Origin of the sequence: Kineococcus aurantiacus, from assembly GCF_013409345.1 — a bacterium.
In the GTDB taxonomy this organism is placed as follows: domain Bacteria; phylum Actinomycetota; class Actinomycetes; order Actinomycetales; family Kineococcaceae; genus Kineococcus; species Kineococcus aurantiacus.
The window spans coordinates 2346894-2808266 of the sequence record NZ_JACCBB010000001.1 but is presented as its reverse complement, the minus strand read 5'-3'; the positions used below and the strand labels follow the sequence as shown (position 1 = coordinate 2808266).

Annotated in this window: 433 protein-coding genes, 5 tRNA genes, 6 rRNA genes, 1 pseudogene and 1 riboswitch (2 of these 446 running past the window's edge); of the genes and pseudogenes, 213 read left to right on the top strand and 232 right to left on the bottom strand. The window is 74.3% G+C overall.

Features of this window, described 5'->3' with window-relative positions:
- Window positions 1–1305 carry the 3' portion of a 5-oxoprolinase subunit B/C family protein gene (locus BJ968_RS13570; RefSeq protein ID WP_343078010.1) on the top strand. Its footprint begins 291 nt before the window's first position, so 1305 of the gene's 1596 nt are visible here — the last part of the coding sequence; its start codon lies beyond the left edge, outside the window; its stop codon occupies window positions 1303–1305.
- Window positions 1302–3032: an ATP-binding protein gene (locus tag BJ968_RS13565; RefSeq protein ID WP_179752674.1), complete on the top strand. Its 1731-nt coding sequence runs from the start codon at window positions 1302–1304 to the stop codon at window positions 3030–3032. The genes BJ968_RS13570 and BJ968_RS13565 overlap by 4 nt, the downstream gene beginning before the upstream one ends.
- A gap of 30 nt (window positions 3033–3062) precedes the next feature.
- Here BJ968_RS13565 and BJ968_RS13560 read toward each other — a convergent pair whose 3' ends face one another.
- The 13 genes from BJ968_RS13560 to BJ968_RS13500 form a co-directional block, all read right to left on the bottom strand.
- On the bottom strand, window positions 3063–4127 hold the full coding sequence (locus BJ968_RS13560) for a hypothetical protein (protein WP_179752671.1): 1065 nt from the start codon (window positions 4125–4127) through the stop codon (window positions 3063–3065).
- 71 nt (window positions 4128–4198) lie between these two features.
- Complete coding sequence (locus BJ968_RS13555; RefSeq protein WP_179752669.1) at window positions 4199–5161, bottom strand: 2-dehydropantoate 2-reductase N-terminal domain-containing protein; 963 nt, start codon at window positions 5159–5161, stop codon at window positions 4199–4201.
- On the bottom strand, window positions 5158–6009 hold the full coding sequence (locus tag BJ968_RS13550; RefSeq protein WP_179752667.1) for an alpha/beta fold hydrolase: 852 nt from the start codon (window positions 6007–6009) through the stop codon (window positions 5158–5160). Before BJ968_RS13550 ends, BJ968_RS13555 begins: the two co-directional genes overlap by 4 nt.
- An 8-nt stretch (window positions 6010–6017) precedes the next feature.
- Window positions 6018–7730 carry a DUF885 family protein gene (locus tag BJ968_RS13545; RefSeq protein ID WP_179752665.1) on the bottom strand — a complete coding sequence of 571 codons (1713 nt, stop codon included), beginning with the start codon at window positions 7728–7730 and terminating at the stop codon, window positions 6018–6020.
- Between the two features lie 25 nt (window positions 7731–7755).
- Window positions 7756–8454 (bottom strand): SDR family oxidoreductase, encoded by a 699-nt coding sequence (locus BJ968_RS13540; RefSeq protein WP_179752663.1) that lies wholly within the window; start codon window positions 8452–8454, stop codon window positions 7756–7758.
- Complete coding sequence (locus BJ968_RS13535; RefSeq protein WP_179752660.1) at window positions 8451–9350, bottom strand: MurR/RpiR family transcriptional regulator; 900 nt, start codon at window positions 9348–9350, stop codon at window positions 8451–8453. The genes BJ968_RS13540 and BJ968_RS13535 overlap by 4 nt, the downstream gene beginning before the upstream one ends.
- A 34-nt stretch (window positions 9351–9384) precedes the next feature.
- Window positions 9385–10341, bottom strand: a complete 957-nt coding sequence (locus tag BJ968_RS13530; RefSeq protein WP_179752658.1) for an isoaspartyl peptidase/L-asparaginase family protein — start codon at window positions 10339–10341, stop codon at window positions 9385–9387.
- A complete protein-coding gene (locus BJ968_RS13525; protein ID WP_106209114.1) occupies window positions 10341–11174 on the bottom strand; it encodes a M55 family metallopeptidase in 834 nt (277 codons plus the stop codon). Before BJ968_RS13525 ends, BJ968_RS13530 begins: the two co-directional genes overlap by 1 nt.
- Window positions 11171–12262 (bottom strand): oligopeptide/dipeptide ABC transporter ATP-binding protein, encoded by a 1092-nt coding sequence (locus tag BJ968_RS13520; RefSeq protein ID WP_179752656.1) that lies wholly within the window; start codon window positions 12260–12262, stop codon window positions 11171–11173. The genes BJ968_RS13525 and BJ968_RS13520 overlap by 4 nt, the downstream gene beginning before the upstream one ends.
- Complete coding sequence (locus tag BJ968_RS13515) at window positions 12259–13251, bottom strand: oligopeptide/dipeptide ABC transporter ATP-binding protein (RefSeq protein WP_218885038.1); 993 nt, start codon at window positions 13249–13251, stop codon at window positions 12259–12261. Before BJ968_RS13515 ends, BJ968_RS13520 begins: the two co-directional genes overlap by 4 nt.
- Window positions 13252–13253: 2 nt before the next feature.
- Complete coding sequence (locus BJ968_RS13510) at window positions 13254–14138, bottom strand: ABC transporter permease (protein ID WP_179752654.1); 885 nt, start codon at window positions 14136–14138, stop codon at window positions 13254–13256.
- The gene (locus tag BJ968_RS13505; RefSeq protein ID WP_179752652.1) at window positions 14135–15094 is read right to left on the bottom strand and encodes an ABC transporter permease subunit; all 960 of its coding nucleotides are present in this window, start codon (window positions 15092–15094) and stop codon (window positions 14135–14137) included. The genes BJ968_RS13510 and BJ968_RS13505 overlap by 4 nt, the downstream gene beginning before the upstream one ends.
- 83 nt (window positions 15095–15177) lie before the next feature.
- A complete protein-coding gene (locus BJ968_RS13500) occupies window positions 15178–16743 on the bottom strand; it encodes an ABC transporter substrate-binding protein (RefSeq protein ID WP_179752649.1) in 1566 nt (521 codons plus the stop codon).
- Between the two features lie 205 nt (window positions 16744–16948).
- Here BJ968_RS13500 and BJ968_RS13495 point away from each other — a divergent pair, with 205 nt between their 5' ends.
- Together BJ968_RS13495 and BJ968_RS13490 are read left to right on the top strand one after the other, a co-directional pair.
- A complete protein-coding gene (locus BJ968_RS13495) occupies window positions 16949–18469 on the top strand; it encodes an FAD-binding protein (protein WP_179752647.1) in 1521 nt (506 codons plus the stop codon).
- A 28-nt stretch (window positions 18470–18497) separates the two neighbouring features.
- Entirely contained in the window at window positions 18498–19436 is a 939-nt protein-coding gene (locus BJ968_RS13490; RefSeq protein WP_179752645.1) for an MBL fold metallo-hydrolase, read from the top strand.
- 128 nt (window positions 19437–19564) lie between these two features.
- Here the strand turns inward: BJ968_RS13490 and BJ968_RS13485 are convergent, their stop codons facing one another.
- The 6 genes from BJ968_RS13485 to BJ968_RS13460 all read right to left on the bottom strand — a co-directional run bounded on the left by BJ968_RS13485 (window position 19565) and on the right by BJ968_RS13460 (window position 26260).
- Window positions 19565–20665: an ATP-binding cassette domain-containing protein gene (locus tag BJ968_RS13485; RefSeq protein WP_179752643.1), complete on the bottom strand. Its 1101-nt coding sequence runs from the start codon at window positions 20663–20665 to the stop codon at window positions 19565–19567.
- On the bottom strand, window positions 20662–21804 hold the full coding sequence (locus BJ968_RS13480) for an ABC transporter ATP-binding protein (protein WP_179752641.1): 1143 nt from the start codon (window positions 21802–21804) through the stop codon (window positions 20662–20664). The genes BJ968_RS13485 and BJ968_RS13480 overlap by 4 nt, the downstream gene beginning before the upstream one ends.
- Window positions 21804–22682 carry a carbohydrate ABC transporter permease gene (locus BJ968_RS13475; protein ID WP_179752639.1) on the bottom strand — a complete coding sequence of 293 codons (879 nt, stop codon included), beginning with the start codon at window positions 22680–22682 and terminating at the stop codon, window positions 21804–21806. The genes BJ968_RS13480 and BJ968_RS13475 overlap by 1 nt, the downstream gene beginning before the upstream one ends.
- The gene (locus tag BJ968_RS13470; protein WP_179756665.1) at window positions 22682–23539 is read right to left on the bottom strand and encodes an ABC transporter permease subunit; all 858 of its coding nucleotides are present in this window, start codon (window positions 23537–23539) and stop codon (window positions 22682–22684) included. The genes BJ968_RS13475 and BJ968_RS13470 overlap by 1 nt, the downstream gene beginning before the upstream one ends.
- A gap of 122 nt (window positions 23540–23661) precedes the next feature.
- The gene (locus BJ968_RS13465; protein WP_179752637.1) at window positions 23662–25107 is read right to left on the bottom strand and encodes an extracellular solute-binding protein; all 1446 of its coding nucleotides are present in this window, start codon (window positions 25105–25107) and stop codon (window positions 23662–23664) included.
- Window positions 25108–25186: 79 nt separating this feature from the next.
- On the bottom strand, window positions 25187–26260 hold the full coding sequence (locus BJ968_RS13460; protein ID WP_218885037.1) for a zinc-binding dehydrogenase: 1074 nt from the start codon (window positions 26258–26260) through the stop codon (window positions 25187–25189).
- A 250-nt stretch (window positions 26261–26510) separates the two neighbouring features.
- Here BJ968_RS13460 and BJ968_RS13455 point away from each other — a divergent pair, with 250 nt between their 5' ends.
- Together BJ968_RS13455 and BJ968_RS13450 are read left to right on the top strand one after the other, a co-directional pair.
- Complete coding sequence (locus BJ968_RS13455) at window positions 26511–27455, top strand: sugar-binding domain-containing protein (RefSeq protein WP_179752635.1); 945 nt, start codon at window positions 26511–26513, stop codon at window positions 27453–27455.
- Complete coding sequence (locus BJ968_RS13450; protein ID WP_179752633.1) at window positions 27452–28219, top strand: glucose 1-dehydrogenase; 768 nt, start codon at window positions 27452–27454, stop codon at window positions 28217–28219. Before BJ968_RS13455 ends, BJ968_RS13450 begins: the two co-directional genes overlap by 4 nt.
- Before the next feature lie 11 nt (window positions 28220–28230).
- Here the strand turns inward: BJ968_RS13450 and BJ968_RS13445 are convergent, their stop codons facing one another.
- From BJ968_RS13445 to BJ968_RS13435, 3 genes are all read right to left on the bottom strand, one after another.
- On the bottom strand, window positions 28231–28971 hold the full coding sequence (locus tag BJ968_RS13445; protein WP_218885035.1) for an SDR family NAD(P)-dependent oxidoreductase: 741 nt from the start codon (window positions 28969–28971) through the stop codon (window positions 28231–28233).
- 121 nt (window positions 28972–29092) lie between these two features.
- Complete coding sequence (locus tag BJ968_RS13440; RefSeq protein WP_179752629.1) at window positions 29093–29617, bottom strand: hypothetical protein; 525 nt, start codon at window positions 29615–29617, stop codon at window positions 29093–29095.
- Between the two features lie 297 nt (window positions 29618–29914).
- Window positions 29915–30358: a hypothetical protein gene (locus BJ968_RS13435; RefSeq protein WP_179752626.1), complete on the bottom strand. Its 444-nt coding sequence runs from the start codon at window positions 30356–30358 to the stop codon at window positions 29915–29917.
- Window positions 30359–30543: 185 nt separating this feature from the next.
- On the opposite strand from BJ968_RS13435, the gene BJ968_RS13430 reads away from it, so the two are divergent.
- Window positions 30544–32070 carry a methyl-accepting chemotaxis protein gene (locus BJ968_RS13430; RefSeq protein WP_179752625.1) on the top strand — a complete coding sequence of 509 codons (1527 nt, stop codon included), beginning with the start codon at window positions 30544–30546 and terminating at the stop codon, window positions 32068–32070.
- Between the two features lie 27 nt (window positions 32071–32097).
- Here the strand turns inward: BJ968_RS13430 and BJ968_RS13425 are convergent, their stop codons facing one another.
- From BJ968_RS13425 to BJ968_RS13400, 6 genes are all read right to left on the bottom strand, one after another.
- Window positions 32098–33615, bottom strand: a complete 1518-nt coding sequence (locus BJ968_RS13425; RefSeq protein ID WP_179752622.1) for an FGGY family carbohydrate kinase — start codon at window positions 33613–33615, stop codon at window positions 32098–32100.
- A gap of 56 nt (window positions 33616–33671) precedes the next feature.
- On the bottom strand, window positions 33672–34175 hold the full coding sequence (locus BJ968_RS13420) for a ribose-5-phosphate isomerase (RefSeq protein WP_179752620.1): 504 nt from the start codon (window positions 34173–34175) through the stop codon (window positions 33672–33674).
- Between the two features lie 222 nt (window positions 34176–34397).
- A complete protein-coding gene (locus BJ968_RS13415) occupies window positions 34398–35120 on the bottom strand; it encodes a DUF3618 domain-containing protein (RefSeq protein ID WP_179752618.1) in 723 nt (240 codons plus the stop codon).
- Entirely contained in the window at window positions 35096–35530 is a 435-nt protein-coding gene (locus BJ968_RS13410; RefSeq protein WP_179752616.1) for a phage holin family protein, read from the bottom strand. Before BJ968_RS13410 ends, BJ968_RS13415 begins: the two co-directional genes overlap by 25 nt.
- Complete coding sequence (locus tag BJ968_RS13405; RefSeq protein ID WP_179752613.1) at window positions 35527–36432, bottom strand: apolipoprotein A1/A4/E family protein; 906 nt, start codon at window positions 36430–36432, stop codon at window positions 35527–35529. Before BJ968_RS13405 ends, BJ968_RS13410 begins: the two co-directional genes overlap by 4 nt.
- Window positions 36433–36472: 40 nt before the next feature.
- The gene (locus BJ968_RS13400; protein WP_343078006.1) at window positions 36473–37132 is read right to left on the bottom strand and encodes a hypothetical protein; all 660 of its coding nucleotides are present in this window, start codon (window positions 37130–37132) and stop codon (window positions 36473–36475) included.
- A 291-nt stretch (window positions 37133–37423) separates the two neighbouring features.
- Here BJ968_RS13400 and BJ968_RS13395 point away from each other — a divergent pair, with 291 nt between their 5' ends.
- Complete coding sequence (locus tag BJ968_RS13395; protein ID WP_179752611.1) at window positions 37424–38293, top strand: DUF2382 domain-containing protein; 870 nt, start codon at window positions 37424–37426, stop codon at window positions 38291–38293.
- Window positions 38294–38297: 4 nt separating this feature from the next.
- Complete coding sequence (locus BJ968_RS13390; RefSeq protein WP_179752609.1) at window positions 38298–38822, top strand: DUF2382 domain-containing protein; 525 nt, start codon at window positions 38298–38300, stop codon at window positions 38820–38822.
- Window positions 38823–38895: 73 nt separating this feature from the next.
- Here the strand turns inward: BJ968_RS13390 and BJ968_RS13385 are convergent, their stop codons facing one another.
- From BJ968_RS13385 to BJ968_RS13375, 3 genes are all read right to left on the bottom strand, one after another.
- Entirely contained in the window at window positions 38896–40020 is a 1125-nt protein-coding gene (locus BJ968_RS13385; RefSeq protein WP_179752607.1) for a TolB family protein, read from the bottom strand.
- Between the two features lie 79 nt (window positions 40021–40099).
- Complete coding sequence (locus BJ968_RS26670) at window positions 40100–40867, bottom strand: phosphotransferase (protein ID WP_179752605.1); 768 nt, start codon at window positions 40865–40867, stop codon at window positions 40100–40102.
- A gap of 109 nt (window positions 40868–40976) precedes the next feature.
- Window positions 40977–41765 (bottom strand): peptidase, encoded by a 789-nt coding sequence (locus BJ968_RS13375; RefSeq protein WP_179752604.1) that lies wholly within the window; start codon window positions 41763–41765, stop codon window positions 40977–40979.
- Between the two features lie 542 nt (window positions 41766–42307).
- Between BJ968_RS13375 and BJ968_RS26665 the strand changes: the two genes are divergently transcribed.
- A complete protein-coding gene (locus BJ968_RS26665; RefSeq protein ID WP_179752601.1) occupies window positions 42308–44752 on the top strand; it encodes an EAL domain-containing protein in 2445 nt (814 codons plus the stop codon).
- 158 nt (window positions 44753–44910) lie between these two features.
- Here BJ968_RS26665 and BJ968_RS13365 read toward each other — a convergent pair whose 3' ends face one another.
- The 10 genes from BJ968_RS13365 to dnaK form a co-directional block, all read right to left on the bottom strand.
- On the bottom strand, window positions 44911–45078 hold the full coding sequence (locus tag BJ968_RS13365) for a hypothetical protein (protein WP_179752599.1): 168 nt from the start codon (window positions 45076–45078) through the stop codon (window positions 44911–44913).
- Window positions 45079–45157: 79 nt separating this feature from the next.
- The gene (locus tag BJ968_RS13360; RefSeq protein WP_179752597.1) at window positions 45158–46150 is read right to left on the bottom strand and encodes a beta-propeller fold lactonase family protein; all 993 of its coding nucleotides are present in this window, start codon (window positions 46148–46150) and stop codon (window positions 45158–45160) included.
- A gap of 124 nt (window positions 46151–46274) precedes the next feature.
- Entirely contained in the window at window positions 46275–46859 is a 585-nt protein-coding gene (locus tag BJ968_RS13355) for a WHG domain-containing protein (protein WP_179752595.1), read from the bottom strand.
- Window positions 46852–47688 carry an alpha/beta fold hydrolase gene (locus BJ968_RS13350; RefSeq protein WP_179752593.1) on the bottom strand — a complete coding sequence of 279 codons (837 nt, stop codon included), beginning with the start codon at window positions 47686–47688 and terminating at the stop codon, window positions 46852–46854. Before BJ968_RS13350 ends, BJ968_RS13355 begins: the two co-directional genes overlap by 8 nt.
- A gap of 44 nt (window positions 47689–47732) precedes the next feature.
- Window positions 47733–48899, bottom strand: coding sequence for a diguanylate cyclase domain-containing protein (locus BJ968_RS26660; RefSeq protein WP_179752591.1), 1167 nt, complete (start codon window positions 48897–48899; stop codon window positions 47733–47735).
- 95 nt (window positions 48900–48994) lie between these two features.
- Window positions 48995–49837, bottom strand: coding sequence for a phosphotransferase (locus BJ968_RS13340; RefSeq protein ID WP_179752589.1), 843 nt, complete (start codon window positions 49835–49837; stop codon window positions 48995–48997).
- 1 nt (window position 49838) lies between these two features.
- Window positions 49839–50216, bottom strand: coding sequence for a heat shock protein transcriptional repressor HspR (locus tag BJ968_RS24665; RefSeq protein ID WP_218886055.1), 378 nt, complete (start codon window positions 50214–50216; stop codon window positions 49839–49841).
- A 142-nt stretch (window positions 50217–50358) separates the two neighbouring features.
- The gene (locus BJ968_RS25710) at window positions 50359–51411 is read right to left on the bottom strand and encodes a DnaJ C-terminal domain-containing protein (protein WP_179752585.1); all 1053 of its coding nucleotides are present in this window, start codon (window positions 51409–51411) and stop codon (window positions 50359–50361) included.
- Window positions 51412–51448: 37 nt separating this feature from the next.
- A complete protein-coding gene (gene grpE, locus BJ968_RS13325; protein WP_179752584.1) occupies window positions 51449–52051 on the bottom strand; it encodes a nucleotide exchange factor GrpE in 603 nt (200 codons plus the stop codon).
- Window positions 52051–53925 carry a molecular chaperone DnaK gene (dnaK, locus tag BJ968_RS13320; RefSeq protein ID WP_179752582.1) on the bottom strand — a complete coding sequence of 625 codons (1875 nt, stop codon included), beginning with the start codon at window positions 53923–53925 and terminating at the stop codon, window positions 52051–52053. The genes grpE and dnaK overlap by 1 nt, the downstream gene beginning before the upstream one ends.
- Before the next feature lie 243 nt (window positions 53926–54168).
- On the opposite strand from dnaK, the gene BJ968_RS13315 reads away from it, so the two are divergent.
- Window positions 54169–55236, top strand: a complete 1068-nt coding sequence (locus BJ968_RS13315; protein ID WP_179752579.1) for a DUF3616 domain-containing protein — start codon at window positions 54169–54171, stop codon at window positions 55234–55236.
- A gap of 82 nt (window positions 55237–55318) precedes the next feature.
- Window positions 55319–55573 carry a hypothetical protein gene (locus tag BJ968_RS13310; protein WP_179752577.1) on the top strand — a complete coding sequence of 85 codons (255 nt, stop codon included), beginning with the start codon at window positions 55319–55321 and terminating at the stop codon, window positions 55571–55573.
- Between the two features lie 51 nt (window positions 55574–55624).
- On the opposite strand, the gene BJ968_RS13305 is transcribed toward BJ968_RS13310, so the two are convergent.
- Complete coding sequence (locus BJ968_RS13305) at window positions 55625–56419, bottom strand: MerR family transcriptional regulator (protein WP_179752575.1); 795 nt, start codon at window positions 56417–56419, stop codon at window positions 55625–55627.
- Between the two features lie 78 nt (window positions 56420–56497).
- Here BJ968_RS13305 and BJ968_RS13300 point away from each other — a divergent pair, with 78 nt between their 5' ends.
- The 5 genes from BJ968_RS13300 to BJ968_RS13280 all read left to right on the top strand — a co-directional run bounded on the left by BJ968_RS13300 (window position 56498) and on the right by BJ968_RS13280 (window position 61547).
- Window positions 56498–56857 carry a nuclear transport factor 2 family protein gene (locus BJ968_RS13300; RefSeq protein WP_179752573.1) on the top strand — a complete coding sequence of 120 codons (360 nt, stop codon included), beginning with the start codon at window positions 56498–56500 and terminating at the stop codon, window positions 56855–56857.
- A 47-nt stretch (window positions 56858–56904) separates the two neighbouring features.
- Window positions 56905–57693 (top strand): SDR family oxidoreductase, encoded by a 789-nt coding sequence (locus BJ968_RS13295; RefSeq protein WP_179752571.1) that lies wholly within the window; start codon window positions 56905–56907, stop codon window positions 57691–57693.
- Window positions 57694–57770: 77 nt separating this feature from the next.
- Window positions 57771–58784 (top strand): alpha/beta hydrolase fold domain-containing protein, encoded by a 1014-nt coding sequence (locus BJ968_RS24645; RefSeq protein WP_179752569.1) that lies wholly within the window; start codon window positions 57771–57773, stop codon window positions 58782–58784.
- A gap of 92 nt (window positions 58785–58876) precedes the next feature.
- Window positions 58877–59110 carry a hypothetical protein gene (locus BJ968_RS13285; protein WP_179752567.1) on the top strand — a complete coding sequence of 78 codons (234 nt, stop codon included), beginning with the start codon at window positions 58877–58879 and terminating at the stop codon, window positions 59108–59110.
- Window positions 59111–59405: 295 nt separating this feature from the next.
- Window positions 59406–61547: a SpoIIE family protein phosphatase gene (locus tag BJ968_RS13280; RefSeq protein WP_179752565.1), complete on the top strand. Its 2142-nt coding sequence runs from the start codon at window positions 59406–59408 to the stop codon at window positions 61545–61547.
- A gap of 51 nt (window positions 61548–61598) precedes the next feature.
- On the opposite strand, the gene BJ968_RS13275 is transcribed toward BJ968_RS13280, so the two are convergent.
- Both BJ968_RS13275 and BJ968_RS13270 read right to left on the bottom strand, forming a co-directional pair.
- On the bottom strand, window positions 61599–62915 hold the full coding sequence (locus BJ968_RS13275) for an MFS transporter (RefSeq protein WP_179752562.1): 1317 nt from the start codon (window positions 62913–62915) through the stop codon (window positions 61599–61601).
- A 38-nt stretch (window positions 62916–62953) separates the two neighbouring features.
- On the bottom strand, window positions 62954–63283 hold the full coding sequence (locus tag BJ968_RS13270; protein ID WP_179752560.1) for an L-rhamnose mutarotase: 330 nt from the start codon (window positions 63281–63283) through the stop codon (window positions 62954–62956).
- A 224-nt stretch (window positions 63284–63507) separates the two neighbouring features.
- Here BJ968_RS13270 and rhaI point away from each other — a divergent pair, with 224 nt between their 5' ends.
- From rhaI to BJ968_RS13250, 4 genes are read left to right on the top strand one after another with little or no spacing between them, the layout of a single operon-like run.
- Window positions 63508–64719 carry an L-rhamnose isomerase gene (gene rhaI / locus BJ968_RS13265; protein WP_179756661.1) on the top strand — a complete coding sequence of 404 codons (1212 nt, stop codon included), beginning with the start codon at window positions 63508–63510 and terminating at the stop codon, window positions 64717–64719.
- 60 nt (window positions 64720–64779) lie between these two features.
- Window positions 64780–66816: a bifunctional aldolase/short-chain dehydrogenase gene (locus BJ968_RS13260; protein ID WP_179752558.1), complete on the top strand. Its 2037-nt coding sequence runs from the start codon at window positions 64780–64782 to the stop codon at window positions 66814–66816.
- A complete protein-coding gene (locus BJ968_RS13255) occupies window positions 66813–68300 on the top strand; it encodes a rhamnulokinase (RefSeq protein WP_179752556.1) in 1488 nt (495 codons plus the stop codon). The genes BJ968_RS13260 and BJ968_RS13255 overlap by 4 nt, the downstream gene beginning before the upstream one ends.
- Window positions 68300–69532: an alpha-hydroxy acid oxidase gene (locus BJ968_RS13250; RefSeq protein ID WP_281372711.1), complete on the top strand. Its 1233-nt coding sequence runs from the start codon at window positions 68300–68302 to the stop codon at window positions 69530–69532. Before BJ968_RS13255 ends, BJ968_RS13250 begins: the two co-directional genes overlap by 1 nt.
- Before the next feature lie 28 nt (window positions 69533–69560).
- Here BJ968_RS13250 and BJ968_RS13245 read toward each other — a convergent pair whose 3' ends face one another.
- From BJ968_RS13245 to BJ968_RS13230, 4 genes are all read right to left on the bottom strand, one after another.
- Entirely contained in the window at window positions 69561–70547 is a 987-nt protein-coding gene (locus BJ968_RS13245; protein WP_218885033.1) for an aldo/keto reductase, read from the bottom strand.
- 114 nt (window positions 70548–70661) lie between these two features.
- The gene (locus BJ968_RS13240) at window positions 70662–71435 is read right to left on the bottom strand and encodes a CbiQ family ECF transporter T component (protein ID WP_179752554.1); all 774 of its coding nucleotides are present in this window, start codon (window positions 71433–71435) and stop codon (window positions 70662–70664) included.
- A 170-nt stretch (window positions 71436–71605) separates the two neighbouring features.
- Window positions 71606–73060, bottom strand: coding sequence for an ATP-binding cassette domain-containing protein (locus BJ968_RS13235; protein ID WP_218885032.1), 1455 nt, complete (start codon window positions 73058–73060; stop codon window positions 71606–71608).
- Window positions 73053–73658 (bottom strand): ECF transporter S component, encoded by a 606-nt coding sequence (locus tag BJ968_RS13230; RefSeq protein ID WP_179752552.1) that lies wholly within the window; start codon window positions 73656–73658, stop codon window positions 73053–73055. Before BJ968_RS13230 ends, BJ968_RS13235 begins: the two co-directional genes overlap by 8 nt.
- A gap of 47 nt (window positions 73659–73705) precedes the next feature.
- A riboswitch (TPP riboswitch) is annotated at window positions 73706–73809 on the bottom strand.
- Between the two features lie 61 nt (window positions 73810–73870).
- On the opposite strand from BJ968_RS13230, the gene BJ968_RS13225 reads away from it, so the two are divergent.
- From BJ968_RS13225 to BJ968_RS13215, 3 genes are all read left to right on the top strand, one after another.
- Window positions 73871–74011: a hypothetical protein gene (locus BJ968_RS13225; RefSeq protein WP_179752550.1), complete on the top strand. Its 141-nt coding sequence runs from the start codon at window positions 73871–73873 to the stop codon at window positions 74009–74011.
- 15 nt (window positions 74012–74026) lie between these two features.
- Window positions 74027–74329 (top strand): DUF4235 domain-containing protein, encoded by a 303-nt coding sequence (locus BJ968_RS13220; RefSeq protein ID WP_179752548.1) that lies wholly within the window; start codon window positions 74027–74029, stop codon window positions 74327–74329.
- Between the two features lie 232 nt (window positions 74330–74561).
- Window positions 74562–74735, top strand: coding sequence for a CsbD family protein (locus BJ968_RS13215; protein WP_179752545.1), 174 nt, complete (start codon window positions 74562–74564; stop codon window positions 74733–74735).
- A gap of 3 nt (window positions 74736–74738) precedes the next feature.
- Here BJ968_RS13215 and BJ968_RS13210 read toward each other — a convergent pair whose 3' ends face one another.
- On the bottom strand, window positions 74739–75722 hold the full coding sequence (locus tag BJ968_RS13210; protein ID WP_179752543.1) for an NAD-dependent epimerase/dehydratase family protein: 984 nt from the start codon (window positions 75720–75722) through the stop codon (window positions 74739–74741).
- 100 nt (window positions 75723–75822) lie between these two features.
- Here BJ968_RS13210 and BJ968_RS13205 point away from each other — a divergent pair, with 100 nt between their 5' ends.
- Window positions 75823–76089, top strand: a complete 267-nt coding sequence (locus BJ968_RS13205; protein WP_179752541.1) for a hypothetical protein — start codon at window positions 75823–75825, stop codon at window positions 76087–76089.
- Window positions 76090–76141: 52 nt separating this feature from the next.
- Here BJ968_RS13205 and BJ968_RS13200 read toward each other — a convergent pair.
- Window positions 76142–76212: transfer RNA gene (locus BJ968_RS13200), tRNA-Gly, on the bottom strand.
- Window positions 76213–76287: 75 nt separating this feature from the next.
- Between BJ968_RS13200 and dcd the strand changes: the two genes are divergently transcribed.
- From dcd to BJ968_RS13175, 5 genes are all read left to right on the top strand, one after another.
- Window positions 76288–76863 carry a dCTP deaminase gene (gene dcd, locus BJ968_RS13195; RefSeq protein ID WP_179752539.1) on the top strand — a complete coding sequence of 192 codons (576 nt, stop codon included), beginning with the start codon at window positions 76288–76290 and terminating at the stop codon, window positions 76861–76863.
- Window positions 76864–76981: 118 nt separating this feature from the next.
- Window positions 76982–78265 (top strand): EAL and HDOD domain-containing protein, encoded by a 1284-nt coding sequence (locus BJ968_RS13190; protein ID WP_179752537.1) that lies wholly within the window; start codon window positions 76982–76984, stop codon window positions 78263–78265.
- 88 nt (window positions 78266–78353) lie between these two features.
- Window positions 78354–78776: an ankyrin repeat domain-containing protein gene (locus BJ968_RS13185; protein WP_343078260.1), complete on the top strand. Its 423-nt coding sequence runs from the start codon at window positions 78354–78356 to the stop codon at window positions 78774–78776.
- 107 nt (window positions 78777–78883) lie between these two features.
- On the top strand, window positions 78884–80236 hold the full coding sequence (locus tag BJ968_RS13180) for a potassium transporter TrkG (protein WP_179752533.1): 1353 nt from the start codon (window positions 78884–78886) through the stop codon (window positions 80234–80236).
- Window positions 80229–80909, top strand: coding sequence for a potassium channel family protein (locus BJ968_RS13175; protein ID WP_218885031.1), 681 nt, complete (start codon window positions 80229–80231; stop codon window positions 80907–80909). The genes BJ968_RS13180 and BJ968_RS13175 overlap by 8 nt, the downstream gene beginning before the upstream one ends.
- Before the next feature lie 17 nt (window positions 80910–80926).
- Here BJ968_RS13175 and BJ968_RS13170 read toward each other — a convergent pair whose 3' ends face one another.
- A complete protein-coding gene (locus tag BJ968_RS13170; protein WP_179752531.1) occupies window positions 80927–81100 on the bottom strand; it encodes a hypothetical protein in 174 nt (57 codons plus the stop codon).
- Window positions 81101–81171: 71 nt separating this feature from the next.
- On the opposite strand from BJ968_RS13170, the gene BJ968_RS13165 reads away from it, so the two are divergent.
- From BJ968_RS13165 to BJ968_RS13155, 3 genes are read left to right on the top strand one after another with little or no spacing between them, the layout of a single operon-like run.
- Window positions 81172–81624: a MarR family winged helix-turn-helix transcriptional regulator gene (locus BJ968_RS13165; protein WP_179752529.1), complete on the top strand. Its 453-nt coding sequence runs from the start codon at window positions 81172–81174 to the stop codon at window positions 81622–81624.
- Complete coding sequence (locus tag BJ968_RS13160) at window positions 81611–82849, top strand: MFS transporter (protein WP_179752528.1); 1239 nt, start codon at window positions 81611–81613, stop codon at window positions 82847–82849. The genes BJ968_RS13165 and BJ968_RS13160 overlap by 14 nt, the downstream gene beginning before the upstream one ends.
- 30 nt (window positions 82850–82879) lie before the next feature.
- Window positions 82880–83554, top strand: coding sequence for a thymidine kinase (locus BJ968_RS13155; RefSeq protein ID WP_179752526.1), 675 nt, complete (start codon window positions 82880–82882; stop codon window positions 83552–83554).
- Here BJ968_RS13155 and BJ968_RS13150 read toward each other — a convergent pair.
- Window positions 83520–84047, bottom strand: coding sequence for a MarR family transcriptional regulator (locus tag BJ968_RS13150; protein ID WP_179752524.1), 528 nt, complete (start codon window positions 84045–84047; stop codon window positions 83520–83522). The genes BJ968_RS13155 and BJ968_RS13150 overlap by 35 nt on opposite strands.
- A 102-nt stretch (window positions 84048–84149) precedes the next feature.
- Between BJ968_RS13150 and BJ968_RS13145 the strand changes: the two genes are divergently transcribed.
- From BJ968_RS13145 to BJ968_RS13135, 3 genes are all read left to right on the top strand, one after another.
- Window positions 84150–84395: a DUF2630 family protein gene (locus tag BJ968_RS13145; protein WP_179752522.1), complete on the top strand. Its 246-nt coding sequence runs from the start codon at window positions 84150–84152 to the stop codon at window positions 84393–84395.
- Window positions 84396–84645: 250 nt separating this feature from the next.
- Window positions 84646–85248: a ClpP family protease gene (locus tag BJ968_RS13140; protein ID WP_179752520.1), complete on the top strand. Its 603-nt coding sequence runs from the start codon at window positions 84646–84648 to the stop codon at window positions 85246–85248.
- Window positions 85248–85850 (top strand): ATP-dependent Clp protease proteolytic subunit, encoded by a 603-nt coding sequence (locus tag BJ968_RS13135; protein WP_179752517.1) that lies wholly within the window; start codon window positions 85248–85250, stop codon window positions 85848–85850. Before BJ968_RS13140 ends, BJ968_RS13135 begins: the two co-directional genes overlap by 1 nt.
- Before the next feature lie 7 nt (window positions 85851–85857).
- Here the strand turns inward: BJ968_RS13135 and BJ968_RS13130 are convergent, their stop codons facing one another.
- The 4 genes from BJ968_RS13130 to BJ968_RS13115 form a co-directional block, all read right to left on the bottom strand.
- Window positions 85858–86199, bottom strand: coding sequence for a helix-turn-helix domain-containing protein (locus BJ968_RS13130; RefSeq protein ID WP_179752515.1), 342 nt, complete (start codon window positions 86197–86199; stop codon window positions 85858–85860).
- A 141-nt stretch (window positions 86200–86340) separates the two neighbouring features.
- On the bottom strand, window positions 86341–87888 hold the full coding sequence (locus tag BJ968_RS13125) for a methyl-accepting chemotaxis protein (RefSeq protein WP_425491498.1): 1548 nt from the start codon (window positions 87886–87888) through the stop codon (window positions 86341–86343).
- Window positions 87889–88026: 138 nt separating this feature from the next.
- Window positions 88027–88099 (bottom strand) — tRNA-Glu (locus BJ968_RS13120).
- Window positions 88100–88164: 65 nt separating this feature from the next.
- Window positions 88165–89055, bottom strand: coding sequence for an NAD(P)-binding domain-containing protein (locus tag BJ968_RS13115; protein ID WP_218885030.1), 891 nt, complete (start codon window positions 89053–89055; stop codon window positions 88165–88167).
- A gap of 134 nt (window positions 89056–89189) precedes the next feature.
- Between BJ968_RS13115 and BJ968_RS25705 the strand changes: the two genes are divergently transcribed.
- From BJ968_RS25705 to BJ968_RS13080, 7 genes are all read left to right on the top strand, one after another.
- Window positions 89190–90536 carry a histidine kinase gene (locus BJ968_RS25705; RefSeq protein WP_179752513.1) on the top strand — a complete coding sequence of 449 codons (1347 nt, stop codon included), beginning with the start codon at window positions 89190–89192 and terminating at the stop codon, window positions 90534–90536.
- 113 nt (window positions 90537–90649) lie between these two features.
- Window positions 90650–91252, top strand: coding sequence for a response regulator (locus tag BJ968_RS13105; protein ID WP_246315349.1), 603 nt, complete (start codon window positions 90650–90652; stop codon window positions 91250–91252).
- Window positions 91253–91265: 13 nt separating this feature from the next.
- Complete coding sequence (locus BJ968_RS13100) at window positions 91266–92171, top strand: LysR substrate-binding domain-containing protein (RefSeq protein ID WP_179752511.1); 906 nt, start codon at window positions 91266–91268, stop codon at window positions 92169–92171.
- Window positions 92172–92333: 162 nt separating this feature from the next.
- Window positions 92334–93803 (top strand): NCS1 family nucleobase:cation symporter-1, encoded by a 1470-nt coding sequence (locus BJ968_RS13095; protein WP_179752508.1) that lies wholly within the window; start codon window positions 92334–92336, stop codon window positions 93801–93803.
- 25 nt (window positions 93804–93828) lie between these two features.
- A complete protein-coding gene (locus BJ968_RS13090) occupies window positions 93829–94677 on the top strand; it encodes a nitrilase-related carbon-nitrogen hydrolase (RefSeq protein WP_179752506.1) in 849 nt (282 codons plus the stop codon).
- The gene (gene hydA, locus BJ968_RS13085) at window positions 94674–96083 is read left to right on the top strand and encodes a dihydropyrimidinase (protein WP_179752504.1); all 1410 of its coding nucleotides are present in this window, start codon (window positions 94674–94676) and stop codon (window positions 96081–96083) included. The genes BJ968_RS13090 and hydA overlap by 4 nt, the downstream gene beginning before the upstream one ends.
- 45 nt (window positions 96084–96128) lie before the next feature.
- Window positions 96129–97178 carry a TIGR03842 family LLM class F420-dependent oxidoreductase gene (locus BJ968_RS13080; RefSeq protein WP_179752502.1) on the top strand — a complete coding sequence of 350 codons (1050 nt, stop codon included), beginning with the start codon at window positions 96129–96131 and terminating at the stop codon, window positions 97176–97178.
- Between the two features lie 3 nt (window positions 97179–97181).
- On the opposite strand, the gene BJ968_RS13075 is transcribed toward BJ968_RS13080, so the two are convergent.
- From BJ968_RS13075 to BJ968_RS13065, 3 genes are all read right to left on the bottom strand, one after another.
- A complete protein-coding gene (locus BJ968_RS13075) occupies window positions 97182–98054 on the bottom strand; it encodes an aldo/keto reductase (protein ID WP_179752500.1) in 873 nt (290 codons plus the stop codon).
- Window positions 98055–98134: 80 nt separating this feature from the next.
- Entirely contained in the window at window positions 98135–98824 is a 690-nt protein-coding gene (locus tag BJ968_RS13070) for a class I SAM-dependent methyltransferase (RefSeq protein ID WP_179752498.1), read from the bottom strand.
- 48 nt (window positions 98825–98872) lie between these two features.
- Window positions 98873–99433: an SbtR family transcriptional regulator gene (locus BJ968_RS13065; RefSeq protein ID WP_179752496.1), complete on the bottom strand. Its 561-nt coding sequence runs from the start codon at window positions 99431–99433 to the stop codon at window positions 98873–98875.
- 91 nt (window positions 99434–99524) lie between these two features.
- Between BJ968_RS13065 and BJ968_RS13060 the strand changes: the two genes are divergently transcribed.
- Window positions 99525–100454: an SDR family NAD(P)-dependent oxidoreductase gene (locus tag BJ968_RS13060; protein WP_179752495.1), complete on the top strand. Its 930-nt coding sequence runs from the start codon at window positions 99525–99527 to the stop codon at window positions 100452–100454.
- Here the strand turns inward: BJ968_RS13060 and BJ968_RS13055 are convergent.
- Together BJ968_RS13055 and BJ968_RS26655 are read right to left on the bottom strand one after the other, a co-directional pair.
- Window positions 100432–101145 (bottom strand): PAS domain-containing protein, encoded by a 714-nt coding sequence (locus tag BJ968_RS13055; protein WP_179752493.1) that lies wholly within the window; start codon window positions 101143–101145, stop codon window positions 100432–100434. The two genes, BJ968_RS13060 and BJ968_RS13055, sit on opposite strands and share 23 nt — an antisense overlap.
- A gap of 120 nt (window positions 101146–101265) precedes the next feature.
- On the bottom strand, window positions 101266–101721 hold the full coding sequence (locus tag BJ968_RS26655; protein WP_179752491.1) for a LuxR C-terminal-related transcriptional regulator: 456 nt from the start codon (window positions 101719–101721) through the stop codon (window positions 101266–101268).
- Window positions 101722–102036: 315 nt separating this feature from the next.
- Between BJ968_RS26655 and BJ968_RS13045 the strand changes: the two genes are divergently transcribed.
- The 6 genes from BJ968_RS13045 (at window position 102037) to BJ968_RS13020 (ending at window position 108450) form a co-directional block, all read left to right on the top strand.
- Window positions 102037–102780, top strand: coding sequence for a SipW-dependent-type signal peptide-containing protein (locus BJ968_RS13045; protein ID WP_179752488.1), 744 nt, complete (start codon window positions 102037–102039; stop codon window positions 102778–102780).
- A complete protein-coding gene (locus BJ968_RS13040) occupies window positions 102777–103424 on the top strand; it encodes a S26 family signal peptidase (RefSeq protein WP_179752486.1) in 648 nt (215 codons plus the stop codon). The genes BJ968_RS13045 and BJ968_RS13040 overlap by 4 nt, the downstream gene beginning before the upstream one ends.
- A complete protein-coding gene (locus BJ968_RS13035; protein WP_179752484.1) occupies window positions 103421–104431 on the top strand; it encodes a hypothetical protein in 1011 nt (336 codons plus the stop codon). Before BJ968_RS13040 ends, BJ968_RS13035 begins: the two co-directional genes overlap by 4 nt.
- On the top strand, window positions 104428–106011 hold the full coding sequence (locus BJ968_RS13030; RefSeq protein ID WP_179752482.1) for a choice-of-anchor G family protein: 1584 nt from the start codon (window positions 104428–104430) through the stop codon (window positions 106009–106011). The genes BJ968_RS13035 and BJ968_RS13030 overlap by 4 nt, the downstream gene beginning before the upstream one ends.
- A gap of 47 nt (window positions 106012–106058) precedes the next feature.
- On the top strand, window positions 106059–107888 hold the full coding sequence (locus BJ968_RS13025; RefSeq protein ID WP_343078001.1) for a DNA polymerase: 1830 nt from the start codon (window positions 106059–106061) through the stop codon (window positions 107886–107888).
- A 142-nt stretch (window positions 107889–108030) separates the two neighbouring features.
- Window positions 108031–108450, top strand: a complete 420-nt coding sequence (locus tag BJ968_RS13020; protein WP_179752480.1) for an Hsp20/alpha crystallin family protein — start codon at window positions 108031–108033, stop codon at window positions 108448–108450.
- A 434-nt stretch (window positions 108451–108884) separates the two neighbouring features.
- On the opposite strand, the gene BJ968_RS13015 is transcribed toward BJ968_RS13020, so the two are convergent.
- Window positions 108885–110282, bottom strand: a complete 1398-nt coding sequence (locus tag BJ968_RS13015) for an ATP-dependent 6-phosphofructokinase (RefSeq protein ID WP_179752478.1) — start codon at window positions 110280–110282, stop codon at window positions 108885–108887.
- 141 nt (window positions 110283–110423) lie between these two features.
- Between BJ968_RS13015 and BJ968_RS13010 the strand changes: the two genes are divergently transcribed.
- On the top strand, window positions 110424–110825 hold the full coding sequence (locus BJ968_RS13010) for an OsmC family protein (protein WP_179752476.1): 402 nt from the start codon (window positions 110424–110426) through the stop codon (window positions 110823–110825).
- 21 nt (window positions 110826–110846) lie between these two features.
- Here BJ968_RS13010 and BJ968_RS13005 read toward each other — a convergent pair whose 3' ends face one another.
- Both BJ968_RS13005 and BJ968_RS13000 read right to left on the bottom strand, forming a co-directional pair.
- On the bottom strand, window positions 110847–112874 hold the full coding sequence (locus BJ968_RS13005) for a cytochrome c oxidase assembly protein (protein ID WP_218885029.1): 2028 nt from the start codon (window positions 112872–112874) through the stop codon (window positions 110847–110849).
- A 46-nt stretch (window positions 112875–112920) separates the two neighbouring features.
- Window positions 112921–113343, bottom strand: coding sequence for an ATP-binding protein (locus tag BJ968_RS13000; protein WP_179752474.1), 423 nt, complete (start codon window positions 113341–113343; stop codon window positions 112921–112923).
- A gap of 379 nt (window positions 113344–113722) precedes the next feature.
- Here BJ968_RS13000 and BJ968_RS12995 point away from each other — a divergent pair, with 379 nt between their 5' ends.
- The 5 genes from BJ968_RS12995 (at window position 113723) to BJ968_RS12975 (ending at window position 118618) form a co-directional block, all read left to right on the top strand.
- Window positions 113723–114256, top strand: coding sequence for a MarR family transcriptional regulator (locus tag BJ968_RS12995; RefSeq protein WP_179752472.1), 534 nt, complete (start codon window positions 113723–113725; stop codon window positions 114254–114256).
- The gene (locus BJ968_RS12990) at window positions 114253–116370 is read left to right on the top strand and encodes an MDR family MFS transporter (RefSeq protein ID WP_179752470.1); all 2118 of its coding nucleotides are present in this window, start codon (window positions 114253–114255) and stop codon (window positions 116368–116370) included. The genes BJ968_RS12995 and BJ968_RS12990 overlap by 4 nt, the downstream gene beginning before the upstream one ends.
- Window positions 116371–116525: 155 nt before the next feature.
- Window positions 116526–117008, top strand: a complete 483-nt coding sequence (locus tag BJ968_RS12985) for a Fur family transcriptional regulator (protein ID WP_179752468.1) — start codon at window positions 116526–116528, stop codon at window positions 117006–117008.
- On the top strand, window positions 117005–117520 hold the full coding sequence (locus BJ968_RS12980; protein ID WP_179752466.1) for a ferritin-like domain-containing protein: 516 nt from the start codon (window positions 117005–117007) through the stop codon (window positions 117518–117520). Before BJ968_RS12985 ends, BJ968_RS12980 begins: the two co-directional genes overlap by 4 nt.
- A gap of 255 nt (window positions 117521–117775) precedes the next feature.
- The gene (locus tag BJ968_RS12975; RefSeq protein WP_179752464.1) at window positions 117776–118618 is read left to right on the top strand and encodes an HpcH/HpaI aldolase/citrate lyase family protein; all 843 of its coding nucleotides are present in this window, start codon (window positions 117776–117778) and stop codon (window positions 118616–118618) included.
- Between the two features lie 80 nt (window positions 118619–118698).
- Here BJ968_RS12975 and BJ968_RS12970 read toward each other — a convergent pair whose 3' ends face one another.
- The 5 genes from BJ968_RS12970 to hisC all read right to left on the bottom strand — a co-directional run bounded on the left by BJ968_RS12970 (window position 118699) and on the right by hisC (window position 124633).
- Window positions 118699–119793 (bottom strand): ScyD/ScyE family protein, encoded by a 1095-nt coding sequence (locus BJ968_RS12970; RefSeq protein WP_179752462.1) that lies wholly within the window; start codon window positions 119791–119793, stop codon window positions 118699–118701.
- Between the two features lie 100 nt (window positions 119794–119893).
- Window positions 119894–121219 carry a dihydrolipoamide acetyltransferase family protein gene (locus BJ968_RS12965; RefSeq protein ID WP_179752460.1) on the bottom strand — a complete coding sequence of 442 codons (1326 nt, stop codon included), beginning with the start codon at window positions 121217–121219 and terminating at the stop codon, window positions 119894–119896.
- Window positions 121220–121243: 24 nt separating this feature from the next.
- Window positions 121244–122227 (bottom strand): alpha-ketoacid dehydrogenase subunit beta, encoded by a 984-nt coding sequence (locus BJ968_RS12960; protein WP_179752458.1) that lies wholly within the window; start codon window positions 122225–122227, stop codon window positions 121244–121246.
- Window positions 122227–123387 carry a pyruvate dehydrogenase (acetyl-transferring) E1 component subunit alpha gene (gene pdhA / locus BJ968_RS12955; protein WP_425491497.1) on the bottom strand — a complete coding sequence of 387 codons (1161 nt, stop codon included), beginning with the start codon at window positions 123385–123387 and terminating at the stop codon, window positions 122227–122229. Before pdhA ends, BJ968_RS12960 begins: the two co-directional genes overlap by 1 nt.
- A gap of 142 nt (window positions 123388–123529) precedes the next feature.
- The gene (hisC, locus tag BJ968_RS12950) at window positions 123530–124633 is read right to left on the bottom strand and encodes a histidinol-phosphate transaminase (protein WP_246314114.1); all 1104 of its coding nucleotides are present in this window, start codon (window positions 124631–124633) and stop codon (window positions 123530–123532) included.
- A gap of 158 nt (window positions 124634–124791) precedes the next feature.
- Between hisC and BJ968_RS12945 the strand changes: the two genes are divergently transcribed.
- Entirely contained in the window at window positions 124792–125265 is a 474-nt protein-coding gene (locus BJ968_RS12945; protein ID WP_179756636.1) for a flavin reductase family protein, read from the top strand.
- On the top strand, window positions 125265–125819 hold the full coding sequence (locus BJ968_RS12940) for an NADPH-dependent FMN reductase (protein ID WP_179752456.1): 555 nt from the start codon (window positions 125265–125267) through the stop codon (window positions 125817–125819). Before BJ968_RS12945 ends, BJ968_RS12940 begins: the two co-directional genes overlap by 1 nt.
- On the opposite strand, the gene BJ968_RS12935 is transcribed toward BJ968_RS12940, so the two are convergent.
- Window positions 125783–127339 (bottom strand): hypothetical protein, encoded by a 1557-nt coding sequence (locus tag BJ968_RS12935; RefSeq protein WP_179752455.1) that lies wholly within the window; start codon window positions 127337–127339, stop codon window positions 125783–125785. The genes BJ968_RS12940 and BJ968_RS12935 overlap by 37 nt on opposite strands.
- A complete protein-coding gene (locus tag BJ968_RS12930) occupies window positions 127336–127620 on the bottom strand; it encodes a hypothetical protein (RefSeq protein WP_179752453.1) in 285 nt (94 codons plus the stop codon). The genes BJ968_RS12935 and BJ968_RS12930 overlap by 4 nt, the downstream gene beginning before the upstream one ends.
- A 143-nt stretch (window positions 127621–127763) precedes the next feature.
- Here BJ968_RS12930 and BJ968_RS12925 point away from each other — a divergent pair, with 143 nt between their 5' ends.
- The 7 genes from BJ968_RS12925 to BJ968_RS12895 all read left to right on the top strand — a co-directional run bounded on the left by BJ968_RS12925 (window position 127764) and on the right by BJ968_RS12895 (window position 134535).
- Entirely contained in the window at window positions 127764–128528 is a 765-nt protein-coding gene (locus BJ968_RS12925; protein ID WP_343078000.1) for a fructosamine kinase family protein, read from the top strand.
- Window positions 128522–129115 (top strand): molybdenum cofactor biosysynthesis protein, encoded by a 594-nt coding sequence (locus tag BJ968_RS12920; RefSeq protein WP_425491496.1) that lies wholly within the window; start codon window positions 128522–128524, stop codon window positions 129113–129115. The genes BJ968_RS12925 and BJ968_RS12920 overlap by 7 nt, the downstream gene beginning before the upstream one ends.
- 36 nt (window positions 129116–129151) lie before the next feature.
- On the top strand, window positions 129152–129352 hold the full coding sequence (locus tag BJ968_RS12915) for a hypervirulence associated TUDOR domain-containing protein (RefSeq protein ID WP_179752448.1): 201 nt from the start codon (window positions 129152–129154) through the stop codon (window positions 129350–129352).
- A gap of 31 nt (window positions 129353–129383) precedes the next feature.
- Window positions 129384–130805 (top strand): adenylosuccinate lyase, encoded by a 1422-nt coding sequence (gene purB / locus BJ968_RS12910; RefSeq protein WP_218885028.1) that lies wholly within the window; start codon window positions 129384–129386, stop codon window positions 130803–130805.
- A complete protein-coding gene (locus BJ968_RS12905; RefSeq protein WP_179752444.1) occupies window positions 130805–131830 on the top strand; it encodes a zinc-binding dehydrogenase in 1026 nt (341 codons plus the stop codon). The genes purB and BJ968_RS12905 overlap by 1 nt, the downstream gene beginning before the upstream one ends.
- 183 nt (window positions 131831–132013) lie before the next feature.
- Window positions 132014–133897 (top strand): cation:proton antiporter domain-containing protein, encoded by a 1884-nt coding sequence (locus BJ968_RS12900; RefSeq protein WP_179752442.1) that lies wholly within the window; start codon window positions 132014–132016, stop codon window positions 133895–133897.
- Between the two features lie 20 nt (window positions 133898–133917).
- On the top strand, window positions 133918–134535 hold the full coding sequence (locus BJ968_RS12895; RefSeq protein WP_179752439.1) for a hypothetical protein: 618 nt from the start codon (window positions 133918–133920) through the stop codon (window positions 134533–134535).
- Here the strand turns inward: BJ968_RS12895 and cls are convergent.
- The 4 genes from cls to BJ968_RS12875 form a co-directional block, all read right to left on the bottom strand.
- Window positions 134516–135991: a cardiolipin synthase gene (gene cls / locus BJ968_RS12890; protein ID WP_179752437.1), complete on the bottom strand. Its 1476-nt coding sequence runs from the start codon at window positions 135989–135991 to the stop codon at window positions 134516–134518. The genes BJ968_RS12895 and cls overlap by 20 nt on opposite strands.
- A 10-nt stretch (window positions 135992–136001) precedes the next feature.
- A complete protein-coding gene (locus BJ968_RS12885; protein WP_179752435.1) occupies window positions 136002–136652 on the bottom strand; it encodes a VOC family protein in 651 nt (216 codons plus the stop codon).
- A gap of 13 nt (window positions 136653–136665) precedes the next feature.
- A complete protein-coding gene (locus tag BJ968_RS12880) occupies window positions 136666–137700 on the bottom strand; it encodes a 2-dehydropantoate 2-reductase N-terminal domain-containing protein (RefSeq protein WP_179752433.1) in 1035 nt (344 codons plus the stop codon).
- A gap of 71 nt (window positions 137701–137771) precedes the next feature.
- Window positions 137772–138218 (bottom strand): hypothetical protein, encoded by a 447-nt coding sequence (locus BJ968_RS12875; RefSeq protein WP_179752431.1) that lies wholly within the window; start codon window positions 138216–138218, stop codon window positions 137772–137774.
- Between the two features lie 130 nt (window positions 138219–138348).
- On the opposite strand from BJ968_RS12875, the gene BJ968_RS12870 reads away from it, so the two are divergent.
- Both BJ968_RS12870 and BJ968_RS12865 read left to right on the top strand, forming a co-directional pair.
- On the top strand, window positions 138349–140475 hold the full coding sequence (locus tag BJ968_RS12870) for a RecQ family ATP-dependent DNA helicase (protein WP_179752429.1): 2127 nt from the start codon (window positions 138349–138351) through the stop codon (window positions 140473–140475).
- A 95-nt stretch (window positions 140476–140570) separates the two neighbouring features.
- Window positions 140571–141407 carry an alpha/beta fold hydrolase gene (locus BJ968_RS12865; protein WP_179752427.1) on the top strand — a complete coding sequence of 279 codons (837 nt, stop codon included), beginning with the start codon at window positions 140571–140573 and terminating at the stop codon, window positions 141405–141407.
- A 143-nt stretch (window positions 141408–141550) separates the two neighbouring features.
- Here the strand turns inward: BJ968_RS12865 and BJ968_RS12860 are convergent, their stop codons facing one another.
- The 7 genes from BJ968_RS12860 to BJ968_RS12830 all read right to left on the bottom strand — a co-directional run bounded on the left by BJ968_RS12860 (window position 141551) and on the right by BJ968_RS12830 (window position 146297).
- The gene (locus BJ968_RS12860; protein ID WP_179752425.1) at window positions 141551–142666 is read right to left on the bottom strand and encodes an FAD-dependent oxidoreductase; all 1116 of its coding nucleotides are present in this window, start codon (window positions 142664–142666) and stop codon (window positions 141551–141553) included.
- 27 nt (window positions 142667–142693) lie between these two features.
- Window positions 142694–143101 carry an ester cyclase gene (locus BJ968_RS12855; RefSeq protein ID WP_179752423.1) on the bottom strand — a complete coding sequence of 136 codons (408 nt, stop codon included), beginning with the start codon at window positions 143099–143101 and terminating at the stop codon, window positions 142694–142696.
- 19 nt (window positions 143102–143120) lie between these two features.
- Window positions 143121–143627 (bottom strand): DUF4383 domain-containing protein, encoded by a 507-nt coding sequence (locus BJ968_RS12850; protein ID WP_179752421.1) that lies wholly within the window; start codon window positions 143625–143627, stop codon window positions 143121–143123.
- Window positions 143628–143770: 143 nt separating this feature from the next.
- Entirely contained in the window at window positions 143771–144064 is a 294-nt protein-coding gene (locus BJ968_RS12845; protein ID WP_179752419.1) for a hypothetical protein, read from the bottom strand.
- Between the two features lie 64 nt (window positions 144065–144128).
- The gene (locus BJ968_RS12840; RefSeq protein ID WP_179752417.1) at window positions 144129–145055 is read right to left on the bottom strand and encodes a manganese catalase; all 927 of its coding nucleotides are present in this window, start codon (window positions 145053–145055) and stop codon (window positions 144129–144131) included.
- 74 nt (window positions 145056–145129) lie between these two features.
- Window positions 145130–145681, bottom strand: a complete 552-nt coding sequence (locus tag BJ968_RS12835; protein WP_179752415.1) for a hypothetical protein — start codon at window positions 145679–145681, stop codon at window positions 145130–145132.
- Window positions 145682–145841: 160 nt separating this feature from the next.
- A complete protein-coding gene (locus BJ968_RS12830) occupies window positions 145842–146297 on the bottom strand; it encodes a hypothetical protein (protein ID WP_179752413.1) in 456 nt (151 codons plus the stop codon).
- A gap of 162 nt (window positions 146298–146459) precedes the next feature.
- On the opposite strand from BJ968_RS12830, the gene BJ968_RS12825 reads away from it, so the two are divergent.
- Entirely contained in the window at window positions 146460–146966 is a 507-nt protein-coding gene (locus tag BJ968_RS12825) for a hypothetical protein (protein ID WP_179752411.1), read from the top strand.
- Window positions 146966–148144, top strand: a complete 1179-nt coding sequence (locus BJ968_RS12820; protein WP_179752409.1) for a zinc-dependent alcohol dehydrogenase — start codon at window positions 146966–146968, stop codon at window positions 148142–148144. Before BJ968_RS12825 ends, BJ968_RS12820 begins: the two co-directional genes overlap by 1 nt.
- A 75-nt stretch (window positions 148145–148219) precedes the next feature.
- Here the strand turns inward: BJ968_RS12820 and BJ968_RS12815 are convergent, their stop codons facing one another.
- Window positions 148220–148366, bottom strand: coding sequence for an antitoxin (locus BJ968_RS12815; protein ID WP_179752407.1), 147 nt, complete (start codon window positions 148364–148366; stop codon window positions 148220–148222).
- A 240-nt stretch (window positions 148367–148606) separates the two neighbouring features.
- Between BJ968_RS12815 and BJ968_RS12810 the strand changes: the two genes are divergently transcribed.
- A complete protein-coding gene (locus BJ968_RS12810; protein ID WP_179752404.1) occupies window positions 148607–149764 on the top strand; it encodes a hypothetical protein in 1158 nt (385 codons plus the stop codon).
- A 159-nt stretch (window positions 149765–149923) separates the two neighbouring features.
- Window positions 149924–150175 (top strand): hypothetical protein, encoded by a 252-nt coding sequence (locus BJ968_RS12805; protein ID WP_179752402.1) that lies wholly within the window; start codon window positions 149924–149926, stop codon window positions 150173–150175.
- A 30-nt stretch (window positions 150176–150205) separates the two neighbouring features.
- Here BJ968_RS12805 and BJ968_RS12800 read toward each other — a convergent pair whose 3' ends face one another.
- Window positions 150206–150802: a TetR/AcrR family transcriptional regulator C-terminal ligand-binding domain-containing protein gene (locus tag BJ968_RS12800; protein ID WP_179752400.1), complete on the bottom strand. Its 597-nt coding sequence runs from the start codon at window positions 150800–150802 to the stop codon at window positions 150206–150208.
- Window positions 150803–150861: 59 nt separating this feature from the next.
- Between BJ968_RS12800 and BJ968_RS12795 the strand changes: the two genes are divergently transcribed.
- The 7 genes from BJ968_RS12795 to BJ968_RS12765 all read left to right on the top strand — a co-directional run bounded on the left by BJ968_RS12795 (window position 150862) and on the right by BJ968_RS12765 (window position 156843).
- Window positions 150862–151290 (top strand): Ohr family peroxiredoxin, encoded by a 429-nt coding sequence (locus BJ968_RS12795; protein ID WP_179752398.1) that lies wholly within the window; start codon window positions 150862–150864, stop codon window positions 151288–151290.
- Window positions 151291–151498: 208 nt separating this feature from the next.
- Window positions 151499–151708, top strand: a complete 210-nt coding sequence (locus BJ968_RS12790; protein ID WP_179752396.1) for a hypothetical protein — start codon at window positions 151499–151501, stop codon at window positions 151706–151708.
- Window positions 151709–151917: 209 nt separating this feature from the next.
- Window positions 151918–152736, top strand: coding sequence for a peptidase (locus BJ968_RS12785; protein WP_179752394.1), 819 nt, complete (start codon window positions 151918–151920; stop codon window positions 152734–152736).
- A gap of 244 nt (window positions 152737–152980) precedes the next feature.
- Window positions 152981–154600 (top strand): MFS transporter, encoded by a 1620-nt coding sequence (locus BJ968_RS12780; protein ID WP_179752392.1) that lies wholly within the window; start codon window positions 152981–152983, stop codon window positions 154598–154600.
- A gap of 93 nt (window positions 154601–154693) precedes the next feature.
- Window positions 154694–154915 (top strand): helix-turn-helix domain-containing protein, encoded by a 222-nt coding sequence (locus BJ968_RS12775; protein WP_343077998.1) that lies wholly within the window; start codon window positions 154694–154696, stop codon window positions 154913–154915.
- A gap of 18 nt (window positions 154916–154933) precedes the next feature.
- Window positions 154934–155488, top strand: coding sequence for a Clp protease N-terminal domain-containing protein (locus BJ968_RS26650; protein WP_179752390.1), 555 nt, complete (start codon window positions 154934–154936; stop codon window positions 155486–155488).
- A gap of 284 nt (window positions 155489–155772) precedes the next feature.
- Window positions 155773–156843 (top strand): zinc-binding dehydrogenase, encoded by a 1071-nt coding sequence (locus BJ968_RS12765; protein ID WP_179752388.1) that lies wholly within the window; start codon window positions 155773–155775, stop codon window positions 156841–156843.
- On the opposite strand, the gene BJ968_RS12760 is transcribed toward BJ968_RS12765, so the two are convergent.
- Window positions 156809–157636: an alpha/beta fold hydrolase gene (locus BJ968_RS12760; protein WP_179752386.1), complete on the bottom strand. Its 828-nt coding sequence runs from the start codon at window positions 157634–157636 to the stop codon at window positions 156809–156811. The genes BJ968_RS12765 and BJ968_RS12760 overlap by 35 nt on opposite strands.
- Before the next feature lie 99 nt (window positions 157637–157735).
- On the opposite strand from BJ968_RS12760, the gene BJ968_RS12755 reads away from it, so the two are divergent.
- Window positions 157736–158311 carry a TetR/AcrR family transcriptional regulator gene (locus BJ968_RS12755; RefSeq protein ID WP_179752384.1) on the top strand — a complete coding sequence of 192 codons (576 nt, stop codon included), beginning with the start codon at window positions 157736–157738 and terminating at the stop codon, window positions 158309–158311.
- 33 nt (window positions 158312–158344) lie between these two features.
- Here the strand turns inward: BJ968_RS12755 and BJ968_RS12750 are convergent, their stop codons facing one another.
- A complete protein-coding gene (locus BJ968_RS12750) occupies window positions 158345–159166 on the bottom strand; it encodes an alpha/beta hydrolase fold domain-containing protein (RefSeq protein ID WP_179752381.1) in 822 nt (273 codons plus the stop codon).
- A 47-nt stretch (window positions 159167–159213) separates the two neighbouring features.
- Here BJ968_RS12750 and BJ968_RS12745 point away from each other — a divergent pair, with 47 nt between their 5' ends.
- Together BJ968_RS12745 and BJ968_RS12740 are read left to right on the top strand one after the other, a co-directional pair.
- Window positions 159214–159546 carry an ArsR/SmtB family transcription factor gene (locus BJ968_RS12745; protein ID WP_179752379.1) on the top strand — a complete coding sequence of 111 codons (333 nt, stop codon included), beginning with the start codon at window positions 159214–159216 and terminating at the stop codon, window positions 159544–159546.
- On the top strand, window positions 159543–160463 hold the full coding sequence (locus BJ968_RS12740) for a cation diffusion facilitator family transporter (RefSeq protein ID WP_179752377.1): 921 nt from the start codon (window positions 159543–159545) through the stop codon (window positions 160461–160463). The genes BJ968_RS12745 and BJ968_RS12740 overlap by 4 nt, the downstream gene beginning before the upstream one ends.
- A gap of 14 nt (window positions 160464–160477) precedes the next feature.
- Here BJ968_RS12740 and BJ968_RS24630 read toward each other — a convergent pair whose 3' ends face one another.
- Complete coding sequence (locus tag BJ968_RS24630; protein WP_343077997.1) at window positions 160478–161335, bottom strand: TIGR03620 family F420-dependent LLM class oxidoreductase; 858 nt, start codon at window positions 161333–161335, stop codon at window positions 160478–160480.
- Between the two features lie 142 nt (window positions 161336–161477).
- Between BJ968_RS24630 and BJ968_RS12730 the strand changes: the two genes are divergently transcribed.
- Both BJ968_RS12730 and BJ968_RS12725 read left to right on the top strand, forming a co-directional pair.
- Window positions 161478–163736 carry a putative bifunctional diguanylate cyclase/phosphodiesterase gene (locus BJ968_RS12730; protein ID WP_246314110.1) on the top strand — a complete coding sequence of 753 codons (2259 nt, stop codon included), beginning with the start codon at window positions 161478–161480 and terminating at the stop codon, window positions 163734–163736.
- A 91-nt stretch (window positions 163737–163827) separates the two neighbouring features.
- Entirely contained in the window at window positions 163828–164184 is a 357-nt protein-coding gene (locus BJ968_RS12725) for a DUF3817 domain-containing protein (protein ID WP_179752371.1), read from the top strand.
- Here BJ968_RS12725 and BJ968_RS12720 read toward each other — a convergent pair.
- Complete coding sequence (locus tag BJ968_RS12720) at window positions 164129–165448, bottom strand: reverse transcriptase domain-containing protein (protein WP_179752369.1); 1320 nt, start codon at window positions 165446–165448, stop codon at window positions 164129–164131. The genes BJ968_RS12725 and BJ968_RS12720 overlap by 56 nt on opposite strands.
- A 295-nt stretch (window positions 165449–165743) precedes the next feature.
- Here BJ968_RS12720 and BJ968_RS12715 point away from each other — a divergent pair, with 295 nt between their 5' ends.
- Window positions 165744–167276 (top strand): ATP-dependent DNA ligase, encoded by a 1533-nt coding sequence (locus tag BJ968_RS12715; protein WP_179752367.1) that lies wholly within the window; start codon window positions 165744–165746, stop codon window positions 167274–167276.
- Here BJ968_RS12715 and BJ968_RS12710 read toward each other — a convergent pair.
- Window positions 167236–167802 (bottom strand): NYN domain-containing protein, encoded by a 567-nt coding sequence (locus tag BJ968_RS12710; protein WP_343077996.1) that lies wholly within the window; start codon window positions 167800–167802, stop codon window positions 167236–167238. The genes BJ968_RS12715 and BJ968_RS12710 overlap by 41 nt on opposite strands.
- A gap of 68 nt (window positions 167803–167870) precedes the next feature.
- Between BJ968_RS12710 and BJ968_RS12705 the strand changes: the two genes are divergently transcribed.
- The 5 genes from BJ968_RS12705 to BJ968_RS12685 all read left to right on the top strand — a co-directional run bounded on the left by BJ968_RS12705 (window position 167871) and on the right by BJ968_RS12685 (window position 173305).
- Window positions 167871–169931 carry a PAS domain S-box protein gene (locus BJ968_RS12705; protein WP_179752363.1) on the top strand — a complete coding sequence of 687 codons (2061 nt, stop codon included), beginning with the start codon at window positions 167871–167873 and terminating at the stop codon, window positions 169929–169931.
- Window positions 169928–171406 carry a chemotaxis protein CheW gene (locus tag BJ968_RS12700; RefSeq protein ID WP_179752361.1) on the top strand — a complete coding sequence of 493 codons (1479 nt, stop codon included), beginning with the start codon at window positions 169928–169930 and terminating at the stop codon, window positions 171404–171406. The genes BJ968_RS12705 and BJ968_RS12700 overlap by 4 nt, the downstream gene beginning before the upstream one ends.
- A gap of 56 nt (window positions 171407–171462) precedes the next feature.
- On the top strand, window positions 171463–172101 hold the full coding sequence (locus BJ968_RS12695) for an acyl-CoA-like ligand-binding transcription factor (protein WP_179752359.1): 639 nt from the start codon (window positions 171463–171465) through the stop codon (window positions 172099–172101).
- Window positions 172102–172144: 43 nt separating this feature from the next.
- On the top strand, window positions 172145–172909 hold the full coding sequence (locus BJ968_RS12690) for a hypothetical protein (protein WP_179752357.1): 765 nt from the start codon (window positions 172145–172147) through the stop codon (window positions 172907–172909).
- A gap of 99 nt (window positions 172910–173008) precedes the next feature.
- Window positions 173009–173305 carry a hypothetical protein gene (locus BJ968_RS12685; RefSeq protein ID WP_179752355.1) on the top strand — a complete coding sequence of 99 codons (297 nt, stop codon included), beginning with the start codon at window positions 173009–173011 and terminating at the stop codon, window positions 173303–173305.
- Between the two features lie 10 nt (window positions 173306–173315).
- Here BJ968_RS12685 and rlmC read toward each other — a convergent pair whose 3' ends face one another.
- Window positions 173316–174437 (bottom strand): 23S rRNA (uracil(747)-C(5))-methyltransferase RlmC, encoded by a 1122-nt coding sequence (rlmC, locus tag BJ968_RS12680; RefSeq protein ID WP_179752353.1) that lies wholly within the window; start codon window positions 174435–174437, stop codon window positions 173316–173318.
- A 15-nt stretch (window positions 174438–174452) separates the two neighbouring features.
- On the bottom strand, window positions 174453–174914 hold the full coding sequence (locus BJ968_RS12675) for a GNAT family N-acetyltransferase (RefSeq protein ID WP_179756630.1): 462 nt from the start codon (window positions 174912–174914) through the stop codon (window positions 174453–174455).
- 42 nt (window positions 174915–174956) lie between these two features.
- Here BJ968_RS12675 and BJ968_RS12670 point away from each other — a divergent pair, with 42 nt between their 5' ends.
- Window positions 174957–175550 (top strand): TetR/AcrR family transcriptional regulator, encoded by a 594-nt coding sequence (locus BJ968_RS12670; protein ID WP_179752351.1) that lies wholly within the window; start codon window positions 174957–174959, stop codon window positions 175548–175550.
- Window positions 175551–175554: 4 nt separating this feature from the next.
- A complete protein-coding gene (locus BJ968_RS12665; protein ID WP_179752349.1) occupies window positions 175555–175947 on the top strand; it encodes a VOC family protein in 393 nt (130 codons plus the stop codon).
- A gap of 11 nt (window positions 175948–175958) precedes the next feature.
- On the opposite strand, the gene BJ968_RS12660 is transcribed toward BJ968_RS12665, so the two are convergent.
- Window positions 175959–176843 (bottom strand): NAD-dependent protein deacetylase, encoded by an 885-nt coding sequence (locus BJ968_RS12660; protein WP_425491495.1) that lies wholly within the window; start codon window positions 176841–176843, stop codon window positions 175959–175961.
- The gene (locus tag BJ968_RS12655; protein ID WP_218885027.1) at window positions 176840–178072 is read right to left on the bottom strand and encodes an MFS transporter; all 1233 of its coding nucleotides are present in this window, start codon (window positions 178070–178072) and stop codon (window positions 176840–176842) included. Before BJ968_RS12655 ends, BJ968_RS12660 begins: the two co-directional genes overlap by 4 nt.
- A 73-nt stretch (window positions 178073–178145) precedes the next feature.
- On the opposite strand from BJ968_RS12655, the gene BJ968_RS12650 reads away from it, so the two are divergent.
- Complete coding sequence (locus BJ968_RS12650; RefSeq protein WP_218885026.1) at window positions 178146–179054, top strand: LysR substrate-binding domain-containing protein; 909 nt, start codon at window positions 178146–178148, stop codon at window positions 179052–179054.
- A gap of 26 nt (window positions 179055–179080) precedes the next feature.
- Here the strand turns inward: BJ968_RS12650 and BJ968_RS12645 are convergent, their stop codons facing one another.
- The 3 genes from BJ968_RS12645 to BJ968_RS12635 form a co-directional block, all read right to left on the bottom strand.
- Window positions 179081–179815 carry an SDR family oxidoreductase gene (locus tag BJ968_RS12645; RefSeq protein WP_179752343.1) on the bottom strand — a complete coding sequence of 245 codons (735 nt, stop codon included), beginning with the start codon at window positions 179813–179815 and terminating at the stop codon, window positions 179081–179083.
- A gap of 81 nt (window positions 179816–179896) precedes the next feature.
- Window positions 179897–180715, bottom strand: a complete 819-nt coding sequence (locus BJ968_RS12640; RefSeq protein WP_343077995.1) for a DNA-3-methyladenine glycosylase family protein — start codon at window positions 180713–180715, stop codon at window positions 179897–179899.
- Window positions 180706–182073, bottom strand: coding sequence for a DNA polymerase IV (locus tag BJ968_RS12635; protein ID WP_179756626.1), 1368 nt, complete (start codon window positions 182071–182073; stop codon window positions 180706–180708). Before BJ968_RS12635 ends, BJ968_RS12640 begins: the two co-directional genes overlap by 10 nt.
- Window positions 182074–182118: 45 nt before the next feature.
- Here BJ968_RS12635 and BJ968_RS12630 point away from each other — a divergent pair, with 45 nt between their 5' ends.
- From BJ968_RS12630 to BJ968_RS12620, 3 genes are all read left to right on the top strand, one after another.
- Window positions 182119–182874: a TSUP family transporter gene (locus BJ968_RS12630; RefSeq protein ID WP_179752339.1), complete on the top strand. Its 756-nt coding sequence runs from the start codon at window positions 182119–182121 to the stop codon at window positions 182872–182874.
- 107 nt (window positions 182875–182981) lie between these two features.
- The gene (locus tag BJ968_RS12625) at window positions 182982–184028 is read left to right on the top strand and encodes a hypothetical protein (protein ID WP_179752336.1); all 1047 of its coding nucleotides are present in this window, start codon (window positions 182982–182984) and stop codon (window positions 184026–184028) included.
- 40 nt (window positions 184029–184068) lie between these two features.
- A complete protein-coding gene (locus BJ968_RS12620; protein ID WP_179752334.1) occupies window positions 184069–185133 on the top strand; it encodes a DNA glycosylase AlkZ-like family protein in 1065 nt (354 codons plus the stop codon).
- Between the two features lie 16 nt (window positions 185134–185149).
- Here the strand turns inward: BJ968_RS12620 and glpX are convergent, their stop codons facing one another.
- Window positions 185150–186121: a class II fructose-bisphosphatase gene (gene glpX / locus BJ968_RS12615; RefSeq protein ID WP_179752332.1), complete on the bottom strand. Its 972-nt coding sequence runs from the start codon at window positions 186119–186121 to the stop codon at window positions 185150–185152.
- 215 nt (window positions 186122–186336) lie between these two features.
- Here glpX and BJ968_RS12610 point away from each other — a divergent pair, with 215 nt between their 5' ends.
- Window positions 186337–186852 (top strand): GrpB family protein, encoded by a 516-nt coding sequence (locus tag BJ968_RS12610; protein WP_425491570.1) that lies wholly within the window; start codon window positions 186337–186339, stop codon window positions 186850–186852.
- Between the two features lie 60 nt (window positions 186853–186912).
- Here BJ968_RS12610 and BJ968_RS12605 read toward each other — a convergent pair whose 3' ends face one another.
- Window positions 186913–187755: an undecaprenyl-diphosphate phosphatase gene (locus BJ968_RS12605; protein WP_179752328.1), complete on the bottom strand. Its 843-nt coding sequence runs from the start codon at window positions 187753–187755 to the stop codon at window positions 186913–186915.
- A gap of 136 nt (window positions 187756–187891) precedes the next feature.
- Here BJ968_RS12605 and BJ968_RS12600 point away from each other — a divergent pair, with 136 nt between their 5' ends.
- Complete coding sequence (locus BJ968_RS12600) at window positions 187892–189319, top strand: sensor histidine kinase (protein WP_179752326.1); 1428 nt, start codon at window positions 187892–187894, stop codon at window positions 189317–189319.
- Between the two features lie 9 nt (window positions 189320–189328).
- On the opposite strand, the gene BJ968_RS12595 is transcribed toward BJ968_RS12600, so the two are convergent.
- From BJ968_RS12595 to BJ968_RS12585, 3 genes are all read right to left on the bottom strand, one after another.
- On the bottom strand, window positions 189329–189991 hold the full coding sequence (locus tag BJ968_RS12595; protein WP_179752324.1) for a response regulator: 663 nt from the start codon (window positions 189989–189991) through the stop codon (window positions 189329–189331).
- A gap of 22 nt (window positions 189992–190013) precedes the next feature.
- Window positions 190014–190727 (bottom strand): VIT1/CCC1 transporter family protein, encoded by a 714-nt coding sequence (locus BJ968_RS12590; protein WP_179752322.1) that lies wholly within the window; start codon window positions 190725–190727, stop codon window positions 190014–190016.
- Window positions 190728–190811: 84 nt separating this feature from the next.
- A complete protein-coding gene (locus tag BJ968_RS12585) occupies window positions 190812–191543 on the bottom strand; it encodes an SDR family oxidoreductase (protein WP_179752320.1) in 732 nt (243 codons plus the stop codon).
- Window positions 191544–191646: 103 nt separating this feature from the next.
- Here BJ968_RS12585 and BJ968_RS24615 point away from each other — a divergent pair, with 103 nt between their 5' ends.
- Window positions 191647–192321: a TetR family transcriptional regulator gene (locus tag BJ968_RS24615; RefSeq protein WP_179752318.1), complete on the top strand. Its 675-nt coding sequence runs from the start codon at window positions 191647–191649 to the stop codon at window positions 192319–192321.
- Window positions 192322–192369: 48 nt separating this feature from the next.
- Here BJ968_RS24615 and BJ968_RS12575 read toward each other — a convergent pair whose 3' ends face one another.
- The 3 genes from BJ968_RS12575 to BJ968_RS12565 all read right to left on the bottom strand — a co-directional run bounded on the left by BJ968_RS12575 (window position 192370) and on the right by BJ968_RS12565 (window position 194862).
- Complete coding sequence (locus BJ968_RS12575; protein WP_179752316.1) at window positions 192370–193152, bottom strand: SDR family oxidoreductase; 783 nt, start codon at window positions 193150–193152, stop codon at window positions 192370–192372.
- A gap of 126 nt (window positions 193153–193278) precedes the next feature.
- Entirely contained in the window at window positions 193279–194439 is a 1161-nt protein-coding gene (locus BJ968_RS12570; protein WP_179752314.1) for an aminotransferase class I/II-fold pyridoxal phosphate-dependent enzyme, read from the bottom strand.
- Between the two features lie 12 nt (window positions 194440–194451).
- A complete protein-coding gene (locus BJ968_RS12565) occupies window positions 194452–194862 on the bottom strand; it encodes a VOC family protein (RefSeq protein WP_179752312.1) in 411 nt (136 codons plus the stop codon).
- Between the two features lie 94 nt (window positions 194863–194956).
- Here BJ968_RS12565 and BJ968_RS12560 point away from each other — a divergent pair, with 94 nt between their 5' ends.
- Complete coding sequence (locus BJ968_RS12560; protein ID WP_179752309.1) at window positions 194957–195892, top strand: WYL domain-containing protein; 936 nt, start codon at window positions 194957–194959, stop codon at window positions 195890–195892.
- A gap of 97 nt (window positions 195893–195989) precedes the next feature.
- Window positions 195990–196634, top strand: a complete 645-nt coding sequence (locus BJ968_RS12555) for an HD domain-containing protein (protein WP_179752307.1) — start codon at window positions 195990–195992, stop codon at window positions 196632–196634.
- Window positions 196635–196658: 24 nt separating this feature from the next.
- Here BJ968_RS12555 and BJ968_RS12550 read toward each other — a convergent pair whose 3' ends face one another.
- Window positions 196659–197648: an LLM class flavin-dependent oxidoreductase gene (locus BJ968_RS12550; protein WP_179752305.1), complete on the bottom strand. Its 990-nt coding sequence runs from the start codon at window positions 197646–197648 to the stop codon at window positions 196659–196661.
- Between the two features lie 74 nt (window positions 197649–197722).
- Window positions 197723–198529, bottom strand: coding sequence for an SDR family NAD(P)-dependent oxidoreductase (locus BJ968_RS12545; protein ID WP_179752302.1), 807 nt, complete (start codon window positions 198527–198529; stop codon window positions 197723–197725).
- A gap of 62 nt (window positions 198530–198591) precedes the next feature.
- On the opposite strand from BJ968_RS12545, the gene BJ968_RS12540 reads away from it, so the two are divergent.
- Entirely contained in the window at window positions 198592–199377 is a 786-nt protein-coding gene (locus tag BJ968_RS12540; protein ID WP_179752300.1) for a putative protein N(5)-glutamine methyltransferase, read from the top strand.
- Here BJ968_RS12540 and dnaB read toward each other — a convergent pair.
- Window positions 199374–201137, bottom strand: a complete 1764-nt coding sequence (dnaB, locus tag BJ968_RS12535; RefSeq protein WP_179756624.1) for a replicative DNA helicase — start codon at window positions 201135–201137, stop codon at window positions 199374–199376. The genes BJ968_RS12540 and dnaB overlap by 4 nt on opposite strands.
- A 514-nt stretch (window positions 201138–201651) precedes the next feature.
- Between dnaB and BJ968_RS12530 the strand changes: the two genes are divergently transcribed.
- The gene (locus BJ968_RS12530; RefSeq protein ID WP_343077994.1) at window positions 201652–202977 is read left to right on the top strand and encodes an MATE family efflux transporter; all 1326 of its coding nucleotides are present in this window, start codon (window positions 201652–201654) and stop codon (window positions 202975–202977) included.
- Between the two features lie 2 nt (window positions 202978–202979).
- On the opposite strand, the gene BJ968_RS24610 is transcribed toward BJ968_RS12530, so the two are convergent.
- Window positions 202980–203975, bottom strand: coding sequence for an ABC transporter substrate-binding protein (locus BJ968_RS24610; RefSeq protein ID WP_343077993.1), 996 nt, complete (start codon window positions 203973–203975; stop codon window positions 202980–202982).
- Between the two features lie 472 nt (window positions 203976–204447).
- On the opposite strand from BJ968_RS24610, the gene BJ968_RS12520 reads away from it, so the two are divergent.
- Window positions 204448–205887 carry a SulP family inorganic anion transporter gene (locus BJ968_RS12520; protein ID WP_179748107.1) on the top strand — a complete coding sequence of 480 codons (1440 nt, stop codon included), beginning with the start codon at window positions 204448–204450 and terminating at the stop codon, window positions 205885–205887.
- Between the two features lie 12 nt (window positions 205888–205899).
- Here the strand turns inward: BJ968_RS12520 and BJ968_RS12515 are convergent, their stop codons facing one another.
- Window positions 205900–207237 (bottom strand): FAD-dependent oxidoreductase, encoded by a 1338-nt coding sequence (locus BJ968_RS12515; protein ID WP_179752294.1) that lies wholly within the window; start codon window positions 207235–207237, stop codon window positions 205900–205902.
- A 56-nt stretch (window positions 207238–207293) separates the two neighbouring features.
- Here BJ968_RS12515 and BJ968_RS12510 point away from each other — a divergent pair, with 56 nt between their 5' ends.
- Window positions 207294–208277: a WYL domain-containing protein gene (locus tag BJ968_RS12510; RefSeq protein WP_179756622.1), complete on the top strand. Its 984-nt coding sequence runs from the start codon at window positions 207294–207296 to the stop codon at window positions 208275–208277.
- 23 nt (window positions 208278–208300) lie between these two features.
- Window positions 208301–209044: an SDR family NAD(P)-dependent oxidoreductase gene (locus tag BJ968_RS12505; protein WP_179752292.1), complete on the top strand. Its 744-nt coding sequence runs from the start codon at window positions 208301–208303 to the stop codon at window positions 209042–209044.
- 72 nt (window positions 209045–209116) lie between these two features.
- Here BJ968_RS12505 and rplI read toward each other — a convergent pair whose 3' ends face one another.
- From rplI to BJ968_RS12475, 6 genes are all read right to left on the bottom strand, one after another.
- Window positions 209117–209569, bottom strand: coding sequence for a 50S ribosomal protein L9 (gene rplI, locus BJ968_RS12500; protein ID WP_179752290.1), 453 nt, complete (start codon window positions 209567–209569; stop codon window positions 209117–209119).
- Window positions 209570–209583: 14 nt separating this feature from the next.
- Complete coding sequence (gene rpsR, locus BJ968_RS12495; protein ID WP_012085900.1) at window positions 209584–209820, bottom strand: 30S ribosomal protein S18; 237 nt, start codon at window positions 209818–209820, stop codon at window positions 209584–209586.
- Window positions 209821–209883: 63 nt separating this feature from the next.
- On the bottom strand, window positions 209884–210444 hold the full coding sequence (locus BJ968_RS12490) for a single-stranded DNA-binding protein (RefSeq protein WP_179752287.1): 561 nt from the start codon (window positions 210442–210444) through the stop codon (window positions 209884–209886).
- A complete protein-coding gene (gene rpsF, locus BJ968_RS12485) occupies window positions 210444–210740 on the bottom strand; it encodes a 30S ribosomal protein S6 (RefSeq protein WP_179752285.1) in 297 nt (98 codons plus the stop codon). Before rpsF ends, BJ968_RS12490 begins: the two co-directional genes overlap by 1 nt.
- A gap of 215 nt (window positions 210741–210955) precedes the next feature.
- Window positions 210956–212380 (bottom strand): glycosyltransferase 87 family protein, encoded by a 1425-nt coding sequence (locus tag BJ968_RS12480; RefSeq protein ID WP_179752283.1) that lies wholly within the window; start codon window positions 212378–212380, stop codon window positions 210956–210958.
- Between the two features lie 14 nt (window positions 212381–212394).
- Window positions 212395–214695: a transglycosylase domain-containing protein gene (locus BJ968_RS12475; RefSeq protein ID WP_179752281.1), complete on the bottom strand. Its 2301-nt coding sequence runs from the start codon at window positions 214693–214695 to the stop codon at window positions 212395–212397.
- A gap of 159 nt (window positions 214696–214854) precedes the next feature.
- On the opposite strand from BJ968_RS12475, the gene BJ968_RS12470 reads away from it, so the two are divergent.
- Window positions 214855–216177 (top strand): MFS transporter, encoded by a 1323-nt coding sequence (locus tag BJ968_RS12470; protein ID WP_179752279.1) that lies wholly within the window; start codon window positions 214855–214857, stop codon window positions 216175–216177.
- A gap of 18 nt (window positions 216178–216195) precedes the next feature.
- On the opposite strand, the gene BJ968_RS12465 is transcribed toward BJ968_RS12470, so the two are convergent.
- Both BJ968_RS12465 and BJ968_RS12460 read right to left on the bottom strand, forming a co-directional pair.
- Window positions 216196–218163, bottom strand: coding sequence for a serine/threonine-protein kinase (locus tag BJ968_RS12465; RefSeq protein WP_179752277.1), 1968 nt, complete (start codon window positions 218161–218163; stop codon window positions 216196–216198).
- Window positions 218164–218405: 242 nt separating this feature from the next.
- Window positions 218406–220664, bottom strand: coding sequence for a molybdopterin-dependent oxidoreductase (locus BJ968_RS12460; protein WP_343077991.1), 2259 nt, complete (start codon window positions 220662–220664; stop codon window positions 218406–218408).
- Between the two features lie 127 nt (window positions 220665–220791).
- On the opposite strand from BJ968_RS12460, the gene BJ968_RS12455 reads away from it, so the two are divergent.
- Complete coding sequence (locus tag BJ968_RS12455; protein ID WP_179752275.1) at window positions 220792–222639, top strand: diguanylate cyclase domain-containing protein; 1848 nt, start codon at window positions 220792–220794, stop codon at window positions 222637–222639.
- A gap of 100 nt (window positions 222640–222739) precedes the next feature.
- Here BJ968_RS12455 and BJ968_RS12450 read toward each other — a convergent pair whose 3' ends face one another.
- Window positions 222740–223702, bottom strand: coding sequence for a P1 family peptidase (locus BJ968_RS12450; RefSeq protein ID WP_179752273.1), 963 nt, complete (start codon window positions 223700–223702; stop codon window positions 222740–222742).
- Entirely contained in the window at window positions 223699–225417 is a 1719-nt protein-coding gene (locus tag BJ968_RS12445; RefSeq protein ID WP_179752271.1) for a SpoIIE family protein phosphatase, read from the bottom strand. The genes BJ968_RS12450 and BJ968_RS12445 overlap by 4 nt, the downstream gene beginning before the upstream one ends.
- Before the next feature lie 124 nt (window positions 225418–225541).
- Between BJ968_RS12445 and BJ968_RS12440 the strand changes: the two genes are divergently transcribed.
- The gene (locus BJ968_RS12440; RefSeq protein ID WP_179752268.1) at window positions 225542–225910 is read left to right on the top strand and encodes an ATP-binding protein; all 369 of its coding nucleotides are present in this window, start codon (window positions 225542–225544) and stop codon (window positions 225908–225910) included.
- Between the two features lie 36 nt (window positions 225911–225946).
- Here BJ968_RS12440 and BJ968_RS12435 read toward each other — a convergent pair whose 3' ends face one another.
- Complete coding sequence (locus BJ968_RS12435) at window positions 225947–226768, bottom strand: aldo/keto reductase (RefSeq protein ID WP_179752266.1); 822 nt, start codon at window positions 226766–226768, stop codon at window positions 225947–225949.
- 53 nt (window positions 226769–226821) lie between these two features.
- Window positions 226822–227826, bottom strand: a complete 1005-nt coding sequence (locus tag BJ968_RS12430) for an alpha/beta hydrolase fold domain-containing protein (RefSeq protein WP_179752264.1) — start codon at window positions 227824–227826, stop codon at window positions 226822–226824.
- 148 nt (window positions 227827–227974) lie between these two features.
- On the opposite strand from BJ968_RS12430, the gene add reads away from it, so the two are divergent.
- A complete protein-coding gene (add, locus tag BJ968_RS12425) occupies window positions 227975–228997 on the top strand; it encodes an adenosine deaminase (RefSeq protein ID WP_179752262.1) in 1023 nt (340 codons plus the stop codon).
- An 87-nt stretch (window positions 228998–229084) separates the two neighbouring features.
- Here the strand turns inward: add and BJ968_RS12420 are convergent, their stop codons facing one another.
- Window positions 229085–230515: an MFS transporter gene (locus BJ968_RS12420; RefSeq protein WP_179752260.1), complete on the bottom strand. Its 1431-nt coding sequence runs from the start codon at window positions 230513–230515 to the stop codon at window positions 229085–229087.
- Window positions 230516–230541: 26 nt separating this feature from the next.
- Between BJ968_RS12420 and BJ968_RS12415 the strand changes: the two genes are divergently transcribed.
- Window positions 230542–231132 carry a TetR/AcrR family transcriptional regulator gene (locus BJ968_RS12415; RefSeq protein ID WP_179752258.1) on the top strand — a complete coding sequence of 197 codons (591 nt, stop codon included), beginning with the start codon at window positions 230542–230544 and terminating at the stop codon, window positions 231130–231132.
- A 21-nt stretch (window positions 231133–231153) separates the two neighbouring features.
- Window positions 231154–232404 carry a GH32 C-terminal domain-containing protein gene (locus BJ968_RS12410; RefSeq protein WP_179752256.1) on the top strand — a complete coding sequence of 417 codons (1251 nt, stop codon included), beginning with the start codon at window positions 231154–231156 and terminating at the stop codon, window positions 232402–232404.
- A 14-nt stretch (window positions 232405–232418) separates the two neighbouring features.
- On the opposite strand, the gene BJ968_RS12405 is transcribed toward BJ968_RS12410, so the two are convergent.
- Together BJ968_RS12405 and BJ968_RS12400 are read right to left on the bottom strand one after the other, a co-directional pair.
- Window positions 232419–233288 carry a hypothetical protein gene (locus BJ968_RS12405; protein WP_179752254.1) on the bottom strand — a complete coding sequence of 290 codons (870 nt, stop codon included), beginning with the start codon at window positions 233286–233288 and terminating at the stop codon, window positions 232419–232421.
- The gene (locus BJ968_RS12400; RefSeq protein WP_179752252.1) at window positions 233288–234538 is read right to left on the bottom strand and encodes an RNase A-like domain-containing protein; all 1251 of its coding nucleotides are present in this window, start codon (window positions 234536–234538) and stop codon (window positions 233288–233290) included. The genes BJ968_RS12405 and BJ968_RS12400 overlap by 1 nt, the downstream gene beginning before the upstream one ends.
- Before the next feature lie 327 nt (window positions 234539–234865).
- Here BJ968_RS12400 and thrS point away from each other — a divergent pair, with 327 nt between their 5' ends.
- On the top strand, window positions 234866–236047 hold the full coding sequence (gene thrS, locus BJ968_RS12395) for a threonine--tRNA ligase (RefSeq protein WP_179752250.1): 1182 nt from the start codon (window positions 234866–234868) through the stop codon (window positions 236045–236047).
- Between the two features lie 45 nt (window positions 236048–236092).
- Here the strand turns inward: thrS and BJ968_RS12390 are convergent, their stop codons facing one another.
- The gene (locus BJ968_RS12390; protein ID WP_179752247.1) at window positions 236093–237412 is read right to left on the bottom strand and encodes an MFS transporter; all 1320 of its coding nucleotides are present in this window, start codon (window positions 237410–237412) and stop codon (window positions 236093–236095) included.
- A gap of 141 nt (window positions 237413–237553) precedes the next feature.
- On the opposite strand from BJ968_RS12390, the gene BJ968_RS12385 reads away from it, so the two are divergent.
- Window positions 237554–238471: a LysR family transcriptional regulator gene (locus tag BJ968_RS12385; protein WP_179752245.1), complete on the top strand. Its 918-nt coding sequence runs from the start codon at window positions 237554–237556 to the stop codon at window positions 238469–238471.
- 47 nt (window positions 238472–238518) lie between these two features.
- On the top strand, window positions 238519–240600 hold the full coding sequence (locus BJ968_RS12380; protein ID WP_179752243.1) for a SpoIIE family protein phosphatase: 2082 nt from the start codon (window positions 238519–238521) through the stop codon (window positions 240598–240600).
- Window positions 240601–240625: 25 nt separating this feature from the next.
- On the opposite strand, the gene BJ968_RS12375 is transcribed toward BJ968_RS12380, so the two are convergent.
- Genes BJ968_RS12375 through BJ968_RS12365 form a run of 3 tightly spaced genes read right to left on the bottom strand, consistent with a single transcriptional unit; the run spans window position 240626 to window position 243367 of the window.
- Complete coding sequence (locus BJ968_RS12375) at window positions 240626–241912, bottom strand: glycosyltransferase (RefSeq protein ID WP_179752241.1); 1287 nt, start codon at window positions 241910–241912, stop codon at window positions 240626–240628.
- Between the two features lie 10 nt (window positions 241913–241922).
- Window positions 241923–243089, bottom strand: a complete 1167-nt coding sequence (gene wecB / locus BJ968_RS12370) for a non-hydrolyzing UDP-N-acetylglucosamine 2-epimerase (RefSeq protein ID WP_218885022.1) — start codon at window positions 243087–243089, stop codon at window positions 241923–241925.
- Window positions 243086–243367 carry a hypothetical protein gene (locus BJ968_RS12365; RefSeq protein ID WP_179752239.1) on the bottom strand — a complete coding sequence of 94 codons (282 nt, stop codon included), beginning with the start codon at window positions 243365–243367 and terminating at the stop codon, window positions 243086–243088. Before BJ968_RS12365 ends, wecB begins: the two co-directional genes overlap by 4 nt.
- A 289-nt stretch (window positions 243368–243656) precedes the next feature.
- Here BJ968_RS12365 and glmS point away from each other — a divergent pair, with 289 nt between their 5' ends.
- The 3 genes from glmS to BJ968_RS12350 all read left to right on the top strand — a co-directional run bounded on the left by glmS (window position 243657) and on the right by BJ968_RS12350 (window position 248019).
- Window positions 243657–245444: a glutamine--fructose-6-phosphate transaminase (isomerizing) gene (glmS, locus tag BJ968_RS12360; protein ID WP_179752237.1), complete on the top strand. Its 1788-nt coding sequence runs from the start codon at window positions 243657–243659 to the stop codon at window positions 245442–245444.
- Between the two features lie 16 nt (window positions 245445–245460).
- Entirely contained in the window at window positions 245461–247254 is a 1794-nt protein-coding gene (locus BJ968_RS26645) for a DUF2334 domain-containing protein (protein ID WP_179752235.1), read from the top strand.
- 81 nt (window positions 247255–247335) lie between these two features.
- Window positions 247336–248019 (top strand): calcium-binding protein, encoded by a 684-nt coding sequence (locus BJ968_RS12350; protein WP_179752233.1) that lies wholly within the window; start codon window positions 247336–247338, stop codon window positions 248017–248019.
- A 28-nt stretch (window positions 248020–248047) separates the two neighbouring features.
- Here the strand turns inward: BJ968_RS12350 and BJ968_RS12345 are convergent, their stop codons facing one another.
- From BJ968_RS12345 to hisD (BJ968_RS12310), 8 genes are all read right to left on the bottom strand, one after another.
- The gene (locus BJ968_RS12345; RefSeq protein WP_179752231.1) at window positions 248048–249445 is read right to left on the bottom strand and encodes a glycoside hydrolase family protein; all 1398 of its coding nucleotides are present in this window, start codon (window positions 249443–249445) and stop codon (window positions 248048–248050) included.
- Between the two features lie 276 nt (window positions 249446–249721).
- On the bottom strand, window positions 249722–250390 hold the full coding sequence (locus tag BJ968_RS12340) for an alpha/beta fold hydrolase (protein WP_179752229.1): 669 nt from the start codon (window positions 250388–250390) through the stop codon (window positions 249722–249724).
- Window positions 250387–251274 (bottom strand): ABC transporter permease subunit, encoded by an 888-nt coding sequence (locus BJ968_RS12335; protein WP_179752227.1) that lies wholly within the window; start codon window positions 251272–251274, stop codon window positions 250387–250389. Before BJ968_RS12335 ends, BJ968_RS12340 begins: the two co-directional genes overlap by 4 nt.
- Window positions 251271–252143 carry an ABC transporter permease subunit gene (locus tag BJ968_RS12330; RefSeq protein WP_179752224.1) on the bottom strand — a complete coding sequence of 291 codons (873 nt, stop codon included), beginning with the start codon at window positions 252141–252143 and terminating at the stop codon, window positions 251271–251273. The genes BJ968_RS12335 and BJ968_RS12330 overlap by 4 nt, the downstream gene beginning before the upstream one ends.
- A gap of 41 nt (window positions 252144–252184) precedes the next feature.
- Window positions 252185–253489, bottom strand: a complete 1305-nt coding sequence (locus BJ968_RS12325; RefSeq protein ID WP_179752222.1) for an ABC transporter substrate-binding protein — start codon at window positions 253487–253489, stop codon at window positions 252185–252187.
- 82 nt (window positions 253490–253571) lie between these two features.
- A complete protein-coding gene (locus tag BJ968_RS12320; RefSeq protein WP_179752220.1) occupies window positions 253572–254318 on the bottom strand; it encodes an HpcH/HpaI aldolase family protein in 747 nt (248 codons plus the stop codon).
- Window positions 254318–255070: an SDR family NAD(P)-dependent oxidoreductase gene (locus BJ968_RS12315; RefSeq protein WP_179752218.1), complete on the bottom strand. Its 753-nt coding sequence runs from the start codon at window positions 255068–255070 to the stop codon at window positions 254318–254320. Before BJ968_RS12315 ends, BJ968_RS12320 begins: the two co-directional genes overlap by 1 nt.
- Window positions 255067–256392 (bottom strand): histidinol dehydrogenase, encoded by a 1326-nt coding sequence (hisD, locus tag BJ968_RS12310; RefSeq protein WP_179752216.1) that lies wholly within the window; start codon window positions 256390–256392, stop codon window positions 255067–255069. Before hisD (BJ968_RS12310) ends, BJ968_RS12315 begins: the two co-directional genes overlap by 4 nt.
- A 109-nt stretch (window positions 256393–256501) precedes the next feature.
- Between hisD (BJ968_RS12310) and BJ968_RS12305 the strand changes: the two genes are divergently transcribed.
- From BJ968_RS12305 to BJ968_RS12295, 3 genes are all read left to right on the top strand, one after another.
- Entirely contained in the window at window positions 256502–257503 is a 1002-nt protein-coding gene (locus BJ968_RS12305) for a LacI family DNA-binding transcriptional regulator (protein ID WP_179752214.1), read from the top strand.
- A 110-nt stretch (window positions 257504–257613) separates the two neighbouring features.
- A complete protein-coding gene (locus BJ968_RS26640) occupies window positions 257614–258594 on the top strand; it encodes an ester cyclase (protein WP_179752212.1) in 981 nt (326 codons plus the stop codon).
- 19 nt (window positions 258595–258613) lie between these two features.
- Window positions 258614–259783, top strand: a complete 1170-nt coding sequence (locus tag BJ968_RS12295; RefSeq protein WP_179752210.1) for a cupin domain-containing protein — start codon at window positions 258614–258616, stop codon at window positions 259781–259783.
- A 6-nt stretch (window positions 259784–259789) separates the two neighbouring features.
- Here BJ968_RS12295 and BJ968_RS12290 read toward each other — a convergent pair whose 3' ends face one another.
- On the bottom strand, window positions 259790–260701 hold the full coding sequence (locus tag BJ968_RS12290; protein WP_179752208.1) for a LysR substrate-binding domain-containing protein: 912 nt from the start codon (window positions 260699–260701) through the stop codon (window positions 259790–259792).
- Window positions 260702–260780: 79 nt separating this feature from the next.
- On the opposite strand from BJ968_RS12290, the gene hisD (BJ968_RS12285) reads away from it, so the two are divergent.
- Entirely contained in the window at window positions 260781–262097 is a 1317-nt protein-coding gene (gene hisD / locus BJ968_RS12285) for a histidinol dehydrogenase (protein WP_179752206.1), read from the top strand.
- On the top strand, window positions 262094–262900 hold the full coding sequence (locus BJ968_RS12280) for a nitrilase-related carbon-nitrogen hydrolase (RefSeq protein ID WP_179752204.1): 807 nt from the start codon (window positions 262094–262096) through the stop codon (window positions 262898–262900). The genes hisD (BJ968_RS12285) and BJ968_RS12280 overlap by 4 nt, the downstream gene beginning before the upstream one ends.
- Window positions 262901–262918: 18 nt before the next feature.
- On the opposite strand, the gene BJ968_RS12275 is transcribed toward BJ968_RS12280, so the two are convergent.
- On the bottom strand, window positions 262919–264268 hold the full coding sequence (locus BJ968_RS12275) for an FAD-binding protein (protein ID WP_218885021.1): 1350 nt from the start codon (window positions 264266–264268) through the stop codon (window positions 262919–262921).
- A 77-nt stretch (window positions 264269–264345) separates the two neighbouring features.
- On the bottom strand, window positions 264346–264753 hold the full coding sequence (locus tag BJ968_RS12270) for a RidA family protein (RefSeq protein WP_179752200.1): 408 nt from the start codon (window positions 264751–264753) through the stop codon (window positions 264346–264348).
- A 113-nt stretch (window positions 264754–264866) separates the two neighbouring features.
- Here BJ968_RS12270 and BJ968_RS26635 point away from each other — a divergent pair, with 113 nt between their 5' ends.
- Window positions 264867–266000 carry a LuxR C-terminal-related transcriptional regulator gene (locus tag BJ968_RS26635; protein WP_218885020.1) on the top strand — a complete coding sequence of 378 codons (1134 nt, stop codon included), beginning with the start codon at window positions 264867–264869 and terminating at the stop codon, window positions 265998–266000.
- Window positions 266001–266030: 30 nt separating this feature from the next.
- Here the strand turns inward: BJ968_RS26635 and BJ968_RS12260 are convergent, their stop codons facing one another.
- Window positions 266031–267251, bottom strand: a complete 1221-nt coding sequence (locus BJ968_RS12260) for a hypothetical protein (RefSeq protein ID WP_179752198.1) — start codon at window positions 267249–267251, stop codon at window positions 266031–266033.
- 57 nt (window positions 267252–267308) lie between these two features.
- Window positions 267309–268238 carry a hypothetical protein gene (locus BJ968_RS12255; RefSeq protein WP_179752196.1) on the bottom strand — a complete coding sequence of 310 codons (930 nt, stop codon included), beginning with the start codon at window positions 268236–268238 and terminating at the stop codon, window positions 267309–267311.
- A 131-nt stretch (window positions 268239–268369) separates the two neighbouring features.
- On the opposite strand from BJ968_RS12255, the gene BJ968_RS12250 reads away from it, so the two are divergent.
- Window positions 268370–270196 (top strand): ATP-binding cassette domain-containing protein, encoded by a 1827-nt coding sequence (locus BJ968_RS12250; RefSeq protein WP_179752194.1) that lies wholly within the window; start codon window positions 268370–268372, stop codon window positions 270194–270196.
- Entirely contained in the window at window positions 270193–271938 is a 1746-nt protein-coding gene (locus BJ968_RS12245) for an ABC transporter transmembrane domain-containing protein (protein ID WP_179752192.1), read from the top strand. The genes BJ968_RS12250 and BJ968_RS12245 overlap by 4 nt, the downstream gene beginning before the upstream one ends.
- A gap of 147 nt (window positions 271939–272085) precedes the next feature.
- Here BJ968_RS12245 and rrf (BJ968_RS12240) read toward each other — a convergent pair.
- The 4 genes from rrf (BJ968_RS12240) to BJ968_RS12225 all read right to left on the bottom strand — a co-directional run bounded on the left by rrf (BJ968_RS12240) (window position 272086) and on the right by BJ968_RS12225 (window position 278493).
- A 5S ribosomal RNA gene (gene rrf, locus BJ968_RS12240) occupies window positions 272086–272202 on the bottom strand.
- Between the two features lie 223 nt (window positions 272203–272425).
- Window positions 272426–275595 (bottom strand): 23S ribosomal RNA (locus BJ968_RS12235).
- A gap of 595 nt (window positions 275596–276190) precedes the next feature.
- Window positions 276191–277708 (bottom strand): 16S ribosomal RNA (locus tag BJ968_RS12230).
- Together the 16S, 23S and 5S rRNA genes form the textbook arrangement of a ribosomal RNA operon.
- A gap of 521 nt (window positions 277709–278229) precedes the next feature.
- Entirely contained in the window at window positions 278230–278493 is a 264-nt protein-coding gene (locus tag BJ968_RS12225; RefSeq protein WP_179752190.1) for a hypothetical protein, read from the bottom strand.
- Between the two features lie 301 nt (window positions 278494–278794).
- Here BJ968_RS12225 and BJ968_RS12220 point away from each other — a divergent pair, with 301 nt between their 5' ends.
- Window positions 278795–279637: an alpha/beta fold hydrolase gene (locus BJ968_RS12220; RefSeq protein WP_343077987.1), complete on the top strand. Its 843-nt coding sequence runs from the start codon at window positions 278795–278797 to the stop codon at window positions 279635–279637.
- Window positions 279634–281334, top strand: a complete 1701-nt coding sequence (locus tag BJ968_RS12215; RefSeq protein ID WP_179752186.1) for an EAL domain-containing protein — start codon at window positions 279634–279636, stop codon at window positions 281332–281334. Before BJ968_RS12220 ends, BJ968_RS12215 begins: the two co-directional genes overlap by 4 nt.
- A 5-nt stretch (window positions 281335–281339) precedes the next feature.
- On the opposite strand, the gene BJ968_RS12210 is transcribed toward BJ968_RS12215, so the two are convergent.
- Genes BJ968_RS12210 through BJ968_RS23775 form a run of 3 tightly spaced genes read right to left on the bottom strand, consistent with a single transcriptional unit; the run spans window position 281340 to window position 284250 of the window.
- A complete protein-coding gene (locus tag BJ968_RS12210; protein WP_343077986.1) occupies window positions 281340–282104 on the bottom strand; it encodes a DeoR/GlpR family DNA-binding transcription regulator in 765 nt (254 codons plus the stop codon).
- 8 nt (window positions 282105–282112) lie between these two features.
- A complete protein-coding gene (gene pdxA / locus BJ968_RS23780) occupies window positions 282113–283111 on the bottom strand; it encodes a 4-hydroxythreonine-4-phosphate dehydrogenase PdxA (protein ID WP_218885019.1) in 999 nt (332 codons plus the stop codon).
- Window positions 283108–284250, bottom strand: coding sequence for a four-carbon acid sugar kinase family protein (locus BJ968_RS23775; protein ID WP_218885018.1), 1143 nt, complete (start codon window positions 284248–284250; stop codon window positions 283108–283110). Before BJ968_RS23775 ends, pdxA begins: the two co-directional genes overlap by 4 nt.
- A gap of 191 nt (window positions 284251–284441) precedes the next feature.
- Between BJ968_RS23775 and BJ968_RS12200 the strand changes: the two genes are divergently transcribed.
- The 4 genes from BJ968_RS12200 to BJ968_RS12185 all read left to right on the top strand — a co-directional run bounded on the left by BJ968_RS12200 (window position 284442) and on the right by BJ968_RS12185 (window position 290882).
- On the top strand, window positions 284442–285224 hold the full coding sequence (locus tag BJ968_RS12200; protein ID WP_179752184.1) for an aldolase/citrate lyase family protein: 783 nt from the start codon (window positions 284442–284444) through the stop codon (window positions 285222–285224).
- A gap of 509 nt (window positions 285225–285733) precedes the next feature.
- Entirely contained in the window at window positions 285734–286018 is a 285-nt protein-coding gene (locus BJ968_RS12195; protein ID WP_179756612.1) for a nucleotide pyrophosphohydrolase, read from the top strand.
- Window positions 286005–287765: a DUF2075 domain-containing protein gene (locus BJ968_RS12190; RefSeq protein WP_179752181.1), complete on the top strand. Its 1761-nt coding sequence runs from the start codon at window positions 286005–286007 to the stop codon at window positions 287763–287765. Before BJ968_RS12195 ends, BJ968_RS12190 begins: the two co-directional genes overlap by 14 nt.
- Window positions 287766–287822: 57 nt before the next feature.
- Entirely contained in the window at window positions 287823–290882 is a 3060-nt protein-coding gene (locus tag BJ968_RS12185) for a DEAD/DEAH box helicase (RefSeq protein WP_425491494.1), read from the top strand.
- A 54-nt stretch (window positions 290883–290936) separates the two neighbouring features.
- On the opposite strand, the gene BJ968_RS12180 is transcribed toward BJ968_RS12185, so the two are convergent.
- Window positions 290937–291659 (bottom strand): hypothetical protein, encoded by a 723-nt coding sequence (locus BJ968_RS12180; protein ID WP_179752177.1) that lies wholly within the window; start codon window positions 291657–291659, stop codon window positions 290937–290939.
- 28 nt (window positions 291660–291687) lie between these two features.
- Complete coding sequence (locus tag BJ968_RS12175) at window positions 291688–292095, bottom strand: very short patch repair endonuclease (protein ID WP_179756610.1); 408 nt, start codon at window positions 292093–292095, stop codon at window positions 291688–291690.
- A 158-nt stretch (window positions 292096–292253) separates the two neighbouring features.
- On the opposite strand from BJ968_RS12175, the gene BJ968_RS12170 reads away from it, so the two are divergent.
- The 5 genes from BJ968_RS12170 (at window position 292254) to manD (ending at window position 297413) form a co-directional block, all read left to right on the top strand.
- Entirely contained in the window at window positions 292254–293006 is a 753-nt protein-coding gene (locus BJ968_RS12170; RefSeq protein ID WP_179752175.1) for a FadR/GntR family transcriptional regulator, read from the top strand.
- Window positions 293007–293093: 87 nt separating this feature from the next.
- Window positions 293094–294380 (top strand): ABC transporter substrate-binding protein, encoded by a 1287-nt coding sequence (locus tag BJ968_RS12165; RefSeq protein WP_179752173.1) that lies wholly within the window; start codon window positions 293094–293096, stop codon window positions 294378–294380.
- Entirely contained in the window at window positions 294380–295327 is a 948-nt protein-coding gene (locus BJ968_RS12160; RefSeq protein ID WP_179752170.1) for a carbohydrate ABC transporter permease, read from the top strand. The genes BJ968_RS12165 and BJ968_RS12160 overlap by 1 nt, the downstream gene beginning before the upstream one ends.
- A complete protein-coding gene (locus BJ968_RS12155; protein ID WP_179752168.1) occupies window positions 295327–296169 on the top strand; it encodes a carbohydrate ABC transporter permease in 843 nt (280 codons plus the stop codon). The genes BJ968_RS12160 and BJ968_RS12155 overlap by 1 nt, the downstream gene beginning before the upstream one ends.
- Window positions 296170–296192: 23 nt before the next feature.
- On the top strand, window positions 296193–297413 hold the full coding sequence (gene manD, locus BJ968_RS12150; protein ID WP_179752166.1) for a D-mannonate dehydratase ManD: 1221 nt from the start codon (window positions 296193–296195) through the stop codon (window positions 297411–297413).
- A gap of 13 nt (window positions 297414–297426) precedes the next feature.
- Here the strand turns inward: manD and BJ968_RS12145 are convergent, their stop codons facing one another.
- Window positions 297427–298236 carry an ABC transporter permease gene (locus BJ968_RS12145; protein WP_179752164.1) on the bottom strand — a complete coding sequence of 270 codons (810 nt, stop codon included), beginning with the start codon at window positions 298234–298236 and terminating at the stop codon, window positions 297427–297429.
- Window positions 298233–298937 (bottom strand): ATP-binding cassette domain-containing protein, encoded by a 705-nt coding sequence (locus BJ968_RS12140; protein ID WP_179752163.1) that lies wholly within the window; start codon window positions 298935–298937, stop codon window positions 298233–298235. Before BJ968_RS12140 ends, BJ968_RS12145 begins: the two co-directional genes overlap by 4 nt.
- Before the next feature lie 137 nt (window positions 298938–299074).
- On the opposite strand from BJ968_RS12140, the gene BJ968_RS26630 reads away from it, so the two are divergent.
- A complete protein-coding gene (locus BJ968_RS26630) occupies window positions 299075–300205 on the top strand; it encodes a histidine kinase (RefSeq protein WP_179752161.1) in 1131 nt (376 codons plus the stop codon).
- The gene (locus tag BJ968_RS26625; protein WP_179752160.1) at window positions 300202–300858 is read left to right on the top strand and encodes a response regulator; all 657 of its coding nucleotides are present in this window, start codon (window positions 300202–300204) and stop codon (window positions 300856–300858) included. The genes BJ968_RS26630 and BJ968_RS26625 overlap by 4 nt, the downstream gene beginning before the upstream one ends.
- A gap of 26 nt (window positions 300859–300884) precedes the next feature.
- Here BJ968_RS26625 and BJ968_RS12125 read toward each other — a convergent pair whose 3' ends face one another.
- Entirely contained in the window at window positions 300885–301523 is a 639-nt protein-coding gene (locus BJ968_RS12125) for an NUDIX hydrolase (RefSeq protein WP_218885016.1), read from the bottom strand.
- A 70-nt stretch (window positions 301524–301593) separates the two neighbouring features.
- On the opposite strand from BJ968_RS12125, the gene BJ968_RS12120 reads away from it, so the two are divergent.
- The 4 genes from BJ968_RS12120 (at window position 301594) to BJ968_RS12105 (ending at window position 306464) form a co-directional block, all read left to right on the top strand.
- On the top strand, window positions 301594–302967 hold the full coding sequence (locus tag BJ968_RS12120; protein WP_343077985.1) for an ADP-ribosylglycohydrolase family protein: 1374 nt from the start codon (window positions 301594–301596) through the stop codon (window positions 302965–302967).
- Window positions 302967–304022 (top strand): HNH endonuclease domain-containing protein, encoded by a 1056-nt coding sequence (locus BJ968_RS12115; RefSeq protein WP_179752158.1) that lies wholly within the window; start codon window positions 302967–302969, stop codon window positions 304020–304022. Before BJ968_RS12120 ends, BJ968_RS12115 begins: the two co-directional genes overlap by 1 nt.
- A gap of 51 nt (window positions 304023–304073) precedes the next feature.
- The gene (locus BJ968_RS12110; RefSeq protein ID WP_179752156.1) at window positions 304074–305558 is read left to right on the top strand and encodes an ATP-binding protein; all 1485 of its coding nucleotides are present in this window, start codon (window positions 304074–304076) and stop codon (window positions 305556–305558) included.
- A gap of 150 nt (window positions 305559–305708) precedes the next feature.
- Window positions 305709–306464: an NERD domain-containing protein gene (locus BJ968_RS12105; RefSeq protein ID WP_179752154.1), complete on the top strand. Its 756-nt coding sequence runs from the start codon at window positions 305709–305711 to the stop codon at window positions 306462–306464.
- Here the strand turns inward: BJ968_RS12105 and BJ968_RS12100 are convergent.
- The 3 genes from BJ968_RS12100 to BJ968_RS12090 form a co-directional block, all read right to left on the bottom strand.
- Complete coding sequence (locus tag BJ968_RS12100) at window positions 306436–307083, bottom strand: exonuclease domain-containing protein (RefSeq protein ID WP_179752152.1); 648 nt, start codon at window positions 307081–307083, stop codon at window positions 306436–306438. The genes BJ968_RS12105 and BJ968_RS12100 overlap by 29 nt on opposite strands.
- Before the next feature lie 106 nt (window positions 307084–307189).
- Window positions 307190–309103 carry a glycogen debranching N-terminal domain-containing protein gene (locus BJ968_RS12095; protein ID WP_179752150.1) on the bottom strand — a complete coding sequence of 638 codons (1914 nt, stop codon included), beginning with the start codon at window positions 309101–309103 and terminating at the stop codon, window positions 307190–307192.
- Window positions 309104–309140: 37 nt separating this feature from the next.
- Window positions 309141–310067 carry a DUF808 family protein gene (locus BJ968_RS12090; protein WP_179752148.1) on the bottom strand — a complete coding sequence of 309 codons (927 nt, stop codon included), beginning with the start codon at window positions 310065–310067 and terminating at the stop codon, window positions 309141–309143.
- A gap of 237 nt (window positions 310068–310304) precedes the next feature.
- On the opposite strand from BJ968_RS12090, the gene BJ968_RS12085 reads away from it, so the two are divergent.
- The gene (locus BJ968_RS12085) at window positions 310305–312470 is read left to right on the top strand and encodes a glutamine synthetase III family protein (protein WP_179752146.1); all 2166 of its coding nucleotides are present in this window, start codon (window positions 310305–310307) and stop codon (window positions 312468–312470) included.
- A 52-nt stretch (window positions 312471–312522) separates the two neighbouring features.
- On the opposite strand, the gene BJ968_RS12080 is transcribed toward BJ968_RS12085, so the two are convergent.
- Window positions 312523–313248 carry a PfkB family carbohydrate kinase gene (locus tag BJ968_RS12080; RefSeq protein WP_179752144.1) on the bottom strand — a complete coding sequence of 242 codons (726 nt, stop codon included), beginning with the start codon at window positions 313246–313248 and terminating at the stop codon, window positions 312523–312525.
- Between the two features lie 196 nt (window positions 313249–313444).
- Here BJ968_RS12080 and BJ968_RS12075 point away from each other — a divergent pair, with 196 nt between their 5' ends.
- Window positions 313445–314800: a family 4 glycosyl hydrolase gene (locus BJ968_RS12075; RefSeq protein ID WP_179752142.1), complete on the top strand. Its 1356-nt coding sequence runs from the start codon at window positions 313445–313447 to the stop codon at window positions 314798–314800.
- Here the strand turns inward: BJ968_RS12075 and BJ968_RS12070 are convergent.
- The gene (locus BJ968_RS12070; protein WP_179752140.1) at window positions 314793–315833 is read right to left on the bottom strand and encodes an ADP-ribosylglycohydrolase family protein; all 1041 of its coding nucleotides are present in this window, start codon (window positions 315831–315833) and stop codon (window positions 314793–314795) included. The genes BJ968_RS12075 and BJ968_RS12070 overlap by 8 nt on opposite strands.
- Before the next feature lie 491 nt (window positions 315834–316324).
- Between BJ968_RS12070 and BJ968_RS12065 the strand changes: the two genes are divergently transcribed.
- Complete coding sequence (locus BJ968_RS12065) at window positions 316325–317374, top strand: LLM class flavin-dependent oxidoreductase (RefSeq protein ID WP_246315248.1); 1050 nt, start codon at window positions 316325–316327, stop codon at window positions 317372–317374.
- A gap of 148 nt (window positions 317375–317522) precedes the next feature.
- On the opposite strand, the gene rrf (BJ968_RS12060) is transcribed toward BJ968_RS12065, so the two are convergent.
- The 3 genes from rrf (BJ968_RS12060) to BJ968_RS12050 form a co-directional block, all read right to left on the bottom strand.
- Window positions 317523–317639: ribosomal RNA gene (gene rrf / locus BJ968_RS12060) — 5S ribosomal RNA — on the bottom strand.
- 223 nt (window positions 317640–317862) lie between these two features.
- A 23S ribosomal RNA gene (locus BJ968_RS12055) occupies window positions 317863–321032 on the bottom strand.
- Window positions 321033–321627: 595 nt separating this feature from the next.
- Window positions 321628–323145 (bottom strand): 16S ribosomal RNA (locus BJ968_RS12050).
- A gap of 640 nt (window positions 323146–323785) precedes the next feature.
- Here BJ968_RS12050 and BJ968_RS12045 point away from each other — a divergent pair.
- Both BJ968_RS12045 and BJ968_RS12040 read left to right on the top strand, forming a co-directional pair.
- Window positions 323786–326428: an MGH1-like glycoside hydrolase domain-containing protein gene (locus BJ968_RS12045; RefSeq protein WP_179756604.1), complete on the top strand. Its 2643-nt coding sequence runs from the start codon at window positions 323786–323788 to the stop codon at window positions 326426–326428.
- A 28-nt stretch (window positions 326429–326456) separates the two neighbouring features.
- Window positions 326457–328025, top strand: a complete 1569-nt coding sequence (locus tag BJ968_RS12040; protein WP_179752136.1) for a GGDEF domain-containing protein — start codon at window positions 326457–326459, stop codon at window positions 328023–328025.
- A gap of 13 nt (window positions 328026–328038) precedes the next feature.
- Here BJ968_RS12040 and BJ968_RS12035 read toward each other — a convergent pair whose 3' ends face one another.
- From BJ968_RS12035 to BJ968_RS12015, 5 genes are all read right to left on the bottom strand, one after another.
- Window positions 328039–330018 (bottom strand): M13 family metallopeptidase, encoded by a 1980-nt coding sequence (locus tag BJ968_RS12035; protein ID WP_218885014.1) that lies wholly within the window; start codon window positions 330016–330018, stop codon window positions 328039–328041.
- A complete protein-coding gene (locus tag BJ968_RS12030) occupies window positions 330015–331316 on the bottom strand; it encodes a multidrug effflux MFS transporter (protein WP_179752134.1) in 1302 nt (433 codons plus the stop codon). Before BJ968_RS12030 ends, BJ968_RS12035 begins: the two co-directional genes overlap by 4 nt.
- A gap of 131 nt (window positions 331317–331447) precedes the next feature.
- Complete coding sequence (locus tag BJ968_RS12025) at window positions 331448–332938, bottom strand: amino acid permease (protein WP_179752132.1); 1491 nt, start codon at window positions 332936–332938, stop codon at window positions 331448–331450.
- Window positions 332939–333026: 88 nt separating this feature from the next.
- Entirely contained in the window at window positions 333027–333269 is a 243-nt protein-coding gene (locus BJ968_RS12020) for a hypothetical protein (RefSeq protein ID WP_179752130.1), read from the bottom strand.
- 37 nt (window positions 333270–333306) lie between these two features.
- Window positions 333307–334554, bottom strand: coding sequence for an MFS transporter (locus tag BJ968_RS12015; RefSeq protein WP_179752128.1), 1248 nt, complete (start codon window positions 334552–334554; stop codon window positions 333307–333309).
- 87 nt (window positions 334555–334641) lie between these two features.
- On the opposite strand from BJ968_RS12015, the gene BJ968_RS12010 reads away from it, so the two are divergent.
- Together BJ968_RS12010 and BJ968_RS12005 are read left to right on the top strand one after the other, a co-directional pair.
- Window positions 334642–335250, top strand: a complete 609-nt coding sequence (locus BJ968_RS12010) for a TetR/AcrR family transcriptional regulator C-terminal ligand-binding domain-containing protein (protein WP_179752126.1) — start codon at window positions 334642–334644, stop codon at window positions 335248–335250.
- A 9-nt stretch (window positions 335251–335259) separates the two neighbouring features.
- Window positions 335260–335838, top strand: a complete 579-nt coding sequence (locus tag BJ968_RS12005; protein ID WP_179752124.1) for a TerD family protein — start codon at window positions 335260–335262, stop codon at window positions 335836–335838.
- An 80-nt stretch (window positions 335839–335918) separates the two neighbouring features.
- On the opposite strand, the gene BJ968_RS12000 is transcribed toward BJ968_RS12005, so the two are convergent.
- The 10 genes from BJ968_RS12000 to hutH all read right to left on the bottom strand — a co-directional run bounded on the left by BJ968_RS12000 (window position 335919) and on the right by hutH (window position 345500).
- Window positions 335919–336695, bottom strand: coding sequence for a DsbA family oxidoreductase (locus BJ968_RS12000; protein WP_425491493.1), 777 nt, complete (start codon window positions 336693–336695; stop codon window positions 335919–335921).
- 28 nt (window positions 336696–336723) lie between these two features.
- Entirely contained in the window at window positions 336724–336903 is a 180-nt protein-coding gene (locus tag BJ968_RS11995; protein ID WP_179752119.1) for a hypothetical protein, read from the bottom strand.
- 73 nt (window positions 336904–336976) lie between these two features.
- Window positions 336977–337459, bottom strand: coding sequence for a dihydrofolate reductase (locus BJ968_RS11990; protein ID WP_179752117.1), 483 nt, complete (start codon window positions 337457–337459; stop codon window positions 336977–336979).
- Window positions 337456–338268 carry a thymidylate synthase gene (locus BJ968_RS11985; RefSeq protein ID WP_179752114.1) on the bottom strand — a complete coding sequence of 271 codons (813 nt, stop codon included), beginning with the start codon at window positions 338266–338268 and terminating at the stop codon, window positions 337456–337458. Before BJ968_RS11985 ends, BJ968_RS11990 begins: the two co-directional genes overlap by 4 nt.
- A gap of 1 nt (window position 338269) precedes the next feature.
- The gene (locus BJ968_RS11980; protein WP_179752111.1) at window positions 338270–339181 is read right to left on the bottom strand and encodes a Cof-type HAD-IIB family hydrolase; all 912 of its coding nucleotides are present in this window, start codon (window positions 339179–339181) and stop codon (window positions 338270–338272) included.
- 53 nt (window positions 339182–339234) lie between these two features.
- Window positions 339235–339474, bottom strand: coding sequence for a hypothetical protein (locus BJ968_RS11975; protein ID WP_179752109.1), 240 nt, complete (start codon window positions 339472–339474; stop codon window positions 339235–339237).
- Between the two features lie 363 nt (window positions 339475–339837).
- On the bottom strand, window positions 339838–340980 hold the full coding sequence (gene hutI, locus BJ968_RS11970) for an imidazolonepropionase (protein WP_179752107.1): 1143 nt from the start codon (window positions 340978–340980) through the stop codon (window positions 339838–339840).
- On the bottom strand, window positions 340977–342278 hold the full coding sequence (locus tag BJ968_RS11965; RefSeq protein ID WP_343077984.1) for a formimidoylglutamate deiminase: 1302 nt from the start codon (window positions 342276–342278) through the stop codon (window positions 340977–340979). Before BJ968_RS11965 ends, hutI begins: the two co-directional genes overlap by 4 nt.
- On the bottom strand, window positions 342275–343942 hold the full coding sequence (gene hutU / locus BJ968_RS11960; protein WP_179752103.1) for a urocanate hydratase: 1668 nt from the start codon (window positions 343940–343942) through the stop codon (window positions 342275–342277). Before hutU ends, BJ968_RS11965 begins: the two co-directional genes overlap by 4 nt.
- Window positions 343943–343955: 13 nt before the next feature.
- The gene (hutH, locus tag BJ968_RS11955) at window positions 343956–345500 is read right to left on the bottom strand and encodes a histidine ammonia-lyase (RefSeq protein ID WP_179752101.1); all 1545 of its coding nucleotides are present in this window, start codon (window positions 345498–345500) and stop codon (window positions 343956–343958) included.
- Window positions 345501–345572: 72 nt separating this feature from the next.
- Here hutH and BJ968_RS11950 point away from each other — a divergent pair, with 72 nt between their 5' ends.
- Window positions 345573–346334 (top strand): IclR family transcriptional regulator domain-containing protein, encoded by a 762-nt coding sequence (locus BJ968_RS11950; RefSeq protein WP_179752099.1) that lies wholly within the window; start codon window positions 345573–345575, stop codon window positions 346332–346334.
- A gap of 35 nt (window positions 346335–346369) precedes the next feature.
- Here the strand turns inward: BJ968_RS11950 and BJ968_RS11945 are convergent, their stop codons facing one another.
- The 4 genes from BJ968_RS11945 to BJ968_RS11930 all read right to left on the bottom strand — a co-directional run bounded on the left by BJ968_RS11945 (window position 346370) and on the right by BJ968_RS11930 (window position 350571).
- Entirely contained in the window at window positions 346370–346831 is a 462-nt protein-coding gene (locus BJ968_RS11945) for an OsmC family protein (protein ID WP_179752097.1), read from the bottom strand.
- Between the two features lie 154 nt (window positions 346832–346985).
- A complete protein-coding gene (locus BJ968_RS11940) occupies window positions 346986–348059 on the bottom strand; it encodes a sugar ABC transporter substrate-binding protein (protein ID WP_179752095.1) in 1074 nt (357 codons plus the stop codon).
- A 16-nt stretch (window positions 348060–348075) separates the two neighbouring features.
- Window positions 348076–349719, bottom strand: coding sequence for a methyl-accepting chemotaxis protein (locus tag BJ968_RS11935; RefSeq protein WP_179752093.1), 1644 nt, complete (start codon window positions 349717–349719; stop codon window positions 348076–348078).
- A 99-nt stretch (window positions 349720–349818) separates the two neighbouring features.
- Window positions 349819–350571, bottom strand: coding sequence for a TetR/AcrR family transcriptional regulator C-terminal domain-containing protein (locus tag BJ968_RS11930; RefSeq protein ID WP_179752091.1), 753 nt, complete (start codon window positions 350569–350571; stop codon window positions 349819–349821).
- Window positions 350572–350660: 89 nt separating this feature from the next.
- Between BJ968_RS11930 and BJ968_RS11925 the strand changes: the two genes are divergently transcribed.
- Window positions 350661–351038 carry a VOC family protein gene (locus BJ968_RS11925; RefSeq protein ID WP_179752088.1) on the top strand — a complete coding sequence of 126 codons (378 nt, stop codon included), beginning with the start codon at window positions 350661–350663 and terminating at the stop codon, window positions 351036–351038.
- Window positions 351039–351142: 104 nt separating this feature from the next.
- Window positions 351143–351658 carry a DUF4383 domain-containing protein gene (locus BJ968_RS11920; protein WP_179752086.1) on the top strand — a complete coding sequence of 172 codons (516 nt, stop codon included), beginning with the start codon at window positions 351143–351145 and terminating at the stop codon, window positions 351656–351658.
- Window positions 351659–351674: 16 nt separating this feature from the next.
- Here BJ968_RS11920 and BJ968_RS11915 read toward each other — a convergent pair whose 3' ends face one another.
- The 4 genes from BJ968_RS11915 to BJ968_RS11900 form a co-directional block, all read right to left on the bottom strand.
- A complete protein-coding gene (locus tag BJ968_RS11915) occupies window positions 351675–353129 on the bottom strand; it encodes an Orn/Lys/Arg family decarboxylase (protein ID WP_179752084.1) in 1455 nt (484 codons plus the stop codon).
- Between the two features lie 87 nt (window positions 353130–353216).
- Entirely contained in the window at window positions 353217–353930 is a 714-nt protein-coding gene (locus BJ968_RS11910) for an alpha/beta fold hydrolase (protein ID WP_179752082.1), read from the bottom strand.
- A 112-nt stretch (window positions 353931–354042) separates the two neighbouring features.
- Window positions 354043–355020 (bottom strand): ABC transporter substrate-binding protein, encoded by a 978-nt coding sequence (locus BJ968_RS24585; RefSeq protein ID WP_179752080.1) that lies wholly within the window; start codon window positions 355018–355020, stop codon window positions 354043–354045.
- A gap of 113 nt (window positions 355021–355133) precedes the next feature.
- Window positions 355134–356219 carry a spore photoproduct lyase family protein gene (locus BJ968_RS11900; protein ID WP_179752078.1) on the bottom strand — a complete coding sequence of 362 codons (1086 nt, stop codon included), beginning with the start codon at window positions 356217–356219 and terminating at the stop codon, window positions 355134–355136.
- An 85-nt stretch (window positions 356220–356304) separates the two neighbouring features.
- Between BJ968_RS11900 and BJ968_RS11895 the strand changes: the two genes are divergently transcribed.
- Window positions 356305–356901, top strand: coding sequence for a catalase family protein (locus BJ968_RS11895; protein WP_179752076.1), 597 nt, complete (start codon window positions 356305–356307; stop codon window positions 356899–356901).
- Between the two features lie 3 nt (window positions 356902–356904).
- Here the strand turns inward: BJ968_RS11895 and BJ968_RS11890 are convergent, their stop codons facing one another.
- Window positions 356905–357408 (bottom strand): AAA family ATPase, encoded by a 504-nt coding sequence (locus tag BJ968_RS11890; RefSeq protein WP_179752074.1) that lies wholly within the window; start codon window positions 357406–357408, stop codon window positions 356905–356907.
- A complete protein-coding gene (locus BJ968_RS11885) occupies window positions 357408–359126 on the bottom strand; it encodes an EAL domain-containing protein (RefSeq protein WP_179752072.1) in 1719 nt (572 codons plus the stop codon). Before BJ968_RS11885 ends, BJ968_RS11890 begins: the two co-directional genes overlap by 1 nt.
- A gap of 233 nt (window positions 359127–359359) precedes the next feature.
- Between BJ968_RS11885 and BJ968_RS11880 the strand changes: the two genes are divergently transcribed.
- The 4 genes from BJ968_RS11880 (at window position 359360) to BJ968_RS11865 (ending at window position 363224) form a co-directional block, all read left to right on the top strand.
- Window positions 359360–362068 carry a putative bifunctional diguanylate cyclase/phosphodiesterase gene (locus tag BJ968_RS11880; RefSeq protein ID WP_343077982.1) on the top strand — a complete coding sequence of 903 codons (2709 nt, stop codon included), beginning with the start codon at window positions 359360–359362 and terminating at the stop codon, window positions 362066–362068.
- A gap of 42 nt (window positions 362069–362110) precedes the next feature.
- Entirely contained in the window at window positions 362111–362632 is a 522-nt protein-coding gene (locus BJ968_RS11875) for an FBP domain-containing protein (protein WP_343077981.1), read from the top strand.
- Between the two features lie 63 nt (window positions 362633–362695).
- Window positions 362696–362768 (top strand) — tRNA-Gly (locus BJ968_RS11870).
- Between the two features lie 51 nt (window positions 362769–362819).
- Window positions 362820–363224 (top strand): hypothetical protein, encoded by a 405-nt coding sequence (locus BJ968_RS11865; protein ID WP_179752070.1) that lies wholly within the window; start codon window positions 362820–362822, stop codon window positions 363222–363224.
- On the opposite strand, the gene BJ968_RS11860 is transcribed toward BJ968_RS11865, so the two are convergent.
- Together BJ968_RS11860 and soxR are read right to left on the bottom strand one after the other, a co-directional pair.
- On the bottom strand, window positions 363196–365103 hold the full coding sequence (locus tag BJ968_RS11860; protein WP_343078257.1) for a SpoIIE family protein phosphatase: 1908 nt from the start codon (window positions 365101–365103) through the stop codon (window positions 363196–363198). The two genes, BJ968_RS11865 and BJ968_RS11860, sit on opposite strands and share 29 nt — an antisense overlap.
- Window positions 365104–365123: 20 nt before the next feature.
- On the bottom strand, window positions 365124–365744 hold the full coding sequence (soxR, locus tag BJ968_RS24580) for a redox-sensitive transcriptional activator SoxR (protein WP_343077980.1): 621 nt from the start codon (window positions 365742–365744) through the stop codon (window positions 365124–365126).
- 131 nt (window positions 365745–365875) lie between these two features.
- Between soxR and BJ968_RS11855 the strand changes: the two genes are divergently transcribed.
- The 3 genes from BJ968_RS11855 (at window position 365876) to BJ968_RS11845 (ending at window position 369216) form a co-directional block, all read left to right on the top strand.
- Window positions 365876–366913 carry an Atu2307/SP_0267 family LLM class monooxygenase gene (locus tag BJ968_RS11855; protein ID WP_179752066.1) on the top strand — a complete coding sequence of 346 codons (1038 nt, stop codon included), beginning with the start codon at window positions 365876–365878 and terminating at the stop codon, window positions 366911–366913.
- Between the two features lie 642 nt (window positions 366914–367555).
- Window positions 367556–368068, top strand: a complete 513-nt coding sequence (locus BJ968_RS11850; protein WP_179752063.1) for a DUF4365 domain-containing protein — start codon at window positions 367556–367558, stop codon at window positions 368066–368068.
- On the top strand, window positions 368059–369216 hold the full coding sequence (locus BJ968_RS11845; RefSeq protein ID WP_179752060.1) for a hypothetical protein: 1158 nt from the start codon (window positions 368059–368061) through the stop codon (window positions 369214–369216). The genes BJ968_RS11850 and BJ968_RS11845 overlap by 10 nt, the downstream gene beginning before the upstream one ends.
- A 379-nt stretch (window positions 369217–369595) precedes the next feature.
- Here the strand turns inward: BJ968_RS11845 and BJ968_RS11840 are convergent, their stop codons facing one another.
- The 8 genes from BJ968_RS11840 to BJ968_RS11805 form a co-directional block, all read right to left on the bottom strand.
- A complete protein-coding gene (locus BJ968_RS11840) occupies window positions 369596–369826 on the bottom strand; it encodes an NUDIX hydrolase (RefSeq protein WP_179752058.1) in 231 nt (76 codons plus the stop codon).
- A 303-nt stretch (window positions 369827–370129) separates the two neighbouring features.
- Window positions 370130–370786 carry a hypothetical protein gene (locus BJ968_RS11835; RefSeq protein WP_179752056.1) on the bottom strand — a complete coding sequence of 219 codons (657 nt, stop codon included), beginning with the start codon at window positions 370784–370786 and terminating at the stop codon, window positions 370130–370132.
- Window positions 370783–371268 carry a RusA family crossover junction endodeoxyribonuclease gene (locus tag BJ968_RS11830; protein WP_179752053.1) on the bottom strand — a complete coding sequence of 162 codons (486 nt, stop codon included), beginning with the start codon at window positions 371266–371268 and terminating at the stop codon, window positions 370783–370785. Before BJ968_RS11830 ends, BJ968_RS11835 begins: the two co-directional genes overlap by 4 nt.
- A gap of 430 nt (window positions 371269–371698) precedes the next feature.
- Window positions 371699–371968, bottom strand: coding sequence for a DUF4235 domain-containing protein (locus tag BJ968_RS11825; protein WP_179752051.1), 270 nt, complete (start codon window positions 371966–371968; stop codon window positions 371699–371701).
- 4 nt (window positions 371969–371972) lie between these two features.
- The gene (locus tag BJ968_RS11820) at window positions 371973–372251 is read right to left on the bottom strand and encodes a DUF3618 domain-containing protein (protein WP_179752049.1); all 279 of its coding nucleotides are present in this window, start codon (window positions 372249–372251) and stop codon (window positions 371973–371975) included.
- Window positions 372248–372715, bottom strand: a complete 468-nt coding sequence (locus BJ968_RS11815) for a phage holin family protein (protein WP_179752045.1) — start codon at window positions 372713–372715, stop codon at window positions 372248–372250. The genes BJ968_RS11820 and BJ968_RS11815 overlap by 4 nt, the downstream gene beginning before the upstream one ends.
- 32 nt (window positions 372716–372747) lie before the next feature.
- Window positions 372748–374373, bottom strand: a complete 1626-nt coding sequence (gene pruA, locus BJ968_RS11810) for an L-glutamate gamma-semialdehyde dehydrogenase (RefSeq protein WP_179752043.1) — start codon at window positions 374371–374373, stop codon at window positions 372748–372750.
- A 17-nt stretch (window positions 374374–374390) separates the two neighbouring features.
- Window positions 374391–375308 carry a proline dehydrogenase family protein gene (locus BJ968_RS11805; RefSeq protein WP_179752041.1) on the bottom strand — a complete coding sequence of 306 codons (918 nt, stop codon included), beginning with the start codon at window positions 375306–375308 and terminating at the stop codon, window positions 374391–374393.
- 90 nt (window positions 375309–375398) lie between these two features.
- Here BJ968_RS11805 and BJ968_RS11800 point away from each other — a divergent pair, with 90 nt between their 5' ends.
- Genes BJ968_RS11800 through BJ968_RS27160 form a run of 3 tightly spaced genes read left to right on the top strand, consistent with a single transcriptional unit; the run spans window position 375399 to window position 377092 of the window.
- Window positions 375399–376502, top strand: a complete 1104-nt coding sequence (locus BJ968_RS11800) for a helix-turn-helix domain-containing protein (RefSeq protein ID WP_179752039.1) — start codon at window positions 375399–375401, stop codon at window positions 376500–376502.
- Window positions 376499–376966 carry a GNAT family N-acetyltransferase gene (locus BJ968_RS11795; protein WP_179752037.1) on the top strand — a complete coding sequence of 156 codons (468 nt, stop codon included), beginning with the start codon at window positions 376499–376501 and terminating at the stop codon, window positions 376964–376966. Before BJ968_RS11800 ends, BJ968_RS11795 begins: the two co-directional genes overlap by 4 nt.
- A gap of 24 nt (window positions 376967–376990) precedes the next feature.
- Window positions 376991–377092 (top strand): type II toxin-antitoxin system VapC family toxin, encoded by a 102-nt coding sequence (locus BJ968_RS27160; protein ID WP_425491492.1) that lies wholly within the window; start codon window positions 376991–376993, stop codon window positions 377090–377092.
- A 36-nt stretch (window positions 377093–377128) separates the two neighbouring features.
- Here the strand turns inward: BJ968_RS27160 and BJ968_RS11790 are convergent, their stop codons facing one another.
- From BJ968_RS11790 to BJ968_RS11775, 4 genes are read right to left on the bottom strand one after another with little or no spacing between them, the layout of a single operon-like run.
- Window positions 377129–377974 (bottom strand): hypothetical protein, encoded by an 846-nt coding sequence (locus BJ968_RS11790; RefSeq protein ID WP_343077978.1) that lies wholly within the window; start codon window positions 377972–377974, stop codon window positions 377129–377131.
- Window positions 377971–378429: a hypothetical protein gene (locus BJ968_RS11785; protein ID WP_179748105.1), complete on the bottom strand. Its 459-nt coding sequence runs from the start codon at window positions 378427–378429 to the stop codon at window positions 377971–377973. The genes BJ968_RS11790 and BJ968_RS11785 overlap by 4 nt, the downstream gene beginning before the upstream one ends.
- Before the next feature lie 26 nt (window positions 378430–378455).
- Entirely contained in the window at window positions 378456–380504 is a 2049-nt protein-coding gene (locus BJ968_RS11780) for a SpoIIE family protein phosphatase (RefSeq protein ID WP_179752035.1), read from the bottom strand.
- A gap of 52 nt (window positions 380505–380556) precedes the next feature.
- Window positions 380557–381009, bottom strand: coding sequence for a MarR family transcriptional regulator (locus BJ968_RS11775; protein ID WP_179752033.1), 453 nt, complete (start codon window positions 381007–381009; stop codon window positions 380557–380559).
- A 70-nt stretch (window positions 381010–381079) separates the two neighbouring features.
- Here BJ968_RS11775 and BJ968_RS11770 point away from each other — a divergent pair, with 70 nt between their 5' ends.
- Entirely contained in the window at window positions 381080–382900 is a 1821-nt protein-coding gene (locus tag BJ968_RS11770) for an ABC transporter ATP-binding protein (RefSeq protein WP_425491491.1), read from the top strand.
- Window positions 382901–382912: 12 nt separating this feature from the next.
- On the opposite strand, the gene BJ968_RS11765 is transcribed toward BJ968_RS11770, so the two are convergent.
- Together BJ968_RS11765 and BJ968_RS11760 are read right to left on the bottom strand one after the other, a co-directional pair.
- Window positions 382913–384148, bottom strand: a complete 1236-nt coding sequence (locus BJ968_RS11765) for a diguanylate cyclase domain-containing protein (protein ID WP_179752031.1) — start codon at window positions 384146–384148, stop codon at window positions 382913–382915.
- Window positions 384149–384237: 89 nt separating this feature from the next.
- Window positions 384238–384825: a TetR family transcriptional regulator gene (locus BJ968_RS11760; RefSeq protein WP_179752029.1), complete on the bottom strand. Its 588-nt coding sequence runs from the start codon at window positions 384823–384825 to the stop codon at window positions 384238–384240.
- Between the two features lie 78 nt (window positions 384826–384903).
- Here BJ968_RS11760 and BJ968_RS11755 point away from each other — a divergent pair, with 78 nt between their 5' ends.
- Both BJ968_RS11755 and BJ968_RS23770 read left to right on the top strand, forming a co-directional pair.
- A complete protein-coding gene (locus BJ968_RS11755) occupies window positions 384904–386439 on the top strand; it encodes an MFS transporter (protein WP_179752027.1) in 1536 nt (511 codons plus the stop codon).
- 27 nt (window positions 386440–386466) lie between these two features.
- Window positions 386467–386886 (top strand): annotated as a pseudogene (locus BJ968_RS23770) (ChaB family protein); the annotation flags it as partial.
- Here BJ968_RS23770 and BJ968_RS23765 read toward each other — a convergent pair.
- A complete protein-coding gene (locus BJ968_RS23765; RefSeq protein ID WP_218885012.1) occupies window positions 386882–387460 on the bottom strand; it encodes a hypothetical protein in 579 nt (192 codons plus the stop codon). The pseudogene BJ968_RS23770 and the gene BJ968_RS23765 overlap by 5 nt on opposite strands.
- A gap of 17 nt (window positions 387461–387477) precedes the next feature.
- Between BJ968_RS23765 and BJ968_RS11745 the strand changes: the two genes are divergently transcribed.
- Together BJ968_RS11745 and BJ968_RS11740 are read left to right on the top strand one after the other, a co-directional pair.
- Window positions 387478–388086, top strand: coding sequence for a VOC family protein (locus BJ968_RS11745; protein ID WP_179752022.1), 609 nt, complete (start codon window positions 387478–387480; stop codon window positions 388084–388086).
- 129 nt (window positions 388087–388215) lie between these two features.
- Window positions 388216–388863 (top strand): PilZ domain-containing protein, encoded by a 648-nt coding sequence (locus BJ968_RS11740; protein WP_179752020.1) that lies wholly within the window; start codon window positions 388216–388218, stop codon window positions 388861–388863.
- A gap of 61 nt (window positions 388864–388924) precedes the next feature.
- Here the strand turns inward: BJ968_RS11740 and BJ968_RS24575 are convergent, their stop codons facing one another.
- Window positions 388925–389818, bottom strand: a complete 894-nt coding sequence (locus BJ968_RS24575; RefSeq protein WP_179752018.1) for a DUF5666 domain-containing protein — start codon at window positions 389816–389818, stop codon at window positions 388925–388927.
- 181 nt (window positions 389819–389999) lie between these two features.
- On the opposite strand from BJ968_RS24575, the gene BJ968_RS11730 reads away from it, so the two are divergent.
- Complete coding sequence (locus tag BJ968_RS11730) at window positions 390000–390746, top strand: winged helix-turn-helix domain-containing protein (RefSeq protein WP_179752016.1); 747 nt, start codon at window positions 390000–390002, stop codon at window positions 390744–390746.
- 3 nt (window positions 390747–390749) lie between these two features.
- On the top strand, window positions 390750–392156 hold the full coding sequence (locus BJ968_RS24570; RefSeq protein ID WP_179752014.1) for an ATP-binding protein: 1407 nt from the start codon (window positions 390750–390752) through the stop codon (window positions 392154–392156).
- A 50-nt stretch (window positions 392157–392206) separates the two neighbouring features.
- Here the strand turns inward: BJ968_RS24570 and BJ968_RS11720 are convergent, their stop codons facing one another.
- Window positions 392207–393739 carry a CCA tRNA nucleotidyltransferase gene (locus tag BJ968_RS11720; RefSeq protein ID WP_179752012.1) on the bottom strand — a complete coding sequence of 511 codons (1533 nt, stop codon included), beginning with the start codon at window positions 393737–393739 and terminating at the stop codon, window positions 392207–392209.
- 32 nt (window positions 393740–393771) lie between these two features.
- Between BJ968_RS11720 and BJ968_RS11715 the strand changes: the two genes are divergently transcribed.
- Window positions 393772–394248 (top strand): NUDIX hydrolase, encoded by a 477-nt coding sequence (locus tag BJ968_RS11715; protein ID WP_179752010.1) that lies wholly within the window; start codon window positions 393772–393774, stop codon window positions 394246–394248.
- Window positions 394152–396476 carry a DUF6049 family protein gene (locus BJ968_RS11710; protein WP_425491490.1) on the top strand — a complete coding sequence of 775 codons (2325 nt, stop codon included), beginning with the start codon at window positions 394152–394154 and terminating at the stop codon, window positions 396474–396476. The genes BJ968_RS11715 and BJ968_RS11710 overlap by 97 nt, the downstream gene beginning before the upstream one ends.
- Here BJ968_RS11710 and murJ read toward each other — a convergent pair.
- Window positions 396429–398108, bottom strand: coding sequence for a murein biosynthesis integral membrane protein MurJ (gene murJ, locus BJ968_RS11705; protein WP_218885011.1), 1680 nt, complete (start codon window positions 398106–398108; stop codon window positions 396429–396431). The genes BJ968_RS11710 and murJ overlap by 48 nt on opposite strands.
- 110 nt (window positions 398109–398218) lie before the next feature.
- Between murJ and BJ968_RS11700 the strand changes: the two genes are divergently transcribed.
- The 6 genes from BJ968_RS11700 (at window position 398219) to trxA (ending at window position 403937) form a co-directional block, all read left to right on the top strand.
- Window positions 398219–399364, top strand: coding sequence for an NlpC/P60 family protein (locus BJ968_RS11700; protein ID WP_179752006.1), 1146 nt, complete (start codon window positions 398219–398221; stop codon window positions 399362–399364).
- 73 nt (window positions 399365–399437) lie between these two features.
- Window positions 399438–401087, top strand: coding sequence for a protein kinase family protein (locus tag BJ968_RS11695; RefSeq protein WP_179752004.1), 1650 nt, complete (start codon window positions 399438–399440; stop codon window positions 401085–401087).
- The gene (gene sigM / locus BJ968_RS11690) at window positions 401084–401674 is read left to right on the top strand and encodes an RNA polymerase sigma factor SigM (protein WP_179752003.1); all 591 of its coding nucleotides are present in this window, start codon (window positions 401084–401086) and stop codon (window positions 401672–401674) included. The genes BJ968_RS11695 and sigM overlap by 4 nt, the downstream gene beginning before the upstream one ends.
- A 66-nt stretch (window positions 401675–401740) precedes the next feature.
- Window positions 401741–402457 carry a hypothetical protein gene (locus BJ968_RS11685; RefSeq protein WP_179752001.1) on the top strand — a complete coding sequence of 239 codons (717 nt, stop codon included), beginning with the start codon at window positions 401741–401743 and terminating at the stop codon, window positions 402455–402457.
- Window positions 402458–402562: 105 nt separating this feature from the next.
- Window positions 402563–403585 (top strand): thioredoxin-disulfide reductase, encoded by a 1023-nt coding sequence (gene trxB / locus BJ968_RS11680; RefSeq protein ID WP_343077977.1) that lies wholly within the window; start codon window positions 402563–402565, stop codon window positions 403583–403585.
- A 25-nt stretch (window positions 403586–403610) separates the two neighbouring features.
- On the top strand, window positions 403611–403937 hold the full coding sequence (trxA, locus tag BJ968_RS11675) for a thioredoxin (protein WP_179751999.1): 327 nt from the start codon (window positions 403611–403613) through the stop codon (window positions 403935–403937).
- A gap of 48 nt (window positions 403938–403985) precedes the next feature.
- Here trxA and BJ968_RS11670 read toward each other — a convergent pair whose 3' ends face one another.
- Window positions 403986–404636 (bottom strand): GNAT family N-acetyltransferase, encoded by a 651-nt coding sequence (locus BJ968_RS11670; RefSeq protein ID WP_218885010.1) that lies wholly within the window; start codon window positions 404634–404636, stop codon window positions 403986–403988.
- Between the two features lie 162 nt (window positions 404637–404798).
- Between BJ968_RS11670 and BJ968_RS11665 the strand changes: the two genes are divergently transcribed.
- Window positions 404799–406160: an aminotransferase-like domain-containing protein gene (locus tag BJ968_RS11665; protein WP_179751995.1), complete on the top strand. Its 1362-nt coding sequence runs from the start codon at window positions 404799–404801 to the stop codon at window positions 406158–406160.
- Window positions 406157–407098, top strand: coding sequence for a D-alanine--D-alanine ligase (locus tag BJ968_RS11660; RefSeq protein ID WP_179751993.1), 942 nt, complete (start codon window positions 406157–406159; stop codon window positions 407096–407098). The genes BJ968_RS11665 and BJ968_RS11660 overlap by 4 nt, the downstream gene beginning before the upstream one ends.
- Here the strand turns inward: BJ968_RS11660 and BJ968_RS11655 are convergent.
- The 8 genes from BJ968_RS11655 to rpmH form a co-directional block, all read right to left on the bottom strand.
- Complete coding sequence (locus BJ968_RS11655; protein WP_179751991.1) at window positions 407095–408282, bottom strand: ParB/RepB/Spo0J family partition protein; 1188 nt, start codon at window positions 408280–408282, stop codon at window positions 407095–407097. The genes BJ968_RS11660 and BJ968_RS11655 overlap by 4 nt on opposite strands.
- Window positions 408279–409343 carry a ParA family protein gene (locus tag BJ968_RS24565; RefSeq protein WP_425491569.1) on the bottom strand — a complete coding sequence of 355 codons (1065 nt, stop codon included), beginning with the start codon at window positions 409341–409343 and terminating at the stop codon, window positions 408279–408281. The genes BJ968_RS11655 and BJ968_RS24565 overlap by 4 nt, the downstream gene beginning before the upstream one ends.
- A 411-nt stretch (window positions 409344–409754) precedes the next feature.
- A complete protein-coding gene (rsmG, locus tag BJ968_RS11645; protein ID WP_343077976.1) occupies window positions 409755–410444 on the bottom strand; it encodes a 16S rRNA (guanine(527)-N(7))-methyltransferase RsmG in 690 nt (229 codons plus the stop codon).
- Window positions 410445–410557: 113 nt separating this feature from the next.
- The gene (locus tag BJ968_RS26620) at window positions 410558–411124 is read right to left on the bottom strand and encodes a Jag family protein (protein ID WP_343078254.1); all 567 of its coding nucleotides are present in this window, start codon (window positions 411122–411124) and stop codon (window positions 410558–410560) included.
- A gap of 82 nt (window positions 411125–411206) precedes the next feature.
- The gene (gene yidC / locus BJ968_RS11635; protein WP_179751985.1) at window positions 411207–412223 is read right to left on the bottom strand and encodes a membrane protein insertase YidC; all 1017 of its coding nucleotides are present in this window, start codon (window positions 412221–412223) and stop codon (window positions 411207–411209) included.
- Window positions 412224–412254: 31 nt separating this feature from the next.
- The gene (gene yidD, locus BJ968_RS11630; RefSeq protein WP_343077975.1) at window positions 412255–412530 is read right to left on the bottom strand and encodes a membrane protein insertion efficiency factor YidD; all 276 of its coding nucleotides are present in this window, start codon (window positions 412528–412530) and stop codon (window positions 412255–412257) included.
- A complete protein-coding gene (gene rnpA / locus BJ968_RS11625; RefSeq protein WP_179751983.1) occupies window positions 412527–412880 on the bottom strand; it encodes a ribonuclease P protein component in 354 nt (117 codons plus the stop codon). The genes yidD and rnpA overlap by 4 nt, the downstream gene beginning before the upstream one ends.
- Window positions 412881–412899: 19 nt before the next feature.
- Window positions 412900–413043 carry a 50S ribosomal protein L34 gene (gene rpmH, locus BJ968_RS11620; RefSeq protein WP_179756583.1) on the bottom strand — a complete coding sequence of 48 codons (144 nt, stop codon included), beginning with the start codon at window positions 413041–413043 and terminating at the stop codon, window positions 412900–412902.
- Window positions 413044–413558: 515 nt separating this feature from the next.
- On the opposite strand from rpmH, the gene dnaA reads away from it, so the two are divergent.
- The 11 genes from dnaA to BJ968_RS11570 all read left to right on the top strand — a co-directional run bounded on the left by dnaA (window position 413559) and on the right by BJ968_RS11570 (window position 426031).
- Window positions 413559–415130 (top strand): chromosomal replication initiator protein DnaA, encoded by a 1572-nt coding sequence (dnaA, locus tag BJ968_RS11615; protein WP_179751981.1) that lies wholly within the window; start codon window positions 413559–413561, stop codon window positions 415128–415130.
- Between the two features lie 882 nt (window positions 415131–416012).
- Window positions 416013–417140, top strand: a complete 1128-nt coding sequence (gene dnaN, locus BJ968_RS11610) for a DNA polymerase III subunit beta (protein WP_179751978.1) — start codon at window positions 416013–416015, stop codon at window positions 417138–417140.
- A gap of 58 nt (window positions 417141–417198) precedes the next feature.
- Entirely contained in the window at window positions 417199–418113 is a 915-nt protein-coding gene (gnd, locus tag BJ968_RS11605) for a phosphogluconate dehydrogenase (NAD(+)-dependent, decarboxylating) (protein ID WP_179751976.1), read from the top strand.
- Between the two features lie 19 nt (window positions 418114–418132).
- Window positions 418133–419317, top strand: coding sequence for a DNA replication/repair protein RecF (recF, locus tag BJ968_RS11600; RefSeq protein ID WP_179751974.1), 1185 nt, complete (start codon window positions 418133–418135; stop codon window positions 419315–419317).
- The gene (locus tag BJ968_RS26615; RefSeq protein ID WP_343077974.1) at window positions 419310–419939 is read left to right on the top strand and encodes a DciA family protein; all 630 of its coding nucleotides are present in this window, start codon (window positions 419310–419312) and stop codon (window positions 419937–419939) included. Before recF ends, BJ968_RS26615 begins: the two co-directional genes overlap by 8 nt.
- Before the next feature lie 276 nt (window positions 419940–420215).
- On the top strand, window positions 420216–422282 hold the full coding sequence (gyrB, locus tag BJ968_RS11590; protein WP_425491489.1) for a DNA topoisomerase (ATP-hydrolyzing) subunit B: 2067 nt from the start codon (window positions 420216–420218) through the stop codon (window positions 422280–422282).
- A 52-nt stretch (window positions 422283–422334) separates the two neighbouring features.
- Entirely contained in the window at window positions 422335–425064 is a 2730-nt protein-coding gene (gyrA, locus tag BJ968_RS11585; protein WP_179751970.1) for a DNA gyrase subunit A, read from the top strand.
- On the top strand, window positions 425061–425573 hold the full coding sequence (locus BJ968_RS11580; protein WP_179751968.1) for a DUF3566 domain-containing protein: 513 nt from the start codon (window positions 425061–425063) through the stop codon (window positions 425571–425573). The genes gyrA and BJ968_RS11580 overlap by 4 nt, the downstream gene beginning before the upstream one ends.
- Before the next feature lie 57 nt (window positions 425574–425630).
- Window positions 425631–425704 (top strand) — tRNA-Ile (locus BJ968_RS11575).
- 123 nt (window positions 425705–425827) lie between these two features.
- The gene (locus tag BJ968_RS23760; RefSeq protein WP_218885008.1) at window positions 425828–425944 is read left to right on the top strand and encodes a DLW-39 family protein; all 117 of its coding nucleotides are present in this window, start codon (window positions 425828–425830) and stop codon (window positions 425942–425944) included.
- A 14-nt stretch (window positions 425945–425958) separates the two neighbouring features.
- A tRNA-Ala gene (locus tag BJ968_RS11570) sits at window positions 425959–426031 on the top strand.
- A 66-nt stretch (window positions 426032–426097) separates the two neighbouring features.
- On the opposite strand, the gene BJ968_RS11565 is transcribed toward BJ968_RS11570, so the two are convergent.
- Window positions 426098–427075 (bottom strand): hypothetical protein, encoded by a 978-nt coding sequence (locus BJ968_RS11565; protein WP_179751965.1) that lies wholly within the window; start codon window positions 427073–427075, stop codon window positions 426098–426100.
- Window positions 427076–427249: 174 nt separating this feature from the next.
- Here BJ968_RS11565 and BJ968_RS11560 point away from each other — a divergent pair, with 174 nt between their 5' ends.
- Both BJ968_RS11560 and BJ968_RS11555 read left to right on the top strand, forming a co-directional pair.
- Entirely contained in the window at window positions 427250–427774 is a 525-nt protein-coding gene (locus tag BJ968_RS11560) for a peptidylprolyl isomerase (RefSeq protein WP_179751964.1), read from the top strand.
- A 58-nt stretch (window positions 427775–427832) separates the two neighbouring features.
- Window positions 427833–428654, top strand: a complete 822-nt coding sequence (locus BJ968_RS11555; RefSeq protein WP_179751961.1) for a rhomboid family intramembrane serine protease — start codon at window positions 427833–427835, stop codon at window positions 428652–428654.
- A 383-nt stretch (window positions 428655–429037) separates the two neighbouring features.
- Here the strand turns inward: BJ968_RS11555 and BJ968_RS11550 are convergent, their stop codons facing one another.
- Window positions 429038–429994, bottom strand: a complete 957-nt coding sequence (locus tag BJ968_RS11550; protein WP_179751959.1) for a glycosyltransferase family protein — start codon at window positions 429992–429994, stop codon at window positions 429038–429040.
- A 117-nt stretch (window positions 429995–430111) separates the two neighbouring features.
- Window positions 430112–430411 (bottom strand): cell division protein CrgA, encoded by a 300-nt coding sequence (locus tag BJ968_RS25680; RefSeq protein WP_218885007.1) that lies wholly within the window; start codon window positions 430409–430411, stop codon window positions 430112–430114.
- A 112-nt stretch (window positions 430412–430523) separates the two neighbouring features.
- On the opposite strand from BJ968_RS25680, the gene BJ968_RS11540 reads away from it, so the two are divergent.
- The 4 genes from BJ968_RS11540 (at window position 430524) to BJ968_RS11525 (ending at window position 433740) form a co-directional block, all read left to right on the top strand.
- Complete coding sequence (locus BJ968_RS11540) at window positions 430524–431249, top strand: DUF881 domain-containing protein (protein WP_179751957.1); 726 nt, start codon at window positions 430524–430526, stop codon at window positions 431247–431249.
- Window positions 431246–431962 (top strand): class E sortase, encoded by a 717-nt coding sequence (locus BJ968_RS11535; RefSeq protein ID WP_179751954.1) that lies wholly within the window; start codon window positions 431246–431248, stop codon window positions 431960–431962. Before BJ968_RS11540 ends, BJ968_RS11535 begins: the two co-directional genes overlap by 4 nt.
- 3 nt (window positions 431963–431965) lie before the next feature.
- Window positions 431966–432127, top strand: a complete 162-nt coding sequence (locus tag BJ968_RS11530; protein WP_179751952.1) for a hypothetical protein — start codon at window positions 431966–431968, stop codon at window positions 432125–432127.
- 83 nt (window positions 432128–432210) lie between these two features.
- Entirely contained in the window at window positions 432211–433740 is a 1530-nt protein-coding gene (locus BJ968_RS11525) for an LCP family glycopolymer transferase (RefSeq protein WP_179751949.1), read from the top strand.
- 17 nt (window positions 433741–433757) lie between these two features.
- Here the strand turns inward: BJ968_RS11525 and BJ968_RS11520 are convergent, their stop codons facing one another.
- Window positions 433758–434756, bottom strand: a complete 999-nt coding sequence (locus BJ968_RS11520) for a Gfo/Idh/MocA family protein (RefSeq protein WP_179751947.1) — start codon at window positions 434754–434756, stop codon at window positions 433758–433760.
- A gap of 82 nt (window positions 434757–434838) precedes the next feature.
- Between BJ968_RS11520 and BJ968_RS11515 the strand changes: the two genes are divergently transcribed.
- The 5 genes from BJ968_RS11515 (at window position 434839) to BJ968_RS11495 (ending at window position 438504) form a co-directional block, all read left to right on the top strand.
- On the top strand, window positions 434839–435822 hold the full coding sequence (locus BJ968_RS11515; protein WP_179751945.1) for a substrate-binding domain-containing protein: 984 nt from the start codon (window positions 434839–434841) through the stop codon (window positions 435820–435822).
- Window positions 435823–435826: 4 nt separating this feature from the next.
- Window positions 435827–436222 (top strand): YchJ family metal-binding protein, encoded by a 396-nt coding sequence (locus BJ968_RS11510; protein WP_179751943.1) that lies wholly within the window; start codon window positions 435827–435829, stop codon window positions 436220–436222.
- Between the two features lie 72 nt (window positions 436223–436294).
- Window positions 436295–437425 carry a baeRF2 domain-containing protein gene (locus tag BJ968_RS11505; protein WP_179751941.1) on the top strand — a complete coding sequence of 377 codons (1131 nt, stop codon included), beginning with the start codon at window positions 436295–436297 and terminating at the stop codon, window positions 437423–437425.
- Between the two features lie 120 nt (window positions 437426–437545).
- Window positions 437546–438256: a metal-dependent hydrolase gene (locus tag BJ968_RS11500; RefSeq protein ID WP_179751939.1), complete on the top strand. Its 711-nt coding sequence runs from the start codon at window positions 437546–437548 to the stop codon at window positions 438254–438256.
- Window positions 438257–438294: 38 nt separating this feature from the next.
- The gene (locus BJ968_RS11495; protein ID WP_179751936.1) at window positions 438295–438504 is read left to right on the top strand and encodes a hypothetical protein; all 210 of its coding nucleotides are present in this window, start codon (window positions 438295–438297) and stop codon (window positions 438502–438504) included.
- Window positions 438505–438521: 17 nt separating this feature from the next.
- Here the strand turns inward: BJ968_RS11495 and mnhG are convergent, their stop codons facing one another.
- From mnhG to BJ968_RS11465, 6 genes are read right to left on the bottom strand one after another with little or no spacing between them, the layout of a single operon-like run.
- On the bottom strand, window positions 438522–438878 hold the full coding sequence (gene mnhG, locus BJ968_RS11490; RefSeq protein ID WP_179751934.1) for a monovalent cation/H(+) antiporter subunit G: 357 nt from the start codon (window positions 438876–438878) through the stop codon (window positions 438522–438524).
- Entirely contained in the window at window positions 438875–439156 is a 282-nt protein-coding gene (locus tag BJ968_RS11485; protein ID WP_343077972.1) for an MrpF/PhaF family protein, read from the bottom strand. Before BJ968_RS11485 ends, mnhG begins: the two co-directional genes overlap by 4 nt.
- On the bottom strand, window positions 439153–439755 hold the full coding sequence (locus BJ968_RS11480; protein ID WP_179751932.1) for a Na+/H+ antiporter subunit E: 603 nt from the start codon (window positions 439753–439755) through the stop codon (window positions 439153–439155). The genes BJ968_RS11485 and BJ968_RS11480 overlap by 4 nt, the downstream gene beginning before the upstream one ends.
- Window positions 439752–441314 (bottom strand): Na+/H+ antiporter subunit D, encoded by a 1563-nt coding sequence (locus BJ968_RS11475; protein WP_179751930.1) that lies wholly within the window; start codon window positions 441312–441314, stop codon window positions 439752–439754. Before BJ968_RS11475 ends, BJ968_RS11480 begins: the two co-directional genes overlap by 4 nt.
- A complete protein-coding gene (locus BJ968_RS11470; RefSeq protein ID WP_179751928.1) occupies window positions 441311–441742 on the bottom strand; it encodes a Na(+)/H(+) antiporter subunit C in 432 nt (143 codons plus the stop codon). Before BJ968_RS11470 ends, BJ968_RS11475 begins: the two co-directional genes overlap by 4 nt.
- On the bottom strand, window positions 441739–444534 hold the full coding sequence (locus BJ968_RS11465; RefSeq protein ID WP_179751926.1) for a Na+/H+ antiporter subunit A: 2796 nt from the start codon (window positions 444532–444534) through the stop codon (window positions 441739–441741). The genes BJ968_RS11470 and BJ968_RS11465 overlap by 4 nt, the downstream gene beginning before the upstream one ends.
- A gap of 106 nt (window positions 444535–444640) precedes the next feature.
- Between BJ968_RS11465 and BJ968_RS26610 the strand changes: the two genes are divergently transcribed.
- From BJ968_RS26610 to BJ968_RS11440, 5 genes are all read left to right on the top strand, one after another.
- Entirely contained in the window at window positions 444641–445051 is a 411-nt protein-coding gene (locus BJ968_RS26610) for an excisionase family DNA-binding protein (RefSeq protein ID WP_218885005.1), read from the top strand.
- Between the two features lie 48 nt (window positions 445052–445099).
- On the top strand, window positions 445100–445558 hold the full coding sequence (locus tag BJ968_RS11455) for a DUF6153 family protein (protein ID WP_179751924.1): 459 nt from the start codon (window positions 445100–445102) through the stop codon (window positions 445556–445558).
- A 90-nt stretch (window positions 445559–445648) separates the two neighbouring features.
- Window positions 445649–446365, top strand: a complete 717-nt coding sequence (locus tag BJ968_RS11450) for a DUF305 domain-containing protein (protein ID WP_179751922.1) — start codon at window positions 445649–445651, stop codon at window positions 446363–446365.
- A gap of 133 nt (window positions 446366–446498) precedes the next feature.
- A complete protein-coding gene (locus BJ968_RS11445; RefSeq protein ID WP_179751920.1) occupies window positions 446499–447023 on the top strand; it encodes a DUF4396 domain-containing protein in 525 nt (174 codons plus the stop codon).
- A gap of 89 nt (window positions 447024–447112) precedes the next feature.
- Entirely contained in the window at window positions 447113–448903 is a 1791-nt protein-coding gene (locus BJ968_RS11440; RefSeq protein WP_179751918.1) for a SpoIIE family protein phosphatase, read from the top strand.
- Window positions 448904–448980: 77 nt separating this feature from the next.
- Here the strand turns inward: BJ968_RS11440 and BJ968_RS11435 are convergent, their stop codons facing one another.
- Window positions 448981–449367, bottom strand: coding sequence for an ATP-binding protein (locus tag BJ968_RS11435; protein ID WP_179751916.1), 387 nt, complete (start codon window positions 449365–449367; stop codon window positions 448981–448983).
- A gap of 353 nt (window positions 449368–449720) precedes the next feature.
- On the opposite strand from BJ968_RS11435, the gene BJ968_RS11430 reads away from it, so the two are divergent.
- Together BJ968_RS11430 and BJ968_RS11425 are read left to right on the top strand one after the other, a co-directional pair.
- Window positions 449721–452342: a SpoIIE family protein phosphatase gene (locus BJ968_RS11430; protein ID WP_343077970.1), complete on the top strand. Its 2622-nt coding sequence runs from the start codon at window positions 449721–449723 to the stop codon at window positions 452340–452342.
- A gap of 89 nt (window positions 452343–452431) precedes the next feature.
- Complete coding sequence (locus BJ968_RS11425; RefSeq protein ID WP_179751912.1) at window positions 452432–452851, top strand: putative immunity protein; 420 nt, start codon at window positions 452432–452434, stop codon at window positions 452849–452851.
- Between the two features lie 22 nt (window positions 452852–452873).
- Here BJ968_RS11425 and BJ968_RS11420 read toward each other — a convergent pair whose 3' ends face one another.
- From BJ968_RS11420 to BJ968_RS11400, 5 genes are read right to left on the bottom strand one after another with little or no spacing between them, the layout of a single operon-like run.
- Window positions 452874–453194: an AzlD domain-containing protein gene (locus tag BJ968_RS11420; RefSeq protein WP_425491568.1), complete on the bottom strand. Its 321-nt coding sequence runs from the start codon at window positions 453192–453194 to the stop codon at window positions 452874–452876.
- Window positions 453182–453847 (bottom strand): AzlC family ABC transporter permease, encoded by a 666-nt coding sequence (locus tag BJ968_RS11415; protein WP_343077969.1) that lies wholly within the window; start codon window positions 453845–453847, stop codon window positions 453182–453184. The genes BJ968_RS11420 and BJ968_RS11415 overlap by 13 nt, the downstream gene beginning before the upstream one ends.
- A 14-nt stretch (window positions 453848–453861) precedes the next feature.
- Window positions 453862–454779 (bottom strand): asparaginase domain-containing protein, encoded by a 918-nt coding sequence (locus BJ968_RS11410; RefSeq protein WP_179751910.1) that lies wholly within the window; start codon window positions 454777–454779, stop codon window positions 453862–453864.
- Window positions 454780–454786: 7 nt separating this feature from the next.
- Complete coding sequence (locus BJ968_RS11405) at window positions 454787–456220, bottom strand: amino acid permease (protein ID WP_179751908.1); 1434 nt, start codon at window positions 456218–456220, stop codon at window positions 454787–454789.
- A complete protein-coding gene (locus BJ968_RS11400; RefSeq protein ID WP_343077968.1) occupies window positions 456217–457647 on the bottom strand; it encodes an aspartate ammonia-lyase in 1431 nt (476 codons plus the stop codon). Before BJ968_RS11400 ends, BJ968_RS11405 begins: the two co-directional genes overlap by 4 nt.
- A 96-nt stretch (window positions 457648–457743) precedes the next feature.
- Here BJ968_RS11400 and BJ968_RS26605 point away from each other — a divergent pair, with 96 nt between their 5' ends.
- Together BJ968_RS26605 and BJ968_RS11390 are read left to right on the top strand one after the other, a co-directional pair.
- Complete coding sequence (locus BJ968_RS26605) at window positions 457744–458535, top strand: FCD domain-containing protein (protein WP_179751904.1); 792 nt, start codon at window positions 457744–457746, stop codon at window positions 458533–458535.
- A 106-nt stretch (window positions 458536–458641) separates the two neighbouring features.
- Complete coding sequence (locus BJ968_RS11390; protein ID WP_179751902.1) at window positions 458642–459052, top strand: VOC family protein; 411 nt, start codon at window positions 458642–458644, stop codon at window positions 459050–459052.
- A gap of 22 nt (window positions 459053–459074) precedes the next feature.
- Here BJ968_RS11390 and BJ968_RS11385 read toward each other — a convergent pair whose 3' ends face one another.
- Window positions 459075–459776: a DUF6518 family protein gene (locus BJ968_RS11385; protein WP_179751900.1), complete on the bottom strand. Its 702-nt coding sequence runs from the start codon at window positions 459774–459776 to the stop codon at window positions 459075–459077.
- Window positions 459777–459967: 191 nt separating this feature from the next.
- Here BJ968_RS11385 and BJ968_RS11380 point away from each other — a divergent pair, with 191 nt between their 5' ends.
- A complete protein-coding gene (locus BJ968_RS11380) occupies window positions 459968–460417 on the top strand; it encodes a winged helix-turn-helix transcriptional regulator (protein ID WP_179756569.1) in 450 nt (149 codons plus the stop codon).
- Window positions 460418–460464: 47 nt separating this feature from the next.
- Window positions 460465–461373, top strand: partial view of a beta-ketoacyl synthase N-terminal-like domain-containing protein gene (locus tag BJ968_RS11375; protein WP_179751899.1) — the 5' portion only. It continues 315 nt past the right edge of the window; only the first 909 of its 1224 coding nucleotides appear in the window; its start codon is at window positions 460465–460467; the stop codon falls past the right edge of the window.

Genomic DNA, 461373 nt, shown 5'->3' with positions numbered 1-461373 from the left:
GAGGAGGTCGCCCGGCTGTGCGGCACCACCCCGGCCGAGGTCGTCCGGCGGCACACCGGCGCGACCTGGACGGTGGCGTTCACGGGTTTCGCCCCGGGTTTCGCCTACCTCGCCGGGGACGACCCCGTCCTGGACGTCCCCCGCCGCAGTTCCCCGCGCACCGCCATCCCCGCCGGGGCGGTCGGCCTGGCCGGCCGGTTCAGCGGCGTGTACCCGCGGGCCAGCCCGGGCGGCTGGCAGCTGCTGGGCCGCACCGAGCTGGCCGTGTGGGACCTCACGCGTCCCGAACCGGCCCTGCTGCGACCAGGGGTGCGGGTGCGGTTCGTCGAGGTCCCGGCCGGCGGACCGGCGCCCGGACCCCCGACGGTCCCGGGAGTTCCAGGAGTTCCGGGGCTCGAGGAAACCCCCGAACCGTTCCTGGAGGTGCTGGCGCCGGGCGCGCAGACGCTCGTCGAGGACCTCGGCCGGCCCGGCCGCTCGGCGCAGGGACTGTCCCGTTCCGGGGCGGTGGACCGCGGCGCGCTGCGGCGCGCGAACCGGCTCGTCGGGAACCCCCCCGGCGCCCCCGCCCTCGAGGTCGCCGCCGGGGGCCTGCGCGTGCGCGCCCACGGCCGGTCGGTCCTGGCCCTGACCGGGGCGCCGGCCCCGCTGCTGGTCTCCACCCGCACCGGGACGGTCGAGGTCCCCGCCCAGCGCCCCTTCGCCCTCGACGACGGCGAGGAGCTGCACGTGGGGACCCCGCCCCGCGGGGTGCGTTCCGTGCTCGCCGTGCGCGGCGGCGTCGCCGCGACCGCCGTCCTGGGCAGCAGTTCCACCGACCTGCTCTCCGGCACCGGCCCCGCCCCGGTGCGCGCCGGCGACCGGCTGCCCGTCGGGGCCGCGCCGGGCGGCGCCGTCGTCCCGTGGACGGACCCGGACCCCGAACCGCCGGCGGCCGGTGACGTCGTGGTGCTCGACGTGGTCCTCGGCCCCCGCGACGACTGGTTCACCCCGGCCGCGGTGCGGCGGTTCTGCGACCAGGAGTGGGTCGTGACGCCGCGCTCGAACCGGGTGGGCCTGCGGCTGGACGGGGAACCGCTGGAACGCGCGGTCACCGGGGAACTGCCCAGCGAGGGGACCGTCCCCGGCGCCGTGCAGGTCCCGCCCGACGGCCGCCCCGTCGTGTTCGCCGCCGACCACCCGGTCACCGGCGGGTACCCGGTGATCGCCTGCGTCGCCGCCCACCACCTCGACCTGCTCGCGCAGGTCCCCGCCGGAGCCCGCGTGCGGTTCCACCCCGTCCTCCGAGAGGGAGAACCCGCGTGAAGAAGGTCCTCATCGCCAACCGCGGCGAGATCGCCGTGCGCATCGCCCGCGGCTGCGCCGACTACGGCGTCGCCTCGGTCGCCGTCTACGCCGACCCCGACGCCGACGCGCTGCACGTGCGGACGGCCACCGAGGCGTGGGCGCTGCCGGGGGGCTCCCCCGCGCAGACCTACCTCGACGCGGCGAAGCTGCTGGCGGTCGCGCGGGCCAGCGGCGCCGACGCCGTCCACCCCGGGTACGGGTTCCTGTCCGAGGACGCGGGTTTCGCCCGGGCCGTCGAGGAGGCCGGGCTCACCTGGGTCGGCCCGACCCCCGCGACCATCGAACGGCTGGGGGACAAGACGTCCGCCCGCGAGATCGCCCGCGCCGTCGGCGCGCCGCTGGCCGCCGGCAGCCCGGGCCCGGTGTCCGGGGTCGAGGAGGTCGTGGCGTTCGCCCGCGACCACGGCCTGCCGCTGGTCGTCAAGGCGGCCTTCGGCGGCGGTGGCCGCGGGATGCGGGTCGTGCACGACGCCGCGGAGATCCCCGAGGCGTACGCCTCGGCCGTGCGCGAGGCCGTCGCGGCGTTCGGGCGCGGTGAGTGCTTCGTCGAGCAGTACCTCGACCGGCCGCGGCACGTCGAGGCCCAGGTCCTCGGCGACGGCAGGGGCACGGTCGTCGTCGTCGGGACCCGCGACTGCTCGGTCCAGCGGCGCAACCAGAAGCTCGTCGAGGAGGCCCCCGCCCCGTTCCTCACGCCCGCGCAGGAGCGGGCCGTCACCGACGCGGCGCGGGCGATCTGCGCCGCCGTGGACTACCGCGGCGCGGGCACGGTGGAGTTCCTCGTGGGGGCGGACGGGACCGTCTCGTTCCTGGAGGTGAACACCCGGCTGCAGGTCGAGCACCCGGTGACCGAGCAGACGACCGGGGTGGACCTCGTCCGCCAGCAGCTGCTCGTCGCCGACGGCCTGCCGCTGGAACTCGACCGGACCCCCGACCCCGTGGGCCACGCGTTCGAGTTCCGGCTCAACGCCGAGGACCCCGGCCGGGGTTTCCTGCCCGCGCCGGGCCCGGTGCACCGCTTCGACGTCCCCGGGGGGCCGGGGGTGCGGGTGGACGCCGGCGTGGTCGCGGGGGGTGCGGTGCCGGCGGCGTTCGACTCCCTCGTCGCCAAGCTCGTCGTGACGGGCGCCGACCGCGAGCACGCCCTGCGCCGGGCGCGGCAGGCGCTGGCCGAACTGCGCGTCGAAGGGGTGCCCACCGTCGCCGGGTTCCACCGCCGGCTGCTGGAGGACCCGGCGTTCACCACGGACTTCGCCGTGCACACCCGCTGGATCGAGACCGAGTGCGCGTGGCTGGAGAGCCTCGCCGAGGACCGGCCCGAGGCGGTGGCCGACCCCGGGGTCGTCCGGACCTGGGTCGAGGTCGACGGCCGCCGGATGACGCTGGCCCTGCCCGCCGCCCTCACCCGCGCCGTCCCGGCCGCGGGACCGGCCGCGGACCAGGCGGTGGGACCGGCGGCGCGGACCGGGAGCGACCCCGCCGCGCTGACCGCCCCCGTCGCGGGGACGCTGGTGACCTGGCACGTGCCGGACGGCGCCGATGTCCGGGCCGGGGACGCCGTCGGCGCGGTGGAGGCCATGAAGATGGAGACGCCCGTCCTGGCCCACCGCGACGGCCGGATCACCCTGCTGGCCCGGCCCGGGGACGGCGTCGCCGCCGAGGCCGCCCTCGCCCGGATCGACTGACGCGGGACTGCGGTCCGCCGGTCCCGGGCCTCAGCCGAGCAGTTCGAGCGTGCGGCGCACCGCCGCGTCGGCCGCCTCCGGGGACCGGCGCCCCAGACCGCACGAGGTGGCCACGTCGACCGTCCGGCCCAGGGCCTGCTCGACCAGGTCGCGGACGCGCACCTGGTCGGCGAGGTCCTGCTCCTCGTGCGCGAACCCGGCGGCCACCTCGGTGGTCGCGGGCACCGTGGAGCGCAGGGCGCGCAGCGGCGCGTGGAACCGCGGGTCGGTCGACGGCGGCCGGTCCCCGCCCGACAGGGGCAGGTGCACGAAGTCCAGCGACCGGCCGGCGGGCCAGCGGCGCACCAGGGCGTTCGTCAGGTGGACCAGCGGCGCCGCGTCCTGGAGCTGGCGCAACGCGCGGTGACCCAGGTCGCCCAGGCACAGGTGCACCCCGAACCGGGTCCCGGGCGGGGCCTGCGCCACCTGCCGCAGCAGCGGGCGCGCCACCACCCGCGCGACCACCGGCCGCAGGGGTTCGGGGGCGGCGGCGACGGCGACCAGCTCGACCGGCGCCTCCAGCTGGAAGACCACGGCACGCCCGGCCCGGGCGTGCAGCGCCGCGACGTCCTGCCCCAGCCGGCGGCGGAACACCGGCTCCAGCCGCAGGGCCGCCGCCGGGCCGAAGCTGAACAGGGCCACGTCGAAGCTGCCGGGGACCCCCACCTGCAGGGGAAGTTCCTCCGTGGCCGGGTGCCCGGAGCCGGCCAGCAGGTCCAGCTCCTCGGAGCCGTAGCGGGCGACCCGCAGGTCCAGGTGCTCCGGTCCCAGGCGCTGCCCGCGCCGCACGGCGAACCGGTCCACGTCGTCGTAGCCGGTCCAGCCCCCCGACCGCACGCGCCGCACCACCGGTTCGCGCGCCAGCCGCTGCACGACGGGGACGATCCAGTTCGCGCGGTCGCCGGTCTCCCCGCCGGTGAGCCGGCGGACCCGGCCGGCGAGCGCGGTGCGCTGCCAGGACAGCGCCGCGCCGGGGTCGTGGAACTGGGGCAGGGTGCCGACCAGGTGCATGCGCCGGGGTCCGCGGGGCACCGGGTCACCGGGGGTGGCGTCCACGGCGGCAGTGTGCCGCACGGCGTCCCGGCGGGGAAGGGCGACCGCCGGACGGCCCACCCCGCCCGGCGGGATCAGGCCGGCAACCCCCGGCGTCCGGCGACGAAGCGGGCGAGCTCGTCGAGGTTCGCCACCTCGCACGTCCGCCGGCCCTCCTCGATGTCGTGGATCACCTCCACGACCCGGTCGAAGATCGGTCCCTGGATGTCCTTGTGGACCTCGTCCACCTCGGTCTTGCGCTTGCGGACCACCAGGTCGCGGTAGATGCCGGAGTGCGTCTTGGCGCTGCGGCGGTTGAAGGCGGCCAGCCGGTCGAACGACCCGGGCAGGTCGTCGGGTTCGAACCCGTCGAAACCCTCGACGGTCACCGGTGCCTGCGCGAGGACCTCCTGCGACAGCGCGGTCATGAGCTCGCGGTACTCGGGCCGTTCCAGCGTCTCGGCGATGGGCAGGTCGGAGACGGCCCCGGCCCACATCATCGCGCCGTACACCTCCTTGCCCCACAGGTAGCCCAGGACGTTGTCGGTGGGTTCGGCGTAGGGCAGGACCTCGGCCAGTTCCCGCACGCGCTGCGTGACCGTCCCGCCGGTGAGCTCGCCGATGCGGAACGTGGCGACGTTGCCCTGCAGCACGACCCCGGGGGCCATCAGGTCCGCCCCGACGTTGATGAAACCGGACAGCACCCGCTCCCGCCCGACCGCCTCGACGAGGACGTCGGCCGTGAGCCCGTTCTGGACCGTCAGGACGTACCCGTCCGGGGCGAGTCGGTGGCGCAGGAGCTCGGCGGCCGAGGCGGTGTGCAGGCTCTTGACCGCGACGACCGCCCGCTCGACGGTGTCGGGCAGCTCGGCGGGCACGATCGCCGGGACGCGGACGGTGAACTGCTCCACGGGTCCCTCGATCCGCAGCCCGTCGCGCTGGATCGCCGCCACGTGCGCGGCGTCGGCGTCGACGAGGGTCACGTCGTGACCGGCCCGGAACGCGTGCGCGCCCAGGGTCCCCCCGATGGCCCCGGCGCCGACGATGAACAGCGTCACGCCGCCACCCCCGCCGGGACGGCCCGGTCGACGAAGTCCCGCAGCACCCGCTGGAACTCCTCGCGCTCCTCGTTCTGCGGCGAGTGGCCCGAGTTCTCGAACACCACGAGCTCGGCCCCCGGCACCAGGCGGGCGATGGTCTCCGAGGCGCTGACGGGGGTCACCCAGTCGTGGCGCCCGACGGTCACCAGGACGGGGACCCTCAGGTGCGGCAGGTCGGGTTTGAGGTCGTAGGTGGGGAAGTTCTCCTGGAAGCAGGCGTTGTGCGCCTCGTGCCGGTAGATCCCGGCCTCGACCGCGGCGGTCGAGCGCGCCTCGTCGTAGTCGGCGTCGTACAGCGGGATGAGTTCGCGCCAGAGCTCCTTGAGCTCGGCGTCGCTGCGCACGGTCCCGCCCCAGTACCGGTCGAAGTGCTCCCAGTCGATCTCGACGCGGGTCTGGTTCCGGGCGTTCTCGAACGCCAGTTCCAGGTTCGACCCGTCGGCGGAGGTGTCGCGCAGGACCACGGCCTCGACGTGCTGCGGGTAGCGCACGGCGTACTCCAGGGCGATGAAACCCCCGTAGGAGCCGCCGGCCACGGTCACCCGCTCGGCGCCGGCCCACTGCCGCAACCCGTCCACGTCCGCGGCCCACTGCTCGTGGGAGTAGGGCCCGACCCCTTCGCTGAGCCCGCAGCCGCGCGCGTCGAAGACGACGACGCGGAAGCGGTCGGCCAGCGGCCCGAAGGTGGAGCGGGGTTCGGCCAGCGAGCCGATGCCGCCGCCGCCGTGGTGGGCGATGAGGACCGGACCGTCCTCGGGGCCCAGCACCTCGACGTTCAGGCGCGCGCCGTTGATGGTGACGTCCACGGTCCTCCTCAGTTCGCAGCGGGGGCCGACGCGAGCGCGCCGGCGACGTGGCGCTCGACGATGCCGCCGAGCACGGTGAGCGGTACGGCGCCGGACGACAGGACCGCCCGGTGGAACTCGACGATCGAGAAGCGTCCTCCCAGGGCCTGTTCGGCGACGGCGCGCAGCCGCAGGACCTCGCGGCAGCCGATCATGTAGGCCAGGGCCTGACCGGGCCAGGCGACGTAGCGGTCGACCTCGCTCTCGACGTGCTCGCGGGTGGTCGCGGTGTTCGCGTACATGAACTCCACGGCCCGTTCCCGGGTCCAGCCGAAGTGGTGGATCCCGGTGTCCACGACGAGCCGGCACGCGCGCAGCGCCCGGAACGACAGCATGCCGAGCCGGTCGAGGTCGCCGGTGAACAGGCCCATCTCGTCGGCCAGCTGCTCGGAGTACAGCCCCCAGCCCTCGTTGAAGCTGCACGCCTCGACGTCGAGGTGGCGCCGGTAGCGCGGGACGTCGAGCAGCTGCGCCGTGGCCAGCTGCAGGTGGTGACCCGGGACGGCCTCGTGGAAGGACAGCGACTCGTACTCGTAGCGGAAGTGGCTCGGGGCGTCGGCGGCGAGCACGCAGTACGCGCCGGGGCGGCTGCCGTCGACCGCCGGGGGCCGGTAGTGGCCCAGCGCGCTGCCGGCGGCGTCGACCGGGTTGATCTCCTCGATCGCGCAGTCGGGGATCGGCAGGTCCGGGAACCACGCGTCGCGGGCCGCCTGCGCCCGGGCGAGGGCGGCGTGCGCGACGGCGAGGATCTCCTCGCTCGTCCCGAACCGCAGCGCGGGGTCGCTGCGCAGGCGCTCGGCGATCCGGTCGAAGCCGGTCTCCCCCAGCGCCCGGGCCCCGACCGCGCTCCACTCGGCGCGCATCTCCTCCAGCACGTCGAGCCCGGTGCGGTGGATCTGCTCGGGGGTCAGGTCGGTGGTGGTGTGCCGGCGCACGGCGGCCGCGTACCCCTCCCGGCCGCCCGGGACGGCGTGGATCCCCACGTCCTCGCCCTCGCGCCCCAGCGGCAGGAGCTCGGTGCGCATCCGCCCGGCGAGCGCGCGCAGCGCGGGGTGCACCTCCTCGCGCACCAGGCGGGTGGCCTCGCGCAGCGTGGTGGGGTCGCCCGAGGCCCGGGCCGGGGCGAGCAGGGCGTCCGTCCCGACGGGCAGCGCGAGGTGCCCCTCGAGCTGCTCGAGGGAGTGCTGCACCCCGAGGCGGGTGGGGCGGCGGCCGGCGGCGGCCTCCTGGGCGTACCGCTCCCCGAGGGCGGTGAAGAAACCGGGCAGCCCGGCCAGCCGGCTCAGGTAGCGCTGCCGGCCCGCCGCGTCGGTCGTCGACATCGCCGGGACCGCCTGGAACACCAGGCCCTGCCGGCTCACGTACCCCTTCGCCGAGGCGTTCGCCGCCCACAGGGAGTGCTCGGCGTCCTGCGCGGCGCCGCGGGCCAGGGCGGTGAGCACCCCGCGGTCGACGAGCTGCTCCTCGTCGAGCCCGGCGGGGTCGAGCGCCTCCGCCGCGCGGGCCACCTCGGCCAGACCGGCGGCGGCCCGCTCGCTCGCCGCCCGGGAGGGGTCCCCGGGCAGGTGGTCGAACTCGGTGAGGCCCAGGAGGGTCGCGTTGTACGGGTCGTAGGTGTGCTGCAGCTGGAAGTACCGCTCGCCGAGCTCGGCCAGCTGTTGCGCGGGGGTGGTCGTCGTCACGTGGTTCCGTCCTCGCGGGACCCCCTCAGAAGAGGGAGTGCCCGCCGTCGATCGACAGGGTCTGGCCGCTGACCCAGGACGCGTCCGGGTCGGCGAAGAACAGGACGCCGCGGGCGATGTCGTCCGGCGTCCCCGTGCGGCGCACGGCGATCCGTTCCAGCAGCGCCCGCTGCCCGTCCGGGCCGTAGGAGTCCCACTGCGCCTGCGTGGTGGGGTTGGACAGCACGAACCCCGGGGCGATGCAGTTCGCGGTGATCCCGAAGGGGCCCAGTTCGTGGGCCATCTGCCGGGTGAACCCGATCTGCGCGGCCTTGGACGTCGTGTAGGCCTGGATGCCGGTGAGGCTGACGCTGCGCCCCGCGCCGGAGGAGATGGTGACGATGCGCCCGAAGCGCCGGCGCTTCATCGACCGGGCGGCGGCCCGGGTGCAGTTGCGCATCGTCACGACGTTGGCCCGCACGACCGCGTCCCAGGCCTCGTCCGTGAGTTCGTCGACGGGGGTGTGGGTCTGGCCGACGACCCCGCCGGCGCAGTTGACGAGGACGTCGACGTCGCCGACGGCGGTGAAGAAGTCCTCGACCCGGGCCGTGTCCGACAGGTCGACCTCGTCGCGGTCGACCCCCCGCACCGCGGCTCCGGCGTCCTGGAGCCGCTCGGCGATGGCCCGGCCGATGCCCTGGGCCGTGCCGGTCACGACCGCGGTCCGTCCCCTCAGGTCCGTCACGTGCGCTCCTCGGCTGGTCCGGTGCTGGGTCGGGGTGCGGGGTCGGGGGCCCCGCGGTGGGCGCGGGCGATCTGCACGGTGTCCTCCCACTGCTTCATGCGCTCGATGCCCCGGCTGCCGGTGGCGAGCAGGACGGCCTCGACGAGGGCCTCGACGAGGGTGATCGTGCCCACCACCGAGTCGAAGGGCAGACCGTCCACCGGGACCGGGAGCACCACGTCGGCGCTCTCGGTGGCCGGTGACAGGTCCTGGTCGGTGATGACGACGACCTTGGCCCCGCGGCCCTTGGCGATGGCGGCGGCCTGCTTGGCGGTCAGCTCGTACCGGCGGAAGTCGAAGACCACCGCCACCGACCCCGCGCACAGCCGCAGGAGCTTGCCGATGTCGTGGCCCAGCGGCTGCTCCACGAAGTCCACGCAGGGGATCACCTGGTCGAGCTGCGTGGCCAGCAGCTCGGCGGAGAAGCGGCTGAAGTAGCCGCCCATGACCGCGACCTGCTTGGCCTTCCCCGCCAGGGCCTCGACGGCGCGGTCGAACTCGCTGGGCGGCACGGACGCGGCCAGCTGCTCCACGAGCCCGGCCCGTTCCGCGATCGCCGCCTGCAGCACCGGCCGTTCGGCGTGCTCGCGGGCGCCCTGCTGGGTGCGGCTGACCGGGCTGCTCATGCGGTGCGTGACCTCCTCGCGCAGCCGCCGCTGGAAGTCGGGGTACCCCCCGATGCCCAGGCGCGTCACCAGGCGCAGGACGGTGGGCGTGCTCGTGCCCGCCGCCTTGGCCACGGCCGCCGCGCTCTCCAGCCCCGCGCTGGGCCAGGAGGCCAGGAGGACGCGCGCCACCTTCTTCTCGGCGGGGCTCAGCTCGCCCATGCGGGCGAAGATCTCCTCGTCGATGGTCATGGTGCTACCTCCGTGACGTGCACGCCGCCCCCGCTCAGGTCAGCAGGACGAGTCCGTCCTGCCCCTCGAAGGCGGCGAACATGGTGGGCGAGTTGTGGGCGGCGACGACGCTACCGTCGGGGGCGACCGCGACGAGGCCACCGCTGGCCCCCTTGGCCGTCAGCTCGGCGTGGACCGTGGCGCGGACGGCGTCCGGCAGGGACGAGCCGAGGTAGCGCATCCGGGCGGCGATGTCGTACGACACGACGCCGCGGATGAACGCCTCCCCCTCGCCCGTGCAGGACACGGCCAGGGAGTCGCCGCGCGCGTACGTCCCCGCGCCGATCACGGGGCTGTCCCCGACCCGGCCGGTGCTCTGCGCGGCCATGCCGCCCGTCGAGGTGGCCGCGGCGACCCGGCCCCGCCGGTCGCGCGCGACGGCGCCGACCGTGCCGTGCCGGGGCGCGGCCAGGCGCAGGGCGTGGATGCGCTCGAGCTGCTCGCGGCGGGCCTGCGTGACGAAGTACTCCTGCTCGCGCACCTCCAGGTCCCAGCCGGTGGCCAGGTCGCGGGAGGGGTCGACGAGCAGCAGGTGCGTGCTGTTCTCCAGGACGGCGCGCGCGAGCCGGACCGGGTTCTTGGCGTGGCGGGACACCGCGACGGCCCCGGCGCGCCCGTCGTCGTCCATGACGGCCGCGTCGTGCTCGACGGTCCCATCGGCGGCCAGGGCCGCGCCGCGGCCGGCGTTGAACAGGGGGTCGTCCTCGAGCTGCTCGACGGCGGCGCAGACGGCGTCCAGCGCCGTCCCGCCGTCGGCCAGCACGGCGCGGCCGGCCCCGTGCGCCCGGCGCAGCCCGGCCTCGAACGACTCGCGGCGCTCGGCGGACAGCTCCTCGATCCGGCCGCCGGCCCCGCCGTGCAGGGCCAGCGAGAACGGCCCCTGCGCGGGCACCGACCACAGGCGGGTCTCGCCGGGGCGGGCCACGGACTCCTCGTCACGCGTGTCGCGCATCACCGGCCCCCCGCCTGACGGGTGATGTAGTTCACCGCGACGAACGAGCGGAACACGCCCAGCAGGTCCTCGCCCTCGATCCGCACCTCGCGGACACCGGTGCGCTCGGCCCCGCGGGCCCAGGTGGCGACGTCGGCCATGTCGGCGGTCTGCACGTCCAGGTCCAGGACGGCGGGGCGCTCGACGCGCGGCAGCTGCACGCGACCGGCGGCCACCCGGCGCACGGCCTCCTCGGCGCCGGCGCGGATGAGGCGGCAGGACTCGCTCGGGTGCAGGTTCAGGGCGCTGGCCCGGGTGACGGACCGCTTGGTGACGACGTTCACCGCACCCTCGGCGAAGGGCGCGGTCTCCTCCCACGTCACCTCGTCCCCGGAGACGAAGGCGATGGGGACGCCGTAGTGGTCGGCGACGAGGGCGTTGATGCCGCTCTCACCCACGGGACGGCCGTTGAGCCGGGCCCCGGAGAACACCTCGGGGTTGTACGTGTGCGACATCGTCGAGGCCTCCCCCGAGATCGACCCGTGGTAGCCGACGAAGAAGGCGGCGTCCACGGTCTCGTCGAGCCCCTGCATCATGTACATCGGCTTGTGCCGGCCGGACAGGTACTTCGCCTCCCCGGCGACGAGCCGGGGGTCGAGGTTCGCCATCCGGCTGTGGGAGTCGTTGAGGACGACCTCGGTGGCACCGCCGGCGATCGCCCCCTCGACGGCGGCGTTCACCTCGGCCTGCAGCAGTTCGCAGCCCAGCGCGTACCCGGGGCTGCCGGGGCGGCACTGGTCCCAGTCGACGATCCCGGCCACCCCCTCCATGTCCAGCGACATCCAGACCTTCACGGTGCGGTGCTCCTTGTGTGCGTGGGTTCTTCGAGCAGGTCCTCCCGGACGTCGGCCCGGTCGATGCTCGACGCGGGGTCCGGGGAGGACTGGAACGGGGGGAGTTCCGCCGCGCGCAGGCACGCGCTGACGTGCCCGGCCGCGACGGTCTCCAGGGCGGGGTCGACGCTGCGGCAGGCGTCGACGGCGTACGGGCAGCGGGGGTTGAAGCGGCACCCGGCCGCGACGTCGTAGGGGCTGGGCGGTTCCCCCTCGAGCACGAACTCCTCGTTGACGCTGCCCGCCCGCATCCGGGGGATGGAGTCGACGAGGGCGCGGGTGTAGGGGTGCCGGGGGTTGGCGAACAGCTCGGTGGTCTCGGCGACCTCCACGATGCGCCCCAGGTACATCACCGCGACGCGCTGGCTCAGGTGCTGCACGACGGCGAGGTTGTGGGCGATGAACAGGACGCTCAGGCCGAGTTCGCGCTGCAGCCGCGCGAACAGGTCGAGGATCGTGGCCTGCACGGACACGTCGAGCGCGGAGACCGGCTCGTCGGCGATGAGCACGTCGGGCCGCACGGCCAGCGCCCGGGCGATGGCCAGCCGCTGGCGCTGCCCGCCGGAGAACTGGCTCGGGTAGGCGTCGAGGGCGTCCTCCTCCAGCCCGACGAGGTTCAGCAGCCGGACGCTCTCGGCCCGCACCTGGGAGCGGGGCACGACGCGGTGCAGCAGGAGCAGCTCGCGCAGCATCGAGGCCACGGGGATGCGGGGGTTCAGGGAGGAGTAGGGGTCCTGGAACACCATCTGGATCCGGCGGCTCGCGTCCTTGCCGCGCCGCGCCGGGACGGGTTCGCCGTCGTGCTCCAGGGACCCCGCGCTCGGGGTGGTGCTGCCGACGAGCACCTTGGCCAGGGTGGACTTGCCCGAACCGGACTCCCCGACCAGCGCGAGGACCTCCCCCCGGCGCAGCTCCAGGTCGACCCCGTCGAGGGCCCGCAGGTCCGCCCGGGAGTCGGTGCGGGTCACGCGCGCCGCCAGCGAGGGCCGCGACCGGTACGTCTTGGCGATGCCCTCGGCCCGCAGGACCGGGGTGGTCGTCCCGTTCACGCGGGAGCTCCTTCGAAGATGCGGGCGGACTCGATGCACGCCGCGTCGTGCCCGGGGGCGACGGTCTCGCGCGGGGGCACGGCGGTGGTGCAGGCGTCCACGGCGAACCCGCAGCGGGGGGCGAACGGGCAGCCGGGGGGCCGGGAGGTCAGGTTCGGGGGGAAACCGGGGATGGGGACGAGACGGCGGTCGGGCTGGTCGAAGTCCGGGGCGGAGTCCAGCAGCCCCTTCGTGTAGGGGTGCCGCGGGTCGGCGAGCACGTCGCGCACCGACCCGTGCTCCACGACGTGGCCGGAGTACATGACGGCCACGTCCGAGCACGTCTGGTTCACGACGGCCAGGTCGTGGGTGACGAAGGCCAGCGCGGTGCCGGTGTCGTCGCACAGGGCTTCGAGGAGCTTGAGGACCTGGTGCTGCACCGTGACGTCGAGCGCGGTCGTCGGCTCGTCGCACAGCAGCAGGCGCGGTCCGCACGCGACGGCCATGGCGATCACGATGCGCTGGCGCAGGCCGCCGGAGAGCTCGTGCGGGTAGGCGCGCGCCCGCCGGGCCGGGTCGGGGATCCCGGTCCTGGCCATCATCTCCACGGCCAGCTGCGCGGCGTCGGCCCTGGACAGCCCGAGGTGGCGCCGGGGTCCCTCGGCGATCTGGTCCCCCACCCGCACGACCGGGTTGAGCGCGGTCATGGGTTCCTGGAAGACCATCGCGATCTCGGGACCCGTGAGGCGCCGGCGCTGCGCGGCGGGCATCCCGACGAGTTCGCGGCCGTCGTAGCGGATGCTCCCCGACAGCACCTCCACGCCCCGGGGCAGCAGCCCGGCGATCGCGCGCAGCGTGAGCGACTTGCCGGACCCGGACTCGCCGACGATGCCGAAGCGCTCCCCCGCGGCGATGTCCAGGCTGAGGTCCTCGACGATGCGGGTGTCGGGGCGGCCGCGACGGCGCACGCCGAGGGTGAGGTCGGAGACGCTGAGCAGGGAAGCGGCCACGGTCACTTCCTCCTCTCGGGGTTCAGGAGGTCGGAGATCCCGTCGCCGAGCCAGGACAGGCCCAGGCTCGTGACGACGACGACGAGACCGGGGATGGTCGCCTGCTGCCACTGGGTGGTGATGAACTCCTGGCCGTCGTTGATCATCGAACCCCACTCGGCTGTGGGCGGGGCGATGCCGAGCCCGAGGTACCCGAGGGTGACGATCGCCATGATGTCCATGACGATGTCGCTCATGCCGTAGATGATCGCCTGCGACAGCACGTTCGGTCCGATGTGGCGGACCAGGATCCGCGCGTGGGACATGCCGCCGAGGCGGGCCGCGACCACGTAGTCCTGCTCCTTGGCCACCAGCACCTCACCGCGCACGATCTTGGCGTAGGAGACCCACGACACGGCGGCGATGGCGATGTAGATGCTGAACTCGCCCGAGCCGAAGACGAAGACCAGGACGATGACCATCACGTAGAACGGGAAGGCGAAGAACACGTCGACGACGCGCATCAGGACCGTGTCGAGCCAGCCCCCCGCGTAGCCCGCGATCCCGCCGACGACGGTGCCGACGACGAACGGGATGAGGACCGCGAGGAACCCGACGCGCAGGTCGACCCGCGCGCCCCAGATCAGCCGGGACAGCACGTCGCGGCCGTACTTGTCGGTGCCCAGCGGGTGGGTCGCCGACGGCGACTGCAGGGCGTTCGCCAGGTCCTGCTGGACCGGGTCGAAGGGGGCGAGCACGGGCGCGAGGACCGCCACGAGGACGAGGAGCCCGACGATCACCATGCCGGCCACCAGCGTGCCGCTGCGGTACCAGGGCCGCAGCGACCGGGAGCGCGCGGCGCGGCGGCGCTGGCCGCGGGCGACGAGGACAGCGGTGGGGGTGCTCATGCGCGGGCCGTCCTGCTGAGGTCGACCCGGGGGTCGAGGGCCGTGTAGACGACGTCGGTGAGGATGCCGACGACCACCACGAACAACGCCACGAAGAGGGTGACGCCCTGGATGGTCGGGAAGTCGCGGGTGAAGATGGAGTTGATCATCAGTGAGCCGAGACCGGGGAGGGCGAAGACCCGCTCGATGACGAGCGAACCGCCCACCAGGTACCCGAGGTTCACCCCGACGATGGAGACGGTGGGGATCGCCGCGTTGCGCAGGACGTGACCGCGGAAGAGCTGCACGCCGGCGGCCCCCTTCATCTTGGCGGTCCCCACGTACTCCGAGCCCAGCACCGAGATCATCGACGACCGGAGGCTGCGGATGATCGTGGGGGACATGGCGATCGCCAGGGTCGCCGCGGGCAGGAACAGGTAGTAGAGGTGGGCGAGCGCGCCCTCGCCGTAGCCACCCACCGGGAAGGCGCGGAGGCTGACCCCGAGCAGCAGGATGAGCATGATGCCGACCCAGAACTGCGGCATGCCCTGGCCCAGGAGGGTGAACCCCCGGACGCCCAGGTCGCGCGCACCCCCGGGACGGAACGCGGCCAGCGCGGCGAGGGGGACGCTGATGACCAGGGCGAGCAGCAGCGCGTAGAGCAGCAGGGACAACGTCACCGGGATCGCCTGCAGCACCAGCTGCGTCACCGGGGTCTGGTAGGTGAGGCTGGTGCCGAGGTCTCCGTGGACCAGCTGACGGAGGAAGAGGAGGTACTGCCGCCAGAGCGGTTCGTCGAGGCCGAGCTGGGCGGTCAGGGCCGCGACGCTCTGCTCGGTCGCCCGTTCGCCGAGGAGGGCGAGGGCTGCGTTGCCGGGCAGCAGGTGGGCCAGGAGGAAGACGATCAGCGTGACGCCGAAGGCGACGGGGATCGACTGGACCAGGCGGCCCGGGATGAATCGCAGACGGTGCAGCACCGCCCCACCTCCTTGTTCTCGAGGGTTCGACCGCTCGGGGACGGGGGTGCCCGTCACGTGGACGGACACCCCCGGTGCGACGGCTACTCGGTCTTGTAGACGTCCTGCAGCAGGTACCCGCCGAGCGGGGTCACGCTGAAACCCTTGACCTTGTCGGTCGAGGCGTACACGTACGGCGAGTAGTACAGGTACGCGAGGAACGCGTCCTCGCTCGTCTTCTGCTGCAGCTGCGAGTAGAGCTGCTGACGCTTGGCGCTGTCGGTCTCCCGCTGCGCCTGCTTGTTCAGGTCGACGACCTCGGGGTTGTCGTAGGAGGTGAAGGCCGACTTCGACCCGCCCGTCGGGTCGACCGCGAAGGACGTCCACTGGTCGGGGTCGGGGATGTCCATGGTCCAGGCCGAGAGGGTCATGTCGAAGTCGGACGCGAGCCGCGCCTTCTTGTTCGCGGTCGGGTCGAGCTGCTTGATCTCCATCGTGATCCCGATGTCCTTGAGCTCGGACTGCAGGATCTGCGCGACCGACGCCTGGTTGGGGTTCCCCGAGGCGATCAGCAGGGTCGTGCTGAACCCGCCGGGCTTCGACGACTGCGCGAGCTCCGCCTTCGCCTTGGCGACGTCGAGCGTCGCCCCGCCGGCGTTCTCGTCGTAGTAGGGGGTTCCGGGCGAGAGCAGGGAGTTCGCCACCTCGCCGTTGCCGAACAGGACGGCCTTGACCATCGCCTGACGGTCGATGGCGTAGGAGATCGCGCGGCGGACGTGGACGTCGTCGAACGGCGCCCGCGTCTGGTTGAACGCCACGTAGTCGATCTGGGTCGAGGGGAACGTCTGGGCGTTCACCCCGGGGGCGGACTTCAACGACGCCAGGCTGGACCAGTCCGGGGTGTCGTCGATGTCGATCTGCCCGCCCTGCACCTGCAGCTTGCGGGTGTTGGCGTCGGGGACGACGTTCCACTGGACGCTGGACAGGTACGGCTTGCCCTTCTGCCAGTACTTGGTGTTCGCGGTCAGCTTGAGCGACTGCCCCTTCGTCCAGCTCTCCCAGACGTAGGGGCCGGTGCCGACGGGAGCGGCGTAGAACTCCTCGGCCGTCTTGCCGCCGTAGTCCACGGGGATGACGCCGTTGGAGAAGAGCGACAGGTCGGCGATCAGGGGCGCCCAGGCGTACTTGAGCTTGATGGTGACCGTGGAGTCGTCGGTCGCCTCGACGGAGTCGATGGCCGCGTTGATGAAGCCCCAGCCGGCCGCTCCCGTCTTGGTGTCCTCGTCGATCGAGAACTTGACGTCCTCGGCGGTCATCGGGGTCCCGTCGGAGAACACGACGTCCTTGCGCAGCGGGATCGTGTAGGTCAGACCGTCCGGCGAGATCGTGTACCCCGTGGCGAGCCAGGGTTCGACCTTCGTCCCGTCGGCGCTGGAGTGGAACAGCGGCTCCATGATCTGCTCCATCACGCGGATGGAGTTGTTGTCGAACGTCGTGGTCTTGTCCATCGAGATGATGTCCGCGGACCGCGCCATGACCAGGTCGCCGCCCTTGACGGGAGCGCCGCCCGCGGCGGTGCCACTGCCCCCGTCGTCGGCCGCACCGCACCCGCCGAGGGCGAGCGCCATCGTCAGGGCCAGTGCCCCGACCACTCCGAAACGTCTTCTCATCGGGAGCCTCACTCGTCTCTGCACCCGCGAGGGCGCCGGGGGTTTCGTGGTGGGACAGGGGACGTGCGCCACAGCTGCACCGTTGTAGCGATGGTTACAGTAGCCCCGTATTTTGTCCAGCTTGTTACGTTCGGGATACGTCGGTGTCACGTCCGCGCCGCCCACCTCCCGTCCGTCCGGGCCACCCGCCGGGCAGACTGCGCCCGTGGACCACGGACGACCCACCCGCCGGGCGCTGCTCGCCACCGGACTCGCCCTCGCGACCGCGGGCTGCACCGACGGCGGTGCGCAGAGCCCACCCACCCCCGGTGGCGACCCCGGTGGTGGTCCCAGCAGCCCCCCGACGACCCCCGGCTGGTCGGACCTCGAAGTCTCCGGCGGCCTCTCCCGCCCGGGCCAGGCCGGGTACGACCCCTCGACCCTGCTCTACAACCCGCGCTTCTCCCCCGCCCCGCAGGCCGTCGCGCACTGCCGCACCGCCGACGACGTCGCGGCCTGCGTGCGCCACGCGGGGCGGACCGGCACCGGACTGCGGCTGCGCGCGGGCGGGCACTCCTACGGGGGCTGGTCGGCCGGTGACGGTCTGGTCGCGGACCTGGCCGGGATGGACGCGGTGGAACTCGCCGCCGACGGCCGGACCGCCCGGATCGGCGCCGGGGCGCGGCTCGTCGACGTCTACACCGCGCTCGGCGCGCAGGGGGTCGCGATCGGAGCCGGGTCCTGCCCGACGGTGGGTTTCAGCGGGCTCACCCTCGGCGGGGGCGTCGGGGTCCTGGCCCGCTCGTTCGGGCTGACGTGCGACCAGGTCCGCTCGATCGACGTCGTGACCGCCGACGGGACGTCCCGCACGGTCGACGCCGGGAACGACCCCGACCTGTTCTGGGCGCTGCGCGGCGGGGGCGGCGGGATCGCGGCCGTCACGTCGTGGACGGTCGCCGTCCGTTCCGCGCCGCGCGTGACGGTGTTCTTCCTGCGCTGGGGCCTGGAACGGGGCGCGGACGTCCTGGCCGCCTGGCAGCGGTGGGCCCCCACCGCGCCCCGGGAGCTGTGGTCGACGTGCAAGCTGCTGCGCAACCCCGCCGACGGCGACCGCGTGCAGGTCTCCGGGGCCTGGACGGGGACGGCGGCGCTGGACCTGTCGGGGCTGCTCGCCGAGCTGCCGCCCCCGGCGGCGAACACCCACCGCACCCTGGGGTACCTCGACGCCATGCTCTACGAGGCCGGCTGCTCGGGCCTGGACGCGCAGGCCTGCACGGCGCGGGCGCTGGACGGCGCGCACCGCCAGCCGTTCGCCGCGACCAGCTCGATGCTCGGCACCGAGCTGCCGCAGGCCGGTCTCGACGCCGCCCTGGCCGCGGTGCGGGAGCTGCGGGCCCCCGCCGGGCTCGTCGAGGCGGGGATGTCGTTCGACGCCCTGGGCGGCGCGGTCGCCGACGTCGCCGCCGACGCGACGGCCTTCCCGTGGCGCACGGCGCTCGCCACGGTCCAGCACACCGCCACCTGGAGCGGTCCCGCGGACCCCGGGCCGTTCGACGCCGTCGTGGCCGGGACCCGTGACGCCCTCACGCCGTGGACGGGGACGGCGGCGTACGTGAACTACGCCGACGCCGGCCAGCCCGACCGGGCCGCGGCCTGCTGGGGCGGCAACCGGGGACGGCTGCAGCGGGTCGCGGCGGCCGCGGACCCCGACGGGGTGTTCGCCTTCCCCGGCGGGGTCCGCGCCTGAGCCGGCCGGCGAGAGGCAGACTGACCCGGTGAGCGCCAGGGAACTCGTCGTCCTCGGGACCGCGGGCCAGGCCCCCACCCGGGTGCGCAACCACAACGGCTACCTGCTCCGCTGGGACGGCACGTCGGTGCTGTTCGACCCCGGTGAGGGCACCCAGCGGCAGATGCTGCACGCGGGGGTCTCCGCGCCGCGCATCGAGCGGATCTGCGTGACCCACCGGCACAACGACCACTGCCTCGGCGTGCCCGGGGTGCTGAACCGGATGGCCCAGGACGGTCCCGGCCGGCCCGTCACCCTGCACGGGCCGGTCGACGCGTTCGAGCACCTGCGCGGCCTGGCCGTCGTCGCGCAGGCGAACGTGCAGGTCACCGTCGAGGGGGTGCCCACGCTCGACGAGTTCGTGCCCGTGGCGGACGTGGCGGGGTCCGCCCTCACGGCCCGCGCGCTGGACCACCGCGTCCCCGCGATCGGCTACCGGCTCACCGAACCCGACGGCACCACCTTCTCGGCCGGGGCGCTGGCCGCCGCCGGGATCAGCGGCCCCGACGTCGGGCGGCTCCAGCGCGAGGGGGAGCTGCGCGGGGTCCGGCTGGAGGACGTGAGCACCCGGCGGCCCGGGCAGGTCTTCGCCTTCGTCATGGACACCCGCGCCTGCCCGGCCGTCGCCGAGGTCGTGCGCGACGCCGACCTCGCCGTGCTGGAGTGCACGTTCGCCCACCGCGACCTGGACCTCGCCACCTCCCGCGGGCACCTCACGGCCCGGCAGGCGGCGGAGGCCGCCGTGGCGGCCGGGGTGCGCACCCTGGTGCTGACGCACTTCTCCCAGCGCTACGACCCCGAGGACCTGGGCCGGGAGGCGCGGGACGTCGTCGCCGCCCTGGGCGGGTCCACGACGGTCCACGTCGCGGCGGACCTCGACGTCGTCCCGCTGCCGGGACGCGCGGCCCGCAGTAGCGTCCCGGCATGAGCACGCACCCGTTCGACCCGGCCGACCCGCCCGTCCCCGAGCTGGAGGAGGACGAGGACGTGCCCCCGCGCCCCGAGGAGGAGGCCGCCGACGCCGAGCGGCTCCCCTGAACCCACCGGGCCCGGGCCTCAGCGCAGGCGCGCGCCGTCGTCGGGGGCGAAGAGGTAGACGCGGGCGGGCGGGGCCGTCAGGCGGACCGCCTCACCGCGCCGGTACGTGACGTCCGCGGGCGTCTGCACCACCACCGAGGAGTCCAGGCCCTCGACCCGCACGGTCGCGAGCCCGAACTCCAGGAGGTTCTCGTGGACGAGCACCTCCCCGGGCACCGAGGGCTCGTCGGCCGTGGCGATGCGGGCGTCCTGCGGCCGCACGCCCACCGTCACCGCGGTCCCGGCGGCGGCCGCCGAGGCCGTGGGCAGGGTCCCGTCGCGGCCCACGCGCACCGACCCCGGGCGGTCCACCACGCCCTCGACGAGGTTGATCTTCGGTTCGCCCACGAAGTCGGCGACGAAGCGGTTCGCCGGGTCGTCGAAGATCTCGTCGGCGGTGCCGAACTGCTGGATGACCCCGCCGTCCATGACGGCGAGCCGGTCGGCCAGGCTGAGGGCCTCCAGCTGGTCGTGGGTGACGACGATCGTCGTGTACCCGAACTCGCGCTGCAGGACCTTCAGCTCGCGGCGCACCCGTTGCCGCTGCGCGGCGTCGAGGTGCGACAGCGGTTCGTCGAGCAGCAGCACGGGCGGGTTGCGCACCAGGGCGCGGGCCAGGGCGACGCGCTGCTTCTGCCCGCTGGACAGCCCCGCCGGTCGCAGCGGCAGCAGGTCGGTCATCTCCAGCCGCTCGGCGATGGCCCGCACGCGGGCGTCGGCGTCCTTCACCCCGCGCGCCTTCAGGCCGTAGGAGAGGTTCTGCTCCACGTCGAGCGGGGGGTAGAGGGCGTAGCTCTCGAACCCCACCCCGACGTCGCGCTTGCCCGGCGGCAGGTGCGGGATGGAGCGGTCGCCGATGCGGATGTCGCCGGAGGTGACGGTCTCCAGCCCGGCGATCATCCGCAGCGTCGTCGTCTTCCCGCACCCCGACGGCCCGAGGAGGGCGACCAGCTCGCCGGGCTCGATGCGCAGGTCGATGCCCTTGACGGCGTGGAACGCCTCGCGGCCGCGGCTCTCGTACCGCTTGTGCAGACCGTCCAGGACCAGCGCCTTGGCGGTCGTCTGCGTCAGGACGCTCACCGCGCCACCCCCTCGTGCGTGGCCGGACCCAGCCGGACGGAATCCTCGGACGGTGCGCCCGGGGCGAAGACGTGCACGTTCTCCAGCGCCAGGTGCAGGTCGACGACGTCGCCCTCGCGCGCCCCGGCGTCGGAGTCGGCGACGACGATGACGTGCTCGGGGTCCCCGGCGGGGCCGACGTCGACGCTGAACTCCATGAGCCGGCCCAGGCGCTCGGCCAGCGAGACCCGGCCGCGCAGCGACAGCGTCCCCGGTCCCCCGGCGCCCAGCTGCAGGTCCCGGGGGCGGATCCCGACGCGGGCCCGCCCGGCGGGCAGGTCCAGGTGCCGGGGCAGCGGCAGGCTCAGGTCTCCGCCGGCGCCGCGCAGGGCGCCGCCCTCGGCGGTGACGTCGAAGAGGTTGATCTCGGGCTGGCCGAGGGCCTTGGCGACGAACGTGTCGACCGGCCGGCGCCAGATGTCCTCCGGCGTGCCGACCTGCACGACGCGGCCCGAGCGCAGGACCGCGATGCGGTTCCCCAGCGCCAGGGCCTCCTGGTAGTCGTGCGTGACGTACAGGGACGTCGTGTTCGACATCTCCCCCAGCTGCTTGAGCTCGGCGCGCATCTGGGCGCGCAGCTTGGCGTCCAGGTGGGAGAGGGGCTCGTCGAGCAGGTACACGTCGGCGGGCCGGACGAGCACCCGGCCCAGGGCGACGCGCTGGCGCTGGCCGTTGGACAGCTCCCGCGGGAACCGCTTGAGCAGGTGGGCGATGCCGAGGGTCGTGGTGACGGCCTCGATGCGCTGCCGCTGCTGCTCGGCGGAGTACTTCCCGGTCCGCCCCGACCGCAGGGGCGAGGCGAGGTTGTCGAACACCGTCTTCTGCGGGTAGAGGGCGTAGCTCTCGAACGCCATGGCGACGTTGCGGTGGTAGGGCTCGACGCCCTCCATGGGGACGCCGGCGATCTCGACGTCGCCGGCCTCGGCGTCGACGAGCCCGGCGACGCTCTTGAGCAGCGTCGTCTTCCCCGCCCCCGAGGGGCCCAGGACGACGAAGAACTCCCCGTCGCCGATGTCGAGGTCGACGTCCCGCAGGGCCTCGACGGCGTTCTTGCCCGTCCCGTAGGTCTTGCACAGGTTCGCGATGCGCACGGTGGCCATCAGGCCTTCACCGCCCCGAACGACAGGCCCCGCACCAGGTACCGCTGGATGGTGAGCGCGAGGACGAGCGGCGGCAGCGCGCCGAGCAGGGCCGCGGCTGCCGTGAGGTTGTAGTACGCCTGCCCGCCGCCGCCGAGGTACTTGGTCACCGCGACGGTGACGGTGGTGGCCGCGGAGTCGGTGAGGATCAGCGGGAAGAGGTAGTTGTTCCAGGCGAAGATGAACGCCAGCAGCGCGGCGGCCGCGATGCCGGGCCGCACCAGCGGCAGCGCCACGGTGAGGAACGCCCGGGTGCGGGTGTAGCCGTCGAGCAGGGCCGCCTGCTCCAGCTCGGGGGCCAGGTCAGTGAAGTAGGAGCGCAGGATCCACACGACCAGCGGCATCGTCACCAGCTGCAGCACCCACACCATGCCGAGCTTGGTGTCGAAGATGCCGAGGGTGTTGTAGATGACGAAGAGCGGGACGATGACCATGAGCTCGGGGGCGAACCGGAACGACAGCATCTGGAACATGAGGTCCTCGGACCCGCGGAACTTCCACCGGCCCGCCGCGTAGGCGGCGGGGATGCCGACGACGAGGGACACCAGGACCGCCCCGGCGCAGTTCAGGACGCTGGTGAGCAGGGCGTGCCCGAAGTCGACGCTCGTGAGGTCCTCCCCGCGCTGGGACAGGACCGTGCCGAAGTTCGCCAGCGTCGGGGAGAACTGGAAGTACGTGGACGTCTGCTGGGCGTCGTTCTTCAGCGCGAGCAGGACCATCCACACCAGCGGGAACAGCGAGAACACGAACCAGGCGAGGATCGCGAGGTCGGCGACCACCGACCCCGGGGTCACCCGCTTCTGCCCGGGGGTGAGCTCCCGGGCGAACCGCGACGCCATCAGGCCCCCGCTCCCGCAGCACGACGCTGCGCCTTGCCCAGCACGCTCACGAGGTAGCGCGCGGTGATGAACACGATGATCCACAGCAGGAACATGTAGGTGCTGCCGCGGGAGTAGTTCAGGTTGGTGATGGAGTCCTCGAACGCCCCGATCTGCAGCGTCGTGGTGGTGACGCCGGGGCCGCCGGCGGTGAGGACGTACACCGCGTCGAAGACCTTCAGGCAGTCCATGAACCGGAAGATGACGGCGACCAGGATGTAGGGCCACATCATGGGCAGCATGAGCCGGCGGAACATGTAGAACCAGCTCGCCCCGTCCACGTCGGAGGCCTCGAAGGGCTCCCGCGGCAGGGACCGGATGCCGGCCAGGACGAGGATCGCGACGAACGGCGTGTAGATCCACACGTCGACGAGGATCGTCGAGGCCAGCGCCCGGTCCTTGCTGAGCCAGTCGAACGTCGAGCCCAGCCCCAGGACGTGGTTGAGGACCCCGAACTGCGGGTTGAACATGAGCTTCCAGATCACCCCCGCGATGACGGGGGCGATCATCAGCGGCAGGATGAGGAGCCGCTCGAACGTCTTGCCGATGAGCGTCGACCGGTTGAGCAGCAGCGCGATCGCCACGCCCAGCACGGTCTCCAGCCCGGTGGCCGCCACCGCGTACAGCAGGGTCGTCCCGGCGCTGCGCCAGAACAGCGCGTCGCCCAGGACGCTGCGGTAGTTGTCGATGCCGACGAACGACGGCGACGGGTTGGTCGCCGCGTAGTTCAGCACCGTGTAGTACACGCCGTAGAAGAACGCGTACAGGATGCCGATGATCAGCAGGACGGCCGGCACCGACAGCAGGTACGGGCGCAGCCCGCGCCGCCACGCCGGGACCCTGCGGACCGTCCCGGTGCCCCGGGACGTCTCCCGCGGGGGCGTGCGGCCTCCGACGGTGGTCGCCACGGCTCCTCCTCCCTTGCCCGATCCCCGGGGGATCAGGCGTTGATCTTGTCCGTGTTGGCCTCGGCGAGCTCGTCCAGCCGCGACTTGGCGTCGGCGCCGGAGTAGATGTCCTGCAGGGCCACGGCCCAGTCCTCGGTGGTCTCGAAGAACTTGGTCTGCGGCGTGAACTGGATCTTCGTGGAGTCGATGACCTTCTCGAACGTCTCCAGGTACCCGGGGAAGTCACCGAGGGTCTGCTTGAAGGACCCGTCGAACACCGAGGCCCGGGTGGGGTCGGCGAAGGTCGACGCGGTCGCCTTGTTCATGGCGTCCTTGCCCGTCGCCCACTGGATGAACAGCCACGCGGCCTGCTTCTTCTTCGACGCCGCGTTCATGGCCAGCGACCACGTCCACAGGTTGGTGGCGTAGCTGCCGTCCGGGCCGGCCGGGCCCGGGTACCAGGCGAGGTTGCCGGCCTGGGCGCTGGCCCCGGCCTTCTGCTTGGGGTACGTCGCGCTGTCGGCGTCGTAGACCATCATGGCGTTGCCGTTGCCCAGGTCGCCGGTGCACTGCGGGTAGTCGTAGGTGGTCCACGACGTCGGGCCGGCGTTCTTGGCCAGGTCGACCCACTTCTTGGTGAACTCCACGGCCTTGTCGGAGTTCATCGCCGCGGTGTAGGTGGTGCCCTCGGCGGTGTAGTCCTTCGCGCCCTCGCGACTGAACTGCGTCATGAAGCCGGGGTGGATGGTGGCCCACGACTTCGAGCCGCGGAACGCGACGCCGTAGCGGTTCTGCGAGCGGTCGGTGAGGTCGGTGGCGAGCTGGATGAAGTCGTCGAACGTCTCCGGCAGCGCGATGCCGCGGGCGTCGAACTCCTTCTTGTTGTACGCGACGACATTGGTCTCGAAACCCCACGGGATGGTCCACTGGCCGCCGGTGCCGAGCTCGGAACCCTTCTCGAAGTCCCAGCGCGTGGAGGTGCGCAGCCCCTCGTAGATGTCCTCGAAGTCGTACTCGTCGCTGGTGGCCGAGGAGTTCTCGATCCAGGGCTTGAGGTCCTCCATCCAGCCGGGCGGACCGTACTGCCAGATGAAGTACGCACCGGTCATGAAGACGTCGTGGGCGCCGGTCTTGCCGGCGAGCTCGGTGTTCAGCTTGGTGAAGTAGTCGGCCTCGGCCACGAGGTCGGCCTGCACCTCGATGCCGGTGAGCTCGGTGAACTCCTTCAGCAGCGGCTGGAACGCCTGCTGGTAGGGGTGGGGCGTCTGGAGGATCTTGATGCTCTCGCCGTCGAGCGCCTTCCAGTCGAAGGACCCCGTGACCTCGCCGGCGCCGTTGGCGCTGGCCGCGTCGTCGCCGCCTCCCCCGCCGGTGCCGACACCGCAGCCGTAGAGCATCGGGACGGCGGCGGCACCGCCCATGGCGGCGAGCAGGGAACGGCGGGCGACCTTCTTCTTCGGGACGTGCAGTCCGCTCTCGGACCGCGTGAACTCGTTCATGGCTGACGCTCCATCGCGTGGGAGGGTGGGTTCCACCGCCCCGCCGACCGCAACGGTCCGGGGTGGCGGGCGTGCCGGGTCAGGGGATGAGGGAGACCTTGACGGAGTTGGCGGAGTCGGCCACGAGGTCGAGGCCCTTCTGGAACTCCGCGAGGGGCAGCTGGTGGGAGCAGATCTCGTCCAGCGGCAGCCGGCCGGACTCGATGAGCCGCAGCGCCGCCGGCCAGGTGTTCTGGCCCAGGTGGGCGCCGAGGACGTTGAGCTCCTTGTCGTCGCTGATGATCGACCAGTCGACGGTCACCGGGTCCTTGAAGACGGAGTACTCCACGAAGGTGCCGAGCTTGCGCAGCAGGTTCAGCCCCTGCGCCACGGCCGAGGGGTGCCCGGTGCCCTCGATGTAGACGTCGGCGCCGTAGCCGCCGGTGAGCTTCTTGACCTCCTCGACGACGTCGACCTCGGTGATGTTGAACACCGTGTCGGCGCCGCACTTCTTCGCCAGTTCCAGCTTCTGCGGCAGCGCGTCGAGCGCGATGATCCGCTTGGGGAACTTGGCCGCCGCCCCGGCGATCATCCCCAGGCCGATGGGGCCGCACCCGGCGACGACGACGGTGTCGTCGAAGCGGATGTCGGCGCGCTCGACGGCGTGCAGGGCGCAGGACAGCGGCTCGGCGTAGGCGACCTGCCACGGCGGGACGTCCTCGGGCGCCTTGTGGACCAGCGCCTCCTTCGGCAGCACCAGGTACTCGGCCATGGCGCCGGGGGTGCGGCGCTTGAAGCCGAACATGTCGTGCGGCTGGCACATGTGGTAGTCGCCGCGGTTGCAGTACCGGCACTCCCAGCAGGGCACGATCTGCTCGGCGACGATCCGGTCGCCGACCGCGACGCCCCAGCGCTTCGAGGCCTCCTCGTCGATGGCGGCGATCCGGCCGGTGAACTCGTGCCCGGGGACGGTGTCCGTCTCGGCCCAGGCGGGGCGGTTCTCGTCGCCCCAGAACTTCGCCGCGCCGTGGTAGCACTTCAGGTCGCTGGCGCAGATGCCGACGGCCTCGACCTTCAGCAGCGCCTCCCCCGGCCCGGCGACGGGGACGGGCACCTCCTCGAGCCGGTAGTCGTGGGGGCCGTGCACGATCACGGCCTGCATGGTGTCTGCCATGGACTGCTCCTTCGCAGCGTCCCGGCGCTGGCCGGGGCGGGAACGGGTGAGGTCGGCTGTGGGTGACGGCTCGTCGGCGGGCCGTCGTCATCGTCCGAGGCGCCACGGCCACCGGCTGGTCCCGGAACTGCTCCGTGGTCTTCCGAACGCTAGGGCGTGTGCGGCACACTTGTCCAGCACATGCGTGCAACGAACCGGTGACCGGTGCGGCGACGGCGCCGCCGGCCCGCGGAGCAGGGAGGGGGCGAGGGTGCCGAACAGCGAGCGGTTCCCCCTGACCCTGGCGCACACCGCCGCGACGCTGTACTACCTGCACGACGCGACGCAGGCCGAGATCGCCGAGCGCCTCGGCACCTCCCGCGCCACCGTCAGCCGCCTGCTGCGGGAGGCCCGCGACCGCGGCCTGGTCCGCATCGAGGTGCTCCCCCTGCCCGTCGAGGACACCCCCGAGCTCGCCGAGCGGCTGCGCACGGGCCTGGGCCTGCAGCAGGTGACGCTGTGCCCGGCCACGAGCGCGGCCCACGTGGCCGAGGCGGTCTCCCCCACGGTCGGCGCCGTGCTCTCCGAAGTGGGCCTGCACCCCGGGGACGTCCTGCTCGTGTCCTCCGGCCGTACCGTCCACGAGATCGCCGAGCGGGAACTGCCCGCGCTGCCCGGGGTCGTCGTCGCCCCCATGGTCGGGGGCCAGGACGAACCCGAGGCGTGGTACCAGACCAACGAGATCACCCGCCGGATCGCCGTCGGCGTCGGCGGGACCCCGAGGTTCCTGCACGCCCCCGCGTTCCCCGGGCACGCCCTGCGCCGCAGCCTCGTCGAGGACCCCGAGTTCCAGCGGTTCGAGCAGTTGTGGCACGGCGCGCGCTGCGCGCTCATGGGGGTCGGCGCTCCCCCGCTGCGCCGGGAGTCGATCCCCGGTTTCGTCCCCACCGAGCAGGAACCCCTGCGCCGCGCCGTCGGCGACGTCGTCTCCCGGTTCTACGACGCCGACGGCGTGGAGGTGTCCTACGCAGGCGCCGACCGGCTCATCGCCATCCCCCTCGCGGTCCTGCGCGAGGTCCCCGTGCGCATCGCCGTCGCCTACGGCGACCTGAAGGTCCCCAGCATCGTCGCCGGTGCCCGCGGCGGCTGCTTCACCCACCTCGTCACGGACCCGGCCACGGCCTCGGGTCTGCTCACGCTCCTGGAGGAACAGTGATCCCCACGTCGTTCGACCTCAGCGGCCGGCGCGCCCTCGTGACGGGCGCGACGCAGGGCCTGGGCCGCGACCTCGCGGGCACCCTGGCCGCCGCCGGGTGCGACCTCGTGGTCAGCGCCCGCGACCGCGACGGCCTCGAACGGCTCGCCGCGCAGCTGCGGTCCGAGCACGGCGTGCGGGTCGCGGCGGTCGCGGCCGACCTGTCCGACGCCGCGGCCACCGAGACGCTCGCCGCGTCCGCGCTGGACGCCTTCGACGGCCTGGACGTCCTGGTGAACAACGCGGGGATCTCGGTGCCGCAGGCGGTCGTCGACGTCGACGCCGCGACGTGGGACCGGGTGCTGGCCGTGAACCTGCGGGCCCCCGCGCTGCTGGGCTCCCGCGTGGGCGGGGCCATGGCGCGCGCCGGGCGGGGCAGCATCGTCAACGTCTCGTCCGTGGCGGGGTCCCTGGCCCTGGCCGAGCACTTCTCCTACTGCGCCAGCAAGGCGGCGCTGGTGATGGCGACGAAGGTGCTCGCCCTGGAACTGGGCCCGTCGGGGGTCCGCGCGAACTCCGTGAGCCCCACCGTCGTCATGACCGAGATGGGGCAGCGGGTCTGGGGCGAGGAGGCGAAAGCGGCACCGATGATCTCCCGCATCCCGCTGGGGCGCTTCGCCCAGCCCGGCGACGTCAGCGACGCCGTGCTGTTCCTGGCCTCCGACGCCTCGGGCATGGTGAACGGCGTGGACCTCACCGTCGACGGGGGTTTCTCGGTGGCCTGAACGGCCCGCCCTCAACCCCGGCCGACGAACGGCATGGTCGTGGCCATGACCGTCATCGACAGGACGTTCGCCGACAGCGGCAGGGAGGCCATGTACCGCACGGCCTCCCCCACCTCGGGCAACCCCATCGTGGGCTCGACGGCGAGGGAACCGTCCGCCTGCGGGACGCCGGTCTCCACCGTCGACAGCAGGTCGGTGCGGACGTTGCCGATGTCGATCTGCCCGCAGGCGATGCCGAAGGGACGGCCGTCGAGGGCGGTCTGCCGGGTGAGCCCGGTGATCGCCGTCTTCGTCGCGGTGTAGGGCGCGGCGTTCGGGCGGGGGGCCATCGAGGAGACCGACCCGTTGTTGATGATGCGGCCGCCGCCGGGGTCCTGGCGCTTCATCTGCCGGAACGCCGCGCGGGTGCACAGGAACGTGCCCGTGAGGTTCACCGCGACGACGTCGTGCCAGCGCTGGACGTCGAGCTCGTCGATGGGCACCTGCGGCGCGGTGGTCCCCGCGTTGTTGACCAGCAGGTCCAGCCGGCCGAAGCGGTCCACGACGGCCGCGAACAGGGCGTCGACCTCGTGCTCGTCGGACACGTCGGCCCGGTGCACGGAGGTGGTCCCGCCGATCTCGGCCGCGGCCTCGCGCAGGACGCCCTCCCGACGACCGGCGAGGGCCACCGAGAAACCCGACTGCACGAGGGCGGCGGCGATGGCGCGGCCGATGCCGGTGCCCGCGCCCGTCACCAGGGCGATCTTCTCCACGACGGCATGCTGCCACCTCACCCCGGGCAGGTCCCGGCGACCCGGCGACCCGGGGTCCCGCGCCGGGGACGCGGAACGGCCGGGCACCCCGCGGGGTGCCCGGCCGGTGCGCCGGAGCGGGTCAGCGGGCGGTCGAGGACCGGTCGCGGCCGTGGCTGCGGACGTCGACGTCGTCGAACTCGCGGTCGTCGCCCTCGACCTCCTTGGCCAGCAGGCCGGAGCCGATCGCCCACAGGGCGGCACCGACGATGCCGATGAAGACGCCGATCGAGGCGGCGAGGTCGTCACCGCGCTCCAGGCCCCCCATGGGGTTGAGCGCGAAGGCGATGCACTGGATGGTCGCGGCGATCGCCACGGCCATGGACACCAGCGTCAGGCCGCGGTGCTGCCCGCGGCGGGCCCGCTTGGCGGCGTAGGCCATCGCCAGCAGCAGGCCGATCCCGAGGTAGGCCACGAACGGCACGAGGGAGTCGGTCTCGTAGCCGGTGCGGTCGGTCTGGCTGCCCTCGAGGTGCACCCAGTTGAAGAAGGGGGCGACGTTGAAGACGACGACGCCCACCGCGGCCAGGCCCAGCCCGCCCTTGCCGGCGGTGCGGACGCGGTTGCGGTTCGTGCTCGTGGTGTCGTGCGGTTCGGCCGTGGCCATGGGAGGTCCTTTGCTCGAGAACGGGACGTCGGCGCGTGGCGCCGTCGTCGGCGGGGCGGCGGAGGTGCGCTCCTCCGCGGTGCGGGACCGCCGGCAGGGTTCTCGACCGGGCGGTCACCAGGACAGGCCCGTCTTGTTGCAGGCGGGGGGAGGTCGCCGTGACGGCGTCGCGTCCCCCGGTGCTCCCAGGAGAGCACAGGCCCCCGGGGTGCGCGACCGGGAACCGCCCCGGCAGGCCCGCGCGGGGAGTTCGGGACCGTCCCGCGACCTGCCCGCGACCGTCCCGCGACCGTCCCGCTACCGCCGCAGCGGCCACCCGGCGGGCGCGTCCGGCCCCAGCCGGTCCAGGACGGCCTCGAACTGCACCGCGTCCAGGTAGGAGGGGTTGCTGCCGGCGGCCATGCGCACGACCTCGGCGGTGCGGAACCGGGCGTCGGCCACCAGGTCGGCGCGCGGCACGGCCGAGGGCAGCACGGCCAGTTCGACGTGGACCCCGGCGCCCGGGCCGTCCACGCCCACGTCCACCCCGGAGGCCAGCCACCCGACGGCCCCCACGCCCGGTTCGACCCGGCCGCTGACCCACAGCACGCACGGTTGCCCGGGCCGCAGCAGGTCCAGGCGGTAGGTGGGGCGCAGGCAGCGGCGCAGCGTCACCGTCCCGGTGGGGTCGCGCGGCAGCCCGTCGGGCCACCCGGCCGACTTCACCAGCCAGCACGCCACGTCCGGTCCGCTCAGCGCCACCGCACCATGGTGGCTCACCGGGCGCGGTCGCGGGTCGGGTGCCCGGCGCGTACCCCGTGACCGCCTGCGTCGCAGCGCACCACCTCGACGGGCCGACCCGGGTCATGGCGGGGCCCGACCCTCAGGTGGGCGCGCCCGGCGTCGATGGGGCGGGGACCGGTTCCACCCTCCTGAGGAGTCACCGCATGCCCCGTCGTCGCGGCCCGTCCGACGCTGCCCGCCCCACGGGGCCCGTGCCGCGGGACGTGGAGGCGCTGGAGCAGGTCCTCGTCGCCTTCGACGGCGGGGTGGCCGACGCCCAGGACGCCCGGGTGAAGCTCACCGACGCCATGGTCGGCACCCTGGACCTGGCCTACGGCGCCCGGTGGGTCCCCGACGCCTCCGGTCGCCTGGCCCTGGCGTACGAGACGGGCCCGCTGGCCCCCACCCTGGGGGCCGGCGCCGCGCGCCGCACGCTGGTCGAGGAGGCCGCGGCCGGTCAGCGTCCCGTGGTGGTGGACACCTCCGGCGCGCCGGGCGGGACGTCGTGCCCGCGGTGGCAGGCGGCGCAGGGCGCGGGCATGGTCGCCGGCGCGGCCGTGCCGATGATGGACGAGGGTGACGTCGTGGGCGTCATGGAGTTCTACAGCGACCACTGCCTGCCGCGGTTCGGGGACGAGAAGTGGCGCGCCATCGGCCGCATCGCGACCCTCGCCCGCCGGCAGGCGCTGGCCACCTCGGCGGCGCAGGAGATGCTCGACGACCGGCAGGCCGTCACGACCGTCGTCACCGAGATCGGCCGGGCCGCCGACGAACCGGCCGCCATCCGCACCGCGCTGGAAACCGTGCGCACCGCCTTCGGCTGGGCGTACGGGTCGTTCTGGGGCCTGGACGAGGACGCCGGCGCGCTGCGGTTCAGCCTGGAGTCGGGGTCGGCGGGCGAGGAGTTCCGCCGCGTCACGCTGGCCGCGTCGTTCGCCGAGGGCGTGGGCCTGTCGGGCCGGGCCTGGCGCGCCCGGGACCTGGTGTTCGTCCGGGACCTCGCGGAGGTGACCGACTGCGTCCGCGCCCCCGCGGCGCAGCGGGCCGGGGTGCGTTCGGGCGTGTGCTTCCCGGTCCTGGACGGCGAGACCGTCGTGGGGACGATGGACTTCTTCACCACGGACACGATCGAGCTGTCGGACTCGCGCGCCGCGGCGCTGCGCAACGTCGCCCAGCTCGTCTCCCAGCGCCTGTCGGTGCTGCGCCGCGCGGCGCAGGACGCCCGGAACGCGCAGCTGCTCCTGGACACCGTGGCGCAGCTGCGCGAGGCGACCCTGGACGCCGGGCGGGTGGCGCAGGAGGCGACCGAGCGGTCCGCGGCGATGATCGCGGACGTGGCGCAGCTGGGCAGCGCGTCCAGCGCCGTCGGGGACGTCGTCGGCATCATCTCCAAGATCGCCGGGCAGACGAACCTGCTGGCCCTCAACGCCACCATCGAGGCGGCCCGCGCCGGGGAACTGGGCCGGGGTTTCGCCGTCGTCGCCGAGGAGGTGAAGGAACTGGCGCGGGAGACCGCCTCGGCCACCCAGCAGGTCGTCGACCACATCGCCGGGATCCAGACCAGCAGCGAGTCGGTGAGCGGGGGCATCCACGCCACCAGCGACATCATCGGCCAGCTCGACGACGTCCAGGCCCGCATCGACGACGTGCTGGAGAAGCAGATCGCCATGGCGGCCCGCTTCGAGCGCTGAGCCGGTCCCACCCGCCGGCCCGCCGGGTCAGCGGGTGCGGCGTTCCAGCGCGGCCAGCTGGTGCTGCAGGTCCGCGGTCGCCTCGTGCAACCGCCGGTACACCGGGTACAGCGCGGCGTAGGTCGCGGCGGCCTCGGGGTCCGGTTCGGTCACCGACTCCGTGCGGTTCCACGTCGCCGCCACGTCGACGGCGCCCAGCGCCACGGCGGCGAACTTGGCGTCCCCCAGCGAGGCGCCGATGCGCTCGGCGGGCAGTTCCTGCCGCAGGCCCGTGACGTCGGAGACGATCTGCGGCCACAGCGGCGACCCGGTGCCGCCGCCCACGGCGACGACGCGGCGGACCTCGACACCGGCGGCGTCCATCTCGTCGAGGTTGTGCCGGACCCCGAAGGCCGTCGCCTCCAGCAGGGCCCGATCGATCTCCCCGCGCGTGGTGCGCAGCGTCAGGCCCAGCAGCGCCCCGCGCGCGTCGGCGTCGGCGAACGGGGTGCGCTCCCCCGCGAAGTAGGGCAGCGCCACGAGGCCGTGGGACCCCGGGGGGACCTTCGCGGCCTCGGCGACGAGCTCGGCGACACCGGGTGAGCCGACGGTCTCGCGCCACCACTCCACCGCGCTGCCGGAACTGGCCATGCCGGCGGCCAGGGTGCTCTGACCGGGCCGGGCCCCGGCGGTCCCCCACAGCGAGGGGTGCGAGCGCGGCCCGTCGGTGACGGCGATGAAGAACGTCGTCGAGCCGTACATGACCATGAGGTCGCCCGGCTGCCCGACGTCGACGCTCTCGGCCTCCGCCCACGCGTCGCACGTCCCGGCGGCGACGGGGGTCCCGGCGGGGATGCCCGTCTCGGCCGCCGCGCGCGCCGTGACGGTGCCGACGCGCTCGGAGGGCCAGACCAGTCGCGGCATCGGCAGGCCGGGGGCGATCTCCTCGCACCGGTCCTCGATCCAGGCCCGCTCGTGCCGGTCGTACAGCGGGGTGGACTGGCTGGCGGAGTGCCGGTCCAGGACGTACTCGCCGGTGAGCCGGAAGGCCAGGTAGGAGTTCGCCATGAAGAAGTACCGGGCGCGGGCGAAGACGTCCGGCTCATGGCGGCGCAGCCACTCCAGCTTCCCGCCGGCGGCCTGCGTCGACATGGTGGAACCGCAGCGCCGCAACAGGTCCTGCGCCCCGTAGCGCTGTTCCAGCTCGGCGGCCTCGGCGACGGAACGGGTGTCCACGCCGTACAGGACGGCCGGGCGCAGGGGGTGGCCGTGCTCGTCGGCGAGCAGGACGGTGGGCCCGATGCCGCTGGTGCCGACGGCCACGACCCGGCCGTGGGCGACGTCGGCGGGGTCCGCGGCCCGGGCGGTCAGCTCACGGGAGACGGCGCGGAAGTCGGCCCACCAGACGGCGTCGGCGTCGTGCTCGACGTGACCGGGCCGGGGGTGGTCGGTGCGGTGGGTGCGGGAGGCGCGGGCGAGGACCCGGCCGTCGAGGGTCGTCAGGACGCCCTTGCTGCTGCCGGTGCCGATGTCGACACCCAGCAGCAGTTCGCGGACCCCGCCCACGTCGCCTCCTCACGCCCGCCGTGGCCCGCATCCTGTCACGGGCCGGCGGGCGGTCCTCAGCAGGAGGAGGCGGCTGCGTCGGCGTCGGTGTTGGCGAGCGTCTCGTACCCGGTGATCGCGTCGACCTTGGCGGCCGAGGCGGAGGTGGGGTCGAAGACGTAGCCGAGGAACTCCTTGGCCAGGCGGCGGGCCAGCTCCTTGCCGATGACGCGCTCACCCAGGGTCAGGACCTGGGCGTCGTTGGACAGCACCAGGCGCTCGACCGAGAAGGAGTCGTGCGCCACCGAGGCGCGGACACCGGGGACCTTGTTGGCCGCGATGGCCACGCCCATGCCGGTGCCGCAGACGAAGATGCCGCGGTCGGCCTCGCCGGCGGCGATCTTGCGGGCCCCGGCGACCGCCACGTGCGGGTAGGCGGTCTTGTCGGTGTCCGACCCGACGCCGACGTCGAGGACCTCCTTGACGCGGGGGTCCTTCAGCAGGTCGGCCTTGATGGCCTCCTTGTAGGAGTAGCCGGCCTCGTCGGCGGCCAGCACCACGCGCCACTGCGGATCAGTCATGTCTCGCACCCTCTCGGAGCTCGTCGGCGATGGTCCCGGTGACCAGGGCCGGGGAGGGGGGCCCGGCGTCGGGGTGGTCCGGCGACCGGCCGGTCCCCCACCCACGCGCCCGGGCGCTCGACTCCCGTGCGTCAGGTGACAACGCACCCGGCGCCGCGTTGTTCCCGGCGCGGCACGGCGAAGGGGCCGGGACGCGCGCGTCCCGGCCCCTTCGTCACCGTGTCAGTGCCCGGACTGGTCCTTGACCTGCTGCGCCGCGCCGGCGCCGCTGTCCTTGACCGTCCCCGCCGCCCCGCGGGCGTCCTCCTGGACGGTGCCCGCCGCGCCGCGCGCGTCGTCCTTGACCGTCCCCGCCGCACCGCGGGCGTCCTCCTGGACGGTCGCGGCGGCGTCCTGGGCGGACTCCTTCACCGAGGCCGCCGCGCCCTGCGCGGTCTCCTTGACCGACGCGGCCGCCTCACCGGCCTGGTGGCCCAGGTTCGAGCCGACCTCGGAGGCGACCTGCTTGGCCTCGTCGAGCAGGGGCGAGGTCTTCGCCTTCTCCACGAGCTTGCCCGCGGCGCGCTCCTCGGTGGCCGAGGCCGGCAGCAGGGAGGACACGAGCCAGCCGGCGCCGAAGGCGATGAGCCCGGCCGCCACCGGGTTGCCCCGCGCCTTGCGCTGCACGGCGGCCTTCCCGCCGGCCACGCTCTCGCGGCCCGACGCGGCCGTGCCGTGGAGGCTGTCGGCCGTGCCGTGCAGGCTGTCGGCCGCGTCCTGGGCCGTCCCGAACACGCGGTCCTTCACGCTGGACACCCCGCTCGCCACCCCTGCCTTGACCTTGTCGACCTGGCGGTGGGCCACGTTGGCCGGGGCCAGGTGCTCCGACAGCGCGTCGAGGTCGCTGGACAACTGCCCGCGCGTCCCCTCGATGTCCCGCCTCAGCTGTTCCGGTTCTTCAGCCACTGCACGTCCTCCTTCACGCTTCGCTGGGTTTCTTCCAAGGGCGGGGGGACCTTCTTGAGTTCCGCACGGCCCCGCGAGGCCAGGACGAGGGCGATGACGGCCCACAGGACCGTCACGATCAGCGCCGCCCACCCGTAGCCGATCTGCGAGCCCAGCGCGATGACGATGAGCGCCGACAGGGCGATGAGGAACAGGTGACCGGCGACGCCCGCACCGGCGAGCATCCCCGCCCCCTTGCCGGCGGTCTTGGCGTCCCGCGTGGCCTCGGCGCGGGCCAGGGCGATCTCCTGGCGCACCAGGGTCGAGAACTCCCCGGTGATGCTGCCGACGATCTCCCCGAGCGAGCGCTCGTCGCCCCCGCCCTCGTGCCGGGGACCGCCGGGGGGCGGTGCCGCGGTCGCCCCGCTCACGGCCGGTACCCCGAGGGGTCGGTGGTGGGCAGGCCGACGCCTTCGGCGTACGGCGTGCCCGTGGGAGCGACCGGCACGCCCGGCGTGGTCGTGACCGGCGTGCTCCGGGTGGAGATGCCCGAGGGCACCAGGGCCGCGGTGGCGGCGGGGTCGACCGGTCCCTCGACCGCGTGCCGCGGGGCCGCGTCCACGTCGGTGGTGTCGGTGGTGGCGTCGTGGTGCGCCTTGCCGCCGCGAGTCAGCCGGCCGGCGACGACACCGGCGACGAGGGCGCCGAGGATGAAGGCGCCGGGCTTGCGCCGCGCGAAGGACCGGCCCTGGTCGAGCAGGGCGGGCGCGTCGTGCTGGTCCAGGTGCGCACCCCACGCCGAGGCGCGGTCACCGACCTGCCGCACGACCTGCGTCGCGTACCCGGAGCGGCCACCGGCCTCGGCCATCCCGGCCAGTTCCGAACCGGCTTCGCGCAGGAACTCCGCGAGGCGGTCCCGCACGCTGTCGGACTGCTCGGACAGCTGCTGGCGCAGCCCCTCCAGCAGGTCGCCGACCTGGTCCCTGGCCTCGCCCACGACCTCGCTCAGGCCCTGCTGCGCCGTCCCGGCCACCTCGGACGCCTGCTCCTTGGCCGTCCCGGCCACGGCGGAGGCCTGCTCCTTGGCGGTGCCCGCGACCGCGGACGCCTGCTCCTTGGCCGTCCCGGCCACGGCGGACGCCTGCTCCTTGGCCGTCCCCGCCACCTCGGACGCCTGCTCCTTCGCGGCCCCGGTGGTTCCGGTGGACGGCGGCTGCACCGCCGTCGCGCCCACCTGCTCGCCCACCCCGGTGGGCGGGTAGGTCGCCGCCGGCACCTCGGGGTCGGTCAGTCGTGCTCCCGTGATCGGGTCGATGCGTGGTTGGTCCGTCATGGTTCCTCCTCCGTGGGTCGTGTTCAGGTCCGTCCGTGGGTCAGCGACCGAGGCCCGCCCGGTCCACCCGGCGGTGGAAACGCATCCCCGCGAGGCCGCCGAGGACGGCTCCGACGAGCGCGACCACGGCCGCGGCGATGACGGTGAGCACGGAGCCGGCCGTCAGGGACCCCTCGTCGACGGGGATGCGCGGGAAGCTGTTCAGTTGCGAGAAGACGTCGTACCGGCTCCCGGCGACGGCAGCAACCGCAGCCACCACGACCGCCATGACGACGGCCCAGGCCCACACCGCGACCCCCTGGCGCGCACCGTTGAAGCGCGCCATGCGGCCCGCGACGTAACCGCCGCAGAAGTAGGCGACGAGCAGCACCACGAGCAGCGCGACCGCTCCGGCGACACCGATCGTCCCGGCGTCACCGGCGAGGCTGCTCTGCGCCCCGTCCAGGGCCTGGTCGATGCTGCCGCTGTTCGCCAACCCCACCGCGGTCCCGGTGGCCGCGAGCAGCGCCGTGAGCAGCACGGCGGTCCCGGTGGCGGTCAGCCACCCGAAGAACGCCGATCCGACCTTCACCCCGCCGTGGGAGTTCTTCTCCCGTTCCAGGACCGAGTGCCGGTCCATGGGCGGGGCCTGCGGCGCCTTGCTGTTCGAGGCCGCCGTCCCGGCGGGGCGGTGGTGCACCGACAGGTCGTCGTCCGACACCTTGCTCCGTGCCCGTGCCCCGTCGTCACCCGGGCGGTCCCTGTGGGCTCCTGAGTACCCGTTGTCGCTCACGGCTGATCCTCCTCGTCGTACCTGCGTCCCCCGGCCCGGTCCGCGCCGGCACCGGGGTCTCGAGCACTAGGTACCCGCGTGGCGATCGTCGAACCGTCCGAGATCGCTTCGAGAAAAAACCGTGATCCGGACGGTTGAGAACGCACGGGGCGGGCAAGACCTCCATCGGGTCCGCCCGCCCCGACGGCGGGCCGCACTGCAGTCGACGAGAGGAAGACCATGACTGGCAACGCCTTCACCCCGGAACACCTCTACGGCACCACCGTGACCGGCAACGACGGCGACAAGATCGGCAAGGTCGAGGACGTCTACCTGGACAACGACTCCGGCCAGCCGGAGTGGGTCTCGGTCAAGACCGGGCTGTTCGGCAGCAACCTCTCGCTCATCCCGCTGGCCGAAGCCAGCCACAGCGGCGACACCCTGACCGTCCCCTTCACCAAGGCCAAGGTCAAGGACGCCCCCCACCACGACCCCGGCCACGAGCTCAGCGAGAGCGACGAGGCCGAGCTGTACCGCTACTACGGCGTCAGCGGCTACTCCAGCTACGACCAGACCAGCACCACCACGACCGGCACCACCGGCACCACCACCGGCACCACCGGTGTCGGCACGGGTGTGGGCGCGGACGCGGAGTACGACACCACCCGCGGCGCCGGGCACGACACCTCCGGGCCCAACACCGACGACGCGATGACCCGCTCGCGCGAGGAACTGCGCGTGGGCACCGAGACCCGCGAGGCGGGCCGGGCGCGGCTGCGCAAGTACATCACCAGCGAGAACGTCACCCGCACCGTCCCGGTCTCCCACGAGGAGGTCCGCGTCACCCGCGAGCCGATCACCGAGGCCAACCGCGGTGCGGCGCTGTCCGGTGGGGACCTGACCGAGGAGGAGCACGAGGTCGTCCTGACCGAGGAGCGGGCCGTGGCGGCCAAGGAGACCGTCCCGGTCGAGCGGGTGCGCCTGGACACCGAGACCGTCCAGGGTGAGGAGACCGTGCAGGCCGAGGTGCGCGAGGAGCACATCGACCTCGACGCCGACCAGGGCGTCACCCACTCCGAGCGCGGCACCCGCGGTACCGACCGCTCCTGAGCCGGTGAGCCAGCAGCCCACCGGCCCGACCACCGACCAGACGATCGACCAGATCGCCTCTGGCCGCGCAGTTGACCGTGCGGCGGAGGTGGTCTTGTCGGCGGAGGTGCTGAGCACGGGCACGGTCCGGGTGCCGGTCGAGCGGGTCCGGGTGGCCAAGCGGATCGTGCACACGACCCGCACGATCGAGGTGCCGGTGCGGGTGGAGGAGCTGGTGGTGACCCGGGAGGCCGTGGAGGCCACGGCCGACCCGGCCACCGATCTGGTCGCCGACCCGGCCGATCTGCTCGCCGACCCGGGCGATCTGGTCGCCGACCCGGCAACTGAACCGGTACCGGGTGCCGGCCCCACCGAGGTGGTCCTCGTGCTGCACGAGGAGGTGCCCCAGGTGAGCCTGCGGGTGGAACCGGTGGAGGTCGTGCGGGTCGAGGTCCAGCGGGTGACCGGCGAGACCGTCCTCGAGGCGGAGCTGCGCACCGAGGTCGCCGACGTGGTCCTCGAGGAGACGGAACACCCGGGCAGGCCGTAGCCGGCCCGGTCACGGGGAGGGACGAGGTCCTGTCGCGGTCACCGCGGCAGGACCTCACTCGTTCCCGGCCCGCTCAGCCGCGGGTGCGGCTCCGCCGTTGCAGGGCGGGCGCGGCCGACGTCCACGGCGCGACCGCCGCCTCGAACACGCCCGCCGTCGCGTTGCCGCTCAGCGGCGTCGCGGGCGAACCGTCGAGGGGCTGCCGCCACAACCGGGTGTCCTGCCACGTGCCGTCGGCCGCGGGCAGCGACCGCCCCGCCACGACCACCGAACTCCGGTCGCTGGAGGCCAGGAGCTGCTCGACGTGGCCGGGTGCCTCGGCGAGGTCGCGCACGACGGCGCCCCCGCGGTCCACCACGACGAGGCGGCGCCCGGCGGCCGTCGTCCGGACGACGACGAGCTGGGCGCCGTCCCCGACGAACACCGCCGAAGCCTCCCCCGCGTCCGCCGTCGGGACCGGGCGCGCGGTGCGGGTGGGCAGGTCGACGAGGACCACGTCCCCACCGTCCGCGCTCGGTCGCGTGAGGACCACGGACGTCCCGTCCGGTGAGAACGACAGCCCGGAGGTCCCCTCCGCGCCGGTCACGACGCCGCGCCGGCCCGTCGCGACGTCGGCGGCGACGAGCACGTCCACCCCACCGCCGCACACGTCGGCGCCGCTCTCGCGCCACACGGCCGTCGTCCCGTCCGGGGAGAACCCCAGGTCGCGCGCCGTCGGCGCGACGGTCCCCAGGGTCCGCCGGGTGCCGTCCGGTGCCCGCAGCACGAAGTCCGGGCGCACCAGGCGGTCCGCCGCGGAGCAGTCCGTCGGCGCCCACGCCGTGCGGTGGAACCACCCCAGGGTCCCGTCCGGGCTCCAGGCCAGGGCCCGGGAGTCGCCGTCCCCGTCGACCTGGCGCCGGTCACCGCCGTCGGCGCGGGCGACCTGCACGTGGCCGAGGTCGTCGGCGCCGTAGGAGATCCACGCGAGCTGCTCACCGGTCGGGGACCAGCTCACGTCGGTCGACAGGCCGTCGGCGACGTGCCACTGCCGGCCGGTACCGGTGTCGACGGCGTACAGGCCGTCCACCCGCCCGGCGCTGAAGCCGGAGTACGCCACCACCGGTCCCGCGACCGGTGCCGCCGCGGCGGGGACGGCCCCGCCCACCAGGCCGGCGACGAGCGCGGCCACCCCCAGCGTTCCCACGACCGTGCGCACGTGCTCACCCACGAGGTCCCCCCGGCTCGACTGCCCCCATCCCACCAGGTCGCGGCGCGGTCCGCGGGCGTTCGCCCGATCAGCGGCCGAGCGCGTCCTCGAACCGGGTCCGGTTCCCGCGCAGGTGCGCCGCGTCCGACCGGTACACCCGGTCGTGGCCGTCGGCGACGTGGGCGGCGAACGCCGCCACCCCCGCACCGGCCTGCTCGTGCATGAACCGGACCAGGCCGTCCAGCTGCGCGAGGACCGCGTCGAGCAGCCCGGCGCGGCCCGCGGCGTCGAGGCCGTAGGCGGTGCAGAACCGGGCCAGGCGGTCCGCCTGCTCCGCGGTGCCCGGAACCCCGTCGCGGTGGGGGTCGCACAACTGCACCCACCGGTACGCCGCGCCCCCCAGGTCGGTCAGCCGGGGCCCGGGCCGGGCGGTGTCGAAGTCGATGAGCCCCACGACGCGCTCGCCGTCGAGGACGCAGTTGTGCGGGGCGTAGTCGCCGTGGCAGACGACCTCCACGGGGTCCTGCGCGGGGAACATCCAGCCGTCCCGGGGCAGGTCCGCGGCGAAGGCGGCGGTCGCGTCGTGGAAGCGCCGCAGGAACTCCCCGGCCGTGACCAGGGCCGTCCCCGACGCGGCGGCCGGGGTGAGGGGGTAGTTCGAGACGTGCCCGGGCAGGAAGTCCAGGACCTCGAAACCCTCCGGTGCCGCGTGGACGCGCGGGACGCCGCCGAACCCGTCGAGCCGGCGCAGCAGGTCGTGGACCCGGGGCGTGTGCGGACCGGCGGGCCGGCGGACGGTCGCCCCGACCCGGACGACCCGGTTCACCCCACCACCGGTGAGGACCTCCTCGTCCACGCCACCTCCTCCGCCCGGGGTCACCGGCCCAGGATGGCGGGCCGGTCCCCCGGGGTCGAGCGGGTTTCCCGGTCCCAGGTGGGGTTTCCCCCGGGGGACCGGTGACGGGTCAGTTCCGGGGGATGCTCAGCGTGAGTTGCTGGGTCCCGGTGCGCACGTCGTCGGCCAGGTCGATCCGGTACGACCCGCTCATCGGCAGGGTGAGGGTGACGTCGGACTGGTTCTGGCTGTGGCCGGTGTGCAGCGGGGACCCGTCGGGGGCGGTGAGCGTGAACGTGCCCGTCGGGGAACCCTGGATCTGGATCCGGGCCTGCTGGCCCGTGGTCGCGGCGAAGGTGTACGCCGCGCGGTCCTGGGGGCCGACCGTGGCGGTGACGGTGGCGCGGGTGCGCCCGGGCGCGAAGGTGATCTTCGTGGCCTCGGTCACCACCGCCCCACCGGTGTCCGGCTTGGTGGTGGTGGGGATGGTCAGGTCCAGGCGGTAGCTGGAGGGGCGGGTCGAGACGATGTCGACGTAGTACCGCCCGGTTTCGGGCAGGCGGTAGGTGACGTCGGACTGGCGGGGGCTGTGGGCGTCGTGGACGGCCGGGCCGGTGGGTCCGACCAGGGTCCAGGTCTGGGCGCTGGTGGAGCGGGCCAGGTGGAGGTGGGCGGTCTGCCCGGCGCGGGCGTCGAAGACGTAGCGGTCGTCCTGGCCGGGGCCGACCGTGCCGCTGACCGAGGCGCTGGTGGCGCCGTGGGCGAAGTGGATGGTGGTGGCGGCCAGGACGCCGGCGGCTCCGGAGCCGGTGCCGGTGCCGGTGACCGGTCCGGCGGCGGTGGCCACGCCGGCTCCGCCGAGCAGGACGGCGGCGGTCACGCCGGCGGCGGTGAGGACCTTGCGGTGCTGGGTGTTCACGGTGCTCGTGCCTCTCGACTGGCGCGGAGGTTCGGTCCCGCTGACTGCGGTCCCGGCTCCGTCACTGGAGAGGACGCGACAGGTGCGGCAGGTGTTGCACGCGTCCTCCGCGGGTGTCACCCCGCTGGACACCCGCGACGGTTCCGCGTCGAGACACCGGTGACGCCCTCAGCCACCGCGGTGGTGGCACTCCCCGGCCCCGCCCCACCGCCACGCCAGCGGCCAGGACGCCCCTGGTCGTTCCTGCCGAGGCGCCGCCCACCCGGGGCTCGGCAGGACGTCGCCCGCTGCTCGTCACGAGATCATCGAGGTGGCTCTCAGCCCGGTGCACGTCCGCGAGTGCGAACGCCCTGACGGGCGGCTGCGACGCGGCCGGCGACCCTCGACGGTCGATCCCGGACGAACCCCGGGACGAGGGACGGCACCGCTCGGACTCGGACCCGGATCGGCAACCACAGCCGGGGACCGGCCGGTGCTGCGCCGGCGCGACGTGACCCGATCAGCCCCTTCGGCCCACGCACGCGCCCTCCGATGCTTCTCGGGTGGAGCATCCCGCGCAGTACCGCCTGATCGAGCAGGCACCTCGGCAGCAGGTGCTGCTGTGCGTGGCCGTAGCGGTCGTCGCCACCGTCAGCCAGGTGCTCCACCCGACTGCGACGGTGCTGGCGTCCTCCCCCGAGGGGCCGATCCCCACGGCCGTGTTGATCGGACGCGGGTCGTGCCGGGTCGTGATGTTCGCGGCTGCGGCGGCGGTGCTGACCTGGCGGGCCCGGGTGGTGGGGCCGGAGAGCACGGTGTGGCGCTACTTCGCCTGCGCGGCCTGGGTGGCCACCGCCGCCGCCGCGTGCGCCGGGATCCTCGACGTCCTCTCGTTGAGGGGGTCGTCGGGGGCCACCGGCGGAGGCGGGCTGGTCCTGGGGCTGGGTGTCCTGAGCGCCTGCCCGCTCATCTACCAGGGGCTCGTGCGGTGGAACCGCCACGGAACGCCGATGTCCGAGCCCGGGGACTGGCTCAACGGGGTCGGCGCCACCTTCACCCTGACCGCCGTCGGCAACCTGCTCCTGCCTGCGCTCGGCTCCCCGATCGCGCAGTGGCCCCTGTGGCAGGAGCAGTTGTGGCTGCTGCGGATGTCAGCCGAGATCGTGCTGCTGGGCAGCGCCGCCACGCTCCTGCACCTCGGCGGCCTGATCCGGGACGCGCGGGCGTGGGCGTTGCTGCTGTCCTTCGGCCTCGTCGTGGTCATCGACCTGGCCGCCGTGCACGACGCGGCCGCCGCGGCGGGCAACGGCCGGTTCTCCGAAGTGGGCTGGACCGTGGCCATCACGGCCCTGGCCGTGGCCGCCGTGATCCGCGCCGCCCCTCCTTCGTCGCGGCCGGCTACCACCGCGGCCCCCACCACCGGCGCGTTCGTCGTCCTGCTGGCCTCCATCGCCGTGCTCGCAGCCGCCGGGCTCACCAGCGGTCACCTCCACGACGACGTCGTGCACGCGGCCGCCGCGGCCGGCGCCCTGGGCGCGGTGAGCGTCTCGGTGCGCGGGATGCAGCTGGTCCGTCTCCTCGCCGACCTGGTCGCCAGCCGCCACGAGGCCCTCACCGACGACCTCACCGGGTTGGCCAACCGCCGCGCTCTCGACCGCGCTCTCAGCGATGCCCTCAGCGACCACTCCAGCGCCGATCGACCCGTCACGTTGATGCTCATCGACCTCGACGGCTTCAAGGAGGTCAACGACCGCTTCGGGCACGCGGTCGGTGACGAGTTGCTGCGCCGCGCTGGAGCGCTGCTGGAACGGACCAGCCCACCAGGAGCGGTCTGCGCCCGCCTCGGCGGTGACGAGTTCGCCATCGTGGTCCCGGCCACCCCCACGCAGACCTCCCACCAGGCGGCACGGGAACTGTTCACCACCCTGGCCGAGGCGACCTCGGCGCCAGTCATCGTCGAAGGCCGGCGTCTGCTGGCCCGCGCCAGCGTGGGCATCGCCACCACCACCACCGGTGACACCCCCGAGCAGCTGCTGCGCCACGCCGATGCGGCCATGTACCGGGCCAAGACCGCCGGCGGCGCCGGGCTCGCCGCACACGACGCCGCCGCCGCCCGGGCCGATGAGCAGCGGGGGCAGCTGGTCGAGGAGCTGAAGGTCCTGCTGCACTCCCCCGACGCCGCCGACGACCTCGACGCCGGCCGCGTCGTGGTGCACTACCAACCGCAGCTGGACGCAGACGGGCAGGTCGCCGGGGTCGAAGCCCTCGTCCGCTGGGACAACCCACGCCTGGGCCTGCTCACCCCCGACCGCTTCCTCGACCTCGTCGAGGACTACGCCCTCATGCCCGGGCTCACCACCGAGGTGATGTGGCAGGCCGCCGAGCAGGCGGTGCGCTGGACGCAGCAGGGGCACCGGTTGCGGATGTCGGTCAACCTGTCCGCCTCGTGCCTGGACCACCCCGGGCTCCTGCTCCTGGTCGACGAGGTGCTCACCCGGACCGGACTCACCCCCACCGACCTGGTCCTGGAGGTCACCGAGACCTCCCTCATGGCCAACCCGCAGGCCTCCATCGCCCGGCTGCACGACCTGGCCGCGCGCGGGGTGGACATCAGCATCGACGACTACGGCAGCGGCTACTCCTCCCTGGCCTACCTGCACGACCTTCCGGCCACCGAACTCAAGCTGGACCGCTCCCTCACCGCGCAGGTCACCACCAATCCCCGCACCGCCGACATCGTCGCCGGTACCGTCGCTCTGGCCCACCGCCTGGGCCTGCGCGTCATCGCCGAGGGGGTGGAGGACGTCACGATGCTCACCACCTTGCACGCCCTCGGCTGCGACGAGACCCAGGGCTACCTGCACGCCCGACCCATGACCGCCGACGACTGCCGAGCCTGGCTGGACGCCACCGGACCCGCCCGCACGACCGCGACCGCCACCGCGGCCGCTCCGGCCACCGCGACCACCGGCGCGACCGTGACGGCCACCAGGACGTCGACCCCCTGAGGCATCAGCGGCGAGTGGGAGCGCGGTCGACGCTGCGCCCGCAGTCCGAGGTGCCGCCGACCAGTGGTCCCACTCGTGTCGCGGTGCCCGTCCACGGACGAGGCGAGGCCGAGCACACCCGGGTACCGACTACCCGGTACGGACGCATCTCCCCGTGGTCAGCGACGTTCTGAGCGCCGAGGCCCGGCACGCATCCGACCAGCGGTCTCGCCGACGAGCGAGGTCGACGAGGACCACCGCTCGACGAGGTCGAGCTCCTCCTGGCCGAAGACGTTCGAGCCAGCGCCGGGAAAGCCCACGAGGAAACTGCCGACGGCCAGCTCCACGTCCCGGCGCCCTGGCGCCCTGGCGCCCTGGCGCAGGACCGTCCCCCGTGCCCTGACGCGTCCCGCACGGGTCAGACCGTCACAGCGGCAGCACGCACGTCGGCGACCCGGTCTCGGCCACGGACCGGTCGACGACCCGCAGGTCGTCGTCGAGGGCGAGGTGGACGACCTGGTCGGAGTCCTGCGCGGCGACGTACAGGTGCCGGCCGATCGCCACGACGTGCCGGGGGTTCACCGCTCCGATCGCGATGTCCCGCACGGGACGGGCGACACCGTCCACGACCTCGTGCACGGTGAGCACCTCGGCCCGGCGGTTCGCCACGACCAGGCCCCACGGGGCCGGGCACACCTCCGAGGGGTAGGTGCGCTGCGCCGGCGGGACGGCGGTCGCGGGGGCCACCACCGGGTCGGCGAGCAGGCCGTCCCGGACGGCGAGGGAGGTGAGCGTCGCGTCCAGCTCACCCGCGACGAACAACCGGTCCCCGACCGCGGCGGCGTGCCGGGGGCCGGTCCCCGGGGCGAGCGCCAGCGTCTGCAGGGGGTCGGGGGTCAGCCCGTCGGCACCGACGCCGTGGACGCGGACCTCGTCGGTGCCGAGGTCGAACACGGCCAGGTGGGGACCGACGCGCCGCGTCGAGTGCGGGTGGGAGGCCTCCTGCCGTTCGGTGTCCGGGCCCGACCCGTTGCCCTGCAACGTCTGCCGCAACCGACCCACCGCTCCCCCGGACAGTTCGACGACCCCGACGCCGCCGCCGTAGTTCGCGACGACGAGGAAACCGGGGACGAGGGAGAGGTGGCACGGGGACGGCCCCCCGCTGGGCGCCTCGCCGAGCAGTTCCCAGCCGCCGGGGCCGCGGCGGCGGGAGGAGACGAAACCCTCGTCGAGCTCGTGGGCGGCGTGGACGGTGCCGTCGTCCCCGGCCAGCAGGAACGACGGGGAGGGGCAGTCGGCGACGGACCCGACGGCGCCGAGGCGGCCCGTCGCGGGGTCCCGCTCGACGAGCGCGATCCCGGGCCCGCGGCCCCCCGTCGCGGCGGTGTAGGAACCGACGGCCAGCACGTGTGCGTCCACGGGACGGATCACACCACGAGCGGCCCGAACTGGTCGCCGTCGGGGTCGGCGAGCACCGTCCGGCCCGGTTCGGCCGGGGACGTCCGGGTGGCGCCCAGGGCCGGCGAGCAGCCGCCCGCCCCGTTCACCGGGGTGAGCGCTGGGACGCCGTGGCCCGCAACCCCCGGTCGAGGAACTCCACCGTCCACGTGAAGCTGTCCCCGACGTCGGTGGCGAGCTGGAAACCCCCGCCGGCCTCCAGGGTGGCGAAGCCGTGCAGGGCGCTGCGGACCACCCGCAGCGCGTGGGTCTCCTGCGCGGTGTCCACCCCGTAGCCGCGCACGACGACGGCGAGGGAGTGCAGCACGCGGGCGGTCGCGACGGCGTACTCGTCGTCGGGACCGGTGGGGCGGGCGCCCAGGGTGGCCGCGTACCGGCCGGGGTGGGCGAGGACGTACGCCCGGAACGTGCGGGCCGCGGCGTCGAGGGCGTCGCGGCCGGACAGCCCTTGCAGGGCGTCGCGCAGGGTGTCGCCGAGTTCGACGGCGGCCAGGACGGCGACGCGCCGGGTCAGGTCGGCGAGGGACTCGACGTGCTTGTAGAGCGAGGGGGTCCGGACGCCGAGGCGCTCGGCGACCAGCCCCATGCTGAGCTGGTCCAGGCCGCGTTCGTCGGCGAGGTCGGCACCGGCGGCGGTGACGGTGGCGGGGTCCAGGCCGGCCCTAGGCACGGGCGGTGGTCCGGGCGAGGAACGGCAGGACCAGCGCGAGGAGTTCGCGGGGGGTCTGGGTGTGCGGGTAGTGCCCGGCCCCGTCGATGACGGCGAGCTCCCCCAGCCCGGCGGGCAGGTCGGCGACGACCCGCTCACCCTCGGCGCGCGGGTCGGCCCAGTCGGGGTCGAGGGACCCCTCGACGACGAGGACGGGGCAGCGGACGTCACGCAGCCGTTCCCCCGCGTCGGCCGGTGAGGACGTCCCCGTGGCCCGCAGCGCCGCCATCCGCCCCGGTTCGCGCAGCACCGACTCGATGCGCGCGAGTTCGGCGTCCCAGTCGGCGGGCCGGGTCGGGAAGGCGACGTCGAGGTACTTCGCCCACCAGCCGACGCTGCCGGTGGCCGCGGCGAGGGCGAGGCGGACGGTCCCCCGGCGGTGGCGGCGGACGCGGAGCAGGCCGGCGAGGTCGAGGGACTGCCGGCGGGTGAAGGGGGCGATCTCGACGAGCCCGGCGACGAGGTCGGGGGCGGTGGCGGCGGCGATGGTGGCCGCACCCCCGCTGACGGACTGCCCGACGAGGACGGCGGGGCCACCGAGGTGGCGGACGAGGGCGAGGAGGTCCCCGGCCAGGTCGGTGCGGCTGTACCCGGGCCAGCCGACGCTGGAGTCCCCGCAGCCGCGCAGGTCGACGGCGGCGACGCGGTACCCCGCGGCGGCCAGGGCGGGGGCGACGAACCGGTAGGAGTGCCGGCTGTCCCCCATCCCGTGGGCCAGGACGACGAGCGGGCCCTCGCCGTGCACGTCGTAGGCGATGGTGCCCCCGTCGATCCGCAGGTGCTCGGTCATGACGACCCCTCTCAGCTAATGTAATTAGCTTAAAGCTAAGAGGATTAGCCGAGCGCGTCAACCCCCGGCGCCCACCCGCCGTCCTGCTCCCGCGCGAGCGGTGGCGGTGCGGCCCCGCGGCGGTCCGGGCGGGTGCGCTCGCCGGCGTCCCCGGCGTGCCGGACCCGCTTGTGCGCGTACATCGCCGCGTCGGCCCGGTCGAGGAGCGCCTCGGGCGAGCACGGCACACCGGTGACGGCCACCCCGACGCTCGCCCCCACCACCACGGTGGCGCCGTCCGGGAGGGCCACGGGCGCCTCGAGCTGCGCGCGCAGCCGCACCGCCACGGCGTCGGCCTGCGCGGGGCCGGCGAGGTCGGTGAGGACGACCACGAACTCGTCGCCCCCCGTCCGCGCGACGGTCCCGGTCCGGCGCAGGACCTCGTCCAGGCGCCGCCCGGTCTCCCGCAGCAGCACGTCCCCCGCGGCGTGGCCGTGCACGTCGTTGACGGCCTTGAAGCCGTCCAGGTCGACGAACAGGACGGCGGTGAGCGCTCCGGGTCGTGCGGCCGCCACGGCCGGCACCAGGTCCCGCACCAGCCCCCGCCGGCTCAGCAGGCCGGTGAGCGTGTCGTGCAGCGCGGCGTGCTCGAGCAGTTCCATGCTCGAGCGACGTTCGGACTCCAGCGCCCGGGCCGCCTCCTGGGCCCGGCGGGCGATGTCGGCCGCGTTCGCCACCTGCGGGCACATCATCAGCAGCAGCACGACCGTGATCAGCGTGCCGCGGGAGGGGTCGACGAGGCTGTCGACCCACCCGGCGGCCTGCGCGGCCACCGCCGCCGCCGACGTGAGGACCGCCGCGGAGCAGCCGCCGAGGAGCTGGCCGCGGGTCGGGCGCACCTGCACGGCGTGGGCGGCGACACCGGCGGCCGCGACCGGAGCCAGGACCCCGAACCCGAGCACGGTCAGGATCGCCACCGGGAACAGCATGCCCGTGAGGACGATCGGGGCACCCCGCCCCGCCGCGTCGCGCCGTTCCAGGGGCAGTCTCACGGGGGGAGCCGCCATCGCCCCCAGGAGGGCACCGGCGAGGGCGCACGCCGCGGCCGGCACGTGCAGGTCCACCACCGTGACGACGAGCCAGCGCAGGCCCAGGCAGAGCGCGGCGACGCTGGAGGCCCAGACGAGGACCACGGCGACCGCTCGCGCGCCGGAGGCCGTCGGGGGGTTCACCCCGGGTAGGTCGACGTGTTCAGGAGCGCCCTTGAGCCGGTGCTGCGCCCGCCCGGGACCCCGGGGGGCCCCGGCGACACCGCCGGCCACCGCGGTCACGCGTCGTCGTCGTACGCCTCGCGCAGCCGGCGCAGCCACTGCGCCGGGGCGTCCCGGAACTGCTCCGGCGGGTCGGGCCAGCCGGCCAGCGCGCGGTCCCAGCTGTCGGTGCGCGTGACGACGCCCAGCCGCACCCCCAGGTCCACGGCGCGCCGGGGAACCCCGGGCCAGCGGGCCAGGTAGGCGGCCAGGGGTTCGGGCGAGCCGTCCCAGGCGACGAGCAGGCTCGTGAAGGGGTGCGCGACGCACGCGTCGCCCCAGTCGAAGACGCGGCCGCCGCGGGCGAAGACGTTCCCGTCGTGCAGGTCGTCGTGCTGGATCGTGGGCGCCGGACCCAGCTCGGCGAGTTCGGCGGCCTCCTCGGTGACCCGGCCCAGCAGCGGCAGGACGTCCGGGGCCCAGCGCCGGGCCAGCCGTTCGAACGCGGCGGGCAGCAGCGGCAGGCGCAGGTCGGGGACGCCGAGGGCGACGAGCTCGTCGACGTGGGCCCCGGTCGTGCGCTGCGTCTGCGCGTAGCCGGCGAGCACGTCCGCCCACGAGGGGCCGGGGGCCTCGCGCAGCGTCGGGCCACCGTCGGGCAGCAGGACGGTGCCGAGGTCCTCGTCGACGGCGAGGGGTTCGAGGTTGTGCGGGGCGCCCCACCGCGCGAGGGCCGCCAGCAGCCGCACCTCGTGGCGGGTGCGCTCGGGACAGGCCTTGAGCCAGACCGGGCCGGCCGGGGTCGGGATGCGCCACACCGTGGACCACGGACGGTCCTTGACCAGTTCCGGGGTCCCGGCGTCGGGCACCCGGCTCAGGGCCCAGTCCAGGGCAGCGGCGAGGTCGGCGGAGCGGGACACCTCAGCGGACGCGGTCGGGTTTCCAGACCACGAGCGCGGTGGACCGGGCGGTGGAACGCTGCGCCTCGGGCCGGCGCCCCACGGAGGTCGCGACGATGTCCCCGGCCACCCCGGCGGCGAAGATCCGCCGGGCCTGCTGCCGCACGTGCGCGATCTCGGCCTCCAGCTCCTCGACGCGGTGGCCCAGGGCGAGGACCTGGTTCTCCAGGTCCAGGATGCGCTTGATGCCCGCGAGGTTCACGCCGTCCTCCTGGGACAGCCGCTGCACCTCGCGCAGCTGCGCGATGTCGCGCGCGGAGTACCGCCGCCCGCGCCCCGGCGCCCGGCTGGGCGAGACGAGGCCGAGGCGGTCGTACTGGCGCAGCGTCTGCGGGTGCATCCCCGCGAGGTCGGCCGCGACCGAGATCACGAACAGCGCCGTCTCGGCGTCCACGTCCTGGTCGTACACCTCTCCCTCTCCTCCCTGGGACCGGGCCCCCGCACGGCCGGGCACGGGCGTGCCCGACCGCGCGGGGGTGGGTTCAGCTGCGGGCGCGCTCGGCCAGCCCGGCGCGCGGGTCCTCACCGGCCGTCGCCTCCGCGAACGCCTCGACGGCGGCGCGCACGGCGCCGTCGACCCGCTGCGGGACGACCACCTCGATCGTGACGAACAGGTCGCCCCGCTCGTCGGTGGACCGCGAGCGCTTCACGCCCCGGCCCTTCAGCCGCAGCGAGCGCCCCGAGGGGGTGCCCGCGGGGACCTTCACCCGGACGGTCGCGCCGTCCAGGGTCGGGACCTCCACGGTGGCTCCCAGGACGGCCTCGCCGAACGAGACCGGCAGGGTCATGCGCAGGTCGTCGCCGTCGCGGCGGAACACCGGGTGCGGTTCGACGTGCACGGTGACCAGCAGGTCGCCGTTCTGGCCGCCCGCACCGGCCAGGCCCTGGCCGCGCAGCCGCACCTTCTGGCCGTCGCGGACGCCCTGCGGCAGCCGCGCGTTGACCGTGCGGGCCGGGCCGCCGCGCGGGTCGGGGACCCGCAGGGACACCGTCTTGCCCTCCAGGGCGTCGCGGAAGGAGACCCGCGCCGAGGCGTCGAGGTCCTGCCCGCGCTGCGGAGCGCGGGTGCCGCCGAAACCACCGGGGAAACCCCCGCCCCCGGCGCCCGCACCGCCCTGGCTGAACAACCCGCCGAGCAGGTCCTCGAACCCGCCGCCGCCGGCGCCGCCGGGCGTGCCGAACCGCACACCCCCGGGGGCGCCGCCGCGACCCTGGTTGAACAGCCCGCCGAGCAGGTCCTCGAACCCCGCGCCGCCGCCGGCGCCGCCGGCTCCCCCGGAGGAGAACCGGGCGCCACCGCCGACCATGGCGCGGATGCCGTCGTACTGCTGGCGCTGCTCGGGGTCGGACAGGACCGCGTAGGCCTCGCCGACCTCCTTGAACTGCTGCTCGGCCGCCGCGTCACCGGGGTTGGCGTCCGGGTGCAGCGTGCGGGCCTTCTTGCGGTAGGCCTTCTTGATCTCGGCCGCGTCGGCGTCGTGGGAGACGCCGAGGATCGCGTAGAAGTCCTTCTCGGCCCAGTCCTGCATGCTCATCGACGTCCCCCTCCCTCGAAACCTGCCGGAACCGCGGTCATCCCTGCGGGTCGGCCACCGCGACGCGGGCCGGGCGCAGGACGCGCTCGCCGAACCGGTAACCCGGCTGCAGCACCTTCACGCACGTCGCCACCTCGTACTCGTCGGAGTGGCTGTGCATGAGGGCCTCGTGCACGGCCGGGTCGAACGGTTCACCGTCCTGGCCGTAGCGCTCGAGGCCGAACCGCGTCAGCGTCGCCTCCAGCTTGTCCGCGATCGCCACGAACGGGCCGGTGAGGTCGCCGTGCTGACGGGCCAGGTGGATGTCGTCCAGGACCGGCAGCAGGGCCTCGGCCACGCCCGCGAGCGCCGCGTTCTTGGCGACGTCGCGGTCGCGGTCGACGCGCTTGCGGTAGTTCACGTACTCCGCGTTCAGCCGCTGCAGCTCGTCGAGCCGCTGGGCCGCGAGGGCCTGCGCCGCGTCGAGCTCGGCCGAGGCGCCGTAGGACTCGGCGCCGTCGTCCGGGCCGCCCACGGTGGGCTGCGCCGGCGTCTGCTGCGCAGCCTGCTCGGGGGCGGCCTCACCGCGGACCTCGCCCGTCTCGGGGTCGATGCGCCGGTTGTCGCGGACGACGGTGGGTTCGGAGAACTCCTCCGCCATCACTTGTCCTTCTCGTCGTCGACGACCTCGGCGTCCACCACGTCGTCGTCGGACGCGGACGGCTTGGTGAAGTCGGGGCCGGCGGACGCACCGGCGTCACCGGCGGACGCACCCTCGGACTGCTGCGCGGCGTACAGCGCCGAGCCCAGTTCCTGGGAGGCCTGCGCGACGGCGTCGGACTTGGCCTTGATCTCGGCCGCGTCGGTGCCGTTGAGGGCCGTCTTCAGCTCCGCCACAGCGGCTTCGACCTTGGCCTTGCCGTCGTCGGGCAGCTTGTCGGAGTTGTCCGCGACGAACTTCTCGGTCTGGTAGACGAGCGCCTCGGCCTGGTTGCGGGCCTCGGCCTCCTCGCGGCGCTGCTTGTCCTCGTTCGCGTGCTGCTCGGCGTCCTTGACCATGCGCTCGATGTCCTCCTTCGACAGCGCGCTGCCGCCGGAGATGGTCATCGACTGCTCCTTGCCCGTGCCGCGGTCCTTCGCGTTGACGTGCACGATGCCGTTGGCGTCGATGTCGAAGGTGACCTCGACCTGCGGCACGCCGCGCGGGGCGGGGGCGATGCCGGTCAGCTCGAACGTGCCCAGCGGCTTGTTGTCGCGGGCCAGCTCGCGCTCGCCCTGGAACACCTGGATGAGCACCGAGGGCTGGTTGTCGTCGGCGGTCGTGAAGACCTCCGAGCGCTTGGTCGGGATGGCCGTGTTGCGCTCGATGAGCTTGGTCATGATCCCGCCCTTGGTCTCGATGCCCAGGGACAGCGGGGTGACGTCGATGAGCAGGACGTCCTTGCGCTCGCCCTTGAGGACACCGGCCTGCAGGGCGGCGCCGATGGCGACGACCTCGTCCGGGTTGACGCCCTTGTTGGGCTCCTTGCCGCCGGTCAGCTCCTTGACGACGTTCGTCACCGCGGGCATGCGGGTGGAACCACCCACGAGCACGACGTGGTGGATGTCGGCGAGCTTGACGTCGGCGTCGCGGATGACGTCGTGGAACGGCTTCTTGGTGCGGTCCAGCAGGTCCTGGGTCATCTGCTCGAACTGCGCGCGGGTCAGCTGCTCGTCCAGGTGGACGGGGCCGTTCTCCGTCATCGACAGGTACTGCAGCGAGATGCCGGTGCTGGTGGCCGTCGACAGCTCCTTCTTGGCCTGCTCGGCGGACTCCCGCAGGCGCTGCATCGCGATCTTGTCCTTGGACAGGTCGATGCCGTAGGCGCCCTGGACCTTCTTCAGCAGGTGGTCGACGATGCGCTGGTCCCAGTCGTCACCACCGAGGTGGTTGTCGCCGGAGGTGGCGCGGACCTGGATGGTGGAGAAGCCGTCGTCGTCCTTGCCGACCTCGAGCAGGGAGACGTCGAAGGTGCCGCCACCGAGGTCGAAGACGAGGATGAGCTCGTCCTCCTTGCCCTTCTCCAGCCCGTAGGCGAGGGCGGCCGCGGTGGGCTCGTTGATGATGCGCAGGACGTTCAGGCCGGCGATCTCGCCGGCCTCCTTGGTGGCCTGGCGCTGGGCGTCGGAGAAGTACGCGGGCACGGTGATGACGGCGTCGGTCACGGCCTCGCCGAGGTAGCTCTCGGCGTCGCGCTTGAGCTTCTGCAGGATGCGGGCGCTGATCTCCTGCGGGGTGTACTTCTTGTCGTCGATGGAGACGTTCCAGTCGGTGCCGACGTGGCGCTTGACGGACCGGATGGTCCGGTCGACGTTGGTGACGGCCTGGCGCTTGGCGATCTCCCCGACCAGCACCTCGCCGTTCTTGGCGAACGCGACGACGGACGGCGTGGTGCGACCGCCCTCGGCGTTCGCGATGACCGTCGGTTCCCCACCCTCGAGGACGGAGACGACGGAGTTGGTGGTCCCGAGGTCGATGCCGACCGCACGTGCCATGGTGGTTGCCCTCCCGAGCGACTGACTGTTGAGCCTTCCTCACTCAAGTTCGCCGACCGCTGCCCGCCTGTCAAGCGGAGAGCGTCGAACTTGAGTCTGATGGGCTCAACTACCGAGCACCCCCTCTTGTTCCCGCCCCCTCTTCCCGCTCGAAGCACGGTCCGGGCCCTCGCACGCGCGCAGGGAGGGCCCGGACCGTGCTTCGAGCGGGAACCCGCGGCCCCCCTCGCACGCTCACCCGGCGTGGAACCGCTGCGTCGCGTCCCCCTGCACTTCGACGACACGTCCAGGGCGGGGATGACGCACGTCAACCTCTCCGCCGTCCGCGGCGACGGCGAGCACCTGTGGGTCGCCGGCGACGAGACCGCCACCGTCGAACGCCTCACGGCCGTCCGCACCGGCGGGCACGTCACCTCCTACGACCACCAGGTCACCGTGGCGCTCGCCGACCTCGTCGACCTGCCCGGCCCCCCGCACGAGGAGGCCGACGTCGAGGGCCTGGCCCGCAGCGGCCCGTGGCTGTGGGCCGTCGGCTCGCACAGCCTCAAGCGCAAGCGCGTCCGCGCCGGCGACAGCGACGTCAAGGCCCGCGCGCGGCTCGGGCGGGTCGTCCGCGAGGCCAACCGCTTCGTCCTCGTCCGGCTGCCCGTCGACCCCGCGACCGGGCTGCCGGCCCGCGAGGTCCGCCTCGACGGCGAGACCCTCACCGCGGCCGTCCTCGGCGCCCACGACGACGACCTCACCCGCGAGCTGCGCGACGACGACCTGCTCGCCCCCTTCCTGCGCATCCCCTCCAAGGACAACGGCCTCGACGTCGAGGGCGTCGCCGTCCACCGCTCCGCGGCCGGGACCCGCCTGTACGTCGGGCTGCGCGGGCCGGTCCTGCGCGGGTGGGCCGTCCTGCTGGAACTGCGCCCCCGGACCCACCGCAAGCACCCCGGGCGCCTGCAGCTGGACGACCTCGGCGACGGCACGCGCCACCGGGTGCACCTGCTGGACCTGCAGGGCCTGGGCGTCCGCGACCTGTGCCCCGACGGCGACGACCTGCTCGTGCTCAGCGGCCCGTCGATGGCGCTGTCCGGCCCGGTGCGCGTGCACCGCTGGGCCGGGGGGTGCGTCACCGACGCCGCGGAGGTCGTGCGCGCCGCGGACCTGCCCGTCGTGCACGAGCTGCCGCACGGGCGCGGCGAGGACCACCCCGAGGGGATCGCCGTCGTGGGCGGGGAGCTCCTCGTCGTCCTGGACTCCCCCGCGGCGTCCCGGCACACCCACGACGGCGGGGTGCTCGCCGACGTGTGGCCGCTGGGCTGAGGGCCCGGCGTCCGTCCCCCGGTCCGCGGCGCCGCGACGATCGGCCGATGGGCACCCGGCGGTGCCGCGCCAGGATCGGGGGGTGAGCGTCGAAGGGGAGCAGCGCGCCCGGGGCCGCCGGTGGGCCGTGCCGTCGCTGGTGCTGGGGATCGTCCTGGTCGTCGCGGGGGTGGCCTTCCACGGCGTGGCCGCCGCGCACCGGCCCTCCGGGCCCGGGGGTTCGGACACGTGGGAGACGGTGCTGGACCACGCCGCGCTGGGCTGGGCGGCGTACGGCGCCGTGGCCGCCGGCGTGTTCCTCACGGTGCGCGGCTGGAACTCGCGCGGTGGGCGCTGAGCCGGGACGCGGTCCCGGGGCCGTGCGGGTCCGGCGGCCGCCCGCAGCTCCTCACGCGACGCGGAACACCGGCCACCCGATCTCCGTGCGCCAGGCGGCCGGGTCGGCCGTCTGGCGGGGCCCGACGCGGTAGACCTCCCGCACCGGCCCGGCCACCGACATCGCGTTCTCCACGACCCAGGTGCCGAGCTGGCCGTAGGTGACCTCCACGCCGTCGTGCTCGCCGGCGTGGGTGGTCACCGCCAGCTCCGCGGCCGGCAGGGTCGCGGGGTGGACCCGTCCCGTGCGCGGCGGGACGGCGGTGGGCAGGTAGACGAGCACGTGGCCGCGGCCCTCCTCGAACAGCGCGTTGTCGTAGGTCCCGCCCGGTGGCCCCGTCACGGCGTCCCCCACGGCCGCCTCCAGCTCGGCCACCGCGCCGGCGAACCACGCCTCGACGTCGCCGTCGCCGATCACCGCCTCCACCGCGGCGACCGTGCGGGCCGGTTCGGCCCGCAGCTCGACCTCGATCGGCGCGGGATCGGGCCGCAGGAGCCGGCGCAGCGAGGTGACCGCCGCCCGGGTGCGGTCCAGCTGCTCCTCCAGGCGCTGCAGGTGCTCGGCGACCAGGGCCGAGCGGACACCGGGGTCCGGCGTCCGCAGGATCCGCTGCACGTCGCCCAGGGGGACGTCGAGTTCCCGGAGGCGGCTGATGACCTGGGCGGTCGGGATCTGCTCGAGGGAGTAGTAGCGGTAGCCGGTGGCCTCGTCCACCACGGCCGGTTCCAGCAGGGCGCCCTCGTGGTAGCGGCGCAGGGTGCGCACGCTCAGGTGGGTCAGGCGGGAGAACTCCCCGATGGTCAGCACCCCGCCAGTGTGGGGGCTCCCCCCGGGGGAGGGTCCAGCGCTTGACCCTCCACGACCGCGAGGCCGCACGGTGACGGCATGACGAACACAGACCTCCGGTCCGACGCCCTCCCGACCACCGTCCGCGACTTCCTCGCGGCCAGCACCGCCCACGACGCCGACACGGCCTCGGCGTTCCTCGCCGAGGACGTCGTGGTCGTCGACCAGGACGAGACCTTCAGGGGTCGCGACGAGGTGCACGCCTTCGTCCGCGACGCCGGCGCCGAGTTCGAGTACACGACCGAGCAGACCGGCGCCCGCCGCGTCGACGACGAGCACTGGGTGGTGACCCTTCGCATCGAGGGGACCTTCCCGGGCGGCGTCGCCGACCTGGACTACCGCTTCACCCTGCGCGGCGACCTCATCAGCGAACTCGTCATCGCCAACCACGACGCCTGAGCACACCCGGGAACCACCGGACACCAGAGGGAAGAAGGAGGACAAGCATGTCCAGCGGGGAACGCGACCGCCTCGACGGCCGCCGCGCGCTCGTCACGGGCGGTTCGAAGGGGACGGGCGAGGCCGTCGTCGCCCGCCTGCGGGAGATGGGGGCGGACGTGTGGACCACGGCCCGCACCGTGCCCGACAGGTACGACCGGCCCGACCGGTTCATCGCGGCGGACACCGCGACCGTCGAGGGCACCCGGTTCGTGGCGGACCGCATCACCGAGGAGGCCGGCGCGCTCGACGTCCTCGTGCACGTCGTCGGGGGTTCCTCGACGCCGCCGGGCGGGTTCGCGGCCACCACCGACGAGCAGTGGCTGGGCGAGATCGCCCTGAACCTCCTGGGCGCCGTCCGCCTGGACCGGGCGCTGCTGCCGGCGATGCTGGAGAAGGGGTCGGGCGTGGTGCTGCACTTCACCTCCATCCAGCGGGAACTGCCGCAGCACGACGCGACCCTGGCGTACGCGGCGGCCAAGGCGGCGCTGCGCACGTACAGCAAGGGCCTGGCCAACGAGCTCGCGCCCCGCGGGGTCCGGGTCAACGCCATCAGCCCCGGCGGGATCGAGACCGAGGCCTACGAGCGGTTCGTGGACCGGATCGCCGAGGGCAACGGCCTCACCCGCGAGGCCGCCGAGCAGACCGTCTTCGACTCCCTCGGCGGGGTCCCGCTGGGACGGTTCGCGCGACCCGAGGAGGTCGCCGACCTGGTCGGTTTCCTCGTGTCCGACCGCGCGTCGGCCGCCGTGGGCGCCGAGTACGTCATCGACGGCGGCACGGTCCCGACCGTCTGAACCGGCGACGGGGCGGCGGCGTGACCGTCGCCGCCCCGCCCGCACCCCCCGCAGACCCCCGGACGACGAGGAAACCCGTGACCAGCAGCACCACCGAGACGCCCACCGCCCAGCCGGTCGGGCCCCCACCACCCTTCGACCCCGAACTCGCCCCCGTCGTGGCCGCGCTGACCAGCACCCGCCCCCCGGACGCGTACCGCCCGGACACCATCGCCGAGATGCGCCGCCCCGTCCCCGGCGTACCGGTCCCGACCGCGGACGTCCTCTCGCGCGGCGGCGCCTACCGCGTGCACGAGAGGACCGTGCCCGGCCCGGACGGGGACCCGGACGTCGCGCTGCTCGTCTGCCTCCCCCGGCACGCGCGCACGCCGGCCCCGGCCCTCTACTTCGTCCACGGCGGCGGGATGATCCTCGGGGACAACCGGTTCGGCCTCCCGCAGGTGCTGGACCTGGCCGAACCGCTGGGCGCGGCGGTCGTCTCGGTCGAGTACCGGCTCGCACCCGAAACCCCCCACCCCGGTCCCGTCGAGGACAGCTACGCCGGTCTGCGCTGGCTGTCCGAGCACGCCGGGGAACTCGACGTGGACCCCGGGTCCGTCGTCGTCGCCGGCACGAGCGCCGGCGGCGGACTGGCCGCGGGCGTCGCGCTCGCGGCCCGCGACCGCGGGGGCCCGGCGATCGCGGGGCTGCTGCTCCTGAGCCCCATGCTCGACGACCGCAACGACTCGCCCTCCGCGCGCCAGATGCGCGGCCTGGGCGTGTGGGACAGCAGTTCCAACGAGACCGGCTGGAACGCGCTCCTCGGCGAGGGCGTGCGCGGGGGGCCGGACGTGTCCCCGTACGCCGCGCCCGCCCGGGCCGAGGACCTCTCCGGCCTGCCGCCCACCTTCATCGACGTCGGCTCGGCCGAGACGTTCCGCGACGAGGACGTCGCGTTCGCGAGCCGGCTGTGGCGTGCCGGTGGCCGCGGCGAGCTGCACGTCTGGCCCGGCGGTTTCCACGGGTTCGACGTCGTGGCCCCGGCCGCGACGCTCTCGCAGGACGCGGTCGCCGCCCGCGCGGCGTGGTTGCGGCGCCTGGTGGGCGGGTAGGGGCACCGGGCGTTCCGGGGACCTGGCGGCAGCGCCACGACCGCGACACGGTCCCCGGGGGCGGTGGCCGTCAGCGGGTGCAGACTGGTCCCGTGGACGACCTCACCGCCTGGAAACGGCTGGCACCGGCCGGACTGCTGCTGGTCGGGGCCGGGCTGAGCACCGCCGTCGACGCCGCCCAGCGCCGGGCGTCGGGTGCGGCGACGCTGCGGTGGGGAGGGCAGGGGACCGTGGGGCTGGTGCTGGTGAACGCCGGCCTGTGCCTGTTCGGCGAATCGGTGAAGCGCCGGACCCGTCACGAACTCGCGCCCCGCACCGCGGGCTGAGCGCGCCTCCTCACCGCGTGGAGGAGCGGTACGCGGACCCGCCGAGTCCCCCTCGGACCGCTGGTGACGATCCCACGACCCGGCCCCGGCTCCGCAGGCCACGGCCCGCGCTCGTCCTGCGGGGGCGGGAGCAGGGGTCGCTGGGTAGCCTGCAGGTCTCGGGGACGCGTCGAACACCGTGCGCACGATCGCCTGGACGTGGGAGTGGTGGGTTGAAGGTCATGGATCTCCGGGCAGGCCCCACCACGGTCCCCTCCGCGCGCGGGAGCGCGCCCGAGGGCGGCCGGCGGCAGCGGTGAGCACCGACGACACCCCCGGCACCCCCGACACTCCTGACGGCACTCCCGACCGCGGCTCCAGCGACGGCTGCGGGCCGGTCGACGGCGGTCCGGTCGACTTCGGTGACGACGAGGCGGTCCACGGCGACCACCGCTGGAGGGCGGCGGCGTTGCGCCAGCTGCCCTACTACGTCCAGGTCTTCCGCGGCCCGGACCACGTGAACGTCGGGGAGACCGACGAGGTCGTCGCCCTCTACGGGGACCAGCGCAACGTGGGCCGGCAGATCGCCGACTACCTCACCGGGGCCGAGGGTCAGGGGCTGATCGAGATGCTCGACCGCGTCTACGCCGGTGAGCGGCTCACCGCCCGTGGTGTGCGCTTCGGCGTCGTGACGGCCGCCGGCTCCGCGCAGGAGGTCTTCGCCGACATGGACTTCCTGCCCCTGCGCGACGCCTCCGGCCACGTCGTCGGTTCCATCGCCAGCGGCCACGACGTCACCGACCAGGTCCGCGCCGACCACGAGCAGGCGGCTGAGGCCGTGGAGCTGTCGCGGCGCTACCGGCGGGCCACCGACGTCATCGAGGAGGTGCAGCGGGCGCTGCTGCCGGCCCGGTTGCCGGTGCTCCCGGGCGTGGAGGTGGCCGCCAGCTACGTCGTCGGCGGCGCCGAGCAGGCCGCCGGTGGGGACTGGTTCGACGTGCTGGCCCGCCCCGACGGGACCGTGGCTGCGGTCGTCGGCGACGTGGTGGGGCACGGGGTCGCGGCGTCGGCGGTCATGGCGCAGCTGCGCGCGGTGGCCCTGGAACGCCTGGACGCCGGTGCGGACCCGGCGCAGGTGGTCACCGCCTTGGACCGCTTCACCCGGGTCGTGCCCGCGGCGCGCTCGGCGACGGTGTGCGTGCTCGTGCTGGGCCCCGACGCCGGTTCCGGCCGGCGCGCGGTGGCGTACTGCGCGGCCGGTCACCCCCCGCCGCTGGTCCTCAACCTCGAGGGCGGCAGCCGTTACCTGGATCCCAGCGGTGCTCCGCCGCTGGGCCACACCAGCACGAGCACCGGCGCGGCCGGGGGTCGCGCCGGTGTCCGGGGCAGCATCGGCCCGAGGACCGGGCGCAGCGTCCAGCACGCCGGGCTGGGTGCGGGTGAGCTGGTGCTGCTGTACACCGACGGGATCGTCGAGCGGCCCGGGGTGGCGGCGACGGTCGGGACGGTGGAGCTGGCCCAGGTGGCGGCGGCGGCCGCGGCCGACGGGTTGATGCCGGTGTTCACGCTGGCCTCGGCGGTGGATCGGGTGAGCGTGCAGACGCTGGAGCGGTTGACCCGCGAGACCGGGTCGGTCGACGACGTCACCCTGCTGGCGCTGCAGCCGGTGACGCCGTCGCCGGACCTGCACCTGCACACGCACCTGACCCGGTCGGGGATCCCGGCGGTGCGGGCTGCGCTGCGCCGGTGGCTGGGGGCGGAACGGGTGGCGCTGCTGGCCGTGGACCAGCTCGACGAGGTCGTCAGCGAGTTGCTGGAGAACGTCGTCGAACACGCCTACGGCAGCCCCGGGGACCCCGGGGGCCTCGTGCGCGCGGAAGGTGGCGGCCCGGTCACCGTGCACGCCCACCTCGACGACCTGGGCCTGATCACGTTGAGCGTCGCCGACGAGGGCACCTGGGTGCCGCGGCCGGAGCCGGTGGCCGGCCGGGGGCTGGGCCTGACCTTCGCGCAGGACTTCGCCGAGCAGGTGCACGTCGAGTCCTCAGCGGCCGGCAGCACCGTCACCGTCGTGTTCCGTCCGTGGAAGTCCCCCCGCGGTGCGGCCCCGGTGGCCCCGCGGCGGGTGCCGGGGTTCTTCGACACCTACACCCAGCACCACCAGGGGCGGTCGGTGGTGACGGTGCGCGGGCCGGTCGACGCGGCCAACGCGGCCGAGCTGGACTCGCAGCTGGCGTTGAGCGTGGTGCCGGGGGCCGCTCCGGTGCAGGTGGACCTGCAGGAGGTGACGGTGCTGTCCAGCGCGGCCCTGCACGCCCTGCGCCGGCGCCTGGACCAGGCCGAGCGGGTCGGGGTCCAGGTCAGCCTGCTGAGCAGCCCCGGCACCGTCGCCCAGCAGGTCCTGGCCCTGGCCGGGATGGACACGGGCCCCGGCGGCGGCACCGGCACCGGTCCGTGAGGGGGTGAGCCCCCGACCGGGTGCCTGGCCGGCTGGTCGCGGTGGTCGCGGTCAGCGGCGGGCGGGCGCCCCGACCGAGGGGGCCGGCCCGTCGATGACCTCGCCGTAGCGCTCGGCCTCGATCTGCTGCAGCGTCTTGCCCTGCGTGGCGGGGGCGAAGACCGTGCCCACGACCAGCGCCACGACGAGCAGCCCGATCATGACGGTGCCGACGAAGGGCACGCCCTGCTCGGTGAGCAGCGTCGGGAACCAGTAGCTGAGCAGCCCCACCGCGCAGCGGGCCGCGAAGAACAGGACGCCCTGGGCGCTGGCGCGGTACGGCGTGGCGAACAGCTCCGAGGTCCACACGCTGTAGAACGCCTGGGCGCCGATGCCCGCGGCCAGGCCCCACAGCAGGGCGTACCCCAGCAGCGTCGGCAGGCTCCCGTCGGCGAAGACGAGCAGCGCCCAGGCGACGATGCCCATGACGGCGCCCAGGGCGTACAGCGCGCGGCGGCTGACCCTGTCGCCGTAGCGCATGAAGCCCACGAGGGTCGCCACGACGGTGCACGCCCACACGAGGACCTGCAGCAGGTTCTGCTCCGTGGCGCTCTCGACGCCGGCGGCCTGGTAGACGCGCGGCATGAAGATGCCGGCCTGGCCGGCCACGGTGTTCCAGAACGCGTAGACGCCGAAGAGGAACAGCAGGGCGGTGAGGTTGGCCCGCCGGGAGAACAGCCCGCGCAGGCCCCGGCCGCCGGAGGCCCGCTGCGCGGTGGCGCCGGCGGTCGTCTCGTCCTTCCAGATCGCCGACTCCGGCAGCCCCTGGCGGACCCACCAGGTGACGGCGGCGACGACGAACAGGTGCAGGAAGATCAGGCGGTTGCCCAGCAGGCCCAGGCCGCCGAGGGCGACGGCCAGCGCGAACCCGACGAGGGGGCCGATCGACCAGGCCAGCTGGGCCGTGCCGACGTGCCGGGCGCGGTGCTGCGCGGGGGCCTCCTCGGCGATGTACGTCCACGACGCCGGGACACCGGCCCCGACGGCGATGCCGGTGAGGACGAACCCGACGAGCAGCATCGGGTAGCTGACGGAGAACGCGGCCAGCAGGACACCGACCATGTAGAGGACGAGGTCGTAGGTGTAGATGAACTTGCGGCCCAGGCGGTCGCACAGCGGGCCGCCGACGGCCGCGCCGATCGCCGCGCCGAAGGCGTTGGCGGACAGGGCCGCCAGCAGGCCGACCGCGGCGTCGCCGATCCCGAAGCGCTCCTGCCAGTTCGTCAGGCTGACGGCGATCGCGATGATCGAGCCGGCCTCGATGTAGTTCGACATGGCGACCGCGATGGTCGCCTTCCACCCCGTGGTGGTCTTGGCTCCGAGCGCCACTGCTCCTCCTGGCTCGTCGTCGAGTGGTTCTGGCGGGTCTAGTCGAGGTGGAAGTACTCGACGAGCCGTTCGCGCGGCCGGTCGCCGCTCGTCCCGGCCGGCGCCGGCTGGAAGTACCGGCCCATCGTCGCCTCCCAGCGCGCGGAGACCTCCTCGCGCTCCATGGCCGTCGTGGTGGCCTCGAAGTCGTCGGTCTCGCAGTACCCGACGACGAGGCCGTCCCCGGCGCGCAGGAAGAGGGAGTAGTTGCGCCACCCCGTGCGGGTCAGGGCCTCCAGCACCTCGGGCCACACCTCGGCGTGGACCTGCAGGTACTCCTGGACCAGCTCGGGCCGCAGGTGCAGCAGGAAGCAGGCGCGCTCCGTCACGTGATCTCCTCCGCGGGGTCGCCGACGACCCGGACCGGCTCCTGAGACGATTCAAAAGAGCCCGCGGGCAGTCTGGAGGCGCCTTCCCCGCCGCGTCAAGCGTCTGCGCGGCCGCCCCGGGACCGCCCCGCGACCGCTCGGGGCACCTTCTTGTGAAACGTGTCAAAGTCGGAGTACGGTCCTCCTGCGTGACCGCGCTGGACGACGATGGAGTTGGAGCCACCATGACGATCACCGGACCCACCCGCGACCGTGTGCTCTCCGCGTTGCGGACCCAGACCATCGAACTGCCCTCGTGGGCGTTCGGGAACTCCGGCACCCGCTTCAAGGTGTTCGGCAGCCCCGGGACCCCCCGCGACCCCTTCGAGAAGCTCTCCGACGCCGCCCAGGTCCACCGGTACACCGGGATCACGCCGCGGGTGTCCCTGCACATCCCGTGGGACCTCGTGGAGGACTACGGCAAGCTCGCCGCCCACGCCACCGACCTCGGCGTCACGATCGGGACGATCAACTCGAACCTGTTCCAGGACGACGACTACAAGCTCGGTTCCCTGACCCACCCGGACCCGCGCGTGCGGGCCAAGGCCGTCGCCCACCACGCCGAGTGCGTCGACGTCATGCGCGCCACCGGGTCGAAGGAACTCAAGCTGTGGCTGCCCGACGGGACCAACTACCCCGGCCAGGACGACCTGCACGACCGCCAGGAACGCCTCGCCGAGTCGCTGCAGCAGGTCTACGCCCTGCTCGACGACGACCACCGGCTCGTCCTGGAGTACAAGTTCTTCGAGCCGGCGTTCTACGCCACCGACGTGCCCGACTGGGGCACCTCGCTGCTGCACTGCCTGGCCCTGGGCGAGCGGGCCAAGGTCGTCCTGGACACCGGCCACCACGCCCCCGGCACGAACATCGAGTTCATCGTCGTCCAGCTCCTGCGCGCCGGCCGGCTGGGCGCGTTCGACTTCAACTCCCGCTTCTACGCCGACGACGACCTCATGGCCGGGGCGGCCGACCCGTTCCAGCTGTTCCGGATCCTCTACGAGATCGTCCGCGCCGGCGCCCTGGCCCCCGCGCACGGGCCCGGCGTCCCCTGGGACCCCGCGGGCCCGGGGGTGAACTTCATGCTCGACCAGTGCCACAACGTCGAGGACAAGATCCCGGGGCAGATCCGCTCGGTGACCAACGTCCAGCAGGCCACCGCCAAGGCGCTGCTGGTCGACCGCGAGGCCCTGACCACCGCCCAGCGCGCCGGGGACGTCCTGGGCGCCCACGACGTGTTCACGGACGCCTTCCAGACCGACGTCCGCCCCCTGCTGGCCGAACTGCGCGAGAGCCAGGGCCTGCACCCCGACCCGATGGCCGCGTTCAAGGCCTCCGGCTACGTGGAGCGGATCGCCGCCGAGCGCATCGGCGGCACCCAGGCCGGCTGGGGCGCCTGACCCCCGCCCGCCCCGGCCCACCGCGCTGACCGCGCCCCACCCACCCGGAGGACCTGACCCGTGCCGAACGAGACCGTCGCCGCGCTCATCGCGCGGTCCAACGCCCTGGGGGCGGACCCCCGCCTCACCAACTACGCCGGCGGGAACACCAGCGCCAAGGGCACCGCCACCGACCCCGTCACCGGGACCGACGTGGACCTGCTGTGGGTCAAGGGGTCCGGCGGCGACCTCGGCACCCTCACCGAGGAGGGCCTGGCCGTGCTGCGCCTGGACCGCCTCCGGGCGCTGAAGGACGTCTACCCGGGGGTGGAGCGCGAGGACGAGATGGTCGCCGCCTTCGACCACTGCCTCTTCGGCAAGGGGGGTGCCGCGCCGTCCATCGACACCGCCATGCACGCCCTCGTCGAGGCCGCGCACGTCGACCACCTGCACCCCGACGCCGGGATCGCCCTGGCCTGCGCCGCCGACGGGGAGAAGCTCACCGAGCAGGTGTTCGGCGACAAGGTCGTCTGGGTGCCCTGGCGCCGCCCCGGTTTCCAGCTCGGCCTGGACATCGCCGCGATCGTGGAGGCCAACCCGCAGGCCGTCGGCACGATCCTCGGCGGGCACGGGATCACCGCCTGGGGCGGGACCAGCGAGGAGGCCGAGGCGAACTCCCGCTGGATCGTCGAGACCGCCGAGGCGTTCCTGCGCGAGAACTCCCGCCCCGAACCGTTCGGTCCCGTGCTGCCCGGCCACGAGGCCCTGCCCGAGGCCGAGCGCCGCGCCCGCGCGGCCGCCCTGGCTCCCGTGGTCCGCGGGATCGCCTCCCACGACAAGCCGCAGGTCGGGCACTTCACCGACGCAGACGTCGTCCTGGACTTCCTGGCCCGCGCCGAGCACCCCCGCCTGGCCGCGCTCGGCACCTCGTGCCCGGACCACTTCCTGCGCACCAAGGTGAAACCGCTGGTCCTGGACCTGCCGGCCACCGCCACGGTCGAGGAGCAGGTCGCCCGGCTGCACGAACTGCACGAGGCCTACCGCGCCGACTACCGGGCCTACTACGACCGGCACGCCACGCCGGACTCCCCCGCGATCCGCGGCGCCGACCCGCTGATCGTGCTCGTCCCCGGCGTCGGGATGTTCTCCTACGGCAAGGACGCCCAGACCGCCCGCGTCGCCGGGGAGTTCTACGTCAACGCGATCAACGTCATGCGCGGCGCCGAAGGGGTCTCGACCTACGCCCCCATCGACGAGGCGGAGAAGTTCCGCATCGAGTACTGGGCGCTGGAGGAGGCCAAGCTCGCCCGGATGCCGAAGCCGAAACCCCTCGCCACCCGCATCGCGCTGGTCACCGGCGCCGCCTCGGGCATCGGCAAGGCCATCGCCACCCGCCTGGCCGCCGAGGGCGCCTGCGTCGTCGTCGCCGACCTGGACCTGGCCAAGGCGCGGGCCGCCGCCGCCGAGCTCGGCAACAGCGACGTGGCGGTGGGGGTCGCCGCCGACGTGTCGAACCCCGACGCCGTCCGCGCCGCGGTCGACGAGGCCGTCCTCGCCTTCGGCGGCCTCGACCTCGTCGTCAACAACGCCGGGCTGTCGATCTCCAAACCGCTGCTGGAGACCACCGAGCAGGACTGGGACCTGCAGCACGACGTCATGGCCAAGGGCTCGTTCCTGGTGTCCCAGGCCGCCGCGCGGGTCCTCATCGCCCAGGGGCTGGGCGGGGACATCGTCTACGTCGCCTCGAAGAACTCCGTGTTCGCCGGGCCGAACAACATCGCCTACTCCGCCGTCAAGGCCGACCAGGCCCACCAGGTCCGGCTGCTGGCCGCCGAGCTCGGCGAGCACGGCGTCAAGGTCAACGGCGTGAACCCCGACGGCGTCGTGCGCGGGTCGGGCATCTTCGCCGGCGGCTGGGGCGCCCAGCGCGCCAAGACGTACGGCATCGCCGAGGACGACCTCGGGAAGTTCTACGCCCAGCGGACCCTGCTCAAGCGCGAGGTCCTGCCCGAGCACGTCGCGAACGCCGTGTTCGTCCTCACCGGCGGGGAACTGTCGCACACCACCGGCCTGCACGTCCCCGTCGACGCCGGCGTCGCCGCCGCCTTCCTGCGATGAGCGAGCAGGCGTTCGCGGCCGTCGACCTCGGGGCCACCAGCGGCCGCGTCGTCCTGGGCCACCTCCAGGAGGACGCAGCGGGCGCGGGACCGGCCCTGCGGGTGCGGCACGTCGCCCGGTTCGCCAACGACCCCGTCCGGACCCGCGACGGGCTGCACTGGAACGTCCTGGAGCTGTACCGGCAGGTCCTGCTCGGGCTGGCCGCCGCCCAGCGCCACCACCCCGGGGAGATCGCCAGCGTCGGGATCGACTCCTGGGCCGTCGACTACGGCCTGCTGGCCGGCGGCCGGCTGCTCGGGACGCCGTTCCACTACCGCGACAGCCGCAACGAGGCGGGCGTGGACACCGTCCACGCCCGTGTGGGCGCCAAGGAGCTGTTCGCCCGCAACGGGTTGCAGCACCTGCCCTTCAACACCCTCTTCCAGCTGGCCACCGAGGGGACGCTGCTGGAGGCCGCCGACACCGTCCTGCTGATCCCCGACCTCATCGGGTTCTGGCTCACCGGTGCCGTCGTCGCCGAGCGGACCAACGCCTCCACCACCGGCCTCCTGACCGCCGGCGGGGACGGCTGGGACCTCGACCTGGCCCGCCGCGTGGGGGTGTACCCGCACCTGCTGCCCGCCCTCGTGGACCCCGGCACCCCCGTCGGCCGGCTGACCCCGGACGTCGCCGAGACCGTCGGCGCCGCCCTGGACGTCGTCGCGGTCGGCTCCCACGACACCGCCTCGGCGGTCGTGGCCGTCCCCGCCACCGGCGACGACTTCGCCTACGTGTCCTGCGGGACGTGGGGGCTGGTCGGGCTGGAGCTGAAGGACCCCGTCCTGACCGGGGACGCCCGCACCGCCGGGTTCACCAACGAGGGCGGCGTCGACGGCCGCACCCGGTTCCTGAAGAACGTCATGGGCCTGTGGCTGCTGAGCGAGTCGCTGCGGCAGTGGAACCCGGCTGCGACCGACGCCGAGCGGTCGGCGGAGCTGTCCGACCTGCTCGACGCGGCCGCCCGGGTCACCGGCCCCGTCGCCGTCTTCGACGTCAACGACCCCGCCTTCCTGCCGCCGGGCGACGTCCCCGGCCGCATCCGGAACTGGTGCCGCGCCCACGGCGAACCCGTCCCCGACACCCCGGCGCAGGTGGTCCGCAGCGTCGTGGAGAGCCTCGCCGTCGCGTTCGCCGCCGCCGTGGCCGACGCCGCGCGGCTGGCCGACCACGACGTCCGCGTCGTCCACCTCGTCGGCGGCGGCGCGCTGAACACGCTCCTGTGCCAGCTCACGGCCGACCGCACGGGCCTGCCGGTGCTGGCCGGTCCCGTCGAGGCGACCGCCCTGGGGAACCTGCTGGTGCAGGCCCGCGCCGCGGGCCGGCTCGGCCCGGACCTGGACGACCTGCGGGCCGTCGCGCGAGCATCAGCCGGCGTCGTCCGCTACGCGCCCCGCCACCAGCCGGGCCAGACCCCCCGCTCCGCCTCCGACCCCGGGAAGCCCTGATGCAGCGTCAAGTCCCCGACCCCCGCGAACTCCTCGACCTCGTCGGGTTCAAGAAGCCCGAGCTGAACAGCCGCAAGCGCCGCCTCGACGCGGCCCTGACCATCGAGGACCTGCGGCGCATCGCCAAGAAGCGCACCCCGCGGGCCGCGTTCGACTACACCGACGGCTCGGCCGAGGGCGAGATCTCCCTGGCCCGGGCCCGGCAGGCGTTCTCCGACGTGGAGTTCCACCCCTCGATCCTGCACGACGTGTCGAAGGTCGACACGTCCACCACGGTCTTCGGCGGCCCCTCCGCGCTGCCCTTCGGCATCGCCCCCACCGGTTTCACCCGCCTCATGCAGACCGAGGGCGAGGAGGCCGGGGCCGGGGCCGCGGGCGCGGCGGGCATCCCCTTCACCCTCTCCACCCTGGGCACCACCACCATCGAGGGCGTCAAGGCCGCCAACCCGACCGGGCGCAACTGGTTCCAGCTGTACGTCATGCGCAAGCGGGAGATCTCCTACGGCCTCGTCGAGCGCGCCGCGGCGGCCGGTTTCGACACGCTCATGTTCACCGTCGACACCCCCGTGGCCGGGGCCCGGCTGCGCGACAAGCGCAACGGCTTCTCCATCCCCCCGCAGCTGACCGTCTCCACCATCCTGGACACCGCGACCCGCCCGGGCTGGTGGTTCGACTTCCTCACCACCCGCAAGCTGGAGTTCGCCTCCCTCACCGAGACCGGCGGCACCGTCGGGGAACTCCTCGACTACGCCATGGACCCCTCGATCGACTACGACGACCTCGCCGAGATCCGCCGGATGTGGCCCGGCAAGCTGGTGGTCAAGGGCGTGCAGAACGTGCCCGACTCCCGGCGGCTGGCCGACCTCGGCGTCGACGGCATCGTCCTGTCCAACCACGGCGGCCGGCAGCTGGACCGCGCCCCGATCCCCTTCCACCTGCTGCCCGAGGTGGTCAGGGAGGTCGGCGCCGACACCGAGGTCGCCGTCGACACCGGCATCATGAACGGCGCCGACGTCGTCGCCTCGATCGCCCTCGGCGCCCGGTTCACCCTCATCGGCCGGGCCTACCTCTACGGCCTCATGGCCGGTGGGCGCGCCGGGGTCGACAAGGCGATCCAGATCCTGTCCGACCAGGTCGTGCGCACCATGAAGCTGCTGCAGGTCACGAGCCTGGAGGAACTGACCCCCGCGCACGTCACCCAGCTGCAGCGTCTCGTCCCGCGCCCCCTGTGAACCCGGCCGGGGAGGGCCGAGGCGCCGGTCAGCCCTCCCGCGCCGGGCGCAGGACCTCCTCGACGGCCGCGAACTCCTCGGCGGTCAGCGGGCCGGCGGCCATCGCCCCGACGTTCTCCTCCACCTGCGCGACGGTCCGGCACCCCGGGATGGGGACCGTGCGCGGGCTGCGCGCCCAGATCCACGCCAGCGCCCCCTGCGCCAGCGTCCGGCCGCCGCCGGTGAGGACCTCGCGCACGGCGTCGCGGCGGCGCAGGAAGTCCGGGGTGGGCCGGCCGCCGTCGAACCAGCGCAGCCACTCCGGCTGGTGGTGGCGGACGTCGCCCTCGGGCACGACGGTGCTCGCGGTCACCTTGTCCGAGAGCAGGCCCATCGCCAGCGGGCTGCGGTTCACGCTGGCCAGGTCGTGCTCCTCGCACAGCGCCAGCACCTGCGGGGCGTCGTCGAGGACGTTGAGGCCGTGCTGCACGGCGGTGCAGTGCGGCCCGGCGGCGAAGACGGCCGCGCGCGCCGGGTCGTCGGTGCTCCAGGCGTAGGAGCGGACCAGCCCCTGCCCGACGAGGTCCTCGCAGGTGGCGACGAGGTCCTCGGCCAGCACGGGGTCGAGGTCGGCGATGTGCAGCTGCCACAGGTCCACCCGGTCGGTGCGCAGCCGGCGCAGCGAGGCCTCCAGCGCGCGCCGGGCGTACTGCGGCGAGGGGTCGGTGCCGGTGAGCTGCCGCGTGGACTCCTCGTAGGTGTTGCCCCACTTGGTGGCCCACACCAGCTCGTCGCGCTGCGCGCCGAGCGCGCGGGCCAGGACCTCCTCGGCGTGGCCGGTGCCGTAGGCGTCGGCGGTGTCGAAGAAGGTGGCGCCCAGCTCCACGGCCCGGCGCAGCGCCCGCACCGACTCCTCGTCGTCCACCTCGCCCCAGCCCAGGGCCTGCTCCCCGCCGAACATCGGACCGCCGAGGGCCCACGTCCCCACGCCCAGCGCGCTGACCCCGATGCCGCTGCGTCCCAGCACCCGCTCCACGTCCGCACCTCCGCGTCCCCGCGTCCCGGTGGCCGGTCCTCCGGCCCCGTCGCCGGGGACGATCCTGCCGTCCGGGGCGGGCACCGCGTCAAGGACCGGTCGCCGGTGGCGGGGTCAGCCGACCAGCCGCAGCAGGAGCGGGACGGCCGCCACGGCGGTGCCGGTCAGGAGCAGGACGGTGTCGGCCCGCCGCCAGGGGGCCGGCAGCGCCCAGGAGCGGCGGCCGGCCGTCTGCGCCGCGAAGCCGCGCGCGTCCATCGCGACCGAGACCCGGCCCGCCCGGCGCACGGCGTCGACGAGCAGCCCGAAGGCCGTCGAGGCCGACCAGCGGACGCGGCTCAGGGGTCCCCGCCCGGGGCCGGACCCGCGGACCCGGCGGGCGGCGGCGACCTGCTCCCAGGAGTCGGCGAGGGTGTCGAGCCGGCCCAGCGCGACGACGGCGGCCACGACGACGCGCCCGGGCACGCGCAGCCGCTGGGCGAGGTGGTCGCCGGCCTCGGCGGGGTCGAGCCACCCCAGCAGCAGCGAGCCGGGCAGCACGAGGACGAGCAGGCGCAGCGTCGCCGTCAGGGCCGTCCACAGGGGTTCGGGGCTGTCGCCGCCGAGGATCGTCGACCACCCCACCGACAGCGCCGCCAGCCCCAGGGGCAGCAGGCGCCGCGCGGCCGCGCGCACGTCCCCGACGACCAGCGGCACGCACAGGAGCTGCACGAGCAGGGCCCCGGCGGCCTGCCACCACTCCTGCACGGCGAAGGCCCCGAGGGCGCAGAGCAGCCCGACGGCCAGCAGCGGCAGCGGGCCGCAGTGCCGGACCACCGGCCCCGGGCCGGCGCTGCGCCGTTCGGCCGCGGTCGGGGGGACCCCGTCGTCCATACCCCCGTCGTCCACGCCCCTGTCGTCCACGCCCCCGTCGTCCACACCCCCGGGGGTGATCTCCACAGGGTTGTCCACACCGCTGTGCACAGCGGTGTGGACAGGGCTGTGGACCGCGGTGTGGACCGGGGGATGGACAGAGGGACTGACCGGGGGGTGGACGCCGGGCTGGGAGGTGCCGCCGCTCACGCCGCGACCTCCCCGGCCGACCCCGCCCGCAGGTGCACCCCGCCGGACCCGCCGAGGACGTCGAGCAGGCGCCCGTCGTGGGTGCTGACGACGACGGCGGCCCCGTCGCGGGCCGCGGCCCGCAGCAGACCGGCCACGGCCGACCAGGTCCGCCGGTCCTGCCCCACGCTCGGCTCGTCGGCCAGGACGAGCGCCGGTCCCGCGGCCAGGGCACCGGCGAGCGCCAGCCGGCGCTGCTCGCCGCCGGAGAGCCGGAAGGGGTTGACATCGGCGTGGTCGGCGAGCCCCAGCAGCTCGAGCAGCTCCTGCGCGCGGGCGGTGTCGCGGCCCAGGACGCGGGCCGTCGCGGCGGCCTCCTCGCGCACGGTGGCGGCGACGAAGGTGTGCTCGGGGAACTGCGGCACCCAGCCGGTGCGGGCGGCCAGCTCGGCCGAGGTCCAGTCGCCCGGCGCGCGGCGGCCGCGGCGGCCGGCCAGCTCCGGGGCCGCCAGCAGCTCCCCGGCGGTGGGCCGGGCCAGGCCGGCGAGCAGGGCCAGCAGGCTGGACTTCCCGGCGCCGCTGTCACCGGTGACCGGGGTGACGGCGCCCGCGGCGGCGGTGACGTCGACCCCGGTCAGGACGGTGGCGGGCGGGCGCGGGCGCAGCCCCCGGCGGCTGCGCACCAGCCCCAGCCCCCGGCCCCGCAGCGCGTCGCCGCGCACGCTCAGCACCGGGGCGAGGAGCCCGTCGGGGACGGCGAGGGGGACCGGGGTGCCGGCCCCGGGCGCCCACAGGTGGTCCACGCCGGCCAGGACCGGCCCGGGGGCGCCGTCGGCGGCGACGCGGCCGTCGGGTCCCAGCAGGACCACGCGGTCGACGTGGGGGGCCCACGCGGCGAGGTCGTGGTCGACGACGAGCAGGCTGCGCCCGCGGGCGGCGTCCAGGACGGCGGTGCGCACGGCGGCGGCGGTGGGCGCGTCGAGCATGGCCGTCGGCTCGTCCAGGAGCAGCACGGCCGGGTCGGCCGCGAGGGTCCCGGCGAGCGCCAGGCGCTGGCGCTCCCCGCCGGAGAGGGTGACGACCTCGCGGTCGCGGCCGGCGGTGAACCGGGCCGCGGCGTGGGCGCGGGCGACGTGCCGCCAGATCGCGGCCCGGTCCTGCCCCGCGTTCTCGGGACCGAAGGCGGTGTCCCGCCCGGCGGTCTCGGCGACGACGGCGTCCAGCGGGTCCTGCACGAGCAGGCCCACCTCCCCCGGCGCGGGGGTGCGCCGGTCGAGCCGGACGTCGCCGGTGGCGTCGACCTCCTCGCCGAGCAGACCGGCCAGGGCCCGCAGGACGGTCGACTTGCCCGCCCCGCTGGGCCCGGCGAGCAGGACGCGCTCCCCCGCGGCGACGTCGAGGTCGACGTCGCGCAGGAGGACGCGGCCCTGCGGGGAGGTGACCGTCAGGCCCCGCAGGGTGAGGTCAGGCACCGTGCTCGCGCCCGGCGGCGAAGGCGGACAGGGCCCCGGTGCGGGCCAGCGCCCGCACGAGGAGCCAGCCGCCGAGGCCGGCGACCACGGCGCCGGAGACGGCGAAGCAGCCGACGTACACGGCCTGCAGCGGCAACGTCCACTCCCCGGCGTAGTAGGCGAAGAGCTCGTAGACGCCTTCGAGGACAGCGGCCAGGACACCGCCGAGGACGGCGACGGCCGGGCCGAACCGGCGCCAGGCGAACAGGGCGACCGCGATCTCGACGCCGAGGCCCTGGATGACGCCGGAGACGAGGACGGACGTGCCCCACTGGTTGCCCAGCAGGGCCTCGACGCTGGCCGCGACCACTTCGGCGAGCAGTGCGGCCCCGGGCCGGCGCACGACGAGGGCCGCGACGACCGCGGGCAGCAGCCACACCCCGGCGAGGATGCTCTGGACGAACGGGACAGCGGTGAACAGGGGCGTCAGGACGGCGTACAGGACGTCCCAGCCCCAGAAGACGACGCCGAACGCGACGCCGAGCACGGCGGCGGTGACGAGGTCGACGGTGCGCCAGCGGTGGGGGCTGCGGGCGCGGCTGACGGTGCTGGTGCTCATGGTTCCTCCTGGGTCCAGGAGGGGGACGCGCGGCCGGGTGGCCACGCGTCGAGGACGTCCCGACTCCCTACGCCGGTGTGAGCCGGATCAGGTTCGAGGGTCTGCGGGTACCCGCACTCTCAGCGCCCACGGCGCTCCCCTGTCGTGTGCCCCGACCCTACCCCCGTCCCCGCCTCCCGCGGTGGGGGTGACGGGACTGGGAGGATGGGGGGGTGCTGCGGATGATGCGGGGACCGGACGGTGGGCCGTCGAGGGCGGTCCGGCTGCTGACGCTGGTCGTGGTCGTCGCGGTGCTGGGCGGCAGCGCGGCCGCCCTCACACCGCTCCTGGGCTGGCTCCTGGACCTGCTGTAGGGCAGGGTTCGGCGCATGAGCTCGATCGTCTGGAAGTTGGTCGGCCCGGGTGCCGGCATCCTCGCGACCGCGGTCGCGAGCCGCGTCACGAAGAAGATCTGGGTGACGGCGACGGGGTCCCCGCCGCCGGACAACCCGGAGGACCCGGACGTGGCGTGGAGGGAGGCGGTGGTCTGGGCGCTGGCCTCCGGCGCGATCATCGGCCTGACCCGGCTCGTCGTGGAGCGCCAGGCCGCGGTCTGGTACCGCAAGAGCTTCGGCGAGCTGCCGCCGGGTCTGGGCCCGGGCGACGACGGTGGGGTCGAGGCCAACTCCTGACCACCGGTCCGTGACTGCCGCGGCCGGCCCCCGCCCCGCGCGGGTGGGGGTCCGGTCGCGCGCGCCCGGACGCGGCCGTCGGGCGGGTGCTGCGCGACCACCTCGGGGCCTCCACGAACCCTCCCCGGGACCGACCCCGCGCGGGGGCCCTCCCCGGGTGCGGGCCGGCCGCGGCGGTGCTGCAGTGGTGGTCCGCACCGGGAACCACCCGGGAGCAGGGAGGAGAGCGACGATGAGCGCGAGCGACAAGATCAAGAACGCGGCCCAGGACCTCGCTGGGAAGGCGAAGGAGGCCGTCGGCGGCGCCAAGGACGACGAGGAACTGCGCCGCGAGGGTCAGAAGGACCAGGCGGCCGCCGACCTCAAGCAGCGCGGCGAGCACGTCAAGGACGCCTTCAAGGGCTGACCCTCAGCCGAACCGCTCCACGAGCCGGTCCTGACGGGCGTCGGCGACGGCGTCGACGACCCGCAGGGCCGGGTCCGCGTCGTGGTGGGCGACGATCTCCCGCGCGCCCTGCGCGAAGCTCGTCGTCGCCTCGAACCCGGGCACGAACCGCTTGAGCTTGCCGTTGTCGAAGACCACCGAGTGCGCCTTGTCCCCCAGCAGCCCCGGCCCGCGGTCGGGCGCCTCGCGCGCGATCACCTCGCTCGGCACGTGCACGAGCTGCGGGTCGGGGACCCCGGCCGCGGCCCCCAGCCGCCGGGCGATCCCGTCCCACGTGAGCACCTCGTCGCCCGTGAGGTGGACGACGTCGCCGATCGTGGCGGGCTCCCCCAGCAGCGGCACGAAGCCGGCGGCGAAGTCGGTGTGGTGGGTCAGCACCCACGTCGAGGTCCCGTCGCCGTGCACCACGACCGGCTTGCCCCGCCGCATCCGGTCGACCGCCGTCCAGCCGTCGTCGAGCGGCACGCTCCTGCGGTCGTAGGTGTGGCTGGGCCGGACGACGAAGGCCGGGAACCCGGTCTCGCGCCACTCCCGCGCCAGCAGCTCCTCGCAGGCGATCTTGTCGCGGGAGTACTGCCAGAAGGGGTTGCGCAGGGGCGTGGACTCGGTGATCGGCAGGTGCGCGACGGGTTTGGCGTAGGCGCTGGCGCTGGAGACGAAGACGTACTGCCCGGTGCGGCCGCGGAAGCGCTCGACGTCGGCCGCGACGTGCTCGGGGGTGAAGGCCACGAAGTCGACGACGGCGTCGAACCGCTCGTCGCCCAGGGCCGCGTCCACGCTCGCCGGGTCCCGCACGTCGGCCCGCAGGACCCGCGCGCCCTCGGGCAGGGGGCGCGTGCCGTGACCGCGGTTGAGGACCGTGAGGTCGATGCCGCGCCGGACCGCCAGGTCGGCGCACGCCGAGCTGATGATCCCGGTGCCGCCGATGAACAGGACCCGCAACGCCATGGTGCTCCTCGCCTCGACCCCGTCGTCCAGCTGGTTCGTCCGGATCGCGACCCTACGCGTCCGGCGCGCGGGCGGCGCGCGGGCGGCGCACAGTGGCCGGGTGAGCGACGAGAGCACCGACCACGTGGACCCGCGCGACAACGCCGAGGTCCGCGCCGTGCAGGACGGCGGCAGCCGGCAGAACGCCCGCGCCGCCGACTCCGGCCCCGTGCCCAGCCCGGCCCGCGACCCGCAGGACCCGCTGGGCCTGCAGGACGACGTGGCCGACGGGACGGGCCAGGGCGACCCGATCGCGGGGGTCCGGATCAGCGAGGAGGACGCCGCGAACGCGGTGCCGGGCGACGACGGCCCCGAGGGCACGCGCTAGCCGCCGGAGGACGACGAAGGCCCCGGTCCACCGGACCGGGGCCTTCGCGCTGAGCGGGTGACGAGAATCGAACTCGCACTATCAGCTTGGGAAGCTGAAGTTCTACCATTGAACTACACCCGCGTACCCCTGCGAGCAGGAGTGGCACCACTGTAACGGACGGCCGGGGGTGCTCGCACCGGCGGTACCCTCACGCCCGTGCTGCTCTCCGACCGCGACATCCGCGCCCAGCTCGACGCCGGCCGGGTGGCGCTGGACCCCTACGACCCCTCGATGGTCCAGCCGAGCAGCGTCGACGTGCGCCTGGACCGCTTCTTCCGGCTGTTCGACAACCACAAGTACTCCGTCATCGACCCGGCGCAGGAGCAGCCCGAGCTGACCCGCCTGGTCGAGACGCAGCCCGACGAGGCGTTCATCCTGCACCCGGGCGAGTTCGTCCTCGGCTCCACCTTCGAGGTCGTGACGCTGCCCGACGACATCTCCGCGCGCCTGGAGGGCAAGAGCAGCCTGGGGCGCCTGGGGCTGCTGACGCACTCGACGGCGGGGTTCATCGACGCGGGCTTCTCCGGTCACGTGACGCTGGAGCTGTCGAACGTGGCGACGCTGCCGATCACGCTGTGGCCGGGCATGAAGATCGGCCAGCTGTGCTTCTTCCAGCTCTCCTCCCCGGCGCAGGCCCCCTACGGCAGCGGCGCCTCGGGGTCGCGCTACCAGGGCCAGCGCGGCCCGACGCCGAGCCGGTCGGCGCAGTCCTTCCACCGCACGCGGGTCTGAGCGCGGGGTCCGGGGGACCCGTTCGGCCCAACGAAGGCGCCCGGGGCTTCAGGAACGGCCCCGACGCGCCGTTGTCCCTGGGGTGGAACACGCCGCGACGAGGGACGGGGAGGCCGGGATGCACTGGCGCTCGCCCGTGACGACGCCCTCGCCCGCGCTGGGGCCGCAGGACGACGAGGTGGCCGGGTCGGTCGCCCCGGTCCGGGTGGGCCGCCAGGGCATCTACGACCACGAGCGCCACCTGGTGGCCTACGAGCTGCTGTTCCGCAACCACGGCCGGGCCAGCGCCGAGCTGGCCGAGGGGGCCGAGCAGGACCACGCGACGTCGCAGGTCATCAGCGCGACCTTCGGGGACTTCGGCGTCGAGCAGATCGCCGGGGACCGGCTGCTGTTCATCAACCTGACGCGCGGCTTCTTCACCGGCGAGCTGCCCATCCCGTGCTCGCCGGAGCAGGTGGTGCTGGAGCTGCTGGAGAACGTCGAGGTCGACGAGGTGGTCCTGGCCGGGCTGCACCGGTTGCGCGCGCAGGGGTACCGCATCGCGATCGACGACTTCATCGGGGAGGAGTCCCGGCTGCCGGCGGTCGCGCTGGCCGACTACGTCAAGATCGACGTCGAGGCCGCGGGCACGGACCTCGAACGGGTCCTGGACCTGGCCCGCGCGCACAACCCGGCGGCGCTGGTCGTCGTGGAGCGCATCGAGGACGACGCGCTGTTCACCCGGTGCCGGGCGGCGGGCGCGGACCTCTTCCAGGGGTACGGCCTGCAGCGGCCGGTGACCCTGGAGGCGGTGAGCCTGACGCCGTCGCAGCTGGTGTGCCTGCGGCTGGTGCGGGCGCTGACGGGCACCGACGTCCCCACCCGCGAGATCGAGCAGCTGGTGGCCTCCGACCCGGCCCTGAGCCTGCGGGTGCTGAAGACGGTGACGTCGGCGGCGGCCGCGACGCGGACGGGGGTGACGTCCCTGCGGCAGGCGATCGTGCTGCTGGGCCGTCAGCAGCTGTGCTCGTGGGTGGTCCTCATGCTGCTGGGCGGGGTGACGAGCGTGGACACCGAGGCGCTGACCATGGTGCTGGCGCGGGCCTCGGCCTGCGCGCGCCTGGCCGAGGGCCACGCGGACCTGGCGTACACGGTGGGGCTGCTGTCGGGCGTGGCGTCGGTGCTGGGGATGCAGGACGCGGAGCTGGTGGCGACGACGGGGGTCGCGCAGTCGGTGCGGACGGCCCTGGTGGACCGGCAGGGGCCGGCGGGGCGTGCCCTGCGGGCGGTGCTGGCCTACGAGGAGGACGAGCCGTTCGTCATCTCGGACGCCGGGCACGCCGTCTACGAGGTCTCCCGGGCCTACCTCGCTGCTCTCAGTGGCGCTATGGTCACAGTGAGTTCTGTCATCACCCCGTCCTGACCGCGGACACCCCCTCGGCGCGCCATCCGGCGCGCGCCGGTCCTACGCTGACCGCGTGACCGAGACACGGGACGGATCCCCCGAAGGGGTGGGCGCCGTTCCGTCGGCCCCCGTGAGCCAGGGCGAGGAGCGCGCCCTCGCGCTCGCCCACCGCGTGTTCGAGCACGCCCGGCAGGGCCGCGTGCGCGAGCTGTCCGGGTACCTCGACCTCGGGGTCCCGGTGAACTCCACCGACAGCGACGGCAACTCCCTCGTCATGCTCGCCGCCTACCACGGCCACCCGCGCACGGTCCTGGCGCTGCTGGAGCGCGGCGCCGACCCCGACCGCGCCAACGGCCGGGGCCAGACCCCGCTGTCCGGCGCCGTCTTCAAGGGCGAGCGCGAGGTCGTCGCCGCCCTCGTCGCCGCCGACGCCGACCCGTACCTGGGCACGCCCAACGCCCTGGAGGCGGCCCGCTTCTTCGGCCGCGAGGACCTCCTGGAGCTGCTGGAGGTCCCCGAACCGGACTGAGCGCGGCCGGGCCGGGCGCCGGGTCGGTACCCTGGCCCGGGTCGGCGCACGCGCGCCGGTGCGGCACGCGCCGCGGACCCCAGACGCACCGGCGGAGGCAGCACGTGGTGGAGGGCGGCACCTCCCGGCGCCCCCGCGTCGTCCGCCACCCCGCCCAGGTCGTCGCCTTCGCGTTCGCCGGGGCCGTCGCCGTCGGCACCGCGCTGCTGTGGCTGCCCGTCGCCCGCCGCGGCGAGGGGTCGGCCACCTTCGTCGAGGCGCTGTTCACCGCCGTCAGCGCCCTGTGCGTCACCGGGCACGTCGTCGTCGACACCCGCGAGCACTGGTCCGGGTTCGGCCTCGTGGTCATCCTCGCCCTAGCCCAGGTCGGCGGTTTCGGGATCATGACCTCGGCGTCGCTGCTGGCCGTCTTCGCCTCCCGCCGCCTGGGCCTGCGCTCGCGCATGCTGACGACGACGGAGTCGCGCGGGTACGACCTGGGGGACGTGCGCACGGTCCTGCTGGGCGTCGTGCGGGTCTCCCTGCTCGTCGAGCTCGTCACGGCCGTGCTGCTCACGGTGCGCCTGCTCGTCGGCTACGACCGCACGGTCGCCCAGGCCGTGTGGGAGGGCGTCTTCCTGGCGGTCTCCTCGTTCAACAACGCCGGGTTCGTCCTGCGCTCGGACAGCATGTCCGGCTTCGTCGCCGACGCGTGGATGTGCCTGCCCGTGGTGGGCGCCTCGTTCCTGGGGGGGCTGGGGTTCCCGGTGCTGCTGGAGCTGCGCCGGCAGTTCCGCCTCCCCGCGCGCTGGTCGCTGCACACCAAGCTGACGCTGGTCACGACGATCCCGCTGCTGGTGTTCGGGACGGTGTTCCTGACCGTCAACGAGTGGCGCAACCCGGCGACGCTGGGACCCCTGGACTGGTGGGCGCGGCCGCTGGCCGGGTTGTTCCAGGCCGCCGCGACCCGCAGCTCGGGGTTCAACTCCGTCGACATCACGCAGCTGAACGGCGGGTCCTGGCTCGTCATGGACGTGCTCATGTTCATCGGCGGCGGGTCGGCCTCGACGGCCGGCGGCATCAAGGTCACGACGTTCGCGCTGCTGGCGGTGGCGGTGTTCGCCGAGTTCCGGGGCGAGCCGCACGTCACCCTGTTCCACCGCCGGGTGGCCGACCGCGTGGTGCGCCAGGCCCTGACGGTCGCCCTGGCCTCCGTCGGCGTCATCGTGGTCGCGACGATCGTGCTGGTGGAGATGACCCGCGCCCCGCTGGACCAGGTGGTCTTCGAGGTCATCTCCTCCTTCGCGACCGTCGGGCTGAGCTCGGGCCTGCTGGTGCAGCTGCCCGACGCGGGGCAGGTCGTCCTGGCCCTGCTGATGTTCCTCGGCCGCATCGGGCCGATCACGCTCGGCGCCGCCCTGGCGCTGCGCGAACGCACTCGTCTGTACGAGTACCCCGAGGGGAGACCGATCATTGGGTAGCAAGCGCTCGGCCCTGGCCAGCCCGCGGTCGGTCGTCGTGATCGGCCTGGGCCGGTTCGGCCGCTCCCTGGCCCTGGAGCTCATGGAGGACGGGCAGGTCGACGTCCTGGGCATCGACAACGACCCGGCCCTGGTCGACGAGCTCGCCGGCTCGCTGACGCACGCCGTCGTCGCCGACTCCACCCGCGAGGAGGCGCTGCGGCAGCTGTCCGTCCACGAGTTCGACCGCGCCGTCGTGGGCATCGGGACGAACCTGGAGGCCAGCATCCTGACGGTCTCCACGCTGCTGCAGTTCGGCATCCGCAACGTGTGGGCCAAGGCGATCAGCGAGTCGCACGCCCGGATCCTCACCCAGCTCGGCGCCCACAAGGTCATCCGCCCCGAGCACGAGATGGGCCTGCGCGTGGCGCACCTGGTGCGCGGCCGGATGCTCGACTACATCGAGTTCGACGGCGGCTTCGCGATGGTCAAGACCACCCCGCCGGCGCCGATCGTCGGCAAGAGCCTGGGGCAGGTCAAGCTGCGCAGCACCTACAAGGTGACGGTCGTGGCGCACCACAAGGCCGGGGAGGGCTTCACCTACGCCACCCCGGAGACCGTCCTGGCCGCCGACGACGTGATCATCGTCTCGGGGCAGATCCGCGACGTCGAGGCGTTCAGCGCGCTGTCCTGAGCGGGGTCCCCGGCCGCTCAGCCGTCGTGGTCGGGGGCGCGCGAGTCGTCGTTGTCGCGGCGGTCGACCCCGGGCAGCCGGCGGCGCTCGGGCTCCCCGCGCTCGACGCGGGTCAGGTCGATCGTCGTGCGCCGGTCGGGGCGCCCCCGGCGGTCGGCCTCGGTGCGCTCGACGGACATCTCGTCACTCACCGCAATAGCTCACCACGCAGCGTCGCAGCTGTCACGTTGCCGCACCCCGTCCGCCGACGTATAGTGTCCCTATGCAACTTACTGAGGACCTGGCCGAACGGCTCCTCCTCAGCTGCTCGGCCCTGACCCGCAGCGCCACGGCCGCCGCGACCGGCCCCGGGCTGTCCCTGACCCAGGCCCGCGTCCTCGGCAACCTCGACCGCGGCGGGCCCCAGCGGATCAGCCGGCTCACGGCCCTCGAGGGCTGCGCCCAGCCCACCATGACGGGCCTGGTCTCCCGCCTCGAGGACACCGGCCTCGTCCGGCGGACCCCCGACCCCGCCGACGCCCGCGCCGTCCTCGTCGAGCTCACCGACGCCGGGCGCGAGGAGCTCCTCGCCAACCGCCGCCGGCTGCGCGGGCCGCTGACCCGCGCCCTGCACGACCTGCCGGCCGACCCCGGCGACCTCGAACGACTCACCCGCCTGCTCGAGGAGATCACCCACCACCTCGACACCGGAAGGACCACCCGTGTCGCACCCTGACACCAGCACCAGACCGCAGATCCTCAGGCAGCCCGTCGCGGTGTGGGCCGTCGCCTTCGCCGCCGTCGTCTCCTTCATGGGCATCGGGCTCGTCGACCCGATCCTGCCGGCCATCGCCGGCCAGCTCGGCGCCACCAAGGCCCAGACGCTGCTGCTGTTCACCTCCTACCTCGGCATCACCGGCCTGGCCATGCTCCTGACGGGCTGGGTCTCCAGCCGGTTCGGCGCCAAGAAGACGCTCATGACCGGGCTCGTGCTCATCGTCGCCTTCGCCGCGCTCGCCGGGTCCTCCGGCTCCATCGCCGAGATCGTCGGCTTCCGCGCCGGCTGGGGCCTGGGCAACGCCCTGTTCATCGCGACGGCCCTGGCGACCATCGTCGGTGCCGCCAGCGGCGGCACGGCCAACGCGATCATCCTCTACGAGGCCGCCCTGGGCCTGGGCATCGCCACCGGCCCGCTGCTGGGCGGGCTGCTCGGGGAGGTCTCCTGGCGCGGGCCGTTCTTCGGCACCGCCGTCCTCATGGCGATCGCCTTCATCGCCATCGCCACCCTCCTGCCCGCCACGCCGCGACCGGCCGTCAAGACGTCGGTCAAGGACCCCGTGCGCGCCCTGCGCCACCCGGGCCTGCGCACCGTCGCGGTCATGGCCTTCCTCTACAACTTCGGGTTCTTCACCCTGCTGGCCTACACGCCGTTCGCCCTGGGGATCTCCTCCCCCACCCGGCTCGGCCTGGTGTTCTTCGGCTGGGGCGTCTGCCTCGCCGTCGCCTCGGTGGCCCTGGCCCCGCGGCTGCAGCGCCGGTTCGGGGCCGTGCCGGTCGTGTCGGCCATGCTCGCCCTGTTCGCCCTCGTCCTGGTCGTCGAGGCCGTGTTCGTCGAGACCCGGACCGTCCTGGTGGTCGGCACGATCGTCGCCGGGGTCTTCCTCGGGGTGAACAACACCATCGTCACCGAGCTGGTCATGGAGGTCTCCCCCGTCCAGCGGTCCACGGCCTCGGCGGCCTACTCCTGCGTCCGGTTCATCGGCGGCGCGATCGCCGCGTGGGCGGCCGGGGAGCTCGGCGAGGTCTTCACCGACTGGTCCCCCTTCGTGCTGGGCGCGCTCGGGGTGGCCGTCGGGCTCCTCGTCCTGACCGCCGGGCGACGGCACCTCGCCGTCGCCCACCACGACCCCGCCCCGCACTCGGCCGCCGAGGCGCAGGCCGTGACCGCGGGCGACGCCTGAGGCCCACGCCGTAGGGCAGGATGGACGCCCGTGGCCGAGCTGGTGTTCTTCTCCGGGACGATGGACTGCGGGAAGTCGACGCTCGCGCTGCAGACCGACCACAACCACCGCGTCCAGGGCCGCCGGGGACTGCTGTTCACGCGGTTCGACCGCGCGGGCGAGGCGACGATCTCCAGCCGCATCGGGCTGGCCCGCCCGGCGCTGGAGGTCGGGGAGACGACCGACCTGTGGCGGGAGGTCAGTTCCCGGCACGCCGCGGACGGCCTCGACTACGTCGTGTGCGACGAGGCGCAGTTCTACGCCCCCGAGCAGGTCGAGCAGCTCGCCCGCGTCGTGGACGACCTCGGGGTCGACGTGTTCGCCTTCGGGATCACCGCCGACTTCCGGACCCGGCTGTTCCCCGGTTCGGCCCGGTTCATCGAGCTCGCCGACCGCGTGCAGGTCCCGCAGGTCGAGGCCCTGTGCTGGTGCGGGCGGCGGGCCACCCACAACGCCCGCACGGTCGACGGCGTGATGGTCGTCGAGGGCGAGCAGGTCGTCGTGGGCGACGTCGGTCAGCCCGAGGGGACGCTGGACGTCGGCGACGTCGGCACCGTGGAGTACGAGGTGCTGTGCCGGCGCCACCACGTCCGCCGCCAGACGAAGGCCTCCCGCAGCGGCGCCCCGGACGTCAGCTCTCGTACCCCAGCGCCGTGGCGTCGGTGAGGTCGACGTCCCCGGCGGCCTGGGCGAACCGGGAGAAACCCTCCCGGACGCTGGCGCGGTCGTCCTCGCCCAGGCGGGCGAGCACGGCCTCGAACTCGGCGCGGCGCCGGTCGAGCACCTGACCGACGAGGACCCGGGCCCGCTCGGTGGGGGCGACCATCACCTCCCGGCGGGTGTCCGGGTTGTCCTCGCGGGTGACCCACCCGGCCGCGACCAGCCGGTCGACCGCGCGGGTGAACGTCGAGGGGTGCACGCCGATGGCGGCGGCCAGCGCCCCGCTGCGCAGCGGACCGCGCGAGCAGATGAGCACCAGGACGCGGTACTGCTGCAGCGTCAGGGACTCCATGGCGTCCGCGAGGGACCGGACGCTGATGCCCACGACGGCGCGCGACCCCGCGAGCACGGCCTCGACGACCTCGTCCCCGGCACCGTCCCCGGCGTCGCCCTCGACGTCGTCCTCGACGGCGTGGTCCTGCTGTCCGACTGGGAGCACGCGTGGATGCTAGTCGCCCGGCCGCCGTCCGCGAGGGCACTCCCCCGGATCGGGACGACCCCCGGCGCGCGCCCGGGGCCGGGGACGGAGCACGATGCCCCCATGGACGAGCGCGACATCCACCAGCAGATCGACGAACTGGTCGCCACCGAGCACCGCCTGCGCCAGGCGCTGCAGGCCGGTGAGCTGACCGCCGAGGAGGAGCACGCGCAGCTGCGCGCGGCCGAGGAGGCCCTGGACCAGGCCTGGGACCTGCTGCGCCAGCGGGAGGCCCGCCGCAACGCCGGCCAGGACCCCGACAGCGCCTCGGTGCGTCCCGTCAGCGAGGTCGAGCACTACCAGCAGTAGCCCGGACCGGTCGCGGGCCCACCGGGCCGGCAGCCGCGGCGGGACCGCGGCCCGGCGACCGGTGGTGCCCGTGGACGGCGACGGGCCGGCACCGGCCGGGTCGAGGCCCGGCCGGTGCCCTCCGGCGGCGGTGACCGCGGCGCGGGGCGGCTGTTCGCCCGCAGTGGATCTCCTGCGGGCAGAAAACCCTTCCCGGCCGCCGGGGACGGGCCGACGGTGGGGGCACGACCCGTCGAGAGGAGTTTTCGAGATGTCCACCCCCACCCTGGCCGGCCCGTTCGACGACCAGTTGTCCCAGCGCCTGCTGTTCCAGCGGATCGTCGTCCTCGGGCAGGCGGTCGACGACGTCGTCGCCAACCGCATCGCCGCCGAACTGCTGCTGCTGTCGGCCGACGACCCCAAGAGCGACATCGCGCTCTACATCAACTCCCCCGGGGGTTCCATCAGCGCCGGGCTGGCGATCTACGACACGATGCAGCTCATCCCCAACGACGTCTCGACGCTCGTCATGGGGATGGCCGCCAGCATGGGGCAGTTCCTGCTGTGCGCGGGGACCGCGGGCAAGCGCTACGCGCTGCCGCACGCGCGGGTCATGATGCACCAGCCCTCCGGCGGCATCGGGGGCACGGCGGCCGACATCGCGATCCAGGCCGAGAACCTCGCCCACACGCAGGCGACGATGCAGCGGCTCACCGCCGCCCACACCGGCCAGGACGTCGAGACCATCGAGTTCGACTCCCAGCGCGACCGCTGGTTCACCGCCGAGCAGGCGCAGGCGTACGGGATGGTCGACCACGTCGTGACGGCGGTCTCCGACGTCCGGCTCGGCGCGGCCCGGAAGGTGGGGCTGTGATGGCCGGCTACCCCGTCCCGTACGTCGTGGAGTCGACCGCGCGCGGCGAACGCACCTCCGACGTGTTCAGCCGGTTGCTGTCGGACCGGATCGTCTTCCTGCACGGGGAGATCGACGACGGCGTCGCGAACGTCGTCATCGCCCAGCTCGTGCACCTGGCCTCGGAGTCGTCGACGGCCGACATCAACCTGTACGTGAACTCCCCGGGGGGTTCGGCGACGGCGCTCATGGCGATCTACGACACGATGCAGTTCGTCCAGCCCGACGTGGCGACGTTCTGCGTGGGGCAGGCGGCGTCCGCGGCCGCGGTCGTCCTGGCCGCCGGGGCCCCGGGGAAGCGGTCGGTGCTGGAGCACTCCCGGGTGCTGCTGCACCAGCCGTCGGGGGGTGCGCAGGGCACCGCGGCGGACCTGCAGATCCAGGCCCGGGAGGTGCTGCGGATCCGCTCGGAGGTCGAGCAGGTGCTGGCCCGGCACACGGGGCACTCCGCCGAGCGCCTGCGGGCCGACCTGGACCGCGACCTGGTCCTGCCCGGGGCGGCGGCGGTCGCGTACGGGGTGGCCGACCAGGTGGTCGCGCCCGCGACCGTGGGCGGTCGCTGACCGCGGCTCAGGCGGCCAGGGACAGCGAGACGCGCGGGGCGGTCCGGGGCGCGGCGGGCGCGGTCGTGGTCTCGGCGACGTGGGAGGCGGTGCGCCGCAGCAGGTCGGCGAGGGTCAGGTCCAGGGCGGTGCAGATCGCGGCGAGGACCTCCGAGGAGGGTTCCTTGCGCCCGCGCTCGACCTCGGACAGGTGCGGCAGCGACACGCGGGCGGCGTCGGCGACGTCGGCCAGGGTGCGGTGCTGGGCCGAGCGCTCGGCCCGCAGCACCGCCCCGACGGCGTCGCGCAGCAGGGGCGCCGGGCGCGCCGGGGGGCGGGGGGTGCGGGGGACCAGGGTCAGCTTCGGCACGTCGGACCTCCAGCGTCGGTTCCCCCCGACGCTACGCCCGGCGTGGGGCCGCCGCACCGCCGTCCGCTCGGGGCGGACGGCGGTGCGGCGGGGTCGGGGGCCTCCCGCGCTGCCTGTCGCGGGAGGGTCTCGCGGGGAGGGTCAGCGGTGCGCGTCGGCGGTCGCCATCGAGACCTGCTCGTCGATGACCTCGGAGATCCGCGCCTGCACGGCGTCGAGCTCGCGGATGATCGCGGCGGTCTCGTTGATGCCGCCGGACACCGTGGAGCTGGAGGCCTGGATGCCCGCGATCTGCTGGGCGACGCGCTGGGTGGCGTCGGCGGTCTCGCGGGCCAGGTCCTTGACCTCGCTGGCGACGACGGCGAAGCCGCGGCCGAGCTCCCCGGCGCGGGCGGCCTCGATCGTGGCGTTGAGGGCCAGCAGGTTCGTCTGGTCGGCGATGCCGGAGATGATCTTGATGACCTCCCCGACGGCGGCCGAGGCCCGGGTCAGGGCGTCGACCTCCCCGGTCATCGTGGAGGCCTGGCCGACCGCGGCGTCCGCGACCCGGCCCGCGTCGTCCACGGCCTCGCGCAGGCGGGAGACGGTGTCCAGCAGCGCCCGCGAGCGGGCGGCGTCGTGGTCGGCGCGGCGCAGCACCTCCAGGCGCTGGGAGACCAGCTGCTGGACGTTGCGCAGCGACGCGGCGCGGGACCCGGACAGCTCGATGCGCTCGGTGGTGAAGAAGTCCATGGTGCCCACGACCTGCCCGTCGGCGGTGATCGGGAAGCACACGCCGGACTTCACGCCCGCGCGCTGGGCCGCGGGGGCCCGCACGCAGTCGGTCACCTCGGCGAGGTCGGGGACGAAGACGAGGTCGCGCTGGCGCCAGGCGCGGCCGGACAGCCCGACGCCCTCGGCGAAGCTGGCGGCCAGGGTGACGCGGCGGAACTCCTCCCCGGCGGAGCCGGACTCGACGGAGAAGCGCAGGGTGCCGGAGGCGGGGTCGAGGGCCCAGTAGGAGCCGTACGCCCAGCCGAAGGCCTCCCGGACGGTCTCCAGCGCCTGGCGCAGCGCCGTCTCCGCGCTGGTGGCCTGGCCCACGCTGGTCACGACGGCCGTGACGGCGGCGCGCTCGTTGAGCGTCTCCTGCAGCGCGGCGGTGTCCAGCGCGCGGCGGCGGGCGTGCGCGGCGACGCGGGTGATGGCCGCCCACTTCTCGGCCCGGCCGCCGAAGAAGGGCAGGTCCTGCTCGCCGTAGTACTCGTGCAGGGCCACGACCTTGCCGCCCTCGACGACGGGCAGCTGGCCGCCGCTGCGGGCACCGGCCTCGCGGGCGCCGCGCCAGCGGAGGCAGCTGCTGCTCGCCGGGTCGCCGTCGCCGCACTGCACGGGGCGCTGGGTGGTCAGGGCCTGGCCGCCGCAGCCGTCCCCGGCGCCGACGGCGAGGTCGCGGCTGCCGGCGAGCGCCCGGGCGAGGGGGCCGACCTCGGCGGCGACGCGGAAGCGGCCGTCGGGGCCGGGCAGCCACACGGCGCCGTAGGCCAGGCCGAGGGCGTCGGTGAGGGCGCGGACGCAGGCGAGCTGCGCGTCGAGCTCGGTGGCGATGCCGGAGTCGAGGGCGGTGAGCACCGCTTCGAGGGCCTCGACGTCGCGGGGCATGGGCCCGGTGTGCACCGGCGCGGCGGTGGCCTTCGTGCGTCCGAACACGGGTGAGCTCCCCTGGTTGGAAGGTCGGGCGGGGAGCGTTCCCCGCACCTCTCCTCCCGTCGGCCGCCGGGGGCCGGACCTGAAGCGGGGCGGGGACGCGAAAAGGCCCCCGGTCGGTGACCGGGGGCCTTCTGCGCGTAGCCCCGACGGGATTCGAACCCGCGCTACCGCCGTGAGAGGGCGGCGTGCTGGGCCGCTACACAACGGGGCCCCAGCGATCGGCCCCGTGACCGGGACCGTCAGGAGGAGTCTACCCGCTGTCGGGGGGTGCCGCGGTCAGCGGGGTTCGTCGCGGGCCACCGCCGAGAAGTCGGCGTCGCCGTCCCCGGCGCGCTGGGCGGCCAGCAGGGCCTGCGCCGCGACGGTCAGGGCGGGCAGCGGGTACCGCGACGTGGCGAGCACCAGCCCGGTGTCCTTCAGCAGCAGGTCGGTGGAGAACTGGGTGTCCCCGAACTCCCCGCTGCGCAGGTTCGCCCCCTTCATCGCCGCGATCGGGCCCAGGGCGGTGCCCTTGAGCGTGGTGAGGACCTGCTCGAGGTCCAGTCCGCCGGAGCTGCCCAGCCGGACCGCCTCGACGAGCCCCTGGAAGGACACGGCCAGGGCCAGGTTGGCGACGAGCTTGCCGGTGGCGGCGGCCGCGGCCGTGGGCAGCACCTGCAGCCGGTCGGGGTCGGCCCACAGGGAGACGAGGGGGACGGCCCGCTCGGCGCGGGGACCGCCGGCGAGCACGCCGAGCGCGCGGGCCGCGGCCGGGCCCAGGGATCCGACGACGGGGGCGTGGACGTGGTCGACCCCGCGGGCGGCGGCCCACGCGGCGTGCTCGTCGGCGTCGGCCGGGGAGATCGTCGTGATGTCGACCCACAGCGTCCCGGCGGCCAGGTCGAGCCCGTCGAGGACGACCTCGCGCACGGCGGCCGGCCCGAACAGGGCGGTGACCACGACGCCGGCACCGGCGACGGCGTCCGCGGCGGTCGGCGCGGACGCGGCCCCGGCGGCCACGAGGTCGGCGTCGCGGCCGGGGGTGCGGTTCCAGACGCGCAGGTCGTGCCCGGCCTCCAGGAGGTGGCCGGCGAGGACGCGGCCCATGCGGCCGAGGCCGAGGAAGGCGGTGGTCGTCGGGTCGGACGGCCCGGTGGGCCCGGTGGGCTCGGTGGGTTCGGTGGTCACGGCGGGCTCCTCCTGGTGGCGGCACGGCTGACTACGGCGGGAGCGTACGGGCGCACGCGGTGCGACGGACGCGGGAGGGCCGCAGGGACGATCGGTGGACGACGGACGCTCAACCACCTCCCTACCCTGAGGCGGTGAGCGCAGTCGTCCCCCCCGCCGACCCGTGGGTCAGCCGCTGGCGCCACGCCCCGCGCGTGCGGGACGTCGTGGCCATCGTGCTGTCGCTGCTGCTGGGCCTGGCGTGGTTCCACGCGGTCGTCGTGGGGCCCCCCGAGACCTCCTCGGGCGAGCCGCCGGCCTTCCTGGAGGACCTGTCCCGGATGGCCGGGGCGGGGGTGGTGGACGTGGCGTCGGCGGTCGTCGTCGCCGGCAACTGCCTGGCCCTGTGGTGGCGGCGCAGCCACCCGGTGCTGCTGTGCACCCTGTCCCTCGTCGTGGCGTTCGCGCTGGGCTTCGACGGGGCGCTGTACCTGTCGCTGGTGACCCTGGCCGTGCGGCGGCGGGACCGGCTGCTGGTGCTGGCCTCCGGGGTGGCCGGGGTGGCGGTCGTCACCTCCTCGCTGCGGACGACGGTCGACGGCCTGGGCGTGGCGGTCACCACGGCCGTCATCGGGGTGGCGCTGTGCGTCTTCGTCGGGGCCTTCGTGGGCGCGCGCCGGGACCTCGTGACGTCGTTGCGCGAGCGCGCCGAGCGCGCCGAGCACGAGCAGGTGCTGCGCGCCGAGCAGGCCCGGCTGGCGGAGCGGACGCGCATCGCGCGGGAGATGCACGACGTGCTGGCGCACCGCATCTCGCTCGTCGCGCTGCACGCCGGGGGCCTGGAGGTGCGGCCCGACGTGGGCGCCGAGCAGGTCGAGGCGACGGCGGCGACGATCCGGGAGACGGCCCGGACGGCGCTGGAGGACCTGCGCCGCGTGCTGGGGGTCCTGCGGGCGCCGAGCACGGTCCCCGCGGCCCTGTCGTCGGCGGCGACGGCCGCCGAGCTGACCCCGCAGCCCACCCTCGTCGACGTCCGCCGGCTCGTGGAGTCGACGCGCGAGGCCGGGGTGGCGGCCGAGTTCCGCACCGACGTGCCCGTCCACGCCGACGTGCCCGCCGAGCTGGGCCGCACCGTCTACCGGATCGTGCAGGAGGCGCTGACGAACGTGCACAAGCACGCCCCGTCCGCGCAGACCGTCGTGACCGTCTCGGGCGAGGTGGGCCGGGAGATGGCCGTCTCGGTGGTCAACGCGCGCCCGACGGGTCCCTCCGCGGGGCTGCCGGGGGCGGGGTCGGGGCTCGTGGGGCTCTCGGAGCGGGTGGGGCTGGCCCAGGGGACCCTGACCTCGGGGCCGGAGCCGGGCGGGGGGTTCGCGGTGCGGGCCCGGCTGCCGTGGCCGGCCCCCGACGGCCGCCCGCGGGCGGGGACCTCCGCGGCGTGGACGCCGCCGGATGCGAGGATCGTCCGCACCCCGGCGGGGTCGGGTCCGGACGAGGGGTGAACCAGGTGAACCAGGTGGAGGCGGGCGTGGAGGCGGGCGTGGAGGAGCAGCGGGCGAGGCCCACGAGGGTCCTGCTGGTGGACGACGACGCGCTCGTGCGGGCCGGGCTGCGGATGATCCTGTCCAGCGCCGACGACGTCGAGGTCGTCGGGGAGGCCGAGAACGGCGCGCAGGCCGTGGAGGGCGTCGCGGCGCACCGGCCCGACATCGTGCTGATGGACGTGCGCATGCCCGTCATGGACGGGCTGACCGCCGCCAAGGCCATCACCGAGCGCCCGCAGGCCCCCAGCGTGGTGATGCTGACGACGTTCGACCTCGACGAGTACGTCTTCCAGGCGCTGCAGGCCGGGGCGACGGGGTTCCTGCTCAAGGACACCCCGCCGCGCGAGCTGGTCTCGGCGGTGCGGGTCGTCGCGGCGGGCGAGGCGATGCTCTCGCCCACCGTGACGCGCCGCCTCGTGGGCCACTACGCCGCCGACGCCGTGAACCCGCGCCGCCGCGAGGCGGCCGAGCGGCTGCGCACGCTGACCGACCGCGAGCGCGAGGTCCTGGGCGCGGTGGGCCGCGGGTTGTCGAACGCCGAGATCGGCCGGGAGCTGTTCATGAGCGAGGCGACCGTGAAGACGCACGTGTCGCGGTTGCTGACCAAGCTGGGGGCCCACAACCGCGTGCAGGTCGCGATCGTCGCGCACGACGCGGGGTTGCTGGACGCCTGAGCGGGCCGCGACCGTGGCCCGGGACTTCACGTTCACGCAGCTGCGCTACTTCGCCGTGGTGGCCCAGCGCCGCAGCGTCACGGCCGCGGCGGCGGAGCTGCGGGTGTCGCAGTCGGCGCTGTCGTCGGCCGTGGCGCAGCTGGAGGCGGCGATGGGCACCACCTTGTTCCGGCGCGTGCCGCGCCGCGGGGTGGAGCCGACCGACAGCGGTCTGCGGCTGCTGCGCGAGAGCCTGCCGCTGCTGGAGGCGGCCGAGCAGCTGCCGGCCCGGGTGCGCCTGGACGAGCAGGAGCCGGCGGGCCGGCTGGTGGTCGGGGTGTACGAGCCCGTCGCGTCGTTGCGGCTGCCCGGTCTGGTGGCCGAGTTCACGCAGCGGTACCCGGCGGTCGAGGTGGCGGTCGTGGAGGGCGACCAGGAGTTCGTGCGGCAGTCGCTGCTGTCGGGCGGGTGCGAGGTCGCGCTGCTGTACAGCATGGGGCTGGGCTCGGGGCTGCGCACGGAGGTGCTGGAGGAGCTCGCGCCGCACGTCATCGTCGGGGAGGGGCACCGGCTGGCGGCCCGGGCACCGGGGCCGGTGAGCCTGGCGGAGCTGGCCGAGGACCCGCTGGTGCTGCTGGACCTGCCGCACACGCGGGAGTACCTGCTGGGGTTGTTCGACGTGGCGGGGCTGACGCCGCGGGTGCGGCACCGGCTGACGGGGTACGAGACGGTGCGCTCGTTCGTGGCCCTGGAGGGGTACGCGGTGCTGAACCGGCGGTTGCCGCACGGGGAGACGCACACGCGGCGGCGCGTGGTGGCGCTGGAGCTGGCCGAGCGGCTGCCCCCGGTGCAGGTGCTGCTGGCCCGGGCCCCGGACCAGCGGCCGACGCGGCGGGCCGTGGCCTTCGCCGAGGTGTGCCGGGAGGCCCTGCGCGTGTGACGCAGACGTTTCAGCGATGTTTCAGGAGTTTAACATCGACTGAATCGATGCTTTGCGCGAAAACCACTGTTGGACAACGGGTTCTGCGGCTCCCCAGACTGGGGCACCTCCTGCTCCACCCCTCCGGCACCCCGGTGCCCCGTGGAAGGACCAGAGCCTCCGATGAGCGCACCCGAATCCGCCCCACCCGCCGCCCCGGCCCTCCTGCCGGCCGGCTACAGCCCGCGGCTCTACAACGCCGACCTCGCCCCGCGCGACCGCGCCGCCCCCTGGCGCACGTGGGACCTGTTCTGCTGGTGGATGTCCGCCTGGCACAGCCTGGGCAGCTACACCTTCGCCATCGGCCTGCTCGTCCTCGGCCTCACCGGCTGGCAGGTCGTCGTCGCCGTCTTCGGCGGCCTCCTCGTCCTGCTCGTGGGCTGCAACCTCATGGGCGTGGCCGGCCAGCGCGCCGGCGTCCCCTTCCCCGTCTTCGCCCGCCTCAGCTTCGGCGTCTTCGGCGCCAACGTCCCGGCCCTGCTGCGCGCCGTCGTCGCCGTCGCCTGGTACGGCATCCAGACCTACCTGGCGAGCCTGGCCGTCACGACCCTGGCCCTGAAGGTCCTGCCCTCCGCCGACGGCCTGGCCCGCGCGCAGTTCCTCGGGATGTCCGGCCTGGGCTGGATCTGCTTCCTCGTGCTGTGGGCCCTCCAGCTCGCCGTCCTGAACCGCGGCATGGAGGCCGTCCGCAAGCTGTCCGACGTCGCCGGCCCGGTGCTGTGGATCGCCATCGCCGCGCTCGCCGTGTGGGTCCTGGGCCGCGCCGGGTGGAGCCTGGACTGGAACTACCGGGAGGGACCGGCCCTCGACGGGCCGCAGACCGTCGGCGCGATCGTCTCCGGGGCGTTCCTCACCGTCGCGTTCCTGTCCGGGCCGATGCTGAACTTCTCCGACTTCTCGCGCAACTCCCCCGACGCCCGCTCGATCCGGCGCGGCAACGCCCTGGGCCTGCTCGTCAACGGCACCGCGTTCGCGCTCGTCTCGGTCGTCATCGCGCTGGCCTCGGCCCGCGTCCACGGCGCCGCCGTCACCGACCCGGTCGAGCTGGTCGCCGACATCGACAGCGTGACGCTGCTGCTCGTGGCGACCGTCGCCATCGCCGGCTCGGCCATCGGCATCAACATCATCCTCAACTTCGTCTCCCCCGCCTACGACTTCGCCAACACCGCCCCCTCGCGCATCAGCTTCCGCACCGGCGGGGTCATCACCGCCGTCGTCTCGCTGCTCGTCATGCCGTGGAAGCTGTACTCCAGCCCGCTGGCGGTGAACTACTTCATCGGCGGCGTCGGCGCCCTCATCGGCCCCCTGTTCGGGATCATGGTCGTCGACTACTACCTGCTGCGCCGCGGCCGGGTCGACGTCCACGCGCTCTACTCCACCGACCCCGCCGGCCGCTACCACTACCGCCGCGGGACCAACCCGAACGCCGTCGGCGCGCTCGTGGGCTCCGGGGCCGTGACGCTCCTCGTCGCGTTCCTGCCGGCCCTGTCCGCGCTGGCCGCCTACTCCTGGCTCATCGGGTGCCTGGCCGGCGGGGCGCTGTACCTGCTCCTGGAGAAGGTCCGCCCCGCCGCCGCGCTCACCGTCGACTGACCCCACCGCACCCCGAGGAGAACCCGTGACCACCGTCCGCGCCGCGCTCACCCAGGTCAGCTGGCCCGGTTCCCAGGCCGAGATGCTCGACAAGCACGAGGGCCTGGCCCGCAAGGCCGCCGCCGAGGGCGCGCAGGTCCTGTGCTTCCAGGAGCTGTTCCACGGCCCCTACTTCGGCATCGTCCAGGACGCGAAGTACTACCGCTACGCCGAACCGGCCGACGGCCCCGTCGTGCAGCGCTTCGCCGCACTGGCCAAGGAGCTCGGCATCGTCAGCGTGCTGCCGATCTACGAGGAGCAGCAGCCCGGCGTGTACTACAACACCGCCGTGGTCGTCGACGCCGACGGGACCGTCCTGGGGTCCTACCGCAAGAACCACATCCCGCACGTCGACCGCTTCTGGGAGAAGTTCTACTTCCGCCCCGGCAACCTCGGCTGGCCCGTCTTCGAGACGGCTGTCGGCCGGGTCGGGGTGACCATCTGCTACGACCGGCACTTCCCCGAGGGCTGGCGCGCGCTGGGCCTGGGCGGCGCCGAGATCGTCTTCAACCCCAACGCCTCCAAGCCCGGCCTGTCGAACCGGCTGTGGGAGCTGGAGCAGCCCACCGCCGCCGCGGCGAACGGCTACTTCGTGTGCGTCCCCAACCGGGTGGGCCGCGAGGACAACGAGTACGGCGACCAGGCCGTCGACTTCTACGGCACCAGCTACGTCGTGGACCCCCGCGGCAACTACGTCGGCGACCGCGCCAGCTCCACCGACGAGGAACTGCTCGTCCGCGACCTGGACCTGTCCCTGGTCCGCGAGGCGCGCGACGAGTGGCAGTTCTACCGCGACCGCCGTCCCGACGCCTACGGCCCGCTGGTCGCGCCGTGACCCGCGTCCTGGTCCACGGCGGGGAGGTCGTCTCCAGCACGGGGACGACCCCCACCGACGTCCTCGTCGAGGACGAGCGGATCGTCGCCCTGCTCGCCCCGGGGACCGGTGACCTCTTCGCGGTCGACGAACGGATCGACGCCGCCGGGTGCTACGTCCTGCCCGGCGGGGTCGACGTCCACACCCACATGGAGATGCCCTTCGGCGGCACGCAGGCCTCGGACACCTTCGAGACCGGCACCCGGGCCGCGGCCTTCGGCGGGACGACGACGATCGTGGACTTCGCCGTGCAGCGCACCGGGGAGGACGTCGAGGAGGCCCTCGCCCGCTGGCACGCCAAGGCCGAGGGGAACTGCGCCGTCGACTACGGCTTCCACATGATCCTCGGCGGGGTCGACGAGGCGTCCCTCAAGGCCATGGACGCCCTCGTCGCGCACGAGGGGATCAGCAGCTTCAAGCTGTTCATGGCCTACCCGGGGGTGTTCTACTCCGACGACGGGCAGATCCTGCGGGCCATGCAGCGCGCCACCGGCAACGGCGCGACGATCATGATGCACGCCGAGAACGGCACCGCCATCGACGTGCTCGTCCAGCAGGCCCTGGCCGCGGGGCACACCGACCCCGTCTGGCACGGGCTGACCCGGCCCGCCGCGCTGGAGGGGGAGGCCGTGAACCGGGCCATCGCCCTGGCCGAGGTGGCCGGCGGCACCCCGCTCTACGTCGTGCACGTGTCGGCCTCGCAGGCCCTCGAACGCATCGCCGCCGCCCGCGACGAGGGCCGCAACGTGTTCGCCGAGACGTGCCCCCAGTACCTCTACCTGACGCTGGAGGACCACCTCGGGGCCCCGGGGTTCGAGGGGGCCAAGTACGCCTGCTCGACGCCGCTGCGCTCCAAGCACGAACCGCACGCGCGGGACCTGTGGCGGGGGCTGCGCACCGACGACCTCGCGGTCGTCTCCACCGACCACTGCCCGTTCTGCTTCAACGACCAGAAGACCCTGGGCCTCGGGGACTTCTCGAAGATCCCCAACGGGCTCGGTCTCGTCGAGCACCGGATGGACCTCGTCCACCAGGGCGTCGTCGACGGGAACCTGTCCCTGCAGCGCTGGGTGGAGACGTGCGCCACCACCCCGGCGCGGATGTTCGGGATGTACCCGAAGAAGGGCGTCGTCGCCCCGGGCTCGGACGCCGACCTCGTGGTGTACGACCCGCGCGCCACGACGACCGTCAGCGCGCGGACGCACCACATGAACCTCGACCACTCCGCGTTCGAGGGCGCGGTCCTGCAGGGGCAGGTCCGCACCGTCCTGTCCCGCGGCCGAACGATCGTCGACCGGGGGACGTACCTCGGCGCGAAGGGGCACGGCCGCTACGTGCGCCGCGGCCTGTCCCAGTACCTGCGCTGACGCGCACGAACCGGTCCGCCGGACCCGTACGAGAAGGAGAGCACCGTGGACCTCGGGGTCGTCCTGCAGAACACCGCACCCGCCGCGCGCGTCGTCGAACTCGCCCGCCAGGCCGAGACGCTGGGCTTCACGCACGCCTGGACGTTCGACTCGCACCTGCTGTGGGAGGAGCCGTACGTCGTCTACTCCGCGATCCTGCAGGCGACGCGGAACATGGTCGTCGGTCCCATGGTCACCAACCCCCTCACCCGGGACTGGACGGTCACGGCGTCCAGCTTCGCCACGCTCAACGAGATGTACGGGCCCCGCACGATCTGCGGCATCGGCCGGGGCGACTCCGCCGTGCGCACCCTGGCGGGCAAGCCCAGCACGCTGGCGACGTTGCGCGAGTCCGTCCACGTCATCCGGGAACTGGCCAACGGCCGGGCGGTCGAGCACAACGGGCAGACCATCCGCTTCCCGTGGGCACGCCCGACGAACGAGGCGAACCGCACCCAGGTCTGGGTCGCGGCCTACGGGCCGAAGGCGCTGCAGCTGACCGGGGAGGTGGCCGACGGGTTCATCCTGCAGCTGGCGGACCCCGACATCGCCGCCTGGACCATCAAGGCGGTCAAGGAGGCCGCCGAGCGCGCCGGCCGGGACCCCGACGCCGTGAAGATCTGCGTCGCGGCCCCGGCCTACGTCACCGACGGCGGCGACGCCGGGCTGGAGCACGCGCGCGCCCAGTGCCGGTGGTTCGGCGGGATGGTCGGCAACCACGTGGCCGACCTCGTCGGGCGCTACGGCGCGGACGGCGGGGTGCCCGCCGCCCTCACCGACTACATCGCCGGCCGCCAGGGGTACGACTACAACCAGCACGGCCGGGTCGGGAACACGCACGCCGACTTCGTCCCCGACGAGATCGTCGACCGCTTCTGCGTCCTCGGCTCCCCCACCGAGCACCTGCAGCGCCTGCGGGAGCTGCAGGAGCTCGGGGTGGACCAGTTCGCGCTGTACCTCCAGCACGACGCCAAGGAGACGACGATGCGGGCCTACGCCGACTCCGTCATGCCGTACCTGGACGACGCGGGAGCCGCCGTGGTGCCCGGACCCTGAGCGTCAGCGCCCCGCGGCCTCCAGGGTCGCGAACTCGTCGTCGCCGAGCTCGACGTCGGCGGCGGCGAGGTTCTCCTCCAGGTGCGCCACGGTCGAGGTCCCCGGGATGGGGACGATGACCGGCGAGCGGCGCAGCAGCCAGGCGAGGGCGAGCTGGGAGGTCGTCGCGTCGTGGTTCGCGGCGATCTCCTCGAGCGGGCCGCCGGGACGGGCGAGGGTCCCGGCGTCGACCGGGGCCCACGGGATGAAGGCGATGCCCTGCTCCTCGCAGTACGTCAGGAGGTCCTCGGCGCGGCGGTCGCCGAGGTTGTAGCGGTTCTGGACGGAGGCGACGGTCAGGCCGGCCGCCTGGGCCTCCTTGACGTCGTCGACGTCGACCTCGGACAGGCCGACCTGCAGCGCGAGGCCCTCGTCGACGAACTCCTTGATGACCCCGAACTGCTCCTCGCGGGGGGTCTTGGCGTCGATGCGGTGCAGCTGCCACAGGTCGATGCGCTCCACGCCCAGGCGGCGCAGCGACATGAGGATGCACTGGCGCAGGTACTCGGGGCGGCCCAGCGGCGGCCACACGTCCGGGCCGTGCCGGGTCAGCCCGCCCTTGGTGGCGATGACCACGTCGCCGTAGCCGGAGCCCGACCCGCCGGCATCGTGCAGGGCCTCGCGGATGAGGTCCTCGGACACGTAGGGGCCGTAGGAGTCGGCCGTGTCGATGAACGTGACGCCCAGTTCCACGGCGCGGCGCAGCACGCGCACCGCCTCGTCGTGGTCCTTCGGCGGCCCCCAGATGCCGGGGCCGGTGATGCGCATGGCTCCGTAACCGAGCCGGTTGACGGTCTTGCCGCCGAGGTCGATGGTTCCGCTGGCGGACACGGGCACGGGGTCCTCCCGGGGTTCTGCGGTCGTTGGCCCTCGCACGCTAACCCCGCGGGGGTCGGCCGACACCTCCGGGCCGGGGGCTACCTGACCAGGGCGAGGGTGAAGCCGTCCCAGCCCTTGGCGCCGACGGTCTGCAGGGCCGTGGCCTCCAGGCGCGGGTCCTCCCCCAGGGCGGTGAGGAACGCGCGGGTGCCCGTGACGACGGGGTCGGAGCTGGTGTCGTCGACGACGCGGCCCTCGCGCACGACGTTGTCGACGACGACGAGGCTGCCGGGGCGGGTCAGCCGCAGGGCCCACTCCAGGTAGCGGGGGTTGTTCGGCTTGTCGGCGTCGACGAAGACGAGGCCGAAGGGGTCACCGCCCTCGGCGGCCAGCACCGGCAGGGTGTCGAGCGCGGCGCCGACCCGGACGTCGACGACGTCGCCGAACCCGGCGCGGGCGATGTTCCGCCGCGCCACCTCGGCGTGCCGGGGGTCGTGCTCGAGGGTGACGACGCGCCCGCCGGGGGGCAGCGCGCGGGCCAGGTGGACGGTGCTGTAGCCGCCGAGGGTGCCCAGCTCCAGGACGCGCCGGGCGCCGCTGAGGCGGACCAGCAGCGACAGCAGCCCGCCCTGCAGGGGGGAGACGTCGATGGGGGGCAACCCGGCCGCCTGGTTCTCGTCGAGGACGAGTTCGAGGGTCTCGTCCTCGGGCAGCAGCGTCCGGGCGAGGTAGTCGTCGACCTCGGCCCACGCCGAGCTGGGATCGGTGCCGTTGCGGGGCGCGCTCACGGGGACACTGTGCCAGCGGCGGCGCGGGCGGTGGAAGGGTCGACCGGCCTACCGGGGCCGGTCGGCGCGCACCGCCCGCAGCCCGGCCAGGAGCGCGCCGAGGTGGAACTCGCGGTCGCCGGGACGGTCGCCGCCGAGGCGGACGGCGTGCTCCACGCCGCAGACGAGGTGCCGCAGCCGGTCCGGGGTCAGGTCGTCGCGGACGACGCCCGCGGCGACGGCCCGGGCGACGAGCGCGGCCGTCGCGGCCAGGACCTCGTCCTTGACGGCGGTGACGGCGGCGCTGGCGTCCTGCGGGGCGAGGAACACCGCCTGCAGCCCCCCGTCGGCGAGCTGGAGGGCCAGCCCTTCGCGGACGAGCAGCTCCAGCCCGGTGAGGGGGTCGGGTTCGGCGCCGGCGCGCCGGGCCAGGTCGGAGTAGCGGGTGAGGTCGGCCTCGGCGAGGGCCTCGACGAGGGCGTGGACGGTCGGGAAGTGCCGGTAGACGGTGGCGACCCCGACGCCGGCCCGGTGGGCGACGTCGTTGAGGCGCAGGGTTTCCGGCGGCAGGTCGCGGGCGACGTCGAGGATGCGGGTGCGGCTGCGGGCGGCGTCGGGGCGGGGGCTCACGGCCCGAGGGTACCAATCAGCGGATACTTCATCCGGACCGTGCTAGCGTTCGAACCGGATACTCCATCCGACCGACGCGCAGGAGACCCCCGTGACCTGGAACCCCACCACCCTCCCCGACCGCGACGGCAGCACGTTCGTCGTCACCGGCGCGACCGCCGGCATCGGCTACTTCGCCGCCGAGCAGCTCGCCACGACCGGCGCGCACGTCGTGCTGGCCTCGCGCTCGGCCGCCAGGCTCGACCGCGCCGCCACCTCGGTCCGCCGGCACGTCCCGGGCGCCCGCGTCTCCACCGTCGTCCTCGACCTCGCCTCCCTCACCTCCGTGCGCCGCGCCGCCGGGGAGCTCACGGCCCTCGGCCCGCTCGACGGCCTCCTGCTCAACGGCGGCTCCATGAGCACCGCCCGCGAGACGCGCACCGAGGACGGGCTGCCGGAGATGCTCGGCACCCACGTCGTGGCGAACGTCGCCCTGACCGCCGCCCTGCTGCCGGCCCTGGAGGGCGGCCGCGTCGTCCACACCACCACGGGGTTCGTGCGCCGGGCGAGGATGCGCGTCGACGACGTCACCACCCCCCACCGCGGGTTCTTCCGCACCTACACCTTCGCCAAGACCGTGACCGAGGTCTACGCCCACGAGCTGGACCGCAGGCTGCGCGCGGCCGGTTCCCCGACGGCCTCGGTGCTGACGTTCCCCGGCGTCGGCGTCGACGCCCGGACCCCCGCGCGCGAAGGCGTCTTCGACCCCCGGACGCAGACCCGGCGCAACCCCTTCACCCCGTGGGCCCAGGGCAAGGACGCCGCCGCGTGGTCCGGTGTCCGCGCCCTGCTCGACCCCGCCGTGCGGGGCGGGGAGCTCCTGGGACCGGCCAACGGCCGCCGGGGCCTGCCGGAACGGGCCGAGCCCAACGCGCACACCGCCCACCCCGGGGCGGACCGGGCCGCCCGGGTCTGGGACCAGCTGCACGAGCTGGCTGCGACGGCCGCCGCGGGCCCGGTCAGGCCGGCAGCGCGGCGATGACGCCGACGACGCGGGGGCCGCTGCCCGACGCGGGGACGATGAGGCGCCCGCTGCTCAGGCGCCAGGCGTAGCCGCCGTCGCCCATGCGGGTGCGGTACCGCTGCTCGTAGCGCTGCCCCGTGCGGCAGGCGTGGTCCAGGGCCTCGGCGACGCGGTCGCGGTCGTCGGGGTGGACGTGGTGCTGGAGCTGGTCCTCCAGCGTCGCCCCGGCGGCGGGGTGGACGTCGAGCAGGGCCGCGCACTGCGGGTCCCAGGACACGGTGCGGCTGCGGTGGTCCAGCTCCCACGCCCCGGCGCGGGGGTCGAGCAGCCCCTCGCCGGTCCGGAGCGGCTCCGGCCGGGAGCCCGGCAGGCCGCGCCCCCCCGGGAGCGCGCGGTCACCGGGCCCGGGGCGGTCGGCCGGCTCCGCGCGCTCGGCGAGCAGCGCCGCCAGCGGCGGGGACAGCAACCACCACGAGGACCGGCCGGCACGGCGCAGGAGCTCGAGCAGCACCTCGCGGGTCAGGCCGTCGCCCTGGACCAGCAGCCCCAGGTCCCGCCCGCGCTCGTCGTCGACGAGGAGGGCGTCGAGGAAGATCGACAGGGTGGGGTCGGCGGTGGGGGGCATCTCGTCGCCCCACATCTCGTGCACCGCGTCGCGCACCCCTCGCGCGCGGGCCTCGCGGGGGTGACGCCCCGGCGGAGTGCTCACGGTGCCCCTGCCTGCTCGGTGCCTGCGGGGGCGTGCGCGGTGCTCGCACGTCCCCGTCCATCGTGGGACGGCACGGTGGTCGTGTCCACCTGTCCTCGACCCTGGAGCGGGGGGCGCCGGTCAGCCAGACCCCCTTTCGGGGGACAGGTCCGCTGACGCGCTCCCGCCCCGGCCGGCGGCGGGGAGGTGACCGGCCCGGCGGGCGGCCTCGACGGCCGCCGCGCTGCTGCGCACGCCGTACTTGCGGCGGACGGTGGCCAGGTGCTGGGCGACGGTGTTCGCGGAGCGCTGCAGCCGCTCGGCGATCTGCGCACCGCTGAGCCCCTCGGCCACCAGTTGCAGGGTCTCGGCCTCCCGGGCGGTCAGCCGGCTGACGGCGGGGGCGCTGTGGGCGGGGGCCACGTGCTGCTGCAGCCTGCGCAGCTCGGCCTCCAGCCGGTGCAGCTCACCCTCGGCCACCAGCACGACGCGCTCCCCGCCGCGGGCCTCGAGGTAGACGCGGCGCTCCCCGGCGGCGACGGCGTCCAGGAGGTGCGGCCACAGGGCAGCGGCCAGGTCCTCGTCGATCTCGTGCACGTGTTCCCTCCGTCCCGGGCTCGAGCCGAGGTGCGCCGCTGTTGGCTCAACGACGTTCCGGCCCGCGCGCGGGCCAGTCTCACAGTGGCAGTCGGGGAGCGTTCACGCACCCGCGCCCACGGCTGCGGGCACGCCGTCGACACCGAGGGTCACCGACGGTCCCCCGGGTTCCCGGACGGATCCACCCGATCGGCTTCAGTCGTGACACTCCGTGCCGAATACCTAGTCAACGCAGCTAGCAAAGGCCACCCGTGGCCCGACCTGCTCGAGCAGGATCCACCAGGACCTGCCGGCTCGACCTGACAGGAGAGCGTTGTGGACGACCCGCAGACCCCGAGCACCCGCTGCACCACCGGTGCCCCCGCGACCCCCGACCGCGGTCCGCGCCGCGCCCGTCGAGCCGGCCGCTGGGCCAGGGCCCGCGCCCTGCTGGCCGGCGGCCTCGTCCTCGGCGTGGGCGGCACCGTCACGCTGGCGGCCTGGACCGACACCGAGTGGGTCTGGGGCGGCGCCGACGGCGGCGGGAACGTGCAGACCGCGACGTTCGCCATCGAGCAGAACGTGTGGAACGGGACCTCCGGTGCGGCGCAGTGGCGCGACGGCGCCGACCGGTCCAGCGCCGGCCAGCTCGACTTCACCGTCGACGCCGCCCGGCTCGTGCCCGGCAGGACCGTGTACGCCCCGATGCAGCTGCGCACCAAGGCCGGCTCCGAGGCCGGGTGCGTCCAGCTCGACGGCGCGGCCCTGGCCGCCGGGTCCCCGGCCGGCGCCCAGGTCCTCTACGACGCCCTGCGCTACACCGTGGTCACCGGGGTGGGCAAGGCCGCGTGCACCGCCGGCACCTTCACCCTGCCGAGCAGCCTCAGCGCCCGGCAGGTCGTCGACGCCCCCCTGACCACCGCCGGCACCCAGCGCGTCCCGCTGGCCGCCGACGGCCCCAGCGGCTCCGGCGGCGCCGTCGACCTCTGCTTCGCCATCACCCTGCCCGCGACGGCCGACAACACCACGCAGGGCAAGAGCGCACAGCTGTTCTGGAAGTACGACGCGACGCTCGCATGAGCACCCACCACGAGCGGTGCGCCGACCCGCGCACGCTCCCCGGCCCCGCGGCGAGCCCGGTGACCGCACCGGCTCCCCCGCAGGACGCCCCGCGGCGCGGGCTGCGGCACTGGGCCCGCGAGGGGCTCCTCACGACGGCCGCCGCCGGCGGCCTGCTGTGCCTGCTGGCCCTCGCGGCCGCGGTGTTCCTCGACACCACCCTGGTGCTGTTCCGGACCGGCTCGATGAGCCCGGCGATGCCTGCCGGCGCGGTGGCCGTCGTCCGCGCGGTCCCGGCCGCGGAGGTGGCCGTCGGTGACGTGGTGACCGTCGAACGCCCCGGCGCCCTGCCGGTCACCCACCGCGTCACCGCCACCGCGGCGGACCCGGCCGGTCCTCCCGCCTCGCGGCTGCTCACCCTCAAGGGCGACGCCAACGCCAGCGCCGACCCCCGCCCCTACGCGGTCGAGCGGGTCCGCCGCGTGGTGGTCTCCGCACCGCACCTGGGGAGCTGGATCGACCGGGCCCGTTCCCCCGTCGCCCTCGGGCTGACCACGCTCGGCGTCGGCGGGCTGGTGACGTGGACGTTCTGGCCGGCGTCCGCCGGCACCCCCTCCGGGCCCGGGCCCGGTGCGGGCTCCCGACGGCGACCGGCCCGCCGGTGACGACGCACGGCCGCGGCACCACCGCGCGCCGGACCCGTCCCCCGCGGGGCCCCCGGGCCCGCGCCGCCGTCCTCGCCGGTGCCGTGGTGCTCGGCGGCGCGGGCGGCGCCGCGGCCGCGGCGCCGGCCGACGCCGCCGGACCGAGGTCCCCGCAGCTGCGGCTGGACTCCCAGTTCACCCGGCACGGCCCGCCCACCCTGGCCCCCGGCCGGCGCACCCACTGGGAGATCGGAGCCACCCTCGACGGCGACGAGGTCGGGGCGCTGGAACTGCAGGTGGCCTCCGAGGGCACCCTCGTCACCCGCCCGGACGGGCTGTGGATCCAGGTCCGCACCTGCGACCGCCCCTGGCTGACCCGGCCCGCGCGCTGCCCCGGCACCCAGCTGCAGCTGCTCCCGCACCAGCGCCTGGCCGACGTCCCCACCCGCACGACGGTCCCCGTGGGGAACGTCTCCGTGCACGACTCCCAGCGCGTGCTGGTCACCCTCGACCTGCCCGACGACGCCTCCGCCGACCTGCAGGGCGCCTCCGGGCGCATCGGCATCGGGCTGACCGCCTCCGGCGACGACACGGCGGCGTCGGTGCCCACGCCCACCGCCCGCCCCGTCCCGGAGGTCCCCCCGGTGCCCACGACCACGGCCGACCCGGCCCCCACGAGCGCCCCGCCCTCCCCCTCCCTCCCGTCCACCCCGCCCCCGGCCGCGACCCCGTCGGCACCGGCCGTCGCGTCGTCCGCCGCGGCGTCCACCGCGGCGTCCGCCGGGAAGGACGCCGGGAAGGACGCCGGGCAGGCCGCCGTGGAGGTGCGTCCCCTCGCGGCGGCCCCCGCACGGGGCGGGGAGCCGGCCGGCGCCGCGGACCCGGGGCTGCCGGCCCGCCTGGCCCGCACCGGCGCCGAGCTGGGACCGGCGCTGGCCCTGGGCGCGGGAGCCGTCGGGGGCGGTCTGCTCCTCAGCGCCCTGGCCCGGTACCGCCGCCCGTCCCGTCCCCCGCGGAGCCGGCGGTGAAGCGGCGCGCGGTGACCGCCGCCGTGGCGACGGCGCTGGCGTCGCTGCTGGCCGCGGGCCACCTGCGGACCGTCGGCGACCTCCTGCAGACCACCGACGCGGCCTGGGTCGACCGGGAGGTCGTGCAGTCCTCCTTCGCGATCGGCGCACCCCTGGACTGCACCGCCCTCGGCCGGTACAGCAGCGCGAGCCAGGCCCGCACGACCACCGGCCGCCTGCTGGGACGGGACCTGTCCCCGCTCGTGGGCCTGGCCGGGGTGTCGGCCACCAACCCGGGCACCGGTGCCAGCGCGGTCCCCGCCACGGCCCCCCGGGCCGGGACCGACGCGTACCGCGACAACCTCACCGTCACGGCCCTGGACGCCGCCCTGACCACGGACCTGACCGGAACGGTGGCGTTCCCGCTGGCCGGCACCCACCTCGGCGCGTACGGCCAGTACGCCCGGGCCGGCAGCGACGGCAGGGCCGTCGCCGCCGCGGGCCTCGTCTCCGACAGCGGCGCCCTCACCGTCGGCAGCGCCACCCCCGCCGGGGACGTGGCCACCCTCGACCTGGCCAAGCTCGCCCCCACCACCGCGGCCCTGGCCGGGGTCAGCCTGGGCGTGGGCGCCGTCGGCGCCCGCGCCGCGCTGGACGGCTGCCAGCCGGCCGGTGCCGCGGTCACCCCCGAGCGCAGCTACACCATCGCCTCGCTCGCCGTCCGGGCCGGCGTCCCGGCGGTCAGGACCGTCGGCACCACGCTGACCACGCAGCTGGGCGCGGTCTCCACGACCGTGGACGCACTGGGGGTGAGCCTGCAGTCCACGCTGCGGACCGTCGTGGGGCCCCTGCTCGGCGGCACCGCCGGGGCCAGCTCGGCGACCGTCACCGTGGACCTGGCCGCGCTGGGCACCGCGCTGCTGGCGACCCCGCTGTCCGACGGGGTGGTGAACGTGGACCTGCGCACCGGGCTGGTCACCGTGGACCTGGCCGCCCTGCTCAGCGGGTCCGGCGGCCTCAACGGGCGGGCGCCCGACACGCAGCTGCTGCTGACCGGGCTGACCACCGTCCCGGCGCGGGTGACGGCGCTGCTCACGGCCTGGCAGGCGCAGGTGCAGCAGCGCCTGACCGCCACCCTGAACGCCGCGGCCGTCGAGCTGCGCACCACCGTCGCCCCCCTGGGCCTGGGGCCGACCAGGGCCGTGGTCGTCACCTCGACCCTGGGTGAGCTGGCGCAGGGCCGGGGCACCGTCGGCGTCGACGGGGCGGTCGCGTCCGGCGCCCTGCTGACCACCGTGGCCACGCCCCTGCTGGCGGCCCTGGGGACGGTGGTCACCACGACCCTGTTCGCGACCCCCGGGGGTGCCGTGCCCGGCCTCGTCGCCGCGCTCACCCCCGTGGTCGCCGCCGCGGGACCGGCGCTGACCCCCGTGGTGACGGCGCTGACCTCGGTGCTGACCCTGACCGTCAACGCGCAGGACTCCCCGACCGGCGGGACGCACCGGGTCAGCGCCCTGCGCGTGGGGGTCCTGGCCCCCGCCCCCACCGACCTGCGCCTGGCCACCGCCGTCGTGGGGCCGGTCACCCCGCTCACGCCCTGAGGACCGGGCCGCCCCGGCCCGTCGCACCCGCCGGTCACACTGGCCGGGTGGTCGAGGCGGTCGAGGTGGTCGAGGTGGTCGGGGCCCCCGGGGTGCCCGGGGTGGCGGACGTGCGGGCCGGGCTGCGGCGGCTGGGGACGGTCCCCGCGCTCGGCCTGGTCGTCGTGCCCGGCGGCCTGGGCCTGGCCGTCCCCGGCCACCGCTGGGCCGTCGCCACCGACGACCCCGCCGGCGTCCTGGCCGACCTGGAGGCCGAGTTCGCGCCCCGCTGGACCTGGTGGTCGGCGGCCGGTGCCGCGGGCCGCGCCGGCGACGTCCACCTCGCCCGCTGCCACGACCTCGCGGCCGTGCACCGCGTGCTGGGCGGCGGCGCGCGGGAGGACCCCGGCGCGGTGTGGGCCGCGGCCCACGGGCTCCCCGCTCCCCCGCCGCCGTCCCGGCGTCCCGACGCCGCGCACGGGACCGCGACGCTGGACCTCGACGGGGCGGCCGCGGCCGACGAGCCCGTGACCGGCGCGGGTCAGGTGTCCCCCACGTGGGCCGACGGCCGCGCCTTCGACGTGGACCCGCCGCAGCGCCTCGACCGCGCCGCGCGGTGGGCCGGGCTCGCCCTCGACGTGGCGGCGGCGCAGTCGCGGGCCCTGGCCGCGCTGCCCGACCACCGCCCGCAGCCGGCCGGCCCCCCGCTGCCCGTCCAGACCGGGTACGCCGAGTCGGCGGCGGCGCTGCTGGCGGTGGAGCTGTCCCGCACGGGCCTGCCGCTGGACCGCGCGACGGCCGAGGCGATCGTCGGCGCGGCCGTCGGGCCCCGCCCGGCGACCCCGGCCGAGGAGCGGCGCGCCCGGGCCGCCCGCGACGAGGCCGTGCGCCGGCACCTCGGCGACCAGCACGGCGACCGCCACGGCGACCACCGCGGCGACCTGGACCTGCGCAACCCCGCCCAGGTCCTCGCCGCGCTGCGCGGCCTGGGTTTCGACGTGCCCGACACGCGCGCGCACCGCCTCGAGGCGTTCCGCGACGCCCACCCCGCCGTGGCCGCGCTCCTGCTGTGGCGCAAGGCCGAACGGCTGGCGACGACCTACGGGTACTCGTGGCTGGACGAGCACGTGGGCCGCGACGGGCGGCTGCGCGGGGGGTGGTCGGCGGCCGACGCCGCCGCCGGGCGCATGACGGCGCAGGCCGGGCTGCACAACCTGCCCGCCGAGCTGCGGCCGGCGGTCGCGGCCGAACCGGGCCACGTCCTCGTGCGCGCCGACCTGGGCCAGGTGGAACCGCGCGTGCTGGCGGTGGTCTCCGGCGACCCCGGGCTGGTGGCGGCCACGCACGCCGACGACCTGTACGCCCCCGTCGCGGCGGCCCTGGCCGCGGACCGGCCGACCGCGAAGGTCGCCGTCCTGGCCGCGATGTACGGGCAGACCTCGGGGGCGGCCGGGGAGGCGCTGCGGCGCATGGAACGCGCCTACCCGCGCGCGCTGGCCCACCTGCGGGCGGCCGAGGAGGCCGGGCGGGCCGGGCGCGACGTGCGCACGTACGGCGGGCGGCTCGTGCGGGTCCCCGCCCCCGCCCCCGGCGAGACCGGCACCGCGACGACCGCGCGCGGCCGGTTCGCCCGCAACGCCGTCGTGCAGGGCGCGGCCGCGGAACTGTTCAAGGCGTGGGCCGCGACGGTGCGCGCGGGCCTGGCCGGGTCCGGGGGCCGGATCGTGCTGTGCCTGCACGACGAACTCCTCCTGCACGTCCCGGCCGCCCACGCCCAGCGCGCCGCGGGGCTCCTGGAGGTCGCGCTGACGCGGACCGCGGACCGGTGGGCGGCCGGTTCGGGGGTGCGTTTCGTCGCCGACGTGAGCGTCGTGCAGCGCTGGTCGGAGGCGAAGTGAACGGGGTTCCCGGGCCTGGCCGAAACCCTCGGGAACCTCTTGCACTCGACGGACGGGAGTGCTAAATCAATGTCTGGGCACCGGCCCGGCCCGGTGACCCAGGTTGGAGCGCATCGTCTCTCGCACAACGGAGGTGGTTGCCATGCTGATGCGCACTGATCCCTTCCGGGAACTCGACCGACTCACCCAGCAGGTCCTGGGGACCACGGCCCGGCCGGCCGTCATGGCGATGGACGCCTGGCGCACCGGTGACGAGTTCGTCGTCGAGTTCGACCTCCCCGGCGTCGACCCGGCCAGCGTGGAACTCGACGTGGAACGCAACGTCCTGACCGTCCGCGCCCAGCGCCCCGTGCACGAGGGCACCGAGGAGATGATCGCCGCCGAGCGCCCGCGCGGGGTGTTCAGCCGCCAGCTCATCCTCGGGGACAACCTCGACACGGAGAAGATCAGCGCGGCCTACCACGCGGGTGTCCTGACCCTGCGGGTCCCGGTGGCCGAGAGGGCCAAACCCCGGCGCATCGCCGTCGAGACCCACGACAGCCCGCAGGCCATCGGTTCCTGACGGCGGCCGGAGTGGAACTCCTGCTCCAGGAGCCGGGTCGACGACCGGACGAACCCCCCGGGGAGGTCCCGGACGAGACCGAGGCGGAGTTCTGGGCGATCGTGTCCGGACTGCTCGACGTGGGCACGGCGCTCGCCCCTCCCCCACCCGGGCCGCGTCCGGCCCCCGCCGGGGGAACCGCCGCCGACCAGGACACCGACCGACGACCGACCGGCCGGGAGCGGGCCCCTCCGCGGGGGCGGGGCCCCGGCCGGTCCCGGCGCACGACTCTGAAGGCACCCCACGAGCACCCCGGCGGACGCCGGTGAGGGAGGAGGACGATCGACCGGTACGACCTCCACGCGCACGGACGGGTCCCGGGGCGGCACGACGGCCGCCCGGGACCCGTTCAGCGCGGACCGGACGTCAGGAGCGGGCCCCTCGCCCGGGCGGGGTCACTGCCCCCCGAACGCCGTGACCTGCTCGGCCGCGAAGTCGCCGAACGACCACGGCTGCCCCGTCGCCTCCAGCACCGACCACCACAGGTCCCCGTGCGGGTCGACCTGGTTGCGGTCCGAGACGGCCAGGGCGATCGGGATGTGCACGAACCGGCGGCGCCAGCGCCCCACGACCATGTTGGTCCGCCCGGCCATGGCCGCGTGGACGGCCGCGTGCGCCAACCGGATGCAGTACACCGCGTCGTACGGGTTCGCCGGGACGCTGCGGATGACGTAGCTGGGGTCGATGTAGCGCATGTTGAGCTCGAGGTCGTGCGCGGCGAAGTCGTCCGTGATCGCCTGCCGCAGCAGGCGACCGACGTCCTGCAGCCGCTTGTTGCCCGAGGCGTCCTTGAGCGAGGCGGCCGCGTCGGCGGGGTCGAACAGCTCCTGCCCGGCCCCCTCGGCGGCCACGACCAGCGCGTGCCCCTGGGTCGCGACCTTCTCCCGCAGCCGCTGCAGGAAACCCCCCGGCCCGTCGAGGGTGAAGGGCACCTCGGGGATGAGGACGAAGTCGGCGTCGTTCTGGGCGAGGGCGGCGTAGCAGGCGATGAACCCGGAGTGCCGCCCCATGAGCTTGACGATGCTCACCCCGTTGGGCGCCGTCCGCGCCTCGACCTTGGCCGACCGGATGGAGCGGGAGGCCTCGCTGAACGCCGACTGGAAGCCGAAGCTCTGGTCGATGAACGGGATGTCGTTGTCGATGGTCTTCGGGATGCCGACCACGGCGATCTTCAGGTCGCGCGCCTTGATCTCGGCGGAGATCTTCTGCGCCCCGCGCATGGTGCCGTCGCCGCCGATGACGAACAGGACGGAGATGCCCATCCGCTCCAGGCAGTCGACGACCTCGGCGGCGTCCTGCTGGCCGCGCGAGGTGCCCAGGATGGTGCCGCCCTCGCCGTCGATGCCGCTGACCGACTCGGGCGTGAGGTCGACGACGTCGTGGCCGTAGCGCGGCACGAAACCCTGGTAGCCGTTCTTGAACCCGTAGATGCGCCGCACGCCGTAGTGGGTGGTCAGTTCCGAGACCAGGCCCCGGATGACGTTGTTGATGCCCGGGCACAGCCCGCCGCACGTGACGATCCCGACGCGCGTCTTGGAGGGGTCGAAGAAGATCTTCTTGCGCGGGCCGGTGGGCTCCAGGCTCGGCAGGTCCTCCAGGTCGCCCTCGCGCCGGGACACCTTCGAGAGGGTGTCGTCGAACAGGACGCGGTCGGTCTCCTCGATGTAGTGCTGGGTCGTGCGCCGGGCCTGCAGCCGCGGCGCCAGCGGGGAGTCGACGGTGCAGGGGCCCAGCGTCTCGACGGTGAAGTCGATGGGCTCACGGCTCGCGGGGCGGTCGGTCGGCTCGGCCATGAGCGCGCGGTCCTCTCCATGCGGGGGCAGGCGAGCCCCCATCATCGGACAGGGCCGTGACGCCGATCACCCCGGGGTCGCGGCGGGGGCCGCGCCGCAGTCGACGCGCGGACCGGGCCGGCACTGCCTAGCGTCGTGGCCATGGCCAACGACCTGTACACCGGGACCGTCACCGCCCGCGAGGGCTCGGTGAGCTCGGACGACGGAGCCCTCACCCTCGACGTGCACGAACCCCGCGAGCTGCAGGGGGCGGGGGCAGCCACCAACCCCGAGCAGCTCATGGCGGCCGCCCTCGGCTCGTGCCTGCTGGAGTCGCTGCGGATCGCCGCGACCAGCGCGGGCGGCAGCACGCAGGGCGCCGCGGTGGAGTCGCGGGTCACCCTCAGCAGCGCGGACGGGCCCGGCTACACCGCCCGGTACGCGCTGAGCGTGACGCTGCCGGACGCCGGCGGGGACGCCTCGTCGGTGCTGGAGCAGGCGCTGTCCATCTGCCCGTTCACCAAGACCCTCGACGCGAGCACCCTGGAGGTCCAGCTCGCCTGAGCCCGGCCCGGCCGGGGGCCCTCAGGGACGGGGGCCCTCCCGGTCGGCCAGCCGCTGCAGCATGGCGTTGTACTCGGCGAGGTCGGCGTCGCCGTCGCGCGCGGCCTTGCGGTCGCGGCGGCGGTTCTCCCGGTCGTCCGAGCGCGCCCAGCCGATGGCGACCCCCAGGACGAGGACGAGGGTGGGGACCTCACCGATCCCCCAGGCGATGTCGCCGCCCTCCTGCTGGTTCGCCAGGAGCTGCGAGGCCGGGGTGAAGACCGCGAACCAGTCGGCGGCGAGCAGCCGGGTGCCCTGCATGAGCGCGACGCCGAAGAACGCGTGGAAGGCCATCGTGGCCAGCAGCAGGATGAGCCGCATCGGGTAGGCGGGGCGGTGGCCGCCGGGGTCGACGCCGATGAGGGCGGAGGAGAACAGGTACCCCGTGCCCAGGAAGTGGACCATCATCAGCTCGTGCCCCACGTGGGTGCGCAGCGCGAGCTCGAACAGCGGCGAGTAGTAGAAGACGATGAGGGAGCCGGCGAAGAGCACGGCGGCCACGAGGGGGTGGCCGACGACGCCGAGGTAGCGGGAGTGCACGACCTCGAGCAGCCACTCGCGCAGGCCGCGGGAGTGGTCCCGGCGGGCCGGCAGGGTCCGCAGCGCGAGCGTGACGGGGGCCCCGAGCACGAGCATCGGCGGGATCGCCATGGTCAGCAGCATGTGCTGGAGCATGTGCATGCTGAAGGTGAGGCGGCCGTACGCGGCGGGGCCGCCGCTGGTGACGAACAGCAGCAGCAGGCAGCCCAGGACCCACCAGACCGTGCGGCCCACGGGCCAGGAGTCGCCCCGGGCCCGCAGCCGGCGGACCCCGAGCAGGTAGGCGACCAGCGCGATCCCCGCCACGCCGATCCACAGCAGGTCGGGGCTGAGCTCGGTGAACCAGCGGCCCACGGTCAGCGTCGGCGGCAGCGGCTCGCCGAGCAGCGACTCGGCGCGGCTGGCGTCGGGGTTGTCGTCGGGCACGGGCGTGGGGCTGCGACTGAGCGCCACGCCCAGGCCGGTCGCCGCGCCCATGAGGACGAGCTCGACGGCGGCGACGCGCAGGAAGGCGCGGGGGCGGGAGGCCAGCAGCGGGACGGTCCGCCGCCGGTGCCAGACGCCGAACGCGCCGAGGGCCACGAGGGCGACGACCTTGCCCACGACGAGCGCGCCGTAGGCCGAGGCCAGGCCGGACCAGCCGCCGAGCCGGACCGAGGCGTTGAGCACCCCGGACAGCGCGACGGCGGCGAAGCACCACAGGGCGAGCGTGGAGTAGCGCGCGGCGAGGACGGGCAGGTCCACGGGCCGCTGCCCCTTGGCCGACCCCGGCGAGCGCCCGGTCAGCGGGGCGACGAGCAGGACGGCGGCCAGCCCGCCGAGCCAGGCGGTGACGCCGACGAGGTGCACGGCCAGGGAGCTGACGGCCGTCTCGTGGGAGGCCGAGCCCGAGGCGTGCCCGGACAGCGACAGGGGCATCAGCGCCAGGACGGCGAGGGCCAGGGCCCACGCCGCGCCGGTCGGGGTGGTGGCCGCGGCGGCGACGGTGGCGACGACGGCGGCCAGCACCGTCGTGACGAGCAGCGCGCGGCCGAGGTCGATGGACTGGGCGAACTGGGCGAACTGGGCGCCGAAGTCGGGTGAGCCGGGGGCGGCGCCGATGACGTCCATGGCCGTCAGGACCAGCACGAGCAGCGCCGAGACGGCCCACGCCCCGGCCGCGACCCCGGCCACCCGGACCGCGCGGGTCCAGGCGGGGCTGGGGTGCGGCAGGAGGGCGGTGGCGACCGCGCTGCCGCCGACGGCCAGGGCCGCGGACAGGTCGTGGACCGTCCGGGCGACGGGCAGGCCGTAGCGGACGAGCCGTCCGGGGTCGCCGATGGCGGGGGGGACGAGCCCGCCGGCGAGGGCGAGGGCGGTGAGCAGGACCGCGAGCGCGGCGAGGAGGACGGCCGAGGAGGTCAGCAGGACGCCCGTGGGCGGGGTCGTCGGTCCGGGTGCGCTGCGGGCCGGGCGGGAGGGTGCGGCCACGGGTCAAGGGTAGGTCGCCCGCCGGGGACCCCGGTCGGGGGCGGGGTCAGGCGCTGACGCGGGCGGTGGGGCGCACGGGGCTGGAGCTGGTGGTGACGTCGAACCAGACGGTCTTGCCGAGGTCGCCGACCTCGACGCCGTGGGCGTCGGCGAGGGCTTCGACGAGGGCCATGCCGCGCCCGTTGAGGGCGTCGGGGTCGGTCTCGCGCCGCAGGGGCAGCCGGGTGTTCTCGTCGCCGACGCCGACGCGGACGCGGGGGCCGACGCGGCCCAGGCGCAGCGAGACCTCGCTGCGGCCGTGCAGGACGGCGTTGGTGACGACCTCGGCGGTGAGGAGCAGGAGGGTGTCGACGGGGTCGCCGATGATGCCCTGGGTGATGCACCAGTCGGCGACGAAGTGCCGGGCGGTGCGGGAGGACATCGGGACAGGCGCCAGCGTCGTCTCGGCGGACCACTCGCTGAACGACACTGCGTGACTCTCCAGATACGTTGAGTTACCAACCACGGTAGCGCAGGGTCCCCCGGACGGCGCAGCCCACGACGCGTCGCACAGGGAGACGGGCCGGTGCCGCCTCCGTACCCGATCGATCGCCACGCTGTACCCCCCGATACGTGCTTGCGGCTGGTAACTTGTCCATGTTCGTTGCATGTAGCAGTCAAGGATCCGACCGACCGGGCCGACGTCCCGGGAGGTACTTCGCCGGGCCCCCGCACGCCGTTACACCTCGCGACGCACCTCGCGACACCCCGCAACCGGGACCCCGCGCGCCAGCACACCGGAACGACCCGTGGAGCACCCGCATGACGCACCGCCCACCCCACCCCCGCCCCGTCCCGGCGGCCCGGCCGTGACCAGCACGGTCGACCGCCCCGCGCACGAGGTCCCCCGCTCCGGCGGCACCGAGCACGAGCGCCGCGTCGCCGCCGTGGCCGACCAGGTCAACCGCCAGCTGCGCGCCCTGCACTCGCTCAAGGCGCAGGTCGCCCGCGGCCAGACCGACGTCGAGCGCGCCATGCACGTCGTCCTCTACGTGCTCGCCGACGCCGGCCCCCTGCGGGTCGGCGCCCTGGCCGAGCGCCTAGGGACCGACCCCTCCACGACGAGCCGGCAGACCGGCGAGCTGGTCAAGCAGGACCTGCTGCGCAAGCTGCCCGACCCCGACGACGGGCGCGCGAGCCTGCTCGCCGTCACCGAGGCCGGTCACGCCGTCGTCGCCGCCATGAAGCAGCGGCGGCACGAGCACCTGGCCCGCGCCGTCGAGGGCTTCGACGACGACGAGCTCGACGCCTTCACGGGCCTGCTGTCGCGCTTCGCCGACGGGCTCGAACGCGCGCGCACCGAGACCCTCCGCACCGCCCACTCGCCCCAGGAGATCGCATGAGCACCACGACCGCCGGTTCGTCACCGGCCACCCCGGAGGCGCCGGTCTTCACCCACCGGCAGATCATGGCCATCCTCTCGGGCCTGCTGCTGGGGATGTTCCTCGGCGCGCTGGACCAGACCATCGTCTCGACGGCCATCCGCACCATCGCCGACGACCTCGACGGCTTCTCCCTGCAGGCCTGGGCGACCACGGCGTTCCTCATCACGTCGACGATCTCCACGCCGCTGTACGGGAAGTTGTCCGACATGTACGGGCGGCGGAAGTTCTTCATCGCCGCGATCCTCATCTTCGTCGTGGGCTCCGCGCTGTGCGGCATCTCCACGTCGATGTACGAGCTCGCCGGGTTCCGCGCCCTGCAGGGCCTGGGCGCCGGTGGCCTCATGTCGCTGGCCCTGACGATCATCGGCGACATCGTGCCGCCGCGCGAGCGCGCCAAGTACCAGGCCTACTTCATGATGGTGTTCGGCACGTCCAGCGTGCTCGGCCCCGTCGCGGGCGGGTTCTTCTCCGGCCTGGACTCCCTGGCCGGGCTGGCCGGGTGGCGCTGGATCTTCTGGCTGAACGTCCCGATCGGCGCGTTCGCCCTCCTCGTCGTGGCGAAGAACCTGAACCTGCCCAAGCGGTCCAGCCACCACCGGATCGACTGGCCCGGGGCCCTCACGCTCGTCACGTGCCTCGTGCCGCTGCTCATCGTCGCCGAGCAGGGCCGCGAGTGGGGCTGGGGCGACACCAAGTCGGTCGTCTGCTACGTGGTCGGCGCCGTCGGGCTGGTCCTGTTCGTCCTGGCCGAGCGCGCCTACGGCGACGAGGCCCTGCTGCCGCTGCGGATGTTCCGCGGCCGCACCTTCGTCGTCGGGTCCCTCGGGTCGTTCATCCTCGGCATGGGCATGTTCGGGGTGTTCGCGATCCTGCCGCAGTACCTGCAGGTCGTGAAGGACCTCAGCCCGACCGAGGGCGGTCTGGCGATGCTCCCGGTCGTCGTCGGCATCATGTCCGGCAGCATGTTCTCGGGCCGCTTCATCGCCCGCACCGGCACCTACAAGGTCCTGCCCGTCGTCGGCACCGGCCTGATGGTCGTCGCGCTGTTCCTGTTCTCCCGGGTCAACGCCGACACCCCCATCTGGCAGACGATGATCGTCATGCTGATCATGGGCTGGGGCCTGGGCGGCAACATGCAGCCCGTCATCCTGGCCGTCCAGAACGCCGCCCAGCGCAGCGAGCTCGGCGTGGCCACGAGCTCGGTGACGTTCTTCCGGCAGATGGGCGGGACCCTGGGCACCGCGGTGTTCCTGTCGATCCTGTTCTCCACCCTGGGCGAGAAGGTCTCCTCCTCCTACGCCGCGGCCGGCCGGACCCCCGAGTTCGGGGCGGCCCTGCGCAGCTGGGGCGGGGACCTGCAGGCGACGCTGGCCCAGGCGACCGACAACACCTCGGTCCTGCAGCAGCTCCCGCGCGTCCTGGCGCACCCGTTCAAGGTGGGCTTCACCGACTCCACCAGCCTGATCTACCTCGTCGCCGCGCTGGTCATGGTGACCGGTTTCGTCACCATGCTCTTCCTGCCCTCGCTGCCCCTCAAGGGCGCCGGGGGCCCGGCCCAGGGCGGCGCCCCGCAGGCCCCGGCCCAGGCCGAGGGCGAGCCCACCGCGGCCCGCTCGGCGGTCCAGGCCGCCGCGGCTCCCGCCGAGGCCGCCGGCGCGCCGGTGGAGACGGGCACGACGGTCGCCGCCGGCACCGCGTCCCGCGGCACCTCCGACGGCACCCTCAACGGCACCTCCAACGGCACCTCCAACGGCACCTCCAACGGCACCTCGCACCGCGCGACGGTCCCGGGTGCGATGGCCCCCGGTGAGCTGGCCGAGCGGCTGCGCAGCGGGGTGCAGCAGGCCAAGGCCGCGCAGCAGGCGATGGAGGACCTGGCCGCCGAGGCCGCCCGCCGCGAGGCGGAGTTCGACGCGGCGGTGGAGAACCTGCGCGACCTGGGCCTGGACGAGGCCTCGATCGAGGCGGCGCTGGGCGAGGAGGCCGCCGCTCCCCGCGGTGGCCGGCACGCCGGTGCGGGGCACGTGGCCGACGAGGCCGCCGCCCGCGAGGAGCTCGGCGCGCAGAACTGACGACCGACCCACCCGCGCAGGGCCCCGGAGCGAGTGCTCCGGGGCCCTGCGCGCGTCCGGACCCGTTGCGCCCGAAGCGGCCTGGTGAGCCTCACCTAGGGAAACCAAGGCTCTCCTTCTTTTGACGTAGTCCAAAGAAGGAGTACGCTGGAGTCATGAGCCAGCCCGACCCCACCGCCACGGAGGAGCTGCTGCGCCGCGCCGGCCTGCGCAGCACCGCCCCGCGCCGGTCGGTCCTGCAGGCCCTGGACGACCACCCGCACGCGACCGCGGCGGGGCTGGCCGAACTGCTCGAGCGGACCGGCCGGCGGATGTCCCGGCAGAGCCTCTACAACGTCCTGGAGGACCTGACGCGGACCGGTGTCCTGCGCAGCATCCAGCCCGCCGGCTCCGCCCCGCGGTACGAGACGCGGGTGGACGACAACCACCACCACGCCGTCTGCCGGACCTGCGGGACCGTCGTCGACGTGCCCTGCGCCGTCGGGACGGCCGCCTGCCTGACCCCGGCCCCGACCCCGGGCTTCCCGGTCGTCGACCACGCCGACATCACCTGGTGGGGGCTGTGCACGACGTGCGCAGCGGCCACCGCCACCGCCACCGCCACCGCCACCCAAGAGGAACCCAGGAGGAAGTCGTGACCACTCTCGACGACGTCAACACCACCGGCCTCACCCAGGAGAAGGTCGCCGGGTTCGACGCCAGCTCGCGCCTGAACAGCGGCCTGCAGGAGGTCCTCGTCGACCTCACCGCCCTCCACCTGCAGGGCAAGCAGGCCCACTGGAACATCGTGGGCGCCAACTTCCGCGACCTGCACCTCCAGCTCGACGAGCTCATCGAGGCCGCCCGCGGGTACGCCGACGAGGCGGCCGAGCGCATGCGCGCCGTCGGCGGCGTCCCCGACGCCCGCCCGGCGACCGTCGCCACCACCAACACCATCGGCGACTTCGGCGCCGACGAGATCGACACCAAGGCGGCCGTCGAGGCCGTCGTGGCGATGACCCGCCGCACGGTCGACACCATCCGCCGCGTGCACGACCCCATCGACGCCGAGGACCCCTCGACCGCCGACCTGCTGCACGGCTTCATCCTCGGTCTGGAGAAGCAGGCCTGGCTGATCGGCTCGGAGAACCGCGCCCCGCGCCGCCGCTGACCCCACCCGCGAGGACCCCGCCCGGCTCCCGGGCGGGGTCCTCGCGCGTCCGGCGCACCGGTTCACCCCCGGCCCGCCGTGAAGAACCGCCGTTCTTCGCACCCGGCGACGCCGTGAGCCCGTCTTCTCCCCCCGTCGCGCCGAACTCCCCTGGAGCGGCCCGGGAACGCCCCGGGCGACCAGCGGCGTGACCCCTGCCACGTCGGCCGTCTCCGTGCGTCCCGGCCCCTCAGGGCGGCGCTACCGTCAGCTCCCATGACCACTGAACGCCCAGTGCACATCGTCGAGCCGCGCTACGCGCGCACGTGGTTGCTGGTGAACGCCACCCGGACCGACCTGTTCGACGTCGCGGCCCGCTCCCGCGCCGACCAGGTGGTGCTCGACATCGAGGACGCCGTCGACCCCAGCCGCAAGGACGGCGCCCGCGCCGACTCCATCGAGTGGCTGGCCGCCGGGGGCCAGGCGTTCGTGCGCATCAACGACGTCACCACGCCCCACTGGCGCGACGACGTCGACGCCCTCAAGGGCGTCCCGAACCTGCTCGGCGTCATGCTCGCCAAGACCGAGGCCGGCGAGCAGGTCGAGGCCACCTGGCACGCCCTCGGCGGTTCCGTGCCCGTCGTCGCCCTCTGCGAGTCCGCGCTCGGCATCGAGGCCGCCCGCGAGATCGCCTGCGCCCGCGGCACCTTCCGCCTCGCCTTCGGTTCGGGGGACTACCGCCGCGACACCGGCGCCAGCGCCGAGGACATGGCGATGGCCTACCCCCGCACCAAGCTCGTCGTGGCCAGCGCCATCGGCAAGCTGCCCGGGCCGATCGACGGCCCCACCACCGGCGGCGGCCACCCCGAGCTGCGCGAGGCCTCCGGCGTCGGCGTCGCCATGGGCATGATGGGCAAGCTGTGCCTGGACGCCGAGCAGGCCTACGTCATCAACGAGGTCATGAGCCCCAACGTCTCCGACGCCACCTGGGCGCGCGACTTCATCTCCGACTTCGAGCGCAGCGGCGGCGTCGTCCGCGACGGCTCCGACCTGCCGCGCCTGGGCCGCGCCCGCCGCATCCAGGAACTCGCCGACGCCTACGGCATCCAGCCGCTCTGAGGCGCCCGGGGGGGACGGATCGTTGTGACAACGCTGCCGATCACTGCGAGCGTTGTCACAACGATCCGAACCCGCGGCCCTCAGGGGAGGGGGACGAAGGCGGAGGCGTCGACGCGGACGATCTCCCCCCGGCCCGGCAGGCCCAGGAAGTCACCGGCCGCGCTCCACGCCGTGGAGTACAGCGTCCCGTCGAGGAACGTCATCCCCACCGGCATCGTGACCTGCGCCGCCGTCCGCCGCCCGGACCGCTCGACCTTCACGATCTGCCCGACCGTGGAGGGGTCGAAGTCCGGCGGCGGCGGGGCCTCCTCACCGGGAGGACCCTCCAGCGGGGGGGCGCCCTCGGTCAGCTCCGAGACGTACACCGACCCGTCCGGTCCCACGGCGACCCCCGTGGGCCCGGTGAACCCGCCGAGGGTGCCCAGCAACCCGCCGTCGAAGGGGTCGAGCACGTAGACGCGCCCCTCACCGGGCGCACCGGCGGTGAAGGCCGAGACGTACAGGTTGCCGTCCGGGCCCCAGGCCAGCCCCGTGGGCACCGAGTCGCAGCCGGTGTGCTCGGGGTCGTTGTTCTCCGCCCCCGCGCACGCACCGGTGTTCACGGTGGGCGGCACGAAGAAGGTGCTGACCTTCAGGTTCTGGTCGACCACGAGCACGGCGTTCGCACCGCCGTCGGCGACGAACACGCGGTTGTCGAACCCCCGGCCGGTGAGCACGGCGAACGGGTTGCTCAGCGCGTCGAGCGGGGCGCCGTCGTCACCGAACTGCCGCTGCCCGTCGGGGTTGTTCGCCAGCTCGTAGGCGCGCAGGTCGACGCGCTGGCGGGGTTTGCCGCGCTGCGTGATGATCAGCGACGACGTGGCGTAGGTCGACTGCCCCGGGCCGGCCTCGGCGGTGACGACGTAGAAGTTCTCCCGCTTGCGGTCCACCCCCGACGGGTGCGGCAGACCCGCGAGCCGGGGGACCTCGGCGCGCCCGGGCGGGCCCCCGGTGATCTGACCGCTGGAGCTCTCGGCCGTGAAGAGGTTGCCGTTCCAGGACGTGAGCCCGTACGGCTGGTCGAGACCGCGGGCGACGACCGTCACGGGGTCGGCCGCGTGCGCCGGGGTGGCGATGCCCACGGAGGCGGTGGCGGCGGCGAAAAGGACTGCTGCGGAACGGAGTCGTTGCTTCATTGCACAACCTCCTCGTCAAGGGAACCTCACAGGTTCTCCTGGGCCCGCACCGTAGTCCTTCGTGCGGGCTGTGAGAAGTCCCCCTGACGAGGGGTGCGCGTCAGCTCCAGGTGAGGGCGCGCGCGGGGTCCTCCAGGACGGCCGCGATGTCCGCCAGGGCCCGCGAGCCGCTCTCGCCGTCGAGCATCCGGTGGTCGATCGAGAGGCTGAGGGTCGCCAGGAAGCGCGGTTTGACCTTGCCCTTGTGCACCCAGGGGCGCTGGGAGATCTTGCCGACCGCCAGGATCGCCGCCTCACCGGGGTTGAGGATGGGCGTTCCCGACTCGATCCCGAACGTCCCGACGTTCGTGATCGTGATGGTCCCCTCGGCCAGGTCGCGGGGTTTCGCCTTGCCCTCGCGGGCGGTGAGCGCCAGGTCGTTGAGGTGGACCGCCAGTTCCTTCAGCGACATCTCGTCGGCGTCCTTGACGTTCGGGACGAGCAGACCCCGCGGGGTCGCGACGGCGATCCCCAGGTTGACGTAGTTCTTGACGACGATGACCTGGTTCTTCTCGTCCCACGTCGAGTTGATGTCCGGGTTGCGGCGGACCGCGACGAGCAGCGCCTTGGCGACCAGCAGCAGCGGCGAGACGCGGATCCCGGCGAACTCGGGGTCGGCCTTGAGCCGCTGGACGAGCTTCATGGTGCGGGTCGCGTCGACCGTCGTGAACACGGTGACGTGCGGGGCCGAGAACGCGCTCTCCACCATGGCCGCGGCCGTCGCCTTGCGCACCCCGCGGATGGGGACGTGCCGCTCGCGCTCGTGCTTCTCGAAGCGCCGCTCCGGTTCGGCCGGGGGCGTCGGCACCAGGGCCAGGACGTCGGCGCGGCTGACGGTACCGCCCGGGCCGGTGGCCTTCGCCTCGGCCAGGTCGACCCCGAGGTCGCGGGCCAGCTTGCGCACGGGGGGTTTGGCCAGCACGTGCGCCCGGCCCGCGGAGGTCGCCGGCGCGGCGGCGGCGGCCGGCGCCGGGGCGGGGGCCGGGGCGGGGGCCGGGGCGGGAGCACCGCCGCGGCGGCGGCGCGGGGCGCCCTCCCGCGTCCCGTACCCCACGAGCGTCGCCCCGGACCCCTCGGTGGACCCGGACGCCTCGGCGGGATCGCCCTGCGGCGCAGGGGTTCCCGACGCGGCGTCCGCACCGGCGTCCGCACCGTCGCTGACGACGACGATGTGGGACCCGACCTCCACCGTGGCGCCCTCGGGCACCAGGAGCTCGGTGACGGTCCCGGCCCAGGGGCTGGGCAGTTCCACGAGCGACTTGGCCGTCTCGATCTCGACGAGGACGTCGTTCACGGCGACGGTGTCGCCGGGTTTCACCTTCCAGGAGACGATCTCGGCCTCGGTGAGTCCTTCACCGACGTCGGGCAGGGCGAACCGCTGGTTCAACGGAGTCCTTCTCGTTTCTGGGTCTCAGGCGGCCAGGGACTGCTCGACGGCGTCCAGGACGCGGTCGACCGTCGGCAGGTAGTGCTCCTCCACCCGGGCGGCCGGGTAGGGCAGGTGGAAACCCCCGACCCGCTTGACGGGCGCCTCGAGGGAGTAGAAGCACGACTCCTGGATCCGCGCGGCGACCTCCGCCATGGGGCCGTGGAACGTCGGCGCCTCGGAGACGGTGACGAGCCGGCCGGTGCGGCGCACCGACTCGGCGACGGTGTCGACGTCCAGCGGGGACAGGGAACGCAGGTCCACCACCTCCAGGTCGGTGCCGTCCTCGGCGGCCACGGCCGCCGCGTCCAGGGCCAGCTTCGCCGTCGGCCCGTAGGCGACGAGCGTGGCGTCGGTGCCCGGGCGCACGACCCGCGCCCGGTGCAGCGGGGTGACCTGGCCGGGGCCGAGGTCGGTGTCGACGTCGCCCTTCTGCCAGTAGCGGCGCTCGGGTTCGAGGAACAGCACCGGGTCGGCCGAGGCGATGGACTGCTGGATCATCCAGTACGCGTCGTGCGGGGTGCTGGGCGCCACGACCCGCAGCCCCGCGGTGTGCGCGAACAGGACCTCGGGGCTCTCGGAGTGGTGCTCCACCGAGCCGATGCCGCCGCCGCTGGGGATGCGGATCACCACGGGCAGCGACAGGCGCCCGCGCGAGCGCGCGCGCAGCTTCGCCAGCTGGGTCGTGATCTGGTTGAACGCCGGGTAGACGAACCCGTTGAACTGGATCTCGCACACGGGCCGGTGGCCGCGCAGCGCCATCCCGATGGCCGTGCCCACGATGCCGGCCTCGGCCAGCGGGGTGTCCACGACGCGGTCCTCGCCGAAGTCCTTCTGCAGGCCGTCGGTCACGCGGAACACCCCGCCGAGGGCGCCGATGTCCTCGCCCACGAGCAGCACGCGCGGATCGCGCTCCATCGCCGCGCGCAGGCCCGCGTTGATCGCCTTGCCGATCGCCATCTGCTCCATCAGAGGACCCCTCCAGCGTGGACGTCACGGTCGTGCTGCTCCCAGGCGGCGAGGAACTCGTCGCGCTCGGCCTGGACCTGCGGGTGCGGTTCGGCGTAGGCGTGGTCGAACATCGAGACCGGGTCGGGCTCGGGCAGGGCCGGGACGCCCGCGCGCAGGCGCTCGGCGAGCGCCTCGCTCTCGTGGGCCAGCTGCGCCTCGAAGTCCTCGTCGAGGACGCCCTCGGCGGTCAGGTACGTGCGGAACCGGTCCAGCGGGTCCTTCTCGCGCCAGGCGTCGACCTCGGCGGCCAGGCGGTACCGGGTGGGGTCGTCGGACGTCGTGTGCGCGCCCATCCGGAAGGTGAACGCCTCGACGAACGTGGGGCCGCCGCCGTTGCGGGCGCGCTCCAGCGCGGAGCGGACGACGGCCAGGACGGCCAGGACGTCGTTGCCGTCGACGAGGACGCCGGGCATCCCGGCCCCCTCGGCGCGGCGGTGCAGCGGGACGGGCGACTGGCGCGAGACCGGCTCGGAGATCGCCCACTGGTTGTTCTGGCAGAAGAAGACGACGGGGGCGTTGAAGACCGCCGCCCAGTTCAGGGCCTCGGCCGCCTCGCCCTGGGAGGTGGCGCCGTCGCCGAAGCAGGCGATGACGGCGGTGTCGCGCTCGGGGTCGCCGGTCCCCACGGCGCCGTCGCGCTGGACGCCCATGCCGTAGCCGACGGCGGGCAGCATCTGCGCGGCGATGACGAGGGTGTAGGGGTGGACGCCGGCGGCGACGGGGTCCCAGCCGCCGTGGTCGGTGCCGCGGAAGATGCTGAGGATGTGGAGGGGGTCGACGCCGCGGGTCAGCAGCGCGCCGTGGTCGCGGTAGCTGGGGAAGACGTGGTCCTGCCGGCGCAGGGCCCGGCCGGCGCCGACCTGCGCGGCCTCCTGGCCGCGGGAGCCGGCCCACAGGCCGAGCTCGCCCTTGCGCTGGAGCGCTTCGGCCTCGCTGTCGAAGCGGCGCATCAGCACCATGTCGCGGTAGAGCCCGAGCAGCTCCTCGGGCTCGAGGTCCACCTCGTGGTCGGGGTGGGTGTGCCGGACCCCGTGCTGGTCCAGCAGCTGGACCATGCCGTCGGGGCGTCCGTCGTGCGCTGCTCCGGCCCGGACCGGGCCGACCTCCGTGTCGGTCACGTGAGCTCCTCCGTGGGGGGTCGGGTGCGTCACTCCGACGATCGTCGCCAACCTACGGTTCCGTAGGTGACGCGAGCGTACGTTACGCGACCGTAGGTTGCGAACCGCCGCGCCGGTCCCGACCCCCTCCTACCCGCTCGGCTCAGCCGTACTCGGGCAGCAGCGTCGCGGCGACGTCGAGGAAGCGCGCGTTCGCCGCGCTCTCGGCGACCGTGACGCGCACACCCGCCCCGGCGAAGGCCCGCACCACGAGCCCCTCCCGCGCGAACGCTTCGGCCAGCGCCACCGCGCGGTCCCCCACGGGCAGCCAGAAGAAGTTGCCCTGCGCGTCCGGGACCGGCCAGCCCTGGGCCCGCAGCCCCTCCACCAGCGCGCGGCGCTCGGCGACCAGGGCCGAGACCCGGTCCAGCAGCTCGGCCTCGGCGGCCTCCTGCAGCGAGGCGACCACGGCGGCCTGGGCGATGGAGGAGACGCCGAACGGCGTGGAGGCCCGGCGCAGCGTGCCCGCCACCTCCGGGTGGCCCACGGCCACCCCCACGCGCAGCCCCGCGAGCCCGTAGGCCTTGGAGAAGGTCCGCAGCACGACGACGTTGGGGTGCTCGCGGAAGACGTCGACCCCGTCGGGGACCTCGGGGTCGTCGACGAACTCGCGGTAGGCCTCGTCGAGGACGACGACGACGTCCCGCGGGACGCCGGCCAGGAAGTCCTCGAGCTCACCGCGGCGCAGGGCCGGGCCCGTCGGGTTGTTGGGCGAGCACAGGACCACCAGCCGCGTCCGCTCGGTGACCGCGGCGAGCATGGCCGGCAGGTCGTGGCGCGCGTCGGCCGTCAGGGGCACCTCCACCGCCACCGCGTCGGAGATCACGGCGGTGATCGGGTACGCCTCGAAGGACCGCCAGGCGTAGACGACCTCGTCGCCGGGGGCGCAGGTGATCTCCGCGAGCTGGGCCAGCAGCCGGACGCTGCCCGTGGCCGCGGCGAGGTTCTCGGGCCCCACGCCCCACCGGCGCGCGATCGTCGCCACCATCTGCGTCGCGGCCGGGTCCGGGTAGCGGTTCACGCGCGAGGCGGCGCGGGTGATGGCCGTGACGACGCTGGGCAGCGGCGGGTACGGGTTCTCGTTCGACGACAGCTTGAAGACCTCCAGCCCGTCCCGGGCCACGGCCGGCTTGCCGGCGACGTAGGCCGGCACCTTCGCCATGTTGGCGCGCAGGCGCGGGACCAGGGGGGAGCTCGCAGAGGTCATGGGCGCCAGGGTACGGACCGCCGCGATGAGTTCGATCACGTCGCTGAAACATCCCCCCGGCCCATGGGGTTGACTCTGTCCACCCGCCCGCCCAGCACCGAAGGGAAGGAACCACCGTGTCCGAGACACCCGCCCTGGTCCCGTTCGCCGACGACCCGATGGCCCTGCGCACGACCTTCGCCCTCTTCCCGACCGGCGTCGCGGCCCTGTCCGCCGTCGTCGACGGGGAGCCCGTCGTCCTCGTCGCCTCCTCCTTCCAGGTCGGCATCTCCCTGGACCCGCCGCTGGTGCTCTTCGCCGTGCAGCACACCTCCACCAGCTGGCCCAAGCTGAAGACGGCCGGGCGCATCGGCGTCTCGGTGCTCGGGGAGGCGCACGACCTCGCCGCGCGCCAGCTGGCCTCCAAGGCCGCCGACCGCTTCGCCGGCATCGAGACGACCACCACCGCCTCGGGCGCGCACTTCATCCACGGCGCCCCGGTGTGGATCGAGACCTCCATCCACTCCGAGTTCCCCGCCGGCGACCACGACGTGGTGCTGCTGGAGGTCCACGCCTCCGGGACCGCGCCGGACACCGAACCCCTCGTGTGGCACTCCTCCGGCTTCCGCACCCTCACCCCCAAGAACGCCTGATGCGCACCGTCGTCGTCGTCGGGAACCCCAAGCCGGCCTCCCGCACCCTGGCCGCCGCCGTCACCACCGCCGGGCTCCTGTCCGGCGGGGACGCGGACCAGGTCGTCGACCAGGTGATCGACGTGGCCACCCTCGGGCCGGGCCTGCTCGGCTGGGGCGACGAGACCGTGCGCCGGGCCGTGGCGGACGCCGCCTCGGCCGACCTGCTCGTCGTGGCCTCCCCCACCTTCAAGGCCACCTACTCGGGGCTGCTGAAGCTGTTCCTGGACCAGTTCGCCGGCGGTGAGGGGCTGCGCGGCGTCACGGCCGTCCCGCTCATGCTGGGCGCCGCGCCCACGCACGCGCTGGCCCCCGAGCTGCTGCTCAAGCCGGTCCTGTCCGAGCTCGGCGCGGCCGTCCCGGCCCCGGGCCTGTACCTCATCGACAAGGACGCCGAGGCGCACGGGGCGAGCACCCCGGCCCTCGTGGCGTACGTCGAGCGCTGGGGCGCGACCCTGCGGGCGACCGCGGCCGCCCGTCAGGACACCCTCGCGGCCACCCGCTCGGCGGTGTAGTCGAAGACGTCCACGCGCGCTCCGGGGGCGTCGAAGAAGGCGCTCCCGGACTCGCGGAACCGCCGCAGCGCCGCGTCGTCCGAGCGGTCGGCCAGGGCGGCGGTGTCCAGGTAGGCGTCCCAGCCGTGGGCGCGCAGCGGGTCGGCGGGGTCCTGCCCGGCGTCCCGCACGACGACCGCGCGGTCCGCCGAGCCGCGGGCGGCGCGCCCGTCGAGGGCGGGGACGACGTCCCCGGTGTGCTCCAGGGACACCACCCGCACGCCCGCGGGGACGGCGGTGCCGTCGACGGGTGAGCCCGCGGTCAGGACGTGCGTGATGCGGAACTCCGCCGTGACGGCCGGGTCGGCGGCCAGGGCGGCGGCGGTGAGCCCGCCCTGGCTGTGCCCGGCCAGCAGGACCGGTTCGCCCGGGCCCACCCCGGCCTGGCGCAGCGCCGAGACCACGGCCGCGCCGGTGGCGGTCGGCTGCCCGGCCACGGCCCGCAGGTTGGTCGTGAGGTCCATGGGGGTACCCGTCGCCCCCGGGAACGGCGTCCAGTCCTGGGTGCCGGGGACCTCGGCGATCCACGCCACCCGCCCGTCGGCCTGGGTGACGCGCTCGAGCCGGATCCCGCCGGGGCGGGGGGTGCCCGCCGGACCGAGCCGGCCGTTCACCGAGCCCGCCGCCGCGGTGTACCCGGTCGACTGGTGGACGACGCCGTCGAGGACCTCGGCCAGCCCGTTCGGCGGGCGGCTGGGGACGGCGCGGGCGACGGGGACCGGGGTGACCCGGACGGCGGTCTCCCGGAACAGCGGGGTCACCGCGCCGAGGGACGTCAGGGCACCGGCGACGCCGGCGACCCCGCCCGGCGCGGGCAGGCCGGCCGCGGCGAGCAGGTCGGGGGTGGTGGCGACCAGCTGCTCGGCGACCTCCGGGTGGGCGGCGAGGAGCAGGCCGACACCGGTGACGTCGTCGCGGACGCGGTCGTCGACCGCGCCGAACTCCGCGGTCGCCGTGCGCCGCAGCGCGCCCAGGTCCAGGCCACCGGCGGCCACCTGCCCGGCGGCGGCCACCAGCACGCGGTGGGTGGCCTCCTGGACGCGGTGGGCGGTGTCGGCGGCGAGCGCCACCGCCACCACCCCCGTGACCCCGGCGATCCCCGTGACCCCGGCGCTCCCGGGGGCGGCGACGGCCTCGGCGGCGGCGCGGCGGGCCACGGCGAGGACCGCGTCGGCGGCCCGGTCCCCCGCGCGGTAGCGCAGGGCGGCGAGCTCGACGCGGGTGGCCAGGGCGAGCACGTCGGCGGCGACGGCGGCCGCGGACCCGGCCCCCACGGCGACGCGGGCGAGGGCGGCGACGGCGCGGGCGGCGGTGGCGGGGGCCGCCGCCGCGGTCAGGGGCAGCACGGGGTCGGCGGCGGCGGCGAGCGCGGCGGTCCCGGCGGCGGTGAGGGTCGCGGCGACCGCGGCGAGCTGCGCGGCGGCGGCGTCGAGCTGGTCGGGGTCGACGGCGAGGCCGGAGTCGACCGTCAGGGTGCTCACGCGGTCCGCGCCCCGGCGGCGGTGGTGAGCTCGGTGGTGAGCTCGGCGGTGAGCGCGGCGGCGTGCTCGGCGAGGCGGGCGGCGGCGTCGTCGCAGGTGTCGGCGAGGAGGCCGACGCGGCGGTCGGCGTCACCGAGCCGGTCGCGGAACCGGGCGGCGCTCAGGCCCATCCAGGCGACCTCGCCCGTGGCGGTGAGGGGCCGTCTCGTCGCGCGCACGTCGTCGGCCGCCGCGGCGGTGCGCCGCGCCAGCGCGCGGACGGCGTCCTGCCCGAGATCCATGGGGAGCCTCCTGGTCGGTGGGGTGGTGGGCGCGACGCTAGGCCGGGGACGGGGGTGCGGCCGGGGACCGGTCCCCCGGCTGTGGACGACCCGTGCCCGGCCGGTCCTGTGGACAGCGCGGCGCGGTGGGTGAGGATGGCCGGGTGCCGGACGTCTTCCGCAAGCGCCAGCCCGCCGCGCCCCCGGCCGCCCTGGCCGCCGAGGCGGCCGGGCTCGCCTGGCTCGCCGCCGCCGGCGGGGTCGCCGTCTGCCCCGTCCTGGAGGTCGCCGAGGACCACCTGCTGCTGGAACGGGTCGCCGAGGTGGCCCCGACGGCCGCGGCGGCCGAGGACTTCGGCCGGGCCCTGGCCCGCACGCACGCCGCCGGGGCCCCGCGCTTCGGTGCGGGCCCGCCCGGGGCCGAGGCGGCGTGGATCGCGGTCCTGGACCTGCCGCTGAGCGACCGGGCGCTGCCCTGGGGCGCGTTCTACGCCGAGCTGCGCCTGCGCCCGTACCTGCGGGCGGCCCGGGACGCGGACGCGCTGGGTGCCGAGGACGCCCGTGCGCTGGAGGAGGTCTGCACCCGGCTGGTCGACGGGGACGTCCCGGGCGCGGACGTGGCGCCCGCCCGGCTGCACGGGGACCTGTGGTCGGGCAACGTGCTGTGGTCGGCGCGCGGCGCGGTGCTCATCGACCCGGCGGCGCACGGGGGCCACCCCGAGACCGACCTGGCGATGCTGGCGCTGTTCGGCCTGCCCCACCTGGACCGGGTGCTCGCCGCGTACGCCGAGGCCGCGGACCTGCCGCCGGGCTGGCGGCGGCGGGTGCCGCTGCACCAGCTGCACCCGCTGCTGGTCCACACCGTGCTGTTCGGCGGCGGCTACGCCGGTCAGGCCGTGCGCGCGGCCCGGGAGGTGCTGGCGTGGTGAACCAGGAGGTGACGGGTGCGGTGGTGTTCGAGTACCCGGTCGAGGTGGTGCACCTGCTCGTCTCCCCCGAGCACGCCTACTTCGGCCGCCCCCGCGACGGGGCCGCGGACGTCGTGACCCACACGCCCGACGTCGTGGAGGTGGTGGCGGGCAAGGGGATCCGCGGGGACCGCTTCTTCGGCAAGGCCGCGCACATGGACGCGGCCGTGACGTTCCTGGCGGTCGAGGCGTGGGAGGCCGTCGCGCGGGACCTGGACCTGCCCGGCGTGCCCGACCCCCTGCTGTCCCGGCGCAACGTCGTCGTGCGCGGGGTGCAGCTGGACCCGCTGCGCGGGCACGAGTTCGACCTCGTGACGGCCGCCGGGTCGGTGACCTTCCACGGCGGGCGGCCGGCGAACCCCTGCGCGTGGATGGACCGGGTGGTGGCCGAGGGCGCGCACCGGGCCCTGCGCGGCCGCGGCGGCCTGCGCTGCACCCCCACGACGGACGGGCGGGTCGCGCGCGGCCCGGGCCTGCTGCGCTCCCCCGTCGAGCTCGACCCCGCCCGGGCCGGCGACCCCGTCCTGCGCCGCGCGCCGCTGCCCTGAGGTGCGGACCGGCCCGGCACCGGTCACGGTGGACGCATGGTGAAGAAGGGCGACCACGTCGAGTGGAACACCTCCCAGGGCACGACCGAGGGGGAGGTGACGGACAAGAAGACCGACGACTTCGAGCTGTACGGCAAGAAGCGCAAGGCCTCCGACGACGACCCGCAGGTCATCGTCAAGAGCGACAAGTCCGGCAAGGAGGCCGCCCACAAGGAGTCGTCGGTCGACGAGACCTGAGCGGCCCGGGGCGCGGTGGCGCCGTGGGACCATGAGGCACGTGACCGACCCGGGACCCGCAGCCGCCACCGACCTCCAGCCCGCCAGCCTCGGCGAACCCGCGCTCGGCCCGCTCGACGGCCGCTACCGCCGGTCCGTCGCGCCGCTGGCCGAGCACCTGTCCGAAGCGGCGCTGAACCGCCGCCGCATCCACGTCGAGGCCGAGTGGCTCGTCTTCCTCGGCACCCACGACGTCGTCCCGGGCGTGCGCCGCCTGACCGGCGAGGAGACCGCGTTCCTGCGCGAGCTGCCGCTGCGCTTCGACGCCGCCGCGGTCACCGAGCTCGGCGAGATCGAGCGCGTCACCGTCCACGACGTCAAGGCCGTCGAGTACTGGATCAAGCGCCGCCTCGAGGGCACGTCGCTGGCCGACGTCGCCGAGCTGACGCACCTGTTCTGCACCAGCGAGGACATCAACAACCTGTCCTACGCGCTCATGGTCCGCGACGCCGTGCAGCAGGTCTGGCTGCCGGCCGCCACCGGTCTCACCGACGACGTGGCGCGCATGGCGCACGACCTGCGCGACGTGCCGATGCTGTCCCGCACGCACGGTCAGCCCGCGACGCCGACGACGCTGGGCAAGGAGCTCGCCGTCCTGGCCCACCGCCTGCGCCGTCAGCTCAAGCGCGTCGCCGGGGCCGAGTACCTGGGCAAGTTCAACGGCGCGACGGGCACGTACGCCGCGCACCGCGCCGCGGTGCCCACCACCGACTGGCCGGCGGTGTCGCGGGAGTTCGTCACGGGCCTGGGCCTGACCTGGAACCCGCTGACCACGCAGATCGAGTCCCACGACTGGCAGGCGGAGCTGTACGCCGACGTGGCGCGCTTCGGGCGGGTCCTGCACAACCTGTGCACCGACGTCTGGACGTACATCTCCTACGGGTTCTTCGCCCAGGTCCGCGGCCAGGGCACGGTCGGCTCGTCCACCATGCCGCACAAGGTGAACCCGATCCGGTTCGAGAACGCCGAGGCGAACCTGGAAGTCTCCGGCGGGTTGTTCCGCGTCCTGGAGGAGACCCTCACGACGTCGCGCATGCAGCGCGACCTGACGGACTCCTCGATGCAGCGCAACATCGGCGTCGCGTTCGGGCACTCGCTGCTGGCGATCGAGAACGCCCAGCGCGGGCTGGCGGGGCTGGACGCGGTCCCCGCCGCCCTGGCCGCGGACCTGGACCAGAACTGGGAGGTCCTCGGCGAGGCCGTGCAGTCCGTCATGCGCGTCCACGGGCTGCCCGAACCCTACGAGCGCCTCAAGGAGCTCACCCGCGGCCGCAAGGTCGACCAGGCCAGGCTGCGGGAGTTCGTCGCCGGGCTGGGCCTGCCCGAGGGCGAGGCGGCGCGGTTGTCGCTGCTGACCCCCGGCGACTACGTGGGTGACGCCGCCGCCCTCGTCTCGGTCCTCGACGAGGGCTGATGCGCGCGGTCCTGGTCACCGAGTTCGGCGGCACGCCCGTCCTGGCCGAGGTCGAGGACCCCGCGCCCGCCCCGCACGGGGTGGTCGTCGCGGTCGAGGCGACGGGCGTGTGCCGCAGCGACTGGCACGCCTGGCAGGGACACGACGACGACGTGACCCTGCCCCACGTGCCCGGTCACGAACTGGCCGGGACGGTCGCCGCGGTGGGGGCCGACGTGCGGGGCTGGCGCGTGGGCGACCGCGTGACGAGCCCGTTCGTCACGGCGTGCGGGACCTGCCCGGAGTGCGCCGCGGGCGCGCAGCAGGTGTGCCGGGACCAGACCCAGCCGGGTTTCACGGGCTGGGGTTCCTTCGCTGAACTGGTCGCCCTCGACCACGCCGACGTCAACCTCGTCGCGCTGCCCGAGGGGTTCCCCGCCGCGACGGCCGCCGCGCTGGGCTGCCGCGTCGCCACCGCGTTCCGGGCGGTCAGCGACGTCGCCGCGGTGCGGCCCGGGGAGTTCGTCGCCGTCCACGGCGCGGGCGGGGTCGGGTTGTCGGCGATCGCGGTCGCCGCCGCGGCCGGGGCGCGGGTCGTCGCCGTCGACCCCTCCGAGGGCGCGCGGGAACTGGCCCTGGCCTTCGGGGCCGAGCACGCCGTGGCCGCCGACGTCGTGGACACCGTCCACGAGCTCACCGGCGGCGGGGCGCACGTCTCGATCGACGCCGTGGGGCTGCCGGTGACGTGCGAGAACTCGGTGCGCTCGCTGCGGCGGCGCGGACGGCACGTGCAGGTCGGCCTGCTGCCCGCCGCCGCCGGGCGGCCGGCGGTGCCGATGGACCGCGTCATCGCGTACGAGCTGCAGGTCCTGGGCAGCCACGGGATGGCCGCGCACGACTACCCGCGGCTGCTGGACCTCGTCGGCTCGGGGCGGTTCCCGCTGGCCGACCTCGTGACGCGGGAACTGCCGCTGGAGGCCGGGCCGCGCGCCCTGGCGGAGGTCGCCGCCGCGACGACGGCGGGCATCACGGTCCTGCGCCCCTGACACCGGACCGGCGGGCGGGTCCAGCGCGCGGGTCCGGCGCCCGCGCGGCGCCGGCCGCCGCCGTCGCGCACGCCCTCGACGGTCGCGCGCGCCACCTCCTCCCCCGGCCTCCTCCCCGGCCTCCTCCCGCGGCACGAGGGACGACACCCGGGCCGGTCCCGCCCGAGCCCGTAGCCTTCCCGCGTGGAGATCGCGATCGCCCTCGTGGCGCTGACGGTCGGGGTGTGCGCGGTCGCCGCCGCCAGCGACCGGTTCGGGTGGCCGACACCCCTCGTCCTCGTCGTCGTGGGCGCCGCCGCCGCGCTCGTCCCGGGGGTCCCGCAGTTCTCCCTGGGCCCCGAGCTCGTCCTCAACGGCCTGCTGCCGCCGCTGCTGTACGCGGCGACGGCGCAGACCTCGCTGATCGACTTCAGCCGCAACAAGACCGCCACGCTCCTGCTGTCGGTCGTGCTCGTCGTGTTCACCACGCTCGCCGTGGGCTGGGCGACGTCCTGGCTGCTGCCGGGGGTGGCGCTCGCGGCGTGCATGGCCCTGGGGGCCGTCGTCGCCCCGCCGGACGCGGTGGCCGCCACCGCCATCGGCCGGCGCCTCGGCCTGCCGCGCCGGGTGGCGACGATGCTGGAGGAGGAGAGCCTGCTCAACGACGCCTCCGCCCTCATCGCCCTCGCCGCCGCGACGTCGGCGCTGACGACGGAGCTGTCCCCGTGGCACATCGGCGGGGACTTCCTGCTGGCCGTCGTCGGCGCGCTGCTCGTCGGCGGCGTCGTCGCGGCCGTGCTGGCCGTCGTGCGCCGGCGCGTCCACGACCCCGTGCTGGACACGGCGCTGTCGTTCGTCGCGCCCTACCTGGCGTTCCTGCCCGCCGAGGCCCTGCACGTCTCCGGCGTCCTGGCCGTCGTCGTCACGGGCCTGGCGATGGCCCACGTGTCCCCGAAGGTGCAGACGGCCGCGTCACGCGTCGCGGAGGCCCTGAACTGGCGGACGGTGGCGTTCCTGCTGGAGAACGCCGTGTTCCTGCTCATCGGGCTGCAGTTCCCGCGGCTGCTGCGCGGCGCCGCCGACAGCGGGTTCTCCGGCGGCCGCGTCCTGGCGTTCTGCCTCACCGCGCTCGTGGCGACGATCGCGGCGCGGTTCGTGTTCGTCTTCGCCGCGGCCGGGTTCTACCACGCCGTCCCGCGGCTGCGGCCCCGCGCGTGGTCGTTCGGGGTCTCGGTGCTGCTGTCGTGGGCGGGCATGCGCGGGGTGGTGACGCTGGCCGCGGCGCAGCTCATCCCGGAGGACGTCCCGGGCCGGGACGTGCTGCTGCTCGCGGCGTTCACCGTGGTGGTCGGGACGCTGCTGGTGCAGGGGCTGACGCTGCCCGCCGTGGTGCGGCGCCTGCGGCTGCCCGGGCCCGACCCCGCGCAGGACGCCCTGCAGGCCGCGGCCCTCGGCGACGCCGCCGCGGCCGCGGGGCTGCGCCGGCTGGAGGAGCTGCTCACCGGCGACGAGCCCCGGCACGTCGTCGCGCAGCTGCGGGGCCGGTCCAAGGCCCGGTCGCACGCCGCGTGGGAACGCCTGGGCCGCCCGCTGTCGGACGTCCTGACGCCCTCGGCGGTCTACTGCCGGCTGCGGCTGCAGATGCTCGCCGCCGAACGGGACGTCGTCGTGCAGGCCCGCGACCGCGGGAGCGCCGCGCCGGAGGTCCTGCGGCGCGCGCTGGCCGACGTCGACTTCGAGGAGGCCCTGCTGGACAAGGTGGACGCCGACCTCGACCCCCTCGACGCCGACCGGCGGCTGGCCCCCCGGCACGACGACGGCTGCGCCCACCTGCGCACCGCCGGGACCCGCGACGACGCGACCGCCCGCTGGGGGGAACCGCCCGTGGAGTGCGCGGCCTGCGTCGCCGTGGGCGCGACGTGGGTGCACCTGCGCACGTGCCTGGCGTGCGGGTACACCGGCTGCTGCGACTCCTCGGAGCTGCGGCACTCCCGGGCGCACTTCGGGGAGACGGCGCACCCGGCGATGGTCAGCGCCGAACCCGGGGAGGCGTGGCGGTGGTGCTGGGTGGACGAGCAGCTGGGCTGAGCCGCGGTGAGACTGGGCCGGTGCCGTTCTACGCCGACACCCCGGCCCGCCGGTCCCGCCAGCTCCTCGCCGACGCGGTCTGCGCGGTCCTCGTCGTGGTCGCGGTCCTGGCCGGGCTCGCGGTGCACGCGGCGGTCGCGGCGCTGGCCGGCCCGGCCCGGCGCTTCGCCGACGGGTCGACCGCGCTGGCCGAGGGGTTGCGCTCGACGGGCGGGACGCTGGAGCGGACCCCGCTGGTCGGCGACGACGTCGCCGGGGTGCTGGGCCGTTCCGCCGACAGCGCCGCCGCGCTGGCGGGCGCGGCGGGCCAGCAGCAGGACGCCGTCCTGCACCTGGCCCTGGTGCTGGGCGTGCTGACCGCCCTCGTCCCGGCCGCGGTGGTGCTGGCCGTCCGCGCCGCCCAGCGCGTGCGGTGGGCGCGGCGGGTCCGCGACGCCCGGCTGCTGGCGGGGTCGGCGGCCGGTGAGCGGGTGCTGGCGCTGCGGGCGCTGCAGCACCAGCCGCCGCGGGTCCTGCTGGGCGTGGCCGCCGACCCCGCCGGCGCCTGGCGCGACGGCGACGGGCCGGTCGTGGGGGCGCTCGCCGACCTGGAGCTGGGCGACCTGGGGCTGCGCCGGGTCACTGCAGCGCGGACGTGAGCCGCGCGACGTTCTCCTTGATGACGTCCCACCGGGGGCGGGCCAGCCACTGCTCCAGCGTCAGCTCGGTGCACTTGGCGCGGTACTCGTCCTCCACGCGGCGCAGGTCGTCGGCGAACTCCCGCCCGCACACCATGAGGGTCAGCTCCAGGTCCAGCAGGAACGAGCGCATGTCCATGTTGGAGGAGCCGATGACGGCGACCTCCTCGTCGACCGTCATGTGCTTGGCGTGCAGCACGTACGGCGCGGGGTAGCGGAAGATCCGCACCCCGGCGCGCAGCAGGTTCTCGTAGTAGGAGCACTCGGCGTAGTGCACGAAGAACTGGTCGCCGTACTCGGAGACGAACAGCTCGACGTCGACGCCGCGCTCGGCGGCCGTCGTGATGGCCGACAGCATCGACTCGTCGGGCACGAAGTAGGGGCTCGTGATGGAGATGCGCCGCTGGGCGGAGTACAGCAGCGCGTTGAACAGCTTGAGGTTGTTCTCGCCGTCGAAGCCCGGTCCGCTCGGGACGACCTGGCACTCCAGGTGGCCCGGTGAGCCGACGGGTGAGACCTCCGGCCGCTCGGCCTCCAGCAGCTCGTCGGTCTCGGAGTACCAGTCGGTGATGAACATGGCCTCGACGCCGGACACGACGGGACCTTCGAGGCGGACCATGAGGTCCTGCCACTTCAGCCCCCGCCTGACGTTCCCGCGCTTGTTGTAGCTGCGGTCCAGCACGTTCTGCGAGCCCAGCCACGCGACCTCGCCGTCGACGACGAGGAGCTTGCGGTGGTTGCGCAGGTCGGGCCGCTGGTACTTCAGCTTGTGCAGCTGCACGGGCAGCATGGGGTGCCACTCGATGCCGACGTCGTCGAGGAAGCGCGTGGTCCGGCGGTACCCCGGGTAGCGCAGCGACCCCATGTGGTCCAGCAGGAGCCGGACCTTCACGCCCCGGTCCACGGCGTTCGCCAGGGCGGTGAAGAACGGTTCGCTCGTGGGGTCCTTGGTCATGATGTAGAACTCGACGTGCACGTACTCGCGGGCCCCGTCGATGCTGCGGGCCATGGCCCGGATCGCCTCGTCGTACTCCCCGCACAGGTCCGCGGAGTTCCCGCCGACCAGCGGCATCGCCCCGAGGTTGCGGTTCAGCTCGACGAGGCCGCGCAGCCACGGCGGCCAGGGGTGGTCGGCGGAGACGAGGTCCATGCCCTTGGTCGAGGACAGGATGAGCTCGTTGATCTCGCGCTGCTTGCGCCGGCGCGCGCGCGGCAGCTTCGGGTTGCCGATGAGCAGGAACGCCACGACCCCGACGTAGGGGATGAAGAAGATCGTCAGCAGCCACGCCAGCGCCGAGCTGGGCCGGCGGTTGACGGGCACCACGGCGATGGCCGTGACGCGCACGACGAGGTCGACGACCAGCAGGACGACCGCCGAGACGGTCAGCGAGGGGACCCAGTCGGGCAGCCAGTCCACGAGGTGCCGCTCAGATCTCGACGGTGCCGCGGGAGGTCTCGAACGTCACCGAGCGCAGGCCGGTGGCGCGGGCGCTGCCGACGACGTCGAGCCACGTGAAGCTCACCCGGTCGGAGGTGAACTCCGGCGGCAGGCCGAGCCACTCGCGGACCCGGGCGCGCTGGCCGGCGATGGTGAGCCCGGTCAGGCGGGTGCCGCCGGCCAGCGACAGCGCCGACGGGTGCTGCGTGCGGGGCCCGTCCCACTCGATGAGCAGGGGCAGCTGGGGCTCGGTGCGCAGGGCCGGGGCCCCGATCTGGCGCCAGCGCAGCTCCACGCCGTCGGGGCGGCGCCGCACGCCCTCCTCGACGTCCTCGCCGAGGCGGTCGCGGTAGCTCTGCAGGTCCTCGACGGTGACGGCCCAGGCGAACCAGCCCCCGCCGGCCTCGGTCCGCTCCCGCACGGCGCGCCCGAAGAGGGCCTTGTCGGCGACGGGGTGGTCCAGGACCTCCACGACCTCGACGTAGCAGCCCTCCGACAGCGGCAGGACGACGTTGCGGGTGCCGAAGCGGGGGTGGGGGCCGCCGTCGACGACGCGCACGCCGAGCCGGGCCGCGAGGGACCTGGCGGTCTCCTGCAGCCCTTCCGGTCCGGCGGCGAAGCCGACGTGGTCGACGCGCATGCCGTTCAGCTTCTCAGGCGCCCGCCGGGGACGGTCGCGCAGGTCCGCCCGCGAGCCGTTCGGCGAGCGCCAGGACGTCGTCCACGCCGAAGGCGCGCGGGCCCAGCCCGTGGCGCACGGAGGTCGCGGCGAGGACCTGCAGGGCCTCGTTGACGGGGGTGGGGACGTCGTGGGCGCGGCCGAGCTGGACGACCTCCCCGTTGAGCCAGTCGGTCTCGATGGAGCCGCCGCGGTGCAGGCTCTGCCAGCTGGAGGAGCCCAGGCGGCCGGTCCCGGTGACGTCGACGGTGGTGAACCCGAGCCGGTGCAGCTCGGGCAGGGCGGTGCGGCGGTCCTGGGCGGGCAGCCCCGCGGCGCTCAGCGCGGCCTCCCCCTCGGCCCGGGCGCGGTCGCGCAGCTCGTCCCAGCCGTCGCCGGGCCGGCAGACGGCGTCGAGGGCGTTGCCGGTGTTCTCCAGCAGCTTGCCGCGCTTGGCGGCCGTGACGTCGTCGCTGACGGTGGTGGCGAAGCCCGCGCCGGCGAGGTCGGCGGCGAGCCGTTCGACGAGCTCGTCGCGCCCGCGGGGGTAGCGGCCCAGGACGAGGCCGCCGGAGACGGGGGTGCCCTCGGAGGTGACGACGCCCGGTTCGAGGTGGCTGGCCGGCAGGTACACGCAGGCCCCGACGACGCGGCGGAACCAGCGCAGGGCGAGGCGTTCGCCCTCGACGCCGTTCTGGGCGCACAGGACGGGCAGGAGCTGGCCGGCGGTGCCGCCGCCGGTGCCGGCGACGGGTGCGGCGGCCCACTCGGGGAGCACGGCGGCGGCGTCCTGGACCTTCACGGCGAGGACGAGGACGTCGTCGGTGGTGAGCTCGACGTCGGCGGGTGAGTTGGCGACGGGTGCGTGCAGCTCGACGGGGCCGGTGGGGGTGAGCAGCCGCAAGCCCTTGTCCCGCAGGCGGTCGGCGTGGGCGCCGCGGGCGACGAGGACGACCTCGTGGCCGTGCTGGCCGAGCCGGCCGCCGATGGTCCCGCCGATGGCCCCTGCCCCGATGACGACGTACCGCACCGTGGCAGTCAAGCACCCCCGCGGGCCGGGGGCCGCTCCACGTGGTGGCGGGGGGCCGCCGGGGCGGCCGCTCAGGGGCCGACGAGGACCGGCAGGGTGGCCGCGGCGGCGGTCAGCACGGCCCCGCCGGGGGCCACCCCGGGGGGCAGCTCCACGGTCCAGCGCACGGCGTAGCGGTCGCGGCGACCGCCGGCGTCGGCGGTGCCCAGCGTCCAGCGGGTGCCGCCCTGCTCCAGGACGAGGTCCACGCCGGCCAGGGGGCTCTCCCCGGGGGCCGGGGCGCACGCCGGGGTGCCGGCGGTGTCGTCGCACCCGTCGCGGAACCACTCCCCGGCGACGTCGAAGGACCCGGTGCGGGGCACGGGGGCCGGGGCGGGGTCCGGGGCCGGCGCGGTGGTGGCGGGGGCGGGCCCGACGGTCAGGGACGGGCCGACGCAGCTGGCCGACGCCCCGGTGGGGCACAGCGCGAGCGCGGCGACGGGGGCGAGGGCGGCGAGGAGCACGGCGGGGCGGCGCACGGTGCTCCGACGCGGGCCGGGACGCGGGCGTTCCCCGCCGCGGCGTGCACAGCCCCGGGCGGGTGCGGGCGCTGTGGACGGCGGACGCCGCCGGGCGGTCGTGTCCGGGGACGGTGGCAGCATCGTCGTCATGCCTGCCGAGACGCTCGACCGCACCACCTTGCGCGCAGAGGCGGAGGACGTCCTGCGCCGCCTCGTCGGCGCCCCCGACGCGGCCCTGCGCGAGGACCAGTGGACGGCGATCGAGGCCCTGGTCGCCGACCGCCGCCGCGCCCTGGTGGTGCAGCGGACCGGCTGGGGCAAGTCGGCGGTGTACTTCGTCGCCACGGCGCTGCTGCGGGCGCGCGGCGCGGGACCGACGGTGATCGTGTCCCCGCTGCTGGCGCTGATGCGCAACCAGGTCGCGGCGGCCGAGCGGGCCGGGGTGCGGGCGGTGACGGTGAACTCGACGAACTCCGAGGACTGGGCGCAGGTCTACGACGAGGTCCGCGCCGGTGCCGTCGACGTGCTGCTCGTCTCCCCGGAGCGGCTGAACAACCCGGCCTTCCGCGACGAGGTGCTGCCGAAGCTGGCCGCGACGACCGGTCTGCTCGTGGTCGACGAGGCGCACTGCGTCTCGGACTGGGGCCACGACTTCCGGCCGGACTACCGGCGCATCCGCACGCTGCTGGCGGACCTGCCCGACGGCATCCCGGTGCTGGCGACGACCGCGACGGCCAACGCGCGCGTGACGGCCGACGTGGCGGAGCAGCTGTCGGTGACGGGCACCCGGACGCTGGAGGACGTCCTGGTGCTGCGCGGGTCCCTGGACCGGGAGTCGCTGCGGCTGGCGGTCGTGCGGGTCCCCTCGCACGCGCACCGGCTGGCGTGGCTCGTGGAGCACCTGCCGGAGCTGCCGGGGTCGGGGATCGTGTACGTCCTGACGGTCTCGGCGGCCGCCGACGTCGCCGCGCACCTGCGCGCGCACGGCATCGAGGCGGTCCCCTACACGGGGCAGACGGAGGCCGCGGAGCGGTTGCAGGCCGAGGACGACCTGGTGAACGACCGCCTCAAGGTGCTCGTCGCGACGAGCGCGCTGGGCATGGGTTTCGACAAGCCGGACCTGGGTTTCGTGGTGCACCTGGGCGCGCCGAGCTCCCCGATCGCCTACTACCAGCAGGTCGGCCGCGCCGGGCGCGGCATCGACGACGCGCGGGTGGTGCTGCTGCCGGGGGCCGAGGACCGCGACATCTGGCGCTACTTCGCCTCGATCGGCTTCCCCGCCGAGGAGGACGTCCGGCTGGCCCTGAGCGTGCTGGCCGACGCCGGCGAGCCGTTGTCGACGCAGGCGCTGGAGACGCGGGTCACGTTGCGCCGCAACCGGCTCGAGATGATGCTGAAGGTCCTGGACGTGGACGGCGCGGTGCGCCGGGTGCGGGGTGGCTGGCAGGCCACGGGCCAGGAGTGGGCCTACGACGCCGAGCGGTACGCGCGGGTCGCCCGGACCCGGGACGCCGAGCAGCAGGCCATGGTCGACTACGTCGCCACGACGGGCTGCCGCCTGGAGTTCCTGCGCCGCGCCCTGGACGACGCCGACGCCGCGCCGTGCGGGCGCTGCGACAACTGCGGCGGTTTCGACGTGCCGCGCGACGTGGACGAGGCGGCGGTCACGCGGGCCGGTGCGGACCTGGACCGGCCCGGGGTGCCGCTGGAGCCGAAGAAGATGTGGCCGACGGGGGTGAAGTCGCTCGGGGTGCCGGTGTCCGGGCGGATCGCGCCGGCGGAGCAGCCGGGGGTGGGCCGGGCCGTCGCCCGCGTCACCGACCTGGGCTGGGGCACCGCGGTCCGGGAGCTGTTCGCGGCGGGCGCGCCCGACGGCCCGACCCCGGTGCCGTTGCGGCACGCGGCGGCCGCGGTCCTGGACGACTGGGCGCGCGGGCTGGGCCTGGACGGGATCGTCGCGATGTGCTCGGCGTCGCGGCCGCAGCTGGTGGCCCACCTCGCGGACGGCCTGGCCCGGTACACGGGGCTGCCGCTGGTGACGACGTTCCGGTTGCTGGACGACTCCCCGACCCGCGCCGACGTGAACTCCGCGCACCGCCTGGCGCAGGTCGCGGGGCGCTTCGAGCTGCCCGACCCGGACCTGGTGCGGGACCGGAAGCTGCTGCTGGTGGACGACCGCACGCGCAGCGGCTGGACGCTGGCGGTGGCCGCCCGGCAGTTGCGCCGCGCGGGGGCCGACGAGGTGTTCCCGTTCGTCCTGGCCGACGGGGAGTGACCGTCCGACCACCCGCTGCGGCTGGGTGAGCGTTCAACGAGCAGGGTCCCGGGGGCGCTCCTACCGTGCAGGGACTGAGACGACGGAGGAGACCCATGACCGCGATCACGGCCCACCACGGGCTGTTCAAGGACACCGACCTGCACGTCGACGACACCGGCGGCCCCGGCCGTCCCGTCGTCCTCATCCACGGCTGGCCGCTGTCGGGTGAGTCCTGGTCCGAGCAGGTCCCCGCCCTGGCGGCCGCCGGCTACCGGGTCGTCACCTACGACCGGCGCGGGTTCGGCCGCAGCGACAAGACCCGCAGCGGCTACGACTACGACACCCTCACCGAGGACCTGCACACCCTCCTGGAGGCCCTCGACCTCACCGACGTCACCCTCGTCGGGTTCTCCATGGGCGGCGGCGAGGTCGCCCGCTACTTCACCAAGTACGGTCACGAGCGCCTGCGCAGCGTCGTCTTCGCCGCCGCGGTCCCGCCGTTCATGGCCCAGGGGGACGACAACCCCGACGGCCCGCTGACCCAGGAACTGGCCGACCAGATGGAATCGAGCCTGAAGGCCGACGAGGACACCTTCTACGACGGGTTCGTCACCGACTTCTTCTCCGTCGACGGCGTCCTGAAGGTCACCGAGGCCCAGCGCCAGGACGCCCTCGCCCTGACGAAGCAGGCCGACAAGAAGGCCGCGCTCAAGGCCATGGAGTCCTTCGGCACCACCGACTTCCGCGAGGACCTCACCGAGGTCGACGTCCCGACCCTGGTCATCCACGGCGACGGCGACGGCACCGTGCCGTTCGAGGGGTCCGGGGCGCGCACGCACGCCGCGATCCCCGGCAGCCGGCTCCACGTCGTCGCCGGCGGCCCGCACGGCATCAACGTCAGCCACGCGGAGGAGTTCAACCGGGTGCTGCTGGAGTTCCTCGCCGTGTGAGGTGCACAGGGCCCGCACCGGGGGGCCCCGCCCCCGGCCGGCTCCTCCCGGCTGCGCATCCGGCCGAGGTCGGCGCGCAGCTGGCGGGGGGTGCGGGCCGTCGGGGCGCGGCGTCGTGGGCCTCCTGCAGCCCGCCGCGCCCCTCAGGCCGCGGGCAGGGCGGGTGAGAAGCGCGGCGGTGCGGGGGTGCCGTGCGCGACGTCGACGAGCGTGCGCCCCACGGCCGGGGCGAACTTGAACCCGTGCCCGGAGAACCCGGCCCCGACGGCCCACGCGCCGCTGCGGGCGAGGACGAAGTCGGTGTCGTCGGTCGAGGTGTAGGTGCAGCTGACGGGGACGCACGAGTCCGGGTCGACCCCGGGCAGCCACTCCCGCGCGTACCGCTGCAGCGCCGCCAACTGCGCCGGTTCGGGCTGGAAGCTGCGCGCGTCGGGGTCGGTCACCGGGCCGGTCCCGTGCCAGCCGGCCTTGACGCCCTCCCCGGGGGTCAGCATCCCGTAGACGGGGCTGTACCAGTCGGCGTCGGCCGGTGCGCCGGGGTCGGGGGCGTGGTTGAAGCTGGGCCACTCGAACGTCCCGGGGCGGACGGCGAAGTGGGCCGGCTGCTCCTGGGTGACCACGAGCCGGGGCAGCGCGACCCGCGGGGACAGCAGCTCCCGCGTCCACGCCCCGACGGTGACCACGCCGCGCGGGGCGCGGAACTCCCCGGCGTCGGTGACCACGAGGGCCGTGCCGGCGTCGGTGAGGACGTCCCGGACGGGTTTGCCGTAGCGGAACTGCGCGCCCGCCGCGGTGGCGACGGTCCGGAAGGCGGTGAGGGCGTCGGCGGCGCGGACCCGGCCGGCGTCGGGCACGAGGAGCACCTCGTCGCGGAACCGCATCCCGGCCCAGCGCTCGGCCGCCTCGTGCGGGTGCAGGAAGCGGTGCGCGATCCCCCACCTCCGCAGCGACTCCGCGGTGCGCCGCCACTGCCCGGAGGCACCGTGGTTGACGAGGCCGACGAGGTCGAGGAGCACCCGCCCGGACTGCTCCTGCAGCTCGTCCCACAGGGTGCGGGCTTCCAGGACGAGGCGGAGGTAGTCGTCCTGGGCGTAGGCGGTGTTGAAGTTGCGGGTGGCGCCGTGCGAGGCGCCGAGGGCGTGCCCGGCCTCGAACCGCTCCAGCAGCAGCACGGACAGGCCGCGGCGGGTGGCCTGCCAGGCGGCGGCCGATCCCATGACCCCACCGCCCACGACGATCAGGTCGGCGTCGAACTCCACGGCGTCATGGTGCCACGCCGCCCGCGGTCAGCCGGACGCCGCGGCGGGGGCTCGCAGCGCCTCGCGCAGGACCGGGTACAGGTCGCCCCAGCAGTTCACGACGAGGCCGTCCTCGAACCGGTAGACCACCAGTTCCTGGACCTCGACGCGGCGGCCGGTGGGGGCCAGGCCGCCGAAGGGGCCGCGGTGGGTGCCCCGGCCGGTGAGCCGCACGGCGAGGGTGTCGCCGTCGACGACGAGGGTCAGCGGCTCCCACCGGTAGTCGGGGAAGGCGGTGATCACGGCGCGCACGCCCTCGACGTAGGCGGCCAGGCCGTCGACGGGTGCGGATCCGCTGACCCGTTCGGAGACGAACCGGCCCAGCTCGTCGAAGCGCCGTTCGTTGCAGCAGGCGAGATACCCCCGGTAGACGCCGAGGAGCTCCTCGCGGTTCACGCGGCGCGCTGACGGCCGGTCACTGGATGTCGCCGCCGGCGGTCGACCCGTGCCGGGCCTGCGCCGTCTCACGGGTGTACCGGCGCGGCATCACCAGGCCGAGGGTGACCATGCCCAGGCCGAGGACCAGGTGCAGCCAGTCGTCGGCGGTGTTCAGCGGCACGAAGTTGGCGGCGCTGTCGTCGGCGGTGGCGAGCCCGTAGACCCACAGCCCGAGGTAGGCGATCCCGCCGACGACGAGGTAGGCCTTGGCCGCCGTGGCCTGCCGGGCCACCAGGAGCCCGAGCGCACCGAGGGCCAGGTGCAGCAGGTTGTGCAGCACCGACACCTGGAACACGCCGAGCAGCATGGCCGTGGAGTGGTGGCCCGCGCCGGCGAGGGAGCCGTAGTCGGTCGTGACGCCGGGGACGAAACCCAGGACCCCCACGACCAGGAACGCGAGACCGACGACCTGCGCGGTCCGGGAGACCGGGGCGCGGTGGACGGACAGCTCCGACGACGTGGACGTCGAACTCTTGGTGCGCATGGAATCCCCTCGAGCACGGCCGGGGGGTTCCCGGCGTGGAGCAGGCCGCAGGTTCGACCTGTTCCCACGGTAGGACGACACCGTCCGGTGGGCACCTCGGCCGAGATCCAGGACCGGAGGTCGGGGTTTTAGGGCCAGGGGGTTCAGGGCCGGGGGTCGGAGCGGACCCAGCGGCGACCGCCGGACCGGCCGCCCGTGGCGGCCACGCAGCGCGGGCACGTCCACCGGACGCGGTCGCCCTCGCCGCCGGTCAGCGGGTCCAGGTCGGAGAACTCGACGTGGGGGAAGCGGATCAGCCCGGCCCGCTTCAGGGGCACCCCGCACAGCGTGGCGTTGTTCCCCGGGTTCCAGGCGTGCACCTCCCCGGCCGGCAACCTGCTGCCGCCGTCCTCGGGGGTCCACGCGCCGCTGGCCGCGGACTTCGCCCCTGGGCTCACCGTGCCTCACCTCCCGCCGTGCGGCCGCGCACCGGCCCCGCGGGGTCCGGTGCGCGGCGAGCCGTCAGTGGTTGTCGCCGGTCAGGGCGTCCTTGACCTTGGTCACGACGTTCTGCGCGCCCTGCAGGTGCGCTCCCGCCCCGGTGCCGGGCTTGCCGGGACCGGCGTTGCCGTCGTAGGTGACGAACTGCAGCGGGTCCGGCGCCGGCAGCGTGCCGTCGTCGTCGGTGAGCGGGCGCAGTTCCTCGGCGCGGAACGGTTCACCGTCGACGAGGCTGTTGCCGGTGGCCCACAGGCCCTCGCCGGCAGCGCTGCCGTTGGTCGACGTGTAGAACACGTGCGCGGCGTCGTGGTCCTCCCAGTCCCCGTTGGACCGCTCGATCTGGGTCTCGACGTACCCGTCGTCGATGAGCATCTGGATGCCCAGGAGCCACTGCTGCTGGTGGTAGGTGTCGCGCGCCAGGTTGAAGGCGAGCATCTCCTTGACGCCGCGGTCGTCGGTCATGTTCGCGATGCGGCTGGTCATGAGGCGGCTCTGCGCCTCGGCCGACACGTTGGACCGGAAGTCGCTGAGGAGGTTGCCGCTGGCGACGATGTAGCCGGCGTTCCAGGGGTTCCCCAGCGAGTCGGTCGGCCGGGCCCCGCCGCCGGAGACGATGGCGTGCTGCGGGTTCTGCCCCCCGAGCACGGCGGCCAGGACGGGGTTCGCCGCGGCGGCCTTCTCGGTCGCCTCACCGGGAGCGCCCTCCAGGAGACGGGCGAGCATGACGGTGAGCATCTCGACGTGCGAGATCTCCTCCGTCCCGATGTCCATGATCATGTCCTTGTACTTGCCGGGGACCCGGCAGTTCCACCCCTGGAACAGGTACTGCATCATGACGGTCATCTCACCGAACTGACCGCCCAGGATCTCCTGGAACTTGGCGGCGAACAGCGCGTCGGGCTTCTCGGGCTTGGCGGTGAACTGGAGTTCCCTGGTGTGTCGGTACACGTTCTCTCCTCCGTGCGGACGTTCCGGCGGTCGATCAGGAACGGGCTGGGTCGGTCAGGAACGGACTGGGTGGATCAGGAACGGACCCGGTCGATCAGGCCCTTGGCGATCTGGGAGGGCTTCTGCTGCTCGCCCTGCTGGACGGTCATCACCAGCAGCACGCCGGTGAGCGCCGGGATGGTCCACTGCAGCACCTTGAGGCGCTTCTGGGCCTGCGCCGCCTCCTGCGGGGTCTGCGCCGAGGGCTCGGTGGCGCCCGCGGCGGGGGTCGGGGAGTTCTTGCCCAGCTTGACGCCCTGGAGGCCGGAGTAACCGGTCACCCCCATGGCGACCAGCGTGATGACGCTCTTGATCACCGTGTTCTTGCCGGCGCCCTTCTGCGTGGCGACGCGCCCGGCGTTGCCCGCGATGAGGCCGATGCCGCCGACGGTGTGGGCGGCGAGGGCCACGGCGTTGACCGGGGCCCACTTCCCCCACCCGGCGGAAGCGATCTTCGTGCGCTCGGACGGGTCCGAGGCGGCGGCCGCGGCGCCGTTGAGGCCGACCGCGCCGAACAGGGAGCCACCGAACCAGGCCGCGAGGCCGGCGTCGTGGAGCGTGCGGATGAGAGTCTGTCGTCCAGCCATGGGTGTGGATCCTCCTGAGGAGCGGGGGACCCGCCGGGCGGGTGCGCGGAACCCACCGGGAACGGGCCCGGACGTGTCGGCGAGGTTTGCACCGAGGACCGCGAGCGCGGTCACGGCCACTGTGAACCCGGCCCGGAGCGCGCGCATCCGGAACCGGGGGTCACTCGCGGCAGAACGTCGTCCTGACCGCGTCCACGACGGCGCGGCTCTGCTCGTCGGTCAGCGCGACGGCGTCGCCGCCGAAGTAGCTGGCGGCGTCGCTGGACAGCATGGCCTCGTCGTCCCCGCGCGCCACCTGCTCGCACAGGTCGGAGGCGGCGGTGACGACGGCGTCCCGGTCGTCGCCCAGGCCCGGTGCGATCGCGTTCAACCGGGTGGCCAGTTCGGCGGTCTGCGACGCGTCCGGGCTGGAGGTGAGCGTCGCCGGCGACTCGGTGTCGGTCGCGGGCTGCCCCTGCGTGGGCCCCGGCTGCGACGTCACGGTGGACGGGGCGTCGGTGGCGGCCGGGGTGGCGCTGGGTTCGTCCTCGGAGTTGTTCGCGTTCTTCGAGCAGGACCCGAGCAGCAGGGCCAGGGTCGCCGCGGCGATCCCGAGGGTGGCGGAGGTACGGCGCATACCGGGCCCCTACCCACCGCGGGGCGGGGCAACCCTCCCGTTCCCCCGGCGTGCGGCCCGCCACCGGGGACACCACAGTGGGGCCCACCCGACCGGACGTCGAGCACCGCGCGTCCCGTCGCCCGCGACGAGGAGGACCGACGAGCCATGCACGCAGGTGGAGTGAGACGACTGGCGGAGAAGGCGGCGACCGCCGCGGGCAACGCGGTCCTGCACCGCGGGGGGACGGCGGGCCCCCGCCGCCAGACGCTGACCCTGACCCGGCCGGTGGAGAACGTCCTGCGCGCCTGCCAGGACCCCGACGTGCTGAGCACGGTGCTGCGGCCGGCCGGTGAGGTCACCCGCGACGGGGCGGGCCGGTTCGCGTGGTCCCTGGGCGGTGACGGGCAGGAGGTCCTCACCGAGGTGAGCGCCGACCCGAACCGGGTGGTGTTCCGCACCACCGGCCCCGACCCCACCGAGGTGCTCGTCGTCGAGGCGTGGCCCGAACCCCGCTGGGGCGGGTCGGAGGTGGTCGTGCAGCTGGACCTGCCCGGCGGGGGTGGGCTCGGGGAGGGCGCCGCGGCCTTCACGTTCCTGTACCGGCTGCGGGCCCTGCTGCAGACGGGCGAGGTGCCCACCCTGGGCCGCGTCCCCAGCGGCCGCCGCAGCGGGCAGGAGGAGCACTGATGCGCGCCCTGTGCTGGAACGGCGTCAACGACCTCGCGGTCCAGACCGTGCCCGACGCCACGATCGTCAACCCGCGCGACGTCGTCGTGCAGGTGACCTTGAGCAGCACGTGCGGGTCCGACCTGCACTTCATCGACGGCTACCTGCCCGGCGCCGCCCCCGGTGACGTCATCGGCCACGAGTTCACGGGCCGGGTCGTCGAGGTCGGCCCGGAGGTGTCGCGGGTCCGCGTCGGCGACCGCGTCGTCGTGCCCTCGTTCATCGCCTGCGGTTCCTGCTGGTACTGCGAGCGCGAGCTGTACTCGCTCTGCGACACCACCAACCCGCACGCCGCGGCCCAGCAGCCCGTGCTGGGGTACCCCACGGGCGGGATCTACGGGTACACGCAGCCGTTCGGCGGCTACGCCGGGTCGCACGCGGAGTTCATCCGCGTCCCGTTCGGCGACGTGAACTGCTTCACGGTGCCCGACGCGGTCGACGACACCACGGCGCTGTTCGCCTCCGACGCCCTGCCGACGGGGTTCATGGGCGCGGACCTGTGCGGCATCACCCCCGGCGACACCGTGGCCGTCTTCGGCGCCGGTGCGGTCGGCCTCATGGCGGCCGCCTCGGCGCGGTTGCTGGGCGCCGAGCGGGTCATCGTCGTCGACCGGGTGCCCGAGCGCCTGGAGATGGCGCGCACCCGCGTGGGCGCCGAGACGATCGACTACAGCGCGGTCGACAGCGTGCAGGAGCAGTTGCGCGAGAGCACGGGGGGACGGGGCCCGGACGCGGTCGTCGAGGCCGTCGGGATGGAGGCGCACGGCACCGGCGCCCAGCACGTCGTGGACCGGGCCAAGCAAGCGCTGCGGCTGGAGACCGACCGGGCCACCCCGCTGCGCGAGGCCGTCCTGGCGGTGCGCAAGGCGGGCACGGTCGTCGTCCTCGGCGTGTACGGCCTGACCGACAGCTTCCCCACCGGGGTGGTGCTCAACAAGGGCCTCACCCTGCGCGCGGCGCAGCAGCACGGGCAGCGGTACGCACCGCGCCTGCTGGAGCACCTGGCCGCCGGGGAGCTGGCGACGTCGTTCCTGGCCACGCACCCCATGCCGCTGGAGGACGCCGTGCGCGGGTACGAGCTGTTCAAGGACAAGAGCGACGGGTGCGTGCGGGCGGTCTTCGCCCCCTCCGGCACCTGAGCGGCGCACCCCGCACGCGACGAGGGCCCCGACCGGTACCGGTCGGGGCCCTCGTCGTGCCGTGGTGGCGGGTGGTCACTCGCCGATCTTGTGGTCCACCGTCTCCTGGGCCTTGTCGACCTGGTCGGCGTGGTCGCCACCGGTCTTCTGGTCGACCGCGTCGCCGGCCTTGTCGATCGCGGCGTCGCTGGCCTTCTCGCTGATGTCGCCGAAGTCGGGCATGGGGAACTCCTCCGCAACCGTGGTCCGGCCCACCGTCCGGCGAGCCGCTGACCCCGCCATCGTGTTGCCGTCCGGTACCGGTCGCCACTCGGAGCGGCCCGGTGCGACACGGGAGGGCTTGCCACCCCGCACGGCCGGGTGGTGCAGTGGGGAGGTCAGCCCGAGACCCCGGCTGTCCCGCGGTGCGCCGCGGACGGTCCAAACACCGGGCCGCACGACCCAGTCCAACAGGTGGCTCCCGTGCTCCACGACGCGATCGCGCTCCGCCCCTCCCCCGCCGGAGCTCCCCCCGGCGTGCCCCTGGCCCGCCAGGCCCCCTCCCCGTGCGTCGTGCGCGTGCGGGCTGCCGGTGCCACCGCGCTCGACCACGCGCCCGACCACGCGCCCGACGACGTGCCCGGCGACGGGCTCGGCCGGGCCGGGGACTGGCGCGTGGCCGGGGTCGAGCTGCCGCCCTCCGCGACCGGCTCCGGGGCGGCCGGGGACCTCGTCGAGGTGCTCGCCGCGCCGGACGTGCGGCTCGTCACCCTGGGCCCGCTCGACGGGGCCGGCGGGGCCACCGCGCACGACGTCCTGGTCCGGGCGCTCGCCCGCCGGCGCGCCCTGGGGACCGGGCCCTTCACCGTCCTGCACCTGGACCCGTTGCCGCGCGGGGCTGCGCGGACCCGGCAGGCCGTGCTGGAGCTGGCCCGCGCCCAGGACCCGGGCCTGGCCGCCTGGATCGCGCGGCACGGCGCGTTCCCCGGCAGCGTCCCCGACCCCGCCCCGCCGCAGGCCACCGGGGCCCGCTGGCTCGTCGAGGACGCGTTCTGCGCCGGTCACCCGCCGCCCGAGGCCCTCGGGATCACCCTGGTGCCCAGCACCGCCCCGTGGGAGGCGCTGCGGCGGCGGCTGGACCAGGGGGCCCGGTGGGCCCTGGGCGCGGTCTCGGGGAGCACCGGTGGCCCGTCCCCGGCGCAGACCCTGTCGGACCCCTGCGTGCGGGGTTTCCTGCGGGGTTTCCTCGACGAGTTCACCGGTACCGCCCCCGGTGTCCCCGACGACCACCTCGCGCGCTACCGGGCCGCGGTGGTCACCGACCTCGCGGCCGCGACCGGGCCGCTGGAGCCGCCCCCGGTCCCGCGGTTGCTGCGCGAGACCGTCCTGCCGACCCTGCGGCGCGGCCTGGACCGCGGCCACCCGGTGGGCCACCTGGCCCTGGCCGCCGCGGCCTGGCTGGCGACGTCGGCCGGCCGGTCCGGTGGTCCGGGCGACGACCTGGACGCCACCGCCCTGGTGCGCGACCACCCCGGTGGGCTGGGACCGCTGGTCGAGGACGTGCGGCTCACGCGGGTCCTGCAGGGCGCGCTGGACCGGCTCGCGGCCGGGGCTCTCGGGGAGCTGGGCCGCGCCGCCTAGCCCGCCCGAGCTCCACCGCCGGGGGTGTGACGCGGGGAACGACCGGCGACGGATCAGATCGGGCTCGCGCGGTGTTGCACGGGGTGCGAGGCGAACGCGACCGCGGTGGTGACCCGGCCGGAGCCTCGCGATCCCGACGACGACGAGTGAGGCACCCGCATGACCGCTGATCTCCACGACCTGTGGGAGATCGTCCGGGGGCGACGGGACGACCCGCGCCCCACCCCCCTGCCGGACCTGCACCGGCTGACCTTCGAGGACCTGCACGACGACGCGGTCCGCGCGGCCACGGTCGTCGCGCTGGCCGGGCTCGGCACCGACCGGCTGACGGCCCTGCTGGACCTGCGCGACGACCTGGCCAGCGGGGTCGCCGACGGGTGGGCCGACGCCTGGGCCCGCGAGGCCGTCTGACCTCCCGGTCCGGGGGTCACGCCGTGGTGGTCACGCCCCGTCCGGGGCCGCCGCGGCCGTCAGCCGCAGCACGTGCTCCAGGACGGTGCGCCGGCCGGTGGCGCCGACGGCCTCGTCGCCCTGGCTGAGGGCCCGCAGCAGCAGGGCGCCCATGAGGAACTCCGTGGCCTGCGCGGGCGTCGTCGCCGCGGTGAGCTCGCCCCGGCGGCGGGCGCGGTGGAAGGCGTCCTCGACGACGGCGGCGCACCGGTCGAGGTGGTCGCGGCGGAAGCGGCGGGTGACGGCGGGCGCGACGGCGACCTCGTCGAGGCAGCGCTGCAGCACCCGCCGCCGGGCCCCCGACAGCGCGTCCGCGATGTCGGGGACGAGGCGTTCGAGGTCGCCGCGCAGGGTGCCCGTCGCGGGGGGCTCCAGGTTGGCCGTGAGCGTGGCGAGCGCCTCGACGACGAGGTCCTCGGGGTCGGGCCAGCGGGCGTGCACGCCGCGGCGGTCGACGCCGGCGCGGGCCGCGACGGCGCGGACGCTGAACTCCGCCAGGCCCTTTTCGGCGAGCTCGTCGACGGCGGCGGTCAGGACGCGGGCGTCGATCCCCCGGTCCCGGGGGCGACCTCGCGCGGGAGCTGGCACGCACGCATACTATTCACGTACCACCCTGGTACGTGAATCCGAGCGAGAGCGAGTCCCCCGTGCCCACCCTGTACGAAGCCACCTCCACCGCCTGGGGCGGTCGCGACGGCCGCGTCACCTCCTCCGACGACCGCCTCGACCTGGACCTGTCCGTCCCCCGCGGCCTCGGTGGCGACGACGGCCCCGGCACCAACCCCGAGCAGCTGTTCGCCACCGGCTACGCGGCCTGCTTCCACAGCGCCCTCAAGGCCGTCGCCCGCGCCCGCAAGGTCGACGTCACCGACTCCGCCGTCTCGGTGACCGTCGGCGTCACCGGCAGCCTGGCCGAGGGCATCGACCTCACCGTCGCCATCGAGGCGCAGCTGCCCGGCGTCCCCGAGCAGACCGCGCACGAGCTCCTCGACGCCGCCCACCAGATGTGCCCCTACAGCCGGGCCACCCGCGGCAACGTCCAGCAGGACGTGCGCCTGGTGAGCGACGAGGACTGAGCCCCCCGCCCCCACCGGGCCGGCCCGGCCACCCCGGAACGGGTCCCGGGCCGTCCCCGGCGGGCGGTTCCCCCGGCCCGCGGGAACTCCCCGCGCGCGGTGCGCGGGTCCGGCCCACGGCACCGACCCTGCCCCTGGGAGGGCCATCCTCACGCCACCGCTCCCGTCGTACGCTCCCGGCACCACGCCGACGACGAGGAGTTCCCGGGTGAACCGACCCCGCCCCTTCGCCACCCGCCGGGCCACCGTCGTCACGACGGTCTCCTGGGCCACCCTGACGTTCGTCCCGTTGCCGTTCGGCGGGATCCCGTTGCTGCACAGCGCGTTGCTGGCCTGCGCCGTGCCCGTCGCCCTGGCGCTGGGGGCGCTCGTACCCGTCACCGCCGGCGCGCCGTCGGCGCCGCGGGGTTCGCGGTGAGGACCCGTCCCCTGCGGAACGCCCTGCGCCTGGCCCTGTCCCTGTCGGCCGCCGTGGTCTGCGGTCTCGCCGTGTGGACGCAGCGGACCTGACCGGCCGGCGCCGGGCATGAACCCGGGGGTGGTCGTGTTGAAGCCGCCGACGGAGCCGGGACCCGCAGCCAGCGGGAGCGGAACCCCGTCGGGAACCCCGGGAAGGGGAACTGCACCGTGAACCGCAAACTGTCCACCGCCGCCGCCGTCACCGCCGCCGTCCTGCTCGGCGGAGCCGGTGTGGCCACCGCCGCCGGACCGGTCACCGGCACCGGAACCGGCACCGGAGCCGCCGGCGTCCCGGCCGCCACCACCATCCACTTCGCCCACCGCGCCACCAGCGCCTCGGTCAGCGGCACGGTCGGCCCCGGCCACGACGACCGCTACGTCTTCGACGCCCGCGCCGGGCAGACCGCCCACCTCCACCTGGCCCGCTCCACCAGCGCCCAGACCTGGACCCTGGTCGGCCCCACCGGCCCAGCCGTCCACGACGCCCACAGCCCCCGCCAGTCCGACTTCACCTACCGCCTGCCCGAAACCGGGCGGTACTACGTCGACATCGTCTCGACCCGCCCCTCCCGCTACCGCCTGGACCTGACCATCCCCACCACCACCAAGCCCAGCACGCCCAGCACCACCAAGCCCAGCACCGGCAAGCCGGACACCGGTGGGACGGTCGTGGCCGAGGCCACGAAGATCACCTTCGCGCCCGGCCGCACCCGCGCCACGGTGACCGCGACGGTCGGCCCCCAGGACCGGGCCGCGTACACCTTCGCCGCCACGAAGGGCCAGCAGGCCCGGATCCAGCTGGCCGGCTCCCCGACGAGCACGTTCACGCTCACCGCCCCCGACGGGTCCCCGCTGCACACCGGCCACAGCCAGAACCAGTCCGACGTCACCCTCACCCTGCCGGTGAGCGGGTCGTACCGGATCGACCTGGCCGACGACGTGCGCACCGGGACCCAGCAGCTCACGCTGAGCATCCCCCGGAACTGACCCGTCACCGGTCCCCGGGCGGGGGGAACCCCACCCGGGGAACCCCGCCCGGGGACGACCCCGGGAAACCCGGGGACGGTCCGGCCAGGCCCTCTCAGGGTCACCTCGGGGACATCCGTCGCGGGCGGGGTCCCGGCACACTGGCGGCGGGCCGCACGCCCGGCCCGCGTGCCCCCTCCGCCGACCCCGGGCCGGACCCGAGGCGCCCGCGCGGGGCCGCACGCACTCCGTGGAGGAACCCGGCATGACGTCCGCGGCGCTCGGCAGCGACCACCCGAACACGTCGGCCTCCCCGTGGGAACCGTTGCGCGCCCGGGCTTTCCGGGCGCTGTGGATCGCCTCGTTCGTCAGCAACGTCGGCGCGTGGATGCAGACGGTGGGCGCGCAGTGGTTCCTGCTGGACCAGCACGCCGGGTCCACGCTCGTGGCTCTCGTGCAGAGCGCGACCAGCCTGCCGGTGTTCCTGCTGACGCTGCCCGCCGGGGTCCTCGCGGAGTTCACCAACCGCCGCCGGATGCTGCTGGCCGTGCAGTCCGTCCAGGTGCTGGTGACCGCGCTGCTGTGCCTGCTGACGTTCGGCGGTCACCTCACCCCGACCGTCCTGCTGCTCATGACGTTCCTGCTCGGGTGCGGTTCGGCGGTGCAGATGCCGGCCTACCAGGCGCTGGTCCCCACCCTCGTGCCCGCGGGGCAGGTCGGGGCGGCGGCCTCGCTGAGTTCCCTGTCCGTGAACCTGGCCCGCGCCGTGGGTCCCGCCGTCGCGGGGCTGCTGGTGAGCCGGCTGGGCGTGGGCGGGTTGTTCGCCCTCAACGGGCTGACGTTCGCCGTCTTCGTCGTGGCGCTGGTCAGCGCACGGGCGGCGCCCGGCACCGGGGTCCGCTCCGGCGCGCACCCGCGGTTCGTGCAGGGTCTGCAGGCGGGCGGGCGGTACGTGCGGCACAGCCCCTTCGTGCGCCGGGCGGTGCTGCGGCTGGTCGTGTTCCTCGTCCCGGCGAACGTGCTGTGGGCGCTGCTGCCGCTGGTGGCCCAGCGCCGCCTGGGGCTGGGGTCGGCCGGGTACGGCCTGCTGCTGACCGCCGCCGGGGCCGGGGCGGTGGTCGGGGCGCTGCTGATGCCCCGGCTGGCGCGGGCCCTGGACCCGACCGCGCGCCTGGTGTGGTCCGGGGCGGTGTTCGGGGTGGGGATGGCGGTGCTGGGGCTGGGCCGTTCGGTGCCGCTGGCGGTGGTGACCCTGCTGCCCGTGGGGACGGCGTGGATCGTGGTGGTCGCCGGGCTGAACTCGGCCGTGCAGGCGTCCCTGCCGCCGTGGGTGCGGGCCCGCGCGCTGTCGATCTACCAGGTGGTCCTGTTCAGCGCGACGGCCGCGAGCGCCGCGGCGTGGGGGCTCGTGGCGCAGCGGTTCGGCCTGCCGCAGGCGTTCTGCGCGGCGGCGGTGCTGCTGGCCGCGGGGTCGGTCAGCGCGCGCTGGTGGCGCCTGCGCGAGCACCCCGCGGACGCGCGGGAGGTCGTCGACTACTGGCCGTCCCTGGAGGTGGGCCCGGTCCCGGCGGGTGCGCCGGGGGAACCGGTGGTCGTGGAGGTCCGCTACGAGGTGGCGCCGGACCGGTGGGCGCAGTTCCTGGCCGCGGCCGGTGCGGTGGAGGAGTCCCGCCGGCGCACGGGTGCCCTGTCCTGGGGGCTGTACCGCTGCGTGGACGAACCGGGTGTCCTCCTCGAGCAGTTCACCGTCGCGGACTGGGAGGACCACCTGGCCCAGCACCGCGAGCGCCTGACGCGCAGCGACCGGCAGGACCAGGAGCGGTTGCGCGCGCTGGCGTCCCGCGTCGACCCGGCGCGCCACCTCGTGCACGTGCCCGTGCGCTGACCGGTCCTGCCCCGGGCCCGGTCCCCCGCCCCGTGACGACGCGGATCGTCAACAGGGGTTGACGCGCGGCCGATCGTCAATGAAAGTTGACCCGTGAGCGGACCGACCGACCAGGAGCTGCTGGTCACGCGCAGCACCGATCCCGACCCCGCGGTGGGCCTGCGGGCCGTCGCGGCCCTGCGCCGCCTCGCCGACCGGCTGGAGGACCTCCAGGTCGCCCGGGCCCGCCGGCTGGGCTGGTCCTGGGCCGAGATCGCCGAGGCGCTGGGGGTCAGCAAGCAGGCCGTCCACAAGAAGCACTCCCGCCGGATCTGACGACGCCAGGAGGACACCGTGTTCGAACGCTTCACCCAGCCCGCGCGCTCCGCCGTGACCGCCGCCCAGGACGAGGCCCGCGCCCTCGGGCACGAGCGCATCGGCGACGCGCACGTCCTGCTGGGGCTCCTGGTGACCCCCGGCCTGGCGCAGCGCCTCCTGGCCGAGGCGGGGGCGGACCTGGCCAGGGTCCGCGAGCTCGTCCGCGCACCGGCCGACGAGACCGAGGCGTTGCGCAGCCTGGGCATCGACCTCGAGGAGGTGCGGCGGCGGGCCGAGGAGTCCTTCGGTCCGGGGGCCCTGGAGCGCGGCCCGCGCCGCCGCCGGCTGTTCGGCCGGGGCGCGCCGTCGACGCACGTCCCCTTCGACCGCAGCGGCAAGAAGGTGCTGGAGGACTCCCTGCGGGCCGCTCTGTCGTTGCGCCACAAGACCATCGGGACCGAGCACCTGCTGCTGGCGATCCTGGGGCGCCCTGAGGGCGCGGCGGCGGGGGTGCTGCGGGCGGCGGGGGTGGATTTGGACCGGGAGACCGCCACCGAGCGGGTGCTGCGGGAGGTCCGCCGCTCGGCGTGACGCGCGGGGGTTGACGTGGCGCGGTTGTGAGTGTTCACTCACACACATGACAGCCACGAGGCCGATCACCGAGGCGCAGCGAGCGCTCGCGGTGACGAGGGCGGCGCGGGTCTCCGCCCGCGCCGGGTGCCACGCGACCCCCGTGACGGCCGGCCTCGACGACGCCCCGGAGCCCTGGGCCCGCACCCGGCCCGGGGCACCGGCCACTCCCGGCCCACCCCCGCGGTGCGCGCTCCCGCGTGCCCGCAGTTGTGACTGACCAAACACACACACCAGGAGGAACCGTGCTCACCACCCAGGTCGTCCTGCCCGGCACCGTCGAACCCGAGGGCCTGCTCGTGCAGCGGACCGAACTGCCCGACCCCGGCCCCGGGCAGGCCCTCGTCGCCGTGGAGGCCAGCGGCGTCTCCTTCGCCGAGCAGCAGATGCGGCGCGGGAAGTACTACGACCAGCCCGCCTTCCCGTTCGTCCCCGGCTACGACCTCGTCGGCACCGTCGTGCGCGTGGGCCCGGGGACCCCCGGCGACCTCGTCGGCCACCGGGTCGCGGCCGTGACGAAGACCGGCGGGTGGGCCGCCCACGCCCTCGTCGACGCCGGCGACCTCGTGCCCGTGCCCGACGGCGTCGACCCCGCCGAGGCCGCCACGCTCGTCGTGAACGGCCTCACGGCCTGGTCGATGCTGCACCGCAGCGCGCGGGTCCGCGCCGGGCAGACGGTCCTCGTCCACGGCGCCAACGGCGGCGTGGGGACCGTCCTGGCGCAGCTGGCCGTCCTCGCCGGGGCCCGCGTCCTGGGGACCGCCTCCCCCCGGCACCACGACGCGCTGCGGGAGCTCGGGGTGGAACCCGTCGACTACCGCGGCGACGTCGAGGCGCAGGTCCGGGAACTGGCCCCCGACGGGGTCGACGCCGTGTTCGACCACGTCGGCGGCGAGGTGCTCGGCGTCTCCCACCGGCTGCTGCGCCGCGGCGGGACCCTCGTCTCCTACGGCACCGCCGCCACCCGCGACGTCGCCGGGAACCCCACCCTGCCCGTCCTGGAACTCCTCGTGCGCCTGCAGTGGTGGGACCTGCGCCCCGGCGGGCACCGCGCGACGTTCTTCAACGTGTGGGCCGGCCGGCGGAACCGCGCGCGGTTCCAGGCCCGGGTCCGCGAGGACCTCGGCCAGGTGCTCGCCCTGCTGGCGCAGGGCCGGATCCGCACCCACGTGGCCGCGACGTTCCCGCTGGAGCGGGCCGCCGAGGCGCTGCGCCTGGCGGAGTCGAGGACCGTCGTGGGCAAGGTCGTCCTGCTGCCCGCCGGGACGCCGGACGGCGGGACTACTTCTGCACGAACGGCAGGAGGACGGAGTTGACCTCCTCGGCGTGGGTCCACAGCATCCCGTGCGGGGCGCCGTCGACCTCGTGGTACTCCGCGTCGGGCAGCGCGGCGTGGAACGGGCGGCCCGTCGCCTCGACGGGCAGGATCCGGTCACCCGTGCCGTGGACGATGAGCGCGGGCTTGCCGCTGGCGCGCACGGCCTCGACGTCGGCGGTGAAGTCCTCGATCCAGGACGGGACGACGGCGTAGGCGGCGACCGGGGCGCTGCCGGTGGCGGTGTTCCAGCTGGCCGTCACGGCCTCCTGCGAGATCCGCTTCCCGAGGTTCTCGTCGAGGTTGTAGAAGTTCGCGTAGAACTCGGTGAACCAGGCGAACCGGTCGGCCCTGGCGCTCGCGGCGATGCCGTCGAACAGCGCCGGGTCGACGCCCTGGCCCAGCATCCCCGGTTCGAGGGAGGCCAGGAACGCGAACTTGGCGATGCGCTCGGTGCCGAACAGCTTGGCGTAGCGGGCCAGTTCGCCGGTGCCCATGGAGAACCCGACGAGGACGACGTCGGTCAGGTCCAGCGTGGTGAGGACGGCGTTCAGGTCGGCCGCGAAGGTGTCGTAGTCGTAGCCCGTCTCGACCTTGGACGAGCGGCCGAAGCCGCGGCGGTCGTACGTGATCGTGCGGTAGCCGGCGGCGCGCAGCTCGCGCGTCTGGCGCTCCCAGGACGAGCCGTCGAGGGGGTAGCCGTGGATGAGGACGACCGGCTGCCCGGTGCCGTGGTCCTCGTAGTACAGCTCGACGGGGGTCGAGTTCTCCTGACCGACGGTGATGTGGCCCATGGTTCCGCTCCCTCGCTCCGAGCCGGAGAACGGGCGTTCTCTGGCGATGGGCAGTACAGTAGAGAACGTTGGTTCTCACCGCAAGACCCGGAGGAAGAGATGTCGGCGACGGACGTGCGACCGGACCGTGAACGGATCGTCGAGGCCGCCGACCGCCTCTTCAACGCCCGCGGCGTGCAGGCCGTCGGCATGGACGCGGTCCGCGCGGCCTCCGGTGTCCCCCTCAAGCGCCTCTACGCCGCGTTCTCCTCCAAGGACGACCTCGTCCTGGCCGTCCTGCGCCGGCGCGAGGGGACGTGGGGGGAGGGCATCGCCGCCACGGCCGCCGGCGCGACCGGGGCCCGGGAACGGCTGCTGGCGGTCTACGACTTCCTCGACGCCTGGTTCCGCAGCGACGACTTCCGCGGCTGCGGGTTCATCAACACCTACGGCGAGCTGGGCGGGGTCTCCCCCGAGGTCGCCGACGCCGTCCGCACCCAGAAGCTGTCGTTCCAGCGGTACGTCGCCGCGCTCGTCGACGAGCTGGGCGCGCCGCCGGCGCTGGCGGCGCAGCTGGCCCTGCTGGCCGAGGGCGCCCAGACGACCGCGGCCATCGACGGGCGGCCCGACGCCGCCGCGCAGGCCCGCGCGGCGGCGGAGGTCCTCATCGACGCGGCGCTGCGCCCGCCCCGGTGACCCCGGTGACCCCGGTGACCCCGGTGCGGCGGCTCAGCCGACCAGCACCGGGGCGTTCAGCACCCAGTGCGCGACGCGCCGCAGGCTGGCGTCGAACCGCGGGCCGGGCTCGTTGAGGTGACCGTGCTCGGTCCCCGGCTCGCAGACGGAGAGCACGGGGGTCCCCGCGAGCACGAGCCGGCGGGCGAACTCGTCGGCGGACCCGCGCAACCCGTCGGCCTCGCTCGTCAGGACGAAGGTGGGCGGGAAACCCGTCAGGTCCGCCGTCCCGGGGACCGCCGCCGCGGGCGCCTCCCCCGCGTCCGGACCGAGGAAACCCCGGTACATGGCGGCCACGTCGGCCGGCGACCACCGCTGCTCCGGGGGCAGGGACGCGACCGCGCGCGCCGCCGCCGGGGAGTCCTGCGGGGGCACGGCGTGCAGGGTGGGGTAGGCCAGGAACACCGCGCGCGGGACGTCACCGCCGTCGGCCAGCAGCCGCAGGACGGCACCGGCGACGAGGTTCCCGCCGGCGCTGGCCCCGCCGAGCTGGACGCGGTCGGGGGCGACCCCGGCGGCCAGCGCCAGGTCGCGGCCCCACGCCCAGGCGGCCAGGACGTCGTCGGAGGGCACGGGGTAGTGCGTTCCGGGCCCGGCGAGCCGGTACCCGACGGCGACGACGAGGACCCCGTCCTCCTGCAACCGCTTCGCGACGGCGTCGGACTCGGGCATGTCGAGGTCGCCGGCGGCGAACCCCCCGCCGTGGACCCAGACGAGCGCCGCGGCGGGGGTCCCGGCGGGTTCGTAGACGCGCACGTCGACGGCGCCGTGCGGCCCGGGGGCCGTGTCGTTCCTGGGGTCAGCGGTGACGGTCACGGTCGGCACGCTACCCCGGCCGCCGACCCCCGACGATCCACGTCCCGATGTACCGTCGGGGGGTGATCGCGACGCACGCCCAGGTCCTCGCCCGCTTCGGGCACGCCCTGTCGGACCCCACGCGGTCGCGGCTGCTGCTGGCGCTGCGCGAGGCCCCCGGCTACCCCGCCGAGCTCGCCGACCTGCTCGGCGTCTCCCGGCAGTCCCTGTCCAACCACCTGTCGTGCCTGCGCGGCTGCGGCCTCGTCGCCGCCGTGCCGCAGGGCCGGCGCGTCCGCTACGAGATCGCCGACGCCCGGATGAGCCACGCCCTCGGCGACCTGCTCGGCGTCGTGCTGGCCGTCAACGAGGACCTGTGCGCCGACGGGGCCGCCTCGTGAGCCACGGCCACGGGCACGGGCACGACGCCCGGCAGAACCGCCGCCGCCTCGCCGCCGCCCTGGCCGTCACCGGGACCGTCCTGGTCGTCGAGGCCGTCGGCGCCGCCGTCTCCGGTTCCCTGGCCCTGCTGGCCGACGCCGGCCACGTCCTCACCGACGTCGCCGGGCTCGTCCTCGCCCTGCTCGCCGCGACGCTCGCGGCCCGGCCCGCGTCGGCTCAGCGCACCTGGGGCTACCGGCGGGCCGAGGTCCTCGCCGCCACCGCGCAGGCCGCCGCGCTGCTCGCCATCGGCGTCTTCGTCCTCGTCGAGGGCGTCCAGCGGCTCGCCCGCCCGCCCGAGGTCCACTCCGGGGCGATGGTCGTCTTCGGCGTCGTCGGCCTCCTCGGCAACCTCCTCGCGCTGTGGCTGCTGCTGCGCGGCAGCGGGGAGGCGAACGTGAACGTCCGCGCCGCCGTCCTGGAGGTCGTGAACGACGCGCTGGGGTCCGTGGCCGTCCTGGTGGCCGCCACCGTCATCGCCCTCACCGGCTGGACCCGCGCCGACGCCGTCGTGTCGCTGCTCATCGGCGTCCTCATCGTGCCCCGCACCCTGAAGCTGCTGCGCGAGACGACGTCCGTGCTGCTGGAGTCCACACCCCCCGGGCTGGACCTGGAGGACGTGCGGCGGCACCTGCTGGAGCTGCCCCACGTCCACGCCGTCCACGACCTGCACGCCAGCCTCATCACCTCCGGGCTGCCCGTGCTGTCGGCGCACGTCGTCCTGGACGAGTCGTGCTTCCGCGACGGGCACGCCCCGGAGATCCTCGACCGGCTCCAGGCGTGCGTGGCCGAGCACTTCCCCGTCGCCGTCGAGCACGCCACGTTCCAGCTCGAGCCCGTCGGGCACGCCGGGCACGAGACCTCCACCCACGACTGACCGCGGGCGGCCGCTCAGACCAGCGCCGCCGCCAGCTCCCGGAACGCGGCCCGGGGGAAGTCCCCGCGCCCGCCGAGCACCTGCACCGCGACCTCGTCGGCGCCCGCCTCGACGTGCCGGCGCACCCCGGCCGCGACCCGCTCCTGCGGGCCCCAGGGCACCAGCGCGTCGACGAGGCGGTCGCTGCCGCCGTGCAGCAGGTCGTCGTCGCCCCAGCCCAGGCGGCGCAGGTTGTTCGTGTAGTTCGGCAGCTGCAGGTAGGTCGCCAGGTGCTCGCGGGCCGTGGCGCGCGCGCCGGCGGCGTCGGCGTCCAGGACGACGGCGACCTCGGGCGCCAGCCACGACCCCTCCCCCAGCGCCTCGCGCGCCAGCGCCGTGTGCTCGGGCGTCACGAAGTAGGGGTGGGCGCCGAGGGTGCGCTCACGGGCCAGCTCCAGCATCCGGGGCCCCAGCGCGGCCAGGACGAGACGCTCGCGCGGGACCCGCCCGCCGAGCGCGTCGAGGTAGTCCACCGTCCGCGAGTACGGCTTGTCGTACCGGCCCCCCCGGCCCTCGACCGCCGGGGCGTGGGAGTTGCCCAGCCCCAGCAGGAACCGGCCCGGGTGCGCGGCCTCCAGCTCCGCGAACGCGCGCGCCGACTGCTCCGGCGTCGCGGTCCAGATGCTGACGATCCCGCTGGCCACCCCGAGCGTGCGCGTCGCGGCGAGCAGCTCGCCGAAGGCTGGCAGGACCCCGTCGCCGAACCCGCCGGAGAACCACAACCGGTGGAACCCCAGCTCCTCCAGCTCGGCCGCCACCTCCCGGGCCTCCGCGGCCCGTGCCGGGTCCTGCCACGGGCCGCCGCCCCACAAGCTGATCAAGGGTTCGCTCACGACCGCGGCAACCCCGCCCCGCGGGGAGGTGTTCCCCACCTGTCCACCCCCGACGCACCTGTTCGGCCGAATGAGTCCGGTCGCCGTCCCGTCGAAGACTCCGTGGTCGGGCGGTCGAGGAACGAGCGGAACGAGGGGGCCGATGTCCAAGCGGGACACCGCGGTGCTCGGGGTGCTGGTCGCCCTGAGCGTCGTCGTCGGTCTCCTGCCCGGGACGGCGGGCAGCCGCACCGCCGACGGCGCGGCGCTGCTGGTGCACCTGGGGGCCTTCGCGGTCGCCGCCCGCGGCGTCCGCCGGCACCGCCCCGCGCTGCGGCGGGCGTGGGCCGCCGTGCTCACCGTCGTCGGCACCGGCCTCGCCGGGAGCCTGGCGCTGACCGCCACCGGGACGGCGCCGGTGGCCCGCTGGAGCGTCGTGGCCGTCCAGGTCGCCGCCCTGGCCCTCGTCCCGTTCGTCGTGCGCACCCTGCGCCGCCCCGCGGGGCAGGTCCGCGCGACGTGGCCGGACGTGCTGCTGACGGTGGGCGCGGGCGCCCTCCTCGTCGTGCAGGCGCTGGGGATGCTGCGCACCGCCGGGCTCGTCGAGGACCCGGCCGTCGCGGTGGGGACGGGCGCCGACATCGTCCTGGTCATCGTGCTGCTGCGGATCTTCGCCACCCGGCACGGCATGGCCCCGGCCACCGCCCTGGTGCTGCTGGCCGGCGGGGGGCTGCTGGCCGTCTCCGCGCTGGTCACCGCCCGCGCCGACCTGCTGACCGGCGGCCGGGCCCTGCTGCAGGGCGGGCAGTGCCTGGCCGTCGTCGCGCTGGCCGCCGCCGCGGCCCACCCGAGCATGCGGCACTTCGGCAGCCCCTACGCCGGCGGGAACCTGCGCGGGGAGGGGCAGCGGCTGCTCAGCGTCCTGCCCGTCTTCTGCGCCGTGCCCGTCCTGTGGCTGCTGGGCGTGCTGGGCGTCCTGCCCGACGTCGCCGTCGCCGTCGTGGCCCCCAGCGGCTACGTCCTGGCCTGCGCGGGGGTGGCGCTGGCCGCCCTGGCCGTGCGCCGCGCCGAGCGCAGCGCCGACCGCGACCCGCTGACCGACCTCGTCAACCGCCGCGGCCTGCCCGGCGCCGCCCACGCGCTGCGGCAGCGGCTGCGCGGTGAGGACCTGCACCTGTGCCTGGTCGACCTCGACGACTTCAAGCAGATCAACGACACCCGCGGTCACGCCGTGGGCGACGCCCTGCTCGTGGAGGTGGCCACCCGGCTGCGGGGCGCCGTCGGGACCCACGGGGTGGTCTCGCGCACCGGCGGCGACGAGTTCATCGTCGTGGTGTGGACGCCCCCGCACGACGAGGAGGGCCCCGCGGACCTGCTGCTGACGGCGCTGGACACCCCGTTCGAGTTCAGCGGCCTGCCGTACCAGGTCAGCGCCAGCATCGGCATCGCCCCGCTGCGCGACGGCGTCGCCTTCGACGAGGCCCTCGTGGACGCCGACATCGCCATGTACGCCGCCAAGCAGGCCGGCAAGGGCCGCGCCCAGGTCTACCGGCCGCAGCTGCGCGAGAAGGTCCTCGGCGCCCTGGTGATGCAGCAGGAGCTGCGCCACCTGCTGCTGCAGGACGGCCGCCCCGAGGACGTGGGCGAGCTGGTCGTCCTGCACCAGCCGATCGTGGCGCTCGACGGGCCGCAGGACGGCGACCACCCGCGGGTCGTCGGCGTCGAGGCCCTCGTCCGCTGGCACCACCCCCGCGCCGGGCTGGTCACGCCGGACGAGTTCCTGCCCCAGGTCGAGGCCGCCGGCCTGGGCGCCCGGCTCGACGAGCACGTCGCCTCCCGCGCCGTGGCCGACCTGGCGCACTGGGACTCCCTGGGCCTGGGCGGGCTGCACCTGGCGGTGAACCTCGGCGTCGGGAGCCTGCACCGGCACGGCATGAGCCGGTGGATCAGCGACCTCGCCGCCCGGCACGGGATCCGCCCCGGGCGCATCCACCTGGAGATCACCGAGCACGAGGAACTGCCCGACGACCCCCGCATCGCGGCGTCGCTGCGCGAGGTCGTCGCCGCCGGTTTCCGCCTCGACCTCGACGACTTCGGCATCGGCTACACGTCCCTGTCGTACATGCGCCGGTTCCCCGTCTCGACCGTGAAGCTCGACCGGTCCCTCACGGCGCTGGCCACCGGCGGCGACAGCTCGCTGCTCGACGGGATCGCGGCCCTGTGCCGGGCCATGGACGTGGGGATCCTCGCCGAGGGCGTCGAGCGCGCCGAGCAGGTCGCGCCGCTGCGGGCCCTGGGGGTGCACCGCGCGCAGGGGCACTGGTTCGGGACGCCCATGGGCGCCGCGGACGTCCCCGGGTACCTGCGGCGGGTGGGGCACGCCGGGGACGACACCCGGCACGACGAGGCGCTCACGCGCTGAGCCGGGCGTGAGGGATCCCACACCCCCGGTGGCACCCGGCGTCCCCGCGGCGCGTCAGACTCGGGGTGCAGACCACCAGGAGGAGACCCCCATGACGTCCGGGCCGCTCGCCGCCCGCTGGTTCCGAGTCATCGCGACGTTCGAGGCGATCTCGTGGACCGCGCTGCTCATCGCCATGTTCCTGAAGTGGGTCGTGCACGCCCCCCACGAGGGCGGCGTCCCCGTCGTGGGCATGGTCCACGGCATCGGTTTCGTCGTCTACCTGGTCTCGACGGTCTGGGCCGGCCTCGCCCTGCGCTGGAGCCCGGGGAACGTCCTGGCGGGCCTGGCCGCGGGGGTCCCGCCGTTCGGGACGGTCGTCTTCGAGCGCTGGATGCTGCGCCGGGGCGGGCTCACCACGCGATCTGCTCGAAGCTCCTCCGCAGCCGCCTCCCCTTCGCGGGGTTGACCGACTCCACGCGCGCCACCCGGGCCAGCAGGTGCGCCCGGAAGTCCCGGTGGCCCTCCCGGTCCTGGCTCGTGGGCCCGTGCCGCACGCAGTTGTGCAGGACGGCCTTGAGCCGGTCGAACTCCTCGCGGGGGACGTTCGGGCGCTCGTTGACGACCAGCCCCGTCACGACCTGGCGGGAACCGGCACCCCGCACCCGCGTCTTCGCCGGGTTCAGCGTGAACCCCTCGTCGGCGACGACCGCGCGGACCGCGCGGTGCAGGCGCACCGGGTCCAGGCCCGTCGTGGAGGAGAACGTCAGGTCGTCGGCGTAGCGGGTGAACGTCGCGCCCAGGACCCGCGCCAGCCCGTCGAGGCGGGCGTCCAGGCCCCGCGCGCACAGGTTCGCCAGCGCCGGCGAGGTCGGGGCACCCTGCGGCAGGTGGGCGTGGGACAGGTTGCGCCGCAACCGGTGCCGGGCCTCCGCGGAACCTCCGTCGGGCATCGCCCGCAGGTCCCGCAGCGGGGTCACGTGCGTCACGAGCCCGGTCAGCAGGTGCGCGACGGGTTCGGGGTACCCCGTGGACCGGAACGTCCCGTGGACGCGCGCCGCCGGCACGGAGGCGAAGAAACCCTCCAGGTCGAACCGCACGACGGTCCGGGCCAGCACGTGGTCCCAGGCCCCGGTCACCGGGGAGCGCCCGGGCACGAAACCGTGCGCGGCGTCGTGCACGGGGAAGCGGTCGAGGACCTCGTGCAGCACCTTGCGCTGCACGGCCTTCAACCGCGGCTTGGGCGCCTCCAGCAGCCGCGGCGCACCGCGCTTGGCGACCCAGCGGGCCCGGTAGTGGTGCAGCGCCGAACCGCCCGCGCGGACCTGGAAGCGGTGGACGTCGGCGAACCAGTCCAGCTGCGCGGGGTCGAGGCCGCAGAACGCGGCCAGGTCGTCGACGGTGTCCAGCGGCGGGACCGAGAACCGGTTGCGCCCCATCCGGGTCGTGCCCGTCGCCAGGTGCGCCACCCGCAGCGGCCGGCCCGCCCGGCGCGCCGCGTCGCGGGCCCCGGCGTAGGCGGGCGAACCGGCGACGGCGGCGCGCAGCTCGCGCGGGGCGTCCAGCGGCGGGGTGCCGAACCGCCCGGTCACCTCCCCCGCCAGCCGCGCGACCCACCGCGCCCGCGGCACCCCCACGGCCTCGCGGGCGCGGGCCGTCAGGGCGTCCGCCGTCCACGGGCCGTCGAGGAACGCCGCCGCGAGCGCCGCGGCGACCGCGTCGGGTTCAGCCACGCGTGCGGTGGGGCCGGGCGACCTGTCCCGCGGTGCGGGATCCGCAGTGCGCGCAGCGCACGGTCGATCCTGCGGCGTGGTGCCGAACGTGTCGTGCTGCCCCCGGGGTGACCCCGGAGCTGCCGCCCCACCGCCGGTGCACCGGCGCCGGGAGGGCCCTCTCGCACCGGCTCCACCGCACGGGCCCACGATCACACACCGGCCCCGGCGCTGTCAGCAGGTCCCGGGGCCCCCTCCCGGGGGCCGCGGGACTCGTGCCGGTGCGGCCGGGGTGGGTGGGCGGCACGATGGCGGCGTGCTGCTCGCCGACGTCGTCGCCACCTCCGCCGCCGTGGCCGCCACCCGCGCCCGGACCGCCAAGGTCGCCGCCCTGGCCGCCCTGCTGGGCCGCCTGGACCCCGCCGACACCGAGCTGACCGCGGTCGTCGCCGCCCACCTCGCCGGCGGGCTGCGGCAGCGCCGCACGGGGCTGGGGTGGCGCTCGCTGACGGAGCTCCCCGTCCCGGCCACCACCCCGTCGCTGACGGTCCTCGACGTCGACGCGCGGTTCGAGGCGATCGCCGCCCTGGCGGGCGCGGGGTCGCGCGGCCGGCGCGAGGCCGCCGTGGGGGACCTGTTCGCGGCCGCCACGGCGCAGGAGCAGCGGTGGCTGCGGGGCGTGGTCACCGGTGAGCTGCGCCAGGGCGCGCTGGACGCCCTCGTGCAGGACGCCGCGGCCCGGGTCGCCGGCGTCCCCGCCGAGGACGTGCGGCGGGCGGCGATGCTGGCCGGCTCCACGGTCGAGGCCGTCGTCGCCGCGCTGCGCGGCGGCGCGGCGGAGCTGGCCGGGTTCGGGCTGCGGGTGGGGCGGCCCGTGCTGCCCATGCTCGCCGCGAGCGCGACGACCGTCGCCGAGGCCGTCGCGGGGTTCGCGGGCCCGGTCGCGGTGGACACCAAGCTCGACGGCGTCCGCGTCCAGGTGCACCGGCGCGGCGGGGAGGTGCGCATCGCCACCCGCACCCTGGAGGACGTCACGGCGCGGCTGCCCGAGGTGGTGCAGGTCGTCGCGCAGCTGCCCGGCGGGGACCTCGTGCTCGACGGCGAGGCGCTCGTCCTGGACGCGGCGGGCCGGCCGCAGCCGTTCCAGGACACCGCGTCCCGGACCGCGCAGGCCACGGGCGCGGCCGTGGCCCCGTTCTTCTTCGACGTCCTGCACGCCGACGGGACGGACCTGCTGGACACCGCGCTGCGCGAGCGCCTGGAGGTGCTGGACGCCCTGGTGCCCGAGCGCCACCGCGTCCCGCGCCTGGTCACCGCCGACCCGGCGCGCGCCACGGCCTTCGCCGAGGACGCCGTGGCCGGGGGCCACGAGGGGGTCGTCGTGAAGGACCTGGCCTCGCCGTACGCGGCGGGCCGCCGGGGTGGGGCGTGGGTGAAGGTGAAACCGGTCCACACGCTGGACCTGGTGGTGCTCGCGGTGGAGCGCGGGTCGGGCCGGCGCAGCGGGTGGCTGTCGAACGTCCACCTCGGGGCCCGCGACCCCGACGGCGGGGGCTTCGTCATGCTGGGCAAGACGTTCAAGGGCATGACCGACGAGGTGCTGGAGTGGCAGACGCGGCGGTTCCGGGAGCTGCAGGTCGCCGACGACGGCCACGTCGTGACCGTCCGCCCCGAGCAGGTCGTCGAGGTGGCCTTCGACGGGGTGCAGCGCTCGCCGCGCTACCCCGGCGGCGTGGCCCTGCGGTTCGCGCGCGTGGTGCGCTACCGGGAGGACAAGACCGCCGGGGAGGCGGACACGATCGGGACGGTCAGAGGTAGCGGGTCGGGTCGAAGTCGGCCAGCGGGATGATGCGGACGCGGGGCAGCACGACGTTGAACGCGCGGACGTCGTCCTCGAGGTCGAAGACCTTCAGCCCGCGCTCGGCCAGCGGCGCGTACTGCGAGTTCATGAACTCGCGGAAACCGACCATGCCGACGAGGCGGTCCCCCGTGAGCAGTCGCTCCACCTGGGGCAGGAAGTCGACGTCGTGGGAGCCGAGGAGGACGTCGCCGTCGCGGTCGACGAGGGCGTCCAGCGTGCGCTGGATGCCGATGTCGACGACCTTCTCCCCCGGGCCCCCCGCGAGCGGGATGGGCTGGTAGCCGATGGCCAGCAGCGCCGAGACGAACGACATCGGCAGGTGACCGCTGGAGGCGTTGAGGAAGAACAGGCCCTTGGCCTGCTGCTGGAACGTGTCGCGGGCGAACTTCAGCAGCCGTTCCCAGCGCGGTCGCTGCTCGGGGCCGGGGCGGCCGTCGAGGATCGACGCGCCCAGCGTCGCGTCGAGGTTCTCGCCGTCGACGACGACGTACGTCGTGCGTTGTCCACCAGTCACCACCACCCCTGGAGGCTATGCCATCACGGGCGCCTCAAGTCGACCCCCCGAGCACCCGATCCACCAGCATGACCGCTCGCCCGGCCGTCCGCGCCGTCGACCTCGGCACCACCGCGCTCCAGGAGACGCTGACCTCGCTCGTCGCCGAGCGCGAGGCGATCTTCGTGGTCGACTCCGCGACCGGCGCGGTCCTGCACGCCGACCCGCGCGCGGCCGAGCTGTGCGGCACGACCCTGGAGGGACTGAGCGGGCGCACGCTGTCCGACCTGTTCACGGCCCCCGGTGACGGTGACGTCGCCGAGCTGCTCGGTGACCGCGCCCAGCCGCTGGAGGTGCTGGTCGGCGCCGCCGAGGCCGAGCGCTGGGCCCGTTGCTCCTCCCGCCGCGTCGACGGCACCACCGCCACCCTCGTCCTGGCCGCCGACGTCACCGCGGCCCGCGCCGAGCTGTACGACCTGCGCAGCAAGAACCGCGCCGTCGAGCGCGTGCAGGCCGTCGTGGAGTTCTCCCCCGACGGCACCGTGCTGCGCGCGAACGACAACCTCCTGGAGCTGCTCGGCTACGAGTCCGACGACGTCGTCGGCCAGCACCACCGCATGTTCTGCGACGCGGCCTACGCCGCGAGCAGCGACTACGTCGCGTTCTGGCGCCGGCTGCGCTCGGGCAGCACCGAGGCGGGTGAGTTCACCCGCTACGGCGCGCTCGGCCAGGAGGTCCGGATCCGCGCCACCTACAACCCGGTGTTCGGGGTCGACGGCAAGGTCGTCAAGGTCGTCAAGTACGCCTACGACGTGACCGACGCGGCGCGCCGCGGCGTGGAGCTGGAAGGGCGCGTCGCGGCCATCGACCGGTCGCAGGCCGTCATCGAGTTCGACCTCGAGGGCCACGTCCTGAACGCCAACGAGAACTTCCTCGAGGTGATGGGCTACTCGCTGAGCGAGGTGCAGGGCCAGCACCACCGCCTCTTCGTGGACCCGGTGGACGCGGCGACGCCGGAGTACCAGCGGTTCTGGGAGAAGCTCGCCAAGGGGAACTTCGACGAGGGCACCTACCGGCGCATCACCAAGGACGGCCGGGACATCTTCATCCAGGCCACCTACAACCCGATCCTCGACCCCGAGGGCCGGCCGCTGAAGGTCGTCAAGTACGCCGTGGACGTCACCGGCGGCACCGTCCAGAACGCCGAGTACGCCAGCCGGGTCCAGGCCGTCGACCGCGCGCAGGCCGTCATCGAGTTCGACCTCGAGGGCAACATCCTCGTGGCGAACGACAACTTCCTGCGGACGATGGGCTACTCCCTCAAGGAGCTGCAGGGCCAGCACCACAGCCTGTTCTGCTCCCCGGAGTACCGCGTCTCCGCCGAGTACCGGGACTTCTGGCTGCGGCTGCGCAAGGGCGACTTCATCGCCGGGCGCTTCCACCGGGTCGGCAAGTACGACCGCGACGTGTGGATCCAGGCGACCTACAACCCGATCTTCGACCTGCGCGGCAACCCGTTCAAGGTGGTCAAGTACGCCTACGACGTCACCGCGCAGGCGCAGCTCGAACAGCTCATCACCTGCAAGAGCGGTGAGATGAACGAGACGGTCGCCGAGCTGTCGCACTCGATCGACGAGATCGCGACGAGCGCGGTGCAGGCCCGGGACCTGGCGAACCAGACGCACACCAACGCGCTGTCGGGCTTCGAGGCGCTGAAGAGCTCGATGGCCGCCATCGAGCTGATCCGGCGCTCCTCGGGCTCCATCGCCGAGATCGTGCGCGTCATCACCGAGATCGCGGCCCAGACGAACCTGCTGGCCTTCAACGCCTCCATCGAGGCCGCCCGCGCCGGTGAGCACGGTGTCGGCTTCTCCGTCGTGGCGGGTGAGGTGCGGAAACTGGCCGAGCGCTCCTCCACGGCCGCCGGGCAGATCGCCGAGCTGATCGCCGAGTCCGAGGCGCGCGTCGCCGAGGGCGCCGAGGTGTCCCGGTCCGCGCAGGACGCCTTCGAGAACATCGTCGCCAGCGTCGCCCAGACCTCGGAGTCGATCTCCACCATCGCCGGCGCGACGCAGCTGCAGCAGGACACCTCCGCCGTGGTCCGCGCCCTCATCGGCGACCTCGCCGCCCGGACCAGCGGGGAACCGTGACCCGCGGCTCCACCCGGGTGGGGCTGCTGCGGGTGCAGGACGCCCTGGTCGCCCTGCCCGTGGACGTCCTGCGCGAGGTCGTCCCGCTCCCCGAGCGCTTCGACGCGCTGCCCACGGACGCACCCGGGCTGGTCGGGGCGCTGCTGCTGCGCGACTCCGTGCTGCCGGTCCTCGACCTCGGCGCCCTCTGCGGCCGCCCGTCCGGTGACGGCCCCGGCGCGCCGATGGGTGTCGTCGTGCTCGTCCACGAGGGACGGGCGCTGGGGCTGCTCGTCGACGGCGTCCACGACGTCGTCGACCTCGACACCGCCGCGCTGCAACCGGTCGCGGACCCCGGGTCGCGGTTGTTCACGGCCACGTTCGCGCGGCCGGGCACCGGTGAGATCGGCAGCCTGCTCGACCCCGCCGCCGTCCTGGGCCACCCCGGGGTCCTGGCCACGACGGCCGGCGAGCTCGGCGGCACGGTGTTCGCGGCCGACGGCGGCGACACCGGTTCGACGCAGGACCCCGCCCACCTCGTCGTCCGGTGCACACCGGCCTCCGGTGTGCCGCTGCTGCTGGCCGTCGACGTGGCCGACGTCCAGACGACGCTGCCCGCCCTCACCCCGCGCCCCTCACCGCTGTCCTCGGCGCTGTGCCTGGGCGTCACCGACCACGGCGACGTCCGGTTGCCCGTGGTCGACCCCCTGGTGGTCCTCGGTCTCCCGCCGGCGGACCCGTCCCGGGCGTGGCAGGTCCTGCTGGTGCGCTCCGAGCACGGGCTGCTGGCGCTCGCGTTCGACGAGGCCCTCGACATCGTGCGGGTCTCCCCGAGGGCCTGGTCCTCCCCCGCGCCCGGTTCCGGCCGGGCCGGCGGCGCCGTGCGCGCGGTGGCGCGCCTGCCGCACGGGCACACGCTCGTGCTCGACGTGGCGGCCGTGCTGGCCGACCCGGAGATCAGCGCGCTGACCTCGCTCAACACGTCCGTGCGGGCGGCGACGACGGGTGGCGGCGCCGACGTCCCGCTGCACGACCCCGTCGTGGTCTTCAGCGCCCGCGGCACCCTGACGACGCCGCTGGCCCAGGTCGACGGCGTGGTCCCCTTCCCCCCCGACCCGGTGCCCTGGGTCGGGGGCCGCTCGGACCTGGGCGCCCTCGTCACCGAGCACGACGTCGTCCCGCTGGTGGACCTGGCCGAGCACCTCGGCCGGGGCCGGCTGGAGGACCCCCGCCGCGGGGTCGTCCTGCTCGTGCGGCCCCCCGCGCCCGACCCCGACGCCGAGCCGCGCCGGCTCGGGTTCGTGGTCGAGGGTCTGTCCGACATCGAGCGCCCCGTCTGGCGCGAGGACCTCGGCGAGGCCGCCGCGGAGGAACGCGCGCCGCTGGTGCGGACCGGTTCGGCGACCGGGCCCCTGCTGCCGTGCGTCGACGTGCACGGCCTCGCCGGACGGTTGCTCCACCCCACCACCACCGGCACCGCCGCGCGCCGGCCGTAGGACCGGAACGGTGGCGGCCCCCTGCCGGGGGGCACGCTTGTGGCACGCTGTCAGGCGTGACCGAGCAGCCGGTGGAGACCCCCGCCCCCCGACGTGGGAGGCCGCCCGCCTCCTCCCGCGAAGAGATCGAGACCGTCGCGATCGACTTGTTCCTGCGCAAGGGTTTCGAGGACACGACCCTCGCCGAGATCACCGCGGCGGCCGGGGTGAGCAAGACGAGCTTCTTCCGGTACTTCCCCTCCAAGGGCTCCATCATCTGGTGGCGCTTCGACGAGTTCACGGCCGGCTTCGCCGAGCTGCTCGAAGCCGCCGTGGGCGCCGAGGGCGCGACGCTGGACCTGGTGCGAGGCTGCATCATCGGGGCGCTGGAGCGGGTCATCGACCCCGAGGGCCTGTGGATGCAACGGTTCAGGGTCCTGGAGGGGTCCACCGAGCTGCGCTCGGAGGAGTCGGAGCAGTGGATCGCCTGGTCCGAGCACGTGGCGTCCTTCGTCGCCCGCCGGCACGGGTTCGCGACCGGTGACGTGGCGCCGCAGGGCATCGCCGGCGGGGTGCACGGGGCGTACGTGGCGATGCTGCGGCGCTGGCTGGACGTGGAGAACCCGACGGCCGCGCTGCTGCCCGAGCTGGACCGGGAGCTGCAGCCGCTGTGCCGGGTCCTGCAGAGCTGGCTGGACGAGGAACCCGTGGCCTGAGGACCCGGTCGCGGCGGGGCCGGCGGCCTGACAGGCTCCCGCCGTGACGGACGACGACCGCGGGCACGGCCCCGGGGACGGCCCCGGGGCCGGCTACGAGCAGGTGTGGCTGGACGACTTCCGGTCCGGCCGGAACACCGACTGGTGGTCGGCCTACCACGGCGACCCGAAGGGGCTGGCCGGCACCGCGCGGTGGAACCGCGCGAACCTCGTCGCCGACCCCTCGGGCACCGGTTCCCTGCGGTTCGAGACGACGATCGGCCCCGACGGCGTCGTGGAGTCCGCCGGGACGTCGAGCGCGCGGGCGCTGGACGCCGTCCCCGCCCTGCGCCGGCCCTACGGCACGTGGGGGTTCCGGTACCGCGTCGACGCCGACGACGGTTCCGTCGGTCACGTCGTCCTGCTGTACCGCAAGGGGGGCGGCTGGCCGCCGGAGATCGACGTCGTCGAGGACGGCGGCGGCGACCGGCAGTCGGTCGCCGCGACGATCCACTGGCGCGACCCGCGCCTGCCGCCGGCCCGGCAGCACCAGCAGCGCCGCCTCGGTGTCCTGCGGGCCGACTTCACCACCTGGCAGACCGTGTGGCTCACCCTCGGACCGCGCCTCGTGCGCGTCGAGGTCGCGGGCCAGTCGGTCGAGTGGGACGGCGTCCGCGCGAACGGCGTGGACGACTCCGCGCTCGTCTTCCCGTCGGAGCCGCTGTGGCTGGGCGTCCAGACGCACCGCAAGCGCGGCACCCCCGTCCCGGCGACCCTGCCGACCCTGGAGGTCGACTGGGTCGGGAAGTGGGTCCCGCGGGCTCCGTGACCACGGCCGTGACCACGGCCGTGACCGGGGACCGGCGGCCCCTGCGCCGTCCGGGGGTGCCGCTGCCCGCCGCGGACCCGGCACCCGCATCCTGGACCCGTGGGCGTCAGCATCTTCGAGGGCCATCCCGACGACCTGTGGGGCGGGCACGACTGGGAGCACTGGTGGTCCTGCCTGCGGCCGGCGCAGCGCGAGCAGCTCCTCGACCTCGCGTGGGGCGACGAGCCGGTGCCCCTGGTCGGGGAACGGCTGACCCGGCTGCGCGGCGCGACGTACCCGCAGGTCGAGGAGACCCGGTACAACGGCCGCCACGGGACGTTCACCCGCCACCTCGCCACCGACGACTTCCTCGTCTTCCTCCAGGAGAAGCGCAACGAACCCGACCGGCTGCGTTAGGCCGGGGCCCTCAGCCGCCCCGGGTGAGCAGGACCGCGACCTCCACGTGGTTGGTCTGCGGGAACATGTCCAGCACCCGTCCCCGCACGGCCCGCAGCGACGGCATGGCCCGCAGGTCCTGCGCGAGGGTGTCGGGGTTGCAGCTGGAGTAGACGACGTGCCGGACGCCGCTGTCCTCCAGCCAGCCGGCCAGTTCGGGGCCGATGCCCCGCCGCGGCGGGTTCACCACGACGAGTTCGGGCACCTCGGTGGACTCGCGCGCGAAGCGGGTCGCGTCGCCGGCCTCGAACCGCACGTCGGGCAGGTCGCGGGCGGCGTGACGTGCGCTCTCGACGGCTTCGGCGCTGACCTCGATCCCGGTGACGCGGCGGCCGGGGGCGGCGCAGTGGAGGGCGAAACCCCCGACGCCGCAGTACAGGTCCCACACGCTGGCCGGGGCGACCTCGTCGACCCACCGGGCGACCTGGGCGTAGAGCTGCCCGGCGACGTGGGAGTTCGTCTGGAAGAAGCTCTGCGGGCGCAGGTCCAGGGTGAGGCCGCCCAGGGGCATCGCGAGGGTGGTCCGCTCGGTGAGGGGGACGTCGACGTCACCCTCGACGACGGCCTTGTGCTCGGGCAGCAGGTTGGCCGTGACGACGGCGATGCGGGGCGCGCGGGCGAGCAGGGCGGGCAGGTGCTCGCGCAGCCGGTCCAGCGGTCCCCGCGAGCGCAGGACGAACCGCACCATCAGCTCACCGGTCGGGGACTCGGTGACGAGGACGTGCTTGAGCTCACCGCGGCGGCGCGGGACGTCGTACGGGGGGATCCCGGCGCGCGTGACGAACCAGGCGAGGGCGGGCAGGACGTCGCGGACGCCGGGGGCGATCACGGCGCACCCGCGCAGGTCAACCCCGCGCCCGCAGGCGTCGAGGATCCCGAGGGTGGGGGCGGCGGCGGTGCCCCCGACGACCATCTTGGCCTTGTTCCGGTAGCCGCTCTCGGGGCTGCGGACGGTGGGCAGCCACTCCAGGCCGGGGTGGTCCGAGAGCAGTTCGGCGCAGCGGTCCTCCTTGCTGCGCACCTGGTCGGGGTAGGGGACCTCGATCAGGGTGCACGACCGGCACGCGTGGGCGTCGAAGTAGGAGCACTGCATGGCCCCTCCATCTTCTCAGAGGTCGCGGGCGCAGCAGATCGACAGTTCCTGCCCGGCGTAGGGGCCGAAGTTCTCGATGCGCTCGTAGCCCTCGCGCAGGTAGAACCGCAGGGCCTCGGGCTGCAGGGTGCCGGTCTCCAGCAGCAGCCGCCGGACGCCCAGCGCCCGCGCCTCGGCCTCGACGGCGCGCAGGACGAGGGTGGCGACGCCGCTGCCGCGCCGGGCGGGCTCGACGTACATGCGCTTGACCTCGGCCGTCGTGGCGTCGAGGGGGCGCAGCCCGCCGCAGGCGACGGCCCGGCCGGTGCCGTCGCGGGCCAGGAGGAACACGGGGACGTCGGCCGCGCTGGGCGGGGTGCCGGGTTCGTGGTCGTCGGTGCCGTAGCGGGCGTCGAGCTCGGCGCGCTGGGCGGCGCGCAGCCGGTCGCCGTCGGGGTCGTCCCAGGGCACGCGCGCCACGGTGAAGCTCTTTTCCATCACGGACGTTACGGTAACATCCGTCACGGAAAGGGGGTTCGGATGCCCAGGACGCGCGACGTGGAGGCCCAGCGCGAGCAGCTCTCGGCCGCGGTGTGGGCCGTGCTGGCCCGCGACGGGCTGCCGGGCCTGACGCTGCGCGCCGTCGCCGAGCGCGCCGGCTGCACCACCGGTCTCGTGCTGCACGCCTTCGCCGACAAGCGGACCCTGCTGCGGCACGCCCGCGAGCTCCTGCACCGCCGGACCGGGCAGCGCGCCGACGCCCTGGAGGACGCTGCGGAGGGGTCGGGCCAGGACCCGTGGGAGACCCTGCGCGCCGTGCTGCACGCCGCCCTGTCCCTGACGGAGGACGAGCGCGAGGAGGGGCGCGTGTGGGTGGGGTTCCTGGCCGCCGCCGTGCCCGACCCTGAGCTGCGCGCCGTCCACGTGGCCCACCACCGCGCGTTCCTGGACCGCCTCGAACGCCTCGTGGGGCGGTGCCTGCCGCGGTCCTCGGCCGCCGGGCGCACCCAGCTCGCCGTGACCCTCGCCGCGCAGGTGGAGGGGCTGAACGCCCTGGCCGCCGCCGACCCCGAGGTCTACACCGCCGGCCGGCAACGGGCCGCCGTCGACCGGTTGCTCGACGGCCTACGCTGACGACGTGGACGCCAAGCTCGAACTCGTGCCCGTCCCGGTGAGCGACGTCGACCGCGCGAAGGCGTTCTACGTCGACCGACTCGGTTTCCACGCCGACGTCGACGTCCAGCCGGCCCCGGGGGTCCGGGTGGTCCAGGTCACCCCGCCCGGGTCGGCCTGCTCGATCGGTTTCGGCTCGGGCCTGGACGTCTACGGCGCCCCGCCCGGTTCGGTCCGCGGGCTGCACCTGGTGGTCGAGGACGTCGAGGCCGCCCGCGCCGAGCTCGTCGGCCGCGGGGTCGACGTCGGCCCGGTCGTCGACGTCGGCGGCGGGGTCCTGCACGCGGGGTTCTGCGACCCCGACGGGAACTCCCTGACCCTGCAGCAGGTGCCGTGGCGCACGGGCGGGGCGTTCTGACCCGTCCGCGGTCAGGCGCCCAGGCGCCGCCGCAGGTCCGGCAGCACGTCCTGCAGGGCCGCGTCGAGGCGGACCGTCGCCTTGGCGTCCCCGCGGGTCGGGCCGGCCGTCACGATCGCGACGGGTTTGCCGTGCTTGGCGGCGTGCAGGACGAACCGGTACCCCGACATGACCGCCAGGGAGGAACCCAGCACCAGCAGGGACCGCCCGGCGTCGAGCAGCGCGAACGACCGCTCGACGCGGTCCTTGGGGACCGTCTCGCCGAAGAACACGACGTCGGCCTTGAGGGCGTCCTGCCCGCACCGCCGGCACGGGACCGTGCGGAAACCCGCCAGCTGGGCGTCGGTGAGGTCGGCGTCGCCGTCGGGGTTCAGGGCGTGGAGCTCCTCGACGCGGGCCTCGAACGTGGGGTTGGCCTCCCGGAGCCGGTCGGCCAGCTCGGCCCGGGAGGTGACCTCCCCGCAGTCCAGGCAGACGACCCGGTCGAGGTTGCCGTGCAGTTCGACGACCTCGCGGGTCCCCGCGGCCAGGTCGAGGCCGTCGACGTTCTGGGTGATCGTGCCGGTGACGAACCCGGCGCGTTCGAGGGCGGCGACGGCGTGGTGGGCGGGGTTGGGCTGCGCGCGGCGGAAGTGCTCCCAGCCGACGTGGCTGCGTCCCCAGTACCGGCGCCGGTTCTCCGCCGAGCCGGTGAACTCCCGGTAGGTCATGGGGGTGTGCCGGGTCAGCGACCCGTTGGGGCCCCGGTAGTCGGGGATGCCCGAACCGGTCGACATCCCGGCCCCCTCGAGGACGACGACCCCGCCGGCGCGCACCAGCTCCTCCAGCCGCCCGGACTGCTCGGCCTGCTCCCCCGGCCCGGCCTGCCCGAGCTGCCCGACGAGTTCCCCGCTCACGCCCCCATGCTGCCCGCCGCCGCCCGGGGGCGCAGGCCCAGGACCGCCAGGACCGCCGCGCAGACCGCGAGCGCCACCACGACGCCGACCACGACGGCCCACCCGCCGGCCCCGAAGGCGAACCCGGCGAGCCAGCCCACGACGCTGGACCCGACGTAGTAGGCGGCGGTGTAGAGCGCCGAGGCCTGGCCGCGGACCTGCGGGTGGGCGCGGGCCCCGACCCAGCCGCTGGCGACGGCGTGCGCGGCGAAGAACCCGGCGGTGAGCAGGACGAGCCCGGCCACGACCACGACGAGGTCGCCGGCCAGCGTCAGCAGGCAGCCGGCGGTGAACACGGCGACGGAGCCGAGCAGGACGCGCGCCCGGCCGCGGCCGGCGAGCCGGCCGGCGAGGGAGGAGCTGAGGGTGCCGGCGAGGTAGACGACGAACAGCAGGCCGACGACGGTCTGGGACAGCGAGAACGGGGGCCGCAGCAGCCGGAACCCGAGGTAGTTGTAGACGGTGACGAACCCGCCCATGAGCAGCAGGGCCTGGGCGTAGAGGGCGAGCAGCCCCGGGTCTGACACGGCCCGCCGCACGCGGGTCCGCAGGGCCGGGCCGCTCGTCCCGCGGCGGGCGGTGCCGCGCGCGGGGGGCACGAGGGCGCAGAACACGACGGTCGCGGCGAGCCCGGCGACGGCGACGGCGGCCACGCCCCAGCGCCAGCCGAGCAGGTCGGCGACGGCGGAGGAGACGACACGCCCGCTCAGGCCGCCCAGGGAGGTCCCCGAGACGTAGGCGCCGGCGGCGAGCGCGACCTCGCGGGCGTGGACCTCCTCGGCGAGGTGGGCGGTGGCGACGGCGGGCAGCCCGCCGAGGGCCGCGCCCTGCAGCGCGCGCAGCAGGAGCAGGGGCGTCAGGGACGGGGCCAGGGGCACCGCGAAGCCGAGGGCGGTGGCCAGGACGGCGGAGACGACCATGACGGGGACGCGGCCGAACCGGTCGGCGGCGGCGCTCCAGCCGACGACGGAGACGGCCAGCGCCCCCGTCGCGACGGAGACGCCCAGCGCGGCCTCGGAGGCGCCGAGGTGCAGCCCGGTGGCCACGGCGGGCAGGACGGCCTGCACGGAGTACAGCTGGGCGAAGGTCGCGACACCGGCGGCGAAGAGGGCGACGGTGAGGCGGCGGTAGCCGCGGGTCCCGCGCTCGTGGCCGAGCCAGGGGGTGGCGGTGCGGGTGTCGAGGCTCACGGTCCGACGGTAGGAACGCCCGGACCCATGCGTCCAATGCCTGCTCCGGGCGAGATTCATGCACACTTCGGGGGTGGAGGACGCGGTGGAGGTGCTCGCGGGGCCGCTGCAGGTCCTGGCGGCCCTCGGGGAGCAGGAGCACGTGACGCGGACCGCCGAGGCGCTGGGCCTGCAGCAGCCCACGGTCAGCCGGGCCCTGGCCCGCGTCCAGCGCGCGGTGGGGGTCCCGCTGCTGGTGCCGCAGGGGCGCGGCGTGCGGCTGACGGCGGCCGGGCGGGCGCTGGCCGCGACGGCCGCGCGGGCGCTGGCGGAGGTGGAGCGCGGGGTGCGGACCGTGCGGGAGGACGACGCCGTCGAGACGGGCCGGGTCGCGCTGGGTTTCCTGCACACCCTCGGCGCGGCGGCCGTCCCCGCCCTCGTGCGGGCGTTCCGCGAAGCCCACCCCGGGGTGCGGTTCGAGCTGCACCAGGGCGCCGCGGGCGCGCTGCTGGACCAGCTCACGCGCGGGGAGGTCGACCTGGTGCTGACCTCCCCGCTGCCGGACCGGCCGGGCCTGCGGTGCGACGCCCTGCTGGAGCAGCCCCTCGTGCTCGCGCTGCCGGAGGACCACCCGCTGGCGGTGCCCGGCCCGCTGGGGTTGTCGGCGGTCGCCGGGGAGGACTTCGTGCTGTTCGAACCGGGCTACGGGTTGCGGGAGGCCGCCGAGGCGCTGTTCGCGCAGGCGGGCGTCGTCCCGCGGGTCGCCTTCGAGGGGCAGGACGCGCACACCATCCGGGGGCTGGTGGCCGCGGGGCTGGGGGTGGCGGTGCTGCCGGCGGCCCAGCGGGGCACCTCGGAGACGTTCGCGGGCGTGGTGGAACGGCCGCTGGCCGGGCCCACGTCGACCCGCACGCTGGGGCTGGTGCGGCGCGACGAGCCGCTGCCGCGGGTGGCCTCGGCCTTCCGCGACCTCGTCGTCGCCCGCGGTTCGCGGCTGCTGTAGCGGGGCCCGGCCGTGGTCGGCCGCGGTCAGCGGCCGCCGGCGACGTCCAGGGTCGTGCCGGTGACGAAGCTCGCCGACTCCGACAGCAGCCACACGACGGCCTCGGCGACCTCGTCCGGTTCCCCCGCCCGGCCCAGGGGGACCGTCTTCTGCAGCCGCTCCACCCGGCCCGGTTCCCCGGAGCTGGCGTGGATGTCGGTGCGGATCAGCCCGGGCCGGACCCCGACGACGCGGATGCCGTCGGCGGCGACCTCGTGGGCCAGGCCGACGGTCAGGGCGTCGACGGCGGCCTTGGAGGCGGCGTAGTCGACGTACTCGAAGGGGCTGCCGGAGACCGCGGCCCGGGAGGAGACGTTGACGATGGTCCCGCCGCCGGCGGCGCTCAGGTGCTTGACGGCCTCGCGCGCGCACAGGAACGACCCGACGACGTTGACGTCGAGGACGCGGCGGATCCGGTCGACCTCGAGGTCGACGACCCGCGTCTGCAGCGCGGTGATGCCGGCGTTGTTGACCAGGCCGGTGACGGGTCCCAGCCCGGCGGCGGCGCGGAACAGGCGGCGGACGTCGCCCTCGACGGACACGTCGGCCTGGACGGCGAGGGAGGGGGTCCCCAGGTCCCGGGCGGTGGCTGCGACGTCGTCGGCGGCCTCGCGGTGCGTGGAGTAGCTGAAGCACGTCGGCACCCCGCGGGCGGCGAGGGCCCGGACGACGGCCGCCCCGATCCCGCGACTACCGCCGGTCACCACCACGACTCCGTTCATGCACGCACCGTAGCGAACCGTGCAGGAACCCCGCGCCCGCGGCCGGGGGGCCGTGCCGAACCGGGCGCTCGGGCGGAGAGGTCAGGCGAAGACCTCCGCGGTCCACAGGTGCAGCAGCGCGTACCCGCGCCACGGGCGCCACGGCTCGGCCCGCGCCGCGGCCTCGCGCGCCGGGACCCGCCCCAGGGCCCGGCGCAGCACCAGGTCGGAGGGCAGGAAGGCGTCGGAGTCCCCGAACACCCGCAGCGCGACGTAGTCGGCCGTCCACGGCCCGATGCCGGGCAGGGCCAGCAGCTCGGCGCGGGCCGCGGCCGGGTCGGCGGTGTCCAGGTCCAGGCCGTCGGCCAGGACGGTCGACAGGACGTGCAGCGTGCGGGCCCGGGCCCCGGTGACCCCCGTGACGGCGCGGATCGCGTCGGGCCCGGCGGCGGCCAGGGCCGCGGGGGCGGGGAACTCCACGAGGGTCTCGCGCGGGGTGCCGTAGGCCGCGACGAGGCGGCCCGCGAACGTGCGCGCCGCCGCCAGCGACACCTGCTGGCCCAGGACCGTCAGCAGCGCGGTCTCCGCGCCCGACACCGCCCGGGGGACCCGCAGCCCCGGGCGGGCCGCGACCAGGGGCGCCAGCAGCGGGTCGGCGGACAGGTGCCGCTCGGCGCGCGCGTGGTCGCCGTCCAGGTCCAGCCAGCGGCGCACGACCTCCGGCGCGACGGGACCGGTGACGTGGACGACCTCGCACCGCTCCCCCGTGCCGACGTCCACGGTCGCCTCGACCCCGCCGGGGAACACCCTGCGGTGCACGCCGTCGAGGTGGGTCTCGGCCCCCGGCACGGTGTGGGCCAGCAGGAACCGGCGCAGCGGCTCCGCGGGCAGCCCGCCCGGCACCTCCAGCTTCACGGCCACCGCCCCGGGTCGAACGCGGGCGGGTCGGCGGGGACGAGGTCGGGGTCGTCGTCGCGGAAGGTGCGGACCCGCCCCACGGGGGTGTGCGGCCCCTCGAACCGGACCGTGACGCGACCGGCGCCCGACCCCTGGACCCAGCCGGGCCCGAACCCGGCGTGCGCGACGTCCTGCCCGGGACGCCACCCGCCCGCCGCGGGCGGGCCGTACGGCTGCGCCGACACCGGCGGACCCTCCTTCCCCTCCTCGTGGCCGTCACCGGCCTCCTCGGGGTCCTCGGGACCGTCCTCCAGCTCGTCCTCCAGCTCGTCCTCCAGCTCGGCCAGCAGGTCGGCCTGGCTGAACTCCCCGAGCCCGGACACCCCCACCCCCAGCAGCCGGACGCCGTCGGCGACGTCGACGGCGTCGAGCAGCTCGCCCGCGTACCGGGTGATCTCCCGCGCCGTGTTCGTGGCGTGCGGCAGCGTCCGGGACCGGTTGAGGGTGGAGAAGTCGTACCGCCGCACCTTGATCGTCACGGTCCGGCCCGACAGGCCCGAGGCCGTCAGCCGGGCCGCGACCCGGTCGGCCATGCGCCGCAGCCGTTCCCCCAGGTCGCGGCGGTCGGTGAGGTCGACGGCGAACGTCTCCTCCGCCGAGACGGACTTCGCCTCCCGCTCGGGCACGACGGGGCGCGGGTCGACCCCCCGGGCGTACGCCAGCAGCGCCGTGCCGTGCGCCTTGCCGAGCATCCGGACCAGTTCCCCCTCGTCGGCCGCGGCCAGGTCCCCGATCGTGCGCACCCCCGACCGCGCCAGCCGGTCCCCCGTCACCGTCCCCACGCCGGGGATCCTGCGCACGCTCAGCGGCGACAGCAGCGCCTCCTGCTCGGCGGGCGGCACCACGACGAGGGCGTCGGGTTTGCGCAGGTCCGAGGCGATCTTGGCGACGAGCTTGCTCGCCGCGACGCCCACGGAGACGGTCAGGCCCGTCCGGGCGCGCACGGCGGCGCGGAACCGCTGCGCGACCGCCCCGGCCCGTTCGGCGTCCAGGTCGTCGTGCCCGGCGGTGAGGTCCACGAACGCCTCGTCCAGCGACAGCGGCTCCACGAGCGGCGACAGCTCGTGCGCCAGCTCCATCACCTCGTGCGACACCGCCCGGTAGGCCTCGAAGCGGCCCGCGAGGTAGGCGGCGTTCGGGCACAACCGCCGGGCGCGCGCGGTGGGCATGGCCGAGCCGATCCCGAACACCCGCGCCTCGTAGCTGGCGGTGGCGACGACCCCGCGGCCCCCCGTGCCGCCCACGACGACGGGCTTGCCGCGCAACGACGGTTTGTCCCGCTGCTCCACCGCCGCGAAGAACGCGTCGAGGTCCAGGTGCATCACACCCGGCCGGGTGGGGTCGGTCACGACGAGTACGCTCCCACGGTGCTGGACCTGACGACGACGCAGCTGATCCCCCTGTACCTGGCGGCCCTCGTCATCGGGTTCTCCAAGACCTCCATCGGGGGTGCCGGCACCATCGCCATCGCGATCTTCGCGGCCGTGCTGCCCGCGAAGGAGTCCACGGGCCTCATCCTGCCCCTGCTGATCCTCGGCGACCTGTTCGCGATCTCGCTGTACCGCCGGCACGCCGACTGGGGGCTGCTCGTGCGGCTCTTCCCGTACGTCGCGGTCGGGGTCGTCGCCGGGGCGGGGTTCGTGCGGATCGTCGACGACACGGTCATGCGCCGTTCCATCGGCGTGCTGCTGGTCCTGCTCGTCGTCATCCACCTGTGGCGGCAGCGCAAGCTGCGCGCGCAGGGGGACGCGCCGCCGATGTCGGTGACCCGCCGCCGGTGGACGGCCCTGGGTTTCGGGTTCCTCGCGGGTTTCGCGACGATGGTCGCCAACGCCGGTGGTGCCCCCATGTCCATCTACCTGTTCACCATGGGCCTGGGCGTCATGTCCTTCCTGGGCACCGGCGCGTGGTTCTTCTTCATCGTGAACTGCTTCAAGGTGCCGTTCAGCGTCGCGCTGGGGCTCATCGCCGTCGACTCCCTGTGGCTGGACCTGCGCCTGGCCCCGGCGGTCGTCGTGGGGGCGTTCGTCGGCTGGTGGCTGGCGAAGCGGCTGGACATCAGGACGTTCGAGAAGTGGGTGCTGGGGTTGTCGGTCGTCTCGGGCCTGTACCTCCTGCGCTGAGACCGCACCACCGGCGGGGGGTGCCACCGGCGGGGGCCGGGTGAACACCCGTCGACGTCCGGCCCGCACCGCTTCCCCTCGCGGGCCGGCCGCGGCACGCTGAGGACGTGGAGACCACGGGGTTCGACCGGGCCCGCACCGGGGGCCGGTCCGCCGGCCCGCTCGGGGGCGCGGCGGTGCTGCTGGGGGCCTGGGCGTGGGGGCTGGCCGCCTCCAGCACGTCCGCCGCCCGGGCCGGGGAGCTGGCCGCCCTGCGCGGGGACCACACCGCGCAGATGCCCGGCGAGGGCGAACTGGTGCTGCTCGCCCACGACGCGCGCCTGGCGGGGATGGTCGCCGTCGCCGCCGGTGCGGGTCTGCTGCTGGGCCGGCGCCGCGGCGCGGTGGCCGGCTGGGCCGCGGCGGTCGCGGCGCTGGTCGTGGCGAACGTCGCCCTGGGGCACCGGGTGGACGGGTGGGACCCGCCGGCCGCGGCGGCCGCCCTGCTGGGGGCCGTGGCCGCGGTCACCGCGCTCGCGGTGCTGGCCGCGCGCCGGGTGGGACGACCCGTGGGGCGACCGGCGCCGTCGTCGCGGGCGTGGGACCTGGCCCCCGGCGTCCTGGCCGCGGTGACGGTGCCGGTGCTGGTGCTCCAGGGGTTCGGCACCGACCGCTACCGGCCGTGGCTGCCCGCCGACCTGGGCGCCTCGGACCTCGTGGCGGCCGTGGCGTCGCTGCTCGTCGTGGCCGGGTGCGCCCTGCGGTGCGCGCGGACGCGCGGCGCGGCGCGGGTGGCGGTGCTGATGCCGCTGGCGTGCCTGGTGGTGCTGCTGGAACCGTCCGGGGGCTCGGTGCAGGTGCGCGGGCAGCTGTGGGCCGCCGGCGCGGCCCTGGTGACGGCCCTGGCCCCCTTCGTCCTGCCCGGCGCCCGGTCGCCGTGGGTGCGCCCCCTGGTCCTGGCCGCCGTCGGGGTCGCCGTCGGTCTGGTCCCGGCGCTGCTGGTGGTCCCCGCGGTGGTCGGCGGGGTGGTGTCGATGGCGGTCCTGGCCCCCGCCGGGGCGGTCATCGGGTACGACGGCCTGCCCGTGGTCGGCGGGGCGCTCCTCCTGGCGCCCGTCGGCCTGCTCGTCGTCACCCTGCTGCCGTCGGACCGGCCGCGGACCGGCCCCGCGTGACCCCCGGCCACCGCACCCCCGCACCGTCCGCCGCGGGCGCGTGAGCGGGCTCGCGGCGCAGGACGTCGGCACCTGGCGGCTGGTGGCCCAGCGCGTGGTGCCCGTCCTGGACGGGGCCGCCGACGTCGTCGAGCACCTCGCGGCCGTGCAGGCGCAGGACCTGCGCGCCGCCGCGACGGCCGTGGCCCTGCGCACCGCGGGCGGGACCGTCGACGGGCTGGCCGCAGCGCTGGACGCGGGCCGGGTCGTCCGGTCCTGGCCCCAGCGCGGGACGCTGCACCTGCTCCCCGCGGCGGACCTGTTCTGGGTGCTGGAGCTGTGCGCGGGCCGGACCGTGGCCGCCACCGCGCGGCGGCGCGAGCAGCTGGGGATCTCCCCGGCCGACCTGGACGTCGCGCGCGGGACCGCGGCGCGCTCGCTCACCCGCGCCGGGCTGACCCGCGCCGGGCTCCTTGCCGCGTTCGAGGCCGCCGGGCAGGCCACGGCCGCCGGGCGCGGGTACCACCTGATCGTCCACCTGGCCCTGACCGGTGCGTTGTGCCAGGGGCCGGTGCGCGGCCGGGAGCAGCTGTTCGTCCCGGCGGGCGAGTGGGTCAGAGACCGCCGGGACCCGCCGGACCCGCTCGCGGAGTGGGCCCGCCGCTACCTGCGCGGTCACGGGCCGGCGACCGCCGCGGACTTCGCGGCGTGGACGAAGCTGCCGCTGGGCCGGGCGCGGGAGGGTTTCGCCGCGGTGCGCGGGGAGTTCGAGACGGCCCTCGTCGACGGCGTCGAGCACCTCCTCGACCCGGGGCTGCCGGACCTCGTCGCGGCGCACCGCCGGGCCGCGCGGGGCCTGCACGTGCTGCCGGGTTTCGACGAGTTCCTGCTCGGCTACGCCGACCGCTCCCACGTCCTGGCCCCCGAGCACGCCGACCGGGTGACCCCCGGCGGCAACGGCGTGTTCCGCGGGACGGTGGTCGCCGGCGGGCGCGTCGTGGGGACCTGGGACCGGGTCGCGGGCCGGGGCGGGGACCGGGTCGCGGCGCAGGGTTTCACGGGTCTCCCGCCCACCCGCGCCGCGGCCCTGGCCCGCCGGGTCGTCCCGTCGGGCTGGTTCGGCTGAGACCCGGCCTACCCGCTCAGAGCCACTTCTCCGCGAGGTGGTCGGCGCGGACGAACCGGATCGTCCCGGAGCGGGCGCGCAGGGCGATCGACTCGGTGCGGATGACCGGCCCCAGGCGGCGCACCCCGTCGACGAGGTCGCCGTCGGTGACGCCGGTGGCGACGAAGAAGGTGTTGTCGCCCCTGACCAGTTCCTCGGCGGTGTACACGTGGTCGAACTTCAGCCCCGCGTCGAGGCCGTGCTGCTTCTCCTCGTCGGTCTTCGGGGCCAGCCGCGCCTGGATGAGCCCGCCGAGCGCCTTGATGGCGCACGCCGTCGCGACGCCCTCGGGGCTGCCGCCGATCCCCACGCACATGTCGAGCCGGCCCTCGTAGGAGGCCGCGCCGATCCCGCCCATGACGTCCCCGTCGAGCAGGAGGCGGGTCCCGGCGCCGGCGGCGCGGATGTCGGCGATGAGCTGCTCGTGCCGGGGCCGGTCCAGGACGCCGACCTGGATCTCGGAGACGTCCTTGCCCTTCGCCTTCGCCAGCGCCCGGACGTTCTCGCCGATGGGCTGGCGCAGGTCGACGACGCCGACGCCCTCGGGGCCGGTGACGATCTTCTCCATGTAGAAGACGGTGTGGGCGTCGAGCATGGCGCCCCGGTCGGCGGCCGCGATCATCGAGATCGCGTTGCGGCGGCCCAGCGCCGTCAGCGAGGTGCCGTCGATGGGGTCGACGGCGATGTCGCACGCCGGGCCGTTGCCGGTACCCACCTGCTCACCGTTGAACAGCATCGGCGCCTCGTCCTTCTCGCCCTCGCCGATGACGACGACCCCGGCGAAGTCGACGGTGCCGAGGAACGTGCGCATCGCGTCGACGGCGGCGCCGTCGGCGGCGTTCTTGTCGCCGCGACCGATGAACGGGGTCGCCCGGATCGCCGCCGCCTCGGTGGCCCGGACGAGCTCCAGGGCGAGGTTGCGGTCCGGTGTGGCGGGCAGGGTGGTCATGAGCTGCTCCTGACGGGAGGGCGATCGCTTGCGTCCCATCGTCCCAGGGGCCGCGGCGGCCGACCGGGCAGGGCGGGGCGCGCGGCCCGGTGGGGGCGCCCTGCGACGATGGCGGCGTGAGCGAGCACCGGGACGGGAACCAGGACGGGCACGGGGACCAGCACGGGAGCGGGCGCCGCGCGCAGCGCCGGCCGGACGTCACGACCGTCGAGCTCGTGGGGGGCGTGGAGGCCCTGCGGGTCGGGCTGCACGAGTACGACGACCGGTGGCCGGACGTCTACCGCGAGCACCACGACCGGATCCGCTCCGCGCTGACCGGGGTGGACGCCGACGTCGAGCACATCGGGTCCACGTCCGTGCCCGGGCTGGCGGCCAAACCGGTCGTCGACGTCGTCGTGGCGGTCGACGACGTCACGGCCGAGGAGGACCACCTCGACCGGCTCCTCGCCGCCGGGTACGAGCTGCGGGTCCGCGAACCGGGGCACCGCCTCGTGCGCACCCCCGCCCGCGACGTCCACGTCCACGTGTACGCCCGCGGCGACGCCGCCGTCGGCGAGTACCTGCTGCTGCGCGACCACCTGCGGGCCGACGCCGACGACCGCGCCCTGTACGAGCGCACCAAGCGGGAGCTGATGGCCCGGGACTGGGACGACACGAACGCCTACGCCGACGCCAAGGGCGAGGTCATCGCTCGGATCAAGGCGCGGGCCCGCGAGCGCGGGGGCCGCTGACCCCGCTCCCCGGCCACCAGGGGGCGACGGCGAGCACCACGAGCGGGCGGGTGCGCGGCCTCAGACGGCGGACAGGGTCCCCGTGGCGAGCAGCGCGAGGAGGACGGCCCCCAGGCCGACCCGGTACCCCGCGAACACGCTGATCCGGTGGTGGGCGACGAAGCGCAGCAGCCACGCGATCGAGGCGTAGGCCACGACGAGGCTCACGAGGGTGCCCAGGGCGGTGGCCCCCCACCCGACGGTGGCCGAGACGTCCCCGCCGGCCGAGACCCCCTCGTAGAGGCCGGCCGCCGTCAGGGCCGGGATCGACAGGAAGAACGACAGCCGGGTGGCGGTCACCCGGTCCAGCCCGCGGAACAGGCCCGCGCTGATGGTCGCCCCGGAGCGGGACACCCCCGGGACCAGCGAGAGGCACTGCACGAGGCCGATCACGAGGGCGTCCGGCAGCCGGACCCGCGCCTCGCCGTGCCGGGCGGCGCGGCGCGCGGCGTACGCCTCCGCGGCGACCATGACGACGCTCCACCCGATGAGCGCGGACGCGACGACCCACAGGCTGCGCAGCGGCCCGGCCACGACGTCCCGGGCCGCGAAACCCACCAGGCCCACGGGGACCGAACCCACGACCACCGACCACGCGAGGCGGTAGTCCTCCTGCCGCGCAGCGGGATCGCGCAGCCCGCGCACCCAGGCGAGCAGCAGCCGGGCGATGTCGCGCCGGAAGTACCCGATGACGGCGACGATGGCGCCGAACTGGACGATCGCGGTGAACGCGGTGGTGCCGGCGTCGTCGACGCGCAACCCGAGGAGTTCCTCGACGACGGTCAGGTGCCCCGTGCTGGACACGGGCAGGAACTCGGTGAGGCCCTCGACGACGCCGAGGACGGCGGACTGCCACAGCTGCACGGTGATCTCTCCTCGCTCTCCCGCGGACGCGCCCGGAGCCGGCCGCCCGCACGCCGCCACTGTGGCGCAGCGTTCCTGAACGTGCGCTGAAGCCCGGTGGCGGCGACAGCCGTCCGGGTGGTCGATGCTGGACGGCATGAGCCTGGGGCGCGGCGTGCGGTGGCTGCTGCGGCTGTGGCGGGAGTGCGGTGTGCAGGTCCGCTCGACGGTGGCGGCCACGCTCGTGCAGGGCGTGGTGGTCCTGGCGATGGGGGCGCTGCTGCTGCTGAGCCTGGTGGACGACCTGCACCGGAGCGTGGACGCGTCGACGCTGGCCACGGCCCAGTCGGTCGCGGCGCTGGTCCCGGACGGGGTGGGCACCTCGCCGGACCTGCGGGCCGCGGTCGAGGCGGCCGCCCGGCGGCGGGCGGCGGTGCAGGTGGTCGACGCGGCCGGGGCGGTGGTGGCGTCCAGCCCGGACCTGCGCGGGGAACCGCCGGTGGTCGACGAGCGGCCCGCCCCGGGCGACGTCGTCCACCGCGAGCTCCGGCTGCCCTTCGACGACGACGCCTACCGGGTGACCGCACTGGGCGGCGCGGCCGGCGGGGAGCGCTTCACGGTGGTCGTCGCGCAGTCGCTGGGGACGGGCGAGGACGCGCTGCACGCGGCGGTGGCGGCCCTGGCGGTGGGCGGCCCGCTGCTGCTGCTGACGGTGGGCGGGGCGACGTACCTGTTCGTGGGCAGGTCGCTGCGGCCGGTGTCGCGCATCCGGACGACGGTGGAGGGCATCAGCCACGGGAACCTGTCCGGGCGGGTCCCGACCCCGCCGGGGCGCGACGAGGTGGCGCGGCTGGCGTCGACGATGAACTCGATGCTGGCGGGGCTGGAACGGGCCGACACGGCCCAGCGGCAGTTCGTGTCCGACGCCAGCCACGAGCTGCGCAGCCCCATCGCGACGCTGCGGGCCGCGGCGGACATCGCCCTGGGGCGACCCGACCGCGCCGACCCGCGGGAACTGGCGCGCCTGGTGCGGGGCGAGTCGCAGCGGCTGGACGCCCTGGTGAGCGACCTGCTGCTGCTCGCCCGGGTGGACGAACGCTCCTGGTCCGCCGGGCCGGGCCGGGGCGAGGAGGTGGACGTGGACGACCTGGTGACGGACGAGCACCGGCGGCTGCGGGCGAGCACCACGCTGACGGTCACCCTGCACCGCGAACCGGCGCGCGTCGTCGGGGACCGGCAGGAACTGTCCCGGGTGGTGCGCAACCTCACCGACAACGCCGCCCGCCACGCCCGGTCCGCGGTGTCGATCGACCTGCGGCGCAACGGCTCCGTCGCCGTGCTGACCGTGACGAACGACGGGGCCCCGATCCCGCCGCCGGACCGGGAGCGGGTGTTCGAGCGGTTCGTGCGGCTGGAGGAGAGCCGCGCCCGCGACTCCGGGGGCAGCGGCCTGGGCCTGGCGGTCGTGCGGGATGTCGTCGCCGCGCACGGCGGTTCGGTGGCGGTGGTGGACCCGCCCGGTGGTGCGCCGGGGACGGCGTTCCGGGTGGAGCTGCCGCTGGCCGAACCCCCGGGCCCGCCCTGAGGGGTGCGGTCAGGACCCCGCCGCGAACCGGTACCCGGCGCCGCGCACGGTCTCGATGAACTCGCGCCCGATCTTCTTCCGCAAGTACCCCACGTACACCTCGACGAGGTTCTCGTCGCCCTCGTAGAACTCGTCCCAGACGCCCTGCAGGACGTTGGTCTTGGACAGCACGTCACCGGCGTGGCGCATGAGGTGGTGCAGGACCTGGAACTCGCGGGCCGTGAGGCGGACCTCCCGCCCGGCGAGGTGGACCCGTTGCGCGGCCGGGTCGAGGGTGAGGTCGCCGGAGCGCAGGACGGCGGGGCGCTCCGGTGCGCCCCGCCGGGTCAGCGCCCGCAGCCGGGCCACGAGGACGTCGAAGGAGAAGGGTTTGCGCAGGTAGTCGTCGGCACCGAGGTCGAACGCGTCGGTCTCGTCGTGCTCCCCGTCCTTGGCGGTGAGGACGAGGACGGGCGTCCACACCTGCCGCGCCCGCAGGGTGCGGCACACCTCGTACCCGTTGAGGACGGGCAGCATGACGTCGAGGACGACGACGTCGTACGCGCCCCCCTCGGCTCGCGCCAGGCCGGTCCCGCCGTCGTGGGCGACGTCGACGGTGAACCCGGCCCCCGCCAGCCCGGCGGCCAGCGTCGCGGCGAGGGTCACCTCGTCGTCGACCAGGAGGATGCGCACGTCCCCATCCTGCCCGGGCAGGTCAGAGGGTGCGCCCCACGAGGTGCCCGGTGCCGTAGGTGACGGCCATCGCGAGCGCGCCGCCGAGGACGGTGCGCGCGGTGGCGCGCCGGTGACCGGCCCCGCCGAGGTGGGCGCTGAGCGCCCCCGTCAGCGCGAGCGCCACGAGGACGGCGGCGAAGCAGGCGGGGACGCGGGCGGCCGTGGGGGTCAGGACGATCGTCAGCAGCGGGACCAGCGCGCCGAGCGTGAACGCGGCCGCCGAGGCCCACGCGGCCTGCCACGGGCTGACGACCTCGTCGGGGTCGAGGCCGAGCTCGGCGTCGGCGTGCGCGGCGAGGGCGTCGTGGGCGGTGAGCTCGGTCGCCACCTGCTGCGCCAGGGCCGGGGACAGCCCCTTGCCGACGTAGATGCTCGCGAGCTCGGCGAGTTCCTCCTGCGGCATCTCGGCGAGTTCGCGCCGCTCGGTGGCCAGCAGGGCCCGCTGGGTGTCGCGCTGGGTGGAGACGGACACGTACTCCCCGGCGGCCATGGACAGGGCGCCGGCGACGAGCCCGGCGATCCCGGCGGTCAGCAGGGCCGTCCGGTCGGTGGTGGCCCCGGCGACGCCGACGACGAGCCCGGCGACCGAGACGATGCCGTCGTTGGCGCCGAGCACCGCGGCCCGCAACCGGTTCAGCCGGGCCGTCAGGTCCCCCTGGTGCAGCACCGGTTCCCCGGGGTGGGTGTCCGCCACGTCGTCCTCCTGTCCGGCGAGGGGACGTTCCCCTCCCCCGGGGGCCAACCCGTCCGCCGCGCGCCCTCTTCCGGGACGGGCGGGTCAGACGATGCCGCCGTTGACGCGCACGACCTGGCCGTTGACCCAGCGCCCGGGCCCGGCGAGGAAGGCGACGACCTCGGCGATGTCGGCGGGTTCGCCGAGGCGTTCCAGCGGGGGCTGCTTCGCCAGCCGTTCCACGGTGGCCTCGTCCTTGCCGTCGAGGAACAGCTCGGTGGCGGTGGGGCCGGGGGCGACGGCGTTGACGGTGACGTCGCGGCCGCGCAGCTCGCGGGCCAGGATCATCGTCAGCCCCTCCACGGCGCCCTTGCTGGCGACGTAGGCGCCGTAGGTGGGCAGTTGCAGCCCGACGACGGAGGTGGAGAACGTGATGACCGCCCCGCCGTCGCGGACGCGGCGGGCGGCTTCGCGGGCCACGACGAACGTGCCGCGGATGTTGGTGCGGTGCAGGGCGTCGAGGTCGTCGAGGTCGAGGTCGGCGATGGTCGACTGGCTCAGCCGGCCCGCGGCGTGGACGACGACGTCGACGCCGCCGAACTCCTGCTCGGCGAGGTCGAACGCGGCGGCGACGGCGGCCTCGTCGGCGACGTCGGCCTGCGCGGCCACGGCGCGGCCCCCGGCGGCGGTGATCTGCCGGACGACCTCGGCGGCGGCGTCCGCGGACCCGGCGTAGCCGACGACGACGGCCTGCCCGCGGGCGGCCAGCTCGGTGGCGACGGCTCGGCCGATGCCCCGGGAGGCCCCGGTGACGACGGCGACTCGCTGCTCGGTCATGCCCACTCCTCCATACCTTCGGTACGCCCTTTGCGTACCGGCGATATGACGACCGTAGCACCGGTCTAGGAGCAGCGCTACTGCTGTGGCGTACCCTTGCTACGTGGACCAGCGCACCGCCATCCTCGACGCCGCCGAACGGCTCCTCGCCGCCTCCGAGGACCACGACGTCGCCACCCGCGCGGTGTGCGAGGCGGCCGGCGTCACCCAGCCCGTCCTCTACCGGCAGTTCGGGGACAAGAAGGGCCTGCTCGACGCCCTCGCCGACCGCGGTTTCGAGCGGTACGCCCACCGGAAGGCCGGGCTGCCCGTCACCGACGACCCCGTGGCCGACCTGCTGTCCGGCTGGGACGACCACACCCGCTTCGCCGCCGCCAACCCCGCGCTGTACCAGCTGATGTTCGTCCCCCGGCCCCGGTCGCGCTCGGTCGCCCGGCAGCGCGTCCTGGACCTGCTCGCCGCGACCCTGACCCGGGTGGCCGCCGCGGGCCGCCTCACCGTCGAGGTCGACCACGCGGCCCAGGTGGTCCTGTCGGCCAACGTCGGCGCGGCGCTGAACCGCATCGCCCAGCCGGAGGTCTTCGGCGAGGACCTGTCCCACCGCGTGCGGGACGCCGTGTTCGGCTCGCTGCTGCGCGACGCCCCCCGCCGCGAGGGACGCCCCGGGCTGCCGTCCGCGGCCCGGCGGCTGCGCGCGCAGCTCGACCTGACCGACCCGGGAACCCTCGAGCCGGAGGAGACGGCGCTGCTGCGGCGCTGGCTGGAACGGCTCAGCTGACCCGCCTCAGCCCTTCGGCCTCAGTACCTCGGCCTCAGCACGTCGGCCTCAGTACTTCGCGGACTGCCCGCCGTCGATCGGCACGACGGCGGCGTTGACGTAGGACGCGTCGTCGGACAGCAGGAACGCCACGACGGAGGCGATCTCGGGCGCCTGCCCGTACCGCTTGGTCGGGTTCACCTGGATGAACTGCTCGGCGGCCCGCTCGGGGTTCTCCGCGTCCAGCTGCCGCATGGAACCCTCGACCATCGGCGTCCAGATCGCACCGGGGGCGATCGCGTTGACGCGGACGCCGAACTGCCCGTACTCGACGGCGGAGTTCCGGGTGAGCCCCACGACGCCGTGCTTGGCCGCGGCGTAGCCGGACTGGTTGCCGACGCCGCGGATCCCGCCGACGCTCGCGGTGTTCACGACGTACCCGCCGCCCTGCCGGCGCATCACCCCCAGGACCTTCTCCAGGCCCAGGAACACGCCGCGGAGGTCGATCGCGTGGACGCGGTCGAACTCCTCGACGGTGAAGTCCTCGGTGAGGTTCTGCCGGCCCTCGATGCCGGCGTTGTTGAAGAACCCGTCGATGCGCCCGAAGCGCTCCAGCGTCGCGGCGACGTACCGCTCGACGTCGGCCTCCTGCGACACGTCGGCGGTCACGGTGAGGACCTCGGCGGACGGGGCGGCCTCGGCCACGGCGGCGGCCGAGGCGGTCAGGCCCTCGACGGAGACGTCGACCAGGGCGAGCCGGGCGCCCTCGGCGGCGAGGCGGACGGCGGCGGCACGGCCCAGGCCGGACCCCCCGCCGGTGATGAGGACGACGCGGTCGGTGAAGCGGTCCACGGGACACGATCCCTTCGGTCGGGTTGCGCGCACCCGGCGCGCACCGGACGACCTCCGTCGACCGCCCGGCAGGTTCCGCACCCTTTGTACGACACCTGTCGTTCAGGGTACCCCCACCCGCCCCCGCTACCGCGACGCGACCACCCGCCCGGCCGACGGGATGCGCGACACCCCCGCCAGGACGTCCTCCCGCGTCCCGGCCAGCGACAACCGGACCCACCCCTCCCCCGACGCCCCGAAACCCGTGCCCGGGGCGACCGCGACGCGCTGCTCCACCAGGAACCGCTCGCACCACGCCGAGACGTCCCCACCGCTGACGTGCGACACGTCGACCCACAGGTAGAACGCGCCGTCCGGCCGCTGGTGCCGCACCCCCTTGCCCCGCAACAGCTCGCACGCGGCCTCGATGTTGGCCCGGTAGTGCTCGCGGGCGTCGGCGACGGTCTGCTGGTCCCCCTCCAGCGCCGCGAGCGCCGCGAGCTGGGCGGGAGCGTTGACGCAGCTCACCACCGCCTCCTGCGCCGTGCGCAGCAACGCCGACCACTGCGGCGGCGCCACGAACCAGCCGACGCGCGCGCCCGTCAGCGCGTACGTCTTGGAGAACGAGAACACCGGCAGGACCCGGCCGTCGCGGTCGAGGGCGGCGGGGCTGACGTGCGGGACGCCGTAGGTGAACCGCTCGTAGACCTCGTCGGAGACCACCCACAGGTCGTGCCGGCGGGCGAACGCCAGCAGGTGCTCCAGCACCGGCGCCGGGTACACGGTGCCGAGGGGGTTGGACGGGGAGTTCACCACCAGCACGCGCGTCCGCCCCGTCACCGCCGCCTCCAGGGCCACCGGGTCCGGGCGGAACCCGTCGTCGGGGTCGAGGCGGTACGGCACGGGGACCGCACCGACGTGCCGGGCGGTCATGGAGAAGTTCACGTACCCCGGGTCCGGCACGAGCACCTCGTCGCCCGCGTCCAGCGTCATCGACATCACCTGGTGCAGCGCCTGCATCCCCCCGGCCGTCACCCACACCTGGTCGGGGTCGACGGCCAGGCCGTTGTCCCGCGCCAGCTTGCCGGCGATGGCGGCGCGCAGCGCGCCGATCCCGCCGTTGGGCGTGTAGTCGGTGACGTCGTCCGCCCACGCCCGCGCCCCCGCCGCCAGCACGTGCGGGGCCACCGGCAGGTCCGGTTCCCCCACGTTGAGGGCGATCACGCCGTCGAGGTCCTGGGCGAGGTCGAAGATCCGCCGGATCGGCGAGGCGGGGATGGTCAGGGCGCGGGAGGCGATCGCAGGCACCCGCCGATGCTCTCAGCCGCAGCCCGCGGCCAGGACCTGCAGGTAGTGCGCGTTGCGCATCAGCCCCAGGAGGTTGCCGAAGGGGTCGACGACGCTGGCCCCGGTGAACCCCTCGCCGAACTCCCGGGCGGGCTGGAACACCGTCGCGCCCAGCTCCACGGCGCGCGCGAGCGCGGCGTCGAGGTCGTCGACGTGCCAGTACAGGACGACACCGCCGGGACGGTCCGTGGCGGGCACCCCGCCGAGCTGCCCGGCGAACGCCGCGTTGAGGACGCCCAGCTCCTGCTGGTGGTCGCCGACGCGGAACTCGGCGTACCAGGGCCGGTCGAAGTACGGCGGGAACCCCAGCAGCTCGGTGTACCAGCGCTTGGCGCCCTCGAAGTCCTCGGCCAGCAGCACCACGGTCGACATGCCTCGCAACATCGCCTGCTCCTCCTGCGTCGGTCGGTCCGGTGAGCACCACCCTCCTCCCTGAAGCGCTCACCTCCTGAGCACTTCCGCTGGCAGGATCGGCGACGTGCGCGCCGACCGGCTCGTGGCCGTCCTGCTGCTCCTGCAGTCGCGGGGGCGGGTGACGGCCGCCGCCGTGGCCGCCGAGCTGGAGGTCTCCCTCGCCACGGCCCGCCGCGACCTGGAGGCCCTGTCGGCGGCCGGGGTCCCCGTCTACCCGCAGCGGGGCCGGGGCGGGGGGTGGTCGCTCGTGGGCGGCGCCCGCACCGACCTGACCGGGCTGACGAGCGGGGAGGCCCGCGCGCTGTTCCTCACCGCCGGGCCCGCGACGGCGGACCCGGCGACCCGCTCGGCCCTGCGCAAGCTCGTCCGGGCCCTGCCGGGGACGTTCCGCGCCGACGCCGAGGCGGCGGCCGGGGCCGTCGTCGTCGACCCGGCCCGCTGGGGCGACCGGGAGCGCCCGCGCTCCGAGCTCGTCACCCGGCTCCAGGAGGCCGTGGTCGCCCGGACCCCGGTGCGGATCGCGTACGCCTCCCGCAGCGGGACGCGCGACCGGACGGTCGAGCCCCTCGGGCTCGTCGCCAAGGACGACGTCTGGTACCTCCTCGCGGGCACCCCGGCCGGGCGCCGCACCTACCGCGTCGACCGCGTCGGGCACCTGGAGACCCTGACCGGCCGCTTCGAGCGGCCCGTGGACTTCGACCTGACCCGGGAGTGGCAGCGCGTCGTCGACGAGGTGGAGTCCCGCCGGGCCCTCACCACCGCCGTCGTCGTGCTCCCCACGCGGCACCTGCCGGTGCTGCGGGAGCAGTTCGGGCGGCACTGCACCGGCGCCCGGGAACTGGGCGGGGGACGGACCCGTTGCCACGTCGCGGCACCCACCCCCCTGGACCTGGCCCGGACGCTGGCCGGGTGGGGGGCGGGCCTGGAGGTGGAGGAGCCGCCGGCCGTCCGGCACGAACTGGCCCGCATCGGCCGGGAACTGGCGGGACGGTACGGCTGAGGTGACGGTGGCCGGGGTTGTTGGCAGGGGCGCACCCGGCGTGCCAGGGTGTGCCGATCGGCAGGACGACGAGGACGTCTCCAGCAGGGAGCAGGCGATGAGCAGCGAGACGAGCACGGGCACCGCCGTGACCACACCGGCCGGGACGCCCCCGGCCCACGACGCCCTGGCGCACGAGGCCCTGGACCTGGCCCGGCGGCTCCTCGACGGCGTCGACCGGCGCCGGGCCCACGTCGAGGTCGCCACCGCCACCGCGGCCACCATCGCGCACACCGTGCCCCCGGCCGACCGCGACCTGCTGCTCGCCGCCGTGGCCCTGCACGACGTCGGCTACGCCCCGCAGCTGCGCCGCTCCGGGTTCCACCCCCTCGACGGCGCCGACCACCTGGCCGCCCTGGGGTGGCCGACCCGGCTGGTCGGGCTCGTCGCCCACCACAGCGGCGCGCGCTTCACCGCGCGCGCCCTGGGGCTGGAGGAGCTCCTCGACGCGCACCCCGACGAGGGCGGCCCCGTCGCCGACGCCCTCGTGTACTGCGACATGACGACGACCCCCGACGGCCGGCAGGTGTCGCTGGCCGAACGGCTCCAGGACGCGCACGCGCGCCACCGCGACGACCCCGCGCCGCAGCGGCGCGCGCGCCTGGACCGGGAACCGTTCCTGCGCGCCGCCGTCGCGCGGGTGCAGGCGCGGCTGGGGACCGCGCGCGCCGTCGTGCTCCCCCACCCCACGCAGCACCGCTGACCGGCGCGGGCCGGGGCCGGCGGGTCAGACGGTCGCGCCCTCGACGGCCTCGGCCAGCAGCCGCACCGACCGCAGCCGGGCATCGGTGGACAGCGCCTGGTGGGCGACGATGAGCTCGTCCGCACCGGCCTCGCGCTGGAACTCCTCCAGGTAGGAGCGGACGTCGCCCGGGGTCCCCACCGCGGAGTAGTGCTGCATCTGCTGCACGTGCTGCCCCGCGGCGGTCTCCATGAGGATGTCGACCTCGGCCTCGGTGAAGGTGCGGCCGCGGCCGAACAGGGACGTGGCGAAGCGCCGCTGCACCTGCGCGAAGGACTCGCGCGCCGCGGCCGTGGTGTCCGCCGCCACGACGTTGACCCCCGCGATGACGTACGGCTCGGCCAGCTGCTCGGAGGGCTGGAACTCGTTGCGGTACGACACGACGGCGGCCCGCAGCTGCTGCGGGGCGAAGTGCGAGGCGAAGGCGTAGGGCAGCCCGAGCCGGGCGGCGAGGTGGGCGCCGAAGGTGGAGGAACCCAGGACGTACAGGGGCACGTTCAGCCCGTTGCCCGGCGTGGCCTGGACGCCGGGGACGCGGGAGCGCCCGGCGAGGTAGGCGCGCAGCTCGGCGACGTCCTCGGGGAACTGGGCGGACTGGGACGGGTCGCGGCGCAGCGCGTAGGTCGTCGCCTCGTCCGACCCGGGCGCCCGCCCGAGCCCGAGGTCGATGCGCCCCGGGTACATGGCCTCCAGGGTGCCGAACTGCTCGGCGATCGCCAGCGGCGAGTGGTTCGGCAGCATGACCCCGCCCGCGCCGAGGCGGATGGAGCTCGTGTGCGCGCCGACGTGGGCGATGAGGACGGCCGGCGCCGAGGACGCGATGTGGGGCATGTTGTGGTGCTCGGCGTACCAGACGCGGCGGTAGCCGTGCTCCTCCGCGGCCCGGGCCAGGGCCACGCTGGCCGCGATGCTGTCGCCCGCCGACTGCCCCGGGGCGATGGGGGCGAGGTCGAGGACCGAGAGCGTGAGCGACATGGGGCGACCTTTCGAACGGTGAGGCTTCCGTCCTGGGGCAACCACGGGAGGCGGCGGGCTGTTCCGCCCGCCGCTCAGTCGGCCGAGCCGGGTGCGGCGAGCTTGCCCTGGGCCTTGGCCAGCGGCGCGTTCGGGGTGACGTTGGCGAGCGCCCCCTGGAGCTTGGTGCCCACCGAGCCGGTGACCGCGTGGTCCTTGCCGGCCCGGAACGCCTCGAAGGCCTGCCGGGCGACCGTGGCCGGGTCGTCCTTGGCCGACGAGTGGGCCATCGCGGTGTCCTCCATGCCCGCGCGCTCGAAGAACTCGGTGTCGGTGGGGCCGGGCAGGAAGGCCGTGACCGTGATCCCGCGCTGGTCCAGCTCCTGGCGCAGCGACTGGGCCAGGGACTGCACGAACGCCTTCGTCGCCCCGTACACGGCCTGGTAGGGGGCCGGGACGCGGGCAGCCAGCGAGGAGGTGAACAGCAGCTTCCCCCCGCCCCGGGCGCTCATGTGGCTCGCGGCCAGCTTCGCGAGGTGCACCACGGACTGCACGTTCAGCGCGATCATGCGCTGCTCGTCGCCCAGCGGGGTGTCGACGAACTCCCCGCCGACCCCCACCCCGGCGTGCAGCGCGACGGCGTCCACGACGCGGCCGCCGGCGGTCGCCGCCGCCCACAGGCGCTCCACGCCGCCGTCCTGCGCGAGGTCGACCTGCACCGCCTCCACGCGGCCGTCAGCGCCGGCCTCCCCCGCCAGCTGGGCGGGCACCTGCGCGATGCGGTCGTCCTCGGCCGCGACGAGCACGTCGTAGCCGCCGGTGACGAACTCACGCGCCAGCTCCAGGCCGATGCCGGTCGAGGCACCGGTGATCACGGCGAAGGGTCGGGTGTCGGGTCCCATGCCCGCCTCCTTCCCCGTCCGCGCCGATCCATGCGCTGCCGCGCCCCTGCCACACTGCGGCCGTGGACCGCGCCGACCTCACCGCGCGCCTGCGGGCCGCGGGGTGCGTCCTGGCCGAACGCGAAGCCGACCTGCTGCTGGAGGCCGCCGCGAGCGCTGGGGAGCTGGAGGCGCTGGTGGCCCGGCGGGTCGCCGGGGAACGGCTGGAGGACGTCCTGGGGTGGGCGGAGTTCGGCGGGCGGCGCTGGGCCGTGGCTCCCGGCGTGTTCGTGCCCCGCCACCGCAGCGCGGCCCTCGTCGACGCCGCCGCCGCCCACGCCCGCCCCGGCGACCTCGTGCTGGACCTGTGCTGCGGAACCGGTGCCCTGGGCGGGACGCTGCGCCGGCGGGTGCCGGGGGTCGTCCTGCACGCCGCCGACCTGCTGCCGGCGGCCACGGACTGCGCCCGGCGGAACCTGCCCGGCGCCGTCGTGCACACCGGGGACCTGTTCGACCCGCTGCCGCCGGGGTTGCGCTTCGACGTCGTGGTGGCGAACGTCCCCTACGTCCCGAGCGCCGAGATCGCCCACCTGCCGCCGGAGATGCGCCAGCACGAGGACCGGCGCACCCTCGACGGCGGCGGCGACGGCCTCGACGTGCTGCGCCGCGTGCTGGCCGGGGCCCGTGGGCGCCTCACCCCGCGGGGACGGCTGTTCGCCGAGCTCGACGAGGACCAGACCGGACCCGCCGCGGAGTTCGCCCGCGTCCACGGCCTGGTCCCCGATGTCCTCACCGTCCCGGCCCCGCCCGGGCAGTGGGACGAGGAGGACGGCAGCCGGGTGTTCAGCGCCCGCCCGGGGAACCCTTAGGTCGCCATGTCCACGAACCGCGAGTAGTGCCCCTGGAACGCGACGGTGATCGTGTCGGTGGGGCCGTTGCGGTGCTTGGCGACGATGAAGTCGGCCTCCCCCGCGCGCGGGGACTCCTTCTCGTACATGTCCTCGCGGTGCAGGAGGATGACCATGTCCGCGTCCTGCTCGATCGACCCTGATTCGCGAAGGTCCGACACCATCGGCCGCTTGTCGGTGCGCTGCTCCGGACCACGGTTCAGCTGCGACAGCGCGATGACGGGGACCTCGATCTCCTTGGCGAGGAGCTTCAGCGCGCGGGAGAACTCCGAGACCTCCTGCTGGCGGCTCTCGACGCGCTTGCCGGACGTCATGAGCTGCAGGTAGTCGACGATGACGAGCTTGAGGTCCGCGCGCTGCTTCAGCCGCCGGCACTTGGACCGGATCTCCATGAGCGACATGTTCGGGGAGTCGTCGATGTAGAGGGGCGCCTCGTTGATGGCGCCCATGGTGCGGGCGAACCGCGTCCAGTCGGCGTCGTCCATGTTCCCCTTGCGCATCTTCTGCAGGGGGACGCGCGCCTCGGCCGACAGCAGGCGCATGGCGATCTCGTTGCGGCCCATCTCCAGGGAGAAGATGACCGAGGCGAGGCCGTGCTTGATCGAGGCGGCGCGGGCGATGTCGAGTCCCAGCGTCGAGTTGTGCGTGGGGACCATCGAGGGACCCGCGAGGTACAGGTGGTCGTCGTGGGAGACCTCGACGCAGCGGACGGGGACGGAGTCGACCGGGCGGATCGCGGTGACGACGTGGAACCCCTGCTCGTCCTGCGGGGCTCCCGCCCCGACGAGCGCCGGGGTGCGGGCGGGGGCGATGCGCACGTCCACGCCGGAGCGCAGGTCCGCACGCAACTGCCCCGTCGTGCGGACCACCGAGCACGCAGAGCGCTCGACGGCCCACTGGTGCTGCTCGTCCGCGACGATCACGCTGCCGTCGGAGAAGTGCACCTCGTAGCAGGGGCGGCCGGTCATGACCTCGGTCGCGGCGACGACCGTCGTGGGCCTGCCGTCGGCGCCGACGAGCTCGTCGCCGACCGCCACCTCGCCCATCGTGGTCCAGCCCGTCGGGGTGGGCAGGGGCGTGTCGAGGGCGAGGGCCTTGCCGACCGCCGGCCTCGCCGCGATGACGATCATCTGCCCGGGGTGCAGGCCGTTGGTGAGGTTGTCCAGGTCGGCGAAGCCGGTGGGCACCCCGACCATGCCCTCGCCGCGGTGGGAGCTGGCCTCGATCTCGTCGATGGTGCCCTCGATGACGTCCCCGAGGACGGCGTAGTCCTCCTTGGTCCGCTTCTCGGTGACGGCGTACATCTCGGCCTGGGCGCTGTTGACGACGGCCTCGACGTCCATGCCGTCGGAGCCGTAGCCCATCTGCACGATGCGGGTGCCGGCTTCGACGAGGCGGCGCAGGACGGCGCGCTCGGCGACGATGCGGGCGTAGAAGGCGGCGTTGGCGGCCGTGGGGACGGTGGAGATGAGGTCGTGCAGGTACGGGGTGCCGCCGACGCGGGTCAGCTCGCCCTTGTTCGTCAGCTCGGCCGAGACGGTGACGGGGTCGGCGGGCTCGCCGCGCGAGTACAGGTCGAGGATCGCGTCGTAGATGAGCTCGTGGGCGGGACGGTAGAAGTCCTGGCTCTTGATGACCTCGACGACGTCGGCGATGGCGTCCTTGGACAGCATCATGCCGCCGAGCACGCCCTGCTCGGCGGCGATGTCCTGCGGGGGCATGCGGTCGAACGAGGGGCCCTCGTCGCGCTCGCCGCCGCGGCTGCCGCGGCCGCGTCCACGCCCGCCGCGGCCTGCGCGGGGGCGGTCGCCGCCGTCGTCGTCGGGGGGGCCGAAGTCGACCGGCGGCTCGTCGTACGTGGTCACTGAAAGCTGCCCTCTTCCCCCTCGGAGACGTCCCCGCGACGATCCCTCGCCCCAGGTGTAGAGGACGGCTCCGACACGTCCCCTCGGCACACTGACCGACGACGGGCCCTGGGTCAAACCGTCCTGTGCACAGGGCGGTGGACAGCCTGTGGATGAGGTGGGGACCGTTGTGCACAGGGGGTGGACAACGCTGGGGACAACTGGCCGATCTGCGGGGCCGACGGGCACCCCCACGCCGCCTGCGCGGCTCTGACCTGCGACGATGCTGTCCACGGGGTTGTCCACCAGGTGTGGGTGGAGAAAGCACCGTTCGGACGAGGGAGAAGCGGTTTCGTTGCGATCGGGTAACGCTCTGTCGAGGCGGCTCAAGGTGACCCGACGTGACGCCGAGGTGCTGAGGTTGGCCGTCCCCGCGCTGGGCGCCCTCGTGGCCGAGCCCCTCTTCCTGCTCGCCGACTCGGCCATCGTGGGCCGGCTGGGGACCCTGCCCCTGGCCGGGCTCGGGATCGCCGGGGCCGCCCTGGGGACGGCCGTGAGCGTCTTCGTCTTCCTCGCCTACGGCACCACCGCCAGCGTCGCGCGGCGGCTGGGCGCGGGCGACCGGCGGGGTGCGCTGAGCCAGGGCGTCGACGGGATGTGGCTGGCGCTGGCCCTCGGCGTCGTCGCCGCCGTCGTGCTGCGGCTGTGCTCGGGGGCCGTCGTCGACGCCCTCGGCGTCAGCGCCGCGGCCCGCCCGCACGCGCTGACCTACCTGCACTGGAGCCTGCCGGGGCTGCCCGGGATGCTCCTCGTGCTGGCCGCCACGGGGGTGCTGCGGGGCTTGCAGGACACCCGGACCCCCCTGGTGGTGGCCGCGGCGGGCGCGGCCCTCAACGCCGGGCTGAACCTCCTGCTCGTCCACGGCGTGGGCTGGGGCGTCGCCGGGTCCGCCGTGGGCACGGCCACCACGCAGGTGCTCATGGCCGCCGTCCTGGCCGCCGTCGTCGTCCGCGGCGTCGTGCGCACCGGCGCGCGCGTGCGGCCGCACCCGCTGGGGGTGCTGCGCAACGCCCTCGACGGCGTGCCCCTGCTGGTCCGCACGGTGACGCTGCGCGTCGCGGCCCTCGTGACGACCTACGTCGCCGCGTCCCAGGGCGACGCGGGCATCGCCGCCCACCAGGTCGCCATCACCGTCTGGACGACCACGGCGCTGGCCCTCGACGCGCTCGCCATCGCCGCCCAGGCCCTCGTGGGCCGCGCGCTGGGGGCCGGGGACGTCCAGGACGTGCGGGCCACCGTGCGCCGGATGGCGCAGTGGGGCGTCGGGGTGGGGGTCGTGCTCGGCCTCGCCGTCGGGTTCGGCGCGCCCGCGATCGCGGCGTTCTTCGCCCCCGGGGCCGACGTCCGCGCCTTCCTGACCGCCGCCCTCGTCGTCCTCGCCGCGTGCCTGCCGGTGGCCGGCTGGGTGTTCGTCCTCGACGGCGTCCTCATCGGCGCCGGCGACGGCCGCTACCTCGCCCGCGCGGGGGTCGTGACGCTGCTGTGCTACCTGCCCGCGGCGTTCGCGGTGCTGTGGTTCGTGCCGCCGGGCCGGGCGGGGCTGGTGTGGTTGTGGATCGCCTTCGCGGGGCTCTACACGCTGGCCCGGCTGGTGACGCTCGTGCGGCGCGAGCGCCAGGACGGGTGGGTCGTCCTGGGCGTCCCGGAGCGCGGCTGAGGTCAGGGCAGGTCGCCGAGCCCTTCCAGGAGCGGCACGACCCGCTCCAGCGCCCAGCGCGTGGAGAGCACCGAGCTGAGCGCGTAGGCGGAGGCGACGTCGCGGTCCAGGACCAGGGAGCGCCCGGCCGCGACGGCGGGCACGGCCCGGAAGACGGGGTCGGCCGTGACGTCCCCGGCGGGGACGCCGATGGGGAAGACGACCACGACGTCGGCGTCGACGACCTCGAGCTGCTCGGCGGAGATCGGGACGCTGAACCCGCTCTCGCCCACGGGCAGGGCGGCGATCGCGGGGTTCTGCACGAAGCCGAGCCGTTCGGCGAAGCCGACGCGTTCGCTGCCCTCGACGTAGGCGCCCCAGCCGCGCGTGGTGCGGGAGGCGGCGGTGAACGTGGCGCCCTCCCAGCCGGGGTGGGCCGCGGCGGCGGCGGCGAAGGCGTCGTCGTTGCGCTGCAGCAGTTCCTGGCCCAGTTCGGACCGGCCGAGGGCGGCGGCGATGGCCGTCACCTGCTGCTGGGGGGTGGTGAGGTAGTCCTCGCCGCCGGTGGGGATCCCGATGGTGGGGGCGATGGCCGACAGGGTGTCGTGGCGGTCGCGGTCGCCGGAGCTCTTGACGTCGAGGACGAGGTCGGGCCGCAGGGCCGCGACCGCCTCGTAGGACGGTTCGAGGGTGCCGATGACCTCCGGGGCGGTGTCGTACAGGCCGGTGGCCCAGGGGCCGACGCCCTCGCCGCCGAAGGCGAGCCAGTCGGAGGCGCCGACGGGCTGGACGCCCAGGGCCAGCGCCGTCTCGGCGTCCCCCCAGCCGAGGGCCACGACGCGGCGGGGGGCGGCCGGGACGGTGACGTCGCCGAAGGCCGTGGGGACGGTGACGGGGAAGCCCGCGGTGCCGGTGGACGCGCCGCCGGTGGGGCCGGAGGGGGAGCCGCCGGAGCAGGCGGACAGCGGGAGCGCGGCGGCGAGCGTCCCGGTGGCGAACAGGCGGCGGGAGATCGGCACGACGGGTCCTTCCGGAGAGTGAGGTGAGGCGAACCTCACCTTAGCGACCCCGTGTCCGGGCGGGTGCGGTGGTGGCCGCTGCGCGGGTGCCGCACGACCCGGCGGTCGGTGTTCCACCGGCCGCGCGCCGGGGAGTTCCGCTGGCCTCGGGTGTGAGGTGAACCACAACCCTCCAGGTGTCGGGAACTCGGGGAACCGTGCGATCGTGAAACTCAGACGCAACGGGGAGTAAAAGATTCGTTGCACCGAGTAACCGAACCAGGTCGGACGAGACGACCGCGAAACCCGAGACGCCGCACCGCCACGCGCCCCGAGGAGCCGCCGTGCACGACCTCCTGACCGCAGCCCACCGATCCCCCCGAACTCCCGGCGCCCCCGACGCCGCCCTGCCGCTGTGACCCGCGGCCAGCGAACGGGAACCGCTGCCCCGCAATCCCTCTGGTCGGCCTGGAAACCCCACGCCGGCGCCGACGTGCGCGCCTCCCTCGTCGTGTTCCTCGTGGCCCTGCCGCTGTGCGCGGGCATCGCGGTCGCCTCCGGCGTCCCCGTCGAACTGGGTTTCGTCACCGGCATCGTCGGCGGGATCCTCGTCGGCGCGCTGCCCGGCAGCAGCCTGCAGGTCTCCGGTCCCGCCGCCGGGCTGACGGTCCTCGTCGCCGACATCGTGGACTCCCAGGGCCTGCGCGCGCTCGGCGCCGTCGTGCTCCTCGCCGGGCTCCTCCAGGTCGGCCTGGGCCTGGCCCGCCTGGGCCGGTGGTTCCGGGCCGTGTCCACGGCCGTCGTCCAGGGGATGCTCGCCGGCATCGGCCTGACCCTCGTCCTGGGCCAGCTGTACCTGCTCGCCGACCGGGAGCAGGAGGGCGGACCGATCGCGAACCTCGCCGGCTACCCCGCCGCCCTCGCGAGCCTGCCGGCCGACGGGGCGGCCCTCACCGCCCTCGCCGTCGGCGTGGGATCGCTGCTGGTCCTGCGGTTCTGGCGGTTCGCACCGGCCCGGCTGCGGGTCGTTCCGGCCCCGCTGGCCGCGGTCCTGCTCGCCACCGCGGTGAGCGCCGGCGCCGGGCTCGACGTCGACCGCGTGGAGGTGCGGGCCGTCCTCGACGTCGTCACCCCCCTCACGCCCGGGACCCTCGACGGTCTCTCCCCGCTGGCGGTGCTCGGCGCGGCCCTCACCGTCGCCCTCATCGCGAGCGCCGAGAGCATGTTCTCGGCCACCGCGATCGACCGCACGCACACCGGGCCGCGGACCGACTACGACAAGGAACTCGTGGCGCAGGGCGTCGGCAACGGGGTGTGCGGGGTGCTCGGCGCGCTGCCCATGACGGCCGTCGTCGTGCGCAGCTCGGCGAACGTCAGCGCCGGGGCCCGGACGAAGGCCTCCGGTGTGCTGCACGGGGTCTGGCTCGCGGTGTTCGCGCTGGCGGCACCCGCGCTGCTGGGGTTCGTGCCGATGGCGGCGCTCGCGGCCGTCCTGGTGCAGGCGGGGTGCAAGCTCGTCGCCGGGATCCCGTTGCGCCGGTTGTGGTCCGCCTCGCGCAGCGAGGTCGCCATCACGGTCGCGACGATCGTGGCGATCCTCGCGCTGAACCTGCTGGAGGGCGTGGCGATCGGCCTGGTCCTGTCCCTGGTGAAGGCCGCGGTGCAGGCGAGCAGCCTGCGGACGCGGCTGCACGAACGGGACGACGAGGTGCACCTGGAGGTCTCCGGTTCGGCGACGTTCGTCCGGCTGCCGCAACTGGCCGACACGCTGGCGTCGGTGCCGGACGACCGTCCGCTGACGGTCCACCTGACCGAACCGGACAAGCTCGACCGGGCCTGCCGGGAGGCGGTGGACACGTTCGTGGAGCAGCGCCAGGCGCGGGGGAACCCCGTGGCGCTGCGGGTCCCCGAACCGGCGGACCGGACGTCCTGAACCCGCCGGGTCTCACCGGCTCCCGCGCCCGGGGGTGAGCCGCTGCCTCAGCGCCGTGGACCGGGCCAGCAGCGGCAGCGTGGTGCGGGTGAGCGCGGAACCGGCGGGGGTGCTGCCGACGAGCAGGCGCCGGACCGTCGCCATCGACAGCGCGGTGACGGCACTGCCGCGGTGCCGCAGGTCGGTCTCGAAGGCGCTGACGGCGGTGTGCAGCGTCCGGGTCCCGGCCCGGGCCGCGGTCAGCTCCTCGACCAGCCGGTGGGCGTCGACGACGGCGGTGCCCGCCCCCTTGCCCGCCGTCGGCGGGGTGGCGTGGACGGCGTCGCCCAGGGCGGTGATGCTGCCCGCCGGCCACGGCGCCGTGCTGCGCGCGTCCTCGGGCCCCACGGTGAACCGGTAGGCGGCCACGGACGCGACGTCCGTGCGGGCCAGGACCTGCAGCGGGACCTCGCCCCAGCCCGCGGCGCGCAGCGCGTCGAGGGTCGTGTCGCGCAGCGGGGCGCCCCGCTGCTCGCGCAGCCCCCGCGGTGCGGTGGCGTCGGGGAACATCGCCCCCCACACGTAGGTGGGGCCGGTGGTGACGGCTGCGCGCGCGTGGGCGGCGTCCAGGACGGCGAAGCCGTCGGGGTCGAGGTACCCCACGTAGAGGCCGGTCCCGCCGGGTCCGACGGCCAGGCTCGACCGGGGCCCCAGCCGCTGGACCTCGGTGGGGTCGAGGGCGGCCGCGGGGGTGCGCCCGGAGACGCCGGTGACCCCGGCCGGGCGGCTGGCCGGCGCCCCGGACAGGTGCCGCACGACGAGGGAGTTCGGCCCGTCGGCACCGACCAGCAGGTCGCCGTGGGTGGTGCTGCCGTCGGCGAAGGTGGCCCGGACCCGGCCCCCCGGCCCGGGTTCGCGCTCGACGGCCGTGCAGGTGCTGCCCAGGACGAGGGCGTCGCCGACGGCCTCGGCCAGGACCAGGCGCAGCGTGATCCGGTCGACGTCGACGCTGTCGGGGTCCAGCCCCCGGACCCGCAGGTCGCCCAGGAGGCGGCCGCGCCAGTCGAACCAGACGTCACCGGGGCGGCGGCGCACGGCGGAGGCCGACGCGAGCAGCTTCTCGTGCAGGACGGGCCCGAGGAGCTCGCGCAGGGCGTCCTGCGCCGCGGTGTCGAGGGTGATGTGGTAGCCGCCGGTCGCGGCGGGGTCGAGGTCGCGCTCGTGGACGACGACGTCGAAACCCCTGCGGCGCAACCCGGCCGCCAGGGCGAGGCCGCCGATGCCGCCGCCGATGACGACGACCCGGCGGGGCGCGGGGACGGTGGTCGCCGGGACGGCGGCCGGGGCGGGGGTGGTCGCGGTGGTGTCCATGGCGTCACGATGGACCTCGAAGCGGTCACCGGTCGGCCACTACGTCGGGAGGGGCGCTGGCTACCACGTCGGCTCGCGCGCTGAGCCTGCTGTCGATGCTCACCGGCGGCTCGACCGTGCCCGGGCAGGAACTCGCCCGGCGCCTGGGGGTCTCCGGGCGCACCCTGCGCCGGGACGTGGAGACGCTGCGCGACCTGGGGTACGCCGTCGAGCCGGTCAAGGGCGCCGGCGGCGGGTACCGGCTGGGCCGGGGCGGGGCGCTGCCCCCGCTCGTGCTGGACGAGGAGCAGGTGGTCGCCGTCGTGGTGGCCCTGCAGACCACCTCCAGCGCGTTGCGCGGGATCGAGGGGGCCGCCCGGCGGGCGCTGTCGACGATCCGGCAGGTCGTGCCCCGCCGGCTGCGCCTGGACGCCGACGCCTTCGCCGTCACCGCGCTGCCCAACCAGTGGGAGTTCCCCGCCCCCGCGCCCGAGACCGACCTGGTCCGCGCGGTCGGGGCCGCCGTCCGGCAGCGGGTCGGGCTGCGGCTGGACTACGAGGGCGACGACGGGTCCCCCGCGTCGCGGGTCCTGGAACCCCACCACCTCGTGGTCTGGGCGGCCCGCTGGTACCTCGTGGCCCACGACACCGGCCGCGGGTGCTGGGACGTGCTCCGGCTCGACCGCGTCACCCGGCCCGAGGCCACGGGGGTGCCGTTCGCCGCGCGCGAGCTGCCCGGGGGTCCCGCCGCGCTGGTCCAGCGCACCCCCGACCGCGGGGACCGCCTGGCGCCGTGGCCGTGCACCGGTTCGGCGGTCCTGGCCGTGCCCGCGGAGCTGGTCGCGCGGTTCGCCCCCGGCGGGGCCGTCGTGCGCGCGCTGGACGGCGCCCGCTGCGAGCTGTCGATGGGCGCCTGGTCGTGGATCGGGCTCGCCGGGCTGTTCACGACGTTCGGCAGTCCCCTGAGCGACGTGCGGCCGGTCGAGCTGCGGCAGGCCTGCGCCCTGGCCGCTCGGCACCTGAGCGCCGGGGCCGGTGGGGCGGTCTCCCCCGCGCCGTAGGGGGCGCGCCCCAGCCTGGGGCCGTGGACCCCGACGACGAACCCGACCACGATCCCCGCGACGGACCCGACGACCGGGACGGCGCGCGCGGGGGCCGGGGTCGTGCGGTCGTCGTCGGCGCCTCGAGCGCCATCGGTGCGGCCGTCGCGCACCGCCTGCACCGTGGCGGCTGGTCGGTGGAGGCGTGGGGGCGGGACCCGGCGTCCTGGACCCGCAGCCTGCCGCCCTGCGTGCGCCGGCGGGTCGACGTCACCCGGCGCGAGGACGTCGAGGAGGCGCTGGAGCGGGGGCGGGGGCCGCTGACCACCCTCGTGTACGCCGCGGGGCTGTTCGACTGGGCCGACACGGACCGGGCCGACCCGGGGACGTGGGACGAGCTGTTCGAGGTGAACCTCACCGCAGCTGCCCGCGTCGCGCGGCTGGCCGCGCCCGCGCTGCTGCGGGCCGCCCCCAGCTCCCTGGTGCTCCTGGGGTCCACCGCCGCCCACCGGGCGTTCGCGCACAACGCCGCGTACGTGGCCAGCAAGCACGGGCTGCTCGGGCTGGCCGACGCGGTGCGGGCCGACCTGTCGGCCGCGGGGGTGGCGGTGAGCATCGTCAACCCGGGCATGGTCGCCGCCGGGGCGTCCCTGCTGAGCGACCGCGGGCGCGAGGACCCGCAGTCGCTGCTGCGGGCCGACGACGTGGCCGAAGCCGTCCACTACGCCGCGGCGGCCCCGCCGCACGTCTGCGTCAGCCGTCTGGACCTGCTGCCGCGCTCGGGGTGAGGTGCCCCGGAACGCCGGAGGCCGGCCGCTCCCCGGGGGGAGCGACCGGCCTCCGGTCGTGCGGGACCTGCCTCAGGCGGTGGTCGCGACGACGTCGATCGTCACGGTCGCGGACACGTCGGCGTGCAGGCGGACGAGCGCCTTGTGCGTGCCGGTCGTCTTGATCGGCTGCGGGATCTCGACCTTGCGCTTGTCGACCGAGGGACCGCCGGCGGCCACGACGGCCTGGGCGATGTCGGACGGCGTGACGGCACCGAAGAGGCGGCCGCCCTGGCCGGCGCGGGCGGCGAAGGCCACCGTGCGGGCTTCGAGCGACTGCTTGACGGCCTTGGCGTCGTCGAGGTTGGCGATCTCGCGGGCCTTGCGGGCCTTGCGGATCGTCTCGATCTGCTTCTCGCCGCCCTTGGACCACGGGGTGGCCAGGTTGCGCGGGAGCAGGAAGTTGCGGCCGTAGCCGTCCTTGACCTCGACGACGTCGCCGGGGGCGCCGAGGCCGGTGACCTCGTGGGTGAGGATGAGCTTCATCTCGGGTCCCCTTCTCAGCGCGCGGAGCTGCTGTAGGGCAGCAGCGCCATCTCGCGAGCGTTCTTGATCGCCTTGGCGATCTGACGCTGCTCCTGGACGGACACGCCCGTCACCCGACGCGCGCGGATCTTGCCGCGGTCGGAGATGAACTTGCGCAGCAGCGCGGTGTCCTTGTAGTCGACCGCCTCGATCTTGGCGGCCTTCAGCGGGTTCTGCTTCTTCTTGGGCTTGCGCACGGGCACCTTGGCCATCGTGGTGCTCCCCTCTCGTGAGAGCCCAGGCGTCGAGACCTGGGATGGAATGGTGTGTTTCGGCTAGAAGGGCGGGTCGTCGTTCGACGCGCCGCCCCAGCCACCGCCGGAGGAACCTCCGGCGGACGGGCCGGTGGCCCAGGGGTCGTCCTGCTGCTGCGGGGCGCCACCGCCGGAGCCGCCGCCCCAGCCGCCGCCACCGCCGGCGTTGCCGCCGCCGTTGCCGCCGCCGGAGAAGCCGCCGCCCCCGCCGCCACCGCGGGAGGTCTTGTTGACCTTCGCGGTCGCGTAGCGCAGCGACGGGCCGACCTCGTCGACCTGCATCTCGATGACGGTGCGCTTCTCGCCTTCCTTCGTGTCGAAGGTGCGGGACTGCAACCGGCCGGTCACGACGACCCGGGTGCCGCGCGTCAGGGACTCGGCGACGTTCTCCGCCGCCTCGCGCCAGATCGCGCAGCGCATGAACAGCGTCTCGCCGTCCTTCCACTCGTTCGACTGGCGGTCGAACGTGCGGGGCGTCGAGGCGACCGTGAAGTTGGCCACCGCGGCGCCGGAGGGGGTGAAGCGCAGCTCGGGGTCGTTCGTGAGGTTCCCGATCAGCGTGATGACGGTCTCACCCGCCATCAGGCAGCCTCGGCTCGCAGCAGCTTGGTGCGCAGGACGCTCTCGTTGAGGTTCAGCTGGCGGTCCAGCTCCTGCGCCACGGCGGGCTCGGTGTTGAGCTCGACGACGGCGTAGATGCCCTCGGACTTCTTCTTGATGTCGTAGGAGAGCCGGCGGCGGCCCCAGATGTCGACCTTGCCGACCTCGCCACCACCCTGGCGAACCACGTTGAGGAAGCGCTCGAGGGACGGGGCGACCGTCCGCTCTTCCAGCTCCGCGTCGAGGATCACCATGAGCTCGTACTGACGCGCGCTCATTCCCCACCTCCTTCGGTCTCAGGCGGCCACGGTCTCTCCGTGGCAGGAGGGTCTCGGTGCGCGTCCCCGGCACACCCGCGGGGAGCCGCGGACGGACGGGGAACCCGACGAGTCTACCGGCCCTCCGGGGCACACTCTGCCGCGCCGGGGACGCCCGGCCGCCCGGGCGGGGCCCGCCGTCCACAGACCCGGCCCCCGCGCGGGCCTGTGCACCCTCAGGCGACGCGCACCACGAGGGCGTCCGGGGCCCGGTCGAAGTCGCCGCCGGAGGGGTCGTCGAGGCCGTCGGTGGCGCGGACCGGGTCGTCGGCGGGGCGCCGCACGTCGCGCACCACGCACACCACGAGCCAGGCCACGGCCGCGAGCCGCACGAGCAGCAGCAGGGCGTACAGCTCCGGCGGCAGGGCCCGGTCGGTGTTCGTCTGCCCCGCGATGTACAGCCACACGGCCGCGAAGTAGGCGGCCTCGGCGCCCCACCACAGCAGGTGGTCGCGCCAGCGCGGGACCGCCAGCACGGCCAGCGGCAGCAGCCACAGCGACGCCTGCGGCGGGAAGGCGGCGCCCAGCACGCAGAAGCCCGCCACCAGCAGGAACGCGACCTGCACGAGCCGCGGGCGGCGCGGGGCCCACAGCGTAAAGACCGTCACGAGCAGCGTCCACACGACCCACGCGCCGACGGTGAGCACCACGACGGCAGGCCCCGGCAGCCCGGAGGTGTCCTGGGCCTGCACGGCCTGCTGCAGCAGCTGGGGCAGCACCCACGGCGACCCGTACCCGGCGCGCTGGTCGAAGAAGGAGGTCAGGAACCCGCTCCAGGCGTCCGGCCGGGCCAGGGCGACGGGCAGGTTCGCCACCAGCCACGTCGCGACCGCCGCGCCGCCGGTCAGCGCGGCGGCCCGCCGGCGGCCGGTGCGGACGGCCAGCAGGGCGATCGCGACCAGCAGCAGGACGGGGTAGGTGCGGGCCGAGACCGCCAGCCCCAGCAGGACACCGGCCGCCACGGGCCGCCGGCGCGCCCAGCACGCCAGCCCCAGGGTCGCCAGGGCCACCGCGACGAGGTCGAAGGAGAGCAGGCCGCTGAGCACCAGGACGGGGCTGACCGCCAGGAGCAGCGCGTCCCAGCCGCGCCGGGGCCCCGTCAGGGACCCGACCGCCACGGCGAGCGCCACCGCCGCGACGGTGAGCAGGACCGCGGCGAGGTCGAAGTAGCTGCGCTGGGCCGCGGTCGTCACCTCGTGGGGGGCCAGCCGCCCCACCAGCCAGGCCAGGACGGCGGTCAGCGGCGGCTGGTCCAGCGTGACGCCGTCGGCGAAGGGCCCCGAACCCCCGGCCAGCCCCGAGGACGTGTAGACGACGGGCAGGTCGGAGTAGCAGGCGTGCACGAACTGGTCGGGGGTGTTCCAGCCCTGGGCCCGGCAGTGGTGCTTGCTGACCGCCCCCACGGCCGTCGCGACCGCGGACAGCAGTACTGCGACCGGCAGCGCCCGCGCCCACCAGGGGCCGTCGGCGCCGAGCCGGCGGCCGGCGGGGCCGCCGAGGAACTCGCTGCCCGCGCGGGCGACCGGGTCGACCGCGGTGGGCGGCACCGGGGGGACCGGCGCCGCGGGGACGTCGGGGGTGTCCGGGGTTCGCGTGCTCACCCCGTCAGCTTCCCCTACTGGCCGGAGCCGGCGCCCGCCGCCGCCCCGGTGCCCGCCGCCTGCTCCTGCACCTGCTCCTGCGCCTGGCCCTGACCCTGGCCGTCGCCGCCGTCACCACCGGCCGCGGCCCCACCCGCCGAGCTGCTCGACGCGCTGCTCGACGGGGACGACCCGCCGGAGGAGCGGGTGGGGGTGGCGGTGGGGGTGGCGGTGGGGGCGCTCGTGGGCTCGTCGGTCGCGCCGTCCGTCGGCTCGTCCGTCGCGGTGGCGGTCGCGGTGTCCGTCGCGGTGGCGGTGGCGGTGGCGGTGGGGGTCGAGGACCGCGTGGGCCGGGACGTCGCGGACGACGAGGACGAGGAGGACCCCTTGCTCGTGCCGACGTTCGCGCGGGCCGGGAAGTCGGTCTTCGCCGTCCCGTCGAGCGCGGCCCGCATGAACGCCGTCCAGATCCGCACCGGGTACGACCCACCGGTGACCTCCCCGCGACCGAGGTCGAGGGAGACGTTGGTCGTGCCGTCGGCGCTGGTCTGGAACAGCGAGACGCTGGCGGCCAGGTCGGGGGTGAACCCGGCGAACCAGGCGGCGAGGTTGTCGTTCGTCGTCCCCGTCTTGCCGGCGGCGGGCCGGTTCAGCCGTTTGGCGTACGAGCCGGTCCCGGAGTTCACGACCTGCTCCAGGGCGTAGGTGGCGTCGGCCGCCACGTCCGAGGGGAACGCCGTCGTGACCGCCGGGGAGGCCGTGTACGTCCGGGTGCCCGTCGAGTCGTCGACGGTGGCGATCGTGTGCCACTGGGTGCGCTGCCCCTGGGCCGCGAACGTCGCGTACGCCTGGGTGACGTCGATCGGGTGCGGCGAGGACGTCCCGAGCACGTTGGAGATGTACTGGTCGCCCGAGATGCCGGGGGTGTCCTGCGGGTACCCGGCGGCGACGGCCACGTCGCGCGTCCTGGCGGGGGTGACCTTCTCGTTCAGCTGCCCGTACACCGTGTTCACGGAGTGCTCGGTGGCGGTGACCAGGTCGATGCGGCCGAACTGCTCGTCGCTGAAGTTCCGGGCCGGCCAGCCGTCGATGGTCCGCGGGCTGGACCCGTCGAACGTCGTCCGCAGCGAGATCCCCTGCTCCAGCGCCGCGACCAGGGCGAACGGCTTGAACGTCGACCCCGGCTGGGCCACCGCCTGGGTGGCGTCGTTGTACTGGGTCGTGAGGTAGTCCGCCCCGCCGTACATGGCGGTGACCCCGCCGGTCTTCGGGTCGATCGCCGACAGCGCGACGTGGAAACCCTCCGGCCGCTTCGACGGCAGCTGCTCCGCGACGGCCTCCACGGCCGCGGCCTGCGCCTTCGCGTCGAACGTCGTGACGATCTTCAGGCCGCCGCGCTCGACGTCCTCCTCGCTCAGCCCGACGGTGCCGGTCAGCTCGTTCTCGACCGTCTTGAGCAGGTACCCGTTCGGGCCACGCCACTGGTTGCTGCTCGGGGTGCTCTCGACGGTCCCCGGCAGCCCCGCCCTCGCGCGGTCGGCCGCCGACAGCCAGCCCTGCGACACCATGCCGTCCAGGACGTACCCGACGCGCGCGGTCGCGGCCGCGGTCTGCTCGGGGCCCTTGCGGGGGTCGTAGTTGCTGGGGCCCTTGAGCAGCGCCGCGAGCAGCGCGCCCTGCGACACGTCCAGCTGGGAGGCGTCGACCCCGAAGTAGGCCCGGGCGGCGGCCTGGACACCGTACGCGCTGCGGCCGAAGTAGACGGTGTTCAGGTAGTTCTGGAGGGTCTCGTCCTTCGTCTGCTGCTGGTCGATCTTCAGCGCGATGAAGAACTCCTCGAACTTGCGCCGGTAGGAGTGCTGGTCGGTCAGGTAGTAGTTCTTGACGTACTGCTGGGTCAGGGTCGACCCGCCCTGGCTCGTGCCGTCGGTGACGTTGCTCCACACGGCGCGGGCGATGCCCGTCGGGGACACGCCCCGGTTCTCGTAGAAGCCGCGGTCCTCGGCGGCGAGCACGGCCTTCTGCACGTGGTCGGGCACCTGGTCCAGGCCGACGTTCTCCCGGTTGCGCGCCGAGAACGTGCCGAGCTGGGTGGTGCCGTCGCTGAAGTAGACGGTGCTGGTCTGGGCGTCGGCGAGCTCGTTGGGGTCCGGGACGTCCACCAGCGCGTAGGCGGCGGCGAACCCGCCCACCGCCAGGGCCAGGCCGCTCAGGAGGAGACCGAGGACCCAGCCGAGGACCGCGCGGCGCCGGGACCGGCGGGCGGGCCGGCGGGCGGGCTGGCGGGCGGGTCGACCGCGAGCGGGACGGACGGGGGCGGGGCGTCGCGAAGCCACTGCGGTCTGGTCCTCCGGCGTTGCTGGTCAAGGATCGGGTGCCGCCCTCCCATCGGCGGCCACCGTCCCAGTATGCGTGGGCCCGCGGGCCCCACCGGCCGGCCGTGTCCCCCGAAAGGGGTCCGCACCCGATCTCCACACCCTCGCTACGGTGGCGACGTGCCGACGTCGCAGGGGGGACTGGACCGGGCGGCGGCGCCGCCGCGGGGGGTGCTGCCCGAGCTGGGCGGCCTGCTGCGCACGCGCCGCTACCTGCACCTGCTGTCGGTGCGCCTGACCGGGCAGGCCGCGGACGGGGTGTTCCAGGCCGGGCTGGCGTCGCTGTTCTTCTTCTCCCCCGAGCGGCAGGCGACCCCGGCGGCCGTGGCGTTCGCGGCGGCCGTGCTGCTGCTGCCGTTCACGGTGGTGGGGCCGTGGGCGGGGGTGCTGCTGGACCGCCGGTCGCGGCGGTCGGTGCTGGGGTGGGGGAACCTGCTGCGGGCCGCGATCGCGCTGCTGGGGGCCCTGGCCCTGGGCACCGGGGCCCCCGACGTCGTCGTCGGGGTGCTGGCGCTGGCGGTGCTGTCGGTGAACCGGGCGCTGCTGGCGGGCCTGTCGGCGGCGCTGCCGCACGTCGTGGCCCCCGACCGCTTCGTCCTGGCGAACTCGGTGACCCCCACGGCGGGGACCGTGGCCGCGGGGGCCGGGGCGACGGTCGCGGTCGGGGTGACGGCGGCCGTCGGCACGGGCGCCGGGGCGGACGTCGCGGCGCTGGCGGTCGCGGCGGGCGCGTACGCCGCCGCGGGCCTGATCGCCCTGCGCTTCCCGCCGCAGCTGCTGGGGCCGCCGCCGGGCGGACCGGCGGCGGCCCGGCGCGGGGTGCGCGCCAGCGCCCGGGACGTCGTCGCGGGCGTGCGCCACCTGCGCGAGCGGCCGCCGGCGGCCGCCGCGCTGGGGCTCATCGCCTGGCACCGCTGGTCCTCGGGCCTGACGACGGTCGCGATGGTCGTGCTGTGCCGGCAGACGCTGGCGGCGGCGGACGACCCGTCGGCCGGCCTGGCGGCGCTGGGCACGCTGCTGGCGGCCGTCGCGGTCGGCTCGGGCGCGGCCGCCGTCCTGGCGCCGTGGGGGGCGCGGCCCGGCCGGGTGCACCGGTGGATCACGGCGTGCCTGCTGGTGGCCGCGGCCGGGCAGCTCGGGCTGGGTCTCACGGCCTCCCCGGCGCTGCTGGCGGTCGCGGCGGGGCTGCTGGGCCTGGGCGGGCAGGGCGCGAAGATCGGGGTGGACACCGTCGTGCAGCGCAGCGTCGAGGACGCCTACCGCGGCCGCGTGTTCACCGCCTACGACCTGGTGTTCAACGTCAGCTACTGCCTGGCGTGCGGGGCCGCCGTCCTGCTCGTGCCCGCCGACGGGCGGCTGGGACCGGTCGCGGTCGCGCTGGCCGCGGGGTACGCGGTGTGCGGGCTGGCGCAGGGCCGCGGCCGGACGCGCTCGGCGGCCTGAACCGGGCGCGTCCCGCCGTCAGCGGCCGGTGGGGCGGAACGGGTCGCGGTCGTCGGTGGGGGTGGACGTCGCCGACGGGAGCGTGGTCGGGGTGACCGCCGACGGGAGCGTGGTCGGGGTGACCGGTGACGGGAGCGTGGTCGGGGTGACCGGTGACGTGAGCGAGGACGACGGGACCGGTGTGGTCACGACCGGGGGCGTCACCACGGGCGGGACCACGACCGGCGGCGTCACCACCGGCGGGGTGGTGGGCGGGATCGTCACCACGGGCGGCGTCGTCGGGGGCGTCGTCGGGGGCGTCGTCACGACCGGCGGCGTCACGACCGGCGGGGTCGTGGGCGGGGTCGTGGGCGGGGTCGTGCCCGGGCCCGGGCGCGGGTTGCCGGGGACGACCACGACCGGGCCCGTGGCCGGCGGGGACGGGACCGCGGGCGGCGGCGGTGGCGGGGTGGTCGTCGCGGCGGGCGGGACGACCACCGGCGGGACCACCACGGGCGGCGCGGGCACCTGCCCGCCACCGGCCGCCGGGTCGCCGGGGAGCGGCGTCGGCCCCGGCGCGGGGACCGTCGTCGGCGTGACACCGGGCGCCACGCCCGTCGTGGGGGCCGCGGCCGTCGGGCCGCGTCGTCCCGGGGCCGTCGCCGGGCCACCGGTCTGCCCCTGCTCCTGCGTGCCCTGCGTGGACCGGGTGCCCGGGACGCCCGTCGTCGACGGCCGCGGCGCCGACGTCGTGGGGGCGCTCGTCGTCGCGTCGGGCGGCTGCACGATCGCGACCGGGTTCGGGACGTCCTTGAGCCGGCCCTGCTGGACGGCCGCGATGGCCACCGCCGTGCCGGCGGTCGCCAGCAGCAGCGCCCCCACGACGACGACCACGGGCCGCTTGGGCAGCGACCGGGCCGGCGGCGCGGCCGCCAGGAAGTCGGTGTCCGGCACCGTCCCGGCGCCGCCGTACGGGTCCAGCGACGGGCGCGGCTCCACGAGGGCCCGCATCCCGTTCACCCAGGCCGGCAGCCGGTCCGGCCGCTGGGCGGGGTCCGGCGACAGGGCCTGCAGCAGCAGGTCCGCCAGCCCCGGGTGCGGGGCCGTCAGCGCCGCCGCGGCCAGCTGCCGGCGCACCAGCGCCGGGTCGACGTCGCCGTCGGGGGTGCTCGCGGGAGGCATCCCGGTCAGCACGAGGACGGCCGTGGCGCCGAAGCCGAAGACGTCGCTGGCGGTCGAGGGCAGGGCGCCCGCGCGGACCTCCGGGGCCGTGTAGACCGACGGGGCCCGCGGCGGCACCGGCCCGCGCCGCAGACCGCCCAGGCTGGCCCCGGCCAGCCGCACGCCGTCGGCGGGCCAGAACCCGCCCAGCCGCACCGACCGCGGGGTGATGTCGCCGTGCACCAGCGGCGGGGCGCTCTCGGAGCCGCGGTGCAGCTCGGCCAGCACGCTCGCCGCGGTCGCCAGGACGGTGAAGCGCTCCTCGACGGCGGCACCGGGGTCGTCGCGCAGCCAGTCCGCCACGGACCGGCCCGCCGCCTGCTCCAGGACCGCGTAGCTCCACTCCGGGCCGTCGGGGTCGACCTGCCCGGGACGGTGGGGGGCCGGGCCGTTGAACGTCTGCACGACCCCGGCCAGGCGCGCGTGCCGCACCTTCGCCAGCCCCGCGGCGCGTTCGCGCCACAGCACCTCCGGCGGGACGGCCTCAGCGCCGTCGTCACCGCTGTCGTCGTCGCCGCCGTGGACGACGACCTCCAGCTCCTCCACCGCCGCCGGCCGCAGCGCGGCGAGGGTGAACAGCGCCTCACCGCCGGCGGCGCGGTGGTCCAGGACGTGCCACGCCTCGTCGGCGCCCTCGGCCTCGCCGAGCAGCTCGAAGCGGTCCGGGTCGTCCACGGGCCCGGCGTGGTGACGGACCAGGGACGGGACGTCGGATGAGGTGAGCCGGTCGTCCGGCCAGCCCTCGCTCGTCACCTGCGGCACCTCCGCGCCTTCGTCGGTGCGCACCCGCGACGGGTGGGGCACCGGAGTCGGAGCCCCATGATGCCCCACACGGACCAACGGTCCGACACGTTCAGCGGCATCCGGGGCCGGTTCCTTGCCGTCCGGCCCCGGTCGCGCTACCCGCGCGCGGGGGCCGTCCGGCGTGGCCGGGCCGGTCCGTGACGCCCCCGAGCGGCGCACGGCCCCGGCCCGTGACGCCTGCGACGCGCGACGGGGCCGTCCGGTTCCCCGGCGGCCCCGGCCCCTCACGTCCCCGGCTGGTCGAAGGCCCGCACCCGCGGGGGGACGCCCTCGAACGCGCTGACCTGCACCGCGGCGTGCTGGCCCGTGCACGCCTGCGCCAGCCGCGAGGACCCGACGTCGCGGGTCAGCACGTTGACGTTGCCGTGGCCGCACGTCACCCCCGCCTCGGCCCCGGCGACCGGGTCGAACCACGCCCCCGTCGACATCTGCACGACCCCGCGCCGCACGGCGTCGGAGACCACGAGCCCGCCGAGGCAGCTGCCCCGCCGGCTGCGCAGCACCACCACCTGCCCGTCGCGCAGCCCGCGGTCGGCGGCGTCCTGCGGGTGCACCCGCACCGGCTCGCGGCCGGCGACCTTCCCGGCCTGCGAGGTGGCCCCGTGGTCGAGCTGGCTGTGCAGCCGGGTCGCGGGGTTGTTGGCGACCAGGTGCAGCGGGAACTCCTCGTCGGGCACCTCGTCGGGGGCCAGCCAGACGGGGTGGCCCGGGCAGTCGTCGTACCCGAAACCGGCGACGGTCCGCGAGTGCAGCTCGACGCGGCCGCTGGGCGTGCGCAGCGGGAACCGCCCGGGGTCGGCGCGGAAGCTCGCGAGGAGGACCTTCTCGGCCGGTTCGGCGGGCAGCCGGAACTCCCCGTCGGCGACGAACCGCGCGTAGGGCGGGGCGGTGATCCCGGCGCGCGCGGCGGGCCCGGTGCGCCACTGCTCGTACAGGTGCTCGACCCACTCCCGCGCCGAGCGCCCCTCGGTGAACGACGGGCCGATGCCCAGCCGCTCGGCCAGCCCCGACAGGGTGCTGTAGTCGTCGCGCGCCTGCCCCAGCGGGGCGTGGACGCGGCCCATCGCGATGAGCCGGTCGTCGTAGCGGGCCGCGCCGAGGTCCTCGCGCTCCAGCGTCGTGGTGGAGGCGAACACGACGTCGGCGTGCCGGGCCGTGGCCGTCCAGAACGGTTCGTGGACGACGACGGTCTCGGCGGCGCGGAACGCCCGCTGCAGGCGCTGCAGGTCCTGGTGGTGGTGGAAGGGGTTGCCCCCGGCCCAGTGCACGAGCCGCAGGTGCGGGTACACCTCGTGGCGGCCGTCGACCTCGTACGGTTCCCCCGGGTGCAGGAGGGCGTCGGCGATGCGGGCGACGGGGATCCGCACCCGCAGCGGGTCGGCGAACTGCGGGAACGTCGGCAGCGGGTAGGTCCCGGCCCGTTTCCCGACGCCGCCGGTGGAGGCGTACCCGTGGCCGAAGCCCCCGCCGGGCAGCCCGATCTGGCCGATCATCGCGGCGAGCGCCACGGCCGCCCACAGCGGCTGCTCGCCGAAGCGGGTGCGGGCCACGGACCAGCTGACGGTGACCATGGTGCGGCCGCGGACGGCGCGGCGGGCGAGGTCGCGGATCGTGGCGGCGGGGATCCCGGTGAGGGGTGCGGCCCACTCGGGGGTCCGGCCGTCCAGGGACGCGAGGAACTCGGCGGAACCCTCGGTGCACCGGTCCAGGAACTCGCGGTCGTACGTGCCGTCGGTGAGCAGCACGTGGCACATCGCCAGCAGCAGCGCGGTGTCGGTGCCGGGGACCACGTCGAGCCACTGGGCGCCCAGCTCGGCGGCGAGGTCGTCGCGCAGCGGGGAGACGAGGACGAACTCGGCGCCGCGGGCGCGGGCCGCGCGCAACCGGCCCGCGACCTCGTGGCGGGTGATGCCGCCGCTGGCGACCTCGGAGTTCTTCGCGGGCAGCCCGCCGAGGGCGATGACGAGGTCGGTGTGCGCCTCGACGCTGGTCCAGGACGTCGGCGACAGCAGCGGTTCCTGGTTGCCGACGACGTGCGGCAGGAGCACCTCGCCGACGCCGTGGCTGTAGGTCCACGACGAGCGGACGGCCCCGCCGAGCAGGTGGGAGAACCGGTGCAGCTGGCTCTGGGCGTGGTGGAACCGGCCCGCGCTGGCCCAGCCGTAGGACCCGGCGAAGACGGCGCGGGGCCCGTGGTCGCCCAGGACGCGGCGGTACTCGGCCGCGACGCGGTCCAGCAGCTCGTCCCACGCCACGGGCAGGAACTCGTCCCGGCCGCGCCGGTCGTCGGGGCCGGGGCCGTCCTCCCACCAGCCCCGCCGCACGTGGGGGCGCAGCACGCGGGCCGTGGGGGTGGCCGCGACGGGGACGTTGGCCAGCAGGGCCGAGGGCGCGGGGTCGTCGGGGTGGGGGGTGATCCGCACTCCGTCGGCGGTGGCGACGGCGCCGAAGGCGCCCCAGTGCGAGGAGTGCGGGATGCTCACGCGGGCCAGTGTCCCGTCCCGCGCCGCGGGCCCCGCCCATCCCCGCCCGGTGACGATCCGGACACGATCCGCGATTCACCCGGACGGAGCACTCAAGGTGGTGCCCCGACCTGCCGAGGAGCTCGGCATGATCGCGCAGCACCGGCAGGGCCGGACGGGTGACACCGCCCGCGCCACCGCACCGTCGACCCGCCTGCGGGCCGGCGGGCCGCGGCTGGCGATCACGACGGCCGTCGTCGTGGCGGTCCTGTCCACGCTCGCACCGGCCCTCGTCGGGGCCTCGGGCCCCGAGGAGGCCCTCTGGTGGCCGGCTGCGGGGGCAGCCCTGGCCCTGGCGGTGCGGCGGCCGGCCCGGCGGTGGTGGTGCGTCGCCGGGACGCTCGTGGGGACGGTGGCCGCCAGCCACCTCCTGGACCTGGACAGGACCGGCACGGCGGTGTTCGCGAGCGCGCAGGCGCTGCAGTGCGGGGTCGGCGCCGCCGTCGTCTCCGCGCTCGGCCGAGGGGAGCCTGCGCGCTTGCGACGGGGCCGGGACGCGTGGCGGCTGACCGCCGGGACCGTCGCCGGGGTCGCCGCGGCCGCCCTGCTGGTGCAGACCGCCACCCCCGGCGCGGCCGTGACCTACGCGCTGGGCCAGCTGCTGGGCATCCTGCTGCTCGCGCCGCTGCTGCTGGTGCCGCGCGCCCGGCGCGCCGGCGACCGGCGCTCCCGGGCCGCGGTCACCGAGTGGGCGCTCGTCCTCGCCGTCTCCGTCGGCGTCTCGGCGGCCGTGTTCTGGAACGACTCCCCCGGCCCCTGGTCCTTCCTCGTCGTCGTCCCGGCCCTGTGGGGCGCCGCCCGCCTGGGGGTGGGGCGGGCGCTGTCGGGGCAGCTGGCCGTCGCCGTCGTGGCGACCACCGGCACCGCCGCCCAGCTCGGCCCCTACGGCGGCCTCGGGCTGCCGGGGTCGCTGGCCCTGCAGGCCCTGCTGTTCACCTCCGGCGCCGTCGCGCTCGTGATGTCCCTCGTGGTGCGCTCGCGGGAGCGGGCCGTCGTCATCGCCGGCAAGCGCGAGGAGGTCTTCCGCCGCACCTTCGACGACGCCCTCCTGGGCGTGGCCCTGCTGCGCCTGCGGCCCGACGGCTCGGCCGTCGTCGCCCGCGTCAACGAGCGCCTGCAGTCGATGCTGGGCACCGACGTCGCCGTCGGCTCGGACTGGTCCGAGCAGGTCCACCCCGACCACCGCGACGTGTTCGTCGAGGCCGTCGCCGAGATGGCCCTGGAGGTGGGCGAGGGCCGGCAGGCGCACTGGCACGCCGAGCTGCGGCACGGTGACGGACAGGTCTGGCTGGAGCTGGCCGCGGCCGCCTGGCCCACGCCCGGCGACGACGGCCGTCCCGGGGAGGTGGGCGCCGTCGTGCAGGTCGCCGACGTCACCCAGCGCCGGCTCGTGCAGCGCCGCCTGCGCGAGGCCGCCCTGCACGACCCGCTGACGGGCCTGCCCAACCGCACGCTGCTGGAGGACCGGCTGCGGCACGCCCTGTCCGCCGCGGCCCGCAGCGGCGACCGGGTCGCGCTGCTGTACTGCGACCTCGACGACTTCAAGCCCGTCAACGACACCGGCGGTCACGCCGCCGGCGACCACGTCCTCATCGACGTCGCCGCCCGCCTCACCGCGGCCGTGCGCCCCGGCGACACCGTCGCCCGCCTCGGCGGGGACGAGTTCGCCGTCGTGTGCCCGGACCTGCCCGACGAGGCCGCCGCCCGCGTCGTCGCCGAGCGGGTCGTCGCCGCGATGGGCGCCCCGTTCCCCGTCGCCGGGTGGGAGTTCCGGGTGGGGATCAGCGTGGGCCTGGCGATGGCCGACGCCCACCAGGACGCGACGCGGGTGCTGCAGCAGGCCGACCAGGCCATGTACGAGGCCAAGGGGTCGGGCAAGGGCCGGGTCCGCTCGGCCGGGTCCCGCACGATCGACCTGCGCACCGCCCGCGCCTGACCCCTCCTCCCCTCCCCTCTCGGTGATCAAGCACTTCGGTGATCAAGCACAGTCGTGCTTGATCACCGAAGTGCTTGATCACGGGGAGGGGAGTGCTCGATCACCGGGGGGAGGGGAAGGGGTAGCGGGGCCAGTCCCCGACGTCCTCCGCCGAGGCGATCCCGTCCAGCACCGCCTCGCGCACCACGCCCGCCGCGACCCGCTGCAGCTCCACGAGCTGCGCCACCCGCTCCCGCCGCTCCCCCGAGAGCGCCACCCCGCCCGTGGCCAGCGCGAACACCGTGTCCCCGTCGGCCAGGGTGTGGACGGGGTCCAGGGCGCGGGCCAGGCCGGCGTGCGCGGCCGTCGCCGTCCTCGACGTCTCGGCGGGGTCCAGCGCCGCGTCGGTGGCGACGACCACCAGCGTCGTGTTCAGCGGCCCCGGCACCCCCTCCCCCGGCACCTCCTCCCCCGGCGCCTCCTCCCCCGGCACCGCGTCCCCCGGCCGGGCCTGCCCCGTCAGGGGCAGCCCGACGGCGTTGACGACCGCGAGCGCCCCCACGACGGCCGCCCCGGCCCGGGCCGACGCCGTCCCGACCCCGCCCTTGAACCGGCCCCCCACGAGCGCGCCGGTCCCCGCGCCGACGACACCGCGGGCGAAGGGCCCGGGCCGGGCCGCCGCGGCGGCCTCGTACCCCATGGCCTCGGTGGGGTGGTGGGTGAACACCCCACCGCGCCCGAGGTCGAAGACGGCGGCCGCGGGCACGATCGGCACGACCTCGCCCGGGCCCGGGCCCACGGGGAACCCGCGGCCCCGCTCGGCGAGGTGGCGCTGGACGCCGTGGGCGGTGACCAGGCCGTAGGCCGACCCGCCGGTGAGGACGACCGCGTCGACGGTGGGCACGAGGGTGCGCGGGTCGAGGGCGTCGGTCTCGTGGGTGCCGGGCCCGCCGCCGCGCACGTCGACGCCGCCGACCGTCCCGGGCGGGGTGAGGACCACCGTGACGCCGGTGAGCCAGCCGTCCCCGCGGCGGGTGACGTGCCCGACCTGCAGACCGGCGACGTCCGTGAGGGACCCGCTCACGGGAAGCGCACCGCCAGCAGCGCGCAGTCGTCCTCGCCCCAGGTGCCGACCAGTTCGGCCAGCAGAACGTCCAGGAGATCGTCGAGGTCGAGGGAGCGGTTGCGCCGCAACGAGTCGCGCACCCGTTCCACACCGCCGGCCAGGCTGCGGCCGCGGTGCTCGATGAGCCCGTCGGTGTAGAGCACGAGCGTCGACCCCGGCGGCAGCGGCGCGACGTGCTCGTGGCGGGCGGCGTCGGGCAGCAGCCCCACCAGCAGGTCCGGGGGCCGGTCCAGCAGCTGCGTGCGGCCGTCGGGCAGCAGCAGCACCGGCGGCGGGTGGCCGGCGTTGGTCCAGCGCAGCAGCGGGCCGTCGGGCGAGTCCTCCACGCACGCCACGACCAGCGTCGCCAGCGCGTCGACGCCCAGCCCAGGCAGCGCCCGGTCCAGCCGCTCCACCGGCCCCGTGGGTGAGGCCCCGCCCTCCCACACGAACGCCCGCAGCAGCCCCCGCACCTGCGCCATCGTGGCCGCGGCGGCCATGTCGTGGCCGACGACGTCGCCCAGGACGAGGGTGGTCGTCCCGGCCGGGCCGACCACGACGTCGTACCAGTCCCCGCCGATCTGGTCCTCGCGCGAGGCGGGCACGTAGCGGCCCCGCACCTGCAGCCGGCCCGTCGCCTCCGGCAGCCGCGGCAGCAGCGAGGCCTGCAGGACGCGGGCGCGGGAGCGGCGCTCGGCGTCCAGCGTGGCCCGGTCCAGGGCCTGGGCCGTGAACCGCGCCAGGGCGCTCCACACGTCCGCCTCGGCCTCCAGCGTCTGCCGGGCCCCCTCCCACGCCAGGCACAGCACGCCCACGAGCCGTTCCTGCACCAGCAGCGGCAGGTACGCCGACGCTCCCGGCGGGGGGACCGGCACGTCGGGGAACGCCGCGCGCAGCTCGCGGGTGTCGGCGAACAGCAGGGGGCGGCGCTCGCGGGCGGCGGCCGCGGCCGGGACGGGGGCGTGCAGGTCGACGGTCTCCCCCGCCGCGGGCGCGCCGGGGGGCGTGTCGGGGTCGGTCAGGCGCAGCCGGCGGGGCCCGTCGGGCAGCAGCAGCCCGGACCAGGCGCCGCCGAGCTCGGAGCGGGTGACGGCGGCGACGGTGGCGCTGACCTCCTCGACGGTGCGGGCCGCGACGAGGGCGTCGCCGAGGTTGAGCAGCAGCCGGTTGCGCTCCTCCAGCAGCCGCAGCCCCAGCTCGGCGGAGCAGGCGGCGGCGAGGTCCTCCAGCGCGTCGAGGTCGTCGCTGGTCCAGAGCCGGGGCGCGCCGTCGATGGCGCACAGGACGCCCACGACGGGCGCGGCGGGGTCGGTGAGGCCCGTGCGGGGGTCCGGCAGCCGCAGCGGCACGCCCGCGTAGGCGACGACCCCGAGGTCGGGGATGGCCAGGGAGTCGCGCGTCAGGGGGTCGCGGCGGGCGTCCTCGACGGCGAACGGCTTGCCGGAGGCGACGACGTGCTGGCACAGGGAGTGGGTGAGCGGGGTCCGGCGCGCGTCCTGCCACGGCTCGGGCAGGCCGACCGCACCGGGGAAGACCTGGCCGTGGCGGCTGACCATGGACACCAGGGCGACGGGCGTGCCCAGGGCGAGGGTGCCGAGGCGGGCGAAGCGGTCGAGGTCGGGGTCCGGGCGGGCCGCCAGCAGGGTCGCCTCGGGCAGCTCTGGTGGGACCTGGTCCCCGGGCGCGTGCTGCACCGGTGCATCATCCCTGTCGGACGGTCCAGAAGCACTCCGCCGACCGGTCCGGCTTGCCGGACCGTCGCGGGGTGCCACAGTTGGACCGTCGGTCAACGACTGGTGACGGGACGATCGAGGTGGCATGGCGCGTCTGGAGCTGCGGGCTGACCCGTCGGCCGCGCGACGCACGCGTTCGTGGCTGCGGGAGCAGTTCACCGGTGTCACCCTCACCAGCCAGGCGCGCCAGACGCTGGAGCTGCTGACGACCGAGCTCGTCACGAACGCGGTCCGGCACGGCGGTGAGCCCATCGAGGTGCGGCTGCGGCGGCTGGGCGGGTCGGTGCGCGTCTCGGTCAGCGACGGCGGTGCCGGCCGGCCGCTGGTGCGGCACGTGCCGCCGACGGCGACCGGCGGGCGGGGCGTCGCGCTCGTCGACACCCTGGCCCACCGGTGGGGCGCCGACGCCGCCGGGGCCGGCAAGACCGTCTGGTTCGAGCTGGCCCTCACCTGACCCCGGGCCCGGGGGCCCGGGGCCGGCCGGCGACGGTCAGCCGAAGACGTCGGGGTCGGGGCCGGTGCGCTCGTCCCGGTTCAGCCCCGTCAGCGCGTCGACCTGCTCGGGCGACAGCTCGAAACCGGTGACGTCGAGGTTGGAGACGATCCGCTCGGGCGTCACGGACTTGGGGATGACGACGTCGCCGCGCTGCAGGTGCCAGCGGATGACGACCTGCGCGGGGGTCCGGCCCAGCTCGGTGGCGATGCCGGTGACGACGGGGTCCTCGATGAGGTTCAGGCGCTGGGCCAGCGGGCTCCACGCCTCGGTGGCGATGCCGTGCTCGGCGTTGAACGCGCGCAGGTCGTCCTGCACGAGGTAGGGGTGGACCTCGACCTGGTTGACGGTCGGGACGGTCCCGGTCTCGTCGAGCAGCTTGCGCAGGTGGGTCTTCTGGAAGTTCGAGACGCCGATGGTGCGGACCCGGCCGGAGGCCTTGATCTCCTCGAACGCCCGCCAGGTCTCGACGTAGTCGTCGGCCTGCTGGGGCCAGTGGATGAGGTACAGGTCCAGGTACTCCAGACCCAGTTTCGCCAGCGAGGCGTCGAACGCGGCGAGGGTCTTGTCGCGGCCGTGCTCGCCGTTGGCGAGCTTCGTCGTGATGAACACCTCCTCGCGCGCGATCCCGCTGGCGCGCAGGGCGTCACCCACACCGGCCTCGTTGCCGTACCCGGCGGCGGTGTCGATGTGCCGGTAGCCGGCCTGCAGGGCCTGCAGGACCACCTCGGCCGTCTGCTCGGCGGGGACCTGCCAGACCCCGAGGCCGAGCTGGGGGATCTGGACTCCGTCGTTCAGCGTCTTCAGGGGAACGTTCACGCCGGGAACCCTACGGCGGGGAGCCGACCCCGGCGCGGCGGGCCGTGGGCCGCTCAGCGCCGCAGCGCGGCCGTCCCCGCCGGGCGCCGGTCCAGCAGCACCGAGTCGCGCAGGTCCACCACGCGCGGGGGGTCCAGGGCGGCGCGCAGGTGGTCGGCCGCGGCCCGCACGGCGGCGGCCCCGGCGACCAGGCCGGGGTCGCTGACGAAGGCGTGGGGGGCCTCCTCGACGAGCACGCACCGGCAGTCCACCCCGGCCCCGCGCAGCCCCGCGACGTAGGCCAGGCCCTCGTCGCGCAGGGGGTCGCGCCCGGCGACGACGACGGTCGCCGGCACCGACCCGACGAGGTCGGGTGCGCGCAGCGGTGAGACGTCCGGGCGCCGCCGGGTCGCCCGGTCCGGCACGTACATGCGCCAGAACCACGCCAGGTCCTCGACCGACAGGCCGGGCCCGGCGCCGAAGTCGCGGTGCGACTCCCGGTCGAGCCGGCCGTCCAGGAGGGGGCAGAACAGCGACTGGTGCCGCAGCCGCGGGGTGTGGGCGGCGCGCGAGCGCAGCGCGAGGACGGCGGCCAGCTGCGCCCCGGCGCCGACGCCGGCGACGGCGAGCGGGCCGCGCAGCCCGGCGACGGGACCGTCGGCGAGCGCCCACAGCACCGCGGAGGCGTCGTCGAGGGCGGCGGGGTGGGGGTGCTCGGGGGCCAGCCGGTACCCGAGGCTGAGGACGGCGGTCCCGGCGCCGGCGGCGAGCCCGCGGCAGACGGCGTCGTCGCTGCCGACGTCGCCGAGCGCCCAGCCGCCCCGGTGCAGGAACAGGACCGTCCCGCGGTGACCCCGGCGCGGGACGTAGGTGCGGGCCGGCAGCGGGCCGGCGGCCCCGCGCACGACGACGTCGCGGACCTCCAGGACGTCGTCGTCGTGCGGTTCCCGGTGGCGGGCGCGGGCGCGGGCGCGGGCGACGGCGAGCCCGGCGAGGTGGCGCGGCGGGAGGTGGCCCCCGGGCGGTGCGGGGGACGTCGGGGCGGCCGCGAGGGCGGTCCCGTGCTCGGCGCGGTCCACGTGGACTCCTTCCGCGGGGGGCTCCCGGGCGGGGCCCTGGACCGATCCTCGCCGTCCGCGGTCCCGGGCGGGTTTCGCGCGTGTGACGTCTTCGTTTCCCCGCGCGGCCCCGCGCCGGGGCGGCGGGCGGTCCCGGCAGGATGGGCCCATGGACCTCGCCGCGTTCACCGCCGCCCTGCCGAAGGTCGAGCTCCACCTCCACCTCGAGGGGACCCTCGAACCGGACCTGAAGCTGGAGCTGGCGCGCCGCAACGGCGTCGACATCGGCCAGACGACGGTGGAGGAGGTCCGCGCGTCGTACGTCTTCGACTCCCTGGCCTCCTTCCTGTCCGTGTACTACCCCGCGATGGACGTCCTGGTGACGCGCGCGGACTTCCGGGACCTGGCGATGGCCTACTTCGCGCGGGCCGCCGCGCAGAACGTCCGGCACGCCGAGGTGTTCTTCGACCCGCAGGTCCACGTGGCGCGGGGCGTGGCGCTGGAGGACGTGGTGCTGGGGTACCACGACGCCGTCGTGGACGCCGAGCGGCAGTTCGGGATGAGCGCCGGGCTGATCGCGTGCCTGGTCCGGGACCTGCCGCTGGAGGGCGCCGAGGCGGTCGTGGACGGGTTGCTGGGGTTCGCCGACCGGATCGTCGGCATCGGCCTGGACTCCGACGAGCGGGGCAACCCGCCGGCGCGGTTCGCGCACCTGTTCGCCCGGGCCCGCGCGGCGGGCCTGAAGGTGACGGTGCACTGCGACGTGGACCAGGAGGACACCACCGAGCACCTGCGGCAGGCGCTGGAGGAGATCGTCGTGGACCGCCTCGACCACGGCACGAACGTCGTGGAGGACCCGCGGCTGCTGGAGCTGGTCCGCACCCGCGGGACGGGCCTGACGTGCTGCCCGGTCTCGAACGCGTTCGTGACGGGCGACTCCAAGGCGGCCGTGATCGCGCAGCTGCTGCGCAGCGGGGTGCGGGTCACCGTGAACTCCGACGACCCGGCCTACTTCGGCGGGTACGTGACGGAGAACCTCGTCCGCCTGACGCAGGAGGCGGACCTCACCCCGGACGAGCTGGTGCAGCTGCAGCGCAACGCGATCGAGGTGTCGTGGGCCAGCGGGGAGGTCAAGGAGGGTTTCCTCGCCGAGCTGGACGCCTACGAGGCCCTGGTCGCTCCCCCGCTCTGAGGGCCCGGCGGGCGGCGCGGCGGCCCGCCGGGCCGTGGGGTCAGCGGGGCAGGACGAGCGCCACGACGGCGGTGGCCCCTGCGAGCTTCACGCGAGGATCCCTCCGGGGGTGTCCCGGGCGGTGACCGGGGCGGGGCGGGTGGCGGCCGGGCGCAGCAGCACGGCCGTGGCGAGGAGGACGAGGAGCAGGACGGCGGCCGCGACGAGCAGCCCGTCGTGGACGGCGGGGGTGAGCGCGCCGCCGTGGGCGGGGAGGCGGTGGGTGACGACGGTCCCCAGGACGCTGCCGCCGAGGGCGGTGCCGACCTGGCGGACGGTGGTGACGACCGCCCCGGCCATGCCGGTCAGCTCCGGGGCGACACCGCCGACGACGAGGGCCGTGGTGGGGGCGATGAGCAGCCCGAGCCCGGCGCCGACGAGGACGAACCCGGCCGCTTCGCGCCCGTACCCGGTGGTGGCGCCGTGCAGGACGAGGACCCCGGCGACGGTGGAGGCCAGCCCGGCGGTGAGGGTGGCGCGGGCCCCGGCCCGGGCCACGACGGCGGCGGCCAGGGAGCTGACGACGACGTAGGCGACCGTGAGCGGCAGGAGCCGGGTCCCGGAGGCGAGCGGGGAGAACCCCTGGGCGCGCTGCATCTGCAGGGTGGCGAGCAGCGCGAGGCCGGTGAAGGAGAACAGGGCGACGCCCGCGACGAGCAGGGCGGCGACGGAGCGCCGGTCGGCGAAGACGCCGAACCGCACGACGGGCCGGGCGCTGCGGCGTTCGACGGCGACGAAGCCCGCGGCGGCCAGGGCGGTGCCGAGGGCGGCGAGCAGCGGGACGGGGGCGGTGAACCCCGCGCGCCCGCCCTCGACGACGGTGACGACGAGACCGGCGACGGCCGCGGTGGCCAGCGCGGTCCCGGGCACGTCGACCCCGCGGCCGGGCACCCGCGGGTCGGGCAGGGCGAACGGGGAGGCGGCGAGCACGACGACGGCGACGGCGACGTCGACGAGGAACACGACGTGCCAGGTCCAGGCGTTGAGCAGGGCCCCGGCGACGACGGGCCCGACAGCGAGCCCGATGCCGGAGCAGGCGGCCCAGACGCCGACGGCGGAGGCCCGGCGGCGGGGGTCGGTGAAGGCCCCGGCGACGAGGGCGAGGGAGTTGGGGACGACGAGCGCGGCGCCGGCGCCGAGGACGACCTCGCCGGTGATGACGGCGGCGGGTGAGGTGGCGGTGGCGGTGACGACGGCGCCCAGGCCCATGACGGCGGTGCCGGCCTGGAAGACGGTGCGGCGGCCGGCGAGGTCGCCGAGGGCTCCGGAGGACAGCACGAGGGCGGCCAGCGCGAGGGCGTAGGCGCTGGAGGTCCAGACGAGCTCGACGGGGCCGAGGCCGAGGTCGTCGGCGATGGAGGTGAGGGCGGAGGTGGTGGCGGTGATCGTCAGGAAGCTCATGGTCATCCCGAGGCACGCGACGGCGACGACGAGCCAGGGGTTGCGCCGCTGGGCTTTATGACGACTGTCATAGGGCATGGGGACGTTGTACCATGACGACTGTCATGAACGCGACCACGAAACCCTCGGCCCGAGACCGGGTGCTCGCCAGCGCGCGCGAGCTCATCCAGGAGCGCGGCGTCCACGGCGTCGGGATGCGCGACGTCGTCGCGCACGCCGGCGCCCCCCGCGGCTCCCTCCAGCACTACTTCCCCGGCGGCAAGGACCAGCTCGTCGCCGAGGCCCTCGCCCGCGCCGACACCGTCAGCCGCCGCGTGCTGCGGACCGCCGTGCAGGACGGCGGCCACCCCCTCGACGCCCTGCACGAGGTCTTCGAGGACTGGCGGGCCACCTTGCGCGACAGCGACTTCCGCAAGGGCTGCCCGTTCGCCGCGACCACCGTCGACACCAGCGCCGACAACCCCGTGCTGCGCGAGGCCGTCCACACCTGGTCCGCCTCCTGGCACGACGACCTCGCCACGCTGCTCGAACGCGCCGGTCTGCCCGCCGCCCGCACCCGCTCCCTGGCCACGCTCGTGCAGTCCTCGCTGCAGGGCGCCCTGCTGCTGGCCCGCGCCCACCGCTCGACCGTCCCCCTCGAGGAGGTGGAGGCCGAGCTCACCCCCCTCCTGGCGGCCCTCCTGCCTGCGCGCTGACGGGAACGGCATGATCGGGGGGTGGACTTCCGGCCGCTGGCGCACTTCACCGCGCAGGACACCTGGCTGAACGACCCGAACGGGCTGATCGTCCGGGACGGCCGGTGGCACCTGTTCTTCCAGAACAACCCCCACGGGCCGGACTGGGGGAACATGTCGTGGGGGCACGCGACGTCGCCCGACCTGCTCACCTGGACCCGGCACCCGGTCGCCATCGCCCACGAGGGGCCGGAGGCGATCTTCTCCGGCAGCGCCGTCGAGCAGGACGGACGGGTCGCCGCCGTCTACACCAGCGCCTACGCCGACGGCCGGCAGGCGCAGTCGCTGGCCTGGAGCGAGGACGGCTTCACGTTCGTCAAGGACCCCGCGAACCCGGTCCTGGACCGCGGTTCCACGGGTTTCCGCGACCCCAAGGTGTTCCGGTACGGCGACTCCTGGCGCATGGTCAGCGTGGAGGCCGACGAGCGCACGCTCCTCGTGCACGCCTCGACGGACCTGCGGTCCTGGACCGAGGTCGGCCGCTTCCGCGACGAACCCGGCACCGGGATCTGGGAGTGCCCGGACCTGTTCCCGCTGCGCCTGGACGGAGAGGAGCTCTGGGTGCTGGTCCTCAGCGTCCAGGACGCCGACGGTTCGCGCGTCGTGCACCGGGTGGGTTCGTTCGACGGGTCGGTGTTCACCGGCGGCCCGCCCCGGCTGCTCGACGCGGGGCAGGACTTCTACGCGCCGGCGACGTGGACGGGCGCACCGGCCGGCCGCCGCGTCCTGCTGGGGTGGATGGCCCAGCCGACGTACGCGGGAGCCACGCCGACGTCGCCGTGGCGCGGGGCCATGACGGCACCGCGCGACCTGTCGCTGGCCCGGGTGGACGGTTCCCCCGTCGTGGTCCAGAAGTTCTCCCCCGAGGTCACCGCGGCGTTCTCCCGCGAGGTCGCGGACCTGCCGCCCGCCGCGCTGGTCCGGTGCGGTTTCGACGGCGACGCCTCGTGGGAGTTCCGCGCGGGCCCGGACGTGCTGCGCCTGGCCGTCGAGGACGGCTCCCTGGTCGTGGACCGGCGCGCGTCGGGGCTCGTCGACTTCCACCCCCAGTTCGCCCGCGTCGACCGCCTGCCGCTCCCGGCCGGCACCACCGGGTTCTCGGTGCTGCTGGACCGGTGCTCGGTGGAGGTCCTGGCCGGGCCGCTGGCGGTGACGCAGCTGGTGTTCCCGCGCGAGCCGTTCGACGAGCTGCGCACGGGCGGGAGCGCCTCGGCCCGCGTCTTCGCCCGCTGACCCTAGGGCGGGTCTCACTTCCAGTCGAAGTACCCGATGCGCCACGCCATCCACTGCAGCCACAGGCGCAGGTGGACCGGTTCCACGTAGCACCCGGCGGAGGCGACGACCGCGTGCACGTCGGCGTCGTGCAGCGTGAGCAGGTCGGTGATCTCCGTGGCCAGGAGGTCCAGGCGCTCGTCCGTCTCCTGTTCGAGCATCAGCACCTGCTGGGACCACGCGGACTCCTCGCCCACCAGCAACGCGTCGTTGAACCACCCCCCGAGAGCAGCGGCCAGGACCGGCCACCGCCTGCGGACGTCCTCCACGTCCACCAGCGGCACCGCGTCGGCCGCGTGGACGCCCACCACGCGCACCCCGTCGCGGTGTTCCAGCACGACCCCGATCCGGCGCGTCGGCACCTCCGACACCCGCCCCGTCCCCCGGTCGAGGTGGCGGGAGACCCCGATGTCGCGCGGGGCCTCCAGGACGAGGTAGTCCCGGCGGCCGGCGATCTCTGGCAGCAGCACGTCGCCGAGCACTGCTCGCACGGTCTCACCCTCCTCCGGGTCGACCAGTCCCTCACGGACGAGCGACGACGAGCGGTGCAACGGCAGGGGCGCGACGGTCGACGGGTCGGCGGCGACCTCCGTCAACCGCAGGTCGACCCACTCGGCCCACCGCTCCCACGACGTGCCCTCCGGGGGTAGCACGAGGTTGACGTCCGCCTCGCGGTTCATCACCGCCTGCCAGTCCCCCGCCCGCGCGCGGTCGAGGACGCGGCGCCACTCGTCCCGGTACCCCACGAGGTCGCCGGGTCGCCTCAGTCCGTGCTCCAGCGCCTCGCGGGGGCACGCGCAGTCCTGGAGCTCCCCGTAGCAGGCGAGGGACACCGGGTGGCTCATCACGACGATCCTTCCAGGTAGGCGGTTCTCACGTACCACGACCCGTCGCCGCTCCTGGAGAGGACGACCTTCACCTGCTGCACGGGAACGCGGACGTGCCCGCCGTGCCCGTCCCTCGACCAGACCACACCCGCCTCGGACCCGGCCGGTGCGGTGACGCTCACGTCGACCTTCCCGAGGGCGATCTCCCGGTCGACCTGTTCGCGCCGCAACCGCAACGCGTCCGTGATCACCTTCTCGGCGCTCGCCTGGTCGGCGAAGCGCGACGCCTGGGGAGGGGGCCGCAGCACCCGCCCTCCCTCGACCGCCCCCGTGTCCAGCCTCCGCCGCAGGAACCCGTCGTCGACCTCCACGTGCCGGTCGGCGGTGTGCGCGTCCCAGAACACCTCGCTGCGCCCCAGGTCCACGCCCGCGTACAGCTCCTCCACGCTCTGCGGCAGCGGGTTCCCGTCGGCGTCGAGGTACCTCGACCACCGGTGCCCCTCGGGCAGCACCTTCCCGAGCCGCCCGCCCCGGGAGAACCCCCGCCCGACGAACGCCGCCCCGAGCGTCGCGGTCCCCGCCCCGTACCGGCCGCTGGACCAGTCGTCCCAGGCGACGGCGTCGGCGAGGGTCCGGACGGGGTGCGCCACGGCGTCGAGGAGGGCGGCGGGGGTCCGCCGGACCGTCGCCGTCCACCCGGGCGCGTCCCAGGCCCAGCCGGCGGCCAGGTAGGCGCTGTCGCGCGCGGAGTCCGCGAGGGTCCGGGCGGCGTCGTCGACGTGCTCGCCGAACCGGCGGGGCCGGCCGTCCACGTGGTCCAGGACGGCGAACATGCGCGCCGCGAACGTCTCACCCAGCTCGTCGAAGTCGGCCAGGACGGCGAGCCGGCTGCCTCCCCAGTGCTCCAGCTCGGCCCGGTCGGCGTGGAACGCGGCGAGGTCGCCGACCCCGGCGTCCACGCGCGCCTGCACCTGCGCGATCGAGGTGTCGACGCGCCGCAGCCTGGCCTGCAGGACGCCGAGCCCGAACGCGTACTCCGCGACGAGGCCGGCCCCCGCGGCGGCGGTGGACGTCAGGGCGCCCAGGTCCCCGGCGAGCTCGGCGGCGCGGTCGCCGAAACCGTCGCGGGCCACGCCGTACCACCCACCGAGCGAGGCGACGGTGGCGTCCACGCGGTCGGCGACCTGCTGCGCGCAGGCCGCGGCCGCGCGGGCCGCGGCGGCCGTGGCGTCGGCCGCCTCGACCGACAGCGTCGACAACTCGTCCACGCGCACCTCCTCCCGGTCCGCGGACGCTAGGCCGGGCGCGGGGAACCGCCCCGCCGTCCGTCCACAGGCCCGCACCGGCCACCACGGTCCGGACGCGGCGGTCGACCCCCGGTCACCCCGGCACCGGGAAACCGGTGGACGCCCGCCGGGGCGCGTGCCACGGTGGGTGGGTGAGTCTCAGCAGCGGGTGCCCCAGCGGGCACCGCACGACGACGCCGGTCCACTCCCGGCGTCGCGGTCAGCGCTGAGCTGAACCCGTCCGAGCCCCGGGGGTCACCCCCGGGCTCCCCCCGTGCCCGGGAACCCCCTGACCGCAGGAGGAACCCCGTGAACGACCAGCAGCACTCCCACGTCGGCCGTGGGCTCGACCTGTTCGACACCTCCCCGCTCGTGGGTCCCGGGTTGCCGCTGTGGCTGCCCGACGGCGCCGTGGTCCGCGGTGAGCTCGAACGCTTCGCCCTCGACCTGTCGGTGCGCACCGGCTGCCGGCGCGTGCACACCCCCGTCCTCGCCAAGCGCGAGCTGTTCGAGCGCTCGGGGCACTGGCAGAAGTTCTCCGCCGACATGTTCGCGCCCGTCCGCGTGGGCGCGGAGGAGTACGTGCTGCGCCCGGCGAACTGCCCGCACCACACCCAGGTGTACGCGGCCCGGCCGCACAGCTACCGGGACCTGCCCGTCCGGTACGCCGAGCTGGGGTCGATGTTCCGCAGCGAGCTGTCCGGCGTCCTCACCGGTCTGCGCCGGGTGCGGCAGATCAACCTCGACGACGCGCACTCGTTCTGCCGCCCCGACCAGGTCGTGGAGGAGGTGCGGCTGGCGCTGTCGGCGATCGAGGAGGCGTACGCGGTGCTGGGGATCCCGGTCGCCCGGTTCCGCCTGTCGGTCCGCGGGGACAGGGGTGCGCACCTGGGCGACGACGAGGTGTGGCGGCGCGCCGAGGACCAGCTGCGGCAGGCCCTGGGCGACCGCCCCCACGACGTGGCGCCGGGCGAGGCGGCGTTCTACGGACCCAAGGTCGACGTGCAGGTCGCCGACGCCGCGGGCCGGGAGGAGACCCTGTCGACCGTCCAGGTCGACCACGTGCAACCGGAACGGTTCGGCCTGGAGTACGTGGGCCGCGACGGCGCTCGGCACCGGCCCGTGATGGTCCACCGCGGGTTGCTGAGCTCGGTCGAACGCCTCGTGGCGGTGCTGCTGGAACGCGACGGCGGGCGGCTGCCCACCTGGCTGTCCCCGGTCCAGCTGCGGGTCCTGCCGGTCAGCGGCGAGCGCCACGGCGAGCGGGCCGCGGCGGTCGCCCGGGGGTTCGCGGGCCTGCGGGTGCAGGTGGACGCCGACGGTCCGCTGAACCGGCGGCTGCGCGAGGCCCGGGCGCAGCGCGTCGCGCACGTGGCGGTCGTGGGGGACGCCGAGGTCGCGGACGGTTCGGTGGCCGTCGGGGGCCGGAACGTCCCCGTCGGGCGGTTCCACCGCGAACTCCTCGACGAGGTGGCGCGCCGCGCCCGCTGAACCGCGCCCGTTGAACCCCTCCGCTGGACCGCGGCCGCCCGGACCTCAGCCGGCGAGGGCGGCCGCCGCCGCGCGCCGCCGGGCCAGGACCGGCTGCAGGGCCAGCACCCCGGCCACGGCGACGGCCGCGACGAGGGGGACGGTGCCGCACAGGGCCATGCCCGCGCGGACCCCGACGTGCTCGGTGACCCACCCCACGACGGGCCCGCCGATCGGGGTGCCGCCCATGAACACCAGGGCGTACAGGCCCATCACCCGACCGCGGTACTCGTGGTCGACCCACAGCTGCACCGAGGAGTTCGCGATGGCCTGGAAGGCGAGGTTCGTGACGCCCATGACGACCAGGGCCACCACGAAGGACCCGAGGTTCGGCGCGAGCGCCGCGAGGGTCTGCGCCACGCCGAAACCCGCGCCGAGCAGCAGGATCAGCCGGAGCCGGGAGTGGCTGCGGGCGCCGGCCAGCAGCGCCCCGGCGATGGACCCGACGGCCAGGACGACGTTGAACGTGCCGTAGAGCCCGGCGCCGGCGTCGAACGTGTCCGAGGCCATGGCGGTCAGCACGACGGGGAAGTTCAGCCCGAAGGTGCCGAAGACCCCGACGAGGGCGATGGTCCAGCCCACGTGCGGGCGGTCGGCGACGTACCGCAGCGCCGACCGCAACTGCCCGCGGGCGCGGGGGACGGCCGCGGGGGGCTGCAGCTCGGCGGTGCGCATCGAGGACAGGGTGATCGTGGGTCCCACGTAGAGCAGGGCGTTGACGGCGAACGCCCAGCCGGGGCCGACGGTCCCGATGAGCACGCTCGACAGCGCGGGCCCGACGAGGCGGGTGCTCTGGAACACCGCGGCGTTGAGCGCGACCGCGTTGCGCAGGTGCTGCGGCGGGACGACCTCGCCGACGAAGGCCTGCCGCGTGGGGTTGTCGAGGGCGATGACGAACCCGGCGACCAGGGCCAGCGCGTAGATCGCGCCGACGGTGACGTGCCCGGTGGTGGTGAGCACGGCGAGCGTGGCCGCGACGCTGGCGCTGCACAGCTGCGTGACGATCAGGATGGTCCGCTTGGGGTAGCGGTCGGCGATCATCCCGCCGTGCATCCCGAACAGCAGGATCGGCAGGAACTGCAGCGCCATGGCGATGCCGACGGCAGCCGGGGAGTGCGTGAGTTCGAGGGTGAGCCAGTCGAGGGCGATGTTCTGCACCCACACGCCGGTGTTGGCGAAGGCCTGGCCGGTGGCGTAGATCCGGAAGTTCCGCACGCGCAGGGCGGCGAAGGTGGCCCGCCCGGTGGGTGCGGCGGTGGGCGCCGTGGTGGGTGCGGTGGTGGTCGGGGTGGGTTCTGCGCCGGCTTCGGCGGCTGCCGGTGTCACGGACTGGTACCTCTCGTGCTGTCCCGCGGGGTGTCGGTCGGGGGCGGTGACCCGGGGCCACCGACGTCGCTCCCCCATCATCGGGTCCCACCGCGCTATGCTGCAGCTCGGTAGACGGCTTATCAGTCATCACGTGTCGTGATGACGGCGCGATGGAGCGGGGCGGTGGCGGTGGCCCAGGGACCGACGGGGACGTTCGAGCCGGTGCAGCTGCGCTCCTTCCTGGCCGTCGCGCAGACCCACTCCTTCACCCAGGCCGCCGCCCGGCTGGGGGTCCGGCAGTCCACCGTCAGCCAGCACCTGCGCAAGCTGGAGGACTCCGTGGGCCGCCAGCTCGTGCACCGCGACACCCACTCGGTCGCCCTCACCCCCGACGGCGAGGCCATGATCGGTTTCGCGCGCTCCATCCTCGCCTCCCACGAGCAGGCCGCCGCGTACTTCTCCGGGGCCCGGCCCGTGGGGCGGCTGCGCATCGGGATGTCGGACGACCTGGCCCTGACCCGGCTGCCGCAGATCCTGCGGGACTTCCGCTCCGAGAACCCCCGCGTCGACCTCGAGCTCACCGTCGACCAGTCCGGCACCCTGCACCGCCGGCTGGAGAACGACCGCCTGGACATCTTCATCGGCAAGCGGCCCCCCCGTTCCGGCGAGGGCGAGCTGGTCAAGCGCGAACGGCTCGTCTGGGTGGGCAACCCCTCGACCCGGCTCGACCTGACCCAGCCGGTCCCCCTGGCGGTCTACCCCTCCCCCTCGCTGAGCGGGGCCGCGATGCACGAGGCCCTCGACCGGGTCGGGATCGGCTACCGCTCCGCGTGCGTGTGCCGCGGCGTCAACGGGCTCATCGCCGCCGTCGCCGCTGGCATCGGCGTCTCCTGCCTGGCCAGCTCCCTGGTCCCCGTCCAGCTCGTCGCCCTCGGCGCGCAGCACAAGCTGCCCGAACTGGGGCAGATCGACCTCGTGCTGCTCACCAACCCCAAGACGCGGGACCGCCCGGCCTCCCGCGCCCTGGCCGCGGCCGTCCTGTCCAGCGGCCCCTCCAGCCTGTCGCGCTCGGTCTGAGCACCCTCCGGCGGGACGTCCACCGCCGGCGTCGCTACGGTGCGGGAGTGCTCGACGGCCTGCACCACCACCTCCGGGTCATCACGCGGCCGGAGGTCGCGGCCGACCTGCCGACCCTGCTGCGCGCCGCCAGCCGCGCCGCCCGGGACGCGACCGGGGCCGACCACTGCGTCGTCCGGTTCGCCGGCACCGACGCGCACCGCCCCCTGCACCTCCTCGACGGCGACGTGCTCCTCGACCCCGACGCACCCGCCACCGCCGGGCCCGGCACCCACCGCGACCTGACCGTGCCGGGGCTGGCCCGCACGGCCCCGCACGCCGTGGTCGCCCCCCTGGACGCCGCGGGCGCCCGCGGGACCCTCCTGCTGACCCGCGAGCGGCCCTTCGACGCCGAGGAGGAGCAGGCCGCGGCCGTTCTGGCCCTGACCCTGGGGATGGCCGTCGAGACGACCCTGCTGGCCGCGGCCGAGCGGTCCGCGGCCCGCTCGGCGGCCCGCTCGGCCCTGCTCGAACGCATCACGGGGCTGCTGCAGACGAGCGCCACGACCGCCGAGATCACCGCCCGCATCCCCGCCGCCGTCCTCGACGTCCTGGACTGCCTGTCGTCGTCCCTGCACGTCCTCGACGGCGACGACCTCGTCGGCGAGCGCCACCCGCAGTGGCCGCAGGAGTGGCGCGACCGCGTCCAGCGCAGCCACCGGCTGGCCGACACCCCCGTCGCCGAGGCCGTCCGCACCGGCCGCCCCCTCGTCGTGACCCGCGAGGAGGTGGGGCGCTACCGGGGCCTGGACGGCCTGGACCCCGAGGTCGTCGGCGTCACCCTCGTCGTCCCGCTCGCCGGGCGCGACGACCAGGTCCTCGGCGCGCTCACCGTGAACTGGGGCGACCGGTCCCCCCTGGACCACGCCGACCTGGACCTGTTCGCCGGTGTCGCGCTGCAGGTCGCCGTCGCGCTCGAACGCGCCCACCTGCTCGACGCCGAACGGTCCTCCCGCGAAGCCCTGTCCCGCTCCCACGAGGCGCTGGACCGGCTGGCCCGCGACCTGCAGCGCGGTCTGCTGCCCAGCCGCCTGCCCCACCACAACGGCCTGCAGATCGCGACGCGCTACGCCCCGGCCCTGGCGGGCGCCGAGATCGGCGGCGACTGGTACGACGCCGTGCAGAGCGGGGACGACGTCACGCTCATCATCGGCGACGTCCAGGGCCACAGCACGCGCGCGGCGGGCCTCATGGGTCAGCTGCGGACGGCGGTGCGCGCGTACGTCAGCGAGGGCCACGACCCCACCGCCGCGCTGGAGCGCACGAACCGGCTGCTGGTCGACCTGGACGCCGAGCGGTTCGCGACCTGCTGCCTGGTGCGGCTGGACACCGCGGCCGGGATCCTGTCGGTGGCCTCGGCCGGGCACCAGCCGCCGCTGGTCGTCGACGAGTCGGGGTTCCACGAGGTCGCCGTCGACCCCGGCCCGCCGCTGGGGGTCGACCGCGACGCCACCTACCCGGGCACGCGGTACCGGCTGCTGGGGCGCAGCGCGGTCGTGCTGCACACCGACGGGGTCGTCGAGGTCCTCGGGGAGGGCTCCGAACGCGGTGAGCGGGTGCTGCGCCGGACGCTGCACGAGGCCCTCGCGGGGGACCCGGGCCGGTCCGCCGAGTTCCTCGCCACGGCCGTCATGGCCGCGATCCCGCACGAGCTCACCGACGACGCGGCCATGCTCGTGGCGACGTTCGCGGGCACGGTCGCCGGGCGCCTGGAGGCGTCCTCGTGGCTGCCGCCGGACATCCGCGCGGTCGCCACGGCCCGGGAGTTCCTGCGCGACCGGCTCACGGCCTGGTCCACCGACGAGCTGCTCGACGAGGCCGAGCTCGTGCTGTCCGAGCTCGTCACCAACGCCCTCGTCCACACCGGCGGCGGCGCCGGGCTGACCCTGCGCTTCGACGGCGCCGAGCGGCGGCTGACCATCGCCGTCGAGGACACCTCCCCCCGCGCCCCGCACGAGCGGGCCATGACCCCCGACGCCCTGGGCGGGCGGGGCCTGGGCATCGTCGAGGCCGTCGCCGACGCCTGGGGCGTGCGGCCGGGGCCGCACGGCAAGACGGTGTGGGCCGAGCTGGCGGTCGAGGCGGACTGACCCGGGGCGTCCGCGAGCGGCGCGCTCAGGCCGCGACCGGCCGCTCGGCCGACAGCGTCTCCGCGCTGCGGGTGCGAGCCGTCTTGGCCCAGCCGCTGCGCCCGCGCACCACCCGCACCACGGCCCACCACCCGGCGACGTACCAGAGCCAGGCGTACAGCACGTACAGGTGCGCGAAGAGCAGCACCCGCCACGGCGCCAGCCGCGTCCTGTGCCAGTACACGAAGGCCAGTACGGGCACGAGCCCGAACGTGATGGCGTACGCACCGCACCAGCGCCACCAGGGCACCTGGTCCAGGTGCGCCAGCGGGTGCGAGCCGTCCACCGCGAGCAGCGCGACCCACGTCACGAGCAGGACCGGCAGCAGGCTGGTGAGCAGGATGACCAGCGGGGCCACCAGGTGGTGCAGCAGGTCCAGGCTGGCGGTCAGCGGCAGCGGTGAACTCACGATGAGCGGGACCCGGCGCAGGCACTGCAGGTGACCCTGGAACCAGCGCGTCCGCTGCCGCAGCAGGCGCTTGACGGAGACGACGGCCTGCTGGGCGACGAACGTGGTGTGGCAGTAGCGGTTCGCCCACCCCATCGCCAGCATCCGGATGCCCAGGTCGAGGTCCTCGGTGAGGCACTCGGTCCACGGTTCGGCGCCCAGGTCCCGCAGCGTGCGCAACCGGGCGAACTGCCCGTTGCCCCCGAGGCCCACGCTGCCGGTGCGCATCCGCCCCCGCTGGTAGACCTCGGTGAAGACGACGAACTCGAAGTCCTGCATGCGGGCCAGCAGCGACTCGGCGACGTTGTACATGCGGACCCCGACCTGCACCGCACCGACGCGGGGGTCGGCGAAGTGCCGGGCCGCCTCCGCGAACATGGTCACGTCCGGTCGGCCGTCGGCGTCGAGGACGACCACGACGACGTCGTCCTCGGGGTACCCCGCGACGAGGGCCGAGCCGGCGAGCCGGCCGAAGGCGTCGTTGAGCGCCTTCCCCTTGCCCTGCCGGGCGACGGGGAGCTGACGGTTGTGCAGGTGGATGCGGTCGTCGACGCGGGCGTGGGCCGTGACGAGGGCCTCCGTCGCGTCGGCGCTGCCGTCGTTCACCACGACGACCCGCAGGTTGGTCACGTCGAGGGCACGCAGGCGGTGCAGCGTGCGGTCGATGACCACGCCCTCGTCCAGGCAGGGGATGAGGACGACGAACAGCAGGTCGCGAGGGGGGTCCGCCGGGGGGCGCCGGTCCAGGCGCGACAGGACGAACATCACCAGGCTGTGCGAGAGGAACACGGCGATCGTGACGCTGATCGGGAGGGTGCCGTTCACGGCGGCTCGTTCACGGTCGGGCGGCGACCGCTTCGGGCCGCTGCGACGCGGCGGCCGTCAGGTCCCGGTCCAGCCGCTCGAGGATGCGCGCCGACGCGTGGCCGTCGCCGAAGGGGTTGTCGACTGAACGCATCCGCCGCAACGCTCCGGGGTCGTCGATGAGGTCGAGCGCGGCGCGCCGGACGTCGTCGGGGTCGGTCCCGACCAAGGCAGCCGCCCCTGCCCGCACGGCCTCGGGCCGCTCGGTGGTGCGTCGCAGCACCAGCACCGGCACGTCGAGCGAGGGAGCCTCCTCCTGCACTCCGCCGGAGTCGGTCAGCACGAGGTCGGCCCGGGACAGCGTGGCGGTGAAGTCGAGGTAGTCCAGCGGCTCGGTGATCCGCACGCGGGGGTGGTCCCCGAGGACGGGCAGGACGACGTCGCGCACGGCCGGGCTGCGGTGCAGGGGGAGCACCACTTCCGCGTCCCGGGCGTCGGCGACGTCGGCGACCGCGCGCGCCAGGGCCGCCATGACGGCTCCCTGGTTCTCCCGGCGGTGCAGGGTGACGACGATCCGGGGGCCGGTGCGGCGCCGGGCCCCCTCGGGGGCGAACGCGGAGGTTCCCAGGCCGCGACCCACGACCCAGAGCAGGTTGTCGACGACGGTGTTCCCGGTGACCTCGATGTCCCCCACGGGAACCCCTTCGCGCAGGAGGTTCGTCCCCGCGGGGAGGGTCGGGGCGAAGTGCCAGCGCGCGAGCCGGCTCACCAGGCGCCGGTTCAGCTCCTCGGGGAACGGGTCGGTGAGGACACCGGACCGCAGGCCCGCTTCGACGTGGGCGACGGGCAGCCCGGCGTAGAAGGCGGCGAGCGCTCCGCACAGCGCCGTCGTCGTGTCCCCCTGCACGACGACCGCGTCGTAGGGGCCGTCCGCGACGACCGCTCCCAGTTGCCCGGACAACCGGGACGTGAGGCCGTGCAGGTCCTGGCGCTCGCGCATCACGTCGAGCTGGACGTCGACGCGCACCTGGAGGGCGGACAGCATCTGGTCGAGCATCTCCCGGTGCTGACCGGTGCTGACGACGACGGGTTCGAAACCCGCCGCCTCCTCCATGGCCCGCACGACGGGAGCGAGCTTGACGGCCTCCGGTCGAGTACCGACGACGACCAGGACGCGGTGCGGGCACGACCCGCTCACGCCGCCGCCCTCCCCGGCAGGGGCGGGGAGAGGGTTTCCTCCGGCAGCACCACCACTTCCCGGCGCAGCAGGGCGTGGTGCGCCCCGCGGCGACCGGTCACCTTGGCGAGGACCGTGAGGAGGGCCAGCACGACGAGGGCCGTGAGGTAGACGGCGAACAGCGCTCCGACAGCAGGGAACAGTTGCATCGAGACGACGTCTGCAGGGTGGGGGACGGCGGTCGCCGACGCGACCGCGCCCGCAGCGGGGGACGTCTGTGGTGACACCGGGATGGGCATGGGAACTCCTTGCCGGAGGCCGCGGGGAGGTGCTGGGGTGAGGTTGGACCTTCCCCGTCGCCAAGGGAAGCCAGTTCCAGGAAAATCATGGAAAACGACCAAGTGGTACCGAGTTCCCCTCCGCCAGCGTGACAGCTCAAACACGTAGCGCTTTCAGTTCCGGCGAGACCTGGACAACTGGCGGTACGGGGTCCACCGTGTGCCTGCCGGAGATCGCCCGGAACAGCGGAGTTCCCCGCGGCCGGCTGCACCGCACCCACCGGTGCGGTCGACGTCCCAGGAGGCGTTCATGTGCGGCATCTTGGCCGGGAGGCGGACCCGGGACCTCGTGGACGTCGTGCTGAGCGGTCTGCGCGCCCTGGAGTACCGCGGGTACGACTCCGCGGGCGTCGCGGTGCTGACCCCCGGCTCGGAACTGGTCGACCGCAGACGTTCGACGGGCCGGCTGGCCGACCTCGAGTTCCGCCTCCTGGCCGATCCCCTCCCACCGGGCGCCGTCCTGGGGATCGGCCACACGCGCTGGGCCACGCACGGCGGGATCAGCGAGGGCAACGCCCACCCGCACTGCGACTGCACGGGCCGCGTCGCCGTCGTGCACAACGGGATCGTCACCAACGCCGCCGAGATCGCGTCCCTGCTCGTCACCCGCGGGCACCGCCTCACCTCCGGCGTCGACAGCGAGGTCGTCGCCCACCTCGTCAAGGAGGAACTGGACCTGGGGTGGGACCTCGCGGCCGCCGTGCGCATCACCACCCGCCGGCTCGAGGGTTCGTGGGCGCTGGCCGTGCTGGCGGCCGGCCACGACTCCGTCGTCCTGACCGCGAGGAACTCCCCGCTGGTCGTCGGCACGGGCCAGGAGGGGAACGCGGCGGCCAGCGACCCGGTCGCCCTCGTGGGCACGTGCGAGGAGGTGAGCTTCCTGGACGACGACGACCTCGTCGAACTCGGCGAGGACGTGCGCTGGTTCGACCACCACGACCTGGCGGTGCAGCGCGCGACGACGCGACTCCGGTGGCGACCGGAGCAGACGGGAACCGGTGCCCACGCCGACCGCACCGCCCGCGAGATCGACGAACAGGCCGACCACGCGGCGGAGCTGGTGCGGACGTGGGTCCCCTCCGTCCGTTCAGGGAGGGTCTGGGACCAGCTGGCTCTCCCCGTGCCCGAACGGGTCCGCTTCCTCGCCTGCGGCAGTTCCCGGCACGCGGCGGAGGTGGGGGCCAGGGTGCTGCGGCGGCTCGCCGGCACGCCCTGCGAGGTGACCGTCGCGTCCGAGCACGATCCCGCGGACCAGGTCCCCGGCGAGCTGACGGTCGCGGTGTCGCAGTCCGGCGAGACCGCCGACGTGCTCCGCGCCCTCGACGCCCTGCCGGGACCGCTGCTGGCCGTCACCAACTCCCCCACGTCGAGCCTGGCCCGCCGCGCCGACGCCGTGTTCGACCTCGGAGTCGGCCCGGAACTCGGTGTCGCCGCCACGAAGACGTTCACGGCCCAGGTCCTGGCCGGCGTGTTCCTGGCCCTGTCCTCCGCCGTGGCGCGGGGACGACTGCCCCGGTCGTCGACCGCCGAGCTCCTCGACGAGCTGTCCGCGACGCCCGAGGCTCTGCACCGGGCGGGGAGGCTGGCCCTGCACCGCGCCGACGAGCTCGCCGAGCGGCTGGCCCCGCAGCCCGGCTTCCTCTTCGTCGCCCGCGGGGCAGCGCTGCCGTACGCGGCCGAAGGGGCGCTGAAGCTGGAGGAACTGACGTACCGGTGGGCGCAGTGCCACCCCGCGGGGGAGTTCAAGCACGGGCCCCTCGCCCTGGTCGAGCCCGGAACCCCCGTCGTGGTCGTCGAGGACGGAGCGGCGGCGCTGGACACCATCGTGCACGAGGTCTCCGCCCGGGGGGCCGACGTGCTCCGCGTCGGGTGGGGCGAGGGCTGCGCGTTCGGCGTCCTGGACCGCCCCGAACCGCACGCCTGGGGACCCCTGGAATCCATCGCCGCGCTCCAGCACCTGGCTCGCACGCTGGCCGCGCGACTGGGCCGGGACGTCGACCGGCCCCGCAACCTCGCCAAGTCCGTCACCGTCGTCTGACCCCGAGGAGCACCCCGTGACCCGTGAGCACCCGCACCACCCCGTCCGCCGTGGCGTCGACCGCCGCGAGGCGTTGCGCGCCGCCGGCGCCACCGGGCTGGCCGCGGCCCTCGCGCTGCCCCTGGCCACCTCCGCCGCGGCGGCCCGGCCCCCCGGCAGCCGCCGCGGCAAGCACCACTCGTTGTCCGACGTCGGCAAGCTGGTCGCTCCCCCACCTCCGCCGGAGCGACGCCCCCGCGGACCCCGGCGCGCCACCCAGCCACCGACCGCCCCGCTGCCGGCCCCGCCGGTACCCCCGGGCGCCACCCTGACCGCCGCGGCGGTCACCAGCGCCACCGGGACCGGCCTGAGCACGGCGACCAAGACGCTGATCGTCTACGACGACAGCGGTCCGTGGGGGTGGTTGGGGGAGCTGTACGCGCAGCAGACGGCGAACCTCGTCTCGCACTTCGGGAGTTGGACGACGCTGCCCACCCGGTCGTACACGGCCGGCCTGCTCTCGTCGCACACGGCGCTGGTGTACCTGGGTTCCACCTACGACGAACCCTTGCCCGCCGCCCTGCTCAGCGACGTCACCGCCACGACGAAGCCCGTCATCTGGGTGTACGACAACATCTGGCAGCTCACGGCCGCCGACACGGGCTTCGCCACCCGCAGGGGGTGGACGTGGAAGCAGTTCGACACCAGCGCCGTCGCGACCGTCACCTACCAGGGGCAGTCCCTTCGCCGGGACACCGTCAACCAGTCCGGGATCATGGACGTCGTGGTGAGCGACGCGTCCAGGGCCAGCGTGCTGGCCACGGCGCAGCGGCCCGACGGGACGTCGTTCCCGTGGGCGACCCGGTCGGGCACCTTCACCTACGTCGGGGAGGTGCCCTTCGCCTACGTCGACCACGGCGACCGCTACCTCGCGTTCGCCGACCTGCTCTTCGACGCGCTCGCCCCCGCGACGGCCACCCGGCACCGGGCGATGGTCCGCATCGAGGACGTCGGCCCGGACGCCGACCCGACCGAGATCCGCGCCGTGGCCGACTACCTGGCCTCCCAGTCGGTCCCGTTCACCCTCGCGGTCTACCCGCGCTACGTGGACCCGCTGGGAACCCTGAACGACGGGGTCGCCGAGGACTACACGCTCTCGGCGGTGCCCGCGGTCGTGAACGCCCTGAAGTACGCGAAGACCAGGGGCGGCACGATCCTGATGCACGGGTACACCCACCAGTACTCCACCGTGGCGAACCCGTACGACGGGGTGAGCGCGAACGACTTCGAGTTCTTCCGCGCCCACGTAGACGCCTCGAACACCGTCGTCTACGACGGCCCCGTCCCGGAGGACTCGACAACCTGGGCCACCGCCCGGCTCACGTCGTCCGACAGCGTCTTCACCGCTACCCGGCTCGGGTCACCGACCATCTTCGAGTTCCCGCACTACGCGGGCAGCGCCACCGACTACCGGGCCGTCGCTGCGAGGTTCGCCACCCGCTACGACCGGGGTCTCTACTTCGGCGGCCTGCTCACCGGTGCGGTCGACAGCACCCGCCTCAACGGGCAGTACTTCCCCTACGCCGTCAAGGACCTCTACGGCACGAAGGTCTTGCCCGAGTGCGTCGGCAACGTCGAACCCGAGCCCTTCAACAACCACCCCGCCCGCCTGCCCGCGGACCTCGTCGCGACCGCCCGGGCCAACCTCGTCGTGCGCGACGGTTTCGCGAGCTTCTTCTACCACCCCTACCTCGGGATCACCTACCTGCAGCAGGTGGTCACCGGGATCAAGGCACTGGGTTACACGTTCGTCGCCGCCGGCAGCGTGTGATACCTCGTGCCTCGACCCGAACCAAGTGACGCACCGGTGGCCGGCCACCGCGGTGGAGGAGGAGCGGCCGACTTGAGGGTCGTGACACCTGGACCCTCACCGTGGCGCACGGCCCGACGGCGCACGCTCGCCGCCGCGCTCGTGCTGCTCGTCGCGGCGGGCGCGGCCACCGGCTCGTGGTGGTGGTCGCACCCGGCCGAGGTGTGGGCGGACGGTTCGGCGCACGGCGACTGGATCGCGGTGTACGACGGCCACGGGCGGACCAGTTCCCGCGGGACGGCCATCACGCTGTCCCCCGCACCGGCGAGCGACCCGGAGCAGACGCATGCCGGCCTGGTGGTGTCCGTCCGGCAGTACGGCGACCTCGACCTGCGCGCCACCGTCCACACCGTCCGGCAGCTGCGCACCGGCTCCCGCCCCAACCCCTGGGAGGTGGGCTGGCTCGTGTGGCACTACGACGCCGAGCGCCGCTTCTACTACTTCGCCCTCAAGCCCAACGGCTGGGAACTGGGCCAGGTCGACCCGTCGGCCACCGGTGGCCAGCGCTTCCTCGCCACCGGTGACGCGCCCGTGGCGGGGGACCGGCCGCACGACGTCCGCGTGCGTCAGCTCGGGGCGACGATCGACGTCTGGGTCGACCACGCCGCGGTGGTGTCGTTCACCGTCCCCGCGGATCCGGGCGTCCCGGGCGCCGTCGGCCTGTACTCCGAGGACGCCGAGGTGCGGTTCAGCGGTCTGCGGGTCGAACCCGCGACCCTGCCCTGAGCGTCCCCTCGGGCCGTGCCACCACACCTCAGCCCCGGCCCCGGCCCCGGCCCCGGCCCCGGCCCCGCAGCGTGCGCAGCCCGCGCGGCACCCTCCACGCCACCGGGGTGCCCGACGACCCCGCCCCCGGGGCGGCGAGCGCCGCGTGGACCGGCGACGGCGGGAGGGCGTCCTGCAGGAAGTACCACCAGAACGTCCCGCCGTCGCCGATGCCGTTGACGGCCGACGCGTAGAACCGCGCGACCTGCACCCGGGCGGCCGCGGTGTCACCCCGCGTGCCCCACCACCACAGCGGCCGCAAGTCCGCGGCACCGTACCCGAGTTCGGTGAGGAGCAGCCGCCGTCCCGGGTAGGCCTGGCGCAGGGTCCGCAGGACCCGGTCCAGCGAAGCCCCGAGGGGGTGCTCCTCCGGGTAGACGGACAACCCCACGTCGTCGACGTCCGTCCCCGGCAGGTTCGCCGCGGCCCAGGTGAAGACGGATTCCACCGCCTCGCCCTCCCCCAGTTGCCAGTACAGCGTGACGAGGGTGCGCGCGCTGGAGTTCTGCTTCACGTGGGTGGCGGCCCACCGCGTCTTGGCCCCGGCGTCCGGACCGGTCCACCCGCCGTTGACCTCGTTGCCGACCTCCCACGCCGCGACGTCCGGGAACGCCCGCACGTAGTCGGCCACCCGGCGCTGCCACTGCGGCTGGCTCACACCCGCGAACTGGGAGGAGTCGAGGAACTGGCCGAGGACCTGCACCCCGGACGCCCGGGCCGCGGCGACGTCGGCGCGGTAGGCCTCGGGTCCGTCCGCCACGTCGAACACGTACCGCACCCACGGCTGCCCGACCGGGGTCAGGTCGCGGACCGCGGCGAGGGCGTCGTGGCGTGACGGGTCGTCGAAGGTGACGCCGAGCACGACCGGACGGTCACCGGCGCGCTGCCGCCCCGACTCCTCCTGGACGGCCAACTGCGCGTGCACCAACGCGTCGAGCGCCTGCGCGGCCAGGGCACCACGGCGCGCGGGGTCGTCCTGCGCGCGCATCCGGGCGAGCAGGTCCGTCGCGGCCGACCGCGCCTCCTGCACCGGGACGGACGGTGAGTACCACGGCCGTTCGCGCAGCTGCAGGTCGAGTTCGACGGCGGCCTGTTCCGCGGCGGTCTCGGAGAACTCGTGGGTCCCGGCCGCCGGCAGGTCCAGGAAGAGCTGCCCGTAGCCGTCGGAGGTGTCCCACGCCAGCGCGAGGGTCACCCGCCCCGCAGGGCGGTCCAGGGCGAAGGTCCCCGGCCCCTCCTCCAGCGGCCACGGGGTCAGGACCTGCAACGTGGTGCCGTCCACGAGGAAGTCGTCGTACCCGTCGTCACCGGCACCGTTGGACTGCCGGGCCCGGAACTCCGACCACGTCAGCAACCGGCCGCCGGCGTCCCGGACGTCGAACTCCAACCGGCCGGCCGGTACGACCCCTTCGACGGCCGCCGCCGTGGACGGCCCGGGCGCCGATCGCGCGGACCGGGGACGTCCCCCGCCGGCCGAGCACGCCGCAGCAGCCACCGCGACCGTCCCCGACGCCCCGAGCCCCAGTGCCGATCTGCGGTTCACCGTGGACCTCCGCGTCCGTCGCGGGCGCCGGACCCCGCGTCCCGCCCAGTCTGGCACGGGGACGGCGCGGCCGGCCGCTGCTCGGGGTCCCGGGTCCCGGGGTCGTCGACGCGGACCGGCTCAGCCGACCCGGGCCCGCACGAGCTCCCCGAACTCCACGGGCGCCTCGAGGGGGACGAGGTGCCCCGTGGGCAGCCCGACGACCTCGGCGCCGGGGACCGCCCCGGCGAGCCGGGCGTGGAACTCCGGCGGGCAGAGGACGTCCCGCGCGCCGGAGACCACGAGCGGGGGGACCCGCAGGCGCGGCAGCCGGTCCAGCAGGCCGCAGCGGCTGTCCTGCTGCGCCAGCTGGCACCGCAGCAGGTGCTCGTCCGAGCCCATGGCCAGCACCCGCGCCACGAGGTCGGGCCGGGCGGCGGCGACGTCCGGCGGGACCAGCGCGTCGAGGACGCCCGCCTGGAGCTGGCGGGCGGAGGTCCCCGCGTCGAGGGCTGCGCACCACCGGCGCCAGGAGGCCCGCTGGGCCGGCGTCGGGCGGCCGGGGTTGACGGACGCCAGGACGAGCGCGGTCACCCGGTCCGGGGCGGCGAGGGCGAGTTCGGCGGCCACGACCGCGCCCAGCGACAGGCCGCCGAGGGCGAAGCGGGGCGGGAGCACCGCGAGCAGGTGCTCCACCTGCTCGCCCACGGTGGTCCGGTCCAGCGACGGGGTGAGGGCGTCGTCCAGCCCGCACCCCGTCCACAGGTCCGCCGTGCAGTTCATGCCCGGCAGCAGGACGAGCGGGCTCACCCCTTCACGGCACCGTCGCTGAGCCCGGCGACGAGGTACTTCTGCGCCACGAACGCGATGACGACCACGGGCAGGGTCAGCAGCAGCGACGCCGCCCCGGCCTGCTGCAGCATCGGCAGGGTCTGGCCCAGCTGGGTCGCGATGAACACCGGCACCGTCTTGGAGGAGGAGTCGGTGAGCACGAGCGCGGTGAGGTACTCCTGGAAGGCGAAGAGGAACACGAAGATCCCGGCGGTGAGGATGCCTGGCCGCATGAGGGGGATCATCACCCGGCGCAGCATGCCGATGCGCGTGCAGCCGTCGATCATGGCGGCCTCGTCGAGCTCCCGGGGGATCTCGGCGAAGAAGTTGCGCAGCAGCCAGATCGTGAACGGCTGGTTGATCGCGACGAGCGCCACGGCGAGGGCGAACGTCGTGTCGTAGATCCCCAGGGCCCGGCTGATGTCGTACATGGGCAGGACGACCGAGAATCGGGGCAGGGCCCGGAACACCAGCGCCAGGACCAGCAGCAGCGCCGAGACGTAGGTCGGGAACCTCGACAGCGCGTAGGCGGCGGGGATCCCGATGACGAGGGCGATGACCGTCGAGATCACCGCGACGACGAGGGTGTTCGCCAGGTAGTCGGCGAAGTAGGTGGTCTGCCAGAGGTCGGTGAAGGCTTGCAGCGTCGGGGTGTACCCGGAGAGCACGGGCGGGTTGGCGAAGGCGACGTTCGTGGGTTTCGTGACGGACAGCGCCATCCACACGAAGGGCGCGAGGGTGATGACGCAGACGATCCCCAGCAGGACCCCCGCCGCCACGGGCGGGCGCCGGCGCACCGGCCGCGGACCGGGGCGCGGGGCCGGGCGCCGGACCCGCGCGGTCGGTTCGGTGTGCAGGCTCACCGGGCCACCTTCGCTTCCTTGAAGATCCCGCGGATGAACGGGACGAGCATGACGAGGATGAGCCCGATGGTCAGCACGTTGATGGCGCTGCCCAGCCCCAGGTCCTGGGCGCCGTCGGCGAAGGCGACCGAGTAGACGTACATCATGATCGACTCGTTCCCGATGGCCGCGGCCTGCGGCGACAGCGGGATGAGGTTGTCGAACATGCGCAGCACGTCCATGATCGAGATGAGGGTGACGAAGCCCAGCACCCCGCGCATGGTGGGGATGATGACCCGTAGGTGGGTCTGGAACGACGAGGCCCCGTCGATGGTGGCCGCCTCCCGCAGTTCGGTGGGCACCGACTGCAGACCGGCCAGGACGATGAGCATGGCGAAGGGCAGCATGTGCCAGACGGTGTTCGAGACGACGACCACGGCGTTGGGCACCTGGTCGGTGAACCAGAGCACCTCCGACCCGCCGAGGAGCCCGACGAACCGGTTGACGAGGCCCCCGAAGTTGTCGTCGAACAACCACGAGTAGGCGACCGCCCCCACGAGGTTCGGCAGGACGTACGAGACGAGCATGATGCCCAGGACCAGGGGCCGCGACGTCGTCAGCCGGTTCACGCCGATGGCGATGAGGTAGCCCAGCACCAGCAGCACCGCGGTGGTGACGACGGTGACGACGACGGTGAACAGGACCGCCCGCCCGAACCGGGCGTCGCTCAGGGCCGCCGCGAAGTTGGCGAGCCCGACGAACGTGCCCGGGCTCCCGTACCGGACGTCCTCGACGCTCCACTGGAGCGTGCGGACGAGCGGGAGGACCAGCAGCCCGACCATGACGACCAGGCTGGGGGAGAACAACAACCAGAACTCTCGTGCTTTCACGACCGGGGTCCCTCCTCGCGGGCGACGGAACGGGTGGGCGGTCAGCCGGCGAGCTTCTCCCCCGCCGCCTGCATCTGCGCCATCCCGTCCGCCACGGGCAGCTCACCGTTCAGGACCTGCACGAGGAGGGGCCGGATCTCGTTGCTGAGGTCGGCCAGCACCGGGGAGACGACGGGCGGCATGGTCGAGGCGATGGACGCGTTGGCGGCCTCCCCGTAGGGCGAGTTCGACGTGGTGACGAGACCCTCGCGGGCGGGGTAGGCGGCGGGGATCGACGCCTTCGACGCGTCCTCACCGACCGCCGAGGCCATCATCGTGAAGAGCATGTCGTGGTCGAGCTCGGTGTTCTTCGGGATCGACCAGCCGTCGATGGACAGCCGACTGTAGCTGTACTGCGCGTCGGCGGTGAGCTTGGGGGCGCCGGCGAACGCGAACTCGTCGGCGAGGTTCGAGTTCGAGGCCAGCGTCAGGTCGTTCATGCGGCCGGAGAACATGATCGACATGGCCGCGGTGCCGTTGTACATCTGCTGCTGCACCTTGGGCTGGTCGAACGTCGTGACCTGCGGGTCCATGAAGGGTTTGAGGGCGAGCATCGCCTCGAGCGCCTGCTGCGCCTCCGGGCCGTCGAGGGTGACCTTCCCGTCGGCGTCGACGAAGTCGGCGCCGAGGGAGTTCATGGCGGCCTCGAAGCTCGTCGTGACGTCCGAGGTGGCCAGCCACGGCAGGGCGATCGGGTGCTCCACCAGCCCCGCGGCCTGGATGGCCTGGGCGGCCGAGACCATCTCCGGGAACGTCGTGGGGGCCTTGAGCCCGAGCTGGTCGAAGAGGTCCTCGCGGTAGGCCAGGACGAACATCTGCGCCTGCATCGGCAGCGCGTAGAGCTTGCCGTCGTAGGACATCCCCTGCCGCATCGACTCGCTGATGGCGTCGAGCCCGTGCTCGGAGGCGTGCTCGGCGTAGAGGTCGTCGAGGGGCACGAGCTTGTCGTCTTCCGCCAGGCCGGGGATGATGAAGCCGTAGGTCTCGATGAGGTCGTAGGTGCCGGTGCTCCCGGCGAGGGTGGCGGTGGTCTTGGTGACCTGCCCGCCGAAGTCGATGGGGTCGTGCTTGACCGTGACGTCGCCCTTGGTGCAGCTGGACACCATGGTGTTGGTGAAGGGGTCGATCGCGGAGGAGTTGTAGGCCAGGACGTTGACCGTCGTCTTGGCCTTGGGGGCTTCGTAGTCGCAGGCGACGGACGTCGCGTTGTCGTTGCCGACGCGGCTGCCGGCGCCGCATCCGGTGAAGACGAGAGCACCCGCGACGGCCGCGGCGATGAGGGCGAAGGTGCGCTTCTCTGTGGGCATGCTCAGAGCGTATGCGTATGCACAATCCGAAGGGAAGCCTCATCGGGGAACTCCCGTGTACCGATCGCGTTGCCTCCGGGTTTCACCGGGGTTTCGCGAGGCGCAGTTCGGCCAGGTGCGCCATGAGGGCGTGCGCGAGGTTGTAGACGACGAGGTTCGCCCCGTCGGCGAAGGCCGCCGAAGCCGCCGGGGCGTTCCCGACGATGTCCATCCGGAGTTTCCCGCCGGCCGCGACCGCCGCGTTCACGCGGGCCGTCGACTCCTGCGGCGACGGGTCGTCCGGCCCGGACGCGGCCGCCAGGTCCGCCGGCCCGACCATCACCCCGTCCATGCCCGGTGTCCGCAGGATCTCGTCGACGGCCGCCACCCCCGCCGGCGACTCGACCATCCCCAGCACGAGGGTCCGGCGCAACTGGTTCTCCCGGTGCGTCCCGGGGTCCAGGGTGCCGAACCGCCCCGCCCGGCTGTAGGTCGCGAAACCGCGCTGCCCCAGCGGCGGGTAGTGCGCCGAGGCGACGACCTCCGCCGCCTGGGCGGCGTCGTCGACGTGCGGGACGAGGATGCCCTCCGCGCCCTGGTCGAGCACCCGCAGCACCATCCCGGGGTCCCCGCTGCCGACCCGCACGACGACGGGGACCCCGTGCACAGCCGCGAAGGCGACGTGCTGCCGCAGCGCGAGCACGTCGCCCGCCCCGTGCTCGCAGTCCACGAGCACGAAGTCGAACCCCGCGACGGCCGCCATCTCCACGAGTTCCTCGGCGGGCATCCGCAGCAGCACCCCGACCAGCCGCTCCCCCGCGCCGGCCCTCTCCCGCAACGAGTCGGCCATCACGCGACCATCCCCGCCGAGAGGTCGACGTCGGCGCCGCACAACCCGGGCATGCCCAGCATCGCGACCACGGCCCGCCCCACCTCCTCCTCGGTCACCATGCGCCCCAGCGCGGCCCGCGAGACGAACTCCTCCTGCGCCTGCTGGACGGTCGTCCCGGTGCGCTCGGCGGCGAGCCGGAAGTTCCGGTCCATGCGCGGACCGTCGACCGGGCCCGGGGAGAGCGTGTTGACGTTGACGCCCGCGGGACCGACCTCGAAGGCCAGCGTCGAGGTCAGGCCGATGACGGCCGTCTTGGACGCGCAGTACGGCGTGCGGTGCAGCAGCGGGCGCTTGCCCGAGACCGAGGCCAGGTTCACGACGTCCCCGGCCCCGCGCGCGACCATCGCGGGCAGGAACGCCCGGCACACCAGGAACGTCCCCCGGACGTTGACGTCGAACACGTGGTCCCACTCCTCCACGGAGACCTCCGTCAGCGGCGCGACGGGGCCGGGGACCCCGGCGTTGTTGACGAGGATCGAGACCTCGACGTCGGCCAGCTCCTCGCGCAGCCGGTCCACGGCCACCGGGTCGGCGACGTCGCACACCGCGGCCCGGGCCCCGAGCCGGTCGGCCACGGCGGCGAGCTTCGCGACGTCGCGCCCGACGACGACGACGTCCGCGCCGGCGCCGCGCAGGGCCGTCGCGATCGCGGCCCCCAGGCCGCTGCCGCCGCCGGTCACGAGGGCCGTGCGACCGGCCAGGTCGCTCACGGCGCGACCGTCCCGGCCGCCAGGGCCTCCTCGATCCAGGCGGCGCGGCGGCCCGCGTGCTTCCAGGCCCGGACGTCGCCGGACCGGGCGTGGCCCTCGAACAGCTCCACCCGGGCCGCGCGCCCGCACACCTCCCCGAGCCGCGCGGACGACGCCGGGTCGGTGATCTCCTGGTAGGTGACGGTGCGCAGGTACTTGCCGACCCACAGACCGCCCGTGTACCGCGCGGCGCCGAGCGTCGGCAGGACGTGGTTGGTCCCGATGACCTTGTCCCCGTACGAGACGCAGGTGCCCTCCCCGAGGAACAGCGCGCCGTAGTCGTGCATCTTCTCCAGGGCCTCGCGCGGGTCCGCGGTGAACACCTGCACGTGTTCGGAGGCGAAGCGGTCGGCGAGCGCGTACGCCTCGTCGAGGTCGTCGACGACGAGCACCTGACCCCAGTCGCGCCACGCCGGGCCGGCGTAGTCGGCCGTCGGCATCCCGGGCAGCAACCGCTCGACGTGCGCGAGGACCTGTTCGCCGAGGGTGCGCGAGGTGGTGATGAGCACCGCGGGCGACTCGGGCCCGTGCTCGGCCTGCGAGAGGAGGTCGACGGCGACGAGGAACGGGTCGGCGCCCTCGTCGGCGACGACGAGGATCTCGGTGGGGCCGGCGAACAGGTCGATCCCGACCTCGCCGAACAGCTGCCGCTTCGCCTCGGCGACGTAGGGGTTGCCCGGCCCGGCGAGGAGGTTGACGGCGGGGATCGACTCGGTGCCCAGGGCCATCGCGGCGATGGCCTGCACCCCGCCGAGGACGTGGATCTCGTCGGCCCCGGCGAGCTTCATGGCGGCGACGGTCGCCGCGGGGACCTCACCCCGGATGGGCGGCGTGCAGGCCACGACGCGCGGGACCCCGGCGACCTTGGCAGTGACGACGGTCATGTGCGCCGACGCCGTCAGCGGGTACTTCCCGCCGGGGACGTACGCCCCGGCGGCCTGGACCGGGACGTGCTTCTGCCCCAGCCGGACCCCGGGCAGGGTCTCGACCTCCAGGTCGACGAGGGTGTCGCGCTGCGCCTGGGCGAAGGTGCGGACCTGGTCCTGCACGAACCGGATGTCCTCGACCACCTGGGGGTCGAGCGTGGCCACGACCTCCTCGACGCGCGCGTCGTCGAGGCGGGTGGGCCCGGTCCAGCCGTCGAACTGCTCGGCGTACCGGCGGACGGCGGCGTCGCCGTCGCGGCGGACGTCGGCGACGATCGCCGCGACGCGGGCGGCGACGTCGTGCTGGGCGGTGTCGGCGAACGACTTCGTGGGCGCGCTCTTCAGGTGCAGCACCATTGCGGGACCTCTCCGTGCATACGTATGTCGGCAGGGGTTCCAGGTATACACGGTGGAGAGGAGGTCGGCTAGACTCCGGGCCGGTCGAACCGGGGGCGGAGGGTCCACCATGGCAGTGACGAGCCGCGACGTCGCGCGCGTCGCCGGTGTCTCGCAGCCGACCGTCTCCCGGGCCCTGCGCGACGACCCGCGCCTGTCGCAGCAGACCAAGGAACGCGTGCGCGAGGCCGCCGGCCTCCTGGGCTACGTGCCGAGCGACGCCGGTCGCGCGCTGTCCTCGGGGCGGACCCGGCGCATCGGCCTGCTCGTGACCGACCTGAACAACGAGTTCTACCACCACATCATCGCGCCGGTGCACCACGAACTGGAGAACCACGGCTACCAGCTGGTGCTGCACACCGAGTCCGCCGACGACGGCGACGTCGTGGACCGCCTGCTCGCCAACGGGATCGACGGCGTGGTCCTGGCCACGACGACGGTCGACTCGGTCGCCCCGCTGCGCCTGCGCGACCGCGGGCTGCCCTTCGTGTACCTCAACCGCACCGGCACCCAGGTCGACGCCGACGCCACCGTCGTCTCCCCCGCACGGGGTTTCGCCGACGCGGCCCGGCGGGCCGTGGAACTCGGCCACACCCGCATCGGCGCCGTGCTCGGCCCGAGCAACACCAGCACGGGGCAGTCGCGCGAGCTCGCCCTGCGGGCCGCGATGGCCGACCACGGGCTGGCCCTGGAGACCCGGTTCGTGCGCCGGGGCCCCTACGAGACCGGGGTCGGGGACGCGGCGGTCACCGAGCTGCTGGCGCTGCCGGAACCGCCCACGCTGATCTTCTGCGGCAACGACGTGGTCGCCTACGGCGCGCTGAACGCCGCGGCGCGGGCCGGCGCCCGGGTCCCCGAGGACGTGTCGGTCGTCGGGTTCGACGACCTCCCGCCGGCGTCCTGGCCCATCCTGCAGCTGTCGACCATCGCCTACGACCTCGAGGCGATGGCCCGGGAGGCCGCCCGCCTGGCCGTCCGGCGGATCGACGAGCCGGCGAGCCCGTTGACCCACAGCACGTTCGACACCGCGTTCGTCGAGCGGCGCACCCTGGGCGCGGCCCCCGCGCACTGACCCGGGAACTCCGGGGCAACCCCTTGCACCCTTTTTGTGCATACGCATAACCTGTGGGTGCCGGTGAGCGTGGAGGCCGCCGGACCGCGCCAGCGAAGGGACGATCTCCAGTGGCTCTCGATCCGATCGCGTACAAGCCGTACGCCGACCCCGACGACTTCATCCGCGAGGTGACCGACCTCATCTGGGTCGACCGCTCCATCAGCTTCATCCGCGAGAACTACGAACCGGACTCGATCGTGCACGGCGCCTACGGCACCTCGACCACGCGCGACGAGGTCGTCGAGGGCACCCTGATGCGGATCGCGGCCACCCCCGACCGGACGGGCCAGGCCGAGGACGTCGTCTGGGAGGCCCGCGGGGACGACGCCTTCCTCAGCTCCCACCTCGTGCTCTCGGGCGACCTGCTGACCGGCGCGCACAGCCGGACCATCGCGAACTGCCTCTACCGCCGGGGGCGCATGGTCGAGGAGTGGGTCGTGCGCGACTCCCTCGCCGGCGCGCTCACCCTGGGCCTGGACGTGGACGAGGCGGCCCGTGCGCAGGCGTTCCGCGGGTACACGGGGTCCTGGACCCGGCCGGCCCCGGCGGACGTCGTCGCCGCCGGCGACTCGGGTCCGCGCCCGGACGAGCACCGCTCCGAGGTCGAACGGGTCCTGGAGATGGTCGAGACGGTCTGGAACGGGCGGGACCTGCAGAAGGTGGAGACCTTCTTCGCGCGCGACCTCGTGCTCCTCACCGTGGGCAACCGCGTCGTGATCCGCCCCGAGGGCTACCGCCGCGCGCTGCTGAGGTTCCTGCAGTGCTTCCCGTCCGGGCAGTTCCAGGTCCGCGACGTCCAGACGAACCACGCCGTGCGCTACGGCGGCCTCCGCGTCGCCGTCACCTGGAAGTTCGTCGGCGACTACACGGGCGTGACCACCTACGGCCCGCGGACGGGCGAGCCCGTCGACGTCCTCGGCATCTCCCAGTTCACGTTCCACCAGGGGGCGCTCGTCAAGGAGGTCCGCCTCTGGGACGACATCGCCCTGCGCGCGCAGATCGTCGGCACGCGCGGCGACGTCGAGCTGGGCCCGACCAACATCTACTGAGAAGCCGCGGGGGAACCTCATGACCACCGAGCACACCGAGCACACCGAACTCACCGTGGACGCGGCGGAGATCGAGCGCCGCACCGTCCGCCGCAGCGACTGGGTCGCCTGCAACGCCGCGTTCATCGACTGCCGCACACCGGGTTCGGACCGCAAGGAGAACTACGCCTTCATCGGCGGCGGCGTGTCGCAGAACGCCAGCCAGTTCATCAACCTCACCGAACCGCACGGCTTCAACACCGGCGCGGCCGGGATGCCGAACGGCATCTCCAACAACCTGCACCTGCACTTCACGGCCGAGGTGTTCGTGAACCTCGGCGGTGAGTTCCGGCTCCGCTGGGGCGTCGACGGGAAGCAGGGCGAGTACGTCAGCACCGACGGCGACGTCATCACCGTCCCGACGTGGATCTTCCGCGGCTTCACCAACGAGGGCCCCGACGACGGCATCCTGTGGACCGTGCTGGGCCGCGACGTCACCGGCGGCATCATCTGGGGCCCGTCGGTGCTGAAGGAGGCCGAGTCCCACGGTCTGCACCTGACCGCCGACAACCGCCTCGTCGACACCGTCGCCGGTGACGAGCTGCCCGAGGACGTCGCCCTCATCAAGCCCATGAAGGCGAAGTACATCGACGAGCTCACGACGTACTCCGTCGAGGAGATGCGCCGCCGCGTCGTCCAGCCCGGTGACCGGGTCTACAGCCGCGACGCGCTGCTGTGCGCGACGCTGCCCGGCGGGGCGGCCGAGCTCGCCCTCGTCATCGGCTACGGCATGACCGAGGACCGCCGCCAGGTCCCCAACGTCACCGAACCGCACTCCTTCAACGTGGCCTGGGTCCGCGCGGCCGCCGAGGAGGGGCTGCTGCGGCACCGGCACGACCGCACCCAGGCGCTGCTGGTGACGTCGGGCCGGTGGGCGATCACCCTCAACGGCGACCCGGCCACCACGGTGGAGCTCGGCCCGCGGGACTCGTTCTCCGTCCCGCCGGGGGCCTGGCGCGCGTTCCGCTGCCTCGAGGAGGGCCCCTCGGGCGCCGGCGAGCTGCTCGTCGTCAACTCCGGCGACGACCGCGTGTACCTGGAGTGGGCCCCCGAGGTCGTCGACGCCGCCCGCGACACCGACCGGATGATCGACCCGAACGGCTACCTGGCCCCCGTCGGCGTCATGGTCACCGCGACCGAGGACGACTGAGCGGTCTCACGACGGCCCGTCGGCGTCCTGCGCGAGCAGGCGCTGACGGGCCAGCCGCGCGAGCTCGCGCGTCGCCGGGGAGACCGCGATCCCCTCCCGCTGCACCAGCGCGACGACGTCGTGCAGGGGTTCGGCGAAACCCACCGTCCCCAGGTTCGCGGGGAAGCCCGCGCTGCGCGCGACGGCCCGGCTGACGAAGGTGTCCCCGACACCCCGCGCGACGAGCCCGAGCGCCGCCTCCACGTGCTCGACCTCGATGAGCGGCTCCAGCCGCACCCCGGCCAGCCGCGCCCGGCCGGCCACCTGCCGACGCGTCGGGTCCCGCCACCCGTAGTGCGCGTCGTAGAGGACCAGCGGCGCCGCGGCCAGGTCGGCGGTGGTCACCGGACGACTGAGCCGCTCGGGGTGAGCGCTGACGTAGACCACCTCGTCCCGCAGCACGGGCGTCACCGTCAGGCCCGCGTCGTCGACGGGCAGGACGACGAGCCCGGCCTCGAGCTCCCCGGCCACCACGGCCGCGGCCACCTCCACCGAGTTCAGCCCGACCAGTCGCACCCGGACCCCCGGGTGCCGCGCGTGGAAGTCCTCCACGAGCCCGGACAGCAGGTAGTAGTCCGCGTTGCGCAGCACCCCGAACGTGGCCACCCCACCCCCGAGGTCGCGCAGCGACCGCACGGCGTCCGCGCCCGCGTCGGCGGCCGTCACCGACTGCTCGGCGAAGGGCAGCAGCTGCTCGCCCGCGCTCGTGAGCACGAGCCGGCGCGGGCCCCGCGTGAACAGCGCGATGCCGTGCTCCTCCTCCAGCCGGCGCACGAGTTCGGACGCCGAGGCCGACGCGATGCCCAGCTCCGTCGCGGCCGCCGCGAACGACCCCGTCCGGGCGGCGGCGAGGAGGGCACGCAACTGGTTCAGGGTCACGACCCGCAGGGTAACCCTGTCGCAGCCGGAGGAAACCTGGTCCTTGTCCTGCGGCCACCGGCGTTCCTAGCCTGCTGCCATGCAGTTCACCCCCGCCCTCCTGACCGCCCTCGCCGGTCGGTTCACGCCGGTGAAGACGCCGGCCGTCAGCACCCCGCCCGCGCAGCGCGACCCCGCCGTCGCCGCCCGCGTCTCCGGGATGCTCACCGACATCGAGAAGGGCGGGCTGGACGCCGTCCTGCGCTACGCCGCCGAGCTCGACGGGTACGACGGGCGCCCCGTGGAACTCGACGCCGAGACCGTCGCCCGCAGCGGGGACCGGCTCCCGGCCGACCTGCGGTCGGCCATCGAACTCGGCGGGGAGCGCACCCGCGCCTTCGCGGCCGCCCAGCGCGAGCACCTCGTCGACTTCTCCACCGAGCTCACCCCCGGCCTCGTCGTCGGCCAGAGGTACGTGCCCGTCGGCCGCGTCGGGGCCTACCTGCCCGCGGGCCGGTTCCCGCTGACCGCGAGCGCCTTCATGACGGTCGGCGTCGCCAAGGTCGCCGGGGTCCCGTCGGTGGTCGCGTGCACCCCCCCGCAGCCGCACGGCGGCGCGAACGACGCCGTCCTCTACGCCGCCGCGGTCTCCGGGGTCGACCGGGTGTTCGTCCTCGGCGGCGTGCAGGCGCTGGCGGCCATGGCGTTCGGGCTCGTCGGCGACGGCCCCGTCGACATGCTCGTCGGAGCGGGCAACGCGTTCGTCGCCGAGGCCAAGCGGCAGTTGTTCGGGACCGTCGCCATCGACCTGCTCGCCGGCCCCTCGGAGGTCGCCGTGATCGCCGACGAGACGGCCGACCCGGTGCTCGTGGCGGCCGACCTGCTCGGCCAGGCCGAGCACGGCCCCAACTCCCCCGCCGCGCTCGTGACGACGTCGCAGGAACTGGCCCGGGCGGTCGTCGCCGAGGTCGACCACCAGCTCCAGACCCTCGCGACCCGCGACATCGCCGGGGCCGCCTGGCGCGACCACGGCAGCGTCACGTGGGCCGCCGACCGCGAGACGGCCGCCACCCTGATGGACGACCTCGCCCCCGAGCACCTCGAGGTCCTCACGGCCGACGACGACTGGTACCACGACCGACTGACGAACTACGGCTCGCTGTTCATCGGCCCGTGGTCCACGGTCGCCTACTCCGACAAAGGGATGGCCGGTACGAACCACACCCTGCCGACCGCGGGCGGCGCGAAGCACAGCGCCGGGCTGTCGGTCTCCCGCTACCTCAAACCCCTCACGTACCAGCGGATCGCGCGCGAGGCGACGCCCGACCTCGCCACGGCGGTGCAGGTCATCTCCGACTCCGAGGGGATGGCCGCGCACAGCGCCACCGCCACCCTGCGCACCGCCCGCTGGCGGTGACCTCCCCGACGACGCGCGTCGCCTGCCACACCTCGGCGCCCCGGGTGGGGGACCTCGCCGGGAACTGCGACCGGTCCGTGCAGGCGGTGCGGGACGCCGCCGCGGCCGGTGCCGACCTCGTCGTCCTGCCCGAGCTCGTCACCTCCGGGTACGTGTTCGCCTCCGTCGAGGAGGCGGCCGGCGTGGCGATCGGCCCGGACCACGACGTCTTCACCCGCTGGGCGCAGGCCGCGGGGGACGCCGTCGTCGTCGGGGGTTTCTGCGAGCGGGGTCCGGACGGGGAGCTGTTCAACAGCGCCGCCGTCGTGGACCGCACGGGCGTCCGCGCCGTGTACCGCAAGGTCCACCTGTGGGACGAGGAGAAGCGGTTCTTCGTCGCCGGCGACGCCCTGCCCCCGGTCCTGGACACCGGGTTCGGCCGGCTCGCGCCGCTGGTCTGCTACGACCTGGAGTTCCCCGAGCTCACCCGGCACGTCGCGCTCGCCGGGGCGGAGGTCCTGGCCGTGCCGACGAACTGGCCGCTGGTGCCGCGGCCGGACGGTGAACGGCCCCCCGAGGTCGTCATCGCGATGGCCACGGCCCGCGTGAACCGGGTCGTCGTGGTGTGCTGCGACCGCACCGGGACCGAACGCGGTCAGCGCTGGACGGCCGGCACCACGGTCGTCGGTGCCGACGGCTGGCCCGTGGCCGCCGACGACCGGGAGGGGTTGCTGGTGGCCGACGTCGACGTCGCCGCGGCCCGGGACAAGCGCCTGACCGCGCGCGCCCACCTCGTCGGGGACCGGCGCACCGACCTGTACTGACCCGGGCCGGACGACCCGTCAGGGGGCCAGGGTCCCCCGCGGGTCGTACCGGCGGCGAACGGCAGCGAGCCGGGCCCGGTCCTGCGCCGACCACAGGGAGCCGTGGTCGCCGTCGCCGGCGAGGTTCAGCGGACCCGCCGTCGCCCAGGGCTGCACGGCGGTGGTCAGGGCGTGCAGCTGCTGCGGGACGAGTTCGCCCCCGGGTCCGGCGGGGACGCCGAGGCCCATGAGCGAGAACGCCGCACCGCGGCCGGTGACCGCGTTCGGCACCTGCGGCTGCCGGGCGAGGGCACCGCCGAGCAGTCGCAGCTCGACCATCGCCAGGACGCTGCCGCTGCTCGCGTCGGCGCGGGCCAGGACCGCGTCGACGGTGCCCGCGCACAGTTCCCGCAGACCGGTCCCGCTCTCGGCGAAGGGCATGGGCCGGGTGGGGTCGGAGTGCACGCCGTCGATCGCGGTGAACGGCATCTCCCCGATCGTGTCGACGATCACCGGCGCGGCCGACCGCGCCGGCTGCAGGAGCCGGTCGGCCTCGGCCGCCGTGCCCGTCGAGGTGAACCGGACGTGGACGACGAACTGCCCGCGCAGGGGTTCGGGCAGGGCCGGGTCCGGGGGCAGCCGCAGCAGCGCCACCGACGTGCTGACGTGCTCGGGCAGGGTCGGCGCCCAGGTCCGCCAGGTGTGCAGGACCTCCTTCGCGCTGGTGCCGGGGTGGAAGATCCCGCCGCCGTGCAACCGGGTGACGGGGACGAGGTCGACGGTCATCGAGGTCACGACGGCGAGCCCGTCGCGGCCGCCGCGCAACGCCCAGAACAGGTCTGGGTGGTGCAGGACGTCGACGTGCCGGCGGTGCCCGTCGGCGGTGACGACGTCGAGGGACCGGACGTGGTCGGCGGCGTACCCGAACTGGCGGCCCAGGGAGCCGTGCCCCCCGCCGAGGGTGTACCCGACGGCGCCGACCTGCGACGACGACCCGCACAGCGGGGCGAGGCCGTGCTCGGCGGCGGCGTCGACCACGGCCCGCCACCGCACCCCCGCCCCGACGGTCGCCGTGCGGTGCCGCGGGTCGACCCGCAGCCCGTCCAGCCGCTTCGTCGTGACGAGGACCGTGCCGGCGAGGTCGGAGCGCAGCCCGTGGCCCGTGGCCTGGGCCCGGACCCCCGCCCCCGTGAGGCGGGCGTACCGGACGGCGGCGGCGACGTCGTGGGCGGTCGTGGCGCCCACGACGAGCGACGGGCGCGGCTGGAAGGCCGCGTTGAACCCGGCGACCTCCTCGGCGAACCCGCCGTCACCGGGGTGGAGCACCGGGCCCCGGACACCGCGCAGGGTCTCGACGTGCTGGTCGGCGGCGGTGAGGGGAGTCGTCACGGGGGTGCTCCTGAACGGGGTGAGGAGGGGGAGGGCGGCGAGGGACCGCAGCAGCTGGCTGCGCGTGGGGCGGGACATCAGCGGCCCGCCGTGACGGTGATCTCGACGAGCATCCCGGGCACCGCGAGGCGGTCGACGCCGACGAGCGTGGCGGGCGGGGTCGCCGGGGCGAACCGCTCGGCGATCAGGCCGTACCCGGCCAGGACGGCGTCGACGTCGGTGGCGTGGACGGTCAGGTGCAGGACGTCGCCGAAGTCCATCCCGGCGCGGTGCAGCAGGTCCTCGACGTTCTCCACGGCGAGGGCGATCTGGGCGGTGACGTCGCCGTCGTGCACGAGGCGCCCGTCGCGGTCGACGGACCCCTGGCCGGCGCAGGTCAGCAGCCGGGTCGGGGCGGGACGGAGCTGGGCCTGGTCGAACCCGAGGGCGAGGTTCCAGCTGCTCGGGTTGATGCGGGTGGTCCCGCTGGTCTGCGTGGTGGGCATGCCGGGAACGGTGCCGCCGCCGCCCGGGGCCGGAACACCCCAGCGTCCTGGGGAACCGCGACCCCAGAACTCTGGGGTTCCCCCCGGTCCCCGCGGGGCGCAGACTCGGGTGCGTGGCCTCGCCGACGGAACGCACCCGCGCGCAGCTCGACGCCCTCAGCACGACGGGCCTGGACACGCCCACGTTCGTGGCCGCCAGCCTGGAGGTCCTGCACCGGGCCGTCCCGTTCGCGGCGGCCTGCTTCGCCACGACCGACCCTGCGACGCGGTTGGTGACCAGCGCGCTGAAGACCGGGACGATGACGACGGTCACGCCGGAGCAGGACGAGCGGTGGGCGTTCCACGAGTACGTCGTCGAGGACGTCTACGACTACCTCGACCTGCTGGACCGTCCCGGCGGCGTCACGACGACCCACCGCGAGACCGCCGGCGACCTGGTGCGCTGCAACCGCTACGAGAACTTCTTCCACCCGCTGTGGGACGTCACGGACGAGCTGCGCACGGCCGTGACCGCCGACGGGTCGATGTGGGCGTTCCTGGCGCTGTTCCGCGACACCGGCGACCGCGCCACGACGTTCAACGCCGCGGAGATGGAGTTCGTCAGCACGGTCTCGACGTCGCTGGCGCGCGGGGTGCGGGCCAGCCTCGTGACGTCGCTGGCCGGGGCGGCCCCCGTGGAGGAGGCCGGCCCGGGGGTGATCGTCGTGACCGACCGCGGGGACGTCCTGTCCGCGAACGCCGCCGCGGTCCGGCGCATCGCCGAGCTCGGCGGACCGGAACTCGGCCGGGGCGCCCTGCCGATGCCCGTGCAGTCGGTGGTCGGGGCCGCGCGGCGGTTCGCGCAGGGACAGCTGGACTGGGCGCCCCGTGTCCGCATGCGCACGGCCGACGGCCGGTGGGTCGTCGTGAGCGCGTCCCCCCTGACCTCCTTCGGTCAGGCCGCCGCCCCCACGTTCGCGGTGACCGTCGAGGACGCCGGGCGGGCCGACGTGCTGCCCCTGCTCGTGGAGGCGTTCGGGCTGACACCGCGCGAGCAGGACGTGGTGCGGCTCGTGCTGCGCGGGGTGTCGACGGCCGAGATCGCCACGACCCTGCACCTGTCCGCGTACACGGTCCAGGACCACCTGAAGGTGGTGTTCGACAAGGTCGGCGTCCGCAGCCGCCGTGAGCTCACCGCCCGGGTGTTCGCCGAGGAGTACGCCCCGCAGCTGGGGCAGGCGGTCGGCGCCTCGGGCTTCTTCGCCTAGGCGCCGCCCCGCCCGGTCCCCCCGCGGGCCTCAGCGTCCGCCGAGGATGTTCCGGATCTGCTGCACCTGGTCGTCGCCGACCCCGAGCTGCCCCATGACGTTCTCGAACCAGTGCGGCTCCCCGCCGCCGAACAGGTCGCCGAGGACGTCGTCCTCCTCCTCGGAGTCGACGGCGGCGGCCAGGGCGGGCCAGAACCCGCGCGCGACGGTCCACGGTGCGGACTCGCTGAGCAGCCCCAGGACACCGAGGTCGGACAGCCGCTCGCGCAGCTCCTCCACCGCGACCCCGGCCGCGGGCCCGAGGGCGGCGGCCCCGTCGACGAGCCCGTCGAGGGCCGCGTCGTCGAACGGGTCCCCGGTGACCGCCGACGCCAGGACCGTCGGCAGGACGGCCTCGGCGATCGAGAAACCCTCCTCCAGCGTGGAGGGGTCCTCGAGGATGAACCGGCCCACGAGCTGACGGCGCAGCTCCCGGGGCTCGGGGGCCGGGTCCAGCCAGCCGTCCGCGGCGGCGCCCGGGGTGAGCAGCGTCTCGTCCTCGCCGTCGAGCAGGTCCAGGTCCAGCATGAGCAGGACGACCTGGTGCAGCCACGGCACGTCCTCCAGGTCGGTCGGCTCGCCGTCGGCGTCGACCGTGATGGGGATGCGGTGCTCGAAGGAGGCCAGGACCGCGGTGACGTCGTCACCGGCGAGCTCGGCGTCGTCGGGCACCTCCAGGCCCTCCCCGACGTGGGCGAGGACGGCCCGGGCGGCGCGGACGGGGAACGAGGCCAGCACGGCCTCGTCCTCCTCGCCCTCGTCGACGTCCTCGGCCGCGGCGGCCAGGACCTCCGCCGGCTCCGGCGGCTCACCCGCCAGCAGCACCAGGCTCGTCTCCAGGTCGCTCGCCGACCCCTGCCAGCGGCCGGTCTCGCCGAGGAAGGTCAGCAGCTGCCACCAGATGGCGGCCAAGTCCTCGGCCATCTCCTCCGGTTCGGGGGTGCCGGCGTCCTCGACCATCGCGGGGATGACCCGCCCCACCAGGGCCTCGACGTCCTCGGGGGTCAGCCGCGTCAGCTGAGCGGCCGGGCGGACGGTCAGCAGCCCGCCCGCGCCGACGGTCAGCGCCTCGACGACGGCCTCGGACCCCACCTCCTCGTCGACCTCGACGTTCTCGTCCAGCCACGCGGTGAAGGGAGCGCGCAGCTCCTCCATCGCGCGCTCGCCGAGCGCGTGGGACACGTGCACCAGGGGCCGTTCGTCAGCTGCCACCGGCCCAGCCTGTCACCACCCCCCTGATCACCTCCACCGCCTCCGGTGGTCGTCCGGTCAGCCGGCCAGCGGCAGGTCGGTGACGTCGAGGTGCAGGACCCCGTCGTCGGCCAGCCGGGTCAGGCCGACGTGCACGGCCGGCTGCAGCCCCCGGACGATCCGCCACGGCGCCCGCGAGGGCACGACCCCGCCCCGCACGAGCGCCTCGAGGCGGCCCGCGCCCACGAGGTCGGCCAGCGCCCGGCCCCCGCGGGCGACCTCCGCGGGCAGGCTGGAGGTCGCCAGCGCCAGGACGTACCCGGCCCCGGGGTCCTGCCGCACGGCGTGCGCGACCTCGGCGACGACGAGGCGCCGGCGGGCGAAGGCGGCGTCCACGTCGCGCGGGGAGTCCCACGCGGCCCACTGCGGCCCCCGCCCCCCGTCGGGGCGCAGGTAGCCCAGCTCCACCAGCACCGCGCGCAGCCGGGCGGTGCCGGTGGCGCGCCCGCGCAGGACGTCCTCGGCGTCCCGCACGAGCGGCGTGCGCCGCAGCGGCGTGATCTCGACGGGCAGCCCGGACCGCACGCTGTGGGCGCCGCGGCCCAGCAGGCCGCCGCGCGCCGGGCGCTGCAGGACCTGCGCCAGGTCCGGCAGCGCGGCCCTGTCCCCCGTCCACGCCTGCGCGGCGAGCAGGAAGTTCACGTACCGCGTCCACAGGGCGCACGTGGCCCGGACCTCGGTGGCGCGGTCGGTGCCGTCGAGCTCGGCCTGCCGGCCCGCCTGCTCGACGAGCAGGCCGACGTCGCGCAGGTCCAGCTCGGTGACGACGCGGTCGGGGCGCTGCTCCCCGCGCCGGGCCAGCAGGTCCCGGCGCGAGTCGCGCAGCCGGTGCAGGTGGGCGCCGAGGTCGGCGGGGTCCAGGAGGCCGAGGTCGTCGCTCAGCCACCGGGCGAACGCCGCTTCCACGCGGCGCACGTTCGTGCGGTCGGCGGCGGTCAACGGTTCCACGACGTTCTCCCTCGGTCGGCGGAGCCCCACCGTACGAGGGTCCGCCCGCACGCCCCGGGAGTTGTCCACAGGCCGTCCCGGCGGCCGCCCCGGACCGCGCGCAAGGGCTTTCCCTGTGGAAGGCTCCAACGGTGAGCGGAACGTTCCTCGACGGCGTGCGAACCCTGGCCCGCGGCGTCCGGGAGGAGCCCCGCCCCTTCCGCACCGCGATCGTCGGCTCGGTCGTCTTCGGCGTGGGCAACGCCCTGTCCGGCTACCTCGTGGGCCGCGTGACGACCGACGTCGTCGTGCCGGCCCTCGACGGCTCGGCCCCCGTCACCGCCCGCGACGCCTGGCTGGCCGGCGCGACGCTCATGTCCGTAACGGTCGCCCTCGTCGGCGGGGTCCTGCTGCGGCGCATCTTCGGCGGGGCGTTCACCTACGCCCTGCAGGCCCGCTACCGCCGGGCCCTGGCCCGCCGCTACCTGGACCTGCCGCTGGCCTGGCACCACGCCCACCCCGCGGGCCGGCTGCTCGCGACGGCCGGCGCGGACGTGGAGGCCACCTGGCAGGCGACGATGGTCCTGCCCTTCGCCCTCGGCACGGCGGTCCTCATCGTCTTCGCCGGGATCGCGATGGTCGCGGCCGACCCGGTCCTGGCCACCGTCGGCCTGCTCGTCGTCCCCGCCCTGCTGGCCGCGAACGTCGTCTACCAGCGGCGGATGTCCCCGCTGGTCGTCGCCGTCCAGCAGCTGCGCGGCGAGGTGTCCTCGACCGCCCACGAGAGCTTCGAGGGCGCTCTCGTCGTCAAGACGCTGGGCCTGGCCGACGAGGAGGTCACCCGGTTCCGCGCCGACGCCGAGCGGCTGCGGGACGCGAACGTCGCGGCGGGCCGCACCCGGGGCGCGTTCGACCCCGTCATCGAGGCCCTGCCGTCGCTGGGCACCCTGCTCGTCCTCGTCGTCGGCGCGGTCCGGGTGGCCTCGGGCCGCACCGGCGTGGGCGACCTCGTGCAGATCGCCTACCTCCTGAGCCTGCTGGCCTTCCCCGTCCGCTCCTTCGGGTGGCTGCTCGGCGACCTGCCCCGCACCGTCGCGGGCGACGCGCGCGTGTCAGCGGTGCTGGGCGAGGACGCGACGACGCCGTGGGGTGCGGGCGACCTCGCCCCCGGCGGCCCGCTGGCGGTGTCGGTGGCGGGCCTGTCCTACCGGCACCCCGCGCCCGCCGTCGACCCCCTCGCCGGCGACGCCGCCCCCCACCCCCCGCCGCAGCGGGTGCTGTCCGACGTGACGCTCGAGGTGACGGCAGGGACGACCGTCGCGGTCGTCGGGGGCACCGGCGCGGGCAAGTCGACGCTGGCCGGTCTGCTGGTGCGCCTGGTCGACCCCTCCACCGGGACCGTGCTGCTCAACGGCGTCGACGTGCGCGACCTCGCCGAGGGGCGGGTCGCGGGCGTCGCCGCGCTCGTCCCGCAGTCCACGTTCGTCTTCGACGACTCGATCCGCGGCAACGTCGCCCTGGGCCTGGAGGTCTCCGACGACGAGGTGTGGCAGGCGCTGGAGCTGGCCCGCGCCGGCGACTTCGTCCGCTCGCTGCCCGGCGGCCTCGACGAGCTCGTCGGGGAACGCGGTTCCACCCTGTCGGGCGGGCAGCGGCAGCGGCTGGCGCTCGCCCGCGCCCTCGTCCGCCGGCCCCGCCTGCTGGTCCTCGACGACGCCACGAGCGCCCTGGACCCGGCGGTGGAACGGGCAGTGCTCGACGGGTTGGAACGCACCGGGATCGGCACGACGGTCGTCGTCGTCGCCTACCGCCCCGCGACGATCGCCCTGGCCGACGAGGTCGTCCACCTCGACCACGGCCGCATCGTCGACCGCGGCCCCGCCGAGGAGGTCGCCGCCCGCGACGAGGGGTACCGCGAACTCGTCACCGCCTACGCCCGCGCCGCCGCGGACCGGGCCGCCGAGGAGGGCGCCGCGTGAGCACCGGAGTGCTGGCCCGTTCCCGCGAGCTCACCCCCGAGTTCGCCGAGGGCCTGGGCGTGACGCTGGCCATCGCGGCCGCGACGACGCTGGGCAAGGTCGCCGTCCCCGTGGCGGTGCAGCAGACCATCGACACCGGCGTGCAGGCCCCCGGCGGGCCCGACGTGACGCGCGTCGTGCTGCTGTGCGCGGTCGCGGCCCTCGTCGTGCTCGTCACCGCCGGGACCGCGTGGATCGTCAACGTGCGGCTGTTCCGCGCGACCGAGGCGGGCCTGGCGAGCCTGCGGGTGCGCGCCTTCCGGCACGTGCACGACCTGGCGGTGCTCACGCAGAGCGGTGAACGCCGCGGCTCCCTCGTGAGCCGCGTGACCAGCGACGTCGACACCATCTCGACGTTCCTGCAGACGGGCATGCTCGTCCTCGTCCTGTCCGCGGGGCAGGTCCTGCTGGCGACGGCGCTGATGTTCGTCTACTCGTGGCAGCTGGCGCTCGTCGTCATCGGCTGCTTCGTGCCGCTGGTCCTGGCCCGGCAGAAGCTGCAGGAACCGGTGTCGCGCGCCTACAAGGCGGTCCGGGTGCGGATGGGCGACCTGCTCGCCGCGATCTCCGAGACCGTGGTGGGAGCGGACGTCATCCGCGCCCACGCCGCCTCCGAACGGTCCTGGAAGCGGATCGACGCCGCCATCGAGGCCCACCGCAAGCAGGCCGTGAAGGCGCAGGTCGCGACCGCGGTGACGTTCTCCTCCGGTGTCCTCGTGTCCGGGCTCGTCGTGGCGCTGGTCATCGTCGTCGGGACGCTGCTGGGGCTGGCCGGGGACATCACGCTCGGCCGGCTGCTGGCCTTCCTGTTCCTGGCTCAGCTGTGGGTGGGGCCGGTGCAGGCGGCCACGGAGGTGCTCAACGAGCTGCAGAACGCCCTCGCCGGGTGGCGCCGCGTCGTGGACCTCATCGACACCCCCGTCTCGGTCCCCGAGCCCACGACGCCCCGCACCCTGCCGCGCGGCCCCGTCGACGTCCGGCTGCAGGACGTCGCGTACTCCTACCCCGGGACGGCGAAGACGGTGCTGACGGGGGTCACGCTGCACTTCCCCGCCGGGTCGCGGACCGCGATCGTCGGGGAGACCGGCTCGGGCAAGACGACCCTGTCCCGGCTCATGACGCGCCTCGTCGACCCCGTGTCCGGGCGGGTCCTGCTGTCGGGCGTCGACGCCCGCGACCTGCCGTCGGCCGAGCTGCACCGCCGCGTCGTCGCCGTCCCGCAGGAGGGCTTCCTCTTCGACACGACGGTCGGGGAGAACGTGCGGCGCGGCAAGCCCGGGGCCGTCGACGCCGACGTCCGCGCCGCCTTCGCCGACCTGGGCCTGACGTCGTGGCTGGACGGGCTGCCCGAAGGCCTCGACACCCCCGTCGGGCAGCGGGGGGAACGCCTCTCCGCCGGTGAGCGCCAGCTCGTCGCCCTCGCCCGCGCCCACCTCGCCGACCCCGACCTGCTCGTCCTCGACGAGGCGACGTCCTCCGTGGACCCCGCGACGGAGGTGCGGCTCCAGCGGGCCCTGGAGGGAGTTCTGTCCGGCCGTACGTCCGTCGCCATCGCCCACCGGCTCTCGACGGCCGAAGCGGCCGACACCGTGGTGGTCGTCGACTCCGGGCGGGTCGTCGAAGTAGGGCCGGCCGTGGATCTCGCCTACGCCGGTGGGCCGTACTCGCGACTGCACGCGGCGTGGACGGCGCAGCACAGCTGAGCGCCGTCCTCCGAGGGCAATGAAAAAGGGCCAGAACCCCATCAGGGGTTCTGGCCCTCGACCTCACGGGTGATGAGGCCACAAATACGTGTGGGGAGCGGCCCTGATCGGGCTGCTCCCCACACGCTTCTCACCACAAGAGTGAGTGGCCGGCGGTGACCTACTCTCCCACCCAGTCTCCCGAGCAGTACCATCGGCGCTGGTGGGCTTAGCTTCCGGGTTCGGAATGAGACCGGGCGTTTCCCCACCGCTATGACCACCGGACCACACAGGCCAGGATCCAAACCACCCCACCACCACACACGAGCACGCCTGCGCATGCACCACGAGTGGCGGTGGGCGGGTTCTCTCCCGAGAACCACACAATGGACGCGAACACTCAAGCAGCAACTGCTCATCAAAGCATCAAGATTGTTTGCACTCTCCACCCACACCATCACCCACCACACCAATCCTTACGACTGGCCCTGATGGTGGCTGGTGCGTGGTAGACAAGTGATCGGCTTATTAGTACCGGTCAGCTCCACAACTCGCTAGTCGTTGCTTCCACACCCGGCCTATCAACCCCGTCATCTCCAGGGAGCCTCCCACCCCACAAGGGGCACGGAAACCTCATCTCGAAGCAGGCTTCCCGCTTAGATGCCTTCAGCGGTTATCCCTTCCGAACGTAGCCAACCAGCCATGCCCTTGGCAGGACAACTGGCACACCAGAGGTTCGTCCGTCCCGGTCCTCTCGTACTAGGGACAGCCCTTCTCAAGTTTCCAACGCGCGCAGCGGATAGGGACCGAACTGTCTCACGACGTTCTAAACCCAGCTCGCGTACCGCTTTAATGGGCGAACAGCCCAACCCTTGGGACCTACTCCAGCCCCAGGATGCGACGAGCCGACATCGAGGTGCCAAACCATGCCGTCGATATGGACTCTTGGGCAAGATCAGCCTGTTATCCCCGGGGTACCTTTTATCCGTTGAGCGACCGCGATTCCACACTCCACGGCCGGATCACTAGTCCCGACTTTCGTCCCTGCTCGACATGTCTGTCTCACAGTCAAGCTCCCTTGTGCACTTACACTCAACACCTGATTGCCAACCAGGCTGAGGGAACCTTTGGGCGCCTCCGTTACTCTTTAGGAGGCAACCGCCCCAGTTAAACTACCCACCAGGCACTGTCCCTGATCCGGATCACGGACCGAAGTTAGACATCCAGAACGACCAGAGTGGTATTTCAACGATGACTCCACACCCACTAGCGTGAGCGCTTCACAGTCTCCCACCTATCCTACACAAGCCGTCCCGAACACCAATACCAAGCTATAGTGAAGGTCCCGGGGTCTTTCCGTCCTGCTGCGCGTAACGAGCATCTTTACTCGTAGTGCAATTTCGCCGAGTTCGCGGTTGAGACAGCAGGGAAGTCGTTACGCCATTCGTGCAGGTCGGAACTTACCCGACAAGGAATTTCGCTACCTTAGGATGGTTATAGTTACCACCGCCGTTTACTGGCGCTTAAGTTCTCAGCGTCCCCACGTGAGTGGGTAACCGGTCCCCTTAACGTTCCAGCACCGGGCAGGCGTCAGTCCGTATACATCGTCTTACGACTTCGCACGGACCTGTGTTTTTAGTAAACAGTCGCTTCCCCCTGGTCTCTGCGGCCCTCAAACGCTAGTGAGCAAGTCACTTCACGCCTCAGGCCCCCCTTCTCCCGAAGTTACGGGGGCATTTTGCCGAGTTCCTTAACCACGATTCACTCGCACGCCTCGGTATTCTCTACCTGACCACCTGAGTCGGTTTAGGGTACGGGCGGCTCGAACCTCGCGCCGAGGCTTTTCTAGACAGCATGGGATCACCCTACTTCCCCCCTACGGGGTCACCATCAGGTCTCAGGCCCGACATCAAAGTCAGAGGTGCGGATTTGCCAACACCTCGCCCTACACCCTTGGACGTGGACAACCATCGCCACGCGGAAGCTACCCTCCTGCGTCACCCCTGTTAATACGCTTGACTACTACCGGATCGGGCCACACGCTCCACCCACCCGCGCCCGAAGGCAACGAGGGGCTTTGGGTGCTTAGCATCCCCGGCCTCGCCATGGACGGTTCTACACCGGTACGGGAATATCAACCCGTTGTCCATCGACTACGCCTGTCGGCCTCGCCTTAGGTCCCGACTTACCCAGGGCGGATGAACCTGGCCCTGGAACCCTTGGTCAATCGGCGGACGGGGTTCTCACCCGTCATTCGCTACTCATGCCTGCATTCTCACTCGCGTGCAGTCCACAACGGGTCACCCCCCTGCTTCACCCCACACACGACGCTCCCCTACCCACCCACACACCTGCCCCAGCCGGCCAGACCACACATCCGAAGACATGCCGTCATCCGTACTGGAGGGGTTCACATGTGAGTGCCACAGCTTCGGCGGTGTACTTGAGCCCCGCTACATTGTCGGCGCGGAATCACTTGACCAGTGAGCTATTACGCACTCTTTCAAGGGTGGCTGCTTCTAAGCCAACCTCCTGGTTGTCTGCGCAACTCCACATCCTTTCCCACTTAGCACACGCTTAGGGGCCTTAGCTGATGATCTGGGCTGTTTCCCTCTCGACTACGAAGCTTATCCCCCGCAGTCTCACTGCCACGCTCTCACTTACCGGCATTCGGAGTTTGGCTGACGTCAGTAACCCGGTGGGGCCCATCGGCCATCCAGTAGCTCTACCTCCGGCAAGAAACACGCGACGCTGCACCTAAATGCATTTCGGGGAGAACCAGCTATCACGGAGTTTGATTGGCCTTTCACCCCTACCCACAGCTCATCCCCCAGGTTTTCAACCCTGGTGGGTTCGGTCCTCCACGCGGTCTTACCCGCGCTTCAACCTGGCCATGGGTAGATCACTCCGCTTCGGGTCTAGAGCACGCGACTAAGAACGCCCTCTTCGGACTCGCTTTCGCTACGGCTACCCCACCCGGGTTAACCTCGCCACGCACCACTAACTCGCAGGCTCATTCTTCAAAAGGCACGCCGTCACAGGTACAAGCCTGCTCCGACGGATTGTAGGCACACGGTTTCAGGTACTATTTCACTCCCCTCCCGGGGTGCTTTTCACCATTCCCTCACGGTACTTGTCCGCTATCGGTCATCAGGAAGTATTTAGGCTTACCAGGTGGTCCTGGCAGATTCACACGAGATTCCACGAGCCCCGTGCTACTCGGGAGGCGCTCCCAGGGAGGCCGCGATGTTTCACCTACGGGGGTCTCACCCACTACGCCGGACCATCCCAGGCCCTTCGGCTACACCACGACTTTCTCACTCCCCGAACCGGTGGTAGCCGGCTCCGAAACACTCCCACAACCCCGCCACCGCAACCCCTACCAGGTCTCACACGGAAACGGTTTAGCCTCATCCGCTTTCGCTCGCCACTACTCACGGAATCACTGTTGTTTTCTCTTCCTGTGGGTACTGAGATGTTTCACTTCCCCACGTTCCCTCCACACACCCTATACATTCAGGTGCGGGTGACCGCCCATGACGACGGCCGGGTTCCCCCATTCGGACATCCTCGGATCACCGTTCGGTTGCCAACTCCCCGAGGCTTAACGCAGGCTCCCACGTCCTTCATCGGCTCCTGATGCCAAGGCATCCACCATGCGCCCTTACACACTTGACCACCACACACCACCCACCACCACACCCACCAACACCACGAAGGCACTGATGACAGAACCGAAGTCCCAACGGCGACGAACGATGCGCAGATCAAGAGGCAAACAATCATAAAAACCACAAAGACACTCAAACCCACCCCGAGTCACCCCAGAGCAAAGGTTTGAGATCAGAGGATCTACTCGACGAACACCACTACAAAAGATGTTCGCGTCCACTGTGCAGTTCTCAACAGACAACCCGACACCCACCCCTACACGACCCGCACCAGACACCGCGCATCCCCCGAAGAGAACCCACAGCCGATGTGCAAAGCCAGGACAGGCCCAGACCTAGAGTTCACGACCTTCCGGCCGGTCCCTCAGGACCCAACAGTGCGCCAGGTGCCCACCTCAACCCCCACCGTCTGTTCCATCCACCCACCGCAAGCGATGAGGAGGAGTACTGAGACGAGAAAGCGTCGATGAGCACCGTGTTGATGTTCCACCCTCGAGCACCAGCCGCCGAACACATGCCGGCTGAAACTGGTCCACCCACACCCGCCCCCACCCCGGACGACGCCGGCGTGAAGTACTGCGAGTGTGGTTGATGCTCCTTAGAAAGGAGGTGATCCAGCCGCACCTTCCGGTACGGCTACCTTGTTACGACTTCGTCCCAATCGCCAGTCCCACCTTCGACAGCTCCCCCCCTGACGGGTTGGGCCACCGGCTTCGGGTGTTACCGACTTTCATGACGTGACGGGCGGTGTGTACAAGGCCCGGGAACGTATTCACCGCAGCGTTGCTGATCTGCGATTACTAGCGACTCCGACTTCACGGGGTCGAGTTGCAGACCCCGATCCGAACTGAGACCAGCTTTTTGGGATTCGCTCCACCTCACGGTATCGCAGCCCTCTGTACTGGCCATTGTAGCATGCGTGAAGCCCAAGACATAAGGGGCATGATGATTTGACGTCATCCCCACCTTCCTCCGAGTTGACCCCGGCAGTCTCCCATGAGTCCCCACCCGAAGTGCTGGCAACATGGAACGAGGGTTGCGCTCGTTGCGGGACTTAACCCAACATCTCACGACACGAGCTGACGACAACCATGCACCACCTGTACGCGACCAACTAAATGACACCCCATCTCTGGGATTCCACCGCGCATGTCAAGCCTTGGTAAGGTTCTTCGCGTTGCATCGAATTAATCCGCATGCTCCGCCGCTTGTGCGGGCCCCCGTCAATTCCTTTGAGTTTTAGCCTTGCGGCCGTACTCCCCAGGCGGGGCGCTTAATGCGTTAGCTGCGGCACGGAATCCGTGGAATGGACCCCACACCTAGCGCCCAACGTTTACGGCATGGACTACCAGGGTATCTAATCCTGTTCGCTCCCCATGCTTTCGCTCCTCAGCGTCAGTAACTGCCCAGAGACCCGCCTTCGCCACCGGTGTTCCTCCTGATATCTGCGCATTTCACCGCTACACCAGGAATTCCAGTCTCCCCTACAGCACTCAAGTGTGCCCGTACCCACTGCAAGCTCAGAGTTGAGCCCTGAGTTTTCACAGCAGACGCGACACACCGCCTACGAGCTCTTTACGCCCAATAATTCCGGACAACGCTTGCACCCTACGTATTACCGCGGCTGCTGGCACGTAGTTAGCCGGTGCTTCTTCTGCTCCTACCGTCACTTGCGCTTCTTCGGAGCTGAAAGAGGTTTACAACCCGAAGGCCGTCATCCCTCACGCGGCGTCGCTGCATCAGGCTTTCGCCCATTGTGCAATATTCCCCACTGCTGCCTCCCGTAGGAGTCTGGGCCGTGTCTCAGTCCCAGTGTGGCCGGTCGCCCTCTCAGGCCGGCTACCCGTCGTCGCCTTGGTAGGCCATTACCCCACCAACAAGCTGATAGGCCGCGAGCCCATCCCCAGCCGAAAAACTTTCCACCCGCACTCGATGCCGAGGCAGGTCGTATCCGGTATTAGCCACCGTTTCCAGTGGTTGTCCCAGAGCCAGGGGCAGGTTGCTCACGTGTTACTCACCCGTTCGCCACTGATCCCCCCCGAAGGGGTTCACCGTTCGACTTGCATGTGTTAAGCACGCCGCCAGCGTTCGTCCTGAGCCAGGATCAAACTCTCCGTCGAAAAACCATCCGCAACCACCCAAACCGGCCCGAAGACCAGCCAAGCAGCCACGTAGATCATTTCACTTCATAGTCGACCCTTGGACTCGAAACTCCACCCCCCACTGGCGTGAAAGAGGCGGAGGTCAATCCCAAAGGAATCCCCGATCCCCACCCACACAGGAGCGAGAACCATTGGGGGTTAATGCATTGGCATCAACATTTATGGCACACTGTTGAGTTCTCAAGAACCGGACGCACCCACCCCGAACCGACCCCCACACGAGGGCCAGCGGAAGAGGGGCAACTTTCCCACCTTAACCAGACACCAGGCCAAACTGCAACCCAGCCCCGATCGAGGCTTCCGGCGCCACCCCACCAGACGCGGTCCACCCCAGCTCGTGAGCTTCAGGTTTTCCGCCCCGCCGGGGCGACATGAAGAACAGTACGTGGCCGCCGGGGCACGAGGCAAATCCGCGCCCTCCTGACGCCCTGTCCCGTTGCACCGCAACGGAACAGGTGCCCGGACGGCTCAGACGACCGTCAGGCGGTCATCCGCAGGGGCCGTGCGGTCTCGTCGTCGTCCGCGACGGCTCGTGGGGACGGGTGCTCGACGAGGGCGACGACCCGGCCGGCCATGAACCGGGCGGTGCGCACGGGGGTCCCCCCGCGGGTCACCTCAGTCACCTCGACGACTCCCCGCCCGTGGGTGATCTCCACCCGACGCCCGGCGCGGGTCGCCTCGACCTCGTAGGTGCGGGTGTCCCCGGTGGCGTCGACGACGATCTCGACCCGATCACCCTTCACGGTGTCCTCCTGTGGACGTGCTCGCGCCCGTGGCGAGCAGTGGATGAGGGTGACGGCACCCCGGATGCGCCTGTCGGCACGGTGGTCGCTCGGAGCGACGAGAGTTGGAGCCCGGGGCATGTGCGGGGCGCCGTCGAGGAGTACAACGCTCGGGCGCGCCAGGCATTCCCCCGTCCACGGCGGTGTGGCACCGGCGAGGTCGCCCGTTCACCCGCTCAAGCCGGGCGTGCCACGCGTCGAAGACCCCGTGGATCGGTCAAGCCAGTGCCGAACGACTCCCCCGTGTTCGGAAGAGGATGCCGTGCCCACACCTGCCGCCAGCGCCGACGGCGTGCTGCCCGCCCGCTCGGCGGCGGCAAGGCACTGCGTGCGCGTCGTGGGTCGTGCCGACGGGCCGGTCCTGCTGCTGGTGCACGGCTTCGGCGGCGACCAGCGCTCCTGGGACCGGGTCCTGCCGGCCTTCGTCGACCGCTTCGGCGTCGTGCTGCTCGACCAGGCCGGGGCCGGCGGGTTCGACGCCGCGACGTACGACCGGCAGCGGTACTCGACCCTCGACGGCTACGCGGCGGACCTCGTGGACGTGTGCGAGGAGCTCGACCTGCGCGACGTCGTCGTCGTGGGGCACAGCGTGAGCTCGGTCATCGCCGCCCGGGCGGTGGTGCGGGCCCCGGAGCGGTTCTCCCACGTCGTCATGATCGCGCCGTCGGCGCGCTACCTGGACGACCCCGCCACGGGGTACGAGGGGGGCTTCTCCGCCGACGACATCGAGGAGCTGCTGGACTCCCTGGACCAGAACTACGTCTCCTGGACCAGCGGCGTGGGTCCCATGGTCATGGGCAACCCCGACCGGCCCGAGCTCGGGGACGAGCTGGCGGCCTCGTTCCGCGCGCTGCACCCCGGCACGGCCCGCGACTTCGCCCGAGCCACGTTCCTCAGCGACTCCCGCGACCTGCTGACCCGGCTGCAGACGCCCGCTCTCGTGCTGCAGAGCCGCGACGACGCCCTCGCGCCCGAGAGCGCCGTCCGTGAAGTCGCCGCGCTCGTGCCGCACGCGACGCTCGTGCCTCTCGACGCGTCCGGGCACTGTCCCCACCTCAGCGCGCCCGCGCAAACGGCGGCCGCGATCCTCGCCCACCTGCCGTGAGCAGCCCCTTCGAGGCGCTCTTCGACGACGCCCCCTGCGGTTACCTCACCACCACCGACGACGGGCGCATCACCCGCGTCAACGACACGTTCCTCACCTGGTCCGGGCACCGCCGCGAGCAGCTGCTCGGGTCCGCCTTCGGGCGCCTGCTCCCCGTGGGCGACCGGATCCTGTGGTCCACGCACAGCCTCCCCCAGCTCGGCACCACCGGCAGCGTCAGCGAGGTCGTCGTCGACGTCGTCGGTGCGGACCGGACGCGACGTCCCGCGCTGCTGACCGCCACGCGGGTCCCGGCGCACGACGGCGCGGAGGCCGAGGTGCGGGTCATCGTCTTCAGCGCTCCCGAGCGCCGCGCGCACGAGCAGGAACTCGTGACGGCCCTGCGCCGCGTCGAGGAGGCCGAGGACCGGCGCGTCGCCGCGGAGGCCGACGGGCAGCGCCGGGCCCTGCAGGACCCCCTCACGGGGTTGCCGAACCGTGCGGGGCTGGCCCAGCACCTCGGACCCGCGCTGGAAGGCCCCGTCGTGGTGCTGGTCGTGGACCTGGACCACTTCGCCGTCGTCAACGAGAGCCTCGGCGCGGCCGCCGGCGACGAGCTGCTGCTCACCGTCGCCGCACGGTTGACCGGGGCCCTGCGGGACGGGGCCGTCGTGGCGCGCGTGTCCGCCGACGAGTTCGTCGTCGTCGAGCGCTGCACCGACGGCGAGGCGGCCCTCGCGCTCGCCGAGCGGGTGCTCGCCGAGCTCAGCGCCCCCGTCGTCCTCGCCGGGCTGGAGGTCGTGACGTCGGCCAGCGTCGGCGCCGCCCTCGCCGACACCGGCGACGCGGACCGGGCGCTGCAGGACGCCGGGGCGGCGATGCAGCGGGCGAAGGTCCGCGGTCGCGGACGCGTCGAGGTGCACGACCCCACCACCACGAATTCCGCCGCGGACCGGCTCCGGCTGCTCGGGGAACTGCGCCTCGGCATCGCCGCCGGGCAGCTCCGGCTGCTGTACCAGCCGCAGGTCCAGCTCCGCGACGGGCGCGTCCGCGGGGTCGAGGCACTCGTGCGGTGGCAGCACCCCACCCGGGGTCTGCTGCCGCCGGCGGAGTTCATCGACGTCGCCGAACAGTCCGGCCTCGTCCGCGCGCTCGGGGCATGGGTGCTCGAAGCCGCCGTGAAGCAGGCCGCCCGCTGGGCCCGCGACCCCAGCCACCCGACGTTGGAGGTGTCGGTGAACCTGTCCGCGCGGCAGCTGACCGCGCCGGGTCTCGTCGAGGCCGTGACCGCGATCCTGGTCCGACACCGGCTGCCCGCGGGGCTGCTCGTCCTGGAGGTCACCGAGACCGCTCTCGTCGCCGACCCGGAAGCCGCGGCGGCGGCCCTGACCGCGTTGAAGGAGCTGGGCGTGGGCGTGTCCGTCGACGACTTCGGCACCGGCTACGCCAGCCTCACGTACCTGCAGCGGTTCCCCGTCGACGAGCTGAAGATCGACCGGTCGTTCGTCAGCGGGCTGGGCGTCTCCGACGGGGACACCGGGATCGTGCGGGCGTGCGTGCAGCTCGCGCACGCGGTGGGGGTGCGGGCCGTCGCCGAAGGGGTGGAGACCGAGGAGCAGCGGCAGGCGCTGGTGGAGATGGGGTGCGACGTGGAGCAGGGGTACCTGTTCTCGCGGCCCGTCGAGGCGGCCGTGGTGCGGGAACTCGCCGCGCGCTGACGACCTCACGCGTCGACGACGACCACCTCGACTCCTCGATGCCGCAGCGCCTCGACGTGCTCGGTCGGGGCCGTCGCATCGGTGACCAGCGTCCACGGCAGCGGCAACTGCACCCAGGCGTGGAACGGGCGCGCGCCGACCTTCGCGCCGTGGGCGAGGACGTGGACGTGGGCGGCGCGGCGGGCCATGAGTTCCTTCAGCCGCACCTGCTGCAGGTCCGCCTCGCAGACCTCCCCGTCCGGGGAGACGCCGTCGGTGCCGAGGAACACCGCGTCGGCGCTGACGCGTTCCAGCGCGGCCTCGGTGAGCGGACCGAGGAAACCCTGGCTCACCGGGCGCAACCGGCCGCCGAGGCACTCCACGGTGACGCCCTCGACGTCGGTGAGTTCCTCCACGACGGTGAGGCTGGCGGTGATGACCGTCAGGCCGCGTGCGCCGCGCAGGGCCGTGGCGAGCGCACCGACGGTGGAGCCGACGTCGAGCAGGACGGTGTCACCGTCGGCGACCTGCGCGGCGGCCCAGCGGGCGATGGCCGTCTTCGCGGCGTGCGCCTCACCGGTCCGCTGCCGCAGCGTGGGTTCGCCGGAAGCGCCGAGCGCGATGGCCCCGCCGTAGGTGCGGGCGATGCGGCCCTCGGCGGTGAGGACCGCGAGATCACGGCGGATGGTGGAGGCGGACACCCCGAACCGGGTGGCGAGGGCGTCGACGTTCGCGAGGCCGTCGGTGCGGGCGAGGTCGACGATGGTCGCTCGGCGGATCTCGGAGGACACGGTCCTCCTCAGTCCACGTCGGGGCGGGGGGCGACCTCGATGGCCTGCCGCATCGCCTCCACCATGCTGCGGGTGTCGACGGTGCCGGTGCCGGCGATGTCGAAGGCGGTGCCGTGGTCGACGGAGGTGCGGATCACCGGCAGGCCGACGGTGATGTTCACGCCCGCCTCGATGCCGAGGACCTTCACCGGGCCGTGGCCCTGGTCGTGGTACATCGCGACGACGAGGTCGTAATCGCCGCGGGCGGCGAGGAAGAACAGCGTGTCGGCGGCCAGCGGGCCGCGGGCGTCGATCCCGTCGGCCCACACGGCTTCGACGGCGGGGCTGATCTTCTCGGCCTCCTCGCCGTACCCGAACAGCCCGCCCTCCCCCGCGTGCGGGTTGATCGCGCACACCCCGATCCTCGGGTTCGCGTTGCCCGCGGCGACGAGCGCGGCGTGCCCGCGGCGGATGGTGCGCTCGACGAGGCCGGGTTCGATCTTGGCGATGGCGTCGAGGAGGCCGATGTGGGTGGTGACGTGGATGACCTTGAGGGTGGGCGTCGACAGCATCATCGACACCTCCGGAGTGCCGGTGAGGTCGGCGAGCAGTTCGGTGTGGCCGGGGTAGACGTGCCCGCCGAGGTGGAGGGCCTCCTTGTTGAGGGGGGCGGTGCAGATCGCCTGGACCTCCCCGCGCATCGCCATCTCGCTGGCGACGCGGACGTAGTGGTAGGCCGCGTCGCCCGCGACGGGCGACAACTTCCCCCAGGGCAGGTCCTCGGGGAGCAGGCCGAGGTCGACGACGTTGATCCGGCCGGGCTGGAACTCGGCGACGCTCCCGATCGGGACGATGTCGGCCTCGACACCGAGAACCTGCGCAGCCTGCCGCAGTCGGCCGGCGTCGCCGACGACGACGGGACGGGAGTTCCGGGTGATCTCCTCGTCGAGGAGGGCCGCGACGACGACCTCGGGGCCGACGCCGGCGCCGTCGCCCATCGTGACGGCGATGGCGGGGGTGCTGCTCATGGTGTGCCTCTCAGGAGGTCGGGGTTCAGCGCGCGGACGATGGTGAGCAGGCTGTCGGGGGCGCCGAAGCTGCCGGGACGGGTCACGACGTGGCGGCCGTCGGGGGTCTCGGAGCGGACGGCACCGTGCTCGATCTGCCCGACGACGCGCAGCGACGGCACGCCGAGGGCGTCGAGGACCTGGCGGGCGGTTTCCCCACCGGTGAGGACGAGGTCGGCGGGGCCGACGGCATCGGCGACGACCCGGCCCAGCGCCCGGGACAGCGAGCGCCCCTCGGCCCGGCCGGTGAGGCGGACGACGGTCAGGGGGTTCCGGGCAGCGTTCGTCAGGTGGGTCGCGGCGGTTCCGTCGAGCACGTCGGTGCAGGGCAGGTCGACGACGGGGGCGCCGGCTCGCTCGAGTTCCCGGAGCTGCTGCTGGGCGACGGGTTCGGCGGTGCCGACGACCACGACGACGCTCCGTGCGTCCCGTGGGAGTTCGGGTTCCTCGGGGGTCCCGGCGGGCAGGGCCCGGGCGACCGCGGCGACGAGGGCCGCTGAGCCGACGAGGGCGCAGCCGGAGGCGGCGGTGACGAGGCGGTCGAGGTCGTCGTCGGTCTCGGCGTCGCAGATGACAACCGTGCCGTCATCGATGCGCACGAGGTGGGTAGCGAGGTCTTTCGACCGGACCAGGTCGAGGGGCAGCGTTGTGGTCGGGACGCCGGGGAGGGCGTCGGCGACGGTGTCCGGGGCCGGCCGGTCCTCGATCGCCCATGCCGCCGTCGTCGCCAGGGGGCGGCCCTCGACGAGGAGGCGGCCGTCGCGGACGGTGCGGCCGGCGACGGGGAGGGCGGGGGCGAGCAGGACCGTCTTCCGTGCTGCACGGACGACGGGGACGAGGTTGCCGCGCAGCAGGCTGTCGACCTTGGTGACGACGGTCCGGCTCCGGTGGTGGTGGAGGACGTCGGTGAGGCGGTGCTCGACGTCGGCGGCGGGCAGGTGGCGGGAGTGCAGGTCGATGACGACGTCACCGGGTGGGACAGGAGCGGGCCAGAGGGCGACGTGGACGGGACCGTACCTGCGCGAACCGCGCACGCGAAGGGCGGCGGCGGACTCGGCAGCGCCGGAGAGGTCGTCGGCGAGGACGAGGAGGTCGGTCACCGTGCCCCCTCGTCGATGGTGCTGCGCCTGTTCCGCGCTTGCGCACAGCGGTCGGCTGGCACGCTAGCCGTCGTGCGCGGACTGCGCAACGATGCGCGAACTGATCACTCCTCCTGCTTGCCCGACGACCTCGTCGCGTGGTGCGGTGTGACGAGCTACCCGCCCGACCCACCGCCGCGTCAGGAGACCCCGTGCCCGCATCGCCGGCCACCCCCGAGTTCGCCCGCAAGCTCCGCACCCGCGAACCCCTCGTGGGCTACTGGGTGGTGCTGGACTCCCCCGCCAGCACCGAGCGCCTCGCGCGCGTCGGCTACGACTACGTCTGCCTCGACCAGCAGCACGGGCTGCTGGGGTACGACGGGTTGCTGCGCGGGCTGATGGCCGTGGACGCCGGGGCACGGCTGGGACCGGTCGAGACCGTCGGCATCGTGCGCGTCGCGGCCAACGACCTCACCTGGATCGGCCACGCCCTCGACGCCGGCGCCGCCGCGGTCATCGTGCCGCTCGTCGACTCCGCCGACGACGCCCGGCTGGCCGTGCAGAACACCAAGTACCCGCCCTTGGGACGGCGGTCCTACGGGCCGATGCGCGCGCAACTGCGCATCGAGATGGAGGCGTCCAACGCCGACGTCCCGCTGCTGGTGATGGTCGAGACGGCCGGCGGCCTGGCGAACGTCGAGGAGATCGTCGCCATCGACGGGGTCGACGGGCTGTACGTCGGGCCGTCGGACCTCTCGCTCGCGCTCGGCGCTTCCTACCCCGGTGACCCTGCGGTCGACGAGGCGCTCGACGCGGCGCTGGAGCGGATCAAGGCGGCGGCGCGCGCGGTAGGGAAGCCGGTGGGGATCCACACGCCGAGCGGGGAGGTGGCGCGGCGGCGGCTGGCGGAGGGGTTCGACGTGGTGACGGTGTCAGGGGACCTGGTGCACCTGGAGGAGGTGGCGAGCGCACACCTGGGAGTAGTACGACGATGAGCTGCTCCTACGGCCGAGAGCACGCCACTTCCACCAAACCACACACCATGCGGGCAACCACCGCAGTCTTCGACCTGTGAATGCCGAGCACCTGCACCAGTTGAGGCTCAGCACGGTCAAGGCAGGATCCAGAAAGGCGCTCATTGAAAGCTCACGCTCGCAACTCAAGTCCTCGACGTGGTCGGGTATCCACTCGCAAGTCATCCGCACAGGCCCACGACCGTATTCGCGCGAGCCGAGGAGCGTCTTCGAAGTTCGCGACTGATCACGGCGTGAACAGCACAGCAACCCGAACCGAGCACCCTGCCGTTCAACACTGACCCTGAGGCGAAAAGCTTGCCCTGGTCGAACAACCGATCTCATGGCGCCTGCAGGACTTCCTCGGCATCGGGTCGCCAGCGTGGTGGAGGTGAGCCACGATCGGACTCGACGAGGAGGTCCCAACCGCGGCGGAGGAGTACTAGCATCCAAACGTGATTGACGAGGGCGTGCTTGCGCAAATCCGCACGATGGTCGCCGAACGGGAGTGGGATCAGTTCCACACACCGGAGAACCTCGCCAAGAGCATCACCATCGAAGCGGCCGAGCTCCTCGAGTGCTTCCAGTGGCATCGGGACGCCGACCTCTCACGGGTCCAGGGTGAACTCGCCGACGTACTCACCTACTGCTGCCTCCTGGCGGACAAGCTCGACTTGGACATCGGCCGGATCGTCCTGGACAAGCTCCAGGAGACCCGCGCCAAGTACCCCGTCGACAAGGCCCGCGGCAGGAGCACCAAGCATGACCGGCTTTGAGATCGAGGAGGTCCCGTACACCAGCGGGAGCATCAGCGCCTGGGGAAAGCTCGACGAACGGCACCGCAACTGGCCTGTCGTGTACACGCTCGAAGGGCCCGGCAAGGTCTACGTCGGTGAATCGCTCAACGCCGCTGGCCGCCTCAAGCAGCACCTCGACGCGGGGAAGAAGCCGGTCCGCACTGCCCGGGTCGTCAAAGACCCGACCTTCAACAAGTCGGTCTGCCTGGACCTGGAGTCCTACCTCATCCGGCTCTTCGCCGGTGACGGCAAGTACGAGGTGCTCAACCGCAACGACGGAGTCACCAACGCCGACTACTACGGCCGTGAGGACTACCAGAAGTCGTTCAAAGAGATCTTCGACGAGCTGAAGGATCGCGGCGCCTTCGACCGCTCCCTCCAGGAGATCCAGAACAGCGACCTCTTCAAGTTGTCACCGTTCAAGGCGCTGACCCCGGAGCAGGCCATCGCTGTCGAGGACATCCTGACCGGGCTGTTCGACGACCTGGAGAAGGAGGTCCCCAGTCGACTGGTCATCCAGGGCGATCCGGGGACCGGTAAGACGATCGTCGCCATCTACCTCATCAAACTGCTGAGCGACATCCAGCACGCCGACCTGAGTGAACCCGTCGACGGCGACTCCCTCTTCTCGGAGTTCTTCGTGGAAGGTCACCCGGCGCTGCTCAAAGACTTCCGCATCGGCCTCGTCGTACCGCAGCAGTCGTTGCGCGCGTCCATCCAGAAGGTCTTCCGCAAGACTCCTGGACTCCACCCGTCCATGGTGTTGAAGCCTTTCGAGGCGGCTCAGGCCACCCCCTTCGACCTGCTGATCGTCGACGAGACGCATCGTCTGAACCAGCGAGCGAGCTTGGCGTCCGGCAGCTTGAACAAGCTCTTCCGAGAGGTCAACGAGAAGCTCTTCGGGAAGGACGACTTGAACCTGACCCAGCTCGACTGGATCAACGAGGTGAGCCGCCACCAGATCTACCTGCTCGACGCTGCCCAGGCGGTCCGTCCAGCAGACGTCCCACGTGAAGCGCTCGAGCAGCTCACCGCAACGGCGAGGAAAGCCGAGCGGCACTACTCGCTGACCACGCAGATGCGCGTGCAGGCCGGCTCCGACTACGTCGGCTACATCCGCCGCGTCCTCAACGGCACGGCCGTCGAGCCGCAAGTGTTCCCCGGGTACGACCTGCGCTTCTTCGATGACTTCGACGAGATGCTGACCACGGTCGAGCAGAAGGACACCGAGGTGGGGCTCGCGCGGGCCATCGCAGGGTACGCATGGCCGTGGCTGAGCAAGAAGGACCCCGCCGCTTTCGACATCACGATCGGCGACCGCCAGCTGCGCTGGAACAGCACGGACGTCGACTGGATCAACGCGCCGGGTTCCGTCCTCGAAGTGGGCTCGGTCCACACCACTCAAGGCTACGACCTGAACATCGCGGCGGTCATCATCGGACCCGACCTGCGGTTCGACCCGGTGACCGATCGAATCGTCTTCGACCGATCCAACTACCACGACAAGAAGGGGATGCAGAACAATCCTCAACGCGGGATCACGTACACGGATGACGACATCCTGCAGTACGTCAAGAACGCGTACGCCGTGTTGCTGACCCGAGGCGTCCTGGGAACGTACGTGTACGTGTGCGATCCCGCTCTGCGGGAACACCTCCGTAGCTACCTGACGCCACACGACGGCAAGAGTCAGCGAGTCCGTAGCGGACGCTCCCCTGTACCGTGATCGAATACGTTCAGGTCGACACTCGAGGGGAACATGTCCGCAGCGCAGGGTCCTCCCTTGAACCCGGGGTTGTGGGAAGAGCTGGTCTCCCGGGGTCTCCTCGACCAACTCCAGGGCACGCTCGGATCACCGCAGCTGGCGCCGGTGGGCAACGAAGACGTTCCCCACGTCGTCGCGACGCACCTCGGTCGCGCCATCCTCACGGCGCTCCACGGCCAGTCGTCCACAGCAGCGCAGAACGACCTGGTCCGCCGCGTCCTCGACGTCCTCGACGCGCCGACCGGTGTGCCGGTCCTGGACGAGAGAGGACGGTTCCAGCAACTGCTGTCCGTGACGCAGGAGGCCACACCCCCGCGGCCCGCCACCCCTCTCTCCGAGGCCGCCCTCCTGACGAACAGCCCGGGGGAGCCCGCTCTGGGCAGCGAGATCCGCGCCGAACTCGAGAGCGCCGACTCCGTCGACCTCATCGTCGCCTTCCTCAAGTGGTCCGGACTGCGCCTCCTCGACGAACCGCTCCGGCGCCTCCGTGATCGAGGCGCCAAGGTCCGCATCATCACCACCACGTACATGGGCGCCACGGAACGCCGCACCGTCGACGCCCTCGTCCGCGACTACGGAGCCGACGTCAAGGTCATCTACGAGACCACGCGTACTCGTCTCCACGCGAAGGCGTGGATCTTCCGCCGGAACACCGGCTTCCACACCGGCTACGTCGGGTCCTCCAACCTCTCGAGGTCGGCACTGCTCGATGGGCTGGAGTGGAACGTCCGCTTGTCGAGCGTGGCGACGCCCGCTCTGATCGACAAGTTCGACGCCACGTTCGAGAGCTACTGGGCCAGCCCCACCTTCGAGACCTACGACCCCGACCGCGATGCCGCACGGCTGGACGCTGCACTGCGCGACGCGGGCGCGACCGGCAAGAGCGGGACACCGGTGGACATGTCGTCCATCGAAGTCACGCCTCGTCCGCACCAGCAGGAGATGCTTGAGCAGCTCGCCGGCGAGCGGCAGCTGCACGGCCGGCACCGGAACCTCGTCGTGGCCGCGACGGGCACGGGCAAGACCGTCCTGGCTGCGCTGGACTACCGCGACCTACGACGACAGCACGGCCGCGACCTGAGGCTGCTCTTCGTCGCGCACCGCAAGGAGTTGCTCGAGCAGGCGATGCGGACCTACCGGCAAGTCCTCGCGGACGGGTCGTTCGGTGAGCTCCTCGTCGGAGGGCTCGAACCCCGGGAGGGTCGTCACGTCTTCGCGAGCGTGCAGTCGCTGACGCCTCAGCGCATCGCGTCGCTCCCCGCCGACGCCTTCGACGTCGTCGTCCTCGACGAGTGCCACCACGGCACGGCACCGACGTACCGACGCGTCGTGGAGCACTTCGAGCCGATGGAGCTCCTCGGCCTCACAGCGACACCGGAGCGCGGTGACGGGCGGGACGTCCTCGCCCTGTTCGACGGACGCATCGCCACCGAGCTCCGACTGTGGGACGCGCTCGCCGATGACCTCCTCGTCCCGTTCCACTACTTCGGCGTGAACGACGAGGTCGACCTCTCGGCCGTGAAGTGGTCCCGAGGGCGCTACGACGTCGATGGGCTGGAGAACCTGTACACCGGCAACGACGCCCGCGCGCGCATCGTCCTGCGGGAGCTGGAGCGGCGCGTCAGCGATCCGCAGGCCATCAAGGGGCTCGGCTTCTGCGTGTCCGTCGCGCACGCTCAGTACATGGCGCGCGTCTTCACCGACGCCGGGATCCCCTCGGTCGCCGTCTCCAGCGAGAGCGACACCCAAGAGCGCACCAGCGCGCTGGGGCGGCTGCGTCGCGGTGAGATCGCCGCGATCTTCACCGTCGACCTCTACAACGAGGGCGTCGACGTCCCCGAGGTGGACACCGCCCTCTTCCTCCGCCCGACCGAGTCGTCCACCGTCTTCCTCCAGCAGCTGGGCCGGGGCCTGCGGACCGCGCACGGCAAGGCCGTGCTCACCGTGCTGGACTTCGTCGGCAACCAGAACGAAGGCTTCCGCTTCGACGCGCGCTTCCAGGCGCTGACCGGGTTGGCCCGCGGCCGGCTCGCCCAGCAGGTCGAAAAGGGCTTCCCCCTCCTGCCCACCGGCTGCTCCATCGTGCTCGACCGCGTGGTGCAGGAGCGCGTGCTCAGCAGCCTCAAGCGACAGCTGCAGCCGCAGCGGCGGGCGCTTGTCAACGAGGTCCGCAGCCTCGGGACGACGGCGCTCGCGACCTTCCTGGCCGAATCCGGTCACGGGTTGCGCGAGGTGCTCCGGAGCGACCGCTCGTGGACGATGCTGTGCCGCGAGGCTGGGCTCGACGTCCCTGATGGTGGTGACCTCGAGCCGAAGCTCCTCAAGCGGGTTGCTGCCGTCGCCCACGTGGACGACAGCGCCCGCGCCGAGACCTACCGCCGCCTCCTCCGCGGTGAGCAGCCCACTGGCTCGGTCGAGGAAGCGCTGGCCCGCATGCTGACGGCCTCGCTGGTGCCCGGGAGCTACAGCGAGGCGCACCTGTCGCGACTGGCCGGTGCGGTGGATGAACCGGCCGTGCGCGACGAGCTGTCCCAGGTCGTCGACCTCGCGTTCGACACGGCTCGTCGACCCACCGCCGAGTTGGCCGGCTCGCTGCACGACGTACCACTCGCTGTCCACGCCCGGTACTCGCGCAACGAGATTGTCGCGGCGCTGGGCTTGATCAGCGACAAGCGACCGCCGGAACGCTTCCGCGAGGGAGTCCTGTGGGCTCCTCACCTGGAGACCGACGCCTTCCTCATCACGCTCAACAAGTCGGACGCCGACTTCTCACCGACCACGATGTACCGGGACTACCCGCTCACGCGTGAGCTGTTTCACTGGGAGTCGCAGTCGACGACCAGCGTCGCCTCGGTGACCGGCCAGCGGTACCTCCACCACCGGGAGAACGGGACGCACGTCCTGCTCTTCGCGCGCCCCGCCAAGACCGGGGACCTGGGGCCTGAGCCGTTCCTGTTCCTCGGTCAGGCGGACTACGTCAGCCACCGGGGCGACCGTCCGATCGCCATCACCTGGAAGCTGCGGCACGAAATGCCCATGGACTTCTTCGCCGCTGCGACGGTCGTCCAGTCGGCCTGATTCCTGGGATGTACGGACGGCATCGTGCCCGACGGCTCGGACACGACCCCTGGGTCAGGCGGGCGCCAGAAGTTCCCGCGCCTCGGCGGTGAGCAGCGGCTCGACCTGCTCCCACGGCACGACGTACCGCCGCACCCCGTGCCCGCCGAGCTGGTAGTCCTGGAAGGAGAACGCGATCCCCTCGGGCCCGGACTGCCAGGTCGCCCAGTTCGCCTCCTCCGGCGTGAGGCCTTCCGGCGTGGTGACGGGTTCGCCCTGCGCGGCGGCGAGGTCCTCGACGACGGGGGCGAGCTGCGTGAACGCGGCCGGCGGGTCGGTGAAGACGAGGTCGAGGGTGAGGGGGCGGGCGCGCTGCACGTCGAGGACGGTGGAGGCGACGGTGGTGGTGGGGTGGGCAGTGCCTTCGGTGCTGTCGACGACCTCCAGCAGGACCTGCGCGGTGCGGCCGTCGTCGGTGGTGACGGTGCCCTGCCCGGTGAGGGTGCGCGGCGGGTCGCCGGCCTGCACGGTCGCGCGGGCGGCGTCGACGACGTCCTGCGCGGAGGCGGTCACGCGCCGGTTCAGCTCGTCCGCGATGGGCGCACCCGCGGCGCGGGGCACCACCACGTCCCAGGTGAGGGAACCGTCGCTGCCGGTGAGGTGGGTGTCGGTCCACGACAGGGTCGTCGGGGTCGTGGCCGCGGGGGACGCGGGGGCGGGCGGGTCGGCGCTGCAGGCGGTGAGCCCGGCGACGGCGAGGGCCACGGCGGCGCGGCGGGACATCGGAGAGCGGGACACGTTCCTCCTCGACGGTGAGGTCGGCAGCCTACGGACCCGCCACCGCCCGCGAGGGTGATTTCTGGCGGGCGTGGACGACGCCGTGCACGCGGTCCGCGGCGGCCACCGGCGGCTCGTGCTCCCACACGCGCACGACGTGCCACCCGGCCGCCGCGAGCGCCGCGTCGGTGTCGCGGTCGCGGGCGGTGATGCTGGCGAGCTTGATCCGCCACCAGGTCGCGTTGGCCTTGGGCCGGTGGACGTGGACGGGGCAGGAGTGCCAGAAGCAGCCGTCGACGAAGACGGCGACTCGCGCGCCGCGGAAGACGAGGTCGGCGCGGCGGCGGCGGTTGGTGCCCGGCGGGGTGGTGTCGACGAGGTAGCGCAGGCCGCGGCGGTGCAGCTCGCGGCGCAGCGCGAGCTCGGGGCGGGTGTCGCGGCGGCCGGTGCGGCGCATGATCCCGGCGACGGCGGGGTTGGAGGGTGGTGGGGCGGGGCCGGGTTCCTGCCACGCGCTCACCGCCGCACCGTACGCGGGGAGCAGGAGGTGGAGGACCGGTCCGTCCACAGCCCCGCCGGCGACTCCGGGCGCGCGAGGGCCCCTACGCTGCCCCCATGCCTCCCGCCCCGGTCTCCCCCCACCGCGGCCTGCTCACCGAGCGCATCGCCCGCGAGCTCGAGCACGAGATCCGCACCGGCGTCCTGGCCGTGGGCGACAAGCTGCCGTCGGAGCGGGAGCTGGCGGTCCGCTTCGCCGCGAGCCGCAACGTGGTGCGGGAGGTGCTGCGGCGGCTGGAGGCGCAGCACCTCATCGAGGTCGCGGCGGGGCGCGGCTCGTTCGTCAGCTCCCCGGGGCTGGCGGAGTCGCGGGGCTTCGACGCGGTGTACCGGGCGAGCCGGCCGACGGTGCGTCAGCTCATCCGGGCGCGGTTGCCGCTGGAGGTGGAGATCGCCGGGCTCGCGGCGGAGCGGGCGGGCGAGGAGGACCTGGCGACGCTGGCCGCGGCGCACCAGGCGGTGCTGGACGCGCCGGACGCGGTGGCGATGGCGCGCGCGGACCTGGGCTTCCACGAGGCGATCGCGGTGGCGAGCGGGAACCCGGTGCTGCGCATCATGCTGCTGTCGATCGGGCCGATGATGTTCGAGATGATGCTGCGGTCGAACTCCGACCCCTCGATCGCCGAGCCGGGGGTGCCGCACCACGCGGAGATCCTCGCCGCGATCGGCGCGCACGACGTGGACCTGGCGCGGGACCACATGCGCGAGCACCTGGCGCTGGGATTGCGCACGTACGGCGAGGACCTCGACGAGCCGCTGGAGGTCATGGCCAACCGGCACCTCGAGAACCTGCTGCGGCACCCCTTCTGAGGGTTGACCCCACCGGCGGCGCACAGTTACGGTCCAACTGGTAGGACCAGTTGGACCAGTGGTGTCCGACCTGACCCGAGGATGACGATGACGTCGACACGACCAGCGCTGACCCGGCGCCGCCTCCTGACCGCGGCCGGCAGCACCGCCGCCCTCGCCGCCTGCGGCTCCGGCAGCGGCCCGGCCGGACCGGGCACCCCGCTGCGCATCGCCGCGGTCAACCACGTCTGGTCGCAAGCGATCCAGGAGAGGTTGCCGGAGTTCGAGGAGCTGTCCGGTCGCCGCGTCAGCATGCAGATGCTCACCGCCGACCAGCTCGGCAGCAGCTACAACGTCAAGCTCAACGCCTCCGCCACGGACATCGACGTCATGATGGTCCGCCCCCTGCAGGACCAGCTCCTGTTCGCCCGCAACGGCTGGCTCGCCGACCTCACCGACCGCGTCGCCGACCCCGCCTTCGCCTGGGACGACGTGCAGGAGGCCGTCCGCGAGCGCTCGACCACCCGCGGCCGCGTCCACAGCGTCCCCGTCGTCACCGAACGCCCCGCCCTGTACTACCGCAAGGACCTCGTCCCCGCGCCGCCGCAGACCCTCGACGACCTGCTGGAGCAGGCGCTCGCCCTGACGGACGGCGACACGTTCGGGTACGTCGGCCGCGGCCAGCGGGCCGGGGCGGTCAGCCAGTGGTCCAGCTTCCTGTTCTCCTTCGGCGGCGACTTCACCACCGCCGACGGCGGCTCCGGCATCGGCAGCGACGAGGCCCGCGCCGCGTACGCCTACTACGGCCGCCTGCTGCACGAGGCCGGCCCACCCGGTGCGACGAACATGAGCCTGGAGCAGGCCATGCCGATCTTCGCCCAGGGCAGGGCCGCGTTCTACGTCGACGCCGACGCCATCTACACCAACTTCCTCGACCCCTCGATCTCCACCGTCATGGACACCGTCGGGTTCGCCCCGTTCCCCGCCGGCCCGGCCGGCGCGGTCCCCTACAACATCCCGTCCTGGGCGCTCGCGGTGAACAGGTTCTCCCGGCTGCAGGACGAGGCGTGGCGGTTCCTGGAGTGGGCCGCCGGACCCGACCGCGTCAAGGAGGTCCAGACCGCCGGCATCCCCGGGGCCCGCCAGTCCGTCTGGGACGACCCCGCCACCGCGGCCGCCTTCCCGCCCGAACTGGCCGAGGCGATGCGGGTCAACACCGCCAACGGCACCGGCCACGACCGCCCGGAGGTCATCCAGGTGGGCCGGGCCCGCGACATCGTCGGCCGGCCGCTGGTCGCCGGGATCCTCGGCGAGGACGTCGACCCCGTCGCCGCCGACGCGGACGCCGAGTTCGCCGACTTCCTCGTCCGCGACAACCGCCAGCAGGAGTTCTGATGTCGACGACCTCCCCGGACCTCGCGACCGGTCCCCTCACCGTCAGCCCCGGCGGGAAGCGGCCCAAGACGTTCGAGCAGCAGAACCGGCGGCTGAGGTGGCTCATGCTCGCCCCGGCCCTCGGGTTCGTCGGCGTCATGATCGTCTTCCCGCTGCTGTTCACGCTGAACCTCAGCCTCACCGACGCCTTCGGGGCGGTGAACTCCGGCCGCCGCTACCTGGGCCTGCAGAACTTCGCCGACGCCCTCGGCGACACCCGCCGGTTCTGGCCCGCGCTGGGCCGCACCGCCGTCTTCACGATCGGCGCGGTCGTCCTCGAGACGGTCCTGGGCCTGGCCATCGCGATGCTCATGCGCAAGGCGTTCACCGGCGCCCGCCTCGTGCGGACGATCCTCATGGTGCCGCTGCTGGCCACGCCGGTCGCGATCGGCATCCTGTGGCTGCTCATCCTCGACCCCACCAACGGCATCGCCAACCACCTGCTCGCCGGGGTCGGCCTGCCGCGGCAGGAGTTCCTCGGGTCGGTCTCGCAGTCCCTGTACGTGCTGGTGCTGCTCGACGTGTGGCAGTGGACGCCGATGATGGCGATCCTGCTGCTGGCCGGGTTGTCGACGCTGCCGGAGGAACCCGAGGAGGCCGCCCTCGTCGACGGCGCCAGCGCGTGGCAGCGGTTCCGGTTCGTCGTCCTGCCCATGCTGTCGACGACGCTGTTCACGGCGCTGATCCTGCGGGCCGTCGACGCGCTGAAGACGTTCGACATCCTCTACGCCACCAAGGGCGCCGGCGGCGGGTCCGACTTCGAGGTCGAGACCCTCAACGTGTACGCCTACGGCCTCACCTTCGACTACCAGGAGTACGGGCTCGCCGCGGCCGTCCTCGTCCTGTTCACCCTCGTCATCATCGGCGTCGTCCTCGTCCTGCGCCGCCGCTCGGGAAGGGTCTCCTGATGGCCACCGCCACCGCCCTGCGCACCGCACCGCGACGCACCCCGTGGGGGCCGCTGCGCGCGGCCGCCATCACCGTCGTCTGCCTGGTCATCGTCGCCCCCGTCGTGTGGATGGTCGCCGCGGCGTTCAAGACCAACGTGCAGGTCACCGACCCGACCGTCGGGCTCGTCTTCTCCCCCACGCTGGACAACTTCCGCAACGTCCTGGCCGACGGGGAGATCCTGCGCTCGATGGGCAACTCCGCGATCGTCGGGGTCGTCTCGACCGCGCTGGCCGCGGTCATCGCCGTCCCGGCGGCCTGGGCGGTCGGGCGGTTCGCCATGCACCGCACCGGCTCCCTCGTCCTCGTGGCGCGCATCGTCCCGGCGATCTCGCTGCTCGTGCCGTGGTACTACCTGTTCGCGCAGATCGGCCTGGTCGGCAGCTACACCGTCCTCGTCCTCAGCCACATGTTCGTCGCCGTCCCGCTCATCCTGTGGATCATGATCGGGTTCTTCGAGGGGCTGCCCGTCGAGCTGGAGGAGGCCGCCCGCACCGACGGGCTGTCCGCGTTCGGCGCGTTCCTGCGGATCGCGCTGCCGCTGGCCGCGCCGGGCACCGCGACGGCGGCGGTGCTGGCGTTCATCTCCAGCTGGAACAACTTCATGTTCGCGCTGATCCTGTCGGACGAGGACACCAAGACGATGCCGGTGACGTTGTTCACCTTCATCTCCTACGCCAGCACCGACTGGGGCGGCCTCATGGCCGCCGCCACCCTCATGACCGTCCCCGTCCTGCTCGCGGCCGTCTTCGGCCAGAAGTACCTCGTCGCGGGCCTGACCGCCGGCGCCACCAAGGGCTGAGCCCGCAACCCCTGAGGAGAACCGTGAAGATCGTCGACGTCGAGGTCCTCGTCACCTGCCCCGGCCGCAACTTCGTCACCCTGAAGGTCACCACCGACGAGGGGATCACCGGCCTGGGCGACGCCACCCTCAACGGCCGCGAGCAGGCCGTCGTGGCCTACCTGCGCGAGCACGTCGTCCCGCTGCTGCTGGGCACCGACCCGCACCGGATCGAGGACACGTGGCAGTCGCTGTACCGCGGCGCGTACTGGCGGCGCGGTCCGGTGACGATGGCCGCGATCGCCGCCGTCGACGTCGCGCTGTGGGACGTCAAGGCCAAGGTCGCGGGCCTGCCGCTGTACCAGCTGCTGGGCGGCGCCTCCCGCGAGCGCGTGCGCACCTACGGCCACGCCAACGGCCGCGACGTCCCCGAGCTCCTCGACTCCGTCCGCCAGCGGCAGGCCGAGGGGTACCAGGCGATCCGCGTGCAGACCGGGGTGCCGGGGCTGGAGAAGGTGTACGGCGTCCACACCGGGGAGGCGATCGCCCACAACCCGACCCGGCTGGACCAGCGCGCCGTGCCCGTCGTGGAGGACTGGGACACCGGCGCCTACCTGCGCCACCTGCCGACCGTGCTGGAGGCGGTCCGCCACGAGTTCGGCCCGGACCTGCCGCTGCTGCACGACGCCCACCACCGGCTCACCCCCCTGCAGGCCGCGCGCCTGGGCAAGGACGTCGAGCGGTACGACCTGTTCTGGCTGGAGGACTGCACCCCGGCGGAGAACCAGGAGGTGTTCCGCGTCGTCCGCCAGCACACGACGACCCCGCTGGCGGTGGGCGAGGTGTTCAACACCGTCTTCGACTACCAGACCCTGATCACCGAGCAGCTCATCGACTACGCCCGCTCCGCGGTGACGCACTTCGGCGGGATCTCCGCGCTGCGCAAGCTGTTCGACTTCGCCGCGCAGTACCAGGTCAAGAGCGCCGTCCACGGGCCCGAGGACATCTCCCCCGTCGGGATGGCCGCCGCGATCCACCTCGACCTGGCCGTGCACAACTTCGGCATCCAGGAGTACTCCGGGCACACCGACACGACGAACGAGGTGTTCCGGCACGCCTACACGTTCACCGACGGCCACCTGCACCCCGGCGAGGCGCCGGGGATCGGGGTGGAGTACGACGAGGAGCTGGCCGCGGCGCACCCGTACGACCCGGCGTACCTGCCGGTGAACCGGCTCGCGGACGGCACCGTGCACGACTGGTGAGCGGCAGGGGTCCTCACCCCCGCCGCGTCACCGCCTCCCGGTGCGCCGCCGCGAGCGCCACCACCGTGAACAGGACCGCGCTGCCCAGCACCCACGCCACGTGCACCCCCACCGGCTGCGTGCCCAGCCCGGTGAGCCGCGCGATGTCGGCGTCGTCGGCGACGGCGTGCAGGACGACCTGCCCGAAGTGGTGGCTGGGCAGCCAGCGTGCGACCTGCCCGATGACGTCGGGCAGTTCGGACAGCGGCACGAAGAGCCCCGAGACGAAGGACAGCGGCAGGAACAGGACGTTGGTGACGACGACGGCGGCGCGGGGCCGGGCGAGGTAGGCGATGGCGAAGCCCAGCGGGCTGAACGCGAGGACCCCGGCGACGAGCAGCGCGCCGAGGACGACCCACTCCCGGGCGGTCAGGGAGACGGCGCCGACGAGCCCGGCGAACAGGCACAGCGCCGTCACCATGAGCAGGCCGTGGACGAACCCGGCGCCGAGCTTGCCGAGCTGGTAGGCGCCGGTGGGGACGGGGGTGGCGGCCAGGGTCCGCAGCCAGCCGCGGCCGCGGTCCTTGGCGACGTCCTCGCCGAACACGACGATGCCGAGGGTGAGGGCGCCGTAGCAGCCGATCCCGGCGAGCATCACGACGCCGGTGGGGGTCCCGCCGGGCAGCTCGTCCCCGGCGTCGGGGAGCCCGAAGATCGCGTAGAGGATGACGGGGAGCGTCATGCCGAGGACGGCGAACTCGGGGCGGCGCAGCCCGGCGCGAGCCTCGGTGACGACGGCCAGGCGGGCGAAACCGAGCCGGGAACCGGTGAGGGTGGTGGTCATCGCGGGTCTCCCACGGGGGTGTCGGTGAGGGTGAGGTAGGCGGTCTCCAGGTCGCCGTCGCCGGCGAGTTCGCGAGGCGTGCCGTCGGCGACGCGGTGCCCGGCGGCGAGGACGACGACGCGGTCGGCGTGGGCGGCGGCCTCGGTGAGGTCGTGGGTGGCGAACAGGATCGTCGTCCCGTTCGCGGTGGCGGCGCGGGCCTGGGCCCAGAACGCGCGGCGGGCCAGGACGTCCATGGCGGCGGTCGGTTCGTCCAGCAGCAGCAGTTCCGGCTCCCCGACGAGGGCGAGGGCCAGCAGCAGCCGTTGCCGCTCGCCGCCGGACAGGGCGGTGACGGTGCGGCCGGCGCGGGCGGTCAGGCCGGTGCGGTCGAGGACGTCCGCGACGGGCAGGTGCCGGGGGTAGGCGTGCCCGACGAGCCGGACGAGTTCACGGACGGTGACCTGCTCGGGCAGCCCGGCGGACTGCAGCATCGCCCCGACCCGCGCCCGCGCCGCGCCGGGCTCCCCGCCGAGGACCCGCACGGACCCCGCGGTGGGCCGCACGAGGTCGAGCAGCAGCTCGAACGTGGTGCTCTTGCCCGCGCCGTTGGGCCCGAGGAGGGCGACGACCTCGCCCCGCCGGACCCGCAGGTCGAGGCCGTCGACGGCGCGCACGTCCCCGTACGTCTTCACGACCCCGTCCAGTTCGATGACGTCCACCGGTTTCTCCTCTCCGTGGTCAACCACCTGCGACGCTAGGGATCCGGGGGCTGTCGCCCGAAGTGCCGGAGGTCACCGGCTGCACCCGTGACTCCTGGCAGGGGTCGTCCAGGGCCCGGGGCTCCTACCATTCCCCCGTGTTCTCCGGGGCTCAGGAACGCGCGGCGGCGGTGACGGGGTACGTGGCGCTCGCCGCCGTGGGGGTCCTGGCGGCGGTCGGGGCGTGGGACGGCCCGCCGGGGACCCGCGGGTGGTGGTGGGTGGCGTACGGGGTGTTCGCGCTGTCCTTCGTCGTCGACGACGTCGCCGGGTCGGGGTGGCTGGTCCCCCGCCCCCGCTGGTTGCCGCCCGCGGCGCCGCTGGCGGTGGGGGTCGTGGCCGCGCTGGTGGCGTGGTGGATCGCCCCGCAGGCCAACTGGACGGCGATCCTCTTCGTCGTGGCGGTGGTACCGGCCGCGCTGACGCTGTCCCCCGCCGTGACCGCCGTCCTCATCGCGGTGCAGAGCGCCGCCGTCGTGGCGGGCGCGGCGCGGGCGGGGCTGGGCACGGGGCAGGTCGTGGCGCTGGGGACGCTCTACGGTGCGCTGCAGGTGTTCGCGGCGGTCCTGGTGGTGGCCGGCCGGCGGCAGGCCGAGCAGCGGACGGCGCTGGCCGCGGCGCACGCGCAGCTGCGGGCGGCGTCGGCGCTGCTGGCGGCCTCCAGCCGGGACGCCGAGCGGTTGCGGATCTCCCGGGAGCTGCACGACGTCGTCGGGCACGGCCTGACGGCGCTGGCGCTGGAGCTGGAGGTCGCCTCACACCGCGCGGACGGCCCGGTCGCCGAGCACGTCGACCGGGCCCGCGGCATCGCCAAGGACCTGCTGGGCGACGTGCGGACCGTGGTGGGCGACCTGCGCGGGGAGGTGCAGGGGCTGGAGAGCGCGCTGCGCGAGGTCGTGGGCCGGGCGCCGGGGCTGCCGGTGGTGCTGACCGTGCGGGAGGAGGTGCCGGTGGGCCCAGAGCGGGCGCTGGTGGTGGTGCGGGCCGCGCAGGAACTGCTGACGAACACCCTGCGCCACGCGGGGGCGCACCGCTTCACCCTCGACGTCGTCGCGACGGCCGCCGGGGTGCGCCTGGAAGCGGCCGACGACGGTCGCGGCAGCGGCCACCTGCGCCCCGGGAACGGCCTGGCGGGCCTGGTCGAGCGCGTCGAGGGTGCCGGGGGGACCGTGCGGTTCCGCACCGCGCCCGGGCGGGGTTTCCGCACCGAGCTGGAGGTCCCGGCGTGAACGGCCCGGTGCGGGTCGCGGTGGTCGACGACCAGACGCTCGTGCGGCAGGGCATCCTGCGGCTGCTGTCCCTCAGCGACGCGGTGCGGGTCGTCGGGGAGGGCGAGGACGGCGACGACGCGCTGGAGCTGGTGGCCCGCGGCGACGTCGACGTCCTCCTGCTGGACCTGCGGATGCCGCGCCGGGACGGCATCGCGACGCTGGAGGCGTTGCGGGACAGGGGCAGCACCGTCCCGGTGCTGGTGCTGACGACGTTCGACGACGACGAGCTGGTCCTGGCCGCGCTGCGCGCCGGCGCGCGCGGGTACCTGCTGAAGGACGTCACCCTGGACCAGGTGCTGGCGGCGGTCCGCACCCTCGCCGACGGCGGGACCCTGCTGCAGCCGGCGCTGACCGAGCGGCTGCTGCGGGCCGTCGCGAACCGGCCGGCCGGACCCGCCGACCTGGGGGTCCCCGAGCCGTTGACCCCGCGGGAGCTGGACGTGCTGCGGCTGGCCGCGGCCGGGTGGTCGAACAAGGAGATCGCCGCGGCCCTGCACCTGGCGCCGGGGACGGTGAAGAACCACGTCACGGCCGTGCTGCTGAAGCTGGGCGTCCGCGACCGCACCCGCGCGGTGCTGCGGGCCCTGGAGCTTGGGCTGCTGGACGGGTGAGGCCGAGGCCGCGCCGGAGTGCTCGATCACCGGAGTGCTCGATCACCGCGGGGGTGGCGCTCGAACAGCCGTGCGGGTTTGCCGACGGTCCCGCTGCTGAGCTGCCCGGTGTCCCGGAGCGCCGGTTCGACGCGGCGCCGGAACGTGTCGCGCGGCAGGGCCCGGCCGGCGACGGCTTCGTGCAGCGTCTGCAGCTGCCGCAACGTGAAGCGCCCGGGCAGCAGCCCGGCGGGGTCGGGGGCGCCGGCGTACTCGCGCCGGGTCTGGGCGACGCCCAGGTCGACGATCTCGCGGTGGTCGAAGGGCAGTGGCCCCGTCCGGTCGTGCGGGACGAGCCGGACGTCGTCAGGCGCGGGAGTCAGCCGTTCCCAGGGCACGACGTCGAGGTGGGCGACGGACAGCACCCAGCCCCGGTCGTCGCGGTCGGGGGCGTCGAAGACGTGCAGCTGCCGCGGCCGCAGCCCTTCGACGTGCGCCTTGGTCCGCAGGGACCGCAGCACGGCCTGCGCCAGGGTCTCCCCCTCGTGCAGGAACGTGCCGGGCAGGGCCCACCCCCCGCCGGGTCCGGGCACCAGCAGCACGGACAACCCGGCGTCAGGGGCGACGGTGAGGACGACGGTGTCGACGGCGACGGAGGGTCGCACGTAGGACTGGAGGTCGGACACGGCTCGATGTTGTCGCAGGTGTGCGCTAACGTCGACTTGTCGCAGGATTGCGCTAATCAAGGAGGCCACCGTGGACCGTCAGCACCGGGTGATGGGCGCCCTCGTGGGCTCGGCCGTCGGGGACGCCCTCGGCGCCCCCTTCGAGTTCGGCCCCCCGCACGCCTTCTCCACCCGCTTCCCCTCCCCCGCCCGCGGGGTGCGCACCGAGATGTGCGGCGGCGGGTCCCTGGGCTGGGAGCCGGGCGAGTTCACCGACGACACGCAGATGGCGCTGCTGCTCGCGCAGTCCCTCGTCGAGCGCGGCGGCCTGGACGAGGCCGACGTGTTCGCCCGGTTCCAGCGCTGGGCGCAGGCCGGGCCACCGGACATCGGCGTGCAGACGTCGGCGGTGCTGGGGTCGGGGCTGCCGTGGGACACCGCGGCGGCCGAGCACGTCCGCGCCGGGCACCGCGCGGCCGGCAACGGCTCGCTCATGCGCACCACCCCCGCGGCGGTCTTCTTCGCCCGCGACGGCCGGGCCGCGACGATGGACGCGGCCCGCCGGATCAGCGCCCTCACCCACGGCGACCCCGCCGCCGGGGAGGGCTGCGCGCTGTTCCACGAGGTGCTGCGGGTGCTGCTCGACGGCGGCGACGCCGACGACGCGATCGCCCTGGCCGAGGTCGCCGAACCGTACCGGGCCAAGTGGGCGCAGGTGTGCGCGCCGGGCTGGACGCCCGCGGACGCCACCGAGTCCAACGGCGCGGTGTGGCCGACGCTGGGGTCGGCGTTGTGGGCGCTGCGGAACTCCACGACGTTCGAGGAGGCACTGCGGCTGGTGATCGACCTCGGCGGCGACACCGACACCGTCGCCTGCGTCACCGGCGCCCTGGCCGGGGCGCGCGCGGGCATGACGGGCATCCCGATCCGCTGGAGCTCCGCCGTGCACGGCCGGGTCCCGGGGTTCCCGGGGACGTGGGAGTTGCGCGACCTGCAGTGGCTGGCGCTGCGCCTGGACGGGTCCACCGCGGCCCTGCACGAGCCGCCGCCCACGCGGGGGCTGACCCCGGTCGAGGTCACCGACGGCGTGTGGGCTGCCGACCTCGACGGCGCGCGCCGCAGCGACCGCGACTTCGCCGTCGTCTCGCTGTGCCGCACCGGCGGCCGGTTCGGCCACGACGTGCAGCGCTTCGCGTACCTCACCGACGACGACAGCAACACCGAACTGGACACCGTCCTCGACGACGTCCTGGACGACATCGCCGCGTTGCGCGCCGACGGGAAGCCCGTCCTCGTGCACTGCCACGCCGGGGCGTCGCGGACCGGGCTGGTGCTGCGCGCGTGGGTGGTGCGGGAACGCGGGGTGTCCGCGCGGGAGGCGACCGAGCAGGTCACGGCGGTCTGGCCGCACCTCAGCGACTGGAACGCCAGCTTCACGGCGGCGCTGAACCGGCTGCCGCGGTAGTGGACCCGCTCGACCTGGGTGCCCGCCTCGCGCAGCTGCTGGCGACGGGGCGGCGGGTCGCGACCTACAAGCTGGCCGTGCTGGACGCGCTGCTGCAGCACTGCCTGGAGAACCCGGTCCCCGACGACGCCGGGCTGACCGTCCCGATCGGGGACCTCGCCGACCGCGTCGTCGAGGCGTACTGGCCGCAGGTCCGGGTGTTCGGTGAGCACGGGGTGCTGCGGCAGAACGCGCGAACTCAAGAGGGTTCGTCGTCCCTCCTCGACGAGGTCACCACCCTGCGCCGCGACGCCGAGCGCCGGGGCCTGCCGACCCTCGCGCAGTGGCGGTCCGCCGAACCCGCCCGGTGGGAACGGTTGCGCCGCAGAGTGTCGATCACGCTGGCGCAGCAACCGCTGTTCGCCCTGCAGCGCACCGGCGGCCGCGAACCGGGGGTCGCGTTCCTGTTCGACGACTCCTGGCTGAGCAAGAAGGTGACCGTCGCGACCCTCGACGCCCACGGGTGGGCGGTCGAGCTGTTCCCCGGTGTCCCGTCGGCGCTGGCGCGGGTGTCGGCGCTGCTGCAGCCGGTGGTGCAGCGGTGGTGGGTCGAGGACGTCCAGCGCCTCAACCGCGCCGAGCTCGACGTGCCCGACCTGCACGCGTTCCTCTTCGGCGCCGACCGCGCCGCCGTCGCCAAGCTCGCCCCCGGGTTGCGGGAGTTCCAGGGCAACCGCTGCTTCTACTGCGGGAGAACGCTGACCGATCGGGTGGACGTCGACCACGTCCTGCCGTGGTCGCGCGTCGCCCTCGACGGCGTGCGGAACCTCGTCCTCACCGACCCGCGCTGCAACGGCGACAAGCTCGCGACCCTGCCGGCCGTCGACCACGTGCGGGACCTGCTGGCCCGACCGGAGGCGGACCTGCAGACGCTCGCCGCGCCCCTGCGCTGGCCGGTGGAGACCGCCCGGGTTCGCGGGGCCGCCGTCGGGTTGTACCGCGCGACGACGGTGGGGGTGCCGTTGTGGCGGGGGCCGGGGGTGTACGACTTCTTCGACGGGCGGGTCGGCTGGTGAGCCACTACATAGTACATGCGCATCATATGTGCTCTTATGTACTATGTACATGTGCACGAGCGTGTCACCGCTGAGGAGTTGCTGACGGCGCTCCGACGTCATGGCGAAACAGCGACCCTCGAGGCCAAGGCCGCCGCGGGCGGCCTGCCGAAGAGCCTGCTCCCCACCCTGAGCGCGTTCGCCAACGGCCAGGGCGGCCGGGTCGTCCTGGGCGTCGACGAGGCCAACGGCTTCGCCGTGGTCCCCGGGTTCGACGCTCCCCGGACAGCACGACTGCTCGACGAGGCCGCGACGAGCGAACTCTCCCCGCCGCTCCGCCTGGACATCGCCGTCGAAGACGCCGAAGGGGGGCAGGTCGTCGTCGGCCGGGTCGCCGAGCTCCCCGCGGACGCCAAGCCCTGCTTCGTCGTGAGCCGGGGTGAACGCTCCGGCTCGTACACCCGCTCCCACGAGGGCGACCGCGTCCTCACCGACTACGAGGCACAGGCGTTGCGCGACAACCGCGGTCAACCGCGGCACGACGCCGCACCGACCGAGGCGGACGTCTCCGACCTCGACGAGGACGCCGTCGCAGCCCTCCTGCGCAGGGTCCGCCGACGGCAACCGCGGATCTTCCGCGACGCTCCTGACGAGCGCGCGCTCCAGCAGCTCAACGTCCTGGTGCCGTCGGGGGGACGGCTCGTGCCCAGCCTGGCCGGGCTCCTCACGCTGGGCAGCTACCCGCAGCAGTTCCACCCGCAGGCTCACGTGTCGTTCATCAACGTCCCGGGCTCGACGAAGGGTGCCGGGCCCGCGGACGGCCCCCGTTTCCTCGACAGCCAGACCCTCACCGGCCCGCTGCCCGCGATGGTCGAGGACACCGTCGCCGCCGTCCTGCGCAACTCACCCGTCGCCGCTCGGATCGACGGTGTCGGTCGTACCGACCGGTTCGCGTTCCCCCCGGACGCCGTCCGTGAGGCGGTGGTCAACGCGCTGATGCACCGCGACTACGGTCCGCACAGCCTCGGCACGCAGGTGCAGGTCGAGATGTACCCGGACCGCCTCGACGTCATCAGCCCGGGTGGGCTCTTCGGGCCGGTGACGAGCGAGGAGCTGGGCGAGGTCTCCTCGAGCCGCAACAGCCGGCTCGCACTGCTCCTGGCGGACGTGGCCCTCCCGGGCACGGACCACGTCGTGTGCGAGAACCGCGGGAGCGGCATCGGTGTCATGCGGGCGGTCATGGCGCACGACGGTCTGCGCGCGCCGGAGTTCACCGTCTCCCTGACCCGTTTCCGCACCACCCTCCACCGGGAGCCGGCCACCACCGGCCGCAGGACGTCTCCTCCTGCCGGGAGCCGCAGCCGAGCCCATCGCTTGGATGCCCTGCGTGAACTGCTGGGCGACGGTCGTAATCACCACGCCGAGGACCTGGCCGGGGCGCTCGGGGTGGGTAGGGCCATGACCAACCGGTACCTCAACGACCTCATCGCCGCGGGCGAGGTCGAGGCCACAGCACCACCACGGGACAGACGCCGCCGGTACCGCGCCACCACCTGAGACGAGCAGCCGACGTCCGCGAAGCCTCGCCGGGACGGACCCGAACGCTACGGATCGCCGCTCCAGCACCTGGCCCACCGTCACCGGACCGAGCCCCCGGACGGGTGACGCCCCGTCAACCCCGCCACCCCCGCTCCCGACACCACGTGCGTGGGGATCGCGGGCGGCGGAGCGCAGGAGCAGGCGCGGCGCGCCACGGCGCGGGTCGAACGGCTGCGCCGCGCCCCCGCCACCGACGGCCTGCGCGAGAAGCTCGCCGCAGCCGAGCGCCGCCAGCACGCCTGGACCGCGGGCGCCGAGGGTGAGCGCCTCGTCGCGCAGGCGCTCGCCGCGCTCGAACCGCACGGCTGGCGGCTGCTGCACGACGTGCGCTGGCCGGGCCGGGCGAAGGCCAACCTCGACCACGTCGCGATCGGCCCCGGCGGGGTCGTCGTCGTGGACGCGAAGAACTGGTCGGGGCCGGTGACCGTCCGCGACGGCGTGCTGCGGCAGGGCTCGCACCGGCGCGACGAGGCGCTGGACGGCGTCGCCCGCGCCGCCGCCGACATGGCGGCGCTGCTGCCCCCGCGCCACCGGTCGGCCACCCGCGGCGTGCTGTGCCTGGCCGCGCAGCGGGGACGGCCGGCGCCGACGGCGGCGGGGGTGGTCGTCGTCGGGCGTGAGGACCTCGCGCGGCACCTGCGGTCCCTGCCGCGCACGCTGTCGGCCGCCGCGGTGGACGAGCTGACCGCCGCGCTGCGCGACCAGCTCGACGGCGCCACCAGCCCCGCGCTGCCCGAGCCCGCTCAGGACGCCCCGGACCGCGGCGTGCGGCTCGTCCTGGCCCTGACCGTCGTCCTCGTCGTCGCCCTGCTGGTGGGCGGGTTCGCGGCCTTCGTCAGCCAGCAGCTGGGCGCAGCCGGCTGAGCAGCCGCTCCAGGACGGTCGGCGGGGCGACCCGCTCCACCGGCAGCTCCACCCGGTCCCGCTGCGCCGCAGCCAGTTCCTCGCGCAGCAGTTCGACCAGGACGCGGGTGTCGTCGACGGCGTCGTGCGCGCGCAGCTGCTGGATGCCCCAGTGCGCGGCGAGGGTGGCCATCTTGAAGTTCGCCACCGGCAGGTCCAGGCGGCGGGCGAGCTTCCACGTGCACAGCCGCTCCCGCACGGGCAGCCGGACGCCGGCGGTGGCCATCTCGGCGGAGATGAAGGCCCAGTCGAAGCGGGCGTTGTGGGCGACGAAGACCCGCCCGGCCAGCAGGGACGCCACGGTCGGGGCGAGCTGGGTGAAGGTGGGGGCGCCGGCGACGTGCTCGGCGGTGATGCCGTGGACGTGGACGACGCCGGTGTCGCGCAGCGGGTCCACGTAGGAGGACCAGGTCCGCTCGACGACGCCGCGAGCGTCGAGCCAGGTCACGGCGATCTGCACGATCCTGTCCCCGGCCTCGGGCTTCAGACCCGTCGTCTCGACGTCCAGCACGGCGTACCGGTGCCGGTAGCGCCGGGCGACCGCTCGGGGGAGCGGGTCGGCGGTGTCGATGACGGTCATGGGGTCTCTCCTCGCTGTGGAACCCGACGACCATCGCAGACGCCTCGGACACGACCCGGCCCGACCCGCCCGTCCGGGCGAGATCGTCGCCGTGGGTCGCGTGCCGTCAGCGCGCGGTGATGGTGACGGCCGGCAGCGCGGACCCCGGCGCCTGCGCGCACGCCGCGGCGACGGCCACCGCGGCCGCGGCCGACCACGCCTGCGGCCGGCACGAGGCGGGGTACGGCACGGGTGCCGGGACCTCGTCGCGGGCGTCGCCGGCGTGCAGCTCCGGCACCCGGTAGCCGAACGCCTCGGCCGCCGCGAGCAGCCCCTCGACCAGCGGCACCACCGCGTCGGCGAACCCGTCCCGCACCAGGCCGGTGACCGCGATCGCCGTGTCGTGCGCCCACACCGACCCGCAGTGGTAGCTCAACGGCGAGAAGCCCGCCGCCCGGGAGGACAGCGTCCGCAACCCGAAACCCGCCGACATCTCCGGTGAGGCCAGGTGCGCCGCCACGACCGCGGCCTCCTCGGCGTCCAGCAGCCCGGTGCCCAGCAGGTGGCCGACGTTGGAGGTCAGCGAGTCCACCGCCCGCCCGGCACCGTCGAGGGCGATCGCGGGGAAGCTCGCCGGGGACGGCCCGCCGGAGGGGTGCACCCAGAACCGGTCGCGGAAGCGGGTGCGCAGGCGAGCCGCCCACGCCCGGTGCGCCGTAGCGTCCCGGCCGAAGTGCTCCAGGACCTCGGCCCCCGCGAGCGCCGCCTCGTACGCGTACGCCTGCACCTCGCACAGCGCGACGGGCGGGTCGGCCAGCCCACCGGCGTGCCACTGCACGGAGTCGGCGCTGTCCTTCCAGCCCTGGTTCGCCAGCCCGCGGCCGGTGGGGTCGGCGTAGCGCAGGAACCCCTCGCCGACCCCGCTCTGCCAGGCCAGGGCCGCCTCGAGGTTCGGCAGCAGGCCGGCCACCTCAGCGTCCGGCATGCCCGCCCGCCACGCCTCGTGCAGCAGGCACACCCACAGCGACGTCGCGTCGACCGTGCCGTAGTACACCGGCGGCAGGCTCATCCCGCCGCCGTGCTCGGCGGTCCCGCGCCGCACCTCGTGCAGCACCTTCCCGGGCTCCTCGGCGGTCGCGGGGTCCGTGCGCACCCCCTGGAACGCGGCGAGGACCCGCAGCGTGGAGGCGGCCGTCTCCCAGCCCAGGGGCAGCAGCATCCGGGCCGTCCACAGCGCGTCGCGCCCGAACAGCGTCAGGTACCACGGGGCGCCGGCGGCGACGAAGACGTCGTCAGGGTGGTCGGCGTGCGCGGCCCGCAGACCCTCCAGGTCGGCCAGGGCCCGCTGCACCCAGCGTTCCAGCCGCACGTCGGGGCACGCGACGCTCCACCGCTGCGCCCACCCCGCGGGCGAGGCCGGACCCACGACGACGGCCCGCTCGTCGTGCGCGCGGACCTCCCAGGAACCGCGCCAGGACGCGCCAGGCGCGAGGTCGACGTCCCAGGTGAGCACCACCTCGGTCCCCGCGACGCAGACCCGCGCGCCGGGGGCGACGACCTCGGCGCGCACCCCGTCCCCGCTCCACACCGGCCCGTCCCCCGGTGCCAGGACGGGCGTGGGCCGCCCGCCGCGGACGGCGTCCATCGGCCCCAGGTCGCTCGTGAGGGTCACCGACACGACGCAGCGCAGGGGCTCCGGTGCCACTGAGGTCACGACGACCTCCTCGCGCCCCACGCCGGGCGCCACGGTCCGCCGCCGGTCCACGCGCACCACCGGGTCGGGGACGGGCCCGGTCACGTGCCGGGGGACGGCGGCCGTGAACACCGCCGCCACGCCGTCGGGGGCGAGGAGCACCGTCGTGACGCGCTCGCCGTCGACCGTCAGCACCGCCGACCGCACCACGCGCACGTCGCCGTGCCAGAAGCCCTCGACGCCGCGGGCGCCGTCGACCTCCCCGTCCGGGCCGCACCACACCTGGGTGGGTGCGCTCACCGCGCAGACGAGGTCGGACAGCCACGGGGGACGGACGTCATCGGCCACGGGCCGATCCAACCACCGGCCGGGGCGGGCGCCGGGATCAGTGCGCGGCGCGGCGGCGGTGCACCGTCAGGGTCATCACCACGACGATGACGGCCCCCACGACGAGGCCGACGACGGCGCTGCACAGCGTGTTGACGAGCCAGCCCAGGACGCCGCCGAGCGCGCCGGCCGCCTCGTGCGCGGACTCCTCCAGGTGGTGGACGAACTCGTACAGCGGGTGGAAGCCCAGGTCGTCGGTGCCGACGAGCAGGATGTGGCCGCCGACCCAGAGCATCGCGGCCGTGCCCACGACGGTGAGGAACGTCAGCAGCTTGGGCATGAAGGCGACCAGGCCGCGGCCGAACCGCACCCGGGCGGCCGATCCACGTTCGGCCAGCTTCAGCCCGACGTCGTCCATCTTCACGATGAGCCCGACGACGCCGTACACCAGGACGGTGATGAGGACCCCGACGACGACGAGGATGGCCAGGCGGGACCAGAACGGCTGGTCGGCGACCTCGTTGAGGGAGATGACCATGATCTCCGCGGAGAGGATGAGGTCGGTGCGGACCGCGCCGGACACGACCGTCTTCTCGTCCTTGGGCCCGTCGTCGGCGGCGTGCCCGTGACCGCTGATCTTGCCCCACAGCTTCTCGGCGCCCTCGTAGGACAGGTACGCGCCGCCGAGCATGAGCAGCGGGGTCAGCAGGAAGTCGGCGAACTGGCTGAGCACCAGGATCACCGGGAGGATGACCAGCAGCTTGTTGCGCAGCGAGCCGATCGCGATGCGCTTGATGATCGGCAGCTCCCGGTCCGGGGTCAGCCCGCGCACGTACTGCGGGGTGACGGCCGTGTCGTCGACGACGACGCCCGCGGCCTTGGCCGACGCCTTCGCCGCGGCCGCCCCGACGTCGTCCACGGACGCCGCCGCCGCCCGCGCGATGAGCGCCACGTCGTCCAGCAGGGCCACGAGTCCACCGGCCACGGCGGGTACCTCCTCGATCGGGTCACCGGAGCATCCAGTGTCCTCACAGGCTCGCACGACCGCAGCGCGGGCACCCCCCGGCGCGGGCCCGGTCCCCCACCGCCACCCCCACCCGGCCCGCCCGGGAGGCGAAACGTCCCGGAAACGGGCACGTAACGCCCGGCGTCGTCCTCCCCCCTACCGTCGCGGACGGGTGCGGGCGGGGAGTCCGCCCGTGACGACAGTCCGGAGGACGACATGAGCGGCAGCGCAGCACGCCTGCAGGCGATCGACGCGGTCATCGCCTACGAGGCCCCGCACCCGACCTTCACACCGACGGAGGCCCCCGGCGAGGTCTTCGGCCAGAACGTCTTCAGCAAGGCCGTCATGCGCAAGCGGCTGCCGAAGGGCGTCTACCGGTCGGTCGTGGCGACCATCGAGCAGCAGAAGCCGCTCGACCCCGCCGTCGCCGACACCGTGGCCTCGGTCATGAAGGACTGGGCGCTGGAGATGGGCGCGACCCACTACGCGCACGTCTTCTACCCGCTGACGCACTCCAGCGCCGAGAAGCACGACAGCTTCTTCGAGCCCGACGAGGACGGCGGCTCCATCGCCGAGTTCGCCGGCAAGACCCTCGTCCAGGGCGAGCCGGACGCCTCCAGCTTCCCCAACGGCGGCCTGCGCTCCACCTTCGAGGCCCGCGGGTACACCGGCTGGGACGTCACCAGCCCCGCCTACGTGCTGGACAACACCAACGGCAGGACGCTGTGCATCCCGACGGTCTTCGTCTCGATGACCGGTGAGGCGCTCGACCACAAGACGCCGCTGCTGCGGTCCCAGCAGGCCATGGCCACCCAGGCCGCGCGCGTGCTGAAGCTGTTCGGCCACGAGGACCCGGGCACGATCGTGTCCTACGCCGGCCCCGAGCAGGAGTACTTCCTCATCGACCGGCACTTCTTCCTCTCGCGCCCGGACCTGCTCAACGCCGGCCGCACGCTGTTCGGCGCCACGCCGCCGAAGGGCCAGGAGTTCGACGACCACTACTTCGGCGCCATCCCCGACCGCGTCCTGGCGTTCATGCTCCACGCCGAGCGCGAGCTGTTCAAGGTCGGCATCCCCGCCAAGACCCGGCACAACGAGGTCGCCCCCGGCCAGTTCGAGATCGCGCCGATGTTCGAGCGCTCCAACCTCGCCGCCGACCACCAGCAGCTGCTCATGGTCACCATGAAGCGCGTCGCCCGCGAGCACGGCATGGAACTGCTGTTCCACGAGAAGCCGTTCGCCGGGGTCAACGGCTCGGGCAAGCACGTGAACTTCTCGTTCGGGTCCTCCACCGTCGGCAACCTGCTGCTGCCGGGCGACACCCCGCACGAGAACGCCCAGTTCCTCGTGTTCTGCGCGGCCATCATCCGCGCGGTCCACAAGTACGGCGGGCTGCTGCGCGCCTCGGTGGCCTCGGCCTCCAACGACCACCGGCTCGGCGCGAACGAGGCGCCGCCGGCCATCATCTCCATGTTCCTCGGCGACCAGCTCACCGACGTCTTCGACCAGGTCGCCAAGGGCGGTGCGACCTCCTCGAAGGAGAAGGGCACCATGACGATCGGCGTCGACACCCTCCCGGTGCTGCCGACCGACCCGGGCGACCGCAACCGCACGAGCCCCTTCGCCTTCACGGGCAACCGCTTCGAGTTCCGCGCGCCGGGGTCGATGCAGTCGATCGCCTCGCCCGTCTACACGATCAACACGATCGTCACCGAGGCGCTGGACCACATCGCCACCGAGCTCGAGACCCGCCTCGCCGACGGTGCCGAGTTCCACCACGCCGTCCAGAAGGTCCTCGAGCAGATCATCACCGACCACGGCGCCGCCGTGTTCAACGGCGACGGCTACTCCGACGAGTGGAAGGTCGAGGCCGAGGCGCGCGGGCTGAAGAACCTGCGCACGACGGTCGACGCGCTGGCCGAGCTCACCACCCCCGAGGCGGTCGAGCTGTTCAGCCGGTACGGGGTGTTCAGCGAGCGGGAGCTGCACTCCCGCTACGAGATCGCCGTCGAGCAGTACGAGATGAGCATCGCCGTCGAGGCGAAGCTGGCGATCGAGATGGCCGCCACGAGCATCCTGCCCGCCGCGATCCGCTACCAGACGCAGCTCGCGCAGAACGTGGCCGCGCTCAAGGCCGCCGGGGTCGAGGCGGACACGACGCTGCTGGAGCAGGCCTCCGCCCCGATCGCCGCGCTGCGCGAGGCGGTGGCGGCCCTCAAGGCGGCGACGTTCGAGCCGTCCGGGCACGGCCCGGCGTACGCCCGCGACGTGCTCCTGCCGGCCATGACCGCGGTCCGCGCCGCGGCCGACGAGCTCGAGACCGTCGTGGCCGACGACCTGTGGCCGCTGGCGACCTACCAGGAGATGCTCTTCATCCGCTGACCCTCACCCGGCCCGCGGGGTGAGGACCCCGGCGATCGCGGTCCTCACCCCGTCACCGCCCAGTCGTGGATGACGCGGTACCCCTCCCGCGGTGCGGTCCCTTGCAGGAACCGCAGCACCTCCGCCGGTCCCGCAGGCCCCACCCCAGCCGGGTGGCCGTCATCAACCCGGCCACGAACACGTCGCCGGCGCCCGTGGGGTCGACGACGGGCACGACCGGCGCGGGTTCCTCGACGACCGCCCCGGAGCCGTCGACCGCCAGGCTGCCCCGGGCCCCGCGCGTGACGACGACGGTGCCCACCCGCTCGGCCAGCACCCGCGCCGCCGCGAGGGCGTCGTCGGTGCGCGTGCAGCTGGTGGCCTCGACCTCGTCGGGCACGAAGACGTCGACGTGCGCCAGCCGGTCCAGGACGGCCGGTGACCACTCGCGGCTCGCGTCCCAGCCGACACCGCCGAACACCACGGTCCGCGCGGCGCGCAGCGCGTCCACCCAGCCGGGGACCTCACCGGCCACGCCGACGTGGCAGGTCGCGGCCGTGGGCAGCTGCCCGGGCCACTCCCGCGGGACCTCGGTGGCGGCCTCCTCGTAGGTGGTGGAGCTGCGGTCGTGCTCGTCGGTGACCGCGACGGTCACCGCAGTCGCCCGGTCGGCCGTGCCGCCGGGGCTCAGGACGAAGGCGTCGGCGAACACCTCCGCCCCCGGCTCCGGCAGGGAGGAACCGGAGAACACCAGGTCGCAGAACAGTCGGCCGCCGAGCAGGACGTCGAGGTCCGCCACGGTCCCTCCTGCGCGCGTCATCCGGTGGTGCGGCGATCGTGCCGTCGGCCCGCGCGGGGAGCCAGGACGTGCGCAGGCGTGAGCGGGTCCCGCGCCCGACCCTGGCGGGGTCCGTGCCCGCCCGTTACGGTCGGGAGGTGATCCCGAGCGGGCGGCGCCGGGCGGTGGTCGAGGACGGCGGGAAGGCGATCAGGACGTGAAGCTGTGCATCCTCGGCGGTGGGGGGTTCCGCACCCCCTACGTCTACCAGGCGCTGCTGCGCGACACGGGCAGCCCCCGCGTCGACGAGGTCGCCCTCCACGACGTCGACGCGACGAGGCTCGAGGGCATGGTGCGGATCCTGCGCCAGCTCGCCGAGGGTTTCCCCGACGCCCCCCGCCTCGTCCCCACGACGGTGCTGCCCGAGGCGCTGCAGGGCAGCCGGTTCATCTTCGCCGCGGTCCGCATCGGCGGCCTGCGCGGCCGGTGCTGCGACGAGCGGGTCGCGCTCGACCTCGGCGTCCTGGGGCAGGAGACGACCGGACCCGGGGGGCTGGCCTACGCGCTGCGCACCGTCCCGTTCATGCTCGACGTCGCGCGGCAGGTGCGCGAGCTCGCCCCCGACGCCCACTTCCTGAACTTCACCAACCCCGCGGGCATCATCACCGAGGCGATGCAGTCGGTGCTGGGCGACCGCGTGCTGGGGATCTGCGACACCCCCTCGGGGCTCGGCCGGCGGGTCGCGGGGCTGCTGGGCCTGGACCACACGCGCGTCCAGATGGACTACGTGGGCCTGAACCACCTCGGCTGGATGCGCCGGGTGCTGTTCGACGGCACCGACGTCCTGCCGCGGCTGCTGGCCGACGACGCCGCGCTGGGCGCCCTGGAGGAGGGGCTCGTGTTCGGCCGCGACTGGCTGCGCACGCTCGGCTCCATCCCCAACGAGTACCTCCACTACTACTACTCCCAGCGCGAGGCGGTCGCCTCGATCAAGGCGGCGAAGCAGACCCGCGGGGAGTTCCTGCTCGCCACGCAGGGCGAGTTCTGGGAGCGGCTCGCGACGGCCGGCGACGGGGCCGCGCAGTTGTGGCGCGAGACCGTGACCGCCCGCAGCGCCAGCTACATGGCCGAGGCCAAGGGCGGTGAGCAGGGCGCGCCCGTCCACCAGGACCAGCCCGAGCTCGACCCGTCGCAGCAGGGCTACGCGGGGGTCGCGCTGGCGGTGATGGCCGCGATCAGCCGGGACGAGCGCTCGACGATGATCCTCAACGTCCGCAACGGCGGCACGATCGCGGGGCTGCCCGACGACGCCGTCGTGGAGGTCCCCGCGACGGTGGACGCGAACGGCGTGCACCCCTTGTCGACGGCGGCGCCCGACCTGCACCAGCTGGGCCTCATGCAGCAGGTGAAGGCCGTGGAGCGGCACACCATCGCCGCGGCCGTCCACGGCGACCGGACGGAGGCCCTGCGGGCCTTCGCGCTGCACCCGCTGGTCGACTCCGTCGAGGTCGCCCGGGAACTGCTCGACGGCTACGTGGCCGCGATCCCCGAGGTCGCGGCCGTCTTCAGCTGATCCCGTACCGGGCCCGCCACGCGGGGTCGGACGACGCCTCCCGGCTGCCGTCGGGGTTCACCCGGTTCACCCGGGCCAGGTCGCGCGCGAGCCGGTCGACGACGTACGCGAGGTCGATCCGGGTGAGCACCGGCTGCGGGAGGGCGCCGTCGCCGTGGGCGGCCCCGAGCAGGGCACCGGTCACGCAGGAGACCGCGACGGGGTCCGGGGCGGTCGCCGCGAGGGCGAGCGCGGCCGTGGTCCGCCCGGGGTGGCTCAGCAGGCAGTAGGTGGCCCCCCACAGCGCGGCGGCCGCGCTGCCGTCCGGGGCCCCGGACCGGAGCACCACGGGGGAACCCGGAGCCTCCCGTGCGGCCCGGACGGCGTCGTCGGCGACGGACACGGCGGCGAAGTCGACCCCGAGCAGGATCGCCGCGGTGATGCCGTCGGCGACCGCCTGCACCGGGTCGCCGGTGCGCAGGGCCGCGCCGGCCACGAGGACGGCCAGCGCGGTGGGGGCGAAGGCGCGCGGTCCGTGGGTGAGGGCGGCCGAGTCCACCGCCACCTCGACGGCACCGGCCGCGTCGCGGCCGACCTGCGCCGCCAGCGGCAGGGCGCGGGCGAGGGCGTGCCAGCCGTCCGCCGTCGTGACCGGCTCCCGCCGCGTCCCGCCGCCGCCCGTCGCGAGGCCTCGCACGGTGTCCGCGGCCGCACCGGTCGCGTGCGCGAGCAGCGGGACCTCGTCCAGCCACGCCACCGAGGGTTCGCGCCCGGCGCTCCACACGCGGGCCCACTGGCGGTAGGCCTCGAGCAGGTCGGCCCGGCCGTCGGCGGAGCCCGTCACGGCGTGCCGCAGGCAGCTGCGGATGCTCGCGGCCGCGGTGAAGCACGCGAGCTGCGTCGCCACCCCGTGCGTCAGGACACCCGTGGGGGCGGCACCGGCCCCGAGGACCTCACCGACCGCCAGGCCGTGCAGCAGTCCGCGGACGCGCGCACCGCGCACGGGGGACGACGCCAACGGCGGGGTGCGCCCGGCCTGCGTTCCTTCACTCACGGTGAGGGTGTCGGCGGACCCCCCGACGGCATCAAGCGAGGGGGTGCTGAATCCACCCGGTTGGCGTCCTGCCGCGGGGGGCCGGGCACGAGCCGCTGCTCCACCGAGTCGTACTCGCCGGCGGCCGCCGCCACGCGGTCACCGAGGCGGTGCAGACCGATCCCGGCGTCCCGGGCGGCTGCGCCCAGCGTGTCGCAGAAGGCCTGTGCCGCACGACGAGCACGGCCGACAGCCCACCCGGGTACCTGCTCCGCGGCCCGCGACCACTGCGCCTCGGTCCCCGAGACCCGTCCCGCGTCGGAGCGGAGCACTCCCGCGGCTGCGACCAGCTCCTCGCTCGCGACGCCGAACTCCACAGCGGGGACCGTAACCGCCCGGCGGGGTCCGGCTCGCCGCTCCTCCACAGCTCCGTGGGCCTCGTCACTCCCCGTGCAGTGGCACGGCACTGAGGAGTGGTCTATAGTTTAAGGTACAAACACTTTGGAGGCGTGATGCAGACGGCTGGCCGGCGGCTCGAGCTGGGGTTCCTCACCTTCGTCGCCGAGGGTGGCTCGGACGGTCCCGGCGGAGCCCTGCGGGACGGCCTGTCGCTCGTCCGGCACGCCGAGGACCTCGGCTACGACTCGGCGTGGGTGCGGGTCCGCCACCACGAGCCGTACCTGTCCTCCCCCATGACGTTCTTCGCCGCCGCGTCCCAGGTCACCTCCCGCATCGCCCTGGGCACCGGCGTCATCCCCATGCGCTACGAGGACCCGCTGCGCCTGGCCGAGGACGCCGCCACCGTCGACCTCCTCAGCGGGGGACGGCTCGAGCTCGGGCTCAGCAACGGCATCCCCCCGCTGGCCGCCGCGCTCGACCCCGTGCACGGCACCTCCGAGCGGGGTTTCGCCGGGGAGGCTCAGCACCGCATCGACGTGCTCCGCCGTGCGCTCGCCGGTGAGCCGATCGCGCAGGCCGCAGCCCCCTACATGGGCATCCCCGCCGGCGGGGACCTGACGATGACTCCCCACGCCCCGGGTCTGGTCGACCGGCTCTGGTACGGGGCCGGCAGCGAGTCCACCGCGGTCCGCACCGGGCGGCAGGGGTTCGACCTGCAGGTCTCCACCCTCAACACCGAGGAGACGGGGGAGGCCTTCGACATCGTGCAGGCCCGCCAGATCCGCAGCTACCGCAAGGCCTTCGCGGACGCCGGCCACGCCGGCCGCCGAGACGCGCGGGTCTCCGCCGGGCGCATCGTGCTGCCCTTCCTGGACCACCACGACGCCGAAGCCCACCAAGAGTTCATCGAGGGCTACACCTCCGGCATGACGTCCGACGGGCGGCCGCGCGGGGCTTCCCCCTTCCCGGTCCGCTACAGCCCCGTCCTCAGCGGGGACCCCGAGGGCATCGTCGAGCGACTGCTGGCCGATGAAGCGGTCGGGGAGACCGACGGTCTGGTCGTCGTGCTGCCGGCCGAAGGCTCGCTGGAGGTGCACCGCCGGGTCCTGAGCGCGGTCGCCGAGCACGTGGCGCCGCACCTGGGGTGGACCCCCGCCGCCTGAGCGGCGAGACGGCCGGGAACGACGAAGAGGGCGGTACCCCGATGCGGGGTACCGCCCTCTTCGTCGTCGTGCGTGGACGCACGAACGCGTGTGGGGAGCGGCCCGCATTCGGGCTGCTCCCCACACGCTTCTCACCACAAGAGTGAGTGGCCGGCGGTGACCTACTCTCCCACCCAGTCTCCCGAGCAGTACCATCGGCGCTGGTGGGCTTAGCTTCCGGGTTCGGAATGAGACCGGGCGTTTCCCCACCGCTATGACCACCGGACCACACAGGCCAGGATCCAAACCACCCCACCACCACACACGAGCACGCCTGCGCATGCACCACGAGTGGCGGTGGGCGGGTTCTCTCCCGAGAACCACACAATGGACGCGAACACTCAAGCAGCAACTGCTCATCAAAGCATCAAGATTGTTTGCACTCTCCACCCACACCATCACCCACCACACCAATCCTTACGACTGGCCCTGATGGTGGCTGGTGCGTGGTAGACAAGTGATCGGCTTATTAGTACCGGTCAGCTCCACAACTCGCTAGTCGTTGCTTCCACACCCGGCCTATCAACCCCGTCATCTCCAGGGAGCCTCCCACCCCACAAGGGGCACGGAAACCTCATCTCGAAGCAGGCTTCCCGCTTAGATGCCTTCAGCGGTTATCCCTTCCGAACGTAGCCAACCAGCCATGCCCTTGGCAGGACAACTGGCACACCAGAGGTTCGTCCGTCCCGGTCCTCTCGTACTAGGGACAGCCCTTCTCAAGTTTCCAACGCGCGCAGCGGATAGGGACCGAACTGTCTCACGACGTTCTAAACCCAGCTCGCGTACCGCTTTAATGGGCGAACAGCCCAACCCTTGGGACCTACTCCAGCCCCAGGATGCGACGAGCCGACATCGAGGTGCCAAACCATGCCGTCGATATGGACTCTTGGGCAAGATCAGCCTGTTATCCCCGGGGTACCTTTTATCCGTTGAGCGACCGCGATTCCACACTCCACGGCCGGATCACTAGTCCCGACTTTCGTCCCTGCTCGACATGTCTGTCTCACAGTCAAGCTCCCTTGTGCACTTACACTCAACACCTGATTGCCAACCAGGCTGAGGGAACCTTTGGGCGCCTCCGTTACTCTTTAGGAGGCAACCGCCCCAGTTAAACTACCCACCAGGCACTGTCCCTGATCCGGATCACGGACCGAAGTTAGACATCCAGAACGACCAGAGTGGTATTTCAACGATGACTCCACACCCACTAGCGTGAGCGCTTCACAGTCTCCCACCTATCCTACACAAGCCGTCCCGAACACCAATACCAAGCTATAGTGAAGGTCCCGGGGTCTTTCCGTCCTGCTGCGCGTAACGAGCATCTTTACTCGTAGTGCAATTTCGCCGAGTTCGCGGTTGAGACAGCAGGGAAGTCGTTACGCCATTCGTGCAGGTCGGAACTTACCCGACAAGGAATTTCGCTACCTTAGGATGGTTATAGTTACCACCGCCGTTTACTGGCGCTTAAGTTCTCAGCGTCCCCACGTGAGTGGGTAACCGGTCCCCTTAACGTTCCAGCACCGGGCAGGCGTCAGTCCGTATACATCGTCTTACGACTTCGCACGGACCTGTGTTTTTAGTAAACAGTCGCTTCCCCCTGGTCTCTGCGGCCCTCAAACGCTAGTGAGCAAGTCACTTCACGCCTCAGGCCCCCCTTCTCCCGAAGTTACGGGGGCATTTTGCCGAGTTCCTTAACCACGATTCACTCGCACGCCTCGGTATTCTCTACCTGACCACCTGAGTCGGTTTAGGGTACGGGCGGCTCGAACCTCGCGCCGAGGCTTTTCTAGACAGCATGGGATCACCCTACTTCCCCCCTACGGGGTCACCATCAGGTCTCAGGCCCGACATCAAAGTCAGAGGTGCGGATTTGCCAACACCTCGCCCTACACCCTTGGACGTGGACAACCATCGCCACGCGGAAGCTACCCTCCTGCGTCACCCCTGTTAATACGCTTGACTACTACCGGATCGGGCCACACGCTCCACCCACCCGCGCCCGAAGGCAACGAGGGGCTTTGGGTGCTTAGCATCCCCGGCCTCGCCATGGACGGTTCTACACCGGTACGGGAATATCAACCCGTTGTCCATCGACTACGCCTGTCGGCCTCGCCTTAGGTCCCGACTTACCCAGGGCGGATGAACCTGGCCCTGGAACCCTTGGTCAATCGGCGGACGGGGTTCTCACCCGTCATTCGCTACTCATGCCTGCATTCTCACTCGCGTGCAGTCCACAACGGGTCACCCCCCTGCTTCACCCCACACACGACGCTCCCCTACCCACCCACACACCTGCCCCAGCCGGCCAGACCACACATCCGAAGACATGCCGTCATCCGTACTGGAGGGGTTCACATGTGAGTGCCACAGCTTCGGCGGTGTACTTGAGCCCCGCTACATTGTCGGCGCGGAATCACTTGACCAGTGAGCTATTACGCACTCTTTCAAGGGTGGCTGCTTCTAAGCCAACCTCCTGGTTGTCTGCGCAACTCCACATCCTTTCCCACTTAGCACACGCTTAGGGGCCTTAGCTGATGATCTGGGCTGTTTCCCTCTCGACTACGAAGCTTATCCCCCGCAGTCTCACTGCCACGCTCTCACTTACCGGCATTCGGAGTTTGGCTGACGTCAGTAACCCGGTGGGGCCCATCGGCCATCCAGTAGCTCTACCTCCGGCAAGAAACACGCGACGCTGCACCTAAATGCATTTCGGGGAGAACCAGCTATCACGGAGTTTGATTGGCCTTTCACCCCTACCCACAGCTCATCCCCCAGGTTTTCAACCCTGGTGGGTTCGGTCCTCCACGCGGTCTTACCCGCGCTTCAACCTGGCCATGGGTAGATCACTCCGCTTCGGGTCTAGAGCACGCGACTAAGAACGCCCTCTTCGGACTCGCTTTCGCTACGGCTACCCCACCCGGGTTAACCTCGCCACGCACCACTAACTCGCAGGCTCATTCTTCAAAAGGCACGCCGTCACAGGTACAAGCCTGCTCCGACGGATTGTAGGCACACGGTTTCAGGTACTATTTCACTCCCCTCCCGGGGTGCTTTTCACCATTCCCTCACGGTACTTGTCCGCTATCGGTCATCAGGAAGTATTTAGGCTTACCAGGTGGTCCTGGCAGATTCACACGAGATTCCACGAGCCCCGTGCTACTCGGGAGGCGCTCCCAGGGAGGCCGCGATGTTTCACCTACGGGGGTCTCACCCACTACGCCGGACCATCCCAGGCCCTTCGGCTACACCACGACTTTCTCACTCCCCGAACCGGTGGTAGCCGGCTCCGAAACACTCCCACAACCCCGCCACCGCAACCCCTACCAGGTCTCACACGGAAACGGTTTAGCCTCATCCGCTTTCGCTCGCCACTACTCACGGAATCACTGTTGTTTTCTCTTCCTGTGGGTACTGAGATGTTTCACTTCCCCACGTTCCCTCCACACACCCTATACATTCAGGTGCGGGTGACCGCCCATGACGACGGCCGGGTTCCCCCATTCGGACATCCTCGGATCACCGTTCGGTTGCCAACTCCCCGAGGCTTAACGCAGGCTCCCACGTCCTTCATCGGCTCCTGATGCCAAGGCATCCACCATGCGCCCTTACACACTTGACCACCACACACCACCCACCACCACACCCACCAACACCACGAAGGCACTGATGACAGAACCGAAGTCCCAACGGCGACGAACGATGCGCAGATCAAGAGGCAAACAATCATAAAAACCACAAAGACACTCAAACCCACCCCGAGTCACCCCAGAGCAAAGGTTTGAGATCAGAGGATCTACTCGACGAACACCACTACAAAAGATGTTCGCGTCCACTGTGCAGTTCTCAACAGACAACCCGACACCCACCCCTACACGACCCGCACCAGACACCGCGCATCCCCCGAAGAGAACCCACAGCCGATGTGCAAAGCCAGGACAGGCCCAGACCTAGAGTTCACGACCTTCCGGCCGGTCCCTCAGGACCCAACAGTGCGCCAGGTGCCCACCTCAACCCCCACCGTCTGTTCCATCCACCCACCGCAAGCGATGAGGAGGAGTACTGAGACGAGAAAGCGTCGATGAGCACCGTGTTGATGTTCCACCCTCGAGCACCAGCCGCCGAACACATGCCGGCTGAAACTGGTCCACCCACACCCGCCCCCACCCCGGACGACGCCGGCGTGAAGTACTGCGAGTGTGGTTGATGCTCCTTAGAAAGGAGGTGATCCAGCCGCACCTTCCGGTACGGCTACCTTGTTACGACTTCGTCCCAATCGCCAGTCCCACCTTCGACAGCTCCCCCCCTGACGGGTTGGGCCACCGGCTTCGGGTGTTACCGACTTTCATGACGTGACGGGCGGTGTGTACAAGGCCCGGGAACGTATTCACCGCAGCGTTGCTGATCTGCGATTACTAGCGACTCCGACTTCACGGGGTCGAGTTGCAGACCCCGATCCGAACTGAGACCAGCTTTTTGGGATTCGCTCCACCTCACGGTATCGCAGCCCTCTGTACTGGCCATTGTAGCATGCGTGAAGCCCAAGACATAAGGGGCATGATGATTTGACGTCATCCCCACCTTCCTCCGAGTTGACCCCGGCAGTCTCCCATGAGTCCCCACCCGAAGTGCTGGCAACATGGAACGAGGGTTGCGCTCGTTGCGGGACTTAACCCAACATCTCACGACACGAGCTGACGACAACCATGCACCACCTGTACGCGACCAACTAAATGACACCCCATCTCTGGGATTCCACCGCGCATGTCAAGCCTTGGTAAGGTTCTTCGCGTTGCATCGAATTAATCCGCATGCTCCGCCGCTTGTGCGGGCCCCCGTCAATTCCTTTGAGTTTTAGCCTTGCGGCCGTACTCCCCAGGCGGGGCGCTTAATGCGTTAGCTGCGGCACGGAATCCGTGGAATGGACCCCACACCTAGCGCCCAACGTTTACGGCATGGACTACCAGGGTATCTAATCCTGTTCGCTCCCCATGCTTTCGCTCCTCAGCGTCAGTAACTGCCCAGAGACCCGCCTTCGCCACCGGTGTTCCTCCTGATATCTGCGCATTTCACCGCTACACCAGGAATTCCAGTCTCCCCTACAGCACTCAAGTGTGCCCGTACCCACTGCAAGCTCAGAGTTGAGCCCTGAGTTTTCACAGCAGACGCGACACACCGCCTACGAGCTCTTTACGCCCAATAATTCCGGACAACGCTTGCACCCTACGTATTACCGCGGCTGCTGGCACGTAGTTAGCCGGTGCTTCTTCTGCTCCTACCGTCACTTGCGCTTCTTCGGAGCTGAAAGAGGTTTACAACCCGAAGGCCGTCATCCCTCACGCGGCGTCGCTGCATCAGGCTTTCGCCCATTGTGCAATATTCCCCACTGCTGCCTCCCGTAGGAGTCTGGGCCGTGTCTCAGTCCCAGTGTGGCCGGTCGCCCTCTCAGGCCGGCTACCCGTCGTCGCCTTGGTAGGCCATTACCCCACCAACAAGCTGATAGGCCGCGAGCCCATCCCCAGCCGAAAAACTTTCCACCCGCACTCGATGCCGAGGCAGGTCGTATCCGGTATTAGCCACCGTTTCCAGTGGTTGTCCCAGAGCCAGGGGCAGGTTGCTCACGTGTTACTCACCCGTTCGCCACTGATCCCCCCCGAAGGGGTTCACCGTTCGACTTGCATGTGTTAAGCACGCCGCCAGCGTTCGTCCTGAGCCAGGATCAAACTCTCCGTCGAAAAACCATCCGCAACCACCCAAACCGGCCCGAAGACCAGCCAAGCAGCCACGTAGATCATTTCACTTCATAGTCGACCCTTGGACTCGAAACTCCACCCCCCACTGGCGTGAAAGAGGCGGAGGTCAATCCCAAAGGAATCCCCGATCCCCACCCACACAGGAGCGAGAACCATTGGGGGTTAATGCATTGGCATCAACATTTATGGCACACTGTTGAGTTCTCAAGAACCGGACGCACCCACCCCGACCCGACCCCCAGACGAGGGCCAGCGGAAGAGGGGCAACTTTCCCACCTTAACCAGACACCAGGCCAAACTGCAACCCAGCCCCGATCGAGGCTTCCGGTGTCGCCAGCCCCGTGTCGGACCCTCCGGCTTGTGACCCTCGGCGTCCGCCCCGTTGCTCCCGGCGACATGAAGAACATTAGACGGGGAGGCGACGAGGAGGCAAATCGCCGACCCCCCGAACGGGCGACCTGTTGCGCTGCAACGGATCAGTCCCTCCTGATCACCTACGACTCGACGTCTGGGGGTCTCTTGGGAGACTGGTGAGGTGACCGAGGCCACTGAGTCCCACGAGCCGGCGCCCGACCGCACCACCGACCAGCACGCGGGGCACCGCAGCGCCGAGCACGCGCGGATGGCCGAGTCCCCCGGGGCCGACGGTCCCTGGCGCCTGTGGGGGCCCTACGTCTCCGGCCGGCAGTGGGGCACCGTCCGGGAGGACTACACCCCCACCGGTGACGCCTGGACCGCCTTCCCCTTCGACCAGGCGCGCTCCCGGGCCTACCGCTGGGGCGAGGACGGCCTGGGGGCCGTCTGCGACCGCTTCGGCTTCCTCAACCTCGGCGTCGCCCTGTGGAACCGCAAGGACCCCTTCCTCAAGGAACGCCTCTTCGGCCTCACCAACGGCGAGGGCAACCACGGCGAGGACGCCAAGGAGTACTGGTGGGCCGTGGACGGCACCCCCAGCCACTCCTGGATGAAGTGGCTCTACCGCTACCCGCAGGCCGAGTTCCCCTACGCGCAGCTGCGCGAGGAGAACGCCCGCCGCGGGCGCGACGAGCGCGAGTACGAGCTCGGGGACACCGGGGTCCTCGACGAGAACCGCTTCTTCGACGTCGAGGTCACCTACGCCAAGGCCGGGCCCGACGACCTGTGCATGGTCGTCTCGGCGACCAACCACGGACCCGACCCCGCCCCCCTGGACCTCGTCCCGCAGGTCTGGTTCCGCAACACCTGGGCCTGGGGCTGGGACCGCCGCCGCGGCACCATGACGCAGGTCCTGCCCCCCACGCTCGCCGTCGGCGGCCTCGAGGACGTCGAGTGCGAGCACGGCCACCTCGGGCGGTACCACGTCAGCGCCGAGGGCTCGCCCGAGGTGCTGTTCTGCGAGAACGAGACCAACCTCGTGGAGCTCTTCGGAGCCGCCTCCAACCCCACCGCCTTCACCAAGGACGGCATCGACCGGCGCATCGTGCACGGGGACACCACCGCCGTGAACCCCCGCCGCGAGGGCACCAAGGCCGCCTTCTGGTACTCCTTCGACTCCGTCGCCCCCGGGGAGACCGTCCAGGTCCGCCTGCGCCTGTCGCCCCACGCCCCCGGCCGCAGCACCTTCGGGCCCGGGTACGACGCCGTCCTGCGCGACCGGCAGGCCGAGGCCGACGAGTTCTACGACCACGTCATCCACCCCGCCCTGTCCGACTCCGACCGGCACATCGCCCGGCGCGCCTACGCGGGACTGCTGTGGACCAAGCAGCTCTACCGCTACGACGTCCGCCAGTGGCTCGGCGGCGACCCCGAGACCGAACCGGCCCCCGAGTCGCGCAAGGCCCGCGGCGCCCGCAACGTCGCCTGGACGCACCTGTCCCTGGCCGACGTCATCTCCATGCCCGACGAGTGGGAGTACCCCTGGTTCGCCGCCTGGGACCTCGCCTTCCACGCCATCCCCCTGGCCCACGTCGACCCCGACTTCGCCAAGGAACAGCTCGTCCTCATGTGCCGCGAGTGGTCCATGCACCCCAACGGGCAGCTGCCCGCCTACGAGTGGGCCTTCGGCGACGTCAACCCTCCCGTCCACGCCTGGGCCGCCTGGCACGTCTACCGCCTCGACGGCTACCGGGACCAGGGCTTCCTCGTCCGCGTCTTCACCAAGCTGCTGCTGAACTTCTCCTGGTGGGTCAACCGCAAGGACGCCAGCGGGTCCAACCTCTTCGAGGGCGGCTTCCTGGGCATGGACAACATCGGCCTGTTCGACCGCTCCGCCGAGCTGCCGCCCGGGTACCGGCTCGAGCAGTCCGACGCCACCAGCTGGATGGCCTTCTACTGCCAGCAGATGTTCAAGATCGCCCTGGAGCTGTCGCGGCACGACCCCGCCTGGGAGGACGCCGCGACGAAGTTCCTCGAGCACTTCCTGTCCATCGCCCAGGCCCTGACCAGCTTCGGCGCCACCGACACCAGCCTGTGGGACGAGGAGGACGGCTTCTTCTACGACGTCCTGCTGCACCCCGACGGCACCGCCGAACCCATGCGCGTGCCGTCCATGGTCGGCCTCCTGCCCATCCTCGGCGCCACCGACGTGCCGTCCTGGATCGCCGAGGAGACCCCCGACCTCACGGCCCGGCTGCGCTGGCTGCAGAAGCGCCGCCCCGACCTGACCCTGCCGCTGCTGACGCGCTCCACCCCCGAGGGCCGGCAGATGCTCCTCTCGCTCGTCGACCGGCCCCGCCTCGTGCGGCTGCTCGAACGCGCCTTCGACCCCGACCAGTTCCTGTCCCCCTACGGCCTGCGGTCGCTGTCGGCCGCGGTCAAGGAGGAGGTCTGGACGTCGGTGCAGGGGCAGAGCTTCTCGCTCGTCTACGAGCCCGGCGAGTCGCACACCGGGATGTTCGGCGGCAACTCCAACTGGCGCGGGCCGATCTGGTTCCCCGTCAACGTCCTGGTCGCCGACAAGCTGCGGACGCTGGGCCGCTTCTTCGGCGACGACCTGACCATCGAGGTCCCCCGCGGCTCCGGGCGGCGCATCAACCTCGTCCAGGCCGCCGACCTCATCGACAACAGCCTGGTCAACCTCTTCCGCCCCGTCGATGGCCGCCGCCCCGCCGACGGGCAGCGCATCGAGGCCACCGACGACCCGCTGTGGCGCGACCACATCACGTTCAACGAGTACTTCGACGGCGACACCGGCGAAGGCCTGGGGGCCACCCACCAGACCGGCTGGACCGCCCTCGTCGCGCACCTGCTGCACCCCCGGCTGCCGCTGACACCGCCGGGACGATGAGGGGACCGGCGGGGGGCCGGAGGCGTCGATGACGTCGACGGCACCGCTCGCGCTGCTCATCGCCGTGGCCGCGGCGATCACCGCGGCCACGGGCGTCCTGACCTTCCGGCGGCGCCGGGACACCCCCGCCGCCGTGCCGCTCACCCTGGCGCTGGCCGCCGTCACGGTGTGGGCGCTCGCGGTCGTGCTGCTCAACGCCGGCGTGCCCCGGCCGTGGCTGGACCTGCTGGTCGTGCCGCAGTTCCTCGGCGTCGGCGTCACCGTGCTCGCGCTGCGCCTGTTCGTCGACGCCGCCAGCGGACGCGCGGCCCGCCGGGGCCGCACCCTGGCCCTGTGCGTCGAACCGGCGCTGCTGCTGGTCGCGGTGCTCGTCGACCCCTGGACGCACTGGTTCCACGCCACCGTCGAGCACGTCGGCGACCCCGAGCGGCGCGTCGTCAGCGCCGGGCCGCTGTTCTGGGTCCACACCGCGTACAGCTACGCCGTCGTCCTCGGCGCCGCCTCCACCGTCTGGCAGCTGCGCCGCGGCACCCGCGACCTGCTGCGGCGGCAGGCCACCACCATGCTCGCCGCGATCGCCGTCCCCTTCGCCGCCAACCTCGCCGTCGTGTTCCTCGGCGACGTCGTCGAGGTCGACGTGACGCCGCTGGCCTTCGCCGCCACGGGCGTCCTGTTCGCCTACGCCGTGCTCCAGCAGGACCTGCTGCGGCTCGTGCCCGTCGCCCGGTCCCTCGTCGTCGAGACCGTCGCGGACGCCGTGTTCGTGCTCGACGCCCGCGAACGGCTCGTCGACGTCAACCCCGCCGGCCGCCGGCTCCTGCGCCGGGGCGGGGACGTCGTGGGCGAGCCGTTCGCCCGCTCCGCCGACCCCGCGCTCGTGCGGGCCGTCGGCGACGGCGAGGCCGAGGTCGTCGTCCGGCTGCCCGGCGGGACCGACGTCGACGTGCGCACCCGCCGGCTGCGCGACGAGCGGGGACGGCACCTCGGGCGGGTCGTCGTGGCCCGCGACGTCACCGACCAGCTCCGGGCCGCGCGGGACCTCGAACGCGCCAACGCGCAGCTGCGCGCGCAGCTGGTCACCATCGAGGCGCTGCGCACCGAGCTGGCCGAGGAGGCCGCCCGCGACCCGCTCACGGGCCTGCGCAACCGGCGCCGCTTCGTCGACGACCTGCGGACCCGGCTCGCCGCCTCCGCCGCCACCGGGGAGCCGCTGTCGCTCGTGCTGCTCGACGTCGACCACTTCAAGGCCGTCAACGACACCCACGGCCACGCCGTCGGCGACGAGGTCCTCGTCGAGGTGGCGCGGGCGCTGGCCGCGCACGCCCGGCCCGAGGACGTCGTCCGCTACGGCGGGGAGGAGTTCGTCGTCCTCCTGCCCCGCGTCGACGCCCGCGCCGCCCGGGCGCGGGCCGAGGAGCTGCGGGTGGCGTGCGCCGCGGTGCGCGTGGAGGTCGAGGAGCTGCGCGTCACCGTCAGCGCCGGGGTCGCCACCGCCCCCGACCACGGGGGCACCCCGGACGAGCTCCTGCTCGCCGCCGACCGGGCCCTCTACGAGGCCAAGGAGGGCGGTCGCGACCAGGTGGCGCTCGCCGACTGAGCCGCGGGGGCGGTCACCAGATGCGGACGCGCTCGGCCGGATCCAGCCACAGCCCGTCGCCGGGGGCGGTGCCGAACGCGTCGTGGAACTCGTCGAGGTTGCGCACGACCGCGTTGCAGCGGAACTCCGGCGGGGAGTGCGGGTCGATCGCCAGGCGGCGCTCCACCTCGGCCGGGCGGACCTTGCCGCACCACACCTTCGCCCACCCGAAGAACAGCCGCTGGCTGCCCGTGAGCCCGTCCACGACGGGGGCCTCCCGGCCGCCGAGGGCGATCTCGTAGGCCTTGTGCGCGATGGTCAGGCCACCGAGGTCACCGATGTTCTCCCCCACCGTGAGGGAGCCGTTGACGTGCTTGCCGGGGGTCTCGGGGGGTTCGAGGGCGTCGTACTGGGCGACGAGCGCCTGCGTGCGCTCGCCGAACTCGGCGCGGTCGGCGTCGGTCCACCAGTCGTTGAGGTTGCCCAGGCCGTCGTACTTCGAGCCCTGGTCGTCGAAGCCGTGGCCGATCTCGTGCCCGATGACGGCGCCGATGCCGCCGTAGTTCTCGGCGTCGTCGGCGTCCAGGGAGAAGAACGGCGGGCGCAGGATCGCCGCGGGGAAGACGATCTCGTTCATGCCCGGGTTGTAGTAGGCGTTGACCGTCTGCGGGGTCATGAACCACTCGTCGCGGTCCACGGGGGACCCCAGCTTGGCCAGCTCGCGGTCGACCTCGAAGGCGAAGGCGCGGCGGACGTTGCCGAGCAGGTCCTCGCGGTCGATCGTCAGGGCCGAGTAGTCGCGCCAGGTGTCGGGGTGGCCGATCTTGGGCGTGAACTGCCCGAGCTTCTCCAGCGCGCGGTCCTTGGTCTCGCGCGTCATCCAGTCCAGCGCCTCGATGTCCTGGCGGTAGGCCTCGACGAGGTTGGCGACGAGCTCGGTCATGCGGGCCTTGGCGGCCGGGGGGAAGTGCTCGGCGACGTACAGCTCGCCCAGGGCCTCGCCGAGGTTGCCCTCGACGAGCCCGACCCCGCGCTTCCAGCGCTCGCGCAGCTGCGGGGCGCCGGTCAGGGTCGTGCCGTAGAAGGCGAAGTTCTCCTCGACGAAGTCGGCGGACAGGAACGCGGCGCCCTGGTGCAGGACGCGCCAGCCCAGCCACTCCTTCCACGTCTGCACGGGGGTCGAGAGCAGCACCTCGGCCATGCCCGTCAGGTAGCTGGGCTGGCGCACGACGACGTGGGCGAAGGCGGAGCCGGGCAGCTCGGCCGCCTCCAGCCAGGCCGCGAGGTCGATGCCGGGCAGCAGGGCCTCCAGGCCCGCGCGGTCCACCTTGTTGTACGTCGCGTTGGCGTCGCGGTTCCGCACGCGGTCCCAGTGGTGGGCCGCGAGCGCCGTCTCCAGCTCCAGGACGCGCCGGGCCGAACCGGCCGGGTCCTCGCGGTGGCCCAGGGCGAGGATGCGCTCGACGTGGCCCACGTAGGCCTCGCGGACCGCGGCGTACTGCTCCTCGCGGTAGTACGACTCGTCGGGCAGGCCCAGGCCGGCCTGGGTGACGTACACGACGTACTCGTCGGACTTGGCGTTGTCGGTGTCGACCCAGTAGGCGAAGGGGCCGCCGACGCCGGAGCGCTCGAAGGCGCCGAGCTGGCGCACGAGCCCGGCGTGGTCGGTGACGGCGTCGACGGCGGCCAGCTCGGGGTCCAGCGGGGTGGCGCCGAGGGCCTCGATCCGGTCGGTGTCCATGAAGCTGGCGTACAGGTCGCCGATCTTCTGCCGGACCGTGCCGGGGGCGGCCTCGCCCCGGGCGGCGGCGGCCGCGGCGGCCTCGACGATGGTGCGGCACTCGGCCTCGGACTGGTCCCGCAGCCGGATGAAGGCGCCGTCGACGGCGCGGTCGGCGGGGATCTCGGTCGTGGCGAGCCACCGGCCGTTGACGTGCCGGAAGAGGTCGTCCTGGGGACGGGTCGACGGGTCGACGTCGCTGCCCGCGGGCTGGGCGTCCGTGATCGAGCTCATGCGGCCACCCTAGGCCTGATCTTCCGCGAGACCGAGAGGAGGAGGACCACGTTGAGCACGACCGCGGCGCCCACGACGACGCCCATGGCGTGCTCGTCGCCGCCGAGGAGCCCCACGAGGACGCCCACCAGGCCACCGACGCCGGACTGCAGCGCGGTCACCAGCGCCGCGGCCGCACCGGCGCTGTCGCCGTAGGGCTCCAGGGCCAGCGTCACCGCGTTGGGCATGATCAGGCCCAGGGCGAGCAGCAGCAGGTACAGCGGGGCGGCGAACAGGACCAGCTGGTCGGTGCGGGCCAGCAGCGCGGCCGCCAGGGCCAGCCCGAAGACGAGGGCGGCCACGACCCCGACCCGCAGCAGGCGGGCGGAGCCGAAACGCTCCACGAGGGCCGCGTTGAGCTGGGTGCCGCCGACGAGGGCGGTGCCGTTGATCGCGAAGTAGACGGCGAAGCCGGTCCCGCTGAGGCCGAAGCCGTCCTGCAGGACGAACACCGACGTCGAGACGTAGGCCATGATCGTCGCCAGCGCCAGGCCCGGCATGGCCGCGAAGGCCAGGAACCGGCCGTCGCGCAGCAGGGCGCCGTAGCCGGTGAAGGTGCGCAGCACCCGGCCCGGCCGCGGCGGGGTGACGGGGGCGCGCTCGGGCTCGGCGCGCGCCTGGGCGGCGGTGTCGGTGAGCTCGGGCCGGGTCTCGGGCAGCCGGCGCCACACGGCGACCAGGACGCCGAGGCCTGCGACGGCGAGCAGCGCCAGGACGGGCCGCCAGCCGGTGTGCGCGGCGATGGCGCCGCCGACGGTGGGCGCGAACAGGGGCGCGACCCCGATGACGAGCACGAGGCGGGACTGCAGCCGAGCCGCGGCGGGACCGGTGAACAGGTCGCGGATGACGGCCATGCCGACGACGGCCCCGGCCGAGGCGCCGATCCCGGACAGGACGCGGAAGGCGACGAGGGTGGGCAGGTTCGGGGCGATCGCGCACAGCAGGGTGGCGACGACGTAGACGGAGAACCCGACGGCGGCCGGCTTGCGGCGCCCGAAGGCGTCCGAGAGCGGGCCGACGACGAGCTGGCCGAAGCCGGCGCCCACGAGGACGCCGGTGATCGTCAGCTGGGTGCGGGCCTCGGTGGTGCTCAGGTCGACCGCGACCTGCGGCAGGGAGGGCAGGTAGAGGTCGATCGTCACGGCGCCGAGCGCGGCCATGGCGCCGAGCAGGACGACGAGACCGACCGTCGAGGGGGTGCGGGGGGTGGCGCGGGCGGCGGTGGCGCGGGCGGAGCGCTGGGTGGGGGGCGCGGTCATGCGCAGTGGGTCCTCGGGGGCGTCGCGGTGGTGCTCCGCACGGCGCTGGACGGGGCGTGACGCGGCGAGACGCCGCCGTCGCCTTCAACCCTAGGGCGAAGGGGGCGGCGGCGTCTCGTCCGATCCGGGTCTCAGTCCCGCCGGTGGGGGCGGTCGGCCTTGACGGGGAACTCCCCGGTGTAGCCGGCGCGTTCCTCGGCGGCGGCCAGGACGCGCTTGCGGACGGCGAACCAGCCCAGGACGAGCAGCGGCACGATGACGCCGAGGGCGTAGACCGTGGGGCGGCTCTCGGAGTCGTAGGCCATGATCGCCAGGACGGCGACGAGGAAGGCCAGGACGAGGTAGCCGGTGTACGGGGCGCCGAACATCCGGTAGTGCGGGCGCTGGACGATCCCGGCCTTCGCCCACTTGTGCAGCTTCAGCTGGCACAGCACGATCGTGCCCCAGCTGGCGATGATGCCCAGGGCCGAGGCGTTCAGGACGATCTCGAAGGCCCGCCCGGGGGCGACGTAGTTCAGGACGACGCCCAGGACCGCGACGGCGCCGGTGATGGCGATGCCCCCGAAGGGCACGCCGCCGCCGTTGAGCTTGGCGGCGAAGCGCGGGGCCGAGCCGTTCATGGCCATCGAGCGGACGATGCGGCCCGTGGAGTACAGGCCCGCGTTGAGGCTGGACAGCGCCGAGGTGAGGACGACGAAGTTCATGACGTCGCCGGCGCCCGGGACGCCGATCTTGGAGAAGAACGTCACGAAGGGGCTCTCGTCGGCGCTGTAGGCGGTGTACGGCAGCAGCAGCGCGAGCAGGACGAGGGACCCGCAGTAGAAGACGACGATGCGGACGATGACGGTGTTGATGGCCCGCGGCATGATCTTCTCGGGGTTCTCGGTCTCCCCGGCGGCGGTGCCGACGAGCTCGACCGCGGCGTAGGCGAAGACGACCCCGGAGATCACCACGACGAGCGGGACGGCCCCGGTGGGGAACCAGCCGCCGCTGTCGCGGACGACGCTCAGGCCCGTGGTCTGCCCCTCGACGGGGAAGCGGCCGGCGAGGAAGACGACGCCGATCACCAGGAACGCGGTGAGCGCGACGACCTTGATGAGGGCGAACCAGAACTCCATCTCGCCGAAGATCTTCACCGAGACGAGGTTGAGGCCCAGGACCACGACGAGGGCGGCGAGCGCCAGCAGCCACTGCGGGGCGGAGCTGAAGGCGCTCCAGTAGTGCAGGTAGAGGGCGATGGCGGTGATGTCGACGATGGCCGTCATCGCCCAGTTGAACCAGTACATCCAGCCGGCCACGAAGGCGGCCTTCTCCCCGTAGAACTCCCGGGCGTAGGAGACGAAGGAGCCCGAGGAGGGGCGGTGCAGGACCAGCTCACCCAGCGCCCGCAGCATGAGGAAGACGAAGAAGCCGCAGACGCCGTACACGATGAACAGGCCCGGGCCGGCGGTGGACAGGCGTCCCCCCGCGCCCAGGAACAGGCCGGTGCCGATGGCACCGCCGATGGCGATCATCTGGAGCTGGCGGTTCTTCAGGCTCTTGTGGAGCCCGCCGTCCTCGTGGGAGAAGTCGCGCTGGACGGTGGCTTGCGCCGTCCCGCTCCCCTGGTCGTCGACTGGCATGCGGTTCCCTTCCCGTGACGGACTGGATCGGGGAAGGCAACCACTTCCGACTCCGCGCCGCACGCCCGGCGCGCCGCACGGGCCGTGCTCAGGCGGTGACGGCGAGCAGCGCGTCGAAGGTGTACTCGTCGACGATCGGGGTCCCGTGGGCCAGGGCGGCGCGCACGGCGGCCTCCCCGGACCCGGCGTCGTTGGCGATCAGGACGTCGGTGCGGTCGGTGACGGCGGCCTCGACGCGCAGGCCGGCCCGCTGCGCGCGGACGACGAGGTCGGCCCGCGGGGCGAGGAAGTGGCCGCTGAAGGCGATGCGCTGACCGGGGTGGAGGGTCACGTCCCGGTGATCGGCAGACCGGGACGCGACCTTGACGTCAGGCGCGGTCCTGCGCCGGGCGGGCGCCGGGGACGGCGCGGCGGGCCTGGGTGGGGACGGTGCCGGTGGAGCGGCGCGCGCGGGTGACCAGGACGAGCCCGGCGACCCCGGCCAGCACGACGAGGGCGGCGTAGCCGTCGACGACCGCGCGCAGCCCCAGGTGCGGGGCGAGGAACCCGGCGACGACGGCCGGCAGCCCGAACGCCAGGTAGCTGACGACGTAGACGGCCGACAGGACCCCGGCGCGCTCGTGGGCGGGGGCGGTGCCCAGGACGGCGCGCAGCGCGCCCTGGAAACCGGCCCCGAAGCCGACGCCGGACAGCAGGGCCCCGGCGAAGAACACCGCGACGGAGGTGAGGTTCAGGCCCAGGGTCATGACCAGGGGCCCGACGACGAGCCCGCCCATGCCGAGGGCGACGACCCGGTCGGGGGCGTGGTGGCGGGTGAGGAGGCCGGTCAGGGCGCCGACCCCGGCGACGGAGGCGACGACGAGACCGCCGGCGACGTGGTTGGTCAGGCCGAGGACCCCGGCGACGACGGAGGGCCCCAGGCCCATGCACAGCCCGCCCAGGCCCCAGCTGCCGAGGAAGCCGGGCAGGGCGGTGGTGAAGGCGCGGCGGGAGGCGGCGGGCAGGCGCACGACGGGTTTGAGCGAGCGCAGCGCCCCGGGGACGGGGGCGACGACGTCGGGGGTGCACCAGACGGCGACGAACGCGCCGGCGAGCAGGACGGCCAGCACGAGGTAGGTCAGCTCGGTGGGGGCCGGGCCGAACTGGACGAGCAGCCCGGAGCCCAGGCCGCCGGCCATGAGGCCCACGGGCGGGGTGGCGCCGTTGACGAGCTGGGCCAGCGGGGCGCGGGTGGGACCGGCCAGGTCCAGCAGCCAGGCGCCGAGGGCGCCGATGGCGGTGCCGGTGGAGAAGCCCTGCAGGGCGCGGCCGAGGACGAGGGTGGTGACGTCGCCGGCCTGGGAGAACACCAGCATGGAGGCGATGACCCCGACGAGGGCGGCGAGGACGACGCGGCGGCGGCCGAGGTGGTCCGACAGGGAGCCCACGGTGAGCAGCGCGACGAGCAGGACGGCGGCGTAGACGGCGAAGACGACCGTGACGGCCGCCGGTCCGGCGCCCCACAGCTCCTCGTAGACGGGGAAGATCGGCGAGGGGGCCGAGCTCGCCGCGACGAGCACCCCGAGGGTGAGGGTGATGAGGGTGAAACCCGTGCGGGTTCCCGGTCTGGGGGACACGTGCGCTCCAGGAGTTCGGGGAGGTGTCTCCAGGAAACTACTCCGGCGCCCTCGTTAACGCAACGCGGATTGCGTTAAGGTGGGGCCATGACGCCGACGATGGCGCGTCCGGGCGGACGCAGCGCGAAGGTCACGGCCGCGGTCCACCGCGCCGTCGTGGAACTGCTCGCCGAGGGCGACCCCCTGACCATCCCCCAGGTCGCCGCCCGCGCCGGCGTCAACGCCACCAGCGTCTACCGGCGCTGGGGCGACGTCGGCGCCCTGCTCGCCGACACCGCCCTCGTCCGCTTCGGCACCAGCGGCGACGTCCCCGACACCGGGTCCCTGCGCGGGGACCTGCACGCCTGGGGCACCGCCCTCGTCGCCGAGGCCGCCCGCCCCGAGGAACTGGCCCTGCTGCGGGCCGCCGTCGCCGCCGGGCCCGCCGACCCCGGCGCCCCCGCGGGGTTCGAGTCCGCCTGCTCGGCCTGCCTCGTGGGCCGCAGCACCCAGGCCGAGGCCATCGTCGCCGCCGCCGCCCGGCGCGGGGAGGAGGCGCCCACCACCACCCGGGTGCTGGACCACCTCGTCGCCCCCGTCTACTTCCGGGCCCTGTTCGGCCTGCCCGCCCCCTCCGTCGACGTCCTCGTCGAACTGCTCGTCGAACGCCTCGTCGCCCCCGCCACCGCCCAGGCCGCTCCCAGCGCCCTCGGCTAGGTTCTGGCCATGGGTGTGACTCTCGCCAAGGGTGGAAACGTCTCGCTGGCCAAGGTGGCCCCGAACCTCACCGAAGCGCTCGTCGGCCTCGGCTGGGACGTGCGCACCACCACCGGCCTCGACTTCGACCTCGACGCCAGCGCCCTCCTGCTCGGCGCGGGCGGCAAGGTCCTGTCCGACGCGCACTTCGTGTTCTACAACCAGCTCGCCAGCCCCGAGGGCTCCGTCCGGCACACCGGCGACAACCGCACCGGGGAGGGCGAGGGCGACGACGAGAGCATCGAGGTCGACCTGCTGTCGGTGCCCGCGCAGGTCGAGAAGATCGTCTTCGCCGTCTCCATCCACGACGCCGAAGCGCGCCGGCAGAGCTTCGGGCAGGTCGTCAACGCCTTCATCCGGCTCGTCAACCGCGTCGACGGCAGCGAGGTCGTCCGCTACGACCTGTCCGAGGACGCCTCCACCGAGACGGCCATGGTGTTCGGGGAGCTGTACCGCCACAGCGGGGAGTGGAAGTTCCGCGCCGTCGGGCAGGGGTACGCCTCGGGGCTGCGGGGGATCGCGCAGGACTTCGGGGTGGACGTCGCCTGAGGGAGCGCGATCGTTGTGACAACGCTGCCGATCACCGCGAGCGTTGTCACAACGATCCGGACCCCTCCCGGCGCCGGGGGTCAGATCGCGCAGCCGTCCGGGCCGCACGCGCCGTCGGCGGACCCGTCCCCGACGAGGGTGAGCGGGCGGGACTCGGCCCACGCCCGCTGCAGCACCTGCAGGAACTGCTCCGCCGGCTGCGCGCCGGAGACCCCGTACCTGCGGTCCACGACGAAGAACGGCACCCCGCGCGCGCCCAGCGCCGACGCCTCGGCGACGTCCGCGCGCACGTCGGCCAGGTAGCGGTCCTCGGCCAGGACCGCGCGCGCCTCGTCGGCGTCCAGCCCCGCCTCGGCGGCCAGCCGCACGAGCGTGTCCACGTCGCCCAGCGGCTCGCCCTCGGTGAAGTGCGCCCGCAGGAGGCGCTCCTTCACCGCGCCCTGGACCCCGCGCTCACCCGCCAGGTGCAGGAGCTGGTGCGCGGCGACGGTGTTCGCCGGGACCGACACGTCCTGGTGGAACTCCAGCCCCTCCGCGGCCGCCGTCTCGTCGACGTGGGCCACCATCCGCTGGACCTCCTGCACCGGCCGGCCGAACTTCGCCGCGAGCCGGCGCGCGTGGGCGTCGCTGGGGCCCGCGGCCCGCTCGGTCACCGACACCGCCGTCGGGTCCAGCTCGAACGACCGCCACACCACCTCGACGTCGTCGGCGTGCTCGAAGTCGCGCAACGCGCTCTCGAACCGGCGCTTGCCGATGTAGCACCACGGGCAGACGACGTCGGACCAGATCTCCACCTTCACCCCGGCGGCAACCGCCGTCCCGGCCCGCCTGTTCCGGCGCCACCCGGACGGCCGCACGCCTCGGGTTCAGGGTCAGGGGTCGGGGTCAGTCCCCGCCGCTGCTGGAGTCGTGGCTGCGCGCGTGGCTCCAGCCGGAGTGGTGGGAGTCCAGGGAGATCGTGCGGTTCGCCGCACCGGGACGGTCACCCGGTTTGGCCCGCGCGCAGGAGCGGCCCACCAGGGCGGCCACCAGGACGATCACCGCGAACGAGACGAGAAGGGTCATCGGGGCCCCTTTCGGCCGGGAGCCCTCCCGCGGGGGCTCGATGACCAACGGTGGCACGCCGGGCGCGTCCGCGCTAGACGTCACCGCGCCGGTGGGTGACGACCCGGAACCGCGGCCCCGCCGTCGAGGTCGTCCACGGCCCCGTCTCCACCGGCCGCCACGGCGGGCCCACCCGCGGCGCGCGCGCGTCCCCGTCGACCACCAGGTCCACCTCGGTCACCACGAGAACGTCGGCGACCGGGAGCGCCGCCTCGTAGACGGCGCTTCCGCCGACCACCCACACGTCCCCGGGGACGGCCAGGGCGGCGGCGAGGTCGGTGAGCACCTCCGCGCCGGGCGGCTCGTACGCGCCGTCGCGGGACAGCACGAGGTTCCGGCGCCCGGGCAGGGGGCGGAACCGGGCCGGCAGGGACTCCCACGTGGCGCGGCCCATGACGACGGTCGCCCCGGCCGTCAGCCGGGAGAAGTGGGCCAGGTCCTCCGGGACGCGCCACGGGATGCGGCCCCCGGCCCCGATGACCCCGTTGGCGGACTGGGCCCAGACGAGGCCGATCACACCGCCACGGGAGCCTTGATCGCGGGGTGGTGCCGGTAGCCGACGACCTCGAGGTCCTCGTACTGGACGTCGAACAGGCCCTTGCGCGCCACCTGCAGCCGCGGGAAGGGGTACGGCGTGCGGGTGAGCTGCTCGCGCACCTGCTCGACGTGGTTGTCGTAGACGTGGCAGTCGCCGCCGGTCCAGATGAAGTCGCCCGGCTCCAGGCCCACCTCGGCGGCCACGAGCGTCGTGAGCAGCGCGTAGCTGGCGATGTTGAACGGCACGCCCAGGAACAGGTCAGCCGAGCGCTGGTACAGCTGGCAGGACAGCTTCCCGTCGGCGACGTGGAACTGGAAGAAGGCGTGGCAGGGGGCCAGCGCCATCTTGCCGAGGTCGGCGACGTTCCACGCGGAGACGACCATGCGCCGGGAGTCGGGGTCGGTCCGCAGGGTGTGCAGGACCTCGGCGACCTGGTCGACGTGCCGGCCGTCGGGCGTGGGCCAGGACCGCCACTGGACGCCGTAGACGGGGCCGAGGTCGCCGTTCTCGTCGGCCCACTCGTCCCAGATCGTCACGCCGCGCTCCTGCAGCCAGCGCACGTTGCCGTCCCCGCGCAGGAACCACAGCAGCTCGAGGGCGACGGACTTGAAGTGGACGCGCTTGGTGGTGACCAGCGGGAAGCCCTGCGACAGGTCGTAGCGCAGCTGGTGGCCGAAGACGCTGCGGGTGCCCGTGCCGGTGCGGTCGGACTTGGGGGTGCCGGTGGCCAGGACGTGGCGCAGCAGGTCCTCGTACTGGGTGTCCACGCGCGGGTCGGTGGTCGTCATCTCAGGCCTCCACGGTCGCGTCGAAGTTCGAGTCGTCGGCGACCTCGCCGCGCACGACCGCGGCCAGCCGCGCCAGCCACGCCGCGCCGGCCGCGTCGTGGACGGTGCGCCGGGGCACGAGGACGGGGTAGAGGGTGGCGGGGACGCCGTCGGCGGGGCGCACGTCGACGTGGGCGACGACGTGGCCCTGGGCGTGCAGCCAGTCGGCCATCGCGTAGTCGGTGCGGGAGTCGCCGACCGTGCGCCAGGCCGCGGGCAGCGGGCCGTCCTGCGCCAGCAACCGCAGCGCCGTCTCGGCGCCGCGGTCCTTGCCGAGCAGCACGGACTCGACGTCGGTGGAGATGATCGTGGGGTCGATGCGCCAGTCGACGGCGCCGTGGGCGTCGGGGACGCTGACGCCCTTCCAGGTGACGCCGAGGTCGAGGTCGGCGAACACCTGCAGCGCGGCCTTCTCGAACTCCGGCTGACGGCCCAGGTAGGTCGCGGAGTCGACGTCGAGGCGCTGCTCCAGGGAGACCATGGCGCGCTTGCCCTCGTCGACGAACAGGACGTCGCCGAAGCCCTCGCGGGCCAAGGCCTCCAGCCGCCGCACGGCCTCGGCGGGGACGGCCAGGTCCTCGTCGACCTCGATCGGGCCGATGCCGTCGGCGGTGACGCTGAAGGACACCGCCCCCTTCTCGCAGACCGCGTGCAGCCGGGCCGCCGCGGGCAGCCCCGCGGCCAGGACCGGCCCCACGACCTGCTCGCGCAGGAACGCGTCGGAGCGGCCCGTGTTGAACACGACCGGGATCCCGGCGGCCAGCAGCTCCAGGAGGCTGTCCAGGAGGCCGGGGGCGCTGATCGAGCGGGTCACGGGGCTGGCGATCGGCCCGTCGACGTCGAGGAGGAGGCCGAAGGGCGGGGCGGTCGTCACGCCCCGATCCTGCCACCCGCGCGAGGGTGCGAGGCGGTGGCGGGCCCCGGCGGCTACTCGGCGACGACGGAGCGGCGGTCGCGTTCGGCCAGGACGCCGTCCCAGTCGACGCCGCAGGCGGCGGCGAGGGCGCGCAGGTCGGTCAGCGCAGCGGCGCGCAGGTCCTCGGCCAGGCCCGCGGCGGCCTCGTCGGAGCCCGCCGCGACGGCGTGGAGCTGGTCGAGGTAGCCGGCCAGGGCGGTGACGCGGTCCGCGACGGGCGCCTGCGGCTGGGGGTGGTCGGTGTCGGTCACCCCCACAGGGTGGCGGCTGCGGGAGGGGTCGGCGAGAGCAGGCGCGGTGGCTCCCCGCACCGGGCCCGGGGTGCGCCGACGCGGGCGGGGGGGCTGACGCTGGAGGAGCACCGGGCGCAGCACCCGGACCGGTGCGCGGACGGCTCGCCGGTCGAGGTGCCCCGAGGCTCGGGTGAGGGCGTCGACGACCGCCCGCACGACGGTGAACGGGAGCTCCAGGATCCCCCCGGCGGCGGAGAGCAGGTCGGCGACGTCGGCGGCGACCTCGACGGTCCGGCCGGCTCGGCGGAACGTGCGGCGTCTGCGGCGGCGGGGGCCCAGCGGGCCGGGCCCGCGCGACCTCGCGGTGGTTCCGTCGGGGAGTCAGTGGACGGAGTGGGTCAGGGGGACGCCGGGGCGGTAGGCGAGGTGGGTGACCGAGGGGGCGTCCAGGACGTGCAGGTGGGCCTTCGCGCCGACCGTGAGGCGGCCCACGTCGGTGCGGCGCAGCGCCCGGGCCCCGCCGGAGGTCGCCGCGTGGACGGCCTCGGCGACGGTCAGGCCCATCTGCAGGACGGCCGTCGCGACGCAGAACGCCACCGAGCTCGTGTAGCTGGAGCCGGGGTTGCAGTTGCTCGCGATGGCGATCGTCGCCCCGGCGTCGAGCAGCCGGCGCGCGGGCGCGAGGGGCTGGCGCGTCGACAGGTCGCAGGCGGGCAGGACGGTGGCGACGGTGCCCGAGCCCGCCAGCGCCTCCACGTCGGCGTCGGACAGGTGGTTGCAGTGGTCGACGCTGGCGGCGCCGAGCTCCACCGCCAGGCGCACGCCCGGGCCCTGCGTGAGCTGGTTGCCGTGGACGCGCAGGCCCAGTCCCTTCTCCCGCGCGGCCAGGAGCACCGCGCGGGAGGCGTCCTCGTCGAACGCCCCCGTCTCGCAGAAGACGTCGGCCCAGCGGACGTGCGGCAGCACCGCGTCGAGCTGGGGGCCGACGAGCTCGGCGAGGTAGGCGCCGGGGTCGGCGCCGGGGGCGACGATGTGCGCGCCCAGCCAGGTGACCTCGTCGGTGAACTCCGCCGCGAGCCGCGCGGCGCGCAGCTCCTCGGCGGGCGTCAGGCCGTAGCCGGTCTTCGTCTCCAGCGTCGTCGTGCCCTGGGCGCGGGCCTCGGCGACGTGCCGGCGCAGACCCCGGCGCAGCTGCTCGTCGGTCGCGGCGCGGGTCGCGGCCACCGTCGTGGCGATGCCGCCCGCGGCGTAGGGCCGCCCGGCCACCCTCGCCTCGAACTCGGCCGTCCGGTCCCCGGCGAAGACGAGGTGGGAGTGGGAGTCGACCCAGCCGGGCAGCACCGCGCGGCCGCACACGTCGATGCGGTCGTCGGCCTCGGGGGCCCGGGAGGCGGGGCCGGTCCAGACGACGCGGTCGTCCTCGACCACCAGGGCCGCGTCGGTGATCCGGGCCAGGAGGTCGTCGCCGTCGAACTCCGGGTCGTTCGTCGTCAGCTCGGCGATGCCCGTGAAGAGGGTGCTCACGCGAAGCTCCCCAGGACCTCGACGAGGCGTCCCTCGGGGACGGCCCGGTGGACCCCGGCGCGGACGACCGGCTCCCCGGCGACGACGACGTCGGTCACGTCCTGCGCGGAGGCCGTCATCGCGATCTGCGCCGGGTCCGACCCGGCCGTGCGGACCGAGTCGGTGCGGACGGCGACGAGGTCGGCGGGCTGGCCGACGGCCAGCGTCCCGCCGTCCAGGCCCAGGATGCGGTGGCCGCCGGTGGTCAGGGCCGCGAGGAGCTCGGCCGGGGCGAACACGCCCCGGCGCAGCGACCCCAGCCGGGAGGCGCCCTCCAGGCCGCGGGTCTCGGCGAACGGGTCGACGACGGCGTGCTGGTCGGTGCCCAGCGCGAGCACCGACCCCGCGTCGGCCAGCGCGCGGTACCGGCCCACCCCGTCGCCGAGGTCGGCCTCCGTCGTCGGGCACGCCACGACCGACGCCTGCCGGGCCCCGAGCAGGGCCACGTCGGCGTCGGTGACGTGGTTGGCGTGGACGACGGTCAGCGCGGGGCTCAGGGCACCCGCGCGGTCCAGCAGCTCGGTGGGCGTGCACCCGTACGCCCGGCGGCACGCCTCGTTCTCGGCGGGCTGCTCGGACAGGTGGACGTGCACCGGCGCGCCGAGGTCCCACGCCGTCTCGGCGACGACGGCGAGGTCGGCCGGCCCGACGGCGCGCACCGAGTGGGCGGCGACGCCGACGCGGAAGAACTCGTCGGCGGGGATCTGCCGGACCCGCCGGGCCCAGGCCTGCGCGGTGCCGTCGGAGAACCGGCGCTGCTCGGGCAGCGGCGGCTCACCCGGCGCGGACGTCAGGTACAGCGCGTCGAGCAGGACCAGCCGGATCCCCGCGGTCCGGGCCGCGTCGCGCAGCGCGAGGGCGAAGGCGTTCGGGTCCTCGTGGGGGGTGCCGTCGGGCCGGTGGTGCAGGTAGTGGAACTCCCCCACCGCCGTGAACCCCGCGAGGACCATCTCGGTGAACGCGGCCGTCGCCAGCTCCCGGTAGACCTCGGGGGTGAGCTTCGCGGCGAGGGCGTACATCGCGGTCCGCCACGTCCAGAACGTCCCGCCGTCGCCGTGGGTCCGCCCGCGCAGGCCCCGGTGGAACGCGTGCGAGTGCGCGTTCGCGAACCCCGGGAGCACCAGGCCCCCCAGGACGGTATCCCCCGGTTCGGCGGGGACCCCGGGGGTCACCGCGGTGATGCGGCCCGCCGACACGGCGATGCGGACGTCCGCGACCGCCCGGCCCTCCAGCCAGGCGGACCGCGCGTGGAAGTTCACGACTCCCACATGGGGACGCGCAGCCCGCGCTCGCGGGCGACCTCGGCGGCGCGGTCGTACCCGGCGTCGACGTGGCGCATGACGCCGGTGCCGGGGTCGTTGGTCAGGACCCGCTCGATCTTCTGCGCGGCCAGTTCCGTGCCGTCGGCGACGGTGACCTGACCGGCGTGGATCGAGCGGCCGATGCCGACGCCGCCGCCGTGGTGCAGGGACACCCAGGTGGCGCCCGAGGCGGTGTTCAGCAGGGCGTTCAGCAGCGGCCAGTCGGCGATCGCGTCGGACCCGTCGGCCATGGCCTCGGTCTCGCGGTACGGCGAGGCCACCGACCCGGAGTCGAGGTGGTCGCGGCCGATGACGATCGGCGCGGAGATCTCGCCGCTGGCGACGAGCTCGTTGAACTTCAGGCCCGCGAGGTGGCGTTCCTTGTACCCCAGCCAGCAGATGCGGGCGGGCAGGCCCTCGAAGTGGACCTTCTCGCCCGCGGCGGTGATCCAGCGGCGCAGCTTCTCGTCCTCGGGGAAGAGTTCGAGGATCGCGCGGTCGGTGCGCGCGATGTCCGCCGGGTCACCCGACAGCGCGGCCCAGCGGAACGGCCCGCGGCCCTCGGCGAACTGCGGGCGGATGTAGGCCGGGACGAACCCGGGGAACTCGAACGCGCGCTCGTACCCGCCGAGGCGGGCCTCCTCGCGGATGGAGTTGCCGTAGTCGAACACCTCGGCGCCCGCGTCCTGGAACCCGACCATGGCCTGCACGTGCTTGGCCATGGACTCCCGCGAACGTCGCGTGAACTCCTCGGGGTCCTTCGCGGCGAGCTCGTGCCACTCCTCGACGGGGACGCCCTCGGGCAGGTAGCTCAGCGGGTCGTGCGCCGACGTCTGGTCGGTGACGACGTCGACGGGGGCCCCGCGCTCCAGGAGTTCGGTGAACACCGTCGCCGCGTTGCCGACGACACCGACCGACAGGCCGCGCCGCTCGTCGCGGGCCGCGACGACGCGGGCCAGGGCGTCGTCGAGGTCGTCGGCCAGCTCGTCGAGGTACCCGTGGTCGACGCGGCGCTGCAGCCGGGCCCGGTCGACGTCGACGACGATCACGGCGCCCTCGTTGAGCGTCACGGCCAGCGGCTGCGCGCCGCCCATGCCGCCCGCGCCGCCGGTGAGGGTGATGGTCCCGGCCAGGGTCCCGCCGAACTTCTTGTCGGCCACGGCGGCGAACGTCTCGTAGGTGCCCTGCAGGATGCCCTGGGTGCCGATGTAGATCCACGACCCGGCGGTCATCTGCCCGTACATCGTCAGGCCCAGGACCTCCAGGCGGCGGAACTCCGGCCAGGTGGCCCAGTCCCCCACGAGGTTGGAGTTCGCGATGAGGACGCGCGGCGCCCACGCGTGGGTGCGGAACACCCCGACGGGTTTGCCGGACTGCACCAGCAGCGTCTCGTCGTCCTCCAGCGTCTCCAGGGTGCGCACGATCGCGTCGTACGCCTCCCACGAGCGGGCGGCCTTCCCCGTGCCGCCGTAGACGACGAGGTCGTCGGGACGCTCGGCGACCTCGGGGTCGAGGTTGTTCATGAGCATCCGCAGCGGGGCCTCGGTCTGCCAGCTCCTCGCGTGCAGCTCGGTGCCGCGGTGGGCGCGGACGGGCCTGGGCCCGTGGGAAACTCCGGACATCGGCGGGACTCCCTCAGTCGATCTCGGTGACGGAACGGGCGGCGTTCAGGACGTCCCCCGAGGCGACCAGGGCCACGACGGCCTCGATCTCCGGGGACAGGAACCGGTCGGGCCCGGGACCGGCGACGACGGTGCGGACGGTCCGCAGGATCGCAGAGGTCGCCGGGCCCGGCACCAGGGGTGCGCGCAGGTCCAGGGCACGGGTGGCGGTGAGGACCTCGATCGCCAGGACCCGGGTCAGGCCGTCGAGGGCCCGGCGCAGCTTGCGCGCCCCGGCCCAGCCCATCGAGACGTGGTCCTCCTGCATGGCCGAGCTCGGGATGGAGTCGACGCTGGCGGGGACGGCGAGGCGCTTGAGGTCGGAGACGATCCCCGCCGCGGTGTACTGCGCGATCATCAGCCCCGAGTCGACGCCCGCGTCGTGGGCGAGGAAGGCGGGCAGGCCGTGGTTGCGGGCCGGGTCCAGGAACCGGTCGGTGCGGCGCTCGGAGATGCTCGCCAGGTCCGCGACGGCGATGGCCAGGAAGTCCAGGACGTAGGCCACGGGCGCGCCGTGGAAGTTCCCGTTGGACTCCACGCGGCCGTCGGAGGTCACGACGGGGTTGTCGACGGCGGCGGCCAGTTCCCGCTCGGCCACCGCGCGGGCGTGCGCGGCGGTGTCGCGGCCGGCGCCGTGGACCTGCGGGGCGCAGCGCAGCGAGTAGGCGTCCTGCACGCGCGTGCACCCCGGGCCCTTGTGGCTGGCGACGACCGGGGAGCCGGCGAGGGCCCGGCGGACGTTCCCGGCGGAGACGCGCTGGCCCGGCTGCGGGCGCAGGGCCTGCAGGTCGTCGGCGAAGACGGCGTCGGTGCCCAGGAGGGCCTCGACGGACAGGGCGGCGGCGAGGTCGGCGGTGGCGAAGAGGGTGTCCAGGGTGTCCAGCGCGAGGGCGAGCTGGCCGAGCATGCCGTCGGTGCCGTTGATGAGGGCCAGGCCCTCCTTCTCGGCCAGGACGACGGGTTCGAGGCCGTGCCGCGCCAGGGCGGTCCCGGCGTCGAGGAGTTCCCCGGCGGCGGTGCGGACGACGCCCTCGCCCATCACGGCGAGCGCGCAGTGGGCCAGCGGCGCGAGGTCGCCGGAGCAGCCCAGGGAACCGTGCTCGGTGACGACGGGCGTGAGGTGGGCGTTGAGCAGGTCGGCGTACGCCCGGGCGGTCTGCGCGCGCACGCCGGTGCGGCCGGTCATCAGCGTCGACAGCCGCAGCAGCATCGTGGCGCGCACGACCTCGGTCTCGACCTCGGCGCCGGAGCCGGCGGCGTGGGAGCGGACGAGGCTGCGCTGCAGCTGGGTGCGCTGGTCGGCGGGGATGTGCCGGGTGGCCAGGGCCCCGAAACCCGTCGAGATGCCGTAGTGGGGTTCGGCGTCGCCGGCGAGGGCCTCGACGCGGGCGCGGGACTCCTCGACGGCGGCCAGCGCGGCGGGGTCGAGGTCGACGTGGGCGCCGTGCCGGGCGACGGCGACGACGTCGGCGACGGTGACCGGGCCGGAGGAGACGAGGACGTTCTTCACGTCCCCCATCCCACCGCGCCGCGGCGCCCCCGTCAGCGCCCGGCGCGGCGTCGGTGTCCAGGGTGCTGGACACTTCACCCCGTGGTCACCTCCCCCGGGGCCCCGACCGTCGGGGCGGCGCTGCGGATCCTGTCGTTCATGGCGGCGCAGCAGGGGCCGGTGGCGGCGGCGACGCTCGCGCGGTCCCTGGGCCTGCCCCGGTCCAGCGTCTACCGGCTGCTGGCCGAACTGGTCGCGCAGGGGTTCGTCCTGCACTTCCCCGAGGCCCGGCGGTACGGGCTGGGCCTGGCGGCGTTCGAGCTGAGCTCGGGGTACGTGCGGCAGGAACCGGTGACGCGGCTGGGCCGGCCGGTGCTGGCGACGCTGGTGGACCGGGTCGGGGAGAGCGCGCACCTGGCCGTCCTCGTGGGCAGCGAGGTCGTGTACCTCGTGGAGGAGCGGGCGCCGCGGCGGCCGGCGCTGGTCACGGACGTGGGGGTGCGGCTGCCCTCGCAGCTGACGGCGAGCGGGCGGGCGCTGCTGGCCGCCCTGCCGGCGGAGCAGGTGCGGGCGCTGTTCCCCTCCCCCGCCGCGCTCACGGCGCGCGGGGTCCAGATGTCGTCGCGGGAGCTGCGGACGGAGCTGGTGCGGACGCGGGCGCGCGGGTACGCCGTGGAGGACGGGGAGATCACGCCGGGGTTCGCGTCGGTGGCGGTCGCGGTGCGCGACCGCGGCGGGTGGCCGGTGACGAGCCTGGCGGTGACGTTCGAGGCGGCGGCCGTGGACGGGGGACGGCGCGCGGAGCTGGCGGAGGCGGTGCGGCGGCACGCCGGGGAGCTGCGCAGGAGGCTGTTCGGGGTGTGAGCTCCCGGCGGCGTCCGCCAGGAGCTCACGGGTCGTCAGGACAGCGGCAGGCGCTCCCACTCGCTGCTGAACTCCAGGCCGCTGCGCTTGAACAGCTGGGTCACGGGGCACCGGCGCTCGGTCTCGGCGCGCAGCGTCTCGAAGGTGGCCTCGTCGGCGTCGGTCTGGACCTCCACGCGGACGGCGACGCGGTCGAAGTTCGCGTTGCCCTCGGCGCCGGTGCCGATGACGGCGGGGTTCAGGTCGCCCTGGACGTGGATCGTCCACGTGCCCAGCTGCACGCCGAGCCCCTGGGCCACGATGCTGCCGGTGACCTGGTTGCAGGAGGTGAGTGCGCCCAGGGCGTAGCTCAGCGGGCTCGGCGCGGCGTCCTGGCCGCCGAACGAGGGGTAGGTGTCGGCCTGGAAGGTGTGCTGGTTCTCCCCCGGGACGGTCAGCTGCTGGGCGACACCGGTGCCCTGCGCCTGCACGACGAAGGGGACGGTCTTGGGGCTCACGGGTTCTCCTCGGTCCGAGCGGTGCTTGAACCTTCACCGTAAACGTCCGTCGGCCGGGAGGCCGGGTGAACGGGTGGAGTGCCCGACCACCGCGGGGTGGTCGGGGGGAGGGGTGGGGCGGGGGTGGCGGTGGGCCGCCACCCCCGTCGGGGGCTCAGCCGGAGATGCCAGCCTGGGTGCACAGCGTGCTGGCGGCCCCGGCGCACAGCGCGTCGACCGTCGTGTACCCCTGCGCGAGCACCTTCGAGCGGATCTCCTCCTTGCCGACGGCCTCGGGCTGCAGCAGCACCGTGGGCACCGCGCCGCCGCCGTTGTCCGTCGTCCCGGTGGTCTCGGGGTCCTTCCCGTCGAGCACGTCGGCGACCAGCGTCGCCGTGGTGCGCGCCTGGGAGGGCAGGTCCTTGAACACCGTCATGGTCTGGGTGCCGGCGAGGATGCGCTGCAGCGCGGCGGTCTCGGCGTCCTGGCCGGTGATCGGCACGTTCGGGTAGCCGGCCTTGGTCAGGGCCTGCAGCGCCCCGGCGGCCAGGCCGTCGTAGGCGGTGTAGACGCCCAGCAGGCGGCGGCCGTTCAGCGAGGCCAGCGCCCGGGTCATCTCCACCTCGGCCTGCTCCGCGCTCCAGCCGGCGACGTACCGCTCGTCGGCGATCTCGACCTTGCCGTCGAGCACGGAGTGCGCGCCCTGCGCGAACAGGCCCGCGTTGTTGTCGGCCGGGTCGCCCTGGAGCATGACGATCGCGCCGCCGGCGGTGTCGGGACCGACGGCGTCGAGGATCGCGGTGCCGCCCAGCTCCCCGACGGCGCCGCCGTCGAAGGACACGTAGTAGTCCAGCGGGACGTCGCGGATCAGCCGGTCGTAGGCCACGACCGGGACGTCGGCCGCCTCGGCCGTGGTCACCAGCTCCCCGGCCTGCGAGCCGTCGATGGCGACGACGACGACGGCCGCGGCCCCGTCCTGCACGGCCTTGCGGCCCTGCTCGTTCTGGGTGGCCTGGTCCTCGGCCGTCTGCACGTCCACCACGCAGGTGGGGCAGCGCTCGTGCAGCGCCACCGTGAAGTTCGGGACGTCGTAGGTCTGCGAGCGCAGCGACGTCGAGGGCACGAGGAAGGCCACGTGGGGCCCCTCGGCGGGGGCGGCGGCGGTGGTGGTGTCCTGGCCGCAGCCGCCCAGGCCCAGGGTGAGGGCGGCGAGGGCCGAGGCGGCCAGGGCGCGCGTGGTGCGGTTCATCGTTCTCGTCCCCTGCTCAGTAGCGGAAGTTCGCGACGGTGGACCGCATGCGGGCGGTCATGTCGACCAGGTCGCTGACGGCGCGGTCGGAGTCGGCGGCGCCCTCCCCGGTGGAGCGGGCGGCGGCGGCGACGGTGTCGATGGTGGCGGCGATCTGCCCGGCGCCGGTGGCGACGTCGGCGACGCTGCGGCCCATCTCCTGGGTCGTGGCGGCCTGCTCCTCGACGGCGGCGGCGATGGTGCCCTGGTAGTCGCTGATCTCGGCGACGACCGCGCCGATGCTGCCGATGGCGGCGACCGCGTCCTGCACGTCGCGCTGGATGGCCTCGACGCGGCGGGCGATGTCCTCGGTGGCGCGCGCGGTCTGGGAGCTGAGCTCCTTGACCTCCCCGGCGACCACGGCGAAGCCCTTGCCGGCGTCGCCGGCGCGGGCGGCCTCGATGGTCGCGTTGAGGGCCAGCAGGTTCGTCTGCTCGGCGATGGACGTGATGGTCTTGACGACGTCGCCGATCTCGGCGGAGGAGCGCCCGAGCTGGTTCATCGTGTCGCCGGTGTCGTGGGCGACGCGGACGGCGTTGCCGGCCACCTCGGCGGCGCGGGCGGCGTTGGAGGCGATCTCGCGGATGGAGGAACCCATCTCCTCGGCCCCGGCGGCGGCGCCGCCGACGTTGGCGCTGACCTCCCCGGCCGCGCGGGCGACCGTGGCGGCGCGGTCGGAGACGTCCTGCGCGCCGTCGGCGATGGTGCGGCTGCTGGCGCGCAGCTGCTCGATGGCGCCGGCCAGCGCGGACGCGTCGTCGTCGAGGCCGGAGACGGTGGTGCGCATGCCGTCGGTCGCCGCGCCCAGGGCCAGGGCCATCTGCCCGACCTCGTCCTGCTGGTCGATGTCGGCGCGGGCGGTGAGGTCGCCGTCGGCGACGCGGTGCAGGACCTCGACGACGCGGCGCAGCGGCCGGACGACGAGGCGGGTGATCCAGACGGCCAGCAGCACCGACAGCAGGACGCCGCCGGCGGTCACGGCGGCCAGGACCTGCCGGGCGCGGGTGTCGCTGTGGTGGGCCGCGGCGGCCGAGGCGGAGCCGGCCTCCTGCCCGAGCTGGTCGAGCTCGTCCAGGGCGCTCTCGGCGTTCTCCGCCAGGATCGCGACGTTGCCCAGGTAGAGCGTCTGGAACGCGGCGCGGTCGGAGACGTCGCCGGACGTGGCCAGCGGCACGAGGAAGTTGTCGCGGGTGGTGCGGTAGGCGCTCCACCAGGTGTCGAACGCGGCGACCTGCTGGCGCTGGGCGGCGGTGCTGAGGGAGGCGCGGTAGGCGTCCATCCCCTCGGCGATCGCCTCGTCGTCGGCGGACAGGCGCTGCTGCAGGTCCTGGCGGGCGGTGTCGTCCTCGGCCAGGGCCAGGTTGGCCAGGTCGCGCTGGGCCTGCATCGTCGCGACCCGCACCTCCCCGAGCGCGGCGGCCGGCACGAGGTTGCGGTTGTAGATGGCGTCGGCCTGGGAGGTGACGTCGGAGATCCCCTGCAACCCGACGGCCAGCAGGGCGCCCGCCATGACGGTGGACGTCAGGATGAGCGCGCTGAGCTTGGTCGCGACCGACCGGTCGGCGAAGCGCTTCCTGGTCCGGGACGCCCCTGCGCCCGGTGTGACTGCTGCCGTGGGCATGCGTGCTCGCTCCTCACCCCTCGCGGACGCCGTCGTGGTGTCCCGCGCAGGGTCCATCGGCAACGGGGTGGGGAACTTGAAGCGACAGCGACGCGCGGGTCAGTCCAGCAGGGGGGCCAGCCCGTCGAGGAGGCGGGCCAGGCCGAAGGCGTAGGCGCGTTCGGGGTCATGGGCGCTGCCGGCGGCCTGCCCGGCGGCGGTGCCGACGCGCACGGCGCGGGGGTAGCGCCGGGGGTCCAGGACCCGTTCGAGCAGGGGCCCGGCGGTGGCCCACCACTGCGCGTCGGTCGTGGTGGCGGCGGTGATCGCGCGGGCGTCGGCGGCGTCGCGGGCGCAGGCGCGGACGAAGACGAGCAGGTGGGTCAGGCACGCGTCCCGGGTGACGTCGTCGGCGGGGGTGTCGTCGAAGGCGGCCAGCTCGTGCTCGTACTTGGCGGTCTGGCCCGGGCCGAGGGAGGGCCGGACGGTGGAGACCTCGGCGGCCCAGGGGTGGTCCTCGAAGAGCCGGCGGTTCTCGTGGGCGATCACCGTGAGGCGGTGCCGCCAGGGCGCACCGGCGGTGCCGGTGCGGGGCATCTGCCGGTAGGCGGCGTCCAGGAGCAGGTCGAGGAGCTCGGCGCGGTCGGCGACGTAGGTGTAGAGCGACATCGCCGAGATGCCGAGGCGCTGCGCGACGCGGCGCACCGTCAGGGCCGCGAGCCCCTCGGCGTCGGCGAGGGCGAGGGCCTCGGCGACGACGGTGTCGAGGTCGTGCCGGCGGCGCGGGCCCTTCACCGGGACCGCGGCCGGGTCCCGCCACAGCAGCGCCAGGGTGCGGGCGGGGTCGCCGGCGCCGGGGTGGTCGGGGCTCACGCGCCGATCATCGCCGAGGGCGGGGGGCCGGGAACAACCCGGCCGGGTGGCGCGTTCCGCTCCGTACACCGTACAGAGAAGAGGTCGCCGTGCAGATCACCGCGAGCGCGCTGTCCCTGACCGTCGAGGACGAACGGGCCTCCGCCACGTTCCTCACCGAGCACTTCGGCTTCACCGTCGACCAGTCCGCCGACGGGTTCGTCAGCCTCAGCCGGCCCGACGCGGGCCTGCAGCTGATCTACCTGCGCCGGGGCCTGCCCACCCTGCCCGCCGACCAGCGCGAGGAGGTCGCGCGCGGGCAGATCGTCGCCTTCGTCGTCACCGACCTGGAGGGGGAACTGGCCCGGCTGCGGGCCGAGGGGGTCCGGATCACCATGCCGCTGACCGTCGAGGAGTGGGGTGAGCGCGCGTTCCAGGTCCGCGACCCCAACGGCGTCGTCGTCCAGCTCGTCGACTGGAACGGCTGAGCTCGGCGCGCCAGCGCGGAACGCCGGTGCCATGCTCGGATCCCAGCGGTCCAGAGACGCGGCTCGCGACCCTCCGCCCGACGAACCACGAACGGTGAGTGCCGATGACCGACCAGCGCGCCCTCCAGCCCCGCCGCGACGACGACGTCGAGACCGTCCTGAAGGCCGAGTCCAACCCGGCGCAGGTGTTCAAGACCCGCGGCGGCCCCGTCCGCCGCCACGCCCAGTTCACCGGGGCGCTGCTGAGCCTGCTGGGGATCTGCGGCGTGATCCCCGGGATCACGACGAACTACGACGAGATGGGGATCTTCCGCAGCAGCGCGCAGCTGTTCGGGATCTTCACCGTCTCGATCGTGACGTCGGCGCTGCTGTTCCTCTGGGGCATCACCGTCATCGCCTTCGCCGGGTCGGTGCGCCAGGCCCACAAGAACGTCGTCCTGCACGCCCTGGCGCTCCTCGGCATGGGCGTCGCCGGCGTCGGGATCGTCAACCAGTCCACCAACCCCGTGCTGCCCACCGACGCGGCGAGCAACTGGCTCTACCTGCTGCTCGGCGTGTTCTTCCTCGTGGGCGGCTCGGTCGCCCGCAAGCGGGAGATCGAGCTCAACGGCGTGTTCTGACCGTCCCGCCTGCCCCTCAACGGGCGACGACGCGCAGGGTGCGCAGCGAGGCGTCGGCGGCGTCCGGGACCAGCATCCCCGCCGCCACGCCCGAGCGCAGGTAGTCCACGGCCTCGGCGCTGACGACCTCGCCGGGGGTCAGCACGGGGACCCCCGGCGGGTAGGGGCTGACGATCTCCGCCGCGACGCGCCCCACGGCCTCCTCGACGGGCACCTGCTCGGCGGGCCCGAAGAAGGCGTCCCGCGGCAGCACCGCGTTCTCCAGCTCCAGCCCCCGCGGGCTCGGCAGGTCCACCGGCGCCGGCCGCTCGAAGCGCGCGGTCGTGAGCCGCCGCAGGGACTCCAGCAGCCGGTCGAGCCGGGACTGGTCGTCGGCGTGGGTCAGGCGCGCCCCGATGCGGCAGGAGTCGGCGGACCCGACGTCCACCCTGCACTGCGCGCGCAGCCACTCCGCGGCCTGGAACCCGCTGATCCCCAGACCCCGCACGTCGATCGTCAGCGCCAGCGGGTCCAGCTCGAACGCTCCCCCGGTGCCGAGGACCTCGCGGCCCAGCAGGTCCAGGCCCTCCAGGTCCCCGACCGCGGACCGCAGCCGCGCGGTCCGCTCCAGCGCCGCCCCGAGCAGTTCGCGGCCCTGCTCGACCATCTGCCGCCGCCAGCCGTCCAGGCTGGCGTACACCAGCGGCGAGGAGCTCGTCGTGCCCAGCAGGTCCTCGCGGGCCGACAGGACGTCGGGGTCGACGCGGTCGCCCGTGAGGTGGAACACCGAGCTCTGCTCGATCGCGGCCCCCATCTCGTGGACGCTGGTCACCACCAGGTCCGCGCCGACGTTCACCCCCCACTCGGGCAGGTCCGGGTGGAACGGCAGGTGCGCCCCCCACGCCTCGTCGACGATGAGCGGCACCCCGAACTCGTGGCACACGTCCGCGACACCGCCGATGTCGGCGCACGTCCCCCAGTCGGTGGGCGAGATGAGCAGCATCCCCTCGGCGTCGGGGTGCGCCTCCAGCGCCGCCCGCACGTCGGCCGGTTCCGGCGGGTGGGCCAGGTGGCGGTCGGCGTCGAAGTGCGGGTGGACCCGGACGGGGTCGATGCCGGAGACGATGACGCCCGCGATGACGGACTTGTGCGCGTTGCGCGAGACCAGCAGCTCCTCCCCCGGCCCCGCGACGGAGATCATCGCGCTCTTGACCGACAGGGAACTGCCGCAGGTGGAGAAGAACGCGCGGTCGGCACCGACCGCGTCGGCCATCAGTTCCTCGGCCCGGCTGACGACGCCCTGCGACTCGCGGCGGTCGTCGAGGCCGTTGAGGGTGAGGACGTCCGCGCGGAACACCCCCGTCCCCATGACGTCCAGGACGCGGGGGTCGACCCCGAGCCCCTGCCGGTGCCCGGGTGGGCCGAACACCACGTCACCCCGGCGGTGGAAGGCCTCGACCGCCTCCAGGACGGGCGTGCGGGAGTGGTCCACGGTGCTGCTCCGATCGTCGGGGGACGGGTTCCGGCGACCGGTACCCACCCCGCCCGCGCGCAGGCACGCGGGCGGGGCCCGTGAGGGTCAGGCCGTCTCGGCGGCCGCGGCCGCGATGACGTCGGCGACCTCGCGCGGGTGGGTCTGCATCACCAGGTGCGGGGCGTCCAGCTCGACGACCTTGCGGCACCCGGCGCGCTCGTAGCCGAACCGCTCCACGTCGGGGTTGATGGTGTGGTCGGCGGCCGAGACGATGCCCCACGACGGCTTCGTCCGCCACGCCGCCACCGACGCCGGCTCCCCGAAGGCCGCGCCCGACAGGGGGCGCTGGGAGACCGCGAGCACCCGCGCCCGCTCCAGCGGCACCCCCGCGGCGAACACGGCGGGGAAGGCGTCGACCTCCACCGACACGTCGGTGCCGGGCTCGCCGCCCTCGACCGGGTAGGGCGTGTACACGAGGTGCGCGGCCAGGTCGGAGTCCGGGAACCCGCCCTGCAGCTGCCCCAGGCTCTCGCCCTCGGCCAGCGCGTAACCGGCCACGAAGACCAGGCCGACGACGTTCTCGGCGGCCCCGGCGACCGTGACGACCGCCCCGCCGTAGGAGTGCCCGGCCAGCAGCACGGGACCCTCGACCTGCTCGACGACGGCGCGGACCGACGCGGCGTCGGCGGCCAGGCTGCGGTTGTAGACGGGCGGGACCCGGACCGTGAACCCGCGCTCGAGCAGGTCGGCGGTCACGGGGGCCCAGCTGGCGGCGTCGGCGAAGGCGCCGTGGACGAGGACGACGGTGGGAGTGGGCACGGCGGGCTCCTGGGGTGGGCGGGCGGGACGCCCCGACGCTAGGCAGCGCGGGGGTGCCCGGGCGTGACCCTCGGAGGGTCTGGCACCCGGTGCGCCCCGGTCCCCGCCCGGGTCACGCCACGGCGTCGGTCACCAGCCGGGCCAGGAGCGCGGCGTTGGGTTCGACGGTGAGGACGGAGTCGAAGTAGAGCTGGTTGGACTGCTCCTCGTCGAGCTCGACGACGTGCCCGGCGCGCACGACCTCCAGCTGCTGGAAGGCCTCGCGGGCGCGCAGCGCGTCGGTGGCGGCGCGGCCGGCGCCGAAGTCGAGGAGCACCAGCAAGTCGCTCTCCAGCTGCACCAGCTGCTCGGCCGAGAGGACCTCGACGGCTTCGCCGTCGGTGGTGGCCGCGGGCAGGCCCGGCAGGCCCATCGCGGCGGCGACCCGCCCCGCGGGGGACTGGTCGTTGAGGACGTAGAGGCTGCCGTCGTCGAAGGCGGCCACCGTGCGCACGGTCAGCGCCCGGGCCCGGGCCGTGAGGGCGGCGGCGGTCTCGGCGACGGCGGCGTCGGTGGCGACGGTGCGCTCGGCGGCCTCCTGCTCGCGGCCGACCGCGCGCCCCACCTGCTCCAGGTTGGTGCGCCAGTCGATGAAGCTGGTGACCACCGTCGGGGCGACGGCGGAGTAGGTGGCGAGGTTGCCGGTGTCGGCGAAGCCCCGCTGCACGAGCACCAGGTCCGGGGCCCACCCGGCCAGCTGCTCGAAGTTCGTCTCCTCGGCCAGCGGGTAGGACGGGACCCCGCGCGCCAGGTCGCGCACCCACGGGCGCAGCGGGTCGTTGCGCTGGCCGAAGCCGACGGGCCGCACGCCCAGGGCCAGCAGCGAGCACAGCTCCGCGCCGTCGGTCGCGCACACGACGCGCTCGGGGCGCCGCGCGAGCTCGGTGGTGCCGAGCTCGTGCTCGACGGTGCGCGGGAACGCCCCGGCGGTGCCGCCCGCGCCGGCGGGGGCGTCCCCGGCGGCCGGTGCCGCCGGGGAGCAGGCGGTCAGGCCGGCGGCGGTCAGGGTCGCCGCGGTGGCGCTGGACAGGACGGCTCGGCGCGAGGGCACGTCGGGGCTCCCGGGGGTGGAGGGGACCGGCGACTGCCGGGCGGCCGCAGGTTAGCTGAGCCTCAGCTCAGTGACAACGAGGCTCGGTACCGGTGAGGACCGGCCCCCGGGCCTCAGGTCCAGTACAGGAGGCGGGCCGCGGGCAGGCGGTCGGCGACGGCCGCCTCGAACCAGCCGCGCAGGTCGCGCATCGTGTCCCTGTCGTACACGTACTTCACGGCGCCGAACTTCCCGTGCTTGCGGCTGCGGGTCGACTCCTCGAGGTCGAGCTTGGTCCGCGGGTACCAGCCGAGCTGGACGTCCTTGCTCTTCGGCGTGAAGCGGTGCGTGATGCACTCCACCGTCAGGTCGGCGCCGGCGGGCAGTTCGGCCGCCGCGGCGTCCAGCAGCCCGGCGTACTGCCCGCGCCAGTCGTCCACCGGCATGATCGGCGCGATCGTCAGGCCCACGGGGTAGCCCGCCCGGGCCAGCCGCCCGAGGGCGTGCAGGCGCGCGGCGACGCGCGCGGTGCCGCCCTCGAAACGCTCGACGTCGGTGACGTTCACCGACGCGCGGACGCGGGTCCGGCCGTGGTGGGGCAGGTCCAGCAGCGGCTCGACGTCGTCGTACTTCGTCGTCAGCCGCAGCTGCACCGGCCCGGGCCAGTCGTGGGTGCCGAAGTGGGTGATCGTGGCGGCCAGCGACCCGGTGACGTGCTCCAGCGCCAGCGGGTCGGTGTAGCAGGACGCCTCGAACGTGGTGCCCTCGTGACCGCGCGCGGCCGTGCCGGAGGTCACGGCGCCCGTGCCGACCACGGCGTCCAGACCCTCCAGGACCCGGGGCAGGTCCGCGTAGACGCGGGTGATCGGCGGGCCCGCCAGCGAACCGGCCAGGTAGCAGTACTGGCAGTGGCCCGGGCAGCCCTCGGCCAGCGGGAAGGAGAAGTCCGCGCTCGGCGGGATCGGCGTGGGCCGCCGCTTGGACTGCGCGCTCGTGACGACGGCCAGGGTGCGCTTGGCGCGCGCGTACGTGGCGCGGTCGTCGTCCCCGCGCAGCGGCGGCAGGCGGTCGCCGGTCAGCAGCCGGACGTCGTCGACGCCCGCGGCGGCGAGGCGGTCCAGGATCGCGCGGCCGTGGGGTTCGGCCTGCGCGGAGGCGGTCACGAGGACGTGGCGGGGGACCCAGAGGACGGGCTTGGAGGCAGCAGCGGCGGTGGCCATCACCAGGTGCAACGAGCGGGGACCGCCGTCCCGTCCCGCGCGGGCCGTGACGTGTACCACCGGCCGGACGGGGAACAACCACGGTGTGCTGACCACACCCCTGCGCACCCTCTTCCGCGCCGTCGCCGCCGTGCGCGGCACCAAGGTGCTGCACCCGCGCGGGGAGGTCCACGCGGGCACCCTGGTGCGCCACGGGCTGCGGCCCGCGACGGGCGTGGCGTGGGTCGACGAACCCGGCGAGGACCGCGCCGTCGTGCGGTTCTCCCGCGGCGCCGGGCTGCCCGCCCCGCTGCCGGACGTGCTGGGCCTGGCGCTGCGGGTCCAGTCCCCCGACGGGGACCCCTGGGACCTGCTGCTGGCGACGACCCTGGGCCGGCGGGTGCCGTTCCCGCGCCGCGGCACCGGCTCCGTCGTGTACTCCAGCATCGAGGCGTTCACGACCCCGCGCGGGCGGCTGCTCGTGGGGGCCCGGGAGGTCGGCGGCCGGTTCCTGCTCGCCGTCGCCACCACGCGGGGGCCGTGGCGGCCGTTCGCGGAGCTGCACCTGCGCGACGGGGACGCGGGCGACGAGCCGCTGACCTTCGAGCCCGTGCGCCACGCGGTGCCGGGGCTGGAGGTGCCGCCCCGCTGGCGCCGCCTGCGCGAACCCGCCTACGACGGGTCGCGCCGCGGCCGGCGCTGAGGCTCACGCCCCGGCGGCCGCCAGGGCCAGGACCTCGTCGACGACCTCCGCCAGCGGCCTCGTCGCGTCGACGCGCACCCCGACCGCGGGGACGTCCTCCTGCGTGGCGTGCAGCCGGCGCGAGCGCTCCCGCTGCTCGGCCGTCGCACCCCACTCGTCGGTCCCGGCCCGCGCCGCCAGCCGCCGCTGCAGGGTCGCGGCGTCGACGGTGAGGACCACGACGACGTCGAACACGTCGAGGAACCGCGCCCAGTTCCGCGACCCCCCGCAGAAGAACGTCACCGGTCGTGAGCGGTCGGCCGCGATCCGCCGGACGGCGTCCACGGGCCACACGTGGTGCTCGTGCCGGGCGGGCCCGCCCGTCGGCTCCCCCGTCACCGGGTCGGCCTGGTGCGCCAGCTCCCGGTCGCCGTGGACGACGTGGAAGCCCCGGCGCTGCAGCTCGGTGGCCACCGACGTCTTCCCCGTGCCGGAGACCCCCTCCACGAGGACGTTGCGGACCCCCATCAGGCGGGGACGCGGGCCAGGCCGCCCCCCGCCCCGGCCGCGGCGCGCGGGAACCAGCGCTCCTCCGGGGCCGGGACGCCGAAGTGGAAGCCCTGCGCGGACTCCCAGCCCTGCGCGGCCAGGTGCTCGGCCTGGGCCGCGGTCTCCACGCCCTCGCACACGGAGCTGAGCCCGAAGCTGCCCGCCAGGCCCACGACGGCGGCGGCGATGCGGTCCGAGCCGGGGTCGTCGGGCAGGTCGGCGACGAACGACCGGTCGAGCTTGAGGCCGGTGACGGGCAGCCGCCGCAGGTACGACAGGGCCGAGTAGCCCGTGCCGAAGTCGTCGAGGAGGACGGGCACGCCGAGGCGGGCCAGGTCGCGCAGCTCCCGCTCGGTCACGGCGTCGCCGGAGACGAGGGAGGTCTCCAGCAGTTCCACCGACAGCCGGGACGGGGACAGCGCCCGCTGCCGCAGGCCGCGGGCGACGGCCGTCGCGAACGTCCCGTCCAGGCGGCGCGCGGAGGTGTTCACGGCCACCCGGGTGCCCGGGTGGCGGACCAGGAAGCCCAGCGCCTCGTCCAGGACGGCGGCGTCGATGGCTGTCACCAGGCCGCACTCCTCGGCCACGTCGAGGAACTGCCCCGGCAGCAGCAGCCCGCGGTGCGGGTGGTCCCAGCGCACGAGGGCCTCGAACCCCGTGCGGTGGCCGTCGCGCAGGGCCACGACGGGCTGGTAGTGCACGCGCAGCTCGCCGTGCTCCAGGGCGCGGCGCAGGTCGTTCTCCACGGTGAGCCGGCGCACGGCGCGCTCGCGCATCGCCCCCGTGAAAACCCGGCAGCAGCCGCCACCGGCGGCCTTGGCGGCGTCCAGGGCGGTGTTGGCGTCCCGCAGCAGCGTCGCGGCGTCCAGCGGCGGGCCCGCCGGGCAGTCGGCCCGCAGGTCCACCACGACGAGCCCGGTGCTCACGGCGCAGCGGATCTCCTGCTGCCCCCCGGGCACGTCCACCAGCATCGGGGCCGCCAGGCCGCGGGTGAGCCGGTGCGCGACGTCGACGGCCTCCTCGACGTCGGCCAGGCCGGGCAGGAGCACGAGGAACTCGTCGTCGCCGAGCCGGGCCACGACGTCGCCGAAGCGCACCCCGGCCACGAGCCGGCGCGCCACGCCCACGAGCACCTCGTCGCCGACGGCGTGACCGAGGCTCTCGTTGACGACGCGGAAGCGGTCCAGGTCGCAGGCGACGACGCCCAGCAGCCCGTCGCGGGTGCGCAGCCGGGCCGTCAGATCGGCCACGACCGCCGCACGGCTGCGCAGGTGGGTCACGGGGTCGTGGTCGCCCGGGGGGCGGTGGTGACCGCGCTGGTCGGTGTCGACCAGCTGGAGCACGACGACCGGGTCGCCGTCGTCGGTGGTGGACAGCGCGCACAGCGCCTGGCCGCGCAGGGCGGTGCCGTCGCGGCGGCGCACGAGCAGGTCCGTGGTGACGACGGCCACGCCCGCGAGGAGGTCCTCCACGACGCCGTCCAGGACACCGGCGGGGTCCGCGCCGCGGCCGGGGGGCGAGCCCTGGGACAGCAGGTCGCCGGCCCCGGCACCGACCAGCTCCCCGGCCGGCAGGTGCAGCAGCGCGGCGAACGCGGCGTTGGCCTCCAGCACCCGCCCGCGCAGGTCGGTGACGGCGACGCCCACGGCAGCGCCCGCCAGGACGCGCGTGAGGGCGGGGGGTCCCTCAGCGCCCACGGCCCACCTCCCGACGCATCGACGCATCTTCTAGAAGAATCCGGCTGCCGGATGAGTGTGCCGCCTGCCCGGCGCCCGCACAATCCGGCGTGCGGCCCAGCCGCTCCCGCCCCGCCGACCGGCCCCCGGGCGGGGCCGGTCCCCCGGCCGCCGCTGGGCCGTCCGGGGGACGCCCGGTCCCCCGGACCCCCCCGGTGCTCAGGAGATCCGTCCGAACGGTCGATCCCTCTCGCGTGGCGGACACCCCGGAGCAGCGAGAGCGACGCACGATCAGCCTGCGCAGCAGGTTGCTCGTCCTCGTCCTCGTCCCCGTGCTCGGGTTCTCCGCCTTCGCCTCGATCCTCGTGGTCCACCGCTTCCAGCGCGTCCAGGCCGCCGAGGACGCCGTGCGCCAGGTGCGCGCCGCCATCGCCCTCGACGAGGTGCGCGCCCGCGTGTCCGAGGAGGCCATCCCGCTGGTCTCCAGCGTCGAGCTGCTCGACCTCAGCGTCAGCGGCGGCACCACCGCCGAGCGCGACGACCTCAGCGTCAGCCTGGACACCCTCTACCGGGGAGCCGTCGCCCGGACCGACACCGCCGTCGCCGCCGCCACCACCGACCCCCTCGCCCGCGACGAGGTGCAGGCCTCCGCCGACCGCCTCGCCGCCGTCCGCGCCTCCTGGGGCGCCGGCCAGACCCCCGGCGAGCGCGAGACGAACAACCGGCAGCTGTTCGACAAGTACCGGTACCTCGTCGAGCAGCTCAGCCAGGCCGTCGACGCCCACCTGGCCACCGCGGCCGCCGAGGGCGGGGACCAGGGCCTGGAGAGCGCCGTCACCGACCTGCAGCAGGCCGCGAGCGCCACCACCCTGGCCGGCGAGGAGGTGCCCTACCTCCTGGGCTACCTGTCCGCGGCCCCCGGGGCCGAGGCCCCGGCCCGGCAGCTGTTCCTGCGCAGCTGGGCCGGTTTCCAGGTCGCCTCCGAGGGGGTGTCGACCTCCCGGCAGGCCGCCGTGCGCTCGGCCTGGACCGCCGCGCTCGCCGTCCCCGACAGCCAGCTCGTCGACAGGACCCTCATCGCGGCCGTCGCCTCCGACGAGCGCACCGTCCCGGCCTCGGCGGCCCTGCTGGCGCTGAGCACGGCCGTGATCGGGCGCGACGACGCCCTGCGCACCGTGCTGGACACCGCCGCGGGCGAGGCCGTCCGGGCCGCGGAGTCCTACCGCGCCCAGGCCCGCGACGAGCTCGTGAAGTACGCCGCGATCACCGCGGCCCTGCTGGTCCTGTCCGTCGGCGGCAGCCTCGTCACGAGCCGTTCCATCGGCGGTCCGCTGGCCCGGCTGGCCGACGCCGCCGGCTCCATCAGCCGCGGCGAGCTCGTCGACGTGGCCGTCGAGGGCCCCCAGGAGGCGCGCGTCGTCGCCCGCGGTCTCGGCGCGGCGGTCGCCAGCCTGCGCTCGGTGCAGGCCCAGGCCCAGGCCGTCGCCGACGGCGACCTCGACGACGCGATCCTCCAGCGCCCCGTCGGCGGGCCGCTGGGCCGGGTCGTGCACGCGTCCGTGCAGCAGATCGTCGGCGCCGTGCGCGAGCGCGAGGAGCTGCAGCAGGAGATGGCCCACCAGGCCACCCACGACGCGCTGACGGCGCTGCCCAACCGCGCCGAGGCGCTGGCGCAGGTGGACCGCGCGCTGCGCCGGGCCCACCGCAGCGGCGACCGCGTCGGGCTGCTGTTCATCGACCTCGACCAGTTCAAGACCGTCAACGACTCCCTGGGCCACCTGGCCGGCGACGCCGTCCTGCGGTCCGTGGCGCAGCGCCTGCGCGAGCGCGTCCGCGGCACCGACGTCGTCGCGCGGCTCGGCGGCGACGAGTTCGTCGTCCTCGTCGAGCCCGTCCAGGACGAGGTGGGGCTGCTGGGGTTCGGCCAGTCCCTCATCGAGACCGTGTCCCGGCCCATCCCGCTGCCCGGTTCGGCCGAGTCGCAGGCCGTCATCGGGGCCAGCGTCGGGGTGGCGGTGAGCCGCCTGGACGTCGTGCCCGGCGCCGACGGGGCCGACCGCCTGCTCCAGGAGGCGCACACGGCGGCCTACCGCGCCAAGAACGCCGGCCGCGGCCGCGTCGAGGTCTACGACGACGACCTGCGCGCCGCCCTGGCCGCCCAGGCCGCGGTCGAGGAGGGGCTGCGGCACGCCCTGGCCCACGACGAGCTCGTCCTGCACTACCAGCCGGTCACCGACCTCGACACCGGCCGGGTGCGCAGCGTCGAGGCGCTGGTGCGGTGGGAGAAGCCCGGGCAGGGGCTCGTCCCGCCCGGCGCGTTCATCCCCGTCGCCGAGGGTTCGGACCTCATCTGCGACCTGGGCCGCTGGGCGCTGCGGACGTCGCTGGCCCAGCTGGCCCGGCTCGACGCGGCCGGGGGCCCGGGGGCGGGTCTGCGCGTCGCCGTAAACATCTCCGGGCGGCACCTGCGCTCCCCGCGCCTGGTCCAGGACGTGCGCTCGGCCCTGGAGGCCGCCGGCACCGCCCCGGACCGGCTCACGCTGGAGGTCACCGAGACCGTCATGGTCGAGGACGACGCGGCGTGGGCGCGCCTGGAGGAGCTGCGCTCCCTGGGGGTCGCGGTCGCCATCGACGACTTCGGGACGGGCTACACGTCCTTCGGGCAGCTGGCCCGGGTGCCCGTCGACGTCCTGAAGATCGACCGCAGCTTCGTCGACTCCGAGGACCCGCGCACCGTCGAGCTCGTCCGCCTCGTCGTGGGCGCGGCGCGCAGCTTCGGGCTGAAGGTCGTGGCCGAGGGCGTCGAGCAGGCCTCCCAGGTCCGCGCGCTGCAGGCCGTGGGGTGCGACACCGCGCAGGGCTACTACTTCTCCCGCCCCGTCCCGGCCGACCGGCTGCCGGGCGCGGTGGAGGGCTGCACGCGGACCTTCGAGGCGACCGGCAGTTTCGAGACGGCCCTCTGACGGGCGTACCCTCGGTCGGGTTTTTCCTCCGAGGGAGAGAACGTGTCACAGGCAACGACGGCCCTGGACGCCGGTCACCTGACCGACGAGGCCATCCGCTCGACGATGACGAACTGCACCCGCGGCGAGGCGCACCGCATGCGCGTCCCCGACTGGGTCCACGGCACCGACCCCGTCCGCGAGGTCGTGGGCTGGCGCGACCCCAAGGCCCCCGAGCGGGGCTGGCTCCTGGTGCCGCTGGGTGAGGCCGTCGTCGGCCTGGCCCTGCGCGCGACGCCCGGGAAGGGCGTGCGGGCCACCGCCATGTGCGACCTGTGCCGCACCACCCGCTCCCCCGGCGAGGTGAGCCTGTTCGTCGCCGCCCGCGCCGGGGAGTCCGGCCGGAAGCTGAACACCGTGGGGACGTACGCCTGCACCGACCTCGCGTGCGCCGACAACGTGCGCGTCCTGCGCGCGACGCCGCGGCTGAAGCCGGACCCGGGGCTGAGCGTGTCCCAGCGCCAGGAGGCGCTGCGCGAGCGCGCGGCCACTTTCGCCCGCAAGGTGCTGTCCACCGCCGACTGAGGCGGACGGGTGACGGCGGTGCCGACCACCCCGCGTGAGCGTGTAGAGTCGTCCTCGCACGTTGCGGACGTAGCGCAGTTGGTAGCGCATAACCTTGCCAAGGTTAGGGTCGCGAGTTCGAGTCTCGTCGTCCGCTCTGTGGAGTACCGTCGGCCCCGTGGGCCGACGGTACTTTCGCGTTCGGGGGGTGTGGGTCCTCTACCGGGCCGCACGCAACCTCCCCGTCAGCGCCCTGGCCCTGGTCTGGGCGCGCCACCACGGCGCCACCCTCACCGTCGGCGGCGACCTGTTCGTCGAGGCCTCGGGGATGCCGCGCGGCACCTACGGCCGCGGCGGCACCACCGTCGGGAACGTCTGGCTGCACGGCGACCTGGGCGGCCCCGTGCGCCGGCGCCACGAGCTGCGGCACGCCGACCAGTACGCCCTGCTCGGGACGGTCCCCTTCCTGGCCCTCTACGGGCTGAACGCCCTCCTGACGCGCAACCTGCCGCACCGCAACGTCTTCGAGCGCTGGGCCGGGCTGGCCGACGGCGGGTACGCCGCGCCCCCGCCGCGGCCGCGCCTCAGGACGGGACGACGACGAGGTCGGTGAGCGGCTCGGGCCGCACCCGCACGGCCAGGACGGCCACGTCGTCCTCGGCGTGACCGGCCACGAGGCCCAGCACGTGGTCGCAGATCTCCGCCGGGGACATGCCCGCGAATCCCGTCGCCGTCTCGGCCAGCCACGCCAGCCCGTCGTCGAGGCCGGCGCCGCGGCGCTCGACGAGCCCGTCGGTGAACAGCAGGACCGTCGCCCCCGGCGGCAGGCCGTGCACGTGGTCGGCGCGCGGGAACCCGGCCTCCAGCCCCAGCAGCAGGTCCGGGCTCGTGCGCAGCATCTCCACGGCCCCGTCGGGGGAGACGACCAGCGGCGGCGGGTGGCCCGCGTTCGACCAGCGCAGCCGCCAGTGCGAGGAACCCTCCAGGGGTTCGACGGTGGCCAGGACGCCCGTCGCCAGGGCCCCCACGCCGAGGTCGCGCATGGCGCGGTCCAGGGCCGCGAGCGCCGCGGCCGGGGACACCTCCAGGGAGTAGCCGATGCCGCGCAGCAGGTTGCGGACCTGCCCCATGGCGGCGGCGGCGTCCTGGTCGTGGCCGGTGACGTCGCCGATGACGAGGCAGGCGGTGCCGGCGGCGGTGAGGAAGGCGTCGTGCCAGTCGCCGCCGACCTGGGCGTGCTCGGCGGCGGGCAGGTAGCGGACGGCGATCTCGAGGTGGTCCGGTTGCGGCGCGGCGGTCAGCAGGCTGCGCTGCAGGGTCTCGGCCATGGCGCGCACGGCGGTGGCGGCGGCCCGCTCGGCCTGGGTGGCGCGGACGCGGTCCAGGGCCTGGGCGGTGGAGGCCGCGAGGGCGGTGAGGACGTCGGTGTCCTCGGCGGACAGCCGGCGGGGGCTGCGCCAGGACAGGCCGAGGGCGCCGACGACGCGGTCGGAGACCCACAGCGGCCACGCGGCGGTGCGGGAGTCGCCGTCGTCGAGGACGGCGGTGCCGTTGAGGGCGGCGTCCAGGGCGCCGACGGCGGGGTCCTGCGCATCGCCGAGGACGCGGACCGCGCCCTCCTCCAGCACGCCGAGGACGATGCCGTCGGCCCCGAGGAGGGCGGCGGCGCCGCGGCCCAGGACGCGCAGGACGTCGGCCTCGGTGTCGACCGAGGGCAGGGCCTGGGCGACGGCGACGAGCCCGGCCAGGCGCTGGGCCTGCCACTGCTGCAGGTCCGCGCGGCGGCGCTCGGCCTCGTAGGAGGCGGCGGCGGACAGGGCGTCGCCGACGGTCGCGGCGACCAGGCGCAGGAAGTCGCGGTACGCGGCGTCGACGGGGACGAGGTCGCTCAGGCGCGCGGCCAGGACGCCGGGGGACTCCCCGCCGAGGGCGGCGGGGACGCGGACCCAGGCGAGCGGGCCGCCGTCGGGCTGCTCGCGCACGAGCACCTCGCGCGGTCGCAGCGGCGCGGGGGGCGGGGGCAGCCGCGGGGTCTGGCCGGGCAGCTGCAGGTCGGCGGCGGGCAGGTCCAGCGGGGCGGTGGCCAGCACGTCGAGGGCCTTGCCGGCCAGCTCGGCGGGGGGCGCCAGCTCCGAGGCGAGGTCGCCGAGCCGGGTGAGCAGCTCCAGGCGCCGGTGGTCCTGGACCTGGCGGGTGGTCTCGACGGCGATGTCCATGACGCCGGCGATGCGCCCGTCGTCGTCGCGGACCGGGGAGTAGGAGAAGGTGAAGAACGTCTCCTCGAGGTGGCCGCGCAGGTCCAGCACGAGGGGCAGGTCCTCGAACCACACCGCCTCCCCCGTCAGGGCCTGGGCGAACAACGGTTCGAGGTCGTCCCACGCCTCGGGGAACACCTCGCTGACGGGGCGGCCCAGCGCCTGCGGGTGCTTGCCGGGGATCATCTCGGCGTAGGGCTGGTTGTAGACCATCGTCAGGTCCGGGCCCCAGCAGATGACGATGGCGAACCGGGTCTCTAGGGCCAGTTCCAGGACGCGGCGCAGCGCCCCGGGCCAGGTGGTGGGGTGGCCGAGGGAGGTGGAGGCCCAGTCGACCTCCTCGTAGGCGCGCCGGAGGTCCTCCTCGGTCCCGAACGGGAGACGCGCCACCACGGGCACGAACCTAGTGGTGATCGCTCAGCGCGGCGCGCTCTCGGCCGCGCGCAGCCAGCGGGAGCCGGTGCCCTGCCGGCGGCGGTGTCGCCGGAGTTCAGCAGGGTGCAGCGGGCCAGCGACAGGCACCCGCACCCGATGCAGCCGTCCAGGGAGGTCCGCAGGGCCTGCAGCTCGCGCAGGCGGGCGTCGAGGAGCTCCTGCCAGACGGTGCCGACGCGGGCCCACTCGCGCGCCGAGGGGGCGCGGTCGGTGGGCAGGGTGGCGAGGGCGTCGCCGATGTCGGCCAGCGACAGGCCGACGCGCTGACCGGCGGCGATGACGGCCAGGCGGCGCAGGACGTGGCGGGGGAAGCGGCGGCGGCCGCCGGCGTCGCAGACGGCGGTGAGCAGGCCGCGCTCCTCGTAGTAGCGCAGGGCGGGGACGGACAGGCCGGCGCGCGCGGCCACGGCGCCGATGCTCAGGAGGTCGTCGCGGGCGCTCACGGGCCCATCGTGCCGTCCCCGCCCGGCGGGGTGGTCCTGCCGGGGTCAGGTGCCGGGGGCTGGACCGGCGTGGGCCGGTGGCGTATCGTTGAGGCTTCAACATATCCGACCGAGAGCACCAGGGGTTCGTCGTGGAGATCGGCATCAGCGCGTTCGCGGAGACGACGCCCTACCCGGACAGCGGGACCACCCTCTCCCACGCCGAGCGGCTCAAGGAGGTCGTCGAGGAGATCGAGCTCGCCGACCAGGTCGGCCTCGACGTCTACGGCCTCGGGGAGCACCACCGCCCCGACTACGCCGCCTCCGCCCCCGCCGTCGTCCTCGCCGCGGCCGCCACCCGGACCAGCCGCATCCGGCTGTCCACCGCCGTCACCGTCCTCTCCTCCGACGACCCCGTCCGCGTCTTCCAGCAGTTCGCGACCCTCGACGGCCTCTCCGACGGCCGCGCCGAGATCATGGCCGGCCGCGGCTCCTTCATCGAGTCCTTCCCGCTCTTCGGCTACGACCTCGGCGACTACGACGAGCTGTTCGCCGAGAAGCTGGACCTGCTGCTGGCCATCCGCGACAACCCCGCGAAGGTCACCTGGGCCGGCGGCAAGCACCGCGCCGCCATCGCCGGCCTCGGCGTCTTCCCGCTGCCCGTGCAGCAGCCCCTGCCCGTCTGGATCGCCGTCGGCGGCAACCCCCAGTCCGTCGTGCGCGCCGGGACCCTCGGCCTGCCGCTGGCGCTGGCGATCATCGGCGGGATGCCCGAGCAGTTCGCGCCCCTCGTCGACCTCTACCGGCAGGCCGGGCGCAAGGCCGGGCACGACGAGTCGGTGCTGCGCGTCGCCACCCACTCCCACGGGTTCGTCGCCCCCACCACCGCCCAGGCCGAAGCCGTCCACTTCAAGCCCTACCAGGCCGTCATGAACCAGCTCGGGCGCGAACGCGGCTGGGGGCACTTCTCGCACACCTCCTACGAGGCGGCCCGCTCCCGCCGCGGCGCGCTGCTCGTCGGCTCCCCCGAGGAGGTCGCCGAGAAGATCCTCTTCCAGCACGAGCACCTGGGGATCGACCGGTTCATGCTGCACCTGTCCGCCGGGACGATGCCGCACGCGGACGTCATGAAGGCCGTGGAGCTGCTGGGGACCGAGGTCGCGCCGCTGGTGCGCAAGGAACTCGGCTGACGCTCGCGGGTTCGGATCGTTGTGACAACGCTCGCGATGATCGGCAGCGTTGTCACAACGATCCGAACCTCGGCGCTGCGGCCTCTTCGTTCCGAAGCTTCGCAGGAGCACCCAGACCGTCTCGTTTTCCCTACTGCCGCCTCCAGCTCAACCCATAGGCGTCCCTAGTCGTCCGAGTCCGTTGTCACGCAGATAGACACTCGCTCGTGCGTCAACGACAGCAGCGTGCGAAGCCCCGCCGGCCCCTAAGTGAGGGCCTCGACTCGGTCTCCACTATGCCTATCGCTAAGCTGCGAAGCACCCTCGACGCCTCCATATTGCCGGGGTGACTGGCATGCATCGGGCACGGGAGGCTCATGTCGATGAGCATCAGGACGCCACCGACAGCCTGCGCTGTCTATGGCAGGAGTGCATCGGCATACGCCCTCATCGATGGCGGTTATAGGTGGCCTCGCAGCTGGACGTGACCCGCCAGATTGCCTGGACGACTTCAGCGGCACTCGGGACGGCGAGTCGCAGTGTCGCTCAGGCGCGTCTTGTGACCGATAGACACTCGGGGCTCGGGTCCAACGCGACGTCGGAGGATCCCCGTAGGTTGACTCCCACCGAGGAGATCGGTCCTGACCATGAGGGGTTGGCCGCGTGCTGAACGACAACGTAGCTCAAGGAAGCTACGGCGAGGCGCTCATACAGGTGATGGCTTGCGCGGCGGGGCTTACCTGGTCCAAGAAGCATCTAGACGTCGACGGCACCGACCTCAGCGTGCATTACCCCGGCCGAGCGCCAAATGGGCGCCGACACGCTCAAATCGATATGCAAATCAAGTCCGATTCGGCGCCCTCCATTGTTGATGAATCGATCAGTTATTCACTACCGGCAAGAAATTATGACGACTTGGTGGGAGAACCGGGAATTGAGTTTCCCGTGCCGCGAATTCTTGTTGTTGTCAAGACGCCAAAAAATATTGAAGAGTACATGGTGCTCCGCCAGGAGAACTACGAACTCAATCATCTCGCATACTGGGTCTCGCTAATGAACGAGGAACCCGTTGCCGATAGTGCGAAATATCGAACGGCTCACGTGCCGCTGAGCAATCCGCTGTCCGCGGAGACCTTGCAGAATCTTGTCACACGAAAGGTGGAGGAATGGCGATGACCGCGTCCTTTATTGACGACGCCTACCTCAGCAGTATTGAACCAAGCCGCGCAAGGCAAGTGCTGCAGATGAAGGGCTGGACGCCGTCCGAGAGGTACGGCAATGTAGTCGTCCTCTCCCAAGGAGATAATGCCAGCGTGCTTCTTCCCCTGAGACGAGGAATGCGTGGGTACCTTGGGCAATTGCGCGACGTACTGCAACAGGTAGCGGACTTCGAAGAGTCGAGCCTCCCCGAACTAGTTGCAGATATTCTGTCCGTGGATAAAGACGTTCATAACGTCTCTCTCCAAACTCAAAGCAGCGCCTCACTGCCCGTCGTTGACCTCATCGAGTCAGCGCAGGGAATCCGGGCTTGGGCGCTGGCCTGCGCGACCACGGAGGCCAGCGATACCTTCCGACCCGTACAGGCGACGAGACGACCCGATGCAGCCACCGCCTTCCTGGGCGCCGTCGAGGTCGCTCAAACGCGCCCAGGGAGCTTCGTCTTGCCTGTCACCGTTGCTCTGCCTCCTATGGTCGGCCAGCAGACGCTGGCCCTACATGAGAGCAATGAGCCATCGGAAGAAGACCCATTCGAAAGACTCGCCTCCTACCGCATGGCCAAAGACGCACGATTGGCCCACAAGGCGGCTACACAATTGCTAGATGGAGATGACCTGCAGGCCTTCGACCATGCAGTCGCAGATGGGCTTACAGCCAACTCGCTTGAGGCTCTATCGCGTATAGGCAGTGCAGCCACCGGGTTCCGACTGGAAACGCGCTGGTCTTCCGCGAGGCCACTACCTGCTTCTCCCGCAATTCACTTCGAAGAACGGCATATTGAAGTTTTGACCGAGGCTGCGCGCATTCTTAGGGAGCGCGCACTGCAAGACGACGTCACCATACTTGGAAATGTCACGCGACTGCACCGAGAGGCTTCAGATGGTCCCGGTGAAGTGACAATTGCCGGTACTTTTGAAGATGATGAAAGCGAGCGGTTGCGGCGCGTGACTCTTGCGGTAGCAGACGAAGACTATAGGTTGGCAATCAATGCTCATAATGACGGGTTGTTCGTATCGGCGTCCGGCCAGGTGAAAAGATCTGGAAATCGACTGCGCATGCTGGCGGCGCATTCTTTCAAGGTGCGCCCAGACATCGCTAGCACTTGAGGGCAGGTGACCAACTACATAGTTCGCTGAGTCGAGATGAATACTATCCGCAGGGACACCGATCATTCCCACCGCGCGTACTCCAGCGGAGCCACCTTCTCGCTGCGGTGTGCGGATCCGCGCAACGAATGGTGCCCCCTACAGACGGATGCGCGGATCTGTACAGCGCGGCCGGGGGTCCAGGGGGCGGGAGCCCCCTAGTACCACCCGCTCAGCCAATCGATTTCGTCACTAGGTCCGGCTCGCGCCGGGAACGGCGCCTGCGCCGCACGCGCGGCGCGAGCCGGGCGCCGGTCGCGCAGCGGCCGGCCTTGACGGAGTAAAGAAAGTTCTCATAACGGGGCGCGGATGCCGGCAAACCTTGCGCTGGGCGCCCGAATCAGGCCAGCGTGCTGGTGCTGTGTTCGGCGTAGTGCTCGCTGCGACCCGGGGCAGCGTCCAGGGCGGCCCGAACGCGACGGTCGGGCATCAGGTCGTCGATGGCGGCTAGGTTGTGGGACGCGGTGGTACCAATCTCGTCGCCCTCCTTGGGTGCAGGTGCCCAGTCGACAAGCAACAGTCCAGCGATGGATAGCTCGGTCCCCAGATCTTCGACGACCTCACGGCGCACAGCGGCAAGGGGGCCCTCCTGGCTCCACGTAGCCGCCAGGGATGTCCCAGTGCTGAAATATGGATCGGATCTTTGAAAATACCTAGCAATTACAGAATAGGCGCAAGCAGGTACGCCTCTTTAAGCGGCGCTTACTTGGGTTGGATCTACTAAATAGTGTAGATACGCTCGTGTAATAATCTGCCTTCTAGAGAAGCTAGAAAAAACAACACGCCAGGAGCCAAAGCGCGATGGAACAAAGAAGCATGGGGATCTGGCATTGTAGGATCTCAGCCACCAGGAGCAACTACTGCGGATTTATTCTCAACCACTGGAAGGAATAGAGAAGCGTCGGACCCATTCTGCCAACCACTCCACGAGGTCAGATGTGAGCTCTTTACTTTCGCCGCCATGAGCAATCCTGGAGCGCGTTTTGAGTGCCCTGGACAAAGTCAGGTAGGTTTCACTGTCAAACAAATCGAGGTCAAATGCGTTCTCCAAGAGACGGGGGCCGACCAGAGGGCGTTGACGATCTTTGAAAGAAGCATCTTCTTGAGTTACCGCTCTCGTTAAAACACTCTCAACCGCCGCCCAGACTAGTAATAGGCCGGCATCGACGCTGATCGACGAGATCCTTACAGCTTTTTCTGCTCGATCCAGCGCAGTAGCTAGCGGCGTATTTTCCGCTTCTTCCCCGAGCCACATAAGCCTAAAGGACCAGTTCGGCAATTGGTCAACTGCCGCAGACATCTGATCAATCTGATCTTTCAATGCGGGATTGCGTCGTATTGCTTGCACACCTTTGACCTCAATGATCAGGTTTTCATCCCCCCTGCGAGCAACAAGGTCTGGATGAAAGTTTTGCAAACCTAGGGGCAAGTCTTTGGGAGACGGCTCAACCACTACTGCCCATCCTTCTCTCTGCAGATCCAAGGCAACCTCAGAGGCGGTGCTACGTTCGTGGTTGAAAGAGGTGCTCATATCAAGAAACTTCCCATCCGCGTCGGCGAGTCCAGTCTCAAGTAGACCGCAGGGCTTCCATTCAAGGCAGCAGCAGTAAATGTCTTGTATAGTAAAGGGGGAACATTTGACAGATTGTACTGTTGCCCCACGTCGAGCCGAGCAACAACAATCTGTTCAACAGCATCATCATCGTATAACGGTAACTGACCAGCTAAAGGATCTTGTGGCCCAACCCACAAACCGTCTAAGGTATTCTTGATTTTGTTGTCAAGATCTCCGTTCACTCCTGCATCGCAGACCACCATAGTGAAACGCACGGGCATCGTGATGACTAGCCAACCCTGGTTGTTCCAGTTCTTAACCGCTTCATTTTGAACGGCCCCCTTCCAAGCAGCTCTCGCAGTAGAGTTTTTGCTTTGATGTGAGGTAGGCCGCCCCTGCACTGATATCTCCCACGGGAGCGGGGGGGTTTTTAATGGAGCCGGCGTGCCAGTGGCCACTAGAATCGATCCTATACGGTCAGAGAATGGCTCAACATACTGACGGCTTGTCGCAGCATAACGTCATCTTTCAGCCGGCAACCTTCGTCTACTCAGCGTAACGGGTGAGTACCAAATAGTCACTGCTTCTGCGGACCTGCTCATGGCTATTTTGAGGCCCGTCGTCCGACCGTCCTGTGCCACACAAGCAGATGAAGCAGGTACGCGACGTGGACTGACGACAGCCAACCGAAAGCTCCACTGCATAACAGCCACGCAGTCAGTCACTCACAACGTCAGAGGCCCGGCCCCGCTCACGCGGTTCCGGGCCTCTGACCTGCGGTCTTGCTGGTCGGGGTGACAGGATTTGAACCTGCGGCCTCTTCGTCCCGAAGCAAGCACGAGCGCCTGTCCACAAGGTTGTCCACACTGTCCACAGGCGGACTGTGGATCAGTCCCCCGGCCAGGACCCCGTGAGCTTCTCGAAGAGCACCGCGCCGCCGCGGTCGGAGGCGGCCTTCACGACGGCGAACACGAGGCCCTGCAGGGCCGCGGCGGGCAGCACCTGCTTCCACGGGTACTCGTGCTGGAGGGCGTCGGGGGCGTCGTCCTCGCCGGAGACCTTGCGCCACACCTGCTTGACGATGGCGCCGGCCACGACGCCGCCGAGGGCGCCGGAGGCCAGGCCGATGGGGCGGTAGACGAGCTTGGCGACGTTCACCGCGTCACCGCTTGCGGACGACGAGCCAGATGGCCAGGGCCGTCGCGACGACGATGGCGCCGACGAGGACGCCGGTCTGCTGCTTGGGGGTCCCGGGGGCGCTGTCGCTGACGTCGTGGACCTTCTGCTGGGCGGTCTGCTTGAGATCCTCGGCCTTGGCCTGGGCCTGGGCCTTCACGTCGGCCTTGGCCGCGAGGGCGTCGGCCGTGCTCGCCAGTCGCTCGCGGGTCGCCGCGATGTCCTTCTCGAGCTCGTCGCGGTCGGTGGGGACGCTGTCGCTCATCGCTTGAAGCCCTCCTTGACGACCTGGACGTCCTGCTTGAGCCCCTCGACGGCCGCCTGCGGGGTCGGCGGCGTCGCCTGCTGGACCTCCTTCTTGCCCATGAGGGCCAGGACGCCGGCGAGCGCGAAGAGCACCACGGCGACGATCAGCGCGGCCAGCCACGCCGTGACGGCGTGGGAGAGGGCGATGATCGCCGTGGTGACCAGGGCCCCGACGCCGAAGAACGCCAGCAGACCGGCCCCGGAGAACATCCCGATCCCGAGGCCGGCCTTCTTGCCCTTGGCGGCGAGGTCGATCTTGGCGAGCTGCACCTCGTCGCGGACCAGGTGCGAGACCTGCTCGGTCAGCTGGCTGACGAGCTCACCGACGCTGGCGTCGGTGCGGGGCGCGGACGATGTCGTCGGCCCGGGACCGTGCGTGACGGTGAGGTCGCCGGCCCGGGTGGACCCAGTCGGTTGAGACATGAGGTCCTCTTACCCGCTCCGCGGATCTTCAATCACCCCATGTGCGGGTACCGGTGCGTGGTGGGCGCCACGAACGTCTCCTTGACCGCGCGGGGGCTGGTCCAGCGCTGCAGGTTGTAGATCGAGCCGGCCTTGTCGTTGGTGCCGGAGGCGCGGGACCCGCCGAAGGGCTGCTGCCCGACGACGGCGCCGGTGGGCTTGTCGTTGACGTAGAAGTTGCCCGCCGCGAAGCGCAGTGCCTCCGAGGCCTCGGCCACGGCCGCCCGGTCGGTCGCGATGATCGAGCCGGTCAGGCCGTACGCGGCGCCGGAGTCGACGGTGCGCAGCACCTGCGGCCAGTCGCGGTCCTCGTAGACGTGGACGGCGAGGAAGGGCCCGAAGTACTCGGTGCAGAACGCGTCGTCGGTCGGGTCCTGGCCCAGGACGACGGTCGGACGCACGAAGTACCCCTCGGAGTCGTCGTAGGTGCCCCCGGCGGCGATCGTGAGGCCGTCGGTGGCCTTGGCCCGCTCGATCGCGGCGACGTTCTTGGCGTAGGAGCGGGCGTCGATGACGGCGCCGCCGAAGTTCGACAGGTCGGTCACGTCGCCGTAGGTGAGGGAGTCGACGGTGGCGAGGAACTCCTTGCCCATGACCTCCCACACCGAGCGGGGGACGAACGCGCGGGAGGCCGCGGAGCACTTCTGCCCCTGGTACTCGAACGCGCCCAGGGTCAGCGCGGTGCTGAGCACCGCCGGGTCGGCCGAGGGGTGGGCCAGGACGAAGTCCTTGCCGCCGGTCTCCCCCACGAGGCGCGGGTAGGTGCGGTAGCCCGCGATGTTCTCCCCGACGGTCCGCCACAGGTGCTGGAACGTGGGGGTGGAGCCGGTGAAGTGGATGCCCGCCAGGTGCGGGTCGGCGAGCAGGACCTCCGAGACGTCCTTGCCGTCACCGGTGAGCAGGTTGATGACGCCGGGGGGCAGCCCGGCCGCCTCCAGCAGCTTCATGGTGTGCCAGGCCGCGAGGGTCTGCGTCGGGGACGGCTTCCACACGACGGTGTTGCCCATGAGCGCGGGCGCGGTGGGCAGGTTCCCCGCGATGGCCGTGAAGTTGAACGGCGTGATCGCGTAGACGAAGCCCTCCAGCGGGCGGTGGTCCAGCCGGTTCCAGACGCCGGGGCTGGAGACGGGCTGCTCCTCGAGGATGCGGCGGCCGAAGTGCACGTTCCAGCGCCAGAAGTCGACCAGCTCGCACGGGGCGTCGATCTCGGCCTGCTGCGCCGTCTTCGACTGGCCCAGCATCGTCGCGGCGGCGATCTTCTCCCGCCACGGGCCGGCGAGCAGGTCCGCGGCGCGCAGGAACACGGCGGCGCGGTCGTCGTAGTCCATCGCGGCCCAGTCGTGGCGGGCCGCGAGCGCCGCGTCGGCGGCCCGGCGGGCGTCCTCGCGGGTGGCGGTGCCGAAGGTGCCCAGGACGCTGGCGTGCTGGTGCGGCTGGACGACGTCGTGCTTCTCCCCCGCGCCCAGGACGGCTTCGCCGCCGATGGTCTGGGTGAGCTCGACGGGGTGCGCGACGTGCTCGGCGAGGGCGTCGGTCAGCAGCTTGCGCTCGGGGCTGCCGGGCGCGTAGCCGTGGACGGGTTCGTTCCGCGGGGCGGGGACGTCGGTGACGGATTGCACGGCGGTTTCCTTTCCGGTCAGCCCGCGACGAGGGAGCGGGCGAAGAACGCGAGGTTCGCGGGGCGCTCGGCCAGGCGGCGGGAGAAGTACCCGTACCAGTCGGTGCCGTAGGGGATGTAGACGCGCATGGTGTGCCGGGCGGCGAGGCGCTTCTGGTCGGCGGCGCGGATGCCGTAGAGCATCTGGAACTCCGCCGAGCCCACGGGCCGGGAGGCGAGGAGCTCCTCGGCGAGGGCCGTGATGCGCAGGTCGTGGGTGGCGATCATCGGGTACGCGCCGCCGTCGAGCAGGACCTTCAGGCAGCGGACGTACGCCTTGTCGACGTCGGCCTTGGCGGGGTAGGCGACCTCGGGGGGCTCGTTGTAGGCGCCCTTGACGAGGCGGACGCGGGACCCGGCGTGGGCGAGGTCGCGGGCGTCGCCCTCGGTGCGGCGCAGCATGGCCTGCAGGACGCACCCGGTGCGGGGGAAGTCCGCCCGCAGGGTGCGCACGGTCTCCAGGGTGTCCTCGACGCGGGTGTGGTCCTCCATGTCGACCGTCACGTCGACGCCGTGGGCGTGGGCGCGTTCGACGAGGCGGTGGGCGCGCTCGGTGGCCCGGCGCGGGCCGTCCGGACCCAGGCCCTGCCCGAGGGCGGAGAGCTTGATCGAAATCTCGTTGCCGCGCCCGAGGCCCTCGGCGGCGAGCCGGTCGAGGAGCTGGGTGTAGCCGGTGACGGTCTCGTCGGCCTGCTCGGGGGCGGTGACGTCCTCCCCGAGCCGGTCGAGGGTGACGGCGATGCCGTCGCGCGTGAGGTCGCGCACGGCCTGAGTGGCCGCCTCGACGTCGTCGCCGGCGATGAAGCGGGCGACGACGGGGCGGCTGAGGGTGCTGCCGGTCACGAGCCGGCGGACACCGCTGTTGCCTGCGACACCGAGGAGGAGTTGTCCGAACACACCTCGACGCTAGGCCCCTGCGCGCCCCCGAAGCCACCGACGGACGTCACACGTCCACGCCGTTCCGTCATCCAGGTGGATGATGCGCGGGTGAACCCCACCGACCAGGTGCAGGACCTCGTGGACACCGTCGCCGAGCTCACCGGCGCACCCGTCACGCTGGAGGACCGGGACCTGCTGCTCGTGGCCTCCTCCGGCCACGACGACGACGTCGACGACGTGCGGCGCCGCTCGATCCTGCGCCGGCGCTCGGACCCCGTCGTGCAGGAGCTGTTCAACGGGTTCGGCATCGCCCGCGCGACCGGGCCGCTGCGCATCCCCGGCGACCCCGCCTCCGGGCGGCTGTCCCGGTGGTGCCTGCCGGTGCGCTGGCGCGGGGTGACCTACGGGTACCTGTGGCTGCTCGACCCGCACGGCCGGGTGCGCGTGGACCACCTCGAGCGCGTCGAGGAGGCCCTCGACCTGGTCGCCGCGCACCTGGCGACCCGCGCGCGGACCGCCGACCGCACCACCTGGGCCGTCGGGGAGCTGCTGTCCACCGACGCCGGGTCCCGGGCCCGCGCGGTCGAGGAGCTGCAGCGCGACGGGCTGCTCACCCCCTCCGTCACGGTCGTCGCCCTGGCCCCGGCCGACGGCGGCCCGACGGGCGTCGTCAACGGCTGGCTGCTGCCGCGGTCGGTGCTGGTGGCCGCGGTGGGGCACCGCGCGGCGCTCGTCGTGCCCGAGCCGCTGGCGGGCCGCGACGTCGCCGAGCGCGCCGCGGCCGCGCTGCTGTCCCAGCACCCCGGCGGCCTGGCCGTCGGGGTGTCCGGGGTCGTCGCGGCCCCGGCCGCGCACCTCGGGTGGCGGCAGGCGGACGCCGCCGTGCGGGCCGGGGGCGCGGGGGTGCGCGAGTGGGAGCGGCTCGGCGCGCACCGGCTCCTGGCCCTCGGGGACCCGGCGACGGTCGTCGTCGACGACCGCGCGCGCCGGCTGCTGGCCGAGCCCGAGCTGGCGGGCACCGTCCTGACCTACCTGGACCTCGCGGGGTCGGCGCAGCGCACGGCGCAGGCGCTGTCGATCCACCGGCAGACGCTGTACCACCGGCTGCGCCGGGCCAGCGCGGTCAGCGGGTACGACCTGGACGACGGGCGGGAGCGGACGGCGCTGCACCTGGCGCTGGTGCTGGGCCGCCCGCCGGTCGCGGGGCCGTGACCGGCGCGCGGTTCCGGCCGCTGACCGCCGGGGACCTGCCCGGCCTGAGGTGGGCCGGGTCCCCGACGCTGCTGCGGGCGCTGCGGGCGGACCTGGGGCGGGGCGCGGACGTGGAGCACCTGGCGGCCGTGGTCGACGGCGCGGTCCGGGGGTTCGGGGCGGTGGACCTGGTGGTGCAGCCGGGGCGGGGGGCGCTGTTCGGGCTCGTCGTGCACCCCGCCCACCGGTCGCGGGGCCTGGGCACGGCGCTGGTGCGGGCGCTGGAGGAGCGGGCCCGGGCGCGCGGGGCCCGCGGGGCGGTGCTGGAGGTCGAGGTCGACAACCCCCGGGCGCTGGCGCTTTACGAGCGGCTGGGCTACCGGCGGGCCGGGACGACGGTGGCCTCGTGGACGGCCGAGCGCCCGGACGGGACCACGTACGAGCACCGGGCGCGGTGCCGGGTGCTGCGGCGGCCCCTGCTCTGACCCCGCCCCCGGCGGATCGACCTGGTGATCGCGGCGACCGCGCGGGCGCACGACCTCCCGCTCGTCACCTCCCACCTCGGCGACTACCGCGGCCTGGAGGGGTTGCTGGAGCTGAGGAGCCCCTGACGCGCCGCCGCGCCGCGATCGGGGGGGCCGCTGCGCTCAGGCGGGGACGAGCTCGGCACGGCGGCGGCGCGGGGTGCGCGCGCCGAGCCGCTCCAGCGGCAGGAACGCCGCCCAGCACACGACGGTCGGCAGGAAGTGGATGCCGAGGGTCAGGTACGTCGAGAGGTGGAAGAGCAGCGCGGCGCCGACGGCGCACGCCAGCCACCGGCCCTTGAGCCACAGCGCGACGGGCGCGCAGAACTCGCAGACGAGCACGACCCACTGGACGGCGACGAGGAAGGCGGGGAACCGGCCGACCTGGTCGCCGAGGCCGGAGCCGCGGCGGGTGACGGCCCAGACGGTGACGGCGCCGTTGGCCCAGTCCCAGGGGGTGCCGGAGCGGACCCACTTGCTGACCGCGGACCCGGCGTAGGTGGCCACGGTGGCGATCTGGACGCAGCGCAGCGCCCAGCCCGCCGCGCGGGAGGGGGTCGGGTCGTCGAAGTCGGCGCGGCCGGCGGTGAGCAGGACGACCATGGCGACGACGACGGCCATGTGGTCGTGGGCGACGTAGCCGAAGCCCATGGACCAGCCCGTCCACACCAGGTACCCGGCGGAGCTGAACCAGCCCGCGAGGTGGCGGGTGCGGCGGGGGGCGGTGAGGACGACCCCGAGGACCATCGCCGCCAGGGCCAGGGCGGCGGTCGCGGTGGTGGGCGGCGGCAGGTGCAGGAGGCGGCCGACGAGGGTGGGCCGCCAGAACGCGCCGACGTGGACGTGCGAGAACACGTGGTCGGTGATCAGCAGCGCGTCCACGACGGCGAAGCAGCCCAGCAGCAGGCGCAGCCAGGCGACGCGGGCCCGCGGCAGGGCGGGGACCAGGAACGCGCCGACGCCCCTCACGGGGCGGTCCAGGTGGCGAGGACGCGCACGGCGGCGGGGCCGACGACGCGGGCGTCGTGCAGCTGGTGCTCGCTGCGGACCAGGCGCAGCTCGCGCAGCGGGGCGGCGCCGGGGTGCAGCTGCTGGCGGGAGCGGGCCAGGACGCCGAGCAGCTGCGGGTCGGCGACGATCCGCTGCCCCTGGCTCTCGACCTCGGCGCGGGACATCCCGATCGAGCGGGGGCTCAGGGGCACCTGGACGACCTCGCCGTCGACGGTGGTCCCCTCCAGGGACGTCATGACGACGCTGCCGTCGGCGGAGCGGGGGGTGGCGTACTGGGACAGCGACCCCAGCGGGAACCAGTCGTTGGTGTCGGCGAGCTGGCCGCCGAGCAGGACGGCCAGGCCCACCCCGACCGCGGCGACGCGCCAGGCGACGGACCCGGGTGGAAGCTCCCCCGTGCTCGTGGTGCTCACAGGCGGTGATTCTCGCCCACGGGGGGTCAGCTGCGGGGGCGAACGGCCCCACCGGTGCCCACCGCGCCGACGCGCACCGCGACGAGGGCCACGTCGTCCTCGGGGTGCTCGGGCAGCAGGTCGTCGAGGACGGCGTCGCACAGCTCCTCCAGCCCCAGGGCGGCGTGCCGGGAGACGGCGTCGAGCAGGCGGGCCGTCCCCACGTCGAGGCTCTGGTCGCGGCGCTCGACGAGGCCGTCGGTGTGGAACAGCAGGGTGTCGCCCTCGTGCAGCAGCAGCTCGCCGTCGTGCCGCTCGGTCCCCGGGTCGATGCCGAGCAGCAGGTCCGGGCCGAGGCGGCGGTCGGCCGCGACGAGCGGGACGACGGTGCCGGTGCCGCGGAGCAGGACGGGCGCGGGGTGGCCGGCGCTGGAGAACTCCAGGAACACCCCGTCGGGCTGGGGTTCGAGCCGGCCCACGAGCGCGGTGGCCATGGTGCTCAGCCCGAGCCCGGCCATCGCGGCGTCGAGGCGGCCCAGCAGCCCGGCGGGTCCGTCGGGGGCGGCGAAGGAGATGCCGCGCAGCACGTTCCGCAGCTGGCCCATGGCCGCCGCGGCCCCGATGTCGTGGCCGACGACGTCGCCGATGACGAGCATCGTCGACCCGTCGGGCTGGTGGAAGGCGTCGTACCAGTCGCCGCCGACCTGGGCGGCCTGCGCGGCGGGCCGGTAGCGGACGGCCGTCTGCCAGTGCGGGGACTGGGCGGGCGGGGTGAGCAGGTCGCGCTGGAGACCCTCGGCGATCCGCTGCTGCTGGCCGTAGAGCCGGGCGTTGTCGAGGGCGAGGGCGGCGCGCTCGGCGACCCCGGAGACGGTGGCGAGGTCCTCGACGTCGAAGGGGCGGCGGCCGCGGTCGCGGGCCAGGGTCACGAGGCCGACGGTGCGGCCGCGGGCCCGCAGCGGCAGGACGACGACGCCCTCGGGGTCGAGCCGGGTGATCTCGTCGGCGGCCGGGCCGGGGTCGAGGACCTGCCGGATGGCGTCGACGGCGGGCACGGGCAGCGTCACGGGACGGCCGCTGCGCACGGCCTGCAGGATGTACGGCGGCCCGGCGGGGTTGTGCGCGACGAGGGCGCGCAGGCGGTGCGAGCGGTAGGACTCCAGCAGCTCCTGGCGGGCGGGGTCGGCGTGCTGGCAGCCGACGTCGCGCAGGGTGGCGTGCTCGTCGACGACCGAGACGATGCACCAGTCGCCCAGCACGGGCACGAGGATCCCGGCCAGCCGGGCGACGGCCGTCTCGGCGTCGAGCGTGCCGGACAGGTGGGCGCCGACGCTGGCCAGCACCTGCAGCTGCGTCGTGGCGCGCTCGGCGGCCCGCTCGGCGTCGCGGCGCGCGCCGGAGGGCAGCAGCACGACGCTGGTGCCCTCCCCGTCGGGCCAGGCGCGCAGCTCGCACCACAGCGACAGCGGCGCGGGGTGCAGCAGCTCGACGGTCTCGGCGCGGCCGGTGCGCTCGACGCTGCGCAGGACGCGGTCGGCGTCGGTGCCGGCGGCGAGGTCGAAGACGTCGTGCCAGCGCCGGCCCAGCAGCTGCGCGCGCGGGCGGCCCGCGATCCGCTCGGCCTCGGCGTTGAGGGTGCGCAGGGTCCCCTCGGGGTCGAGGGCGTAGTACGCCGCGGGCAGCAGCTCCAGCGCGCTGGCGAGGTCCTGCACGTGGTCGCGGGTGGTGTCGTAGGCCACGCCGACGACGCGGACGGGGGCGCCGCCCTCGCGCAGGACCCGGCCGCGCACGCCCACCCACGCGGGCGCCCCGCCGCCGGCGCGCAGGTGCAGTTCCACGTGGAACGGCTCGTCGCACTCCACCGCGGTGGTCACCGCGTCCCGGAACCGGGTGAGGTCGGCGGGGGTGAGCAGCTCGGCCAGCCGGCGCTCGAACCCGCCGGAGGAGCGGTCGGCGGGGTGGCCGAACAGCGCGGCCAGGCGCTCGTCGGCGTGCAGCCGCCCGGTCCGCAGGTCGTGGTCGAACAGGGCGAGGCCGGCGGCGTCCAGGGCGAGGGTCAGGCCGACGCGCTCGGCGTCCTGGGCCGGGTCGAGCACGTCCTCGGCACCTCCCGGTGGTTCTGCTGGGCGAACGTCCCGGCCCCCGACTCTAGCCGCGACCGGCCCCGGTGGGCGGGTCGTCGACGGCCGCCTCGACCCGGCGCAGCAGGGCGAGCAGGTGGCGCCGCTCCTCGGGCGCGAGGACGGCGAAGGCCCGCGCCGCGCTGCGGCGGGACCGCTGGTGCAGCTCCTCCAGGACGGACGCGCCGCGGGGGGTGAGCTCGAGCAGGACCGAGCGGCGGTTGCCGGGGTCGGGCGTGCGGCGCAGCAGGCCGGCGTCCTGCAGGGGGTCGACGAGGTCGGTCAGGGAGCGGGGGGCGATGTGCAGGCGCTCGGCCACCTCCCCCATGCGCGGCGGGGTGCCGCACCGGCCGACGACGCGCAGGACGCGGCCCTGCGCGGGGGTGACGCCCAGGTCCCCGGCGTCGCCGTGGCTGTTGCGGCGCAGCCGCCACTGCACCGAGCGCAGCACCTCGAGGAGGTCGGCGTCCAGGTCGTCCACGGGTGACACCCTACCGCTCGTTGAGGTAACCTCATCGTGAGGTAACCACACCATCCCTGGAGGTGCGCCCGTGCGGGGTGACCCCGAACGCGATCCCTTCCGGTCCGGCAAGGTCGACACGACCGGCCTGGACCGCCCCCGGCGCGACGAGCTCGCGCGCGTCCTGCGGCTGTTCCGCCCGCACGTGCGCACCCTCGCCGTCGTCGCCGTCCTCATCGCCGCCTCGGCCGTCACCGGCGTCGCGGCCCCCTTCCTCATCCGCGAGGTCGTCGACACCGCCCTGCCCCGCGGGGACCTGCGCCTGCTGGCGTGGCTGGCGGCCGGGCTCATCGGCATCGCCGCCGTCAGCACCGTCCTCGACGTCGTGCAGGGCCTGCTGACCACCCGCGTCGGCCAGGCCGTCATGCACGGCCTGCGCACGTCCCTGTACGCGCACCTGCAGCGCATGTCGCTGGGGTTCTTCGCCCGCACCCGCACCGGCGAGGTGCAGTCCCGCATCGCCAACGACGTCGGCGCCATGCAGACCGTCGTCACCAGCACCGGGGCCGAGCTCGTGCAGAACCTCGCCACCGTCGTCGTCACCGTCGTCGCCATGCTCGCCCTCGACTGGCGGCTGGCCCTGTTCTCCTTCGTCGTGCTGCCCTTCTCGGTGTGGCTCAACCGCCGCGTCGGGCGGCTGCGGCGGCGCATCACCGCCCAGCGCCAGCGGCAGCTCGCCGACATGTCCGCCACCGTCGAGGAGACCCTGTCGATCTCCGGGGTCCTGCTGACCCGCACCACCGGGCGCACCCCCGAGGTCGTCGAGCGGTTCACCCGCCAGTCCGACGACGTCGCCCGCCTGGAGGTGGGCTCGGAGATGGCCGGCCGCTGGCAGTGGTCGCTCATCACCCTGACCATGGCCGCCGTCCCGGCCCTGACCTACCTGCTCGGCGGCTGGATCCGCGGCACCGGCACCGCCCTGAGCATCGGCACGCTCGTCGCCCTCGTCACCCTCCAGGGGCAGCTGTTCCGCCCCCTGGGGGCGCTGCTGCGCATCGTCGTCCGGCTGCACGCCTCGATGGCCCTGTTCACGCGGGTCTTCGAGTACCTCGACACGCCCGTGGAGGTCGAGGAGCGGCCCGGGGCGCGCCCGCTCACCGCACCCGCCGGGCACGTCCGGTTCCAGGACGTGTCGTTCTCCTACCCCGGCGCCGAGCGGTCCACGGTCGAGGGCATCACCCTCGACGTCCCCGCGGGCACCTCGCTGGCCGTCGTCGGCGCGACCGGGTCCGGCAAGACGACGCTCGGGTACCTGCTGGCCCGGCTGTACGACGTGGACTCCGGCGCCGTGACGATCGACGGCGTCGACGTGCGCGACCTGACCGCGCGCTCGCTGTCCGACGCCGTCGGCGTCGTCACGCAGGAGACGTTCCTGCTGCACGCCTCCGTCGCCGACAACCTGCGGTTCGCCCGGCCCGGCGCCACCGACGACGAGCTGCGGCGGGCGGCGCGGATCGCGCAGGTCGACGACGTGCTCAGCGCCCTGCCGCAGGGCTACGACACCGTCGTCGGGGAACGGGGCTACCGGTTCTCCGGCGGCGAGAAGCAGCGCATCGCCCTGGCCCGCACCGTGCTGCGCGACCCGCCCGTGCTGCTGCTGGACGAGGCGACCTCGGCCCTGGACACCCGCACCGAGCGGGCCATGGCCGACGCCCTGGCCGAGCTGTCCAGCGGCCGGACGACCATCACGATCGCCCACCGGCTCTCCACCGTCCGCGGGGCCGACCAGATCGCGGTCCTGGACCGGGGCCGGGTCGTCGAGCGCGGCACCCACGCCGAGCTGCTCGCCGCCGGGGGCCGCTACGCCGAGCTCGTGGCCGCCGACGAGGCGCGCGCCGAGCTGGCGCAGTAGGGCCCCGCGGGGTCAGCCGCGCGCGCCCTTGCCCGCGGCCACGGCGTCCTCGGCGCGCTGCAGCACCGAGCGGACCCCGGTGTCGAACGGTGAGCGGCACTCCGCCGCCGTGGCGCGCACGAGCGCGACGGTGACGCCGACGTCGGGGTCGTCGGGGCGCCGGCCCCGGGAGGGCAGCGGCGCGGGCGGGGTCCAGTCCCGCACGGCGCGGGCCACGGCGGCCGCCTCGGGCTCACCGGTCCCGGGCAGGACGACGGCGAACTCGTCGGCGCCCAGCCGGCCCGCGGTGGCCCCCGGCGGCAGCACCGAGCGCAGGTGGGCGGCGAAGGCGGTGAGGACGGCGTCACCCGTGGCCAGGCCGTAGGACTCGTTGACGGCGCGGAAGCCCTCCAGGTCGGCGGCCAGCACGCACACGGTCCCCGCGTCCCCGGCGGCCGCCGACAGCGCCGCGGCCAGCCGCTCCTGCAGCAGGCCGCGGGCCGCCACACCGGTCAGGGCGTCGCTGCGGGTGGAGCGGGCGAGCTCGGTGGCGCGCTCGCGCAGCGCGCTCGTGGCCGCGCGCAGCGACCGCTCCAGCTCGCGCACCGGGGTCACGTCGCGGCTGACGACGACCGCCCCGGCGTACCCGCCGCCGGGGGTGGACAGGGCGGTCGCGGAGGTGTGCAGGACGAGGGGGCGGCCGGCGAGGGTCCTCAGGTGCACCTCGACCCCGTGCCACGCCTCCCCCGACCGCAGCGCCCGGCCCATGGCCAGCAGGTAGTCGTCGGTGTCCTCGAACCGGGTCAGCACCCGCACGTGGTGGCCGACGACGTCGGCGGCGCGGACGCCGAAGACCTGCTCGGCGGCCCGGTTCAGCGACCGCACGGTCCCGTCGGCGTCGAGGGTGGTGACGGCGTCGCTGACGTGGGCGAGCAGGCCCTCCAGGAGGCGGCGGCCCACGGCGCCGACGTCGGGGTCGGCGACCCGCAGCGTCGCGTGCCGCAGGCCCTCGGCGGTCCAGACGAGGACGGACCCCGGCACGGGCCGGCCCTGCGCGTCGCGCAGCCGGACGGGCCCGGAGGCGGTGGGGACGGGCCCGAGCAGCTCGCCGGGGTCGCGGCCCAGGACGTCCCCGGCGCGGTGGCCGAGGACGTCCTCGGCCGCGCGGTTCCAGGCGACGGCGCGCCCGGCGTCGTCGACGCTCCAGGCCGGGTCGGGGAAGCCGTCCAGGAGCCGGGTCGTGGCCGGGTCCGTCCGGTCCAGCCGCACCGCGCCACCTCTCCCCCGGGCCCCCCGTCGGGGCCGTCCCGGGTACGTCGGCGGCGTGCGGTGCCGACCCGAGGGGCCGAACGGGTGGATCAGCCGTCGGACGCGGCGTGGCGGCTGGACCGGGTCGACACGTCGACCAGGCGGCGGACCTGCTCGAGGATGTCGTCGAGGTCCTCCACGGGCAGGTCCATCGACGCCGAGACCCACAGCCCGTCGCCGACGAGCTGGATGATCCGGGCCAGGGAGCGGTCGCCGCCGACCTGCTCGGTGAGCAGCTCCCGCCAGGCGCCGTTGACGGCCGCGTACGCCGCCGACGCGCGCGCCTCCCCCTCCTGGGCCAGCCGGAGGGTGGCGATGAGGGCGTTGGACAGCAGGTCGGGGCTGTCGGCGAACAGGGAGACCGCCTCGAGCGCGGAGGTGCGGACGTAGAACTCCGCCGGGCCCTCGGGGGCGGTGCGCATGTGCTCGAGGTCCTCGGCGGCGAGCCGTTCCAGGCGGGCCAGGAGGCCGTCGACGAGGGCGTCCTTGGAGGCGAAGTGGTAGAGCAGGCCGCCCTTGGAGACGCCGGCGCGGGCGGCGACGGCTTCGAGGGTCGCCGAGCGGGCGCCCGTGGTCACCACGAGGCCGGCGAAGGCGTCGACGAGGCGGTCGCGCGTGGCGGCGGGGTCCCGGGGCACGCGGGAAGGGTAACCAGTCGCCAACTGCACCGTCCGGACGGTACAGTGGAGGTGACCGCTCACCGAGGAACGAGACCCATGACCCTCTCGACCACCCAGCCGACCCCCGTCCCGACCCGCCCCACCTCCCGCCAGTGGGCCGCGCTCGCCGTGCTCGTGCTCCCCGTGCTGCTCATCTCGATCGACATGACCGTGCTGAGCTTCGCGCTGCCCGCCATCAGCGAGGCCGTCTCCCCCACCGGCACCCAGCTGCTGTGGATCGTCGACGGCTACTCCCTGGCCATCGCCGGCCTGCTCGTCACGATGGGCACCCTCGGTGACCGCCACGGCGCGCGGAAGCTGCTGCTCGCCGGCTCCGCCGGGTTCGGGGTCGTCTCGCTCCTCGCCGCCTTCGCCGACTCCGCGACGGCCCTCATCGCCGCCCGCGTCGCCCTCGGCGTCTTCGGCGCCACCCTCATGCCCTCGACGCTGTCCTTGCTGCGCAGCACCTTCACCGACCGCGAGCAGCGCCGCACCGCCTTCGCCGTGTGGGCCGGCGGGTTCGCCGCCGGCGGCGCCGTGGGCCCCATCGTCGGCGGCTGGCTGCTCGAGCGGTTCTGGTGGGGCTCGGTCTTCCTGCTCAACGTGCCCTTCATGGTCGCCCTGCTGGTCCTGACGCCCCTCGTCGTGCGCGAGCACCGCACCCCCGGCACGCACGGCCGGCTCGACCTGACCAGCGTCGCCGTCTCCGTCCTGGCCCTGACGTCCCTCGTCTACGGGGTCAAGACCCTCGCCGAGCACGGGCCCACCCTCGTGCCGGTGTCCGCCACCGCCCTGGGCGTCGCCCTCGCCGTCGTCTTCGTGCGCCGCCAGCAGCGGCTGGCCGAGCCGCTGCTGGACGTCGACCTGTTCCGGCTGCCCGTCTTCCGCGCCTCCGTGCTCGCCAACCTCATGAGCGTCTGCGGGATGACGGGCATGCTCTTCGCCGTCTCCCAGCACCTCCAGCTCGTCCTCGGGCTGCGGCCCCTGCACGCCGGGCTGCTGCTCCTGCCCGGGGCCGTCGTCACCTTCGCCGCCGGCCTCCTCGCGGCCCGGCTGGCCCGCCGCCTGCGGCTGGACCTGCTCATCACCGCGGGCCTGCTGCTCGGCAGCGCCGGGTACGCCGTCATGGCCCTGCTCGGGTCCGGCACCGGCACCGGCCCGGCCGTGCAGCTGGCCGTCGCCTTCGCCGTGCTCTGCGCCGGCGCCGGGCTGGCCGAGACCCTCACCAACGACGCCATCCTGTCCGCCGCCCCCGCCTCCCGCACCGGCGCCGCCTCGGCGATCTCCGAGACCGCCTACGAGGTCGGCGCCGTGCTCGGCACCACCGTCCTGGGCAGCGTCCTGAACGCCGTCTACCGCCACCGGGTCGACGTCCCCGCCGGGGCCGAGCAGGCCCGCGAGACCCTCGGCGCCGCCGTGCAGGTCGCCGCCACCCGCCCCGACGGCCAGGCGCTGCTCGACTCCGCCCGCGCGGCCTTCACCCACGGCCTCGACGCGACCGCCGCGGCCGGGCTCGTCCTGACCGCCGCGGCCGCGCTGCTCGTGTGGCGCTCGCTGCGGCCCCGGGGTGTGCCGGGGGCCGTGCGGGCCTAACGTCGGCGGGGTCGGGAGGAGACCACGGTGCCGAAGACCTCGAAGGGCGGGGAACCCGTCCAGGACGAGCTGCCGAGCACGCTGCGGCGCTCGGACGCCAAGGCCCAGCGGACGTTCGCGAAGGCCCACGACGCGGCCGAGGAGCAGTACGACGACGCCGAGCGCGCCAACCGCGTCGCGTGGGGCGCCGTCAAGCACACCCACGAGAAGGTCGGCGACCACTGGCAGCCCAAGGAGGGCGGCCGCAAGGGCCCCTCGGACCCCCAGTCCGAGGGCGGTCGCGACACCCACCGCCGGTCCTCCGGCGGCGTCGACGAGCACGCCACCAAGGAGCACCTGCTCCAGCTCGCGCGCGAGCTGGACGTGCGGGGGCGCTCGTCGATGACGAAGGCGGAGCTGGTCGAGGCGCTGCGCAAGGCCAACGACTCCGCGACCCGCAGCGCTAGGTCCGGAGCAGCGGCTGCGCGCAGCGGCGGTGCGCGGCCTCCACCTCGTCGCGCTGGGCCCGGGCCCGGGCCGCCAGCCCCCGCACGCCCGCGGCCCACTCGGCGCGCTCGGCGGCGACCAGCTCACCGAGCAGACCGGCCGCGACGGCGCGCCGGTGCAGCCCGCCGAGGACGTCCTCGAGGGCGATGAGCCCCTCCACGACGGCCTCGCGCGTGGGGTGGGGGGCCGGCAGCGCGCCCGCGACGCGGTCGACGACCGGCAGCCGGTGCAGCAGCGGGGTGAGGCGGGCGGCGTGGGCGGACAGCCAGCTCACCCCGACGACGGCCCAGTCGGTGGACGCCCCCAGCCGGCGCATCGCGGTGCGCAGGGCGGCGCGGTCGGCGGCGACCTCGCGGCGCACGCGCAGCAGCGTCGTGCGCTCGGGCAGCAGGACCTCCAGGGTGGACGCGCGCCGCAGCTGCTCACCGAGGCCCGTCGCGGCGGCGAGCTGCTCGTTGAGGTAGGCGCGCAGCACGGGGTCGGCGGCGGGCGCGGCGCGGCGGCGACCGGTGAGGAGGGCGGGGACCGACAGCACAGGAGGACGCTAACCCGATGGAGTTCCTGCGCGCGCTGCCGGTGCTGCCCGTCCACGACCTCGACGCGGAGGTCGCCTTCTACGAGGGGCTGTCGTTCCACGTGCAGCACCGCGAGGGCGACTTCGCCGCCCTGGAGCGCGACCGCGTCCTGTTCGGGCTGCGCCGGGCCGCGGTGGACGTGCCGCCGCCGGGGCTGTCCTGGCAGCTGGAGGTCGACGACGTGCCGGCCGTCCTGGCCGTGGCGCTGGCCGCGGGGATCGTCGTGCGGGAGGAACCGCACGAGCAGCCCTCGGGGGAGTGGACCCTGCGGCTGGTGACGCCCGCGGGGTACGAGCTGGTCGTCGAGGGCCCGGCGGCCCCGGCGCGGGTCCAGGACCTGCGTTCGCTGGCCCTGGCGCTGCCGGACGTCGTGGAGCTGGCCGAGGACGGCTGGACGGGGTTCCGGCGGGTGGGCGGCCCCTGGCTGGCCCGGGTCGCCGGGGACCGGGCGGAGGTGCGCGCCGAAGGGATCACGACGGTGGACCTGGTGACGGCCGACCCCGCCCACCTGGAGGAGCTGCTGCGCACGGCGTGGGAGGAGAACCCCCCGCCGCCCCCGGAGACGGGTCCGCTGCGCACGGAGTGACGGAGGGGACGGGTGTGACTGACGGTGAGGCCAGAATACCGGTCAGTAGTCCCGTTCAGGTGGAACCGACCCCTGTAGTCACGTAGCGTGTCCAACTGATCACGCTTTGACTGACACAGGGGGAACCTCATGGACGCGGCGCAGAGCGGCACGCTCATGACCGAAGGGCCCGCGGTCGACACCACGGTGACCCTCATGCCGACCGCCGGGGGGAACGGCGCCTGGCACACCGGCACCGTCCGCTCCTGGACCGCCGGGGCGGCCGGGCTGGTCGTCACCAGCCACGTCAGCGCCTCCCCCGCCACCGTCGAGGCCCTCGACGGCCAGCGCGTGTGGGTCAGCACCGACTCCGGGCAGGGCGACTCCGTCACCCCCCACGCCGTCTTCCAGGCCATCGCCCAGGCCCACCGCGACGACGAGCTCGCCCTCACCGGCGTCATGCTCCTCGCCGCCGAGACCCGCCGCGGCGCCGTCCGCGCCCCCGCGTCCCTGCCCGCCCACCTCACGATGCCCGAGGGCGTCGCCGACGTCCGCACCGTCGACTACTCCCGCACCGGCATGCGCGTCGAGGGCGCCCAGGACATGCCCGCCCACGCCGACGTCGAGATCGCCCTCGAGCTCGGCGACGGCCTCGAGGTCCACGCCCGCGGCGAGGTCCTGCGCGTCGACGAGACCTCCGGCGAAGCCGTCGTGCGGTTCGTCGAGCTCGAAGAGGGCGCCGCGGAGGCCCTGGAGCGCAGCGTGCTCACGGAGCTGGCCAGGCAGAACCGGGGCTGAGACCCGCCCGCCCAGCACCCCCGGACCGTCGCGGTCCGGGGGTGCTGCGCGTGGGGGCGGGTCAGCTGCCGGTGGTCGGCGCGCTGCCCGGCGTCGTCGTGCCGCCACCCGGGGTCGGGGCCCCCTCTGCCGGGGCGGGCGGGGTCGGGGCCCCCTCAGGCGGAGTCGGGGCCCCGGCCGGCGGGGTGGGGTGGCCCACCTCGACGCGGGTCGCGGTGAAGGACCCGTCGTCACCCACCGCGGTCCCCGCCGCGGCCTCGGCGTGCACGTGCTCGCCGACGGCGATCGAGGAGACCTCCACGTCCCGGCCGTCGCGCAGAACCTGCGCCCCGGCGACGTCCACGACGGTCGTCGTGCCGTCGGGACCGGCGACGGTCAGCGAGTCCCCGTCGACCGCCGTCACGTCCCCGTCGGCGCGCACCGGCTCCACGACGACGCGGGCCGCCGTCGCGCCGTCGGAGGACGAGGACGACGGGGTCAGCTCGACGTGGACGTGCCGGCCCACGGTGAGGGCGCTGCGGTCGGCGGTCCCCTCGCCCTGGCCGGGGCCCCGGTCGAGCACGACGACGGTGTCGTCGGTGAGCGTGACGGTCCTCTCCTGCCCACGCGGGGAGGAGAGGGTCAGGGTGTCGCCCTCGACGGCGGTGACCGTCCCGCCGGCCGGCGGGCCGGCGCGGCCGGGACCACCGGGGTCACCGGGCGCGCCAGGTGCACCCGGACCGCACGGCGCGGGCGCGTCGGTCGCGGGCGCGGTGCCGTCGCCGGGCGCGGCCGACGCCGGGGCGGACGGGCTCGTCGCGGACCCGGGGCCGGGGTCGCCGGTCGCCGCGACGGCGGCCGTCGCGGCCAGGCCGCCGGCGGCCGTCGCCACGACGGCGCCGAGGACGAACCGGCGGACGCTGGCGCTGCGGCGTGCGGCGCGGTCGGTCGGGTCGGTGGGGCGGGTGGTGCTCACGGTGCTCCTCCACGGGTCGGTCCGGGGACTGCTCCCGCCGCGACCTGGGGGTCCGCGGCGACGTCCAGACCACCGGCCGGACCTGAAGCCGGCCTGAAGCCGGCGCCCCCGGCCCCCGTCCTTCAGGTTCCCTTCAGCTCACGCGCTGGCCGCACCCCCGCGGCTCTGCGATGTTCGTGCGGTGCCCACCGCAGCCGTCCGGGTCCTCCTCGTCGAGGACGACCCGCTCATCGCCGAGTCCGTCGCCGAGGCGCTCACCGGCACCGGGATGGTCGTCCGCGCCCGCCCCGACGGCCGCGACCTGGACGAGGTCGTCGAGCGCTTCCGTCCCGACATCGCCGTCCTCGACGTCATGCTGCCCGGCGAGGACGGCACGTCCCTGGCCCGGCGGGTCTGCGTGCCGCGCGACGTGCCCGTCGTCTTCGTGACGGCCCGCGACGACGTCGACGACCGGCTGTCCGGCTTCGCCGCGGGCGCCGACGACTACGTCGTCAAGCCGTTCGCCGTCGAGGAGCTGCTCGTGCGGCTGCGCGCCGTGCTGCGCCGGTCCGGCCGGACGCCGCAGGTCGTGGAGGTGGCCGACCTCGTCGTCGACGAGTCCGCGTCCCTCGCCCTGCGCGGCGGGGTCGCGCTGGACCTCACCGCGACGGAGTTCCGGCTGCTGGCCCAGCTCGTCCGCCACCGCGGGCGGACCCTGTCCAAGCTGCAGCTGCTGACGCAGGTGTGGGGGTACGAGCACTACGACCAGAACCTCGTCGAGGTCCACGTCAGCGCCCTGCGCCGCAAGCTGGAGGAGCACGGGCCCCGGCTCGTGCACACCGTCCGCGGGCTCGGCTACGTGCTGCGGGTCCCCACCGCGAGCCCCACCGCGAGCCCCACCGCGAGCGCCGGCGGCCACGGGGACGGGGACGGGGACGGGGACGGCTGAGCGGTGCGCACGGTCTCTCTGCGCCGCCGGGTGGTCGCCGTCGCGACGGCGGTCCTGGCGGCGCTGCTGCTCGCCGTCGGGGTGTTCGTCGACGCCGACCTGGGCTCGCGGCTGCGCGGCGACGCCCGCGCGCGGTTGTCCTCCCTCGCCGAGCTGGGCGTGCAGCTCGACGGCACGGTCGACGACCAGACGCTCGTGGACCGGCTCGCGACCGCGGGGGCGCGGGCCGAGCTGGAGAGCGGGGACGGCACGGTCGTCGGCACCCCCGGTCCGGCGGGCGGGCCCCCCGGACCCGCGGGCGGTCCGGGGCGGGCTCCCGCGGCCGGGCCGGGGGCCGCCGTGGTGCAGGACGGGGAGCTGCTGCGCACGCGGCGGACCCTCGCCGGCGACCGGGTCCTCGTCCTGACGACGTCGCTGCGCCCCGTCGAGGACGCCCTCGCCCAGTTCCGCCGCTCGATGCTGCTCGGGGCGCTCACGGGTCTGCTCCTGGCCGTCGTGGCGTCGTGGGTGCTGCTGGGCCGGGCCCTGGCGCCGCTGGACACCATGACGGCCACGGCCCGCTCGATCGCCGACGGCGACCGCGGCCGGCGGCTGGACCCGGACCGCGCGGACACCGAGCTGGGCCGCACGGCGGCCGCCTTCGACCGCATGATCGACTCCCTGGAGGGGGCCGAGGAGCGGGCCACGCGCTCGCGGGACCGGATGCAGCGCTTCCTGTCCGACGTCGCCCACGACCTGCGGACCCCGCTGGCCGCGGTCACCGCGGCGGCCGAGCGGCTGCTGCTGGACACCGGCGAGGGGCCGGACCGGCGCCGGCGCGAGGAGGCCGCGGTCCGCATCGTGCGGGAGGCGCGGCGGGCGGCCCAGCTCGTGACGGACCTGCTGTCGGTGTCGCGGCTGGAGGAGCTGCAGCCCCGGACCGTCCGCACCGGCCTGGCCCCGCTGGTCCGCGCCGCGGTCGGGGAGGCCGGCCCCCTCGGGCGGGGCGTGAGCGTGCGGACCCCCTCAGCCGACGGCGCGGCCGACGGGGCCGACGGTGCGGTCGAGGTCGTCGCCGACCCCGACCACGTGCGCCGGGTCCTGGTGAACCTGCTGTCCAACGCGTGGCGGGCCGCACCCGCCGGGCCCGTCGTCGTCACCGTGGACCGGTCGGCCGGGTGGGGGCGCGTCGTCGTCGCCGACGGCGGACCGGGCATCGCGGTGGCCGACCGCGAGCGCGTCTTCGACCGCCTCGTGCGGCTGGACCCCGCGCGCGCGGGCGACGGCGGCGCGGGGCTGGGCCTGTCGATCTCGCGCGGGCTGGCCCGGTCCGGCGGCGGGGACCTGCGGTGCGTGGACCCGGCCGACCCGGACCTGCCGCCGGACCTGCCCGGCGGGGCCGTCCTCGTGCTGACGCTCCCGCGGGCCTGACTCCCGGGGGGCCGACTCCCGGGGGGCCGACTCCCGGGGGCTGGGACGCCTCAGCCCTGCGGGGAGCCCGGGGTCCCCGGGGCCTGCGCGGACTCCGGCTGCTGCGCCCACCACGCCCGCAGCTCGGCCTCGGCCTCCTGCGCCCCCAGCGGCCCGCGGTCCATCCGCAGCCCCAGCAGGTGCTGGTAGGCGCGGCCCACCACGCGCGAGGGCCCGATGCCCAGCAGCGCCATGATCTGGTTGCCGTCGAGGTCGGGGCGGACCGCGTCGAGCTCCTCCTGCTCGCGCAGCCGCTCGATGCGCGCCTCGAGGTCGTCGTAGGCCGCCGACAGCCGCCGCGCCTTGCGCACGTTGCGGGTCGTGCAGTCGCTGCGGGTCAGCCGGTGCAGCCGCGGCAGCAGCGGGCCCGCGTCCGTGACGTACCGGCGCACCGCCGAGTCGGTCCACTCCCCGTCGCCGTACCCGTGGAAGCGCAGGTGCAGCTCCGTCAGCCGCGCGACGGCCTTGACCGTGTCGTTGTCGAAGCGCAGCGCCTTCAGCCGCTTCGCCACCATCTTCGCGCCGACGACCTCGTGGTGGTGGAAGCTCACCCCGCCGCCCTCCTCGAACCGGCGGGTGCGGGGCTTGCCGATGTCGTGCAGCAGCGCCGCCAGCCGCAGCAGCAGGTCCGGGCCGTCGGTCTCCAGGGCCATCGCCTGCTCCAGCACCGTCAGCGAGTGCTCGTAGACGTCCTTGTGCCGGTGGTGCTCGTCGATCTCCAGCTGCAGCGCGGGCAGCTCCGGCAGGACGTGCTGGGCCAGGCCCGTCTCCACGAGGATCCGCAGACCCGCCACCGGGTCCGGCGCGACGAGCAGCTTCTCCAGCTCCACCCGCACCCGCTCGGCCGAGACGATGGCGATGCGGTCGGCCATCGCCGTCATCGCCTCCGTGATCTCCGGCGCCACCCGCAGCCCCAGCTGCGCCGCGAACCGCGCCGCACGCATCATCCGCAGCGGGTCGTCGGAGAACGACTGCTCCGCGGTCCCGGGGGTGCGCAGGAGCCCCGCGGCGAGGTCCTTCAACCCGTCGTGGGGGTCGGCGAAGTCCAGCGACGGCAGCCGCAGGGCCATCGCGTTGACGGTGAAGTCGCGCCGGGACAGGTCCCCGACGAGGTCGTCGCCGTAGGAGACCTCCGGCTTGCGGGAGGCGGCGTCGTAGCTCTCCGAGCGGTACGTCGTGACCTCCACGACGAGGTCCTTCTTCCGGGCGCCGATGGTGCCGAAGTCGCGGCCGATCTCCCAGTAGGCGTCGCCCCAGGCCCTCAGCAGCGCCACGGTGTCGTCGGGGCGGGCGTCGGTCGTGAAGTCCAGGTCCGAGGAGCGGCGGCCCAGGAACGCGTCGCGCACCGGCCCGCCCACGAGGGACAGCTCGAAACCGGCGGTCTCGAAGACCCGGCCGAGGTCCACCAGCAGCGGCATCACGGGCTCCAGGGCCGCGACGGCCCGGGCCCGCGCCTCGTCCAGCGCCCGCTCCAGGGCGGCTCCGGGGTCGGCGGGACGGGCCTGGTGGGACTCCTCGTGCAGCACGGGGTACAAGCCTGCCATGAGACGCCACCGGCGCTGGCTACAGTGAGCCGATGGTCAAGCCTGCCCGGGAGCCGCGTCGGCGGTTGCCCACCGTGCAGGAGACCTCCTCGGGTGGGCTCGTCGTCGACCTGTCCACCGGGGTGCCCCGCGCCGCCGTCATCTGCCGCCTCAACCGCGCCGGCCGCGCCGAGTGGTGCCTGCCCAAGGGGCACCTGGAGGGCGAGGAGACCCTCGAGCAGGCCGCGGTGCGCGAGATCGAGGAGGAGACCGGCATCCGCGGCGAGGTCGTCGAGACCCTCGGCAGCATCGACTACTGGTTCTCCGCCGACGGCCGGCGCATCCACAAGGTCGTCCACCTCTTCCTGCTCAAGGCCGTCGGCGGGTCCCTGACCGTCGAGAACGACCCCGACGCCGAGGCCGTGGACGTCGAGTGGATCCCCTTCAGCGACCTCGGCGAGCGGCTCGCCTTCCCCAACGAACGGCGCGCCGCCACGGCGGCGACGCTGCGGCTGGGCGAACTGGCGTGACCCGCCGGCACCCCGTGACGCGTCGGGGGCTGCTGACGGGACTCGCCGCCGGCGGGCTGGTCCTCGGCGCCCCGGGTGCCGCGCAGGCCCGGGCCCGCCCCACCGCGACGGCGACGGCCGCGACGGCCGCGCTGCCGCTGCGCGTCGTCCTGCTCGAGGTCACCCCAACGGCCTACTCCGCGGCCGACCCGGCCCGGTCCGTGGTCACCGTCCGGGCCCGCGTCGAGCACCGCGGCACCGCCTCCCTGGCCGGCCTCACCGCCCGGCTGGTGGCCCAGCGCTCCCCCACCGTGGCCCGCACCGCCCTGGACCAGTGGGCGCGCGCGTCGGACCGGGCCTCCATCACCCGCTCCTCGGCCAGCTCCGACGACGTCGCCGTCGGGTCCGGCCGGCTCGACCCCGGCGGGCGGGCCGAGGTGCTGCTGACCCTGCCCGCGGCGTCCCTGGGCGGCGGGGCCGGTGCGCACCTGGCCGCTGTGGAGGTCTCCGACGACTCCGGCCGCGTCGGCGTGGCCCGCACCTTCCTCGTCTCCGCCGCGCCCCAGGGCGCCACCGCGACCCCCCTGACCCTGCTGCTGCCCCTCGTCGCGGGCCGCGACGGGTCCGCCGACGGGCTCGCGCAGGCGGTCCGGGACCGGCTGGCGGCCCTCGTCGCCGGCAGCGGCGCCGACCCGCGCGTGGCGTGGGCGCTGGACCCGGCCCTGACCGCGGGCGCGGACGCCGCACCGGCCGGCGCGCAGACCCCCGGCCCCGGCGACCCCGCCACCGCGCAGGCCACCGGGCAGACCACCGAGCAGACCACCGAGCAGGCCACCGACGACAGCACCCGCACCCTGTCGGACTGGCGCGACGACCTCGTCGCCGCCGCCGCCGGCCGCGTCGTGCTGGGGCTGCCCTTCGGCGACCCCGACCTGGCCGCCCTGGACCGCAGCGCCGACGGCACCGACCTCCTGGACCGCGCCACCCGGGCCGCCGACGGCGCCCTCGACGGCCTCACCGGCGCCCTCGTGCGCACCGACGTCGCCTGGCCCGCCGACGAGGCCGCCGACGAGGACCTGCTCGCGCTGTGCCTCGGCGGCGGCGCGAGCACCGTCGTCCTCGACGACGAGTGCCTGCCCCCCGACGCCGACCTCACCTACACCCCCGCCGGCCGGGCCCGCGTCGACGTGCTCGACACCTCCGTCGAGGTCCTCGTCGCCGACCGGACCCTGTCCTCGGTGCTCGCCGACGCCGACGACCCCGACCAGGTCGTCCTGGTCCGCCAGCGGCTCATCGCCGAGGCCGCCACCACGACGCTGCAGCGCCCCAGCGACCCGCGCGGGCAGCTCCTCGTCGCCCCCCGCAGCTTCGCGCCCGCGGCCGGGGACCTGGCCGCCCTCGTCGGCGACGTCGAGTCCTCCGGCTGGGCCGCCTGGCAGCCCCTCACCGACCTCCTGGACACCCCGGTGCCCGGCGTGGAGCGGTCCGCGCCGCAGGTCCCGGCCGCCACCGCCCGCGCCGCGCTGCCCGCCGCGCACGTCGCCGGCGTCGCCGGGGCCCTCGCCGCGGTCGACGACTTCGCCACCGCCCTGCCCGGCTCCGGGCTCGACGCGGGCCTGCTGTCCCGGCAGCACGCCGCGCTGGTGCTGCTCGGGGTGTCCTGGCGCGGGCACGTCGGCGAGCTGCCCACCGCCCGCGCCCGGCTCGCGAGCGCCGTGGAGGCCCTCACGGCCGGGGTGAGCATCGCCGCGGGCAGCGTGCGCAACCTCGCCGCCGAGCGCAGCGAGCTGCCCATCACGGTCGTCAACGAGCTCGACGTCCCCGTCCAGGTGGACCTGGTGCTGCGGCCCCGGACGGCGCGGGTGCAGCTGGACGCGGTGCCGCGGCAGACCGTCGCCGCCCGCAGCCAGGCCCGGGTGGCGGTGCCGGTGCGGGCGCTGGCCAACGGGTCGGTCGTCGTGGAGGCGCAGCTGCGCACGCCCGCGGGCAGCGCCATCGGGCGGCCGGTGGAGATCCGGCTGAACGTGCGCGCGGACGTGGAGGGCTGGATCAGCGGGGTCGTCGGCGGCGGTGCGGCGGCGCTGCTCGTCGTGGGGCTGGTGCGGGCGTTCCGCCGGGGCCGGCGGCGGGTCGACGAGGCCGAGCACGCCCTCGTCGGTGGGCCGGCGTCCGGCTCGGCGCCGTCCGGCGCCCCGTCCGGCTCAGCGCCGACCGACGCCCCGTCCGGCTCCGGGGAGCCGGCGAAGTAGCGGGGCGACGAGGTCCTCCAGCTCGCGCACCCGCATGACCCGGCACAGCGCGGTGAAGACGACGAGCACGAGGACCCCGCCGACGAGGACGACGGCGAGGTCGACCAGCCGCCCCTGGCCGAGGAGGGCCCCGCCGCGGGCGACGGCGAACCCGACGGCGGTCGAGACGGCCGTGATGAGCAGCAGGCGCACGAGGGTGCGCAGCAGCAGGTACCCGTCGAGGCCCCCGCCGTCGAGGGCCCGGAAGCGGCGCCGCAGCAGGGTCAGCCCCAGGACGCAGCCGACGACGTTGGCCACGCTCATCGAGGCGCCGATGGCGACGACCTGCCACTGCGGGGGCACCGCGAGGTGGATCACGACGTTGCCGGCCGTGGTGACCAGGGCCACGACGACCTGCACGACGAAGGGGGTCCGGGCGTCCTCGTAGGCGTAGAAGACGCGCTGGACCAGGTAGGTCACGCTGAAGGGGACCAGCCCGACGGTCATGGCGACGAGCACCTGCCCGATGGGGTGGGCCTCGAACATGGCGCCGCCGACGGCCGGTCCCAAGGACAGGAACGCGGCGGTGGCCAGGGCCCCGGCGGCGGCGACGGTGCGGGCCCCGGAGGAGAAGTCGCGGCGGACCGCGGCGACGTCACCCGCGACGGCCGACCGGCTCAGCCGGGTGAACAGGGCCGTCACCAGCGAGACCGCGACCAGCGAGTGCGGGAGCATGAACAGCAGGAAGGCGTAGCTGTAGGAGTTGCCCGAGGCGCCGTCGACGTGCGCGGCGTTGAGGGCGTACCCGGCCGAGGTCATGACCTTGGACGTGGGGATGAACGCGAGCTGCCCGACGGCCACCCCGGCGAAGGTCCACCCGGCGACGCGCCCGGCGCTGCCCAGCCCCATCCCGCGGAAGCCGAACCGGGGCCGGTACCGGAAGCCGACGCGGTGCAGCGGCCACAGCAGGACCAGCGCCTGCACCGCCACGCCCGCGGTGGCGGTGCCGGCCAGCAGCGCGACCATCCCCGGCGTCCACTGCGTCGCCGTGAGGTCCTCCCCGCGCGGGTACAGGGCCAGGAAGGCGACGGTGCCGCCGATGGCGACGACGTTGTTGACGACGGGCGCCCACATGAAGGGGCCGAAGCTGCCGCGGGCGTTGAGGACCTGGCCCAGCACCGTGTAGAGGCCGTAGAAGAAGACCTGCGGCAGGCACCAGAAGGCCATCGCGGTCCCCAGGGCCAGCCAGTCGTCGTCCCACCGCTCGGCGTACAGCCGCACGACGAGCGGGGCGGCGGCGGTGACGACCACGGTGGCCGCGGCCATGACCAGCAGCGCGAGGGTGACGAGGCGGTCGACGAACTCCTTGCCGCCGTCGGGCAGCCGGAACGCCTTGACGATCTGCGGGACGAGGACGGCGTTCAGCACCCCGCCCGCGACGAGGATGTAGAAGTTGTTCGGCGCCTTGTTGGCGACGTCGAAGACCTGCCCGCCGACGCCCCCGGCGGTCCCGCCGACGGCGGCGGCCAGCAGGGCCACGCGCACGAACCCGAGCACCCGCGAGACCAGCGTCCCGCTCGCCATCAGCGCGCTGGACCGGGCCAGGGAGGCCCCGGACTCGTCGGGGGCGGTCTTCTGGGGGGTGGCGCTCACGGGTCGATGGTCGCCGATGGGTGCGCCGTCCGGGTCACCGCGTCCCCGGTCCGGTCAAGGTCTTCACACGCGGTGACGACCCATCGACGGTGACGAGGGTCCGGGGGGTCGTGGCGGCGGCAGCGCTGGTGCTCGCGCTCGGAGTGCCCGCGACGGGTGCCCACGCCGACCCCACCGCCGACCCGGGCACGCCCACGAGCGGGGCGCTGGCGGCGCGGGCCGACGCGCTGCGCACGCGCGTCGAGGCGCTGCGGGTGCAGCAGTCGATCGCGACCGAGGCGTACGACACGGCCGTCGAGGACGTGCGGGACGCCGCCGCGCGGGAGGTGCGCGCGCGGTCGGTGCTGGACTCCGCGGAGGGCGCGAGCACCCGCGCGGGCGCGGAGGCGACCCGCCGCGTGCGGTCGCTGTACATGGCGGGCCCGGGCCTGGCGGTGAGCCTGCCGGTGGGCCTGGGGCTGCTGGCCGGCGGCGACCTCGACGGGGCCTCGACGGCGGCGCGGGACGCGGCGCTCGCCGCGGCCGTCGTCGGCGACGACACCGCGACGGTGGACCGGGCCGCGGGCGCGCGGGAGGCGGCGCGGGCCGCCGAGGAGCACCTGCGGGAGGTGCGCGCGGCGCAGGTCGCCGCGCAGGCCGCCGCCGCGCAGGCGCAGCAGCGGGTGGCGCGGGCGCTGGACGCCGAGCAGCGGCTGCTGGCCGACGCGGACGCGGCGCTCGCGCGGGCCGTGGCCGCCGAGGAGGAGCGGGCCCGGCGGGCCGCGCTGGCCGCGGCCGCCGAGCGGGCCGCCGCGGCGGGCGTCGCGGACGCGGCGACGCCCGCGGCCACCACCGCCGGGGTCACCAGCGGGGCCACGGACGAGATCACGGACGGGGCTACGGACGGGGCCACGGCCACCGCGCGGGCCGCCATCGCCGCGGCCTCCACCCGCCAGGGCGCGGCCTACGTCTGGGGCGCGACCGGCCCCGCGACGTTCGACTGCTCCGGGCTGACGCAGTGGGCGTACGCGCAGGCGGGCACCGCGATCCCCCGCACGTCCCGCCAGCAGTACGCGGCGCTGCCGAAGGTCCCGCTGGACCGGCTGCAACCCGGTGACCTGGTCTTCTACGCCAGCGGCGCCGACCCCTCGACGATCCACCACGTCGCGCTGTACCTGGGCGGCGGGAAGGTCCTGCACGCCCCCCACAGCGGCGACGTCGTGCGGGTGGCGGGGGTGGCGATGCCGGGGCTGTACGGGGCGGTCCGCCCCTCCTGACCCCCCGCCCGGCCCGGCCCGCGCGCCGGGGGACCGTCGCGCCGCGCCCGCGCCCTAGCATGGGGGCCGACAGGTGGACGGGGCACGCGCGAGCAGGGGGGCAGGTCTGGACGGGGCAGGCCGCAGCACGGGCGAGCAGCTCGTCGCCGACCGCTACGTCCTGGACCGCGAGCTGTCGGTGGCCCACGGGTCCGACGGCGCGCAGCGCGGCACGCGGGACTACCTGGGCCGCGACCTGACCCTCGACCGGCCCGTGCGGGTGCGCACCCTGGAGGTCAGCGACCCGCGCGCGGAGGAGTTCCTCGACGCCGCGCGGCGCGCCGCCATGATCACCGACCCGCGGGTCCCGCGGATCCTGGACGCCGGCACGGACCTGTCCGAGGGCGTCCCGCCGTCGGTGTACGTCGTCGAGGAGGCCGTCGAGGGCCGGACGATGACGGAGCTGCTCCAGGGCGGCCCGCTCAAGCCGGCGGCCGTGCGCGCGCTGGTGGGCGAGGTCGCCGGTGCCCTCGACACCGCGGCCCGGCGCGGGCTGCACCACACGCGCCTGACCCCCGACGACGTCCTGCTGGGCCCCGACGGCCTCGTGCGGGTCCGCGGGGTCGGGGTGGAGGCCGCGCTCGACCCGGACCCGCCGGCGGTGTCGGCCTCGCGCGCGGCGGCGCTGGCCAACCGCAGCGACGCCGTGGCGCTCGTGGCGCTCGTGTACGCCGGGCTGGTGGCCCGCTGGCCCCGCGTCGAGGGCGTGGCCGCGTACGCCGCCCTGCCCGCGGCGCCCGACGCCGACGGGCGGCCGGTGCCGCCCAAGGACGTGCGCCCCGACGTGCCCAACGACCTGGACACGCTGTGCGCGGTGACGTTCGGCCCGCACGAGGACGGCCCCCGCGACCCGGCCGAGCTGGCGCTGCAGCTGGCGCCGTGGTCGATGGACGTCTGGGACGAGACGCTGCGCCGCATGCGCGGGGAGGCCGCGACGGCCGCCGTGCGGGGGCGCCTGAAGAACCGCGAGGAGGTCGTCCCCGAGGCCGAGCCGCCCGTGCCGTTCACGCGGCCGCACTCCACGGCCAGGCCGCCGCGCGACGACTCGCGCCTGGTGCTGGCCCTCGTGGGCGCCGTCGTGGTGGTGGGGCTGGTGCTGGCCGTGTGGCAGCTCGCCTCCATCGGGGTCCCGCGCCCCACGTCGCCGGCCACGCCCAGCGCGCCCGTGTCCGCCCCGGCGGCCACGACGCCCGGCACGGCCCCCGCCCCCGCCCCGACGTCGGCCCCGCCGGCGGTCACCGCGGGCCCGGTGCCCGTCGTCGCCGTCTCGGCGGTGGACCCGCAGGGCGGTGGTGAGTCCTCCGAGACCGCCGGGCGGGCCGTCGACGGCGACCCGGCCACGGCGTGGCAGAGCCAGCGGTACAACTCGGCCGCCTTCGGCGGGCTGAAGGACGGCATCGGGCTGCTCCTGGACCTCGGGGCCCCCGTCGACGTCACCTCGGTGGCGCTGACGGCGGGCGGCGAGGGCGGCGCGGTGTCGCTGCTGGCCGCGCCCGGGGACACCCCCGACGGGGCGCAGCCCGTCGCCGCGGCCCCCGCCGCCGGGGGTCAGCAGTCGCTCACCCCGGCCCAGCCGGTGCGGGCCCGCTACCTGACGGTCTGGTTCACGCAGCTGCCGACGACCGACGGCGCCTTCCGCGTCGCGGTCGCCGAGATCGCCGTCACGGGGACCCCGGTCCCGTGACCGGCGCGGGCGTCCCGGACCCGCGCACCGACGCCGAGCTCGTCGCCGCGCACGTCGCGGGCGACCCGGAGGCGTTCGGCGAGGTCGTCCGCCGCCACCGGGACCGGCTGTGGGCGGTGGCGCTGCGCACCACGGGCGACCGGGAGGAGGCCGCCGACGCCGTCCAGGACGCGCTCGTCTCGGCGCTGCGCGCCGCCGACCGCTTCCGCGGGGACTCCGCCGTGACGACGTGGCTGCACCGGATCGTCGTCAACGCCTGCCTGGACCGCGCGCGCCGGCGGGCCGTGCGCCCCACCCGGCCGCTGGAGGAGGAGACCGGGTCCGGCGACGACGGCGTCCGCACCGGGGCCGCGCTGGCCGTCGTGGACGACGCCACCCCGCACGTGGAGGCGCAGCTGGACGTGACGGCGGCGCTGGCGCGGCTGCCGGAGGCGCAGCGGGCGGCGCTGGTGCTGGTCGACATGTACGACGTCCCGGTCGCCGAGGCCGCGCAGGTCCTGGGGGTGGCGGTCGGCACGGTGAAGTCCCGCTGCTCGCGCGGACGGGTGACGCTGGCCGGGTTGCTGGGCCCGGGACGGAACCCGTGAGGGTGGTGGGACGTCGTAGTGCCGGTTCCCCGAGGCGGGTTCCACGACGCAGGAGGAGGGTCCGCGGTGGGTGAGTTCGACGACGCTGAGCTCGACGCGCAGGAGCGCCGCGTGCGCGACCTGCTGCGGGGCGCGGCCGACGTCGGGCCCATGCCGGCGGACGTCGTGGCGCGGGTCGAGCGGGCCCTGGCCGCGGCGGCGGCGCCGACGCCGGTGGCCTCGCTGGCCGCCCGCCGCCGCCCCCGCGTCCCGCGGGTGTTCGCCGCCGCGGCCGGGCTGGTCGTGGCGGCGGGCGCGGGCGTGGTCGCGCTGGACCAGCTGCGGACCGGCGCGGACGAGGCCGGGTCGGCCTCCTCCGCGGCGGCGGGCTCGTCCGCGGGCGACTCGGCGGCCGCGCCGCTGCCGCCGGACGTGCAGGTCCTGCGCAGCGGCACCGACTACACCGACGTCGCGGCCGTGCAGGACCTCGGGGAGGAGTCCGTCGGGGCGGGCGCGCAGGAGGACGCCGGGCGTGGGCGGCCGGACCTGCTCAGCGCCCCGCAGGGCGAGGCGTCGGCCTCCAGCGATCCCGCGCAGCGGCCGCAGGCCGAGCACGCGGTGGCCTGCACGTCCCCGCTGGGCGTCGACCCGGCGTCGGTGGTGGCCGTGGAGATCGCGGCCTGGCGCTCGCGGCCGGCGGCGTTCGTCGTGCACACGACGCCGACGGGCGGCGAGGTCGTCGTGGTGGCGCTGGACTGCACGCCCGGGGACGAGGCCCTGAGCACGGTGCCGGTGCCCTCCTGAGGCCCCTCGCGCGGGAACACTGGACCCCTACGATCGGTTGAGCAGTCAGCACGGCACCCCGGGCAGCGGGGTCCGGCACCGATCGAGGGAAGCAGGTCCGCACAGGTGAGCACCACCAACGAGATCCGCAACGTCATCGTCGTGGGCTCGGGGCCTGCCGGGTACACCGCCGCCCTGTACGCGGCCCGTGCGGAGCTGCGGCCGCTGGTCTTCGAGGGCTCGGTGACCGCCGGCGGTGCGCTCATGAACACCACCGAGGTCGAGAACTTCCCCGGCTTCCCCGGCGGGGTCATGGGCCCGGACCTCATGGACAACATGCGCGCCCAGGCCGAGAAGTTCGGTGCGGAGCTCGTGACCGACGACGTCGTCGACGTCCGCCTCGACGGTGACGTCAAGGAGGTCACGACCGGTGGCGGCCAGACCTACCGCGCCCACTCCGTGATCCTCGCGCTGGGGTCGGCGTACCGCGAGCTCGGGCTGCCCGACGAGAAGCGGCTGTCCGGTCGCGGCGTCAGCTGGTGCGCCACCTGCGACGGGTTCTTCTTCCGCGAGCAGGACATCGTCGTCGTCGGCGGCGGTGACTCCGCGGTCGAGGAGGCGACGTTCCTGACGCGCTTCGCCCGCACGGTGACGATCGTGCACCGCCGCGGCGAGCTGCGCGCCTCGCGCATCATGGCCAAGCGCGCCGAGGAGAACCCGAAGATCCGGTTCGCGTGGAACTCCGAGGTCGTCGGCATCACCGGTGAGGAGCGGGTCGAGGGCCTGACGCTGCGGGACACCGTGACGGGCCAGACCCGCGAGATCGCCGCGACGGCGCTGTTCATCGCCATCGGCCACGAGCCCCGCACGGACCTCGTGAAGGGCCAGGTCGACCTGGACGAGAACGGCTTCGTCCTCGTCGAGGGCCGCTCCACCCGGACGAACCTGCCCGGCGTGTTCGCCGCGGGCGACGTCGTCGACCACGAGTACATGCAGGCCATCACCGCCGCGGGCATGGGCTGCTCGGCCGCCCTGGACGCCGAGCGGTACCTCGCCGCCCGCGGTGACGCCGGGCTGGAGCAGCCCGCCCGCGAGGAGACCGACCCGGCGGTGCCCACCGCCGAGACCGTCGCCCGCCCCCAGCTCTGATCCCCGAGAACCCAGGAGGAACACCGTGAGTGCCACCGCCGCCGTCACCGACGACACCTTCGACGCGCAGGTCCTGCAGTCGGACAAGCCCGTCCTCGTCGACTTCTGGGCGCCCTGGTGCGGCCCGTGCCGCCAGGTCGCCCCGATCCTGGAGGAGATCGCCGCCGAGCACGGCGAGAAGCTGACCGTGGTGAAGGTCAACACCGACGAGAACCCGCGCATCGCCGCGAAGTACGGCGTGACGTCGATCCCGACGCTCAACGTGTACTCCGGCGGTGAGGTCGTGAAGACGATCATCGGCGCGCGGCCCAAGCCCGTGCTGCTGAAGGAGCTCGAGGACTTCGTCGACTGACGACGGGTCCCCCCGACGGCCGGTACCCCCTTGGGGTACCGGCCGTCGTCACGTGGGGGCCACCCCGGTGAGGGTGGGCAGGCGCACGCTGCCCAGGAGTCGTTCGAGGGCGGCTTCGACGTCCTCGCGCCACGACAGCGCGTTCTTCAGCTCCAGCCGCAACCGCGGGTACCGGTGGTGGGGCCGGACCACCGTGAACCCCACCGACTCCAGCAGGTGCCCCGGCAGCACGCACGGTTCCCCGTGCTCGTGCGCGGACTCCCCGCTGCCGTCGCCCCCCACCGCGGCCGGCCCGCCGCCGAAGACCTCCACGGCCTTCGCCCCGCGCTGCGTGAGGTCCTTCGCCGCGCCCTGCAGCAGCATCCGCGCCAGGCCCTCACCGCGGAAGGCCGGTTCGATCCAGCCCGTCGTGAGCAGCACCGCGTCCCCCGACACCGGCGAGGTCGGGAACCGCGTCGAGGACGGGACGTACTCCGGCGGGGCGTACATGACGAACCCGACGGGCTGGTCGTCGACGTAGACGAGCCGCCCGCAGGGCCCCCACTGCAGCAGGACCGTGGAGACCCACGCCTCCTTCTCGAAGTCCGGGTAGCCCGCTTCCGCCGCGCGCTGCGCCGCGGTCTCGTCCAGCTCCCAGAAGACGCACTGCCGGGACTGCTTGGGCAGGTCCGCGACCGTGTCGAGCGTCAGCGGCGCCATGCGACGACCCACCGGGCGGGCCTCCCGTCTCGAGCGAAGGTTGTGCGGGGCGTTCCCTTTCACCGGTGCGCCCGGCGCACCCGGGGTGGCAGGCTCGTGGTGAGCTCCGCACCCGGAGCGACCATCTCACAGTGCCGTCACGCTGAGCCACAGGAGGCCGCCATGAGCCAGTACCCGCCGACCCCGAGTCCCGGTGACGCGCACCCCGCGTCCGCCGCGGCCGGGGCCGGGGCGGCTGCTGGCTCCCGCCTGGACCGCTGGGTGGGCACCTACGCCCGGCGCACGGCCTCGATGACGGCCTCGGAGATCCGCGCCCTGTTCGCCGTGGCGAACCGGCCCGAGGTCGTGTCCCTGGCCGGGGGCATGCCCTACCTGCCGGCCCTGCCCCTGGACGCCCTCGCCGACCTCACCGCGCGCCTGGTCGCCGAGAAGGGCGCCGTCGCCCTGCAGTACGGCTCCGGGCAGGGCGAGGAACGGCTGCGGGAGCAGATCGTCGAGGTCATGAGGCCGCAGGGCATCGAGGCCCACCCCGACGACGTCGTCGTCACGACGGGGTCCCAGCAGGCCCTGGACCTGGTCTCGCGCGTCTTCCTCGACCCCGGGGACGTGGTGCTGGCCGAGGCGCCCAGCTACGTGGGGGCGCTGGGGGTGTTCCGCAGCTACCAGGCGCAGGTCGAGCACGTCCCCCTCGACCACGACGGGCTCCAGCCGGCCGCGCTGGAGGAGGCCCTGACGCGGCTGGCGCGCGCGGGGAAGCGGGTGAAGTTCCTCTACACCGTGCCCAACCACCACAACCCCGCGGGCGTGACGCTCTCGCTGGGACGCCGCCACGAGGTGCTGGCCATCGCGCGGCGGCACGGCCTGCTGGTCCTGGAGGACGACCCGTACGCCCTGCTCGGCTTCGACGGCGACCCGCTGCCGGCGCTGCGCTCGATGGACGCCGACCACGTCGTGCACCTGGGGTCCTTCTCCAAGACGTTCGCCCCCGGGTACCGCGTCGGCTGGGCCGTCGCCCCGCACGCCGTGCGGGACAAGCTCGTCCTGGCCTCGGAGTCGGCGATCCTGTGCCCGACGTCCTTCGGGCAGTTCGCGATCGCCGAGTACCTGTCCTGCCACGACTGGCTGGGCCAGGTGAAGGTCTTCCGGGAGCTGTACCGGGAGCGGCGCGACGCCCTGCTGGCCGCGCTGTCCGCGCACCTGCCGCATGCGACCTGGACCCACCCCCGCGGCGGGTTCTACGTGTGGCTGACCCTGCCCGAGGGGCTGGACAGCGGGGCGATGCTGCCGCGCGCGGTCACCGGCCGCGTCGCGTACGTGCCCGGGCGCGCCTTCTACGCCGACGGGACGGGTCAGCGGTTCCTGCGGCTGTCGTACTGCTTCCCGACGGCCGAGCGGATCACCGAAGGCGTGCGCCGGCTGGCCGGTGTCGTGCGAGACGAGCTGGAGGTGGTCCAGATGTTCGGGCCCACGGCTCCCCGCGCCGGCCGCCCCGCGGTCGACGGGCCCGGCCCGGAGCTGGCGTGAACGACGTGAGCGTCGCCGTCCTGGCCGGCGGGCTGTCCCACGAGCGCGACGTCTCGCTGCGCTCGGGGCGGCGGGTCGCCGAGGCGCTGCGTTCCTCCGGGTTCGACGTGAGCGTCCTCGACGCCGACGCGCACCTGCTGCCGCGGCTGGCCGCCGACCGGCCCGACGTCGTGTGGCCCGTGCTGCACGGCGCCATCGGGGAGGACGGTGCCCTGCGCGACGTCCTGGAGGTCCTCGGGGTGCCCTACGTCGGGTCCGGGCCCGCGGCGTGCCGGCTCGCGTGGGACAAGCCCATCGCCCAAGCGCTCGTGCAGGCGGCGGGCATCGCGGTGCCCCCGTCCCTGGCGCTGCCGCAGGCGACGTTCCGCGACCTCGGGGCGCAGCCCGTGCTGGCCGCGGCCGCCGACTGGGCCGGTTTCCCGCTCGTCGTGAAGCCCAGCCGCGGGGGGTCGGCGCTGGGCGTCGCGGTGGTCGGTGACACCCGGGACCTGGCCCGGGCCGTGGTCGACGCGTTCGCCTACGGCGACACCGCCGTCGTGCAGCGCTTCGTCCCGGGCACCGAGGTCGCCGTCTCCGTCGTGGAGGTCGCCGGCGAGCTGCACGTCCTGCCCGCGGTCGAGGTCGTCGCCGACGGCGGGGCCTACGACTACGCGGCCCGCTACACCGCGGGGGCGACCGAGTTCTTCGCCCCCGCGCGCCTGAGCCCCGCCGTCGCCGAGCGGGTCGCCGGGGCCGCCCGCCGGGTGCACGGGACGCTGGGCCTGCGGCACCTGTCCCGCGTCGACTTCATCGTCCCGGCCTCGGGCGACCCGGTCTTCCTGGAGGCCAACGCCGCCCCCGGGATGACCGAGACGTCCCTGCTGCCCCAGGCCGCCGCAGCGGCCGGGATCGCTCTCGACGTCCTGTACCGCGGGATCGTCGAGAGCGCCCTGCGCTAGTTCGCGCTGCCGAGCAGCCGCAGGATCCGGTCGAGGTCCTCCTCGCCGGCGAAGTCGACCGTGAGCCGACCCCGGGTGCGACCCATCGTGATCTTCACCCGGGTGTCGAGCCGGTCCGCGAGCTGCGTGGCGCGCGCCTCCAGCTCGGGCTGCGGCTGGACCGGGTTGCGGCGGCGCGGGGCGGTCTCGGCGTCGCCGAGGGCGATCATCTCCTCCACGGCTCGGACCGAGAGCCCCTCGGCGACGACGCGCTGCGCGAGGCGTTCCATCGCCGCGCCGTCCTCCAGCGACAGCAGCGCCCGCGCGTGGCCGGCGCTGAGGACACCCGCCGCCACCCGGCGCTGCACCAGGGGCGGCAGCTTCATGAGGCGCAGCGTGTTGCTGATCTGCGGCCGGGAGCGGCCGATGCGCGAGGCGAGGTCCTCGTGGGTGCAGCCGAAGTCCTCCAGCAGCTGCTGGTAGGCCGCCGCCTCCTCCAGGGGGTTCAGCTGGCTGCGGTGCAGGTTCTCCAGCAGCGCGTCGCGCAGCAGGTCGTCGTCGGCGGTCTCCCGGACGATCGCGGGGACGGTGGCGAAGCCGGCCTCCGTCGTGGCGCGCCAGCGCCGCTCCCCCATGACGAGCTCGTAGCGCGGCGAGCCGTCCTCGGCGGCCGCCACGGGCCGGACGACGATGGGCTGCAGCACGCCGATCTCGCGGATCGAGTGCACGAGCTCGGCCAGGTCGTCCTCGTCGAACACCGTCCGCGGCTGCCGCGGGTTCGGCGTGATGGCCGCGACGGGGATCTCCGCGAAGCGGGCGCCCGGGACGTCCACGAGGTCGTCAGCGGCCACGAGGGACGCTGCCGCCGCCTCGGCTGCCGCCTGCGGCTGTTCGGGCTCCTGGGGGGCGTCCACGGCTTCCGGGAGGAGCTCCTGAACCGCCGGCGCCTCGGGCGCCTCCTGAACCGGGACGTCGGTCGTCACGACAGCCAGGTCGCCGACGCGCTCCTCGTGGGCCTCCTCGACGACCGGCTCCTCGACGGGACGCTGGTCGAAGAAGACGTCGAACGGGCGGGCCGCCGGCCGCATGGCGGGCGGGACGGTGGACGTCCCGGCACCGGTCCGGTTCGCCGTGGTGGTCGCCGGTCCCCCGCTGGGGATGAGGGCACCGAGCCCACGGCCCAGACCACGTCGCTTGTCGCTCACGCTCCACCTTCCTTCGACGCGGTACCGCGTCGTGTCGCCAGGCCGTCCGTCCACCGCGCCCACGGGTCAGCCACCGCGGGCGGCGCGCCCACGCCAGCATCCCCCTCGACCTCGGCACCCTCGTGCACGCCACGCTGGGCCATTTCGCGCGCCGCCTCCAGGTAGGCCAGCGCCCCCGAGGACAGCGGGTCGTAGGCCATGACCGTCTGGCCGTGGCTGGGCGCCTCGGAGATGCGCACCGACCGCGGGACCAGCGAGCGCAGCACCTGCTCCCCGAAGTGCTGCCGGACCTCCTCGACGACCTGCGCCGCCAGGCGCGTGCGGCCGTCGTACATGGTCAGCAGGATGGTCGTGACGGCCAGGTCCGGGTTGAGGTGCTCCTGGATGAGTTCGATGTTGGCCAGCAGCTGGCTCAGCCCCTCCAACGCGTAGTACTCGCACTGGATGGGGATCAGCACCTCGGGCGCCGCGACGAAGGCGTTGATGGTCAGCAGCCCCAGGCTGGGCGGGCAGTCGATGAGGACGTAGTCCACCCGCCGCTCACCGGCCTGCGCGAGCCCCTTGAAGTACTTCGCCACCGCCCGCTGCAGGCGCGACTCACGGGCGACCATCGAGACGAGCTCGATCTCCGCGCCGGCCAGGTCGACGGTCGCGGGGGCGCACCACAGGTCGGGCGCCTCCTCGCACTTCTGCACGACCTCCCCCAGCGGCTTGCCCTCGACGAGCACCTCGTACATGCCCGGGACGCCCGAGTGGTGGTCGATGCCGAGGGCGGTCGAGGCGTTGCCCTGCGGGTCCAGGTCGAGGACGAGCACCTTCAGGCCCGCCGCCGAGAGCGCCGAGGCGAGGTTGACCGCCGTCGTCGTCTTCCCCACGCCACCCTTCTGGTTGGCGATCGTCATGATGCGCGTCTGGGTGGGACGGGGGAACCGCTCGACCGCGCGCGCCGGGGGCGTTTCACGTGAAACGGGCGCGGGAACCTGGTCTTCAACCTCGAAGCTCTCCTCCGACTCCGGCGCGGTCTCCGGGAGTACCTCGTGGAGCTGGACGACGGGCGCCAGCGTTTCACGTGGAACATCGACGTCGGGAGCGTCGAGGAGAGCCACGGTCGGCTCGGCGTCGCCGGGCGTCGACGGGACGTCGGCGGGCGGAGCAGACTGAGACACCTCGACCGTTTCACGTGAAACACCGAGGGTCGTCTCGATCGGGGTGTCTTCGACCGCAGCGGGCGCGGCCAGCTCGGCTGGCTCGACCGGCTGAACCGGAGCGGCCGGCTCGACCGGAGCGGTCGGCTCGACTGGAGCGGTGGTTTCACGTGGAACGACGGCGACCTCCGGCTCGGCGATCGTCTCCGTTTCACGTGGAACATCGGTGGCCGGGTGCGCCGAGAGCCACCCCAGCTGCCCGTGGTTCCCCGTTGCGGGTCGCCCGAACCAGCCCAGCTGCGTCACGCGTTCGTTCCCTTCCATGGATCAACGGCGCCGAGCGCGCGGCGACCGACGTTTCGGAGTCGTGGGCGCCGAGGGAGAACGCAGAGGCCCGTGTCCCCGCGCGACGCGGACGACGGTGGTGCCGGACTCCTCGTCCGGACCCACCCGGAGGACTTCCGGCGTCTCGGTGATGCCCATCGCCTGCAGTGTCCCCGCCGCGGCGGCGATCTCCTCGGAGGCGCTCCGGCCCTTGATGGCGATGAGGTGCCCACCGGTCACCACGAGCGGCAGGGCCCAGCCGTACAGGGTCGCCAGCGGCGCGACGGCCCGGGCGGTGACGACCGAGGCGGAGAACTCGCCGCGCACGTCCTCGGCTCGTCCCCGGGCCACGGCCACCTGGTCGCGCAGGTCCAGCTCCGTGATGGCCTCGCGCAGGAAGGCGTACCGGCGCTCCAGGGGCTCGACGAGCCGCACCTGGACGTCAGGGCGGGCCAGCGCCAGCGGGATGCCCGGTAGCCCCGCACCGGACCCGATGTCGATCACCGACGCGCCCTCGTCGATCACCTCGCCGAGGTAGGCGCAGTTCAGCAGGTGGCGGTCCCACAGGCGCGGCACCTCCCGCGGACCGATCAGGCCCCGCTCGACACCGGCACCGGCGAGCAGGTCGCGGTAGACCTCGGCCTTGCCCGCGCGATCCCCGAAGACCCGGGTGATCTCTTCGACGGGGACCACTGCGGAGTCCCCCGGAACGACGGAGGGCGGTGGTGTTCCACGTGGAACACCACCGCCCTCAGGCACTTCATCCGACACCCCGTCACCCTATCGGCCGGGGGGCGGACGTCAGGTCACTCGTCCGTGGCCTGTGCATCCTCACCGGTCGTCGCCGCCGGGGTGGGCAGCACGACGACGCGGCGGCGCGGCTCCTCCCCCTCGGACTCGCTCGCCAGGCCGGCCGCGGCGACCGCGTCGTGGACGACCTTGCGCTCGAAGGCCGGCATCGGGTCGAGGCGCTCGGCGGTGCCGCTCGCCTGGACGCGGGCGACGACCTCCTGGGCCAGGCGGACCAGCGCGCCCCGCTTGGTGGAGCGGTGACCGGCGACGTCCAGCATCAGGCGCGTGCGGTCGCCGGTCTGCGCCTGGACGGCCAGCCGGGTGAGTTCCTGCAGCGCGTCGAGGACCTCACCGTCGTCCCCCACGAGGCGCTTGAGCGCGGGCGTCCCCGCGTCGTCGGCGACGATCGCGACCGAGGCGCGGCCGTTCTCGATGTCGATGTCGATGTCACCGTCGAGGTCGACGATGTCGAGGAGCTCCTCGAGGTAGTCGGCGGCGATGTCGCCCTCCTCCTCGAGACGGCTCTTCGTCGACCCCTTGCGACGGGGTTCCTCGGTCGTCTCGACGTCGGTGGTCGTCACCGGGGTCGCCTCGACCGCGTCCGTCGTGTCGTTCACACGTCCTCCTGGCTGGTGTGGCGGTGGAGCTGGTCTGTGGGGGTCGTCAGCGGTTGGGGCCCTGGCTCGACCGCGAGCCGCCCGGACGGCGCTGCTCGCGGCTGTTGCCGCGCTTGGGCTGCTGGCGCTGCCGCCGGGCCGGGGCCGCGGTGGTGTGCTCGGCCGTGGTCCCGGTCCCGTTCGCCGCCGGGGTGTCCGTGCTCAGGACCTGCCCGCGCCGGGCGGCACGGCGGGCGCGGCGCTCCTCCAGCTCCTTCTCGGCGAGAGAGCCCGGGTTCGGCATGCGGCGGATGACGAAGAACTGCTGCCCCATGGACCAGACGTTGGTCGTGAGCCAGTAGAGGAGGACACCGATGGGGAAGTTGACGCCCGAGACCGCGAAGATGATCGGCAGCACGTAGAGCATCAGCTTCTGCTGCTGCGCGAAGGGGTTGCCCTCCATCGAGGCCGAGGACGTGTTCTTGGCCATCAGCTGCTTCTGCGTGACGAACTGCGACGCAGACATGAGGACGATCATCACGGCCGTCAGGACGATGGCGTTCCAGTCGCCCGAGCCCCACGACTTCATGAAGACGTCGGACAGCTGAGCGCCGAAGATCGTCGCCTGGTCGGCCTGGTCGACCAGCGTCTGGTCCAGCGGGCCGATCGTCTTGCCCTGACCGATGCCGTTCAGCGTGTGGAACAGCGCCAGGAAGATGGGCGACTGGAGCAGGATCGGCAGGCAGCTCGCCATCGGGTTCGTCCCCGACGTGCGGTACAGCGCCATCATCTCCTGCTGCATGGCCTGCCGGGACGCCGGGTCGTTCTTGCCCTTGTACTTCTGCTGGATCTTGCGCATCTCCGGCTGGATGACCTGCATCCCGCGCATGGCCTTGATCTGCTTGACGAACAGCGGGATCAGGAGGATGCGGATGACGACCACGAGGCCGACGATGGACAGCGACCAGGCGGCCCCACCGGCCGGGTCGAACCCGATGAGGGTGAAGAGGTCGTGGAACCGCACCATGATCCACGCCACCACCCACTGGATCGGGTGCAGCAGGGAGTAGAAGAAGTCGATCATCGGGCGGTTTGTCCTCTCACAGGGTTCGGGCTCACGGGGCCTCGGCCCGTGAGTGGCCCTTCGGCGGAACGGGGTCCACGCCCCCAGGGTTCCACGGGTGGCAGCGGAGGAGGCGCCGGACGGCCAGCCAGGTGCCGACGAGCGCCCCGCGGGTGCGCAGCGCCTCGACGGCGTACGCGGAGCAGGAGGGGTAGAAGCGGCAGGTGGGGCCGAGGAGGGGGGAGACGAACAACTGGTAGGTCCGCACCAGCAGGACCAGCAGCCCCGCCGGCCACCGCAGCGGGTGCCACCAGGTGCGCCCGTTCACGGCCGGTCGGCCCCGAGGCCCAGCCGGCGCAGGCCCCGGTCGACGTCGACCGCCAGTTCCGCCGAGGTCGCCGTCCCGGCGGCGGGCAGGGCCCGCACCACGAGGAGCCCCCCGGTGGCGGGCAGGACGCCCAGCCGGGCGGAGCAGACGTGCCGCAACCGGCGTTGCGTGCGGTGCCGCACGACGGAGCCGCCCACGGCCTTGGACACGACGAAGCCCACCCGGGTGGGGTGGGCTCGGTCGGTCGCGGCCCAGTGCAGGACCAGGCGCTGTGTCCCCGCGCGCCGGCCGTTCCTCAGGGCGACGGTGAAGTCGTCCCGGTGGCGAAGACGGTGCTTCGCAGCAAGCACGCGGGGGTGAGGGGTCGGGTCAGGCGGAGATCGCCGCGCGGCCCTTGGCGCGACGCGCCGAGAGGATGGCGCGGCCGGCGCGGGTGCGCATGCGCAGACGGAAGCCGTGCACCTTGGCGCGACGACGGTTGTTCGGCTGGAAGGTGCGCTTGCTCACGTTGATGCTCCTGGGACTCGTGCGGGCGGGCCCCGCCGGGAAGCCCGCGCAGGTCGCGGTGAGCGACCCGGCAGGCGGTGCGGAGCACAATCCCCAGCAGGGTACGGTCCGCGACGCACCCTGGTCAAAGCGCGCGCAGGGACCGCCAGCCCCGGCGGCCCGGTCGTCCACAGGCCGTCCCGGCGGGAGCGTGGCGGGCGGTGCGAGGAAGGTACCGTTCGTCTTCAGGTCCGGTGGTACGACCCACCGCACCGAGGTCCTCGACGGCCGGTCCGGGTCCCGCCGCAGGTGGGGAGCCCGTCGCCGCGGTCGTCGCACGTCCTGCGGGCAGCGGCGAGGGGGACGGCACTTGAACGGTGGCCGTCGACGTTGTTACGGTCCCGCTCGACGTGCCGACGCCCGCATCCGGTCGAGGTGCCAGCGGCGGGCCGTTCGTCGCACCCTTCCGTCATGCACAGCTGTGGACAGGGGTGTGGATGAGCACCCGTCGAACGGATCCGGTACGACGGGAGAGGGCTCGAGTGGAGACCGACGGAGGGGACTTCCCCAGCGTCTGGGAGCGCGCGGTCGCGCAGCTGGACGACGGGGGGATCACGCCCCACCAGCGCGCCTTCGTCCGCCTCACCCGCCCCCTGGGCCTGCTCGACGGGACGGCGCTGCTGGCGGTGCCGAACGACCTGACCAAGGACGTCATCGAGCAGAAGGTCCGCGAGCCGCTGACGCGGGCGCTGTCCGACGCGTACGGGTCGGCCATCCGGCTGGCCGTGACCGTGGACCCCTCGATCGGGCAGGTGCTGACGCCCGAGCGCACGGGGGAGCGCTCCGGCGCCGACGGCGTCCCCAGCGTCGAGCGCGAGCGGGTGGCCGCCGCGACGGCCCTGGAGTCCGAGGCGACCGGCCCGCTGCAGGACGACCGCCACCCCGGTGCGGTCCGCGGGCTGGACGAGGGGTCCCCCCTCGACGACTCCGACCCGGACCTGCTGTTCACCGGCTACAAGGTCGACCGCGGCCCCGGGACGGGGCGGCAGGTGCCGCGCAACCGGTCCACGAAGGTCGAGAACTCCCGGCTGAACCCGAAGTACATCTTCGAGTCCTTCGTCATCGGCGCCAGCAACCGCTTCGCCCACGCCGCGGCCGTCGCCGTCGCCGAGGCCCCCGCCAAGGCGTACAACCCGCTGTTCATCTACGGCGAGTCCGGTCTGGGCAAGACCCACCTGCTGCACGCCATCGGGCACTACGCGCAGAACCTGTACCCGGGCGTGCAGGTGCGGTACGTGAACTCCGAGGAGTTCACCAACGACTTCATCAACTCCATCCGCGACGACAAGGCCCAGGCGTTCCAGCGCCGGCACCGCGACGTCGACGTCCTCCTCATCGACGACATCCAGTTCCTGTCGAACAAGGTCCAGACGCAGGAGGAGTTCTTCCACACCTTCAACACGCTGCACAACGCGAGCAAGCAGGTCGTGATCACCTCCGACCTGCCGCCCAAGCAGCTGTCGGGGTTCGAGGAGCGGATGCGCAGCCGCTTCGAGTGGGGCCTCATCACCGACGTCCAGCCGCCGGACCTCGAGACCCGCATCGCCATCCTGCGCAAGAAGGCCATCGGGGAGCGCCTGGAGGTCCCCGACGACGTCAACGAGTACATCGCCTCGAAGATCTCCTCGAACATCCGGGAGCTGGAGGGCGCGCTCATCCGCGTCACGGCCTTCGCGAGCCTGAACCGCCAGCCGGTCGACATGAGCCTGGCCGAGATCGTGCTGCACGACCTCATCCCCAACGACGAGACGCCGGAGATCACCGCGTCGGCGATCATGGGCCAGACCGCGTCCTACTTCAGCGTGACGCTGGAGGACCTGTGCGGGACGTCGCGCTCGCGCACGCTCGTCACGGCCCGGCAGATCGCCATGTACCTGTGTCGCGAGCTCACCGAGCTGTCCCTGCCCAAGATCGGCCAGCACTTCGGCGGCCGCGACCACACGACGGTCATGCACGCCGAGCGCAAGATCAAGCAGCAGATGGCCGAGCGGCGCAGCACGTACAACCAGGTCACGGAGCTGACCAACCGCATCAAGAAGCAAGCCGGCGCCTGACCGCGTCCCCGGGGCTCCGCACGACGCGGTGCGGGCGCCCGGCGCGGGCCCGTGACGTCCCCGACGGCCTGACAGCCGGCTCGAACCCCTCCCGACCCCGCTGAGGGGTCCACCGGCCTCCCCTGGCCCTGCTGCCGCCCGCAGGCCGCCGGAGGAGCCCGTCGAGGCCTCAGGGAGCCCCTGAGCCCCCACGGAGCCCTTCCCCCGCGCGTCCGGGGCACCCGCGCGCCGTCGCCGGGCCGTCCCCCTCCACCGCCGGCGCCGAGCGCCCCGGCGGGTGAGCACCGCGTCCCGAACGGTGACGTCCCCACCCCCGCGAGCTCTGTCCACAGTTGTCCACATCCTGGGGACAGACGTGTGGACAAAGCTGCCGCCGACGGTGGACAACCCCGTGGACGCAGCGTGGACACCGTGGGGACCGCCTGGGGACGACGGTGGACGACGGCCGGCGAGCGCACGCACCTGTGGACGGCCGGGCCGACGGGTCCACGGGTCGTCCACACCCCTAGAACGGCCCGAATCGGCCTTTGACCTGCGACGACGCCTCGTCGTCCACAGCGTGCACAAGGGTGACTACGACGACTGATCCCTCTACGGTGAAGGTCGACGACCCACGTCCAGTGTGGACTGACTGTGGGGAAGGCGGCCCGGACGGACCGGTGGACCGGTCGGGGTCGAGGTGGTGTTCGAACAAGCTGTGCCGACGCTCCCCGCCGACGGTCACGCTGAGTGACCAGAGCGGGAGGGGCTGACGGTGGGCGGTGGAGGGGCCTGCGCGCCGGCCCGGAGCCTCGACTACTGTCGGAAGCCGCCTCCCTGGACCGCCCGCTGGACCAGGTGCCCCGAGGCTGGACACGCAGGACGACTGGAAGGCGGTGCCTGGTGGAGTTGCAGGTCGAGCGCGACGTGCTGGCCGACGCCGTCGCGTGGGCGGCCCGGGCTCTGCCCTCGAGGCCGCCGGTGCCGGTGCTCGCCGGGGTGCTCCTGGAGGCCACGGACGAAGGCGCCCTGAAGCTGTCCACGTTCGACTACGAGGTCTCCGCCCGCGTCGAGCTGCCCGCCGACGTGCGCACCGCGGGCCGGGTGCTCGTCTCCGGCCGCCTGCTCGCCGACATCTCCCGGAGCCTGCCCAACCGCCCGGTGACCCTGACGACCGAGGGGTCGAAGGTCGTCGTGACGTGCGGCGCCAGCCGGTTCACGCTCCTGACGATGACGGTCGACGAGTACCCCGCGCTGCCGCAGCTGCCCGACGCCTCCGGGCAGGTCGCCGGCGGGGAGTTCACCGAGGCCGTCGCCCAGGTGACCATCGCCGCGAGCCGCGACGAGACGCTGCCGATCCTCACGGGCGTCCGGATGGAGATCGAGGGCGACAAGCTGACGCTCCTGGCGACCGACCGGTACCGCCTGGCGGTCCGCGAGCTGCGCTGGAACCCCAGCACCCCCGACATCTCCGCCGTCGCGCTCGTGCGCGCCCGCACGCTGTCCGACGTGGCCCGCTCGCTCGGGTCCTCCAGCAGCCTCACCCTGGCCCTGGCCGACGGCAAGAGCGACCTCATCGGCTTCCAGGCCGGGGGCCGCTACTCGACCTCGCTGCTGGTCGACGGCGAGTACCCCAAGGTCCGTGCGCTGTTCCCGGCCGAGTCGCCGACGCACGCGGTGGTCTCCACCGCGGCCTTGACCGAAGCGGTCAAGCGCGTCGCGCTCGTGGCCGAGCGCAACACCCCCGTCCGCTTGCGCTTCGAGGACGGCGTGCTGTCCTTGGAAGCGGGGCAGGGGGAGGACGCGCAGGCGACGGAGGCCCTGGAGGCCACCCTCGTCGGCGAGTCCATCGCCATCGCGTTCAACCCGCAGTTCCTGCTGGACGGCCTCGGCGCGCTCGCCGCGCCGTTCGCCCGGCTCTCGTTCACCCAGGCGACCCGCCCGGCGGTCCTCACGGGTCAGCAGGACCTGGACGGGGACGACGACGACAGCTACCGGTACCTCCTGATGCCGGTCCGCCTCGCCGGCTGAGCCGGCACCACCACTGCCCGGCTCACGCGGCCGGGCGCGAGAAGGGAAGCGTCTGGCCATGCACATCGGTCTCGTCGGTCTCGGCAAGATGGGCGGGAACATGCGTACCCGCCTCCGTGACAAGGGCATCGAGGTCACGGGGTACGACCCGAACCCGGACGTCACCGACGTCCCGTCGCTGGCGGCCCTCGTGGAGTCCCTGCCCTCGCCGAAGGTCGTCTGGGTGATGGTCCCCTCGGGCAAGATCACCCGCGACACGGTCGCGAACCTGGCCCCGCTCCTGAAGGACGGCGACCTGGTCATCGACGGCGGCAACTCCAAGTGGACCGACGACGAGGTCAACGCCAAGCTGCTCGCCGAGCGCGGCACCGGCTACCTCGACTGCGGCGTCTCCGGCGGCGTGTGGGGCAAGGACAACGGCTACGGCCTCATGGTCGGCGGCGCCAAGGGCCACGTGGACCTCGCGATGCCGATCTTCGACGCCCTGCGCCCCGAAGGCCCCCGCGAGGAGGGCTTCGTCCACGCCGGCGGCGTCGGCGCGGGCCACTACTCGAAGATGGTGCACAACGGCATCGAGTACGGCCTCATGCACGCCTACGCCGAGGGCTACGAGCTGCTCGAGGCGAAGGGGATCATCCACGACGTCCCGGCCGTCTTCAAGGCCTGGACCCGCGGCACCGTCGTCCGCTCCTGGCTGCTGGACCTCATGGTCCGCGCGCTGGAGGAGGACCCCAAGCTGGACAACATCCGCGGGTACGCGCAGGACTCCGGCGAGGGCCGCTGGACGCTGGAGCAGGCCATCGAGAACGCCGTGCCCATGCCGGTGCTCGCCGCGGCGCTGTTCGCCCGGTTCTCCTCGCGCCAGGAGGACTCGCCCTCGATCAAGGCCGTCGCCGCGCTGCGCAACCAGTTCGGCGGCCACGCGGTCACCTCCGCCGGGCCCAGCTCGGGCACGGGCTCGACCGGCCACTGATCCCGACGGGCTGACCCGCGTGCACGTCGCGCACCTCTCGCTCGTCGACTACCGCTCCTACCCGCACCTCGAGCTCGACCTCCGTCCCGGGACGACGACCTTCGTCGGCCTCAACGGGCAGGGGAAGACGAACCTCGTCGAGGCCGTCGGGTACGTCGCGACGCTGGGCAGCCACCGGGTCTCCGGTGACGCCCCGCTCGTGCGACAGGGGGCGGAGCGCGCCGTCGTGCGGACCGAGCTGGTGCGCGGCGGGCGGCGCGCGCTGGTCGAGCTGGAGATCACCCCGGGGAAGGCGAACCGGGCCCGGCTGAACCGCAACCCGGTCCGCCGGACCCGGGACGTGCTCGGCGTGCTGCGCACGGTCCTGTTCGCCCCGGAGGACCTCGCCCTCGTCAAGGGCGACCCCGCCGAGCGGCGCCGGTACCTCGACGAGCTGCTCGTGACGCGCTGGCCGCGGGTGGCCGGCGTCCGCGCCGACTACGACCGCGTCCTGCGCCAGCGGGGGGCGCTGCTGAAGTCCGCGGGCGGGGCCGTGCGCTCGGGGCGGGCCGAGACCCACACCCTGGACGTGTGGGACGAGCACCTGGCCGCGACGGGGTCGGAGCTGCTGGCGGCGCGGCTGGCGCTGCTGGCGGACCTGCGCGACCCCGCGGGGGAGGCCTACCGGTCGGTGAGCCGGGGGCAGGGCGACCTGGAGCTGGGGTACCGCTCGTCGCTGCCGCTGCTGGCCGAGGGCGTCGCGACCACCCCCGGCGGGGCGACCCCGAGCCCGGAGGAGCTGCGGCTGGCCCTGCTGGCCTCGATGGCCGAGCAGCGCAAGGCCGAGCTCGACCGCGGGGTGTGCCTGGTCGGCCCGCACCGCGACGACCTGGTGCTGACCCTGGGCGGGATGCCCGCCAAGGGGTACGCCAGCCACGGCGAGAGCTGGTCGGTGGCCCTGGGGCTGCGGCTGGCCAGCTACCGCCTGCTGCTCGAGGACGACGTGCTGGAGGACCCCGGCGGGCCCGTGCTGATCCTCGACGACGTCTTCGCCGAGCTCGACGTCGGCCGGCGCGAGCGGCTGGCGGAGGTCGTGGCCGACGCCGAGCAGGTCCTCGTGACGGCGGCGGTGCCCGAGGACGTCCCCGCCGCCCTGCGCGGGGACCGCGCCGACCGGGTCCACGTGAGCACGGGTGCCGCGGTCCGGGAGGACGGCGGTGACTGACCAGCCCGGCGAGCAGCCCGGCGAGGGACCCGACGCGGGTCCCGGTGAGGGACCCGCGCCGGACGACGCCGGGCAGGCCCCGGACGAGACGACCGGCGCGGACCTGGCGCGGACCGCGCTGGGCCGGGCCCGCGCCGCCGCGGCCGCCAAGGGCCTGCGGCCCGGGCGCGTGCCGCTGGGCGGCCGGGCGTTCGGGGACGACCGCACGGGCCGGGGGCCGCGCCGGGGTGACGCGTCGGCCCGGTCGGGGGCCTGGCCCGACGCCCGCGACCCGCAGAGCCTGGACGCCACCCTGGGCCGGCTGGTGGGGGAGCGCGGCTGGGAGCAGCCCGTGGCCGTCGGCGGGGCCTTCGGCCGCTGGGACGTCGTCGTGGGCCCCGAGCTCGCGGGGCACTGCGCGCCGGAGTCGCTCAAGGACGGCACGCTCGTGGTGCGCGCCGAGTCCACGGCCTGGGCCACCCAGGTGCGGCTGCTGACCAGCCACCTCGTGCGCCGGCTGGACGAGGAGCTGGGCCACGGGGTGGTGACGAAGGTCGTGGTGCGGGGGCCCAAGGGGCCGTCGTGGCGCAAGGGCGGCCGGTCCGCCCCGGGGGGCCGCGGACCCCGCGACACCTACGGCTGACCCCGCCGCCCGAGGGGGCCGAACGGCCGGAGGTGACCTGGGACGGCCCAGGAACGCTCGACCCCCCGGTACGTGGTCCCCCACGTCACCGGGGGTTGAACCGCTCAGGAGCCTCGCTGGGGTGCTCGTAGCGCGAGGAAGCGCTCGATCCGGGGTAGACTGAGGGGGAATCCGGCGGTCGTCACGGGCCCTCCTCGGAGATTCAGCGCGCGGGGCTCCCCAGCCCTGGACGCTGCCCGCGCCGACCGCCTCGACGCGGAGGGAGCACACCCGCTCGTGCCTGACGAAGAGACGCAAGGTCCCGAGGGCGTCGCCCCGGAGGACGCCCCCTCGTTGGCCGACGCGGTCGCCCCCGACGGTGCGCCGAACCCGGAGTACGGCGCCGACGCCATCACCGTCCTCGAGGGTCTCGAGGCCGTCCGCAAGCGTCCCGGCATGTACATCGGCTCCACGGGGGAGCGCGGTCTGCACCACCTCGTCGCCGAGATCGTCGACAACTCCGTCGACGAGGCGCTGGCGGGCTACTGCGACACGATCGACGTGACGCTGCTGGCCGACGGCGGCGTCCGCGTCGTCGACAACGGCCGTGGCATCCCGGTCGACGTCATGGCCGGTGAGGGCCGTCCGGCCGTCGAGGTCGTCCTGACGGTCCTGCACGCGGGGGGCAAGTTCGGCGGCGGCGGCTACGCCGTCTCCGGCGGTCTGCACGGCGTGGGCAGCTCCGTCGTCAACGCGCTGTCGACGCGGCTGGACGTCGAGGTCCGCCGCCAGGGCTTCGCGTGGCGCCAGTCCTACGAGCACGGCGTGCCGCTGGCGCCGCTGGAGAAGGGCGAGGCGACCGACGAGACCGGGACGACCATCACGTTCTGGGCCGACGGGGACATCTTCGAGACGACCGACTACTCGTACGAGACGCTGCGCACGAGCTTCCAGCAGCGCGCGTTCCTCAACAAGGGCCTGACGCTGACGCTGAAGGACGAGCGCGCGCACCCCGAGGACGAGGCGGCCGAGGGCTCGACCGACGAGAAGCCCCAGCGCGAGGTGAGCTACCGCTACGACGAGGGCCTCATCGACTACGTCAAGCACATCAACGCGCAGAAGAAGAACGAGCCGCTGCACGAGACGGTCATCTCGCTGGAGGCGGAGGACAAGGACAAGGGCATCGCGGTGGAGATCGCGATGCAGTGGACCACCGCCTACTCCGAGGCGGTCTTCACCTACGCCAACAACATCAACACCTCCGAGGGCGGCACGCACGAGGCGGGTTTCCGCACGGCGCTGACGAACCTGGTCATCGACTACGCCCGGTCGGCCAAGCCGGCCATCCTCAAGGAGAACGAGTCCCTCGACGGCTCCGACATCCGCGAGGGCCTGACGGCCGTCATCTCGGTGAAGCTGTCCGAGCCGCAGTTCGAGGGGCAGACGAAGACGAAGCTGGGCAACACCCTGGCCCGCACCTTCGTGCAGTCCCAGGTCCGCGAGCACCTCGGGCACTGGTTCCAGGCCAACCCCAAGGAGGCCTGGACGATCGCGAAGAAGGCGCAGTCGGCCTCGATCGCGCGCCAGGCCGCCCGCAAGGCGCGCGAGGCGAGCCGCAAGTCGCTGCTGGAGCGCAACTCGCTGCCGGGCAAGCTGAAGGACTGCCAGTCCAACAACCCCGCCGAGTGCGAGGTCTTCATCGTCGAGGGGGACTCCGCGGGCGGTTCGGCCACGCGCGGCCGGGACCCGCGCACCCAGGCGATCCTGCCGATCCGCGGGAAGATCCTGAACGTCGAGAAGGCCCGGCTGGACCGCGCCCTGGGCAACCAGGAGGTGCAGGCGCTCATCACGGCCTTCGGCACCGGCATCGGCGAGGACTTCAACCTCGACAAGCTGCGGTACCACAAGATCATCATCATGGCCGACGCCGACGTCGACGGTCAGCACATCCGGACGCTGCTGCTGACGCTGCTGTTCCGCTACATGAGCCCCCTCGTCGAGGGCGGTCACGTGTACCTGGCGCAGCCGCCGCTGTACCGCATCAAGTGGCTGGGCGGCACGGAGAACCACGAGTTCGCCTACTCCGACCGCGAGCGCGACGCGCTCATCGAGGCCGGTCTGGCCGCCGGCAAGAAGCTGCCCAAGGAGGGCCGGACCCAGCGCTACAAGGGTCTGGGCGAGATGAACTGGGACGAGCTGTCCGAGACGACGATGGACCGCACCCACCGCACCCTGCTGCAGGTGACCCTGGAGGACGCCGCCGCGGCGGACGCGGTGTTCTCGATCCTCATGGGGGAGGACGTGGAGTCCCGCCGCAGCTTCATCCAGCGCAACGCCCGAGACGTGAGGTTCCTCGACGTGTGACCTGGTTCCACGTGAAACAGCACCGGACGTCGCGACCTGAGAGGTACCACCCGTGAGCGAGAGCACCACCGAACCCCCCGCCGGCGACCGCGTCGAGCAGGTCGACCTGCAGGCCGAGATGCAGCGTTCGTACCTCGACTACGCGATGAGCGTCATCGTGTCGCGGGCGCTGCCCGACGTGCGGGACGGTCTCAAGCCCGTCCACCGCCGGGTGCTGTACGCGATGTACGACGGCGGGTACCGCCCCGACCGCGGGTACTCCAAGTGCGCCCGCGTCGTGGGTGACGTCATGGGTCACTACCACCCGCACGGCGACTCCTCGATCTACGACGCCCTCGTCCGCCTCGCGCAGGACTGGTCGCTGCGCTACCCGCTGGTCGACGGCCAGGGCAACTTCGGCTCGCCCGGCAACGACCCGGCCGCGGCCCCCCGGTACACCGAGTGCCGGATGGCGCCGCTGGCCATGGAGATGGTCCGGGACATCGACGAGGAGACCGTCGACTTCTCCCCGAACTACGACGGGCACACCACCGAGCCCGACGTGCTGCCCAGCCGGTTCCCGAACCTGCTGGTCAACGGCTCGGCCGGCATCGCCGTCGGCATGGCGACGAACATCCCCCCGCACAACCTGCGGGAGGTCGCCGACGGCGTGAAGTGGCTGCTGGACAACCCCTCCGCCTCCGACGACGAGCAGCTCACCGCGATGCTGCAGCGCATCAAGGGCCCGGACTTCCCGACCGGTGCGCACATCCTGGGCCAGCGCGGCATCGTCGACGCCTACCGCACCGGCCGCGGGTCCATCACGATGCGGGCCGTCGTCACCGTCGAGGAGATCCAGAACCGGACCTGCCTCGTCGTCAGCGAGCTGCCGTACCAGGTCAACCCGGACAACCTCGCCGAGAACATCGCGAACCTCGTCCGCGACGGCCGGCTCACCGGCATCGCCGACGTCCAGGACCACACCTCCGGCAAGACCGGTCAGCGGCTGGTCATCGTGCTGCGCCGCGACGCCGTCGCGAAGGTCGTGCTGAACAACCTCTACAAGCACACCCAGCTGCAGACGAACTTCGGCGCGAACATGCTGGCGCTGGTCGACGGGGTGCCGCGCACGCTGCCGATCCATGCCTTCCTCAAGCACTGGATCACCCACCAGCTCGACGTCGTCGTCCGGCGCACCCGGTTCCGGCTGCGCAAGGCCGAGGCCGAGGCGCACATCCTGCGCGGTCTGCTCAAGGCGCTCGACGTCCTCGACGAGGTCATCGCCCTCATCCGGGCCAGCGCGACGGTCGAGTCCGCCCGCGAGGGCCTCATGGAGCTGCTGGACATCGACGAGGAGCAGGCGCGCGCCATCCTCGACATGCAGCTGCGCCGCCTGGCCGCCCTGGAACGGCAGCGGCTCACCGACCGCTACGACACGCTCATGGCGATGATCGAGGACTTCAACGCGATCCTGGCCAGCCCCGAGCGGCAGCGGCAGATCGTCGGGGAGGAGCTCGCCGAGCTCGTCGAGCGGTACGGCGACGAGCGCCAGACGCAGATCCTGCCCTTCGAGGGCGACATGACCGCCGAGGACCTCATCCCCGTCGAGGACGTCGTCGTCACCGTGACCCGCGGCGGCTACGCCAAGCGCACCCGCACCGACCTGTACCGGGCCCAGCGCCGCGGTGGCCGGGGGGTGCGGGGGGCCTCGCTGCGCGAGGACGACGTCGTGGAGCACTTCTTCACCACGACGACCCACCACTGGCTGCTGTTCTTCACCAACCTGGGCCGGGTCTACCGCGCCAAGGGCTACGAGCTGCCCGAGGGCGGCCGCGACGGCCGCGGCCAGCACGTCGCGAACCTGCTGGCCTTCCAGCCGGGGGAGCGGATCGTGGCCGTCCTCGACATCGAGGACTACGAGCAGGCGCCGTACCTGGTCCTCGCCACCCGCGGCGGCATCGTGAAGAAGACGCGGCTGGCCGAGTACGACTCCAACCGCTCCGGCGGGCTCATCGCCATCAACCTGCGCTCGCGCCCGGGGGCCGACGGCACCGAGGAGGTCGACGACGAGCTGTTCGCCGCGACCCTGGTCAGCGAGGACGAGGACCTGTTCCTCGTCTCCCGCAAGGGCATGAGCGTGCGCTTCGAGGCGACCGACGAGAACCTGCGCCCCATGGGCCGGGCCACCTCCGGGGTCACGGGCATGAAGTTCCGCGGGGACGACGAGCTGCTGGCGATGGCGGTGGCCCGCGACGACCTGTACGTCTTCGTCGTCACCGAGCTCGGCTACGCCAAGCGCACCGCGATCGCGGAGTACCGCAAGCAGGGCCGCGGTGGGCTGGGGATCAAGGTCGCGAAGCTGACCGAGGAGCGCGGTGACCTCGTCGGCGCGCTGACGGTCGCCGACGACGACGAGGTGCTCGTGGTCATGCAGGCCGGCCGGGTCGTGCGCTCGCGCGTCGACGAGGTGCCGGCCAAGGGCCGCGACACCATGGGGGTCACCTTCGCCAAGCCGGAGAAGAGCGACCGGATCCTCGCGGTGGCCCGCAACGCCGAACGGGTGATCGACGAGGAGGTGGAGGCCGAGGAGGCCTCCGAGGCCACGACCGCCGGGGCGGACGACCCGCTCGCCGACGTCGCCGGCGGCGGGGACGACCAGGCCGCCGCCGAGGGTGCCGACGAGGCGCCGATCGGTGGAGTCCCTGTGCAGAACCTCGGGGACGACCCTGTGGTGGGGGCGGGCGATGGCGTACCGTCGAGCGAGGCTCCGACGGGCGAGCCCGACTCCGGAGGTGACGAGTGACCCCCGCCGAACGCGCGACGGCTTCGTCCGCACAGGCAGCGGCCCAGGCAGGCCAGACGGCCGGCCAGACGGCCCGCTCCACGGCTGAGGCGGGCCGGGCGGCGGCCGGCGGGCCGCAGGCGCGACCGCGCAACGGCGTCGACGCGGTGCCCCGGCGGGTGCGGCTGACGCTCGCGCGCGTCGACCCGTGGTCGGTGACGAAGCTGTCGTTCCTGCTGTCGGTGGCCGTGGGCATCGCCCTCGTGGTGGCGACGGCGGTCATCTGGAGCGTCCTGGACGGCATGGGCGTCTTCACCGACCTCAACGGCCTGCTCAAGGACGTCGTGGGCCAGGAGGTCGACTTCGACCTGCTCGACTACGTCGGCTTCGGGAAGGTCATCTCGTTGGCGACCGTCATCGCCGTGGTGGACGTCGTGCTCCTCACGGCGCTGTCGACGATCGTGGCGTTCCTCTACAACGTGTCCTCCGCCCTCGTGGGCGGGCTGCACGTCACGCTGTCCGACGACTGAGACGGTCCGGAGCACCCCCTCCGGTCGGGTAAGGTTGTCGTGCTGCGTGCAGCGGAGGGGCCTATAGCTCAGTCGGTTAGAGCGCTTCCCTGATAAGGAAGAGGTCGGAGGTTCAAGTCCTCCTAGGCCCACCGGAGCCCCCGTGGACATCTGTCCCCGGGGGCTCCGTCACGTGCGGGCAGCGGTCCGCGGACACGGCGATCACCCCGCGTGCTAGCGTTTCCGCGTCGCGATCGGAGTGCTGGGAGGCCGAAGTGAAGAAGCTGCTGCTGGTGGGTCTGCTCGCCGGAGGCGTCTTCGCGTGGCGCCGCAGGGCGTCCCAGAAGGCCGAGCGCGACCTGTGGGCCGAGGCCACCGACACGGTGCGCTGACACCCGCCCGACCCGGGGGCATGGCGCAATTGGTAGCGCACCTGCTTTGCAAGCAGGGGGTTAGGGGTTCGAGTCCCCTTGCCTCCACCGGACGCCGGAGGCCGGTCACGTCGACGACGTGACCGGCCTCTCGTGGTGTCGGGGCGAGCCCGCTCAGTCCTTCTTCTGACCGCCCTCGGTGTCCTCGGTCGAGGGCGTGCCCTCGGTCGTGGCGTCCGCCACGGTGTCGCTCGTGACGTCCTCGACGGGGGTCTCGGTGGCGTTCGCCGTGGCGTCGACGACCGTGGCGTCGACGACCGACTGGTCACCGGTCGCCTTCTCCAGGTTCTCCGTCGCCGCGGCGGTGGCCGGGGTGGTGGGCGTCGACGTGGCCGGCGCGGGGGTCCACGCCGCGCCCGGGGCCGCCCACGGGTCCTCCTTCTGGGAGTTCTTCACGGCCGCGTAGACGGCGGCGCCACCGGCGGCGAGCAGCGTGAGGACGAGGAACTTCTTGACCTTGCCGGAGCTCTTGCGCTCGGGCGTGGCGCCCTTGAGCGCGGCGAGCGCGGCCGCCGAGCGCGTCGCGGTGGCCTTGCGGCCCTTGCGCGCCTCCGCCTTCGCGGCCTTCTTCCCGCCCTTGCCCGCGGCCTTCCCGGCCTCGCGGGCGGCCGCGGCGCGCGCCTGGGCCTTCTGCGCGGACTCGGTGAGCGACTTCTCCAGGGACGCTTCGAACCGCTTGCCGCCCTCGACGACGGCCTTGCTGCCCTCGACGACGGCCTTGCCGGCCTCGCGGGCACTGCCGCTGGTGCTCGCCGCGACCGAGGCGGCGGCGGTGCCGGCGGCCGCGACGGCCGGGCCCGCGGACTCGCGGGCGCTGGCGGTGGCGTCCTGGACGGCCTCGACCAGCTTCGGCAGCAGCTCGTCGACGATCTTGTCCCGCGCGGTGTCCATGGCGGGCGACACGCGCTGGGCGGCGGCCCCCACGTGCGGGGCGGCCGCTTCGCGGGTGGTGTCCCACGCCTTCTCGAGCCGGGGCTGGGCCCAGTCGACGGCGGACTCGACCGCCGGCGCGACCTTGCCCGCCAGCGCGACGGTGCCCGCCAGCGCGGCGCCCTTCTGCAGCTTCCCGGTGCTGTTCTTCGTCAACGACATGCCCATCCTCCTCGTGCTCGTCTTCCTGCTGTCGCGAACGTGCGGGGTGCGTGGGCCGTGCCCCACACCGAACGGTCGGCGACGATCACCACCTCTCATCCCACCGCACCCGCGCCCGGTCCGCCACCAGACGCCGGGGAGAGGGCGTGCGCGGCCCGTGGAAGGATGGGCCGCATGCACGCCACCCTGCACACCAACCACGGCGACATCCGCCTGGAACTGTTCGAGAACCACGCCCCCAAGACGGTGGCGAACTTCGTGGGCCTCGCCGAGGGCACGAAGGAGTGGCAGGACCCGGCCACGGGTGAGAAGAAGTCCGAGCCGTTCTACGACGGCCTGACCTTCCACCGCGTCATCGACGGCTTCATGATCCAGGGCGGCTGCCCGCGCGGCGACGGCCGCGGCGGCCCGGGCTACCAGTTCGACGACGAGATCCACCCCGACCTGCGCTTCGACAAGAAGTACCTGCTGGCCATGGCCAACGCCGGCAAGATCGCCGGTCACGGCACCAACGGCTCGCAGTTCTTCGTGACCGTCACGAACACCCCGCACCTCAACGGCAAGCACACCATCTTCGGCGAGGTCGCCGACGACGCCAGCAAGGCCGTCGTCGACGCCATCGCCACCGTCCCGGTCGGCCCGGGCGACGCGCCCCGCGAGCCCGTCGTCATCACCTCGGTCGACGTCGAGCGCGACTGACCCGCACCGGCGCGAACGACGGGGACGTCCCGCACGTTGAGCACGACGTGATCCGACGATGAGCGACGTCCCCGTCTGCCCGCGCCACCCCGACCGCGAGTCGTGGGTCCGGTGCCAACGCTGCGAGCGGCCCGCCTGCCCGCAGTGCCAGCGCCCTGCCGCGGTCGGCGTGCAGTGCGTCGACTGCGTCGCCGAGGCCGCGCGCGGCGTCCGGCAGCCCCGGGGCACGTTCGGCGGTGCCCTGGCGGGCCGGGACACGGTCGTCACGAAGGTCCTCGTGGGCCTGTGCCTGCTCATGTTCCTGGCCGAGCAGGTCCTGCCGAGGTCGACGTTCAACGCGCTGTCGCTGATCAACGGCCCCTACGCGAACGCCTTCAGCGCGGGCCTGTGGTGGCAGCCGCTCACCTCGGCGTTCCTGCACGCCGGGCTGCTGCACCTGCTGTTCAACGCGTACGCCCTGTGGATCACGGGCGGGTACCTGGAGCCGCTGCTGGGCCGGCTCCGCTTCACGGTCCTCTACGTGCTGTCCGCCCTCGGCGGAGCGGTCGGCGGCACCCTGCTGCCCGGGACGGCCGACAGCCAGCTCGTCGGCGCCTCGGGGGCCGTCTTCGGCCTCTTCGCGGCGATGTTCGTCGTCAACCGGCACCTGGGCCGGCAGACCGGTCAGATCGTCGTGCTGGTCCTCATCAACTTCGTCATCAGCTTCTACTACGCGGGCATCTCCTGGCAGGGGCACCTCGGGGGGCTCGTGACGGGCGCCCTGGTGGCGACGGCGATGGCCGCAGGCCGGCGGCGGCGCCCGGTGGTGCAGTGGGCCGGGACGGGCGCCGTGGCGGTCGTCGTGCTCGCGCTGCTGGGGTACGCCTCGACGCTGTACTGAGCGGGCCGGTCCAACCCCGCCTGGTGGTGACGCTGTGCGACCACCGCACCGGTGACAGGAGCGGTGGACGCGGGCGACGGCGCCTCCGGGAGTTGTCCACAGGGGTTTCGCACACCTGTGCGAACGGCCGCCGTGCGTCCCCAGCCCGTGGACATCGGTGTGGACCACCCGCCGCGTTTCCCACAGTCATCCACAAGCTGTGGACGAATCGGTGGACAACTCCTGTGGACGACGGGCTCCGCTGTCCACACGCCGTCCCCAGGCAGTGGACAACTGTGCGTAGCGCGCCGACCGGCGCTCGAGGTGCGCGGGAGCCGCGGAGGGGGTATAGAAGGCGTGGGCGGACTCCTGTCCGCCCACGCAGGGTGACGCCGCGAGGGGTCTCAGGCGCTCGCGGAGCGCAGGGCGTCGCCGTCCCCGTCCGGCACGGCCGGGGCAGCCGCGGGGGTCGGCGGCGCGAGCCGGGCCAGCGTCTCGTGGGCCAGCTCGTCCCAGAACCCGGGCCGGCCCGCCGGGGCCGGGGCCAGCCAGCCGTCCTCCATGTGCGTGCACACCGCCGGGTCGGCCGCCGCGAGCCGCCGCCGCTTGGAGGGCCGCCGCAGCGACGCGACGTCGACGGCGGCGCGGAAGAACGTCAGGTAGGCGGCGCGGGCCGCCTTCACGGCCGGGTTCGCCGACGCGCCCTCGTGGTGGTGCACCAGGTCGCTCACCGTGAAGCGCGGGACGCCCTGGACCGCCAGCAGGCTCGTGTGGTCGAAGTCGCCGCCGGACAGGCAGCACAGGACCAGCAGCTTGTGGTCCTCGCGCAGCGCCCCGACCCGCACCGCGAAGGTGCTCGTGGTGCTCTCGTGCGGCACCCAGCGCACGACGTCCCCGGGGACCTCCTGCTCACCGCGGGCCGTGCGGGGGCGCCGCCACTCCGGCACCCGGCCCTCGATGTCGTCGTGCGTGCCGACCCCGTAGGGGGCGAAGTACTCCGCCCGGCCCCGGGACGCGGCCTGCAGCAGCGACGCCAGCGCGTCCGGCCGCCACAGGTAGTCGTCCTCGGCCAGGAGCACGACGTCCTCGTCCGACCAGTCCGAGCGCACCGCCAGCTTCAGGCCCGCGAGGTAGCTGGCGCGGTTGCTGCCACCGGTGATGGCCCGGACCCGCCCGTGCGCGCGCATGACGTCCAGCCGGGCGGCGGGCAGGGGGCCGTCGTTGAGGAACACGACGTCGACGGCCTCACCGGCGTGCTCGACCGCGCGCAGGAACGAGGCCAGTGCGAGCTGCTTGGAGTACCAGGCCGGCCGGCCCTTGGCGTTCTCCCCGCCGTGCGAGCGGTAGACGACGTGCAGCACTCGGCCTCCCGGAGGTCGTGGACGACGGCGTCAGCGTAACCGTGACGTGGGGGGAGGATTGCCACCACTCGTTCAGGTGTCACCCGATGTGACCAACCGGCCGTCGGGCGTAGCGGGTCAGCGCCACCGCGTCGTCATCGCGAACCCCACCAGCACCAGCCCGAAACCGGCGACCAGGTTCCAGTTGTCCCAGCCGGGCACCGGCAGCAGGGAGCTGGACAGGTAGAAGACGACGATCCACGCCAGCCCGACCACCATGAAGGTGACCATCAGGTAGATCCACCAGCGCGGCGTCAGCTGGTTCTTCCGCTTCACCGCGCGGTCGAGGTCGGCGTCGCCGCGCTTGCCGGCCGCCCTCGTCGCTCCGCCCGTGGAGGTGGCGTCGCTCGTCTCGTCGGACTTCTTGCGGCGGGGCACGTCGACCTCCAGTCGGGGTGGGCGGGGACGGGGTGCGTCACCTCACCGTCAGCGTAGTGCGACGATCGGTGTTCGGTCCGTCCACGGGGCGGCGGGATCAGGAGGGGCACCGGTGCGGGGTGGTCGGGTGGCGCGGCGCGCCGGGGTCGGGCTCGTGCTCGCCGCGGCCGGTCTGCTGTTCGCGACCAGCGCCCTGACCTCCGGCGGCACCGACCTGCGCTCGGAGTCCGCCGACCTCGGCTCCGTCGTCGCCGAGCGCTCGCGGCAGAACGCCGCCCGCGCCGCCCGGGTGTCCGCCCTGCGGGCCGAGGTCGACGCCCTCAGCCGCACCGGCGCCGACGCGGCCGGCGACCCGCTGGACGACCCCCTGGACGACCCCGCCCTGGGCGCGGCCTCCGGCGCCCTGCCGGTCGCCGGTCCCGGCCTGACCGTCACCCTCGACGACGCCCCCGACTCGGTGCGGCCCGCGAGCGCCTCCCCCGACGACCTCGTCGTGCACCAGCAGGACGTGGAGGCGGTCGTCAACGCCCTGTGGGCCGGCGGGGCCGAGGCCATGGTCGTCATGGACCAGCGGATCGTGTCGACCTCGGCGGTGCGCTGCGTGGGCAACGTGCTGGTCCTGCAGGGCCGCACGTACTCGCCGCCGTACTCGATCACCGCGGTCGGGGACGTGGGGGCGCTGCGCGCGGCGCTGGAGTCCTCGGCGCAGGTCTCGCTGTACCGCCAGTACGTCGCCGCGTACGGCCTGGGCTACCAGGTCTCCACCGGCGAGGACCTGCACCTGCCCGCCTTCGACGGGACGACGACCCTGACCCACGCGAAGGCGGGGGCCGCGTGATCCGCAGGGCGGTGTCGGTGCTGGGGGAGCTGCTGCTGACCGCCGGGGTGCTCACGCTGCTGTTCGTGGTGTGGCAGCTGTACTGGACGGACCTGACGTCGGGCCGGGTGCAGGCCGCGACCGTCAGCGCGCTGCAGCAGCAGTGGGCCACGGGGCCCGCCCCGGCGGGCCCGGCGCCCGGGGCCACGGGCGCGCAGCCCGCGGCGGACCCGCCCGTGGACCCGGTCGCGGTGCCCGCCACGGGGGAGGCGTTCGCGATCCTGCGCGTCCCGCGGTTCGGCGACGACTACGCCGTGCCGGTCGTGGAGGGCACGGGCGCCGACGAGCTCGAGGACGGCATCGGCCACTACCCGCGGTCGGTGATGCCCGGGCAGGTCGGCAACTTCGCGATCGCCGGGCACCGCGTCACCTACGGCAAGCCGTTCAACCTCATCGCCGAGCTGCGCGACGGCGACGCCGTCGTCGTGGCGACGCCGACGCAGTGGCTGACGTACCGGGTGCGCTCGCACGAGGTCGTCAGCCCCAAGCAGGTCTCGGTCATCGCCCCCGTGCCCGACGACCCGACGGCGACGCCGACGCGGGCGTGGCTGACGATGACGGCCTGCCACCCGATGCACTCGGCGCGGCAGCGGTACGTGGTGCACGCCGAGCTGGAGTCGGTGCAGGACCGGTCGGACGGCGAGCCGTCGTCCCTGGCGCCCGTGGAGGGGTGAGCGGTGTACGCGGCGTGGTGGCGGTCCCTGCCCGGTCCCCGGTGGCTGAAGGCCCTGGTGAGCCTGCTCGTGGCGGCCGCGGTCGTCCTGCTCTGCTTCGAGGTCGTCTTCCCCGCGGTCGCCGACCGGCTGGCCGTCAACGACGGCACGGTCGAGGGCCGCTAGCCGTGTGAAGGCCTCGCGCACACGCTGCGCAACTGTGCCGACTCCGCTCAGGCCCCGGGGCCCGTCGGCCGTACGGTGACGTCGTGTCCACTTCCACCGATCCGGAGTCCCGGCCCGAGGTCCCCGGCGCCGGTCGCCGCCCGCGCGGCGCCCACTCCGACCACGCGCACGGCACGGCGTTCAGGGTGCTGCGCGGCTTCCTCGTCGCGGCCGTGGTGCTGACGGTCCTGGCGGCCGGCGGTGGGGTGTTCGCGTACTACAAGCTCCAGGGCAACATCAACGCCCAGGACCTGGGGACCCTGGTCGGTGCGAGGCCGTCGGACGAGTCGACGATCGACCCCACGACGGGCCAGGACGCCGTGAACGTCCTCGTGATGGGCAGCGACACCCGCGACCTGTCCGACGGCACGGGCGGTGAGTACGGCGGGGCGGCCGCCGACCCGGGCGCCCGCTCGGACACGACGGTCCTGGTGCACCTGGCCGCGGACCGGCAGAGCGCGACGCTGGTCAGCATCCCGCGCGACTCGATGGTGCAGATCCCCGAGTGCACCGCCGCGGACGGCACGACGACGAGGGCGCGCAAGGGCCAGTTCAACTCGGCGTTCGCCGAGGGCGGCGCGGCGTGCACGATCAAGACGGTGCAGTCGCTGACGCAGGTCCCGATCGACCACTACGTCGTCGTGGACTTCAGCGGGTTCCGCTCCATGGTCGACGCCCTGGGCGGGGTGACGATCTGCACCCCGGAGGCCATCGACGACAAGGCGGCGAACCTGCACCTGGCCGCCGGCACGCACGCGGACGTCGACGGGGCGACGGCGCTGGCGTACGCGCGCGTGCGGCACATCGGCGACGGCTCGGACATCTCGCGCATCGGCCGTCAGCAGGCCCTCATGAGCTCGATGGTGCAGAAGGTGACGAGCTCGGCGGTCCTGACGCGCCCGGACAAGCTGTACGCCTTCCTCGACGCGGCGACGAAGTCGGTGACGACGGACACGGGCCTGGCGAGCCTGTCGGAGATCGCCTCCCTGGCGCAGTCGCTGCAGAAGATGCCCGCCGACGGCGTGCAGTTCGTGACCGTGCCCACCGAGGAGTACCCGGCCGACCGCAACCGCGTGCAGTGGACGCCGGCGGCCGAGGCGCTGTGGCAGCAGATCCGCACCGACACCGCGGCCCCGGCGGCGGCGACGCCGACGGCGAGCCCCACGGGCGACCCCGCGGCCAGCTCGGAGCTGCTGGTGGCTCCGTCGAGGATCTCCGTGCAGGTCCTCAACGTGGGCGGCACCGCGGGGGTCGCCGGGGCCCTGGCGCAGCAGCTGGTGGGGGTCGGGTTCGTCGGCGCCGGTGCCGGTGACGGCACGGCCCACTCCGGGGAGGACGTCCTGGTCCGCTACGGCACGGGCCGGGAGGACTCGGCGAACACGGTCGCGGCCGCCCTGGGCGGGGCGCCGACGCAGCTCGACCCCGCCCTGGGCAAGAACGTCGTCGTGGAGGTCCGGACGGCCGGGACGACGGTGACGGACGTGCGGGCGCGGGTGACGGGCGCGCAGCCGGCGGCCCCGGCGCCGAGCGCGACGATCACCGCCCGGGTGGCCACCGACAGCATCTGCGCCTGAGGGGCGCCGCGCGCGGGTCAGCCGACCCGCACGGGCACCCCGCGCAGCAGCGACTCCTGGGCGGCGTCGGCGACCCGGGACGCGGCGACGGCGTCCTCGGGGCGGCACAGCTCGCCCTCGACGCCGCGAACGAGGTCGGCGAAGGCGGCGATCTCGGCGCGGTAGGCGTCGGCGAACCGCTCGGCGAAGGTGGTGTGCGGGGTGCCGCCGGGGAAGGTGACGCCCGGTTCGGCCGAGCGCAGCGCGGTGCGGTCGTCGAGGCCGACCTCGATCGACCCCCGCGACCCCTGCAGCTCCAGGCGGACGTCGTGGCCGGCGCCGTTGTAGCGGGAGGCGGTGACGACGGCGAGGGTGCCGTCGTCGAGGGTGCACACGGCCAGGGCGGAGTCGACGTCGCCGACCTCGCCGATGGCGGGGTCGCCGTTGTTGGAGCCGCGCGCGTAGACCTCGACGACCTCGCGGCCGGTGATCCAGCGGATGACGTCGAAGTCGTGGACGCTGCAGTCGCGGAACAGCCCCCCGGAGGTGGCGAGGAACGACACCGGCGGCGGGGTGACGTCGCAGGTCACGGCGCGGACCGCGTGCAGCCAGCCGAGCTCGCCGGCGGCGAAGGCGCGCTTGGCCTCCAGGTAGCCGCGGTCGTAGCGGCGCTGGTGGCCGATGCGGACGACGCCGCCGCGGGCGGCGATGAGGTCCAGGACGGGCAGGGAGAGGGCGACGTCGGGGGCGACGGGCTTCTCGGAGAAGACGGGGACGCCGGCCTCGACGCCGGCGCGGATGAGCTCGGGGTGCTGGGCGGTGCCGGTGGCCACGACGAGGCCGTCGACCCCGGAGGCCAGGAGGGTCTCGACGTCGGCGACGGCCTCGGCCCCGACCTCGGCGCCGACCTGCCGCGCGCGCCCGGCGTCGACGTCGGTGACGGTGAGGCGCCCGACGCCGGGGGTGGTGACGATGTTGCGGGCGTGCATGACGCCGATGCGACCGACGCCGGCGAGGCCGAGGTGGAGGTCGGACATGTACAGGGCTCCTCGTCGAGTATTGGACCGGTCCAACGAGGTCTACGATCAGGCTTCCCGACCCGGCTGTCAAGGAGGCCGCGTGACCCGCCCGACCATCCGCAGCGTCGCCGCCCGCGCCGGGGTGTCCAAGTCGCTGGTCTCCCTCGTCCTGCAGGGCTCCCCGAAGGTGTCCCCCGAGCGCCGCGCCGCCGTCCTGGCCGCCGTCGACGAGCTCGGCTACCGCCCCGACCCCACGGCCCGCAGCCTGGCCCAGGGCCGCACCCGCGCCATCGGCCTCGTCCTGGACGACCTGCGCAACCCCTGGTTCGTCGACGTCCTCGAAGGGCTGCGCCCGGTCCTGCGGGCCGCGGGGCTGCGCCCGGTGCTGGCCGAGTCCCGCAGCGAGCCCGAGGCCCCCCGCACCTTCGCGGACCTGCGCGTCGACGGGGTCGTCGTCATCGGCACCCTGCCCGACCTGTCCGTGGTCGCCGAGGTCGCCGGCACCGTCCCGACCGTCCTGGCCGGCACCCGCCTCGACCCCGCCGACCCCCTCGACGTCGACGTGGTCGCCGGCGACGACGAGGCCGGGACCCGGCTCGCCGTCGAGCACGTCCTGGGCCTGGGGCACCGGCGCGTCGCGCACGTCGGCGGCGAGGGCCCCGTGGGCCGGCTGCGGCGGGAGGCCTTCGAGCGGGCCGTGGCCGACGGCGGGGGCCGGGCCCTCGTCGAGGTCGGGACCATGACCGAGGACGCCGGCCACCGCGCCGGCCTGGCCCTGCTGCGCGCGGCCGAGCCGCCGACCGCGGTGGTCGCCGCCAACGACGCCGTGGCCGTCGGGGTCCTGGCCGCCGCCGCCGACCTCGGCGTGCGGGTCCCCGCGCGGCTGTCCGTCGTCGGCTACGACGACACCTCCACCGCGGCGCTGCGGGCCGTCTCCCTCACCAGCGTCGACAACGCCGCGCACGAGGTCGGGCGGCTGGCCGCCGAGCGCCTGCTGGCCCGCCTGGCCGACCCCGGCGCCCCCACCGGCCTGCGCCTGGTCGCGCCGCGGCTCGTCGTGCGGGCCACCACGGCCCCAGGATGACCGGGTGACCGCTCCTGACGCGCCCTGCCCCTGCGGCTGGGGCGAACCCCTCGCCGGCTGCTGCGGCCGCTACCTCGACGGCCGGGACGCCCCGACGGCCGAGGCCCTCATGCGCTCGCGCTACACGGCCTTCGCCGTCGGCGACGTGGCGCACCTGCTGCGCAGCTGGCACCCCGACACCCGCCCCGCCGACCTCGACCTGGACCCCGAGCTGGAGTGGAAGCGGCTCGTCGTGCTCGGCACCGACCGCGGCAGCCCCTTCGACGACACCGGCACGGTCGAGTTCGAGGCCCACTACCGGCAGGCGGGGCGGCGGGGGGTCCAGCACGAGGAATCGGCTTTCGTGCGCGTGGAGGGCCGGTGGGTGTACGAAGGTCCGACGGGAAACCGGGTCGCGTGACCGTCGCGGTTCGTCCACGCTGAGTCACGGACCAAGAGCGCACAGCAACATCATCACGAGGGAAGGAGTCCCGTGAAGCTGGACTGGCTCAAGGACGTTGCCCTGGACCCGGGGCCGCACGTCTCCGTCTACGTCGACGCGACCCGCGACCGGGAGACCGGGGCCCACGACATCGACCTGCGCTGGCGCGACGCCCGCGCCGCCCTCGCCGGCCAGGGCGCCCCCGAACCCGCCCTCGCCGCCCTCGACTCCGTCGCCACCGAGCCCACCGGCCTCGGCGGCCCTCTCGGCCGCGCCATGGTCGCCACCGCCTCCGGCCTCGAGCTCGACGTCGTGCTCCCGGCCCCGCCGGTGCGCGAGGAGGCCACCACCGGCCCCGTCGCCCACCTCATGCCCCTCGTGCGCTCCACCGCCGACGACGTGCGCTACGTCCTCGTCGAGCTCGACCGCGCCGGCGCCGACATCACCGTCGCCCGCTCCGACACCGTCGAGGCCCCCCGCAAGCAGACCGTCGAGGGCGGCCACGACCTGCTGCACAAGGTGCCCGGGGGCGGGTGGGCGGCCCTGCGCTACCAGCACGCCGTCCAGGACTCCTGGGACCACAACGCCGCCGCCGTGGCCGACGAGCTCGCCGCCGTCGTGCGCGCCGAGCGTCCCGAGGTGGTGCTCCTGACCGGCGACACGAAGGCCGCCGCCGCCCTGAAGGACAAGGCCGCCCCCGTCGTGCTCGACCTGCTCGTGGAGGTGCAGGGCGGCGGCCGCGCCGCCGGGACCCGCGAACGCGCCTTCGCCGCCAACGTCGCCCACGCCCTCGACGAGGTCCGCGCCCGCCGCCGGCAGGCCGTCGTCGACCGGTTCACCCAGGAACGCGGCCGCCAGGGGCTCGCCGTCGAGGGCATGGGCCCCGTCGTGGCCGCCCTGCGCGCCGGGCAGGTCGCCACCCTCCTGCTCCTGGACGACCCCCGGGCCGGCGGGCACCTGTGGGCCGGGCCCGGCCCGCTGGAGGTCGCCACCACGACCTCCGACCTGCACGCCCTCGGCGTCCAGGACGTCGAGGAGGTCCGCGCCGACGCGGCCCTCGTCCGCGCCCTCGCCGCCTCCGACGCCGAGATCGAGCTCGTGCCCCGCCCCGAGGAGGACGGCGAGGAACCGCTGCTGACCATGACCGACGGCATCGGCGCCCTCCTGCGCTACGCCACCTAGCCGGTCGCGGGGGGTGGATCGTTGTGACAACGGTCGCGGTCAACGGCAGCGTTGTCACAACGATCCGCCCCCGGACGGGTAACCTTCCAGGCTCCTGACCTGGGAGGACGACACACCGTGATGGGTCCGGCGCACGCCGCCAGCGGACTGGCGGCCGGGGCCCTGACCCTCGGCCTCGCCGCCGCGCACCTCGGCATCGACCGCCCCCTGGAGCAGCTCGCGTGGGTCGTGGCCTGCGGCGGGTTCGCCTACCTGCCCGACCTGGACCAGAAGGGCTCCACCGCCGGCTCCATGTGGGGACCCCCCACCCGCGCGCTGTCGCGCGTCATCGGCGTGCTCGCCCGCCGCCACCGCGGCGGCACCCACGACCTCGTCGTCGCGCCGCTCGTCTTCGGCGTCCTCGCCGCGTTCGCCGCCAGCAACCACTGGTCGGCGCTGGTCGTGCTGGCCCTCGCCATCGGCCTGGCCCTGCACTCCGTGGCCCAGCTCGTCCCCGGCGACACCGAGAAGACCGCCCTGGGCAACCTCGTCGTGTCCTTCCTGGCCGCCTGGTGGCTGACCCGGCAGGGCGTCGTGCTGCCCTGGCTGCCCGTCGCGGTCGCCGGCGGCGTCGTCGTCCACGTCCTCGGCGACGCCCTCACCACCGACGGCGTGCCCGTGCCGTTCACGACGTGGCTGCGCAAGAAGCCCCTGACGGTGGGGCTGCGGCTGTTCCGCGCCGGCCGCGGGCCCGAACCGCTGCTGCAGTACTTCGTCTTCCCCGTGCTGACCGTGCTGGGGCTGGTGCGGTACGTCGGGCCCGTGCGGCACCTGCTGACGCCGCTGGTGTGAGGTCCGCGGCACCCCCCGCGCCCCGGCACACTGGTGACGTGGCGAGACAACCCTGGTGGCGGGCGACGAGCACGCTGGAGCAGTCCAAGCGGTCCGGGCTCCTGTACGCGGTCGTAGCCGTCGCGTCGTGGGGCGTGGTCGTCTCCGACCCCAGCCCGCTGGCCTGGCTGGCGGCGGTGGCCTTCAGCGCGGGGGCCGTCTACTTCCTCGCCGCGTGGCGGGTCCGGCGCTCGCGCGAGGGGGAGTAGCTCACCCCGCCGACCGCTCACCCCGCCGGCCGCTCGCCCCGCGCCAGGTCGTCGGCCAGGTCGTCGTGGGCCAGCACCGACGGGTCGACCTGACCGGTCCGGTACGCCGCCCGCCCCACCACGTGCGCCGCGACGGGCACCGTCAGCAGCTGGAACGCGCCGATCGCGACGATCATCGCGACGTCGGTGGCCCGGTGCAGCTGCAACCCGACCGCGACGAGCGACAGCAGGACCCCGAGCACCTGGGGCTTGGCCGTCGTGTGCATGCGGGCCAGGAGGTCGGACAACCGCAGCAGCCCGACGGCCGCGAGCAGCGTCAGCAGGCAGCCCAGCAGCAGCGCGACCGGGACGACGACCTCCGCGACCGGGTTCACCGCTTGCCCCTCTCCTCGTCCGACTCCTTCGCCGCGTACCGCGCGACGCTGACCGACCCCACGAACCCCACGAGCGCCAGGACGACGATCACGGGCAGCGTCGTCGCGTGCCGGTTGGCCGCGGCCTCCACGCACAACCCGATGACGACGGTCGCGACGACGACGTCCAGGGCGACGACCCGGTCCAGCATCGTCGGGCCCTTCGCCACGCGGATCAGCGCGCACAGCGCCGCGACGGACAGCATCCCCACGCACAGGGCGACGACGACCGGGTTCACCGCGGACCCCCGTCGCACAGGCTGTCGGACCCGTCGGCCCGGCAGCGGTCGAGGTACTGCGCGTACACCTGCGGCGTCGCGAACGTCCGCAGGACGCGGCGCTCCGTGAGCAGCACCTCGCGGCGGATCCGCTGCCGCCCCTCCTCGGTGTCGACCCCCAGCGCGTGGACGTAGATCGACCCCTGACCGCCCTGCAGCGACGGCGCCCCGAGCTCGACGATGACCGACCCCGGGACGAGCGAGACCAGTTCCGCGGTCATCGTGACGAACAGGTCCGACCCCGAGTGCAGCGGGACCTTCACCACGGAGTTGCGCGGCTGCCGCCCCGGCCTGACCGCGAGCCACGCCACCTGGGCGCTCGCGGCGAACAGGTCGACGACGAACCGGGCGAGCAGCGCCACGATCCGCAGCGGCCGGAGCCGGACCCCGAACGTGACCTTCGGCATCGGCAGCACCACCGTGACGAGCAGGGCCAGCACCGTGCCGGAGACGACGTTCGCCCACGACACGTCGCCCCACAGCAGCAACCACAGGACGACGAGCCAGACCAGCAGCGGCGGGCTCACGCGTTCGCGCAGCGACAGCACCTGGGCGTTCACGAACCCACCTCCGGGACCCGGTCGTGCAGGACGGTCGACGTGTACGGCGTGCGGTCCAGCAGGTCCTGCGCCGCGCGGTCGCTGATGCCGAACAGCGGCCCCGCGACGACGGTGATGCCCACCCCCACGGCGACGAGCGCGGCCGTCGGGACGACCATCCCCAGGGGCGTGCGCGTCCCGACGCGGGTCGCGGTGGCGAGCCCGCCGACCTCGCCGGACGGTTCGGTCTGCGGTTCCTGCCAGAACGCGCGGTTCCACACCTTCGCGATGGCGTAGAGCGTGAGCAGGCTCGTCACGACGCCCCCGGCGACGAGGACGTACGCCGGCCACGTCCCGACGTCGACGCCGGCCTGCAGCAGCCCCAGCTTGCCGAGGAACCCGGAGAACGGCGGGATCCCCGCGAGGTTCATCGCCGGGACGAAGAACAAGACCGCCAGCAGCGGCGTGCGCTTCGCGAGCGAGCCCAGCGCGTCCAGCGACGTGCTCCCCGCGCAGCGCTCGATGAGCCCCGTCACGAGGAACAGCGTGGTCTGCACGGTGATGTGGTGCGCGACGTAGAACACCGCACCGGACAACCCGCCGGCCGTGCCGAGCGCCACCCCGAACACCATGTACCCGATGTGGCTGACCAGGGTGAAGGACAGCAGGCGCTTGACGTCGTTCTGCGCGACCGCGCCCAGGATCCCCACGACCATCGTCGCCAGCGCCACCCACAGCAGCAGCCGCGACGCCTGCCCGCCGGGGAACAGCAGGGTCTCGGTGCGGATGATCGCGTACACGCCGACCTTCGTCAGCAGCCCCGCGAACACGGCCGTCACGGGAGCGGGCGCGGTGGGGTACGAGTCCGGCAGCCACGCCGACAGCGGGAACACCGCGGCCTTGATGCCGAAACCGACGAGCAGCAGCAGGTGCAGGACGAGCTGCACGTCCGGGTCGACGTCCCGCAGCCGCACCGACAGCTCCGCCATGTTCACGGTCCCGGTCGCCGCGTAGACCAGGGCGATGGCCGTGAGGAACACCATGGACGACAGCAGGCTCACGACGACGTAGGTGGTGCCCGCGCGGACGCGGGCCGCCGTCCCGCCGAGCGTCAGCAGGATGTAGCTGGCGGCCAGCAGGATCTCGAACCCGACGTACAGGTTGAACAGGTCCCCGGACAGGAACGCGTTCGACACCCCGGCCGACAGCACGAGGTAGGTCGGGTGGTAGATCGAGACCGGCGTCCCCTCCTCGCCGTCGGCGACGCCCTGCGCGAGGGAGTACACCAGGACGGCCAGGGTCACGACGGAACTCACGACGAGCATGAGCGCCGACAGCCGGTCCGCGACGAGCGGGATGCCCAGCCTCGCCGGCCAGCCGCCGACGTCCACGGAGTACGTGCCGCGTCCGCGGTCGGTCAGCACGAGCACCGCGACCGACGCGGCGACGACGACGCTCAGCGCCGTCACCGAGATGGTGCGCTGCGCGCGGGGGCGCCGGGCCAGCGCCAGGGTCAGGCCCGCGGCGAACAGGGGCAGGACGACGGGCAGGGGCAGGAGGACGCGCGCCCACTCGGTCACGGGGACACCCCCTGCTCCGAGCTCGTCGCGGTGGTGTCGTCGTCGTAGCTGGCGGACGTCTCGTCGAGTTCGGCGCGGCGCACGATGCGGCGGTCCTCCACGTCGTCCTGGACCTCGTCGTGACCGCCGATCTGCCAGCTGCGGTAGGCCAGCGCGAGGACGAACGCGACCATCCCGAGGGTGATGACGATGGCCGTCAGCACCATCGCCTGGGGGAGGGGGTCGCTCATGGTCTCGGCGGTCGTCCCGCCGCTGAGGATCGGCGCGCGACCGGGCCGTCCGCTGGCGACGAGGAACAGGACGTTGATCCCGTTGCCGAGCAGGACGACACCGACCAGCACGCGGGTCAGGGTCCGTTCCAGCAGCAGCGCCACCCCGCAGGCGACGAGCACGCCGGAGACGACGATCAGGGTCAGGTTCGGGCTCACGGGGAGACCCCTTCCTCGATCTGGCGGTCGATCTCGGCACCCAGGCTGCGGATGACGTCGACGACGAGGCCGACGACGAGCAGGTACACGCCGACGTCGAAGAACAGCGACGTCACGAGCTTCACGTGGCCGAGCACGGGCAGGTCGAACTGCAGGATGGCCGTCTGCAGGACGTTGCCGCCCAGCAGGATCCCCACGAGGCCGGTGCCGGCGGACAGGAACAGCCCGCTGCCCAGCAACCAGCCCGCGTTGACCGGGACGGCCGTGTTGAACTCGTACCGGCCGCCCGCGAGGTAGCGCACGACGAGGGCCAGCCCCGCGACGAGCCCGCCGGCGAAACCCCCACCGGGCTGGTTGTGGCCGGAGAACACGAGGTAGACCGAGAGCACGACGATCGCGTGGAACGTCAGCCGGGTCACGACCTCGAAGACCACCGAGCGGCGTTCGGGGTCGACGGTCCCGCCCGCGGGCAGCCACGTCGTGGGCTTCTGCGGGGTGTTCTCCTCATCGTGCGCGGCGAACGCCTGGTCGATGGAGCCCATGCGGCGGCGGAACACCAGGGAGGCGACGCCGGTGGCCGCGACGAGCAGCACGGAGATCTCGCCCATCGTGTCCCAGGCGCGGACGTCGACGAGGGTCACGTTGACGACGTTCCTCCCGCCGCCGTAGTCGTACGCCCACTGCGGCAGCCCGATCGACGTCGGCACCGCGACCCGCGCCCCGGAGGCGACGAGCGCGAACAGCGACGTGCAGGTGCCCACCGCGACGCCGATCGCGATCCGCACCCACCGGGTCGCGGCGAGCGGGCGCGAGGAGAAGAACGGCGGCAGCCGCCGCAGCGCGAGGACGAACACGACGAGCGTGATCGTCTCGGCCAGCGCCTGCGTCAGCGCCAGGTCCGGGCCGGCGTGCAGCACGAACAGCAACGTCACGCCGTACCCCGTGACGCCCGCGAGCATCACGGCACGCAACCGCCGCCGGGCGCGGACGGTGAGGACCGCCGCGACGACCACGACGACCCCCACGACGACCTGCCCGAGGTCGTCGTAGAGCACCACGTCGGACGGCCACGGCTGCGTCCACAGCAGCGCCCCGCCGGGGACGAGGACGACGACGAGCAGGATCGAAGCCAGGTAGACGGGCAGCGAACCGCGCTGCGTCGCCCCGGTCACCTCCACGGCGACGCGGTCGACGGCGCGGACGGTCCGGCGGTACGCGCGGTCGGCGGCGGGGACGGCCGGGGCCTGCGCCTGCAGCAGTTCCACCTGGTCGCGCACGAGGAACAGCAGCCCGGCGAGCACGAACGTGACGACCGTCAGCACGAGCGGCAGCCCCACCCCGTGCCACAGCGCGAGGTGCTCGGCCTGGCCGGGCAGGTCGTGCGCGATGAGCACGGCGGGCCGGTCGACGAGCGGCGCGAGCGGACCGGCGAGGAGCGTGACCGCGGCGAGCACCAGGGGAGCGGCGAGGAGCGCGGCCGGGGGCCTGGGCGCGGTGGAGTCGGGGACCCCGGGTTTGCGGCAGAACGTGCCCCACACGAACCGCGCGGAGTACGCGGCGGTCAGCACCGAGCCGAGGACGAGGACGCCCAGGACGAGGGGGTCGTCCTCGAACGCCGCGTACGCGGCCTCCTTGGCGACGAACCCCGACGCGACCGGGACGCCCGCCATCGAGGCGGCCGCGACGGTGCCGACGACCGCGAGCAGCGGCATCCGCCGCCCGAGCCCGGACAGTTCCCGCAGGTCGCGGGTGTGCGTCTGGTGGTCGACGATCCCGACGACGAGGAACAGCGCCGCCTTGAACGTGGCGTGCGCGACGAGCAGCGCGATCCCGGCCGTCGTGGCCGCCGCGGTCCCCGCGCCCACGAGGACGGTGAGGAACCCGAGCTGGCTGACGGTGCCGAACGCCAGGAGCAGCTTGACGTCGTGCTGGCGCAGCGAGCGGTACCCGCCGACGACCATCGTCGCCAGGCCGAGGACGAGGACGGTGGTCCGCCAGGCGGGCAGTTCCGCGGCGGCGGGCGCGAACCGGGCGATCAGGTAGATCCCGGCCTTCACCATGGCCGCGGCGTGCAGGTACGCGCTGACGGGGGTCGGCGCGGCCATCGCGGCGGGCAGCCAGAAGTGGAACGGCACGAGCGCCGACTTCGAGACCGCGCCCACGAGGACCAGCACGACGGCGACCGTCGCCCCGGTCCCGGTGGGGAAGTCCTCGAGCACCTCCGAGAGCCGGTAGGTGCCCGCCGACTGCCCGATGACGATCAGCCCGACGAGCATCGCCAGCCCGCCGAACGTCGTGACGACGAGGGCCTGCATCGCGGCGCGGCGGGCGCTGCGCTGGTGCGCGTCGTACCCGATGAGCAGGTACGAGAACACCGTGGTGAGTTCCCAGAACACGTAGAGCTGGACGAGGTCGTCGGCCAGGACGAGGCCCGTCATGGCGCCCGTGAACGCCGTCAGGACGGCCGCGAACCGCGCCGACCCCGGGTCGTCCCGGTGGAAGTAGCTGCCGCAGTAGAGCAGGACGAGCGCGCCCACACCCCCCACGAGCAGGGTGAGGACCCAGGAGAGCGGGTCAAGCCGGAACGCGAGCTCGGCATGCAGCGAGGGGACCCAGTCGACGACGACCCGGGGCCCGTCGCCGCACAGGACGGCGGGGCCCTGGAGCGCGGCCCAGACGGTCGTCGCCGCGGGGGCGAGGGCGAGCACGCTGAACGCCCGGCGGTCCAGGAGCCGGACCAGGGGCACGGCGAGGACGGCGGCGACAGCGTGGACGATCAGCAGTGTCAGCACGGCCGGTCCTCACGATCGGGGGGCAGGTCGGTCCTCACAGGGTAACCCGGAGTTTCGTTCTGTTCGATTCCAGGCGTGGCGCGAGGGGCGCTGTTACCGTGGCCGGGTGTCATCGACCGTCGCCCGGCACGGCGCCGAGGTCACCGTCCGGCCCGGCCTCGAAGGGCTCCCCGAACTCGCGGACCTCCTCGCGGAGCACCCCTCCGGTGCCCTGACGCTGAAGGTGGGACGCCGCGGTGTCGTCGTGCCCCCCGAACTGGCCGTCGCGCTGCGCGAGGCGGTGCACGCCCTCGCCCACGGCGAGGCCGTGACCCTCACCCCGCACGAGGCGCTGCTCACGACGCAGGAGGCCGCCGACGTCCTCGGCGTCAGCCGGCCCACGCTCGTGCGGCTCCTGGAGTCGGGGGCGCTGCCCTACACGAAACCCGGGGTGCACCGGCGGGTGCGGCTGGAGGACGTCCTCGACTACGCCGAGTCCCACCGCAGCGCGCGGGCGCCGCTGCCGCAACACGGCTGATCCCCCGCTCCCCTCGCGCGGGTACCCCCTGGGGGTCACCATGAGGTGGTGAGCGACGCCCGCGGACCCGCCCGCGGCCCCGTGGTGCCGCGCGTCCTGCTCGTCGTCGCCCTGGTCCTGGGCCTGTGCGCGATGCACGTCCTGGCGGCCGCCGTCAGCCGGCACCACGCCACCGTCCACGCCACCGCCCACGCCACCACCGTCCACGGCACCGGCGGCCACGCCCCGGCCGGGGACCACGCCCGGCCGGCGACGGCGCCCGGCACCCCGGCCGCCGTGCGCACCACCGACCAGCACGACCACCACGCGACGACCGACTGCGTCCTGTTCCTGTCCGCCGGCACCGCGCTGCTGGTGGTGCTGCTCGCCTGGGCCGCGGCCCGGGCCCTGCGTCCCTCGTACCGGCTCCTGGACCCGTGGCCGGGCCGGGTCACCGCCACCACGCCCTGGCGCGGGCCGCCGCCGTGGCACTGGCCACGGATCCGCCTCTGCGTGATCCGGGTCTAGGCCGACCCCCTGCGCGTCGTGGACGACCACCGTCCACGCGCCGCTGCGTCGTGCCCCCACCCGTGACCCACCCGAGGAGATGCACCCCTGATGCGCACCACCACCCGCACGACCCGCACGACCCGCGCCGCCGCCCTGGGCGCGGCCGCGACGCTGTCCCTGCTCCTGGCCGCCTGCGGCGGCGGCGACACCGGCTCGATGGACCACTCCTCCATGGCGTCGGAGTCCTCGGAGTCGTCGGAGTCCTCGACGACCTCGCCGAGCCCCTCGGCCGGCGCCGCCGGCGGCGTCGACGCCGAGCACGACGACCAGGACGTGGCGTTCGCCCAGATGATGATCGTCCACCACCAGGGCGCCCTGGAGATGGCGCAGCTGGCCACCACCCGGGCCTCCAGCCAGGAGGTCAAGGACCTCGCGGCCGGGATCTCGGCCGCGCAGGAGCCGGAGATGGAGGCCATGAGCTCCTGGCTGGCCGCCTGGGGCGCACCGGCCACGGCCGCCCCCTCGACGGGCGGCATGGACGGCATGGAGGGCATGGACCACTCCTCGACGGGCGGCTCGGCGTCGGGGATGCCCGGGATGATGACCGAGGAGCAGATGACCCGGCTGCAGGACGCCACCGGCGCCGACTTCGACCGGATGTTCCTGCAGATGATGGTCGAGCACCACACCGGTGCCGTGCAGATGGCCCGGACCGAGCAGGAGCAGGGGTCCAACCCGCAGGCCCTCGAGCTGGCCGACTCGATCGTGACGAGCCAGACCGCCGAGATCCAGCGGATGGAGCAGCTGCTCACCACCCTGGGCTGAGCCCTCCCCGGTGGGCCGCGGGGACGTCCCGCGGCCCACCGGACCGGTCCACCCCCCCCGGCGCGGAAATACCCCCTGGGGGTACTGAGGTTGGAGGTGAGCGCGCCGCTCACCCGATCCCGAGGAGGCACCGATGTCCCACGACCACACCACCCGCACCCCCGCCGGTCACGCCGACCACGCGGGTCACGCCGACCACGCAGGTCACGCCGGTCACGGCCCGACGTCCTGGGCGATGGCCGCCCGGGCCACGCTGCACTGCCTCACCGGCTGCGCCATCGGCGAGGTCCTGGGCATGGTCGTCGGCACCGCCCTGGGCCTGCACAACGCCGCCACCGTGGTGCTCTCGATCGCCCTGGCCTTCGTCTTCGGCTACGGCCTGACCGTGCGCGGGGTCCTCGGGAGCGGCGTCGACCTGCGCAGCGCCCTGAAGGTCGCCCTGGCCGCCGACACCGTCTCCATCGCCGTCATGGAGGTCGTCGACAACACCGCCGTCGTGGCCGTCCCCGGCGCCATGGACGCCGGCCTCGGCAGCTGGCTGTTCTGGGCCTCCCTCGCCGGCTCGCTGGCCCTGGCCTTCCTCGTCACCACCCCGGTCAACCGGGCCCTGATCAGCCGGGGCAAGGGTCACGCCGTCGTCCACGCCCACCACCACTGAGCGCGGGACGGTCCCCCGCCCGTCCTGTCGTAGCGTGGTGGGTCGGTGGCGACCCGGTCGCGACACCCCGTCCAGCGCGAGGAGGCGCGGTGCAACCGCAGCAGGACCCACCGGCGCCCGCCCCCGTCGCCGGCCGGCCGCCGGGCGAGCGGGACACCCGCGTCGCCGTCGACGCGGTCCTGCTGCCGTCGGTGTTCAGCGGCACCCCCGTCGCCGTCGTCGCCCTCGACCGCGACGGCGCCGTCACCGCGCTCACCCCCGTCGCCGAGCGTCTCCTCGGCTGCGCCGAGGCCGACCTCGTCGGCCGGCCCCTGCTCGAGCACCTGCACCACCAGCACCCCGACGGCCGCGTCGTGCCGCCCGCCGACAGCCCGATCCTCGCCGCCCTGGAGCAGGCGCGGCCCGCCGCCGGCGACGGGGTCTTCGTGCGCGGGGACGGTTCGGCCCTCGGCCTCGCGTGGGCCTTCGCACCCACCGTGCTGGCCCGCACCCTCGTCGGCGGGGTGCTCACCTTCTCCGACACCGCCGCCCAGCACGCCGAGGCTGCCCGTCAGCGCCGGCACGTGGCCGCCGTCGAGGAGGCCAACGTCCGGCTGGCCCTGCTGGCGGAGGTCGCGCGCGTCCTGGGCGAGACCGACGACGTCGTGGCCGGCCTGCGCGCCCTGGCCGACCTCGTCGTCCCGGTCCTGGCCGACTGGGTCACCGTCGACGTGCTGGCCGAGGACGGCACCAGCCTGGAACGGGTGGCCCTGACCCACCGCGACCCCGCCCGGCGCGCCGCCACCGCCGCCCGCGTCGGCCCGCTGCCGCCGCTGCGCCCGGGCATGACCAGCCGGCTGGCGCAGGTCCTGCACGGGGCGACCCCGCAGCACCAGCGGATGCCGCCGCCGGACCAGCTGCGGTCGCTGGTCGTCGACGACCTGGCCGCCGAGCGGGTGGCGCTGGGCCTCGAGCTCGGCGCCTCGGAGTGGATCACCGCGCCCCTGCGCGCCCGCGGGCGGACCCTGGGGGCGATCACGCTGGTGCGCGCCGACGGCAGCCGCCCCTACCGGGCTGAGGACCTCGACTTCGCCGCCGACCTCGCCGCCCGCGCCGGGACCCTCCTGGACACCACCCGCGTCCTGAGCCGTCAGGTCTCCCGCGCCGAGCAGATGCAGCGCGCGCTGCTGCCGGACCTGACCGCGCGCATCGGGCCGTTGGAGCTGGCCGGGCTCTACCAGCCGGCCAGCGACCTGGCCCAGGTCGGCGGGGACTGGTACGACGCCTTCGTCCTGCCCGACGAGAGCACCGGCCTGGTCATCGGGGACGTCGCCGGGCACGACCTGCACGCCGCGACCCGCATGGGCGCCATCCGGCACAAGCTGCGCGCCCTGGCCGGGGACCGGATCGCCCCGCCCTCCGACGTCGTCGCCCGCCTCGACCGGGTGCTGCAGCGCTTCGCCCCCGACGACCTCGCCACCGCCGTCTACGCCCGCCTGGACACCACACCCCGCGGGCCGCGCCTGCAGTGGTCCAACGCCGGGCACCCCCCGCCGCTGCTGCTGACCGGGGGGCGGCCCCCGCGGCTGCTCGACGACGTCGTCGACCTGCCCCTGGGCGTGGCCGACCTGGACCGCACCGACGCCGAGGTGCACCTCGGTGGACCCGGTGGGCAGGGCGGGGCGGCCCCGGTGACGCTGGTCCTCTACAGCGACGGCCTCGTCGAACGCCCCGGGGAGTCGCTGACCGCCGGGTTGCGGCGGCTCCTGGACGCCGGCGCCGACCTGGCCGGGGTGCCGCTGGCCGACGTGGGCCCGGAGCTGCTGGCCCGGCTGGACCCCACCGGCCTGGACGACATCGCCGTCCTCACCGCCCGGCTCGGGCCACCCGGGGCCGGCTGAGGCCCCCGCTCACCCCGGGCAGCTCCCCGGGCACGTCCCAGCGCTGGGGGACGCGCTCGTCCGTGGCGCGGCGAGGTTCAGCGCTTGGCCAGGTGGAACCACACGGTCTTGCCCTCGGCGGGCGGGTGGGCCGGGGCGAGGCCCCACCGGGTGGCGAGCTGGTCGATGAGGGCCATGCCCCGCCCGCCGGTGGCCTCGAGGCCGACGCGGCGCACGACGGGCAGGGCGGAGCCGGTGTCGGTGACGGCGATGCGCACGTGCTCCTGGCCGCACGTCACGTCCACGGTGACGGGTCCGGTGCCGTGGCGCACCGCGTTGGCGATCGCCTCGGAGGTCAGCAGCTCGACGACGTCCTCGTCGACGGGACCGGAGCAGGCCGTGACGCAGCGTGCGATCTGATCGCTGACCCAGCGCCGTGCGGTGGACACGGCCGAGAGTTCGGCGGGCAGGACGAGCTGAGCCATGATCCTCCTCCTGCGCCCCCACCGCGGTGGCGCGCGCTGCCAGGTCCTTGCACGGAGCCACTATCGCGCCAGGTCCGGTGTTCCGTCGCGGTGTACCGGCAGCCGGTGGGGCACCCACCGCGCGTGCGCGGCGACGAGCGCCGTCGTGGGGCTGCGGTGCGTGAGCGCGGCGGCAGCGGTACAACCAGCAGTAGCAGAGCAACTGCGGAGCGCCTCGGGCGCGGCGAGCACAGGGCGGGAGTCGTGGTCGAGCCGTGGGAGCAGTACCGGGTCCTGCCGGCCGGGGCGGTCGGCGTGACGGCGACGCCGCCGACCCCGCTGCCTCCGCTGCCCCCGCCGAGGCGGCCAACCCGGTGCTGCAGCGCCTGGCGGCGCTGGCGGCGCGGCTGCTGGCCGCCTCCGCGTCGCAGGTCTCGCTGCTGACCGACGTGCAGACCATCGGGGCGGTCTCGGGGCAGGACCGGGCGCTGGTGGGGTCCACGGGACCGCTCGTGGACTCCCTGTGCACGGTGACCGCTGCCCACGGGGCGCCGCTGATCGTCCAGGACGCCGTCCGCGACGAGCGGGTGGCGTCCCTGCCGCCGGTGGCCAGCGGCGCGGTGGGTTCCTACCTGGGTGTCCCCCTGCAGGGCCAGGACGGCCGCGTGGTCGGGGCCCTGTGCGTCTTCGACCCCGTCCCGCGGGTGTGGCACGACGACGACGTGGAGCTGCTGAGCGACCTGGCGGCGGCGGCGGCCGCGGAGCTGCAGCTGTCGGCGCTGTCGCTGGACCACGAGACCGACCGGCTGCGCTGGCAGCTGGCGGTGGCCGCCGGCGGGGTGGGCAGCTTCGACTGGGACCTGCGCAGCGGCAGGCTGAACTGGGACGCGCAGCTGCTGACGATGTTCGGTTACGACGAGGCGGAGTTCGGCCGGACCATCGAGGACTTCGACGCCCGCGTGCACCCCGAGGACCGGGGCAGGGTGACCCTGGCGCTGGAGCAGGCGATCGCGGAGTGCGGCCCCTACGAGGCGGAGTACCGCGTGGTGCTGCCCGGTGGCCGCACCCGCTGGGTCAAGGCCAAGGGGGAGGCGCTGGCCGGTGTCGACGGGCGGGCGCGGCGCGTGCTGGGCGCGGCCTACGACACCACCAGCGAGCACGAGCAGGACCTGCGCATCGCGCGGGTGCTGGAGTCGATGTCGGCGGCGTTCTACTCGGTGGACCGCCAGTGGCGGTTCACCTACGTCAACGCCGAGGCCGAGCGCCTGCTGCAGCGCCGGCGCGAGGAGCTGCTGGGCGGGGTGCTGTGGGAGCTGTACCCCGACGCGGTGGGGTCCGCGTTCGAGGTCGAGTACCGCCGTGCGGTGGACACCGGTCAGCCCGTGATCTTCGAGTCGTACTACCCCGCGCCGCTGGACGGCTGGTACGAGGTGCGGGCCTGGCCGGACCCGGACGGGCTGTCGGTGTACTTCCTCGACATCACCGCCCGCCGCACCGCGCAGCGGCAGGCGGAGACGGAGCGGGCGGCGGCGCAGGAGGCGCTGCGCACCGCCGAGCAGGCGCTGTGCCGGGCGGAGGAGTCCCAGCGCGCCGCGGAGGAGTCCCAGCGCGTCGCCGAAGCGGCGCAGCGCGAGGCGCGGCAGGCGCAGCAGGCCGCGGAGCGCACCGCCGCCCGGCTGGCCCTGCTGGCCCGGGTCAGCGCGGACCTGTCGGCGACGCTGGACACCGAGGAGGCCGTGGCCCGGCTGGCGCAGCACCTGGTGCCCACGCTGGGGGACTGGTGCCTGGTCACCCTGGTCGGGGAGGACGGGACCCTGCGCGACATCGCCTCCTGGCACGCCCGGGAGGAGCTGCGGCCCCTGGTGCACCGCTACTGCGAGACCCGGCTGAGCTCGATCCGCTCCTCGTCCTCCTTCCTGCACCAGGCGCTGCGCACCAACCGCCTGGTGCTGGTGCCTCCCGGGGCCACCGAGACCATCGCCGCCCTGCTCCACGGGGAGGCCCGGGACCTGGTGCGCCGACTCGCCCCGCACTGCGCGCTGGTGCTGCCGCTGCGGGCGCGGGGGCGCACCGTGGGGCTGGTCACCCTCTTCCGCGACGAGGGCTCGGGGGACTTCGGCGAGGAGGTCCTGCTGACCGCGACCGAGGTCGGCGACCGCGCCGGGCTGGCCCTGGACAACGCCCGCCTGTACGGCCAGCAGCAGCACGTGGCCGAAGGGCTGCAGCGGGCCCTGCTGAGCGCACCGGTGGAGCCGGACCACCTGCAGATCGTGGTGCGCTACCGCCCCGCCGCGCAGGCGGCGCAGGTGGGCGGGGACTGGTACGACGCGTTCCTGCAGCCCGACGGGGCGACGGTGCTGGTCATCGGGGACGTCATGGGCCACGACATCGAGGCCGCTGCGGCGATGAGCAAGGTCCGCTCCATGCTGCGCGCCATCGCCCACTACAGCGGCGGGGGGCCGGCGGAGGTGCTGTCCGGTCTGGACGCGGCGATGGAGGGCCTGGCGACGGGGACGACCGCCACCGCGGTGGTGGCGCGCCTGGAGCAGCGCGAGGACGAGCAGGAGCGGGGCGTGACGCGGGTGCGCTGGTCCAACGCCGGGCACCCCCCGCCGGTGCTGCTGGCCCCGGACGGCACGGTGACGACCCTGAGCGGCCCGCGCCACGACCTGCTGCTGGGCCTGGACCCGGGGTCGCCGCGCACCGACGAGGAGGTCGTCCTCGACCGCGGCGCCACGCTGCTGATGTACACCGACGGCCTGGTGGAGCGGCGCGACCAGGACTACGACGAGGGTCTGCTGCGCCTGTGCGACGCGGTCGGTGAGCTGGCCGGGGAGGACCTGGACGGCCTGTGCGACGGCGTCCTGGCGCGGCTGCTGCCGGAGCACGTCGAGGACGACGTCGCCCTCGTCGCCGTCCGCACGCACCCCCAGGACCGTCCCCGCCCCCCGGAAGCCGGGCCCAGCCGGGTGCCTGGGAGCCTGCCGCGACCCTGACCCCGGCGGCGACGACGCCGGGGTGCCGACCCGCTCGCTCCGCGTCCCGGTGCGCCCGCCGGGGGCGCCGGCCGTGGCACGCTGGCGGTGTGATCCTCCCCGCGGTCCGCGACCCGCGCCTGGTCACGGTCCGCCGCGGCGGGACCCTCACCGACGAGCACCACCACCTCCTGGCGCGCTGGGCCGCCGCGTGCGCCGAGCACGTGCTGCCCCTGTTCGAGGCCGAGCGCCCGGACGACCCCCGCCCCCGGCGAGCCGTGGAGGCTGCGCGCGCGTGGGCCGACGGGGACCTGGGGATGCGGGAGGCCCGGGCCCTCGGCGGGCACGCCATGGGCGCGGCCCGGCCCCTGCGCGGGGCCGCCCACCACGCCGCCCACCCCGGTGACCCCGGGGCCGGGCGGGCCGAGCGCGACTGGCAGCGCGCGCAGCTGCCCGGAGCGGTCCGCGCCCTCGTCCTGGAGGACCAGGCCCGGCGCGATGCGATCTGCTTCGGCGCCTTCGCCGACTAGGAGGAGCGCCGGGACCGAGCGGTCAGCCCCAGCCCAGCGCCCGCAGCCCCGCGGCCGTCGCCGCGGCGAGGACCACCACGACGATGAACGGGGCCCGGCAGACCAGCGCGACGACGGCCACGACCAGTCCCGCGGCCCGCGCGTCGAGCACCAGGTCGCGGCCCGTCGAGAACGTCTGCAGCACCACCAGCGACGCGAGCAGCGCGGCGGGCAGCACCGCCGTGACCCGACGCACCCGGGGTTCCTCCAGGGGTCCGGCCGGCACGACGTAACCGGCGAACTTCAGCAGGAACGAGACCACCCCCGCGGCGAGCACCGCGATCCAGAAGTTCACTTCCAGCACCACGCGACGACGGACCCCACGAGGGCGGCGGCGACGACGGGCAGCCCCTGGGGGAGCACGGGGACCAGCGCCGTCGTCACCAGCGCCCCGACCACGGCGATCGCGACGGGTTCGCGCGAGCGCAACCGCGGCCACAGCAGCGCGATGAACGAGGCGGCGGCCGCGGCGTCGAGGCCGTACCGCTGCGGGTCGCCGAGCGCGTTCCCGGCCAGCGCCCCCACGAGGGTCGCGAGGTTCCAGAACCCGTACACCCCGAGCCCGGTCACCCAGAACCCGAGCCGGCGCAGTTCCGGCGTGGACTGCGCGACGGCGACGGCGGTGGACTCGTCGATCGTCAGCTGCGGGACGGCGACCCGCCGCCACCCGCGCGGGCGCATCACGGGGACGAGCTGCACCCCGTAGAGCGCGTTCCGGACCCCGAGCAGCGACGACGCCGCGACGGCCGCGCCGACGGTCCCGCCGCCGCCGAGGACCCCGATGAGGGCGAACTGCGACCCGCCGCTGAACAGCAGCAGCGACAGCACGCACGTCTGCCACAGGCTCAGGCCGCTGGTGACGCTCAGCGCGCCGAAGCTCACGCCGTACAGGCCGGTCGCGACCGCCACCGACAACCCCTGACGCACGACGGCGGAACGGGCGGCGTCGGCGGTCACCGGCACAGCATGCCTCAGCCGCGGGCGGCGAACTCCGCGGCCAGGTCCGGCGCCCCGGCCCGCAGCAGCGCGGCGAGCAGGACCCGCGCCTGCCCGGCCTTCAGCCGCCCGGCGGGGACGGCGCCCGCGGCGGCGAGGTCGGCGCCACCGCCGCCGTCGCCGTAGGTCACGGCGACGGGCCCGGCGGCGACGCGCGTCGTGAGCACCACCGCGACGCCGGAGGACACCGCGCGGGCGACGGCGGCGACGACGGCGGCCGTCGCGTTCCCCGACCCCAGGCCCTGCAGCACGATCCCGCGCGCGCCGGCGGCCGCGCAGGCGTCGAGCAGGGCGCCGTCCATGCCGGGGTAGCCCGCGACGACGTCCACCCGCGGCCAGTCGCCCTCGACCCGGGGCAGCACCGCGCGGGGCAGCGCGCCGTCGGGGCAGGTGAACGCGTCGAGGTCCACCGTGTGCCGCTTCACGACACCCGCGGCGGGCAGGACGGCCCCGCCGAACGCGACGAGCACCCCCGACGCGGTGGCCGCCGTGGACAGGGCGAGCCGGACGTTCGCCGGGGCGTCCGGTGCGGGGTGGTCCGACGTCCGCTGCGACCCCGTGAGCACCACGGCCCGGGGGTCGTCGTGGTGCAGGTCGAGCAGGTAGGCGGTCTCCTCCAGGGAGTCCGTCCCGTGCAGCACGACGACCCCGGCGACGTCGGCGGAGGACAGCGCGTCGTGGACGCAGGACAGGACCGTCCACGCGTCGGGCAGCGTCAACGTCGAGGAGTCCACCCGCAGCGGCTCGACCACCCGGACGCGCACCCCGACCTCGGCGGCGGCCGGGCCGACGAGGGTGTCCCCGGCCAGCGTCGGCGCACTGACCCCGTCGGCGTCCACGGTGCTGGCGATGGTTCCGCCGGTGGTCACCACCACGATCAACGGGGTCGTCATGTGCTCCTCAGTCCTGGTCGGTGCGTGCGGCCAAAGCTTCCACACGCGGCCTGGCCGCGCGCCACCCGAGCGCCAGCAGCGGCACGACGACCACGAGCGAGGCGATGGTCCAGGTCCCCACGGGATGGTCGAACGCCATGAGCACGAGGACGGCGGCGAGGAACACGAGCGTCGCGACGCCGCTCCACGGCGCCAGCGGCATCCGGAACGCCGGCCGCTCGATCCGCCCCGAGCGCGCCCACGACCACAGCTTGAGCTGGCACAGGACGATGACGCCCCACGCGCTGACGATGCCGATGGCGGCGATGTTCAGGACGATCTCGAACGCGTCGGCGGGCACCAGCGCGTTGAGGACGACGCCGAGCAGGGCGACGGCGACGGTCAGCGCGATCCCGCCGTAGGGCACCCCGTTGCGGTTGACCCGGCCCGCGAACGCGGGAGCCGACCCGGTGGAGGCCATCGAGTGCAGGATGCGCCCGGTGGAGTACAGGCCCGCGTTCAGCGAGGACAGCGCCGCGGTGAGGACGACGAGGTTCACGAACGCGTCCACACCGTCGACGCCGACGTGGGAGAAGAACGTCACGAACGGCGAGACGCCCTTGGTGTAGGCGTCGTGGGGCAGCAGCATCGCCAGCAGCAGCACGGACCCGACGTAGAACACGACGATCCGGACGATGACGGTGTTGATGGCGCGGGGGATGACCTTCTGCGGTTCGGCGACCTCACCGGCGGTGGTCCCGACGAGCTCGATCGACGCGTACGCGAACACGACGCCCTGGATGACGACGACGGCCGGCAGCAGGCCGTTCGGCAGCCACCCGCCGTGGGCGGAGATCAGCCCGAACCCGGGCCGCTGCCCGTCGATCGGTTCGCCGAAGACCACGAAGTACAGGCCGACGAGGAGGAACGCGCCGATGGTCAGGACCTTCAGCAGCGCGAACCAGAACTCCAGCTCCCCGAACACCCTCACCGACAGCAGGTTCAGGCCGAGGACGACGACGATGGCGGCCAGCGCCCACACCCACTGCGGCACCCCGGCGACGAACGCCGAGTACCGGCCGAAGAAGTTCATGTAGAGCGCGACGGCGGTGACGTCGACGACGGCCGTCGTCGCCCAGTTCAGCCAGTACAGCCAGCCCGCGACGAACGCGGTGCGTTCGCCGTAGAACTCCCGGGCGTAGGAGACGAAGGAACCGGACGTCGGGCGGTGCACGACGAGTTCCCCGAGCGCGCGCAGGATGAGGAACCCGAAGAACCCGCACACCGCGTAGACGCCGACGAGCGCGGGGCCGGCCCCGGCCAGGCGGCCGCCGGCGCCCATGAACAGACCCGTCCCGATGGCGCCGCCGATGGCGATCATCTGGATCTGGCGGGGCCGGAGTTCCTTGCGGTACTGCGCTTCCGGGGGTGCGGCCTCGGTGCGCGCGGTGACGTCGGTCATCGGGGGTTCTCCTGGGAGGACGGCAGGGAGGTGAGGTTCTCGGGGCGGAGCAGCTCTTCCAGTTCGTCCGGGGCGAGCAGGCCGGAGGCGAGCACGAGGTCGGCGACGGACGCGCCGGTGTGCGCGGCCTCCAGGGCGATGCGGGTGGCGGCCTCGTAGCCGATCCGCGGGTTCAGGGCGGTGGCCAGGCCGATGGAGTTCTCGACGCGGGCGCGCAGCAGGGCGCGGTCGGTCGTGATGCCGACGACGCAGCGGTCGGTGAGGACCGCCACGGCGTGCGCGAGGTTGCGGGCCCCCTCGGACAGCCGCTGGGCGATGACGGGTTCGAAGGCGTTGAGCTGCAACTGCCCGGCCTCGGCCGCCATGGAGATGGTGACGTCGTTGCCGACGATCTGGAACGCGACCTGGTTGACGACCTCGGGGATCACCGGGTTCACCTTGCCGGGCATGATCGACGACCCGGCCTGCACGGGCGGCAGCTGGATCTCCCCGAGGCCGGCGCGCGGCCCGGAGGACAGCAGCCGCAGGTCGTTGCAGACCTTCGACAGCTTCACGGCGACGCGCTTGAGGACCCCGGACAGGTGGACGAACTGCCCGACGTCCTGGGTGGCCTCGACGAGGTCGGGGGAGCTGACGAGGTCGTACCCGGTGATCCCCGCCAGCTCCGCCACCGCGAGGGCGGCGTACCCGACGGGTGCGTTCAGCCCCGTCCCGACGGCCGTGGCCCCGAGGTTCACCTCCAGCAGCAGGTCGGCGGACTCGCGCAGCCGGTCGACGTCCTCGGTGAGCATGACGGCGTAGGTCGCGAACTCCTGCCCGAGGGTCATGGGCACGGCGTCCTGCAGCTGGGTGCGGCCCATCTTCACGACGTCGTGGAACTCGACGGCCTTGGCGGCGAAGGCGTCGCGCAGCCGTTCCAGCTCGGTGACGAGCGCGTCGATCCAGCGGCGCGTGGCGATGTTCACGGCCGTGGGGTAGACGTCGTTCGTCGACTGCGAGGCGTTGACGTGGGTGTTGGGGTGCAGGTGGGCGTAGTCGCCGCGCGCGCGGCCCATGAGTTCCAGGGCGCGGTTGGCGACGACCTCGTTGGCGTTCATGTTCGTCGAGGTCCCGGCCCCGCCCTGGACGACGTCGACGACGAACTGCTCGTGCAGGGCGCCACCGGCGATCTCGCGGCACGCGGCGACGATGGCGTCGGCGCGGGTCCTGTCCAGGACGCCGAGGTCGGCGTTGGCCAGGGTCGCGGCCTGCTTGACGTCGGCGAGGGCGCGCACGAGGTGGGGGTCCTGGCCGACGGTGCGGCCGGTGATGGGGAAGTTCTCGACGGCCCGCAGGGTGTGGATGCCCCAGTAGGCGTCGGTGGGCACCTCCCGTTCGCCGAGCAGGTCGTGCTCGGTGCGGGTCGGGGAGGTGGCGGTGGGGGTCACGACATCGGGTCCCTTCGCTGGACCTGTCTGGCTGTCTGACAGGTGACCCGAGGATGGAGGACCCCTCCGCACCGCGTCAAGTGACACCATGGCCGCGTGAGCACGTGGGCCGAACGCACCCCGACGGTGACCCGCGTCGGGGCGGCCGAGGCCGTCTTCGCCGACCTGCGCGACGCCATCCTCGGCGGGGAGCTGCCCGTGGGGACCCGGCTGCCGTCGGAGGCGGCGCTGTCGGAGCGGCACGGCGTCTCCCGCTCCGTGGTCCGCGAGGCCCTGCGCTCCTGCCACGCGCTGGGCCTGACCGAGCCCCGCACCGGCCTGGGGTCCTTCGTCGTCCGCGACCGGGTCGAGAAGGACCCCGTGTTCGGCACCTTCGCCGCCTCCGAGCTGCTGGAGGCCCGCCCGCTCGTGGAGGTCCCCGCCGCCGGCTGGGCCGCCGTCCGGCACACCGACTCCGAGCTCGCCGAGCTGCGCGGGCTCATCGAGGCCATGACGGGCGAACCCGACCCGCAGGAGTGGGCCGCCCTCGACGGCCGGCTGCACGGCCTGGTCGCCCAGGCCTCCCGCAACCGCGTCCTCATCGAGGCCATGACGGGCGAACCCGACCCGCAGGAGTGGGCCGCCCTCGACGGCCGGCTGCACGGCCTGGTCGCCCAGGCCTCCCGCAACCGCGTCCTGGAGTCGGTGCTGGCCGCCGTCCGGGAGGCCTCCACCGCGCAGTCCCAGGCCCTGAACCTGCTGCCGGACCGCCGCCACCGCTCCGACGTCGAGCACGCCGCGATCGTCGAGGCCATCGCCACGCGCGACTACGACGCCGCGGCCGACGCCATGCGCGCCCACCTCACCGCCGTCGGGGAGGCGCTGCGCGCGCTCGTCGAGCGCCCCTGAGGGCGGGCGCGGACGGGCACCGATGAGTCCGGCGGCGACGCCGGGTCAGCAGGGTGTCGGCCCGGCCGGGCCGCGCCGCGTCCCCAGGAGTCCCCAGGAGGTTCCCGTGACCACTCGCCTCAGCCCCTACGTCTGCCTGCCCGGCACCGCCCGCCAGGCGCTGGAGCACTACCGGTCCGTCTTCGGCGGGGAGGTGGCGATCTCCACGTTCGGCGAGTTCGGCGGCGGGGAGGGCGTCGACCCCGACGCCGTCATGCACGGCCAGCTCGACACCCCCTCCGGCCTGACGCTCATGGTCTCCGACGCCATGGCCGGGATGTCCGCGAAGACCGGCGGCAACGTCGCCCTGTGCCTGTTCGGGGACGACGTGCCGACGGCGGAGCGGTTCTTCGCGGGCCTGGCCGAGGGCGGGGAGGTCACGACCCCGCTGGAGAAGCAGGTGTGGGGCGACCTGTACGGCGCCCTCACCGACCGCTTCGGGGTCGACTGGATGGTCAACGTCTCCCCGTCGGCCTGAGCGTGGGACACCCCCCGCCCCCTCACGCGACGAGCGCGTGCAGCCCCACCTCCCCGGCCACCCCGAGGGGCAGCACCAGCGCCGACCACGCCGCCGCGGCCCGGGCACCGGCCCACCCGCCGGTCGCCCGGGCCGCCGGGGCGGTGGCGCCCAGCCCCGCGACCAGGACCGCGCCGAGGAGGCAGAACAGGACGGCCTCGCCGGTGTGGCGCAGGTACCAGCCGTGGGTGACGGCGCCCTCGGCGAGGAACACCCCGCCCAGCAGCGCGGCCCCCAGCGCGGCCCGGCGCGGCGAGCCCGCCCGGCGCCAGAGCCACCCGGCGACCCCCAGGACGAGCCCGCCGACCAGGCCGGTGGCCGCCCACAGCAGCACCGGGCCCGCGCCGACGCCGAAACCGCGCGCCGCGGACACGGCGTAGTACCCGGCGACCTCGCCCAGGCAGGCCAGGACACCGGCCGCGACGGCGACCGGCCAGCGCCGGCAGAGAGCCCCCACCGCGAACGCCGGGACGACCCAGGGACCGACGGCGTTGGCCAGGGCGGCGAAGGGCCGCGGCAGCACCGTCTGCAGGCCGGAGGTCGCCGCGCCCCACGCCAGGCCGGCCAGGAGCGCGACCCCGAGCGCGACCCCGAGCCCGAGCGCGGTGCGGGACGCGCGGCCGGCGGGGCCGCCGGGGGCGCGGCGGGGGGTGCGGGGCGGGCTCGTGGTGGTGGGGTCGCTCACGCTCCCAGCCTGGCGGGCCGCCCGTGGTGCCGTCGTCACCGCCGGGTCTGATCGGGCCCCGCGGCCGGTCCTCCCGGGGGATGACCACGCCCGGCGGTCCGCGGGGACCGGCCTAACCTCGTGCGGTGACCCCCGCCGACCCGCCCCCCGACCCGCTGGACGACCCGCTGGACGACCCGCTGGACGTGGACCTGCCCGTCGCCGACCCGGGGCACCCCCGCGTCTGCTCCATCGCCCGCACCCTGGAGCTGGTGGGGGAGAAGTGGGCGCTGCTGGCGGTGCGCGAGGTGTTCTACGGCGTCCACCGCTTCGACCGGATCGTGGCGAACACCGGTGCCCCGCGCGACGTCATGACCACGCGGCTGCGCCGGCTCACCGAGGCCGGGGTGCTGGTCCGGGTGCCCTACTCCCAGCGGCCGCCGCGCTCGGAGTACCGGCTCACCGAGGCCGGGCGGGACCTGCTGCCGGTCCTGCTCTCGCTCATGCGGTGGGGTGACGAGCACCTGGCCGCCGACGGGCCGCCGGTGGTCTGGGGCCACGCGTGCGGGCACGACCTGGTGCCGAGCACGGTGTGCCGGTCCTGCGGGGAACCGGTGCGGGGCAGCGGGTTGGAGCTCAAGCGCACGACGGGTGCGGGGTGAGCACCTAGTCGGTTGGTTTTTCCAACTGAGTTCGGTACGTTCGGCCCGTGCGTCCACCCCGGAACCGTGTCGTCGCCGTGAGCGGCCTCGGGATCGTCAACCCCGCCGGCACCGGCACCACCGCGTTCTGGCAGGGGCTGCTCGAACCGGCCGCCCCCGCCGCGGTGCGCCGCGTCGACGGTTTCGACCCCGCCCGCTGGCTCACCCACCGGCAGCAGCGGACCACGGACCGCTCCGCCCAGTTCGCCGTCGCCGCCGCCGACGAGGCCCTGCGCGACGCCGGGCTGCTCGCCCACCCCGACGCCGCCCCCGACGACCCCGCGGCCCACGTCCTCGACGGCGTCGACCCCTTCGCCCTCGGCGTCGCCCTCGGCACCGGCATCGGCGGCGTCACCACCCTGGAGACCCAGCAGGCCGTCCTCGCCGAGCGCGGACCGCGCCTCGTCTCGCCCTTCACCGTCCCCATGTCGATGCCCAACGCCCCCAGCGCCGCGCTGAGCATGCGCTACGGCGCGCGCGGCCCCGCCACGACCGTGACGACCGCCTGCGCCGCCGGCGCCGACGGGATCGCCGCAGGTGCCCGCCTCGTCGCCGCCGGCACCTGCGACGTCGTCCTCGCCGGCGGCGCCGACGTCAGCCTCACCCCCACCTGCCTCGCCGGGTTCACCACCATGCGGGCCCTGAGCCCCACCGGCGTCCTGCGGCCCTTCGACCGCGACCGCGACGGCCTGGCCGCCGCCGAGGCCGCCGCGGTCCTCGTCCTCGAACCCCTCGACCGCGTCCTGGCCCGCGGCGCCGTCCCCTACGTCGTCGTCGCCGGCGCCGCCTCCACCTCCGACGCCCACCACCTCACCGCCCCGCCGCCCGACGGCTCCGGCGCCCTGGAGTGCATGCGCCGCGCCCTGCACGACGCCGGCCTCGACCCCGCCGACCTCGGCCACGTCAACGCCCACGGC

Coding starts and splice junctions, on each gene's coding strand:
- BJ968_RS13535 (WP_179752660.1), bottom strand. CDS start 9,350: ATGACCATCGACGAGGAGATCTTCGCCCGCATGGGCGAGCTGAGCCCC.
- BJ968_RS13530 (WP_179752658.1), bottom strand. CDS start 10,341: ATGCGCGACACGCGTGACGAGGAGTCCGTGGCCCGCCCCGGCGAGACC.
- BJ968_RS13510 (WP_179752654.1), bottom strand. CDS start 14,138: ATGAGCACCCCCACCGCTGTCCTCGTCGCCCGCGGCCAGCGCCGCCGC.
- BJ968_RS13500 (WP_179752649.1), bottom strand. CDS start 16,743: ATGAGAAGACGTTTCGGAGTGGTCGGGGCACTGGCCCTGACGATGGCG.
- BJ968_RS13480 (WP_179752641.1), bottom strand. CDS start 21,804: ATGGCCACCGTGCGCATCGCGAACCTGTGCAAGACCTACGGGACGGGC.
- BJ968_RS13475 (WP_179752639.1), bottom strand. CDS start 22,682: ATGGCGTCGCGGTTCGCCCGGGAGCTCACCCCCGGGCAGAAGCGGGTG.
- BJ968_RS13465 (WP_179752637.1), bottom strand. CDS start 25,107: ATGAACGAGTTCACGCGGTCCGAGAGCGGACTGCACGTCCCGAAGAAG.
- BJ968_RS13460 (WP_218885037.1), bottom strand. CDS start 26,260: ATGGCAGACACCATGCAGGCCGTGATCGTGCACGGCCCCCACGACTAC.
- BJ968_RS13440 (WP_179752629.1), bottom strand. CDS start 29,617: ATGGCCACGGCCGAACCGCACGACACCACGAGCACGAACCGCAACCGC.
- BJ968_RS13430 (WP_179752625.1), top strand. CDS start 30,544: ATGCCCCGTCGTCGCGGCCCGTCCGACGCTGCCCGCCCCACGGGGCCC.
- BJ968_RS13420 (WP_179752620.1), bottom strand. CDS start 34,175: ATGACTGATCCGCAGTGGCGCGTGGTGCTGGCCGCCGACGAGGCCGGC.
- BJ968_RS13405 (WP_179752613.1), bottom strand. CDS start 36,432: ATGACGGACCAACCACGCATCGACCCGATCACGGGAGCACGACTGACC.
- BJ968_RS13395 (WP_179752611.1), top strand. CDS start 37,424: ATGACTGGCAACGCCTTCACCCCGGAACACCTCTACGGCACCACCGTG.
- BJ968_RS13350 (WP_179752593.1), bottom strand. CDS start 47,688: ATGACCGAGCACCTGCGGATCGACGGGGGCACCATCGCCTACGACGTG.
- BJ968_RS24665 (WP_218886055.1), bottom strand. CDS start 50,216: ATGCACCCGCAGACGCTGCGCCAGTACGACCGCCTCGGCCTCGTCTCG.
- BJ968_RS25710 (WP_179752585.1), bottom strand. CDS start 51,411: ATGAGCATGCAGGACTGGGCCGAGAAGGACTTCTACGCGATCCTCGGC.
- grpE (WP_179752584.1), bottom strand. CDS start 52,051: ATGGCGGAGGAGTTCTCCGAACCCACCGTCGTCCGCGACAACCGGCGC.
- dnaK (WP_179752582.1), bottom strand. CDS start 53,925: ATGGCACGTGCGGTCGGCATCGACCTCGGGACCACCAACTCCGTCGTC.
- BJ968_RS13300 (WP_179752573.1), top strand. CDS start 56,498: ATGACGAACACAGACCTCCGGTCCGACGCCCTCCCGACCACCGTCCGC.
- BJ968_RS13295 (WP_179752571.1), top strand. CDS start 56,905: ATGTCCAGCGGGGAACGCGACCGCCTCGACGGCCGCCGCGCGCTCGTC.
- rhaI (WP_179756661.1), top strand. CDS start 63,508: ATGACGATCACCGGACCCACCCGCGACCGTGTGCTCTCCGCGTTGCGG.
- BJ968_RS13255 (WP_179752556.1), top strand. CDS start 66,813: ATGAGCGAGCAGGCGTTCGCGGCCGTCGACCTCGGGGCCACCAGCGGC.
- BJ968_RS13250 (WP_281372711.1), top strand. CDS start 68,300: ATGCAGCGTCAAGTCCCCGACCCCCGCGAACTCCTCGACCTCGTCGGG.
- BJ968_RS13230 (WP_179752552.1), bottom strand. CDS start 73,658: ATGAGCACCAGCACCGTCAGCCGCGCCCGCAGCCCCCACCGCTGGCGC.
- BJ968_RS13220 (WP_179752548.1), top strand. CDS start 74,027: ATGAGCTCGATCGTCTGGAAGTTGGTCGGCCCGGGTGCCGGCATCCTC.
- BJ968_RS13215 (WP_179752545.1), top strand. CDS start 74,562: ATGAGCGCGAGCGACAAGATCAAGAACGCGGCCCAGGACCTCGCTGGG.
- BJ968_RS13210 (WP_179752543.1), bottom strand. CDS start 75,722: ATGGCGTTGCGGGTCCTGTTCATCGGCGGCACCGGGATCATCAGCTCG.
- BJ968_RS13190 (WP_179752537.1), top strand. CDS start 76,982: ATGCACTGGCGCTCGCCCGTGACGACGCCCTCGCCCGCGCTGGGGCCG.
- BJ968_RS13165 (WP_179752529.1), top strand. CDS start 81,172: ATGCAACTTACTGAGGACCTGGCCGAACGGCTCCTCCTCAGCTGCTCG.
- BJ968_RS13145 (WP_179752522.1), top strand. CDS start 84,150: ATGGACGAGCGCGACATCCACCAGCAGATCGACGAACTGGTCGCCACC.
- BJ968_RS13140 (WP_179752520.1), top strand. CDS start 84,646: ATGTCCACCCCCACCCTGGCCGGCCCGTTCGACGACCAGTTGTCCCAG.
- BJ968_RS13135 (WP_179752517.1), top strand. CDS start 85,248: ATGGCCGGCTACCCCGTCCCGTACGTCGTGGAGTCGACCGCGCGCGGC.
- BJ968_RS13105 (WP_246315349.1), top strand. CDS start 90,650: ATGATCCTGTCCAGCGCCGACGACGTCGAGGTCGTCGGGGAGGCCGAG.
- BJ968_RS13095 (WP_179752508.1), top strand. CDS start 92,334: ATGAGCGCACCCGAATCCGCCCCACCCGCCGCCCCGGCCCTCCTGCCG.
- BJ968_RS13040 (WP_179752486.1), top strand. CDS start 102,777: ATGAGCACCCACCACGAGCGGTGCGCCGACCCGCGCACGCTCCCCGGC.
- BJ968_RS13020 (WP_179752480.1), top strand. CDS start 108,031: ATGCTGATGCGCACTGATCCCTTCCGGGAACTCGACCGACTCACCCAG.
- BJ968_RS13015 (WP_179752478.1), bottom strand. CDS start 110,282: ATGGCCGAGCCGACCGACCGCCCCGCGAGCCGTGAGCCCATCGACTTC.
- BJ968_RS13010 (WP_179752476.1), top strand. CDS start 110,424: ATGGCCAACGACCTGTACACCGGGACCGTCACCGCCCGCGAGGGCTCG.
- BJ968_RS12990 (WP_179752470.1), top strand. CDS start 114,253: ATGAGCACCACGACCGCCGGTTCGTCACCGGCCACCCCGGAGGCGCCG.
- BJ968_RS12985 (WP_179752468.1), top strand. CDS start 116,526: ATGAGCCAGCCCGACCCCACCGCCACGGAGGAGCTGCTGCGCCGCGCC.
- BJ968_RS12975 (WP_179752464.1), top strand. CDS start 117,776: ATGACCACTGAACGCCCAGTGCACATCGTCGAGCCGCGCTACGCGCGC.
- BJ968_RS12970 (WP_179752462.1), bottom strand. CDS start 119,793: ATGAAGCAACGACTCCGTTCCGCAGCAGTCCTTTTCGCCGCCGCCACC.
- BJ968_RS12960 (WP_179752458.1), bottom strand. CDS start 122,227: ATGGAGCAGATGGCGATCGGCAAGGCGATCAACGCGGGCCTGCGCGCG.
- hisC (WP_246314114.1), bottom strand. CDS start 124,633: ATGACCTCTGCGAGCTCCCCCCTGGTCCCGCGCCTGCGCGCCAACATG.
- BJ968_RS12945 (WP_179756636.1), top strand. CDS start 124,792: ATGGCCCTGCGCACGACCTTCGCCCTCTTCCCGACCGGCGTCGCGGCC.
- BJ968_RS12940 (WP_179752456.1), top strand. CDS start 125,265: ATGCGCACCGTCGTCGTCGTCGGGAACCCCAAGCCGGCCTCCCGCACC.
- BJ968_RS12930 (WP_179752453.1), bottom strand. CDS start 127,620: ATGGATCTCGGGCAGGACGCCGTCCGCGCGCTGGCGCGGCGCACCGCC.
- BJ968_RS12915 (WP_179752448.1), top strand. CDS start 129,152: ATGGTGAAGAAGGGCGACCACGTCGAGTGGAACACCTCCCAGGGCACG.
- purB (WP_218885028.1), top strand. CDS start 129,384: ATGAGGCACGTGACCGACCCGGGACCCGCAGCCGCCACCGACCTCCAG.
- BJ968_RS12905 (WP_179752444.1), top strand. CDS start 130,805: ATGCGCGCGGTCCTGGTCACCGAGTTCGGCGGCACGCCCGTCCTGGCC.
- BJ968_RS12885 (WP_179752435.1), bottom strand. CDS start 136,652: ATGCGCGTCGACCACGTCGGCTTCGCCGCCGGACCGGAAGGGCTGCAG.
- BJ968_RS12870 (WP_179752429.1), top strand. CDS start 138,349: ATGCCTGCCGAGACGCTCGACCGCACCACCTTGCGCGCAGAGGCGGAG.
- BJ968_RS12865 (WP_179752427.1), top strand. CDS start 140,571: ATGACCGCGATCACGGCCCACCACGGGCTGTTCAAGGACACCGACCTG.
- BJ968_RS12850 (WP_179752421.1), bottom strand. CDS start 143,627: ATGCGCACCAAGAGTTCGACGTCCACGTCGTCGGAGCTGTCCGTCCAC.
- BJ968_RS12835 (WP_179752415.1), bottom strand. CDS start 145,681: ATGGCTGGACGACAGACTCTCATCCGCACGCTCCACGACGCCGGCCTC.
- BJ968_RS12830 (WP_179752413.1), bottom strand. CDS start 146,297: ATGCGCCGTACCTCCGCCACCCTCGGGATCGCCGCGGCGACCCTGGCC.
- BJ968_RS12820 (WP_179752409.1), top strand. CDS start 146,966: ATGCGCGCCCTGTGCTGGAACGGCGTCAACGACCTCGCGGTCCAGACC.
- BJ968_RS12815 (WP_179752407.1), bottom strand. CDS start 148,366: ATGCCCGACTTCGGCGACATCAGCGAGAAGGCCAGCGACGCCGCGATC.
- BJ968_RS12805 (WP_179752402.1), top strand. CDS start 149,924: ATGACCGCTGATCTCCACGACCTGTGGGAGATCGTCCGGGGGCGACGG.
- BJ968_RS12780 (WP_179752392.1), top strand. CDS start 152,981: ATGACGTCCGCGGCGCTCGGCAGCGACCACCCGAACACGTCGGCCTCC.
- BJ968_RS12760 (WP_179752386.1), bottom strand. CDS start 157,636: ATGGGCCACATCACCGTCGGTCAGGAGAACTCGACCCCCGTCGAGCTG.
- BJ968_RS12755 (WP_179752384.1), top strand. CDS start 157,736: ATGTCGGCGACGGACGTGCGACCGGACCGTGAACGGATCGTCGAGGCC.
- BJ968_RS12745 (WP_179752379.1), top strand. CDS start 159,214: ATGTACCGTCGGGGGGTGATCGCGACGCACGCCCAGGTCCTCGCCCGC.
- BJ968_RS12730 (WP_246314110.1), top strand. CDS start 161,478: ATGTCCAAGCGGGACACCGCGGTGCTCGGGGTGCTGGTCGCCCTGAGC.
- BJ968_RS12725 (WP_179752371.1), top strand. CDS start 163,828: ATGACGTCCGGGCCGCTCGCCGCCCGCTGGTTCCGAGTCATCGCGACG.
- BJ968_RS12705 (WP_179752363.1), top strand. CDS start 167,871: ATGACCGCTCGCCCGGCCGTCCGCGCCGTCGACCTCGGCACCACCGCG.
- rlmC (WP_179752353.1), bottom strand. CDS start 174,437: ATGCAGTGCTCCTACTTCGACGCCCACGCGTGCCGGTCGTGCACCCTG.
- BJ968_RS12675 (WP_179756630.1), bottom strand. CDS start 174,914: ATGGAAAAGAGCTTCACCGTGGCGCGCGTGCCCTGGGACGACCCCGAC.
- BJ968_RS12670 (WP_179752351.1), top strand. CDS start 174,957: ATGCCCAGGACGCGCGACGTGGAGGCCCAGCGCGAGCAGCTCTCGGCC.
- BJ968_RS12645 (WP_179752343.1), bottom strand. CDS start 179,815: ATGAACGGAGTCGTGGTGGTGACCGGCGGTAGTCGCGGGATCGGGGCG.
- BJ968_RS12635 (WP_179756626.1), bottom strand. CDS start 182,073: ATGCACCTGGACCTCGACGCGTTCTTCGCGGCGGTGGAGCAGCGGGAC.
- glpX (WP_179752332.1), bottom strand. CDS start 186,121: ATGACCACCCTGCCCGCCACACCGGACCGCAACCTCGCCCTGGAGCTC.
- BJ968_RS12600 (WP_179752326.1), top strand. CDS start 187,892: ATGAGCCTGGGGCGCGGCGTGCGGTGGCTGCTGCGGCTGTGGCGGGAG.
- BJ968_RS12585 (WP_179752320.1), bottom strand. CDS start 191,543: ATGACCGAGCAGCGAGTCGCCGTCGTCACCGGGGCCTCCCGGGGCATC.
- BJ968_RS12565 (WP_179752312.1), bottom strand. CDS start 194,862: ATGTTGCGAGGCATGTCGACCGTGGTGCTGCTGGCCGAGGACTTCGAG.
- BJ968_RS12555 (WP_179752307.1), top strand. CDS start 195,990: ATGAGCAGCGAGACGAGCACGGGCACCGCCGTGACCACACCGGCCGGG.
- BJ968_RS12550 (WP_179752305.1), bottom strand. CDS start 197,648: ATGTCGCTCACGCTCTCGGTCCTCGACCTCGCCCCCATCGCCCCGGGG.
- BJ968_RS12545 (WP_179752302.1), bottom strand. CDS start 198,529: ATGGGACCCGACACCCGACCCTTCGCCGTGATCACCGGTGCCTCGACC.
- dnaB (WP_179756624.1), bottom strand. CDS start 201,137: ATGCCCCCGCAGGACATCGCCGCCGAGCAGGGCGTGCTCGGCGGCATG.
- BJ968_RS12515 (WP_179752294.1), bottom strand. CDS start 207,237: ATGGACACCACCGCGACCACCCCCGCCCCGGCCGCCGTCCCGGCGACC.
- rplI (WP_179752290.1), bottom strand. CDS start 209,569: ATGAAGCTCATCCTCACCCACGAGGTCACCGGCCTCGGCGCCCCCGGC.
- rpsR (WP_012085900.1), bottom strand. CDS start 209,820: ATGGCCAAGGTGCCCGTGCGCAAGCCCAAGAAGAAGCAGAACCCGCTG.
- BJ968_RS12490 (WP_179752287.1), bottom strand. CDS start 210,444: ATGGCGGGTGAGACCGTCATCACGCTGATCGGGAACCTCACGAACGAC.
- rpsF (WP_179752285.1), bottom strand. CDS start 210,740: ATGAGCGCGCGTCAGTACGAGCTCATGGTGATCCTCGACGCGGAGCTG.
- BJ968_RS12455 (WP_179752275.1), top strand. CDS start 220,792: ATGATCGCGCAGCACCGGCAGGGCCGGACGGGTGACACCGCCCGCGCC.
- BJ968_RS12440 (WP_179752268.1), top strand. CDS start 225,542: ATGGCGCGTCTGGAGCTGCGGGCTGACCCGTCGGCCGCGCGACGCACG.
- add (WP_179752262.1), top strand. CDS start 227,975: ATGGACCTCGCCGCGTTCACCGCCGCCCTGCCGAAGGTCGAGCTCCAC.
- BJ968_RS12420 (WP_179752260.1), bottom strand. CDS start 230,515: ATGCCCTATGACAGTCGTCATAAAGCCCAGCGGCGCAACCCCTGGCTC.
- BJ968_RS12415 (WP_179752258.1), top strand. CDS start 230,542: ATGAACGCGACCACGAAACCCTCGGCCCGAGACCGGGTGCTCGCCAGC.
- BJ968_RS12405 (WP_179752254.1), bottom strand. CDS start 233,288: ATGAGCCACCCGGTGTCCCTCGCCTGCTACGGGGAGCTCCAGGACTGC.
- BJ968_RS12385 (WP_179752245.1), top strand. CDS start 237,554: ATGACGGCGCGATGGAGCGGGGCGGTGGCGGTGGCCCAGGGACCGACG.
- BJ968_RS12365 (WP_179752239.1), bottom strand. CDS start 243,367: ATGCCCATCCCGGTGTCACCACAGACGTCCCCCGCTGCGGGCGCGGTC.
- glmS (WP_179752237.1), top strand. CDS start 243,657: ATGTGCGGCATCTTGGCCGGGAGGCGGACCCGGGACCTCGTGGACGTC.
- BJ968_RS12325 (WP_179752222.1), bottom strand. CDS start 253,489: ATGCCCACAGAGAAGCGCACCTTCGCCCTCATCGCCGCGGCCGTCGCG.
- BJ968_RS12320 (WP_179752220.1), bottom strand. CDS start 254,318: ATGGCCGACTCGTTGCGGGAGAGGGCCGGCGCGGGGGAGCGGCTGGTC.
- hisD (WP_179752216.1), bottom strand. CDS start 256,392: ATGGTGCTGCACCTGAAGAGCGCGCCCACGAAGTCGTTCGCCGACACC.
- BJ968_RS12305 (WP_179752214.1), top strand. CDS start 256,502: ATGGCAGTGACGAGCCGCGACGTCGCGCGCGTCGCCGGTGTCTCGCAG.
- BJ968_RS12295 (WP_179752210.1), top strand. CDS start 258,614: ATGACCACCGAGCACACCGAGCACACCGAACTCACCGTGGACGCGGCG.
- hisD (WP_179752206.1), top strand. CDS start 260,781: ATGCAGTTCACCCCCGCCCTCCTGACCGCCCTCGCCGGTCGGTTCACG.
- BJ968_RS12270 (WP_179752200.1), bottom strand. CDS start 264,753: ATGCCCACCACGCAGACCAGCGGGACCACCCGCATCAACCCGAGCAGC.
- pdxA (WP_218885019.1), bottom strand. CDS start 283,111: ATGAGCAGCACCCCCGCCATCGCCGTCACGATGGGCGACGGCGCCGGC.
- BJ968_RS12195 (WP_179756612.1), top strand. CDS start 285,734: ATGGTCGCCGAACGGGAGTGGGATCAGTTCCACACACCGGAGAACCTC.
- BJ968_RS12190 (WP_179752181.1), top strand. CDS start 286,005: ATGACCGGCTTTGAGATCGAGGAGGTCCCGTACACCAGCGGGAGCATC.
- BJ968_RS12175 (WP_179756610.1), bottom strand. CDS start 292,095: ATGCGCCGCACCGGCCGCCGCGACACCCGCCCCGAGCTCGCGCTGCGC.
- BJ968_RS12170 (WP_179752175.1), top strand. CDS start 292,254: ATGCCTCCCGCCCCGGTCTCCCCCCACCGCGGCCTGCTCACCGAGCGC.
- BJ968_RS12165 (WP_179752173.1), top strand. CDS start 293,094: ATGACGTCGACACGACCAGCGCTGACCCGGCGCCGCCTCCTGACCGCG.
- BJ968_RS12160 (WP_179752170.1), top strand. CDS start 294,380: ATGTCGACGACCTCCCCGGACCTCGCGACCGGTCCCCTCACCGTCAGC.
- BJ968_RS12155 (WP_179752168.1), top strand. CDS start 295,327: ATGGCCACCGCCACCGCCCTGCGCACCGCACCGCGACGCACCCCGTGG.
- BJ968_RS12145 (WP_179752164.1), bottom strand. CDS start 298,236: ATGACCACCACCCTCACCGGTTCCCGGCTCGGTTTCGCCCGCCTGGCC.
- BJ968_RS12100 (WP_179752152.1), bottom strand. CDS start 307,083: ATGACCGTCATCGACACCGCCGACCCGCTCCCCCGAGCGGTCGCCCGG.
- BJ968_RS12085 (WP_179752146.1), top strand. CDS start 310,305: ATGAGCGGCAGCGCAGCACGCCTGCAGGCGATCGACGCGGTCATCGCC.
- BJ968_RS12065 (WP_246315248.1), top strand. CDS start 316,325: ATGCAGACGGCTGGCCGGCGGCTCGAGCTGGGGTTCCTCACCTTCGTC.
- BJ968_RS12045 (WP_179756604.1), top strand. CDS start 323,786: ATGGCCGAGTCCCCCGGGGCCGACGGTCCCTGGCGCCTGTGGGGGCCC.
- BJ968_RS12040 (WP_179752136.1), top strand. CDS start 326,457: ATGACGTCGACGGCACCGCTCGCGCTGCTCATCGCCGTGGCCGCGGCG.
- BJ968_RS12035 (WP_218885014.1), bottom strand. CDS start 330,018: ATGAGCTCGATCACGGACGCCCAGCCCGCGGGCAGCGACGTCGACCCG.
- BJ968_RS12030 (WP_179752134.1), bottom strand. CDS start 331,316: ATGACCGCGCCCCCCACCCAGCGCTCCGCCCGCGCCACCGCCGCCCGC.
- BJ968_RS12025 (WP_179752132.1), bottom strand. CDS start 332,938: ATGCCAGTCGACGACCAGGGGAGCGGGACGGCGCAAGCCACCGTCCAG.
- BJ968_RS12010 (WP_179752126.1), top strand. CDS start 334,642: ATGACGCCGACGATGGCGCGTCCGGGCGGACGCAGCGCGAAGGTCACG.
- BJ968_RS12005 (WP_179752124.1), top strand. CDS start 335,260: ATGGGTGTGACTCTCGCCAAGGGTGGAAACGTCTCGCTGGCCAAGGTG.
- BJ968_RS11995 (WP_179752119.1), bottom strand. CDS start 336,903: ATGACCCTTCTCGTCTCGTTCGCGGTGATCGTCCTGGTGGCCGCCCTG.
- BJ968_RS11985 (WP_179752114.1), bottom strand. CDS start 338,268: ATGACGACCACCGACCCGCGCGTGGACACCCAGTACGAGGACCTGCTG.
- hutU (WP_179752103.1), bottom strand. CDS start 343,942: ATGTCCGGAGTTTCCCACGGGCCCAGGCCCGTCCGCGCCCACCGCGGC.
- hutH (WP_179752101.1), bottom strand. CDS start 345,500: ATGGGGGACGTGAAGAACGTCCTCGTCTCCTCCGGCCCGGTCACCGTC.
- BJ968_RS11940 (WP_179752095.1), bottom strand. CDS start 348,059: ATGAACCGCACCACGCGCGCCCTGGCCGCCTCGGCCCTCGCCGCCCTC.
- BJ968_RS11935 (WP_179752093.1), bottom strand. CDS start 349,719: ATGCCCACGGCAGCAGTCACACCGGGCGCAGGGGCGTCCCGGACCAGG.
- BJ968_RS11920 (WP_179752086.1), top strand. CDS start 351,143: ATGACCGACCAGCGCGCCCTCCAGCCCCGCCGCGACGACGACGTCGAG.
- BJ968_RS11900 (WP_179752078.1), bottom strand. CDS start 356,219: ATGGCCACCGCCGCTGCTGCCTCCAAGCCCGTCCTCTGGGTCCCCCGC.
- BJ968_RS11890 (WP_179752074.1), bottom strand. CDS start 357,408: ATGGGGGTCCGCAACGTCCTCGTGGAGGGGGTCTCCGGCACGGGGAAG.
- BJ968_RS11845 (WP_179752060.1), top strand. CDS start 368,059: ATGGCGATGACCGCGTCCTTTATTGACGACGCCTACCTCAGCAGTATT.
- BJ968_RS11835 (WP_179752056.1), bottom strand. CDS start 370,786: ATGAGCACCTCTTTCAACCACGAACGTAGCACCGCCTCTGAGGTTGCC.
- BJ968_RS11820 (WP_179752049.1), bottom strand. CDS start 372,251: ATGAGCGACAGCGTCCCCACCGACCGCGACGAGCTCGAGAAGGACATC.
- BJ968_RS11815 (WP_179752045.1), bottom strand. CDS start 372,715: ATGTCTCAACCGACTGGGTCCACCCGGGCCGGCGACCTCACCGTCACG.
- BJ968_RS11755 (WP_179752027.1), top strand. CDS start 384,904: ATGACCCTCTCGACCACCCAGCCGACCCCCGTCCCGACCCGCCCCACC.
- BJ968_RS11745 (WP_179752022.1), top strand. CDS start 387,478: ATGGAGTTCCTGCGCGCGCTGCCGGTGCTGCCCGTCCACGACCTCGAC.
- BJ968_RS11740 (WP_179752020.1), top strand. CDS start 388,216: ATGGACGCGGCGCAGAGCGGCACGCTCATGACCGAAGGGCCCGCGGTC.
- BJ968_RS11720 (WP_179752012.1), bottom strand. CDS start 393,739: ATGGCAGGCTTGTACCCCGTGCTGCACGAGGAGTCCCACCAGGCCCGT.
- BJ968_RS11715 (WP_179752010.1), top strand. CDS start 393,772: ATGGTCAAGCCTGCCCGGGAGCCGCGTCGGCGGTTGCCCACCGTGCAG.
- BJ968_RS11670 (WP_218885010.1), bottom strand. CDS start 404,636: ATGGCGCCGCTGACGCTCGACACGGTCGCGGACCTGCCCAAGCAGTCC.
- BJ968_RS11665 (WP_179751995.1), top strand. CDS start 404,799: ATGAGCCAGTACCCGCCGACCCCGAGTCCCGGTGACGCGCACCCCGCG.
- yidC (WP_179751985.1), bottom strand. CDS start 412,223: ATGATCGACTTCTTCTACTCCCTGCTGCACCCGATCCAGTGGGTGGTG.
- gnd (WP_179751976.1), top strand. CDS start 417,199: ATGCACATCGGTCTCGTCGGTCTCGGCAAGATGGGCGGGAACATGCGT.
- BJ968_RS11565 (WP_179751965.1), bottom strand. CDS start 427,075: ATGTCGTTGACGAAGAACAGCACCGGGAAGCTGCAGAAGGGCGCCGCG.
- BJ968_RS11560 (WP_179751964.1), top strand. CDS start 427,250: ATGCACGCCACCCTGCACACCAACCACGGCGACATCCGCCTGGAACTG.
- BJ968_RS11555 (WP_179751961.1), top strand. CDS start 427,833: ATGAGCGACGTCCCCGTCTGCCCGCGCCACCCCGACCGCGAGTCGTGG.
- BJ968_RS11520 (WP_179751947.1), bottom strand. CDS start 434,756: ATGTCCGACCTCCACCTCGGCCTCGCCGGCGTCGGTCGCATCGGCGTC.
- BJ968_RS11500 (WP_179751939.1), top strand. CDS start 437,546: ATGGGTCCGGCGCACGCCGCCAGCGGACTGGCGGCCGGGGCCCTGACC.
- BJ968_RS11450 (WP_179751922.1), top strand. CDS start 445,649: ATGCGCACCACCACCCGCACGACCCGCACGACCCGCGCCGCCGCCCTG.
- BJ968_RS11445 (WP_179751920.1), top strand. CDS start 446,499: ATGTCCCACGACCACACCACCCGCACCCCCGCCGGTCACGCCGACCAC.
- BJ968_RS11435 (WP_179751916.1), bottom strand. CDS start 449,367: ATGGCTCAGCTCGTCCTGCCCGCCGAACTCTCGGCCGTGTCCACCGCA.
- BJ968_RS11410 (WP_179751910.1), bottom strand. CDS start 454,779: ATGACGACCCCGTTGATCGTGGTGGTGACCACCGGCGGAACCATCGCC.
- BJ968_RS11405 (WP_179751908.1), bottom strand. CDS start 456,220: ATGACCGACGTCACCGCGCGCACCGAGGCCGCACCCCCGGAAGCGCAG.